This is a genomic window from Pseudoalteromonas sp. UG3-2, from assembly GCF_037120705.1.
GTDB lineage: Bacteria > Pseudomonadota > Gammaproteobacteria > Enterobacterales > Alteromonadaceae > Pseudoalteromonas.
Window position 1 is genome coordinate 1614799 of record NZ_JAWLJU010000002.1, and the last position, 461373, is coordinate 2076171.

General features: G+C 45.2%; 374 protein-coding genes, 4 tRNA genes, 3 rRNA genes, 1 other RNA gene and 4 pseudogenes (2 of these 386 cut by a window edge). 146 read left to right on the forward strand and 240 right to left on the reverse strand.

Features of this window, described 5'->3' with window-relative positions:
- Positions 1-734: the 3' portion of a DUF885 domain-containing protein gene (locus tag R3P39_RS10510; RefSeq protein ID WP_336567385.1), read on the forward strand. Its footprint begins 1099 nt before the window's first position; only the last 734 of its 1833 coding nucleotides appear in the window; the start codon falls outside the window, past its left edge; its stop codon occupies positions 732-734.
- A gap of 88 nt (positions 735-822) precedes the next feature.
- Here the strand turns inward: R3P39_RS10510 and R3P39_RS10515 are convergent, their stop codons facing one another.
- The 3 genes from R3P39_RS10515 to R3P39_RS10525 all read right to left on the reverse strand — a co-directional run bounded on the left by R3P39_RS10515 (position 823) and on the right by R3P39_RS10525 (position 5094).
- Positions 823-2628 carry an ATP-binding protein gene (locus R3P39_RS10515; protein WP_336567386.1) on the reverse strand — a complete coding sequence of 602 codons (1806 nt, stop codon included), beginning with the start codon at positions 2626-2628 and terminating at the stop codon, positions 823-825.
- A 49-nt stretch (positions 2629-2677) separates the two neighbouring features.
- Positions 2678-4063 carry a diguanylate cyclase domain-containing protein gene (locus tag R3P39_RS10520; RefSeq protein WP_336567388.1) on the reverse strand — a complete coding sequence of 462 codons (1386 nt, stop codon included), beginning with the start codon at positions 4061-4063 and terminating at the stop codon, positions 2678-2680.
- 946 nt (positions 4064-5009) lie between these two features.
- Positions 5010-5094 (reverse strand) — tRNA-Leu (locus tag R3P39_RS10525).
- 242 nt (positions 5095-5336) lie between these two features.
- Between R3P39_RS10525 and R3P39_RS10530 the strand changes: the two genes are divergently transcribed.
- Complete coding sequence (locus R3P39_RS10530) at positions 5337-5834, forward strand: RDD family protein (RefSeq protein ID WP_336567390.1); 498 nt, start codon at positions 5337-5339, stop codon at positions 5832-5834.
- Positions 5835-5898: 64 nt separating this feature from the next.
- On the opposite strand, the gene lptG is transcribed toward R3P39_RS10530, so the two are convergent.
- Positions 5899-6966, reverse strand: coding sequence for an LPS export ABC transporter permease LptG (gene lptG, locus R3P39_RS10535; RefSeq protein WP_336567392.1), 1068 nt, complete (start codon positions 6964-6966; stop codon positions 5899-5901).
- The gene (gene lptF, locus R3P39_RS10540; protein WP_336567394.1) at positions 6963-8075 is read right to left on the reverse strand and encodes an LPS export ABC transporter permease LptF; all 1113 of its coding nucleotides are present in this window, start codon (positions 8073-8075) and stop codon (positions 6963-6965) included. Before lptF ends, lptG begins: the two co-directional genes overlap by 4 nt.
- 194 nt (positions 8076-8269) lie before the next feature.
- Here lptF and pepA point away from each other — a divergent pair, with 194 nt between their 5' ends.
- From pepA to R3P39_RS10555, 3 genes are all read left to right on the forward strand, one after another.
- Positions 8270-9781: a leucyl aminopeptidase gene (pepA, locus tag R3P39_RS10545; protein ID WP_336567395.1), complete on the forward strand. Its 1512-nt coding sequence runs from the start codon at positions 8270-8272 to the stop codon at positions 9779-9781.
- Between the two features lie 1042 nt (positions 9782-10823).
- Positions 10824-11270: a DNA polymerase III subunit chi gene (locus R3P39_RS10550; RefSeq protein ID WP_336567396.1), complete on the forward strand. Its 447-nt coding sequence runs from the start codon at positions 10824-10826 to the stop codon at positions 11268-11270.
- Between the two features lie 21 nt (positions 11271-11291).
- Positions 11292-14141 carry a valine--tRNA ligase gene (locus R3P39_RS10555; protein ID WP_336567397.1) on the forward strand — a complete coding sequence of 950 codons (2850 nt, stop codon included), beginning with the start codon at positions 11292-11294 and terminating at the stop codon, positions 14139-14141.
- Positions 14142-14216: 75 nt separating this feature from the next.
- Here the strand turns inward: R3P39_RS10555 and rpoS are convergent, their stop codons facing one another.
- The 10 genes from rpoS to R3P39_RS10605 all read right to left on the reverse strand — a co-directional run bounded on the left by rpoS (position 14217) and on the right by R3P39_RS10605 (position 21350).
- Positions 14217-15206 carry an RNA polymerase sigma factor RpoS gene (rpoS, locus tag R3P39_RS10560; RefSeq protein ID WP_336567399.1) on the reverse strand — a complete coding sequence of 330 codons (990 nt, stop codon included), beginning with the start codon at positions 15204-15206 and terminating at the stop codon, positions 14217-14219.
- Positions 15207-15263: 57 nt separating this feature from the next.
- Positions 15264-16082, reverse strand: coding sequence for a peptidoglycan DD-metalloendopeptidase family protein (locus tag R3P39_RS10565; RefSeq protein WP_336567401.1), 819 nt, complete (start codon positions 16080-16082; stop codon positions 15264-15266).
- Between the two features lie 136 nt (positions 16083-16218).
- The gene (locus R3P39_RS10570) at positions 16219-16857 is read right to left on the reverse strand and encodes a protein-L-isoaspartate(D-aspartate) O-methyltransferase (protein WP_336567402.1); all 639 of its coding nucleotides are present in this window, start codon (positions 16855-16857) and stop codon (positions 16219-16221) included.
- Between the two features lie 12 nt (positions 16858-16869).
- Entirely contained in the window at positions 16870-17610 is a 741-nt protein-coding gene (gene surE, locus R3P39_RS10575; RefSeq protein WP_336567403.1) for a 5'/3'-nucleotidase SurE, read from the reverse strand.
- 39 nt (positions 17611-17649) lie between these two features.
- Positions 17650-18684 carry a tRNA pseudouridine(13) synthase TruD gene (gene truD, locus R3P39_RS10580; protein WP_336567405.1) on the reverse strand — a complete coding sequence of 345 codons (1035 nt, stop codon included), beginning with the start codon at positions 18682-18684 and terminating at the stop codon, positions 17650-17652.
- Positions 18681-19157 carry a 2-C-methyl-D-erythritol 2,4-cyclodiphosphate synthase gene (ispF, locus tag R3P39_RS10585; protein ID WP_336567407.1) on the reverse strand — a complete coding sequence of 159 codons (477 nt, stop codon included), beginning with the start codon at positions 19155-19157 and terminating at the stop codon, positions 18681-18683. Before ispF ends, truD begins: the two co-directional genes overlap by 4 nt.
- Positions 19150-19848 (reverse strand): 2-C-methyl-D-erythritol 4-phosphate cytidylyltransferase, encoded by a 699-nt coding sequence (gene ispD, locus R3P39_RS10590; protein WP_336567408.1) that lies wholly within the window; start codon positions 19846-19848, stop codon positions 19150-19152. The genes ispF and ispD overlap by 8 nt, the downstream gene beginning before the upstream one ends.
- Positions 19832-20125, reverse strand: a complete 294-nt coding sequence (ftsB, locus tag R3P39_RS10595; RefSeq protein WP_336567410.1) for a cell division protein FtsB — start codon at positions 20123-20125, stop codon at positions 19832-19834. The genes ispD and ftsB overlap by 17 nt, the downstream gene beginning before the upstream one ends.
- Before the next feature lie 24 nt (positions 20126-20149).
- On the reverse strand, positions 20150-20788 hold the full coding sequence (locus R3P39_RS10600; protein WP_336567411.1) for a hypothetical protein: 639 nt from the start codon (positions 20786-20788) through the stop codon (positions 20150-20152).
- Positions 20789-20879: 91 nt separating this feature from the next.
- A complete protein-coding gene (locus R3P39_RS10605; RefSeq protein WP_336567412.1) occupies positions 20880-21350 on the reverse strand; it encodes a DUF2947 domain-containing protein in 471 nt (156 codons plus the stop codon).
- Positions 21351-21441: 91 nt separating this feature from the next.
- On the opposite strand from R3P39_RS10605, the gene R3P39_RS10610 reads away from it, so the two are divergent.
- The 3 genes from R3P39_RS10610 to R3P39_RS10620 are packed head-to-tail and all read left to right on the forward strand — an operon-like array spanning position 21442 to position 23744.
- Complete coding sequence (locus R3P39_RS10610; protein ID WP_336567413.1) at positions 21442-21720, forward strand: DUF1653 domain-containing protein; 279 nt, start codon at positions 21442-21444, stop codon at positions 21718-21720.
- 4 nt (positions 21721-21724) lie between these two features.
- Positions 21725-22558 (forward strand): AAA family ATPase, encoded by an 834-nt coding sequence (locus tag R3P39_RS10615; RefSeq protein WP_336567414.1) that lies wholly within the window; start codon positions 21725-21727, stop codon positions 22556-22558.
- A gap of 1 nt (position 22559) precedes the next feature.
- Positions 22560-23744: a vWA domain-containing protein gene (locus tag R3P39_RS10620; protein WP_336567415.1), complete on the forward strand. Its 1185-nt coding sequence runs from the start codon at positions 22560-22562 to the stop codon at positions 23742-23744.
- A 43-nt stretch (positions 23745-23787) separates the two neighbouring features.
- On the opposite strand, the gene R3P39_RS10625 is transcribed toward R3P39_RS10620, so the two are convergent.
- Positions 23788-24444, reverse strand: coding sequence for a response regulator transcription factor (locus R3P39_RS10625; protein ID WP_336567416.1), 657 nt, complete (start codon positions 24442-24444; stop codon positions 23788-23790).
- Between the two features lie 86 nt (positions 24445-24530).
- On the reverse strand, positions 24531-26471 hold the full coding sequence (acs, locus tag R3P39_RS10630; protein ID WP_336567417.1) for an acetate--CoA ligase: 1941 nt from the start codon (positions 26469-26471) through the stop codon (positions 24531-24533).
- Positions 26472-26813: 342 nt separating this feature from the next.
- On the opposite strand from acs, the gene R3P39_RS10635 reads away from it, so the two are divergent.
- Entirely contained in the window at positions 26814-27974 is a 1161-nt protein-coding gene (locus R3P39_RS10635; protein ID WP_336567418.1) for a DcaP family trimeric outer membrane transporter, read from the forward strand.
- 597 nt (positions 27975-28571) lie between these two features.
- On the opposite strand, the gene hflC is transcribed toward R3P39_RS10635, so the two are convergent.
- The 9 genes from hflC to R3P39_RS10680 all read right to left on the reverse strand — a co-directional run bounded on the left by hflC (position 28572) and on the right by R3P39_RS10680 (position 38522).
- A complete protein-coding gene (hflC, locus tag R3P39_RS10640; protein ID WP_336567419.1) occupies positions 28572-29450 on the reverse strand; it encodes a protease modulator HflC in 879 nt (292 codons plus the stop codon).
- Positions 29451-29455: 5 nt separating this feature from the next.
- Positions 29456-30634, reverse strand: coding sequence for an FtsH protease activity modulator HflK (hflK, locus tag R3P39_RS10645; RefSeq protein ID WP_336567420.1), 1179 nt, complete (start codon positions 30632-30634; stop codon positions 29456-29458).
- A 99-nt stretch (positions 30635-30733) separates the two neighbouring features.
- Entirely contained in the window at positions 30734-32017 is a 1284-nt protein-coding gene (hflX, locus tag R3P39_RS10650; RefSeq protein WP_336567421.1) for a ribosome rescue GTPase HflX, read from the reverse strand.
- Between the two features lie 25 nt (positions 32018-32042).
- A complete protein-coding gene (hfq, locus tag R3P39_RS10655; protein WP_336567422.1) occupies positions 32043-32306 on the reverse strand; it encodes an RNA chaperone Hfq in 264 nt (87 codons plus the stop codon).
- A gap of 75 nt (positions 32307-32381) precedes the next feature.
- Positions 32382-33272, reverse strand: coding sequence for a tRNA (adenosine(37)-N6)-dimethylallyltransferase MiaA (gene miaA / locus R3P39_RS10660; RefSeq protein WP_336569292.1), 891 nt, complete (start codon positions 33270-33272; stop codon positions 32382-32384).
- Between the two features lie 105 nt (positions 33273-33377).
- Positions 33378-35231: a DNA mismatch repair endonuclease MutL gene (mutL, locus tag R3P39_RS10665; protein ID WP_336567423.1), complete on the reverse strand. Its 1854-nt coding sequence runs from the start codon at positions 35229-35231 to the stop codon at positions 33378-33380.
- Positions 35232-35234: 3 nt separating this feature from the next.
- Positions 35235-36575, reverse strand: coding sequence for an N-acetylmuramoyl-L-alanine amidase (locus R3P39_RS10670; protein ID WP_336567424.1), 1341 nt, complete (start codon positions 36573-36575; stop codon positions 35235-35237).
- A complete protein-coding gene (tsaE, locus tag R3P39_RS10675; protein WP_336567425.1) occupies positions 36568-37041 on the reverse strand; it encodes a tRNA (adenosine(37)-N6)-threonylcarbamoyltransferase complex ATPase subunit type 1 TsaE in 474 nt (157 codons plus the stop codon). The genes R3P39_RS10670 and tsaE overlap by 8 nt, the downstream gene beginning before the upstream one ends.
- Entirely contained in the window at positions 37038-38522 is a 1485-nt protein-coding gene (locus R3P39_RS10680) for an NAD(P)H-hydrate dehydratase (protein ID WP_336567427.1), read from the reverse strand. The genes tsaE and R3P39_RS10680 overlap by 4 nt, the downstream gene beginning before the upstream one ends.
- 11 nt (positions 38523-38533) lie before the next feature.
- Here R3P39_RS10680 and queG point away from each other — a divergent pair, with 11 nt between their 5' ends.
- Complete coding sequence (queG, locus tag R3P39_RS10685; RefSeq protein ID WP_336567428.1) at positions 38534-39667, forward strand: tRNA epoxyqueuosine(34) reductase QueG; 1134 nt, start codon at positions 38534-38536, stop codon at positions 39665-39667.
- A 908-nt stretch (positions 39668-40575) separates the two neighbouring features.
- Here the strand turns inward: queG and R3P39_RS10690 are convergent.
- The 3 genes from R3P39_RS10690 to R3P39_RS10700 all read right to left on the reverse strand — a co-directional run bounded on the left by R3P39_RS10690 (position 40576) and on the right by R3P39_RS10700 (position 44370).
- A complete protein-coding gene (locus R3P39_RS10690; protein ID WP_336567430.1) occupies positions 40576-41709 on the reverse strand; it encodes a response regulator in 1134 nt (377 codons plus the stop codon).
- Positions 41710-41822: 113 nt separating this feature from the next.
- On the reverse strand, positions 41823-43793 hold the full coding sequence (locus R3P39_RS10695; RefSeq protein ID WP_336567431.1) for a sensor histidine kinase: 1971 nt from the start codon (positions 43791-43793) through the stop codon (positions 41823-41825).
- Between the two features lie 85 nt (positions 43794-43878).
- A complete protein-coding gene (locus R3P39_RS10700) occupies positions 43879-44370 on the reverse strand; it encodes a GNAT family N-acetyltransferase (protein WP_336567432.1) in 492 nt (163 codons plus the stop codon).
- A gap of 66 nt (positions 44371-44436) precedes the next feature.
- On the opposite strand from R3P39_RS10700, the gene R3P39_RS10705 reads away from it, so the two are divergent.
- The 4 genes from R3P39_RS10705 to R3P39_RS10720 all read left to right on the forward strand — a co-directional run bounded on the left by R3P39_RS10705 (position 44437) and on the right by R3P39_RS10720 (position 46376).
- Positions 44437-44985 (forward strand): glutathione peroxidase, encoded by a 549-nt coding sequence (locus tag R3P39_RS10705; protein WP_336567433.1) that lies wholly within the window; start codon positions 44437-44439, stop codon positions 44983-44985.
- A 67-nt stretch (positions 44986-45052) separates the two neighbouring features.
- A complete protein-coding gene (locus tag R3P39_RS10710) occupies positions 45053-45334 on the forward strand; it encodes a peptidylprolyl isomerase (protein ID WP_336567434.1) in 282 nt (93 codons plus the stop codon).
- A gap of 96 nt (positions 45335-45430) precedes the next feature.
- Positions 45431-46009, forward strand: a complete 579-nt coding sequence (locus tag R3P39_RS10715) for a glutathione S-transferase family protein (protein ID WP_336567436.1) — start codon at positions 45431-45433, stop codon at positions 46007-46009.
- A gap of 10 nt (positions 46010-46019) precedes the next feature.
- Positions 46020-46376 (forward strand): DUF2750 domain-containing protein, encoded by a 357-nt coding sequence (locus tag R3P39_RS10720; RefSeq protein WP_336567438.1) that lies wholly within the window; start codon positions 46020-46022, stop codon positions 46374-46376.
- 43 nt (positions 46377-46419) lie between these two features.
- On the opposite strand, the gene R3P39_RS10725 is transcribed toward R3P39_RS10720, so the two are convergent.
- The 10 genes from R3P39_RS10725 to ndk form a co-directional block, all read right to left on the reverse strand.
- Positions 46420-46797: a VOC family protein gene (locus R3P39_RS10725; protein WP_336567439.1), complete on the reverse strand. Its 378-nt coding sequence runs from the start codon at positions 46795-46797 to the stop codon at positions 46420-46422.
- Positions 46798-47418: 621 nt separating this feature from the next.
- Entirely contained in the window at positions 47419-48891 is a 1473-nt protein-coding gene (gene der, locus R3P39_RS10730) for a ribosome biogenesis GTPase Der (protein WP_336567441.1), read from the reverse strand.
- 75 nt (positions 48892-48966) lie between these two features.
- Positions 48967-50145 carry an outer membrane protein assembly factor BamB gene (bamB, locus tag R3P39_RS10735; protein WP_336567443.1) on the reverse strand — a complete coding sequence of 393 codons (1179 nt, stop codon included), beginning with the start codon at positions 50143-50145 and terminating at the stop codon, positions 48967-48969.
- Positions 50146-50154: 9 nt separating this feature from the next.
- Positions 50155-50772 (reverse strand): YfgM family protein, encoded by a 618-nt coding sequence (locus R3P39_RS10740; RefSeq protein WP_336567444.1) that lies wholly within the window; start codon positions 50770-50772, stop codon positions 50155-50157.
- Positions 50773-50781: 9 nt separating this feature from the next.
- The gene (gene hisS / locus R3P39_RS10745) at positions 50782-52059 is read right to left on the reverse strand and encodes a histidine--tRNA ligase (protein ID WP_336567445.1); all 1278 of its coding nucleotides are present in this window, start codon (positions 52057-52059) and stop codon (positions 50782-50784) included.
- A gap of 109 nt (positions 52060-52168) precedes the next feature.
- The gene (gene ispG / locus R3P39_RS10750) at positions 52169-53287 is read right to left on the reverse strand and encodes a flavodoxin-dependent (E)-4-hydroxy-3-methylbut-2-enyl-diphosphate synthase (protein ID WP_336567446.1); all 1119 of its coding nucleotides are present in this window, start codon (positions 53285-53287) and stop codon (positions 52169-52171) included.
- Positions 53288-53292: 5 nt separating this feature from the next.
- Entirely contained in the window at positions 53293-54174 is an 882-nt protein-coding gene (locus tag R3P39_RS10755; RefSeq protein WP_336567447.1) for a RodZ domain-containing protein, read from the reverse strand.
- A complete protein-coding gene (gene pilW / locus R3P39_RS10760) occupies positions 54171-55643 on the reverse strand; it encodes a type IV pilus biogenesis/stability protein PilW (protein WP_336567448.1) in 1473 nt (490 codons plus the stop codon). Before pilW ends, R3P39_RS10755 begins: the two co-directional genes overlap by 4 nt.
- A 161-nt stretch (positions 55644-55804) precedes the next feature.
- Complete coding sequence (locus R3P39_RS10765; protein WP_336567449.1) at positions 55805-56941, reverse strand: bifunctional tRNA (adenosine(37)-C2)-methyltransferase TrmG/ribosomal RNA large subunit methyltransferase RlmN; 1137 nt, start codon at positions 56939-56941, stop codon at positions 55805-55807.
- Positions 56942-57107: 166 nt separating this feature from the next.
- On the reverse strand, positions 57108-57539 hold the full coding sequence (gene ndk / locus R3P39_RS10770) for a nucleoside-diphosphate kinase (protein WP_336567451.1): 432 nt from the start codon (positions 57537-57539) through the stop codon (positions 57108-57110).
- Between the two features lie 1551 nt (positions 57540-59090).
- On the opposite strand from ndk, the gene trhP reads away from it, so the two are divergent.
- The 6 genes from trhP (at position 59091) to R3P39_RS10800 (ending at position 66727) form a co-directional block, all read left to right on the forward strand.
- Positions 59091-60452, forward strand: a complete 1362-nt coding sequence (trhP, locus tag R3P39_RS10775) for a prephenate-dependent tRNA uridine(34) hydroxylase TrhP (RefSeq protein ID WP_336567452.1) — start codon at positions 59091-59093, stop codon at positions 60450-60452.
- On the forward strand, positions 60452-60700 hold the full coding sequence (locus tag R3P39_RS10780; RefSeq protein ID WP_336567454.1) for a YfhL family 4Fe-4S dicluster ferredoxin: 249 nt from the start codon (positions 60452-60454) through the stop codon (positions 60698-60700). The genes trhP and R3P39_RS10780 overlap by 1 nt, the downstream gene beginning before the upstream one ends.
- Positions 60701-61024: 324 nt before the next feature.
- On the forward strand, positions 61025-63715 hold the full coding sequence (locus R3P39_RS10785) for a PAS domain-containing sensor histidine kinase (RefSeq protein WP_336567456.1): 2691 nt from the start codon (positions 61025-61027) through the stop codon (positions 63713-63715).
- Between the two features lies 1 nt (position 63716).
- Complete coding sequence (locus R3P39_RS10790) at positions 63717-64121, forward strand: response regulator (RefSeq protein WP_336567457.1); 405 nt, start codon at positions 63717-63719, stop codon at positions 64119-64121.
- 2 nt (positions 64122-64123) lie between these two features.
- The gene (locus R3P39_RS10795; RefSeq protein ID WP_336567458.1) at positions 64124-65071 is read left to right on the forward strand and encodes a diguanylate cyclase response regulator; all 948 of its coding nucleotides are present in this window, start codon (positions 64124-64126) and stop codon (positions 65069-65071) included.
- Between the two features lie 933 nt (positions 65072-66004).
- Positions 66005-66727 carry a helix-turn-helix transcriptional regulator gene (locus R3P39_RS10800; protein ID WP_336567459.1) on the forward strand — a complete coding sequence of 241 codons (723 nt, stop codon included), beginning with the start codon at positions 66005-66007 and terminating at the stop codon, positions 66725-66727.
- 800 nt (positions 66728-67527) lie between these two features.
- Here R3P39_RS10800 and R3P39_RS10805 read toward each other — a convergent pair.
- The 4 genes from R3P39_RS10805 to R3P39_RS10820 all read right to left on the reverse strand — a co-directional run bounded on the left by R3P39_RS10805 (position 67528) and on the right by R3P39_RS10820 (position 72278).
- Positions 67528-68295, reverse strand: coding sequence for a CsgG/HfaB family protein (locus R3P39_RS10805; RefSeq protein WP_336567460.1), 768 nt, complete (start codon positions 68293-68295; stop codon positions 67528-67530).
- Positions 68295-68711, reverse strand: coding sequence for a curli assembly protein CsgF (locus R3P39_RS10810; RefSeq protein ID WP_336567461.1), 417 nt, complete (start codon positions 68709-68711; stop codon positions 68295-68297). Before R3P39_RS10810 ends, R3P39_RS10805 begins: the two co-directional genes overlap by 1 nt.
- 2 nt (positions 68712-68713) lie before the next feature.
- Entirely contained in the window at positions 68714-69115 is a 402-nt protein-coding gene (locus R3P39_RS10815; RefSeq protein WP_336567462.1) for a CsgE family curli-type amyloid fiber assembly protein, read from the reverse strand.
- 1612 nt (positions 69116-70727) lie between these two features.
- On the reverse strand, positions 70728-72278 hold the full coding sequence (locus R3P39_RS10820; RefSeq protein WP_336567463.1) for a curlin: 1551 nt from the start codon (positions 72276-72278) through the stop codon (positions 70728-70730).
- 620 nt (positions 72279-72898) lie between these two features.
- Here R3P39_RS10820 and R3P39_RS10825 point away from each other — a divergent pair.
- The 4 genes from R3P39_RS10825 to galU all read left to right on the forward strand — a co-directional run bounded on the left by R3P39_RS10825 (position 72899) and on the right by galU (position 79339).
- Positions 72899-75400, forward strand: a complete 2502-nt coding sequence (locus R3P39_RS10825; RefSeq protein ID WP_336567464.1) for a S8 family serine peptidase — start codon at positions 72899-72901, stop codon at positions 75398-75400.
- 523 nt (positions 75401-75923) lie between these two features.
- Positions 75924-76370 carry an REP-associated tyrosine transposase gene (locus R3P39_RS10830; RefSeq protein ID WP_336567465.1) on the forward strand — a complete coding sequence of 149 codons (447 nt, stop codon included), beginning with the start codon at positions 75924-75926 and terminating at the stop codon, positions 76368-76370.
- Positions 76371-76998: 628 nt separating this feature from the next.
- Positions 76999-78366 carry an MBL fold metallo-hydrolase gene (locus R3P39_RS10835; RefSeq protein WP_336569293.1) on the forward strand — a complete coding sequence of 456 codons (1368 nt, stop codon included), beginning with the start codon at positions 76999-77001 and terminating at the stop codon, positions 78364-78366.
- Between the two features lie 76 nt (positions 78367-78442).
- Positions 78443-79339: a UTP--glucose-1-phosphate uridylyltransferase GalU gene (gene galU / locus R3P39_RS10840; RefSeq protein ID WP_336567466.1), complete on the forward strand. Its 897-nt coding sequence runs from the start codon at positions 78443-78445 to the stop codon at positions 79337-79339.
- A gap of 1362 nt (positions 79340-80701) precedes the next feature.
- Here the strand turns inward: galU and R3P39_RS10845 are convergent.
- Complete coding sequence (locus R3P39_RS10845) at positions 80702-81097, reverse strand: VOC family protein (RefSeq protein ID WP_336567468.1); 396 nt, start codon at positions 81095-81097, stop codon at positions 80702-80704.
- A gap of 19 nt (positions 81098-81116) precedes the next feature.
- Here R3P39_RS10845 and R3P39_RS10850 point away from each other — a divergent pair, with 19 nt between their 5' ends.
- On the forward strand, positions 81117-81380 hold the full coding sequence (locus R3P39_RS10850; RefSeq protein WP_336567469.1) for a ribbon-helix-helix domain-containing protein: 264 nt from the start codon (positions 81117-81119) through the stop codon (positions 81378-81380).
- Positions 81381-81415: 35 nt separating this feature from the next.
- Here R3P39_RS10850 and R3P39_RS10855 read toward each other — a convergent pair whose 3' ends face one another.
- From R3P39_RS10855 to wecA, 35 genes and pseudogenes are all read right to left on the reverse strand, one after another.
- Positions 81416-82093, reverse strand: a complete 678-nt coding sequence (locus R3P39_RS10855; protein WP_336567470.1) for a hypothetical protein — start codon at positions 82091-82093, stop codon at positions 81416-81418.
- A gap of 1750 nt (positions 82094-83843) precedes the next feature.
- Complete coding sequence (locus tag R3P39_RS10860) at positions 83844-85490, reverse strand: hypothetical protein (protein WP_336567471.1); 1647 nt, start codon at positions 85488-85490, stop codon at positions 83844-83846.
- Positions 85491-85833: 343 nt separating this feature from the next.
- Positions 85834-88002: a YjbH domain-containing protein gene (locus R3P39_RS10865; protein ID WP_336567473.1), complete on the reverse strand. Its 2169-nt coding sequence runs from the start codon at positions 88000-88002 to the stop codon at positions 85834-85836.
- Between the two features lie 95 nt (positions 88003-88097).
- Entirely contained in the window at positions 88098-90068 is a 1971-nt protein-coding gene (locus R3P39_RS10870; protein ID WP_336567476.1) for a polysaccharide biosynthesis protein, read from the reverse strand.
- 330 nt (positions 90069-90398) lie between these two features.
- Positions 90399-91565 carry a nucleotide sugar dehydrogenase gene (locus R3P39_RS10875; protein WP_336567477.1) on the reverse strand — a complete coding sequence of 389 codons (1167 nt, stop codon included), beginning with the start codon at positions 91563-91565 and terminating at the stop codon, positions 90399-90401.
- A gap of 117 nt (positions 91566-91682) precedes the next feature.
- Positions 91683-92231 carry a sugar transferase gene (locus R3P39_RS10880; protein ID WP_336567479.1) on the reverse strand — a complete coding sequence of 183 codons (549 nt, stop codon included), beginning with the start codon at positions 92229-92231 and terminating at the stop codon, positions 91683-91685.
- A gap of 23 nt (positions 92232-92254) precedes the next feature.
- Complete coding sequence (locus tag R3P39_RS10885; protein WP_336567481.1) at positions 92255-93175, reverse strand: UDP-glucose 4-epimerase family protein; 921 nt, start codon at positions 93173-93175, stop codon at positions 92255-92257.
- The gene (locus R3P39_RS10890; RefSeq protein ID WP_336567482.1) at positions 93168-93929 is read right to left on the reverse strand and encodes a glycosyltransferase family 2 protein; all 762 of its coding nucleotides are present in this window, start codon (positions 93927-93929) and stop codon (positions 93168-93170) included. The genes R3P39_RS10885 and R3P39_RS10890 overlap by 8 nt, the downstream gene beginning before the upstream one ends.
- A 7-nt stretch (positions 93930-93936) precedes the next feature.
- Positions 93937-95352, reverse strand: coding sequence for a phosphomannomutase (locus tag R3P39_RS10895; protein WP_336567483.1), 1416 nt, complete (start codon positions 95350-95352; stop codon positions 93937-93939).
- Between the two features lie 109 nt (positions 95353-95461).
- Positions 95462-96868 (reverse strand): mannose-1-phosphate guanylyltransferase/mannose-6-phosphate isomerase, encoded by a 1407-nt coding sequence (locus R3P39_RS10900; RefSeq protein WP_336567484.1) that lies wholly within the window; start codon positions 96866-96868, stop codon positions 95462-95464.
- 15 nt (positions 96869-96883) lie between these two features.
- A complete protein-coding gene (locus tag R3P39_RS10905) occupies positions 96884-97351 on the reverse strand; it encodes a GDP-mannose mannosyl hydrolase (protein ID WP_336567485.1) in 468 nt (155 codons plus the stop codon).
- A 1-nt stretch (position 97352) separates the two neighbouring features.
- Positions 97353-98318, reverse strand: a complete 966-nt coding sequence (fcl, locus tag R3P39_RS10910) for a GDP-L-fucose synthase (RefSeq protein WP_336567487.1) — start codon at positions 98316-98318, stop codon at positions 97353-97355.
- A gap of 65 nt (positions 98319-98383) precedes the next feature.
- Positions 98384-99502, reverse strand: coding sequence for a GDP-mannose 4,6-dehydratase (gene gmd, locus R3P39_RS10915; protein WP_336567489.1), 1119 nt, complete (start codon positions 99500-99502; stop codon positions 98384-98386).
- An 11-nt stretch (positions 99503-99513) separates the two neighbouring features.
- Entirely contained in the window at positions 99514-100734 is a 1221-nt protein-coding gene (locus R3P39_RS10920; protein ID WP_336567490.1) for a glycosyltransferase, read from the reverse strand.
- 46 nt (positions 100735-100780) lie between these two features.
- Entirely contained in the window at positions 100781-101851 is a 1071-nt protein-coding gene (locus tag R3P39_RS10925) for a glycosyltransferase family 4 protein (RefSeq protein ID WP_336567491.1), read from the reverse strand.
- Between the two features lie 5 nt (positions 101852-101856).
- The gene (locus R3P39_RS10930) at positions 101857-102552 is read right to left on the reverse strand and encodes a glycosyltransferase family 2 protein (RefSeq protein ID WP_336567492.1); all 696 of its coding nucleotides are present in this window, start codon (positions 102550-102552) and stop codon (positions 101857-101859) included.
- A complete protein-coding gene (locus R3P39_RS10935; RefSeq protein ID WP_336567494.1) occupies positions 102545-103741 on the reverse strand; it encodes a hypothetical protein in 1197 nt (398 codons plus the stop codon). The genes R3P39_RS10930 and R3P39_RS10935 overlap by 8 nt, the downstream gene beginning before the upstream one ends.
- Before the next feature lie 6 nt (positions 103742-103747).
- Positions 103748-105004 (reverse strand): glycosyltransferase, encoded by a 1257-nt coding sequence (locus tag R3P39_RS10940; RefSeq protein WP_336567495.1) that lies wholly within the window; start codon positions 105002-105004, stop codon positions 103748-103750.
- Positions 105005-107329, reverse strand: a complete 2325-nt coding sequence (locus tag R3P39_RS10945) for a polysaccharide pyruvyl transferase family protein (protein ID WP_336567497.1) — start codon at positions 107327-107329, stop codon at positions 105005-105007. It abuts the gene before it with no gap.
- A 15-nt stretch (positions 107330-107344) separates the two neighbouring features.
- On the reverse strand, positions 107345-108640 hold the full coding sequence (locus tag R3P39_RS10950; RefSeq protein ID WP_336567499.1) for a flippase: 1296 nt from the start codon (positions 108638-108640) through the stop codon (positions 107345-107347).
- 30 nt (positions 108641-108670) lie between these two features.
- A complete protein-coding gene (locus tag R3P39_RS10955; protein WP_336567501.1) occupies positions 108671-110902 on the reverse strand; it encodes a polysaccharide biosynthesis tyrosine autokinase in 2232 nt (743 codons plus the stop codon).
- Between the two features lie 14 nt (positions 110903-110916).
- The gene (locus tag R3P39_RS10960; RefSeq protein WP_336569295.1) at positions 110917-111351 is read right to left on the reverse strand and encodes a low molecular weight protein-tyrosine-phosphatase; all 435 of its coding nucleotides are present in this window, start codon (positions 111349-111351) and stop codon (positions 110917-110919) included.
- Between the two features lie 8 nt (positions 111352-111359).
- Positions 111360-112475: a polysaccharide export protein gene (locus R3P39_RS10965; protein WP_336567502.1), complete on the reverse strand. Its 1116-nt coding sequence runs from the start codon at positions 112473-112475 to the stop codon at positions 111360-111362.
- A 2184-nt stretch (positions 112476-114659) separates the two neighbouring features.
- A complete protein-coding gene (gene rfaH, locus R3P39_RS10970) occupies positions 114660-115136 on the reverse strand; it encodes a transcription/translation regulatory transformer protein RfaH (RefSeq protein WP_336567503.1) in 477 nt (158 codons plus the stop codon).
- Between the two features lie 154 nt (positions 115137-115290).
- Positions 115291-115470, reverse strand: a pseudogene (locus R3P39_RS10975) (hypothetical protein); the annotation flags it as partial.
- 183 nt (positions 115471-115653) lie between these two features.
- Positions 115654-116700 (reverse strand): TDP-N-acetylfucosamine:lipid II N-acetylfucosaminyltransferase, encoded by a 1047-nt coding sequence (locus R3P39_RS10980; protein WP_336567504.1) that lies wholly within the window; start codon positions 116698-116700, stop codon positions 115654-115656.
- A 1-nt stretch (position 116701) separates the two neighbouring features.
- Positions 116702-117709 (reverse strand): ATP-grasp domain-containing protein, encoded by a 1008-nt coding sequence (locus tag R3P39_RS10985; RefSeq protein ID WP_336567505.1) that lies wholly within the window; start codon positions 117707-117709, stop codon positions 116702-116704.
- A complete protein-coding gene (locus R3P39_RS10990) occupies positions 117706-118620 on the reverse strand; it encodes a 1-aminocyclopropane-1-carboxylate deaminase/D-cysteine desulfhydrase (protein WP_336567507.1) in 915 nt (304 codons plus the stop codon). The genes R3P39_RS10985 and R3P39_RS10990 overlap by 4 nt, the downstream gene beginning before the upstream one ends.
- A complete protein-coding gene (locus tag R3P39_RS10995) occupies positions 118617-119069 on the reverse strand; it encodes a GNAT family N-acetyltransferase (RefSeq protein WP_336567508.1) in 453 nt (150 codons plus the stop codon). The genes R3P39_RS10990 and R3P39_RS10995 overlap by 4 nt, the downstream gene beginning before the upstream one ends.
- Positions 119062-120153, reverse strand: coding sequence for a DegT/DnrJ/EryC1/StrS family aminotransferase (locus R3P39_RS11000; RefSeq protein WP_336567509.1), 1092 nt, complete (start codon positions 120151-120153; stop codon positions 119062-119064). Before R3P39_RS11000 ends, R3P39_RS10995 begins: the two co-directional genes overlap by 8 nt.
- The gene (locus R3P39_RS11005) at positions 120146-121600 is read right to left on the reverse strand and encodes a lipopolysaccharide biosynthesis protein (RefSeq protein ID WP_336567510.1); all 1455 of its coding nucleotides are present in this window, start codon (positions 121598-121600) and stop codon (positions 120146-120148) included. Before R3P39_RS11005 ends, R3P39_RS11000 begins: the two co-directional genes overlap by 8 nt.
- A gap of 6 nt (positions 121601-121606) precedes the next feature.
- Positions 121607-122473, reverse strand: a complete 867-nt coding sequence (gene rfbA, locus R3P39_RS11010) for a glucose-1-phosphate thymidylyltransferase RfbA (protein ID WP_336567511.1) — start codon at positions 122471-122473, stop codon at positions 121607-121609.
- Positions 122474-122485: 12 nt separating this feature from the next.
- Positions 122486-123562 (reverse strand): dTDP-glucose 4,6-dehydratase, encoded by a 1077-nt coding sequence (gene rfbB, locus R3P39_RS11015; RefSeq protein ID WP_336567512.1) that lies wholly within the window; start codon positions 123560-123562, stop codon positions 122486-122488.
- Between the two features lie 653 nt (positions 123563-124215).
- Positions 124216-125382 carry a nucleotide sugar dehydrogenase gene (locus R3P39_RS11025; RefSeq protein WP_336567513.1) on the reverse strand — a complete coding sequence of 389 codons (1167 nt, stop codon included), beginning with the start codon at positions 125380-125382 and terminating at the stop codon, positions 124216-124218.
- A gap of 86 nt (positions 125383-125468) precedes the next feature.
- Positions 125469-126527, reverse strand: coding sequence for a UDP-N-acetylglucosamine--undecaprenyl-phosphate N-acetylglucosaminephosphotransferase (gene wecA, locus R3P39_RS11030; RefSeq protein WP_336567515.1), 1059 nt, complete (start codon positions 126525-126527; stop codon positions 125469-125471).
- Positions 126528-127403: 876 nt separating this feature from the next.
- Here wecA and R3P39_RS11035 point away from each other — a divergent pair.
- A complete protein-coding gene (locus R3P39_RS11035; RefSeq protein ID WP_336567516.1) occupies positions 127404-128117 on the forward strand; it encodes a WecB/TagA/CpsF family glycosyltransferase in 714 nt (237 codons plus the stop codon).
- 272 nt (positions 128118-128389) lie between these two features.
- Here the strand turns inward: R3P39_RS11035 and R3P39_RS11040 are convergent, their stop codons facing one another.
- Together R3P39_RS11040 and R3P39_RS11045 are read right to left on the reverse strand one after the other, a co-directional pair.
- Positions 128390-129445 carry a glycosyltransferase gene (locus tag R3P39_RS11040; protein WP_336567518.1) on the reverse strand — a complete coding sequence of 352 codons (1056 nt, stop codon included), beginning with the start codon at positions 129443-129445 and terminating at the stop codon, positions 128390-128392.
- Positions 129446-129449: 4 nt separating this feature from the next.
- The gene (locus R3P39_RS11045) at positions 129450-130286 is read right to left on the reverse strand and encodes a glycosyltransferase (protein WP_336567519.1); all 837 of its coding nucleotides are present in this window, start codon (positions 130284-130286) and stop codon (positions 129450-129452) included.
- Between the two features lie 667 nt (positions 130287-130953).
- Here R3P39_RS11045 and R3P39_RS11050 point away from each other — a divergent pair.
- Positions 130954-131179 (forward strand): annotated as a pseudogene (locus R3P39_RS11050) (IS21 family transposase); the annotation flags it as partial.
- A gap of 652 nt (positions 131180-131831) precedes the next feature.
- Here R3P39_RS11050 and R3P39_RS11055 read toward each other — a convergent pair.
- The 5 genes from R3P39_RS11055 to R3P39_RS11075 all read right to left on the reverse strand — a co-directional run bounded on the left by R3P39_RS11055 (position 131832) and on the right by R3P39_RS11075 (position 138820).
- Entirely contained in the window at positions 131832-133103 is a 1272-nt protein-coding gene (locus R3P39_RS11055) for a hypothetical protein (RefSeq protein ID WP_336567520.1), read from the reverse strand.
- Between the two features lie 354 nt (positions 133104-133457).
- On the reverse strand, positions 133458-134414 hold the full coding sequence (locus tag R3P39_RS11060; protein WP_336567521.1) for a Wzz/FepE/Etk N-terminal domain-containing protein: 957 nt from the start codon (positions 134412-134414) through the stop codon (positions 133458-133460).
- The gene (locus R3P39_RS11065) at positions 134380-137070 is read right to left on the reverse strand and encodes an SLBB domain-containing protein (protein WP_336567523.1); all 2691 of its coding nucleotides are present in this window, start codon (positions 137068-137070) and stop codon (positions 134380-134382) included. Before R3P39_RS11065 ends, R3P39_RS11060 begins: the two co-directional genes overlap by 35 nt.
- A gap of 125 nt (positions 137071-137195) precedes the next feature.
- Positions 137196-137987 carry a DUF481 domain-containing protein gene (locus tag R3P39_RS11070; RefSeq protein WP_336567524.1) on the reverse strand — a complete coding sequence of 264 codons (792 nt, stop codon included), beginning with the start codon at positions 137985-137987 and terminating at the stop codon, positions 137196-137198.
- A gap of 14 nt (positions 137988-138001) precedes the next feature.
- Positions 138002-138820 (reverse strand): mechanosensitive ion channel family protein, encoded by an 819-nt coding sequence (locus R3P39_RS11075; protein WP_336567525.1) that lies wholly within the window; start codon positions 138818-138820, stop codon positions 138002-138004.
- 273 nt (positions 138821-139093) lie between these two features.
- Here R3P39_RS11075 and R3P39_RS11080 point away from each other — a divergent pair.
- Positions 139094-139169: transfer RNA gene (locus R3P39_RS11080), tRNA-His, on the forward strand.
- A gap of 1141 nt (positions 139170-140310) precedes the next feature.
- On the opposite strand, the gene nagP is transcribed toward R3P39_RS11080, so the two are convergent.
- The 5 genes from nagP to secA all read right to left on the reverse strand — a co-directional run bounded on the left by nagP (position 140311) and on the right by secA (position 151655).
- Positions 140311-141603, reverse strand: coding sequence for an N-acetylglucosamine MFS transporter NagP (nagP, locus tag R3P39_RS11085; protein ID WP_442962058.1), 1293 nt, complete (start codon positions 141601-141603; stop codon positions 140311-140313).
- 385 nt (positions 141604-141988) lie between these two features.
- Positions 141989-144571: a family 20 glycosylhydrolase gene (locus R3P39_RS11090; protein ID WP_336567526.1), complete on the reverse strand. Its 2583-nt coding sequence runs from the start codon at positions 144569-144571 to the stop codon at positions 141989-141991.
- Positions 144572-146052: 1481 nt separating this feature from the next.
- Complete coding sequence (locus R3P39_RS11095; protein WP_336567527.1) at positions 146053-148125, reverse strand: M13 family metallopeptidase; 2073 nt, start codon at positions 148123-148125, stop codon at positions 146053-146055.
- 368 nt (positions 148126-148493) lie between these two features.
- Positions 148494-148886 carry an 8-oxo-dGTP diphosphatase MutT gene (gene mutT, locus R3P39_RS11100; RefSeq protein ID WP_336567528.1) on the reverse strand — a complete coding sequence of 131 codons (393 nt, stop codon included), beginning with the start codon at positions 148884-148886 and terminating at the stop codon, positions 148494-148496.
- Positions 148887-148946: 60 nt separating this feature from the next.
- Entirely contained in the window at positions 148947-151655 is a 2709-nt protein-coding gene (gene secA, locus R3P39_RS11105) for a preprotein translocase subunit SecA (RefSeq protein ID WP_336567529.1), read from the reverse strand.
- Positions 151656-152019: 364 nt separating this feature from the next.
- On the opposite strand from secA, the gene R3P39_RS11110 reads away from it, so the two are divergent.
- Positions 152020-152514, forward strand: coding sequence for a DUF721 domain-containing protein (locus R3P39_RS11110; RefSeq protein WP_336567530.1), 495 nt, complete (start codon positions 152020-152022; stop codon positions 152512-152514).
- A gap of 215 nt (positions 152515-152729) precedes the next feature.
- Here the strand turns inward: R3P39_RS11110 and lpxC are convergent, their stop codons facing one another.
- From lpxC to mraZ, 16 genes are all read right to left on the reverse strand, one after another.
- Positions 152730-153653: a UDP-3-O-acyl-N-acetylglucosamine deacetylase gene (gene lpxC, locus R3P39_RS11115; protein ID WP_336567531.1), complete on the reverse strand. Its 924-nt coding sequence runs from the start codon at positions 153651-153653 to the stop codon at positions 152730-152732.
- 87 nt (positions 153654-153740) lie between these two features.
- Positions 153741-154985 carry a cell division protein FtsZ gene (gene ftsZ / locus R3P39_RS11120; protein WP_336567532.1) on the reverse strand — a complete coding sequence of 415 codons (1245 nt, stop codon included), beginning with the start codon at positions 154983-154985 and terminating at the stop codon, positions 153741-153743.
- 21 nt (positions 154986-155006) lie between these two features.
- Positions 155007-156239 (reverse strand): cell division protein FtsA, encoded by a 1233-nt coding sequence (gene ftsA, locus R3P39_RS11125; RefSeq protein ID WP_336567533.1) that lies wholly within the window; start codon positions 156237-156239, stop codon positions 155007-155009.
- Positions 156236-157021, reverse strand: coding sequence for a cell division protein FtsQ/DivIB (locus R3P39_RS11130; protein WP_336567534.1), 786 nt, complete (start codon positions 157019-157021; stop codon positions 156236-156238). Before R3P39_RS11130 ends, ftsA begins: the two co-directional genes overlap by 4 nt.
- Before the next feature lies 1 nt (position 157022).
- Complete coding sequence (locus tag R3P39_RS11135; RefSeq protein WP_336567535.1) at positions 157023-157934, reverse strand: D-alanine--D-alanine ligase; 912 nt, start codon at positions 157932-157934, stop codon at positions 157023-157025.
- Complete coding sequence (murC, locus tag R3P39_RS11140) at positions 157931-159364, reverse strand: UDP-N-acetylmuramate--L-alanine ligase (RefSeq protein WP_336567536.1); 1434 nt, start codon at positions 159362-159364, stop codon at positions 157931-157933. Before murC ends, R3P39_RS11135 begins: the two co-directional genes overlap by 4 nt.
- Positions 159365-159372: 8 nt before the next feature.
- The gene (gene murG / locus R3P39_RS11145; RefSeq protein WP_336567537.1) at positions 159373-160440 is read right to left on the reverse strand and encodes an undecaprenyldiphospho-muramoylpentapeptide beta-N-acetylglucosaminyltransferase; all 1068 of its coding nucleotides are present in this window, start codon (positions 160438-160440) and stop codon (positions 159373-159375) included.
- Positions 160437-161615, reverse strand: a complete 1179-nt coding sequence (gene ftsW / locus R3P39_RS11150; protein WP_336567538.1) for a cell division protein FtsW — start codon at positions 161613-161615, stop codon at positions 160437-160439. The genes murG and ftsW overlap by 4 nt, the downstream gene beginning before the upstream one ends.
- Positions 161609-162934: a UDP-N-acetylmuramoyl-L-alanine--D-glutamate ligase gene (gene murD, locus R3P39_RS11155; protein WP_336567539.1), complete on the reverse strand. Its 1326-nt coding sequence runs from the start codon at positions 162932-162934 to the stop codon at positions 161609-161611. Before murD ends, ftsW begins: the two co-directional genes overlap by 7 nt.
- The gene (mraY, locus tag R3P39_RS11160) at positions 162934-164016 is read right to left on the reverse strand and encodes a phospho-N-acetylmuramoyl-pentapeptide-transferase (protein ID WP_336567540.1); all 1083 of its coding nucleotides are present in this window, start codon (positions 164014-164016) and stop codon (positions 162934-162936) included. Before mraY ends, murD begins: the two co-directional genes overlap by 1 nt.
- Complete coding sequence (locus tag R3P39_RS11165; RefSeq protein ID WP_336567541.1) at positions 164010-165404, reverse strand: UDP-N-acetylmuramoyl-tripeptide--D-alanyl-D-alanine ligase; 1395 nt, start codon at positions 165402-165404, stop codon at positions 164010-164012. The genes mraY and R3P39_RS11165 overlap by 7 nt, the downstream gene beginning before the upstream one ends.
- Positions 165401-166867 (reverse strand): UDP-N-acetylmuramoyl-L-alanyl-D-glutamate--2,6-diaminopimelate ligase, encoded by a 1467-nt coding sequence (locus tag R3P39_RS11170; protein WP_336567542.1) that lies wholly within the window; start codon positions 166865-166867, stop codon positions 165401-165403. Before R3P39_RS11170 ends, R3P39_RS11165 begins: the two co-directional genes overlap by 4 nt.
- Positions 166857-168671, reverse strand: coding sequence for a peptidoglycan D,D-transpeptidase FtsI family protein (locus tag R3P39_RS11175; protein WP_336567543.1), 1815 nt, complete (start codon positions 168669-168671; stop codon positions 166857-166859). Before R3P39_RS11175 ends, R3P39_RS11170 begins: the two co-directional genes overlap by 11 nt.
- Entirely contained in the window at positions 168668-168991 is a 324-nt protein-coding gene (ftsL, locus tag R3P39_RS11180) for a cell division protein FtsL (RefSeq protein ID WP_336567544.1), read from the reverse strand. Before ftsL ends, R3P39_RS11175 begins: the two co-directional genes overlap by 4 nt.
- Positions 168991-169923, reverse strand: coding sequence for a 16S rRNA (cytosine(1402)-N(4))-methyltransferase RsmH (rsmH, locus tag R3P39_RS11185; protein WP_336567545.1), 933 nt, complete (start codon positions 169921-169923; stop codon positions 168991-168993). The genes ftsL and rsmH overlap by 1 nt, the downstream gene beginning before the upstream one ends.
- 14 nt (positions 169924-169937) lie before the next feature.
- Positions 169938-170396 (reverse strand): division/cell wall cluster transcriptional repressor MraZ, encoded by a 459-nt coding sequence (gene mraZ / locus R3P39_RS11190; RefSeq protein ID WP_336567546.1) that lies wholly within the window; start codon positions 170394-170396, stop codon positions 169938-169940.
- A gap of 326 nt (positions 170397-170722) precedes the next feature.
- Between mraZ and R3P39_RS11195 the strand changes: the two genes are divergently transcribed.
- The gene (locus tag R3P39_RS11195) at positions 170723-173818 is read left to right on the forward strand and encodes a bifunctional diguanylate cyclase/phosphodiesterase (RefSeq protein ID WP_336567547.1); all 3096 of its coding nucleotides are present in this window, start codon (positions 170723-170725) and stop codon (positions 173816-173818) included.
- Between the two features lie 22 nt (positions 173819-173840).
- On the opposite strand, the gene R3P39_RS11200 is transcribed toward R3P39_RS11195, so the two are convergent.
- Positions 173841-175505 (reverse strand): alkaline phosphatase, encoded by a 1665-nt coding sequence (locus R3P39_RS11200; protein WP_336569297.1) that lies wholly within the window; start codon positions 175503-175505, stop codon positions 173841-173843.
- A 140-nt stretch (positions 175506-175645) separates the two neighbouring features.
- Complete coding sequence (locus R3P39_RS11205) at positions 175646-176863, reverse strand: cation:proton antiporter (protein ID WP_336567548.1); 1218 nt, start codon at positions 176861-176863, stop codon at positions 175646-175648.
- A gap of 247 nt (positions 176864-177110) precedes the next feature.
- Here R3P39_RS11205 and R3P39_RS11210 point away from each other — a divergent pair, with 247 nt between their 5' ends.
- The 6 genes from R3P39_RS11210 (at position 177111) to R3P39_RS11235 (ending at position 185240) form a co-directional block, all read left to right on the forward strand.
- Positions 177111-179906, forward strand: coding sequence for a TonB-dependent receptor (locus R3P39_RS11210; protein ID WP_336567549.1), 2796 nt, complete (start codon positions 177111-177113; stop codon positions 179904-179906).
- An 85-nt stretch (positions 179907-179991) separates the two neighbouring features.
- Positions 179992-181338 carry a DUF5690 family protein gene (locus R3P39_RS11215; protein WP_336567550.1) on the forward strand — a complete coding sequence of 449 codons (1347 nt, stop codon included), beginning with the start codon at positions 179992-179994 and terminating at the stop codon, positions 181336-181338.
- Positions 181339-181355: 17 nt separating this feature from the next.
- Positions 181356-182165 (forward strand): phosphonoacetaldehyde hydrolase, encoded by an 810-nt coding sequence (gene phnX / locus R3P39_RS11220; protein ID WP_336567551.1) that lies wholly within the window; start codon positions 181356-181358, stop codon positions 182163-182165.
- Positions 182165-183583: an FAD-dependent oxidoreductase gene (locus R3P39_RS11225; RefSeq protein ID WP_336567552.1), complete on the forward strand. Its 1419-nt coding sequence runs from the start codon at positions 182165-182167 to the stop codon at positions 183581-183583. Before phnX ends, R3P39_RS11225 begins: the two co-directional genes overlap by 1 nt.
- Before the next feature lie 191 nt (positions 183584-183774).
- Positions 183775-184467 (forward strand): UTRA domain-containing protein, encoded by a 693-nt coding sequence (locus R3P39_RS11230; protein WP_336567553.1) that lies wholly within the window; start codon positions 183775-183777, stop codon positions 184465-184467.
- Between the two features lie 284 nt (positions 184468-184751).
- Positions 184752-185240, forward strand: coding sequence for a hypothetical protein (locus tag R3P39_RS11235; protein ID WP_336567554.1), 489 nt, complete (start codon positions 184752-184754; stop codon positions 185238-185240).
- Positions 185241-185625: 385 nt separating this feature from the next.
- On the opposite strand, the gene phnW is transcribed toward R3P39_RS11235, so the two are convergent.
- The 3 genes from phnW to R3P39_RS11250 all read right to left on the reverse strand — a co-directional run bounded on the left by phnW (position 185626) and on the right by R3P39_RS11250 (position 188855).
- Positions 185626-186732 carry a 2-aminoethylphosphonate--pyruvate transaminase gene (phnW, locus tag R3P39_RS11240; protein ID WP_336567555.1) on the reverse strand — a complete coding sequence of 369 codons (1107 nt, stop codon included), beginning with the start codon at positions 186730-186732 and terminating at the stop codon, positions 185626-185628.
- A 158-nt stretch (positions 186733-186890) separates the two neighbouring features.
- Positions 186891-187904, reverse strand: a complete 1014-nt coding sequence (galE, locus tag R3P39_RS11245) for a UDP-glucose 4-epimerase GalE (RefSeq protein ID WP_336567556.1) — start codon at positions 187902-187904, stop codon at positions 186891-186893.
- Between the two features lie 63 nt (positions 187905-187967).
- The gene (locus R3P39_RS11250; protein ID WP_336567557.1) at positions 187968-188855 is read right to left on the reverse strand and encodes a hypothetical protein; all 888 of its coding nucleotides are present in this window, start codon (positions 188853-188855) and stop codon (positions 187968-187970) included.
- Positions 188856-188995: 140 nt separating this feature from the next.
- On the opposite strand from R3P39_RS11250, the gene R3P39_RS11255 reads away from it, so the two are divergent.
- From R3P39_RS11255 to yjjG, 3 genes are all read left to right on the forward strand, one after another.
- The gene (locus R3P39_RS11255; RefSeq protein WP_336569298.1) at positions 188996-189895 is read left to right on the forward strand and encodes a phosphoribulokinase; all 900 of its coding nucleotides are present in this window, start codon (positions 188996-188998) and stop codon (positions 189893-189895) included.
- 65 nt (positions 189896-189960) lie between these two features.
- Positions 189961-190491 (forward strand): inosine/xanthosine triphosphatase, encoded by a 531-nt coding sequence (gene yjjX, locus R3P39_RS11260; RefSeq protein WP_336567558.1) that lies wholly within the window; start codon positions 189961-189963, stop codon positions 190489-190491.
- Positions 190491-191168, forward strand: a complete 678-nt coding sequence (gene yjjG / locus R3P39_RS11265) for a pyrimidine 5'-nucleotidase (RefSeq protein ID WP_336567559.1) — start codon at positions 190491-190493, stop codon at positions 191166-191168. Before yjjX ends, yjjG begins: the two co-directional genes overlap by 1 nt.
- 54 nt (positions 191169-191222) lie before the next feature.
- Here yjjG and rlmB read toward each other — a convergent pair whose 3' ends face one another.
- The 5 genes from rlmB to R3P39_RS11290 all read right to left on the reverse strand — a co-directional run bounded on the left by rlmB (position 191223) and on the right by R3P39_RS11290 (position 198509).
- Positions 191223-191963: a 23S rRNA (guanosine(2251)-2'-O)-methyltransferase RlmB gene (gene rlmB, locus R3P39_RS11270; RefSeq protein ID WP_336567560.1), complete on the reverse strand. Its 741-nt coding sequence runs from the start codon at positions 191961-191963 to the stop codon at positions 191223-191225.
- A 15-nt stretch (positions 191964-191978) separates the two neighbouring features.
- Complete coding sequence (gene rnr / locus R3P39_RS11275) at positions 191979-194444, reverse strand: ribonuclease R (protein ID WP_336567561.1); 2466 nt, start codon at positions 194442-194444, stop codon at positions 191979-191981.
- Between the two features lie 79 nt (positions 194445-194523).
- The gene (locus tag R3P39_RS11280; RefSeq protein ID WP_336567562.1) at positions 194524-196710 is read right to left on the reverse strand and encodes a hybrid sensor histidine kinase/response regulator; all 2187 of its coding nucleotides are present in this window, start codon (positions 196708-196710) and stop codon (positions 194524-194526) included.
- A 102-nt stretch (positions 196711-196812) separates the two neighbouring features.
- Positions 196813-197418 carry a response regulator transcription factor gene (locus tag R3P39_RS11285; RefSeq protein ID WP_336567563.1) on the reverse strand — a complete coding sequence of 202 codons (606 nt, stop codon included), beginning with the start codon at positions 197416-197418 and terminating at the stop codon, positions 196813-196815.
- The gene (locus R3P39_RS11290) at positions 197412-198509 is read right to left on the reverse strand and encodes a sensor histidine kinase (RefSeq protein WP_336567564.1); all 1098 of its coding nucleotides are present in this window, start codon (positions 198507-198509) and stop codon (positions 197412-197414) included. The genes R3P39_RS11285 and R3P39_RS11290 overlap by 7 nt, the downstream gene beginning before the upstream one ends.
- A gap of 167 nt (positions 198510-198676) precedes the next feature.
- Between R3P39_RS11290 and R3P39_RS11295 the strand changes: the two genes are divergently transcribed.
- The 3 genes from R3P39_RS11295 to R3P39_RS11305 all read left to right on the forward strand — a co-directional run bounded on the left by R3P39_RS11295 (position 198677) and on the right by R3P39_RS11305 (position 201558).
- Positions 198677-199540 (forward strand): DMT family transporter, encoded by an 864-nt coding sequence (locus R3P39_RS11295; protein WP_336569300.1) that lies wholly within the window; start codon positions 198677-198679, stop codon positions 199538-199540.
- On the forward strand, positions 199537-200250 hold the full coding sequence (locus R3P39_RS11300) for a glycerophosphodiester phosphodiesterase (protein WP_336567565.1): 714 nt from the start codon (positions 199537-199539) through the stop codon (positions 200248-200250). The genes R3P39_RS11295 and R3P39_RS11300 overlap by 4 nt, the downstream gene beginning before the upstream one ends.
- Positions 200251-200343: 93 nt before the next feature.
- Positions 200344-201558 (forward strand): methyl-accepting chemotaxis protein, encoded by a 1215-nt coding sequence (locus R3P39_RS11305; protein ID WP_336567566.1) that lies wholly within the window; start codon positions 200344-200346, stop codon positions 201556-201558.
- Here R3P39_RS11305 and epmA read toward each other — a convergent pair.
- Both epmA and efp read right to left on the reverse strand, forming a co-directional pair.
- On the reverse strand, positions 201555-202529 hold the full coding sequence (gene epmA, locus R3P39_RS11310; protein WP_336567567.1) for an elongation factor P--(R)-beta-lysine ligase: 975 nt from the start codon (positions 202527-202529) through the stop codon (positions 201555-201557). The genes R3P39_RS11305 and epmA overlap by 4 nt on opposite strands.
- A gap of 58 nt (positions 202530-202587) precedes the next feature.
- Complete coding sequence (gene efp / locus R3P39_RS11315; RefSeq protein WP_336567568.1) at positions 202588-203154, reverse strand: elongation factor P; 567 nt, start codon at positions 203152-203154, stop codon at positions 202588-202590.
- Between the two features lie 43 nt (positions 203155-203197).
- Here efp and epmB point away from each other — a divergent pair, with 43 nt between their 5' ends.
- A complete protein-coding gene (gene epmB, locus R3P39_RS11320; RefSeq protein WP_336567569.1) occupies positions 203198-204214 on the forward strand; it encodes an EF-P beta-lysylation protein EpmB in 1017 nt (338 codons plus the stop codon).
- Positions 204215-204297: 83 nt separating this feature from the next.
- Here the strand turns inward: epmB and R3P39_RS11325 are convergent, their stop codons facing one another.
- Positions 204298-204507 (reverse strand): hypothetical protein, encoded by a 210-nt coding sequence (locus R3P39_RS11325; RefSeq protein WP_336567570.1) that lies wholly within the window; start codon positions 204505-204507, stop codon positions 204298-204300.
- 175 nt (positions 204508-204682) lie between these two features.
- On the opposite strand from R3P39_RS11325, the gene R3P39_RS11330 reads away from it, so the two are divergent.
- Positions 204683-204976 (forward strand): prephenate dehydrogenase, encoded by a 294-nt coding sequence (locus tag R3P39_RS11330; protein WP_336567571.1) that lies wholly within the window; start codon positions 204683-204685, stop codon positions 204974-204976.
- Positions 204977-205025: 49 nt separating this feature from the next.
- On the opposite strand, the gene R3P39_RS11335 is transcribed toward R3P39_RS11330, so the two are convergent.
- The 4 genes from R3P39_RS11335 to R3P39_RS11350 all read right to left on the reverse strand — a co-directional run bounded on the left by R3P39_RS11335 (position 205026) and on the right by R3P39_RS11350 (position 208440).
- Positions 205026-205505, reverse strand: coding sequence for a DUF3016 domain-containing protein (locus R3P39_RS11335; RefSeq protein WP_336567572.1), 480 nt, complete (start codon positions 205503-205505; stop codon positions 205026-205028).
- Positions 205506-205785: 280 nt separating this feature from the next.
- Positions 205786-207435, reverse strand: coding sequence for a chaperonin GroEL (groL, locus tag R3P39_RS11340; protein WP_336567573.1), 1650 nt, complete (start codon positions 207433-207435; stop codon positions 205786-205788).
- A gap of 48 nt (positions 207436-207483) precedes the next feature.
- Positions 207484-207771: a co-chaperone GroES gene (locus R3P39_RS11345; protein WP_336567574.1), complete on the reverse strand. Its 288-nt coding sequence runs from the start codon at positions 207769-207771 to the stop codon at positions 207484-207486.
- Positions 207772-207927: 156 nt separating this feature from the next.
- A complete protein-coding gene (locus R3P39_RS11350) occupies positions 207928-208440 on the reverse strand; it encodes an FxsA family protein (RefSeq protein ID WP_336567575.1) in 513 nt (170 codons plus the stop codon).
- Between the two features lie 129 nt (positions 208441-208569).
- On the opposite strand from R3P39_RS11350, the gene cutA reads away from it, so the two are divergent.
- From cutA to R3P39_RS11385, 7 genes are all read left to right on the forward strand, one after another.
- Positions 208570-208890 (forward strand): divalent-cation tolerance protein CutA, encoded by a 321-nt coding sequence (gene cutA, locus R3P39_RS11355; RefSeq protein ID WP_336567576.1) that lies wholly within the window; start codon positions 208570-208572, stop codon positions 208888-208890.
- Positions 208890-210716, forward strand: coding sequence for a protein-disulfide reductase DsbD (locus R3P39_RS11360; protein WP_336567577.1), 1827 nt, complete (start codon positions 208890-208892; stop codon positions 210714-210716). Before cutA ends, R3P39_RS11360 begins: the two co-directional genes overlap by 1 nt.
- A gap of 193 nt (positions 210717-210909) precedes the next feature.
- Positions 210910-211371, forward strand: coding sequence for a type II 3-dehydroquinate dehydratase (gene aroQ / locus R3P39_RS11365; RefSeq protein ID WP_336567579.1), 462 nt, complete (start codon positions 210910-210912; stop codon positions 211369-211371).
- 19 nt (positions 211372-211390) lie between these two features.
- Positions 211391-211855 (forward strand): acetyl-CoA carboxylase biotin carboxyl carrier protein, encoded by a 465-nt coding sequence (gene accB / locus R3P39_RS11370; protein ID WP_336567580.1) that lies wholly within the window; start codon positions 211391-211393, stop codon positions 211853-211855.
- A 20-nt stretch (positions 211856-211875) separates the two neighbouring features.
- Positions 211876-213219, forward strand: coding sequence for an acetyl-CoA carboxylase biotin carboxylase subunit (accC, locus tag R3P39_RS11375; protein WP_336567581.1), 1344 nt, complete (start codon positions 211876-211878; stop codon positions 213217-213219).
- Between the two features lie 628 nt (positions 213220-213847).
- A tRNA-Ile gene (locus R3P39_RS11380) sits at positions 213848-213924 on the forward strand.
- A gap of 328 nt (positions 213925-214252) precedes the next feature.
- Positions 214253-214858 (forward strand): discoidin domain-containing protein, encoded by a 606-nt coding sequence (locus tag R3P39_RS11385; RefSeq protein ID WP_336567582.1) that lies wholly within the window; start codon positions 214253-214255, stop codon positions 214856-214858.
- A 375-nt stretch (positions 214859-215233) separates the two neighbouring features.
- On the opposite strand, the gene R3P39_RS11390 is transcribed toward R3P39_RS11385, so the two are convergent.
- The 4 genes from R3P39_RS11390 to R3P39_RS11405 form a co-directional block, all read right to left on the reverse strand.
- Positions 215234-217279, reverse strand: a complete 2046-nt coding sequence (locus R3P39_RS11390) for an SH3 domain-containing protein (protein WP_336567583.1) — start codon at positions 217277-217279, stop codon at positions 215234-215236.
- A 55-nt stretch (positions 217280-217334) separates the two neighbouring features.
- Positions 217335-219161, reverse strand: a complete 1827-nt coding sequence (locus R3P39_RS11395; protein ID WP_336567585.1) for a hypothetical protein — start codon at positions 219159-219161, stop codon at positions 217335-217337.
- A gap of 1 nt (position 219162) precedes the next feature.
- Positions 219163-219660: a hypothetical protein gene (locus R3P39_RS11400; protein ID WP_336567587.1), complete on the reverse strand. Its 498-nt coding sequence runs from the start codon at positions 219658-219660 to the stop codon at positions 219163-219165.
- Positions 219661-219782: 122 nt separating this feature from the next.
- A complete protein-coding gene (locus R3P39_RS11405; RefSeq protein WP_336567588.1) occupies positions 219783-220583 on the reverse strand; it encodes an ankyrin repeat domain-containing protein in 801 nt (266 codons plus the stop codon).
- A 365-nt stretch (positions 220584-220948) separates the two neighbouring features.
- Here R3P39_RS11405 and R3P39_RS11410 point away from each other — a divergent pair, with 365 nt between their 5' ends.
- Entirely contained in the window at positions 220949-221320 is a 372-nt protein-coding gene (locus R3P39_RS11410; RefSeq protein WP_336567590.1) for a helix-turn-helix domain-containing protein, read from the forward strand.
- 274 nt (positions 221321-221594) lie between these two features.
- On the opposite strand, the gene R3P39_RS11415 is transcribed toward R3P39_RS11410, so the two are convergent.
- Together R3P39_RS11415 and R3P39_RS11420 are read right to left on the reverse strand one after the other, a co-directional pair.
- Entirely contained in the window at positions 221595-224018 is a 2424-nt protein-coding gene (locus tag R3P39_RS11415; RefSeq protein WP_336567591.1) for a YbcC family protein, read from the reverse strand.
- Positions 224018-225589, reverse strand: coding sequence for an NADH-quinone oxidoreductase subunit L (locus R3P39_RS11420; RefSeq protein WP_336567592.1), 1572 nt, complete (start codon positions 225587-225589; stop codon positions 224018-224020). Before R3P39_RS11420 ends, R3P39_RS11415 begins: the two co-directional genes overlap by 1 nt.
- Positions 225590-225691: 102 nt before the next feature.
- On the opposite strand from R3P39_RS11420, the gene R3P39_RS11425 reads away from it, so the two are divergent.
- Together R3P39_RS11425 and R3P39_RS11430 are read left to right on the forward strand one after the other, a co-directional pair.
- The gene (locus R3P39_RS11425) at positions 225692-226585 is read left to right on the forward strand and encodes a LysR family transcriptional regulator (protein WP_336567593.1); all 894 of its coding nucleotides are present in this window, start codon (positions 225692-225694) and stop codon (positions 226583-226585) included.
- 180 nt (positions 226586-226765) lie between these two features.
- Positions 226766-228385 carry a FapA family protein gene (locus R3P39_RS11430; RefSeq protein ID WP_336567594.1) on the forward strand — a complete coding sequence of 540 codons (1620 nt, stop codon included), beginning with the start codon at positions 226766-226768 and terminating at the stop codon, positions 228383-228385.
- 67 nt (positions 228386-228452) lie between these two features.
- On the opposite strand, the gene R3P39_RS11435 is transcribed toward R3P39_RS11430, so the two are convergent.
- From R3P39_RS11435 to asnA, 5 genes are all read right to left on the reverse strand, one after another.
- Entirely contained in the window at positions 228453-228845 is a 393-nt protein-coding gene (locus R3P39_RS11435) for a RidA family protein (protein WP_336567596.1), read from the reverse strand.
- Positions 228846-228855: 10 nt separating this feature from the next.
- Positions 228856-230958, reverse strand: a complete 2103-nt coding sequence (spoT, locus tag R3P39_RS11440; RefSeq protein ID WP_336567598.1) for a bifunctional GTP diphosphokinase/guanosine-3',5'-bis pyrophosphate 3'-pyrophosphohydrolase — start codon at positions 230956-230958, stop codon at positions 228856-228858.
- Between the two features lie 209 nt (positions 230959-231167).
- Positions 231168-231443: a DNA-directed RNA polymerase subunit omega gene (rpoZ, locus tag R3P39_RS11445; protein WP_336567599.1), complete on the reverse strand. Its 276-nt coding sequence runs from the start codon at positions 231441-231443 to the stop codon at positions 231168-231170.
- Between the two features lie 108 nt (positions 231444-231551).
- Positions 231552-232175 (reverse strand): guanylate kinase, encoded by a 624-nt coding sequence (gene gmk, locus R3P39_RS11450; RefSeq protein ID WP_336567601.1) that lies wholly within the window; start codon positions 232173-232175, stop codon positions 231552-231554.
- A gap of 361 nt (positions 232176-232536) precedes the next feature.
- Positions 232537-233532 carry an aspartate--ammonia ligase gene (gene asnA, locus R3P39_RS11455; RefSeq protein ID WP_336567602.1) on the reverse strand — a complete coding sequence of 332 codons (996 nt, stop codon included), beginning with the start codon at positions 233530-233532 and terminating at the stop codon, positions 232537-232539.
- A gap of 162 nt (positions 233533-233694) precedes the next feature.
- Here asnA and asnC point away from each other — a divergent pair, with 162 nt between their 5' ends.
- From asnC to R3P39_RS11485, 6 genes are all read left to right on the forward strand, one after another.
- On the forward strand, positions 233695-234153 hold the full coding sequence (gene asnC, locus R3P39_RS11460; RefSeq protein WP_336567603.1) for a transcriptional regulator AsnC: 459 nt from the start codon (positions 233695-233697) through the stop codon (positions 234151-234153).
- A gap of 50 nt (positions 234154-234203) precedes the next feature.
- Positions 234204-234902, forward strand: a complete 699-nt coding sequence (trmH, locus tag R3P39_RS11465; protein ID WP_336567604.1) for a tRNA (guanosine(18)-2'-O)-methyltransferase TrmH — start codon at positions 234204-234206, stop codon at positions 234900-234902.
- Between the two features lie 24 nt (positions 234903-234926).
- Positions 234927-237014: an ATP-dependent DNA helicase RecG gene (gene recG, locus R3P39_RS11470; protein ID WP_336567606.1), complete on the forward strand. Its 2088-nt coding sequence runs from the start codon at positions 234927-234929 to the stop codon at positions 237012-237014.
- A 184-nt stretch (positions 237015-237198) separates the two neighbouring features.
- The gene (locus tag R3P39_RS11475; RefSeq protein WP_336567607.1) at positions 237199-237924 is read left to right on the forward strand and encodes a TetR/AcrR family transcriptional regulator; all 726 of its coding nucleotides are present in this window, start codon (positions 237199-237201) and stop codon (positions 237922-237924) included.
- 18 nt (positions 237925-237942) lie between these two features.
- Entirely contained in the window at positions 237943-239043 is a 1101-nt protein-coding gene (locus R3P39_RS11480) for an efflux RND transporter periplasmic adaptor subunit (protein WP_336567608.1), read from the forward strand.
- Positions 239043-242141, forward strand: a complete 3099-nt coding sequence (locus R3P39_RS11485) for an efflux RND transporter permease subunit (protein WP_336567609.1) — start codon at positions 239043-239045, stop codon at positions 242139-242141. Before R3P39_RS11480 ends, R3P39_RS11485 begins: the two co-directional genes overlap by 1 nt.
- Positions 242142-242486: 345 nt before the next feature.
- Here R3P39_RS11485 and rnr (R3P39_RS11490) read toward each other — a convergent pair whose 3' ends face one another.
- The 3 genes from rnr (R3P39_RS11490) to R3P39_RS11500 all read right to left on the reverse strand — a co-directional run bounded on the left by rnr (R3P39_RS11490) (position 242487) and on the right by R3P39_RS11500 (position 246707).
- Positions 242487-244706 (reverse strand): ribonuclease R, encoded by a 2220-nt coding sequence (gene rnr, locus R3P39_RS11490; protein ID WP_336569302.1) that lies wholly within the window; start codon positions 244704-244706, stop codon positions 242487-242489.
- A 234-nt stretch (positions 244707-244940) separates the two neighbouring features.
- On the reverse strand, positions 244941-245150 hold the full coding sequence (locus R3P39_RS11495; RefSeq protein ID WP_336567610.1) for a cold-shock protein: 210 nt from the start codon (positions 245148-245150) through the stop codon (positions 244941-244943).
- 369 nt (positions 245151-245519) lie between these two features.
- Positions 245520-246707 carry an NAD(P)/FAD-dependent oxidoreductase gene (locus R3P39_RS11500; protein WP_336567612.1) on the reverse strand — a complete coding sequence of 396 codons (1188 nt, stop codon included), beginning with the start codon at positions 246705-246707 and terminating at the stop codon, positions 245520-245522.
- A 578-nt stretch (positions 246708-247285) separates the two neighbouring features.
- Here R3P39_RS11500 and R3P39_RS11505 point away from each other — a divergent pair.
- Positions 247286-249409 carry a S8 family peptidase gene (locus tag R3P39_RS11505; protein WP_336567613.1) on the forward strand — a complete coding sequence of 708 codons (2124 nt, stop codon included), beginning with the start codon at positions 247286-247288 and terminating at the stop codon, positions 249407-249409.
- A 97-nt stretch (positions 249410-249506) separates the two neighbouring features.
- Here the strand turns inward: R3P39_RS11505 and R3P39_RS11510 are convergent, their stop codons facing one another.
- The 4 genes from R3P39_RS11510 to prlC all read right to left on the reverse strand — a co-directional run bounded on the left by R3P39_RS11510 (position 249507) and on the right by prlC (position 255749).
- Positions 249507-251429 carry a methyl-accepting chemotaxis protein gene (locus tag R3P39_RS11510; RefSeq protein ID WP_336567614.1) on the reverse strand — a complete coding sequence of 641 codons (1923 nt, stop codon included), beginning with the start codon at positions 251427-251429 and terminating at the stop codon, positions 249507-249509.
- A gap of 160 nt (positions 251430-251589) precedes the next feature.
- Positions 251590-252345 carry a class I SAM-dependent methyltransferase gene (locus R3P39_RS11515; protein ID WP_336567615.1) on the reverse strand — a complete coding sequence of 252 codons (756 nt, stop codon included), beginning with the start codon at positions 252343-252345 and terminating at the stop codon, positions 251590-251592.
- A gap of 96 nt (positions 252346-252441) precedes the next feature.
- The gene (locus R3P39_RS11520) at positions 252442-253593 is read right to left on the reverse strand and encodes a response regulator transcription factor (RefSeq protein ID WP_336567616.1); all 1152 of its coding nucleotides are present in this window, start codon (positions 253591-253593) and stop codon (positions 252442-252444) included.
- 116 nt (positions 253594-253709) lie between these two features.
- Entirely contained in the window at positions 253710-255749 is a 2040-nt protein-coding gene (prlC, locus tag R3P39_RS11525; protein WP_336567617.1) for an oligopeptidase A, read from the reverse strand.
- 191 nt (positions 255750-255940) lie between these two features.
- Here prlC and gorA point away from each other — a divergent pair, with 191 nt between their 5' ends.
- From gorA to R3P39_RS11550, 5 genes are all read left to right on the forward strand, one after another.
- On the forward strand, positions 255941-257299 hold the full coding sequence (gorA, locus tag R3P39_RS11530) for a glutathione-disulfide reductase (protein ID WP_336567619.1): 1359 nt from the start codon (positions 255941-255943) through the stop codon (positions 257297-257299).
- Positions 257300-257646: 347 nt separating this feature from the next.
- Positions 257647-258324 (forward strand): phosphoribosylanthranilate isomerase, encoded by a 678-nt coding sequence (locus R3P39_RS11535; RefSeq protein WP_336567620.1) that lies wholly within the window; start codon positions 257647-257649, stop codon positions 258322-258324.
- Positions 258325-258376: 52 nt separating this feature from the next.
- Positions 258377-259075: a uracil phosphoribosyltransferase gene (gene upp / locus R3P39_RS11540; RefSeq protein WP_336567621.1), complete on the forward strand. Its 699-nt coding sequence runs from the start codon at positions 258377-258379 to the stop codon at positions 259073-259075.
- Positions 259072-259980 carry an EamA family transporter gene (locus tag R3P39_RS11545; RefSeq protein ID WP_336567622.1) on the forward strand — a complete coding sequence of 303 codons (909 nt, stop codon included), beginning with the start codon at positions 259072-259074 and terminating at the stop codon, positions 259978-259980. Before upp ends, R3P39_RS11545 begins: the two co-directional genes overlap by 4 nt.
- A 19-nt stretch (positions 259981-259999) precedes the next feature.
- Positions 260000-261088: an alkene reductase gene (locus R3P39_RS11550; RefSeq protein ID WP_336567623.1), complete on the forward strand. Its 1089-nt coding sequence runs from the start codon at positions 260000-260002 to the stop codon at positions 261086-261088.
- Positions 261089-261856: 768 nt separating this feature from the next.
- Here R3P39_RS11550 and R3P39_RS11555 read toward each other — a convergent pair.
- The 4 genes from R3P39_RS11555 to R3P39_RS11570 all read right to left on the reverse strand — a co-directional run bounded on the left by R3P39_RS11555 (position 261857) and on the right by R3P39_RS11570 (position 271175).
- Entirely contained in the window at positions 261857-264937 is a 3081-nt protein-coding gene (locus tag R3P39_RS11555; protein ID WP_336567624.1) for an efflux RND transporter permease subunit, read from the reverse strand.
- Entirely contained in the window at positions 264934-266049 is a 1116-nt protein-coding gene (locus tag R3P39_RS11560) for an efflux RND transporter periplasmic adaptor subunit (RefSeq protein ID WP_336567625.1), read from the reverse strand. The genes R3P39_RS11555 and R3P39_RS11560 overlap by 4 nt, the downstream gene beginning before the upstream one ends.
- 112 nt (positions 266050-266161) lie before the next feature.
- Positions 266162-267133 carry a pseudouridine-5'-phosphate glycosidase gene (locus R3P39_RS11565; RefSeq protein WP_336567627.1) on the reverse strand — a complete coding sequence of 324 codons (972 nt, stop codon included), beginning with the start codon at positions 267131-267133 and terminating at the stop codon, positions 266162-266164.
- 166 nt (positions 267134-267299) lie between these two features.
- Positions 267300-271175 (reverse strand): amino acid adenylation domain-containing protein, encoded by a 3876-nt coding sequence (locus R3P39_RS11570; protein ID WP_336567628.1) that lies wholly within the window; start codon positions 271173-271175, stop codon positions 267300-267302.
- A 259-nt stretch (positions 271176-271434) separates the two neighbouring features.
- Here R3P39_RS11570 and R3P39_RS11575 point away from each other — a divergent pair, with 259 nt between their 5' ends.
- The gene (locus tag R3P39_RS11575; protein WP_336567630.1) at positions 271435-271929 is read left to right on the forward strand and encodes a MarR family winged helix-turn-helix transcriptional regulator; all 495 of its coding nucleotides are present in this window, start codon (positions 271435-271437) and stop codon (positions 271927-271929) included.
- 78 nt (positions 271930-272007) lie between these two features.
- Here R3P39_RS11575 and R3P39_RS11580 read toward each other — a convergent pair whose 3' ends face one another.
- Both R3P39_RS11580 and R3P39_RS11585 read right to left on the reverse strand, forming a co-directional pair.
- Positions 272008-272811: an arylamine N-acetyltransferase family protein gene (locus R3P39_RS11580; protein WP_336567631.1), complete on the reverse strand. Its 804-nt coding sequence runs from the start codon at positions 272809-272811 to the stop codon at positions 272008-272010.
- 534 nt (positions 272812-273345) lie between these two features.
- A complete protein-coding gene (locus tag R3P39_RS11585; protein ID WP_336567633.1) occupies positions 273346-275172 on the reverse strand; it encodes an alpha/beta hydrolase in 1827 nt (608 codons plus the stop codon).
- Between the two features lie 132 nt (positions 275173-275304).
- Between R3P39_RS11585 and R3P39_RS11590 the strand changes: the two genes are divergently transcribed.
- Positions 275305-277284 (forward strand): winged helix-turn-helix domain-containing protein, encoded by a 1980-nt coding sequence (locus tag R3P39_RS11590; RefSeq protein ID WP_336567634.1) that lies wholly within the window; start codon positions 275305-275307, stop codon positions 277282-277284.
- Positions 277285-277448: 164 nt separating this feature from the next.
- On the opposite strand, the gene rpmG is transcribed toward R3P39_RS11590, so the two are convergent.
- The 3 genes from rpmG to radC form a co-directional block, all read right to left on the reverse strand.
- Positions 277449-277604 (reverse strand): 50S ribosomal protein L33, encoded by a 156-nt coding sequence (gene rpmG / locus R3P39_RS11595; protein WP_099643121.1) that lies wholly within the window; start codon positions 277602-277604, stop codon positions 277449-277451.
- Positions 277605-277616: 12 nt separating this feature from the next.
- On the reverse strand, positions 277617-277853 hold the full coding sequence (gene rpmB, locus R3P39_RS11600) for a 50S ribosomal protein L28 (protein WP_138508549.1): 237 nt from the start codon (positions 277851-277853) through the stop codon (positions 277617-277619).
- 275 nt (positions 277854-278128) lie between these two features.
- Positions 278129-278803, reverse strand: coding sequence for a RadC family protein (gene radC / locus R3P39_RS11605; protein WP_336567637.1), 675 nt, complete (start codon positions 278801-278803; stop codon positions 278129-278131).
- Between the two features lie 127 nt (positions 278804-278930).
- Here radC and coaBC point away from each other — a divergent pair, with 127 nt between their 5' ends.
- The 4 genes from coaBC (at position 278931) to R3P39_RS11625 (ending at position 287266) form a co-directional block, all read left to right on the forward strand.
- Complete coding sequence (gene coaBC / locus R3P39_RS11610) at positions 278931-280127, forward strand: bifunctional phosphopantothenoylcysteine decarboxylase/phosphopantothenate--cysteine ligase CoaBC (protein ID WP_336567638.1); 1197 nt, start codon at positions 278931-278933, stop codon at positions 280125-280127.
- 133 nt (positions 280128-280260) lie between these two features.
- Positions 280261-280848, forward strand: coding sequence for a nucleoid occlusion factor SlmA (gene slmA / locus R3P39_RS11615; protein ID WP_336567639.1), 588 nt, complete (start codon positions 280261-280263; stop codon positions 280846-280848).
- Positions 280849-281243: 395 nt separating this feature from the next.
- Positions 281244-283982 carry a S9 family peptidase gene (locus R3P39_RS11620; protein WP_336567640.1) on the forward strand — a complete coding sequence of 913 codons (2739 nt, stop codon included), beginning with the start codon at positions 281244-281246 and terminating at the stop codon, positions 283980-283982.
- Between the two features lie 302 nt (positions 283983-284284).
- Positions 284285-287266 (forward strand): TonB-dependent receptor, encoded by a 2982-nt coding sequence (locus tag R3P39_RS11625; protein WP_442962070.1) that lies wholly within the window; start codon positions 284285-284287, stop codon positions 287264-287266.
- 61 nt (positions 287267-287327) lie between these two features.
- Here the strand turns inward: R3P39_RS11625 and R3P39_RS11630 are convergent, their stop codons facing one another.
- Positions 287328-289520: a GGDEF/EAL domain-containing response regulator gene (locus R3P39_RS11630; RefSeq protein ID WP_336567641.1), complete on the reverse strand. Its 2193-nt coding sequence runs from the start codon at positions 289518-289520 to the stop codon at positions 287328-287330.
- Positions 289521-289777: 257 nt separating this feature from the next.
- Between R3P39_RS11630 and R3P39_RS11635 the strand changes: the two genes are divergently transcribed.
- Complete coding sequence (locus R3P39_RS11635) at positions 289778-290233, forward strand: hypothetical protein (protein ID WP_336567642.1); 456 nt, start codon at positions 289778-289780, stop codon at positions 290231-290233.
- Positions 290223-291101: a TIGR03899 family protein gene (locus R3P39_RS11640; RefSeq protein WP_336567643.1), complete on the forward strand. Its 879-nt coding sequence runs from the start codon at positions 290223-290225 to the stop codon at positions 291099-291101. Before R3P39_RS11635 ends, R3P39_RS11640 begins: the two co-directional genes overlap by 11 nt.
- A 54-nt stretch (positions 291102-291155) precedes the next feature.
- Here the strand turns inward: R3P39_RS11640 and R3P39_RS11645 are convergent, their stop codons facing one another.
- From R3P39_RS11645 to R3P39_RS11685, 9 genes are all read right to left on the reverse strand, one after another.
- Positions 291156-291917, reverse strand: a complete 762-nt coding sequence (locus R3P39_RS11645) for a TIGR04219 family outer membrane beta-barrel protein (RefSeq protein ID WP_336567644.1) — start codon at positions 291915-291917, stop codon at positions 291156-291158.
- A 4-nt stretch (positions 291918-291921) separates the two neighbouring features.
- Positions 291922-292908 (reverse strand): DUF2333 family protein, encoded by a 987-nt coding sequence (locus R3P39_RS11650; protein WP_336567645.1) that lies wholly within the window; start codon positions 292906-292908, stop codon positions 291922-291924.
- Between the two features lie 21 nt (positions 292909-292929).
- Positions 292930-293457, reverse strand: a complete 528-nt coding sequence (locus R3P39_RS11655; protein ID WP_336567646.1) for a copper chaperone PCu(A)C — start codon at positions 293455-293457, stop codon at positions 292930-292932.
- Positions 293458-293537: 80 nt separating this feature from the next.
- Positions 293538-293879 (reverse strand): hypothetical protein, encoded by a 342-nt coding sequence (locus R3P39_RS11660; protein ID WP_336567647.1) that lies wholly within the window; start codon positions 293877-293879, stop codon positions 293538-293540.
- A 22-nt stretch (positions 293880-293901) separates the two neighbouring features.
- Positions 293902-294111, reverse strand: coding sequence for a PspC domain-containing protein (locus tag R3P39_RS11665; RefSeq protein WP_336567648.1), 210 nt, complete (start codon positions 294109-294111; stop codon positions 293902-293904).
- A gap of 55 nt (positions 294112-294166) precedes the next feature.
- Positions 294167-294823 carry a PspA/IM30 family protein gene (locus tag R3P39_RS11670; protein ID WP_336567650.1) on the reverse strand — a complete coding sequence of 219 codons (657 nt, stop codon included), beginning with the start codon at positions 294821-294823 and terminating at the stop codon, positions 294167-294169.
- 162 nt (positions 294824-294985) lie between these two features.
- Positions 294986-295999, reverse strand: a complete 1014-nt coding sequence (gene dusA, locus R3P39_RS11675) for a tRNA dihydrouridine(20/20a) synthase DusA (protein ID WP_336567651.1) — start codon at positions 295997-295999, stop codon at positions 294986-294988.
- A gap of 449 nt (positions 296000-296448) precedes the next feature.
- Positions 296449-296664, reverse strand: coding sequence for a hypothetical protein (locus R3P39_RS11680; protein ID WP_336567652.1), 216 nt, complete (start codon positions 296662-296664; stop codon positions 296449-296451).
- A gap of 387 nt (positions 296665-297051) precedes the next feature.
- Positions 297052-298455 carry an MBL fold metallo-hydrolase gene (locus R3P39_RS11685; RefSeq protein WP_336567653.1) on the reverse strand — a complete coding sequence of 468 codons (1404 nt, stop codon included), beginning with the start codon at positions 298453-298455 and terminating at the stop codon, positions 297052-297054.
- A 215-nt stretch (positions 298456-298670) separates the two neighbouring features.
- On the opposite strand from R3P39_RS11685, the gene R3P39_RS11690 reads away from it, so the two are divergent.
- Both R3P39_RS11690 and R3P39_RS11695 read left to right on the forward strand, forming a co-directional pair.
- Positions 298671-299303 carry a response regulator transcription factor gene (locus R3P39_RS11690; protein ID WP_336567655.1) on the forward strand — a complete coding sequence of 211 codons (633 nt, stop codon included), beginning with the start codon at positions 298671-298673 and terminating at the stop codon, positions 299301-299303.
- Positions 299290-300858 (forward strand): MASE1 domain-containing protein, encoded by a 1569-nt coding sequence (locus R3P39_RS11695; protein ID WP_336567656.1) that lies wholly within the window; start codon positions 299290-299292, stop codon positions 300856-300858. Before R3P39_RS11690 ends, R3P39_RS11695 begins: the two co-directional genes overlap by 14 nt.
- Here R3P39_RS11695 and R3P39_RS11700 read toward each other — a convergent pair.
- Positions 300855-301493: a response regulator transcription factor gene (locus tag R3P39_RS11700; protein WP_336567657.1), complete on the reverse strand. Its 639-nt coding sequence runs from the start codon at positions 301491-301493 to the stop codon at positions 300855-300857. The genes R3P39_RS11695 and R3P39_RS11700 overlap by 4 nt on opposite strands.
- 139 nt (positions 301494-301632) lie before the next feature.
- Here R3P39_RS11700 and R3P39_RS11705 point away from each other — a divergent pair, with 139 nt between their 5' ends.
- On the forward strand, positions 301633-302178 hold the full coding sequence (locus R3P39_RS11705; RefSeq protein WP_336567658.1) for a hypothetical protein: 546 nt from the start codon (positions 301633-301635) through the stop codon (positions 302176-302178).
- 17 nt (positions 302179-302195) lie between these two features.
- On the forward strand, positions 302196-303890 hold the full coding sequence (locus R3P39_RS11710; RefSeq protein WP_336567659.1) for a histidine kinase: 1695 nt from the start codon (positions 302196-302198) through the stop codon (positions 303888-303890).
- A gap of 217 nt (positions 303891-304107) precedes the next feature.
- On the opposite strand, the gene R3P39_RS11715 is transcribed toward R3P39_RS11710, so the two are convergent.
- A complete protein-coding gene (locus tag R3P39_RS11715; protein WP_336567661.1) occupies positions 304108-305013 on the reverse strand; it encodes a DNA adenine methylase in 906 nt (301 codons plus the stop codon).
- Entirely contained in the window at positions 305013-306515 is a 1503-nt protein-coding gene (locus tag R3P39_RS11720) for a ParB N-terminal domain-containing protein (protein ID WP_336567663.1), read from the reverse strand. Before R3P39_RS11720 ends, R3P39_RS11715 begins: the two co-directional genes overlap by 1 nt.
- Positions 306516-306823: 308 nt before the next feature.
- Here R3P39_RS11720 and R3P39_RS11725 point away from each other — a divergent pair, with 308 nt between their 5' ends.
- Positions 306824-307390, forward strand: a complete 567-nt coding sequence (locus tag R3P39_RS11725) for a recombinase family protein (protein ID WP_336567665.1) — start codon at positions 306824-306826, stop codon at positions 307388-307390.
- Here R3P39_RS11725 and R3P39_RS11730 read toward each other — a convergent pair.
- Entirely contained in the window at positions 307387-307659 is a 273-nt protein-coding gene (locus tag R3P39_RS11730) for an RNase H1/viroplasmin domain-containing protein (RefSeq protein WP_336567667.1), read from the reverse strand. The genes R3P39_RS11725 and R3P39_RS11730 overlap by 4 nt on opposite strands.
- Before the next feature lie 75 nt (positions 307660-307734).
- Positions 307735-308250, reverse strand: coding sequence for a hypothetical protein (locus tag R3P39_RS11735; RefSeq protein ID WP_336567669.1), 516 nt, complete (start codon positions 308248-308250; stop codon positions 307735-307737).
- 249 nt (positions 308251-308499) lie between these two features.
- On the opposite strand from R3P39_RS11735, the gene R3P39_RS11740 reads away from it, so the two are divergent.
- On the forward strand, positions 308500-309276 hold the full coding sequence (locus tag R3P39_RS11740) for a hypothetical protein (RefSeq protein ID WP_336567671.1): 777 nt from the start codon (positions 308500-308502) through the stop codon (positions 309274-309276).
- 39 nt (positions 309277-309315) lie between these two features.
- On the opposite strand, the gene R3P39_RS11745 is transcribed toward R3P39_RS11740, so the two are convergent.
- Positions 309316-310644 carry a hypothetical protein gene (locus tag R3P39_RS11745; RefSeq protein WP_336567673.1) on the reverse strand — a complete coding sequence of 443 codons (1329 nt, stop codon included), beginning with the start codon at positions 310642-310644 and terminating at the stop codon, positions 309316-309318.
- A gap of 330 nt (positions 310645-310974) precedes the next feature.
- On the opposite strand from R3P39_RS11745, the gene R3P39_RS11750 reads away from it, so the two are divergent.
- The gene (locus R3P39_RS11750) at positions 310975-311544 is read left to right on the forward strand and encodes a hypothetical protein (protein WP_336567675.1); all 570 of its coding nucleotides are present in this window, start codon (positions 310975-310977) and stop codon (positions 311542-311544) included.
- Between the two features lie 65 nt (positions 311545-311609).
- On the opposite strand, the gene R3P39_RS11755 is transcribed toward R3P39_RS11750, so the two are convergent.
- On the reverse strand, positions 311610-313070 hold the full coding sequence (locus R3P39_RS11755; RefSeq protein WP_336567677.1) for a hypothetical protein: 1461 nt from the start codon (positions 313068-313070) through the stop codon (positions 311610-311612).
- A gap of 149 nt (positions 313071-313219) precedes the next feature.
- On the opposite strand from R3P39_RS11755, the gene R3P39_RS11760 reads away from it, so the two are divergent.
- The 3 genes from R3P39_RS11760 (at position 313220) to R3P39_RS11770 (ending at position 316118) form a co-directional block, all read left to right on the forward strand.
- Positions 313220-313480, forward strand: coding sequence for a helix-turn-helix domain-containing protein (locus R3P39_RS11760; RefSeq protein WP_336567679.1), 261 nt, complete (start codon positions 313220-313222; stop codon positions 313478-313480).
- A 140-nt stretch (positions 313481-313620) separates the two neighbouring features.
- Positions 313621-315657 carry an AAA family ATPase gene (locus R3P39_RS11765; RefSeq protein ID WP_336567680.1) on the forward strand — a complete coding sequence of 679 codons (2037 nt, stop codon included), beginning with the start codon at positions 313621-313623 and terminating at the stop codon, positions 315655-315657.
- A gap of 23 nt (positions 315658-315680) precedes the next feature.
- Entirely contained in the window at positions 315681-316118 is a 438-nt protein-coding gene (locus tag R3P39_RS11770; RefSeq protein WP_336567681.1) for a DUF6641 family protein, read from the forward strand.
- A 101-nt stretch (positions 316119-316219) separates the two neighbouring features.
- Here R3P39_RS11770 and R3P39_RS11775 read toward each other — a convergent pair whose 3' ends face one another.
- The 7 genes and pseudogenes from R3P39_RS11775 to rsmI all read right to left on the reverse strand — a co-directional run bounded on the left by R3P39_RS11775 (position 316220) and on the right by rsmI (position 322907).
- Positions 316220-317296, reverse strand: a complete 1077-nt coding sequence (locus R3P39_RS11775) for a serine/threonine-protein kinase (RefSeq protein WP_336567682.1) — start codon at positions 317294-317296, stop codon at positions 316220-316222.
- Positions 317293-318363 (reverse strand): serine/threonine-protein kinase, encoded by a 1071-nt coding sequence (locus tag R3P39_RS11780; RefSeq protein WP_336569305.1) that lies wholly within the window; start codon positions 318361-318363, stop codon positions 317293-317295. Before R3P39_RS11780 ends, R3P39_RS11775 begins: the two co-directional genes overlap by 4 nt.
- Complete coding sequence (locus tag R3P39_RS11785) at positions 318356-319423, reverse strand: PP2C family protein-serine/threonine phosphatase (RefSeq protein WP_336567683.1); 1068 nt, start codon at positions 319421-319423, stop codon at positions 318356-318358. Before R3P39_RS11785 ends, R3P39_RS11780 begins: the two co-directional genes overlap by 8 nt.
- Positions 319424-319555: 132 nt before the next feature.
- Entirely contained in the window at positions 319556-321085 is a 1530-nt protein-coding gene (locus R3P39_RS11790; RefSeq protein WP_336567685.1) for a site-specific integrase, read from the reverse strand.
- Between the two features lie 108 nt (positions 321086-321193).
- A pseudogene (locus R3P39_RS18220) lies at positions 321194-321334 on the reverse strand (DUF6538 domain-containing protein); the annotation flags it as partial.
- A 287-nt stretch (positions 321335-321621) separates the two neighbouring features.
- Positions 321622-321989: RNase P RNA component class A (gene rnpB, locus R3P39_RS11795), an RNA gene on the reverse strand.
- 57 nt (positions 321990-322046) lie between these two features.
- Positions 322047-322907 carry a 16S rRNA (cytidine(1402)-2'-O)-methyltransferase gene (gene rsmI, locus R3P39_RS11800; protein ID WP_336567686.1) on the reverse strand — a complete coding sequence of 287 codons (861 nt, stop codon included), beginning with the start codon at positions 322905-322907 and terminating at the stop codon, positions 322047-322049.
- Between the two features lie 60 nt (positions 322908-322967).
- On the opposite strand from rsmI, the gene R3P39_RS11805 reads away from it, so the two are divergent.
- From R3P39_RS11805 to dolP, 4 genes are read left to right on the forward strand one after another with little or no spacing between them, the layout of a single operon-like run.
- The gene (locus tag R3P39_RS11805; RefSeq protein ID WP_336567687.1) at positions 322968-324854 is read left to right on the forward strand and encodes a penicillin-binding protein activator; all 1887 of its coding nucleotides are present in this window, start codon (positions 322968-322970) and stop codon (positions 324852-324854) included.
- Positions 324855-324863: 9 nt separating this feature from the next.
- On the forward strand, positions 324864-325229 hold the full coding sequence (locus R3P39_RS11810; RefSeq protein WP_336567688.1) for a YraN family protein: 366 nt from the start codon (positions 324864-324866) through the stop codon (positions 325227-325229).
- Position 325230: 1 nt separating this feature from the next.
- Entirely contained in the window at positions 325231-325818 is a 588-nt protein-coding gene (locus tag R3P39_RS11815) for an SIS domain-containing protein (protein WP_336567689.1), read from the forward strand.
- On the forward strand, positions 325818-326381 hold the full coding sequence (gene dolP, locus R3P39_RS11820) for a division/outer membrane stress-associated lipid-binding lipoprotein (protein ID WP_336567690.1): 564 nt from the start codon (positions 325818-325820) through the stop codon (positions 326379-326381). The genes R3P39_RS11815 and dolP overlap by 1 nt, the downstream gene beginning before the upstream one ends.
- A 66-nt stretch (positions 326382-326447) precedes the next feature.
- Here dolP and R3P39_RS11825 read toward each other — a convergent pair whose 3' ends face one another.
- From R3P39_RS11825 to zapE, 8 genes are all read right to left on the reverse strand, one after another.
- Positions 326448-326873: a ClpXP protease specificity-enhancing factor gene (locus R3P39_RS11825; RefSeq protein ID WP_336567691.1), complete on the reverse strand. Its 426-nt coding sequence runs from the start codon at positions 326871-326873 to the stop codon at positions 326448-326450.
- Positions 326873-327499: a stringent starvation protein SspA gene (sspA, locus tag R3P39_RS11830; RefSeq protein WP_336567692.1), complete on the reverse strand. Its 627-nt coding sequence runs from the start codon at positions 327497-327499 to the stop codon at positions 326873-326875. Before sspA ends, R3P39_RS11825 begins: the two co-directional genes overlap by 1 nt.
- A gap of 96 nt (positions 327500-327595) precedes the next feature.
- Positions 327596-328357, reverse strand: coding sequence for a cytochrome c1 (locus R3P39_RS11835; RefSeq protein ID WP_336567693.1), 762 nt, complete (start codon positions 328355-328357; stop codon positions 327596-327598).
- On the reverse strand, positions 328354-329655 hold the full coding sequence (locus tag R3P39_RS11840) for a cytochrome b (protein ID WP_336567694.1): 1302 nt from the start codon (positions 329653-329655) through the stop codon (positions 328354-328356). Before R3P39_RS11840 ends, R3P39_RS11835 begins: the two co-directional genes overlap by 4 nt.
- Positions 329655-330245: a ubiquinol-cytochrome c reductase iron-sulfur subunit gene (gene petA, locus R3P39_RS11845; protein ID WP_336567695.1), complete on the reverse strand. Its 591-nt coding sequence runs from the start codon at positions 330243-330245 to the stop codon at positions 329655-329657. The genes R3P39_RS11840 and petA overlap by 1 nt, the downstream gene beginning before the upstream one ends.
- A 493-nt stretch (positions 330246-330738) precedes the next feature.
- Entirely contained in the window at positions 330739-331131 is a 393-nt protein-coding gene (rpsI, locus tag R3P39_RS11850; protein ID WP_336569306.1) for a 30S ribosomal protein S9, read from the reverse strand.
- A gap of 8 nt (positions 331132-331139) precedes the next feature.
- A complete protein-coding gene (gene rplM, locus R3P39_RS11855) occupies positions 331140-331568 on the reverse strand; it encodes a 50S ribosomal protein L13 (protein WP_336567697.1) in 429 nt (142 codons plus the stop codon).
- 299 nt (positions 331569-331867) lie between these two features.
- Positions 331868-332959, reverse strand: coding sequence for a cell division protein ZapE (zapE, locus tag R3P39_RS11860; RefSeq protein ID WP_336567698.1), 1092 nt, complete (start codon positions 332957-332959; stop codon positions 331868-331870).
- A gap of 171 nt (positions 332960-333130) precedes the next feature.
- Here zapE and R3P39_RS11865 point away from each other — a divergent pair, with 171 nt between their 5' ends.
- The 3 genes from R3P39_RS11865 to R3P39_RS11875 all read left to right on the forward strand — a co-directional run bounded on the left by R3P39_RS11865 (position 333131) and on the right by R3P39_RS11875 (position 336241).
- A complete protein-coding gene (locus R3P39_RS11865; protein ID WP_336567699.1) occupies positions 333131-333586 on the forward strand; it encodes a YhcB family protein in 456 nt (151 codons plus the stop codon).
- A 124-nt stretch (positions 333587-333710) separates the two neighbouring features.
- Positions 333711-335063: a DegQ family serine endoprotease gene (locus tag R3P39_RS11870; RefSeq protein ID WP_336567701.1), complete on the forward strand. Its 1353-nt coding sequence runs from the start codon at positions 333711-333713 to the stop codon at positions 335061-335063.
- Positions 335064-335161: 98 nt separating this feature from the next.
- On the forward strand, positions 335162-336241 hold the full coding sequence (locus R3P39_RS11875) for a trypsin-like peptidase domain-containing protein (protein ID WP_336567702.1): 1080 nt from the start codon (positions 335162-335164) through the stop codon (positions 336239-336241).
- 55 nt (positions 336242-336296) lie between these two features.
- Here the strand turns inward: R3P39_RS11875 and murA are convergent, their stop codons facing one another.
- The 7 genes from murA to R3P39_RS11910 are packed head-to-tail and all read right to left on the reverse strand — an operon-like array spanning position 336297 to position 340952.
- Entirely contained in the window at positions 336297-337556 is a 1260-nt protein-coding gene (gene murA, locus R3P39_RS11880) for a UDP-N-acetylglucosamine 1-carboxyvinyltransferase (RefSeq protein ID WP_336567703.1), read from the reverse strand.
- A gap of 13 nt (positions 337557-337569) precedes the next feature.
- Positions 337570-337827, reverse strand: coding sequence for a BolA family protein (locus R3P39_RS11885; protein ID WP_336567704.1), 258 nt, complete (start codon positions 337825-337827; stop codon positions 337570-337572).
- Between the two features lie 5 nt (positions 337828-337832).
- Entirely contained in the window at positions 337833-338138 is a 306-nt protein-coding gene (locus R3P39_RS11890; RefSeq protein WP_336567705.1) for an STAS domain-containing protein, read from the reverse strand.
- Entirely contained in the window at positions 338125-338808 is a 684-nt protein-coding gene (locus R3P39_RS11895) for an MlaC/ttg2D family ABC transporter substrate-binding protein (protein WP_442962055.1), read from the reverse strand. The genes R3P39_RS11890 and R3P39_RS11895 overlap by 14 nt, the downstream gene beginning before the upstream one ends.
- A gap of 2 nt (positions 338809-338810) precedes the next feature.
- Positions 338811-339356, reverse strand: coding sequence for an outer membrane lipid asymmetry maintenance protein MlaD (gene mlaD / locus R3P39_RS11900; protein ID WP_336567707.1), 546 nt, complete (start codon positions 339354-339356; stop codon positions 338811-338813).
- 13 nt (positions 339357-339369) lie between these two features.
- Positions 339370-340149, reverse strand: coding sequence for a lipid asymmetry maintenance ABC transporter permease subunit MlaE (gene mlaE / locus R3P39_RS11905; protein WP_336567709.1), 780 nt, complete (start codon positions 340147-340149; stop codon positions 339370-339372).
- Positions 340146-340952, reverse strand: coding sequence for an ATP-binding cassette domain-containing protein (locus tag R3P39_RS11910; RefSeq protein ID WP_336567710.1), 807 nt, complete (start codon positions 340950-340952; stop codon positions 340146-340148). Before R3P39_RS11910 ends, mlaE begins: the two co-directional genes overlap by 4 nt.
- Before the next feature lie 176 nt (positions 340953-341128).
- Between R3P39_RS11910 and R3P39_RS11915 the strand changes: the two genes are divergently transcribed.
- From R3P39_RS11915 to mgtE, 12 genes are all read left to right on the forward strand, one after another.
- On the forward strand, positions 341129-342088 hold the full coding sequence (locus tag R3P39_RS11915; protein WP_336567711.1) for a calcium/sodium antiporter: 960 nt from the start codon (positions 341129-341131) through the stop codon (positions 342086-342088).
- Positions 342089-342157: 69 nt separating this feature from the next.
- A complete protein-coding gene (locus tag R3P39_RS11920) occupies positions 342158-343069 on the forward strand; it encodes a KpsF/GutQ family sugar-phosphate isomerase (RefSeq protein WP_442962069.1) in 912 nt (303 codons plus the stop codon).
- Positions 343069-343620 carry a 3-deoxy-manno-octulosonate-8-phosphatase KdsC gene (gene kdsC, locus R3P39_RS11925; RefSeq protein WP_336567713.1) on the forward strand — a complete coding sequence of 184 codons (552 nt, stop codon included), beginning with the start codon at positions 343069-343071 and terminating at the stop codon, positions 343618-343620. Before R3P39_RS11920 ends, kdsC begins: the two co-directional genes overlap by 1 nt.
- A complete protein-coding gene (lptC, locus tag R3P39_RS11930; protein ID WP_336567715.1) occupies positions 343617-344171 on the forward strand; it encodes an LPS export ABC transporter periplasmic protein LptC in 555 nt (184 codons plus the stop codon). Before kdsC ends, lptC begins: the two co-directional genes overlap by 4 nt.
- Positions 344161-344706, forward strand: coding sequence for a lipopolysaccharide transport periplasmic protein LptA (gene lptA, locus R3P39_RS11935; protein WP_336567716.1), 546 nt, complete (start codon positions 344161-344163; stop codon positions 344704-344706). The genes lptC and lptA overlap by 11 nt, the downstream gene beginning before the upstream one ends.
- Positions 344703-345428: an LPS export ABC transporter ATP-binding protein gene (gene lptB, locus R3P39_RS11940; protein WP_336567717.1), complete on the forward strand. Its 726-nt coding sequence runs from the start codon at positions 344703-344705 to the stop codon at positions 345426-345428. Before lptA ends, lptB begins: the two co-directional genes overlap by 4 nt.
- A 46-nt stretch (positions 345429-345474) precedes the next feature.
- Positions 345475-346974, forward strand: a complete 1500-nt coding sequence (locus R3P39_RS11945) for an RNA polymerase factor sigma-54 (RefSeq protein WP_336567718.1) — start codon at positions 345475-345477, stop codon at positions 346972-346974.
- Positions 346975-347003: 29 nt separating this feature from the next.
- The gene (gene hpf / locus R3P39_RS11950; RefSeq protein WP_336567720.1) at positions 347004-347291 is read left to right on the forward strand and encodes a ribosome hibernation promoting factor; all 288 of its coding nucleotides are present in this window, start codon (positions 347004-347006) and stop codon (positions 347289-347291) included.
- Between the two features lies 1 nt (position 347292).
- Positions 347293-347751 carry a PTS IIA-like nitrogen regulatory protein PtsN gene (gene ptsN, locus R3P39_RS11955; protein ID WP_336567721.1) on the forward strand — a complete coding sequence of 153 codons (459 nt, stop codon included), beginning with the start codon at positions 347293-347295 and terminating at the stop codon, positions 347749-347751.
- Positions 347744-348610, forward strand: coding sequence for an RNase adapter RapZ (rapZ, locus tag R3P39_RS11960; RefSeq protein WP_336567722.1), 867 nt, complete (start codon positions 347744-347746; stop codon positions 348608-348610). Before ptsN ends, rapZ begins: the two co-directional genes overlap by 8 nt.
- Positions 348610-348879: an HPr family phosphocarrier protein gene (locus R3P39_RS11965; protein WP_419147285.1), complete on the forward strand. Its 270-nt coding sequence runs from the start codon at positions 348610-348612 to the stop codon at positions 348877-348879. Before rapZ ends, R3P39_RS11965 begins: the two co-directional genes overlap by 1 nt.
- A gap of 238 nt (positions 348880-349117) precedes the next feature.
- A complete protein-coding gene (gene mgtE, locus R3P39_RS11970) occupies positions 349118-350476 on the forward strand; it encodes a magnesium transporter (RefSeq protein ID WP_336567724.1) in 1359 nt (452 codons plus the stop codon).
- 43 nt (positions 350477-350519) lie between these two features.
- On the opposite strand, the gene pmbA is transcribed toward mgtE, so the two are convergent.
- Positions 350520-351869, reverse strand: a complete 1350-nt coding sequence (gene pmbA / locus R3P39_RS11975) for a metalloprotease PmbA (protein WP_336567725.1) — start codon at positions 351867-351869, stop codon at positions 350520-350522.
- A 140-nt stretch (positions 351870-352009) separates the two neighbouring features.
- Between pmbA and yjgA the strand changes: the two genes are divergently transcribed.
- A complete protein-coding gene (yjgA, locus tag R3P39_RS11980) occupies positions 352010-352528 on the forward strand; it encodes a ribosome biogenesis factor YjgA (protein WP_336567726.1) in 519 nt (172 codons plus the stop codon).
- Between the two features lie 45 nt (positions 352529-352573).
- Here the strand turns inward: yjgA and tldD are convergent, their stop codons facing one another.
- From tldD to R3P39_RS12025, 9 genes are all read right to left on the reverse strand, one after another.
- Positions 352574-354013 carry a metalloprotease TldD gene (gene tldD / locus R3P39_RS11985; protein WP_336567727.1) on the reverse strand — a complete coding sequence of 480 codons (1440 nt, stop codon included), beginning with the start codon at positions 354011-354013 and terminating at the stop codon, positions 352574-352576.
- Complete coding sequence (locus tag R3P39_RS11990) at positions 354010-354825, reverse strand: carbon-nitrogen hydrolase family protein (RefSeq protein WP_336567728.1); 816 nt, start codon at positions 354823-354825, stop codon at positions 354010-354012. Before R3P39_RS11990 ends, tldD begins: the two co-directional genes overlap by 4 nt.
- Positions 354818-358711, reverse strand: coding sequence for a YhdP family protein (locus tag R3P39_RS11995; RefSeq protein ID WP_336567729.1), 3894 nt, complete (start codon positions 358709-358711; stop codon positions 354818-354820). Before R3P39_RS11995 ends, R3P39_RS11990 begins: the two co-directional genes overlap by 8 nt.
- A gap of 12 nt (positions 358712-358723) precedes the next feature.
- A complete protein-coding gene (gene rng, locus R3P39_RS12000) occupies positions 358724-360196 on the reverse strand; it encodes a ribonuclease G (RefSeq protein ID WP_336567730.1) in 1473 nt (490 codons plus the stop codon).
- Between the two features lies 1 nt (position 360197).
- Positions 360198-360764 (reverse strand): Maf family protein, encoded by a 567-nt coding sequence (locus tag R3P39_RS12005; RefSeq protein ID WP_336567731.1) that lies wholly within the window; start codon positions 360762-360764, stop codon positions 360198-360200.
- Positions 360764-361243, reverse strand: coding sequence for a rod shape-determining protein MreD (gene mreD / locus R3P39_RS12010; protein WP_419147291.1), 480 nt, complete (start codon positions 361241-361243; stop codon positions 360764-360766). The genes R3P39_RS12005 and mreD overlap by 1 nt, the downstream gene beginning before the upstream one ends.
- Positions 361236-362078, reverse strand: a complete 843-nt coding sequence (mreC, locus tag R3P39_RS12015; RefSeq protein WP_336567732.1) for a rod shape-determining protein MreC — start codon at positions 362076-362078, stop codon at positions 361236-361238. The genes mreD and mreC overlap by 8 nt, the downstream gene beginning before the upstream one ends.
- Positions 362078-363121 carry a rod shape-determining protein gene (locus R3P39_RS12020; RefSeq protein WP_336567733.1) on the reverse strand — a complete coding sequence of 348 codons (1044 nt, stop codon included), beginning with the start codon at positions 363119-363121 and terminating at the stop codon, positions 362078-362080. The genes mreC and R3P39_RS12020 overlap by 1 nt, the downstream gene beginning before the upstream one ends.
- A gap of 68 nt (positions 363122-363189) precedes the next feature.
- Positions 363190-365199, reverse strand: coding sequence for an SUMF1/EgtB/PvdO family nonheme iron enzyme (locus tag R3P39_RS12025; RefSeq protein ID WP_336567734.1), 2010 nt, complete (start codon positions 365197-365199; stop codon positions 363190-363192).
- A gap of 271 nt (positions 365200-365470) precedes the next feature.
- On the opposite strand from R3P39_RS12025, the gene R3P39_RS12030 reads away from it, so the two are divergent.
- Positions 365471-366382 carry a 1-aminocyclopropane-1-carboxylate deaminase/D-cysteine desulfhydrase gene (locus tag R3P39_RS12030; protein WP_336567737.1) on the forward strand — a complete coding sequence of 304 codons (912 nt, stop codon included), beginning with the start codon at positions 365471-365473 and terminating at the stop codon, positions 366380-366382.
- Here the strand turns inward: R3P39_RS12030 and R3P39_RS12035 are convergent.
- From R3P39_RS12035 to R3P39_RS12045, 4 genes are all read right to left on the reverse strand, one after another.
- Complete coding sequence (locus tag R3P39_RS12035) at positions 366365-367957, reverse strand: EAL domain-containing protein (protein WP_336567738.1); 1593 nt, start codon at positions 367955-367957, stop codon at positions 366365-366367. The two genes, R3P39_RS12030 and R3P39_RS12035, sit on opposite strands and share 18 nt — an antisense overlap.
- A 287-nt stretch (positions 367958-368244) precedes the next feature.
- On the reverse strand, positions 368245-368406 hold the full coding sequence (locus R3P39_RS18225) for a transposase (protein ID WP_442962054.1): 162 nt from the start codon (positions 368404-368406) through the stop codon (positions 368245-368247).
- Between the two features lie 45 nt (positions 368407-368451).
- Positions 368452-368622: a hypothetical protein gene (locus R3P39_RS12040; protein WP_336567739.1), complete on the reverse strand. Its 171-nt coding sequence runs from the start codon at positions 368620-368622 to the stop codon at positions 368452-368454.
- A 1019-nt stretch (positions 368623-369641) separates the two neighbouring features.
- Positions 369642-370649 (reverse strand): GlxA family transcriptional regulator, encoded by a 1008-nt coding sequence (locus R3P39_RS12045; protein WP_336567740.1) that lies wholly within the window; start codon positions 370647-370649, stop codon positions 369642-369644.
- 244 nt (positions 370650-370893) lie between these two features.
- On the opposite strand from R3P39_RS12045, the gene R3P39_RS12050 reads away from it, so the two are divergent.
- From R3P39_RS12050 to R3P39_RS18230, 18 genes and pseudogenes are all read left to right on the forward strand, one after another.
- Positions 370894-372060: a cysteine desulfurase family protein gene (locus R3P39_RS12050; RefSeq protein WP_336567741.1), complete on the forward strand. Its 1167-nt coding sequence runs from the start codon at positions 370894-370896 to the stop codon at positions 372058-372060.
- A gap of 33 nt (positions 372061-372093) precedes the next feature.
- Entirely contained in the window at positions 372094-372369 is a 276-nt protein-coding gene (locus R3P39_RS12055) for a MoaD/ThiS family protein (RefSeq protein ID WP_336567743.1), read from the forward strand.
- A gap of 1 nt (position 372370) precedes the next feature.
- A complete protein-coding gene (moeB, locus tag R3P39_RS12060) occupies positions 372371-373528 on the forward strand; it encodes a molybdopterin-synthase adenylyltransferase MoeB (protein WP_336567744.1) in 1158 nt (385 codons plus the stop codon).
- Positions 373529-373573: 45 nt separating this feature from the next.
- Complete coding sequence (locus R3P39_RS12065) at positions 373574-374029, forward strand: hypothetical protein (RefSeq protein ID WP_336567745.1); 456 nt, start codon at positions 373574-373576, stop codon at positions 374027-374029.
- Positions 374030-374046: 17 nt separating this feature from the next.
- Positions 374047-376773, forward strand: a complete 2727-nt coding sequence (locus R3P39_RS12070) for an aminotransferase class III-fold pyridoxal phosphate-dependent enzyme (RefSeq protein WP_336567746.1) — start codon at positions 374047-374049, stop codon at positions 376771-376773.
- A gap of 10 nt (positions 376774-376783) precedes the next feature.
- Entirely contained in the window at positions 376784-377572 is a 789-nt protein-coding gene (locus R3P39_RS12075; protein ID WP_336567747.1) for a sterol desaturase family protein, read from the forward strand.
- An 11-nt stretch (positions 377573-377583) separates the two neighbouring features.
- Complete coding sequence (locus R3P39_RS12080) at positions 377584-377952, forward strand: hypothetical protein (RefSeq protein ID WP_336567748.1); 369 nt, start codon at positions 377584-377586, stop codon at positions 377950-377952.
- A gap of 1 nt (position 377953) precedes the next feature.
- Complete coding sequence (locus tag R3P39_RS12085; protein ID WP_336567749.1) at positions 377954-379306, forward strand: APC family permease; 1353 nt, start codon at positions 377954-377956, stop codon at positions 379304-379306.
- A 26-nt stretch (positions 379307-379332) separates the two neighbouring features.
- On the forward strand, positions 379333-380250 hold the full coding sequence (locus R3P39_RS12090) for a ferritin-like domain-containing protein (RefSeq protein ID WP_336567750.1): 918 nt from the start codon (positions 379333-379335) through the stop codon (positions 380248-380250).
- A 9-nt stretch (positions 380251-380259) separates the two neighbouring features.
- A complete protein-coding gene (locus R3P39_RS12095) occupies positions 380260-381267 on the forward strand; it encodes a 2Fe-2S iron-sulfur cluster-binding protein (protein ID WP_336567751.1) in 1008 nt (335 codons plus the stop codon).
- Entirely contained in the window at positions 381251-382297 is a 1047-nt protein-coding gene (locus R3P39_RS12100; RefSeq protein WP_336567752.1) for an alpha/beta hydrolase, read from the forward strand. The genes R3P39_RS12095 and R3P39_RS12100 overlap by 17 nt, the downstream gene beginning before the upstream one ends.
- Positions 382297-383466: a fatty acid desaturase gene (locus tag R3P39_RS12105; protein ID WP_336567754.1), complete on the forward strand. Its 1170-nt coding sequence runs from the start codon at positions 382297-382299 to the stop codon at positions 383464-383466. Before R3P39_RS12100 ends, R3P39_RS12105 begins: the two co-directional genes overlap by 1 nt.
- A 71-nt stretch (positions 383467-383537) precedes the next feature.
- The gene (locus R3P39_RS12110) at positions 383538-385856 is read left to right on the forward strand and encodes an efflux RND transporter permease subunit (protein WP_336567755.1); all 2319 of its coding nucleotides are present in this window, start codon (positions 383538-383540) and stop codon (positions 385854-385856) included.
- 18 nt (positions 385857-385874) lie between these two features.
- Complete coding sequence (locus tag R3P39_RS12115) at positions 385875-387062, forward strand: alkane 1-monooxygenase (RefSeq protein ID WP_336567756.1); 1188 nt, start codon at positions 385875-385877, stop codon at positions 387060-387062.
- Complete coding sequence (locus R3P39_RS12120) at positions 387052-387921, forward strand: metal-dependent hydrolase (protein WP_336567757.1); 870 nt, start codon at positions 387052-387054, stop codon at positions 387919-387921. The genes R3P39_RS12115 and R3P39_RS12120 overlap by 11 nt, the downstream gene beginning before the upstream one ends.
- Position 387922: 1 nt before the next feature.
- On the forward strand, positions 387923-388717 hold the full coding sequence (locus tag R3P39_RS12125; RefSeq protein ID WP_336567758.1) for an outer membrane lipoprotein-sorting protein: 795 nt from the start codon (positions 387923-387925) through the stop codon (positions 388715-388717).
- A 75-nt stretch (positions 388718-388792) separates the two neighbouring features.
- On the forward strand, positions 388793-389983 hold the full coding sequence (locus R3P39_RS12130; protein ID WP_336567759.1) for a hypothetical protein: 1191 nt from the start codon (positions 388793-388795) through the stop codon (positions 389981-389983).
- 67 nt (positions 389984-390050) lie between these two features.
- Positions 390051-390264: pseudogene (locus R3P39_RS18230) on the forward strand (helix-turn-helix domain-containing protein); the annotation flags it as partial.
- A 164-nt stretch (positions 390265-390428) separates the two neighbouring features.
- Here the strand turns inward: R3P39_RS18230 and ssb are convergent.
- The gene (gene ssb, locus R3P39_RS12135) at positions 390429-391103 is read right to left on the reverse strand and encodes a single-stranded DNA-binding protein (RefSeq protein ID WP_336567761.1); all 675 of its coding nucleotides are present in this window, start codon (positions 391101-391103) and stop codon (positions 390429-390431) included.
- 17 nt (positions 391104-391120) lie between these two features.
- Entirely contained in the window at positions 391121-392488 is a 1368-nt protein-coding gene (locus R3P39_RS12140; RefSeq protein WP_336569310.1) for an MFS transporter, read from the reverse strand.
- Positions 392489-392937: 449 nt separating this feature from the next.
- Between R3P39_RS12140 and uvrA the strand changes: the two genes are divergently transcribed.
- Positions 392938-395760 carry an excinuclease ABC subunit UvrA gene (gene uvrA, locus R3P39_RS12145; RefSeq protein WP_336567763.1) on the forward strand — a complete coding sequence of 941 codons (2823 nt, stop codon included), beginning with the start codon at positions 392938-392940 and terminating at the stop codon, positions 395758-395760.
- A gap of 49 nt (positions 395761-395809) precedes the next feature.
- Positions 395810-396868 carry a hypothetical protein gene (locus R3P39_RS12150; protein WP_336567765.1) on the forward strand — a complete coding sequence of 353 codons (1059 nt, stop codon included), beginning with the start codon at positions 395810-395812 and terminating at the stop codon, positions 396866-396868.
- On the opposite strand, the gene R3P39_RS12155 is transcribed toward R3P39_RS12150, so the two are convergent.
- Positions 396843-397238 (reverse strand): acyl-CoA thioesterase, encoded by a 396-nt coding sequence (locus tag R3P39_RS12155; RefSeq protein WP_336567766.1) that lies wholly within the window; start codon positions 397236-397238, stop codon positions 396843-396845. The genes R3P39_RS12150 and R3P39_RS12155 overlap by 26 nt on opposite strands.
- Before the next feature lie 29 nt (positions 397239-397267).
- Between R3P39_RS12155 and R3P39_RS12160 the strand changes: the two genes are divergently transcribed.
- Positions 397268-397969, forward strand: coding sequence for a 2OG-Fe(II) oxygenase (locus R3P39_RS12160; protein ID WP_336567767.1), 702 nt, complete (start codon positions 397268-397270; stop codon positions 397967-397969).
- Between the two features lie 47 nt (positions 397970-398016).
- Here R3P39_RS12160 and R3P39_RS12165 read toward each other — a convergent pair whose 3' ends face one another.
- Positions 398017-398388, reverse strand: a complete 372-nt coding sequence (locus R3P39_RS12165) for a YacL family protein (protein ID WP_336567769.1) — start codon at positions 398386-398388, stop codon at positions 398017-398019.
- 136 nt (positions 398389-398524) lie between these two features.
- Between R3P39_RS12165 and R3P39_RS12170 the strand changes: the two genes are divergently transcribed.
- Positions 398525-399427, forward strand: coding sequence for an AEC family transporter (locus R3P39_RS12170; RefSeq protein WP_336567771.1), 903 nt, complete (start codon positions 398525-398527; stop codon positions 399425-399427).
- A 3-nt stretch (positions 399428-399430) separates the two neighbouring features.
- On the opposite strand, the gene R3P39_RS12175 is transcribed toward R3P39_RS12170, so the two are convergent.
- Positions 399431-399658: a hypothetical protein gene (locus R3P39_RS12175; protein WP_336567772.1), complete on the reverse strand. Its 228-nt coding sequence runs from the start codon at positions 399656-399658 to the stop codon at positions 399431-399433.
- A 281-nt stretch (positions 399659-399939) separates the two neighbouring features.
- On the opposite strand from R3P39_RS12175, the gene R3P39_RS12180 reads away from it, so the two are divergent.
- Entirely contained in the window at positions 399940-401253 is a 1314-nt protein-coding gene (locus R3P39_RS12180; RefSeq protein WP_336567773.1) for a short-chain fatty acid transporter, read from the forward strand.
- 30 nt (positions 401254-401283) lie between these two features.
- Here R3P39_RS12180 and R3P39_RS12185 read toward each other — a convergent pair whose 3' ends face one another.
- Together R3P39_RS12185 and R3P39_RS12190 are read right to left on the reverse strand one after the other, a co-directional pair.
- Positions 401284-402294: a site-2 protease family protein gene (locus R3P39_RS12185; protein WP_336567774.1), complete on the reverse strand. Its 1011-nt coding sequence runs from the start codon at positions 402292-402294 to the stop codon at positions 401284-401286.
- Positions 402287-402457, reverse strand: coding sequence for a hypothetical protein (locus tag R3P39_RS12190; RefSeq protein WP_336567775.1), 171 nt, complete (start codon positions 402455-402457; stop codon positions 402287-402289). The genes R3P39_RS12185 and R3P39_RS12190 overlap by 8 nt, the downstream gene beginning before the upstream one ends.
- Positions 402458-402528: 71 nt before the next feature.
- Between R3P39_RS12190 and R3P39_RS12195 the strand changes: the two genes are divergently transcribed.
- A complete protein-coding gene (locus R3P39_RS12195; protein WP_336567776.1) occupies positions 402529-403737 on the forward strand; it encodes an EAL domain-containing response regulator in 1209 nt (402 codons plus the stop codon).
- On the opposite strand, the gene R3P39_RS12200 is transcribed toward R3P39_RS12195, so the two are convergent.
- The gene (locus tag R3P39_RS12200; protein ID WP_336567778.1) at positions 403721-404860 is read right to left on the reverse strand and encodes a hemolysin family protein; all 1140 of its coding nucleotides are present in this window, start codon (positions 404858-404860) and stop codon (positions 403721-403723) included. The genes R3P39_RS12195 and R3P39_RS12200 overlap by 17 nt on opposite strands.
- 186 nt (positions 404861-405046) lie before the next feature.
- Between R3P39_RS12200 and R3P39_RS12205 the strand changes: the two genes are divergently transcribed.
- Together R3P39_RS12205 and R3P39_RS12210 are read left to right on the forward strand one after the other, a co-directional pair.
- Positions 405047-407500: an alpha/beta hydrolase family protein gene (locus R3P39_RS12205; RefSeq protein ID WP_336567779.1), complete on the forward strand. Its 2454-nt coding sequence runs from the start codon at positions 405047-405049 to the stop codon at positions 407498-407500.
- Positions 407501-407744: 244 nt separating this feature from the next.
- Entirely contained in the window at positions 407745-408440 is a 696-nt protein-coding gene (locus tag R3P39_RS12210) for a response regulator transcription factor (protein ID WP_336567781.1), read from the forward strand.
- On the opposite strand, the gene R3P39_RS12215 is transcribed toward R3P39_RS12210, so the two are convergent.
- The 20 genes from R3P39_RS12215 to deoC form a co-directional block, all read right to left on the reverse strand.
- Positions 408437-409957: a YifB family Mg chelatase-like AAA ATPase gene (locus R3P39_RS12215; RefSeq protein ID WP_336567783.1), complete on the reverse strand. Its 1521-nt coding sequence runs from the start codon at positions 409955-409957 to the stop codon at positions 408437-408439. The genes R3P39_RS12210 and R3P39_RS12215 overlap by 4 nt on opposite strands.
- A gap of 17 nt (positions 409958-409974) precedes the next feature.
- Positions 409975-410589 carry a trimeric intracellular cation channel family protein gene (locus tag R3P39_RS12220; RefSeq protein WP_336567785.1) on the reverse strand — a complete coding sequence of 205 codons (615 nt, stop codon included), beginning with the start codon at positions 410587-410589 and terminating at the stop codon, positions 409975-409977.
- 932 nt (positions 410590-411521) lie between these two features.
- Positions 411522-411635, reverse strand: a 5S ribosomal RNA gene (gene rrf, locus R3P39_RS12225).
- 141 nt (positions 411636-411776) lie between these two features.
- Positions 411777-414772, reverse strand: a 23S ribosomal RNA gene (locus R3P39_RS12230).
- Between the two features lie 402 nt (positions 414773-415174).
- A 16S ribosomal RNA gene (locus R3P39_RS12235) occupies positions 415175-416708 on the reverse strand.
- Together the 16S, 23S and 5S rRNA genes form the textbook arrangement of a ribosomal RNA operon.
- 1561 nt (positions 416709-418269) lie before the next feature.
- Positions 418270-419454, reverse strand: coding sequence for an elongation factor Tu (gene tuf, locus R3P39_RS12240; protein ID WP_336567787.1), 1185 nt, complete (start codon positions 419452-419454; stop codon positions 418270-418272).
- A gap of 57 nt (positions 419455-419511) precedes the next feature.
- Positions 419512-421626, reverse strand: a complete 2115-nt coding sequence (gene fusA / locus R3P39_RS12245; protein ID WP_336567789.1) for an elongation factor G — start codon at positions 421624-421626, stop codon at positions 419512-419514.
- Between the two features lie 27 nt (positions 421627-421653).
- Positions 421654-422124, reverse strand: a complete 471-nt coding sequence (gene rpsG / locus R3P39_RS12250) for a 30S ribosomal protein S7 (protein WP_010562301.1) — start codon at positions 422122-422124, stop codon at positions 421654-421656.
- A 100-nt stretch (positions 422125-422224) separates the two neighbouring features.
- Positions 422225-422599, reverse strand: a complete 375-nt coding sequence (gene rpsL / locus R3P39_RS12255; RefSeq protein ID WP_336567791.1) for a 30S ribosomal protein S12 — start codon at positions 422597-422599, stop codon at positions 422225-422227.
- A gap of 361 nt (positions 422600-422960) precedes the next feature.
- Positions 422961-427142, reverse strand: coding sequence for a DNA-directed RNA polymerase subunit beta' (gene rpoC / locus R3P39_RS12260; protein WP_336567793.1), 4182 nt, complete (start codon positions 427140-427142; stop codon positions 422961-422963).
- A 111-nt stretch (positions 427143-427253) separates the two neighbouring features.
- Positions 427254-431279, reverse strand: coding sequence for a DNA-directed RNA polymerase subunit beta (gene rpoB, locus R3P39_RS12265; protein ID WP_336567794.1), 4026 nt, complete (start codon positions 431277-431279; stop codon positions 427254-427256).
- A gap of 348 nt (positions 431280-431627) precedes the next feature.
- Positions 431628-431990 carry a 50S ribosomal protein L7/L12 gene (gene rplL, locus R3P39_RS12270; RefSeq protein WP_023400585.1) on the reverse strand — a complete coding sequence of 121 codons (363 nt, stop codon included), beginning with the start codon at positions 431988-431990 and terminating at the stop codon, positions 431628-431630.
- Positions 431991-432061: 71 nt separating this feature from the next.
- Positions 432062-432556: a 50S ribosomal protein L10 gene (gene rplJ / locus R3P39_RS12275; protein WP_336567799.1), complete on the reverse strand. Its 495-nt coding sequence runs from the start codon at positions 432554-432556 to the stop codon at positions 432062-432064.
- Positions 432557-432889: 333 nt separating this feature from the next.
- Positions 432890-433594, reverse strand: a complete 705-nt coding sequence (gene rplA, locus R3P39_RS12280; protein WP_336567800.1) for a 50S ribosomal protein L1 — start codon at positions 433592-433594, stop codon at positions 432890-432892.
- A 6-nt stretch (positions 433595-433600) separates the two neighbouring features.
- Positions 433601-434029, reverse strand: coding sequence for a 50S ribosomal protein L11 (gene rplK / locus R3P39_RS12285; protein ID WP_010387320.1), 429 nt, complete (start codon positions 434027-434029; stop codon positions 433601-433603).
- Positions 434030-434195: 166 nt separating this feature from the next.
- Positions 434196-434753 (reverse strand): transcription termination/antitermination protein NusG, encoded by a 558-nt coding sequence (gene nusG / locus R3P39_RS12290; protein ID WP_336567801.1) that lies wholly within the window; start codon positions 434751-434753, stop codon positions 434196-434198.
- Between the two features lie 4 nt (positions 434754-434757).
- A complete protein-coding gene (gene secE, locus R3P39_RS12295) occupies positions 434758-435135 on the reverse strand; it encodes a preprotein translocase subunit SecE (protein WP_336567802.1) in 378 nt (125 codons plus the stop codon).
- Positions 435136-435267: 132 nt separating this feature from the next.
- A tRNA-Trp gene (locus R3P39_RS12300) sits at positions 435268-435344 on the reverse strand.
- Positions 435345-435440: 96 nt separating this feature from the next.
- Positions 435441-435941: a hypothetical protein gene (locus R3P39_RS12305; protein ID WP_336567803.1), complete on the reverse strand. Its 501-nt coding sequence runs from the start codon at positions 435939-435941 to the stop codon at positions 435441-435443.
- Positions 435928-436674, reverse strand: coding sequence for a deoxyribose-phosphate aldolase (deoC, locus tag R3P39_RS12310; protein WP_336567804.1), 747 nt, complete (start codon positions 436672-436674; stop codon positions 435928-435930). Before deoC ends, R3P39_RS12305 begins: the two co-directional genes overlap by 14 nt.
- Before the next feature lie 356 nt (positions 436675-437030).
- Between deoC and cysG the strand changes: the two genes are divergently transcribed.
- From cysG to cysQ, 6 genes are read left to right on the forward strand one after another with little or no spacing between them, the layout of a single operon-like run.
- The gene (cysG, locus tag R3P39_RS12315; RefSeq protein WP_336567805.1) at positions 437031-438452 is read left to right on the forward strand and encodes a siroheme synthase CysG; all 1422 of its coding nucleotides are present in this window, start codon (positions 437031-437033) and stop codon (positions 438450-438452) included.
- A 40-nt stretch (positions 438453-438492) separates the two neighbouring features.
- Positions 438493-439392, forward strand: a complete 900-nt coding sequence (cysD, locus tag R3P39_RS12320; protein ID WP_336567806.1) for a sulfate adenylyltransferase subunit CysD — start codon at positions 438493-438495, stop codon at positions 439390-439392.
- Positions 439392-440804, forward strand: a complete 1413-nt coding sequence (gene cysN, locus R3P39_RS12325) for a sulfate adenylyltransferase subunit CysN (RefSeq protein WP_336567807.1) — start codon at positions 439392-439394, stop codon at positions 440802-440804. The genes cysD and cysN overlap by 1 nt, the downstream gene beginning before the upstream one ends.
- A 35-nt stretch (positions 440805-440839) precedes the next feature.
- Complete coding sequence (locus R3P39_RS12330; protein ID WP_336569311.1) at positions 440840-442564, forward strand: SLC13 family permease; 1725 nt, start codon at positions 440840-440842, stop codon at positions 442562-442564.
- 11 nt (positions 442565-442575) lie between these two features.
- Positions 442576-443172, forward strand: a complete 597-nt coding sequence (gene cysC / locus R3P39_RS12335; protein WP_336567809.1) for an adenylyl-sulfate kinase — start codon at positions 442576-442578, stop codon at positions 443170-443172.
- Positions 443173-443177: 5 nt separating this feature from the next.
- Positions 443178-443948: a 3'(2'),5'-bisphosphate nucleotidase CysQ gene (gene cysQ, locus R3P39_RS12340; protein ID WP_336567810.1), complete on the forward strand. Its 771-nt coding sequence runs from the start codon at positions 443178-443180 to the stop codon at positions 443946-443948.
- Positions 443949-444035: 87 nt separating this feature from the next.
- Here cysQ and R3P39_RS12345 read toward each other — a convergent pair whose 3' ends face one another.
- Entirely contained in the window at positions 444036-444701 is a 666-nt protein-coding gene (locus R3P39_RS12345; protein WP_336567811.1) for a hypothetical protein, read from the reverse strand.
- Between the two features lie 208 nt (positions 444702-444909).
- Here R3P39_RS12345 and R3P39_RS12350 point away from each other — a divergent pair, with 208 nt between their 5' ends.
- The 5 genes from R3P39_RS12350 (at position 444910) to R3P39_RS12370 (ending at position 450254) form a co-directional block, all read left to right on the forward strand.
- Complete coding sequence (locus R3P39_RS12350; protein ID WP_336567813.1) at positions 444910-445272, forward strand: RNA-binding S4 domain-containing protein; 363 nt, start codon at positions 444910-444912, stop codon at positions 445270-445272.
- Positions 445273-445457: 185 nt separating this feature from the next.
- Complete coding sequence (gene acnA, locus R3P39_RS12355; RefSeq protein WP_336567815.1) at positions 445458-448199, forward strand: aconitate hydratase AcnA; 2742 nt, start codon at positions 445458-445460, stop codon at positions 448197-448199.
- A gap of 138 nt (positions 448200-448337) precedes the next feature.
- The gene (locus R3P39_RS12360) at positions 448338-448775 is read left to right on the forward strand and encodes a PaaI family thioesterase (RefSeq protein WP_336567816.1); all 438 of its coding nucleotides are present in this window, start codon (positions 448338-448340) and stop codon (positions 448773-448775) included.
- Between the two features lie 78 nt (positions 448776-448853).
- Positions 448854-449081 (forward strand): hypothetical protein, encoded by a 228-nt coding sequence (locus R3P39_RS12365; protein ID WP_336567817.1) that lies wholly within the window; start codon positions 448854-448856, stop codon positions 449079-449081.
- A gap of 81 nt (positions 449082-449162) precedes the next feature.
- Positions 449163-450254: an NAD(P)/FAD-dependent oxidoreductase gene (locus R3P39_RS12370; RefSeq protein WP_336567819.1), complete on the forward strand. Its 1092-nt coding sequence runs from the start codon at positions 449163-449165 to the stop codon at positions 450252-450254.
- Positions 450255-450270: 16 nt separating this feature from the next.
- Here R3P39_RS12370 and R3P39_RS12375 read toward each other — a convergent pair whose 3' ends face one another.
- From R3P39_RS12375 to R3P39_RS12395, 5 genes are all read right to left on the reverse strand, one after another.
- Entirely contained in the window at positions 450271-450798 is a 528-nt protein-coding gene (locus R3P39_RS12375; protein WP_336567821.1) for a DUF4124 domain-containing protein, read from the reverse strand.
- Positions 450795-451571 carry a transporter substrate-binding domain-containing protein gene (locus R3P39_RS12380; RefSeq protein ID WP_336567822.1) on the reverse strand — a complete coding sequence of 259 codons (777 nt, stop codon included), beginning with the start codon at positions 451569-451571 and terminating at the stop codon, positions 450795-450797. The genes R3P39_RS12375 and R3P39_RS12380 overlap by 4 nt, the downstream gene beginning before the upstream one ends.
- Before the next feature lie 70 nt (positions 451572-451641).
- Positions 451642-452382 carry a phosphoadenylyl-sulfate reductase gene (locus R3P39_RS12385; RefSeq protein WP_336567824.1) on the reverse strand — a complete coding sequence of 247 codons (741 nt, stop codon included), beginning with the start codon at positions 452380-452382 and terminating at the stop codon, positions 451642-451644.
- Positions 452383-452420: 38 nt separating this feature from the next.
- Positions 452421-454142, reverse strand: a complete 1722-nt coding sequence (gene cysI / locus R3P39_RS12390) for an assimilatory sulfite reductase (NADPH) hemoprotein subunit (RefSeq protein WP_336567826.1) — start codon at positions 454140-454142, stop codon at positions 452421-452423.
- A 44-nt stretch (positions 454143-454186) separates the two neighbouring features.
- Entirely contained in the window at positions 454187-456001 is a 1815-nt protein-coding gene (locus tag R3P39_RS12395) for an assimilatory sulfite reductase (NADPH) flavoprotein subunit (RefSeq protein ID WP_336567828.1), read from the reverse strand.
- A 300-nt stretch (positions 456002-456301) separates the two neighbouring features.
- Here R3P39_RS12395 and R3P39_RS12400 point away from each other — a divergent pair, with 300 nt between their 5' ends.
- Positions 456302-457909 carry an endonuclease gene (locus R3P39_RS12400; protein ID WP_336567829.1) on the forward strand — a complete coding sequence of 536 codons (1608 nt, stop codon included), beginning with the start codon at positions 456302-456304 and terminating at the stop codon, positions 457907-457909.
- Positions 457910-457972: 63 nt separating this feature from the next.
- Here R3P39_RS12400 and R3P39_RS12405 read toward each other — a convergent pair whose 3' ends face one another.
- Both R3P39_RS12405 and R3P39_RS12410 read right to left on the reverse strand, forming a co-directional pair.
- Positions 457973-459139 (reverse strand): DUF3103 family protein, encoded by a 1167-nt coding sequence (locus R3P39_RS12405; RefSeq protein ID WP_336567831.1) that lies wholly within the window; start codon positions 459137-459139, stop codon positions 457973-457975.
- A 115-nt stretch (positions 459140-459254) separates the two neighbouring features.
- Positions 459255-459638 carry a hypothetical protein gene (locus tag R3P39_RS12410; protein WP_336567832.1) on the reverse strand — a complete coding sequence of 128 codons (384 nt, stop codon included), beginning with the start codon at positions 459636-459638 and terminating at the stop codon, positions 459255-459257.
- Positions 459639-459804: 166 nt separating this feature from the next.
- Here R3P39_RS12410 and R3P39_RS12415 point away from each other — a divergent pair, with 166 nt between their 5' ends.
- The 3 genes from R3P39_RS12415 to R3P39_RS12425 all read left to right on the forward strand — a co-directional run.
- Positions 459805-460527 carry a hypothetical protein gene (locus R3P39_RS12415; protein WP_336569312.1) on the forward strand — a complete coding sequence of 241 codons (723 nt, stop codon included), beginning with the start codon at positions 459805-459807 and terminating at the stop codon, positions 460525-460527.
- A 79-nt stretch (positions 460528-460606) separates the two neighbouring features.
- Positions 460607-461233, forward strand: a complete 627-nt coding sequence (locus tag R3P39_RS12420; protein WP_336567834.1) for an endonuclease — start codon at positions 460607-460609, stop codon at positions 461231-461233.
- 63 nt (positions 461234-461296) lie between these two features.
- On the forward strand, positions 461297-461373 hold the start of the coding sequence (locus tag R3P39_RS12425) for a S41 family peptidase (RefSeq protein ID WP_336567835.1). Its footprint extends 1534 nt past the window's final position; only the first 77 of its 1611 coding nucleotides appear in the window; it begins with the start codon at positions 461297-461299; its stop codon lies beyond the right edge, outside the window.

Below are 461373 nucleotides of genomic sequence, written 5' to 3' on the forward strand. Positions count from 1 at the left end.
TTGATAACATGAAATCACGCTTGGATGAGCTCTTTATTGTCAAACCTAAAGCAGACATGATCGTCAAACGCGTAGAATCGTTCCGTGAAAAATCGGCTGGTAAGGCATTTTATCAACAACCGGCGCCAGATGGTTCACGTCCGGGCATTTACTACGCCAACCTGTACGACATGGAAGCTATGCCAACGTACCAAATGGAAGCGCTGGCTTACCACGAAGGTATTCCAGGTCACCACATGCAGATCGCTATTGCACAGGAGCTGGAAGGGGTGCCTAAGTTCCGTAAATTTGGTGGCTACACAGCCTACGTTGAAGGCTGGGGTCTATACTCTGAGCTAGTACCAAAAGAAATGGGCTTATACGAAGACCCTTACTCTGACTTTGGTCGTCTTGCTATGGAACTATGGCGTGCATGTCGCCTAGTGGTAGATACCGGTATCCATGCGATGAAATGGACACGTCAAGAAGGCATCGACTATTACGTCAACAATACCCCAAATGCCAAATCAGACGCAGTGAAAATGGTCGAGCGCCACATTGTGATGCCATCTCAAGCAACGGCATACAAAATTGGCATGCTGAAAATTCTTGAGCTTCGTGAAGCTGCCAAGAAAGAGCTTGGTGACAAGTTCGACATTCGTGAATTCCACGATGTAGTACTTAAAAATGGCCCGGTACCGCTGAACGTACTTGAGTCATTTGTTGATGAATGGGTTGCAGCTAAAAAAGCCTAAGTCATCATAAACCACTATCGACACCTGCGGTGACGTCACCGCAGGTGTTATTTATACCTTCAAGCTCATCTATACTAGCTTATAGCTATTAAGCTTCAGCCTCATAATCAAACTCAGTTGCCGTCAAAATGATGTGCAAGCACGCGCCGCCATGGGCTGGGCTTTGCATCTTTATCTCGCCATTTAATTTCTGCGTTACCAAGTTATAGACAATACTTAGCCCCAATCCAGTGCCACCAGAGAATCGTTTTGAGGTGACAAAGGGCTCAAAGATCACCGGCAATAATTCTTTATCAATTCCCGCACCGTCGTCTTTGAAGTAAAAATGAATATAGTCATTAATCAGCACCGTCGAGACCACAATGTTTAGCCGCTGTCCGGGGATTTTGGCGTGCTTGATGCAGTTATTAATGCAATAGCCTACTACCTGATTGAAAACCGAAGGGTAACTAATTAACGTGAGGTTATCGGGGATCTCGAGAGTGATGTCATAGTCTTGCTCATTTAGCTCACTGTGATAGCAATCAAATACGCTTTGCACCAGCTGCCTTAAGTTAAATGCGACCTTTTCTTCATAGTCTTTATTTACTGCCACCAGCTTAAAATCATCCACCAGTGATGCCGTGCGGTGAAGGTTATTCTCCAGTAAATACAGTGCGTCTTCTGCTTCGCTTAATAGTCGAGTTAAGGTTTGACGTTGTAGCTTGCCTAACTCAAGTTCAGACTTTAACGTCGATACTTGCTCTTTTAAATGAGACTGGCTAGTGATTGCCACCCCCAGCGGCGTATTGAGTTCGTGGGCAAAACCACTGACCATGTTGCCTAAGCTGGCCATTTTCGCTTCTTCGATGATGCGCTGCTGAGCACTGCTTAAACGCGCCAATAGGGTTTCTATAAACGCCAGTAGATCATCGAGCTGATGACCAATCTGAGCGATTTCATCGTCGCCTTTAAGTGCCACACGCTGGCTAAAGTCCTCATACTTCGCCACTTTAATCAATACTTTATTGATAGCTAAAATGTGGTTGGTGACCTTGCTGTTTTGATAGTTTAATAACAGCAGCACCGCCGTATTCATCAGCACAATAAGAATAAGGCCGTATAGAATAATGCTTTCTTGGCGTTGCTTAGCTAAGCTCTGACTTCTGGTGGCCAGCAACTCTACCTGACTGCGCAATTGTTGTTTGGTGGTATGTAACTGACCACGAAGCCCTTGATTTTGCGTTAAGCCCAACTGCTGTAGCAGCGTGACATATTGATTAAAACCGAGCTCATAGGCTGCCAGTAAGCGCGCTATTTCAGCTTTGCTGTCATGTTGTAATAAGCGCTGCTGTGTTTGCGCCACTAGATTTTCATGCATCACTAGGTAGCGCTCATCGGCACGCAGCAAGTAGTCTTTCTCGCGCCGTCTTAGTTCTAAAATCAGGATCTCAAGCTCTTTCGATGAGGCGTTGCTCACCGCTTGCTGAAGCGCATGGGATTGCCGGCGAAACTCGCCATACAACCCCAACTCTTCGTCGTACCCCAGCTGTTCTTGCAACTCGATTAAGCGCTCCAGTTGAGCAAAATAGTCTTTTGCCAAGCGATCGAGCTGCTTCATTAAGGGTAATAGTGCTTGCTCTTGATGCAACAGCAACAGCAAGCGGTTGTAACTGTCTTGGTAAAAGTATTGTTGTTGTGGCAGTACCGCAGTCAGCTGTGGCTCCATATTGCTGAGTAATTGCTGCTCTTGATCCATGGTACGCTGTAATGCGGTTTGTATGTGAGTTAATTGTTGTGCCCGCTCGGAGCTGGAGCTCACCTCATAATACAAAAACCAACTGGTTAGAATAATCACTACAGCGCATGTTAATGCGGCAAGTTTAAAAAATAAAACAGACTGCTTAAGCTGCACAGGACGCTCTCATTTTTTGTATTGTTATTATAAGCGTAGACGAGTTTTTTTAAGATTCCTGATCGCCGCTTAAAACAGTCTTATTAACGCGCTGTGCTTGCTGTTTTTTATCGCTATACATACTGCGATCGGCTCTTGCCATCAAATCCGACACTGAGTCGCCCTCACGTTTAACAAAAGCAAAACCGACACTGGCTTCGGCGCTGATAGCTTGCCCAGCAATAACCAATGGCGTAGTACTGATGCGACTCTTTATTTTAGTTATAATACTTTGCAGTTGTTGTTGCTCCTCGACACGATGCAAAATAATCAAAAACTCATCTCCACCTAAACGGGCCGCAAAGTCATAAACACGAATGGAGTTTTGGATTAACTGCGCAACATGGCGCAATAGCTGATCGCCTACTTCATGGCCAAACTCATCGTTAACCTGTTTAAAGTTATTTAAATCTAGATTCAACAACACAAAAGAGGGGCATTCTTGCCTAGACAATAACTCTTGTAAGCGCTTAGTAGCAAAACGGCGGTTAGGTAGCCGAGTTAACTCGTCTTGCAACGAGGCCTTATGAGCGAAGTGGTAAGCTCGGTATAAAGCTATCAAGGAGATAAATAACGCAGCAGCCACTAAAACGGCTATCACTCGAGTCTGGTTTTTTATCGCGGTGATCGCTGAATTATCCAGTTGATAGGTCATCGCGATTTGCCAATTACCAAACGGAAGCTTAACTGGCAGCAGTAAGTCAGGCTGCTGGAAAACCGTTTCAGAACCATGGAAAACATCGCCAAACTCACCTAAGCCATCACGCCCACGGATCCCAAGTTGCTGGTTGGTAAGCTCGCTAATGCCACTGGCAGCAAGTAGCTTTTGATAGTCGATGACCACACTCAAGGAGCCCCAGTATTGCTTGTTGATGGGGTAGTCAGAAAAGATAGGGAACCTAGCAATCAGTGCCTCTCCACCTTGCACCAACTGCAGCGGTCCGGCAATAAACACTTGCTGATTTTCTCGCGCCAATTCCACCGTGCTCAGCTGTGCCGGCTGCGTGCGAAAGTCAAAGCCGAGGGCCGACTGATTACCGGTAATAGGATAAACATGACGAATGATATTATTCGGCGCGAGTGCCACATGACGAATAAAGTGGGATTTATTAATAACCTTAGCCGCCACTTGAGGCCAGTGCTTAGTGGCAAATTCGGAGTCAATGGTGGCTACCATCGCTAAACTTTCGGCAAGATAAATATCCATAAAAATAGACGCTTCTATCTGCGATCTTGCCAGCGATATATCGAGACGTTGCGCTTCTCGTTGCGCATGAATTTCATCAGACACCATAGAGTGCGACAGCAGTTTTACTGCATATATTGCCAACCCCCAAAATACCGCGGTAAAAGTGAGTATTAACAATATGGTGCGCTTAGTGATGGTTTGCTTCATTATTATAATTGCCCAACCACTGCTATTTTTTTAGCAAAAAATGTTTTTACTTCCATCTTCTTAGCATAGGCAAGTTAGGCAAATTAAACAATAGCTAAGCCTCGGTACAAGCTTAGCTTTGCTGACACTTGCTAGCACTGAATTCGGATTATGGGTTTCTATGTCATGGAAACTTTAAAAACAACACCAACCCCATAGCCGCAGATTCATTCCGCAGACCCAGTAGACCCTGAATCCAGTTCAGGGTGACGAACTATGTGAGCTCAGGATAAATCGTTGTGATAGTGAGAAAACACAGAGGTGGGACCGGCTTTACGCCGGGTTCTCTTTGCGCGATATCAAATCGCGCCTACCACAGTCCGTCACTCCGGACTTGATCCGGAGTCCATGTAAAACCATTACGATATAAACCATGAAAGCAATCGCGATATAAAATCGCTGCTACGAGGCCGTGCCTGGATTCCACGCACCAAACTTACAAACGACACCCAATTTGTAGCAGCGGATTTATTCCGGTCACTCCGGGCTTGATCCGAAGTCTATGGTAAGAGCGGCTCAGAGGTTCGAGATGGACCCTGAATCCAGTTCAGGGTGACGAACTATGTGAGCTCAGGATAAATCGTTGTGATAGTGAGAAAACACAGAGGTGGGACCGGCTTTACGCCGGGATCTCTTAGCGCGATATCAAATCGCGCCTACCACAGTCCGTCACTCCGGACTTGATCCGGAGTCCATGTCAAACCATTACGATATAAACCATGAAAGCAATCGCGATATAAAATCGCTGCTACGAGGCCGTGCCTGGATTCCACGCAGCAAACTTACAAACGACACTGAACCCGTAGCAGCGGATTTATTCCGCGACCCACCTGCGTGGCGCATAAGTCTGCCTTGCACTTTATTTCAGACATAAAAAAACCCGTTGATAACTCAACGGGTTAAAAAGTGGTACCAGTGGGCGGACTTGAACCGCCACGCCCGAAGGCAACGGATTTTGAATCCGTCATGTCTACCAATTCCATCACACTGGCATAATTTTTCTTTCATCTTCTAAACGATGAGAAAATAAAGAAAAACCACTTTGAGCTTAGGCTTTTTTTATTTGCCTTCGTCTCTATGCTTTGCATTATACAAAGGCATCCAAGAACGGCAAGTAATTTTTTTGTCATCGGTAGCCAACTGCTTGGTATTTGAGCAAAATACGTGAATTCAGTAAACGTTTTTTGTGTTTATGTGTAAAATAGTCTGAAACTATGCAATTTTGAGACGAAAGATGTCAGATTTTCCACCAGCTCCATTTGCTCGCCGTTTGGCTTCTCTTATCTACGATGGCCTTGTTGTTGTGGCATTTGCTATGTTGACGACTGTGCTTTACTTACTGCTGGTCAATGGCCTTATCTCTATGGATATCCTCAGCCTTGGCAGCTATGAAGACGTGTCCGCGCTCATCCAAGCAGACCCTATTTTATATAGCCTTAGAGCCATATTATTGGTGGCCGTTGCGGTGCTGTTTTTCGCTTACTTCTGGACTAAAAGCGGCCAGACCATTGGCATGCGGGCATGGCGTTTAAAAGTACAAACCTCTGATGGTAAGTTGCTTAGCTGGCCTCGAGCTATTGCTCGTAGCTTATCGGCATTATTGGGCCTGGGAAACATCATCGTACTGTTCGATTTTAAAAAGAAGCGAGCGCTGCAAGACTTAATTTGCGCCACCGAAGTGGTGGTATTAAGCAAAGAAGAAAACAAAAAAGTCTATAACAGTCTCGATTAATACCACATTTGGTATTAAGCTCAGGGCATTAAAAAGGGCGAGTTTAACTCGCCCTTTTTAATTGTTAGCTGCGCTTTTTCAATAAATGCACCGCCAAGCCAATAAATAACAAGCTTGGCATTAACGCTCCGACCACAGGTGGCACCTGGTACACCATCACAATGGGACCAAAAATTTCATTACTCAAATGAAAAGCTAAGCCGGTGATCACCCCCATGATGATCCTGGCTCCCATGCTTACACTACGTAACGGCCCAAATACAAAAGATAACGCTACTAACAGCATCACCGCCACCGTCAGTGGTTGCATGACTTTACGCCATAGCGCAAGCTCATAGCTGCTGGCATCTTGGTCATTTTGCTTTAAATAGCCTAAAAATGACCACAACCCGGTAAAGGATAACGCGTCTGGCTCTACCGATACCACACCAAGCCTATCAGCAGAAAGCTCAGACTCATAACGCATGGACTTAGAATAATGGGTGGTGATTTTATCGCTTTGCAGCTGAACTTCTTCAACGTCTTGCAACTGCCAACCGCTGTCAATGCTTTTAGCCGACTGAGCCCTAACTATTTTGGCTAAGTTTAGGGTGTCATCAAAGTAATAAATCGCAATGTCTTTAAGCTCACCGCTTTTTTCGACATTGGCAATATTAATGAAATTCCCGCCATCTTTCGCCCACACACCCTGTTGGGCGCTGTAAACTTCACCACCATAAATGGCCTCGTTTTTCAGGCGTTTTGCTGTTTGCTCGGCTTTTGGCGCGCCCCACTCGCCCAACGCCATCATCAAAATGGCCAGCACCACGGCGGTTTTCATTACCGACATAATGATTTGCAGTCGTGACCAACCAGCCGCTTGCATCACAATAAGCTCACTGCTCGAGGCCAGCGCCCCCAGCCCTATAAGGCCACCAATTAATGCCGCCATGGGGAAAAACACCACCACATCACTGGGCATACTGTATAAGGTGTACAACATGGCTCCAAGTAAGTCGTAGCTACCACGGCCCACTGAGCGCAACTGTTCAATAAATTTAATTAGGGTATTGATGCCAACAAACACCAATAGTGCAAACCCTGTGGTTTGCAAAATACTGCGGCCTAAATACCAGTCGAGCGTTTTCATCATGATACCGGCTCCCGTTTCACCAACAACGAACGCACCCACACACCAAAAGGACGACCTTTAGCAATGAGATAAGTGCCGATAAACAGTACGCTCAGATGGATCCACCACAGTCCCACGGATGCCGGTACTTTTTCTTCCGCAAGCAAAAATTTGCCGGCATTTAATAAAATAAAGTAACCCAAATACAAGGTGATGGCTGGTACTAATTTAGCAAATTTACCTTGCCTTGGATTCACCACACTTAAAGGCACCGCCAATAGCGTGAGTAAGATAATAGAAATAGGTACTGACAGCCGCAATTGAAATTGAGCATTGGCTTCTGGGGTATCCATGGCAAGTAACTGCATGCTTGGAATGGCCTCGAGCTTGCGCCGTTGATGCTCTATTTCTTGTTCTTTAATTTGTACTTGGTACGAGCCAAACTCAGTGCGATTAAGGGCCTGGCTAAAGCCATCGGTTTCATAACGTTTACCCTCATGAAGCAACAATTGTTGCTCGCCACTATCAAGCTCAATCACTTCGCCTTTCTGGGCGTACACTAAACGTGCAGCTTGATTAGAATCGGATACTGGCAATTGCGCGACAAAGACTTTATCAAGCTCACGCCCTTGTTCGTTAATACCATGAACAAACACCACCGCTTTCTCATTCCCCGTTTGCTGAAAACGCCCAGCTCGTAACGTCGATAGACCGGATTCGGCATCCGCTTGCTCTTTCAGTTGATATTCTTTTTCACTGGCCCACGGTGCGACATATAAGCTTATCACCGCAGCAAGTAGTGCAAATACCGCGCTTGAAACCAAGGTCACTCGCACCACGTACCATTCGCTTACGCCACACGCTTTGAGCACCGTCATTTCACTGTCGGCATAAATGCGACTGTAGGCGAGGATGATCCCCAAGAATAAACTTAGCGGCAGAATGTACCCGGCTAATTGCGGTAGCTTGAGTGTCAACAAAGCAAGTACTAACTTACCAGGTATTCCTCCCTCAGAGGCAGAACCCAGTATGAGCACAAACTTTTGTGACAAAAAAATTGTCATTAGAGTGAGAAAAACTGCAACCTGAGATTTCAGTACTTCACCCGTTAAATAGCGGAAAATAAGCAATGTTCGTCCCTATAAAACATCTCGTTTCACTGGAATAGTGGGAAAAATTGAGTAAACTGATTATTTTAGTCACTTTATTATATGCCAATGTGGCCCAATATCCTACCTAAGGTTAAGTATATTCATGACTTAAACTTTAGGAATGCTAATTGGCATAAAAAGTTCAAAGACATTACTAAGACTCAGGAGTCGCAATGGAATTCAGCGTAAAAAGTGGTAGTCCAGAAAAACAACGCAGCGCATGTATTGTGGTTGGCGTGTACGAGCCACGTCGTCTTTCACCCATTGGTGAACAGCTGGATAAAATAAGCGAAGGCTACATTTCAAACCTATTACGCCGTGGTGATTTAGAAGGTAAACCGGGACAGGTGTTGCTACTTCATCACGTACCAAACGTGCTAAGTGAGCGCGTCCTACTCGTTGGCTGTGGTAAAGAGCGCGAGTTAGATGATAAACAGTACAAGCAGATTATTTCAAAAACCATTAATACCTTAAACGAAACCGGCTCGATGGAAGCGGTGTGCTTCTTAACTGAGCAGCACGTCAAAGGCCGTGACACCTACTGGAAGGTACGCCAAGCAGTTGAAACCACACAAGATTGCTTATACACCTTTAATCAACTTAAAAGTAAGAAGAGCGAAGCACGACGCCCACTGCGCAAAATCGTGTTTAACGTCCCCACAAGACGTGAACTGACCATAGGTGAAAGCGCTATTGAACATGGCTTAGCCATTGCTGCCGGTAGCAAAGTATGTAAAGACGTGGCCAATATGCCACCGAACATTTGCAATCCCCGTTACTTAGGTGAACAAGCACAACAGCTTGCTGAAGATTTTGATAATGTCACCGTTAACTTGGTGGGCGAGCAAGAAATGGAAGAACTGGGAATGCACTCTTACCTTGCGGTAGGCCGTGGCAGCCGCAATGAGTCAGTGATGTCAGTGATCCACTACAACGGTGGCGAAGAAGGCCAAGCACCTATTGTGTTTGTTGGTAAAGGCTTAACATTTGATTCCGGTGGTATTTCAATTAAACCAGGCGAAGCCATGGATGAAATGAAATACGACATGGGTGGCGCTGCTGGGGTATTAGGCCTGATGCGTGCGGTGGTAGAAATGCAGCTGCCATTAAATGTGATTGGCGTATTGGCAGGCTGCGAAAACATGCCTGGTGGTGATGCCTATCGCCCAGGTGATATTTTGACCACCATGTCAGGGCAAACGGTGGAAGTGCTTAACACCGACGCCGAAGGCCGCTTGGTGCTGTGTGATGCCCTCACGTACGTTGAAGCATTTGACCCAGAAGCAGTAGTTGACGTGGCAACCCTAACTGGGGCTTGTATTGTGGCACTGGGCAGTCATGCGACTGGCTTACTTTCAAACCACAACCCGCTGGCGCACGACCTATTAAAAGCATCGGAACAAAGTGGCGACAGAGCATGGCAGTTACCGTTATGGGATGACTATCAAGAGCAATTAGAAAGCCCATTTGCGGACTTTACCAACCTTGGTGGTCGCTCAGCTGGGACTATCACAGCGGCTTGCTTTTTATCTAAGTTCACCAAAAAGTACAATTGGGCTCACCTAGATATTGCCGGCACAGCATGGAAAAGCGGCAAAAACAAAGGTTCAACCGGCCGCCCTGTGCCTATGTTAATGCAGTACTTGTTAAATCGCGCCGATATCACAGACGCACAGCAAGACTAGCAGCAATGCCAACGCGATACATCATCACGAAAACGTCCGTGATGTAAAGTCGTGAAAACAATCGCGATATAAAATCATGAAAACAATCGCGATATACAATCGCTGCTACGGTATCAAAATATAAACGCGCTGTTTCGACAGCGCGTTTTTTTGTTTGTCGCCACAAACCAATTTCTAAATCACATGAACTAATACGCATTACCTCAAAACCTAGCGCGATATCAAATCGTCCCCCCCTTTCTTTAGTCCTTGTGGGACCGGCTTTACGCCGGGATCTTTATCGCGATATAAAATCGCTGCTACTACTACCACAAACCGTCACTCCGGACTTGATCCGGAATCCATGTAAACCCGTTGCGCCGACATCGATATCTCTTTATCGCGACCTGAAGTCGCTGCTACGATATTGTGCATGTGTTCTAGTCATCGAAAACACCACCTGACCCGTAGCAGCGGATTTATTCCTCGACCTCTATGGACCCTGAATCAAGTTCAGGGTGACAAATTATGTAGCAGCGGATTTACGCCGAAAGCTTTTAGCGCGATGTAAAATCGCGCCTACCACTCTCAGAAACCGTCACTCCGGACTTGATCCGGAGTCCATGTAAAACCATCGCGATATAAAATCGCTGCTACGACATTGTGAGTGTGTTTTAAATACCGAAGCCAATAACCTCTCCAGACCCGTAGCAGCGGATTTATTCCGCGACCTCTATGGACCCTGGATCAATTTCAGGGTGACGTATTTGCTAGCAGTGGATTTATTCCGCGACTTTTATGGAGCCTGAAGCCAGTGACATATTCTCTGTCAGGGCGTATTTTCTCAGCCCGACAGGGTTTTTCTGGCCACCTTTTCGGTGTTGATTGATGGCCTTGCCTTTATGTGTCAAAATAGCGGCCTATTTATGTGCATATAAGTCGCGCAAGTTTAACGTTTAAACTCAGTCGCGCCAGGTAACTTTATTAGCCTAAATCAGTCGCCATGATTGCGCGCCGGTTTAGGAAAACTATAAAGTCACGCGTCGTAATTGGTACCATTATCATGACAATCAAAGCGCGCTTTTACGTGTTAAAACAAAGCGATGAGCCGGGAGCTAGCGTTCCGGCTCATTTTGATCTAGCAGCACAAACAGCGGCCACCCTGTATCAGGCTGGTCACCGCATTTTTGTTAATGTGAATAATACCGAAGACGCTCACCTTTTTGATGAGCACTTATGGTGTTTTAACCCGGAGCGATTTGTACCACATAACCTCCAGGGTGAAGGCCCCAAAGGTGGAGCGCCAGTAGAGATCGGGCTAATGCCCCCCGCTGCTCGGCGACCGGTATTGATTAACCTTGCGACGGCTTTACCTGACTTTATTCGTCGCTTTGACCAGGTATTTGACTTTGTCCCGGTCGAGGCCAGCGCCAAACAAGCTGCACGAGAACGATTCAAACAGTTACGTGGGCTTGGCGCAACAATTTCCACTGAAGATATTGAGAAATAGCATTTTTTAGGGTTCTGTGTAATGGATAAAACCTACAATCCGCAAGATATTGAGCAGTCTTTATACCAAGACTGGGAGTCAAATGGCTACTTTAAGCCATCAGGCAAAGGCGACGCATATTCAATTATGATCCCACCGCCGAATGTCACAGGTAGCCTACACATGGGCCACGCCTTCCAAGACACCATTATGGATACTTTGATCCGTTATCAACGCATGAAAGGGAATAATACCCTATGGCAGGTTGGTACCGATCACGCTGGTATCGCAACGCAAATGGTAGTCGAACGTAAGCTGGCAGCAGAGGAAGGTAAATCTCGCCATGAGCTCGGTCGTGATGCCTTTATCGATAAAATCTGGCAGTGGAAAAACCAATCCGGTGGCACCATCACCAAACAGCTGCGCCGTCTAGGTGCTTCTGTCGATTGGGACAGAGAGCGTTTTACCATGGACGACGGCCTTTCTGAGGCAGTGAAAGAAGTGTTTGTGCGCCTCTACCAAGACGATTTAATCTACCGCGGCAAACGCCTAGTAAACTGGGACCCTAAGCTACATACGGCGATTTCTGACCTAGAAGTTGAAAACAAAGATAAGCAAGGCCATATGTGGAATCTGCGTTACCCATTAGCGGATGGCGTTAAAACGCAAGATGGCAAAGACTACATTGTGGTAGCCACTACTCGCCCAGAAACCATGCTGGGTGACACAGGTGTTGCGGTAAACCCAGATGATGAGCGCTATCAAGACTTAATCGGCAAAGAAATTCTGTTGCCAATCGTGGGTCGTCGTATCCCTATTGTTGCAGACGAACATGCCGACATGGAAAAAGGCACCGGTTGCGTAAAAATCACGCCAGCACACGACTTTAACGATAACGAAGTTGGTAAGCGTCATGAGCTGCCAATGATTAACGTCTTTAATAAAGATGCCGCAATCCTAACTACAGGTGAGTGTTTTACCTTTGATGGTAAGCCGCTGGAGTCTATGTCAGCGCCTTTACCTGAGCGCTTCCATGGCCTTGACCGCTTTGATGCCCGTAAAGCCATCATTGCTGAGTTTGAGCAACTGGGTTTACTTGAAAAAATTGAAGATCACAGTCTTACCGTACCTTATGGCGACCGCTCTGGCGTAGTCATTGAACCACTACTGACCGACCAATGGTATGTTCGTGTTGCGCCGCTGGCCGAACCGGCGATCAAAGCGGTGGAAGACGGCGATATTCAGTTTGTACCAAAACAATACGAAAACATGTACTTCTCTTGGATGCGTGATCTGCAAGATTGGTGTATCTCGCGTCAGCTATGGTGGGGTCACCGTATTCCGGCCTGGTACGACAACGACGGTAACGTCTATGTTGGTCGCGATGAAGCGGAAGTGCGCAGCAAACATAACCTTGATGAAAGCATTGCCCTAAATCAAGATGAAGACGTTTTAGATACCTGGTTCTCTTCAGCACTGTGGACTTTCTCAACCTTAGGTTGGCCACAAAATACCGATGACCTAAAAGTATTCCACCCATCGAATACCCTAGTAACCGGATTTGATATTATCTTCTTCTGGGTAGCGCGCATGATCATGATGACCATGCACTTTATCAAAGATGACGATGGCAAACCGCAAGTACCATTTAAAACCGTTTATGTTACCGGTCTTATTCGTGACGAAAACGGCGATAAAATGTCTAAATCTAAAGGTAACGTATTAGACCCATTAGACATGATTGACGGCATCGATTTGGAAAGCCTAGTTACCAAGCGCACTGGTAACATGATGCAGCCGCAATTGGCCAAGAAAATCGAGAAAAATACCCGTAAGACCTTTGCCGATGGCATTGAAGCACACGGTACCGACGCGCTGCGCTTTACCCTAGCGGCGATGGCATCAACTGGTCGTGATATTAACTGGGATATGAACCGTCTTGAGGGCTACCGTAACTTCTGTAATAAGTTGTGGAATGCTAGCCGCTACGTGTTGATGAACACCGAAGAGCAAGATTGTGGCTTCAACGACAATGAAAAAGCCTATTCCTTGGCCGACCGTTGGATTTTAGGTCAGTTCCAAAACACCGTTAAGCAGTTCTCTGAGCACTTAGATAACTATCGCTTTGACTTAGCTGCAAACACCATTTACGAGTTTACTTGGAACCAATTCTGCGACTGGTACCTTGAGCTAACTAAACCTATCTTGTTTAAGGGCACTGAGGCGCAGCAACGTGGTACTCGCCATACGCTGATCACCGTACTTGAAGGCTTATTGCGCTTAATGCACCCACTTATGCCGTATATCACCGAAACGATTTGGCAACGTGTGGCGCCTATCGCCGGTGTTGAAGCCAAAACCATTATGCTAGAAGCCTTCCCTGAGTTTGATGCCAGCCAGGTTGATGACACTGCCATGGCGGATCTTGAGTGGGTAAAACAATTCATCGTCGCTATTCGTAACATTCGCGGTGAAATGGATATCAGCCCAAGCAAGCCTTTAAAAGTGCTGCTAGCAGGTGCAAGCTCTGAAGATAAGCGCCGCTTAGAAGAAAACCAAGCGTTCTTGAGCGCACTGGCTAAGTTGGAAAGCTTTGAGCTGCTCGATAATAAAGACGATGCTCCGGCATCAGCCACCGCATACATTGGCGACTTAGAGATTATGATCCCAATGGCGGGTCTGATTGACGTTGAAGCGGAGCTTTCTCGTATTGCCAAACAGCTAGAAAAAGCCGAAAAAGGCCTAGCTCAGGTAGAGAAGAAATTAGCCAACGAGAAGTTCGTTAATAACGCGCCTGCCGCGGTGTTGGAAAAAGAAAAAGCGAAGCTGGCAGAGTACAGCGATGCTAAAGCCAAGCTGCTTGAGCAAAAAGCGAAAATCGAGAGCTTATAATACGCTCTCGATTACAAGCACAAAAAAAAGCCGCTATCTAGCGGCTTTTTACGTTCTATAGCTAATACAACAATATTAGGATAGCTGCTCAAATAAGCTTTCGGTATTTAAACCTTCATGTTGCAGGATATCTTTGAGTCTTCTTAGCGCCTCAACTTGAATTTGTCTTACCCGTTCACGGGTTAAGCCTATTTCTCTACCGACATCCTCTAACGTCGATGGCTCATAACCTAATAAACCAAACCGTCTTGCAAGTACCTCACGTTGCTTAGGGTTCAGCTCTCCTAGCCAATCTACGATGTGCTTATTAATATCATTGCTCTGTACTTCGATTTCAGGGCCACCGCCTTTTTCGTCGGCAATAATATCCAGTAAAGCCTTGTCGTTCTCACCACCTATAGGGGTGTCTACCGAGGTGATCTTTTCGTTTAAGCGCAGCATTTTACTGACTTCTTCAACGGGCTTATCAAGACATTCGGCGATTTCTTCGGCAGTAGGCTCATGGTCGAGCTTTTGTGTCAGTTCACGAGCGGTACGCAGGTACACATTTAACTCTTTCACTACGTGAATAGGCAGTCGAATAGTGCGAGTTTGGTTCATAATGGCGCGCTCAATGGTTTGGCGGATCCACCAAGTCGCGTAAGTAGAGAAGCGGAAGCCCCGCTCCGGGTCAAACTTTTCTACCGCACGAATAAGACCAAGATTGCCCTCTTCGATTAAATCTAATAGTGCTAAACCACGATTGTTGTAACGGCGTGCAATCTTAACCACGAGTCTTAAGTTACTCTCAATCATCCGCTTTCTCGACGCTTCACACCCTCTCAGTGCTTTTCGGGCAAAATACACCTCTTCTTCAGCACTGAGTAATGGGGAAAATCCGATCTCACCGAGATAAAGCTGGGTCGCATCGAGGTTTTTTACGACCTCTTCTTTGGCAAACACGTCTTCATCGTTTTCCAGCTCTTCAAGTAGCTCTTCCTTAGGCTCTTCAATGGTATTTTCGTCGAACTTGTTGTTATCGAGTTCGGTTGTAGATTTGGTAGGTAACTTTGCAGTCTGAGCCATAAGTATTCTCCCCATGCGAATAAAAGTAAGCGGCACGACATTGTGAACTAACTTACTTTAAGGCAAGTATTTTGCCGGGTTTACAGCTTGGCCTTTAAAACGGATTTCAAACCGAAGTGCCGTTTTAGTAGCGTCTGTACTACCCATTTCGGCAATTTTTTCCCCAACTTTAACTTTTTGCTGCTCTTTAACGAGTATTTTAGCGTTGTGAGCATACGCACTTAGATAATCATCTGTATGTTTCAAAATGATTAAATTGCCGTACCCTCTTAATGCACTACCTGCATACACTACAATACCGCCAGCGGCAGCGTTAACCGAAGTGCCAGGTCGGTTAGATATCTCTAACCCTTTATAGCCATTTTCTTTAACCGAAAACCGCCGAGTTACCTTGCCTTCAGCTGGCCACTTCCAACGTACCTTATTGTTATACAAGCTTTTGCTATTGGTCGATTTTTTAGTGGCTTGTCTTTGAACATACTCTCGTTGTTTTGACCGATCAAGTTCTTTTTTCGGGGTTTTGTTAACTTTACGTTTCGAATATTGTGTGCGGCTATTTACACTTGACTGTTTTTTTTGCGTTCTATTTTGTTTTTTAGAATAGTTGAGGTAAATAGTTTGACCGGGGTAAATGGTATATGGAGACTTAATATTGTTGATTTTAGCAACAGTTCTAACATCTTTATTTGCACTAAAGGCAATAGCAAATAAAGTATCACCTTTTTTAACTTTGTAAGAATTTCCTATTATATTAATTTTATGTTTCGAAGTGGTATTACCAGAGTGCAGAGTAGTAACCGGTGCAGGGCGGTGATCCGATGAGCACGCGCCGATCAGGCTTGCCAGACACAATAATACAATTCCCCTACCACCCATGTTTGCTTCTTTCCGGCATCCCAATAACTTTCTTCCCTATTAATTTAACGCAATTTTAGCCAGCTTTCACTTATATATTCGTTTCAACTAGTTAAGTCATCGACAAAAGAGCCAAGGCCGCATAGGTGGAGCCCTTCTAGCTGACCTCGCCTGCCACTAAGGGAACAAACCGTACTGGAGCCAGCTCATGGCGAATAAACTGCTCACCACGCTTTACAAACAGCGTTAATACTTGGCTTTCAACGCCAATGGGGATCACCATCGCCCCCCCTTCTTGTAACTGTGCTAACAAGGCATCGGGGACACGCTCGGCAGCAGCGGTGACAATAATTCCAGCAAATGGTGCTTTATTTTGCCAGCCAAGCCAGCCGTCACCATGTTTCATGGTGACATTATACAAATCAAGTAAGTGTAAGCGTCTTCGCGCTTGCCATTGCAGTGATTTAAGGCGCTCGACACTGCATACTTGCTCAAATAGCTGTGCCAAAACCGCCGTTTGATAGCCCGAGCCGGTGCCAATTTCCAGCACCTTTCCTTGCACCCCAACTTGCAGTAATACTTCCGTCATTTTCGCCACAATATAGGGCTGTGAAATGGTCTGGCCTTGGCCAATGGGCAGAGCGGTGTTCTCGTATGACTTATGCTTTAGCACCTCATCGACAAACAGGTGTCGTGGTGTATTAGCAATGGCATCGAGCACTTGCGGCTCAGACACTCCTTGTTGCTCTAGTAACTCAACCAGTGCTTTGGCACTGCCTTGATAATTGTTTAGCACCTTGCCACCTTTTTAAGATAACCAGCTCGCTACAGCATCAATACTGTCGTGGGCCGTCATATCGACTTTTAAGGGCGTGATCGCCGCATAACCATTGTTCACGGCGTGAAAGTCAGTGCCTTCACCGGCATCGCTTTCATGACCTAAGGTGCCATACCAGTATACACTGCGCCCCCAAGGGTCGACCTGCTCGGTCATGGTGTCGGCTTTATGACGAGCCCCTAGCCGTGTCACTTTCATCCCTTTCAGGTCGTGTACAGGGATGTCAGGCACATTAATATTAATAATTTGATCTTTGGGTAATGGGTGATTGGCCAGTTTTTTAATGATTTCGACGGTCACTTGTGCCGCGGTTTCGTAGTGATTTTCTTGTTTCGAGCACAGCGACACAGCAATAGCAGGCAAACCTAAATGACGACCTTCAGTGGCGGCGGCAACGGTACCAGAATAGAGAGTATCATCGCCTAAGTTAGCGCCATTATTGATACCGGCCACGACTAAGTCGGGCACCTCATCGACCAACTTGCTCACCCCTAAGTGCACACAATCGGTAGGGGTGCCATTCACTGAGATAAAACCATTATCCAAGGTGGTGGCTCTCAGTGGGTTGAGTAAAGTTAAAGAGTGGCTGGCACCACTGCAATTCCGGTCTGGCGCAATCACGGTGACATCCGCAATTTGTGATAATGCCTGATGTAACACCGCTATCCCTTTAGCATGAACACCATCATCATTACTTAATAGAATTTTCATGGTTCACCTCATTGTTAATTATGCTTATATTGTGCCTGATTAGTTTGCTTCTGTGGCGCTTGTGCGCACTTTTTTACTGGCATCGCGGTAATTCACCAGCTCTCGCAGTAACGCGGTGGCAAATGTCCCTTTTGGCAAGGTAAATGACAGCGTCAGTGTGCTGGCGTCAAGCTGCTCTACTCCGAGTTCCTCTGGGATCAAGCGTAAAGCCCGGCGCTCGTTTTTCATGCCAAACTCAGCCACCCCCTGATGCCACTTGGCAAACTCCAGCAGCCACTCTTGCTCTTGGGGTACTAACCCTTTGTCTCCTTTGCCCACCAGCGGAGCCGATAATAAAATATCTTGCTGTAATAAACGCTCAATGAGCTCACAATCAATGTCTGACTCGAAAAAAGCATTGCTACCATTGAGCAAGAAAACTTCTCGGTGCCACGTTTTTGCTAAACCGTGTTCTGCAACCCGACGACTCACAATAGCATTAAAAATATGCGAACGTGCTGCCGACAGCACCAGACCACGGAGTTTTTTGTCGCGAATTTTCTCCCCTGCAAACAAGCGCTCAGCCATCTCAAGATTATGACCATCATGACCAAAACGCTGCTCACCAAAATAGTTCGGCACCCCTTGGCGCACAGCATTAATGCGCGACAAGATATCCAATGGTTCGGAAACCTGGCGCAGCGTAATGGCAAAGCGGTTGCCTTTATGACACCCGGTTCTTAGCTTGCGGTTGTGCCTAATTTGCTGGGCGACTACGATACTGTCGCTATTAAGCTGACTAAAGTCGAGGCTTTTTTTAATCGCCACCGGTACACTGAACCATTGACTGCACACCCCGTGGCGGTCTTTGATCCCGGCGTAACTGACTTCTCTGGGCGCCACCCCGGCAAGGGCGGCTATTTGCTTAGCCACATAGACGGTATTTTCGCCTTTTTTTATCACTTGCAAGCAAACGTGCTCACCTTCCCCGGTAAATGGGATATCCAGCACCTCGTCGACCCGAAAGTCTTCTGCATGGGCTTTAAAGTCGGCGTCAGATTGCGGCTTGCCGTAAAGGTAATTAAGCTCACTCATGATTTAACCAACAGCACCACGGCATGACTGGAAATACCCTCTTTACGACCTTCAAAGCCCAGTTTTTCCGTGGTGGTCGCTTTAACATTGACTTGATTTAACTCGGCCCCACAGTCGGCTGCTAAGTTACTGCGCATGGCATCAATGTGGGGGCGCATTTTTGGTGCTTGCGCCACAATAGTGACGTCGATATTGCCGACTTGGTAACCACGCTCTGCTACTTGGGCCATAACTCGGCGCAGCAAAATACGACTGTCGATGTTTTCAAATTCACTGGCGGTATCGGGAAAGTGCTTGCCAATGTCGCCCAGCGCTAAGGCACCGAGCAACGCATCGCATAAGGCATGAATAGCAACATCGCCGTCTGAATGAGCAATAAAGCCTTGCTCATAGGGGATTTTTTCTCCACAAATGGTTAATGGGCCAACGCCACCAAACTTGTGAACATCAAAGCCGTGGCCGATTCTAATCATCTTGCTTACCTTGTTGTTGAATAATAAACTCGGCCAAAGGTAAATCCTCTGGCGTGGTAATTTTTAAGTTATCTGTACGTGCTGTCACCAGCTGCACAGTCTCTCCGGCCAGCTCCATCGCCGAGGCTTCATCGGTAATATTGGCACCAGCTTGCAAGCCCGACTGCAACGCTTGTAATAGCATATGATAAGGAAACATTTGCGGGGTAAAGGCTTGCCAGAGATCTGCGCGAGGCACGGTTTCGCTCACTAGGTGTGCGCCACGCTTAATGGTGTCTTTCACTTTCGCTGCCAAGATCCCACCTTGCTGCTGCTGCAAACAGGCTAAAATTAGGCGCTCTATATCGGTGAGATCCACCAGCGGCCTTGCGGCATCATGCACCAGCACCCAGTCGGGTTGCTGTGGCGCCAACGCTTGCAGTGCTAACAACACCGAATCAGCGCGCTCTTTGCCACCATCGCAGCAAGCAAAACGCGAGTCGGGAAGAAAAGAGGCATTAAAATAACTGTCTTGCTGCGACACCGCCACCATAAAGTGGTTAATGCAGTCTAGCTGTGCCAGCTTGTCTAAGGTATGTGACAAAATCGGCTTGCCAAGTAAAGGAATATACTGTTTCGGCATCTCTGCCTGCATGCGACTACCCACCCCTGCGGCCGGGACTATCACAGCTAAATTATGGTTTTCTTTCATTGGGTACTTTGGGTAATACACGGATAAAGGTTTCACCGGGTTTAATCATCCCCAGCTCATGGCGGGCACGCTCTTCCACCCCTTCTAGACCAAGCTTAAGATCTTCAATATCCGCTTTTAGTAATTTATTGCGCTTGCTAAGGTTAGCGTTGGTTTCTTGATGCGATTTTACAGCCGACTTGATCCGCGAATAGTCTTCCACGCCATTGTGGCCAAACCAAAGCCGATACTGAATAAATAGCGCCAAGCTCAGCAGCGCTAGCTGAAAAAATCGCATGTTGTAATCCAAACTTCTTGTCTATTAAGTGATGCCAGCAGAGCGGCTTAACTTTGTTTTTTGTACTTGTCGCCAGTTAATTGCACTGGCTAACAGCATTTCTCTCAGTGCCAAGCGCCGCGGTGGTGCTGCTTTAGCATAATGCCAAGTATGGCCACAGCAGGCTGCAACCATCAGTGGCTTGGCTGGCTTCAGCAAGGTCACTTTGCCCTTACCCTCACTGCCACAAGGCTCACCATTGGCATAAAACCAACCATACTGGTTGCAATGCACCTCACCGCTTCCTCGCAGTTGGTCAATGGTATCGAGTCTCACCGAGGTGTTATCATACTGGCTCAGTAATATAGGAACAACCAGCCCCACCTCAGCACGCTGACTAAAAAAGTCTTGGTTTGCTTGCAAGTTGGGCTGTGGTTGCGCTTTTTGTTTTGCTAACCAGCAGCCATTAAAGCCATCGAGCTCAAGCGGCACCTCACCTTGTACGATATGAGTCGCGGCACGCTCGACATAATAAGGCAAACTCTTTAATCGCCGCTGAAGCTGTTGTTGATCACTGAGCTGTGCAAGTTGCGGCAATTCCCGTGCATAGAACACGTTGACTAATTCAGCAAACAGCAATCGTGACGCTTGGTCATGCCAGATTGTATTTTGTTGCTGTTGCAAAACGCCTCCTTTAAGGAAGTCTTTAGCGACTTTCCTCCCTTTATACACCACAGCGGCAGCAATGCAAAATGCAGCTCAGGTCACTGGACGGTTAAGGCCTGCTCCCCAAGCGAGCTTCCCCCTCGGGCATAAATTGTACAACTGAATGGCGCTTTTTGCCTATTAAAAAGCTACCATCGGTGAGAAACATAAAGTTTTTCCAATTGCGTTTAAACACATCAAAGCGGGTTTCAAGCACCTCCTGCCGTGACAAGCAGAAGTAAACCGTGGTGTTATCTTGCCAATCCAAAAATTCAGCAATCGCCTCTGGAAACTCCTCACCGGCTTCCCAGGGTTGCTCCCAGCTTAAGGAGTCTTGCCAACTGCCCGTCTGACCGACCCAATCATTGCTATCAAAAAAGTCTGGATGGTCTTTTTCATTACTGATCATGGTGCTCCATAACACCGCTGAACGCTGAGGGGTCATGGGCTTTATCAAGGCTAAGTCAGGCTCTGCAACGGGTAAATCTTGGTGCTTAAATACCCACGCTTTTTTATAATCATTTAAGGCAATATAATTCATCTTTCAACACCGAGCTTGTTCATGGCGCAATTGTATCATCTCAACGCGTCATATTCGGCTTTTTATTTTGTTCTATTAAGCGAGCGCAACAATGCAAATCATCCCTGGCATATATCGCCATTATAAAGGCAACGAATACCGTGTTTATGGCTTGGCCAAACACAGCGAGAGCGAAGAAACTTTGGTGCTTTATCAACCCTTGTATGGTGAGCAGGGTTTGTGGGTCAGACCGCTGAGTATGTTTGTAGAAAACGTCACGGTCGCAGGGCAAACGCAACCGCGCTTTGCATTGCTAGAGCCCGAGCCGGGGTTGGCAGCAAAAAGCGGAATATGGCAAGATGGGGAAAACTCATCTGACCACAAGAAGTAAAAGCATGTTTAAAGGTACTGATCAATACATCGCCACCGCGGCACTGCAACAAGCGGTTAACGCCGCCATCGTGTTAGAAAAACCACTGTTGATTAAAGGTGAGCCGGGGACTGGTAAAACACTACTGGCAGAAGAATTAGCACGCAGTTTAGACACTGAGCTTATCCAATGGCATATCAAGTCAACCACCAAAGCCCAACAAGGCTTGTATGAGTACGATGCGGTGTCACGCTTACGCGATAGCCAACTGGGCGACCCGCGAGTGAATGATGTTAGTAATTACATTATTAAAGGCAAATTGTGGCAAGCGTTTAGCGCCGAAAAGCGCCCGGTACTGCTGATTGACGAAATAGACAAGGCCGATATTGAGTTCCCTAATGACTTACTGTTGGAGCTCGATAAAATGGAATTTCATGTCTATGAAACCAAAGAGCAGGTAAAGGCTAAGGTACGCCCCATCGTCATCATTACCTCCAATAACGAAAAAGAATTACCTGATGCTTTCTTACGCCGCTGTTTTTTCCACTACATCGACTTCCCCAGCAAAGCAGAAATGCAGCAAATTATCGACGTTCACTACCCCGACATTAAGGCCAATTTAGTGCAGCGTGCCTTAGAGAGCTTTTTCCAGCTACGCGAAACCCCTAATTTAAAGAAAAAGCCCAGCACCAGCGAACTGTTAGACTGGTTAAAACTGCTGATGGCAGAAGACATTGACGCCGATACACTACACGATAAGTCCAATCAAGGCGGCTTAATGCCACTGTTTGGCGCGCTACTTAAAAACGAGCAAGACGTCTCTTTAGTAGAAAAGCTCGCCTTTATGAGTCGTCGTTAATATGCTGATAGACTTTGTACTCACCCTCAGACGCTATGGCATCAAAGCGAGCTTGCGGGAGCTGCTAGACTGTTTAGAGGCGCTCGATAAAGAAGTGTGTTTTGCTAACTTAGATGACTTTTACTTTTTAGCCAAAACCATTTTTGTTAAAGACGAAACCTTGTTTGATAAGTTTGACCGCGCCTTTGCCGACTACTTCGAAGGCATCGACTCGGTGGACTTATTCTCTCAGTTGCAACAGCAGCAACTGCCAGCAGATTGGTTACGCAAAGAGTTTGAAAAGTCGCTATCCGAGGAAGAAAAAGCCAAGCTCAAGTCTATGGGCGGCTTAGATAAATTAATCGAAACCCTAAAAGAACGTTTGGCTGAGCAGCAAAAACGCCATGCGGGGGGTAATAAGTGGGTTGGTACTGGCGGCACTTCGCCGTTTGGTGCCTACGGCTATAACCCTGAGGGGATCCGCATAGGCCAAGATGGCAGTCGACATCGCCGCGCAGTAAAGGTGTGGGATAAACGCCAGTACCGCAACTTAGACGCCAATACTGATATCAGTAGTCGCAATATTAAACTGGCACTCAAACAGCTACGTAAGTTTGCCCGCAGTGGCGCCAGCGATCAGCTCGACCTCAACGAAACCATTCGTGCTACCGCCCGCCAAGGGGGCATGCTCGATGTCAAAATGGCACCAGAGCGCCACAACTCGGTGAAAGTGTTAATGCTGTTCGATATTGGCGGCTCCATGGACGACCATATTGAGCTGTGTGAGCAACTGTTTAGTGCCGCCCATAGCGAGTTTAAGCACTTAGAGTTCTTTTATTTTCATAACTGTGTGTATGAACACGTGTGGCAAGACAACAACCGCCGCGACAGTGAGCTACTTGATACCTATCAGCTCATTAATCGCTATGGCTCGGATTATCGCTTAATCTTTGTTGGCGATGCCACCATGGGGCCATACGAAATCACCTACCCCGGCGGCAGTGTTGAGCACTGGAATGAAGAAGCCGGTGCCGCTTGGCTGCAACGCTTAACCAATCACTTTGAAAAAGTCGCTTGGTTAAATCCGCAGCCACAAAGCCATTGGCCTTATTATTATTCTATAGGTTTAATCGATGAGCTGATGGCAAAACGCATGTATCCACTGACGGTGGAAGGGCTTAGTCAGGCGTTTAAGGCACTAAGCTAGTTTCACGCTTTCTTACTTTGGGTAAGAAAGCGCACCGCTTAGCTTAATTATCTTGTGCTTCGATGGGTTCTAGTTGTAGTTTTGAAGCAATAAGTACCGCTTGAGTACGGTTATAGACCCCAAGCTTTCTGAAAATGGCGGTAATATGTGCTTTTACCGTGGCTTCCGAAATATTGAGCTCGTAGGCTATCTGTTTATTTAGCAAGCCTTCATGAAGATACTGCAACACCTTGTATTGCTGTGGCGTCAATGAAGCCACCTGCTGGGCCAGCTCTTTGTCATCGCTTTCAAGTTCAGCCACTTTATCTTTCATGCCTTCCGGTAACCAGGTATCCCCTTCTAGCACTTGCTCAATGGCTTCGGTGATTTGCTCTACTGAGGCGGCTTTGGGAATAAAGCCCATGGCACCATAGCCCATCACTTTGGAAATAATGGCGAGGTCTTCGCTACCCGATACCACCACAACAGGGAGACTAGGATGATCCTCACGGATCCGAATAAGCCCATACAAATCGCCATTACCTGGCATATGTAAATCGAGCAGCAGTAAGTCTAAATCTTCTTGTTGTTGTAAGACCGAGAGCGTAGTGTCAAAGTTTTCAGATTCGAACACCTCTAACGCCTCGAATTGCGCTTTTAGTGCTCCTTTTAGCGCCTCTCGAAACAGCGGGTGATCATCCGCGATTAAAAACTGATACATGCTATGCTCCTAAAAAATCGGCTGTTATCACAGAGATAACAGCCGTTATAGTATGTTTATATTAGAGCACAATTCAAGTTATTGAGTTAACGATTCAATCTATTTTCGATCAACTCGTCAACCACACTCGGATCGGCTAGTGTTGAAGTGTCGCCCAACTGTTGGTACTCGTTGGCGGCAATTTTGCGTAAAATGCGACGCATGATTTTGCCAGAGCGGGTTTTTGGCAGCCCAGGCGACCACTGGATCATGTCGGGCGTGGCAATGGGGCTGAGCTCTTTACGCACCCAGTTTCTTACCTCTTTGGTAAGCTCATCACTGACACTAACGCCCTCGTTTGGCGTGATATAAACATAAATGCCTTGGCCTTTAATATCGTGGGGAAAACCCACTACAGCGGCTTCTGCCACGGCTTCATGGGCCACCAAGGCACTTTCGATTTCAGCGGTACCGAGACGGTGCCCAGAAACATTGAGTACATCATCCACTCGGCCGGTGATCCAGTAATAGCCGTCTTCATCACGACGACAACCGTCACCGGTAAAGTAAACACCAGGGTAAGCAGAGAAATAAGTTTGTTCAAAGCGCTCATGGTCACCATAGACTGTACGCGCTTGTGATGGCCAGCTGTCTAAGATAACCAAGTTACCATCGACCGCGCCCTCTAGGTTGTTACCCTCAGCATCAAATAATGCCGGTGCAATACCAAAGAAAGGACGAGTTGCTGAGCCTGGCTTCAAGGCGGTTGCCCCCGGTAATGGCGTGATCATGATGCCACCGGTTTCGGTTTGCCACCAAGTATCCACGATTGGGCAGTTACTGTTACCTATTTGCTCATAATACCAAGACCAGGCTTCTGGGTTGATAGGCTCACCCACAGAGCCCAAAATACGTAAGCTATCGCGCTTAGAGGTGGCGGTTGGCTCATCGCCTTTGGCCATCAGCGCACGAATGGCAGTGGGAGCCGTGTATAAAATGGTAACATTATGCTTATCTACGATTTCACCAATGCGGCCGGCACCTGGATAGGTTGGCACCCCTTCAAAAATAACCTGAGTACAGCCGTTAACCAGTGGACCATAAGCAATGTAGCTGTGACCGGTGATCCAGCCAACATCGGCGCTACACCAATAGACGTCGTCCTCTTGTAGGTCAAACACGTACTCATGAGTCATGGAAGTATAAACTAAGTAGCCGCCGGTGCTGTGTACTACCCCTTTAGGCTGACCCGTTGACCCTGATGTATAAAGAATAAATAGCGGGTCTTCGGCGTTCATCATTTCTGGCTCGCACTCTGGCGCTTGATCAGCCACCAAGTCGTGCCACCAAACATCGTGACTGTTCCATTCCACTTCACCACCGGTAAGCTGGTGTACCACCACGTGCTCAATAGTCGTCACGCCCGACTGTGATACCGCTTCATCCACATTGGCTTTAAGTGGCACACAATTACCACCGCGGCGCCCTTCATCTGAGGTGATCACCACTTTGGCACCAGAGTCTTTGATGCGGTCAGCAATGGCCGAGGGCGAGAAACCGCCAAACACCACTGAGTGCACCGCACCAATACGGGCACACGCTTGCATGGCATAAATCGCTTGCGGTGTCATCGGCATATAAATAGCCACTCTGTCGCCCTTCTCGACCCCTAGCTTTTTCAAGCCATTAGCGAATTTCGCTACTTCGTCGTGCAACTGTTGATAGCTAATGTGCTCGCTCTGCTCTGGGTTGTCGCCTTCCCAAATCAATGCAGTTTTGTTGGCGTTTTTTTCTAAGTGTCTGTCAATACAGTTATAAGAGGCATTCAAGACACCGTCTTCAAACCACTTGATACTAATGTGGCCTTTATCAAACGAGGTGTTTTTAACTTTGCTGTAAGGCTTAAACCAATCTAGACGTTGACCGTGCTCTTGCCAAAACGCGGCGGGGTCATCAACTGACTTTTTATATAGTTTTTGATATTGCTCGTCATTGATAAGTGCTGCGTTCTTGATGTTATCAGGAACGGGGTAAATGCTCTGTGACATAGTCATCTCCATAATATTTTGAAGCCTAGTCTCAACCGTTATTACTAGACACGCTTAACTTAAGGATCACTCACACTCGCACGATTAAGTATTAGACCTTAGTTGTAGTGGTTAAAGTCTGGTGCGTTTTTCAGACACCAGCTAGCTGGTTCTAAATTAATACATGCCCCCTGTCACTGCAACTTCTCGACTCGCACGCGGCATCTTCCACCTTAGTCTAATAGACCAATAGGTAATTGAGTAAAAACCAACCATCAACAACAGTTAGGGGGATTTAACTGAATTGCGCTGCTGCATGGGTAAGATGTTAGCTCTCGCCGCACAGCCACAGAGGAACTAGATATGACAACGAACAAAATTAATAAGAAGCTGCTCGCAGTTGCTATAAGTAGTTTGTGTGCTCTACCTGCCGCGGCAGCAGAGATAGGTGATACCAGCGTTAACTACGGTGGTTATGTCAAACTAGATGGCATTTGGAGTGACTTCTCTGACGGTGCTCTTGGGTCTCAGCATATTGGCCGCGACTTTTATGTGCCTGGAACCACCCCAGTGGGCACCAATAGCGACAGCGATGCCGTGTTTGACATGCATGCCCGCCAATCTCGCTTTAACCTAGCCACCGCAACCAAGCTAGACGATGGCAGCAGCATCAAAACTAAAATTGAACTGGACTTTATTGCTTCAACCGGCGGTAATGAGCGAGTGACTAACTCCTATTCGCCACGTATTCGCCAGGCGTTTGTGACCTATAAGGGTTGGCTATTTGGTCAAGCTTGGTCAAACTTTCAAAACGTCAGTGCCCTGCCTGAAACCCTCGACTTCGTAGGCCCCGCTGAAGGCACAGTGTTTGCTCGCCAAGCCATGGTAAAATACACCACTGGAAACTGGTCTTTCTCAGCAGAAAACCCTGAGAGCACCGTGACCACCGCAAACAGTGGCCGCGTAGTAACCGATGATGCCAGCATGCCGGATTTCACTGCCCGCTACACCATGAAAGCGGATTGGGGTCATATTGCGGTTGCCGCTTTAGCGCGGCAAGTTACCTATAAAGTTGGCGGCGCCGATGAGTCAGAAAGCTCACTGGGCATAAGCGCCTCGGGTCGGGTTAACTTTGGCAAAAACAACCTCAAGTTTATGCTGACGCAAGGTCAAGGTTTAGGCCGTTATGTTGGTCTGAATGTCGCCAATGGCGCCGTGTATGATGGCAACTCACTGCATGCCATTGATTCCACCTCAGGTTTTGTTGCTTATCAACACCACTGGACTGAGCAGCTACGCTCGACCTTCTTATATTCTTTCTTTAGTGCCGACAACGAGGCCGATTTACTAAGTATCACTGGCGACCCAACAGAGTCGAGCATGAGCTACAGTGCTAACCTTCTTTATTCACCTGTGAAGAAGCTTACCTTTGGCGCGGAATACAAAGTGGGTACTCGAGAAACTGAAAGTGGCCTAGAAGGTGACTTAGACAGGCTACAGCTCTCGGTGAAATACGTATTTTAAGCTAATTGGATAACAGACGTTCACTTCCTAACTGCGGCCCTTGGGCCGCTTTTTTATGCTCGATTGAGAGTAATACTACTGCTGGCCTGGCGTTAAATGGGCTGGTACCTTAACGCGCTTTGCCAATCACTGAGTTCTCTTTTCATCATGATATTCACTATTGGGTTTTAGCAATTCACATTAATCCTTCCGCAGTTTGAGCGAGTAAGCTTTCCGCGAAGCTAGCTATGTTAAAGGTTTCTTATTTAGACCAAAGCGATTGAGAGGTTTTTATCTTGCCTGGATAGGTGCCGGTAAGCTTAGTGATTGCAGAACGTAGGAGCGGTGTTATCGGCATAGTTCTCTTGCCTCTAATACCAATTCGCTTAATTAAGTGGTCTATTTGAGGCGAGATAATTCTGGCGATAGCAAGGCGAAAATTTTGCTATTTAGTTGTTCTAAATGAGAAATTTTTAACGCAGTTAGCGTCGAATTTGCTCCCTCAAATTGAGCAAGTATTAATGCGGATTGGTATAGCGAGCCACTTAATAAAGCAAATTGCCATAAAAAAACCCTGCCGCTGGCAGGGTTTTGCAAACTAACCAATATTAAAACACGTTATCTGGCGTTGGCGTTCTTCATGTAATCAAAGAACTTGCTATCCGGTGATAGCACCATAACGTCGTTTTTGTTTTTAAAGGTCTTTTTATACGCCTCTAAAGAACGTACAAAGCTAAAGAACTCAGGGTCTTTATTGTATGCTTCGGCGTAGATATTCGCCGCAGTGGCATCACCTTGACCACGCACTGCACGGGCATTACGCTCGGCATCGGCCAACATAACCGTGACACGTCTATCCACTTCCGCGCGGATTTTCTCGGCTTTTTCTTGACCCTCAGAACGGTGCTCTTTCGCTACCGCCTGACGCTCAGCACGCATACGTTGGAAAATTGAGTTACTGACTTCGTTTGGCAGGTTAATCTGCTTAACACGAACATCAAGTACCTCAATACCCAGCTCTGTGGCACTTTCAGAAGCTTGCACTAGCGCTTCTTCCATCAGCTCACTACGCTCACCAGAAACAATTTCTTTAATGGTGCGCGAACCAAAGTTAGTTCTTAGGCCGTTATTCACTTTCTGCTTTAGTAGCGTCTCAGCGTATTGCTTGTCACCACGAGCACGCAGGTAGAACGCACTGAAATCGTTTACTCGCCACTTCACGTAGGAGTCCACGATCAAGTCTTTTTTCTCGCTGGTAACGAAACGGTCAGGCTGGCCATCAAGCGTTTGAATACGGGCATCGATTTTACGTACCTGACTGAAAAATGGCACTTTAAAATGCAATCCCGGCGCGTAAACAACAGCATCGCCGTTGCTGTCTTTTTGCACCTTACTAAAGAGCAATACAATCGCGCGCTGCCCTTCGTTAACCACAAATACCGATGAGAAAGACATAAGCACGGCAGCTAATAATAGAATAATACTAAAATTCTTCATTTCGATTATCTCCCGTTACCAAATCTATCGCGATTAAAGCGGTCGTTACCAGAATTTACCGAGCTGTTTTGCTGCTGGTTATTCTGGATAGAACGGCGCAGCTGTTCAATGTCGTTTTGACTTGGCAAACGCACTGGCGATGAGCTGCTCACACCTTGTGACTGCATGATTTTATCCAGTGGCAGATACATCATGTTATTGCCACCATCAACGTCAATGAGCACTTTTGTGCTCTCACCTAAAATTTGCTCCATGGCATCAATGTATAAACGCTCACGGGTGACTTCCTTAGCCATTTGATATTCTGGAAGTAGCTTTTCAAAACGTTCCACCTCACCGCGCGCTTCAAGAATAATACGTTCTTGATAACCCTCTGCTTCTTGAGTCATACGAGTCACCTGACCACGGGCACGTGGTTCGATTTCTCTGGCGTATGCTTCCGCTTCACGAATGAAACGCTCTTCATCCTCTTGCGCAGCAATGGCGTCATCAAAGGCGTCTTTTACTTCCGCCGGTGGACGAGAATCTTTAAAGTTGACGTCAGTAACGATCAGACCAAGATTGTAAGGCTCAATAATGTCATTAAGCTCATCCCAAGTACGCTGACGAACGACTTCACGACCCGTAGTGAGCACTTCGTCCATCCGCGAGTGACCTACTACATAACGCAAGGCGCTATCAAGTGCTTGCTGCAAACTGTGATCTGCATCGGTAACACTGAAGCGATACAGCCTTGGGTCGATAACACGATATTGCACTTCAAACTCTACGCTGACCACGTTCTCATCTTCAGTAAGCATAAAGCCCGACGCCGATAGCGAACGCACTGCCTCAATATCCACCGGGATCACCCGCTCAATAAAGGTGGCTTTCCAACGCAAGCCTGGCTCAGCAATGCGGTCAAACTCACCAAACTGCAACACAATGCCACGCTCGGCTTCTTTCACCGTGTAAATACCACTTAGCGCCCAGACAATGGCTGCAATGATAAGCACAAACAAAATGCCGGTACTGCCTAGTCCGCCATTACCGCCTTTGCCTGGTTTACCACCAAAAATACCACCAAACTTGTTGCCAAATTTACGGAATACTTCGTCTAGATCAGGTGGGCCCTGGTCCCGCCCTCCGCGGTTCTTCCACGGATCTTTATCGTTGCCATTATTACCCGGCTCGTTCCAGGCCATAGCTATACTCCATTGTTATTAAAATGAATTAGGTTAAATCTAACAAAATTCGAGCGACTCTCATACAAAAATACGTGTTAAATTTACGTTTTTTCGCCCTTAAACACAAAACTCTTCAAGGTTTTGGCCAAATTCTTTCTTCAGCTTTTCCCACTCAATTTGTGGCACTCTTACTGCAGCAAGCCAATTACCTTGTTCGTCATAGCCCTTTTCCTCTACGGCATTGAGCTCAAACAATGCTGCACGCAAGCGGCCAAACTGCGGCGGCAAAGCGATATCGGCGGTAAAAATAGACTTTGCTAGTAAGTCTTTCATTGCCTCGAATAGCGCGTCTATGCCCTCTCCTGAGTGGGCACTTAACCAAACTCGGATCGGTCTGCCTTCATCGTCTCTATCTATTCTAGGCGCAACATCGTCCATTAGATCAATTTTGTTGTACACCAACAATTGTGGGATCTCACTGGCCTCGATTTCTTCTAACACCGACTGCACTTGCTCGATGTTTTCTTTGCGTCTGGCATCGGCTACGTCCACCACATGAAGCTGTAAATCTGCTTCTCGGGTTTCGGTTAAGGTGGCCTTAAACGCCGCCACTAAATCGTGCGGCAAGTGACGAATAAAGCCCACGGTATCCGCCAAAATAACTGGGCCAACGTCATCCACCTCAAGCTTTCTCAAAGTAGGGTCGAGCGTCGCAAACAGCTGATCGGCAGCATACACTTCGGCATCGGTGATTTTATTAAACAGCGTTGATTTACCCGCATTGGTGTAACCGACTAAGGAAACCGTGGGTATTTCATTGCGGCTTCTTGCCCGGCGCCCTTGCTCACGCACCACGCCGACTTTCTCTAAACGCTTGCGAATACTTTTAATACGTTCACGGAGCAAGCGGCGGTCAGTTTCCAGCTGCGTTTCACCTGGGCCGCGCAGGCCAATACCGCCTTTTTGCCGCTCAAGGTGCGTCCAGCCGCGGATCAAACGCGTGGAAATATGGCGTAACTGTGCCAGCTCAACTTGTAACTTACCCTCGTGGGTTCGCGCGCGCTGGGCAAAAATATCTAAGATCAGAGTTGTCCTATCTAACACTCTGCACTTACAAACGCGTTCAATATTGCGCTCTTGTGAGGGACTGAGTTGGTGGTTAAATATGATGACATCTGCATTGTGGGTTTTGACAGTCTCAGCAATCTCTTCAGCTTTACCCGTTCCGACAAACAACTTCGGATGTGGTGCCTGACGGCTGCCTTGCACAACCGCCACACTACTAACACCAGCAGAAGAAACTAGCATTTCCAACTCGCGCAGATCTTCGCGATCGCCTTCGTGAGGAAATTCTATATGAACCAAGACTGCCTGTTCGCCGGCTTCATAACGGTCAAACAAGCATTAAGCTCCTAATGTTCTCTGATTAATAATTGCCTTCATCACCTTGATCACCAGCGTCACTCCCCGTTGCATTTTGGAAGTTAACTGCACGTGCTGGTACCACAGTGGAGATGGCGTGTTTATACACCATTTGATTTACGGTGTTTTCAAGCAAAATTACAAACTGGTCAAATGACTGAATTTTGCCTTGCAATTTAATGCCGTTCACTAAAAAAATAGAAACAGGAATGCGTTCACGACGCAAGACATTCAAAAATGGGTCTTGTAAAGATTGGCCTTTTGCCATTTTTTTATCCTTCGTTTTAGGTGTTATTATGTCAGGTCGTTGTTTAATTCAGAACATACTGATTAACAACTACTATTAGCTTAGCGAAGTTAGAACACGTTGCAAGTTTTCTTGGTCATCGGTGTCAAGCCAAGTAACATCTTGCCACCCTCTTAGCCAAGTTAACTGCCGCTTCGCCAGTTGCCTCGTGGCTGCAATGCCTTTAAAGACCATTTCATCATAGTCGCATTCTCCAGCCAAATACTCCCACATTTGCCGATACCCAACACAACGAATAGAGGGCAAGTCTGGGTGTAAATCTTGTCGTTGATATAAGGCCAAAACTTCGTTTTTAAAGCCTTGATCCAACATTATTTTAAATCTTTTCTCAATACGTTCATGTAAGACTTTTCGGTCACTCGGCGCAATGGCAAATTGGTGGAATTGATAGGGCAATGCCGCCTGCTTGCGTTGTTGTAGCGCCGTCATGGTTTCGCCACTAATACGATACACTTCTAATGCGCGATTGATCCGCTGTGAATCATTTTCGCTAATTTTTGCTGCCGCTTCCGGGTCGATGCTCGCTAACTGGCGATGCAGTGCTGGCCAGCCGTGCTGCAAAGCTTCGCTTTCTAATTGCTTTCTTACCTCAGCATCTGCCTCTGGTAAAGGCGATAGGCCCTCAATAAGTCCTTTGAAATACATCATGGTGCCGCCCACTAGGATGGGCACTTTACCTTGCTGATGAAAGCGGTCGATTAATGTAATGGCATCGGCACGAAAGTCGGCCACGGAATAGCTTTGCGCCGGGTCAATAATGTCAATTAGATGATGAGGCGCCTGTGCTTGCTCTGCTAGACTCGGTTTTGCAGTGCCAATATCCATGCCCTTATACACCAAGGCCGAGTCTACGCTGATGATCTCGGTCTTCAGGGCCTGACATAGCTCAATGGCTAAGGCGGTCTTTCCTGCCGCGGTGGGCCCCATAATGGTAATAACGGGTAACTGATTCACTTCTAACCTTTTTGCTGACGACACCAAAGGGACATTATAGCTGATAGTCACCTGTAATTAATACCTAAATTCGGGGATTTACTGCGCGACTAACCAGGCAACAAGCTCATCGGTGACCACTTCTTTGCCATTATCAATAATCGCAGCAACGCTTTGTGGCTGCTGTAACAGCTTGTGGTGTACTTGCTCAAAGTGTTGACTAGCAAAATAGCTCGCCGGGGTATGCTGCTCCAGCCACTGTAACCATTCAGCAACCGAAGGCTCAGCACTAAAGTCTAGTACCGCACTGATAAGCTCACTAACATCGACGCTGTATAACGACACCGGTAACTTTTTAACTAACACATGGCCATCAAATAGCTCAATATCAAAGCCAACGATTGCCAGCCAGGTTTGTGCCTGATTAAGTTCAGTTAACGCCTGCTTATCGAGTTTTACTCGCACTGGCAGCAACAAGGCTTTCCCTTGCAAGGTGCCATCTTGTTCAATTTGTTGTTGCCAAAGTGGCCGCAAACCGTGTTTGCAATCGCCCAGTAATAAACCCTGTTGTTGCTTTAACAATACTTTGCCTTGGCTCAATAGTATCCATTCGGCAGGCCGTGGTTGTTCTGTAATCGGCGGCTCTGGCAGCGCCACAGGTTGCGGCTCAGCCACTTTATCAAAGTGTGACATTTGCTGATGTGACAGACCTTGATAAAGCTGATTCACGTTTACTTGTTTTTTGCCACTGCTGGGGCTGGCAGCGGCGCGGTGATAACCACCGTCAGAAGTTGGCGAGCCAGCACTGCTTTTCGGCGCACCACTGCCGCTGGACTCTTCATAACTGGGCTGTAAACTGGAACGATAACTTTGATGGTCGTGTTGAGGCAATAGCTCAGCAGCCAGCTCATGGCCAGAGAAGCTCTGATTAGGCAGAGCAGCTTGGTCATCGTCGCCACTTAAGTCGAGCTCGTTGGCGGCCACCTGCTTGATGGCTTGGACAATAAAATCATGTACCAAACGTGCCTGATGAAAACGCACTTCATGTTTGGCAGGATGGACATTGACGTCGACTTGGCGCGGGTCTAGCTCCAGATAAATCACAAACCCTGGCAATTCCTCGTGCCCGGTCGACTCCTCAAACGCTTGACGAATGGCGTGCAAAATCAACTTGTCGCGCATCATGCGGCCATTCACGTAAGTGTATTGGGTGCTATTGCTGGTACCAGCGGGCAACACCCAGCCAAACAACTTTAAGCCATCATGGCCCGATTCAACATAGCTGGCTTGGCGTGAGAATACCTTACCACCCACCTGTGCCACGCGTTCTACGCCCTGCTCAAAGCGTCGTGGTCGATATTGTCGCACCACTTTTTGATTGTGGGTAAGGGTAATAGCGATATCAAAGCGGCTCAAAGCAATGCGTTTTACCAGCTCGTCGATATGACTAAACTCGGTTTTTTCGGTGCGCAAGAATTTCCGTCTTGCTGGGGTATTGAAAAACAAGTCTTTAACTTCGATGGTGGTGCCATCTGGGTGGGCCGTAGGCTGGATCTGCACTTCCATATCGCGGCCTTCGGCAAACGCCTGCCAGGCGGTTTCTTGCTGCGGCGGTTTTGAGCTTAGCGTTAGTCTTGAGACCGAGCTAATTGACGCCAACGCTTCCCCACGAAACCCTAATGAGGCAATGCACTCCAAGTCATCGAGGCTTTTTAATTTACTGGTAGCATGACGAGAAAGAGCCAGCATTAACTCTTCTTTGACAATGCCTTTGCCGTTATCGCGAATGCGGATCAGCTTATGACCGCCACGTTCAATGTCGATGTGAATGCGATTGGCGCCAGCATCAATGCTGTTCTCCACCAGCTCTTTGACCACCGAAGCTGGCCGTTCTACCACCTCGCCGGCGGCTATTTGGTTTGCCAGCCGCGCTGGTAACACTGCTATAGTCATAAATTACGCTTTCGGGATGGTTAACACTTGGCCGATATACAGGGTATTATTTTTTAAGTTGTTTGCTCGTTTTAACTCACGCACGGTAATGCCATAGCGACTGGCAAGCACGCTCAAAGACTCGCCACTTTTGACCTTATGACGCACCGGCTTATTTGATTTTAATCGCGCAAATAACGAGTTATCTGGCGGGTGCTTTTCATAATAGCCTTTAATCGAGCCAAAAATAGCACGGGCTAAACGTTCTTGATAATGTGGCGAAGTCAGTAATTTTTCTTCTTGTGGGTTTGAAATAAAACCGGTTTCCACCAATATTGACGGAATGTCAGGGGACTTCAGCACCCCAAAATTAGCTGCTTGCGGCCGCTTTTTATGCATTTTAGCGACTTTTCTTAGGCCCTTCACCACCTCTTCCGCCACTTCAAAGCCGGTTTTCATGGAGTGCTCCATCGACATGTCAAGCAGCGCCTTGGCTAGGTATTTTTCATTGGCCGTATCTTTAATTAAATCGGCGGCCCCGCCTAACAGCTGTGAGTGCTTTTCTTTATCCTCTAACCATTTACCAATTTCGGAGTTGGCGCGGCGCAGTGATAACACCCACACCGATGCCCCGCGAGGTTGAGGACTGGTAAAGGCGTCAGCATGAATAGAAACAAAAAAGTCTGCTTTACGCTCCCGAGCTTTGGCGGTTCGGGTATTCAATTTAAGATAATAATCGCCGGTGCGGATAAGTTTCGCGCGCATACCCGGTTGGCTGTCGACTAAGCGCGCTAAGCGCTTGGCAATTTGTAAGGTAACCAGCTTCTCATACACCCCAGACGGCCCAATTGAGCCTGGGTCTTCACCGCCATGGCCGGCATCAATGGCGACAATAATATCGCGGTCCTGCACTCGCGGTTTTCGGGTTTTATTGCTGTCGCTGCTGTAAGCGCTCATTTTGCTGCCATACAAGTCGACCACCAAACGATTTTTGTAGGGGCCTGTGGGCGCTAGGGCAAATATTTTTGGTTTGGCGCTGCGGCTGAGTTCGATAACAATCCGCGCCGAATTACTCGCCTTGGGGGTGCTGTGACGAATTTTATTAATGACCTTGTGTTCCGGCGGGATACTTGGAAAGGCTTTGCGCTGTTGCGTGTTGTTAATATCAATCACCAAGCGCAGTGGATTTTTCAAGACAAAATAGCTGTAGTCTGGCTTGCCGCTCATGTCGAACACCACACGAGTGCTTTCCGGCGATGGCCAAACACGCACACCTTCTATTTTATTTTGGGCAATACTAGGACTACTAAGCAGTAACAGCCCAATGGTTAATAAGCAATAAAAGTATCTCAGCAGGTTACGCATAAGCTTGTAATTGTTGTAATAATGCCTCGCCACGCTTGGAACGCGCCTGTAAATGGATTTCACGTGCTTCACCAACATAGCTCATGGTGACGTCTAAATCGGGCTCAGGAATAAAGCCCTCGCCTTTTTCTGGCCATTCCACAATGCACACAGCGCGGCTATCAAAGTAGTCTCGGATCCCCATAAACTCTAGCTCTTCAGGTGAACCAAGGCGATATAAATCAAAATGATATATTGAGACATCAGCCAGTTCATAAGGTTCAACTAGGGTATAAGTGGGACTTTTTACCTTACCTGAATGACCCAAATTTTGGATCACCCCTCGTGTTAACGTGGTTTTACCTGCGCCTAAGTCGCCATGCAGAAATAACACAGCGCCCTCTCGGATCACCTGTGCCAGCGCTCCACCCATTGCCACTGTTGCTGACTCATCAGCCAAGTCAAATCGTAAATGACTCTCTGTCATTCTAAAATACCTCGAATGTGTTCGAATAAATCACCGGCTAATAGTCCCTTTTCGCCATCACGCGCGGCCAGCTCAGCGGCTAAACCATGAATATACACGGCTAGGTTAGTAGCGGCAAATGGTTCCATCCCCTGCGCCATTAAACTGCCAATAATACCAGATAACACATCGCCCATCCCAGCACTGGCCATTGCCGCACAGCCTGAGCGGTTAATATTCACTCTACTTTGCTGACAAATTAGCGAGCCTGGCCCTTTGAGCACACTCACCGCATTGTATTGAGCACTGATGGCGGCTGCCAATTGGAAGCGGTTCTGCTCGTCGATGGCGTCTTCGGTATTAGCAATTAAGCGTTTTGCTTCGCCAAGGTGCGGCGTTAATACCCAATTGGTTTTGCGGGCCGTGTGCTCAGCCAATAGGTTTAAGCCATCGGCATCAATCACCATGGGTAAGTCACTTTCCAGTACTTGAGTAAATAACGCTTGGCTCCATGAGTCTTGGCCCAATCCAGGTCCTAGCACCACCACAGTCGCCTTAGCTAACAAAGGCTCTAGGGATGCGGTATTACTAACGCCATGGACCATTAACTCATAGCGCCCCTGGATCACCGTGGCTACGTTATCTGGGTGCGTGGCCACCGATACCAAGCCCGCACCAGAGCGCAATGCTGCCTCTGCAGCGAGGCGAATCGCACCGGGCATACCACGATTACCGCCAATCAGCAGCACATGACCATGGCTATTTTTGTAGCTATCAAGGGCGCGGATGGGCCGTGCCGCCATTAAGGTGGTATGATTTAAAAAGCTCACTTCGGGCTCAACCAGCGCCTTAAAGCTCTCGCTGACTTCTAAACCTGCATGATACAGCCTGCCAACACAGCGCTTAGCACTACCCGTTAATAAGCCTTTTTTTAGCGCAATAAAAGTCACCGTGGCGCTGGCAACAAAGCTCGATGCTGCCACTGTCGCGCTAGTGGCATTGACGCCACTAGGAACATCCAGCGCTAACCTTTCGCATGCCAAAGGATTTACTTTTGCAAAACAAGCGGCGACATTGGCGGGCAGTCCGCCTCTGAAGCCGGTGCCAAACACAGCATCAACAATTAAGTTAAAATCACCTAACGCCAAGGCGTTGTCATTAGTGACCACCTCTCCTTTAAAAGCCTGATACGCCTTTTGTGCATCCCCTTTTAATTGCTCGGGGTCAAACAACGACCACACCGTGACATTAAATCCTGCTTGCTGACATAAGCGCGCCACAACAAAGCCATCACCGGCATTGTTGCCTTTTCCTGTGAGGATCAAGATACGACTTTGCGGTGCTTGATGGTCTTGGATAAAGCGAAAAGCGGCCTGACCCGCTCGCTGCATTAATTCACTTAGGGTGGTTCCCGACATTTGCGCCGCTTGCCCTTCATTTTCTTGAACCTGTTGGGCGCTATAGGCGAATTGTGGTAAATTATCGGTGTATTCAACAGCCATGATTTCTTCCTGTGACCAGCAATAGTATTAATTATAGTGAACTTGCAAAACAAATTAAGCAATGGGGCCAAGAACTTGGCTTTGCCGAAGTGGGGATCACCGACATTGACTTAAGTGAACATGAAGCGCAGCTGCAGCGCTGGCTCGATGCTGGCTTTCACGGTGAAATGGAGTATATGGCTGCCCATGGTATGAAGCGAGCTCGTCCGGCAGAGCTGGTGCCCGGCACGCAACGGGTCATTGCGGTGAAGATGAATTACTTGCCCCCTGAAGCCAGTTTTGCGCGCGCCCTTGGCAATAAAAGTACAGCCTATATTTCTCGTTATGCCTTAGGCCGCGATTACCACAAAGTAATGCGCAATCGACTTAAGAAGCTGGGGCAAAAAATTGAGCAGCAAGTGGCTGGACTTGGGTTTCGCCCCTTTGTTGACTCAGCGCCGGTGTTGGAGCGGCAAATTGCCGAAAAAGCGGGGCTGGGCTGGCGAGGTAAAAATAGCCTAGTACTGCACAAACAAGCCGGCTCGTGGTTTTTCTTAGGAGAGCTGTTTGTTGATATTCCCCTTCCCGTGGATAACCCCACCAGTGAAGAGGGCTGTGGTCGCTGCACCGCTTGCATGACGCTGTGCCCTACTGGCGCCATTGTGGAACCCTATGTAGTCGATGCTCGGCGTTGTATTTCGTACCTTACCATTGAATTACAAGGGACCATCCCCGAAGAATTTCGCAGCGCCATTGGCAACCGCATTTATGGTTGTGATGATTGCCAGCTGGTGTGTCCTTGGAACCGCTTTGGTAAGATTACCGATGAGGCGGATTTTCACCCGCGCAGCCAACTGAAAGATCAAGAGCTACTCACTTTGTTCGCCTGGGATGAAGCCACCTTTTTAAAAAATACCGAGGGCAGCCCAATTCGCCGCATTGGTCATGAACGCTGGTTGCGTAACCTTGCCGTGGGACTCGGCAATGCCCCCTACAGTGATGACATAATCGCCGCACTGGAAGAAAAACGCCCGCAAGCCTCCCCTTTGGTGCAAGAGCATATTGATTGGGCGCTGCAACAACAGCAACAAAAGCTGCAGGTTGCAAAGCGCAAAGAAGCCAGACTGATCCGAATTATTGAAAAAGGCCTCCCTCGAGATGCCTAAGCCCCGAGTCATAATCATGAAAACAATCGCGATATAAAATCGCTGCTACGGACTTGTGCATGTGTTTTAAATATCGAAGCCAATAACCACACCGACCCTGTAGCAGCGGATTTATTCCACGACCTAATGGACCCTGAATCAAGTTCAGGGTGACGGAATAATTGAATTTAGGGTAAAGGGTAGCTGCGAAGGTGAGAATACAGAAGGTGGGACCGGCTTTACGCCGGGAGCTTTTTGCGCGATGTAAAATCACGCCTACAGTTTTTCTATGTAGGGCCGGCTTTACGCTGGGATGTAAAACCACGCCTACCAAAAACCGTCACTCCGGACTGGATCCGGAGCCTAGGTAAAACCATCGCGGTGTAAAATCATAAAAAACAATCGCGATATAAAATCGCTGCTACGGACTTGTGCATGTGTTTTAAATATCGAAGCCAATAACCACACCGACCCTGTAGCAGCGGATTTATTCCGCGACCTAATGGACCCTGAATCAAGTTCAGGGTGACGTATTTTGTAGCCGCGGATTTATTCCGCGGAGATGCCTCAACCTAAAGCTTCCTTGTGGGACCGGCTTTACGCCGGGAGCTTTTTGCGCGATGTAAAATCACGCCTACAGTTTTTCTATGTAGGGCCGGCTTTACGCCGGGGTGTAAAACCACGCCTACCAAAAACCGTCACTTCGGACTAGATCCGGAGCCTAGGTAAAACCATCGCGGTGTAAAATCATAAAAAACAATCGCGATATAAAATCGCTGCTACGACATAGTGCATGTGTTTTAAATACCGAAGCCAATAACCACACCGACCCTGTAGCAGCGGATTTATTCCGCGACCCAATGGACCCTGAATCCAGTTCAGGGTGACGTATTTTGTAGCAGCGGATTTATTCCACGACCAATGGGCTGTTATTCCGACTTTTTCGATAATAGTTTGAGGTCTTCTTCGATGTCGTGAAATGCGGTTTTTATTTCTTGCACACTTTCTTCCCGAGCAACTGAGCTTTGAATAGCTTTATCAACATTTCGATAAATAAATAGCTCCTGATCTTCATCCAGCCCCATGGTGGGAATACGCTCTTCAAACATCTCTTGTAACGCTCTAAAAACACGCTCATTTTCTTGGCGGTTTTTATCTAACAAGGCAATCATGTTGTTAAATTTGCTCTGCACCATGGTAATGGCTTCTTCTAGGTCGTCATGTTGTTGCGCCAGCTTACGCTTGGTGGCAATAGCCAATAGCTGCTGCTCAGTTACACTGGCAATAAAGCAGATGTGGTCACGTAAACGGCCGTGTTTATCAGGGTCATCATCCGGCATATTAAGAATTAATATGCTCAACATTGGATAATTGACTAAAATGCGATTAGTAAACTCGTGTAAGCGCCCTTTGTTGCGTAAGATTTCGAATAGTTCAATAACAATGGGAGAGCATACTCCGGTACTGGCAAAGTGATGCAGTTGACCTTCAAGGCGAATTTCCATATTGCAGTTAAGCCCTAAGCCACGCAGGCACTGGCATAATGCTTCAGCAAGTTTTGGTAAGGTCTCAATATTACCAATTTGCTCAATGTAATTAACGATTTGGCCCATTTCACTGCTGTTGGCCATGGCGCTGAATGCCGTTGAGGTGGCATCTTCTACTTGCTGCGCCAGCAAGTCTTTTTCTTGCAGTAACTGTCCTAAATGAGACAGCTTTGCTTTCAGCTCACCCTGGCCAAAAGGCTTAACAATGTAATCCTCAGCGCCCACCGAGTAGCCTTCCATGCGCTCTTCTACCGACCCCCTTGCCGACACAAACATCACAATAATGTGCTGCGTGTTGGGGTTTTCTTTGATCGCTTTACAGACCTCATAGCCATTCATTTTTGGCATACTGACATCCAGCAATATCACCTGCGGGTCGAAGTCTTCTACCACTTCAAGGCATGCAGGGCCGCTTTCAACAGTTTGTAATTCAAAGTCGAGATCTTCTAGGATTTCTTCGATAATTTCGAGGTTAAACGGTTCATCATCCACCGCCAGAATTCGTTTTAGCGCCATTACATATCATCCTTTATGGTCCTTTACAGCCAAAGTCTTGTTTCATTACAGAAATAAGAACGATTACCTTTGTAGTTATAGACCCTGAGCGAAGGTCTTGCCAGCTTTATTAATTACAACGCGTTACTGGTTTCGAAATGCTCGGCATGGGGCAAAATAATGTGAATACGAGCCCCCACATCCGGGTTATTTTCGGCGTAGATCTGGCCTTTATGCAGCAGCACAAACTCCTTACAAATAGCCAGTCCCAAACCGGTTCCTCCAGCGCCACTGGCAGTTTTACTACTTTGCACAAACTTAGAAAAAATATCCTCAAGTTCATCTTCTGGAATACCAACCCCTTGGTCGACAATTTCAATATGCAGCTCTTTATCTTTGCTACTTAGGAGTACGGCAATCTCGCTACCTTTTGGACTAAACTTTAAGGCATTACCCAGTAAGTTCCTGACCACTTGGCTAAGTTGTTCAGGATCGCAAAACGTTTTAATTTGGCTGCTGGGCTTATCAAAGCGAATTTTTATATTCTTCTCCATCGCTGTGCCAGATACATCCTCAATGCCACTGTCAATAATCGCGATTAAATCTTGAAAGCTGGGGTTAAAGGGAAAGCGCCCAGCATCGAGCTTAGATAAATCAAGCAAATTATTTAATAGCACTAGTAAGCGTTCACCGCTGGTTTCGATGCGCGATAAATACTTTCTCAACTTTTCTTCTGCCAGTTCTGGCGCCTCGAGCTTTTCTAAACCAAAGCGGGCAAAACTGAGTATTGAGTGCATGGGCGTGCGCAGCTCATGAGACATATTAGCCAAAAACTCAGATTTAGATAAGTTGGCCGCTTCTGCAGCTTCTTTGGCATTTTGTAATTGCGCTGTGCGAGCCTGCACTTCTAACTCGAGGATTTCTTTGGTTTCCTCCAATATTTCTTGTTGCTTTTTAAACTTGGAGATATTTTTGAAAATCACCGCAAACGCCATTTCGCCATGATGATCGATTTCATTAAACGTGCCCATCAACGGGATAACTCGGCCATCAACCAGTGGTAAATTAAGCTCGCAGTTAAACTGGTGTCGTATACCGCCATGCTTGATTAATTCACGTAGATTCGCGACAGATTGCTCATCAAATAATTCAAAAATAGACAATGCCTGCAAAGACTCGGCAGACGTGTTAAACAAATCACAACAGGCATCGTTGGCTTCGATAACAAAACCAAGCCGATTGAATAACATAATAGGATCGGGTGTGTGCTTATAAATTACGCGCAGCAAGCTATCGCGTTCGATCAGAGCATCTACGGTATCTTGTAACCTTTCAACCAGTTCATGGTTATGACGGCGAAGCAGCTCAGTTTGCCAAAGCTTGTGTAAGCTCTGCAGTAATTCACTTTCATCAAAGGGTTTAATTAAGACATCTTCCACCCCTTGACGCACCGCTTCTAACAAATCCACTTGATTGACTCGCGATGTCATAAGCAAACATCGGCACTCTGGATGAATAAGACGCACCTTATTGAAGACATCTAAGCCACTTTCGTTCTCTAAATTGAAGTCGCTTATCAGTAAATCAAAGCTATGCTGCTCTGCAGCCTGCATCGCTTCTTCCAGCGTGGTTGCTGTGGTCACGGCTAGCTGTGCCCCACGCAGGTTATTGGCAAGCGCTTCCAATCTCGGAGCGTGATGATCGACCAAGAGGACTTTAGGTAAAACCAAAGCATTCGCAGCGCCAATCTCTAATAAGCGTTCAAGTAGAGAGGTAATATCTTTATTGGCAAAAAAAGGATAGACAACTATGCCATTGGGGAGATTGCGGTTGATTTCGCTAAACAGCCTAAGATGCTCAGCGTTATCAGGCTTTGGCGCCAATAACACTAACTTATCATGATGTTGTAATTGTTCAATGGATTGCAATCTTTCAACCGGTACACCGTGGGCAATAACAATCACCTCGAAAACATCAAAATCCAGTTCTGTATCTAAACTGCGATAATGCAGGTGGTCAACATCGCCACCAAGCAACTCAAACAACACCTTTACCCGCATTGCTTGTACACTGCTGCTGTCTATTATCAGAACTCGATTGCTCATCTATTAATTCCTTTACCGACGACTGTGCAATTCAGTTTAGTAGAAGAATCACTAGAGGTGAAAAAATCACTAATAAAGGCAGGAGTTAAGACGGGATATGTTTACCCAAAATAGTTAAACTGTGTTTTTTGCCATCCAGTAGCGCTACTTTAGGAAGCTCTCCCCAACGCTCATAACCATGTTTTAGGAACAGTTGAATACTCGGCGTGTTATGCGAGAAAATAAAGCCCACTAAGGTATCAATCTCTAACTCTGGTGCTTGCTGCTCAGCAAAGCGCATCAGCTCACTCCCAAGCCCTCTGCCTTGAGCCTGTTCAGCAATGTAAATACTGACTTCGGTGGTACCATCATAAGCTGGTCGACCATAAAAACTGCTGTAACTTAACCAAGCAATCACTTGGTCACCCTGCTCAACAACGTAAATGGGTCGCTTGCCACTGTGTCCGGCAAACCACGACTGCTTTTCTGCTACACTTACCGGCTCAGTATCGGCGGTGACCATACGACTGGGAATGGTGGCGTTGTAAATAGCAACAATGGCCGCTAAATCGGGTTGTTTTGCTAATCTAATGTTCATAATCATGATCAGGTAAATAACTATCGGCGTATAATAAAAGATAAAACAATCAAAAGGAAAGCAGACATGCGTAAATCTATCTCCGCCTTGGCTTTGGGCTTGGGCCTTTTATTTACCTCCAGTGCCAATGCACAATCACAATCGTGTGACGACTTCACCAACGTAGAGCTAAGAAAGCTGCGCTCTGATGACACCCTAAACCTATGCCAGTTTAAAGACAAACCTTTATTAATTGTTAATACCGCCAGTAATTGTGGCTTTACCGGACAATTCGAAGGGTTAGAGAAAGTCCACCAGAAATACAAAGACGACGGGCTTGTGGTGTTAGGCTTCCCTTCTGATGACTTTTTCCAAGAAGAAGACGATGAAAAAGCCACCGCCGAAGTCTGTTTTATCAACTACGGCGTGACCTTTGATATGTTTGCCACCTCAGCAGTGCGCGGCTCAGACGCTAACCCAGTTTTTCAGTACTTAAATGAAGTAACTAGCTCACCTAATTGGAATTTTTATAAATATCTCGTCTCGGCCGACCGCAAAACGATTCAACGTTTTAACAGCCGCACCGAGCCAATGTCGGATGAGTTAACCAGCGAAATCGAAAAACTATTACCGTGATTGCTGATTTTTTCAACCACCTATATTAGAATAAAGTATGAATTGTGATTAAACATTTGGAGAAGTTATGGCAGTAGCGAGTGCAAGGCACATCTTAGTAGACAGCGAAGCGCAGTGTTTGGAACTTAAAGAGCGTATTGCTGCTGGGGAAGAGTTTGCAGATATTGCAAAACAATACTCCAATTGTCCCTCAGGCCAAGATGGCGGTGCTTTGGGCGAGTTTGGCCCAGGTATGATGGTGCCGGAGTTTGACAAAGTGGTGTTCTCAGCTCCCGTAAATGAAGTTCAGGGCCCAGTGCAAACTCAGTTTGGTTTCCATCTTTTAGAGGTAACCAGTCGCTCAGATTAATTCTGCAGTTGCGAAAAATGTCTGCATTCGCCATCATTCTAACAAGCTAGGCTAAGCTGCTTTAAGCTTAGCATTAACCTAATAAGGAATGATGGCATGCAATTAATCGGCTCTAACACCAGCCCCTACGCTCGACGTATCCGCATGTGGGCGGAAAAAAACGCAATCCCGTTCGACTATCAACACATTGATATCTTTTCTGCTGAAGGTCAGCAAACCCTAGTAAAATACAATCCAGCACGAAAAATCCCTTTTTTAATCGATGAGTCACAAATCATCTGCGACTCCAACCTCATTGTGCGTTACCTCAGAGAAAAACATCAATTAGACAAGCCTAGTTGGGATCAAGAAAACCTACTGATTTTAATCAATGCCTGTAACGACTCACTGGTTGAATTACTGCTGAGCAAACGTTCTGGTTTTGCTATTGAGCAAGATAAACTGTTTTTCAACCTGCAGCGCGAACGCATTCAACATACCTTGTACTATCTAAATGAACACTGTGTGACAGACGAGCTATTGCATTGGGATTACCTCCAGATCAGTTTATACTGTCTGATTGACTGGGTGCTATTTAGAGAGCTCGTCGATTTAAGCGATTATGAAAACTTAATGGCGCTTCATCAACGCTGGCACAGCGAGGCGTTGGCACAACAAACCGATCCACGAAATTGAGATAATGATAATGAACGAAGAAGAAATTGGCTCAGAAGTAACTGAGTTTATCGAGCACGTAAAACGCAGTGAAACAGTATGGGCACTAGGCTCTGACGATGGCGGATTAGTGGTGGTTGATTCCAACCAGTTTGATGAAATCGATGTGTTACTGCTTTGGGATAGCGAAGAAAAAGCCCAAGCTCAGTGCCGTGATGAATGGTCTGAGTTCAGTGCCATAAGCATTGATGTGGAAAGCTTTTTAGATGAGTGGGTGCTAGATCTAAAAGAAGACGATGCCCTAGTTGGTTTAAACTGGAACGATGACAACGTTTGCGTTGAAATCGAACCTGTGGGTTTAGCTCGCCTGTTGGTCGACGCCGAATAACCGCCACACTAGCTGCGTTGATAATATGCGCAGCTACCTCCCTCTACCGTGATACTAGTGCCACTAAGGTGCCTTCTATTGCGCGCACATAAGCCTGAGTGACACTGCCTTTCAAACTTGGCGGACTAAGCGGCTCAGCGCCTGCTGCCACGGCCTTATCGTAACACTTAGGGACATTGTCACAACTGAGCGATATTTCAAACCCCAAAGCTGGCTGCTTAGGATGGCTGCGAATGTATTCTTGTTTAAATTGTGACTGCGCCAATGGGTGACTGGCAAATGCTAGCTTGACCTCGCCAGTATCCAATTCGCCGTAATCTCCCTCATCGGTCATATCAAAGGTGCTTATAGCAAATGCTTGATAGTAAAAATCTAAGACTTCTTCGACATTGTCTACATAGATCACCGTTTTCGCGAACACACCACACCTCAATTCCATTGTTAAAATCATCAAGCAATGTAACTAGTTATAACTGATGCGTAATTATTGGGCAAGGCAAAGTCGCGGAATAAATCCGCTGCTACAGGCTCGGTGTGGTTATTGGCTTCGATATTTAAAACACATGCACAAGTCCGTAGCAGCGATTTTATATCGCGATTGTTATCATGAATTTACATCGCGATGGTTTTACCTAACCAATGCCACAACAACTGCACCGTCACCCTGAACTTGATTCAGGGTCCATTGGGTCGCGGAATAAATCCGCTGCTACAGGCTCGGTGTGGTTATTGGCTTCGATATTTAAAACACATGCACAAGTCCGTAGCAGCGATTTTATATCGCGATTGTTATCATGAATTTATATCGCGATGGTTTTACCTAACCAATGCCACAACAACTGCACCGTCACCCTGAACTTGATTCAGGGTCCATTGGGTCGCGGAATAAATCCGCTGCTACGGATTCGGTGGGGTTATTGAGCTTGGTGTTTGAAACATATGCACAATGTCGTAGCAGCGATTTTACATCGCGATGGTTTAAAATGGACTCCGGATCAACTCCGGATCAACTCCGGAGTGACGACTTTGGATGGCGCAGGTATCACTGCGACTTATTGCGGTTTTCTTTGGCAAAGGCGCGCAGTTTGCGCTTTTGCGATAGGGTCATTTTATTTGAACGGCCTGCGTATGGGTTGTCGCCTTCACGGAACTCGATTTTAATCGGGGTACCCATAATATTTAACGCTTTGCGGTAGTAGTTCATCAAATAACGCTTATAGCTATCTGGTAGCTCATGCACCATATTACCGTGGATCACGATACGTGGTGGGTTATAACCACCGGCGTGAGCGTATTTCAGCTTCACTCGGCGACCACGCACCAATGGCGGCTGGTGATCGGCTTGTGCCATGTCCATAATACGACGCAGCATGGCGGTACTAATGCGCTTAGTCGCCGACTCATAGGCCTCATCCACAGACTCAAATAAGTGGCCAACACCTGTGCCATGTAACGCACTGATAAAGTGTAAGCGCGCAAAGTCGACAAAACCCAGACGACGGTCAAGCTCGGTTTTAATCCGATCTTTAAGGTAGTCATCCAAGCCATCCCACTTATTCACCGCAATCACCAAAGAGCGGCCTGAGTTTAGGGCGAAACCTAATAAGCTTAAGTCTTGATCTGAGATCCCTTCGCGGGCATCCACCACTAATAACACCACATTGGCGTCTTCAATGGCTTTCAGGGTTTTAATGACTGAGAACTTCTCAACCACATCGCTGACTTTTTTACGCTTACGCACCCCTGCCGTATCAATCAAGATATACTCTTTATCGTTACGGGTCATTGGGATATAAATCGAGTCTCGGGTAGTGCCAGGCATATCGTAAACAATCACTCGCTCTTCACCCAGAATACGGTTGGTTAGCGTCGATTTACCAACATTAGGACGACCAATGATGGCCAGCTTTACCGGTTTATCGGTAAAGTCAGGCTTGTCTTCATCTTCTTCGTCGTGCTCTAAATAAAGCTCAGCAACGTCTTCGTCATTCTGCTCTAACTCGTCTTCTGCGGCGCTTAACTCAGCAATAACTGGCTGCAAAGTTAAATCCAGCAATTGCGTCACGCCACGGCCATGGGCTGCAGCAATTTGCTGTACGTCGCCCAGAGCAAGCTGATAAAACTCGGCGCAGTTTGAGTCGGCATCAATACCATCGGTTTTGTTTGCCACCACAAAGCATTTCTTTTGCTGTTTACGAAGGTGCTGCGCTATGGCTTGATCTGCAACCGTCATACCCACTCGTGCATCCACCAAAAACAAAACAATGTCTGCTTCTTCGATTGCCAGCAAGGATTGCTCTGCCATTTCGGTTTCAATGCCCTCTTCAGAGCCATCAATACCACCGGTATCTACCACGATAAACTCGTAGCCATCATAACTTGCCTGACCGTATTTACGGTCACGCGTCAAACCTGGAAAATCGGCAACGAGAGCATCACGAGTGCGGGTTAAACGATTAAACAGTGTGGACTTACCCACATTAGGTCGCCCAACAAGAGCGATCACAGGAAGCATAGACTACCTCTTTTAAAAACAACAAAAGGCTTCACCTAGCGGCGAAGCCCCATAAAAAACTTAACTTTCAGAGATTTACTGTGGTATTTGAACCGCGCTTAATTCACCATCGCGTGTTGTCACATACACTTTGTCATCAACAACAATCGGTTCAATATAAAATCCTGAACTATCGAACTCAGAGCGAGAAACCAACTCACCCGAGCTTTTATCCAACCAGTGAAGGTTTCCTTCCTGATCGCCTACCACGATGTAATCACCTGCTACCACAGGAGCCGTTAGATACCAACCACGTAATGCCGGTTGCGTCCAACGTTCAATCCCAGAGTCTTTATCCAAGGCATATAACACTCCTTCGCTGTCGACTAGGTAAATGGTGTTGAGCTCTAAGCTCAAGTCACGGTAGCTGCTGTATTCACGATCCCAAACTACGTTGCCGCTACGCACATCAATGGCCACTAGTTTACCATTATAGGCGATAGAATACACATAAGCGCCGCTAACAACCGGCTTGGTATCCACGTCGACTAGACGCTCAAACTCAGATGCGCCTTTTGGTACTGCAACGTCTGTGCTCCAAGCCGTAAAACCATTTTCAGCAATTAAGGTAGTCAGCTTGCCGCTTTCTTCACCAACCATGACACCGCCATTGGCACTGGTAGGTGAACTCAAGCCACGTAATGTAAGGGCTGGCACTTCTTGCTCATAAAACCAACGTTCTTCACCGCTATCTGGGTGCAACGCCAGTAACTTACCAGAGCCGAGGTTGACGTAAATAAGACCGTCACCGGCAGCAGGCGCCGACAGCGCTTCACCAGGCACTGACTTGCGCCACACCACTTCACCACTGTCGCGGTCAAGGGCTATGACTTCACCGTGCTCTGAACCAATATAAAGCTTGCCAAACGCTTGGGTAATACCGCCTGACAATTTCGCACTGTCGTTGTCTTCCCACGGCCAAAAGTTGGTGGTTTTTCTAACATCAACGCGCCACTTTTGCTCGCCCGTTTCGGTGTCAAAAGCACTCACTACACCGTCACGAGACGCTGAGAAAATGGTATTCTGGTAGCTCACCGGCGAGAGACGCGAAAAATAATGTTCAACGCCATCGCCGACACTTTCTTGCCACACCACTTCAGCTTCAAACTGATTGTTGATTTCTGGTAGTACTAGCTCATCTTCATCATTCGATGAGCAGCCGCTGGTTAACGCAGCCACACACAAAGCCAAAGAGGCCATTGTTAACTTCTTCATGGCAACTCCTTAAACCGCAGTTTTCGGTGCTAAATCATCCAATTTAATTTGCAGCATAGGGTTGTTAGCCCCGCCCTCTGCACTAAGCGCGGTTTGATAAGCTTCCCGTGCCTTTTCTTGTTCGCCTTGCGCTAAATAAATATCGCCTTTAATTTCAGCTTGCTGTGAGGCAAATGCCGCAGGCATTGGTTTCGCAAGGTTTGCAAGGGCTGCATCGTATTGCTCTTGTGCCACTTGTACACGCGCTAAACGCAGCAAAGCTGTTGCCTGTAGCTCAGGGTTTGCAACGTTTTCTGACGCCCACGTCAGCTTTTCTGCTGCCAGCGTTAAATCGTTGTTATCAACCGCTTCTTTTGCTGCCACAAAGGCCGCTAATACCGCGTAATTAGAGTCGCCATTTTCAGCTAAAAAACTATCAGCTTTGGCCAGTACATCATCGCTTTCAACCACTTGGGTGTACGCTTCTGATGTTGCTTCTGCATTGTCGATTTGGCTCTGGTTGTAAGCTTTCCAACCATACATACCACCAAGACCGGCAATGGCCGCTACCGCTAAGGTAATGCCATTTTCGCGGAAAAATCGTTTAATCGCTTCTGCTTGTTGTTCTTCTGTTGAATAAATTTCCATTCTTACCTCTTAGCTTACCAACTCAGCCAATAGCGTTTTCGCATCGGCCAGTGGCAAGGTGACTTGTTCTTTGTCTTCACGCAGATATTTTACCGTAACTTTGCCCTCAGCAAGTTCATCTTCACCGAGTACTAAAGCCACCTCAGCGTCGCTCTTATCTGCACGTTTGAATTGTTTTTTAAAGTTGCCGCCACCGCAGTGCATAAGCACCCGTAAACCCGCTACGTCGTCACGTAGTTGCTGTGCAATCACCGGCGCTTGAATGTTGGCTTGCTCACCCATGGCCACCACGTAAACATCGGCATTACGACGAATATCACCAATGCTCTCGAGTGTTTGCAGTAACAATACCAAGCGCTCCATGCCCATGGCAAAACCTACCGCAGGAGTGGCTTTGCCACCAAGCTGCTCAACCAGGCCATCGTAACGCCCACCGGCACACACAGTGCCTTGCGCACCTAAACTGGTTGTAACCCATTCAAACACGGTGCGATTATAGTAATCGAGACCGCGTACCAGCTTTTCATTAACTTGGTATTCGACGCCAGCGGCATCTAAACGTTCACACAAATTGGCAAAATGTGCTTTTGATTCCTCGTCTAAGTGTTCCGATAACTTAGGCGCATCCACTAAAACCGCTTGTACCTCAGGGTTTTTGCTGTCTAATACTCGCAATGGGTTACTGTACATGCGGCGTTTGCTGTCTTCATCGAGTGTGTCTTTGTGTTGCTCTAAATAAGCAATTAAGGCATCGCGATAATCCGCGCGAGCTTCGTTAGACCCCAACGAGTTCAGCTCTAGCTTAACGTGGTCTTGAATGCCAAACTGCTGCCATAAACGCGCTGTCATTAAGATCACTTCGGCATCAATATCCGCTGAAGCGATACCAAAGGTCTCAACACCAAACTGGTGGAACTGACGATAACGGCCTTTTTGCGGGCGCTCATGGCGGAACATTGGGCCCATGTACCAAAGACGCTGCTCTTGGTTATACAATAAACCGTTTTGATTTCCCGCACGTACGCACACCGCCGTGCCCTCAGGGCGAAGCGTTAGGCTGTCGCCGTTGCGGTCATCAAAGGTGTACATTTCTTTTTCTACGATATCGGTGACTTCACCAATAGAGCGCTTAAATAAATCGGTTGACTCAACAATGGGAAAACGAATTTCCTGATAGCCAAATGCCGCTACCGTATCTCTTAATACCGACTCTACTCTCTGCCAAATTTGCGTATCACCTGGCAGGCAATCATTCATTCCACGGATAGCTTGAAGTTGTTTTGTCACTGAAAACCCTAACTAAAATCTTATTTCTGCAAATATTTCGGCTACGGCTTATTTTGCCGCCGCAGCGTTTGCGCATCGAAAATGGCTTATATTAACGATTACGCCTGTATCAGTCGATGATTTTTACATCGATTTTTTCTTCTTGCTCTTTTTTCTCAACGTAATCGCGGATCTGCGCCTCAAGTTGTTCCACGATATTGTCGTTATCGATGCGCGTTTTTTGCCGTTCGCCATTGATATACAGTCCTGAGCGGCGATTTGCACCTGCGAGACCTAAGTCACTCACGAGCGCTTCACCTGGGCCATTCACCACACAACCAATGACCGACACGCTAATTGGAGCCGTAACATCTTCGAGGCGCTCTTCTAACTGGTTCATGGTGTTTACCACATCGAACTCTTGGCGTGAACAGCTTGGGCAAGCAATAAAGTTAATGCCTCGGGAACGGATCCGCAGTGACTTTAAGATATCAAAGCCCACTTTGATTTCTTGCACCGGATCAGCGGCCAGTGACACCCGTAAGGTATCGCCAATACCCTCGGCCAATAACATGCCAAGCCCTACCGCCGATTTCACCGAACCGGCTCTAAAACCACCGGCTTCGGTGATCCCCAAGTGCAGTGGCTGGTCAATTTCTTTGGCCAACAAACGGTATGCCCCTACCGCTAGAAAGACATCTGACGCTTTCACCGACACCTTAAACTGGTCAAAGTTGTGACGTTGAAGAATTTCCACATGGCGCATCGCTGATTCTAACAAGGCCTCTGGCGTCGGTTCGCCATACTTTTCTTGCAAGTCGCGCTCTAACGAGCCGCCATTGACGCCAATTCGGATCGGGATATTTTGCTCGCCGGCGGCGTCAATAACCGCACGAATGCGTTCTTCGCTACCAATGTTACCTGGGTTAATGCGCAAACAATCGGCGCCGTACTTAGCCACTTTAAGGGCAATACGGTAGTCAAAGTGAATATCGGTGACCAGTGGAATATCCACTTGCTCTTTAATGCTTTTGAAAGCTTCAGCGGCATCCATTGTCGGCACCGAAACCCGCACAATATCGGCTCCGGCATCTTGAATTGCTTTAATTTGTGCCACCGTCGCATCAACATCTAAGGTGTTGGTGTTGGTCATTGACTGCACGGCAATAGGCGCGCCGTCGCCGATGGGAACATTACCGACATTAATCCTGGTTGATTTTCTACGCTTAATAGGTGGTTCTGAAAACATGATAACTACTCTGTTAACGGTAAATTAAATTTGGCTAAACGGTTTTTCTCGAATTCCGGCAAGGTGATCGCCACCCCGTCTAATTCCACTTCAACGGCCTGATGTTTGCCTAACACCACTGAAAACGGCGCTTTGCCGGTCACCGTCATGGTGTAGCCGGCTTTTTTCACCCCAAAAGCGACGCGCTCCTGGGTGGCATCGAACATTTCGACCCAGCTTTCTTGTTTAAAATGCATCACCACAGTATTGCCTGTCGCCGCCGTAGCAGTTGTATTTGGCTGTGGTTTGGCTGCTGGCGCAGCCGCCGGTGCTACCGTATCGGTGACAACTTTATCCACTGCGGCATCTAGCTCTGAAGTGCTTGGCTCGGCCACCGGCTCAACAGTCGCGGCCTTATCACTTGCTTGCGCCGCTACCGGTGTCTCTGGCGCTGTAACCGCTTCACTGGTTTCGCCACTGAAAGGCTGCTCGGTGTTGTTGGTTTGCCAAAACCAGAAAGCCGACGAGCCTAGCACAATTGCCAATACAATGTAACTCACCAGCATTAAGCGGTTATCGTGGGCTTCTTTTTCTGTGCGTCGAGAAAAACTTTGCATGCGCCGTTTTTGCACTGGCACTTGCGGCTTTTGATACAAGGCCAACACCTCGTTGGCATCAATGCCCAGCAAGTTACAATAGTTTTTAATGTAGCCCTTCACAAACGTCTCAGGGCCTAAGCTTTGGTAATCGTCTTGCTCAAGCTTGGTGATTTGAGTGTGATTGAGCTTCAGCCGAGTTTCAATCTCAGCAAAACTAATCCCTGCCTTTTGTCTTGCCGTGGCAAGCGTCTGTCCTAGTGAAGGCTGATCTTGCTCGAGTGCCTCTGGCTCTTTACTGGTTTGGTTCATAAAACGTAATTAGTTGGGTCAACGATTAATACCGCGCGGCCTGCAGTTAAGTCCACGTCGGGGGTTAATTTATTCCATCGCATAATTTCATCGATCAACACACCATATCGATCGGCAATACTGAGTAAGGTGTCTCCCGGCGCAATTTCATGAGTAACATTGGGGTTTTTTAAATAGATCTTTTGTCCTGCATACAATCGCGATGATTCACGCACCTGATTATACGCCATAAGCTCGGCCATTTTGATATCGTATTTCACCGAAATGCTAAATAAATTTTCCCCTGCCACCACACGATGAAACGGCACTTGCGGCACCGACACGGCGGCATTTAATAACGCCACATCGGCGGCCTCAGAAGTCGAGCGCCCGCCACGCACAGGCTGAGTGCTTGACGATGGCGCCCTAAAGCTCACTTCACCCGGTTGGGGCTGGTAAAACTCCACCTTGGCCGGCTCAGCACGTGCGGTTGCCGCAGCCTTACTCGCTGATGCCGAAGTATCACTGTTGTCACTTGGCATCGCGGCGGCATTATTAGACCCAGAGAGTGAATCTTGGGTGAATGTCGTTGCCTGCTGCGGGGGCGTTTTTTTGCGTTTAATTTTTATTTTGGGGTTAGCCACAATGTGCCGTGGAGAATTATCCGTAAGCTTACTTAGCGCCGCTTCGCGCACACGGTTGCGCAGGCGCTCAAACTCACTGGCGGCGGTATTGTCGGTGAGTATCAATGCCGCTTGCGACGACTTCGGGTAAGTTTGCACTAAGGTGGTGGCAATGTCTTGGGCTTTATTTAGGTGCCCCATTTGCACATGCACCAAATGGCTTAGCAATAAACTCCGTGGTGAAATATAGCCGCGCTTAAGCATGGTATCTAGGGCTTCTTCTGCCGCCAAAAAATCGCTTTTGGCATAATAGAGCCCAGCTAATGCCACCAATGCTGAAACCCGCTGACCTTCGTGCTTCACGGCGCTTTTCAGGTAGTCTTCTGCCAATGCGAACTCATTTTGTTTCATGGCACACAGCGCAAGGTTTTCGTAGCTGGCGGCCACACGCAAATAGCTTGGCACGTCGATGGCTTTAAAAAAGTACTCACTGGCCTTGTCATATTGGCCAATGCGGCATAAAAAGGTGCCGTAATTATTGAGGGTGTTTGGATCATTGGGCTCAATATCTAACGCCGCCTGATAGGCGTTATCGGCGCGCTGCTCTTCACCTACCTGCTCATAATAATAAGCCAGTGAATAATGTGCTTCGGCAAGACGCGGGGCCAATTTCAAGGCGCGTTCAAAGTTATATTTAGCTGAGGTGTTGTTACCAGAATTTAGGTATTCTAACGCCAGAGCGATGCGCGTTTTGGCGGCATTGACGTTATTAACTTGCTGCTCGGGCACAGGACGGCCATCGGAGCGATAACTGTTTTCAGTTACACAACCAGTTAAAAGCAGGCTGGTACTTATTAGTAATGGCACTGCCCAGCCCATTGTGCGATTTCTTCGCGATTGCATCACTCACCTTTGCTTGCCACTCGAACGTACGTGTGCCCTATATTACCCAAAAGGCTAAGAGATTCATCTATTTTTTCAAAACATTATCCTCACCGTGCAAACTCAGCTGCACGGTGAGCAAAGCATTATTCCGCGCTGGCGTTAATGGCAATGGCGTTGTCTTCACGCTGCTTTTTCTTAGCTAAGCGTTTAGTTCTATCCACTACGTCACCCACTAACTGGCCACAAGCAGCGTCAATGTCGTCGCCACGAGTACGGCGTACAATACAGGTTAAGCCAGCTGCTTGCAGTACCTTTGAAAAACGGTCAATACGACTGTTACTTGAGCGACCATAGTCATTGCCCGGGAATGGGTTGAATGGGATCAAGTTGATTTTCACCGGCGTGCCTTTAAGCACTTCCACTAATTCGTGAGCGTGGTCGGTGCTGTCGTTTACTTCTTGCAGCATCACGTACTCAATGGTGATGTCTTTGTTGGCTTTAGAACCGTCGATATAACGACGACATGCCGCTAAGAACTCTTCAATAGGGTACTTTTTATTGATGGGTACCAGCACATCGCGCAGTGGGTTGTTCGGCGCATGAAGTGAAATGGCCAAGGCCACGTCGATTTTTTCTTTCAGAATATCCAGTGCCGGAACCACCCCTGAAGTACTCAAGGTAACGCGACGCTTCGACAGGCCAAACGCCCAGTCGTCCATCATCAGTTCCATGGCAGGAACCACATTATTCAGGTTAAGCAAAGGCTCACCCATGCCCATCATGACCACGTTGGTAATAGGGCGCTTAGTGCTGTCGCCGTTTTGTAGGCCAATATCGGTGGCCACACGCCACACCTGACCAATGATCTCCGAGACTTTTAAGTTACGGTTAAAGCCCTGCTGCGCGGTGGAGCAGAAAGTACACTCTAGCGCACACCCCACCTGTGATGACACGCACAAGGTAGCGCGGTCTTTTTCTGGGATCCAAACGGTTTCAACTTCTTGGCCGCCTTCTAGTAGCAAGGCGTATTTGATGGTGCCGTCGCTGGCTTGTTGCTTCACTGAAATTTCCGGCGCTTTGATCTCACACTCGGCTTGCAAACGCGCGCGCAACTTTTTGTTGAGGTTGCTCATATCATCGAAGTTATCGACACCAAAATGATAAATCCATTTCATCACCTGATCCGCGCGGAAGGGCTTTTCGCCGTACGATGCAAACAACTCGCGCATCCCCTCGCGATTTAAATCAAGTAAGTTAATTTTTTTCTCGGTAGTGGTCATGAAACAACCTCGGTTAAAGACGGTAAGAACAGCTTAAATGGCAATAGCGCATTGTACAAAAAAGCAGCAACTATCACAAATGCATTTTGCTCAGTATGACTATTGAGCAAAAGACACTAGGACAAAAAAAGGGCTCGAAAGCCCTTCTTTGGCAACCCAGCTCGAATTAACGAGTACGTGGGCAGATTTCTTCTTCTGCGAAGAAGTAAGCGATTTCGCGAGCAGCAGACTCAGGTGCGTCAGAACCGTGAACTGCGTTTTCGTCGATGCTTTGTGCGTAGTCAGCACGTAGAGTACCAGCTAGTGCTTCAGCAGGGTTAGTTGCACCCATGATTTCACGGTTTTTACGGATAGCGTCTTCACCTTCAAGAACCTGAACCATTACAGGGCCTGAAGTCATGAATTCAACTAGTGCACCGAAGAAAGGACGCTCTTTGTGCTCAGCGTAGAAACCTTCCGCTTTCTCTTGAGAAAGGTGAACCATTTTTGATGCAACGATTTTAAGACCAGCAGACTCAAAACGGTTGTAGATAGCACCGATGTGGTTTTTAGCTACCGCATCAGGCTTAACGATTGAAAAAGTACGCTCTAAAGCCATCTTTTTTGCTCCAAAGTTAGAATGTGAATATTGACGGCCGCGAATTATACGCGCTTTGGTAGAAAAAACCTACTATCTAACGCAGTTTCTTATCCAAGAAATACAACTTAGCGTTATTTCGCATCGCCTTCGCTTCGCTCACCTTAAAAGATCCCGGCGTAAAGCCGGTCCTACAAGGACCAGTGAAAGGTGTAGGCGCGATTTTATATCGCGCTAAGAGACCCCGGCATAAAGCCTGTCCCACTAAGGAGCTTTAGGTTGAGATATCACTGCGGTATACATCCGCGGCGACATAACTCGTCACCCTGAACTTGATTCAGGGTCCATTGGGTCGCGGAATAAATCCGCTGCTACGGGTTCGGTGGGGTTATTGAGCTCAGTGTTTTGAGCACACGCACTATGCCGTAGCAGCGATTTTATATCGCGATTGTTTTTATGATCTTATATCGTGATGGTTTTGCATGGGCTCCGGATCAAGTCCGGAGTGACGGGCTTTGATAGTGATAGGTACGCTAAAAGATCCCGGCATAAAGCCAATCCCAGTAAGGAGCTTTAGGTTGAGATATCACTGCGGTATACATCCGCGGCGACATAATTCGTCACCCTGAACTGGATTCAGGGTCTATTGGGTCGCGGAATAAATCCGCTGCTACAAAATGCGTCACCCTGAACTGGATTCAGGGTCTATTGGGGTCGCGGAATAAATCCGCTGCTACATAATTCGTCACCCTCAACTGGATTCAGGGTCCATTGGGTCGCGGAATAAATCCGCTGCTACAAAATGCGTCACCCTGAACTGGATTCAGGGTCCATTGGGGTCGCGGAATAAATCCGCTGCTACGGGTTCGGTGGGGTTATTGAGTTCAGTGTTTTGCGCACACGCACTATGCCGTAGCAGCGATTTTATATCGCGATTGTTTTCATGATTGTACACGCGATAAAAAGGTATCGATGTCGTTGCAATGGTTTTATATGGATTCCGGATCAAGTCCGGAATGACGGCCTTCGGTAGGCGCGATTTTATATCGCGCTAAGAGATCCCGGCATAAAGCCTGTCCCACTAAGGAGCTTTAGGTTGAGATATCACTGCGGTATACATCCGCGGCGACAAAATGCGTCACCCTGAACTGGATTCAGGGTCTATTGGGGTCGCGGAATAAATCCGCTGCTACGGGTTCGGTGGTGATATTGAGAACGGTGCTTCAAACAAATGCACTATGTCGTAGCAGCGATTTTATATCGCGATTGTTTTCATGATTTTATATCGCGATTGTTTTTATGATCTTATATCGCGATGGTTTTTATAATCTTATACCGTGATGGTTTTGCATGGGCTCCGGATCAAGTCCGGAGTGACGGGATTTGGTAGGCGCGATTTTATATCGCGCTAAGAAATCCCGGCGTAAGCCGGTGCGACAAAGGGATAAGCGTGTGGCGGTGCGAAATGCTGATCTAAATCAAAATTTGTTGCTGGTCATTCTTCTATACTGCGCCGCTTTTAATAATCACTCAGCAGCTGACCCGTAATCAGTTCAATGTATGAGGTAAACCATGTTTGTACCAGAACTTCTTTCTCCTGCCGGTAGTTTAAAAAATATGCGTTATGCATTTGCCTACGGTGCCGATGCCGTGTATGCCGGACAACCCCGTTATAGCCTGCGTGTACGCAATAATGAATTTGACTTGGCCACACTTGAGCTTGGCATCAACGAAGCCCATCAGCAAAACAAAAAGTTTTACGTGGTATCCAATATCGCGCCCCATAACGGTAAAGTAAAAACGTACTTACGTGATATTGAACCGGTTATTGCAATGGGGCCTGATGCCCTAATCATGTCCGATCCTGGCCTAATTATGCTGGTACGGGAAAAATGGCCAGATATGCCGATCCACCTTTCAGTGCAAGCCAATGCCGTGAACTATGCCGCGGTGCAATTTTGGGCCAAACAAGGCATTGAACGAGTGATTTTATCTCGCGAGCTATCACTGCAAGAGATTGAAGAAATTCGCACCTTATGCCCCGACACTGAACTTGAAGTGTTTGTACATGGTGCACTGTGCATGGCCTACTCCGGCCGCTGTTTATTATCTGGCTACATTAACAAGCGCGACCCCAACCAGGGCACTTGCACCAATGCCTGCCGTTGGAGTTATGACGTAAAACCAGGTCAAGAAACCGCTACAGGCGACGTGGTGCATAAAGTCGACCCGAAAGCGATTATTCCAACTTTAGGGGAAGGCCAGCCCACCGATGAAGTATTTATGCTCGAAGAGCAAGGTCGCCCTGGTGAATACATGCCCGCTTTTGAAGATGAACATGGCACTTACATCATGAACTCAAAAGACTTGCGCGCAGTTCAATACGTTGACCAGCTCACGCGCATGGGTGTGCACAGTCTAAAAATTGAAGGCCGTACCAAGTCATTTTACTACGTTGCCCGCACTGCACAAGTCTATCGCAAAGCCATTGATGATGCCGTTGCCGGTAAGCCGTTTGATCCTAGCTTAATGAAAACACTAGAGAACCTGGCTCACCGTGGTTACACCGAGGGCTTTTTAAAGCGCCACGCCCATCAGGATTACCAAAATTACGAGTATGGCCACTCCATTTCCGAACAGCAGCAATTTGTCGGCGAGGTGCTCGGTCGTAACAGCAATGGCTTGGTTGAAATTGATGTAAAAAATAAGTTCTGTACTGGGCATAGCCTCGAGCTTATGACACCCAAAGGAAACATTCAATTTAACCTCGAACACATGGAAAATAAAAAAGGTGAAACCATTAATGATGCCAAGGGATCAGGCCATATTGTGCAAATCCCATTGCCGCAAGAGATCGATCTTGAACATGCCATTTTAATGCGTAACTTAGGTGACCATGAGGATACCCGTAACCCTCATAAAAAGGTGTCGTAATGGCGCTATTGATCAACGATAAATGCATTAATTGTGATATGTGCGACCCAGAGTGCCCTAATCAGGCCATTTATATGGGTGACAAGATTTATCAAATCGACCCAGATAAATGCACCGAATGCGTGGGTCACTATGATAATCCAACCTGCGTTAGCGTTTGCCCAATTGATTGCATTAAACCCGATCCGGATCATCGCGAGAGCTTAGATCAACTGGCAGAAAAATACCTCAGCCTCACCGAGGGCTAACTAAACTGTTAATGACCACAGCCGAGTAATTACTATTTTTACACGGCTGTGGTTGGCCATATTACGCCCCATTTTCCTTGCCTATTTTGCAACAAAGCAAGATCAGCCATTTTCATCATCTTCGAGTCGAAATTTCACCCAAATAGGCTACAGTTAAAGCTATTAGTCAGTGGCTTGCTGTAAGTACTGCAGCTAGGTGTTACGCCACTATGACTTTAAGCTTGCTCAAGGTAAGAGACTCAACCTGACACTCGCACTCTCTGCTTTCGAACAAGACCGCTTAGTAAAGCAAAATGGTATGATTATTTTGTGTAAGGACATAACATGGATCTGAACTCGCTCGAGTCATTTTTTCACAATGCCTATATGCCCCATGGGCACTGTTATTTGTGGCAATCTCACATTTTATGGACCAATGTTGTCTCCGATATCTTAATCGCTGCAGCCTACTTTTCTATTCCCATGGCCATTATGATTTACGCAAAAAAGCGCCCCGATATTGCAAAAAACTGGGTCGCCATCTTGTTTTGTGCCTTTATTACTTTATGTGGCCTCACCCACCTTATTGGCGTTTACACCGTATGGCATGGTGCTTACGGTATTCACGGTATCGCCAAAGCCATTACCGCCATCATCTCAATGCTGACCGCGGTTTACTTATTCCGACTTATTCCCAGTGCCGTTACCTTGCCCACGCCGCTGCAATATCGTGGGGTGAGAGATAAACTCAGACGTGTCACCTCGGAAAAACAAGCGCTGCACACCCAGCTTGGCGAGCAAAAAGTGACTGAGTTTATGCTCGACGCCTTACCCACCAGCGCGTTAATGCTCGATGAGCTACTAAGCGTAAACCGATGCAACCCCTATTTTTACCGAGAGCTTGGCTATGACTCTCCACAGCCGCTGATTGGAAAACGCCTGAACGAAATTGTCAGTCTCGATGACCCGTTTGATAGCCTAGAGTCCATTAGCCAATCGTTACTTAATCAAAGTGACTTTAGTAAAGAAGCCTTGTGCCATGTTATTGATAAAGAGGGTAACCAAATCCCTATGGAAATGCGCTTAGTGCAAGAGCAGTTTGATGGTCAGAACTTTATTCTCGCCGTGTTCAATAATATGACCTCCCTTAAGCGCACAGAAAAAGCCTTGGCCGAGTCCAGTGAACAGGTTAATCGTGCTGTCAATGCCACTGAAGACGGCATTTGGGAATGGAATGTGCCAGATAACCGGGTTAGCTATTCAGCACGTTTAAAACGCATGATTGGCAAGCTAGACGATGACGAGGTGAGCTTTGAAGATTGGTTTGAGCATATTCACCCCGACCATCGCAGTAAAGTGCAAGCCGCTATTGATGAGCACTTTACTAGCAAAGAGCAATATCACATTGAGTACCTTGGCCGTGACAATAATCACCAGTACGCTTGGTTTTCGGCTGTGGGCAATAGCACGTTCGACGCCCAAGGCAACCCCCTATTAATGTCTGGGGCACTGCGTAATATCCATCATAAAAAATCGTTAGAGCTGCAAGTAGCTGAGAAAAATAAAATTCTTAATGCCATTTACGACGGTGCCAGCCAAGCTATTTGGCAATTAAAGGTGGAACCAAATTATGAGTTTCGTTTTTTAGAGTTTAACAAGCTTGCCTGTCAGCGCACTGGGGTTAGTTTTGAACAAGTGGCAAATAAAACCCTTAGCGAGCTGCGCGACAAGGTATTTGATAGCAAGCTAGTGGATAAAATCGCCAAAAACTATCGTCTATGTGTTGATGTTGCCAAACCCATTGATTACACCGAAATGATCCCCCATCAAGAGCGCGAGCGTTGGTATCAAACCACCCTCTATCCGTTAAAAAATAATCAGGGTGAAGTGGAGCAAATTGTTGGCATTGCGGTGGATATTACTGCCAGAAAAGCAGCCGAGCAGGAGCTTGAAGATAATCAGCGCTTTTTACAACGGATCATCGATTCCGCCGTGTGTGGTTTGTATTTGTATGATTTAAAACAAGCGCGAACCACTAAAATAAACAAACGCTATACCCAGCTGGTTGGCTATCAACAGCACGATTTGGCTGCTACTGACATTGACGCACTATTTCACCCCAGTGAGCTCGCCCTAGTTGAAGCACACATAGAAGAGGTAAAGGCCAGCGAGGATGGCCAGTTACTGCCACTTAAATACCGTTTTAAACACAAAGCCGGCCACTGGATTTGGTGTTACGCCGTCGATACCGTACTTACTCGCGATGACCACGGCAATGCCGAATTAATGCTTAGCACGTTCGTCGATATGACCGAGCAGACCGAGCTATTAATCAAGCTGCAAGAGTCTAATGCCCAGCTCGAGCAGTTTGCCTATTTAGCGTCCCATGATCTGCAAGAGCCGTTAAGAAAGATCACCGCTTTTTCAGATAGCTTAGCAGAGCGGATAACGCCGCAACTGCCCGACTATGAAGACGCCAAGTTTGAACTAGAGCGCTTAGTCAGTGCCAGTCAACGCATGCGCACCATGATCCAAGACTTGCTCAAATTGTCGCGTTTGCACTCGCACCAACTCAAATTACAAGACACCAATCTCAGTATTATCCTCGAAGATGTCTGTGAAATACTCAGTTTTAGTATTGAGGAAAGCCAAACAGAAATCAGCTTAGAGCACGGCGATATTATGGTGCAGCTAGACGCATCATTGTTTATCCAGGTATTACAAAATCTGATCAGTAACAGTATTAAGTTTAAGCGCGACAATAGTGCACCACAGATCCGCATCGACTGCCAGCAAAAAGGCCAGCAGCTGGTGATCCATTATCAAGATAATGGCATTGGCATTCCAGCCGCAAGACAGCAACAAATATTTGAGCCGTTTAAGCGCTTCGGTGGTAACCAAGAGCAAGGCAGTGGCATAGGGCTTTCTTTGTGTAAAGAAATCATCAAGCTACATGGTGGCACTATCTGTTGCCACGATTGTGATAATGGCGCACTGTTTGAAATTACACTGCCGCGGCAAGCTAAGGAGTCATAACGTGGAATTACTATTAGTTGAAGATGACCCAGATGATATCTACTTTTTTAAACGTGCTTACACCAGTGTGGCAAATCGTCCTAGTCTCAAAGTATTTAATGATGGTTGCGAATTGCTGCACTATATTAAGCACTGTGAAACCCTAGGCCAAGTGGTGTTGCTGGATTTAAATATGCCCAACATGTCGGGGTTTGAAGTGATGGCAGCACTCAGTGAGCAGCAACTCACTAGCAACTTAATTATTGTGTGTTACACCACTTCAACCCATCACAGCGATATCAACAAGGCCTATCAACTCGGTGCTAAGTCATATATCACGAAACCGGGGCGTTTAGGCGATTTAGAGAACTTGATAAAACTAGTTAAGCAATACTGGTTTGATCATAACCATGCGGTAAAAGGATGACGATGAATACCTGGTTAATTTACCTGCTTGAAGACAACGACGAAGACGCTTATCTGGTCAAGCGCACCCTGGCTGATATGAGTGGTAAACATAAATTTAAGGTTAAGCATTTCAAAACCTTGGATGAGCTAAATCAAGCGTTGAAAAATTTTAAACCAGAAACCCTGCTGATCGATCTTAATATCGAAGAAAGCCATGGGCTCAACACCTTGCTGGCAGTAAAACAAATGTCTACCAGCGCCCCTATTGTGGTGCTTACCGGTATTTCCGAGGAAGCTTTCGGTGAAAAGGCGATCCAGCTAGGCGCACAAGATTACATTCCTAAGCATGAAGTAACCGGCCCTTTGCTTTGCCGCACCATTAAATTCTCTAAAGAGCGTTATGAGATGCAACGTAACCTCGAAAACCTGGTCATTATGGACCGGCTCACTATGCTGCATAATCGTGGCGCGTTTGATAACGAAATCGAGCGCACCATTTCTGATTCAGAGCGCTATGGCCATGGTTTTGGCTTATTATTTATCGATTTAGATAACTTTAAGCCCGTTAACGACAACCTCGGTCACCAAGCAGGAGATCAATTATTAAAAATTCTCTCAGCTAAATTAAAAATGTATAAGCGCGCCTCGGATTTTGTTGCTCGCTATGGCGGTGATGAATTTGTGGTGATAGCCCCTCACCTCACGGAAAAAAATCAGTTAAGAAAATTAGCCCAACACAAATACGACCTATTAAGCGATACTTACTGCCTCCAAGATGAGCAAAACCAATTGCAAGAAATACACCTAAAGCTCAGCATTGGTGCCGTAATCTACCCAACCGACGCCAACAGCGCCGATGAGCTCGTCGCCAAAGCCGACAAAGCCATGTACGCCGCAAAATCACAAGGGTTACCTTATGTGATTTATTCTGAGCTAAACCAAAGTGACCCTGATCCAAGCCAGGAATAACATACTATCGCGATGTAACATTATGAAAACCATCGCGATATAAAATCATAAAAACAATCGCGATATAAAATCGCTGCTACGACATAGTGCATGTGTTTGAAGCACCGTTCGCAATAACACCACCCAACCCGTAGCAGCGGATTTATTCCGCGACCTCGTGACCACAACACATAACCATAAAAACAATCGCGATGTAAAATCATGAAAACAACCGCGATATAAAATCATAAAAACAATCGCGATATAAAATCGCTGCTACGACATTGTGCATGTGTTTGAAGCATCGTTCTCAATATCACCACCCAACCCGTAGCAGCGGATTTATTCCGCGACCTCGTGACCACAACACATAACCATAAAAACAATCGCGATGTGAAATCATGAAAACAACCGCGATATAAAATCGCTGCTACGACATAGTGCATGTGTTTGAAGCATCGTTCTCAATATCACCACCGAACCCGTAGCAGCGGATTTATTTCGCGACCCCAATGGACCCTGAATCAAGTTCAGGGTGACGTATTTTGTAGCCGCGGATTGACTCCGCGGAAAGACCTCACCTAAAACTCCCTTGTAGGACCGGCTTTACGCCGGGATCTTTTAGCGCGATATAAAATCGCTGCTACGACATTGTGCATTTGTTTGAAGCATCGTTCTCAATATCACCACCGAACCCGTAGCAGCGGATTTATTTCGCGACCCCAATGGACCCTGAATCAAGTTCAGGGTGACGTATTTTGTAGCAGCGGATTGACTCCGCGGAAAGATCTCACCTAAAACTCCCTTGTAGGACCGGCTTTACGCCGGGATCTTTTAGCGCGATATAAAATCGCGCCTACACATAATGCCACGCTAAAACATAAAATAAAGTTCAAATTATTGTAAAAAATATGTATATTAAATTTTACTAAAAACTAAGGTGCAGGATTAAGAATGACTGGAAAGGACGGTTCTAGCATGGCAAAGCATTGGCAAAGCCGTGAGATTTTTATCTTAACTCACCCTAATGCTGATACCAGTAGTGAAGTTTACATCTTACTTGTTAAAGTACTAGAAACTTTGGCGGGCACAGTCAAAATAGACACAAAATTACCCGATGCTGCTCTAAAGACTGCCATTTCATTGTTTGTGATTGATGTTGAGCACCGTGATTGCAACGAACTCATCAGCCCTGAAATCAAACAGCTCGCCATGCAGCACCATGTGGTGCTTTTCAATGCTGAACGCGGCACAGTAAGCGAAAAAACCGCGCTATTTGGCAATGTAAAAGGCTTGCTGTATCAAGATGCTTCACCACAAACACTATTCAATGGCATAACCAGCGTGCTCGAGGGTGAACTGTGGTTTTGCCAACATGCCGTTGCCACGGCGTTCAGTGAACTGTTATCGGCCATGCCAAAGCCGGTAAAACACAGTGATATTATCGTTGGTAATGACCAACTAAGCCGCCTTACCTCAAGAGAAAAGTCTGTGATCAAGCTCATCGCGTCGGGGGCTAAAAATGAAGACATTGCCGATCAGCTTAATATCAGCAACCACACGGTTAAAACCCATATTTACAGCGCATTCAAAAAAACCAATTCTCGCAACCGCGTGGAGCTTGCAAATTGGGCGTTGCGCCATATCCCCCTGGTAGGTGCGGCCTTTTCTGGGTAGGACCGGCTTTACGTCGGGATCTTTTAGCGCGATATAAAATCGCGCCTACAACGTTCCCCTGTTGCGTTATAAAACCGCGCCTACCACAGGCCGTCATTCCGGACTTGATCCGGAGCCTAGGTTAATCGCGATATAAAGCCATAAAAACAATCGCGATATAAAATCGCTGCTACGACATCGTGCATGTGTTTCAAATACCGAGCTCAATAACCCCACCGAGCCCGTAGCCGCGGATTTATTCCGCGACCCCAATGGACCCTGAATCAAGTTCAGGGTGACGATACATTTAACAATGTGGAAGGTTGAGTTGTAGGACCGGCTTTACGACGGGATCTTTAGCGCGATATAAAATCGCGCCTACAACGTTCCCCTGTTGCGTTATAAAATCGCGCCTACCAAAGGCCGTCATTCCGGACTTGATCCGGAATCCATATAAAACCATTGCAACGACATCGATACCTTTTTATCGCGTGTACAATCATGAAAACAATGGGGATATAAAATCATAAAAACAATCGCGATATAAAATCGCTGCTACGGTATTGTGCATATGTTTGAAGCATCGTTCTCAATATCACCACCGAACCCGTAGCAGCGGATTTATTCCGCGACCCCAATGGACCCTGAATCCAGTTCAGGGTGACGAGTTTTGTAGGGCGGATTTATTCCGCGACCCCAATGGACCCTGAATCCAGTTCAGGGTGACGTATTTTGTAGGCGCGGATTTACTCCGCGACCCCAATAGACCCTGAATCAAGTTCAGGGTGACGAGTTATGTGGCAATGGACTTATTCCGCGAGCTATCCCGCTGCGGCCCAGATGCCTTTATCAATTCCCTGCTTCACCATTAAGGTTAAGGCTTTTTCAATGGCTTGAGTGACACAAATGTGCATGGGTTCGTTGTCACTATACCCGCCTTCGGCTTCAGCTAGGCGTTTATAGCTGACATAGCGAAATAGCCCCGCACGCACTTCCATTGAAAGCACTTTTTTGCTGCTGGCCACAGAAAGCAGCACTTGGCCGGTGCGGACATCCACGGCCCGCATATAGATAGAAATGACGTCTTCGCGATATAATTCAGAGGCGCCAATACCAAAGTACTCCATGCCTAAGCCACCGGTACGAACGTTGGAATCGTAACTAATAATGCCGCCTTCCAAAATGATTTTTGCTGTCATCAGCGGTGGTAAAGGAGCAGCCTGCTTATCCTCGACCGCAGCACGGATGATTTTTCGCTCGGTAAGCAGGTTTTGTAGCCCTTCGCGCTCAACTGGTAAAAACCAATCGGTTTCATGCAACGCTTGCATCAATATGGAGTTGGCGCCTTGGGTTACGGCCGTTGAAAAGGAGCTGACGTTTTCTTGTGGCTTATATTGCCCAGTTTGGTCGCGAAAAGAATAAACCGATACCGGGATCCGACCCTTTGGCATTGGCAGTGCTTTTAGCTCGGCAAAGGCCGGGGACGCTGCCAGCGCTACGGCTGTAGTTTGTTCGGGAGGTAAGACACGAGAAATACTGCTACAACCGCCAAGCACAAGTAACAATGCCGGCGACACTACACGCCACATCAAGAGAACCTCGGCACTTCAAGAATGGTCTCTTCACCGGAAATGGTATTGGTGATTTTTACTGTGATCGAATCGGGTGTACTGGTGATCACCTGAATTTGATAATCGCCGCTCATAAACATGGCATCTTGATTAAAGATACTATCTTCAACGTCATCGCCAAAGGCCATCCCTGTTATTTCTCTCACCATACGGTTTAAATAGGTTCGCTCTAACGATTCTTGGAATTTTTCACCATAGTTTTTTTCTATATTCGGCGCGCGGTGCTTATTTTGCGCTTGCGCCTTGCTTAACAGCATATTGGCATTAAGTGGGTTACCACCAAATGAGGGGTTAATGGGTTTGTACACAATTTCTGTTGCCGCCGCTGAAAAGCAGCTCAAGGCAATGAGGCTGCTGATTATTTTTGTTGTCATGGTTACCACCCGCTACTGGCTAAATCTTTGGAGCCTTGTTGATAGTGTTGTCTTGCCATGGCATCCATAATGGCAAATATGGCCGTTTCCACTCGCTCATCGACCGAGCTACCGCGCCTGCCCATGGCTGTGGCATAAACGGCTTTGTCGTTCATTACCACTTCTAATCGCGTTCCGGCTCTTGGCAACACCGTTTCTTTGATGGTGACGTTGACGCCAGCGGTGTCTGGCACATCACGCCACAGCTGTGAAAATTGAAAGTAAAACTGATGGCCAAAGCGACTGATGGACTGATCCATCACTAAGCCATCAATTTCGACTTCTTGCCTTGCCTGCAGCGCACCACTGCCAAGGCTTAGAACGGTTAAGAGTGCGAATAGTGTTATTTTATTGTTCTTGAGCACAGCTCTTTCCCTATTATTTAAAAATAATCGCGATATAAAATCGCTGCTACACCTAGCGTCATTCCGGACTTGATCCGGAATCCATATAAAACCATTGCATCGACATCGGTACCTTTTTATCGCGATGTTAAATCATGAAAACAATCGCGATATAAAATCGCTGCTACGGCATTGTGCGCGTGTTTTAAATACCGCAGCTATTAACCCAACCTGTACACACGGATTTATTCCGTGGACCTAATGGACCCTGAATCAAGTTCAGGGTGACGTATTTTGTAGCCGCGGATTTATTCCGCGAACTCAATGGACCCTGAATCAAATTCAGGGTGACGAGTTTTGTAGGCGCGGATTAATTCCGCGGACCCAATGGACCCTGAATCAAGTTCAGGGTGACGAATTATATAGCAGCGGATTAATTCCGCGGAAAGACCTCACCTAAAGCTCCCTTGTAGGACCGGCTTTACGCCGGGATCTTTTAGCGCGATATAAAATCGCGTCTACAACGTTCCCCTGTTGTGTTATAAAACCGCGCCTACATCAGGCGTCATTCCGGACTTGATCCGGAATCCATATAAAACCATTGCGCCGGCATCGATATCTTTTTATCGCGGACCCAATGGACCCTGAATCAAGTTCAGGGTGACGAATTATGTAGCAGCGGATTTATTCCGCGGACCCAATGGACCCTGAATCAAGTTCAGGGTGACGAATTATATAGCAGCGGATTAATTCCGCGGAAAGACCTCACCTAAAGCTCCCTTGTAGGACCGGCTTTACGCCGGGATCTTTTAGCGCGATATAAAATCGCGTCTACAACGTTCCCCTGTTGTGTTATAAAACCGCGCCTACATCAGGCGTCATTCCGGACTTGATCCGGAATCCATATAAAACCATTGCGCCGGCATCGATATCTTTTTATCGCGGACCCAATGGACCCTGAATCAAGTTCAGGGTGACGAATTATGTAGCAGCGGATTTATTCCGCGGTGATACCTCAGCCTAAAGCTCCCTTGTGGGACCGGCTTTATGCCGGGATCTTTTATCGCGATATAAAATCGCTGCTACGACATTGTGCGCGTGTATTAAACATCGCGGTCAACAAACCACCCAACCCGTACCCACGGGTTTACTCCGCGAACCCAGTGGACCCTGAATCAAGTTCAGGGTGACGAATTATGTAGCAGCGGATTTATTCCGCGGTGATACCTCAGCCTAAAGCTCCCTTGTGGGACCGGCTTTATGCCGGGATCTTTTATCGCGGTTTAAAATCATGAAAACCATCGCGATATAAAATCGCTGCTACGACATCGTGCATTTGTTTAGAGCACCAAAATCAATAACCTCTCCGGGCCCGTAGCAGCGGATTTATTCCGCGACCTCGTGACCACAACACATAACCATAAAAACAATCGCGATATAAAATCGCTGCTACGACATTGTGCGCGTGTCTTAAACATCGCGGTCAACAAACCAGCCAACCCGTAGGCGCGGATTTATTCCGCGAACCCAATGGACCCTGAATCAAGTTCAGGGTGACTAATTTTGTAGGCGCGGATTTATTTCGCGACCCCAATGGACCCTGAATAAAGTTCAGGGTCACGGTATGGGCTTTTTATTGTTGCGTGATGGTGGCTACGTTGTTGTCGCCTACTTGGGTAACGGTGATATTTTGGCCGCTGCTGGCGATGCCGCCTTGTACTAGGTTGCCGTTGCCGAGCTGGCTTACCGTTAGGCTGTTGTCGTCACCGTTAATAACAAAGGCGCCTTGGTCCATGCCGACCACAAAGTTATTGTCGCCACTTTGGGTGATGTCGAGCATATTGCGGCTGCCTTCGAGCATGATATCAATAGCATTAAACTCACCAGATTGCGCAATATCCACTTGGTTACTGCTGCTATCAAACACACTGCTCATGGTGACTGCTGCGCCATTGCCCATACCGTCTTGGGCAATATCAATTTGGTTGTCGTTGCTGGCAAGGCTGACATCAGGGTAAGAAGACTGCACCAGCACTTCGTTTTCACTGCCGCTTTGGGTGACATCCACATCGTTATTGTTGCCGTTAAAATTAGCGACATGAGCTTGGTTGTTATCGCCCAACTGCATGGCACTAAACTCATTGTTATTGCCAGCTACACCTAAATACACATCGTTATTGCCAGCTACACCTAAATACACATCGTTATTATTGCCATCTTGCAGTGCCATAAACTGGTTATCGTCACCGATGACATCCGCGGCGGCTTGGTTTTCGCTGCCATTTTGTTGTGCTACCACCTCGTTGTCGGCGCCTACCAGCATGTCTGAGGTAAAGCTGTTTAACGAGCCTTCTTGATCAATACTGAGCTCATTATCGCTGCCTGAAATCTCAAACACAGAAACCGTATTGTCTTCCCCTTCAGACTGCTCAATCGCCACTTCGATATTGTCGCCAATTAGAGTCTCAATTTGGATTTCGTTGTAGTCACCGCTTTGCCGCGTTTCAATTTCGTTATTGCTGCCCTCAATACTGACCAAGCCAAATTGGTTATAAAAGCCATTTTGGTCCAGCGCGATGTCGTTCATATCGCCTTGAACCGACTCCAGCGTTGCCTCATTCCAGGTACCCGATTGCGTTGCTGAAACCGTATTTTGGCTGCCTTGCATATCCAGATTATAAAACCAATGGCCACCAGCGCCTTGGGTCACTGTAATGTTATTTTGGTCGCCAGTGATTTTGTTAATGGCTTCGTTATTAATGCCTAATAAACCAGTGCCTGACTGCATCACATCAATGTTATTAGCATCACCGGTTAACTCTGTTGCTACGCCATTGACTTCGCCATCTTGAGTATAGGTTTGGGTGTTGTTGTTACCTGTGGTGGTGATAAATGCGGCGTTATCAGAACCGTTTTGGGTTGCCACAGTGGCGTTATTGTCACCGACGGTGGTGATCTCGGTTAAATTTGCCGTACCTAACTGCGTGGTTTCCAGTTCATTGCCACCTTGTTCGGCTGCGGTTTGCGAAATAGTAAGTTCGTTGCTTTCACCGGCGGCTCTTTCAGCTTGGGCAAGCACCGATGTCGACAGTGGCTTGTCTGCCTTATCTGCAGCCAGTGCTGCTGTAGAGTGTGTTAGTGCAATAGCGATAGCAGCACTTACGATTGATTTTGAAAACTTCACACTGTTCTCCTTAGAGATCTCTGTTTTATTTTTGTGTAAGTACAAAGTTTGATTAGAGTTGTTGCCGGACTCCACTGCACACAAATTTATACTTAATGTATGCCAGCCTCGCTGGCTGGCATTGAATTACTCACCATCCAAATGGTTACCAGAAGTTTACATTTGGCGTATTCGCTTACTGTTATTTTCTCTATCCGCTGCCAATATGCACAAACGAACTAAGTTATAACGATACGCCTTCAACCACTCTAAATTGGGAACAGGCGAAGATAAATTAGCAGTTTTTATGAAATAAAAACCCATTAAATTTCATATAAATAAAGTAACAAAAAAGAAAACCAGTAAATAAAAAAGCTTCACTGCCAAAAAAGCATGAGCAAACATGCATCAACCAGCACGCAATCACTGCCATAAAAAAGCACCAATTTAAGCGCATTTTATTTAGCCAAAACCACAAAAAAGAGGGATTTTATGTTTTAACTATTTTTTTACATTGCATATCCCAAAAACAGAGACTAGGTTTTTAAACGTTGCCAACCAAAACCACCATTCATACCAGAGCGTTAATTCAAGACTTGGCTAACCAAGCCGTTAGTCACAAAAAGTGAATAGGAATAACAATGAAATCAAAACTTTCGAAATTAAGCTTGGCGCTACTGCCAGCTCTAACCTTATCAGCACAAGCGGCAGTACAAATTGAAACCACCAAAACCATCGCAGATGACAGCATCTTAGTGGTATTTAAAGAAAACACTTCAGCAGCCCTGCGTGCCAACGCTCGCAACCTAGTAAAGGCCACCATGGCAGACCATAATGCCGATGGCATCGATGACAAATACCGCCATGTATTAAAAGGCCGATTGGCCAACTTTAAGCTCAATAATAACAACGCCAAAGAAGCCATTGCTAAGCTGGCCAAGCACCCTGCCGTTGAATACGTTGAGCCCGATTATCAAGTTCAAGCACTGGGCATTCCTGACGATAGCCGTTTTGATGAGCTATGGGGCTTAAACAACTCTGGACAAACTGGCGGTACGGCAGATGCCGATATTGACGCCCCCGAAGCGTGGGATATTACCGTGGGCTCTCGTGATGTGATTGTCGGCGTGATTGATACTGGGGTCGACTATACTCACCCAGACCTGGCCGCCAATGCATGGCAAAACCCAGGTGAAATTGCCGGCGATGGCATCGATAACGACGACAATGGCTACATTGATGATGTCTATGGTATTAATGCCATCACAGGTACGGGCGACCCAATGGACGACCAAGGCCATGGTACGCACGTATCGGGCACCATTGGCGCAACGGGTAACGATGCTCTGGGCGTGGCTGGGGTTAACCACGAAGTGTCGATCGTGGGCTGTAAGTTCTTAAGTGCTTCAGGCTCGGGGTCAACCTCAGATGCCATTGAATGTATTGACTACATGGTGGCGCTGAAAGACGCAGGCCATAATGTGCGCGTAACCAATAACAGCTGGGGTGGCGGCGGCTTTAGTCAAGCGCTGTCTGATGCCATTACGGCCAGTGAAAACGCCGATATTTTGTTTGTTGCAGCGGCCGGTAACAGTGCGGTTGATAACGACCAAAATCCACATTACCCATCAAGCTACGAGCAAGACAGCGTTCTGGCCATTGCCAGCACTACCCATACCGATGCCATGTCTTCTTTCTCGCAATGGGGTGTAACGTCTGTGGACATGGGCGCACCAGGTAGCGATATTTTATCCACGGTACCAGGTGGCGGCTATTCCAGCTACTCAGGAACATCGATGGCGACACCGCATGTGGCTGGTGCTGCAGCCTTGGTGCTGTCTATCAATCCAACACTTTCCGCCATTGAACTGAAAAACCTACTGATGCAAAGCGGTGACGATAACGCCGATTTAGCCGACAAAACCGTCTCTGGTAAACGCCTAAATGTGAATCAGGCGGTGATCGATGCCGATCCGGAGCCTGGCTTTAGAGTGTCGGCACGCCCTGGTGATCAAGAGATCACCGCAGGCGATACCGCAACGTACGAGTTTAGCTTTAGCTCAGTGGCCGATTGGCAAGGCAGCATTGACCTTAGCCTAACATCACCAATTGCTGGCGCTACGCTGTCGGCAGAAGTGGCGATGCCGGGTGACACAGTAACATTAACTGTGCCTACAACGGCAGAAACACAATGGGGCGATTACAGCTTTACCCTAGATACCACATCAGGTGAGCTAAGCGACCAAGAAACGGTATCGCTGTATGTATTGCCACAAGGACTGAACGAGTTCAGCTACCAAAACACTACTCCGGTTGAGATCCCAGACAACGATGCCACTGGTATCACTTCCACCATTACCGTGGCCGATAGCGTAACAGTGTTTGATAGCAATACCCTAGTTGATATCACCCACACTTACATCGGCGACTTGCTCATAACACTAACCTCACCGGCAGGCACAGTAGCAACACTGCACAATCGTCAAGGTGGCGGCGATGACAACTTGAATCAAACCTTTAACTCAGCGGCGTTTAACGGCGAAGTGGCAACGGGCGATTGGACCCTAACGGTGTCTGATAACGCCGGCATCGACACTGGTACACTAAACAGCTGGACGCTCAATCTAACTGGCCTGGGTGAAGTATTACCACAACCACCGCAAGCAGGCTTTAGCTACAGCGCAGATGGCTTAAACGTTAACTTTACTGACGACAGCCGTGACGCCAATGACGACATCGTCAGCTGGGAGTGGGACTTTGGTGATGGCAGCATCAGCACCGACACCAACCCTATGCACCAATTTGCCGCAGGCGGCGAATACAGCGTGTCACTCACCGTAACCGATAGCGAAGGTAACACTGACACCACCAGCCAAACCGTGGTGGTTAGCAGTGACAACATTGAGCTTGATGTGGTGCGCGCCAACAAATCACGCTTAGGCTTTATCCGCGTAGAGCTAGCATGGCAAGGCAGCAGCGCCGATGAAGTCACCATCTACCGCGATGGCCGCGCCCTAGATACCGTGAACAACAGCGGCAAATACCGCGACTTCGCACGGGACGTGAACGCCACCAGCATGACCTACCAAGTATGCCAAAGCGGCGACATCTGCTCTAACGAAGTGACCGTTAACTTCGAGTAAGTTTCCCCCAATACCACACCCCAAGCCCCGCAAGGGGCTTTTTTGTTGGTCGTAGCAAATAAATTCCGCAACGAAACCGAGCGCAACGACACCTCCAACCCCGTAGCAGCGGATTTATTCCGCGACCTCGTGACCACAACACATAACCATAAAGACAATCGCAATATAAAATCATGAAAACAATCGCTATATAAAATCTTAAAAACAATCGCTATATAAAATCGCTGCTACGACATGGTGCGCGCGTTTCAAACTCCTAGCCCAACAACACCTCCAACCCCGTAGCAGCGGATTTATTTCGCGACCTCGTGACCACAACACATAACCATAAAGACAATCGCAATATAAAATCATGAAAACAATCGCGATATAAAATCGCTGCTACGAGATTGTGCATGTGTTTAGATGCACCGAAATCAATAACCTCTCCGGGCTCGTAGCAGCGGATTTATTCCGCGACCTTTGCAAAAGTAACCAGCAATGACGATACTCTATAGGCCAATCATCGTTATAAGGATTTAACATGTTTAGATGCCAAAACCTGCGCAAATATCGCCACTCTGCGCGAAACCACTTTTATGCCATCACAATCAATTGCCGCAAACGAAAGAAGGTATTTACCTCATTTAAGCTATGCTCAATCTCGTGCCAAACTATTTTTCAGTGTAACAAAGAGGGGTTATTTAAACTGATTGCATTTGTAATTATGCCTGATCACATTCACCTTATAATTCAATTAAACGGCACCTTAGATTTGCCAGACAGTGTCAAAGCGACTAAAGGCCGAGTTGCATCCTGCTTGAGAGAATTCAGCCTCTTCAATATTTGGCAAAAAGGTTATTACGAACGACAAATTAGAGATGAAAGCGAATTGCGAGAGCAAGCCAGGTACATTATCAGAAACCCAATTAGAGCTGAGCTGATAACCAAGGTAGGTAATTATCCATATTGGTATTGTATATGGGTCTGATAAACCTGAAATTCATTGCAATATAAAATCATAAAAACAATCGCGATATAAAATCATAAAAACAATCGCGATATAAAATCGCTGCTACGACATCGTGCATATGTTTAGAGCTCCAAAATCAATAACCACTCCAACCCCGTAGCAGCGGACTTATTCCGCGACCTCCTGACCATAGCCACATAATCTAAAAACCACCACGATATGAAATCATGAAAACAATCGCGATATAAAATCGCTGCTACGACATGGTGCACGCGTTTCAAACTCCTAGCCCAACAACACCTCCAACCCCATAGCAGCGGATTTATTCCGCGACCTCCTGACCACAACACATAACCATAAAAACAATCGCGATATGAAATCGCTGCTACGAGATTGTGCATGTGTTTAGAGCACCGAAATCAATAACCTCTCCGGGCTCGTAGCAGCGGATTTATTCCGCGATCTCCTGACCACAACACATAACCATAAAAACAATCGCGATATGAAATCATGAAAATAATCGCGATATAAAATCGCTGCTACGAGATTGTGCATATGTTCTCAACACCGAGCCCCCGTAGCGGTTGCAAAATTCCCCATTAGCTTCCACAATTGGGCAAATACTCAACAAGGATGAACAATGGATATTGATATTTTACATCACGGGGCCACCTCTGGAGTAACGGGCTCGTGCCATGAGTTACGGCTGGATAATAACCACAGTGTGCTAATTGATTGCGGCTTATTTCAAGGCTCGGAGTCAGACACTGACTTAGCCATTGAGTTTGATATTAGCAAGGTCGTTGCCTTAATCGTTACTCATTGTCATATTGATCATGTGGGACGCATTCCCTATTTACTTGCCGAGGGCTTTAAACAACCTATTTACTGCTCCGAGGCCACGGCTAAGTTACTGCCTATGGTCATCGAAGACGCATTAAAGGTTGGCGTAACGCGCGATCAGCAGCTGATCGATACTTGCTTAAAACTACTCAAAATACTTATAAAACCAATTGATTTTAAAACCTGGTTTGAACTCCCAGTTAACAACGCAAGTAAACCGGTAAAAGCGAGGCTGCAAAGAGCTGGGCATATTCTTGGCTCTGCTTATGTAGAAGTTGAAATCGGCAAAAAGAACAATAATCACAGAGTGGTTTTTTCAGGTGATTTAGGCGCACCTTACACGCCCCTTTTGCCCTCGCCCAAAGCCCCCTATCGTGCCGATATCTTAGTAATCGAATCAACCTACGGAGATAAAAACCACGAGGGCCGGGCACACAGAGCAAAAACTTTAAAACGCGTAATAGAAAAAGCCACCGCCGACAACGGCGTGGTATTAATCCCCGCTTTTAGTATTGGCAGAACGCAAGAGCTACTGTATGAGCTTGAGCAAATTATTCACAATGCCCCTAAGCATTCAATGTGGCGAGAAATTGAAATCATTGTCGACTCTCCCATGGCCGCCAACTTCACTGAGTTTTATATTGACTTTAAAGCCCTGTGGGATAATGAAGCGAAAAAGAAGGTCGCGCAAGGACGCCACCCCCTCGACTTTTCCAGTGTTTATGCCATCGACTCTCACAGCACTCATATGGCCACTGTGAACTACCTTCGTAATCGCAATAAGCCCGCCATTGTTATTGCTGCCAGCGGCATGTGTAGCGGTGGTCGCATCGTAAACTATTTAGAAGCCTTTTTAGCTGACCCCACCGCCGATGTGATTTTTGTTGGCTACCAAAGCCAAGGTACCCTAGGCCGCGACATACAAACTTATGGCCCTAAGGGAGGTTATGTTTATATTGACCACCAGCGCATAAATATAAAAGCGCAAATACACACTATTAGCGGTTATTCTGCCCATGCCGATCAAAAAGGGTTGCTGAGGTTTGTCACTGGTATGAAGAAAAAACCAAAACAAATCAAATTAGTACATGGTGATACCAATGCTAAGCAAGCGTTAAAACAGCAATACCAAGCGCAATTGCCCGGCACAGAGGTAATAATAGCCACCTAACCTATGGTTGCAACTCATGGTTGAAGCGCTAAAATAGCAAAATAATTTTGGAAATCCACTACAATATGGACTTTTTATGAAAGCAGTTATTCCAGTTGCCGGCCTAGGCACACGTATGTTACCCATGACCAAAGCCATCCCGAAAGAGATGCTGCCATTGGTAGATAAACCACTTATTCAATATATTGTTAATGAATGCGTTGCCGCCGGTATTAAGGAAATTGTGCTGGTTACACACTCGTCGAAAAATGCCATTGAAAACCACTTTGATACCAGCTTTGAATTAGAAGCCACATTAGAAAAACGAGTAAAGCGTAAGCTGCTTGATGAAGTGCGCTCTATTTGTCCTGACGATGTCACTATTATGCATGTTCGCCAAGGTGAGGCAAAGGGCTTAGGTCATGCGGTGTTATGTGCCAAACCCATTGTTGGAGATGACGACTTTGTAGTGGTATTGCCGGATGTTATTTTAGATCAATATACTGCCGACCAAAGCAGCGAAAACCTTGCCGCTATGCTTAAGCGTTTTGAGCAGACCCAGGCCAGCCAAATTATGCTAGAGCCGGTGCCCACTCAAGATGTTTGTAAGTATGGCATTGCCGATATAAACGGCGTAACCCTAAAACCCGGTGAGAGCAGCGCGATTAAATCAATGGTAGAAAAACCAGCGGTTGAAGACGCTCCTTCAAACTTAGCCGTGGTAGGCCGTTATGTGCTGTCAAAAAACATTTGGGCGCTATTGCAAAAAACCCCTATTGGTGCCGGCGGCGAAATACAACTTACCGACGCCATTGACATGCTAATGGAAAAAGAAACTGTTGAAGCGTTCCACATGAGCGGTGTATCGCACGACTGTGGCGATAAATTAGGCTACCTAAAAGCCATTGTAGAATATGCCGCAAGGGATGAACAATTGGGCGAAGAATTTAGCCAGTTCTTAAAGCGCTTTCAACAACTCAGCGTAGCCTCGTAAACCCAACCCAATCGCGATGTGCCTGATTTCCACATCGCGATATAAAATCATAAAAGACAATCTCGATATAAAATCGCTGCTACGAGATTGTGCATATGTTTAGAGCATCGAAATCAATAACCTCTCCAACCCCGTAGCAGCGGATTTATTCCGCGACCTCGTGACCACAACACATAACCATAAACACAATCGCGATATAAAATCGCTGCTACGAGATTGTGCATTTGTTTAGAACACCGAAATCAATAACATCTCTGGGCCCGTAGCAGCGGATTCATTCCGCGACCTCGTGACCACAACACATAACCATAAACACAATCGCGATATAAAATCGCTGCTACGACATTGTGCATATGTTTAGAGCATCGAAATCAATAACCTCTCCAACCCCGTAGCAGCGGATTCATTCCGCGACCTCGTGACCACAACACATAACCATAAAGACAATCGCGATATAAAATCGCTGCTACGAGATTGTGCATATGTTTAGAGCATCGGGATCAATAACCACACCAAACCCGTAGCAGCGGATTCATTCCGCGACCTCGTGACCACAACACATAACCATAAAGACAATCGCGGTGTGAAATCGCGCCTACCCCCTTTCTGTGTGGGACCGGCTTTACGCCGGGATCTCCTTGCGCGATGTAAAACCATAAAAACAATCGCGATATAAAATCGCTGCTACGACATTGTGCATTTGTTTAGAACACCGAAATCAATAACCTCTCCGGGCCCCGTAGCAGCGGATTTATTCCGCGACCTCGTGACCACAACACATAACCATAAACACAATCGCGATGTGAAATCGCGCCTACCCCCTTTCTGTGTGGGACCGCCTTTATGCCGGGATCTCCTTGCGCGATGTAAAACCATAAAAACAATCGCGATATAAAATCGCTGCTACGACATTGTGCATTTGTTTAGAACACCGAAATCAATAACATCTCTGGGCCCGTAGCAGCGGATTCATTCCGCGACCTCGTGACCACAACACATAACCATAAACACAATCGCGATGTGAAATCGCGCCTACCCCCTTTCTGTGTGGGACCGGCTTTACGCCGGGATCTCCTTGCGCGATGTAAAACCATAAAAACAATCGCGATATAAAATCGCTGCTACGACATGGTGTGCGCGTTTCAAACTCCTAGCCCAACAACACCTCCAACCCCGTAGCAGCGGATTTATTCCGCGACCTCGTGACCACAACACATAACCATAAAGACAATCGCGATATAAAATCGCTGCTACGAGATTGTGCATATGTTTAGAGCATCGGAATCAATAACCACACCAAACCCGTAGCCGCGGATTTATTCCGCGACCTCAAATTAAATATGCTGAGGTCATACCAAAATATCAACCATATACGGCGGAACGTTCGATCACTTCAATTTCATACCCGTCAGGATCTTGGATAAAAAAGAACTTAGCCACTAGCTCATCACCGTTATAAAAAGACTTTATCTCTCGGGGCTGGTAACCAAGCTCTGCGGCTTGCTGATGTAACGGTTTAAGGTCGTCGGCGGCAAACGCCAGATGGCCGTAGCCGTTGCCAAGATCGTATGTTTGATCGCCCTTGTGGTTCCAAGTGAGCTCAAGCTCAAAGCTGGTCTCATCATTAGCTAAATAAATGAGCGAGAAATCATTGAAGTCGACGCGCCTTTTTACTCTAAGAGCAAACACATCGTGATAGAATTGAATAGAGCGATCGGCGTCTTTCACGCGGATCATACTATGGATCATTTTAGCCATTATTTCCTCTGGAGACTTTATGTGTGAACTCTACTCATCTACCGAGCCTAGTCGTTATGACATCAATAAACGCTCTATACGCATTCAAGGAGCAGTGACTAGCTTGGCACTCGAAAATGAAATATGGCAAACTCTCGAAACCATCGCCGATTCTGAGCAATTAAGTGTTGCAGAATTTATTTCAACGCTTTATCAAGAAGTAATTGAGCGCCACGGTAAAGTAAATAACTTGGCATCAATGCTTAGAGTTACGTGTTTAACTTACTTGAGGAATTATAAATAATAAAAGTCGCCATGAGGTAGTAACGCATTACTACATTAATGCCTTGCCATAAAACGCTGCCACGTGGCATTTGGGTTGACCACACGAATAGGCGAGATAATCTGCTTTAACAGACCGTGCGGAGGCTGTGGTACTTCATATCCTTCCTGTTTAAGGCCCATTAAATACATAAAGCTAGCTTTGCTTCCATGCTGTATTGCTGAGATCCGAACCTGCTGTTCAAAATTAAGGCGCAAACTGCTAATTGCGGTTTTTAACCCTTGTTGATCAATATTTGGCAAACCTGTTTTTTGTAAATACCCCTGCCGTTCTCCTTCTCCAGAGAACCATATTCTCACTTTTTCACTGTAGCGGCCGGTTTTCGCGGGCAAATCGAACATTAAACGCTGCTGCCCTTGCTGTTTTATCATTGCCAAATAAGGCTCTAAGCCTGCCTGCCACAAAGCCGGATGGATTGGCACGTAACGTGGTTGGATTTTTCCGTGTGTTTGAAAGTGAAATAAGTGCACATGTTCTTTATGATGGATATCATCTAGGGTAAGCGACCCCACCTCATCGCTATAAGCGCCGGTGTAGTAACACAACAGCGGCAGCCAAAAGTGCCAATGTTTGGGCTGTTCTCGCTTAAGCTTTTCATCGCCGTAAATATAACCATTAAATAGAGTATGAAGCTCCATGGCTGTAAATGCCCTGCGTCCTAAATGAGTTTTCATACAAAAATTAATGTCTTATATCGATTCATAAAAGTTAAGTTTAGCGTTTTTTTACATTCTCTGGAAGCAATTGCATCATAACAATAATGTTATGAGCGTGAGTTTATTCCTCAAGGCTAGGTGTACATTATAAAAATAGTCGAGATGTAAAATCGCGCCTACACCAGGCCGTCATTCCGGACTTGATCCGGAATCTATGTAAATCATTGCGATATAAAACCATAAAAACAATCGCGATGTGAAATCGCTGCTACGTCATCGTGCATGTATCGAAAGCACCAACCATAACACCACCACCCTCGTAGCAGCGGATTCATTCCGCGACCTCGTGTCCACAGCGCATAACCATAAAGAAAAACGCGATGTAAAATCATGGTAATAATCGCGATATAAAACCATAAAAACAATCGCGATATAAAATCGCTGCTACGACACTGTGCATGTGTTTAGAACATCGAAATTAATAACCACACCGGGCCCGTAGCAGCGGATTCATTCCGCGACCTAATGACCACATCACATAACCATAAAAGCAATCGCGATATAAAATCGCTGCTACGAGATTGTGCATATGTTTAGAGCACCTAAATCAATGACCACACCGGGCCCGTAGCAGCGGATTTATTCCGCGACCGCGTGACCACAACACATAACCATAAAAACAATCGCGATATGAAATCGCGCCTACCATAGCTCGTCGATCCGGATTTGATCCGTAGCCCAGTAAAACAATCGCGATATAAAATCGCTGCTACGAGATTGTGCATATGTTTAGAGCACCTAAATCAATAACCTCTCCGAGCTCGTAGCAGCGGATTTATTCCGCGGACCCAATGGACCCTGAATCAAGTTCAGGGTGACGGTGTGGTTCAGGGTGACGAGTTTTGTGGGACCGGCTTTATGCCGGGATCTCTTTGCGCGATATAAAATCGCGCCTACACCAGGCCGTCATTCCGGGCTTGATCCGGAATCCATGTAAACAATCGCGATGTGAAACCATGAAAACAATCGCGATGTGAAATCGCTGCTACCATAGCTCGTCGCTCCGGACTTGATCCGGAGTCTATGGTTACCTTGTCACTGCCCTTTCAGATGGACCCTGAATCAAGTTCAGGGTGACGAGTTTTGTGGGACCGGCTTTACGTCGGGATCTTTTAGCGCGATATAAAATCGCGCCTACACCCTTTCTGTGTGGGACCGGCTTTACGCCGGGACCTCCTTGCGCGATATAAAACCATAAAGACAATCGCGATATAAAATCGCTGCTACGAGATTGTGCATGTGTTTAGAGCACCTAAATCAATGACCACACCGGACCCGTAGCCGCGGATTTATTCCGCGACCGCGTGACCACAACACATAATCATAAAAACAATCGCGATATGAAATCGCTGCTACGAGATTGTGCATGTGTTTAGAGCACCGAAATCAATAACCTCTCCGGGCTCGTAGCAGCGGATTCATTCCGCGACCTCGTGACCACAACACATAACCATAAACACAATCGCGATGTAAAATCGCGCCTCCCCCCTTTTATGTGGGGCCGGCTTTATACCAGGAGCTCGTGGCTGTAAAAATATTGGTGTGATGTGCAGCTTGCGATTGTAGCAGGCGGGAAAGGGTTGTGGGGTTGTGGGGTTGTGGGGTTGTGGGGTTGTGGGGATATGTTTAGCTAGGTATAAATTGAACAAAAAAATGCCGGCGGATGCCGGCATTTTTGTATACTCGATGGTTTATGGCTAATTACTTATTAGCTGCCGCCTGTAGTACCAGTTGAACCAGTTGTAGTGTCACACTGGAACTGGAATTGTTGGCTGTAAGTTTCACTGTCTACGTCAGTTAGCTCGATAACGTTAGACTGACCGTCTGCAAGTTGCAGGCCACGGAAATTAACGGTAACTGTGTAATCTGAACCATCACGGATGTTGTCCATTAGGAAAGTACCATCGCTCTCAGCCAGCTTGTTGCGAGCAGCTTTACGTGTACCTGTGCGCTTAAACTTAATTTTAGAAGCAGTTACGTCTACTTCAACATCGTTGTCTGCTGCACAAACACCTGTTAGTTCAAGCGTTTTGTCGATTGACGTGTAAGGTGCTGTTAAAGGTGTATCGATTGAACCACATACGCCAATTTCACCAAGTGTATTTGCAGAGTCAACTGTGCTTGAGTCAAACCAAACTGAACCTTCAACGTCGGTTACAAATACACGAGCTTCTGCGCTATCTGATACACCAAAACGTGAAATCAAACCTGCTGGTAAACCTTGTTCAAATACTGTTAAAGGCATACCAAAGAAGGCAAAATCGTTAGTGAACATGCTTACGAACAGTGGGCCGTTTGTAGTGTCACCGCCAGAAGCGTCAATTGTCATGCCATCAGTACAAACTGCCGACTGCTTGTTAATAGCAAAGAACGTTAAGTGATCTGTATCAAAAGTTAGTTTGCCGTCTGTAAAGCTAACGTCAAAATCTTCGTCGGTCCACGTTGCCTTATCTTCGTCATAAGAACTAACCGTTAAATCATCAGCAGAAGTTGTACCTTCTGGTGCTGCCATAGCAACATTTAAAGTACCGCCCTCAAACTGCTTAACTTTACGCTCGCCTAGAGTTAGAGTAACGTCAGAAACAGAAACAGGTGACTTAACAGTTTGGCTGTCGCCGCTGTTTAGACCTTCTGGTACGATTGAGATAGCGTTACGAGAACCAGCTTTTGCACCAGTAACATTTAGCTGCAAGTTATCACCAGCAACAATTTCGCCGTCAGCGTCTTTAAGAGTAGTACCAGCAGCTAAAGTTGCAGTAGCTAGAGCTGTGTCGTCTGCGTTTGCAGAAGCAGCAACAGCCTCTGTAGTTGTGCCATCGGCAGCAGCTACGGTTTCAGAGGCTTCAGCCACGTCGTCAACTAGTTTAGAAACCAACGGCAGCTGTACGTTTAGTACGCTTTCATCACCAGCTAGGCTAAAGTCGACATTAAACGACTTAGAGAAGTAGCCATCGGCCATAACAGCAACAGTTACAGAGTCAATATCTGCGTCGTCTTTAAGGCGGAATGCAAAAGAGCCTTCTTCGCCAGTTTCGATTGAGGTAACCGCTTCGCCGTCTTCGTTCAGGATGTTAGTAGATGCTTCGCCGTTTTCAAAGAAGTGAACGGTTGCATTGATCGCATCACCAGCTTCGATTGCGTCATCGCCTGAACCATAGTCGTCACTAGCAACAACTGCTGCGCTTACTAAGAATGAGATAGCCTCTGGTTTTTCTGGAGCTACTACTACCGGATCAGTAGGCTCTGGTGGCGGTGGAGTTACTGTTACGTTGTTATCATCATCGCTAAAACAGCCAGAAAGCATTAACGCTGAAGCGACAGACAATGCGAGTAGAGATTTTTTGTTCGCAATCATGATTAGTCCTTGTTTCCTTTAAAGTATCACGTGCTCAATGCACAGTTACAAATTGTTACGCTAAGCATATTCAATGCACGCGTACTAATAAATTCATTTAATACAGGGACTTTCTTCCCTGATTAGGGCCTACGAGTTACTGCTACGCAGTGGCAAGCAAATTTCCCAAGCCTTTAGAAATTTAGCACAGATAGTATGCACTGCCAAACAACCCCTTTAATTTCTTTTATAGGTTACTACCAGCGTGTTTAATAAACAACCTCTTAATGGTAGCCATTTACAAAATAATAAGTGTTTTGCTAATTTGGTTACATTTTTGTTCCCAAACTACCTAAAGCTACTATTAATTGCCTTTGTATTGTTCATATACGGCTTGTAAGCGATCTAAATGCTGGTAAATATAAGCCCCCGACAAGCGCCCCTGATTAAAGAAGGTACGCTCCATATTTATGTGAGTGCTTACTTCTTCTGCTCGGGCCGCGGCTATGCGGTTATGGCTTTCACCTATTTGGGTGCCAATACGATAACGCCACGACTCATCCCCTTTAACTTGGCCATACCACGTTGGTGCCATGTCTTTACGTGGGGTTAGCGGAATACTTAGGGTGATCCCTGCAATTTGTACGTTGGTGTCTTGGGCGTAAATACCAATGTAGCTGTCGCCAAACCAAAAACGGGTTTCTAGTTTTACGCCTTTATCGCCATAAAAGAACTCGCCGCCGGTTACATGAAGGCTTAAGTCTTTTTCTGCCCATAAATAACGATACGACACAGTGCCATAGTCACGCTCGTAGCCGTCGTAGTCTTCATATTCTAAGTAAGCGTAGTTCGCCTCTACCTTGTGGCGGCCATTATTACTTAACCAGCCAGTAGTGTTTTTAAACCCAACGTAGTCGTTGTAGTTCTTAAAAAAGCCTACATGGGTTTGGTTATATAAACCATAAGGCAGGTCAAAGGTTTGGTAGAAAGTAGCCTCGGTTAAGCCATCTTGTTTAGCAAAACGCGCAAATGGCTTGCCCGGTTCAAAGTCGTCGGTTTTATGTAGCTCGGTTTGCGCGGTAACCGATACCCCAGCCCCATACCATAATGGCACTGTAACATTGGCTTTCGCTGCTAACGAGTAGTCGTACACGCCAAGCTCGGTGGCAATATTGGTGGCAAGGCTTGGGAACACCGTAAGCCTTGGCTTAAAGTATGGGCTATTGGCATTTAGCTCACCCACCCAAGCCACACCAGGTACCGCCGCCATGCTGCCCTGGTTAATGGTAAGGTCTGGCGCAGTGCCTTGTTGTAAAAACTGTTGGTAGTTGCTCACGCTGCCAGAAATCGCCAACATCGCCATACCATGGTTTTTAAGCTGCAGGGTGAATTGCGCATTTGGCTGAGTTAAGTGCTCGGTAATACGGCCCATTACTAGGCCTAAAGCGTCTATGTCGTTGCGATTAAACACGTGGTTTTCAAAGCTTACTACCACATGGGCTTGGCTATTAACACCCACGCTTACCGCTTCAAAGCCATCGGTGATCAATGCTTGTTTAAGTGCTCTAGCACTGAGGTTTAGGGCTTTAGGTAAGCCATAACTTGCAGACTCATCCACTTGCTTAACTGGCTGTGAGCTAGCTAGCGTTGATTTTGTTACAACCGGCGCAGCTGCAGTGGGCTTATTGCCACTTGGCGCATTAGCTGTAATTATTGTTTTAGCCGCTTTAGACGTTTTAGGTGCTTTACTAGCAGGCTGAGGTGCTGCTTTCACCACATAGGTATTTGCAGGCTCATATAAAGGCAGCCTAAAGTTAAGCCCCCAGTAAGTGTCTTTTTCGCTGTGATCGGTATTAGAATAAAACTTGCTGGTTAAGGTTAGCTCACCAATATCATACAACCAAGCTTTAGGAATGGTCACCTTAGCGCCGGCACTAAAGGCTTCAGCATCGTGCTCTAGTTGCAGTGCAAACCAGTCAAACGCTTGCCACTCCACACTGCCAAAGGCGCCATCCATCATGCCGGTTTTGCGGTCACTGGCGGCCATACCAGCAGAAAACCTAAAATTGCGCCACTCTTTAGAGGCCACGCCATAGTAGGTTTCGTAGTTGTTTGCCGCACCGCCAATGTCTTTGGCGCCAATGGCAACGGTTACCCAATCTGTGGGTATAAAAGGCAATTGGTATTTAAGATTAAAAGAAAGGTCGCGAGTTTGTTGTTGTTCTTTTGCTGCACGGGTAAAGAGGTTGTCGTGCATAGTGCTTGAGGCAATCATGCCACTTACTTCTAACCCCGGATATAAGCCTGCAGAAAAAATATAGTTGTGGCCATCAAGGTATTTTTCGCCGCGTAAATCAAGTTGATTGTTATAACCAATATCGGCCATACCACGCTGCAAGGTGGCAGCGTTAGGCGTATTAAACACACCGGTAAAGCCAGCAAAAGAGCTATGTTCGCCTACTTCACTTTGTGCAAGGGCTGGTAGGCTTGTGGCTACCGCGCCACACGCCACTAAGTATTTTATTTTTAACATAAACGCAGACCAATTCCATTGCCGCAGCCATTTTAGCTACGCATTATTTATTTTATAACGCCATTATAGGGTGAAAAGGCGATGAACAAAACGCTTTAGTTGTTGCTTCTTAAATTAACTACTTTGGGCTCGTCGACCAGGTCCACCGTATAGCTATCGAGATCTTGCTTGGCATTCCATACTAAATCGCCAATGCCATCTGTGGGCGTAAAGGCCAATGGTGCTTCTAGTAGTAAAGAGCGAATGACATCGTGCTCAAAGTCGTGGCAGGCTTTATCGAACTTAGCAATAAGCGACTCTAACTCGGCAATGGGTAGCTTTACCTCAGAGGCCGTCATAATCCGCTCGTGCGAGGTTTGCTCTACGTTATCGCCAATCAACAGCTCTTCGTAAAGCTTTTCGCCAGGGCGCAGGCCTGTGCATTTTATTTCAATGTCGCCATGGGGGTTCGACTCGCTTTTTACCTCAAGGCCCGATAAGTGCACCATTTTAGTAGCTAAATCTTTTATTTTAACCGACTCGCCCATGTCTAACACAAACACATCGCCACCACGGCCCATAGCACCGGCTTGGATCACCAATTGTGCGGCCTCAGGAATGGTCATAAAAAAGCGGGTAATGTCGTTGTGAGTTAAGGTAATGGGGCCGCCTTGTTTAATTTGCTTGCGGAACAAAGGCACCACCGAGCCGCTAGAGCCGAGCACATTACCAAAACGCACCATACAAAAGCGGGTGTGTTTATACACCGACTTGCTCTCTGCCAAGGCTTGTAGCACAAGCTCTGCCATGCGCTTGGTTGCCCCCATCACATTAGTGGGGCGTACGGCTTTATCGGTAGAAATAAGTACAAAGGTCTCTACTCCGGCGTTAATCGCCGCTTTGGCGGCATAGTAAGTGCCAAACACATTATTGCGCACCCCTTCAACCACATTTTGCTCAACCAGTGGTACATGTTTATAAGCGGCAGCATGGTACACGGTTTGTACGCCAAACGCCTTCATGCAAGTTTCAATACGGTTAATGCGCTGCACAGAGCCAATAATGGGTACTATTTCAATCTTTAGCCCTTTTTCGGTGCAGGTTTGTTGCAGTTCTTTTTCTATGCTGTATAAACCAAATTCAGACACTTCAAACAGTATCAGCTTAGTGGGGCCATGCTTAATAATTTGCCGGCACAGCTCAGAGCCAATAGAGCCCCCGGCACCAGTTACCATCACTACTTTGTTGTGTATGTTGGCGGCCATTAACTCTGGCTTAGGGTCGACTGGGTCGCGGCCTAATAAGTCTTCTATTTCAACTTCTTTAATTTCGTTTTGGCTGGCGCGACCGTCGATTACATCGGCCATACCAGGTACCGTCATCACTTCTAGCGGTAACTTTTCTAGCTTGGTTAAAATTTCTTTACGGCGGGCACGAGATACACTGGGTAAAGCAAGCAATACCTTTTTCACTTGCTTTTTGTCTATTAGTTTATAAATGTCATCAAAAGGCAGAACCACTTTGCCTAAAATAATGGAGTGATGTTTGGCTTTATCGTCATCAATATAAGCGGTAACAAAATACTCTGGGCCAGTGGCTAACGCGGTAGCAAGCTGCCTGCCGGCGTCGCCTGCGCCATAAATCACCACCGGGGTTTTGCTAGTAGAGGTAACACGGTTAATTAAGGCCCGGGCAAAAATACGCGCACCACCAACCGAAAGCACCAACAACCAAGCATAAATAACCGGCATAGTGCGCGGTATGCTCACTTGTGTAAAAAACGAGGCAAGCACTAACACCATGGTACTTATTAGCGTACCTAACACCACTGCCCCTACAGCATTAGTACCAACATAACGTAGCACCGCTCGGTAAAGCCCTAGCCTAACAAAGCTGAGTAAGCTCAGAGGTAACACTATACCTAGCAGTAACCAGTTGAAGCTATTAAAAAAAGGAGAGAGACTATCGAGCCTAACAATAAGCGCTAACCAAAAAGCAGAAAAAATAAAAGTAGAATCAACCAGCAAGGTAATTAGCCGCTTTTTACTGCGAGGCGCACTTAAAAGTGCTTGTAGCCAAGTGTCCATTTTTGTCCCTTTTATATCCACATATTTATTAAGCTCGAGTGAGTTTTCATTATAGCCAAATAATTAATAATAAAAACCTCGTACCTATAGCTAGAGCAACTCATTCTCACCAAAAGTCGAATTTTTCGCTGTTAAGACAGTCTTTAGATTTAACCTGACTAGTAATCTAGCTAGTCAGCAGGTGCTTGTAAGCTGGCTTAGCTCTTCGTACTACCATGCCGCACTCATATTAAGAAGGTCAAAACTGACGCTCTGATTACAATAATTCAAACTATTAGTTATACCCTATAGGCTTTAATACGTCAGTTAATTTAGGTTGGTTAATAATATCTAATCACTTCCGAATAGGTCACGGGTGTAAACTTTTTCAATAACATCGGCTAGCTCGGTGCTGTGACGATTTGAGATGATTACATCTGATATCTTTTTAAACTCCTCGATATTCCTAACAACTTTAGAATTAAAAAAGGCTTCATCTTCTAAAGTGGGTTCATAGATAATAACCTCGATGCCTTTCGCTTTTATGCGCTTCATAACACCTTGTATAGCAGACGCCCTAAAATTATCAGAGCCCGACTTCATAACTAACCGATACACACCAACTACCTTTGGTTGCTTTTTAATTATTGAATCTGCAATAAAGTCTTTGCGGGTAGTATTGGCATCTACTATCGCTCGGATCATGTTATTGGGTACATCTTTATAATTAGCCAATAGCTGCTTGGTATCTTTAGGTAAGCAATAGCCCCCATAACCAAAAGAAGGGTTGTTGTAATGCTTTCCTATACGCGGGTCTAACCCTACACCTTCTATTATTTGTTTGGCGTCTAAGCCATGGCTTTCGGCATAGCTATCTAACTCATTAAAATACGCAACGCGCATAGCTAAGTAGGTATTAGAAAATAGCTTGATCGCCTCTGCTTCTGTGGAGTCAGTAAACAAAACCTCTATATCGTTTTTTACAGCACCCTGAGCTAGTAAATCAGCAAATATTTTAGCTCGTTCACTTTGCTCGCCTACAATAATACGTGAAGGGTGTAAGTTATCGTATAGCGCTTTACCCTCTCGCAAAAATTCAGGCGAGAAAATAATATTATTTGTTGCAAACTTTTCTTTAACAGCTTTGGTAAAGCCAACCGGCACAGTAGACTTAATTACCATACAGGCCGACGGGTTTATCTCTAGTACATCAGTAATTACAGACTCAACCGAGCTAGTGTTAAAGTAATTTGTATCTGGATCATAATCAGTTGGAGTTGCTATGACTACATAGTCGGCATTTGCTAGTGCGGCTTGCTTATTCGTTGTTGCAGTAAAATTTAAAGACTTATTAGCCAAAAACTCACTTATTTCAGCGTCCATTATTGGAGACTGATGATCTTTTAATAATGCAACTTTGTTATCATCTATATCTAGCGCAACCACCTTATTGTGTTGCGCTAGTAACATGGCGTTAGAGAGGCCTACATAGCCTGTACCAACTACAGCAATCTTCATTTGCTAGCATCCTTTTAAGAAAATATATTGATTCATGGAAAGTGACAGTGATAAGCCAAATCAATATGTAAGCTCTAAACAGTGTTACAATATGGCTTTAACTAAAACTGCAGTGTGCTACTTAACACGGTCGCCACTTCCACTACCAGTAATAGTCATTAGAATATATTTGAAATAGTTACTTAAATTGAGTGTATCTATCATTTCACGATCAGTTTTAGCTAATAACTCAGGGGTAGACATATCAATTTCGTTTACTTGAGCAAGGCCTGTTATTCCTGGACGTACATCAAATACATTTTTTGCTTCACGGGCTGTGGTAAGTTCTTCTTGGTTATATAGACCAGGGCGCGGCCCGACTAAGCTCATTTCCCCCTTTAATACATTCCATAGCTGTGGAAGTTCATCTAACTTTGTTTTACGTAAAAAACCACCAAAAGGGGTTATTGATGCAGTGCTTGCTAAATGGCTGGCAACAGAGGCAGTATCTACTTTCATTGTTCTGAATTTAACAAGAGTGAACGGTTTTTTATTACGCCCTACCCGCTCTTGCGTAAATATAGGTGAACCAGTATCAAATAAACCTATAACAAATAATATAACCAGAAAAGGGAAAGCTATAAGCAAACCGAATAAGGCGAATAGAAAGTCGAGTAAGCGTATCATTTTTATAAATCCGTTAGTTTTTATTAAGTGCGTTTGGCAGCCTGCTTGAAGCCATGTTCAACTGTGTAAGGGGGTGTCCAATTAAGCGTACTTTTTGTATGAGCGATATCTAGTTGCAATGAACCAGTCAGTCGATCTATCACGGCTTGTTTGCCTAATAATTTACCAGCAAACTTAAAACACCACAGAGGCACAGGTATAGCTAAATTTGGTTTACCTTGCACTTTTGCCATTAACGAAACCATTTCTGCTGTCGATAAATCATGATCATCTGAGGCTAAAAACACTTGATTTGCCGCTTTTGGATGCTCTAGACACACTTTTATTAAATCTACCAAATTATAAACCGACACCAAACTTCGTTTATTTTTGTTAATTAACCTGAATGGTAATGGTAAGCCTTTACTGACTAAACGCATTAGCGAAGCAAAGTTCGCTTTTACACCTTCACCGTAAACAAGCGGAGGGCGTATAATAACAATCTGCATTCCCGTTTGTTTACCAAGCTCAAGTAATTGCTGCTCAGCTTCAGCTTTAGATATACCATAAAAATCCTCGGGTGCAGGCACATCATCGGCAGTAAAAGAGGCTTTATTGGTTGTACTTTCTCCGTTCACTTTTATGGAGCTGACAAATATAAAACGTTTAACACCAGCCATAGCCGATTGTTTCGCCAAATTTATAGTACCTTCAACATTAACAGCTCGAAACTCACGGAGGGGATCACTTGCTACATCATCCATAACATGAACTCTAGCAGCACAGTGAACAACTATGTCGATATTATCTAACAAGCCCAAATAATCTATCTCCTTGGATATATCATAATTAAAGTGATTCTTCCCAGAACGACTCAATAGCTTTAATTTATAGTTACTATCAAGGGCTTTCTCTAGCTGGCTACCAACAAAACCTGTAGCACCAGTAATTAATATATTAGTCACTAACTTTAGGTCTCTTTAATAGCTCTAATAGTTTAAAGGGTAACTTTAACATTAAGATAAATAAGTTTGTGTAAACCCCATTTTCTTTACACGCCATTACAATTTCTTTATTTAGTGTAATTGAACTTTTTAATCCAGAAGTACTTACTCCACCATCACGCATACGAACTAAAGTTTTACTCACATACTTAAATCTAACCTTATTAACTAATAAAAACCTAACAAAAACCTCATAGTCAGCTGATATTTTGTAATTAATTTTATATAAACCAAACCTATCATAAACCGACTTTTTAATAAATGTGGCTGGGTGAGGAGGCATCCAACCAAACCTCAACTTCCAAGCTTTAAAATTAGGCAGAGAGTAAAAACGAGTTACTTTTTCTATATTTTCAGGCTTAACAAAAATAAGATCTCCAAAAACGATTTCTGTATCACTGTCAAATTTACTTACCATTTCAGAAATCACATTTTTAGCTTCATAAAAATCATCAGAATTTAAAATACCAACAATTTCGCCCGTTGCGTTTTTAATTCCCTTATTCATTGCATCGTAAATGCCTTCATCAGGCTCACTAATAATAGAGGTTATTCTATCTCGGTATTTATTGATGATGTCTAATGTTGAATCAGTTGAGCCACCATCAATCAATATATACTCAATATCTTGGTAATCTTGAGACAACACCGACTTTATTGTATCTTCAATTGTCGCCGAACTATTATAGCAAACCGTAATTATTGAAACTTTCATTTGCTTCCTAGAGTTGAATTAAACTAAAAGTAGCTGCTACTATGCTTTTAGCTTTTTCGTCAGAGCTCGACTCAGCATAACATCGTAACTCAGGCGCATTACCTGAAGGTCTTAAATGCACTACATCACCTGATTTAAGCACGATCCTAAGGCCATCAGTAAGATCTAATTCATAAGCCTCGTCGTAGCCAAGCTTAGATAAAAAACTTTGCGCATCGTGCTTTAAAGATTCAATCAATGACAAGCTTTTATCTCTTGAAAAATCCTGAATCCTATCACTGGCAGTAAAGCGTTTTGGTAATTTAGTGAGAAGCCTAGATACATATTCAGGTTGCGCTAACAAAATTAATGCAGGAAGAAGTGCATCCCTTGTTGGCAGAGCTTTTAGTAACTTGCCATTGAGAGTTATATCTGAACCTAGTAAGTAACCACCATTAGCTTCAAAGCCTGCAACTGATGCGTATTTCTCGGCTAAGTTTGCAAATTCAGCAATAACATAGGGTGAACCAATTTTTGTACGCTCAATGTGTTTAAAGCTTTCAGACTTTTCAATTGCGGTATTACAACTGACCGGCACTGCAAGCGCTTCGATATTTAACAGCTGACTACACAGCAAACCTAGGATATCACCGCGTAGCCAATGGCCGTGCTCATCTGAAATTAGAGGACGGTCGCCATCACCATCTGTAGAAAAAATCGCATCAAAGCGATAGTCTTTTGACCAATTTAATGCTCGTTGTTTGTCTTCGTCAGACACCGCTTCAGTATCAATTGGCACAAACTCATCACTGCGCCCCAAGCATACAACCTCTGCGCCTAATTGCTCAAACAAGGCCTTGTAGATATCACGCCCTGCACTTGAATGCTCGTAAATACCGATCTTTTTACCTTTGAGGGTATCTTCACTAAAAAGAGAGGTATAACGCTGCGTGTAAGATTCGCAAGCAGCAATATCTAATGCAAGTTCATCAAGAGTTTCTGGTAACGCTGTGAATAAGGCCTGACTGTTCAGAATAGACTCTTCGTCAGCCTTTGAGATCTCACCGTCAGGGCGGTAGAACTTTAAGCCATTGCGATCAAATGGAATATGGCTGCCAGTAACCATGATGCAAGGGATATTATCTTGCATTGCTTTGTATGCTAGTGCTGGAGTGGGTACCACACCATAATACACAACATTTAACTTGTGTTGTTTTAACGCTTCTGCACATGCCTGCGCAATTGCATAACTGCTTGGGCGGTTATCTATCGCAATTGCTACAGTATCGAAGGAAAATTCACTTTCTATTGCTGATATAAAGGCTAAAGCAAATGCCGCATTTACATCAGGGGTGAAATTTTTTACAAGACCACGTGCACCACTGGTACCAAACGCAATACCGCTCTTTGCTATGATTTCAGAGCAAACTAACTGGCTATCCATAAAAAACCTTCAAATTAATACTTTTATTAAGCATACAGCTCGTAAAATGAGCTGCACTAGCTGCTTTTCTAACACCTGATATCTAAACTTCTAATATCTGTCTATGCGTTTATTTCACTCGACCATATCGATCTTCAAAACGTACGATATCGTCTTCACCTAAGTACGAACCCGATTGCACTTCAATTAACTCTAAATCAACTTTGCCTGGGTTTTCTAAAGCATGAACCGCTGTAATTGGGATATAAACAGACTCATTTTCTGTTACATATTGCTCCGTTTCATCAATTTGCACTTTTGCCGTACCCGATACCACAATCCAATGCTCTGCGCGGTGGTGGTGCATTTGTACCGATAGTTTAGCACCTGGTTTTACGGTAATACGTTTTACTTGGAAGCGCTCACCATTATCTACTGAGTCGTACTTTCCCCAAGGACGATATACTTCTCTATGAAAAGTAACTTCAGAACGCTCTTCCGCTTTTAACTGGTTTACAATTGCTTTAACTTGTTGTGACTTATCTTTGTGGGCAACTAAAACGGCATCTTTTGTGTTTACAATTACTAGGTCTTCAATACCGACGGTTGCGACTAGTTTGTCTTCACCAAATACAAGTGTATTTTTTGTATCTATCGCTTTTACATCACCTTTAAAGGCATTACCATTTTCATCTTTAGAAGATACTTCCCAAAGAGCTGCAAAGCCACCAACATCGCTCCAACCTGCATCCATAGGCACAACAACAGCATCTTTTGTGTGCTCCATTACGGCATAGTCAATCGACTCATCAGGGCAGGCTTCAAAGGCGGCTTTATCTACGCGAATAAAGTCCATATCACTGCTTTGTACTGCTATGGCTTTTTCGCAAGCTGCATAAATATCTGGGCGAAATGCTTTTAACTCGTCTAAGTAGCGACTTGCTTTAAATAAGAACATACCACTGTTCCAGTAGTAATCACCACTTTCAATATACTGCTTGGCTGTGTCTAAATTAGGCTTTTCAACAAAACTGTCAACCACATAACCATGCTCTACTGCTTCACCACGTTTAATATAGCCATAACCTGTTTCAGGGCTGTTACCTACAATACCAAACGTTACTAGTTTATCTTGGTTTGCTAATTTTGCTGCTTTATTCACACTGGCTTGGAATGCTGCCGAATCTTCAATTACATGGTCTGCAGCAAGCACAAGTAATAATGGGTCTTGCTCATTTTCAATAGCTTTAAAAGCAGCCAAAGCAATAGCAGGTGCGGTATTACGCCCTACTGGCTCTAAAAATATACCGCCATGTTCTGCACCTAATTGGCGCACTTGCTCTGCAGCAATAAAACGATGCTCTTCATTACAAATTAACATTACAGGTGAGTGCGATAAACCTGTTAAGCGGCTTAGCGTATCTTGAAGCATGGTCTGCTCGCAGTTTAGCGATAAAAATTGTTTTGGATAGTTGCCGCGTGATAGCGGCCATAAGCGTGTGCCTGAACCACCCGCCATGATTACTGGTAAAATCATAAAAGTTCCCTGTGTTTATTTTGTTAATGCTTCAAAATACCATTTTGTATGCTTATGAACTGCAGGCGATTTAAGCAACTCATCAAAACTGAACCATTTATATGCTGCATGCTGTTCATTTAATGGCAATGTATCAAGCTTTTGTTTTGTTAACCTTACTACATAAGCAATTGCGACATAGTGTGTTTTTATTTTATCGTTAAATACGCAATCATCATAAAAATGATCATAAGGGCCAAGCAGCTCGGCAGTTGATAATTCGAGTTCAATACCCAGCTCGTTAAGTGTTAGCCTTTTAAAAGCATTAGCCAGTGACTCATTTTTTAAAATGCGACCACCAGGAACAAACCAAAAGCCCTCAGCAGGGCGGTTTAGCCTTTGCCCAAGTAATGCTTCATTTTGTTCATTAAGAACAACAAGGTCTATAGATACTAATGGTGTACTGTCGATGACGGTTTCAAACGTTTTTTGCTCTAAAAACATACTATTTTCTAAAGTTGTCTTGGTTAGCTAAGAACCACTCATAGGTCTGTGCTAAACCTTCTTCAAGGCTGATTTTATATTGCCAACCCAAAGACTTTAATCTAGAAACATCCATAAGCTTACGAGGCGCACCATCTGGCTTTGAAGTATCAAACTCAATATCACCGTTAAAACCAACTACTTTAGCTACAGTTTCGACTAACTCACGAATAGTACAATCGATACCCGTACCCACATTAATATGATTAAGCATCTCTTGTGTATTTGAGTTATAAACATCATCACTAAGGTTCATAACATGAATAGAAGCTGCAGCCATATCATCAACGTGTAAAAATTCACGCATAGGCTTACCTGACCCCCAAGCAACAACCTTGTCATCACCAGCCAGTTTAGCTTCGTGGAAGCGTCTCAGTAGTGCAGGTATTACATGAGAGTTTTCTGGATGAAAATTATCATTTTCACCATATAAATTAGTTGGCATAACTGAGCGGTAATTTCGCCCATATTGACGATTATATGATTCACACATTTTAATACCGGCAATTTTAGCAATTGCGTAAGGTTCATTAGTTGGCTCTAAAATACCAGTTAACAGTGCGCTTTCTGTCATTGGTTGATCTGCAAATTTAGGGTAGATACAACTTGACCCTAAAAACAGCAAGTCATTAACATCAGATAAGTGTGCACTATGGATGATATTATTTTGAATCATCAAGTTCTCATATATAAACTCTGCAGGGTAAGTATTATTTGCAATAATCCCCCCGACTTTAGCCGCAGCTAAATACACCTGATCAATATCATTCGATTCAAAAAAATCAGCAACTTCACTTTGGTTCAGAAGATTTAACTCTGAGCGAGAGCGAGTGATAACATTCACTCTTGGCTGATTTTGTAATTGCCTAACAATGGCACTGCCGACCATTCCGTTATGACCTGCGACAAAAATCGTTTTAGCTTGCATCGTTCTATCCATAATAAAACCCAGCTTTACGCTGGGCTAATAATTTTATAACTAAAGGCTTAAGGTTACTCTACAGAGACACTAACATCGTAGCCGTGCGACTTTAAAATTGCATGTTGCTTCGCTTTAGCTAAATCACTTTGCACCATTTCAGCACACATTTCTTCTACAGTAATTTCAGGTTCCCAACCTAACTTTTGTTTCGCTTTTGTTGGGTCGCCAAGTAGCGTTTCTACTTCAGCTGGGCGGAAATAACGAGGATCTACGCGAACAATTATATCTCCTACATTTAGGGCTTCAGCATTATCGCCCTCAATAGCAACCACAGTAGCAACTTCGTCAACACCCTCACCACTAAATTCTAAAGTAATACCTAGCTCTTTAGCCGAAAGTGTTACGAACTCACGTACAGAAATTTGCTTACCGGTTGCTATTACAAAATCTTCCGGTGTTTCTTGTTGAAGCATCATCCACTGCATACGCACATAGTCTTTAGCATGGCCCCAATCACGTAGTGCGTCCATGTTACCTAGGTATAAACATTTTTCTAAACCTTGCGAAATATTTGCTAAACCACGAGTAATCTTACGAGTGACGAAAGTTTCACCACGACGCGGTGACTCATGGTTAAATAAAATACCATTACATGCATACATACCATATGATTCGCGGTAGTTTACTGCGATCCAATAAGCGTACATTTTAGCTACAGCATAAGGTGAGCGTGGGTGAAATGGCGTTGTCTCTTTTTGTGGGATCTCTTGCACTTCACCATAAAGCTCAGAAGTTGATGCTTGATAAAACTTAGTTTTCTTCTCTAAACCTAAAAAGCGAATCGCCTCTAACAAACGTAATGTGCCAATAGCATCTACATCAGCGGTATATTCTGGGGCTTCGAACGATACAGCAACATGGCTTTGCGCACCTAAGTTGTATACTTCATCAGGCTGTACTTCTTTTAAAATACGAGTTAAGTTAGATGTGTCAGTTAAATCACCGTAATGTAGAAAGAATTTAGGATTCGATTCATGAATGTCTTGATATATGTGATCGACACGCTCAGTATTAAAGCTAGATGCTCTGCGTTTTATACCATGTACCTCATAGCCTTTTTCGAGTAAAAACTCAGCTAAATAAGATCCATCTTGTCCTGTTACACCAGTGATTAAAGCTACTTTATTCATTTAAAATCTCACTATATTAATTTTTCGTATATTCCATTATAATCCGATGCTATTTTAGCTGGATTAAATTTTTCTTTGATATATTCTGCAGAATTTTTTGACATCAAATCTACCTTCGACTTTTCTAGGCTAATGTATTTAGCAATACACTCAGCGAGACTCTTTGAGCAAAAGGGTTCTGCTAGAAAACCATTATAATTATCAATTATAATATCTTTTAGGCCTGAATAATTAAAAGCAACAACAGGAGTCCCACATGCACAACTTTCGGCTGCGACTTGGCCAAATGCTTCAGCTCTTGATGGCACAACTGTTAAGTCAGCAAGCCTATATAAACTCGCCATTGATTCCTCTGAATTTATATGGCCGACTTTAATGATATCAAAATGTGGAATACTACTATCGTCAAACTCCCCACCGAAAGCCACAAGCTTCACTTTATTTTTTTTGCTTTGTGGAAGCATTTCGTCTAACAAAGCAAGTGCGCTAATTAGCAAGTCAGCTCCCTTAACAGGATTAACAGCCCCTCCTACAGCTCCAAAAAGTACTAAAAAGTCATCATCTGAAACGCCTAAATGCCGCCTAGTTAAAGAGTTTGAATTGTGAGGTGAAAAAATATCTACAGGTATTGGGTTTCCTACCACATGGACCGTTTTGCCAGCTAATAAGACGCTTTGTTCAACTCTAGACTTCATCCAAGTAGAGGGTACAGTAATTTCAAAGCTAGCTTTATTTAAATATTTCATTTTACGTTTAAAAGTGTGAATAGAGGAGAAAGGAATACTTATTTTCGTATCAAAACCTTTATTATATAACCCAAACCTTCCTTCAGCATAATGTTCATTTCCACAATAAAGCCATTCATCATGTAAAGTAATTATACATTTATGTTTGCTAGTTAACTTACTCACTTTCTCTATGGAAATAGCGTCATTATTAACCCAATGCAAGTGAACTAAAGCTGGTTTAATACTTAGCAATTCATTAGTTATAGGTGAGTTAAAGATATTGAGAGAAACTTTATTTCTATAATTAAAATTAAAAATACGCCCCAAAGCATAAGATATTAACCTAAATAAAAAATATCTTTTACCGGCAAAGCCACCACATTCATCTGCGGCACGAAAATCGACATCACTCCCTGAAGCTTTTAAGGCCTCACTAATTCTTCTAGCCGCTTGTGCTGCACCACCTGATGTTCGAGAAAATGAGAAAAATAAAACTTTAATCATGTTAATGCTACTTTCTCCAGTAAACTGAGTCTGTATTAATTTTAATTTAAGATTTTAAATCTTCGATCATACCCACAAACCTATTAAACATATCACTTGTATTAAAGGATTGAGATATAGTGAGCATGGCGCTATTTGACATTTTCATATAATTTTTCTCGTCTAGGTTGAAAATTAGATTAATCTTTGAAACTAGATCATTAATATTTCCCTTGTCAAAACAATACCCGTTTATATTATTTCTGAAAGCTGAAAATTCAGGCATATGATATTTGCTATCGGAATGTATAATAGCAGGTAGACCATAGTTAAATGCATGAATAAGACTAAGCCCAACAGCCCCGGGGTACACAAATACATGTGAACTTAGCATCACCTGTGCAATTTCGCATTCATCAAATAAAGCCCCATGCCAAATAACTCTATCTTTCAACCCTAGTTTAAATGCAATACCTTTATAATATTCAATATTTTCACAACTACCAATAACATTAAGATTTATACTATTCTCAACTTGTGATAATGCATGTAAAAGAAACTCAAAATTAGACTTTTTAGTAATACGGCCAACAAAAACCAGATTAAATCCGGAGCTACCTCGCTGAGGAGCATCGGCTTTATCTATACAGTTCTTTATCGCATGAGAGTCCAATCCATTATTAAGCGCATAACATTGATATTGGGCTAAACTCATACACTCTTTGTCGGTATAAACCAAGATAGCAGTTGCTAACCTCATGAGATAAATTCGTAGAGCAGCTGCTCTACTATAACTTCCAGCAGTCCAACCATGTCCCCACCAAACTGTCTTAACTCCCTTAAGCCTTAAAAAAATGAATAATAGCATATAATTTAAGACTCGTGGATTTCCGTTAATAACAACAATATCGCCTTTTCTGTATGGAGAGTTTAAAGGTAACCCTTTATGCCAAAATATCTTATTAAAAAAACTTTTAAAGCCTTTAGACAAAACCAATTTATTTGACTCATATACAGTTTTGACACCTAAAAAGTCAGTTTCTGTTGTATAAAAGTTAATATCATATTTTTTTTCTAAGTTATTAAAAAAAGGAATCCGATATTTTGGTATTGCAGGCTGAATGATGTGAAGCTTCATAAGAATTATTTCAATCCGACTTTAAGTGCTATCATATAAAGGAAAGAGGCAAAAACGCTTTTTAAGCCAAAAATATTATAGACAGCTCTATATTTATCTATTCGCTTTTCTTTCGAAACCGAGGAAGATACACCTCCACCTTCAAACTCACAAACAATTTCATTTGAATAAAGAAGTGATTTCCTATCTTGTTTATATAATCGGGCGACCAAATCATAATCACCATAAATTTTGTATCTTAAGTCATAATGAATTCCATTTCGGAAAAACATTGCTTGGTGGCAAGCATGGATAATTCCTAACATAAGAAAGTGGGCTGGCAAAGGAGGTATTATTTCCTTTAATTTAAATTGGGCCCCATATATCAAATTTATATTTTCAGGAACTTTTTTCTTAAATACATTACTAATAGCTTTACTACTATAAAAGGTATCACCGCTATTCATAAAGCTTATCCACTCACCTTTAGCGTTATTAATACCTTTATTCATAGCATCATAGATCCCCGAATCTTTCTCACTGATTAAAACATTAATACTCTCTTTATATTTTTCAACAACATCAACAAAACCATCTGTAGAACCGCCATCGACAATAATAAACTCAACGTCATCATAATCCTGCTCTATAACGCTTAAGATAGTCTTTATTAAACCTTTTGAGTTATTATAATTAACAGTCACAACTGAAATTTTACACATTTAATTCACTTCGTCCTTTACTGTCATTAACATCCCTTTCGAGACAAATCCAAAATAAGCTTATACACCAAAAGAAAGGTGTATCAAACAGGGGTTGAAAAAATAGCATAGTAATAAAAAAAGGCAGTGTAATGGCTAAATACTTATAACTTCCATTTTTCCCCACAATGAAAAGTGGAAAAACGTATAAAATGATAACCAATAAAAAATTATGGAAACCAATATAGCCCAAACTAGCTATCAAATTTATGTTCCCAAGTACTGAGCTATCGTCTTTTAAATAACCTATTCCAAAAGGTGTATTTATGAAGTTTTGGAAACCATTTAATAAAGCATCAGTCCTTCCTGATATCGACGAGGTATGGCTTGTTTTTTTTGCATAATAACCAATATATGGAGCAAACAAAAAAACAGCTATACTAATCATAAAGACTATAAAACCATATAGGATAGAACCAACCTTATTATTACTTCTAACTAAATGTATAAAAAATATTGATATTAAGAATACTGTATAGCCTGGTATTGAAAACGTTAGGAACATTGCAATAAAACAACCTGTCAAGATCCACTTTTTTCTAGAATAGAAAATGGATGTATAGGAGTAGCAGAATGTCGCTAAAGCCTGCATAATACCTGGCTCCCTCATGAATGATGAGAACCTCAACAAGGTCAAACCATTAGTATTGAATTCTCCAGACGCTATGCTAAATGGTAAATACAGTAAACCAGCATTTGGGTATTCGAATATTTCAAATTTATAGAGGAGCAAGCCTCCAGCTCCCATTACTGAATAGATTATGAAAGTTATTAGTGATGAAACGCCTAAAAATGCAACAACCTTACTTAATACTAATAAAATATCTATTTTTCTATTATTTGTAGAAAACCACAACAAAAAACAAACAATCGGGATTAAATTAGTTACCACTGATGATAAAAAAACTAACAACCCTCCTTGATTAAACAAAGTACTAATAAGTAAAGAACACCAAAAAAGAATAAAGATAAGCAAATATCTCAATGCGGCTCTAGATAGCTTGACTTTACAATATAAAGTTATAAGAAAAATAGAAAGGCATGATGTTACTAAACCTATATAGGCATAGTTTTGTGCAAAAAGACTAGGCCTTAAGAACATAAGGGTTGTAATTAAAAACACCATCAATAAGCTAGAAATTAAAAACATACTTAGCTATTTACCTACAGCTGCATCATGGAGAATTGAGTTGTAAAGTTTTAAATATAAATCTGCTATTTTTTCTTCATTTCTTTTCATATTTGAGACTTGGGCGATCTCATTGGGTATGGTGGTTTTATTTAACTGCTTAAGTATTTTACTAGCTAAGGACTCTGCTGCTAAAGTACAGGCCAGCTCGCCCATCAAATCACTACATATTAAATCACTCAATCCACCAACTTGGTAACTGACGGCAGGTGTACCACAAGCAAGTGACTCAACTAACGTATTAGGTAAATTATCCTGTAAAGAAGGTGCTACAAAAAAATCAGCCGCATTATAGGCCGCAATTAAACTATAATCATCCTTAAGCACTCCTAGATAGTGAGCTTTTAATCCAACCTCCTTTTCTAAATCCCCCTCTTCTGCTCCGAAGATTACTATCTCTACATTATTTTCTGATAATTGCTCACTAATTAATTCAAGTGCTTCTTTTAATAGGTGGTAACCCTTCCTAGGATCTGAAGTACTAGACATGGCACCAAATAGAATTAATATTTTATTTTCCGGTAAGTTTAACAACTTTCGACAAAACTGAGTATCTAGCACTTTATATGAGTTGTGATCCAAGCAATTGGGGATAACATAAGAAGATGTACCATTTAATAAGTAGCTTCTTTGAAGTGATTCATTTAGCCATTTGCTGGGAGAGACATAATGAATATTTGTGTTATTCTGAAGATACTTTTTTTTCTTCTTGAAAACAAGTTTATCTATATCTATACCTTTAGATGTGATCAACTTATTGTTTTCAGAATACCCACTTAAATACCGTTCATTTCCGCTAAGCTCACAATAATGTTCGGCTCCACAAAAGGGCCACATATCATGCAAGGTCCATACAATTGGAGCTTTAATTCTAGAAATATCTTTAGGGGATAAGAACTCATTACCGACCCAATGAAGGTTTACTACATCAACATCCATTTGATTAATAACATCAGCTACTCCATTGCTAAAAAAGTTTATAGAGTGGTGAACTTTATTTTCTTTAGTTTGAAACTTTAAAATATTTCTCGATATTACCCCTGCAATTTTCACTCGTAGCCGACATAGTCCTTTTAAATTTTGAACATTACTATTTTTAGATAGCTTATCGACCACTAACATAGAACTATTTATACCAGCTTTTCTTTGCGCTATATGAAGTCTATAAGCAGCTTTTGCAGCACCGCCATTTAAATCGCTATAAGTTATGTGTAAAACTTTCATCTAGAAAACGGCCTTTTCAAAAGACTCACAAAACTTTAACTCTAATTCTGAAGTTGAAGGCTTTTTAGTATTCAGCAACTCTAAATACATATTCAGTAGACTTTCGGAATTCAGGTTCTGAATCGCAATATTAGGTACGTCGTATTTTTCAGCTAGAGAGCGCACTTTCCCTTTACCCATTGTATAGTCGATAGCCATTGAGCTAACATCTAAGCCAAGACCAAAGACTAGAGAGTGAAACCTCATTGCAACTAAACCATCTGCTGCTGCAATTTGCTCAGCATAATCTATCGGGGCGAGCTCTTTGCCCAATAAACTATAATCAAGATAATCATTTAATTTATCTGAATACCGGAAAAGCTTGCGATAAAACCACCTATCATCACTACCAAAATGATTTGTACACATAGGTAATGGCTTAATAATTAAGTTTGGATTTGTCTCAACCAACTTTTCAAGGGATTTAATTACGGATTTTTCATAATTATCTTTTATTTTAATTGAATCATCCTTTGAATAATCTCTTGCATACTCTTGATAAGGGAAGTCTCTTAAGCCCAACATCAAAACTTTTTTGGATTGTACTTTATCTGTTTGTTCATTTTGGATTGCTTGTTTAATTGATGCTAACCATGTAAAAGCGGGATCTTCAGCCACAAAATCATTCTTTATATCAACACCTAGAGATTGAGCACCTCGTAAAGATTTCTCATCACGGTAAATCTTAACATCACTTAATTTTAAAATAGCTGCAATACTATCATTTAACCACTCATCACCTAATGGGCCAACTCCACAGCTAGCTACTATTGTTTTTGCGCCATTCTCCTTTGCATTCTCAAACATTACATGCATTGGAGCAAGAGCATTAATTGCCATTAAAGGACCGCCACCAAAGACCATATAATCTACCTTTTTTGATAAATACAATGCTTCATCTATACTAACAACACTAGCACTCTTTAACTCTGGCATTTGAAGTTGAGTCATTTTACAAATATATTTATTCAAAGAAGCTATTATTATTTGAGTATCCTCACCTAAGTATTTCTTGAAAGCTAAAATAATACCCGCCAGTATTGCTTTATCACCCAAAGTTTCTGTGCCATACCACCCACATATTAATACTGATTTTGACTTTCTTACAGCAACATTTGAAATTGAGTCATTAGCCCTCAAAGTTTTAAGCTTTTCTAGGTACGCTTTTTTCTTCTTAAAATCATTAATAGTAATTAAACCTGGTATTTTTTTTAGTTTATCTCTTAAATTTAATTTACTTTTTAAATATTCACCTAACAACCTTCTATAAACTTGTGGGCTTGGTTTACCTGTATAGTCATGATTGCAGTTATCACAATCATTCTTGATTATATCTTGTAAGTGTTTCTCATTAGAAAAATAAGCTTGTTTTGGATCTCCAGTTGCTATATTAGGCATTAAAGTTTTACTTTGGACAGCACAATAAGCAAGTTCACCTTTAGCCGTAATTGTAGCTCCACGGTGCTTCCAATTACAGCCAGCTTCCCGTGGCTTCTGGTACAAAATTTGGTTGATTAAAGATCTATAGAAAAAGTTTTGCATTATACTTTTTTCGTAAGATTCAATTAAGCCTTCTAAAAACTCAACTAACTCATACTTTTCAGTAAATGTTAATGCATAAGGATCTAATAAGTTTTCTGTATACAACCTCTGATGAGGTATACCTAGACGATACTTTATATAAAGTTCATTTTTTATACAGAACTCAAGAAGCTCTGTTAAATGAAAGACATTTTCTTTTATTATTGTGCAGCCAATACGAACATTATCCACATCAGCAGATTCCTTGGCGTACTTTATAACATGTTGCGCATTTTTAAAGTTTCCAGTTTTACCTCTTACTTTATCATGCACCTCTTCAAACCCATCTAGTGAAATCATAACATCGAAGTTTATATTATTTTTTTTGCATATAATGCCTATTTGCTCAATTTTTTCGATTACTTGCTTGTATTTGTAGGCATTAGTAATAAGAGATATAGCCTTCAACTTAGGCATACCATCAACACAAGTTTGGACAACTTCTTTTAAGTCATCACGTAAAGTGGGTTCTCCACCATTAAACCCTATGCTGCTCACCTCAGAAAACAAATCACTTGTTAGGCCTTTTTGTAAGTCAGCTACAGTTATATCAGAACTTTGTTTGTTCTCCCAAATACGACACATTTGGCATTTAGAATTACAAATATCAATCACAGGAAATTGTATAACTTGTGGTTTTTCTAATTGAAACGGGTAGGGTTCAAAAAGTGGCTTTAAGTTGTTATAAACTGTTGATATTTTCATAAAGAATAGAGCTCGTTAAAATTTAATAAAATTTGCTTCAAAGGCTTTTCGAAAAAGCCTTATAGGTATTAAGGACTTAATTTTCAAGAAAAATAGAAATCTTATTGGGTGAAATAGTAAGTCGGATAATAAAAATGCGAATACTACAGCTATTAGAGTTGCGTAGGCAGCACCAATACCGCCATATTGAGGTATAAGCAAACAGTTAGCTATGATGTTAATAAGTAACCCTATTAAGTTACGATATAGATTGTATTTTAATAGCTTTTCTGCCGCCATATAAGAGCCTGAAGTAGATCCCAAAAAAATGAACAAACATACCCAACAATGAACCATCAAAACACTAGCACTTTGCAGATAACTTTCACCAAAAATAAAAAGGACAATATCTTTAGCAATAAAAGTTAAAGTCGCTATAGAAAGCAAGGATATGAAACTAATCAATGTCATAAGAAGTAATAGTTTATCTTTATAAACACCATCATTTTCTTTTTTCGCTTTAATCACAGCAGGGAACGTTACAGTAATAATTGAAGCAGGAATAAAATACCATGCTTCAGACAACCTTGTGGCTGCAGAATATAGCCCCACACTTTCTGATGAGTCCAAATATTGTAACATTACAATATCTAGCTTCATGAATAATATACCACCAAACCCTGCAATTACTTCCACCCAAGATTCACTCAAAAAACATTTAGCTTTTTTTAATGAAAATGAATTTGGGTTAAAAAAATTCATTTCTTTTTTCACACAAAGAAAAAGAAATAACGCAACCAACAAATATTCTATGAATACAGCGAGAAATAGATAAAATATATCTGCTTGATAATATACCAAAATTAATTTTATAAGCGAGCTAACAACACTTGAGGCTGAACGATAAAAACTAACAACTTTTAACTTATTAACACTTTGAAAATACAAATCTACCGAGTTAAAAGGGGTAAAAATAATAGATAAGAAAACTAAAGAGTAACCTAACCAATATTCATAACCATATACAAAAAGAGCAGATGAAAATATTAAATACAAAAGAAAACTTATAATTAACCTTATATAAAAAACAGTTGTAAGTATTTCTCTAGTATCTTCTGTACTTATACTTTCAACGACCTCCCGAACTGTAATCCTGTTTAACCCAGACAAACTAATGACTGTTAATATGGCTAAAATAGTTAATGATAAAGAAAACACACCATAAGAAGTAGGCCCTAGATACCTGGCAATTTGGGCTGTAACAATAAGTGCCAGCCCTAGCTTTAAAACTTTTTCTAGCATCATCCAAATTGAGTTTGACAAGGCTTTCATCCCCCCCCCTTAAACCTCACAAAGCCAAACTTAATTATTAGATTTATACTCGTAATTATAATACCCATAATAACCATAGGCATTACTGGCTTTTTTCACTACGCCGTTAAACACCACGCCTTTTACGTCTATGCCATTTTGCTCAAAGCGGTTGCGAGTTAGCTCCAGCTCTCTGATGTGGTTTTGGCCAAATCGGGTTACTAGTAAAGTGCTACCAGCATGGGCACTCACAATTGCTGGGTCGGTGACCGCTAAGATAGGTGGCGTATCTATAATGATTAGATCGTACTTTACGCTGACTTCTTCTACTAGCTTACTGAAGTTGCTGTGCATTAGTAGCTCTGAAGGGTTTGGCGGTATTTGACCACGAGTGATTACATCTAGCCCCTCTACCTGTGAAGGTTTAGTAATTTCACTTAGGTTTAAACGGCCTGATAAGTAATCACTTAAACCGTTGTCCCACTGCATACCAAATTGGGTTTGTAGGTAGCCTTTTCGCATGTCGGCGTCGATGATTAGTACCTTTTTACCGCTTTGGGCTAATACCGTTGCTAGGTTAACTGAAATAAACGATTTACCTACACCTGGGCTTGGGCCCGAAATAGCAATAATGTTATTTTTTGCCTCCATCATAGCAAAGTGCAGGCTGGTTCTTAGGCTGCGAAGCGCCTCTATAGAAAGGTCTGCCGGGTTATCGACCGCTAGGATAGATTTAGCCTTAGCGGCTTTATTTTTTCGCGCTTTGGCAAAGCCAGTAAGTTTAACTTGGTACTCTGAGTAAGGCACACTGGCGTATACTGGCAGGCCAATAGCTTCTATTTCGTTTGGATCTTCAATACCTTTATGCAGTGCACGGCGCACTAACACAATTGCTACAGCTAGCATACCGCCAAGCATAGTGGCCATAACCACAATGAGTGCTTTTTTGGGTTTTACTGGCTTGGTAGTGTTTACTTCAGCGTAGTCAACAATACGCACATTACCCACGGTGCCTGCACGTACTATGTCTAGCTCTTGGGTTTTGGCCAGTAACAGAGTATAAATTTCGTTGTTTACTTCTACATCACGCTTTAAGCGTAATAGGTCGCGCTGGGTTTCTGGCAGTATTTGTACTTCGCCCGCTAGTTCGTTACGTTGTTTTTTAACCGTTTCTATTTGCTCTATTACGCCGCGATAGGCTGGGTGCTCGCGTTTAAATTTACGGCCTAGTTCTAAGCGTTTAAGCTCTAGCTCTTGAATTTTGGTTTCTAGCTCTACGATTTGCTCTAGAATGGCTTGGGTTTCTAGGCTTATGTCGATGGACTCTTGCTTAATTTGGTATTCATTAAAGGCTTTTTCTGCGCGCTCTAGGTTGCGTTTTACCTCAGGTAATTGTACCTCTAAAAACTCAAGCGACTTCTGAGCCTCGGCGCTGTTACGCTCTACGTTGCGGCGGACGTAAATAGCCGCGACTTTATCGAGCACTTGCTCTGCATAAGCCGGAATATGATGCTGCAAGCTTAGGTTAATAATGCCGGAGTCTTTGCCTTTTTCAGAAGCGCCAATGGCCGCTTGTAAGTCGATGATGGTTTGTAAGCGGTTGCGTTTAATAATAGTAAACTCGGTTTGCGGCCTTGCGATTAGGGTTTTAAGCGTCAGCTCAAAATTACCTTGTTTTACGGTTTCGCCTACTTTACCAGCTAGCACCACTTGGTCGTCGCCATTGAGTAACTCAAAGCGATTATTCTCCAGAGCTTTTAGCGTAAAACCAACGCCAATGGCACTTTGCGGTACACGAAAGCGGTGTACCTCAACCTTTTCACCGCCCCAAGCGTAAGAGTTTGCGCCAAAGCTTGGCTCGGCAACTGGTTGCTCGGCTTGCGGTACAAATTTACGGTAGCTGCGAGAGCCAATGATTGGAAACAGCTTTGGCTCTACTACGGTGTCTAAATTAAGTTGATCTACCGCTTCGCCAATTACGCTACGCGATTTAAGCAGCTCGATTTCGGTGACGGCGGCTGAGGTTGACTCAAACATGCCAGACATGTCGTCAAACCCTGGTACCGAGCCACCTTTTTCTTCTACCTGGATCATGGCGGTGGCTTGGTAAATGGGGGTGCTAAAAATGGCGTAGGCCACACCTAGCGCCATAAACACGGCGGTGATGCCGGCAATAAACCATTTAGCATCGAGCAGTGCGCCCAATAGCGCCATTAAGTCTATTTCTTGTACGTCGTCTTTTGTCGTTTTTTGCTGGGTGATAATATTTGGCTGAGCGTTCATATACTCTCAGTTCCTTATAAGTACTTTTGCCAAGCGCTGCAGGCGCTGTCGATTAGCTCGTAAACATGCTCGAAGGCTTCGCGCGATTGGCGGTAAGGATCGGGGATTTCTTTATCGCCAATCCATTTGCCGAGCAGGAAGGTTTTGCCGCGAGCTTGCGGGTAGCGCGTGCATATATCATCAAAGTGGCGCTGCTCCATCACCAAGATAAGGCTGTTTTGGGCAACAATGGGGCCACTAAGTTGGCGGCCTTGGTGGCCGCTCATGTCGATATTTTTTGCTTGAGTGAGCTCTTGTGCCATTGGGTCGGCTGGCTTGCCCTCTAATGCGGTTAGGCCTGCCGACGACACGGTTATGTTTTGGTCAGTGAGTTTGCTTTTTAGCACATACTCAGCTGTGGGGCTGCGGCAAATATTGCCAGCACATACCATTAGTACACTGTCGAACATATTACTCACTACTGATTTTCTATATCTTGAAGGGCGTCAACGGTTGAAAGCGACGGCAACAATAAGCTGATTACCTTGTTCCAACGTGCCAGTGGCGCACTGGTTACGTAGACTATGTCTTGGGGTTGTAGCTCAAACTGCTCGGCTAACACCAACGAGGCGACATTTTTGGCATGGAGTTGATATACATCGGCCAATACCCCATCGCGCTCTAGGTTGCGTTTACGTAGCACAAACACGCCGTTGGCGTCGGCAGTGCGCTCGTTAAAGCCGCCTACCTCGGTAAGTGCCTCTGCTAGGCTTAGGCCATAGCGATTAACATTTACTTTACCGGCTCGAATTACATCGCCAAGTACGTACACGTTGCGCTTATCGTTGCGGCTCACATGCACAATATCGCCGTGTTTTAATAAACGGTTTTGAGAGATGTCGCCTTCGGCATAGAAATCGTCTAGTTGGATGGTTTCGGTGTTGTCGCCACGGGTAAAGGTTACGGTTTCCCAATCGGCCGCCTCGGTTAAGCCGCCAGCTTGGTTAATGGCGTCGATTAATGTGGTTGGCGTTTCTGTGATTGGGTATACACCAGGCTTGGTTACTTCGCCGGTTACATAAGCTTTTTGGCTTTTAAAACCCACTACTTTTACATCGATTTGTGGGTCTTCAATAACGCGACTTAGTCTTTGTGATAAGGCATCTCGTAATTCGGTTACGGTTTTACCGGCAGCAGGTACTTTTGGGGCATAGGCAAAAGTGATGGTGCCATCGGCCTGTACGCGGAAACCATCGAACTCGGCGGTTCTTTGTACTGCAGCTGGAATGGTAAGCTCGGGGTGATCCCACACGCCAATGGTGATGACGTCGCCCACGCCTAAGCGGTATTCGTAGTTTGAGGTGTCGACCCCAGATAATGAGCTGCGTTCTTTGTTGATTTCCTTGCTATTTTTTTGTTTTTGAACCAATTGAGCATCGATAACGCGAATGTTCACTTGCTCTAGGTCTTGTTCTAGGTTGGCGGTTTGTTCGCCTGACTTAATTCCGTTGAAATGGCCCCCTGGGATCAGAGTACAGCCACTCATTGCTAATAAGACAGCAGAAGCAATGATAGTTTTACAGCGTAGCGCCATTATGTCTTCCTAAAATTTTTAATGTTCTTTTTACTGCTTTTGATCTAGCAATTTTTTGATGGTTAATTAAAGCATGGCAAGATGTTAATCGCAAGTGAGTTCTTGTATCGCAACATGAAGTTGCTGCTAGGCTTTGATTGACCATTTTGCTTGTTCTTTGCTTTTATTTTCTGCTTTTGTAACGCTGCGCGTTTGGACCCTGAATCAAGTTCAGGGTGACGGAGCAAACGATCGCGATGTTGAATTGTAAAAACAGTCGCGATGTAAAATCATAAAAACAGTCGCGATATAAAATCGCTGCTACGGTATCGTGCATTTGTTTCAAGCGTTTGGACCCTGAATCAAGTTCAGGGTGACGGTGCAAACGATCGCGATGTTGCATTGTAAAAACAGTCGCGATGTAAAATCGCTGCTACGGTATCGTGCATTTGTCGTAAGCACCAAGCCCAATAACACCTCCAACCCGTAGCAGCGGATTTATTCCGCGACCTCTTGACCATAGGCACGCAACCTAAAAACCATCACGATATAAAATCATGAAAACAGTCGCGATGTTGAATTGTAAAAACAGTCGCGATGTAAAATCATAAAAACAGTCGCGATATAAAATCGCTGCTACGGTATCGTGCATTTATCGTAAGCACCAAGCCCAATAACATCTCCAACCCTTAGCAGCGGATTTATTCCGCGACCTCTTGACCATAGGCACGCAACTTAAAAACCATCACAATATAAAGCCATGAAAACAATCGCGATGTAAAATCATAAAAACAGTCGCGATGTAAAATCATAAAAACAGTCGCGATATATAATCGTTGCTACGGTATCGTGCATTTGTTTCAAGCGTTTGGACCCTGAATCAAGTTCAGGGTGACGGTGCAAACAATCGCGATGTTGAATTGTAAAAACAATCGTGATGTAAAATCATAAAAACAGTCGCGATATAAAATCGCTGCTACGGTATCGTGTATTTGTTTCAAGCGTTTGGACCCTGAATCAAGTTCAGTGTGACGGTGCAAACGATCGCGATGTTGAATTGTAAAAACAGTCGCGATGTAAAGCCGCTGCTACGGTATCGTGCATTTGTTTCAAGCGTTTGGACCCTGAATCAAGTTCAGGGTGACGGTGCAAACAATCGCGATGTAAAATCATAAAAACAGTCGCGATATAAAATCGCTGCTACGGTATCGTGCATTTATCGTAAGCACCAAGCCCAATAACACCTCCAACCCGTAGCAGCGGATTTATTCCGCGACCTCTTGACCATAGGCACGCAACCTAAAAACCATCACGATATAAAATCATGAAAACAATCGCGATGTTAAATCATTAAAACAATCGCGATGTAAAATCGCTGCTACGGTATCGTGCATTTGTTTCAAGCGTTTGGACCCTGAATCTAGTTCAGGGTGACGGTGCAAACAATCGCGATGTTGAATTGTAAAAACGGTCGCGATATAAAATCATAAAAACAGTCGCGATATAAAATCGCTGCTACGGCATTGTATGCGTGTATTTATCGTAAGCACCAAGCCCAACAACACCTCCAACCCGTAGCAGCGGATTTATTCCGCGAACCCATTGGACCCTGAATCGAGTTCAGGGTGACGGGGTTTATAGGCGCGGATTTATTCCGCGGTGGTACCTCAACCTAAAGCTCCCTTGTGGGACCGGCTTTATGCCGGGATCTTTTATCGCGATATAAAATCGCTGCTACCTAATGTGGTTTAGGCACGCTTCCGCCCTTAGGTTGCAGCTCCTAAATGCTGTTTTTTTGTGAATTTTTGCTCGTTTTGACCTAACGCTGCTGCGTTCGCCTGTCGCGATGTTCAATTATGAAAACAATCGCGATGTAAAATCATAAAAACAGTCGCGATGTAAAATCGCTGCTACGGTACCGTGCATTTGTTTCAAGCGTTTGGCCCCTGAATCAAGTTCAGGGTGACGGTGCAAACAATCGCGATGTTAAATCATAAAAACAGTCGCGATATAAAGCCGCTGCTACGGTATCGTGCATTTGTTTCAGGCGTTTGGACCCTGAATCAAGTTCAGGGTGACGAAGCGAACGATCGCGATGTTGAATTGTAAAAACAGTCGCGATGTAAAAGCGCCGCTACGAGTTTTGTTATTTTTAAATATGAACCAACCAGCGTTTTACCGTGCTCTATCGTTTTAGTTAAACCTTTATAACTTTTTTATTGCGTTATTATCAACAGTGATTTTTGTATTTTGGTTTAACAGCTTGATAAGCAAGATACTTCTTTTTTCGCCGTCTGGCTCTTGGTAAAGGGCTTGTATGTTTTTGTAACAACCCTCGGTTAACATTACCGTGTCACCTTGATTTAATTCGCATTCGATTGGCTGTTCTGGAGACTGCATTAGCTGTGTGACGAGTTCGCTTGGCACCAGTTGTAAGTTTGCGCCGTAACGAACAAAGTCTGAGACTCCACGAGTATTTCTTACCGCAGAGAAAGAGGCGGTTTCAGGATTTAAGCTGACGAATAAGTAGCGCGGAAAAAGAGGTTGCTTTACCGCTTTAGATGAAGTGGTTTTGCTTTTACTAATGCTTGGATAGCAAGCTGTGATGCCCTGTGCCGCTAAGTTTTCTTGGGCTCGGCTTTCTTGCTTGGGTTTGCAATATACTAAATACCAGCACTCCATGTGCACTCTTCCTTAAAACCAATCATAAAGTATGGGCGACATTATACCCAATTTATCAATTGCGTCTAGCCTAGTATGGGGAGTTGTTTATTGCCCTTTAAAGAATAGAATCGTTTCGAGAGTTCTTGGTTGGAAGTTAGGTCCGAATTCAGCTTTAAGGTGCGACAATTTCTACAAAATTAAGCAGCCTGCGTGTTTTTTTAAATACCACACCTGGCTGCTTAAAGCTCAAACACTTTCGTGGTCGATAATTTATCCGCGACATCGCGAACCCAACAACTGCACCACTTACCTCTCTCAAATCGATGCCTTTGTTTATATATTGCCGAAGCAGAGAACGCCCCTTCCAACAATATGGAAATCTGAAATTTTCTGCCCTCGGTCAAGTGCTGATATCTCATGGTCGTACTGCTTGTTTCTTAGCCGAGAAGAGCGTGCCACTTTCAGCAGTTGGTTTCCTCCTCTACGCGATCTCATGAGTGCGCACTTAAATAGCTGAAATCAGCGCGAACTTCATTTACACCAGCTTATCAACAAGCGATTTAGTTTTTTTTATCGTTACTTCTGAATTAAAAAACTTTAGACTTAGGCTTTTATTTATTCCCATGTCATCCATTGATATACAATCAAAATTTAAGTTTTCTTTATTAAAAAGCCTGAAACCCATGCATTTAAAATAGTCGTATAAAGGGTTGTCTTTATCTAAAAAAACTTTAGCACCCAATGATAACATAATAAGGACATTCCCGGCCGCTTCTTGCCTTTTATGGTTCATAATGACAAAAGCGCAACGTTTAAGAGTAGAGAAATACTCCTCCTGGGTTAAAAAATCCCTTAGAATTGTGTAATTCAATGAAGTAGATTTCAACTTAGCTATGATCTTTTCAGCATATTCACTATCACCATACGACAATGGCACGATGATTTCTCGCTTCTCATTTAATTTAACTAAATCATCGATTATTTCAAGGTGGTTATTTGTCTCAGTTGCACTATTCCCTAACAATATTGAGTCACCATCAATATAATCATGTTTAAGTTTTTTAACAACTTTATCTGAAGAACCATAATTCCAATCTACATATTGTGCATTTAACCTTAATCGTTTTGACACCTCTTCAAATTCACTTTCTAAAACAGGACAAAAGTAATTAATTTTTTGATAAGATGCGTCTAAATTAAAAATGCTATATTTAATAAAATACCTAAGCCCTTTTTTTTCCTCCTTTCGCCCTGGTAGAATTTTATTGTAATCATAGTAATCAAACCCAAAGCCAACCCAACATATATTCAACCTCTTAGGAATGAGCTTTATAAAAAATTTAAACACACCATTTAGTGAGTGAAAAACAACAGCATCATACTCCTTTAACCGACCAATGAGTATTTGTAATAAAAAAGCTGATTTTGATTTGATGGTGACATTTTTATTTTTTATATATTCTAGTGAGCTCTCTTTACTAATAACCAAAAAATCACTTTTAACATGACTTATTGCATTAAAATTAGCAATAGCAGAGTCAATAAACTTTTCATCTGAACATACATGTAAGATTTTTTTCACATCACAACCTTACCGGTTTTATATCTTTACTAGATAAAATATCAGTATTAATTGTCGTCAACTCTTGATTAGTTTTCAACCCCATACACCAATCGACTATTTGCTTAGGGATATTAGCCCCCGCCAAATGTGAAAATGGGTATTGACCGCCAAATCGGGCATTGAGTTCTAAAACATAAAACTCACCATCGATTTCCAAACAATCAGAATCTAGTATAGCAATATGCCCTACTGCTGATGATAAACGTTGACCAATTGCTGACAATTTATCATTTTTGATGGTGATAGCTTGATCTGTTTCACCTGAGCGCATAGCCAGCTTTTTCTTGCAAAATGTTGTTACGTAGTTTTTTTGTAGGTCATTAACAACTTCAATGCCGTATTCCTCACTGGCAATGCACTGCTGAATTAATATTGCTTGGTCGATATCGGCCCTCGACTCGAATTTTAGATAAGATGATTCGATTTCATTGCGTACCTTTTTGTAAAGTACTTGCAGCTCTTCTAAATTATCGGCTTTATAAATACCAATTGAACCCATACCCCAGCGCGGTTTAATAATGACAGGGTATTCAAGCTCTGTATTATTAAGTGCCGTAACCGCCTCTGAAAATGAGATATAGGTTGCCGGCGTTTTAATATTATGCTGTATTAAAAACTGATAGGTTTTCCATTTATCATTACAAATATCAATCACTTCAGGGTCAGAAACAACAACATCAACACCAACTTCTTTAAAACGCTGTTTATTTTTAGCTAATATAGGTAAATCGATATCAAAAAGTGAAACAAGCACTGTGATTTTATTTTTTATACAGTAGTCTATTAGAAAATCTATGTATTCAGCCGAGTATATTTGTGGTGTTAATGTAAACGCATCCGCCTGTTGTAAGGCATATGTTTCTATGCTATTTGCAGCAAACACTTTACCGTTTAACGGTTTGAGCGATTCTTTAAAATAGTTAATGAGGTAGCTTCTTCGCCCTACTGAGGTTAATAATATATTCATATTTGCTTAGTCGCCATTAAGTTTAATAATCCACCTGTGTGCCAAAAAAGTACATTACTACCCGGCTTCACTTTCCCACTTTTAATATACTGTTGCATACCATGCCATGCCTTGCCTGAGTATGTGGGATCGAGTATGATTCCAGTCTGTTCAGCTACGCTTTTAATTACACTTAATTGCTCAGGGTTAGTTTTTTCATACCCCCCTGCAATATATTCATCATCAAACATTATATTTTCTGATAGTTCAGTATCTAACTGGTTTGCATTAACGAACTCTAAAACAGAATGGGTGATCGCCTCTGTACCTCGAGGATTTTCTCGAGCAACACTAATACCAATAACCTGAGTCGCTAAATTTATTTTTTTAAATCCTACATGTAACCCAGCTTGGGTTGCACCAGTACCACTTGCATGAAAAACAAAATCAAAGTGTTGCTTAGCTTGTGTGTGCGCTTCAAATGCAGCATCGTAAAATGCTTGCGTGCCTTCTAAACAATGCCCGCCCCCCCAAATATAAAATGGCTTTAAGCCTTGCTTTGCATGCTCTGCCATTTCAGCGTCCATTACTTTTGCAACATCAACCATGTCGCAATAGGCTATTTTGACACCAAGCAGCCGCAGTAATTTAAGATTACCATTAGACTCTCTCGGCTCAGAGGCGTGAATGACTATTGTGCACGCAATGCCCAGCTCTTTGCAACGTATTGCTGTGGCTCTTACGTGGTTTGATTGTGCACCGCCACAAGTGACAACTGCGTTACAACCATCTGCAATACATTTAGCCAAAATATATTCCGCTTTACGACCTTTATTACCACCACCAGAAATAGGATATAGATCGTCTCGTTTTACGAACAGGTTCACACCTAAATAGTTAACTTTAATTAGTGGCGTTTCTGTTGACCTCATGATAACTTTAATTCCATTTTCAAACCTTTAATGCAACTACCCTCATAATTAAATTCATTAATGGTCTTAAAGCCCACTTTCTTATATAAATAACTGGCGGGACTATCGGCTCTAACTGTGAGTGATAGACTATTAAATTGCTTCGATTTTAAATCTGCAATAGCGAGTTCAAGTAATTGTTTACTCAATCCCTGGCCCCTAGAGTTTGGTAATATAGCAATAAATGGACAAAAGGCTATTTTATTATCTAGATCGTTCATGTATATAGCGATTGCACCCACCAACTGGTTCTGCTTATATAATCCAAAAACAGTTGCAACCTTTAGTAACTTTAAAGCGTATTGCTCTAAGTTGACTCGTGATGACAATGTAGGTGAAAAGTCAGCATCCACTTGGTTTAAAAGTTTAAAAAAGGGTGTAAAGTCGCCCTCATTTAATACATTAACCACAAATAACCTCTATAATTTTCATTTGCTCTTCTTCTGCTAAGGCATTATGAATGGGTATACACAATACTTGCTCTGAAATTGCTTTAGCATTAGGAGTATTGCTAGCGTAGCCCTTATAAAGCTCAAACTGGGTTACTAACGGGTAAAAATAACGCCGAGCAAGGATGTTATTAGCCTGTAACTTTTCAAGTAGCTCATCACGGCTTAAGCCAAACTCAGCTTGGTCAATTAAAATAGGATAATATGAATAGTTAAGTTGTAAGCTGGAGTGGTTATCGAGTATTTTAATACCAGCTGTAGTACTAAATGCCTTATCGTAATAGTTAGCAATTGATTTTCGTTTAGCTATAGACTCATCTATTTTGTTTAAAGCAACGAGCCCAAAAGCAGCTTGTATTTCGTTGAGTTTTGCATTCATTCCACACACACTTATTTGTGTTTCAGACTCAAAACCAAAGTTTTTTAATTGATCTAGCCTTTGCTTTTGCTCTAGCGTTTTACAAACAACCGCTCCGCCTTCTATAGTAGAGTAGGCCTTGGTCGCGTGAAAACTTAAAATAGATAAATCACCATAATTTAACACTGACTGATTATCTTGTTTTACTGCAAATGCATGGGCTGCATCATAGATCACTTTTAAGCCATGCTTTTTAGCGATCGCGTCAATTGCAGGATCATTACACGGAGTACCATACACGTGAACAGGCAAAATAGCCGAAGTTTTCTCGGTTATAGCCGCTTCAATTTTTGCCGGATCGATATTAAATGTAGCAGGGTCAATATCAACAAAAACCGGGGTTAGGTTATTCCACTTTATTGCATGAGCGGTTGCCACAAACGTGTAAGGCGTAGTAATTACTTCCCCTGTCAGTTCTAGCGACTGTAAAGCGGTTATAAGTGCCAATGTCCCGTTAGAAAACAAACTTATATAAGGTACATCAAGGTACTTACATAGCTTATCTTCAAGCTGTTGATGGTAATGGCCGCTATTAGTTAACCACTTACGTTGCCAAATGTCTTCAAGATAAGGGGTTAATTCATCTAAAGGCGGTAACAGTGGTGAAGTGACTGTTATTTTATCCATTTTTAAATTCAACCTTTTTTCTAAAAATCACATGTAAAATTTGTTTGTATAAATCATTAACTGTGCAACGAATAAAACCAATGTAAATCAAAGGCATCAAAGTTAGGTTAATAGCTAAATGAACAGCTGGGTCCGCGATATAGTTTGTTGCCACATACCAAGATACAATATAAGTAAGTAATCCACTAAACATTACACAACCCCAAATAGGGAGTAATGCGGCTAACTGTTTAGTTGTTTTTAAACGACTAAACCGACCTGTATAAAAAGAGTTAACAAAAAAAGCAATAAACGAATGTACCAACAACCCGATACACATAGCCTCAACACCAAATGGAATGGTAATAAACAATATAATTGCAATTAAACTTTTTTTAATTATCTCTAATTTTAAAAATATATCTGAGCGGCCTTTGACTTGTAATAAATTTAAATTTATTGCGTGAATTGGATAAAGCATAAAAGCAAAACTCAAGATAGTTAGTAATTCTGCTGCAGGTAACCACTTAGATCCAAGAACCAGATTAATAAATGGCTCTGCTGAGATGCTCAACCCCACCATTATAGGGAACACAACCAACGCAGCCAATCGTAATGTTAGTAGATACGTATTTTCAAATTTATTAACATCATTCTGAATATTGCTTAGCATGGGGTAAGTAACACGCTGTATGACTGTAGTCATAGTCATTGCTGGAATTAGAGATAATTGATTTGCTTGAGTAAATAAACCAACTTGAGTCGCACTAAATTGCTTACCAATTATAATTTGGTAAATGTTTTTAAATACGGTATCAATGAGTGATGCAGCTAATAACTTAGAACCAAAATCAAATAAGTAGTTAAAAGACTTTTTACTAAACCCCGTTTTTGGCAACCAAGGATGAAAAACATTTAATAAGATAACCAAAAGCAGCGCATTCGATAATGTCTGACCTACCAAAGCCCACACACCGTAGTCTAGTTCAGCCATATACAAGGCCACCCCACTGCTGATAACAACGCTGAGTAATGACGCTTTAGCCTGTGTTTTGAAATCCATAGCAATGGTTAGCTTAGCTCTTTGTACAATTGCAAAACTATTTATAACAATAGTTATTGCAAGTACCCTCATTAAATTAACTAATTCTGGCTGATCATAAAATTTAGCGACACTAGGTGCCGCAAAAAAGAGAGTTAAGTAACAAAATAAACCAACAAAGATATTAAAGTAAAAGGCAGTTGAAAAATCCACTTCCTTGCGTTCAGTATAGCGAATCAAAGCGGCCGTAAAACCACTATCGGTGAAGACCTGACTTATAGCAATAAACACGGCTAACATACCGACTAAGCCGAATGCATTTGGTCCTAACAGCCTGGCCAGAAACAACATAACTATCAATTGAATGGCTTGAGTAACTAATCGCTCAATAGCGCTCCATTTCAAAGCATTTGAAGAGGATTTCATATATTTTTATAAATCAGCTAAATAGCGACCATAACCATTCTTAGACATTAGTCTGGCTCTTGCAACCAGCTCTTCTGTCGTTAACCAACCATTATTAAATGCGATCTCTTCTAAACAGGCAATTTTATACCCTTGGCATCGTTCAATTGTTTCTACAAATTGCGCAGCTTCAAGCAGGCTTTCATGGGTGCCAGTATCTAACCAAGTAAAACCACGGCCTAGCACTTCAACATTAAGCTTATTTTGCTTTAAATACATTTCATTAAGGCAGGTGATCTCTAACTCACCACGATGCGATGGCTCAACTTTTTTTGCCATTTCAATCACTGAATTATCGTAAAAATAGAGCCCTGTCACTGCAAAGTGGGATTTGGGCTTCGTTGGCTTTTCTTCGATAGAAATTGCTTTTTTATTTTGGTCAAACTCTACAACACCAAAACGTTCAGGGTCTTTTACTTGATAGCCAAACACTGTTGCACCTTGACCATTTTTTGCATTTTCAACAGCATGTTTGAGCTTAGTGGTAAAACCTTGGCCATAAAAAATATTATCACCTAGCACTAAACAGACATCGTCATTACCAATGAAATCTTCACCCAAGATAAATGCTTGAGCTAATCCATCAGGACTTGGTTGAGTTGTATAGCTTAGTTCAACCCCGAATTGTGAGCCATCACCCAATAAACGTTTGAACGAATCACTGTCTTCAGGTGTAGTGATTATAAGTATCTCTCGGATCCCCGCTAACATTAAAACCGATAGGGGATAATAAACCATCGGCTTATCATAAATTGGCAAGAGCTGTTTAGAAACACCCATTGTAATCGGGTATAAGCGAGTACCGGAACCTCCAGCTAAAATAATGCCTTTCATTATCCTTCCTTTTTAAAGCGTACCAAGTCGTTCTCTTTGGTAAGAGCCATTTTGAACATTATTACACCAAGCTTGATTATCTAAATACCATTGCACTGTTTTACGCAAACCTGTTTCAAATGTTTCTGCGGGAGTCCAGTCTAGTTCTTTACTCATTTTCGAGGAATCAATCGCGTATCGACGATCGTGACCAGGTCGATCATTTACAAATTTAATTTGATCTGAATACTTTGATTTTTTTGGGACTAATTCGTCAAGAATAGTGCAAATGGCTTTAACAACTTCAATATTTTGCTTTTCATTATGGCCGCCAATGTTATATGTTTCGCCTACTTTACCTTCAGTTACTACTTTATATAAAGCGTTCGCGTGATCTTCTACATATAACCAGTCACGTATTTGATCCCCTTTACCATATATAGGCAGCTCTTTACCTTCTAACGCATTTAAAATAACAAGCGGAATAAGCTTTTCAGGAAAATGATACGGACCGTAATTATTGGAGCAATTGGTAATTATAGTTGGAAAACCGTAAGTACGCAACCATGCACGGACAAGGTGATCACTTGAAGCTTTACTTGCAGAGTATGGACTGCTTGGCGCATAAGGTGTTTGTTCAGTAAATAATGGCAGCTCATTTTTACTATATTTATCTTCATCTGGATGCGGTAAATCACCATATACTTCATCTGTTGAAATATGATGGAATCTAAATGTAGACTTTTTATCTGCTTCGAGATTATCCCAATACTCCCTTGCAACTTCTAACAGTGTATAGGTACCTACAATATTCGTTTGAATAAAGTCAATTGGGCCCGTAATAGATCGATCAACATGACTTTCTGCTGCTAAATGCATCACAGCATCAGGCTTAAAATTTAAAAATACATCTTTTAATGCTTGCGCATCACATATATCCACTTTTGCAAAACTGTATTGTTCACTTTGTTCAATTGACTTAAGTGATTCGAGATTGCCTGCATAAGTTAATTTATCTACATTCAAAACGCTATCTTTTGTATTGTTTATTATATAACGTACCACCGCCGAGCCTATAAACCCGGCCCCACCAGTTACAAGTATTTTCATAACGAATGTTTTATAAAACCTTTAATTGAGTAAACGCTAAAAAATGATAACAAGCCTTAAAAAATTAAGATTTATCACCTCTCGATAGAAATGTCATTGCCACTTAAGAATTGAAAACTTATTCCGAGTCTTGTCGAAATCTACTCGATAGTAAGCAAGTATTTCTTGAAAGCAATAAGCTTTGGGAATAATCTTTAAAAGCCTTGGCTAAGTCCCCATACCTTGTCTATTAGGTCGTTGCGACATAAATTGTTTACCGACGATTTGAATATCTTAAATTGCCGCAAAACATCCAATTGCATTACTACTCAGCAATTTGCTGTAGCTTGTGTTTAAAGGCAGAATGATCACCCCAAATAAGAACCCCTATAAACTTATGATACGAAGTATAAGTTAGGGCATAGTTATTCACATGCATGGATGCTGTTTGTTTCTCAAGCTTTGTAGGGTGCCAAATATCACCTGAATCTAATATGTGTCTGTGCTGGATCTGTGACTGTTTTATCATCCTTTGCAGCATCAAGTATCACTTTAGCTTTAAATTCAGGAGAGTAGTTTCTAGGTTTTCTAGTCATAACCTGCTACAGAATTTCTGATTGCTATTCAAAAGAGCAACCACCGAAAGCCATGTCCAACGTTTTCAGGCTGCATGTTTAGTCGTTACCAAACACGTCGCGAGTATAAATTTTCTCTGCTACGTCTTCGAGCTCTGCCACCATACGATTGGTAACAATCACATCTGACTCTGCTTTAAAATGTTCTAAATCTTGATACACCTTCGAGTTTTGGAACTCAGGCTCTTGCAAAACCGGCTCATAAATAATCACTTCAATGCCCTCGGCTCTGATCCGCTTCATCACCCCTTGGATCGCCGACTGCCTAAAGTTGTCTGATCCGGCTTTCATAATTAAGCGATAGATCCCCACCTTTTTTGGTGCACGCTTTAAGATAGAGTCGGCAATATAGTCTTTACGCGTGGTGTTCGCTTCGACAATGGCGGCAATCATATTGTTAGGCACATCTTGATAGTTGGCCAACAACTGCTTGGTGTCTTTAGGTAGGCAATAACCACCATAGCCAAACGATGGATTATTATAATGATTGCCAATACGCGGGTCTAAACTTACCCCTTCAATAATTTGTCTGGTGTTTAGGCCATGGGTTTCAGCGTAAGTATCAAGCTCGTTAAAATAGGCCACTCGCATAGCTAAATAGGTATTTGAGAACAACTTAATGGCTTCCGCTTCAGTGGCATCGGTAAATAAGGTATCGATGTTTTCTTTGATAGCACCTTGGCGTAATAAGCTTGCAAACTGCTGTGCCCGCTCTGAACGCTCACCAACAATAATGCGAGATGGGTGAAGGTTATCGTAAAGTGCTTTACCCTCACGTAAAAACTCAGGTGAGAACATAATATTATTGCTATTAAACTGCTCTTTAACGCGCTCAGTAAAGCCCACTGGCACAGTAGACTTTATTACCATGACAGCATCTGGGTTATGGGCAATAACGTCTGCAATAACGGCTTCAACGCTGCTAGTATTAAAATAGTTGGTTTGCGGATCGTAATCAGTTGGCGTCGCAATAATCACAAACTCTGCGTCTGCCAGCGCCGCAGCTTTATCTACAGTAGCCTCAAACTGCAAACTTGAGTCTTGGAGGTATTCAGTTACTTCAGCATCTTCAATAGGAGACTGATGCTTATTTAACAACTCAACCTTAGCAGCATCAATATCTAACGCCACCACCTGGTTATGCTTTGCCAACAACAACGCATTAGATAACCCCACATAACCTGTACCAACAACCGTAATTCTCATTTAACAAAACCCTAAAAATTTTCCAGACTCGCTATAATACCATATCTCGCAAACAGACTCTGAGACCTCACATCTGCCGAGTATAATTATGGCTTTGTTTTAACGAAGTGCTTTCGGTACCACTTTAAAACCCGCCAAACGTGCAGAATGGCGTAATTGTAGATAAAAAAGATAGCAATAAATGCGGCAAACATAAGTGATTCAGGAATCGCTAGTAGCTCACCAATAATACCTATAAGAGCAAAACAGGTCGCAATGGCCGAGATGATTAGCAGGGCTTGTCTTGAGTTAAAACCAGCCCGTAAGAAAATGTGGTGAAGGTGGTCGCGGTCTGGACGAAATGGGGATTTGCCTTGACGTATACGGCGAATAATTATCGCGGCCATATCCATCAGTGGCACAGCTACAATCCACAACGCCGTCACCGGTCGAAAAGCATTACCTTCACCTTGAGTATTGTTCGACAATAGCCAGACTACCGTGAAGCCAATAAACATGCTGCCGGCATCCCCCATGAATATTTTTTTATAATGAGTGCCAAAAGCCCCAAGATTAAAAATAAGGTATGGAATGAGTGCGAACACTAATAACACCGAGATAAGACTGTCTTTGCCGCTAATAAATAGAAGCGAAGAAATTGAGGCAAGGGTTATGATAGCCAAAGCACCGAGCAAGCCATCAATACCATCGACCATATTAAACGCGTTAATCATACCGACCACCGCGATATAGGTAAATAAGATACCAAACCACCCTAGGTTAATATTGCCAACGGCAAACAAGTTACCAAGATCTTGAATGTAGCTATCTATAGAAAATATCATTAAAGAAGCTGCTATCAACTGGAAAAGAATGCGAAAGCGCACGCTCAGGTCTCGCTTATCATCCATAATGCCAAGCACAACCATTAGGCCTGATGCCAGTAAATAACCAGCCAGTTCGACACTAAAAGGAAAAAATAGGCTGGATGTTATTAATATGCTGATAAACACAGCAATGCCACCAATTAAAGGTACATAGCCTTCGTGCTTCTTTCTCTCATTAGGTTTATCAACCAGATTAAACCGAATAGCCATTGGTCGTACAACGCCAATAGTTGCTAAGGACATAGTGAACGAAAACAATAAGGCTAAAATGACCTCCATTAAAGATTCTCCATTGGTGTGTGCATCTGAAAATCAAAATTAGAAGAATTAGTTCCGCAGATGTTTAAATTTAAAACCACTCTATTACCTCTTTGGGTACAGCGCATAGCTTCTTGCTTAGCATCACTCAAAAGCACGCCCTAGTAAAAATCGCGACATTATATCTGATCGTCAATTACTGTGCACCCTAAAAGCGGGACTTTATGACAGCAGTTTTACAGACATTTTTGCTTTAAGAAAACAATATCATTGTTATCTTTTGTTAACAGAAGTGTGGCCCCAAATTGAGCTTACGCACTAAGGTGAATATGATATTCTATTCTACTTTTCCTTTGGACATAGGTTGAAAAGGTTCTGCTTTACAGCGATGTATCTGTTTATTGATTATTTTTATTCTGTATAATATTGCTTTTTTTGATATTAAATGAAGCTTCTAGCCAATGGATGAACGCGCACTATAAGAACGTAGGGAATTACTTGAACTTGGTGAACTCATTCAATAATTATGGTCCGCGAAGCTGGTCACATTGAGCGATTGATTAAAGTGATAAAAAACCATCTCAAAGCAGCGTTGCTGATATGCAAGTTGTCTTCTATCGCCTGATAGAAGGACAAAGCAAAAAATGCTAACTGAAGTTGAGGAATAATTTATATTCATCACGATTGCTCCACTTGGCTTAGAGGAAGACAAATACTCACCTAAACGCATCTTTATTGTTATCAATACTTTAGCTATTGCGTTTTTATGCAAGAAAAACTAGTTACTGAGCGCAGAAAGCCCTGCGCTAGAGATCCACAGTGTAGATAATTTAACGCTCCAGCCATGCAGTATTGGTCTAAGAGCTGCGACAAATAACAGAAGCAACATAGAGTTTTATGAATTCACTTTTAAACCAAAAAATTTATTCTGGCGATGACTTTGAAGCGATTAAGATACAAGCGCTTAATACTAATAAGCCCGTAGCTATCTCATTCGTTAATCCATTTTCATATTATGAGGTGCAAAAACGCTCAGAGCTCATCACAGGAATTGACTATTTTTTCTCTGATGGTGCATTGCTTTGTAAATTACATAGCCTATTTCTACCCAAGATTACTCGTGCTAGTTTCGATTACAGCTCTATCGCAGCACCTTTTTTACAGCATGTGTGTGAGCGCAATTACAAGTTGGCCGTGATCGGAGCCACCGCTGATGAAAATGCAAAAGCTGTAACCGTTTTAAAGAATCAGTACCCAGCACTTAATATAGTGTATTCTAGAGACGGTTACATCGATGATAAAAAAGCCGTAATTGAGCAAATAGAGCAATTAGAAGTTGACGTTGTATTGGTTGGTATGGGAACACCTTATCAAGAAGAGTTCTGTGTTGCGGCCAAAAGCCATATGCAATCAGCCACTTTATTCATAACCTGCGGCGGGTTCTTAACGCAAACCTCTATTAAACCAGACTATTATCACCCTTGGATTAAAAAGTTAGGCTTGCGTTGGTTACAGCGTATGGTAAAACATAAACATGTGCGTGATAGGGTAATACGTCAATACCCTAAATTTGTAATCAGTTACCTGTTAAGCATGATAAAAAAGCGATAATCGATGCCGCGCATAGGCTTCCCTCATTATATTGTCATGATTGTCATAGCATTACTGTTCTATTGACCAACCTACTTCATTCCCTCAGTTGAGCCTGAGTTAATGCAAAAGTCTTTCTTCATTGTTATGTTGAGGATGCTAATTGTTGCGATACTATATGCTTTTACGGGCACTCCACTTGAAACCTATCGCTCTGCAATTTGGTCAGCTTTTGTGGTGGCCTTGATGATATATCTCAACCACCTAGTTAAGCTGCACGCAAAAGCGCCCAATCATCCTAATTTGCTGTCACTTAGTAATGACAGGAATAGATTGTGGTAATTTGCTACCGCTGACTTTAACGTAAACTCATCCGTTTTGGGTGGTGCAAGCGCTTTTCCTTGCTCAACTGCGTCAATGGCATCAGCAAATCCTTTGATATCACCTTGTGGAATAAGGTGGCCGTATTTGCCATTTTGGCTCAACTCTTTCGGGCCGTAACGGCAGTCAAACGCAACCATTGGCACCCCTAAAAAGCTGGCTTCCACCAACACGGTGGGAAGCCCTTCCCATCGTGAAGGTAACAATATTGCTTTTGCACCTTGCATGTACTTGTATGGGTTGTCACTCGGGCCGTGTAAGATAATTTGCCCTTGTAATGCATTATCTGCAATCGCCTGCTCTAGCTCTCGCTTATTGGGACCATCACCAAGAATGACGACTTTCGCTCCATTTAGCGAAGCCAGCTTGATGCTTTCGATAAGTAGATCGTAGCCTTTTTGAAAATGAAGGCGACCAACACACACGTAGTAATTTTGGTAATCATGCTGCTGATGCTGAGCTAAGGTTTGTATTTCTTCACTTAGTACAGGATTATATATACGCAGTGCTTGCTCTGGGCTACACACCTTTAAGGCAACTAAATTGTCCAAGATCCCATCTGATACGCAAATCACTTTGTCTACCATGCGGAACAAAATCGAGGCGACACATCTACGTATCACGTTTTTGATACGCCCAGCCTCTGGAAGCTGAATTGGCACATGCTGTATTACCACTGTTTTACAGTGATTGGCGACACTAAACTTTAACCTAGAAAGGCCGCCTTTTGTGAAAATCACAAGGTCAGGTTCTATTCGTCTGGTTAGCTGTCTAAATGACTTGTGGCTACTTGCATTATTGGTAACACATGCAACCTCTCTAAACTTATCTAGCAGAGGACCGGAAAGGCTTTGTGCAGCCACTTCAACGGTGCAGTCGTATGTTTTCACAAGACCTGTTATAAGCTGCAAGGTAACGCGTTCAACGCCACCTAAGGTGAAGTCTTCTAGTACAAATAATAGCTTCATGTCACTATCTACCTATAAGCAGCTTGCAATTATGCAGTATGGAGTACTTAAGTATCCCTTTATCACTTCCTATCAGTTTACTCAAAGGCACCCAGGTGCCAGAAATGATATGTCGCCAGCACTCCATCGCCTTTAATTGTGATGGAGACATTAGACTCTGATGTTTGGCTAAAAACTGACTGAAACCAGTCAGGCGGTTCGGTGAGCGGGTAATACTTGCTGCAGATTGACTTTCATGTTGATAATACGTGGATTTCGGCAACTTTAGACCAGTCCCAAAACGCTGCAAGAATCTAACCCAAGTGTCATAGTCTTGCCAGGCTTTAAAACTGGCATCAAAGCCATTAATTTCCTTTAAAGCCTCGGTTTTACAAAATATTTGGTTACCCACTTTGTTGACTACTAACATGTCTTGCAGGCTGATTTCACCTATAAAGTATAAATGTTCTTGCTGTTTTTCATTGCGACATACAGTGACTGGCGTGCATAAAAAACTGTACTTCTCTTGCCACGAATTGATAAAAAAACTTAATCTATCAAAGGTAAACTCATCGTCATCGTCTAATCCTGTAATAAACTCGCCCATAGCGTTATTTATTGCGACATTCCTGGCAAAACAAGCGCCTTGAGGTGACTCATTATGAAAGACTTTTATTCTGCTATCGTCCAGCCCTTGTAAATATTCGAAAGTACCATCAGATGAGCCATCGTTTACGATTAATAGCTCCCAGTTGGTGTAGGATTGCTGCTTTACGCTCTCAATGGCTCTTTTTAGGTTTGTTAACCTATTATGCGTGGGCATATAGACAGTAACTAAAGGGGTTGCTTTGATATCTTTCATTTAAATTTAAATCACCAAGAAAATATGTGCTTTGATGCTGACGTCCTGCTGTAGCAATTGCTTTTTCCTGCATGCAATTGAAGCATTTAATACTTTATTTACTACATTAAAGCCCACCCGACTTAGTGCAACTAAATAGCTGGCACTTTGCCTTATGTAGAAGCAGAAGTAGAATGCGAGTGCTGTACAAGTGCACTTACCGCTTCAAAGTAAATTTTAACTCCATACGGTGAGCATTATTGTAGTGCTAACAACGTTGGCTAACACAATAGTTTCACTCAAAAAAACACTCATACAATAACCCGCTGCTTAAGTGTTTACCTATTTGTTGCTATATAAGACCAACCCGCTTAATTAACTGGATTGATACACACGCCGTTGTTTCTCGCAAAAGACTCTATGCTACAGGAGCCAACGTCAAGATTTGATTGTGAATTGTCTCATAGAAAGCCCACAGTGTGAATCATCTCAGTCTTAGTTACTTTGCCAATTGCATTAGTATAAAACGCTAGGCTTAAAGAGAGTTTTATACTATTTTCACTGTTCACAAAGCAACCACACATCACAAAGAAATAAAAATACACAGTAGTACGCTAGGTTGACAAAGATTGCCTTTACTGCCGTTACAGCGGTTTGCATATTTTCATGCATCTCGATCAGCCAATCACAAAAGCTATTTATTGATTATTGTGGCTCAACTATCCTAGAACAGGCAAATTTTGGACCGCTCAAGTATTCATTGCGGTGATGGGTGCAATCAATTACACCTATATCAAAGCCACGTTATCGCAAGGGATTGAACACTGTATTATGAGTCATGTGCGCTGCTTTGAATTTATTGGCGGTATGCCTGACTCGTCATTCCTGATAACCTCAAAAGTGGTGTCACTAAATAAAGAAGTAGTTTCAAGAGCTTGAAGGTCTGCAGTAACGCAAGATGCATTAACATAAAGCTGATGATGGTTTATTACAAAAGCATCATTGTCAACTTTTTTAAGCTTCGAAACAGGCTTCAGTACCTGTACAAGCATTACCTGCTAAAACAGCAGCAGGGATTAAAGCAACTTTATTAAAACGCTTCAATTTTATGTCCACGTATCCGGTGGACACTTTATGTTTCAGTCAATATTTATACCAACCCGTATTAATACTTGCTCAATTTGAGAGAGCAAATTCGACGCTAACTGCGTTAAAATTTCTTATTTAGAACACTAAATAGCAAAATAATTGTCTTGCCTACACGGAGTAGGTACCTCGGCAATAGCAGGAAGGGAGAGCGGTGTTATCGATAGAGTTTTCTGCCTCAAATAGACCTCGTAATTAAACGAATTGGTATTACACACTCAGAAAAACAGAGTATAGTAGAACGTTAAATACGTTAAAGGGCTCGACCGACACTTCATGAACATGTAGCATCAAATCTAGGCTCGTCTGTAGTAATAATAAGACCGATTGAATTCAAGAGCTAGAGCTAAATTAATATGGTTTAAAAAATAACATCGCCTGCTCTACACGCAACCTTTTTTTAAGCAATTACTAGTAACCTTATGTTGTTTTTTTTAACGGCTTTACATCCTTATTCACAAAGTAAACAGAAAGTACATAGCCAAATAATAAGTAAAAGGTTGGTAAGGTTTTAAAGCGGTCACTTATTGCCGAAGAAAGGCCAAATAGCAAAACTTCAGAGGCAACAAGGCAAGCTACTGCAAATGCCAATGCCGAAGAGACCTTTTGTCCACCACAGCTTACCCCTTTTTTATATACACAACAACAGACTAAAAAAAATACAAATTTAATTACTAATGCCGCAGCTAACCCCAGTACGCCCCACTTAATAAGGTGAAAGCCATAGAAAGACTCTATTACGTCAATTCTGGTGGCTAATTCCATGCGGTTTGAACCCTGAGAAAAGGGCGGAAACTTTGATGAGTACTCCCCCGCCAAGGCTAGCTCTTTAAGTCTGTGGCTAGTAGAGCCATCAATTTTACCGTCTTCTCCACCAAAAGTTTCTAAAATATAAGCAACTTGCTCAAACTCTTCGCTGAAGGTGAGAAAAATAGCCACGCAGGCCAAAACCATACTAAAAAGTAAAAAATAAGATGTTTTTCTGTTTCTTGCTCCCGTAAACCAAAAGGCCAAGCCTAAGATCCCCAAAGTAGAAAACAAGCCACCGCGACTAAAACTCAAAAACATTGCACTGAATGCAACAAAAACAATCAACCACTCTCCCAATGACATGGCGATACGCCGTGCAAAAAAGCAAAAGTAGTAAAAAATAAAAAACGACAAGTAAAAAGAAAAGTCTGATGGATAACCATAAGTGCCTGACCAACGATAAAAGTGAAGTGCCATGTCATCACTTGGGCGACCTTTAAATAAATCGACCACTGGCCATACTGCTGGAATATACACCAACATAGAAATCACGATTTGCAGCACAAACATTTTTTTGAAAAAGCTGAAAAATGCTTGCAAGTCTTCTTCGTCTAATGGATATATCAAGGGGATAAGGATATAGACCAAATAAATCAGCGGTCGCAAATAATCAGGTAAATCTTTGAACGTTAAGAACTCGGTGAATGCTAATGAAACGGCCATGTAGTAACTCATCAGCACAGTGCAAATGGCAACAACCGCAGTGACAAACCCAGGCTTAAAATAGGCACGCCTAACAATTAACGACATAAAAACAAAAGCAAAGGCAAATACATGCAGCATTTTTTGTGCCGTCGGCGCACCTAAGGTATGGGGTAAAACCGGGAATAAAAAGACGAAAAGCCAAACCAACTTGTTTATTGCCAGATTATTAAATTTCACAAATTAACCTTAATTACCTAATCTTAGGTGCTGCCAATTTACTTTTTACCCTGCCACTTAGCTCTACAAAAATCCAGAGCAAAGCGCTTAGCTCAGTTATGATTAAGAAGGCGAGTACATAAAGTCGATTGGGTATAAGTAATACCAACCCGCATTAATACTTACTCAATTTGAGGAAGCAAATTCGACGCTAACTGCGTTAAAAACTTCTCATTTAGAACAACTAAATAGCAAAACTTTCGCCTTGCCTACACTGATGTAGGTACCTTGGCGGAAGCAGGACGCGAGAGCGGTGTTATCGACAGAATTTTCTTGCCTCAAATGGGCCATTTAATTAAGCGAATTGGTATAAGTCTACTTTTGTTCTTGATTATTCATTGCTCTGAGACCAAACACAATCACCCCACCAGTAGCAAGCACACCACCAAGCAGCGCAAATATGACCACTATCAGAGCTCTATTTGGACCATATTTGCGTTCTGGAACAATTGCTGGGTCGATTACTTTAAAAGCATACTCTTTTTTTACGCTGGCTAACATTTTGGTACGGTGCTGCTGTTCGATCAGTTGATAGAACATTTTTTTGGTCTCTAGCACATTGGTATTCTCAAGCGCGGTTTCTAGATAGTCGATGCTTTTATTGGCATCTATAATTTCTTCCTGACGGATTTCTTGATTTATATCTTTAACTAGTAAATCAGTGATCTCTTTTGCAACATTAGGTGACTGATGCAAAACAGCCAACTTGATTAAGCCGGTTTTAGAGTCTAGTTCCAGTTTGAAGTTATCTTCGATAAATAATTCAAATACTCGATTTAGAGAGACAAAGTCTGGATTTCCTTGCTCTAACTGAGCCAGTTTTTCAGGGTCATAAACCAGCTTATTACTCTCCCAAGAATAATTTTGTACCGCATATAGCTTCTTTTTTAAATCATGAGCTGCAATAAACTTGGTTAAAAATACTCGGCTTTTGAAACGCTCTATATGCAGCAGCGATTTATCCGCAGCCCCCCCTCCAAGTTGTACCCCAGCTAAGGCAGCTAAGCCTCCGATTTGCCCTGATAACCCAGCACTTCCACCAGAGGGATTACTGGCCGGACTTAGCAGTACCTGAGATTGATATACATTTGGCTTCGATAATGCAAATACAACACCTAAACCAATGAATACAGCAGTCACAGCAACCACAATAAATAGTCGCTTTTTCACGATATTGAAAATATCGCCAATTGAGACGTCTTCATTATTCACTTTTGACATTTCACGCTTCCCCAGATTAGATGTTATTGATTGCTGCAGCAGCAACGCCAAGTTGATAAATAATCTGAGTACTGGTGCTCCAAAGCGTTAAGTTATCCATGTAATTTGAATTGAGCGGCACCACAATGGTGTCGCCGGCATTTAACTTCTCTTCATGATTAACGGCAAACCAACTGCCTTTTGGAATATAGACAGCACCATTTGCTTTAATAACGTAAATACTTTCATCATCAGCCAGTTCTTTAATTCCACCGCTGCGCTCGAGGTATTCTGTAATAGTAAGGCCTGGTTCAAATAGATGAGATGCTGGGTAATTAACCTCACCGATGACGCTAATCGAGTCTCTTTTTTGTGGAATATAAAGCGTATCGCCATCTTGTAGTACTAGGCTTTGTTTCCCCTGAAGAATATTGGGTAGATTTATCACCAGTCGGCCTTGTGCTTCGATACTACTTAAGTCATTTAGGAGCTGCTTTACTTCCGAGTAAGCAATACTTTCTGAGCTCGGCTGTAAACTCTTAGAAGCAATCTCGCGCTGTAAGTTTTCTGTCAGTCTATTTAGCTGTAATTCCTCTTGTTTTTTTATTTCTTCTCGAGTGAAAACGGCACCTGATACTGAAGCAAACTCAGTTACTCCGCCTGCTCTTTCTAATACACTGTTGAGTGTTTCGCCACGCTTAATCGTATATGAGCCTGGGAATTTAACTTCACCTTTAATGGTGATTTGATTCTCATCCATCCATTTTGGTACTGAAAGGACGTTGATAGCATCTTTACTGTCTATTTTTATTGATGGTTGTTGTAGTTCTTGGGCCAATTCAAAAGAGCGGTGCTCAACAATCATTGACTCTTTACTACTAAACTTGGTGAGCTCTGCTGTGCCTAAATAAGCGGACTCTAATAAGCCGCCAGCAGCTTCTACCGCATCTTTCACTGTGTAGTTTTGCGCTATTGGATAGTTACCTGGGTATTTGACATGCCCCTGAATCGTCACAACCTGTAAAGGGTTACTTGGAGTAGCTTGGTTTTGTAACTTCCTAATAACAGGCTCTAGCAAAGAAATTCTTGAGAAAGGGCTAGGCACTTTACCGTTGGCTACAGCCTCTTGCTCTTTGAGCATAAAAGACCAAGCGTTTTGCTCTTCTGATTCCTGCTGCTTGTCTGTTTGGTCTATTTTGTCTATTTTGTCTATTTTGTCTATTTTATTAAATTTAGAAATTGCATCGGTATCGACAAAGGCTTTATAAAGCTCGCTTTCGTAGAGATGCCACAATCTGGTTTTTTCCTGTTGTTCAAGCTCTTCTGCGGTGAGGTCTAAAGCTCTAAGCGCCTGCTTTTCTTCTTCTAGGTATTGAAAGCGGCTAAATACATAGACTTTATCGCCTTTGCTAAGCTCAATTTTCGTATCACTGTCGGTATTGGGTGTTAGCTGCTCAATTAAGTTAAACTGCGCCATTGAAATATCATTAAAGCGCCCACCACTGACCACTAAACCGTAGCCAGTATCCGCCTGAGGTAGCACAGAGTGAAGTGAGTTATTAAATAGCTCACCAACGGTCATTCCTGGCTTCCAGGCATACTTGCCAGGACGTACCACGGCTCCAATTAGAGTGACTTCGTTATCGTAGTGGGTCGCCGCTGTGGCCACTTTTATTGCGTCACCGTCTTGTAACTGAGTTGAGTCAAAAGCACCTTGCTGCACTTCGAGCACTTTTTTAACCCCACCCGTAAAGCGGCTAATACTGATAAAGTCTTTATACGCTGAAGCAAGCATGCCCCCAGACATAGAGAGAAGCTCGGCTAGCGATTCATCTTGTTTTACTTCAAAAATCGCTTCTCTTCTCACCGCCCCTTCCAATGTGACTTGCTTTTTTAAACTGGGGACAAACACGGTGTCACCTGCTCGCAGCGGCACATCATCGGCGTTATCGCCATTCAGTAGCAAGTCGTAAAGGTCAAGTTTTCTAATCACTTCACCTTTGCGCTTAAGCTGAATGTTTCTGTATGAACCAATATCTGTTAAACCTCCACTGGCGTATAAGCTGTGGGTAATATTTGAAAGTGCGGATAAGGCGTAACTGCCTGGCTTCTCCACTTCTCCTACGACTAAAACACGAATTTTTTTCAATGACCCTATAGAAACATAAACAGAAGTACCGATAAGCTCTTTGGACACCTTATCTTGTAATAATTTTTTAAAGGAGTCATAGCGCATGCCAGTTACATTAATTGGGCCAAGTTCAGAAAGCGTTATACTGCCCTCACCGTCTACCTCTACCAATTCTTCTAAGTTCTGTTGACCAAAAAAGCTAATTTTAAGTTGGTCTCCAACTCCTAGGACATAGTCTTGAGGGACCGACACGCTCCCAGAATGAGACGAAGTGAATGTATCACTCTTGAACAACTCACTTGCAAAAGGCTTTAGCTTTTTGACTTCTGGTTTGAAGCGTTTTTCATTCTCAGATAAGTAACTTTGCTCTGGCTCTGTTGGTAGTGGTACAGCATTGGTTTCTTGCTGCTGTGTATTTTTATTATTGCCAGCAGTGTTTAAGGTGCTGATGTCTATACCATATTGCTTAGCAAGCAACTGTTGTTGACTTTTAGGTAGCTTTTTAAACTGCTCTATTTGTTTTGCGGTGGGTGTAAATGCCAACGCAGTGCTTGTGAAAAGCACCATTATGGTTAAAACACACTGTCTAAAAAACATCTTCAAGCTGGTTTCCTGCCAAGTTCTGTCAAAAAGATTGCGTATTATACACGAAGCGGCAGGAATAGAAAAAGGGACTTACCGTCCCTTTTTGTTGTTATTTGTAACTATTGCGGCTCGTTTGCCTAGAAACTGTAAACCAAGGTCAATGAAGTTTCTGTATCTGTGTTTTCTTTGCCTTCAGCTACATCTGAGTTGTGGATTAGGTTATAAGCCACTTTCATTTGCAGTGAGCCATTGATTTTGGTTAACAATGCGGACTCAGAAGTGGTTTTAGTGTTGGTATCACCATATTCCACGGCAACCAGCTGAGTAAACCGAGCATTGTCGGAGATTTGCCATTGGTAGTTTAACTTAGCAACACCGATGAACTCGCTTTCTGATGTGCCGGCCAGTAGATTGCCGTTTTCGTCCAGTTCAGTGCTGTCTTCTTGGTGCTCAAAACGTTTTACACCCGGACCAATTTCAGCATCCAAGAACATGTCGTCGTTGGCAAACAGTTGTTGGCCATAACCAACGGAAGCCACGGCTTCACTGCGGTAAGCACCAAAGTAATCCGACACATATGAGCCAAATACGAATAAGTGGCTGTTGTCGTCGTTTAGCTTGTAGTTACCTTGCACAGAGGCAGAGTACTTTTCATTGGTTCGCTCAGTGACGCTTTCACCAGCGTCGTTCTCGCGCTTATCTTCTTTAAAGAAACCGTCAAGCTTGTACTCGTTGTGCCAGTTAGTTAGGTTATGTTTTGCTTTAATGCCACCTTTAAGAGTCGTGGTTTCCGTGTTACCGCTAGTGATAATGGCGCCCACTTCACTGGTCACATCCCAAACTTTCTTTGGTTTCTTTGCTTTATCTTCAGCTGCTGCGGTGGCGCTAACAGCCATTAGAATAGAACAGGTTAAAACCTTTAATTTCATTGCTAACTAACCCTTTACTGATCTTTGTGTAGGTGAACATCCATTTGTGGAAATGGAATGGTAATGTCTGCATCGTCTAATGCAATTTTAATTTCTTCAAGAAGGTCCCAATATACCGGCCAATAGTCTTCGGTTTTCACCCAAGGGCGCACAATAAAGTTAACGCTTGAGTCGGCCAGTTCTGACACAGCCACGGTATAGGCCGGTTCTTTAAGTAAGCGTGATTCTTTGTCGAGGACGGACTTTAATACGGCTTTAGCTTGTTTTAAATCGGCATCGTAGCCAACCCCAATGACTAAGTCTACGCGACGTGTTTTTTCACGTGAGTAGTTAACGATAGCGCCAGACATAATGGAAGAGTTTGGCATGATGATGACTTTGTTGTCTGGGGTACGCAGCTCAGTGGAGAAGATTTCGATTTTTTGCACGCTTCCTGCTTTACCACCGGCTTCAATATAATCGCCCGATTTAAATGGACGCAGGATGATGATAAGCACACCCGATGCAAAGTTAGATAGTGAGCCTTGCAGCGCTAAACCAACAGCAAGACCTGCAGCACCTAAGATGGCAATAAATGAAGTGGTTTCAATCCCCACTTGCGATAGTGCCATAAGTAACGTAGCAGCAAATACGATAGCGTAGGCAATGTTAGCGACAAATGAGCCCACGGCTTTGTCGACTTTGCGTTTGGTGAACGCTTTCTCGGTGAGCTTAGCACCAAGCTTGGCCAGTTTGAGGCCAACAAAAAAGATAATTAATGCTATTACGCCTTGCAGCGAATAGTGAAGAATTAGATCTGAGTTTTCATTAACCCAGTTTAAAACGGCATCCATACTCATCCCCTTTTTTTGTTTCGCAGCATTATATCAGCCAATTTTTTTGCCTAAGCGATTCACGACGCTCACTGCTATTATGAATGTACTGAAGTTTATTTTCATTGTGTCGATCTCGCGGATCATACATAGGATATATGAATATTTGCTGTATGAGGAAAAATTCTACGAAAAAACCCTTTTTGCGAAAAAATCTTAAAATTTGCTTTGCATTGCCCGAAAACTTATGTATTATGCGCGCCACACCAAACGAGGTGTAGACATCTTTTTGTGGCGGCTGTAGCTCAGTTGGTAGAGCCCTGGATTGTGATTCCGGTTGTCGTGGGTTCAAGTCCCATCAGTCGCCCCACTTCTCCCCCTTTTGTTAAAAAACATCCTATTTATTATTTCCTTGCGTAGTTTCTGTTTTTACCTTAGTTGCGTTTTTGCGCTTGTTTGTTTGCGATAAAGCGCCCCAGCATAAAGATTATATGGTCGCGGAATAAATCCGCTGCTACGGGATTGGTGGTGTTGTTGGGCTTCGGCGTTGAAAGCACATGCACGATGTCGTAGCAGCGATTTTATATCGCGATGGTTTTTCCCAGCCAATGACACAACAGCCGCACCGAAATCCTGAACCACACACCGTCATCCTGAACCACACACCGTCATCCTGAACCACACACCGTCATCCTGAACTTGATTCAGGATCTATCTTGACCTTTTGTCCCACTCTCACCATGGGCTCCGGATCAAGCCCGGAGTGACGAACCTTAGGTCGCGGAATAAATCCGCTGCTACGGGATTGGTGGTGTTGTTGGGCTTCGGCGTTGAAAGCACATGCACGATGTCGTAGCAGCGATTTTATATCGCGATGGTTTTTATGATTTTATATCGCGCTAAGAGATCCCGGCGTAAAGCCGGTCCCACAAAAAAGGCGTAGGCGCGATTTTATATCGCGATGGTTTTTCCCAGCCAATGACACAACATCCGCACCGTAATCCTGAACCACACTTCGTAATCCTGAACCATACTTCGTAATCCTGAACCATACTTCGTAATCCTGAACCATACTTCGTAATCCTGAACCACACTCCGTCACCCTTAACCACACTCCGTCACCCTGAACTTGATTCAGGGTCCATCTCGAACATCTGCGCTGCTCTCACCATGGGCTCCGGATCAAGCCCGGAGTGACGAACCTTAGGTCGCGGAATAAATCCGCTGCTACGGGATTGGTGGTGTTGTTGGGCTTCGGCGTTTAAAGCACATGCACGATGTCGTAGCAGCGATTTTATATCGCGATGGTTTGTTATGGTCTTATATCGCGCTAAGAACTCCCGGCGTAAAGCCGGTCCCACAAGAGAGGTGTAGGCGCGATTTTATATCGCGATGGTTATTATGATTTTATATTGCGTTGAGGTTGTTTGGGCATAAAAAATGCCACCTTATTCAGGTGGCATCACACACGGGATTATTTCTACTTACATAGAAATGCTGTTATCACCTAACTATGCTTTCTTTTTTATTTTATGGCCTTTAACCGCATAGAAGATAATAAAGAGGTAGCAAGGTAGCATCACTAGGTGTGCTATTTGCTGTGATTCTACGGTGCCTGAGGTGCCTTTTGCTAGGCCCAAAAATACTGGACCAAATGCGCCGCCGGCAATTCCCATCACCAATAACCCTGAGCCTACACTGGTTAGCTTGCCAAGTCCAGATAATGCGAGGGGCCAAATTGCGGGCCACATAATAGCGTTGGCTAAACCCAATATGGCAACCATAAGTAGAATATCAGGTAATTGTTTCAATCCAAATATATCCGAAATAATAAATGACTCTGGGCTGCCAAAGGAAATGGCTAAGGTCAGCAGTACGCCTAATACCGCTGAGGCAGTGAGTGCTTTTTCTTGTGAAATCACACGTGGGATCAAAAGGATACCTAAAATATAACCCGTTACCATACACGCCATGGTGTAAGACGTCATCACACTGTACTTTTCTACTCCGAGCGCCAGGGCAAACGAGCCAATGGTGTCGCCAGCTATCACTTCCACGGCTACGTATAAAAACAGCGCAATCACACCTAGTTTAAGATTCGGGTGCTGTAAGGCTTCTCGTACCGAGCCATGCGCTTCATTGCCATGCTCGTCTTCAAGCTCAGGCAGTGGCGCAAACTTAATTCCTAACGCAAATAAACCGATAAAGGCAGCAAGCCCTAAATATGGGCCTACTAAACCATTAGCCATGGCGTCGATGTCGGCTTGAGTTAACTCTTTGCCAGCCATGTCGGTAAAGTTACTTAGAACCAGAGCCGTAAACACCAATGGTGCAACGATGCCGGCTCCTTTATTGAGGATCCCCATAATACTCACGCGTACCGCAGCCGACTCTTCAGGTCCAATACGCACCACATAAGGGTTAACCGCAGTTTGCAGTAAAGTTTGGCCAATTCCCATAGTAAACTGAGCAAACAAAAACAGCGCAAACATTTGGGTTTTTGCCGCCGGAATATACAGCAAAGCCGCACACATCATCATCGCAATGGCGATGGCCATACCATTTTTATAACCGACTTTGCGGATCACCAGCGCCGACGGAACCGCAGTTACCGTTACCGCAATATAAAAAGAAAAGAGAATAAATGAAGATTGGAACGGGGTGAGCTTTAGCACTTGCTCAAGGTATGGCATCAGTGAGCCATTGAGCCAGGTGACAAAACCCAGAATAAAGAACATGGCGGCCACTATCGCCATCGGGATAGCGTTACTTCGTTTGGTTGTATTCGACACGGTAGCTTCCATAAAGATAACTCATTACTTGTTGTTTGGCCTTGGTATAATTGTTATTTGATACCATCCTGACTGACTGCTTACTCAATTACGCAAAATGGTATTACTGCAAAAAATGACAGCGCTGACATTTAACTTTACGTTAAAAACTATTTCATTACCAGTTAGAATTTGAGCAAAATTATCACTATGATACCAACCCACATTAATACTTGCTCAATTTGAGGGAGCAAATTTGACGCTAACTGCGTTAAAAATTTCTCATTTAGAACAACTAAATAGCAAAATTTTTGCCTTGTTATCGACAAAAATTTTCTTGCCTCAAATAGACCACTTAATTAAGCGAATTGGTATAAAGGGCCAAAGCCCTTTTTTGCGATAAGTAAGATCTAAAAGGTTACTTTAACCCAGTGACTCGACTGGTGTTTTTTGCTCCAGCACGAGTTCTGAGTAGTACGTTGCTGGCATCATCAACACTCATCTGATCAGTGTATGGCTGCCATGACTCACCACCATCCACACTCACCTCAATGGCTAAAAATGGAAATGCGCTATTGGCTTCTAGCTTACCCAACACCACTTTAGCGCCCGGTACTGGTAAATTTGGCTGAATGCCATCGTTTTGCAGTTTGGCAATTTCCTTTAGTGCTAGCGCCGCGGCAAAGCGTGAATAATCTTTATCACGCTGCTCGCTATCCAGTTGCAGGCCTTCCCATGACGCTTTATGCCAAGCACGTTCTGCTAGCGACAATAAACGCGGGAAGATAAGTCGCATTAATTGTGCCTCTGTGCGGATGGTTTCCCCCCACACTTGGCCTTGTACACCGAGAATGTTTTCTGGCTTTTCTAGCGCTGGAAGCGCACGGCCCACTAAGGCTTCAAGGTTTTCTATGGGCTCACGGTTGCGACTATAGTCGGCATTGGCGTAAATATGTTCTGGCATATATGAGAAGGTTTTTTTGGTATCAATGTAACGTGTTGCCCAATAGTAACCGCGCTCTTCTGGGTGGGCCTCGTAAGGGTGATCAAAGTATAAATGGGTACCATGAGATAAAATCACTTGGTAATCGTTATTGGCAAAGCGGTGAGCGCGGTCGGCTACCCCCCACTCCCAAATATTATCCCAGGTGTTCACCAAGAACTGCGCGTTAGGAAATTCGTCGCGCTTAAAGGTGGTGGTGCGGTTATACATTAGGCCATCTTCCCAAGCGGCTGGCCTGATCCCTCGCTTATCCAACAATTTAGCTACTTTTTGGGTAAAGTAAGGCTTAAGATCGCTCGGCCCTGCAACGCCATTATCTGCCACCGCAAACAGTGCATTACAAGCCGGTGACTCGGTCCAAGAGCCTTTTCCTACTTCATCGCCACCAAAGTGAACGGTTTTTAGTAAGGTGCCCGCTTCACGATACATTTGTTGCAGTTCGTACACCACTTTTTCCATAAAGGCGTAGCTGGAGTCGAGGCAAACATTAATGGAATTATCATTATAGAATTGCACTGTGGAGTATTCGGAGGTGTCTTCAAAATCGGTCAGCAAATACGCTTTGGCTTGCTCGGGTTTCCCCGCCGCCATCAGGTTATGGTAGCGCGCCTCCATCGACTTAATGGCAGCTCGTGCGTGGCCTGGGCTTTCAATTTCTGGAATAATTTCAATGTGTCTGGCATGGGCAAACTTAAGTAGTTCAATAAAGTCGCTGCGCGATAGATAGCCATTACCACTACCAGATTTAAACGGCCCAGTGCCAAGCTGGGTAAGTAAGCATTCACGTTCTTGTAAGTCAAAGCAGCGCTGGCCGCCCACCTCGGTTAACTCGGGGAGCCCTGGGATCTCTAAGCGCCAGCCTTCATCGTCAGAGAAATGCCAGTGGAATTTGTTAAGCTTGTAGCGCGCCATTTGCTCCAGCAGTTTAAATAAAGCCGCTTTGCCGTGGTAATTACGAGCATTATCGTAATGCATTCCACGCCAACCAAAACGGGGCTCATCTTTTATTTCTACATGAGACACGCTGATTTGGCCTTGGCTATTGGCCGGGAAAAGCGCCAGCAAGCTTTGAATACCGTAAAATACGCCGGCATTGTCGATGCCCACAATACGGACCACGTCATCGTCTATTTCTAAAGTATAAGCCCCTGAGCTTACCGAGGTTTCTAGGTTTTTATCCACACTGAGGTAAATCGTAGGCAAGTCTCCAGCTGGAATATGATCGGGCTCGGCCTCAAGCGTTAAGCCATACTCGCTTAAGTCTTCTTGAAATACCGCCACTTCGGATTTTAAGCGTCCGGCAAAGCGAATTTGCCAGCTTTTATCGAGGGTAATGTCGCCGCGATTAAAGTCAATGTACTGAGGCTTGGGAATAATTCGTCGCAGCGCTTCTTGTTTCGATACCGTGTGGTTTGCTGCGTTGCGCTCATAGCGTAGCTCGGCATTGGCGATTTTGGTGTAATCTGTGGGGGTGTTATAGCGCTTTAATTGCTCTTCACGCTCAATAGGCGCAATAAAGTTTTGCACCTCTTCGCTGTCGGTATTGGCGAAAATGGCCGGCGTGTTATCGCCCGCTACCATAAATGCCCGTGGCATAAAGTCGGTGTAGGCGGCAACCCAAGCGGTGCCCTTAAATGGTATGTTTAGCTGTTGTCCTGGGGCTAGGCCTTGAAACTCTGCAGTTGGCGTGATGCGGTGTAAGTCACCATTAATGTGTTCAAACTGCAGGCCATTACTGACACCTGTAGTGATATTACGAACGGAGTGAAGATAGATTTGCCAGTCACTTTTACCTTTAGGTAGGCCGACGCTGGAATCATTGCGCAGGGTTATGCTGCCGTCAAAGCCACCGGCGCTTTTACCAAAGTTACTCTCTACTGCAAATTGAAAATGCGTTGCCTTGGTAAAATCGTCGAGCTGCTGCTGAGTTAATGCGGCGTGGCTACATAATGAATAGCCTGCGAGCATCGCGCCTAGCAAAGTCGTTTTTATTGTCATGGTTTACTCCCAGTTTTTAAACTCACTCCACCCGAGTTGTATTTAATCATTTTTTATTCAGTAACATCATATAAAAGTTAAAATGACAGCGCTATCATTATTTTTTCATCTTGGGTAAATTCGTGCGTTGTTTTGGTCTGAGTGCGGCAATTCACGATAGGTAAATAGGTTCAATATGAAACCATCCACAATGGTCGCGATGTAAACTCATAAAAACCCTCGCGAAGTAAAATCGTAAAAACAATCGCGATATAAAATCGCTGCTACGAGATTGTGCATCTGTTTCGAGCATCGCAATCAATGTCCACACCGGACCCGTAGCAGCGGATTTATTCCGCGACCAAGGTTCGTCACTCCGGACTTGATCCGGAGTCTATGTTGAGAGCAGCGCGAAGTTCGCGATGGACCCTGAATCAAGTTCAGGGTGACGAAGTATTGGGGTTCAGTGGAGCGCATTTTGTAGTCGCGGATTGATTCCGCGACCAAGGTGAAAACCGAAATGTGGGAGCGGCTTTACTCCGGGAGCTTTTATCGTGATATACAACTATGAAAACAATCGCGATATAAAATCGCTGCTACGAGATTGTGCATCTGTTTCGAGCATCGCAATCAATGTCCACACCGGACCCGTAGCAGCGGATTTATTCCGCGACCTCGTGACCATAGACACATAAACATAAAGACAATCGCGATATAAAATCGCTGCTACGAGATTGTGCATCTGTTTCGAGCACCGCAATCAATGTCCACACCGGGCCGTAGTAGCGGATTTATTCCGCGACCAAGGTTCGTCACTCCGGACTTGATCCGGAGTCTATGTTGAGAGCAGCGCGAAGTTCGCGATGGACCCTGAATCAAGTTCAGGGTGACGAAGAATTGGGGGTCAGGGTGACGAAGTATTGGGGTTCAGAGGGAGCATATTTTGTAGTCGCGGATTGATTCCGCGAGCCTAGGTGAAAAATCGAAATGTGGGAGCGGCTTTACTCCGGGAGCTTTTATCGTGATATACAACTATGAAAACAATCGCGATATAAAATCGTAAAAACAATCGCGATATAAAAATATAAAAACAATCGCGATGTAAAATCGCTGCTACGAGATTGTGCCTATGCTCTAAACATCTTACTTAACAACATCTAACCCGTGGCAGCGGATTGATTCCGCGACCAAAGCTCGTCACTCCGGGCTTGATCCGGAGTCTATGTTGAGAGCTGCGCGAGGTTCGCGGTGGACCCTGAATCAAGTTCAGGGTGACGAATTTTGTAGGCGCGGATTTATTCCGCGGACCCAATGGACCCTGAATCAAGTTCAGGGTGACGGGAGTGGATTCAGCGTAACGGAGATGAGGTCAGGGTGACGATGTATTGGGGGATCAGGGTGATAGGGGTGAGTTTAGGGTGGCGAAATATTGGAGGTTGGATAACAAAGTAAAAAGCCACGGTAGACCGTGGCTTTTTAGGGTTATTATTTGGCGTCGATGATTACCAAATTTTAACGCGGTCTTCCGGCTTCAAATACATCTTGTCGCCTTCTTTTACGTCAAATGCCTCGTAAAACTCTGGCATGTTAGGTAATACGCCAATGACGCGGTAGTGACTGGGTGAGTGAGGGTCGGTCATTAGGCGGTTACGCAATTCTTCATCGCGATATTTACGGCGCCAAATTTGCGACCAGCCCATAAAGAAGCGTTGCTCACCAGTGTAACCGTCAATCACTGGGGCTTTTTCGCCCTCTAGCGAAATTTGGTACGCCTTGTAGGCTACCGTTAAGCCGCCTAAGTCACCAATGTTTTCACCTAGGGTAAGCTCACCATTCACGGCAGCATCGTCAAATGGTTTAAATTGGTTAAACTGCTCGACCAGCTTTTTACTGCGCGCTTCAAACTGCTCAAGATCAGACTCGCTCCACCAATTACGCAGGTTGCCATCACCGTCGTATTTTGCCCCTTGGTCGTCAAAACCATGGCCCAATTCGTGGCCAATTACCGCACCAATGGCACCATAGTTAACGGCATCGTCGGCTTCTAAGTTAAAGAATGGTGGTTGTAGGATCGCTGCCGGGAAAACGATCTCGTTGTTCACTGGGTTGTAGTAAGCATTCACTGTTTGTGGAGTCATAAACCATTCACTGCGATCCACTGGCTTACCTAACTTGTCTGCCATTTCTTGGTTGGCAAAGCGGCTGTAACGAATGTAGTTACCGACAAGATCATCAGGGCTTATTTCCAATGAAGAATAATCTTTCCACTTATCAGGGTAACCAATTTTCGGTGTGAACTTGTTGAGTTTTTCTTTTGCCGCTACCTTGGTTTCGGCGCTCATCCACTCAAGGCCGTCAATGGCTTGATCGAATCCTTTAATGAGGTTATCAACCAGCTCTTCCATCCGAGCTTTGGCTTCTGGTGGGAAATACTCTTTGACGTAAATTTTACCGAGCATTTCACCCAGTACACTGTTACTGGCATCCACCGCTTTTTTCCACGTCGGAGCCTGCTCTTCAACGCCTTTCAAGGTTTTGCCAAAGAAGCCAAACTTTAAGTCTACCATGTCATCGCTTAATAGCGATGCGTAATCATTGGTAAAATGGAAGGTCAGGTAGTTTTGCCACACCTTAAGGTCGGTATTGGCCATTACCTCAGATAACTCCTCGAAGAAGCTCGGCTGGCTAACAATAATTTCATCGGTATCTAAGCCCAACTTTTGTAGCAACGCCGCAGCATCAAAGCTTGGCATCAGCTGATTAAACTCAGCAACCGTCATCTTATTATAGGTTTTGGTGGCATCTCGGCTTTCAACTCGTGTCCACTGCGCCTCGGCAAGCTTGGTCTCGAGTTCAAGAATACTGCGAGCCGCCTCGCCTGGCTTTTCTACCCCAACTTTGCCTAAGCTTTGGGCAATATAGTCAAAATATTGCTGACGAATTGTCTCGAACTTTTCAGTGTCTTTAAGGTAGTAGTCACGGTCAGGTAAACCTAAACCAGACTGGAACATATACAGGGCGTTCTCTGTTGAGTTTTTGGCATCATTATTGACATACCAAGCAAAGGGTGTTGAAACACCTGATAAGCGCATTTTGGCCAGCAGTGCTGGTAGTTCAGATTTATCTGCAACGGCTTGAATTTCATTAAGATAAGGCTTGATTGGCTCTATCCCTAACTCATTGCGAGCTGCTTTATTCATATAACTTTGATAAAAAGCACCTAACTTTTGCTCTTCTGAGCCTGGCTTGGCCTTGTCGTTGGCCGCGGCCTCTTCCAGTACTTTTTTCATCGCTTCTTGCGAGTTTTCATACAGTTGAGAGAACGAGCCGTAGTTTGACTTATCTGCTGGGATCTTGGTTTTTTCTAACCACTTACCATTAACATGATAATAAAAGTCATCTTGAGGTCTTACCGACTCATCAATATTGGCCAGTGCAATGCCGGAATTGAGTGTTTGTTGTGGTGCTTCGGCTTCGCTTTGCACGTTTTGCTGCTGCGTTTTTGGCTGCTCACTACAGCCAATCAGCCCTAGCGCCAACGCCACGCTGGCGGCAGCGAGTGATATTTTCTTCATAACTTCCCCTGAAAAGAGTTTCCGCTTGAGTTATTGTTGGTGTTTTTGCCTATCCATACTGGCACAGTCCCACGTAATTGAACAGTTTTGCTGCTTATCCCTGCATCAACTAAACATGTTAGTGACTGTTTACTATTTTACGGAGTAAGCGCAGCAGTGACTATGCTGCAAAGTCCATCATTTGGTAACAAAGTTTGTCAGGCATTTATACCATTTTGCTTAATTAAGTGGTCTATTTTGAGGCGAGAAAATCTTGTCGATAGCAAGGCAAAAATTTTGCTATTTAGTTGTTCTAAATAAGAAATTTTTAACGCAGCTAGCGTCAGATTTAATCCCTCAAATTGATCAAGTATTAAGTCAGAATGGTATTACCCTTGCTGCAGTTTTTCCACAATGGCGACATTGGCCGCGGGGAAATCCAACTTATGCAGTTCAGCAATTGCTACCCATTGAGAGGTTTGCCCTTCTGCACCGTGAGGCTCACCGCTAAACTCGCTCACGGTGTGAATATGCAAACACACCGATTTATCGCCATAATCGTGCTCAATACGCATTAGCTCCGTTGAGCTGGCGGTATCAATGGCCACTTCTTCTTTTAGCTCGCGTTGAAGGGCATGAAAAACGCTCTCGCCAGCTTCTATTTTGCCACCCGGAAACTCCCACAAACCGCCTTGGTGTTGTGCTTGATTGCGTAAACAAACAAACACCTGCTGCTGCCTAATTATCACGCCAACGGCGACTTCTACTATTTTTTTACTCATCATCACTCCATAAAAAAAGCGACTTACGTCGCTTTTTCGTTGTTCTTGGCTGGGTAAGGTCTATTTTAACTTACCGCAGCACTGCTTGTATTTTTTACCTGACTGACACGGGCAAGGCTCGTTACGGCCAACCTTAGGCTCAGTACGTGAGGCCACTACCGCGCCTTCTGGCGTTTCACCGCCTACGCGCTCAGCTTCTTCGTGTTGATATTCACGTGGTGCTTGCTCGCTCTTGCGGTGCTGTTGCTCGACTTTTTCAACGTCTTCTTCGGCGCGCACTTGCACTTTGCTCAATACGCCAACCACGTCAATTTTAAGGTTTTCCAGCATTTGTGAGAACAGCTCAAATGACTCACGCTTGTACTCTTGCTTCGGATTCTTTTGTGCATAACCACGCAGGTGAATACCTTGACGCAAGTGATCCATGGCAGCTAAGTGATCTTTCCAGTGCTGATCTAAGCTCTGTAGCATCACCGCTTTTTCGAAGTGGCGTAGCACATCGGCGCCAACCATCTCTTCTTTTTGCTGGTAGGCTTTAGCTACTTCTTCAACAATGCGTTCACGCAGTACTTCTTCGTACAGCTTGTTGTCTTCTTCTAACCACTTAGCAATGGGCAGCTCAACATGGAAGTCGTTTTTCAGGCGCTCTTCTAATGCCGGAATATCCCACATTTCAGCCAAGCTTTGCGGTGGAATATACTGATCAATGGTGCCGTTTAGAACGTCTTCACGGATGGCGGTGATGGTTTCTGAAATATCACCTTCTTCCAGCAGTTCATTACGCTGCTCGTAAACCACCTTACGTTGATCGTTCGCCACGTCATCGTACTCAAGTAGCTGCTTACGAATATCAAAGTTACGGGCTTCTACTTTACGCTGGGCGTTTTCAATGGCACGGTTTACCCACGGGTGCTCAATGGCTTCACCACGTTGCATACCAAGCTTGCGCATCATGTTGGTCATGCGCTCACCGGCAAAAATACGCATCAATGGATCGTCCATTGACAAGTAGAAACGGCTCGAACCAGCATCCCCCTGACGACCAGAACGACCACGGAGCTGATTATCGATACGACGTGATTCGTGACGTTCCGTACCAATGATGTGTAAACCACCCGACTCAAGTACCGCGTCGTGGCGCTTCTGCCACTCGGCTTTGATCTCAGCAATTTTTTCTTCGCTTGGATTGTCGAGTTTTTCTACTTCTGATTGCCAGTTACCACCCAGCACAATATCGGTACCACGGCCAGCCATGTTAGTAGCGATGGTCACTTTGCCAGGTAAGCCCGCGTCGGCGATGATGTCTGCTTCTTGGGCGTGGAATTTAGCGTTCAGAACGTTGTGGTCAATTTTTTCTTTGCGCAAGAAGTGCGATAAGTACTCCGAGCTTTCAATCGATACCGTACCTACTAGTACTGGCTGACCGCGCTCTTGGCAATCACGAATGTCGGCAAGAATGGCTTCAAATTTTTCTTCTTGAGTGAGGTACACTAAATCGGCACGATCATCACGCACCATAGGTTTGTTGGTTGGGATAACCACGGTATCTAAACCGTAGATAGACTGGAACTCAAACGCTTCGGTGTCGGCAGTACCTGTCATACCCGCCAGCTTGTTGTATAAACGGAAGTAGTTCTGGAAAGTGATCGAGGCCAGAGTTTGGTTTTCGTTTTGAATACGTACGCCTTCTTTGGCTTCCACCGCTTGGTGTAGGCCTTCTGACCAACGACGACCTTCCATAGTACGACCGGTGTGCTCATCAACAATGATAACTTCGTTTTCTTTCACTACGTAGTCGACGTCTTTTTGGTACAGCTTGTGCGCACGCAGGGCGGCGTAAACATGGCTTAGTAGCGAGATGTTACCGGCAGAATACAGTGAATCGCCTTCTTCAATTAAGCCCCGATGGGTTAATAGCTCTTCAACTTTAACTTGGCCGCGCTCGGTAAGGTGAACCTGCTTGCTCTTTTCATCAATAGTGAAGTCGCCGTCGCCTTCAACGCCTTCTTCGTCTTCTTTTTCTTGTAGTTCAAGCTCTGGCACTATTTTATTGATTTCGGTGTACAGCTCTGAGCTGTCTTCTGCAGGACCAGAAATGATCAATGGTGTTCTGGCTTCATCAATTAAGATGGAATCCACTTCATCCACGACTGCGTAGTTAAGTGGACGTTGCACACGCTCTTCGATGCTAAACGCCATGTTGTCACGCAGGTAGTCGAAACCAAATTCGTTGTTGGTACCGTAAGTGATGTCGGCTTCGTATGCTTGTTTCTTTTGCTGTGGCATCATGCCCGGCACGTTACAGCCAACAGTTAAGCCTAAAAATTCAAACAGGGGACGGTTGGTTTCAGCATCACGCCTAGCTAGGTAATCGTTCACAGTAATAATGTGCACGCCTTTACCTGATAGACCATTAAGGTACGCTGGCAATGTTGCGGTTAAGGTTTTACCTTCACCGGTACGCATTTCTGAAATGCGGCCTTGGTGCAACACCATACCACCAATCATTTGCACATCGAAATGACGCATTCCAAATACGCGCTTTGATGCTTCACGCACAGTAGCGAACGCCTCTGGTAATATGTCATCTAAACTGCTGCCTTGCTCAATGCGTTGTTTAAATTCGCTGGTTTTTTGTTTTAGTTCTTCGTCGCTGAGCTTGCCGTATTGTTCTTCTAGGGCATTGATGAGGGCGACCGTTTTTCGTAGGTTTTTGATGGTGCGGTCATTACGACTACCAAAAATCTTGGTAAAAATATTAGCTAACATGTTTAAACCGTTTCACTCTGTGTTGGCTGACCCAAACTACTCAGTCAGTATGTTTGTTGCTGGGTCGCACTTGTCCTGTTGGCGACTAAAGACGTTCCTAAATTACGGTTTTAAATTTTGCCAATTTAGGAAGTGGCTTATTGTCATTGCCGAGTTAAAATAATGCCCTATCATACCAGACTCTTTTTTTCTGCAAACCTTATTGAGCAAATAATACCTTGCTCATTTGCAACAAAGTGGTGCGGTGAGGCGATAAAGTAGCAAGGCGAGTGTTAATAACACCTCTTTTGTCGCTCGCTGTCTGTTATACTGTGTTTGATATGGCGTTGTTAGTGATGTTTTTCAAGCGATAGGACGTAACTCTGTGACTAAAAATCGTTACAACCCTAAACCTCTCAATGAAGTCATGGGTGGTTGGTCTGATAAACTCAGTCAATATGGCCAAACCAGTGCCCAAGCCGAGCAGTTACAAACCTGCTTAGCAGACACCTTAGGGCCAGTGCTAAGCAAAAAATGCCGCGTGGCGCATTTTCGTGATGGCGTGCTGACCATCGAAGCGGCTTCCGCCACCTTAGCAACGCGCCTTAACTTTTTGAAAATGGACTTGCTCAGCGCCTTTCGCCAAGTGGGCTTACACGATTGCACTATGGTGAAAATCACCACCAACCCCGAGGCACAGCAGCGCTTAAGTAATAAAATTGAATCGCCGAAATCGAGCTATCGCAGTAACCGCACCATGAGTGCCGCCACGGCCGCGCACTTACTATCCTTGGCAGAATCGGCCCCGCCCTCGCTAAAAGCGAAATTAGAGAAGCTCGCCAAGCACGCTGAAGATAATAATACCAATTCGCTTGATTAAGTGTTCTATTTTGAGGCAAGTAAATTTTGTCGATAACAAGGCAAAAATTTTGCTATTTAGTTGTTCTAAATAAGAAATTTTTAACGCAGTTAGGGTCAAATTTACTCCCTCAAAATGAGCAAGTATTAATGCGGATTGGTATAAATAACTTTGCTAAATCGCAGGCACAAAAAATGGCGCTAATGCGCCATTTTTTCAAACTCAATTATTGGCTACTATGCCGAAGCCGTTTTAACCCCAGCTTCCATACCCGGTGCAGGCATGCTCACAGGCTCATCAAAGGTGGCCCATTCCCACGCCGACTCGGTTGCCATAATCTGACGCAACAACATGTTGTTTAAACCATGGCCCGACTTATAACAGCTGATTTTACCCAAGATGTTATGTCCTGCCATAAACATGTCGCCAACACAGTCTAAAATCTTGTGTTTAACGAACTCGTCGTTGTAGCGCAGGCCGTCTGGGTTTAGCACCTTAAACTGATCCAACACCACGGCGTTGTCCATGCTGCCACCTAGGGCTAGGTTATTAGCGTGCATATACTCGATATCGCGCATAAAGCCGAAGGTACGCGCACGGCTGATCTCTTCAGTGAAGCTTTGTGCAGTAATATCTAAACCAATGCGTTGACGACTGGCATTGATTGCTGGGTGGTCAAAGTCGATTTCAAAATCGATATGAAAACCATCGTAAGGGGTGATCTCTGCCCACTTATCGCCATCTTCGACGCGCACTTTTTCTTTAATGCGAATAAAGCGCTTGGCCGCGTTTTGCTCTTCAATGCCGCCTTTTTGAATTAAGTAGATGAATGGCAATGCACTGCCATCCATAATCGGCACTTCGGCGCTGTCGAGTTCAACGATTAGGTTATCGATACCTAATGCTGCAACGGCCGCAATTAAATGCTCCGTGGTCGACAGACGTACGCCGTCTTTATTAGTTAAACAAGTACACAATTGCGTGTCGCCCACAGCTTCTGGCGTTGTTTCAAAGTCAACAACTGGGTCTAGATCCACGCGGCGAAATACAACACCTGTATTCACACCAGCTGGTCGGAGAGTGATCGTGACCTTTTCACCTTTGTGTAAACCTACACCTGTGGCTTTAACGACTTGTGCAATCGTACGCTGTTTAATCATAGACTTGCCCACTTAATTTCAGATAGGCGGCGGAGTGTATCACAAAACCGCCAAACTGCCAATCTTTGTTTAAATTTTATACCGACTTTAGTCTGACTGTTTACGCAAGAAAGCCGGAATATCGAAGTAGTCGCCTTTTTCTTTGCTGTCGCCTTTGTCACTGCTTGCCGTTGAGCTTGAAGGTTTTGGCTTAGCTTCTTGAGCTTGTGGCTCAGAGGCTTCACTTTTCCCAGTGCTCTCTGGTGCAGACGTTTGCGGCTGCGTAAAGCTAGGTACATACATGCTAGTTTGCGAGCTTGACTGCGACGCCGTGCCAGCATCAGACCCTGACGCTTGCTGCAAACCATTATCCACAATACCAAACTGTGGACGACGATCTCCGCCAAGGCCAGTGGCCACCACAGTTACGCGCAGCTCTTCACTCATTTCTGGGTCAATAACAGCCCCCACCACCACAGTGGCGTTTTCAGACGCCAGCGCTTTAACATGGTTACCGACCACTTCAAACTCTTCGATGGTGATATCCATGCCAGCGGTAATGTTAACCAAAATGCCTTTGGCACCGGTTAAATCCACGTCTTCTAACAGCGGACTAGAAATAGCCGCTTCCGCCGCTTCTTGCGCTCGGTCTGGACCCGTAGCCGATGCTGTGCCCATCATCGCCGTGCCCATGGCCGACATTACGGTTCTTACGTCGGCGAAGTCGACATTGATCAAACCGGAGCGCGTGATCAGCTCAGCAATACCTTGTACTGCGCCGTAAAGTACATCGTTCGCTTTGGCGAAGGCATCTAGCAGTGTAGTACCTTTACCTAATACTTTAAGCAGTTTGTTGTTCGGAATTGTAATGAGTGAATCGACAGTTTCTGACAATTCAGCAATGCCTTGCTCGGCCGCGGCCATGCGCTTTTTGCCTTCAAGGTCAAACGGTCGAGTCACCACGGCAACAGTTAGAATACCCAATTCTTTGGCAGCCCGAGCGACCACAGGTGCAGCGCCCGTCCCCGTACCACCGCCCATACCGGCTGCGATAAAGACCATGTCAGCGCCTTCAAGGCTGCTCTTGATGGTTTCGAGATCTTCCTCAGCAGCGCTTTTACCCACTTCTGGGTTGGCACCGGCACCCAAACCTGAGGTGATCTGAGTCCCTAGCTGTACCGTGACGTCTGCCGATGAACGGCGTAGCGCCTGAGCATCGGTATTGGCTACGATAAATCGTACGCCTTCAATTTCTTGGTTCACCATGTGTTCTACGGCATTACCACCACCGCCACCGACACCGATGACTTTAATCACAGCTTCTTCGCTGTGCTGTTCCATAATATCAAACATCTTTACTCTCCGACTTGAGTACTAAAATTCGCCTTGAAACCACTTAGTGACGCGGTTCCACCAACTTCCCTCTGCATCTGCTTTCGACTTCTGTGCATTCATCGATTGCAGCGAACGGCCATATTGTAACAAACCGACCGCTGTTGCATATGCAGGGTCATCTACATAATCTGTTAACCCTTTAATGCCCACTGGGTTACCCACACGTACAGGCATTTGGAAGATATCTTCCGCTACTTCTTGGGCGCCTTTCATTTTGGCGCTGCCACCGGTTAGCACTAACCCCGCGGCAATTTGATCTTCAAAACCAGAGCGACGCAGCTCTTCTTTGGCTAATTCGAATAGCTCTCTAAAACGCGGCTCCACCACCTCAGATAGGGTGTGTCGTGACATCACCCGCGCCGGTCGCCCCCCGACGCTGGGTACTTCTATGGTTTCTTCACTTGAAGCCATTTGGCTCGACGCAAAGGCATATTGTACCTTCAAAGACTCAGCATGGGAGATAGGGGTGCGGAATATTTTTGCAATATCACCGGTGACCTGATTTCCCGCCACTGGAATAACAGCAGTGTGACGTAACGCACCATTGATGTAAATTGCAATGTCCATGGTGCCACCGCCAATATCTAGCACCGCCACGCCTAACTCTTTTTCATCGTCGGTCAATACCGAGTAGCAAGATGCCAAGGCATTGAAAGTTAATTGGTCTACTTGTAAGCCACAGCGCTCAACGCACTTTTCGATGTTTTTCGCCATGTCGTTAGAGCAAGTAATGATGTGAGCTTTGGCTTCCATTCTCACGCCACTCATGCCCAATGGGTTTTTAATCCCCTCTTGCATGTCGATGCTGTATTCTTGCGGCAATGAGTGCAGCATTTTCCGCTCAGCCGACATTGGCACCGAGCGCGCTATATGAATAACATTAGCAATGTCATCATCGGTGACTTCGGCATTGTTGATGGCGACCACTCCGGTTTCGTTTTGGCACTGGATATGCTTGCCCGAAATCCCTAAATACACCGAGCTAATACGGCAGTCGGCCATTAGTTCGGCTTCGTCGATGGCGCGTTTAATCGACTCCGACACCAAATCTAAATCGTTCACGCCGCCTTTATCCATACCATGGGATTCTTGGCGGCCAACGCCGACGATACTAAGCTGATTGTCTGCCGTGATCTCCCCCACCGTGGCGACAACCTTGGATGTGCCTACATCTAATCCAATCACTAAGTTTCTTTCTGCCGACTTTGTCATGCTTCACTCTTGTTATTTTGTTGTTGTTGCTGCTCGGGAGCTGCTTTCCAACTCACCGCCAGTCCTGTGTCATAGCGTAAATCCACCACATCGACCACCTTGCCTTCAGGGCGGTCCATGCGCGGGTAAACATCAATAAATCGCTGTACCCGCTGGGCCTTGTCTTCGCGCCCTAAATTGAGGCGAATGCCGTTGTCGAGCCACAATTGCCAAGCAAAGCGTTCAGACAATGCCAAACTATCTAGGGTGAATTGATTCACCGCTAACAAGGCCTTAAATTGTTGAAACGCTTGCCACGCTTCTTCGGCACTGCCTTCGGGGCCATACAGCTCAGGCAGCCCCTCAGGCAGTTTATTGCTGCGCGCTTGAAATACTTCGCCTGCCTCATTGAGTAACAGGTCGCTATTCCAATGCGCCACTGGCGTATGTTCTACCACATACACTTGCAGGGTGTCGGGCCACTGCTTTCTTACCGAGACACTCGCCACCCATGGTAACGCTAACACCGCTTGATGAACCGCCTTAACATCCAGTTCAAAAAAGCTGTTTAAATCGGCCGTTTTAATTGCCGTTACAATGTCATGTTCTGCAGTGTAATGGGGTTTACCTAATACTTTCAACGTCTTGATTTGCGCGTCATGATGTTCGACTAACCAATCACTGACCCAAAAAGTCCCCTTTACTAAACTAAACACCACCACAAAGAAAAAGCTTAACCCCCAAAACAATGGCCAGTTAACTTTACCACTTAGGTGCTTTGTCTTTGCTAAAAATGCTCGCATATTAAAGCGTTTGCTCCAAAATGCGAACCACTAATTGTGCAAAAGTTACGCCGGTGGCTTTCGCCGCAAGCGGTACCAGTGACTTTTCCGTCATCCCAGGTACGGTGTTCACTTCTAATAAATAAAAGTGTCCTTGCTCATCTTGCATGGCATCAACTCGGCCCCAACCTGTGGCACCAACCAACTCAAAGGCATGCTTGGCCATAATTTGTAACTGCTCAGTGTGGGCAGCACTCAACTCCGCCGGGCAATAATATTCGGTACTGCTGGTTTGGTACTTTGCCTCATAATCATAAAAGCCACGTGGGGTGCGCATTTCAATCACCGGCAGCGGCGTTTTGCCTAACATAGACACGGTAAATTCACGCCCGGTGATCCACTGCTCTACTAGCACGTGTTCGTCAAACTTAAAGGCATTATTCAGCGCCGCGGTTAAGCTTTGCTCACTGTCTGCCTGTGCCATACCAATGCTCGAGCCCTCATGACTGGGCTTCACCATCACTTTGCCGAACTGCGCGATCAAGGCTTTAGCATCAAAGCCAGCAGCTTTGCTTACCACAGCATACGGTGCGGTGCTTAACTTCGCTGATTGGAATAAGTGCTTACAACGCACTTTGTCCATGGCTAAAGCACTGCCTAACACCCCACTGCCGGTGTAAGGCAAGCCCATAAACTCTAACGCTCCTTGAATGGTGCCATCTTCACCGCCACGGCCATGTAAGGCGATAAACACCCGGTCAACGCCTAGCTCTTTTAGCTGCCACAGGTTGCGCTCTGCGGGGTCAAAGGCAATGGCATCCACGCCTTCATTCACCAAGGCATTTAATACCGCTTGGCCAGATTTTAATGACACCTCGCGCTCAGCTGAGCTGCCACCTAACAATACCGCTACTTTTCCAAACTGCTTGTTCATAACTCACTCTGTTGCAACTGCGCCACTGAGAGCTTAGTCGCGGCCAACTGTTTTACTATTTTACCAATGTTGCCAGCCCCTTGGGTCAGCACTAAATCGCCATCTTGCATGGTGTTGGCCAGTACTTTTGCCAACTCCGCATGGTCGCTAATATGAATAGGCTCCACACCGCGTTGGCGCAGGCTACGACACAGGCTTTTGCTATCGGCTCCGACAATCGGTGCTTCACCCGCACTGTAGACATCTAACAACAATAACTTATCAACATCGCAGAGGACTTTGACAAAGTCTTCGTACAAATCTCGGGTGCGGCTATAGCGGTGCGGCTGATAAATCATCACCAAACGCTTATCGGGCCAGCCCGATTTTGCCGCTTTGATGGTCATGTCCACTTCCGATGGGTGGTGACCATAGTCATCAACCAACATCACTTCGCCTACTTCATTATTAAAGCTGCCATAATGTTGGAAACGGCGGCCAACGCCTGCAAAATTCTCTAGCGCTTGCAAGATAGCCTCATTACTAATGCCATGATCTTTGGCTACCGCAATGGCAGCTACGGCATTCAAAGCATTGTGCTTACCAGGCATGTTGAGCGTTACTGTGATGTCGTCGCCATCTTTGCTGCATACCCGAAAGTGCGATTGGCTTTGATCTTGGCTAAAGTCGCATAGCCTGTAATCGGCATCTTCGGCTTCACCATAGGTAATGGTGGGTCTAGCAAAGCGTGGCAATAACTCTCTGGCCACTTCTGAGTCGACACACACCACCGCTAAACCATAAAACGGCAGATTGTGAATAAACTCCACGTAGGTGTCTTTCATTTTTTCCAAGTCACCATCGTAGGTATCCATATGATCTTCTTCGATATTCGTGACCACAGACACCATAGGTTGCAGATGCAAAAAGGAAGCATCGCTTTCATCGGCTTCGGCAATGAGGTACTCGCTTTTACCCACCTTGGCATTACTGCCGGCACTGTTAAGCAAGCCGCCAATAATAAAGGTAGGGTCTAGCTCCGCCTGAGCAAAAATGCTGGCAATTAAACTGGTTGTGGTGGTTTTGCCATGGGTGCCGGCCACCGCAATGCCGTGGCGAAAACGCATTAATTCAGCCAGCATCTCAGCGCGGCGAACAATGGGAATACGGTTGGCTTTGGCCGCTTGAATTTCCGGGTTTTGCTCATCGATGGCGCTGGAGACCACCACCACATCCGCCTGGGCGACGTTGTCGGCCTTATGACCAATAAAGATGGTCGCCCCCATGTTGCTCAGCCTTTCTGTCATGGCGCTATTGGCTATGTCTGAGCCGGTAATACGGTAACCTTCAAAGGCCAGTACTTCAGCAATGCCGCTCATACCAGCACCACCAATTCCAATTAAATGGATGGTGTTGATACGTCGCATTGCTCTTCTGCTCGAAGCTTCCATCTGGTTTCCTACTTCGCTAATTCGTTACATAATTGGGCAACCGTTTGGGTTGCCTCTGGTTGTGCACATTGTCTCGCCTTTGCTGCCATGTTGGCAATCTTTTGTGGTTCAGTGACCAAGGGCAACAGCGTTTGCGCTAATGTGTTAGCGTTAAAATTCGCTTGTGGCATGCGTATTGCCGCTCCTGCTGCCACTAATACTTCGGCGTTGGCGGTTTGGTGGTCGTCAACGGCGTGGGGAAACGGCACAAAAATCGCAGCTTTCCCGGCAGCGGCCACTTCACTAACCGTAAGGGCACCGGCGCGACAAATTACAATGTCTGCCCAGTCGTAGGCACTGTCCATATCATGAATAAATTCACTGACTTCGGCGTCTATATTAGAAACTTGGTAATTTTTAGCCACCGCCTCTTGGTTGTTCTTACCACTTTGGTGGCGAATACTCAGCGCCGTGTCTGGTACCAATTCTAATAACTTTTTAATCCCCTCAGGGACCATTTGATTAAGCACTTGCGCCCCAAGCGAACCACCAACAATCAGAACATGCAGCGGCGACTCTACGGTTTTGTCTTTGAGGTTACAAACGCTAGCTCGCACTGGGTTGCCCACTACCTGAGCTTGTTTGGCACTAAATGCGCCAGGAAAACCGCACAGTACCTTGTTGGCTATTTTTGCCAACAACTTGTTGCTCATTCCTGCCACCGCATTTTGTTCGTGGATCAGCAGCGGAATGCCCATCAATTTGGCAGCCAATCCAACTGGTCCTGTGACATAACCGCCCATGGCCAGTACCACATCGGGTTGGCGCTGTTTCAATATCCGCTTTGCTGCCAGCACTGCCCGCAGCACCATTAAAGGGGTACTCAATAGCCGCTTAATGCCATTGCCGCGCACGCCCTTCATGGTAATAAAATCAATATCAAAGCCGTGGCGTGGCACTACTTCGGCTTCCATTCTATCGGCCGTACCGACCCAGCTAACTTGCCAATTTTGTTGTTGCAGCTGCTGAGCGACAGCAATACCGGGGAAGATATGACCACCCGTACCGCCCGCGACCACCAGAAGACGTTTTGTCATCGTCTACCTCCACGGGATGTTGCTTGTCGGGTCGACATTTTGGTTTCAAAATCAACCCGTTGTAATATACCTGCGGCAATGGTCATAACCCATAAGCTCGAGCCCCCATAGGACACAAACGGCAGGGTAAGCCCTTTAGTTGGCAAAATACCAGCACTGGCGCCAATATTCACCACCGCCTGAAAGGCAAACCAGATGCCAATACCGAGCGCCAAATAGCCTTCATATTCTTGTCCGGCTTTTAAGGCTTTTTGGCCAATAAATAAGGCCCGCGTCACTAACACGCCAAGCATCACAATAATGCTGAGAACACCGACAAAACCAAGCTCTTCGGCGATCACCGCAAAAATAAAGTCATTATGCGCTTCAGGTAGGTATTGTAGTTTTTGAATGCTATTACCTAAGCCCTGCCCCAACCAGCCACCTTGGCCATACGCCATTAATGACTGCACTAACTGATAACCAGCACCAAAAGGGTCTTCCCAAGGGTTTAAAAAGCCTACCACACGTTTCATACGGTAGGGCTCGATAATAATAAGCACCACTACCAAAGACACTCCGGTGAGCATCAAGGTGAAAAACTGCCATAGTTTTGCCCCGGCTAAAAACAGCAATCCCACGGTGGTGACAAACATCACCACCACAGTGCCTAAATCGGGCTGCATTAAAATCAAAAAGGCATAAGCGGCAAACACAAGGATGGGCTTAGCAAAACCTTTAATGTTTTCTTGCACTTCTTCACGCTTACGCACTAAGTAACCGGCGATGTAGCTGAAGAAAAACAGCTTGGACGCCTCCGCCACCTGTAAACCAAAGGGTCCCAATGGGATCCAGCGTTTCGCACCGTTTACCTCACGGCCAATAATAAGGACTGCCACTAACAACACCAAGCCAAACAACAGCAAATAGGGGTTGCTGCGTTTCCACCAAGTCATGGGCACATTGGTGGCGAACCAGAATAGGATCAGCGAACCGATTAAAAACACCAGATGGCGATAGGTGAAGTGATAAGGGTTATCAAATAACCGCTCGGCTACCGGCATAGAAGCACTGGTCACCATCACAAAGCCCACCCCAATCAGCATTAGCATGCTGTACATCAAAGGTACATCAAATAAGCTTTCTGATTGGCGCGGTGTAAATGCTTCGCGAATTTGTGCCGTATTAACTAGCAACGGTAACCCTCCACAATACTGACAAACTCATCGCCGCGTGCCATGTAGTTCGGGTACATGTCGATGCTGGCGCACGCCGGGGCTAACAACACAATATCGCCTGCGGCTGCCACCGTTTTGGCCCCATGCACAGCATCGGCAAGTGAATCAACAAGGTGGCTATTGCGATGCAGTGGCATAAACTGTTTACCATCTTTACCAAAGCAAAACAGCGCCTTACAGTGCTGTTGTAAGGGCTGCTTTAACGGCGATAAGTCTGCGCCTTTGGCATCACCACCGACTATCAATAAGATGTTACTGCGCTCATGGGCCAGCGATTGCAACGCCGCCACGGTTGAACCAACATTGGTGGCTTTAGAATCGTTAAAGAAACGCACCCCAGCCACGTCTGCTACCAGCTGGCAGCGATGAGGTAAGCCGGTGAAGTTAGCAAAGGCTTCGGCAAAGGCGGTCATGCTCACCTTAAGCGGTGCCAATAACGCCATTACCGCTAGGGCATTAAATTGATTGTGGCGCCCCACCATGGCTAAGCTGCTTACCGGCAGTAAAGGGGTATCATGGTGGGCAAAATAGGCCTCGCCTTGATGTTCAAGAACATGATAGTCACCGCCAGTTAATGACACGCTTACCCCCTCACCTTGTTTGGCAAAGGTACGTTCATCATCGGCATTAAACACCACATGTTCAACGTGGTCATAAATACGCTGCTTGGCCTCGGTGTAAGCGGCAAAGTCTGGGTAGCGGTCCATATGATCTTCGGTAATGTTTAAGATCATCGCAGACAAACAGTTAAGGCTGTGAGTGGTTTCCAGTTGGAAGCTCGACAGCTCTAACACAAACACGTCGTGGTCTTGCTCTAACAGGGCCAACACTGAGGTGCCAATATTACCGCCAAGTCCCACGTTAAAGCCGGCACTTTTCAATACTTCTGCGGCAAGGCTGACGACGGTTGACTTACCATTGGAGCCGGTAACCGCAATCACGGGCTTGTCGTTTAACCGCGCAAACAGCTCAATGTCACCAATCACCTCAACGCCGTCGGCAATGGCTGTGGCAACGCTTTGCTCAAACAACGGGATCCCGGGACTAATAATGATCAGATCGGTTTGCGATAAGGCGGCATCAGCCAAACTACCAAACACCGCTTCACACTCTGGGGCGTTATGGTTGAGCCAGTCAGCACCTGGGGGGACTGGACGCGAGTCCACTACTTTGGGGTTAATGCCATGAGACAGCAAAAAGCGCACGATCCCCTGACCGGTTACGCCAAGGCCAACCACAGTGACATGTTTACGCTTTAGTTGCTCTAAATACATCATTATCTAATCTTCAACGTTGCTAGGCCGGCAAGCACTAGGATGATTGAAATAATCCAAAACCGCACAATCACCCGCGGCTCAGGCCAACCTTTAAGCTCATAGTGGTGATGAATAGGCGCCATGCGGAAGATCCGCTCACCGCGGAGCTTATAGGAGCCCACTTGTAAAATCACCGACAATGCCTCCATCACAAATACCCCACCCATGATGATGAGCACCAATTCTTGGCGTACTAAAATCGCGATGATCCCAAGCGCACCACCAAGCGCTAACGAGCCAACATCGCCCATAAACACTTGTGCCGGATAGGTGTTAAACCACAAAAAGCCCAACCCAGCTCCAACAATCGCAGTACACACCACCACAAGCTCACTGGTGAGTGGTAAATGTGGCAAATGTAGGTAGTCAGAGAAGTTGGCGTTACCGGTTACATAGGCAATGATGGCTAAAGCAGAAGCCACTAAAATGGTCGGCACAATGGCTAGGCCATCTAAACCATCAGTGAGGTTCACGGCATTCGAGGTGCCAACAATGACAAAGTAGCTCATGACGATGTAAAACAGCCCCAGCTGCGGCAGCACATCTTTTAAAAATGGTACTATTAGCGTGGTTTCAGCGGCGTTGCTCGAGCTAAAATATAAAAACGACGCCGTAGCCAAGGCAATCACCGACTGCCAAAAGTATTTCCAACGCGCGATCAAGCCTTTACTGTCTTTGCGGATCACCTTGCGGTAATCATCAACAAAGCCGACAATTCCTAGGCTGCCAATCACAAACAGCGTTACCCACACGTATTTATTGCTTAGATCGCCCCACATCAGAGTGCTGGTAAAAATGGAGCATAAAATCAGTAAGCCGCCCATGGTGGGGGTGCCCGATTTCGACAGGTGCGATTCTGGGCCATCATCACGAACCGTTTGACCAATTTGCATGCGCTGCAAACCGGCAATCATTTTGGGTCCAAAATACAAAGAAATCAGCAGCGCCGTTAAGATCCCCAAAATGGCTCTTAAGGTCAGGTACGAAAAGACATTAAAGCCACTGTAATACTGCGTGAGGTACTCGGCTAGCCAAACTAACATGCTGCGTCTCCTGTTTCGCTATCCGTTCGGCCAGCGGTTACTAATTCTGCTACTAATAATTCCATGCGGGCACTACGAGAACCCTTTACAATCACGGTACAAGGCTGTGATTGCTCGGCTAATACCTGTTTCAATACCGTCAACATGCTTTCTCTAGTAGAAAAGTGGCGGTTGGGCTTTTCAAATACATTACTGGCGCTGCTACTGAGCACCCCAAGGGAAAACAACTCATCAATGCCTTTGGCTTTGGCGTACTCTCCTACTTCTTGGTGGTAGGCACGTGCATCTTCGCCGAGCTCCGCCATATCTCCCAATGCCAGTACCTTGTAGCCTTGCATTGACGCTAATAAGTCAATCGCGGCATTCACCGACTTAACGTTGGCATTGTAAGTATCATCCACCACCCGTAATCGCGGTGATACTTGGATCATGTTGACGCGGCCCTTCACCTCTTGCATTTGTGCAAGTCCTGAGGCCACTTCTTGCAAACTGGCGCCAAGCTCGGTGGTTAAGGCTGCCGCGATCAGGGCATTGTTGACGTTATGCTCGCCAGAGAGCGGCAATGCGACCTTAATACGCTCATCACCACGGCACAGAGTGAACTCTGCTCGGGCAATATCATCAAGAGTAACATCTTCAACCCACATGTCTTCTGCTTGCTTAACGCTATAACGTTTGACGTTCTCGACACTGAGGTTGTCTTGCCACATTTGCGCATAGCTGCTGTCGGCGTTGATCACCGCGACTCCACTGGGTTTTAAGCCGGAGAAAATTTCTCCCTTAGCTTGACCGACACCATCGATGGAACCAAAACCTTCAATATGCGCCGGTGCGACGTTACATACAGTGGCAACATCTGGATGCACCAAGGCTGTGGTGTAGGCAATTTCACCAATGTGATTGGCGCCTAGCTCAATCACTGCATATTCGTCATCTTCCGCCAAACGCAATAAGGTCAGCGGCACGCCAATGTCGTTATTAAAATTGCCTTTAGTGGCTAATACCTTGCCTTTTTGCGAGAGGATGGCGGCGCACATTTCTTTTACCGTGGTTTTACCCACACTGCCGGTGATGGCAATGGTTTTCGGCTGCACGGTTTCGATCACCGCTTGACCAAGTTTGCCAAGGGCAATGCGGGTGTCTGGTACCACAAATTGCACCATGTCGATATCATGGTTCGCTTTTGAGACGATGGCGGCAATGGCGCCGCGCTCTTTGGCCGTCTGTAAAAAATGATGGCCATCAAAGTTCGGCCCTTGCAAGGCCAAAAACACCTCGCCAGGTGCTAACGTTCTGGTGTCTGTGTTTATATTGGCAACCGCCAAGTTATCCCCGTCGTAAGGGGTGTTTAAGACTGCTGCAAGCCAAGAAAAATCGATCTTGATCATGCCTTTTCCCCTTTTAAAATCGCTGTCACGCATTGTCTATCACACAGTTCAATGCGTTCGGTTCCTATAATTTGATAATCTTCATGGCCTTTACCCGCAATCAGCACCACGCTGTTTTCATCGCCCGCGGCAATGGCCGTGGCAATGGCTTGCGCTCTATCAGGCTGGCACAGAGCATACTCAGGGTGGATGAGTCCAGCCTTAATATCGTCGATAATAAGGTTGGGATCTTCGCTTCTGGGGTTGTCACTGGTGATCACTAATTTATCGGCATACTGCTCTGCTGCCCGGGCCATTTCGGGACGCTTGCCTTTGTCGCGGTCGCCACCACAACCAAACACACAAATGAGCTCCCCAGGCACGTGCGCTCGCAATGCCTGTAATGCCAGTGCGAGAGCCTCTGGGGTGTGAGCGTAATCGACAATACAGGTGGGCTTTTGTGCTGCACTGAATGGCTGCATACGCCCCGCAACCGGCGCTAAATCGGCGCAGGCATCGGCCAGTGCTTGCAATTCGCCGCCTTGCACCAGCAAGCTGGCGATGGCTGCAGCAAGGTTATAAAGGTTAAACTCACCATATAAGGGCACATCAATTTGGCACGTTCCCCAGCTGGTATCGAGCTTAGCGCTGAGGCCTTGCGGATGAGCGTTAACCTCGCTGAAGAACACATACTGTTCATAGCTTTGCTGCTCAGGCTTGCGGCCATACACCACTAAGTTATCAGCGGCGAACTCCTGTGCCCACTGAGCTCCCACTTCATCGTCGATGTTAATCACGCGATAGTTGGGATTGCAGCGACTAAACAGGGCTTTTTTTGCTGCCGCGTAGCTTTGCATGTCGCCATGATAATCTAAGTGGTCGCGGCTGAGGTTGGTAAATACCGCCACATCAAAGTCGCAATTATCCACTCGCCCTTGCACTAAGCCATGAGAGGACACTTCCATTGCCACATGCTGGTAGCGGCTGTTTAAATACGCCAAAATACGTTGCAAATCGACATTGGAAGGCGTGGTGTTCGTAAGCGGCACTAAATCTTGCGGTTTACCATAACCCAAGGTTCCCACCACGGCGCCACTGCTGCCAGTGAGGGTGGCAAGATTGGCAATCATTGCGGTGGTGGTGGATTTGCCATTGGTGCCAGTCACACCAGTGAGTTTTAGTTTATTACTGGGGTAGCCATAAAATTGGCTGGCAATGGCGGCTAAGTTTGCCGCTAAATCATCAATATAAATGGTTTGCTCTGGGGCAATATTCAATTCGCTACCGGTTTCTGCCATAACATAGCTGGCGCCTTGGGCAATGGCACTGGAGGCATACTTAGCGCCATCTTGCTGATGGCCTTGCAGCGCCACAAAACAATCACCGCTTCTCACTTCGCGGCTATCAATACGAAGATCTTCCACGGCAAATGGTCCGCCGCTAACACCGTAAGCGGATAAGACTTCAGTTAGATCACGCGTCATTATCTTCTCCCGATACGTAAGCCACTCGCTCTTTATCTGGTGCCACATTCAGTATTCTTAAGGCGTTAGACATGATTTCGGCAAAGGCTGGACCCGACGTTTGCCCGCCATAATAGACATCGCCAGCTGGTTCGTTCACCATCACTACCACCGCTAAACGGGGGTCGCTGACCGGCGCAACACCGGCAAAATAGCCAACGTATTCATCGCCATAGCCACCGGCAACGGCTTTTTTCGAGGTCCCGGTTTTACCTGCAGCACGATAACCATCAACGGTTACGCTATGGGCCGTACCACCACGTTCAAACACCGATTCCATCATTTCCACCACCGCACGGGTATTGCGTTCAGAGAAAATACGCTCCCCTTGAGGCTGCTCATGTTGTTTTAAAATAGTCAGAGGTCTAAGAATGCCGCCGGAGCCAAACATGGCATAGAGTCTGGCCATTTGCGCGGTACTGGCAGAAACCGCATAGCCATAGGATAAGGTCGCCACTTCAAAGTCAGACCAACGGCGGTTGGGGTAGAATAGCCCAGAGCTTTCGCCAATCATCATCGACCCTGTGGTGTCACCAAAGCCAACCTGTTGGTAGTAGTTAATAAAGTCTTCTTTGGGGATCCGTTGTGAGATTTTTGCCACGCCCATGTTACTGGAAATTTTAACGATTTCTCTGAGGCTAAGCTCACCGTTATTGCGGGTGTCTTTGACTAGACCGCCACTGAGGTTCATCCATCCCGGATAGGTATCTATCAGCTCGTCAGGTTGCACTGCGCCATATTCTAAGCCGGCAAGAATCGCCAAAGGCTTAAGGGTAGAGCCGGGCTCAAATAAGTCGGTCATGGCGCGGTTACGGCGTTTATAAGGCGCTGCGGTACTTAAATCATTGGGGTTAAAACTGGGGCTGTTAACCAGCGCTAAGACCTCACCAGTATGAACATCCACCACCATGGCTGAGCCTGAGGTGGCTTTATAGCTTAACACTGCTGACTTTAAGGCACGGTAAGCAATGGCCTGGATCCGCAGGTCGATGCTTAAGTGGACATCTTCTGGCTCAACCCGTTGCTCTTCCGACAACACCTGTACTTCACGTCCTTGGGCATCTTTACGAATGGTGCGTTTTCCGGCGGTGCCTGTAAGCGCCGAGTCAAACATGCGCTCCACCCCTTCAATGCCTTTGCCATCAATGTCGGTAACACCAATCATATGAGCGGTGACCTCGCCACTGGGATAAAAACGTTTTGATTCATCCAGTAAGTGAACCCCAGGTAAGCGCATTTGACGAATGTAATTGGCTACCACCGCGGTCACTTGACGCTTTAAATAAACAAAACGGCGCTCAGGATTGCCACGCAGACGTTGGTTTACTTTTTTAGGATCTAAACGCAGTACATCCGCCAGCTCTCGCCAACGGATTTCTTCCGCATACCTTTGTTGTTTACGACGTGCCAACTCGGTCTTATCGTCGGCCAGCGTTTTATAATCTTCTCCGGCTTTGCGCGCTACACGCAGCACTTTTTTACCCAGTGCTTTATCAATGGCTAGAGGGTCGGCATACACACTCACCACCGGCACGCTCACCGCCAGCTCTTTGCCGTTGCGGTCAAAAATCATGCCGCGCTGCACGTTTAGCTTTTCAACGCGAACGGTGCGTTTTTCGTTTTCAGCAATCGCCTTATCGGGCTCTATCACTTGTAAAAAAGCCGCTCTGGCTACCAAGGTCATAAACACCAACACCATTACACCGCACACTAGCGCAAAGCGCCAGGTGATCATGGATTGCGATTTTTGCTTGGGCTTATTCATGGCAGTACAATCACCTGTTCATCTTTACTGGTTGGGCGTTTCATCTCTAATTGCATTTTGGCGATTTCTTCAATCCGAGCATGTTGTGAGTAAAACTCTTCTTCGACCACCAAGTAACGCCATTGCAGGTCTAGCTCATCACGCTGCTGCAACAATTCATCTTGTAAAATCAACTGCTGCCGAGTTAAGTGCGTAACCTGCACCACCGCCAATGCCGAAACCAAAATACTAATAAGCAAAAATGCCGTCAGCTTGTTGGTCACCAGGTAGGAACCAATTTCGGAAAATAAGTTGGGCTGACGCTGCATATTGGCACTCATTAGAGTTTCTCCGCCACTCGCAATACAGAGCTGCGCGCTCTGGGGTTTTGGGCAATTTCCTCAGAACTGGGCTTAATGGCTTTACCCACTGCCTTTAAGGTGAGATTTTTTTTAAGTTGTTCATCCGTTAAAGGCAGACCTCTGGGTATCGCCTCTCCCTTACTCTGCTTTTTAATAAACTGTTTCACGATACGGTCTTCTAGCGAGTGGAAAGAGATCACCACCAGACGACCGCCAGGCTTAAGCACTTCAAGCGACGCTTGCAGAGCCGTTTGAATTTCTTCTAATTCACTGTTGATGTAAATGCGAATGGCCTGGAAAGTACGCGTAGCTGGGTGTTTGTGCTTATCTTTCACCGGCACAGCGTCATCAATCAACGCAGCTAATTGCGCCGTGGTGGTGATGTCAGTGTGTTCGCGCACTTCAATGATTTTACGTGCGATGCGGGTGGCAAACTTCTCTTCACCATATTTTTTGATCACAAACACCATTTCTTCCAACTCTGCTTCAGCCAACCACTGTGCCGCGCTGCGACCAGAATCGGGGTCCATGCGCATGTCCAGTGGCCCGTCTTTCATAAAGCTAAAGCCACGGTCGGCATCATCCAGCTGCGGGCTAGAAACGCCAATATCTAACAAGATGCCATCGACCTGACCTAAGATACCCGCTTCTTCAGCCACCGCCTTTATGTTGGAAAAGCGACTGCGGGCAATGCTAAAGCGCTCATCGTCGGCAAACTTCTGCGCCGCTTGAATGGCTTGCGGGTCTTGATCGATGGCTTGCAAGCGGCCTGTGGTAAGACGCTTGAGGATCTCACCAGAATGACCACCACGACCAAAGGTGCCGTCAATGTATGTGCCCTCGGGTTTGATTGCCAAGGCATCGAGGGTTTCGGCCATGAGTACCGAAATATGTTTAAACTCTGCGCTCATTAATTTCTTTACCCCTACAAGGAAAAGTTTTCCAATTCAGGGCTTTCCTCAAAGTTTCCTGAGTGTTCAATTTGGGTATCGCTTTGCATTTGCTGATACCAGCGTTCTTCATCCCAGATTTCAAATTTGTTTAGTAGTCCAACCAGCATGATTTTTTTCCCCAACTGCGCATGGGCACGCAATGAAGGCGCCAAAAGAATGCGGCCATTTTTGTCTAGTTGGTATTCTGTAGCATGACCTAGCAACATCCGTTGCCAGCGTCTCACTCTGGGATTGGTGTTAGAGATACGACTTAATTTGGTCTCGATTTCTAGCCATTCGGCAAGTGGGTAAAGCCATAGACAAGGTTCATTAATCGCAATAGTACAGATCACTGTGCCTTGATCTTCAGACAGCAGCGGTTGTCGGTACTTAGTGGGTACCGCAAAACGCCCTTTGTCATCCAAAGCCAGCGAACTTGCACCTCGAAACATGAGTGATCCTATTTAGAAGTTGGCCGATCCAATTTGATCCACTAAAACCCACTTTTTACCACAGAAGAACAGTCTAGGGCTTGACAAGCACTTTTGTCAAGCAAAGTAGGCGTCTTTAACTCCTTTGTAAGCCAGAAAATTCGCGGCATTTGTGGAAGATCATGAATTTGGTGGAAAAAAGTGGGAAGGTAAAAATTTACGGTGCTTTTTGACAGAATAATTACCCTTCAGTTGCATTTTAGAAATTAAAAATTCCATTTATTAACGTCTACAGTTAAGTCTTTTTCATAGCAAGGATTTTATTAAATTAGCTTGGTTGTACCGTAATGATTCGGTATTATTCGCGCTCTGAAAACGGCACCTTGGGTGGGATTATTCTGAAATCATCAATACAATTTCGCTTCTATCGCTTACTCGTGCTGATTTGCTTGCCCAGCTTGCTGATTATTTTATTTCTATTATGTGAGCAGCGCCAGCTAGCATTAACACAACAGTCACAACAAGCACTGCGTTATGCCAAGCAAGTGTCTGCGATCCAACAGGTTGAATTAGCCGATACCGAGCAAGTATTAACGCAACTGGCGACCAAACTGGACCACTTTAACAGCGCGGATCCTAGCTGCCCAGCATTGCTTCATCACGCCATGTTACTGCGGCCAAATTTAGCCAATATTGGCGTAGTAAATCGTCATGGTGATGTCTTATGTACCACCCATCAACAAACCCAAAGTGCCATTAATATTGCCGACCGGAGTTATTTTCAAACGGCGCTGCAAAGTGGCCAATTCAGTATTGGTGAGTATCAAATCGACCGCAGTATGCGCCGCGCCACCGTCAACTTTGCCTTACCCGTTTATGATGGCCAAGACACGTTTCAGTTTATGTTGGTGGCGGTAAAAGGGCTCGACCATTGGAGTCAAACCCTCGCCAAGTTACCTTTGCCGCCGGCCACCAAAGTCATGATTGCCGATGCCAAACAGCAAATCGTCGCCCAGTACCCTAACGCCAAGGCGCATTTAGGCAAATCGGTCAATAGCAGCTGGCCCACCGACTTAACTCAGCAAGCCAAATTAATTACCGCACCGGATGGTCAGCGCTTGGTGTATCTTAAGCAACCCCTGAGTAGCCATAGCGAAGCACTGGAAATGTACTTTAGCTTTGATTTTGAGTCGCAACTAAGCCGTATCGATAAACGTTTTGCCCTTTTTATCGGCCTGTTCATCACCGTCATTGCCTTGTTATTTTGGCAGGCACATTGGCAACTCAAGCGGCTGTTATTAACTCCCCTGGCGCGCTTAAAAACGGCCATTAGTAAGCTGGAATCAGGGCAACTAGACCCCGCTTTTAACAACACCAGCATGCCAACCGAGTTTGCTCACTTAACTGAACGTTTTGCCAATATGGCAGCGATACGACTCGATGCCGAAGACAATGCTAATCATCGCCTTGCGGTGCTGCGTGCCTTGATCAACGCCTTACCCGACAGCTACGTAAGGTTAGATCAGCAAGGCCGTATTCTGTCGCGTTATGGCGCACTCACTGACAACCAGTTACTGTTAAGAGAGTTACTCCCTGAACACATTTATAAGCGTATTTGTGCTGAACTGGCGCTCCTGAACGATGATACTTATGTGCAACTGGAATTTTCACCACAATTAAACCAAGTGATTGAGTGCCGTTTGTGCGCCATAGAAGGACACCCACAGGCGTTGTTGATCATGCGTGATATCAGTCAGCGCAAACATCAAGAGGAAGCGCTGAACCTCGCCGCATTGGTATATAACAACAGCAGCGAATGCATGATCATCACCGACGCCAATGGCTTTATTCTCGACGTTAATGTCGCCTTTACTAATGTCACCGGTTACAGCCGCGCCGAAGTATTAGGCAAATCCACCGCCATTCTGGGCTCAGGACAACACGACAGACATTTTTACCAACAAATGTGGCAGCAGCTCAATGACCAAGGTCGCTGGCAAGGGGAAATTGTCAATCGCAAGAAAAACGGCGAGCTCTACACAGAGTGGCTGACCATAGATAGCGTTTACGACAACAACCGCCAAGTGTATCGCCGTGTGGCGATCTTCACCGATATCACGGAAATGAAGCGTAAAGATGAGCTGATTTACAAGCAAGCGCACTTTGATGAACTGACCCAGTTGCATAACCGCTTGGGTCTAAAAAAGCACCTGAAAAAACAACTTAAGCCAAGCGATACGCCGGTGTCGGTGTTGCTGTTAGACATTGATAACTTTAAAGACATCAATGATACCCTGGGCCACTACGTTGGTGACTTAGTGCTAAAAGAAACGGCGCAGCGACTGAAGCAGCTTAACTCGGCGGCATTTTTGTCTCGTATTGGTGGCGATGAATTTGTTTTTGTGTTGCCCGATGACACCCAGCGCAGTCACAGCCAAGCGCTGGCCAAACAAGTACAAGGCGTGCTAAAACCCGCCTTTACCATCCAATCCGAGCAGTGCCACTTATCGGCCAGTATTGGCATTGCCGTGGCGCCTTACGATGGTAAGGGCACGGAGGCGATTTTAAAAGCGGCAGATCAAGCCATGTATCGTGCTAAGCAACAGGGTCGTAACGGTTACGCTCTGTTTGATGACAGCTTACGGCAGCTGGCGGAATCGCGAATGCAAATGCTCAAAGGTATACGCACCGCTTTACAACAGCAAGAGTTTACCATGCATTATCAACCCATCGTCGACTTAAACGATAATGCCATTGTCAAAGCCGAAGCCTTGATCCGCTGGTGTCACCCTGAGCAAGGTATGATAAGCCCAGGCGAGTTTATTCCATTGGCGGAAGAAACCCAGCTGATCCATGAAATTGGCGACTTCGCCTTTACTCAAGCACTGGACACCTTAGCACAACTGCAACGAGCAGGCCGCACGCTGGCACTAAGTATTAATGTCTCGCCGGTGCAATTTGCCGCCAAGAACTACACCTTATCGACCTGGCAGCAGCAGCTCACGCGATTGCAACTGTATACTGAGCAAGTGATATTAGAAGTCACCGAAGGCATGATGATGCATAACGATAGCCGCACTCAACAACGCATTGAAGAGTTGAAACAACAAGGCTTTCAATTGGCATTGGATGATTTTGGTACTGGCTACTCATCTCTAGCCTATTTAAAACAGCTCGACTGCCAGCTGGTGAAAATAGACAAGCGTTTTGTTGACGGTATTGCCACCAACGCCGATGATTTAACCTTGTGTGAAACCATTATCTTGATGGCCCATCGCTTAGGGCTAAAAGTAGTGGCAGAAGGCATTGAAACCGCCACCCAGCATCAACTGCTAAAACAAGCCGGCTGTGACTTTGGCCAAGGCTATTATTACAGTAAACCCATTTGCCAAGAGGACTTTTTGGCGTTAGTAAAAGAAAAAAGCCACATCACTGTGGCTTAATCTTTGAACCTAGAGGCAAAGCTTATTCGCTAAGGCCTAGTGCGGTGATCATTTTATTAGCGACGTCCACATGGTGTTGTAGCGTCGAAAATTGCTTGGTTACCCCTTCTGGGCCAAAAGCATAGACCGGCACGGGTGCCGCAGTGTGGGTACCTGTGCCCCAGACTACATTTTGCTCTGCAGCAATAGCACGGGCGATTTTGCCCGTGTAGTCTTCTTTGGCGTAAACGTAGAAGTCACTGAAGTCTTCAAACGCTGGGATCATCCCCGCGGTTTTGTCATCATACACGCTCTGCCCTACCTTCGCGGCTTTATCTATGCTCACTGAGTATGAGGTCATGGCTTCAATGTGGTTTTTCCAGGTTTGTCCAGAAACCGTTTCGTAAGCCTCATCAGGAGCAGCGGCGCCAAGAATATCAAAGAAGGTACCGGTTTGATTGTAGAGCTTATCGAGCTGCGCTAAAGGACCAAAGTTAAACTTAGGGTGATAGGCTTTGTTTTCGCCATTCACATGCATGCCATCACCGGGTAAGTACTGCGCTTCAGGACGTTCGTGCTTCGAATAACTAAAACCAAAGCTGCCGGTTTCGTGGTCAGCAGTCACCACCACTAGGGTGTCGTTGCGATCTTTTACCCACTCGTGCACTGCGGCCACCGCTTCGTCAAACTTAAGCAGCTCGTTTAGCATCCAACCGGCGTCATTGGCGTGTCCTGCCCAGTCAATCTGACCACCTTCAATCATTAAGAAGAAACCATCTTCATCTTGAGACAGGATATCCAATGCCTTAACGGTCATTTCTTTTAGCGAAGGTTGGGTACAGCTGTTATCTTGCTGACACGCTTTGTAGGCAATGGCGTCATTCATACCCGAGTTGGCAAACAAACCTAATACCTTGTCACCGTCAAAGCTATTTAACTGAGTTTTATCGAACGCCAGACCATAGCCATAGTCGTCTCTGGCTTCGAGTACCAAGTTCTTATCATCGCCGCGTTTGGACTTTTTATAGACGTAATTTGGCATCCCTAGTGCCGCTAGTTCAGCTTGTACTTCTGGGTCATCGGCCGTAGTTTGTGGCAAAAATACACGGGCGCCACCAGAGAGCATGACATCAACATTGCCAGAGCTAATTAATTGCTCTGCGATTTCGGCTTCATAGGAACGATGTGGCATATGCGCCGCAAAGGCCGCTGGTGTCGCGTGGGTAATACGGGTGTCGGAAACCAGTCCAGTGGCTTTACCGGCGGCTTTGGCTTTTTCTAAAATGGTCGCCACCTGGTTGCCCTCAGCATCAAGGCCAATCATTTCTGAGCCCGCGGCAATACCAGTGGCCAATTGCGTAGCTGAACACGCCGAGTCGGTCACAAGACTGCCGTTGTCGCCGTGTGGAGCATTAAGAGAAAGCCCTAAGTGGCCGCTGTTGGCAAGTTTTGACAGCGCAGTTTGATTGCCTTTACTGTTATAAACAGAATTAGGGGCACGCTGGGCATATTCTTCTAATAATCCCACTTGCTGTGGTCCCATGCCATCACCGATCATCAAGATGACGTTTTTTACTTGCGTCACCTCTTGCACAGGGACTTCTTTAATGACTTCCACCTCTTTGATCACCTCTACGGTCTTGGTGTCGTCATTACACGCGGTCAGTAAAATTGCTGAAACAGTAACGGAGAGTAATTTTTTGTTCATCATTTTGTTCCTAAAATGTAACGTTTGTATTTAAGACCGGCACATTCTAGGCAGGAACAATGACTGTTTTATTGCAAAGAAATGATAAAAAAGTCATAAACAACATATAGTTACAGTATAACAAAACAAAATAGGTACAATTACTTAGTGCTTTGCTTCGGCTTTTTAAACAGTTTCGAGATCGGTCGACTGGAAAAACCAAATACAAAGATACTCAATAACACCGTGGCCATGGCAATTTGCGTTACTTGCATACCATGACTGACTTCTTCAGTTAGTAACATTAGTGTCAACACCACCGATGCCAAGCCCTTGGGGCCAAACCAAGCCAACGTAAAGCGCTCTTTATTGCTAAGCCCTTTGCCAAGTAAACAAATAAACACCGGCAGCAAGCGAAACAGTGCTGTTGCTAATAAGGCATAAAGCCAAACTTGCCACTGGGTATTTACTAGCAACACCACACTGGCCGCCAAACCGAATACCACCCAAATCATTAATGCCGCAAACTCGGCTAAGTGCTCCCCTTCTTCGATGAGCTGATCTTTAAACTCATCACGGTAGTATTTGTCGAACAATAGGCCGCTAATAAAAGCAGCAATAAAGCCACTGCCATGCAGCGCTTGGGTAACGGCAAACACTAAAAACGCAATGCCAACAAAGAGAAACGGGCTGGTTTTGGACGCAAAATAGTGATGGTTATAGGCTTTTTTTAGCAACCAAATAATCGCCATGGTCAAACCACCAGCCACAACTAGTGCAATGCCCACCTCGCGCGCAAACAAAGCGATAAAAGAGCCTGTGGTTGGCTGCAGGTTGTCGCTTAACACCGCTAACAAAAATAAAAATGCCGGAATACAGAGACCATCATTTAAACCGCTCTCGACGTTAATGGCCTCACGCAACCGACTGGGCACGCCTTTATCGGTTATAAAGGTTTTGCACAAGGTGGCATCAGTGGGAGTGATGATCACCGCCACAATAAAGCTTAACAGCCACGATAACTGAAATAAAAAATGCGCCACCGTAGCGGCAAACAGCATCGTAAACGGCAAGCCAATTAATAATTTCAATGGCAATTGAAAACTGTGGGACAACACGCGCAGGCGCGTTTTAGCGGCATCTGAGAAAAGGTATATTGCCAAGGTGAGCTCAATAATCGGCAATAATGTTTGCAACCCCGCAATGTCCATACTCAATGCCTGCTGGGCAACGGCTGTGTTAGTCCACACCCAGCCAATAGCAAAACCGGTAAGCACAAACCACATCGGCGCAGTGAGTTCCGCACGGTCAAGCTGGCGTACCGAAATTGAATAAAGAAAAATCGATAACCCGATGACCGCAATCAATATATATATCACCCGTTACTCCCTGTCAGATTAACTTATTTGCATACACCCTGGTGTCAAAGTATTGCAGATAAATGCATTTAAAACAGCAAAATACGTTTAAATATTCCACCTTATTCTGAGCCCAAATTAATCGACAAATGTAAATCAAGCAAACTTTCACCTTTATGTCATCGGACTGTAAAAAACCATCATTAGTCTATTTGCAACAAACTGGACTAGACCAGAAAACTTAACCCAAACTTTTGAGAAAAGAGCAATGAAAAAACTAACCCAAATCGCTGCTGCCGTGTTACTCACCACCAGCCCCAGTCTATATGCTGCGACAGGTAAACTCGTTGGTGTTGTAAAAGACCCACAAAGTAACCTATCTGGCGCCGTTATCTCGGTAAAAGGCCAAGATGTTTCCACTGTATCTGATTATCGTGGTCGCTTTGAGCTGCCAAAACTGGATGCCGGTCGCTACACCTTAGTCGTGAAGTATATGGGTTATCAGGAAACTGAGCTTGAGGTTGAGGTAGCTGATGGCAAAGTCACTAGGTTGTCTCCCATCTTATTAAATCAGCAACAAGCGATGGAAGAAGTGGTCACCGTTGGGCAAATCTTCCGTGGCGAAATGGCCGCTGCAAATAACCAAAAAAATGCCAGCAATATCAAAAGTATCATCTCTGCCGATGGAATTGGTAAGTTACCAGACAGAAATGCCGCTGAAGCCGTGCAACGTATTCCAGGTGTGTCGATAGAACGTGACCAAGGTGAAGGCCGGTTTGTTGCAGTGCGAGGTTTACCGTCACAATGGAGTTCGGCCAGCATTAACGGTAACCGCCTCCCCACCGCGGAAGAGGAAACCACCAGCCGCGCCACGGCATTCGACTTTTTTCCCAGCGAATTGATTGAATTTGTGGAAGTGTCTAAAGCTATTACTCCCGACATGGAAGGTGATGCGATTGGCGGTAATGTTAATTTCGTGACCAAAAAAGGCGCTGATGATTTTATTCTCAAAACCAACCTTGCTGTGGGCCAAAACGAACTGGCCGATGGCACAAATTATTCTGCTAATGTGGTGTACGGCGACCGCCTACTTGACGACAAGCTAGGTTTTATCATTAACGCCACAGCGTGGCAGCGTGATTGGGCAACCGATAACTATGAGCCTCGTCGTGGTAACGATGGCTTAGGTATTTATCGCTTAGAGCTGCGTGATTATACCGGAACCCGTGAAACTTATGGCTTAAATGGCTCGATGGAATATCAGCTTGAAAGCGGCACGCTCAGCGCCAGCGCGCTATATGGCACACTGATTGACGATGAAACCCACTATAAGCACAGACTGCGTTTTGATAAAGACCGTGCTGAGCTGCAGCATATTCGCAACGAACTCATCACCGAAATGCAAGGCTTTGAAATTGCGGGTGAACATGACTTTGGCTTTGATAAAACGCTCTCTTGGCAACTCGCGACCTACGAAAATGAGTTCCGCTATGACGACAAACCCAACAGCGATGACAACAGCTATTTTGTCGCCCGTTTTGATCAAAAAAATGTGGGATATGTTGGACTTGAAGACCGCGATACCGGTAAAAATTATGCCTACAACCAAGTAGACGGCGGCAGCGATCCTTGGAACGCCATTAGTAATCACTTGCCCTCAGGATTTACATTCGATCCCAGCAAAATGGGCTTGTCTTGGGTTGAGCTATACAAGGTCTACGTCAACGAAAAAGATAGACTGGTGGCTAATGCCGACTTTGACTGGCAATATAATAACCAGCTAGCCGTTAAATTTGGGGCAAAATACCGTGACAAAGTCCGTAAAGCTGACTTTGCCGATGAGTTTTACGCGTGGGACAGCGAACAATATGGCGCAGCGCCAACGCTTGCAGACTTTGCGCTAAGCGATCAACCCGGTCGCAGCGATTACTTAAGCGAAGCCAAGTTTGATTATCGCACGCAGTTGTCACAGGTGGCTTCCACCGATGCTCTTGCTCAGTTTTGGACGCAAAATCGTAATAAGTTTAAGCTGGATACGGGTGAATCAGCACTCATCAGCAACGGTGGAGCACTGGGCAGAAACTTTGATGTTGAAGAAACCCACACCTCGCTCTACGGCATGGCAACTTACCAAGCCAGCGACAACTGGGAAGTATTAGGTGGCTTACGCGTTACCCGCACCGATACCGAAGTGTCTGGCTACACCTATTTGGCCGATGAAGACAAAGTTGTTGATACCACCAACAGCAATGACTATTGGTCAATATTACCCGCACTTCATGTTACCTATCGTGCCAATGACGATACCAATTATCGCCTCGCACTAACTCGCACCTTTGCCCGTCCTGACTTTGGCTCATTAACACCAGGCGCAACTTACCTTGAGCAGGACAACCAGCTTAATTCAGGAAATCCAGCGCTCGACCCTACGTACTCAAATAACCTCGACTTGATGGTAGAACATTACTTTGACCGCGTTGGTTTGGTCTCGGCGGGGGTATTCTACAAAGATATCCAAGACCCTATATTCCAAGCCACCAGCGTTGGCAATTACAACGACAAGCAAGGCGTGACCATCATCCGTCCTGAAAACGGCGATAGCGCTTGGCTTGCGGGCATTGAACTGGCGTTTAATCGCGACCTTGGGTTTATTTCTGACAGTTTGAGCAACTTTGGGGTAATGACCAATGCCACCTTTATGGACTCTGAAATGCAGATCCCAAAGCGCACAGAAAAAGTGGCTATACCACGTCAAGCCAATGAGCTTTACAACTTTACGCTGTATTACGACAACACCCGCTTTGCAGCTCGAATAGCGCTTAATCATAAAGGGGCTTATATCGAAGAGCACGGTGGCGATAACCAATCGGATAGCTACTATGGCGCCAACACCAGCGTCGACTTTACGACGTCATACCAACTTAATGAACAAACGTTAGTTTACCTAGAACTGAGTAACCTCACCAACGAAGCATTGCAGTACTACCAAGGTGAGCAAGGTCGTCCATTACAGGTGGAATACTATGGTATCCGCGGTATGGTCGGCATTAACTATCAATTTTAATCCAAGCTCTCTTGATTAAGCCAATTGATATAAACCGGTTGATGGGCAATTCGCATAGGATTGCCCTCGAATTACCGAGGATCCTATGATGTTGCAGATCACACTATTTAACGCCCGCCCGCGCTGGCTAAAGGATGCCCAAGGTTTCGGCTTTGTCCTGTTCGCCGCGACCAGTGCGTTTATGACTTACTTTTGTATGTACGCCTTTCGTAAGCCATTTTCGGTCAATACCTATGAAGCCTTTGATGACCCGAGCTGGGTTGTTAGCTTTAAAATTGCCCTGATCCTATCGCAAGTGTTTGGCTACCTATGCGCGAAATTTATCGGCGTTAAAGTGATTGCTGAAGTGCAGCATCATTATCGCGGCCGTGCAATTTTAGGCATGATTTTAACTGCTGAGATTGCACTGGTGCTATTTGCCATCACCCCCACGGGCTGGAATCTGGTTTGGCTGTTTGCCAATGGCCTCTCCCTTGGCATGATCTGGGGGCTGGTTTTTAGCTTTTTAGAAGGTCGTAAAACCACCGAAATCTTAGGTGCGGTACTTAGCGTGACTTTTATTCTTGCCTCTGGGTTGGTTAGAACTGTGGGCAAATGGCTGGTGACCGAGCTCAACGTGCCTGAACTTTGGATGCCGGCAGCAACCGGAGCGATTTTTCTGCCGCTGCTTGTACTCAGCGTAGCTTGTCTTAATAGTATTCCTGAGCCCACACAAGAGGATGAGCAATTACGACAAAAGCGCGCGCCAATGGATGGTAAGGCAAGACTGGCGTTTTTTAAACAGTACTGGTTTGGAATAACCGTACTGGTGCTTAGCTTTTTACTCTTTACTGGCTTTCGTGACTTTAGAGATAACTTCTCAGCCGAGATCTGGCAGGCCTTAGGATATGGGCAAGAGCCCGCGATTTTTGCTTATGCCGGGATCCGCATCGCCTTTATCGTACTCATTGCGCTTGCCGCTTTGGTATTAATTAAAAATAACCGTATCGCATTTTTTGCCAATCATGGCTTTGTTTTACTCGGGGCTTTACTGCTGGCTGGCAGCACCTATTTATACCAGATCCAAAGTCTCGATCCTAAAACGTGGATGGTACTGCTGGGAGCTGGTCTTTATATCAGTTATATCCCCTATAACTGCCTTTTGTTTGACCGCATGATCTCAGCGGTTGGCTCAACTGCGAACGCCGGTTTTTTGATTTATCTGGCGGATTCGGCGGGCTACATCGGCTCTGTGGGCATTTTGCTTTATAAAACCTTTGCCACACCGGAGCTCAGTTGGCTGCACTTTTTTACCATGGCTTGCTACTGGGTAGCGTTTATCGCAAGCGCCCTGGTCCTGAGCTCAATTATTTACTTTGCCGTGAAATTAAAGCGACCACGTAAGGCGTCAACGCAAGTAAGCACCACGGCACTATCATCACATATTTCCTAGCTAGGAGTCTTAGCAACATGAAACACATTGAAGCGTTAATTTTGGATTGGGCTGGTACTGTGGTCGACTATGGTTCGATTGCCCCCACCAGCATTTTTGTTGAAGCATTTAAGCAGGCGTATCAATTTGATATTTCCTTAGCTGAAGCGCGCGGCCCGATGGGTATGGGCAAATGGGATCACATTAATACCTTGCTGCAAATGGACAGCGTCCGCACCCGCTGGATAACGCAATTTGGTCAGGCACCGAGTGCGGCAGATGTTGACCATATTTATCAAACCTTTATGCCACTTCAGCAAGCAAAAGTCGCCGACCGAGCAGCCCCCATTCCGGGCGTACTTGCGGTGATCAAACGTTTGCAACAACAAGGCGTTAAGATTGGCAGTTGCTCTGGGTATCCCAAGCCGGTGATGGACGTACTAGTGCCTGCCGCTGCCGATTATGGTTACCAGCCAGATTGTGTGGTTGCCAGTGATGAGTGCGTGGCTGGCTCTCGCCCTGGCCCTTGGATGGCGCTAGAAAACGTACAACAACTTGGAATAAATCGCGTATCAGGATGCGTAAAAGTCGATGATTCCGCACCGGGAATTAGCGAGGGGTTAAATGCCGGCATGTGGACCGTTGGACTTGCGTTAACGGGTAATGCGGTGGGGCTTAGCGAAGAAGAATGGACTGCGCTCAGTCACGAAGAGCAAAGAGCACGCTCACTGAGTGCCTATCAGCAGCTTGGCGAGGCCGGTGCGCATTATGTGATTGATTCACTTGCCGACATCGAAATGGTCTTGGTGGATATTTCTGCTCGTATCGCCCGTGGAGAGCGCCCGTAATGCGTTTTCAGCCTTTTTGGTTTGATGAAGCAATCACTCAAACCGATATTGAAGCCGCAGCAAGCGCGCCGCCTCATGGCGCGTTGGATACCCAAGTTTGTATCATAGGTGGCGGCTTTACTGGCCTTTGGACAGCCATAGCGCTGAAAAAGCAAAAACCTGAGCTGAATATCGCCATTATTGAAAAAGACCTCTGTGGACAAGGCGCCTCGGGGCGTAATGGTGGAGCTATGCTGACATGGTCGACTAAATTTGCCAGCTTAATTAAAGAGTTTGGCTTAGAGCAAGCCTGCTTTTTAGTACGCCAGTCAGAGCAGGCCGTTCATGATATTAAAGCCTTTACCAGTAAACACGGGATTGAATGTGATTGCCGTGTTGATGGTGCTTACTATACGGCTTCAAATCACAGCCAGCGCAATGCCTTTGGCCCCATTATCACCCTACTCGAGCAACACCAGCTTAATGCGTGGCAAAGACTGGATAAATCGCAGTTACAAGCAACCGGCTCTAATGCCAACCTTGCTGGAATTTACTCCCCCCACGGGGGTAGTGTTCAACCCGCCAAGCTTGTGCGTGGACTAATGAAGGTGGCAAAAACCCTTGGGGTCAAGGTATTTGAACACACCCGCTACCTAAAGCACCAAGGCCAAGACACACTAACCATTACCACAGACAAAGGCGAGATCAGAGCCAATCAGCTGGTGTTTGCCGTTAATGCTTGGCTGCCAAGCTTATTGCCGCAATTTTCTCGCAGCGTGGTGTTGGTTTCGAGCGATATGGCGATCACCACACCAGCACCTGAAAAGCTTACGACAATGGGGTTGAACCATGGTGCTCCGGTGATTGATGCACGTATTTTTGTGAATTACTACCGCACCACCTCATGCGGTCGATTAATGCTTGGCAAAGGCGGGAACTATTTTAGTTTCAATAACCAAGTGAGAGACACCTTTCACCGCGCTAGCCGTTATCAAGCCATTCTTGAGCGCTCATTTAGCCATTTCTTTGCACATCACCAGCTTGAGATAGAAAGAACCTGGACCGGCCCCTCAGACCGAAGTGTTTCTGGCATGCCTTTCTTTGGTCACTTAAATGGTCAAGCTAATGTCTTTTATGGCAGCGGCTACTCGGGCAACGGCGTAGTGCAGTCCTATTTAGGTGGGCAAATCTTAGCGAGTCTACTGCTTAACCAACAGAACGACTGGCGTCACTGCGCTTTAGTCAACCAAACGCTTAAACAGTTCCCCGTCGAGCCATTTCGCACCGCGGGGGCTTTAATGGTGAGAAATGCCATTCGCCGTAAAGAAAACGCAGAAGATAACAATATGCCACCGCATAAACTCGATGTTTGGCTAAGCAAGCTTAGTGGCAGCGCAGCTAAATTAGATCCGAACGTGAAGCAGGAGTATATAAAGTGAATGCCATTATCGCGTTGCGCCGTTTTGATGATTTAGGAAAAGATCCGTGTTTAACCGTTTTACCTAGCAGTTATTGGTTTAGTCAGATAGAAGCCTATTTGGCGAGTTAGGCCAATCTGATTTTACAAGTCATATTTATCCTGTCATAAAACGATAGTAAGCTTGTCACAAAAGGTTTTATCGACTCTATTATGCTGCTTTATCAACGTATTCGAAACCATATCCAAACGCTGCTAGCCGCTGGCAGCATGACGCCCGGTGCTAAATTGCCTTCAGAGCGTGCGCTGCAAGAAACATTTAGCTCAACACGGATCACCGTCCGTGAAGCCCTTGCACGACTAGAAGCCGAAGGACTTATCTTTAGCCAAAAGCGTCGCGGCTGGTTTGTCACGCCGGAAAAACTCAAATGGCATCCAGCTAAAAAAGTGAACTTTAACCACCTTGCCATTGAGCAGGGTTTTACGCCAACAACTCAAGTGGTAGCAATCAATCTTCCTTCCACTGCCCCTGAGTTTAGCGACTCATATTTTGACGGCCAGCCGGTGTATGAATTAACCCGAGTACGCGCGTTAGATGGTCGCGCAATCATGATGGAACAGATCTATTGTGCAGCCGAACGTTTTGCCGACTTACATAACCAACCGCTGGATGGTTCTATCACAGAAGTGATGTCGACCCACTACCAAGTTGACGTCAGCTTTGAACAGTGCGTGATAAGCGTCACCGTGCTACCCGATGATGTTGCCGACAAATTAGAAAAGAACAACGGCGCACCTTGCTTAAAGGTACTGCGCGCCCGCTATGACGCCGAGCAAGCATTGGTGGATTACAATATTGAATATTGGCTCCATGACGCCATCGAGATGATTGTTGAGGGCGTGTAACCCTCATACACGTAGGTCGTGCTTTAGCACGACAACCTTTCCTATCACCTGCGGTTGTCCTATTTTAGAAATAGCGCTAAGTTTAAATTCGGTACTCCCACATTTGACAACTGCAAGGAACATCAAGATGGCTAATTTTAATGAGCGACTTAAAAGCCTAGATCTGAGCCGAATAACACAGTTACACTTTAGCCACAATGATGTTTAAACGTGGGGCTTGATTGATAAAGTCAGTTGCGAATAACCCTCATTAGAAAACAAGATTGGAAATACGGAATTAGCTAATGAAAAAAGTGCATGAATGGATTATGGCTCCTCACATGATAGAAACGTCCTATGCATACCTCTTATCGTCCAAATTGATGTGGCAACACAATATAACTGTTTCAATTGTTCACGCAGCACTATCGTTAGAAATATTGTTTAAAAGCTTTCATGCTGAAGTATCCGGTAATGAAGGGCAAATAAACGAAAAATATAAATTAAAAACTGATGGTATCCTAAAAGGTAATGGCAAACATGATTTATTGAGCCTCTATGATTCACTACCAAAAGATATCAAGCGCTTGTTTGAAAGTGACTTTACTAGAGACATGCTTACAAAATACCGCAAAGTTTTTGTGGATAGTAGATATGTTTATGAGAGGGGTGCTATTTCTGGGGGGTCAGATGCACTGGCATCAATTGCTGATAAGTTGATCAGAAAAACTGTTGAAATATACAAACAGCGTGGGTGCGATGATATATGGATAACTCAATACCCTAATGTTTAATTTATATTGGAATACGACCATTGCTTACGCGGTGTTTATTACATACACCAGAGACTTTCTAGCTTCTGTTAGCACAGCGATGTTCTGCGATTTGGTATAGCGTGATTTTTCTTAGTTAGCCTCATGCTTTAATGAGTGCAGAATCACTTTATGGGGAGGTGACAGTCCAGATTAGGCCATCGTTAACACAATTGAAGATTCGCTACTCATTTATTTAGATAAAGGGGTGTAACCCCTTAACCCATCGCCGCGTAAAGCGCCTCCCACCCTAACGGTTTACCAGTATATTGCTTTCGCGATTGAAGATTCCCTACTCATTTATTTAGCTAAAGGGGTGTAACCCCCTTAACCCATCGCCGCGTAAAGCGGCTCCTACTCTGATGGTTTACCAGTATTTTGCTTGTGCGATAGCTTCAAGTAGCCCAGTAATATCTGCGGCATACACTTCGCCAATATTACCAATCCTAAAGCAATCTGCGTTTGATACTTTACCGGGATAAATCACATACCCTTTTTGTTTCAATGCTTCGTAAAAGTGTTTGAAGTCATAGCTTTCGTCACTTGGTGAGTAAAAAGAAGTGATAATAGGTGAATGCATGGCTTCTTGTAACAAGGCTTCAAAACCAAGGGCTTTCATGCCACTAACGAGCTGCTTTTGATTTTCGCTGTAACGCTTAAATCGCGCAGAGACGCCTCCCTCTTGCGCCAATTCTTCCAGTGCTTTGGCAAATGCTCTGACAACATGCGTTGGTGAAGTAAAACGCCATTTACCGTGATGGCTTTCCATGGTTTTCCACTGAGCGTGGAGATCCAAAGAGAGCGAACGTGCTTGTCCTTCAGAGGCAACCAAAAGCGCGGTTTTTGCGATCACAAAGCCAAAACCTGGGACTCCTTGAATACACTTATTTGCTGAGCTAATGAGGATATCAATTTGCCACTCGTGCATATCCATCTCAATGCCACCAAAACTGCTCATGGCATCAAGGATCATTACTTTGTTGTGATGTTTCACAAGCTCCGCTACGCGTTTAGCCGGATTCAGCATACCCGTTGTGGTTTCGCAGTGTACCATTGCCACATGGGTGATCTCAGGGTGTTGCTCAAGCGCTTGTGAGATCTGCTCAAGTTGCGGCAATTCGGTTTCAATAAAGTTGAGCGCTATCACATTTATATTTAGATAATTGGCTATCTCAATAATACGCGCACCATAGGCACCATTATTGATAACCAGTAAAGTGCCAGACTGAGGAATAAAAGTTCCAATAGCCGCTTCGACACTTGCTGTTCCACTGCCCTGCATTAAGGCTGCACTGTAGTCGCTGCGATATTGTGGATCTACCACCGCAATTTCACAAAGCTGCTTGCGAATGACTTGCACCACCCCTTGGTTATATTCATCATCCCAAGTGCACCAATCTTTCAACATGGCTTCTTTCACTGTGTGAGAGGTACTGAGTGGGCCTGGCGTCAGGAGTAAATAATCGTTGTTCATAACTTGCCTCTAAACTGGTCTATACCAGATTATTTAACCGAGTTTAGGTGACAACAGCGTGACATTTTTATGAAGCTAAAGTTGATTGCTGGGGTGTTTATTGAAATCTCGCCTTAACCATAAGTAGCCAAGGCGAGAAGAAACGGCCAATCTTGAGTTTATCTGTAGCCGTTTGGATTTTTGCTTTGCCAGCGCCATGTATCTACCATCATGGCATCGAGACCACGCTCGGCTTGCCAACCGAGTTCAGCTTTGGCTTTTTCCGGGGCAGCGTAACAGGCGGCAATATCACCATCACGACGCGGTTTAATTTCGTAAGGTACGGTTTTACCCGCGGCTTTTTCAAACGCGGTAACCATTTCTAGTACCGAGTAGCCATTGCCGGTGCCTAAGTTATAAATATGCGTGCCTGCTGCTGCCGCGATTTTTTCCAGTGCTTTTAAATGGCCAATCGCCAGGTCAACAACATGAATATAATCTCTTACGCCGGTGCCGTCTTTGGTGTCATAGTCATTACCAAAAACACCTAAGCTCGCCAACTTACCCACGGCAACCTGTGAGATGTAGGGCAGTAAGTTATTGGGAATGCCATTGGGATCTTCACCAATTAACCCCGACTCATGGGCGCCTACCGGATTAAAGTAGCGCAAAATGGCAAAGGCCCAGCGTGGGTCTGACTTAGCCACATCTTGCAGCACCATTTCCACCATTAGCTTAGAGGTACCATACGGATTGGTGGTGCCACCAACCGGGAAGTCTTCACGGATAGGTAAGCTTGCCGGGTCGCCATACACAGTGGCTGATGAACTAAACACCAGCTTAAACACCTCCGCCTCGCGCATGGCATCGAGCAAGGTTAGTGTGCCTTGCACATTATTTTGGTAATACTCGATGGGCTTTTGCACTGACTCCCCCACCGCCTTGAGTCCGGCAAAGTGGATCACTTCGGTAATGGCATATTGCGAAAAAATAGAGTCTAGAAAGGCCTTATCAAGAATGTCCCCTTGATGAAAAATCGCTTCCTTGCCAGTAATTTCTGCTACTCGCTGTAATGCGGTTTGTTGCGAGTTGCTGAGGTTATCAATCACCACTACTTGTTTGCCCAGCTGCAGTAGCTCCAATACGGTGTGGGAGCCTATATACCCAGCGCCACCGGTGACTAGTATCGCCATACTATTTCCTATCTTGATAAGTTAATTTTGCAGTGCTTGTTATTGTATACAAGTTTACTGCGGTTAGTCTGCCCCACTGGCGCAAACAAAGGCCAGTTTTTGTTGCTGAAAGCTGATCCGAGAAATATTGGTTTCACAGTAACTCGAGAGGTTACTCATTAAATGCACTTTTTTCGGCGCGCTAAGGTCACGGTAGTAGATGCGATTATCGAGTGCATAGGCAATTCGGTTTTTATCCAGCCAAGTATAGTCTTGCACCTGCTTTGGCAAAGCAAAAAAGCGCTCAATATGGTCGTTACTGGGCTGGTAAGTGGCAAACCACATTTGATTATTAACCAAGTAACTAAAACCAAATACACCCCGCGCGGCATTAAAGGTTAAGGTGCGGCCAATGTCTTCGGCGATGATTTCTGGTCGATGACCACGAGCGTCGGTGTATTGCAGTGTATGAGGGAGGTGTTCATTGGCACCTAAAATAAATAAAATTAAATCTTGGTTTGCGCCCCAAGCGTGATAGCCCACCGGCTTGATGTGCTCAAATACTTTCTGGCGTGGCTGGTTGCTATCAAACGGGTAGAACCACAGTCTTTGCGCGCCAGACGACTCCACCACAATAGTGCTTAGCCCTTCCCCATTGGGGTGTAAAGTCGGTGAGTATTCTGACTCAGGGCTCATAGTGAGGTTGCTGGTGGCATGCTCATCAAAGTTATAAAAAAACAGATCCGTTTGCTGGGTGTCGCCAGCAATCACTTCCTTGGTGTAGTAAACGCCATTGTCCACCACCACAGGCTGGTTATGGTAAGCGCCATCATCGGTAATGGGGCGGGCATGAAAAGCGGGTTCTAGTTCGGCCAGCCAGATTTGGCTTTTTGGCATTTGTGCCGCCCCAGGTAAGCTACAGAGCGCGGCCAGTAGGCCTGCTGCAAACTTGCCGCGAAATGATGTAAGCATGACTAATTCCTTGCGATTATAATTTTCGTTATTAATTTACTGTAGCAATGATACCCAAGCTAGGTTCACAAGCAAAGCTTGCCAAAAACTTGTCTTCGCGTAACATCGAATTAACGCAGCACAAATTTGTAGGCAAGATGATGTCAGATAAACACCCCATTATCGCGATCACCGGTAGTTCTGGTGCCGGCACCACCACCACCACCAGCGCCATCAAACATATTTTCCGTAGCCTGAATACTAAGGCTGCCTATGTTGAAGGCGACAGTTTCCACCGCTACACGCGACCAGAAATGGATAAGTTGCGCCGTGAAGCCCAGCAAGAAGGGAAACACATTAGCTACTTTGGTGAGGAGGCCAATGATTTTGGGGCCTTGGCAGAGCTGTTTAAAAGCTATGGTGAAACCGGTAATGGCAAAGTGCGCCGTTATCTGCATACCTTTGATGATGCCGTCCCCTACAATCAGCTGCCAGGCACATTTACCCCCTACCAAGCACTGGATAACGACACCGACATGCTATTCTATGAAGGCCTTCATGGCGGTGTGGTGACCCCAGAGCACGATGTTGCCAGCCACGTTGACTTATTAATTGGCATGGTGCCTATCATCAACTTGGAGTGGATCCAAAAATTGATCCGCGATACCAGTGAGCGCGGTCACTCTAAAGAAGCGGTGATGTCGTCTATTGTGCGCTCTATGGATGATTATATTAATCATATTACGCCGCAGTTTTCCCGTACCCATATTAATTTTCAGCGCGTGCCAACGGTTGACACCTCGAACCCCTTTAGCGCCAAAGACATTCCATCATTGGATGAGTCGTTTGTGGTGATCCGCTTTCGCGGCATCGACGAAGTCAATTTTCCTTATTATCTGCAAATGATAGAAGGCAGCTTTATGTCTCGAGTTAATACACTGGTGGTGCCCGGTGGCAAGATGGCCTTAGCCATGGAGTTAGTGCTAACACCACTAATAAGAGAGCTGCTGGTAAAAAAGCGCGCCTATGAAAATATGGCCCCTGTGGATTTACCCATCTAACGAGGCAGTTGCACCTCTACTCAGCAGCCTTTACACTGTCGTTTTTCAGCGCACAGGTAGGCAAGATGGAAAAACTCACGGTGTTAGTGGGTTCGAAAAACCCGGTAAAAATAAACGCAGCAAAGCGTATTTTTCAGCAGTATTTTAGCCACGCAGAAATAGACTGTATTGGCATTGCTGCGCCAAGCCAAGTTGCCGATCAACCGTTAGGAGAAGAGCAAACCCGACTGGGGGCGCAAAACCGCGTACTCTTCTTGCAGCAACATCACCAAGCCGATTATTACTGCGCCATGGAAGGGGGAGCGGCAAAGTTTGATTACGGTGCCGCCACTTTTGCTTATGTAGTGATCGCTTCAGATACTCGAACCAGCATTGGTCGCAGTTGTAATTTACCACTGCCAGCAAAGGTCTATCAGCGTCTCGAGCAAGGCGAAGAGCTCGGATTAGTGATGGACGACCTGTTTAACACCAAAAATATTAAACAACAAGGGGGTGCCATTGGCCTACTTACCAATCACCTAGCCACCCGTGAAAGCAGTTATACTCAAGCCTTGTTACTTGCAATGGCGCCTTTTAACCACCCAGAGTTGTACTAATGCGTTATAGCCATATTCTTTTTGATGCCGACGAAACCCTATTTAGTTTTAATGCCCAATTGGGCCTAGAAAAGCTTTTTGCGCAATACGGTATTGATTTCACCGAGCAAGATTATCAACACTATAGCCAGTTGAATGCGCCATTGTGGGTGCAGTATCAAAATGGTGAGATTGACGCCAAAACCCTGCAAGTTACGCGCTTTCAACATTGGGCAGAAAAGCTTGATGTGGCGCCACAAACGCTCAATGATGGCTTTTTGGATGCCATGGCCGAAATTTGCTTACCGCTTCCAGGCGCCCGCTCACTGCTCGACGCGCTACAGGGTAAATGCACCTTAGCCATCATCACCAATGGCTTTGCAGCATTGCAACAGCGCCGTCTAGAGCATACAGGCTTAGCCGATCGTTTCAGTCACGTGGTGATCTCTGAGTTGGTTGGTCGCGCTAAACCCGACCCCAGTATTTTTGCCCATACCTTTGAGCTGCTCGGTGAACCGGAAAAGTCTAAGGTATTAATGGTAGGGGATACGCCAGCCAGCGATATTTTGGGCGCCAACCGCTTTGGCATCGACAGCTGCTGGTTACAACATCCGGGACAAAGCTGCCCTGAGCATATTAAGCCCACCTATACGGTGACTTCGTTGCAGCAGTTAGAAAGGTTATTATTGGCTGACTAAGCCGTTGAATAAGAATAGCTAACGCTGCTCGGCATCGAGCAGCGTTGATTTAGATCACAGCGCGGTACGCTGTCTTAGTACTTCAAATAAGCATATCCCAGTTGCCACCGACACGTTTAAGCTTGAAACGGTGCCGACCATTGGAATTTTAACCAGCTCATCGCAATGCTCACGGGTTAAGCGGCGCATACCATCGCCTTCGGCTCCCATCACTACCGCCATTGGGCCAGTCAAGTTGGCATTAAAGAGTGTGGTGTCAGTTTCACCAGCAGTGCCGACCACCCAAACTCCTGCTTCTTTAATATCGCGCAGCGTTCTGGCCAAGTTAGTGACCTGAATAAATGGTACGGTTTCAGCGGCACCACAGGCAACCTTGCGCGCCGTGCCATTAAGCTTGGCGGACTTATCTTTTGGCACAATAACGCCGTGAACTCCAGCGGCATCGGCGCTACGTAAGCAAGCACCAAGGTTATGGGGATCAGTAACCCCGTCTAACACCAAGAAAAATGGCGTAGTCTCTTTGGCGATGATGTCATCAAGATCTTTTTCATTTAGCGTGCGCGCCGCTTTAACGTTGGCAATAATCCCTTGGTGCTGCTCGTCTTTGGCTTTGTTATCAAGGGCTTTGCGCTGCATAAACTGCACCGAAATACCAAACTTACGGGCCTCATTAACGACCGCAGTTAGGCGCTTATCGTCACGTCCCTTTAAGGCATAAATTTCTAAAAAGCGCTCTGGGGCGCTGCGTAAAATGGCTTCCACTGAATGAAAGCCAAAAATTAACTCGTTACTCACTTTCAAGCTCCGGCTTTATGATTTATCGCGCTTTCTGGCGTTTTTACCTGGGCGCTTCGCTTTGCCCGCTTTGGGTTTCTTTTTTGCGTTGGCCTTTTTCTTGGCCTTAGCATTGCTGGCTTTTTTGCCTTTTTTTAGCTCACCCTTAGGGGTGGTTTTTTTGCGCTTTTTCTTTGCGCCTCCCTCTTCCTCATGCTGTTTGCTAGCCGCTTTTTTCGCGCCAGGCACCTTGCCCGTTTTTAGTTGCTCACGCACGCTTTTACCAGACTTTTTGCTGTTACTGCGGCGTCTAGCATAACGATCGGGCTGGCCTTCTTCGGCTAAGGCTAAGTTAATTCGGCGGTCATCGAGGCTGACCGAGGCAACCACAACATTGAGCTTATCACCTAAACGGAACACCGTGTGACTGTGCTCACCAATCAAACATTGCTTAGCACCATCAAAGTGAAAGTATTCATGGCCTAAGTTGCTGACGTGGATCATGCCATCAATTTGCAGCTCATCGAGCCTGACAAACAAGCCAAAATTGGTCACCGAAGAAATTACCCCAGTAAACTCACTGCCGACATGATCTTGCATAAATTCGCATTTCAGCCAGTCGGCCACTTCTCGGGTGGCATCATCAGCACGACGCTCGGTCATTGAACACTGCTCACCCAGCTGCTTAGCTTCTTCTTCTGGGTAATCGTACTCACCGCTGACCTGCTGCCCTTGCTGTTTTAAAATGCCCTTAATAGCACGATGCACAACTAAATCGGGGTAACGACGGATGGGCGAAGTAAAGTGGGCATACGACTTTAACGCTAAGCCAAAGTGACCGATGTTTTCCGGCTGATATACTGCCTGCTTCATCGAGCGCAGCAACATGGTTTGGATCAGCTCTTTCTCCGGGCGTTCCCCTAATGCAATTAAAGCATCGGTTAATTCTTGCGGGGTGGGCTCATTACTGAGCTGGCTTTCAATGCCTAAATCTTGCAAGAATTGGCGGAACTGACTCAAACGCTCAGGGTCGGGTTCATCATGCACGCGGTATAAACAAGGCGCCTCGTGCTTTTCTAAAAGCTTCGCCGCCGAGACATTGGCCAAAATCATACACTCTTCAATGAGCTTATGGGCATCGTTACGCACAATCGGCACAATAGAATCAATCTTGCGGTGGGCATTAAACACAAAACGGGTTTCTAAAGTTTCAAATTCAATCGCACCACGCTCTTGCCGCGCCGCTTTTAGCGCCATGTACATCTTGTGTAGCTCGTTCAGGTGTGGCACTACAGGCGCATACTCGGCTTGCAGTTTTTCGTCACCTTGCAAGATTTTGTGCACCTTAGTGTAGGTAAGACGGGCATGGGAGTTCATTACCGCCTCATAAAAGCGATAGCCCGATAAACGCCCAGCGGCAGAAACCGTCATCTCTGCTACCATACACAATCTATCGACTTCAGGGTTAAGTGAGCATAAGCCATTGGAGAGCACCTTGGGCAACATAGGTACTACCTGCTCAGGAAAATACACTGAGTTGCCCCGTTCAATCGCCTCTTTGTCGAGTGCCGTGCCTTTGCCAACGTAATGAGAAACATCGGCAATGGCCACCCATAAGCGCCAACCACCGGACTTTTTCGGCTCACAGAATACCGCATCATCGAAGTCGCGCGCGTCTTCACCGTCAATGGTCACCAGCGGTAAATCTCGCAGATCGACACGGCCGCTTTTGGCCTCTTCAGCTACAAACTCACCTAAACCGGCCACTTGCTGCTCTACCGCCTCTGGCCAAACATGAGGAATATCGTGGTTACGCAGCGCCACCTCAATTTCCATCCCCGGAGCCATATGGTCGCCGAGTACTTCGAGGACCTTGCCGACGGCATTCATTTGCTTGCTCGGACTTTGGGTAATTTCGACCTGCACCATTTGATTATGACGGGCGCCATTTTCTTGCCCCGGTTGAATAATAATATCTTGGCAAATACGTGGGTCTTCTGGCACCACCACAGCCATGCCGTGCTCCACAAAGTAGCGACCCACCACCGGGGTGCGTTCTTTATCCAGCACGCGCACAATGCGAGCATCGACTTTCCCGCCTGAGCCGCGGCTGCCAGCTTTTGCCAATACCCAGTCGCCGTGCAGCACACGCTCCATCTGATATTTGGTGATAAACCAGTCTTTTGCTTCGCCTTCAACTTCTAAAAAGCCAAAACCGTCACGATGCCCTATCACTCTACCCTTAACCAAGCCATCATCGCTGGGGATGACGTAGCATTTAAATTTATTAAAATGCAGCTGGCCATCGCGCTCCATGGCACGCAAACGTCGCTTAAAGGCAATCTGACGTTCGTCGTCGAGGACTTTTAGGTCGTTGCAAAGCTGCGAAAAAGAAGCGGGCTTAGTCGCGTTTTTGATGTGCTCTAAAATAAACTCGCGACTGGGAACGGGGTTTTCGTATTTTTCTTGCTCTCGGTTGAGATAGGGATCCTGTTTTGGCATTACTTTCTTGTTGAATAAATTATGACTTTATTTTAACGCAAAATATCGTAATGACCTAGGTTAAGTTCGATGAAACTTTTTATGCAGTTAAATCTTTTTCCGCTTGCGGGTCACCTGGCTGAATAACTTGATTATGTAGCTCCATTAAACGCTCCACCGACTGCCGAGCTACTCCGGCCAGCGCATCCCAATCAATATACTCATCACTGAAGCGTAACTGCTGCGCAATCGCCTGAGTCAACTCAGCAAAATTCACCATGCCTAGCTGCAAAGCTTCTTGCTCAATATAACTCAGTTTTTCACTGGCTAAATCGATGATATTTAATTCCGCCAGTCCTTTAATTTGCGCAATTTCATACTCAAACCGATCGGCTAAATACATCAACTTGGTCGCTAGCACTTGCGGCTCTTGCTGTTCAACACAGGCCATAAAGCGCGCTTGATCCACTAAACTTTTACACTCCAGCCTTGAGGCCTTCGCCTTACTGACTCGCTGCATGGTGGTATACAGCTGTCTTGGAGTAACAGGCTTAGTTAAACACTCTTGCATCCCAGCACGCAAACAATCACGTCGCAGCTGCGGCTCACTATCACCAGTCAGGGCAATGACTGGTACTTCCGAGTTGCAGCCGAGCTTTTGAAAGTCGCTTTTATACCACTGCAAGCCATTGCCATCGGGCAAGCGCATATCCAAAATCATCAGGCCATAATGGTGCTCTAACAAGGCCACTTCCGCTTCTTCAAGGGTTCTGACAATGCGATACTGGGTCACCATCTCCGCTAAATAATCATTCATTACCGCAATATTGATGGCGCTGTCTTCCACCACTAATACCGACAGTGGCAATAGCTCGCCACTTTTTGGCGCTTCAGCTTGTTGCTGCTCACCGAGCTCTGCAACAACACTAAAGCTAAAGGTGGTGCCTTTGCCTTGTTCACTTTGTACTTCAAACTCGGCATCAATACTATTAAGTAACTGCTTACACAGCACCAAGCCCACACCAGCACTTTCATTGATGGAGCTACTGCTGTCATTGCCAACAAACGGCGTAAACAGCTTGTCCAGTTGCTCTTGGCTGAGCCCCTTACCAGTATCGTTAATTAAAAACCGCAATGTTTGCTTGCCCATGCGCTCTGCTTCGGCCTCAATACACAGCGTTACACTGCCGCTATCGGTGTACTTAATGGCGTTAGAAAGTAAGTTTCTTAACACCAAAGCCAGAGTGTCTTGTTCAACTTGATGACTGTCTTCAGGGGTAATACCACTGACTTCGAGCTGTAAATCAAGGGCCTTGGCATTCGCTAAGGGTTGCAACAGGCGCAGCAACTCCTCACTTAAGCGCACCACCGAAACCGACGACTTATGCTGTTGAGTGTGCTCGCCTTTAGCTTGCAGCAATACCTGATTGGCCAAGTCTGACATCGACATCGCTGCATGGACAATGGTGTCGCACAACTGTTTATGCTTACCGGGCTCCCGCGGCACTTTCTTCAACGATTCCGCATGGCCAACAATGGCATTCAAGGGCGTTCTTAATTCGTGGCTTAACAGGGTTAAAAAGCGCTCCTTAGCCTGGGCATTTTGTTCTGCTTTGCGCTGCAAGGTTGCCAATTCTTTTTCTCTGCGACTGTTGCATAATAAACACAATGAAAAACACAGTAGCAAGGGCATCACAGAGACTGAAATAGAAAAGAATTTATTTACCCAATTCACTGTGGCCAGGGTATCCGCGGCAGAAAAACCTCCTACCATGACTAACCTCACCGTGAATACCATCAGCATGCATAAGCAGGAAAGCGCAAACGCCCAGTGCGCGGCACTAAAGTGTTGTGATAATCTATCTTGGCCTAGTATCAGTGCCCGTAAGCACATCACTAATGCCAGTGCCCAAAATAAATAATTGATCACCACTCGGGCAATAAAGTTGTAGTCAACATAGAGATAGAAGCCAAATGCCGGGACTGAGATCAGAGCTAGTAGGTACCATGGCCAGCGCAGCGCTGGCGTTTCAAAAAACAGTTCAACCCCTCGAGCGAGATAAAACAGCCCTAAGAACATTGCAACATTGGGAATAAAGATAGACCAGGTTAATGGCAAGGTGTTTGCCGCTAACAAGCTGCAACCAAAGCCTGTTAACACCGCAAATAATAGCCAATCCCGTATACCCGGCATGCCACGATTTAACAACCAGTTGACAACCATAAAGATTGCACACACTCCTGTGGTTATTGCGGTCATCAAAAGAAGTAGCTTGGGATCAACCATGGCACCTTAAATTAATACATTTTCATTACTTATTAAGGGTAAAGTATATTCACTGATTGATGCATTTTGAAGTGTAGCCCTAAAAATAATGATTACACTGAATTACAACCACCCTTTTTGCTTAGCAATCCTTGCTGCATCTACGCGATTAGTCGCATGTAATTTGGCAATGGCTTCCGATAGGTAATTACGCACCGTGCCCTCACTTAAAAAAAGTTGCTCTGCAATGCTTGCCGTTTTTAAGCCCTCCGATGCCAAACGCAGTGCTTTGCGCTCTTTGTCGCTGAGCGGATCGTTATCTTCCAATGCGTATAGGGCCAACTCGGGGTCAATGACTCGCTGCCCGGCATGGACCTTTTTCAAGGTTGAGACCAAGTAATCACTGGGCGCTTCTTTTAGCACAAAACCATGCACTCCAGTTGCCATTGCGCGGCGAATATACCCCGCTTTAGAGAACGTGGTCATGATCACTACCTTGCTTGATGACTGTTGCTGTTTGAGCTGCTGTGCCAGCTCTAAGCCGGTGACTTTTGGCATCTCGATATCGGTTAACACAATATCCACGTCAGCTAATGTGGCTAATCGACTTTTTGCTATGGCACCATTTTCGGCCTCTCCAACTACTTCTATCTCGGCATCTAACCCTAATAAAGCAGCAATGGCACCGCGCACCAGCGCCTGATCTTCAACGATAAAAACCTTTAACATACTGGCCTCTCAACGCGGGCGCTAAAACACACCCCCTGATTAATGTGATACTGAAACTGCACGTCCAATGCCTCTAACCGCTGACGCAAGCCACTGAGGCCATTGCCTTCGGTAATCGACTGCACCGCGCCATTTTCGCTTATCTGTAATACCACCGCTCCCGGCTGTTGCTGTAAGCTAATAGCGACTTTGTCGGCATCACTGTGACGGATAATATTGGTGCAAACTTCTTTGGCAAAGAAGCACAACCCCGATTCCACCTCGGCCTCAAGCTCAACACCTTGCAAAGTCAAGGTCACGGCAATGCCTTTGTCTTTTAGTCGCGAAGCCAGAATATGCAGCTGCGCATCCAGTGCTAGTTTATTGTAACCACTGACTGCTTGGCGCACTTCGCTCAATGCTTCTCGCGCTAAGGCGGCAACTTGCTGTGACTCGGCTTGCGCTTGCGACAGGGCATTGGCACTTATGAACTTGCCCGCCAACTCTGCTTTTAAGGCAATTGAGCTCAGCGAGTGACCAAGCAGATCATGTAAATCACGGGCAATGCGCTCTCGTTCTGCCACGGCACCTAAGCGCTTAATTTCGTCATCACTTTGGCGCTTCAGCTCACGGTGAATACGCTCGCGATACTCCATCCAGCCGAAAATAAATAAGCCTGTGGAAACACACAGCGCCGGCATTAAAAAGTACACCGAGTAATGACCAACAATAAAATGAGTGGTGAGCAGTACCAGGGTAATTAACACCATAAAAGCGATTATTTTAAACGGCTTGGTCAAGCCAAAGCCGCAGAAAAAAGCGATAAAACCAAACAAAGAGCTGGCTCCTGTGGTGACAAAACTGCCTGCAACACAAAGTAAGGTCATCAGCACAATATTGCTGACTAACGTGTGACCGACAGCACTAATGCTGCGCCAATACAAAGCAACGAAAGCAAGGTAAATGACAAATTGCAACAGCAACTCGGTGAGACTGTTTTGCTGCCAAGTAAATACCAGCGGAAAAAAGTAAAAGGTAGAAAAGATAAGCGGTCCGGCATTCCAAAAAGAGCGCCGCTTATCTACCAAGGCAAAGTCAGTGGTCAGGGTCACTATTTACTCTCACGTATTTAAATAAGCTGTTGAATCATCATGTTTTTACCTAATATATCCGCAACTCATCAGAATAGATAGTGACACTTGTCATCAGCGCCGGCAACGCTATTCGAGTCTGCTTTAGCATGATAGACTGCTGCAAAAACCATCATCATGACAACACCATGCAACCACACCAATCTGCGCTGCTGTCGCTCCACAGTGCCGTGTTATTATTCGGCGGGACAGCATTATTTTCAAAATTGATCTCGCTGTCAGCGCTGGATATCACCGTATATCGAACCGCCATTGCTTTTGTTACCTTGCTAGCGATACTGGCGGTACAGCAGCAAAAGGTCTTCCTTAACCGTGGCAAAGACTATCTTACGGCGTTACTACTGGGTGTGATTGTGGGCTTACATTGGGTCACCTACTTTGCTGGCATGCAAATGGCAGGCGTCGCGGTGGGGATCATTGCCTTTTTTACCTATCCGGTGATCACGGTCTTTTTAGAGCCCTTGTTTACCCGCACCCGAGTGCAAAGCAAAGATGTGCTCAGTGCCGCGGCGGTGTTGTTTGGTATTTATTTGCTGGTTCCTGCGGCTGATTTGGGCAATCAAGTGACTTTAGGGGTGCTCACTGGGGTGGTATCTGGAGGGTTATTTGCTTTACGTAACCTATTGCAAAAGCAATATTTTTCCCACTACAGTGGGCCACAAACCATGCTCTATCAAACCTTGGTGGCCTGCGTGATGCTAGCCGCATTTGTGGAAGTTCCTCCCGGCTCCATCTCAAGCCAAAATGTCTGGTTATTACTACTAGCAGGCGCGGTCTTCACCGCCATTCCCCATGCGTTATTTGCCTCTAGCTTACGTTATTTATCGGCCACCACGGTGGGGTTAATTTCTTGCTTGCAACCATTGTACGCAGCGGTATTAGCTTATATTCTGTTGCAAGAGACGATGACGCTCACAACCCTCATTGGCGGGCTGTTGGTGATAAGCGCAGCCTGCTTTGAAACCTGGTCGATTACAAGGAAAAAAGCATGATTCAAGTGTTAGCACATCGCGGCGCCAGTGGCAGCTATCCAGAAAACACGCTGGCCGCCATCCAAGCTGCCTTAGATGTGGGGGTGGATGGGATTGAGTTGGATGTGCAAAGCTGTGCCGACGATTATGCCATTATTCATGATACTTGGCTTGATAGAACCACCAATGGCGTTGGCAGAGTCAATCAACAACCGCAATCTTACCTCGCGCAATTGGATGCCGGAAAAGGCCAAGGGATCCCTACTTTGCAGCAGGTATTTAATACCATAGGTACGCAAACTGACATAAACCTAGAGCTGAAACATACTTTTAGCCTTGATAAGTTTGTCGACTACATTGAAGACCACATTCAGCGCGGCGTGATCACTCGCGAGCAATTACTGCTCTCCTCTTTTGATCACCATCAGTTATTGTGGTTAAAGCAAAAATTACCTTGGGTGCGGATTGGCGCATTAACCGCCTCAATTCCAGTGCATTACGCGCAGTTTGCCGAATCACTCCATGCCTACAGTATCCATATGGATAAAAACTTTATTAATCATGAGTATGTGTTAGACGCCAAAACCCGTGGTCTCAAGGTATTTGCGTATACGGTCGATAAACAGCAAGATATAGAGTTAATGCTAGATTTGGGTGTGGATGGTATTTTTACCAACTTTCCCTGCCAAAGCAAGATGTACTTACAACGGATCGGTGCTTATGAACGCTAACTAGTTGTAAGCTTTGCCATTGTTATTCTAGTTAGCTCATCTATACTGAGAGCAATAAAGTGGCACATTGATGAGCCCAATATGAGTTTGTATATGCGCATGTATAATTTTATCGAAGAAACGTTTTTCTTTACCCTGACTCGCAAAATAGTCGGTAATTTAGGCTTTTTATTACTCTTTCAGGTCATTGCTTTGGTTTGGCTTTATGCCGAGTTAACTGAGTCTGGTGCTGGCCTTGGGGTATTTTGGTTGCTCACGGCAGTGATCCTTGGGGCCTTTGGTTTTACCATTTTTTACATGCGCTTTTTGATTGTCCGCCCAGTACAAGCCATGCGTGACACCTTAGAGCGAGTGAATAAACAAGATGGCAACCTAGATGCCAAACTGCCGCAGTTTACCTTTGATGAGTTTCGCGATCTCAGTGAACAGTACAATACCTTTACCACTCACCTCAGCCAGTTGCTGGCCAGCACCTATGAAAGTGCCGCAGCAGCCACTAAAAGCAACAATGACGTGACCGAGTCAATGCGCAGTACGGCCGAATATGGTCAACAGCAGCTGAGCCAAGGTGATACCATTATTGCCGCCTCCGATCAGGTGGGCCATAGCCTCGAAAGCATTGTTCACAATACCGATCAAGTTTACCAAGCCAATACCGAAAGCCTGCACTTTGTTCGTGGTTCATCTCAGTCTCTCACTAAGCTGGTCGCAGAAGTAAAACAAATCACCACCTTATTAGGTAAATTTTCCAGCACGGTGTCGGGACTAAAAGAGAACAGCGAAAACATTCGTAATATTCTCAAAATGGTGGAAGAGTTTTCTGATCAAACCAATTTATTAGCCCTCAATGCCGCCATTGAAGCCGCTCGAGCAGGAGAAGCCGGGCGGGGTTTTGCGGTCGTCGCAGACGAGGTGCGAGCCCTATCGGTTAAGGTCAATGATGCGACCCGGCAGATCAGCGACTTTATTAATCAAATGAATACTCTAGTAGGTGAAACAAACCAAGAGTCTGAACAGCTCATTGAGCACTCTAGCTCTGCTGAGCGGGCCATTGGCGAAACCGCCGAAGGCTTTAAGTCGATGAGTCATGACTTTGAACGTAACCAAGCGCAATTAGAGGACATTGTCAGCGCGGTTCACCAATTAGAAGAAACGCAAAAACACACTCATCAAGCGGTGCAGCAAATTGCCGAGCTGGGCTTGCAATCGAAAACCCAAATAGACAATGCTCTAGCCGAGTGCCGCAGCGCTCAGCAACTCAGTGAGACCACGCGCAAAGAGCTAACCCGGTTTGTGTCACGCAGTTAAGCTCGTGACACATCAAAGGCAATTACATCGCTGATAGTGGGCTTGTTGAGCGCCAGCATCAGCAAACGATCAACGCCGAGCGCCACTCCCGCGCAGCTCGGTAAGCCCGCTTCCAGTGCCGCTAACAGTCGTTCATCTATGGTAACCGGTGCTAAACCCATTTGCTGACGTAACGCGTTATCTTGTTCAAAGCGCTGACGCTGCTCTTGGGCATCGGTTAATTCATGGAAACCATTCGCCAGCTCCATATTGCGATAATACAACTCAAAGCGCCCCGCTACACGAGGATCGCTTGGATTTAGCTGCGCCAGTGCGGCTTGTGATGCCGGAAAGTGATAAACAAAGCATGGTGTCTGTTGACCAATTTTCGGTTCTATTTCCATGCAAAACAATAACTGCAGTAAGGTATCTGGATTGTCTTCTGTGGCTGCGATATCAGCATAGCCATACTGAGTGGCCTGCGCTTTTAATTCACCTAAGGTCGCCGTTAAAGGATCAAAACCTAAGTGGTCAATAAACGCCTGCTGATAGCTTAAAGACTGCGCTTTTGGGCAAGCCAAAATCGTTTGCAGTAACTCATCTAGCTCTGCCATTAACTGAAACTCGTCAAACCCGGGGCGATACCACTCCAGCATGGTGAATTCCGGATTATGATAGCGACCGGACTCTTCGTTACGAAACGCCTTGCTGAGCTGAAAAATGGCCCCACTGCCTGCGGCGAGCAGCCGCTTCATGGCATATTCTGGTGACGTCTGCAGAAATAGCGGCAAGCCCTTATTGTATGCCGGCCCGACAAACTCGGTGTGAAAGGTCTCAAGATGAGGGTCGGTGACGGATGCTTGGCTCAGACTTGGGGTTTCGACTTCCATCACCTCACGGGCAGCAAAAAAGGCGCGAATTTGACTGAGTATGTTTGCTCGGCGCTTTAAAGTATCGATATCAGCACTAGGCTGCCAGTCGCTTTGACTCATGTTATGCTCCAAAAAAAATCCCAGCCAAAGCTGGGATTGTCATTGACCTCGGCTGCGCTTATTTAACGCGGCTAACATACTCGCCTTTACGAGTATCGACTTTGATCACTTCGCCAATTTGGACAAACAGTGGTACACGAACCACAGCGCCAGTTGAAAGAGTTGCTGGCTTTCCGCCGGTGCCTGCGGTGTCCCCTTTTAGGCCCGGATCCGTTTCAGTGATCTCAAGCTCAACAAAGTTAGGCGGTGCCACGGCAATCGGGTTGCCGTTCCATAACGTGATGGTACAGACATCATTTTCAACTAACCATTTAACATTGTCGCCCACTGCCTTTTCATCAGCCGCGATTTGCTCAAAGGTATCGTTGTTCATAAAGTGCCAGAACTCACCGTCGGTGTATAAGTATGCCAGTTCCGTTTCAATTACGTCTGCGCCTTCAACCGAATCGCCTGACTTAAAAGTTTTCTCTAACACTTTGCCTGAGATAAGCTTACGGATCTTAACGCGGTTAAATGCTTGGCCTTTACCTGGCTTAACCATTTCGTTTTCTAAGATTGAGCAAGGCTCGCCGTCGATCATAATTTTTAGACCGCCCTTGAACTCGTTGGTGCTATAATTCGCCATCGTATCCTCTAATTCTACGTATATTCGAGTAATAAACCTGCTAATGATACAAATAAATGAAGTAAATTTGCAGACTAACTGGCAAAAAGAATTGGCAAATGTGGTCACCGACGTCAAAGAACTGCTTGAAATGTTATCCTTAACAGAGCATTTTGACAGCCGTGACATCGAAGCTAAGCGTTTGTTTCCTATGCGAGTTCCACGGCCATTTATCGCCAAAATGCGCCATGGCGATGCCACCGATCCGCTGTTATTGCAAGTGTTGCCACAGCATCAAGAATTTATTAGCGCAGCAGGCTATATTAAAGATCCACTCGAAGAACAAGATGCACCAGTGCCTGGACTGCTGCATAAATACCGCTCGCGGGTGTTGTTAATGCTTAAAACCGGCTGTGCGGTTAATTGCCGCTATTGCTTCCGCCGCCACTTCCCTTACCAAGAGAACCAAGTCAATAAACGCACTCTTGAGCCGGTATTTGCGTATCTTGCTGCTCACCCTGAAATAAACGAGGTGATCTTAAGCGGTGGCGATCCCCTTATGGCCAAAGATGAAATGATTGCCTGGTTACTGGATAGACTGGAGCAATTGCCACAAATTAAACGCCTCAGGATCCACAGCCGTCTACCAGTAGTGATCCCAGCCAGAGTCACTGATGAGTTATGCCAGCGTTTAGCAACAAGTCCATTAAAGGTGGTTTTGGTCAACCACATTAACCATGGTAATGAAATTGATGCCGCTTTTAAGGCGGCAATGCAAAAGCTCAAACAAGCAGACGTCACTCTACTAAATCAAGCGGTATTACTGCGTGATATAAATGACAGCGCCACGACTCAGGCAGAGTTAAGTGAGGCACTGTTTGATGCCGATATTTTGCCTTATTACCTACACTTACTGGATAAAGTGGAAGGGGCCAGTCACTATAATGTCAGTGAGGAAAGCGCTAAACATATCATGGCTGAGCTACTGGAAACACTGCCAGGCTTTTTGGTGCCTAAGCTGGTGCGCGAAATTGGTGGGCAACCGAGCAAAACCCCCATCAATTTAGGTTTACCGCTGTAATAAAACAAAAAATCGGTGCTTGAAGGCACCGATTTATTGCTTTGAACGATTCGGACTAACCGAAGGTCAGCGCACATCAACGCTTATGCATAAGTGTTGATATTATTGCCCAATGTTGCCGTAACCGACTTTGTCGGAGTTTGTGCCGAAGCAGTATTTCCCGCAGATTCGATCAGTGCAAGTGCGGCTTGTCCATCTGCTTTCTGTTGCTTTTTTGCCAAGGCAGCGCTGTATACTTCGCCGCTTTGACCAGCTCCAGACATCGCTGGTAGATTACTTCCGGAAATATTCATAAGTGATTACCTAACTTTTTTGATGGATCAAATAGGGTATCGACAGCACAAAGTAAAACTTTAGACTCATTTTTATATTTTTATTCTCAGCCATTTTTACTATTTCTTTCAGAGTTTGATTTAGCCTGCGAAAGCCGTAAAATACCGCTTTAATTTTAAAGCCACGAGAAAGAGCATGCAGACCGTAATAGAAAAACTCAATGACAACCTTAAAATTGTCTATCGTCAAGCACTGGATGCCGATAAAAAACTTGATGAGTTACAACAACAAGGCCACGGCAAATTTAAAGCGCTTTTTACTGAAGAAGCGGGATTTAGTTTTGAAGCAAAGCGCTTTAAACCCTATGTACTGGATGTTGCCGCCGATGTCGAAGGGCTATCTAAAGCCGAGAAAATTGACGAGCAACAGCTTACTTTGGTAGTAAAAAAGCTACAAAGCCTATTACAGTTGTTAGCTACTTTTAAGTAGCAAACGTGGTTGAGCGCTTTGCTGCAATATTCAAAGCGCTCACAGCGCGTTAAAGCTGTTTTACTAACTCGTCCTCAAACCATTCGGTTAACAGGCGCTTCTCGTATTGAAATGAGCGGTCTAAACCACGAGTAATCCTATCCATAAACGCCATGTCTTTTAGCTTCACCTCTTTTCCTTCTGTCAGTACGTCACCTTGACTATTAGTGACTTTATAGCTCAGTGTTAGACGTGGAAAGTAAATGGATTTTATTACGCGTACCTCAGATGCACCAAAACGTACATCTCCAGCTAAATCAATTTCATCGAAATGAAGGCTCAGCTTACTCCCCTCAGGCAGCTGCTCGGCTAGTTTTTCGACGTGTTTGCGTAACTGCTTTTCGACACGCTGATGATATGACCCACGCGTTTCATTGCTCGGACGGACGTCCCGGTACTCTTTAAACTCTTTAAAGCTTACTTGTGCTTCACCCGCTAGCGCGAACAGAGGCGCCAACAGCAAGGCTAACATTATCTTAGTGCGTTTCATTATTTACTCCTTCTGCTGGATACCACTTTACTTTACTCCGACTCAATTGGAAGTAAAGTAAGATCACAGCCTTTTACACAATGTGACATTTCGCTACATAAAATAAGACCGAGTTGGCACACAAATGTTCGCAGCCAACGATAAAAAATCCAACTAGCTGAATTAATGAGTTAATGAGTTAATGGTGAAGGAAGCGATTTGCTGTGGGGCTATAAAATGCAAAAAGCCCGACATTAGCCGGGCTCTTCAAAGCAGTTAAGTGCTTAGGGGGTGATGTTTATCACATCATGCCGCCCATGCCACCCATTCCGCCCATGCCGCCCATGTCTGGTGCAGCTGGAGCTTCTTCTTTCGGAATTTCAGCAACCATGGCTTCTGTGGTGATCATTAGACCCGCAACAGAAGCTGCAAACTGTAGTGCAGAACGTGTTACTTTTGTTGGGTCAAGGATACCCATTTCGATCATGTCGTTGTACTCGCCAGTCGCTGCGTTGTAACCATAGTTACCTTCGCCGCCTTTCACTGCGTTTACTACAACTGAAGCTTCATCACCAGCGTTTGAAACGATTTGACGAAGTGGCGCTTCCATTGCACGAAGTGCAACTTTAATACCGTGGCTTTGATCTTCGTTGTCGCCAGTTAGCTCAGCAATCTTGTTTGCTACGCGAACTAGGGCAACACCACCACCAGGTACTACACCTTCTTCAACCGCTGCGCGAGTTGCGTGTAGTGCATCTTCTACGCGGTCTTTCTTCTCTTTCATTTCAACTTCAGTTGCTGCACCGACTTTGATAACGCCTACGCCACCAGCAAGTTTTGCCATGCGCTCTTGTAGCTTTTCTTTATCGTAGTCAGATGTTGCTTCTTCGATTTGTGCTTTAATTTGTGCCACACGGCCGTCGATTGCGTCTTGCTCACCAGCACCGTCAATCACTGTGGTGTCGTCTTTAGTGATAACTACGCGTTTCGCAGTACCTAGGTCTTCGATAGTTGCTTTTTCAAGCTCTAGACCAATCTCTTCAGAGATAACGGTACCGCCAGTTAGGATAGCGATGTCTTGTAGCATTGCTTTACGACGGTCACCGAAGCCTGGCGCTTTAACAGCTGCTACTTTTACGATGCCACGCATATTGTTTACAACTAGAGTTGCAAGCGCTTCGCCTTCAAGGTCTTCAGCAATGATTAGTAGTGGCTTGCTGGTTTTAGCAACCGCTTCTAGTGTTGGTAGCAACTCACGGATGTTAGATACTTTTTTGTCTACTAACAGGATGTGTGGGTTATCTAGCTCAACTTGGCCTTTTTCAGCGTTGTTGATGAAGTAAGGAGATAGGTAACCGCGGTCAAACTGCATACCTTCCACTACGTCTAGTTCGTTTTGTAGTGATTGACCTTCTTCTACTGTGATAACGCCTGATTCACGCCCTACTTTTTCCATTGCTTCAGCAATGATGTCGCCGATTTCTTTGTCAGAGTTTGCAGAGATAGTACCTACCTGAGCGATGGCTTTGTTGTCTGAACAAGGCACAGAAAGCGTTTTCAGCTCTTCTACTGCTGCGATTACCGCTTTGTCGATACCGCGCTTCAGGTCCATTGGGTTCATGCCCGCTGCTACTGCTTTTAGACCTTCGTTAACGATAGACTGAGCAAGTACGGTTGCCGTTGTGGTACCGTCACCCGCTGCATCGTTCGCTTTAGACGCCACTTCTTTAACCATTTGTGCGCCCATGTTTTCGAACTTGTCTTCCAGTTCGATTTCTTTCGCTACCGATACACCATCTTTAGTGATAGTCGGTGCGCCGAAAGACTTGTCTAAAACTACGTTACGGCCTTTAGGACCTAAAGTTACTTTTACTGCATCTGCTAGTACGTTAACGCCCTGAAGCATTTTGTTGCGAGCGTCATTTGAAAAACGAACTTCTTTAGCTGCCATGTTTAAATTCCTCTTAAATTCTGTTTCGTATAAACCAAAAAGTAGTAATTACTCTACGATGCCTAAGATGTTGTCTTCGCGCATGATCAGGTACTCTTGACCTTCGATCTTTTCAGTTTTTTCGATGTAAGAGCCAAACAACACAGTGTCGCCCGCTTTTACTTCTAACGATTTAGTTTCACCATTGTCCAACACGCGGCCGTTGCCTACAGCAACAACTTCACCACGTGAAGACTTTTCAGCCGCAGAACCGGTTAGCACAATACCGCCAGCTGACTTTGTTTCTTCTTCAAGACGCTTAACGATGACGCGATCATGTAAAGGACGAATGTTCATTTATTTAGTTCTCCTAACAGTTTCTGAACAATGACAGAAATAACGTTATTGGCGCCGTTAACTTCGGGTAGATCCCTTGGTTAACATCCGCAATTTTAATTGCTTACATAAATGGGGATGGGCAATTTAAAACCCAAGAGAAAAAATTAAAAAAATTTAATCTTTTCTCTCGTACTCCCCTTCAATGGTGTTTGACGGTTTATTACTCGATTGATTGTCAAACGATTTTCGCGCATCTTCCGGCTCATCCGAGGTGTGATTAAAAGGGCTTTGGTTAAAGCCTGAATGACGTGAGTGCATTTGTGTTTGTACTCGCACTGAGGCATGAGCCAATAATGATTTGGCTAACTTTTTACGCACAGCTGGGGTCAACAGTAAAAAGCCTAACACATCGGTCATAATGCCCGGGGTCATTAACAGTACTCCGGCGATGATCACACACAGGCCGGTAAACAAATCTTGCGCAGGCAATTGCCCCTGCGACATTTGCTGTTGCACGTTAACGTACGCGCCCAACCCTTGTTGTTTAACTAGCTTAGCGCCTAAGATAGCCGTGGCAATCACCAAGGCAATGGTGGCAAATCCGCCAATGACTTCGCTTACTTGGATCAGCAGGGCGATCTCAATAATCGGAATGGCAATAAACAATATAAATAGAATTCTAAACATACTTTCTCCAAATCAACGAAAGATAAATATGGGTGCGCGGGTCTTAATTCAAGCAATACCAGTGCTGCGCTTTCGATTAATTTCACTATCGGCTAAGATGCCAGCAATCATTCAAAAATGGAAATGACAATGGCGATAAGATACAAACTTGTGCTTTCAACCTGTGACTCAACTGACGAAGCACGGCAAATCGCAGCCCACTTGGTAACGCAAAAGCTGGCGGCTTGTGTGAACTTGATCCCCAACATGGAGTCTATTTATGTTTGGGAAGGGGAAGTCGAGCACAGCCAAGAAGTTAAACTGTTGATTAAAACCAAGCCCGAAAAGCTTGAGCTGGTGATGGCGGCCATTAAAGACATGCATAGCTATGATGTGCCTGAAATCCAAGTGATCGATATTACCGGCGGCAACCTAAGTTATTTCAAATGGATGGATGAGGTATTAAATTAATGCGACTGCTCGTAGCTCTATTTTCACTGCTACTGTTTTTTCCTGTTTTTGCCAACAATGCAGTGTTAGACAGCCTGCTTGAACCCAAGCAGCAAAGCTTTCTGCCCGTTAAAGAAGCGTTTAAGTTTGATTTTGGCCAGCAAGGGAAAACCCTTTTTGTCGGTTGGGATATTGCCGATGGTTATTACTTATATAAGAAAAACCTCGAGATAATAGCCAAGGGTGCTGACATTGCCGTGCCAAAGCTAGACCCCGGGGAAATGATAGAAGATGAGTTTTTTGGCCGCACTGAGGTGTATTTCAATAACCTTTCTATTATTTCTAAGCTCAGCAACGTTGAAGAAAACGCAGTGGTAAAAATTCGCTACCAAGGCTGTGCTGAAGCAGGACTTTGCTACCCACCAGAAATTGTCGAAGTGCCATTAAGTGTCATTACCAGTGAGCAAAACAATACTCAAGCCGCCTCTTCTGCCCAGTCGCAACCCAGCAGTAGCGACACAGCGCAAGCCAGCGACTCTGCAACAACCAGCGATGACGATTTATCTTTCACAGAACAATTAATGCAGCGCAGCCTGTTGGCCAATGTCTTAACCTTTTTTGGTCTTGGCATAGGTTTGGCGTTTACTCCTTGTGTATTCCCAATGTTCCCGATTTTATCGAGCCTTATTGCCGGCCAACAGGGACTCTCTACTCGCAAGGCCTTTGGCTTATCGTTTGTGTACGTTCAAGGTATGGCAGTCACCTACGCCGCTTTAGGTTTAGTGGTGGCTTACTTTGGCGGCCAAGTGCAAGGGTATTTACAGCACCCAGCGGTGCTGATCAGCTTCAGCTTGTTGTTTGTGGTGTTGGCGCTTTCCATGTTTGGTTTGTACGAAATTCGCTTACCTAGCGGGATAATGGAAAAACTCACCCAGCTAAGCAATAAACAAAAAGGCGGTAACTACTGGGGCGTGTTTAGCATGGGCGTGCTGTCGGGCCTTATTGCCTCGCCGTGTACTACCGCGCCGCTGTCTGGTGCGCTTCTGTTTGTGGCGCAAAGCGGTGATTATATGGTGGGTGCGCTGACCTTATATGCGCTTAGTTTAGGCATGGGTCTGCCATTGTTATTGCTCGGCACCTCGGGCGGAAAAATTCTACCAAAAGCCGGCGGCTGGATGGATCAGGTTAAAACCCTGTTTGGCTTTGTGATGCTATTCGTGCCGCTTATCTTACTCGAGCGTATTCTCGACTTTGATACTATTATTGCGTTGGCATCTGGATTGGCTATAGCAACCGCACTCTACATGCACTTTTGGCAGAGCCAGCTAAACGCTGGTAAAGGAAGAACTCTGCTTTGGGGCGTGGCCCTCACCTTATTTATATCGGGCTTGTTTGGGGTTAAAGGCCTACTTTTCCCGGCAGCACAACCTGTAGCGGTTAGCAACACAGCGGTAACTGAAGCCGCAACTGGGGAGAAAAAGTTCCGTCTTATTCCTGACCTAGCTGCATTAGAGGAAGAAGTGGCTGCCGCCAATGCCAAGGGCAAAGTGGCTATTGTGGATTTATATGCCGACTGGTGTGTGGCCTGTAAAGAGTTTGAGAAGTACACTTTTCCCGAGCCGCAAGTACAGGCGCAATTTCAAGATTATGAGTTATTGAAGTTAGACCTCACCAAAGCCAACGATAACACTCAGGCGATTATGGAGCACTTTACGGTATTTGGTTTACCCACCATGCTGTTCTTTAATAGCCAAGGCGAAGAAATGTCCGAGCTGCGTGTAACTGGCTTTATGGATGCCGATGACTTTGCCGCTCATCTGGAAAAGGCAAAACAAGCCGCGAAATAATCCACAAAAGGGGCAACTTTGCTTGCCCCTCCCCTCTCATTAGACCAGTATTTTGCTGCTATTTACCGCGAACTCTCTATAATAGTCGACGAAATGGATAATTATTTGCTATTTGCTAGTTTTCGGCTTAAGTTAGTAAGCCATACAGTATAAATTTTTGGCTAATGCATTAGTTAAAGGAAGTTCGCGTAATATGTCTGCAAGATTAAAGATTTTATTAGTAAACGGCCCTAATTTGAATATGTTAGGACGTCGTGAGCCAGATAAGTACGGCACGCAGACCCTTTCCGAGCTTGTTAATGCACTATCTGAGTACGCCGAAAACCAGCAAGTCAGTTTGTCTCACATTCAAAGCAACAGTGAAGCAGAGCTCATAGACGCAATCCATGCTGAGTATGGCCGCAGTGACGCGATTATTATTAATCCAGCAGCCTTTACCCATACTAGCATAGCGCTCAGAGACGCTTTATTAAGTGTGAGCATTCCTTTTTATGAAGTGCACCTTACTAACGTGTACGCCAGAGAGCCTTTTCGTCACAAGTCTTATTTCTCTGACGTGGCGCAAGGGGTGATATGTGGATTAGGCGCATTGGGCTATCGTGCAGCATTCGACGCTGCACTGGCGCAACTGCGAAAACAAAATAACTCAAATTAACTAACAGGCGGGTCATTGTATGGATATTCGCAAGATCAAAAAACTTATCGAGCTAGTAGAAGAGTCAGGTATTGCCGAGCTAGAAATCACTGAAGGTGAAGAGTCAGTTCGCATTAACCGTCACAGTAATGCTCCAGTCTATGCACAACCACAGCAGTTCGCAGCAGCTCCAGCGGCGGCTCCAGCTCCTGCAGCACCAGCGGCACCGGCTGCTGAAGCAGCACCAGCAGAAGAAAGCAGTGCACCATCTGGTCACCAAGTAAAATCTCCTATGGTAGGTACCTTCTACGCCGCTTCTTCACCAACGGCAGCCGCTTACGTTGAAGTAGGCAGCAAAGTAAACGTTGGCGATACTCTTTGTATCGTTGAAGCAATGAAAATGATGAACCAGATCGAATCAGACAAAGCCGGTGTGGTAAAAGCCATCCTAGTTGAAAACGGTGAGCCAGTAGAATTCGACCAACCGCTATTCATCATCGAATAATCACGCAGAAGGTCAACGTTATGTTAGATAAAGTAGTCATTGCAAACCGAGGTGAAATTGCACTTCGTGTATTGCGTGCCTGCAAGGAGCTGGGGATTAAAACGGTTGCTGTGCATTCAACAGCCGACCGTGACCTCAAACACGTTCTTCTTGCGGATGAAACCATTTGTATTGGCAAACCGGCAGCCAACGAGAGTTATCTTGATATTCCTCGTATTATCGCAGCGGCTGAAGTGACTGACGCCGTTGCTATTCACCCAGGCTATGGTTTCCTTTCAGAAAACGCCGATTTTGCCGACCAAGTTGAGCAAAGTGGCTTTATTTTTATTGGACCAAAGGGCGACACTATTCGCCTAATGGGCGACAAAGTATCGGCTATTGAGGCAATGCGCAAAGCGGGCGTGCCTTGTGTGCCTGGTTCTGACGGCCCACTCACAGAAGACAACGAGCGTAACTTACAAATTGCTAAGCGCATTGGTTACCCGGTGATCATCAAAGCAGCAGGCGGCGGTGGTGGTCGTGGTATGCGGGTTGTACGCAGCGAAAAAGAGTTGATTGATTCAATCGCGCTGACGCAACAAGAAGCCAAACAGTTCTTTGGTAATGGCATGGTTTACATGGAAAAATTCCTAGAAAACCCACGTCATATCGAAGTACAAGTACTCGCTGATGGCCAAGGCAATGCCATTCACTTAGGTGAGCGTGACTGTTCTATGCAGCGCCGCCACCAAAAAGTAGTCGAAGAAGCACCTGCGCCAGGTATTACCGCAGAAATGCGTAAATACATTGGTGATCGTTGTACTCGTGCTTGTATCGAGATTGGTTATCGTGGCGCCGGCACATTTGAGTTCTTATATGAAAACGGCGAGTTCTACTTTATTGAAATGAACACCCGTATTCAGGTTGAGCACCCAGTCACAGAAATGGTCACTGGTGTAGACCTTATCAAAGAGCAACTAAAAATTGCCGCAGGTCAGCCTTTGTCTATCACTCAAGACGACGTGATCATCCGTGGCCATGCCATTGAGTGCCGTATTAACGCGGAAGACCCAGAGAGCTTTATCCCATCGCCGGGTAAAATCACCCGCTTCCACCCTGCCGGTGGTCTTGGGATCCGTTGGGACAGCCACATTTACGCCGATTACACGGTACCACCGCATTACGACTCCATGATTGGTAAGTTAATCACTTACGGTGAGAATCGTGATGTGGCCATTGCCCGTGCCAAAAACGCCTTAAATGAATTAGTGATTGATGGCATTAAAACCAATACTCCACTGCATAAGCGAATTCTATCAGATGAGAATTTCCAAAATGGTGGCACTAACATTCATTACCTAGAGAAAAAACTAGGTCTACAATAACCTAATTCGTTCTCCGAAAAGCCGCCGGCCTCGTGCCGGCGCTTTTATTTCTGCACTACGATCTTCATCGTTCAGCATGAACCTTCCCACCCAGAAACATCACCACAAGCTAAGGCACAATTAATTTGCTTTAATAATAAGCAATCAAACTCCGCAAGTCGGACTTTTTCACCATTTGATAGTGACAAGCCTGTTAAAAATTCTTATACTGCCAGCGCTTTCAGTGATTTATCTTAAATTCATCAAAGCAAATGGCCCTATAGCTCAGTTGGGCGAGTCAAGACCGAAGCATCGCTTCGCAGCTTGGTGAGGTGGAGGCAGGACGCCGACAGGATACCGCTTCATGGATGAATTTAATGAGCACGTACAATACAAAATGGCCCTATAGCTCAGTTGGGCGAATCAAGACCGAAGCATCGCTTCGCAGCTTGATGAGGTGGAGGCAGGACGCCGACAGGATACCGCTTCATGGATGAATTTAATGAGCACTTACAATATAAAATGGCCCTATAGCTCAGTTGGGCGAATCAAAACCGAAGCATCGCTTCGCAGCTTGATGAGGTGGAGGCAGGACGCCGACAGGATACCGCTTCATGGATGAATTTAATGAGCACTTACAAAATAAAATGGCCCTATAGCTCAGTTGGTTAGAGCGCACGACTCATAATCGTTAGGTCCCTGGTTCGAGTCCAGGTGGGGCCACCATCTTTCCTACTCTTCCACGTTATTAACTACTAACCGAATCCCTTCGGTGCTACCTCTGTGCTGCTTCACTTACTCCTGTAATGATTGAAGTAATGGAAGCATTTAAAGTAAAACCTGCGTTTTAGTAACTCCACCCAAAAACTCTCAAGACTATCACATCGCGTAGCGCTTCCAAGTAGTCGCATAACGACTAGACCCTTTGATAGCGACTGTTCGATTTAGTTATGAGCTATAGACCTGTTAAATCACTATATTAACAACACAGCACAACAACCGACCCCTCAGATGGCATCCTTCGTTGCAGTTAATTGATACTAAAACAAACTCAGTGATAAAAACACTTAGCACTAACGACATAGTCAACCAAACGCAAGCTGGCAATCAATTAAGCATCAATGCTGTCACCCGCGGTGAGATTAACCACGTAGTGTTTGCTTATGGAGACAACTATGAGTTCTCCCACAGCGAACGAGCAGCCCCCTACGCCATGAGTGGAGATGGCGCAGGTGACTTTAATGCCGTGTCTTATCTGGCCTCACTGGGTGAAAAACACATTCGAGCCACCGCCTATGATAGCAATGGCACGGTGATTAGCACACAAGAGGTTACCCTTTTTATTAGCGATACTGCCACAGAAAGTATCACACCTATCGAAGTAGAGGCCTCATCAGTGCTTGGCAACAATGGTCCAATGATGGCATTTGATCAAAACCATGGCACTCGCTGGGAAAGTGTTCATGATGCATCAAACCAACGCGTAGAATGGCTAACCATGGACTTAGGAGCGATGTATTACCTCACAGACATGGAAATTCTCTGGGAAACGGCACGCTCTAACGATTATGAAATCAAAATCTCAAACGATGGAGTAGCATGGCAAAGTGTGGAGCGCATTAGCGCATTAGCGCATTCGATGATTTACATGATGAGATAACCTTGCCGCCAGTAACCACTCGTTATGTACAAGTACGCTCTAACTCTCGGGCCACGCAGTGGGGGGGTCTCTATTTTTGAGATAGCAATCCGTGGCGTTAAAGTGAATCATAGTCCGCTACAATAAAGAGGCTTTTGAATCAAGGCCACCAGTGCTTACTATTCAACTAGATAATTAATAAAAGCCAACTTCGGTTGGCTTTTTGGTGGCAGAACGAAAGCTCCTTCAGTACCTGAAGCCGTCTTATAATGAAAAAACTAACTCAACTTGGCTGAACCAGTAAACATTACACTTGTAATAAGGTATAGCCAGCCTATCACATCTAAGCCATGTTAGTTGACCAAGTCCGACCCTTTACCATATTTTAAAATACCTCTAATTGCTAATCTCTAGTTCTAGGTAGCCTTCTCCGGTATAGCCATTACCAAACCTTTGGTAGCAAGATTTGCGAGATTGTAGCTTTTGAGCTGCGCTATATGCATCGGCATGAGTACTATTTGTAATTACACCTGAATAACTTCTTTTTGGGATCCCTGAAAATGTAGTGCCACGGCACTCCACTGTATATTGCCAGTTATATTTTTGACTGCTTGAGCTACTTCCAGATGAACCTGAAGTGTAGGTATAACTCCCCGTTCTTTGCGTTGCTTTCCAGTTGTTCGCTAACTTCGCTAAACTATCGGTGCGATGGTATGACCCTATTGCAACGAGCATTTCTTTCACATTATTCAGTTTACTATCAGTTAGATGGCATGCGAAAACATCGTATGTATATGACTCTTTATCATCAAAATTTAATGAGAATAAAGACTCTATAGCTCCTCTATTTCTTGTCCCGGTTTTTGAAGTTTGGTAATCACACTTTGCTTCTTGCTCAATTGCAATACGACTACCTTTATAGTCTAACGTCAACAGGGCTTTTCCATATTTATAATGTGCAGTCACCTTTGGAGAGAAGTTACTAAGCACATATTTATACTCTATAGAGTTCAAAAAATCAGATGGTTGGAAACTTTTCACCACTCCATTGAGCTTCATAAGCTGACTCGAGTAGTCGCGGTAATCTATATTCTTAGACTGGCTAATCAAAGTGACAAAACTAGGTATAGAGCTTCTATGTAGCACCATTTTGGAAAAGTAGATATCAACCAAGTTAGGCTCTAAGTACTGCCCAGCTTTTGTAGCTAGCGACTTTTTCGCTTCGTGTAATAGTTCTCTTTCAGGGCTTATACGGTAAGCTTCCATAAAGCCATTAAACGAGGATTGTTGCATGTATAATCGCTTTAACCCCGCTTTCGACTCTTTGATATATTCCCCTTTTGGGCTAGTGCTTAAATAGTGTTGGTAGGATTCAAAAGCGTTTCTTTTTGCTGCCATAGCATAGAGATTACGATCCACTTCCTTGCGAAACGCCACCAATAGCTGATTGTTTTTAGTAACAGGCTTGCGGCTTAAGAATGCTAAAGATACCCAGCCATTTTTATTACCCAATTTTCCCCAGCCACTCCTTTCTTTTTCTAAACAAACCACCTCTCCTTGTTTTAATTTTCCTACGACTTTGCTGCTGGTGTAACGGCCTTGTCTTACATTTAGGGCTGTTGCATTAGTAAAGTAACAATTAGATTTAGATAAAGGAAACCCATTCGCTTTAAGAAAAGACACCTGCTCCTCAATACTGCCTGTTTGTGCTAATTTTAAACTTTTTCTAAATTCAGCTGTATTGCTCACTCGCTGAATTGTCGGTTCATAAGCATCCTCACCCAATGCTTGCAACTGTCCCGCTAACTTTGTTAGCTTTTGTGGGTCACTCTTATTATCAGAAATAAATGACTTAATGGCTTTATTCGGTAACAAAGGTAAGGGCAAACGAATATTAGATAAATGCTCTATCTCACCACTGCCAAGCTTGGACTTAAATGCCGCCACCACTGAGGAATAGTCAACCACCTCAATAAATAAGTCAGCATTATGAGAAATACCATAGGCTTGACCATCGTAAAGTGCCAAAGCAAGATTGTGCTTCTTTGAATGTGCAACGAAAGTGCACCTGCTTCGACACTTTTCTTTGCTGGGCATGAGTGGTATCGAATCAAGTCTATTTAACTCGCTTTTAGAAATACATGACTCGCGGGGCTCACCTGTTATGGCATTAATAATAAAAGCATCACGGCTGTAACAGTGTTTGCCCCATGCTCTTCTACCCAGGTAAATATCACTCCCCTTGTAAAACAGTATAAAACCATACCGCTTAACTCTATAATTACTTAACCCATTCAAATCACTAATAAAAATATTAACTGTATAACTTGGTAGGTTACTTTTTTTGAAATAGTGATTTTCTTCATTATATTTTTTGTTATATAAAATAGAGCAACCAGATAGTAAAAAAGCAAAAAATAAAAAAATTAGACGATACTTCACACTTGACTCCTTAACATTTAATTTCCTTCCTCAGCTCCACTTTAAAAAATATAAGTTAGTTATCACAAAATTTGTTGCCAAACTCAGCCTTAGAGAGGTATTGATATCGTTCACCGTAATTAGCCCCCCCGTCATCTCTCCACCAGCCCTTACTGTCCTTAAATGCACTTGTCCTGTTACCTGAGTGACAATGAATTATATATATAGTAAATCCATTGGCTGACTGACGTCCGCCATCATATATTTCCTTAACACCAGCACGATTATCTGTACGGCTTTCTTGTGGCCTGCCACGGGAACTTTGAGCGGCTTTGTAAGCACCGCTACCTTTTGGGTTATCCTGCTCTTTGACAGCTATACGCTCTGCTTTTTTGGGATAAATCAACATGTCATGAGTAAACTTGGCATGCTTCCAATGTGCTTTTTGCGTGATTGCAGTTACAGACTTTTCCATATTAAGCGTTTTTGCAAAGTGAACGACACGATTGGTTTGAGGTTGATCTAATTGGCATTGATAAACATCGAAATAACTAATCACTTCAGAGGCCCCTCTCAAGGCTTGAAAAAATGAGGCACCGTGACGATTTGAGCTAGTGTTAGAGAACTCACATGTTCCCTTGAGTTCAGCAGAGAAAAGTTTCCCAGCTACCCTCAGTGTTAGTTGGTATTGATCATCGTGAGTATAGGCACTTAAGTTACTATTTAGGTATTTGATACTATAGCGATAGATTACTCTTTCCTTAAACGAGTCAAGGTTTAAACTGGTATCTAAGCTTGTTAACGAGAGTGCTTTCTTGTAGTACTTAGTGCGGTTGCAAGCGTCGCCGCATTTGGCCAATACTGAATTAAAAAATGTTGGAAGATCTTGCTCATAGCGAACCGCAAAATCAAAGTAGTAGGACACAATATCACTATATGGAAAGTATTTTAGTACATAGCGGTACTCTATAGAGTCAAAAAAGTTACGTGCATTCCTGCCAAACCCAGGTATACCGACTAGCTCCCGGTATATTTCTATTTTGGAACAATTAGTACATTGACTCAGTACGTTATCGATAAAATACGGGATCTCGGAAACATGGGTCAGTAATAGTTTTTTGTAGTGCTCGACAAAGCGCTTATCAACCCAACCAGAATCAATGCTGGGTTTAAAAATATATTGATACGCAATTGAGGATTTTGGCGAGGCTGCATTTATATTGCTCGCCACGCCTTTCAAATCGTAAAAGCCCTGAATGTACTTTCTTCGATCGCATGTTGGGCACCTGTTAAGTACCTGAATAAAAAACTTAGGTAGTGCAGAAATATCTTTGACAAGATGCCGATAATAAGTGGCTGCTATTAGCGCACTGTATTTTTCATTTTCAACGTCATCAGGTTGAGTTGCTGCATTAACTAGTAAGTGTGTATTTTGCTGATATTGATAGTTGGCAATAAACTGAAAAAAATGAGCGCTTTTCAAGTCAAAGGAAAAGACTTTACGCAGCAACCTTTTTGGTACTCGCTCTACAAAGCCATACTCATACTGACTTTCATGCATATTTAGTAAGCTTTTTTTTTCTTCTAGAGTTAGCCGTTCATCTGTTGTTATCTCTTTATTCTTTATCACATAGTCAATTAAGTGATTGGCTAACTCAACCTTTCTTTCTAGAGTTAAGCCAGTCACTATTTTGTTGAAATAGATATCCTTGTCGTTCCCTATAATCAAGTCAACACAAGCAGTAATATTTGACTCATTTATACACTGCTGGTGAGGAGCATCACTTTGCAACTTCAATAATGTTGCATTTACTTCGGCTATACTCAATTTTTTTGCTTCAGCAAAATTCAAAGAGAGCATCAGAGTCAGGCAAAGAAAGTAATATAATTTCCGACTAGGCATACTATGGCTCAATAGGTCTAATGCGATACTGAAAAAACACCCTAGCGGTCCAGTTGCAATGCAAAACGTCATTCGCTAGAGGTTCAGCAAAGTTACATTGAGTTTGATGCCCAATAAAAGCGCCACTTTCTTGTTTGTACAATCTTATACACGGTACCCAATTAAACTCTGCAGTCGAAGTTACTCCCACTGCAATACATACAACTGGCTGGCCTATACGCTCTTTCGCTGTTGGCTCAAAGTCTTCGTATGGTGATGGACTACCATAATTGAATGTGGCATGGCGAGTAAACCACAAACCACTCAACATCTCATCGTTATCAAGGGTGTGATATAAAAGTGTGCCGTCTTCCAAGAGATAGAAGTCTTCTATACTGGAAGATAAACGGTAATTAGATAGCACCTTTCTTAGTTCAGACTCTTGATCTATTAACGTTTTTGCTTGAACTTTAGATAAAACTAAACATAGCAAAGAAAAAAGTAGCCAGTTTTTACCCATTTAACTAACACCATTTTTAAAAAAGACCGTAACTTCCCCGGTACAGCTAAAAAAATAAGCCTATAAACTCAAATAAAAAGCGTCGGACTCTATATAAAAACAGTCCTTGCTTATGGCTTTACTTACAAGGCTTCACGCTTTTTTATTAATGCCCTAAAGTCATAATTACAATAACGACCAAACTTGAGGTTATCTGTTGGCTTTGGTTTAAAACTCTTGTTCATCAAAGCATAATCACAGTAGATGGAAGCTAATATTGGCAAAGTTTGCTTACTGTTTGGGTTTTGAAAGTTTTCTAAGTGCGCTTTTCTCACCTTCTCTATATTTAAGTTGTCCCCTGCTCTATTACCATAATAACGAGTAACTCCAACATTCCCGCCGCCCACAGCCCAACTTAAAATATCACCGCCCTGTGCATCCTTAGCAAAAAAAGCCCTGTCGTCTAGGAGGTAAAAAAATGTCTCGCCAATTCCGCTAAAAGCCGCCCTCATATATGGTGTTACTTGATTATAATCTGCCCTTTCAGCTAACTTGGTATTGCCTGCTTTTAGGTAGGTAAAAACTTCAACTTGTTTACCTTGTGCAGCAGCATGGAAAGCGGTTTCACCATCTTTATTTTTTGCTTTTATCTCAGCTCCATTATTTATCAAATACTCAACAACTTTTAGCTGACCTTTATAAGCCGCCATCATAAGCGGAGTAATGCCGTTATCATTTCGCTTATTAACAGCCTCAACTCCATATTCTGCAACTTTGCCTTTAACTCCTTCTAAATCCCCTTTTGCCGCTAAACTGTGAATGTCACTTCCTGGCAATATATTTTTTACTGTATTAGATGCGTTATCAAAAAACTCAGCTGAACTCTGACAGCCGGTCATAAGCACTATTGTCGAAAGTGGTATTAGTAAACTTTTAATATTCATTTGAATTCCTTGAAAGATAATTTAGGGTGGTCTCGCTTTAACTAAAACAAAGTTTTTTCACCTATCAAAAGCCATTAAAGCAATAATTCAACCCAGCTTCCTTCCTTAAATCGAACAAAACAAAATATTAAGCAAATAACAAACCTATCACCTACGACAGCAGTTATTGCCACAACACTCTCCTCAAAATAAACCAGTCAAATGAAGCGAAAGGCGCCTGCTCTCAGCCCATAAACCTTATGCTTGAATTCATTGGTAAAAAAATTCTCAATCTGATTAGAAAAATCAGATGAAATTTCGTAGCTAGAAAACACTGCCTATTTCGCCACAGAATAAGTGACATTTATTCTTCACAGCCTTTAACAATGACCAAAAAGAAATGCAGCTGTACAGACTTTAAAAGTCAACTGGAACACAATATCGAATTACTTATCAGTAAAAGCCTTACTCAACCATTCGAGCGAAAAAATTTTTCTATTTCGGAGTTAGCATGCTTGTTTACAGTGACACCAAACACATTACGACGCTGGTGCCAAGAGGAGGTAGGAGTGTCAACTAAAGATTTTGTAGCAAAGTACCGAATTGCAAAAGCAAAGCAAATGCTGCTTGATGGAAAACGCCCTTCTATTATCGCATTGGAGTTAGGCTTCAGTGAACACAAAACGTTCACCACAGTTTTTAAAAGGCTTACTAATCACTCACCCATGGCGTATCGGCAAGCAAATACGAAAGCTTAATCCAAAGGTATGCGCTTAACCTATACTTTGGTAGCAGATTAGAAAGTTCACTTTATGGCAACAGCCTTCATGCAATTTAGGCTATCGATAGAGTTAGCTGGATTAGCTATAAAATGTTTATTTCACCAAGCTCCACCTGCTTTTAGCTTATCGAGAAAACTCCCTCGTTGGCTTCGCTGATTGCGCTTGGCTACTCGTTAGTTCATAAGTAAACGTTATTCCCTAATTGAAAATACCAACCTTTAATAACAGCCCTTAACACTGATTTTCTCTGTTATGCCACATTAACCCAACTTCCCTGCTCATAACGCTGAACGGTTTGACCCTCTGGGGCCAGTGCCAGTAAATACAGCCATTCGTTTTCAATCAGTTGTTTTACCACCTCATGCTCGGCCATGATTTGCTCGAGCGCACTGGTGTTGGCGCGCACAATTACACTTAAGCGTTGTGGTGTGTGCATCCACTGCTCGCCATTGTGCAGTGATTGAATGGGTAGGCCAATGCGTAAATCGCCGCCATTACCCTCGAACACCCCGATCCTGCCGCCTACGGCATTGTGCAATACCTTATTGCCGCTACCATATTTGTGGTTGTCGGTAACTGAGGCGTTGTATTGCATGTTGATCCAGTTGGTCACCAGCATGGGGGCGGTTAAAATAGCGGTTAGCTGGCTGGCATCTGGGTCTTGCTCACATTGGTATTCGTGTAAAAATACCCGCCCTTGTAAGTCTAACCCTTGAGTGCTGGCTCGGGGCGCGATAATAAAAGCGGCATTATTGGCCAGCCCCCACTCGGGGCGGACTTGCGACCAATCTTTGGTGCGCTTAGTAAATTGCTTTTCAAGCTGAGCTGCAGTTAAGGAGCTTGGGTTTAACGCCAGAGTTTGTGCGCGCTCAACCCGTGCCTGGTGGGAAGCCTGTTGCAGCCAATTGCTCACGTCTTCACCTACTGCAGCATAGGTGGTAATGGCCTCGGTGGTGGTATTATGCAGCGCGGCAATAAACTGAGTGTGCTCAGGAATGTTGACTCCCAGCAAACTGAGCTCGGCTCTCACCGCGCTGTCGTTAAGTAATTGTGCTAACACCTTTACGTTTACCTCACCAGACTGACCACCACATGCACCACATTGCAGTCCGGCTTCGTGTAAATTATTGGTGGTTTTGGCGCCATGCCCCACCAGCAGCACCGTGGGGGCAAACTCGTTTAAACCAATGCCAGCCAGGATCCCCGCGGCCAGTTGCGCTTGCTCGGCTGCGGTAATATCCCGCTCTCCCTCTTTTAACTGCCACGCTTTGCCGTCAATATGACCATCAACGGGGTGCTCTGCGCTGTGGCGACCAAACACCTTATTTAGCAGCTGATAAAAGTAACTAACCCCCATGGATTCCACCATAGAAAAGGACGCGGCAGCCGAGTGTGACCAGCTTTGCCAGCGGCTTGCCTGTTGGCGGTGGGTTTTTAGGTTGCTGTCTGCTGCAGTTTGCACCGCCGTTAAAGGCGCTTTAAGCAATCCCGGAAGCTGAGGTCGTGTAAACCGACTTTGCTCGGCTTGATATTCAATGGGCAAACCAAAAAAGCCTGCATACCCTAGCGTTTGTACTTCGCCAGACTGAGCTTCTAAAGCGCGGCGAATCACCTCAGAGCGCACATCAATACAAAACGCAGCTTGTAAGCGAGGTTTAGCATGCTCTTGAACCTTGCTGTTTTGCAGTTGCTGGCAAAGCCCTGCTTGATAGCTGAGCTCCAACGCTCGCTGAAAAACCATACGTGGCTGCAACGCCTTTTTATGTTCGGCAACAATTTCGGCTAATTGCAGTTTTTGCTTACTCCAGTGGTATTGAATCCGCGTAAAGGTAGTGGGATGGCGGTCACTGACATATTGCCAAATCACCAGCTCCCAAGCCATTCGAATTGCCAGCAAGGCTTGCATGTCTGACTCAGGAGCTTGATTCAAATCCGCTTGCCAGCGCTCATAGGCAGCCCACGATGCCCAGCCATTCACATCTAGCAATAACATATGGGCGTAATCACTGAGCTCGGTAAAGTCCACCCCCAAGGTATCAATAGCCTGTGCTAACAAGGCTTCTGGCTCTGTGGGCAGGCGTTTAAAGTACTCAACTAAGCCAGACTCTGCCATCACAATGCTAATGCCAAAATCACGCGACACGGTTTCGTGCCAATGGCGATATAAACACAACTTCTCGGCATTTTGCGTTTGCTGTAGCACCGGCTGCACCTGTTGATAGTGTGCGGCACAAAACTGACTGATCTGATGGCTTATTTCTTCTTGCCACGGCATTTTATGCTGTGAGCGGTGACGGTCGAATAAATCCGCAAGCGTATGCCAGTGGGGCAGATCGTTGCACTGGCTGGTTTTCAGCCAGTTGAACAACTCTCGCGGCGACTTATTGAGCTGGTAGTGCTTAGCCGCGGCCAGTAAGCCCGCTTCGGTGATCTCCCCTTGCTGCCACTGCTGTAAATAAAAAGCGATGGGCATCAGCATGCGCACCTGTGCCAATGCACTCATTTTGGTGGCCACATTATCAAACAGCTGCTCGCGCATTCCCCAAAAAGGATTCACTGCGATTAACTGATCTAATGGCCAAGTGGGCGCTATGCGCTGCTCTGCAGTATTTAACTGCTCTAACTGCGGTGCAGATAACTCAAGCTCAGGTGACGTTAACGGTGTCGCTGACATTATTTTTGCTCCTCATGAGTGGCAACATAATGGTGCATCGCAAGACGCTTTTGTTTTTTACTGGTGGGTAAGTGCACTGGCCAAAGCAAGATAGTCAAGCGTGTCATCCACTCATCGAGATACAAGCCGGCATACAAAGCTCGTGACATGCGCTGCACTTTGGCAGAGCCAGCGCGGTAATAAAGCAGATAGTTCACCACAATTAAGCTTATCACCAGCAGCATGACCCAAATATCGGCGGCACCAAGGGCCTCAGCTCTGAGCTCACTAGGCAGCGTCACAGCAAAGGAGAAAAGCCATTTTTGTACGCTATAAGCTGCTAATAACAAGGCGGCAACCATCACAATACGCACATAGCTGCTCAGCGCTTGCTGTTCAAAACGCAGTGCCAGCCATACCGTAAGGGCACCGATAAACAACACCCAAATACTCACAGGCCCGTGATAATTAATCAGCAGCGCGCCCGTTACGGTGATCGCGGTTGCCATGACCAAACTGAAAAACCATTGCCACAGGGTGGGCTCCGTTTGCGCGCATAGACGGCGCTTTAAGTCTTCGTGCACCCATTGGCTTGAATTTAAAAAGGCATGGGCTTTGTAAGCAGAGTGGGCTAACAAATGCAGTAACGCCAGCTCGTATAATCCCAAAGCACACTCCACCAGCATTAACCCCATCTGAGCACTGGTAGACCAAGCTAAACGCACTTTAAGGCTGATCCGGGTGGTCATAATCAATGCTGCCAGCAAGGTGGTGAACCCAGCCACTACCAGCAGTAACCACTTTGCCGCTGGCACATTTAGCACTAGAGGGCCGAACAGCATAATCAAAAAACCACCGAGATTAATAATGCCAGCATGGAGTAGCGCACTGACTGGGGTTGGCGATTCCACCACTTGCATAAGCCAACCATGCACCGGTAACTGTGCACACTTAATTAGCGCCACTAAGGCCAGCAAAATAGCCGCGGTTTGCTCTAAGGGCTGCAGTTCCCCTGTATGTTGAGCGTAATACGCAGTGATAGTGCTGATTTGTAGGCTGTCGGTGCTGAGGTATAAGCATATAAATGCCGTCAGTAGCGCTCCCTCGGCTAGGCGCGCTAAGATAAACTTTTTATGGGCTGCCAAGGCGGCGCGAGGACGGTTAGGATAGAATAGCAGCAGTCGGTGCAAGCTTAAGCTAATGCCCATCCAGGCCAACCAAAAAAGCACTAGGTGGTCACTTAGCACCACCAATGACACGCTAAATAGCGTGGTCAGTAAGTTACGAAAGTAGCGGCCTCTGTCTTTATCGCCATCGAGGTAATGAATGGAATAACGCAGCAACACAAAGCTCATAAAGACAATTAAAGACAGTATGGTTAAGCGCAATAACGACAGCTCAAACAGCACACTTAACCCTGCACTGTTTTGCCACCACGCTCCCCAAAGCAACAGCAGTAGTGTCAGGCTGGTTAATGCAAACAAGTTGCTAGCCCGAAACAACCCAGCATTTTTACGTTTTGGCTGCCCCATAAACCAAGCCGCCGCAATAAACAGTATCAGTAGTAAGACAACTAGAGTGTTTAATATCACGTGCTATCCCCTTTTTAGACTGTCGCTATTATTTCAGCCTTTCTAACTCAAGAAAAATAGATATAATTTAAGTATTCGTTCTGTTTTATGTATGGGTTAGCAATGAGTCGGCTGAATTACCACCATCTATTTTACTTTTGGCAAGTGGCCAAAGTGGGCAATTTAACCCAGGCAGCAAAAGCACTGCACATTTCCCAGTCGGCCCTTTCAGCGCAAATAAAACAGCTTGAGCACACCATGGATGTGGTGTTATTTGAGCGGGTTGGTCGCCGCCTTATGCTCACCGATCAAGGCAAACATGTGCTCACCTACGCCAATGATATATTCACCACAGGGCAAGAGTTAGAAGCATTATTAAGTAAAGGAGTGCAATCGACCACACACATCACCATAGGGGTACTCACAACGCTATCGCGAAATTTTGTCGAGGCGTTTATAAGCCCCCTAATGCAGCGCAGTGATGTACAGATAAAATTGCAAACCGGCAGCATGGCGGAGCTACTAAACGGCTTAAGCAATTATGAAATTGATTTAGTACTCACCAACCGCACCGTCAACGCCGATACTTCCGACCCTTTTTGGCAGTGCCAACAGGTAGCAAAACAACCACTGGCGATTATTGGGCCGCCAGAGCTAGACCCAAAAAGCACTTTCCCCCAGGGTTTTGCCGATACTCGCTGGATATTACCGCCCAACAGTTCCGATTTGCGCACCGCTTTTAACGCCTTGTGTGCGCAATACCAATACTTCCCAGACATTCTTGCCGAAGTGGACGACATGGCAATGATGCGACTGCTTGCACGTGACAGTGGCGCCGTTGCGGTATTGCCTGCGGTGGTTGTTAAAGATGAAATAGCGCAAGGGATCCTAAGCCAATATCAATCCCTGCCTGGCATTTATGAGTACTTTTATGCCATTTCCAGTCATAAAAAGGTGGTGCCAGAGGCGTTAAAAATGTTATTGCAACATGCTCACTCGTCAGTCCCAGATCTGTGACTCCACCCCTCCTGAGCAGAACTCTACGGATCAGTTAAAAGTATGAGAAAAAAGCCTATTGTATAGCGATTGCAGGCAGTACTGATTAATATCAAGAATTTTATTATAAGCACTTGACCATTTGGTGTTTATTTTGCAAGCTGAAACTATTAGGAAAGAAGTTTTGGTGGGGAAGCTCAGGTGTTTAAGCTAGCACACAACGGTAATATTTTAATGGATGTGAAGAGTACTTCACCGCCAAGTGCTGCTTTTATTATCGAGGCACTGGAAAAGTCGCCGTATGCCGACTGCGAAATAGACCATGATGCCATTAATGCCTACTTTGACAGCGACTTTCCTGAAAGCCAGATTGTTGTTGCAAAACAATGTGATGCTGAATTTACAGTAACCCTCACCGATGACAAAATGCAAGCTTATGGCAAACTAGTCACCGCTAAGGGTGGCAAAAAAATAAGCCTCGATGACGCCAAAAAAGTCATTGTTAAAGCGGGAGTCAGCCGCGGTTACAAACAAGCTTATTTGGAGCAAATTCTCAGTAAGCAGTTTGAGCTGTCACCAGGCGAAGAGGCCTCAGGGCTCATTGCCCAAGGTCGGCCACCCCAAGATGGCCAAGCGGCAAAACTGCTCCCTCATGTGCAAACCTTAAAAGAGCGCCTTAAACAGCCGAAGTTACGAGAAGACGGCACCGTTGATATGCGCGACTTTGGCAAGTTGGCCAGTGTTGCTCCCGGTGACTTATTGGCAACCCAAAAACCGGCAACGCCAGGGAAAGAGGGCTTTACCGTTACCGGCGATACCATTGAAGCCAAAGCCGGAGAAAGCTTTCAATTAACTCCAGGAGAAGGCACCGAGATAAACCCCAACAACCCACTTGAGCTGGTAGCAACCATTGCTGGCTGCCCCTCAGATATTGCCAATGGCATGCGGGTTGATGATGTCTTTACCATTGCCGACGTCAATGTTAAAAGTGGCCACGTTGACTTTAATGGCAGCGTTATTGTTACCCACAATGTCGACCCTGGTATGAAAGTAACAGCCCAAGGTGATATCACCGTGATGGGCACGGTGGAATCGGGACAGCTCGTGGCTGGCGGGAGTATTGAAGTAAAAGGCGGCGTAATTGGTCACTTAGATCACCAAAACAACGATCAAGGCCTCACCTGCCAATTGATCGCTAAAGGCAATATCGACATTGCTCATGGCCAATACACCTACCTTGAAGGTGACAACGTCTTTATCAGTAAGCAAAGTAACCATTGCGATATTAAAGCCAATAAGCTTATTCAAGTGGGTACCGGTGAGCATCCAAACGGTAAGCTTATCGGGGGTACCATCATTGATGCACAAATGGTGGTGGCAGGAGAAATAGGCAGTGAGTCTGGTGCCAAGATGATGGTGTACTTAGCTCGTAAAGGCCTCAAGATCACCGAAGATACCGACCAACTGTTTAAAGAAGTGGCGGCCACTAATGAATCATTAGATCAGCTTCAACAAGCCATTGAAAAAGCAGAACTAGTTAAAGATAACGAGAAAAAGCAACAACTGAAAACCAAGATCGGCGCCACTCAAATGCATTACTGCCAGCAGGCAGAGCAGCTAGAAAAACAACTCAGTCAGCTTGAGCAGGAGCTTCATGCCCTGCTTGAGGGCACTAAGCTCTCTGCTAACAAAGCACTCCACAGTGGTGTGGAGATCCATATTTTCGACCGCGTACAAAAGACCACTCGCAGTTACCCGCCCTGCACAGCCACACTGCAAGAAAACAAAGTAAAAATCGACTTTAAGACCGCAGGTCAATAAACAAGCTCACTGCAATGACATAAAAAAAGCCGCTTTATAGCGGCTTTTTACTATTAATTTCAAACTATTAATTGGTTGATGGCAGTTCCATGATGCCATCAATTTCAATTTGTGCGCCTTTAGGTAGCTCTTTAACCCCAATCGCCGCACGGGCCGGGTAAGGCGTTCTAAAGTACTGCGACATAATCTCGTTAACGGTGGCGAAGTTGCTTAAATCCGTTAAGAATATATTAACTTTGACCATATCTTGCAGCTCACCACCAGCCTCTTCACAAACCGCAATGAGGTTCTTAAATACTTGATGGGTTTGCTCAGCAAAGTCTTCAGAAATAAATTCCATGGTCTCTGGCACCAATGGGATCTGACCAGACAAATAAACCGCAGTGCCTACTTTTACCGCTTGGTTATAAGTCCCAATGGCAGCAGGTGCTTTGTCTGTTGATATAATTGCTTTGTTCATTCGTTTTCCTTTATTTTTTACGGTATACGCGCTGTACGTCTGGCATCACTCGGATCCGTCGCATAATGTCGGCGACATGAACTCGGTTTTTCACTGTGACGCCAAAATCAATCACGTATAAATTACTTTCTTTCTCTTCCGTTGCGATCTCAACAATATTCGCTTGCGCGGCAGCCACCACATTGGTTAGCTTAGCCAGCGCACCTTGATGGTTAATGATCTCAACTCGCAGAGCGGCGATATATTCTTTCTCTGGGTTATCTTCCCATTTCACTACGAAATACTTCGAGCGTTCGTTTTGCCAGCCCTTAATATTTTTACACTCTTGGCGGTGAACCATAAGCCCTTTGCCTTGGCTCACATACGCCGTGATCTCATCTCCAGGCACCGGGCGGCAACACTTGGCATACGTTACCAACATGCCCTCAGTTCCTATGATGGCGGCTTTGGCGTCTTTGGCGATGTCTTCTACAGCTTTGTCGTCTTGCAGCAAACGCTTCGCAATCAAGAGGCTCATAATGTTGCCGCTGCCAATTTCCACTAACAGCTCCAACAGTGTATTTAAACTGTGCTCGGCTAGCACACTGTCGATTTGCTCTTGTGGAATATCATCTAGCTTGTATTCACCAAGAGCTGAATCGAGTAACCGGTGACCTAACTGAATCGCTTCTTCTTGTTGCTGACTCTTGAGGTAATTGCGGATCCCTAAGCGCGCCTTGCCAGTCACCACGAAGTTTAACCAGGTGGCATTAGGGTGTGCGCCTGAGCTGGTGATCACCTCAACGGTTTGTCCTGTGTCTAAGGCTTTACTCAACGGATATGGTTTGCGATTCACTCGCGCGCCAACACAAGTATTACCCACGTCGGTGTGCACTGCATAGGCAAAATCGACCGCGGTTGCACCCATTGGCAACTCAACAATGCGACCATCCGGAGTGAAGACATAAATTTCTTCTGGGAATAATTCGGTTTTGACGTTTTCCACAAATTCAAACGACGACCCAGCGCTTTGTTGCAGCTCAAGAAGGCTTTGCATCCACTGCCTTGCACGCTGCTGCGCGGTATGGCCGGCATTATCGCCCGCTTTTTTATACATCCAGTGGGCAGCAACCCCTTTGTCTGCCATGTGATCCATGTCATGGGTACGAATTTGGATCTCAACCGGAATACCATGTGGCCCAACTAACGAGGTATGCAATGACTGATAACCATTGGTTTTAGGCACGGCAATATAGTCTTTAAAGCGGGTTTCAATGGGTTTATAAAGGTTGTGGGCAACACCCAGTACACGATAACAGGTATCTAAACTATCAACGTTAATACGGAAGGCGTAAATGTCCATCACTTCGTTGAACATTAGCTCTTTATTGAGCATCTTACGGTAAATGCTGTATAAATGCTTCTCGCGACCGCTGACCGAACCAACAATGCCCGCCTCTTCTAAGCGAGATTCGATTTCCGATTGGATGTTGCTGATCACTTCTTTCCGATTACCCCGCGCCTTGGCTACTTCTGAACGGAGCGCACGATAACGCATTGGGTAAAGAGCCTGAAAACCAAGATCTTCAAGCTCATTTTTAATATCGTGAATACCTAAACGATTGGCAATTGGTGCGTAAATTTCTAACGTTTCACGAGCAATACGACGGCGCTTATCAGGGCGCAGTGCCCCTAAGGTGCGCATATTGTGAGTGCGGTCGGCAAGCTTAATGAGGATCACCCGAATATCTTGGGTCATCGCCATGATCATTTTGCGGTAGTTTTCGGCTTGGAATTCTTTTTTGTCTTTAAAACTGAGTTTATCAAGCTTCGACACGCCTTCAACCAGTTCCGCCACGGTTTCACCAAAGATTTCCGCTAAGTCATCTTGACTGAAATCGGTGTCTTCAATGACATCGTGCATTAACGCCGCCATTAAGGTTTCATGGTCAAGGCGCATGCTAGCAAGTATTTGCGTAACTTCAACAGGGTGCGTGATGTAAGGCTCACCACTTGAGCGCGTCTGTCCCTCATGGGCCTCGCGGGCTACCACGTAGGCTTTTTGCACCAGCTCAACGTCTTCTGGCGACAGATATTCTGATATTTTCTTTTTTAGGCCTTCAAACAGATACATTCACACTCCAATGTTCCACAGAAGCTACGCGCAGCAGCCAAGCTTTATAGGTTATAGCAATAGAATATACGACGAAACACCGGCAATGCCAATGACCAATTAGCCGCAGTCACAGTATCTTCATCGAGAAAAAGTGCGTGGTGTTAAAAAGAATAATGCCAGCAAAAGCTGGCATTATTACTCGTATACTAAGGTATAGTGCGGTTGGTTTAGCGATTGCCACCAACGATTGCAGCTACAGCAGCCATTTCCGCTGCTTCTTGGTTTTGCTGCTCTTCACGGTCGATGATATCAAGCGAGTCCGTAGTCACAAAACCTTCCTCAATTTCACGTAGCGCGATTACGGTTGGCTTGTCATTTTCAGCTTCAACCATAGGATCTTTACCGCCTACAGAAATTTGGCGAGCGCGACGCGCTGCTACTAAAATCAAGTCAAAGCGGTTACCAATTTTATCTACTGCATCTTCTACAGTTACGCGAGCCATCGAAGCACTCCAAATTCAGTTCATTTTGCAAAAAGCTAGTTTACTGTATGTCTAGCCTTTCGCCAAGTATTGATGATTAAAAAACCTGACTTTCAGCTAAGTTTTATCTTATTTTAGCAGATCGGCGATTAAGTCTTGGTGACGCACTTTTTGTGCCTGCTGTTCTAACCGAGCTGCTAGCACAATGTGCTCAAGCTCTTTGCGGGCTTGGTCAAAATCGTCATTGACCAGAATATAGTCAAACTCATCATAATGCGAGCTTTCCGACTTAGCCTCGGCCATACGCCCAGCAATGACTTCTTGTGAGTCTTGTCCACGGCCGTTTAAGCGCTGCTCTAGCTCAGCAGTGGAAGGCGGTAAAATAAAAATGGTTTTCACCTCGGGCATCAGCTCACGCACTTGGCGCGCCCCTTGCCAATCAATATCTAAAAACACATCGATGCCAGCTGCCAGCTGCTCCTCAATGGCCTTTTTCGAGGTGCCGTAGTAGTTTTCGAATACTTGTGCCCACTCAAAAAAGTCGCCTTGTTCAATTAGCTGCTTAAACTCATCCACCGCGACAAAATGATAATGTACGCCGTTTTCTTCACCAGGACGCGGAGCACGAGTGGTGTGAGACACCGACACTTTTATGTCTTGGTGCTGTTCCAACAAGGCTTTTATTAAACTCGATTTACCGGCACCAGAAGGAGCCGAAAGGATAAATAAATTACCGTGTGTAGGTGCTGTCATAGTCGTTCTCAAGAGTTCAGTGTGGACCGAGCAAAGAGGTGTTTGTCGAGCCATCAGGTGCGCTAAAACCGGGGATTATACCGTCTTAACAAGTAAGAATACACTATCAATGGTGAGAAGAAAAAAGTGAGGAATAAACCGCGCATAATGTGTAACCCAGAAACCTATGCAGCTGTGGTTTATTCCTCGAAGTCAAAGGAACAATGCGTTGTACTGTTTTGCTCTATGTTTCAATCTAGCGCGGCATAAAGCCGCGCCTACAACGACACTCCAGTGCGGCAGTGAGTTTACCTCACGGTTTCAACCCCTCGCGGCGTAAAGCCGCTCCCACAACAGCACGCTAGTAAGCATCAAGCTGCGCTTATAATAGTCCGTCTACACTGCGGCGAACTTCTTCTGGCCAGACTCCTACTTGCACCTGACCAATGTGTTGCTTTTGCAAAAGCAACATCACTAGGCGTGACTGACCGATACCACCGCCTATGGTTTGCGGCAATTCACCGGCCACTAATTGTTGGTGCCATTCTAATTGTAACCGCGCTTGATCATCGGTTAGCTGTAATTGTCGTGCCAGGGAATCTGGGCAAACGCGAATTCCCATCGACGAAATTTCAAAGGCGTCTTCAAGCACTGGGTTCCAAACTAAAATATCGCCGTTTAATCCTTGATATTGCTCACACGTTGGCGTTGACCAATCATCGTAGTCTGGAGCGCGAACATCATGAATTTGGCCATCTCCCAGCGCCCCACCAATACCAATTAAAAACACCGCACCGTACTCTTGTGCAATGGCTTTTTCGCGCTGCTTAGCGCTAAAATCAGGGTACATCTCACGCAGCGCTTCAGTGTGTACAAAAGTGATAGTGTCTGGCAAGAACGGTTCGAGACCAAATTCGTCTGCCACCACTTGTTCGGTTTTTTTAATCGCGCGGTATAAGGTTTCAACCGTCTCCTTTAATTTCGCAAGCGAGCGCTCTGAGTCGGCGCAAATAACCTTTTCCCAATCCCATTGATCCACATACACCGAGTGAATTGGCGACAGCTTATCTTCGTCTGGACGCAAGGCTTTCATATGGGTATACAGCCCCTCTCCGACGGCGAAGCCATAATCACCTAGGGTCTTACGCTTCCACTTTGCCAAAGAGTGCACCACTTCAAATTGTGCTTCCGGCAAGGTTTTAACGTTTACTTTTACCGCTTGCTCATGACCACTGAGGTTATCCTGTATACCATCACCAAGGCGGGCTAAAATAGGAGCCTGCACCTCAATTAATCCTAACTGTTCGGTTAACTGACTGGAAAATACCTGCTTAACGCGGGCAATTTGCTTTTGGCTTTCTTGATACTTGCTCAACATAATTCGGTCCTCATTCCCAATTATTCTTAACTGCTTGAGCTCATATTTAAAGAATCAAACAAAAAACGCAATAACCCACAACAAAAACAGCTTTACATAATTATTTTCAACAAAAATATGCTATAAATTTTAAACAATCCCTAATCAAGCTAGAAAAATCCCATGGAAAATTACGAAATCGATAATTTAGATAAATCGATACTGCACGCATTAAAAGAAAATGCTCGCACGCCCTACGCCGAATTAGCAAAACGCTTTTCGGTGAGCGCCGGCACCATTCATGTTCGGGTAGAAAAAATGAAGCAAGCAGGCATTATCGAGGGCACTCAGGTAAGTATTAACGCCAAACAGTTAGGCTACGACGTGTGCTGTTTTATTGGCATTAACCTCAAACACGCCGGTGATTATCCTGGTGCCATTGCACAGTTAGAGGCATTTGAAGAGGTGGTGGAGGCCTACTACACCACCGGTAATTACAGTATTTTTATTAAGGTGATGGCCCGCTCTATTGATCACTTGCAAGATGTCTTAATCAACAAGGTGCAAACCATAGAGTCCATTCAATCCACCGAAACCCTGATCTCGCTGCAAAACCCGATTCAGCGTACCGTTATGCCCTAGCCGCTTTTTTGTTATAATCGCGGCAGTTTTTTGATTAGAGTAGAAAATAGATGGCAGAGAAACGATTCCATCGAGTAAAAAGCGTGTTAGATAGACGCCAAACCGATCTTACGGTGTGTTTGGACGAAGTACACAAACACCACAACTTATCGGCCATCGTGCGTACCGCAGATGCCGTTGGCTGTCATCACATTCATGCAGTATGGCCACAAGAGCAACGCCGCCTCACCAACAACACCTCGGGTGGCAGTAAAAACTGGGTCGAAACCCATATGCATGAGCATATTGATGACGCGGTAGCGACGATCCGCGAGCAAAATCCAGGGGTACAATTACTGGCGACCAACTTAAGCGACAGTGCCGTCGATTTTCGCGAGATTGATTATACTAGGCCTACCGCCATTATCGTTGGCCAAGAGCGCTTGGGAATTTCTGACCGAGCCCTTGAACATGCCGATCAGCACATTGTTATTCCGATGCAAGGCATGGTGCAGTCATTAAACGTGTCGGTGGCTGCAGCCCTTATTTTGTATGAAGCACAGCGCCAACGTGACGCTGCCGGTTTGTATCAGCGCACCGATATGATGGATCCTGTGGTAAAACATAAGTTGCTTTTTGAGGGCTGTCATCCAATTATAGCAACTCGTTGCCGCGACAAGGGATTGCCTTACCCGGCACTGGACGAGCACGGTGAGATTGTCGCCGACGACACATTTTGGGATATTCTAAAGTTTAGTCAAAAGAAATAACTGCAATGGCGCTAGAGGATGAGCATGTCGACACCTAATTTGGCCACTTACCCCATTACCGATTTAAAAGGTGTGGGCCCAAAAGCCGCTGAGCGCCTTGCAAAGCTCGGTATTCAGTCGGTGCAAGACATGCTCTTTCACCTGCCGCTGCGATACGAAGACAGAGCCAGAACCTATCCTATCTGCGAGCTGCAACTGCACAGCCACGTGAGTATTGAAGGCGAAATAGAGCGCTGCGAGATAACCCAAGGTAAGCGGCGCATGCTGGTGTGCTATATCAATGATGGTACAGGTCGCATTGGCCTGCGCTTCTTTAACTTTAATGCCGCGCAAAAGAACGCCATGCAAGCAGGTAAAGTGATGCGCTGTTTTGGCGAGGTCCGCCGCGGTCGCTATGGTTTTGAAATGGCACACCCGGAATACAGCATCAAAGAGTCGCGTTCGGCGCCAACCGATCCGGCACTGGCAACGCTAACACCGGTGTACCCTACCACCGAAGGGATGAAACAGTTAAGTATTCGCGCCATTGCCGATCAGGCTGTGGAACTGTTGCGTAAATACGACGTTCCAGATTACTTGCCACCACAATATCGACCGTCACAACAGAGCCTAAAAGACGCGTTATTATTGCTGCATCGCCCACCCCATGAAGTCAATCTATCGCAACTGGAATTAGGCCAGCATCCGGCGCAAGCGCGGTTAGCGTTTGAAGAACTGCTGGCGCAAAACCTCAGCCTGCTACAGCTGAGGCAAAAAGGCCAAGCGGTAAAAGCGGTTTCCCTGCCGCCAAGCCACCCCTTAGAGGCACAGTTTTTAGCCACCTTGCCATTTGCGCCAACCAATGCCCAAAGCCGTGTGGTGGCCGAAGTAAAAGGCGATTTACAACATCCTTATCCGATGATGCGCTTGGTGCAAGGGGACGTAGGTTCAGGGAAAACCTTAGTGGCGGCATTAAGTGCTTTAACTGCGATTGCCGAGGGCTATCAAGTTGCCTTGATGGCCCCCACCGAAATTTTATCTGAGCAGCATGGCCTTAATTTTGTTCGCTGGTTTCAGCCTTTAGGTATTGAAACCGTGTGGCTGGGTGGTAAAACCAAGGGCAAAGAGCGTGCCCAAGCACTGGAGCGCATCGCATCAGGGCAAGCGCAAATGGTGGTGGGTACTCATGCCTTGTTTCAAGAGCAAGTGCAGTTTGCCAATCTGGCACTGATCATTATTGATGAACAACACCGTTTTGGTGTCCATCAACGTTTAGCACTGAGAGAAAAAGGTAAGTTTGGCGACTGCTATCCTCACCAACTGGTGATGACTGCCACCCCTATTCCCAGAACCCTAGCGATGACGGCTTATGCCGATTTAGAAACCTCCATTATTGATGAGCTGCCTCCGGGGCGTACGCCTATTACCACCGTGGCGGTGCCCGATACCCGTCGTAGCGAGGTAATAGAAAAAGTAGAGCACGCCTGCAGCGCGGATAAGCGTCAGGTTTATTGGGTATGCACCTTAATTGATGAATCTGAGGCATTACAGTGTCAGGCTGCGGAAGATACCGCAAAAGAGCTCGCCGAGGCGCTGCCAGAGCTGGCAATTGCGCTGGTGCATGGGCGCATGAAAGCCGCCGAGAAACAAGCTATTATGGACGACTTTAAACAAGGCAAAACCGATGTGTTAGTGGCCACGACGGTCATCGAAGTGGGCGTTGACGTACCTAATGCCAGCTTAATCATTATTGAAAATCCAGAGCGCCTTGGCTTGGCGCAGCTTCACCAATTGCGTGGCCGCGTCGGTCGTGGTGATATCGCATCGCACTGCTTGCTGCTGTATCATGCGCCGCTCTCGGCTACGGCACAAAAGCGCTTAGGGGTACTTAGAGAAAGTAATGACGGCTTTGTGATTGCCGAGCGCGACTTAGAGATCCGCGGCCCAGGTGAAGTGCTTGGCACCAAACAAACCGGGTTGGCGGAGCTGAAAATTGCCGATTTAAGTCGCGATAAACATTTATTACCACAAGTAAGAAGCCTCGCATTCACCTTGCTTCAGCAACACGGTGATATTGTTGAGCCCATCATTTTACGCTGGATGGGCGACCGTAGCGAGCTGGCCAGAGCCTAAGCCAGCTTGCATCCTCACAGTGATTGCTGGGCGTAAAACAGCCCTACTCGCCCATTTTTCGAACAAAAAACACTCACTACACGTAGGTATAATCATTGACCAAACCACTTTTGTGATTATAATTGAACTCTATTCGAATGACATTCGAATAGAGTTCAATTCGTTTTTATACAGTAGAGAAGCTATGGCACCAGCACCTAAATACGATCAGCAAACTCAGCAGCGCATGATCCTCTCAGCTGCAGAGCAATGCATTAATGACTCCTCTGTGACCGACTTTACCATGGCCAAGGTGGCGGTCTGCGCCGGGTTATCTATGGGCTCGGTATATAAGTTTGTGCAATCAAAAGAAGACCTTGTATTGGCACTGGCCTGCGAGTCCTTTGGTCATGCATCGAGCATTTATGAGCAGGTGCTTTCCTTGCCACTGCATACCCCAGAGCGGGTGTTAGCGGTTTGCTTGGTTGCGCCAGAAAAAATGCAGCGCTTCGCATTTGATTACGATCTGCAATCGCTCTCTACTAATGAAGCGGTGATCCGCCGCGCCTCACCGTTTTGGACTGAAAAAGTGATCAACACCTGCGGCCGTTGTGAGGAGCTGTTTAAGCAAACCTTACTGCAAAGCGTCGACGCCAAAGAGCTGCTCGACGTGCCTAACCTAGACGAGATCATCGAAGAAATTATGATCAGCGGCTGGGCGCTGAATGTTGGCCACGATCAAGTACAGCGGATCCAGCAAACCAAACAAATCACCCAAGGTAATGCATCATTACAAGCGCCCTTGGCCATTAATCACCCCATTATTCGTAGTGCAGTACGGCTATTAAACAGCTACCCTTGGCGGTATCCCATCACTGACGAGTCACTGACTCGGATTGAAGGCGAGCTTGAAAAGCTTGAGCTGCGTTAAAGGACTAGAGGAGAAAGTATGAACATCAAGCGTTGGCTTAGTGCCAGTTTTATCATCATCATCGTCATTGCTGCACTGGGTTTGATAAAATTTAAACAAATACAAGCGGCGATTGCCTTTGGAGAATCTTTTCCCGAGCCATCCGCGGCGGTAAAAAGCACGTATGTGACCACCACAGAGCATCAACAATCGGTCAAAGTGGTGGGTCAGCTTCAGGCTCGCCAAACGCTCACCATTAGTAATGAATACCCAGGTTCCATCACCTACGTAGGATTTGCCCCAGGTGAGCAAGTAAGCGCCAATCAGGTGCTAATTAAACTCGACACCAGCATTGACGAAGCGGACTTGCAAGCAGCAAAAGCCCGAGTGAAGCTAGCCAAGTCCACCTACCAGCGCTTTAAAAAGCTATTGGCTGAGAAGCGCATTAGCCCAGATGAAGTTGACCGTGCAGCGGCAGAGGTCGCCGTTAATCAAGCGCAAGTACAAAGGCTTTCGGCACTCATAGAAAAAAAGACCATTCGCGCTCCGTTTGCCGGGCAAACCGGTCTCGACCAATATCAATCAGGTCAATTGCTTGATGCCAACAGTGCCATTACCACCTTGGTGGGCAATGACGACGCCATTTGGGTGGATTTTCAAGTACCACAAACCCTGCCACAGCCACAGCTGGGTGATAAGGTGAGCGTTAAAGTCGCAGGCAGCAACAGCTCTGTGGATGCCCAAGTCATTGCTAAAAATGCCGCGTTAGATATGGGCTCACGACAGCAAGGTTACCGCGCGCTACTGGCCAACCCAGCGGCAAAGTACAGCCATAACCAAATGGCTGCGGTATTCGTCCCGACCAAAACGGTGAAGGCCGCGGTGGTACCAAGTAACGCCATTACCCGAAATCACTTTGGTGAATTTGTTTACCGCTTAGAAAAAGACCAACAACAAAATTGGCGGGCGAAACCGGTAAAGGTCACCCTAGGTGAAAAAGTGGCGGATCAGCAGCTGGTGTTATCGGGTTTATCTGGGGGCGAATTTATCGCCACCGAAGGCGCCTTTAAACTGCAAGAAGATTTATTAGTTTATACCGAGCAAACCGCAGCAGCAGGACAGCAAAGCGAGGCGCAATAATGAGCTCATTACATGAAAACAAACCCTCATTGATGGATATTTTCATCAACCGCCCGGTGCTTGCGGTGGTGTTGTGTGTCTTGATTATTATTGCCGGAGTGAACGCCGCTCGTGATATTTCAATACAGCAGTATCCAAAAATAGAAAGTGCCTCTTTAGTGATAAATACCGTTTACACCGGTGCTGCCGCCGATGTGGTTAAAGGTTATGTCACAGAACCCATTGAGCGAGTAGCTTCAACGGTACCTGGGGTGGATTATGTTGACTCAGTGACCACCTCGGGCCTCAGTAAAGTGACCGCTTGGTTAGAGCTCAATCACAATACCACTGATGCCCTAGCAGAACTCACCACTCGGTTGAATCAAATTAAGTTTGAACTGCCTACCGGTGCCGAAGATCCTGCGATTCAAATCGTGCGTACCGATAGCCCTTATGCGGTATTTTATCTTGATGTTGAATCACAAGGCCTTCCCCGCCATGAAGTGAGTGATTATTTAATTCGCAACGTGGTGCCTTCCATGTCGGATATCGACGGGGTGCAAAAGGTAACGTTGGAAGGTGGCCGCAACCCGGCCATGCGCGTTTTGCTTGACCCGGAAAAGCTCGCCATTTATGACTTAAGTGCCAGCGATGTCTATCGCGCCTTGCAGGCCAACAACACCATCGCCACCATAGGCTATAGTGAAAATAGCCGCCAACGTATTGATGTGATGGCTAATACTAGCCTGAAGAGCGTTGCCGAGTTTAAAAACTTAGTGGTCAAAGAAGTGGCTGGCACCCAACTGACTCTAGATGCCGTGGCCGAGGTTAAAGTGGGTGAAGCTGAGGGCATGGTGACCGCGCGATTAGATTACCACGATACGGTATTTTTAGCCGTTTGGGCACTGCCAGGTGCTAATGAGATAGAAATTGGCGATGCCTTGTACGCTAAGCTCGATGAAATCAACACCCTGCTTCCCAATGGCATGCACATCACCATTGGTTACGATGGCACCCTTTACATGCGCGACTCCATTAAAGAAATTTTTACTACCCTGGCGGAAACCGTATTATTGGTGGGCATTGTGGTAGTTGCCATGATGGGCTCATTTAGAACCGCCATGGTACCACTGGTGACGATCCCTATCTCCATTCTTGGTGCCATTGCAGTGATTTCGGTAGTGGGCTTTTCGCTCAACCTATTAACTATTCTAGCCATTGTATTGTCGGTGGGACTGGTGGTGGATGATGCCATCGTGGTGGTGGAAAATGTCGCTCGCCACATGCGCGAAGGTAAGCCTCGCCTACAAGCGGCTTTGATAAGTTCAAGGCAGTTATTGGTGCCGATCATTGCCATGACCCTGACCTTGGCGGCGGTGTATGCGCCGATTGGTTTTTTAACCGGGCTTACCGGTTTCTTGTTCCGTGAGTTTGCCTTTACTTTGGCCATTGCTGTGCTGATCTCAGGTTTGGTGGCTATTACGTTGTCGCCCATCATGAGTGCTTATGTAAACCCCGAAGGAGGTAAAGAAGGCAAGTTTACTCAGCGCGTCAATGGCTATTTTGACCGCCTACAAGCCTTTTATTCAAAAGCCTTAGATACACTCTTTCAGTGGCGACCACAGGTGTTTTTCATTGCCATTGTGTTTTCATTGTTATCGGCGCCTTTTTATATTTTATCGCAAAAAGAGCTCGCCCCCATTGAAGATCAAAGCAGCATACAAGTGGTTGTAGAAGCGCCGCCGGAGTCTTCGCAAGCCTACACGGCGGAGAAAATGAATGACACCGCCCGGGTGATGAACGACACCGAAGGGGCGCAGTTTACATGGCAAATACTCACCGCCGCAGCGGGCTTTGGTGGCGTTGAACTGGTGCCATTTGAGCAACGCGAACACTCAGTGCATGACTTACTTTATGACTTATATGGTCGTTTAGGCCGTGTCACCGGGCTTAGCCTATTCCCTATTCTGCCAGCCTCTTTACCCACCGCTGGTCAATTTGATGTTGAGTTAGTATTGCGCGCCAATGACGACCCTGAAACCATGAAAAAGTACGCGGATGAAATTATAAAGCAGGCCAATGCCAGCGGTAGTTTTATGTTTGTAAACACCGACCTGAAGCTCGACCTGCCTCAAGCTGAGCTTGAAATTGACCGTGAATTGGTTGCCGATTTGGGGTTAGATCTGGCAGCAGTGAACCAGCAGCTCAGCATTTATATGTCGAATAACTTTGCTAATTACTTTAACAAAGACGGTAAGGCCTATCGCGTGATCCCCATTGTTGGTGATAATCAGCGTTATAATCCTGAGAATATACTCAACATGCAGATCCGCACCGACAGCGGCGAACTGATCCCAGTTTCTGCTTTTGCCACCTTGCGTACCTTTACCAGCCCCCGAGTCTTGGGTTCGTTTAATCAACAAAGCTCGTTTCGTATTATGGCGGGAACATTGCCGCACATCACCAAAGAGCAAGGTCTATCGCAAGTTGAAGACATTGCTAAAGCGGTTTTACCGCAGTATTACTCAATTGATTATGCTGGTGAGTCGCGACAACTTAGAAAGGAAGGCAATACCATGGTTGGCGTATTACTGGTGGCGATGGTGGTGGTGTACTTTTTACTGACTATTCAATTCAATAGCTTACGCGACCCACTGGTGGTGTTGTTGGGCTGTGCGCCGTTGGCACTGGCTGGGGCGTTAATGTTGCCGTTTTTATCGTTAACCACGGTCAATATCTACAGCCAGATTGGCCTTATCACCCTCATTGGTCTTATTGCCAAAAATGGCATTTTGATTGTGGAGTTTGCCAACCACCTACAACTGGAAGGTAAATCGAAGTTCGACGCAGTAAAAGGCGCAGCCGCCACTCGTCTGAGACCAATTTTAATGACCACCGGCGCTACGGTGCTTGGCCACTTCCCACTGGTACTGGTTACCGGCGCTGGTGCCGAGGCCCGAAATAGCATAGGCATTATTTTGGTGGCTGGGATGCTGATTGGTACTTTCTTTACCTTAATTGTGTTGCCACTGCTGTATGAAAAGCTTGCCAGTGACCACCGTGGTGAGTTAGAAAGTGAGCAAGCGCTCAACGAGGCGCAATTCGCCAACCAGCTGTAGCGAATTAACCTGATACACAGCGGCACGTAACTGAGCGGTTACGTGCCTTGTCTAGATTCAACTTATTGAAAAAAATAAAAATATGAAATTCTTACTCCCCTTCTTAAGCGCGCTATTAAGCGCCACCGCAAGCGCCAACCCGAGCGAAATAGAACTACCCGAAGTGATTGACCCCAGTGCAAAATGGCTGAGCCCAGTTAAAGAGTGTCTGAAATCGCACTGAGAAATAGCGCTACCAGCGCAATTTTTTAACGCTTTGCCATTCGAAGATTGCTTTATGCTGCGGATAAGTTTGCAATTGCTAAGCGATATCTCTCCATGGATTTAACAACAGGCATCTCGTGTTTAGCGTTCATTTAGCGTAAACGCGAGCTTGCGTTCTTTTTCATTCACCCGCTGCAGCGTCACGCTCACTTGCTGACCCAGTTTAATACTGCTGTCGTGACTATGTAATTGTTGTCTTTGAGCATCAAATTCGTATGCGCCGTTGTTTAGTGATTCGATAGCCACTAAGCCTTCAACGCCGGTTTCTGCTAATTCGACGAAAAAGCCAAAGCTGGTCACGCCTGATACCGTGGCAGAAAACGTCTGGCCAACAAATGGCTTCATATACTGACATTTCAGCGCAGCTTCAACTTCACGGCTGATCTCTTCTGCTTTGCGTGATTGCAATGAGCAATGCGTACTTAGCTTTTCTAGTTGCTCTTTAGAGTATGGGTATGCTTTTTTATTGAATGCGTTTACTTTGAGCTTATCAGCAGTTAAAAAGCTCAATACCTTAGCTATCATGCCATTGCTGTTGTTTTGTATTTTTGCCCGGATCGCTCGGTGAGTGAGCAAGTCAGGGTAACGGCGGATTGGCGAAGTAAAATGTGCATACGCTTGATACGCTAAGCCAAAGTGCCCTTTATTTTCCAACGAATACTCCGCCTGACTTTGTGAGCGCAGCAATAACATGTTAAGCACCTCTTTATCTGAGCGATGCTGTACTTGCTGCAACAACGTATTATAGTCTTGCGGCGTCGGTTGCTCTGCGCCTTTTAGCGTTAACCCCTTGTCAGACAGTAAGGTTTTCAAAGAGGCCAACTTTTTACTTTGCGGTCCGCTATGGACTCGAAACATCGCAGGGATCTTTTGCTGCGCCAGAAAGCTCGCCGTAGATATATTTGCAGCCAGCATAAACTCTTCAATCATACGATGGGCGTCGTTTCTCACCACGGGTTTTATGGCGGTAATACTGCCATGCTTGTTGAGTTCTAATTTGCGCTCTATGGTCTCAAACTCAATTGCTCCTCGCTGTTTGCGCGCCTTTTTCAGCACTCGGTAAAGTGCATGGAGGTTCTTTATCTGCGGACGCATTTTCTCAGCCGACTTAGCCCTTGTTTGACGTTTAGTCAGTACTTGATTTGCTTGCCCGTAAGTAAGCCGCGCGTGCGATTGTATCACCCCTTCAGTAAAGAATGATTGAGTAATTTCACCGTCTTCACTGATGGTCATATCGCATACTATCGCCAGACGGTCTTGGTGTGGATTAAGCGAACACAGCCCATTGGATAAGGATTCGGGCAACATGGGAGTGACTAAGCCAGGACAGTAAATCGAGGTTGCGCGGGTTTGCGCTTCAACATCAAGCATATCCTCTGGTTTTACATAATGCGATACATCCGCAATGGCAACTAATAGCCGCCAACCACCGAGTTCATTGCGCTCGCAATACACCGCATCATCAAAATCTTTTGCATCTTCGCCATCTATGGTTACGAACGGAGTATCTCGATAATCGATTCGTCCCGCTTTATCGTGCTCTGCCACTTCATTTCCGAGGTTTTGCGCGTGAGCGAGTAACTCATTCGTCCATGTATGATTGGCTCCATGGCGTAATAAGGCAAGTTTAGTCGCTAACCCAGAACTATTTGCTTTACCAATCACCTTTTCAACTTCTACTAAGCCTGAACGACGATGGTTAGGATAGTGGGTAATTTTACAATGAACATACTGTCCTAAGGTAGCAGCCGTAAAAGAGCGCTTATCCACGGTTAAGCGGTGATGAATTCTACTGTCATCCGCGGCCAAATAGGCTTCACCGCCACGCTGTTTTAATACACCGACAATATGCGTGGTTTTATGCTCCATCACTTTAACTAGCTTATGACATGACTTTTTTGCTGCGATTGGTGATTTAAGTACTTGTACAACATCACCGTGAAATACATGCTTGAGTTGATTTTGTGGCAAGAACAAGTCTTTTTGGTCGCTGTGGTATTTTACAAATCCGTAACCGTCGCGGTGGAGGCTCACGACTCCTGTTACTAACTTTGTTTTATCAACCACTTGGTAACCATTGGTGGCATCAAAAAACAGTTGACCATCGCGCTCCATGGCACGCAAACGCCTTCTTAGCGCTTCTTTATCTGTTGCGGAGTATAACTTTAAAGCTTGAGCTATCTGCTCTCGGTTCAGGTGTTTTTTTACGCCGGCCAGCACTTTGATGATGTACTCGCGGCCAGGAATGGGGTTGTCGTAATGATTGTTTGATGAATTAATTGTTGGATTTAAAATAATTATTTTCTCTTTTTTCGCCCATCGTTTCCCGTTGTTATTTTGAAATTAAGTACAGCAGATGCTTAATCTGTTTTGGTAAATTGATGAGACAGTAGGTATGTGTGTTGGCGTATAAAACGCTTAGTTTTGTCACAGTAGGAAGCTACTTGTTCAGCGTAATAACTGAACAAGTAGGAAAGAATGCAGCAATATTAAATGCTTAAAAGCAATTCGCTTAATTCAGTGGGTTACTATAAGTTATATGCAGACAATATTTTCAGCTTGTGGGCCTTTTGCGCCTTGGGTCAGTGTAAACTGAACATTTTGCCCTTCAGCCAGCGTTTTAAAGCCATCGCCAGCAATCGCGCTAAAGTGAGCAAAAACATCTGGACCAGACGTTTGTGAAATAAAGCCAAAGCCTTTTGACTCGTTAAACCATTTTACTGAACCGGTTGCGGTAGTAGACATAATAGATATCCTAGATAAAAAATGAGTGACCTGAGATCAGGTAGTAAAGCAAGAAGAAAACAAAATTTAGCTGAAGATATCGCGAGGAACTACTATGAAGCAACGAGGTATGAACATATAAACTTGGCTTTCTGAAGCCGTGCACACAGACTACTCTGATAGTTTATACAATGCAAACTTATTTCTTAGATTATTTTTTAGTCTTAATGGCGTAGTGGTCAAAGTGAGTTTGCATTTAATGAAGCCAAACCTCTTTTTAAAAAAGCTCGAGCATCGAGGTAAATTGGCCGCCTATGTGGGTTAGCTGCCGCGACCATGAGGTAATTTTAGACCGCTAGCAACGGCCGCGGCAGATTGAGTAAGGCACAATTAACAAGCCTGCCCACAGGCCCAGCCACAACTCCACGCATACTGGAAGTTATAACCGCCGAGCCAACCGGTTACATCGGTGACCTCACCAATAAAATACAGGCCTTTTTGCTTTTTGGCTTCAAAGGTTTTTGAGCTTAATTCGTCCGTATCCACACCACCTAAGGTGACTTCTGCGGTTCTGTAGCCTTCAGTGCCATTGGGCTTTATTTGCCATTGCGTGAGTGTTGTTGCTAGTAGGTCGATTTCGCTGTGGCTAAGCTGATTGGCATTTTTATCTGGGATACTGCCGTCGTTAATCAGCGCTTCAATAAAACGCTTAGGCAGCAAGGTGCAAAGTAGGTTCTTTAAGCTCTTTTGCCCTTGTTCAGTTCGCCACTGATGCAATTGCTCTGCAACATTCATATCAGGAAGTAAGTTAATACTAACATACTCTCCTGCTTCCCAGAATGAGCTGATTTGCAAAATCGAAGGACCAGAAAGTCCGCGGTGGGTAAATAAGATATTTTCTCGAAATTGCACTCCGCTTTCGCTAGTAACTAGACTGTCGATGCTGATCCCCGATAAGCCATCAAAGCGTGTTTTGTCGTGCTCATGCAGGGTAAAGGGCACTAACGCCGCGGTGGTAGGTAACACGCTTAAGCCAAATTGCTCGGCAATCTTATACCCTATTGGTGTGGCGCCGAGTTTTGGCATCGTTAATCCCCCGGAGGCAACCACCAAGGACTCACAATTAAAGCGTTGGGTATTGGTGTTAATCAGATATCGGCCGTCTTCTGTTTGCTCTACTGACACAACTTCTTGGCGCAGGTGAACATCCACCCCGGCCCACTGGCATTCAGTCAGTAAAATATCAACAATATCTTGCGCGCTATTATCACAAAACAGCTGTCCGAGTGTTTTGTGGTGATATTGCAACCCGTGTCGCTCTACTAGCTCGATAAAATCATGTTGGCTGTAGCGACTGAGACACGACTTCACAAAGTGGGGGTTTTTACACAGGTAATTACTCGGCGACGCGTTTTCATTAGTAAAGTTACAGCGCCCGCCGCCACTAATAAGAATTTTACGGCCAGGCTTTTTACCCATATCGACAACCGCCACCTTGCGGCCGCGATAGCCCGCTTGTGCTGCACACATTAGCCCCGCGGCGCCTGCGCCAATAACAACGACATCTAGCTGCTGCATATATCTATTCTCACCACCCACTATTATTTGGCCCCTTGCCTACCAGTGCCGTTTTGATGTCGTGATTTTAAAAAAGCTAACCACTGACTAAATAGGCATCCGCTACAAGAATGAAAGCAAAGGCGAATTATACCCAGATAATGCCATAATTCACAGCAAGCCCTCTGCTGCAACGTGTTATTTACAACCGCCAAGATGTAAAAATAATTAACACTATAGAAAGTTTCAATGTCACAAAAGCAGCCATTAACAACTAAATTAAAAATAAAAAGCAGCACTTTATAATTAACTTATTGAAAGGTGCTTGGAGATTTTTAGGCATAAAGCTCTATTCAATCAATTTTGTTTACAGTCATTTACATTGTAATAAAAACTTACTCACACTGCCACCAAAATGAAACTTATCCATTTTATTCAACAACTTAAAAAATATTACGAGCCATTTATACATCTCCATATAACCAAATCATTAGTGCAAATAACAAAACAGCGCTTTCTTTTTTATAACGCAACGTTTACTTTCGAAAACTATCAGCCTCTTAACAGCTGAATAACAAGTTAGAAACTAGGGAAACATTATGACATTTAATAAAAACTTTAAGCGTGCAGCGCTGAGTGTTGCATTAAGCACACTATTTACTGCAACAGCAGCAACTGCGACACCAAATGAGACATTGAATAATACTGCATTAGCAGCAACAGCTAAGAAGCTGTCAGCTCAAAACACTCGAAGCACACAGTTCATCATTAAATACAAAGATAATAACTTTCAAACTATGAGCCTATCATCAGCTGATATGTCTCCAGCTAAGATGCAACAACGTGCCAAAAGCTTTGTTAAGGGCTTTAGAAGTACTAAAGCAAATGCAAGAGCAAGTTATGTGCGCCCGATGGCATTGAACAAACACCATGTTATGCGTGCAGATAAAAAGCTGTCAGCAGCTGAAGCAAACGAGTTTATGGCGGAGGTAATGGCGTCTGGCAATGTTGAATACATTGAAATTGACCAAATGCTACAGCCATTCGCAACCCCTAATGATCCGCGTTACAGCGATCAATGGCACTATTTCGAATCCGCAGCAGGGATCAATGCGCCAGCTGCGTGGGATAAAGCGACAGGTAGTGGCGTTGTAGTTGCGGTACTGGATACAGGTTACCGTCCGCATACAGACTTAAATGCCAATATTTTACCTGGCTACGATATGATCTCAGACATCTCTGTGGCTAACGACGGTGGCGGCCGCGATAGCGACGCTCGCGATCCAGGTGATGCCGTTTCTGCAAACGAGTGTGGTTACACTCATAGTGCAAGAGACTCAAGTTGGCACGGAACGCACGTTGCAGGTACCGTTGCAGCGGTTTCCAACAATGGTGAAGGTGTTGCCGGTGTGGCTTACGATGCTAAAGTCGTGCCGGTGCGTGTGCTGGGTAAATGTGGTGGTCTGACTTCAGATATCGCCGACGGTATTATTTGGGCATCAGGTGGCTCGGTTTCTGGCTTACCAGCTAACCCGAATCCAGCCGACGTTATCAACATGAGCTTAGGTGGCTCTGGTGCGTGTAGCTCAACCACACAAAATGCCATCAACCAAGCGCGTAACAATGGCGCGGCGATTGTCATCGCTGCAGGTAACGATAACGATAACTCAGCCAACTATAACCCGGGTAACTGTAATGGCATCATTAATGTGGCTTCTGTAGGCCGCGATGGTAGCCGTGCTTACTACTCAAACTACGGCTCTAACATTGACGTTGCAGCGCCAGGTGGTGCCCAAAGCTTTGCTAACGACCCTGAAGGTATTTTGTCTACTCATAACTCAGGTTCAGGTGCACCAGTGAGTGATAGCTATCACTACTCACAAGGTACTTCTATGGCTGCACCACACGTTGCCGGTGTTGCTGCGCTAATTAAGCAAGCGAAACCAACTGCAACACCCGATGAGGTTGAGTCAATCCTAAAAAATACCACCAAAGCATTCGCAGGCACTTGCTCTAACTGTGGTACCGGTGTTGTTGATGCCTCGGCTGCGGTTGACGCTGCGTCAGGTGATGTTACACCACCTACTGGCAATGAGCTTGAAGACGGCGTAGCTAAAACAGGCCTAAGCGGTTCTGCAGGCAGCGATCAGTTCTTCACTTTTGAAGTATTAGCTGGCAAGAGCAATGTGACTTTCTCTATGAGCGGCGGTACGGGTGATGCAGATCTTTACGTTAAACAAGGCAGCCAACCAACCGCGAGCAGCTATGATTGTCGTCCATATAAGGGTGGTAATAGTGAAACCTGTAGCTTTGATGCACCACAAGCAGGTACTTACCACGTGATGATCAATGGTTACCAAGCCTATTCAGGTGTCAGCCTAGTGGCGACCACAACTGAATCTAGCACTGGCACTCCGCAAGCTGGCGGTGGCACGGTTGAAGACATCTCAGCATCTCGTGGTCAGTGGAAACACTACACCATTGAAGTACCAGAAGGCATGAGCGACTTCACTGTGAAAACTTTTGGTGGCACAGGTGATGGCGACTTATTCGTTAAGTTTGGTTCACAGCCAACTTCAAGCAGCTACGACTGTCGTCCTTATGAAAGTGGTAACAATGAAACTTGTACTTTCACTAATCCACAAGCTGGTACTTGGCACTTAAGCATCAATGCTTACAGCACCTTCTCTGGCGTAACATTAGACGCGCAGTACAAACCATAACTCAATGACATAATAGGCCTCATATGAGGCCTATGTTCCCCAATTTAAGGCCGCTAATGCGGCCTTTTTTATGCCGAACTAGCTTTTAAATATGCCCTTAAGCTAAGCCCAGTGTGCTGCGGATCTCATGCATTTTCTCTTTTAAGCTTTGTTGAATTTGTTGCACCTGCTGATGTGAACTGTTCACTTGCCCTTTCATACTGTCCATAGCATGACCAAAAGTATCGAGCAGATCCGATTGCTGGTTCGCTAATTCCATGGCATGAGCAGCCACTTGATTGGCGCTTTGCGCGCTCTCGGCGACTCCTTCTGAATTACGTTTAAGCTCCTGGGCATGGGTGGTTTGTTGCTGCGCTTCATCGGCGAGGGCCGATATTTGCGTGGAAACCTTGTTAGAGTTATCACTCAGAGCATCAAGCTGCTTATGAATATCGGTTAACGATGCTTGAGTTTGTTGTGCCAATTTCCGCACTTCATCGGCCACCACAGCAAAGCCACGACCATGTTCGCCAGCGCGTGCTGACTCAATGGCGGCATTTAGAGCCAATAAGTTGGTTTGTTCTGCGATGGAGCTTATCATGTCAATCACATTGCTAACATCGGACACCCCAGTCAGTAACTCATTAAGGCTATCCAATCCCTGCTCTACCCGTTGCTGGGTTGTAGATGAAGCGCTGAGCATGGAGTCGGCGTAGGCAACGCTTTGATTCATTGCCTCAAAAGTTTGATTGGCATTATCGGCCACTTGGCTATTAATGTGATTGGCATCGGCACCCAAAGTACGCAATGAGTCGAGTTGAGACTGGTTTTGCTCCACTTGCTCAAAGGTATTGCCGGCTTGCGCTGATATTTCTGCCAAGTTGCGATTCATTTCTGCCATAAAGTCACTGATCATGGTGAGCATCTCAGCTCGCTCATCGGCTTCGCCACGCTGGCGCTCAATTAACTGGTTAAAGTAACTGGCTATTTCGCCAATTTCAGTGTTTTGGTTTTTACTTTCGATATTACGCAGCTCATTACTTTCAATGAGTTGTGCAAAACCATCGCGAAGCTGCCTGAGCGGTGTGAGTACTTGTTTGAACTGCACTAAATAAACCCCTACGGCCAGCAGTACCAGTAAGCCGATGGCCACCCCAAACAACATAAAGACGTTTTGCTTAACCTCCGCTTGTTGCTCTTTCAATAAAGACTCGGCATCAAGGATACGCTGTGAAATTGCTTTAATGTCGCCTCGCAATGCCAACATTCCCGCTTGGCGCTGCTTTGACTGTTCAAGCGTATTATTCAGATCACGGGCAAAGCGTTTTGGCCAACTTACCAACTCGGCTTTTATCTCCAGTACCTTGTCTTCAGGCTCTGCACCAAAAAACAATTCATCCTCATCCACCTCTGTCATTAACCCAAGATTTGGCAGCTGATCGATTTGTTGTGAAATGGCTTTTAAGCGATTTAGGCTCGACATCAGGCTTTGCTCTACGGCTTGGTCATATTCCATCACCAATTTATAGGTATAGAGGCTAAGGTTAGACACTTCGCCATAATAGTCGGCAGCCAAGCGAAAATATTGCTCACTGGTGCTTTGCTGCTCTGCTTCATTGGCGTAATTAACTAAGCTTGATGCCGACCCAGACATTTGCCGTAAAGCATTATCAAGTAATGCTAATTCGTTACCCGATAGCTTACCAAGCGCACGGTATTTTCCACTAATATCGCTTTGTAACTGTTCTAACTGGGAATTTAATTGCGCAGCAATGTTGGCAGGAAGTAATTGCGACTTTTGTTGTAGCGTCGTGATCTGCTCTTCAGCCAGGCCCAGATATTGGCTGTCTCCGGCACTGAGGTAGTCTTCAATGGTGCCTTCTAACTCAATGATCACTGCATTTTTAACTTGGTTGTAGGCATTGTCCTGAGTATCTAACTCTGTCAGTACTTGGCTGGCCCAAAATAAACTGATGGCAAGAAACACACTGGCAGTGGCAAGTAAGATAGCCAACAATCGAGTAAAAGTAGACACACGCATAGAATCACAACCCTAATTTCTCTGTACGCCGTACAGAGTATTAAGAATTTATGACAATCTGATTAAAGTGACTCTCTAATTCGGGAACTGTGATAAAAATACGACTTTATGATGACAGCCATCTAGACGCTTAAACTAAAAATAAAGGCCGCCACCCTACTTATTTCATCGCGGCATTAACGTAAACATCGAAGCGGTTTTTCTTGGTTTTTATCTGCATACTGGGGGTTTTATCATTGAGAAAACCAGCATAGTCAGGGCGTTTTACCACTACGCGCTTGCTGGCCAGTTTAAGGGCATTGGGCAAGAGACTATCGGCATCGGGGTCATCGCCAACTAGGTGTTGAAAAACTCGCATTTCCTTTTTAACTTGCGCCGATTTTTCACGGTGAGGAAACATAGGATCAAGATAAACCACATCCGGCTGCCATTGTGCTTGGGTGAGAAGATCATGGCTTGAGCCATACTCTAAACGCATACAATCTTTTACCCACTCGCCAATTTCGGCGTCTTGATAGGCGCGCTCTAAGCCATCGTAGAGTAACGCTGCAACAATCGGGTTGCGCTCTTGTAATACCACTTTACAGCCCATGGAGGCCAACACAAAGGCATCGCGACCCAGTCCAGCTGTGGCATCTAATACCGTAGGTATTGCCCCTTTATTCAACCCCACAGCCTTAGCAATCGCTTGACCTTTGCCGCCACCAAACTTACGCCGATGCGCAACTGCACCTGTGACAAAGTCAACTCGGATCGCGCCTAGTTTCGGCTCGTCTTGTTTCAGTAACTGCAGACCGAGTTCGTCATAAACTAAACGAAACGGTGAGTCGTCAGTGTGTAATTCAGACAACTTAAATCGTTGTGTGATGTTATCGAGATAGGGGCGATTTTCTGTAAAAGGCGTGTGGATAAACAAGCGCGACTCCCAAACATAGTTACCGCAGGCAGTATACACAGTTCATTAGATGCTGTCTGCGCCTACCGTATCGATGTTGACGCGCAATGGCATGATTTAAAATAGCTCAATATCATTTTGGCTGGGCACGTCACTTTCCTGCCAAGGTTTTGCTATTTTGTTTAGGCTCTCAATTAATTGTTGTCGCACTTCGGTGACCTCACCTAAGCGTAACTTAATAATGGCCAACTCATCGCTGAGGTAGGTAAAGTGTTCATACAGCTCTTTCAGTTGTTCAGCATCACTGCTTTTTAGCGCATTGAGTTTATCGCTGTTGATAATACTTTGAAACTCTTCAACCTTGTTACTGTAATGATCGCCCACGCCGGTGAGATGATCGCTTAACTCCGCAAACACTTGGCCAATTTGCTCCACTTGTTTAAGTGCTTGTTCACTGACCTCCATGTCTTTTAGCTTAGCGTCTGTGGCCTCTAAAAGGTGCGGAAATAAATCTTTATAACGGCCATAAACCGCCATATCATCCACTGGCATATTTTTAATCAACAGCGATACTTTGGGGTAATTAATGATGGTGCGCGGACCAAAGTCAACAAAGCGACTGTCGCCACGGTTTTTCTCAAATAGTTCTTGCTCTATGGGCTGAATAGCCCCTTCACTGGAAAAGAACACCGCCTCATCGTGATACCAAAACGCCACCGCGACATCGAGATCCATGGGCATAAAAAACTCAAGAAAGTAATTACTTAAAGTATTAAGATCGTGGGCATGATAAGACTGGCCCACATAGCGCATAATGCGCCCCATATCGCCCGAGTCAATCATGGCGATTTCAGCAGTGGTTTGTGCCCGTTGCACGTCTTGTTTTAGTTGTAATGATGTTTTGCGATAGTCATCGAGTACTTTAATCCGCGCCAGTAATTCTTCGGCATCAAACGGTTTAACGATGTAGTCGGCGGCCCCGGCATTATATCCCCGCATCCGCTCCGATATATCGGCACGGCAAGATAAGAACATCACCGGAATTTCGCTGATATTGGCATGTTGCTTCAACTGTTTACACACTTCAAAACCGGAGATCCCAGGCATTTCCACGTCCAGCAGAATAATGTCTGGATGGTACTTTTGCGCTAACCGCAGCCCTTCATCACCATTTTTAGCATGCAGCAATTTGCAACTACCCGACAGTGCTTCATCAATGATGTGATGCACAAGTTTGTCATCGTCAATGGCGAGAACCAGTTTAGTCATGTGAATTTCCCCAATAATTCATATCTTTATAGGATAGACAGAGAAACCAATTTTGCTAGCCAAAAGCAGAAGTTGAGCAAAAAAAAGCGCTCTAAATAGAGCGCTTCTTGTAGCAGTTATGCGGCGATGCCACTGTGGCGTAATAAGGCGTCGACTTTGGGTTCACGACCTCTAAAGCGTGTGAATAAAGTCATGGGTGCCTCCGAGCCGCCTTTTTCTAAAATATGCTGAAGGAAATCGCGGCCGGTTTCGGCGTTAAAGATACCCTCTTCTTCAAAGCGCGAAAAAGCATCCGCAGACAGCACCTCGGCCCATTTGTATGAATAGTAGCCGGCACTGTAACCACCAGCAAATATATGGCTAAAACCATGCTGGAAACGGTTAAACTCTGGTGCTTTCACCACCGCAGTGCGTTCTCGTACCGCATCTAACGTCGCTTGGATCTGACATGGCTGCGTCGGGTTAAAGTCGGCATGAATATGGAAATCAAACAATGAGAACTCAAGCTGTCTTAGCATTTGCATGGCAGACTGGAAGTTTTTCGCTGCCAATAACTTATCAAGCATCTCTTTGGGTAATGGCTCACCCGTTTCATAGTGGCCTGAAATGAAATTCAATGCTTCTTCTTCGTAGCACCAATTTTCTAAAAACTGACTCGGCAGCTCAACGGCATCCCATGCAACGCCGTTGATACCAGCCACAGGAGCTGCATCTACTTGGGTTAGCATATGGTGGATACCATGACCAAACTCATGGAATAAGGTGGTTACTTCGTTATGAGTAAAGAGCGCGGGCTTATCGCCAACGGCCTTATTAAAGTTACAGACCAGATAGGCAACTGGGGTTTGCAACTCGCCACTGGCACGTACTTTACGGCCCATGCAATCATCCATCCAAGCGCCACCGCGTTTGTGTTCACGAGCGTATAGATCGAGATAAAAGTTACCGCGCAGCTCACCATTGCCATCATGAATAGCAAAGAAGCGAACATCAGGATGATAGGTATCAACACCCTCTACTTCGCTTACTGTAATGCCAAATAAGCGGTTAACTGTTTCAAATAAGCCTGACAATACTTTGTGCTCAGGGAAATACGGGCGTAACTCTTCGTCTGAAATGGCATATTTCGCTTGTTTTAGCTTTTCTCCATAATAGGCATAATCCCATGGCTTAAGGCTTTCAACACCGTGCTCTTGCTTAGCAAAGGCGCGTAGCTCGGCTACTTCTTGCTCTGCTTGAGGCTTTGACTTTGCAGCTAAATCGTTCAAGAACTCAAATACTTGAGCTGGGCTTTCTGCCATCTTGGTTGCTAGTGATTTCTCAGCATAGTTGCTAAAGCCTAACAGTTGCGCCAGCTCATGGCGTAACGTTAGCTCTTCGTGCATGATCTCTGAGTTATCAAACTCGCCAGCATTAGGGCCTTGATCGGAAGCGCGTGTCACAAAGGCGCGATAGGCTTCTTCACGTAATGCTTGATTGTCGGCATAGGTCATTAATGGCAAATAAGACGGGATATCTAATGTAAAGACCCAACCGTCTACACCTTTGGCTTCTGCTGTGTGTGCTGCCAGTGCCAGCGCCGACTCAGGCAAACCGGCCAACTCCGATTCATCAGTAATGTGTTTGTGCCACGCTTGCGTTGCATCCATGACATTATTACCAAATTTCGACGCCAGCTCTGATAACCGCGCACTGATCTCACCGAAGCGTTTTTGTTGCTCAGGTGCCAATGCAATACCAGACAATTGAAAATCTCTTAAGGCGTTATCAATCGAGGTTTGCTGCGCCAAGGTTAACAGAGCAAATTCATCCGACTCTTTAATGGCTTTATAGGCCTCATAAAGCCCCTGATGCTGACCGACAAAGGTGGAGTATTCAGAAATAAGTGGTAAGCACTCATCATAAGCTTTACGCAATGCCTCTGTGTTTACCACCGAGTGCATATGAGACACAGGCGACCACATCCGCGCCAGTTTGTCGTCTGCTTCCTCCAGCGGTAAAACAAAATTATCCCAACTGTAAGTAGGCTGCTTAAGCACTTCATCAATCGTTTCACGACAGTGATCAATGGCGGCTTTTAGGGCGTCAACAATATGTTCTGGCTTAATCTTAGAAAAAGGAGGTAATCCTTCCAGCGCGATTAATGGGTTACTCATGGGCACACTCGTTTTCTTTTACTCTACTTAGAAGCTTGAAATAGGGATGACTGACCGCATTTACAAGTATCTGAATGAATTTTTGCGTTATATTGGTCACTATCTAATAGACTAGACGATGAACTTTTGCATCCTCTTTGTAGTAAAGTTAGTGAAGCAAAAGCAAAACAAATAATTGGTGAGGAATTTTTATGGCTCAACATTTCGACTATATTGCCATTGGCGGCGGCAGCGGCGGTATTGCCTCCGCAAACCGAGCGGCAATGCGCGGTGCTAAAGTAGCGCTAGTAGAGGCAAAACACCTAGGTGGTACCTGTGTTAATGTCGGCTGCGTACCAAAAAAAGCAATGTGGCATGGCGCCCAAGTTGCCGAGGCAATTAAACTATATGCCCCGGACTATGGCTTTGACGTTGAGCTAAAAAACTTTGATTGGGGGAAACTAGTAGAAAGCAGAGAAGCCTACATTGGCCGTATTCACAAAGGCTACAATAATTACCTCGCCAGTAACGGCGTAACGGTGATCAATGGTTTTGCTAAATTTGTTGATAACAACACCATTGAAGTGAACGGTGAACACTACACTGCGGACCACATTAATATAACCGTTGGTGGTCGCCCAACCATTCCTAATATTCCTGGTGCCGAGCACGGCATTGACTCTAACGACTTTTTCGAGCTAACCGAACAGCCGCGCCGCGTTGCTGTTGTGGGGGCTGGCTATATTGCCGTAGAGCTTGCCGGGGTATTACATAGCCTAGGCACAGAAACGCACTTGTTTGTACGTAAACACGCGCCACTGCGTAACTTTGATCCAGTGTTAGTGGAAACCCTAACCGAGGTGATGGAAAAAGAAGGCCCAACTTTACATACCCACGCCGTGCCTAAGTCAGTCACCAAAGAAGACGATGGCTCTGTAACTCTACACCTTGAAAACGGTGAATCTTACACCGTAGATAAACTCATTTGGGCCATTGGTCGCGAGCCGGTGACGGATAAAATTAACCTGGAAGCCACCGATGTTGAAACCACTCCAAGTGGCCACATTAAAGTCGACGAATGGCAAAATACCACTGCTAAAGGGATTTATGCCCTCGGTGACATTATGGAAGGTGGCATTGAGCTTACTCCTGTGGCAGTGAAAGCAGGTCGCTTACTGGCAGAGCGTTTATTTAACCCAGAGTTACCAGAAGCGAAGATGGACTACGACCTAGTACCAACCGTGGTATTTAGTCACCCACCGATTGGTACTATTGGCCTGACTGAGCCTGAAGCCGAGGCTAAATACGGTAAAGACAACATTAAAGTCTACAACTCCACCTTTGCGGCGATGTACACAGCGCTAACACAACACCGTCAGCCTTGCCGTATGAAGCTTGTCTGTGCCGGACCCGAAGAAAAAGTTGTCGGTCTCCATGGCATTGGCTTTACGGTCGATGAAATGATCCAAGGATTTGCCGTAGCGATGAAAATGGGCGCCACTAAAGCTGATTTTGACGCCGTTGTGGCGATCCACCCTACCGGTTCTGAAGAATTCGTCACCATGCGATAAGCTATTGATTTATAGTTACTTGTAAATATTTATAAAGCGCGAGCTTGCAAAGGCCTCGCGCTTTTTTCTTGCCCTTTCCTCCTCGTTGCAAGACTTACCCATCACTGCCAATGGCAGCTCTAAGTTATCCCCGGCATGAACTGATTAGGGAAAAATCCCCTAGCGCTTCTTTTCATATAAAAACATAAAAAAAGTCACTTAATAAAACCTTTTGGCTATTTCATTGCTCTGGCACTAGGAAATAAAATTAACTTTATAAAAAGATACTTGACTTAAAGATAAATAATAAATACCTTTATATAAAGATTCTTTACTAAAACTTAATTTCATTAACAGGAGAAAAGCAAATGAATAATATTATCCAAGTCGCAGGCATCATTGACCGTGAAGAAGCAGAACTCATTTTAGATCTCGGTATCGAGTGGTTGGGCTTTCCACTGCGCTTGCCTTCAGGTAAAGACGATATTTCTGAAAACGATGCAACGAGCATTATTAAAAACTTAAGCGAGCCACAAGCTGGTGTGCTGATCAGTTATATGGTTGATGCCGAAGAGGTCAGTGGTTTTTGCTCAGAGCTGGGTGTAAAAGCCGTGCAATTGCACGGTGATATTAGTGTTGAAGAGCTACAAAAGTTACGCCAACTTCGCCCCGATCTTTATATTCTAAAAAGTTTGGTCGTTAAAGAAGACAATGCTGAGGAGCTGCTACAGCTAGTAGATGAAATGGCCGACTACGTTGATATGTTCATCACCGACACATTTGATCCAAAAACAGGAGCAAAAGGAGCAACTGGGCTCACACATAACTGGGACGTAAGTGCTGAACTAGTGCGTCGCTCACCGAAGCCGTTAATGATGGCTGGGGGCTTAAGCCCAGAAAACGTCGCCGATGCCATCCGTAAGGTTAAACCTGCCGCCATTGATGCTCACACAGGGCTAGAGGGTGCCAACGGCAGAAAAGATAAAGACAAGATCGAAAAATTCATCCGCGAAGCACAACAGGCTTTCGCTGAAATTAACCGTTAATCCAGTCTACAATCCGGTGCCCACCGCGGGCACCTGCCTAAGGAGAGCACTTATGTCTGCAATACCATTGAATCTAGCTTCTAATTCGGAATTTGATACTCGAAACGTTTTCGAGTTGGAGCAAACGGATCGACTGAAGTATTTACACACCAAAATCCGTGATAAGACGGCGTCAAAGCGCCAATTTACCTTCTATGCTGACCAAGTTATCCGTTTACTGTTAGAGCAAAGCTTACAGCGCTTAACCTTTAACAATAAGCAGGTCACCACTCCAGTTGGTGCCATTTATCAAGGCAAACAGTTTGCAAAGCCAATTTGTGGGGTATCGGTAGTCCGTGCAGGAGAAAGTATGGAGAACGAGCTGCGCCGGATAGACCTGAATATTCCAATCGGAAAAATTCTTATCCAACGTGATCCTGAAAGCAAATTACCTAAATTGTATTATGCAAAATTGCCAGAGCATATTGAGCAATACCATATCTTAGTATTTGAACCTATGCTAGCTACCGGAGGGTCAGCAATTTGTGCCCTAGAAGTATTATGCAATAGTGGTGTCAAGCCTGAGAACATTACCTTTGTCAACTTGCTTTGCTCCCCTGAAGGGCTCGCTAATGTCACCAAACGCTTTCCCGATGTGGTGATCCAAACCTCTTCTATAGAACAATGTTTAAACGAACATGCTTTTATGATCCCTGGGATTGGTGACTTTGGTGATCGCTACTTCGGTACAACCGATTTGGGGGCGGTATGAGTAATAAACAACTTATCTTTTGGCTGCTCATTGCAATGATAGCCCCCACCATATGGGGCAGCACTTATATTGTTACTACCGAGCTTTTACCTGCTGATAAGCCCTTAGTCGCTTCAGTATTACGAGCTCTGCCTGCTGGCATTTTATTGACGCTACTGGGTCACACCTTACCGCGGGGAATATGGTGGCTGAGAGTCACAGTATTAGGAATGCTTAACATCGGCGGCTTCTTTTACTGCTTATTTGTTGCCGCGTATTTATTACCCGGAGGGGTGGCTGCTTTAGTGATGTCTTGCCAGCCTATCATCGTTATGCTGCTGGGCGCTTTACTATTAAATGACAAACTGCAAGTTCGCCACTTTGTTGCTTGCTTAGTGGGTGCCATCGGTATTGCGCTGTTAGTTCTTGAGCCAAACATGGTATTACCTACAGCAGGGATTGTTGCAGGCTTAGCTGGTGCAGTATCCATGGCCACTGGCATTGTGTTAACCAAAAAGTGGGGCAAACCCACTGAAGTCTCGCTGTATACCTTTACCGGCTGGCAGCTGGTGGTTGGGGGTCTTGCTTTAGTACCTATTGCACTCATACAAGAAGGCTTCCCGACCACCCTTACCAGCAATAATATTATTGGTTATACCTATTTGAGCTTGGTTGGCGCTTTACTTGCTTATGTGCTGTGGTTTAAAGCAATAGAGAAATTACCCGTGGTAACCGTTTCTTTTATTTCTTTTGCCAGCCCATTGGCCGCCACCTTGCTGGGTTTCTTTATTCTCGGTGAAGTCCTCACGGCCAGTCAAATCGCAGGGGCACTGGTGATCGTGTTAGCCATTGCTATTTCACAGCAACAGTTATTCAAAAAATCCCCAACGGTTATTGCCCCGACTAAAACTCCACAAAAAGTTTAAGATACAAAAGGATATCGTGATGAAAACATTATTTGACGCAACTCAATATGGCAGTATCAAGGTAAACAATCGTTTTGTCATGGCACCCATGAGCCGTAATCGTGCCACAGAGTCAGGTCTGGCCACCGAGATGATGGCAACCTATTATGGTCAACGAGCCTCGGCTGGATTAATTATTTCAGAAGGGATCCAGCCCTCACAGGTAGGGCAAGGTTACATGAACTCGCCTGGCTTACACACTCGTCAACAAGCAAACAGCTGGCAGCCGGTCACCGATGCGGTACATCAACAAGGTGGCAAGATTGTTGCGCAGATTATGCATTGCGGCCGTATTGGTCACCCAAGCCTATACCCAAGTGCGCATCAATCGGTTGCACCATCAGCTATTACAGCTCAAGGACAAACGTACACTCCTGATGGCCTGCAAGATTTTGCGCCGCCAAAAGCACTCACTTATGATGAGATACAAGACACCATCGCCGACTTTGTGCGCTCCGCGCAACTTGCTATTGCGGCAGGGTTTGATGGTATTGAGATCCACGCTGGAAACGGCTTCTTGTTGCATCAATTTTTAGCCAACAACACCAACCAACGTGACGATGAATATGGCGGTAGCATCGCTAACCGCATTCGCTTCACCGTTGAAGTGGTCAACGCCGTTGCCCAGGCCATTGGTGCAGACAAAGTTGGTGTTCGTATTTCGCCGCACAACCAATTCAATGATATTGCCGAAACCGATACTCTTGAGTTGTACCCTGAATTAATCAAGGCGCTCCCTACTGATTTGGCCTACTTACATATCATGGAAGCGGCCACTCGTAGCACCAGCGCGTTGATCCGTTCATTATGGTCAGGCGCACTGATTATCAATCCGCACAATAGCTGGGAAGATGGCCCTGTTACCCCTGACATTGCCACCGATGTACTGCAGCAAGATTTAGGCGATGGTATCGGCTTTGGTGCTTTGTTTGTGGCCAACCCAGACTTAGTTGAGCGCGCCCACATCGGCGCAAGCTTTAACCCGGTGGATGAAAGTACTTTTTATGGTGGTGGAGCTAAAGGTTACATAGACTACCCCACTCTGGCACAAGCCAAAATGTCCGCTTAACAAAGCGCTACTGTTGACAAGGGTGCTTAGTCACCCTTTTTTAATGTGCCAAAACCACCATAGCGTTATTGGCTCATTAACAACCACCAGCTCCTCTCTCCCTTACTGCTCCTGAAACCAAACCAGCTCAAGTTAGCGCACTAATTTGAACTCCATACCTTACCTGCAGCTCAGTATACGCAACGCTGCCATAGCCTAACCGCGGTCGCTATAGGTTAAAATAGCAATCTTCTTGAAGCGATTTTCAACTCCTTAACCCCTTTTACTACGCCGGGCCATTATGTTGCTGCGCAATCATGGCGATAAATCAAGCGCGAAGCCCCACTGTTATTATAACTCTGGTGTGTTTGCAAGCAGTCTACTTGCTGGCTACACAGTAGCAAGCACCTAACGCTTGCCATTAACGTGCGACTCACTTAATCCCCTTTGCGTGTTTTATCGATACGGCTACAAACACTTCCGCTAACCATTACACTATTAACTGCAACTGTTACTTAATGAAGAAAGCTTGAGCCTAGCACGTGTGTTTTTGCTTAGTAGACACAGGCTTATTGAGCGCGACTTAACTGGCAGTATAGGCTTGCTGTCACCTCTGCCGAACAGACATAACCGTTCTGTGATTTGTAGGCTACGTGCGGGGTATGGTTAGGTAAGTTTTAGCAGCTAATTTACTAGAGAGTTGCGCTGAGGCAATGACCGCTATGAAACGAAAAAAGAGCCTATGAGGCTCTTTGGTCAAGGAGACAGATTACTAACATGTTTAACGAGTTATGCTAACTCCGGGAGTAAGACACGATTGTCTTTTGAGTTCACAACCTTAGAGCGTTTTGTCGCTAGCTTTGCGTAAAAGGCTGGCAGCACAAATAAGGTAAACAATGTACCTACCATCATCCCAGCGACGAGAATAATACCAATACTGTTTCGCGCCTCCGCGCCTGCGCCACTCACCAACATTAAAGGAAAGTGACCAAGAACCGTTGCTGCAGTGGTCATCAACACTGGACGCAAACGAGTCGCGGCAGCAGAAATAGCAGCCTCCGTACGGCTCATCCCCTGCAACTGGAGATGATTGGCAAATTCCACGATTAAGATGCCATTTTTAGCAATGAGTCCAATTAGCGTAATAAGGCCAACTTGTGAGTAAATATTCATGGTGGTGAACTCAAAATAGGATAACGCCAGCGCTCCCATCATCGCCAGTGGCACACTGCCAATTAAGACAACAAGCGGGTCACGAAAGCTGTTAAATTGCACACTCAGCAACAAATAGACAATCAGCATCGAAAGCGCCATCACCCCAAGTAAGCTGTTGCCTTGTTTGCGGATCTCCCTTGACTCTCCCGCGTAGTCAATCATGTAAGCGGGCGGTAGCACCTCTTGAGCGGCACGCTCCAACGCGGCTAACGCAGACTCTTTGGTCGCCCCAGGGGCTATACCACCAAAAATACGAAACGCATTTTGTTGTCCAAAACTACTCAATTGCCGCGGCACCGTGGTCCAATTTATTTCGGCAATGGCAGATAAGGGCACCATGGCACCGTTTTGGGCTTTAATCTGTAAACTGAGAAGTTTCGATGGATCGGCTTTGACATAGCCATCCACCACGGGGATCACTTGATAGGCTTTCCCACGCGCATCAAAACGATTGACGTAATTGTTCGACAACAGAATGCCCAGTTGACGGCTAACATGAGCAAGATCCATCCCCAGATCGGCTATCGTCTCACGCTTGAGCATGATTTCTATCTGCGGCAAATCGATTTTCAGATCCGTATCTGCGTATAAGAACTGACCACTGGCAAAAGCTTTGCCTATGAGTTTATCTGCATAAGGCTTCATCTCTTGGTAGCTGTCGGCCGACTTCACCACCATCTCGACATCGAACTGTCCAGCAGTGGGTAACGGCGGAGGTAAGATTGGCAAAGGATTAATACCTGGAATTTGTGCTAATCGACCATAGACCTCTGGGATCAACGACATGGTGGTATAGTCACGTTGCGAAGCACTGGTAAACTCAACCCCACCGAACGCACTGTTAGTAAAAATGTTTTGCCACATTTGCGTCGCCCCTGGGATCTCCAGCAAGTTGTCAACCACAGCACGCATGTTGTCTTCGTTGTAGTTAAGTGACGATTCTGGTGGCGACTGTACCAAAACAAAAATTTGGCTTTGATCCTCTACCGGAGCTAACTCTTTTTTAGAGCCCATAAAAAATGGTACAACCAATAAACTTAACAGCAACGCCGCCAACAAGGTTTGATCGCGCCAGAGCATTGTTTTGCTTAGCACACCTTTATAGCGCTCACGGATCCAATCAAAACCACTATTCACTTGCTTAGTCAACTTGGTCTCTTTACCGCCTTCAGGGGTGACGTAAGCACTCATGATGGGAGATAAGGTGACCGCAACGAAACCAGAAATGCATACAGCGATGGCGAGTGTAAAAGCAAACTCTTTAAATAACACTCCCGTTAGTCCAGAAAGGAAGCCTATTGGGGTGTACACCATGGCCAAGGTTAAGGTCATAGAAATAATAGGCACAAATAGCTGCCGAGAACTTTCTAATGCAGCTTGCAGCTTTGATTTTCCTTCACGGATGTAGCGAGACACATTTTCCACCACCACAATGGCATCGTCTACCACCAAGCCTACCGATAACACAATCGCCAACACCGTCAATAAGTTCAAAGAGAACCCCACTAAGTGCATGGCTGCCACAGCTCCTAAAATTGAGATGGGAATAGTGATCAAGGGGACCGCAGCACTTCTAAACGATCCCATCATAAATAACACCACCGCACCTACCAGCACAATGGTCTCGATTAAGGTGATAAAAATTTCATTTAAGGCATCACGCATATAAAGCGTGCCATCATAGGCATAGTTAATACTCAGCCCCTCAGGCATAGTTTGGTTTATTTCTGCAGTGAGATCATATAGGGCATCTCCTATAGCGATCTCATTCGCTCCCGGCAGTGGCCATACCGAAATATAAACCGTATCCTGCTGATCTAAACGGGCACTCACTGTAGGTTGTTCAGAGCCCAGGCGAACACTAGCAACATCGCGTAAATAGATAGTTTCGTTGTCAGCTTGTCGAATTACTAAACGTTTAAACTCACTTAAATCTTTTAGTTGCGTATTGGTGACCAGATCGATCCGTTGCTTCGATGTTTCAGTAAAGCCTAACGTTGCAATGGTATTGTTGTTTGCCAGCGCGTGATAGACCTCATCAGCGCTCAGGTCAAAGGCATCCAGCTTTGCTGAGTTCAGATCGACGCGCAGTGCAGGCGTTCGACTTCCTTCAATCGCCACTCGCTGGACACCCTCAATACCATTTATCACTGGTGTAACCTGACGTGATAGGTAGTCAGTCAGTTGATTTAACGCCACACCATCATTTTCAATATTCAAATAAAATAAGGCATGCGGTCTGTCGGTACGCTCAACAGACACCACGGGATCTTCCGCCGCCTGGGGTAACATATAACTGACTTGCCCTAGCCGAGCGTTGAGTTCCGCTAATGCCTTAGCACTGTCTTCATTGAGTTTTAAGTAAGCCGTGACTTTACTGCTACCTGACGTGGTTGCCGACTCAACGTAATCAACCCCAGGTACCGTGGCGCTAATACGCTCAATAGGATCGGTGATAAAGCCTTTAACCGTACTAGCCGATGCCCCAACATAGTTGGTGGAGACAACCAGTGAAGAACTCGCAATTTTAGGAAACTGTAGCACGGTTATTTGCCATGCTGACCATAGCCCTGCAATGCAGATAATGGCAGATAACACGATTGCTAATACGGGCTTAGTCACAAATTTATCCATAATGTGGTGTTGGCTGTTCATAATGACACCCCGCGCTGCTGAGTTTCTTCCATGACCACCGACTCTTGTTGCGGTTGCGCAATAAAGGTTTTCAAGCCATTTCTTAATTTAAACGCACCGGAGCTGGCAATCATGGGGTTACCCTGCAAACCCTTGACGATCATCACTCGGTCTGCGATGCGTTCACCAAGCTCCACCTGTTGACGTTGCGCCCGTAAAACGCCTTGTTCATCTTCTTGCAACAGGTAGACATAGTTACCCAATTGATCTTTTATAATCGCCATTGCAGGCACCGATATTACCTGCTGCACATCGCCTATTGGCAAACGGACTTTGACCAACTGATTGGCATACAGCTCCTCATTTCGTGCAATCCGTGCGCGGTACTTTAGCTGGCGAGTATTAGCAGAAACTTCAGGTTCTACTGAGTTTATGTAGGCTAATTGTTCGCTATTGTCATTGCCTATCAAAGACACTCGAACTGGGGTGTTAATAGCAAGTTCTTCATACGTTTGTGGCACCGAAAAGTCCACCCACATGTGTTGTTGTAATCCGACCATTTGTGTAAGCTCGGTATTCGCAGCCAAATACTGCCCCACCTGCAAATCATGGATCCCGACATAGGCCGTAAATGGGGCTGTGATCACTTTTTTGTCAATTTTTGCCTGCAATAAGTCAACATCGGCTCGATACTGAGATAGCAAAGTGACGGCCTCTTCAAGTTGCTGCTCACTAAGCTTGCCAAGCTTATTTAATCGCTTAAACCTAGCCACAGTATTGTGCTGTTGCTTAACCCGTGCTTTTGCCGATTTAAGCTGGGCTAGCTCCTCGGTATGATTGATCTCTACTAGCACAGAACCCGCTTCAACCAAGTCACCTGAAGCAAAATGCACTTTAGTGATCTTTCCGGGTACTTCATTGACTAAAGCAATCGTCTGCGGTGCTTTGAGCACACCACTGATTTCAATATAAGGTTGATGGGCCTCGGTCTTAACCCGCATCGCCTCAACGGTAGCCGCTTGCTCCGATGACGACTGTGCCCGCGCTGCAATGATGTTGCCTTTTAGGGCATAACTCCCAGCAGCCAAGGTGGTGACTATCACCACCGTTACAATCCAAGGTAATAATTTCATGTTCTGCTCCTTCATCTTGTGACGATGCAGTGGCGCTTCACTGCATCGATAAAACATAAAGATACTCTATATAAAGTATCTTTATGTAAAGATATATTATAAAAAAATTTTGTCAAACAACGAATTGTTTTTCTTTTCCAGCTGGCTGCTCTAGGCTGCGCACTTTAGTAGCATAAGCAACGGCTAAGTATCCCGCGACCCGAGCAGTGTTAACTAACACCGCAGCATTGGCTGCAGCACTGCGGCCTTTGGTCACTTTATCAATGGCTTTCATAATATATTTAGTCACCGCATTTCCTGCGACTCCTTGAGCTTGAGCTGCCAAAATGGCGCCATTAATCGCTTCATTCACTTCCTCACTTGCTATCGCATCTTCTTCACGCGTAGGTGTGGTGATCACCAGGCTACGGCTATTATCCAGCTGCCACTGAGTGGCTATAATATCGGCCATGACACTGGCATCATCGACTCGTTGCGGGGCCTTGAACCCACTTGAGCGACAATAAAAAGCAGGAAAGTCATCATACTGATAAGAGATCACAGGCACATTATGGGTTTCGAGATACTCTAGGGTCAGACCAAGATCTAATATATTTTTTGCCCCAGCACACACCACTGCGACTTTTGAATGCGTGAACTGGATTAAGTCAGAGGAAATATCCATACTTTGTTGTGCTCCTCGGTGAACGCCACCAATTCCAGCGGAGGAGAAAAAGTCTATCCCAGCCATCTCTGCAGCGACTAAAGAGGATGCCACGGTTGTTGCCCCTAGCTGCTTTTGTGCTAATACCACAGGCAAGTCTCTGGTGCTGACCTTGGGAATATTTTCAGTGGTTGCAAACATTTCAATTTCTTGCTGATCCATGCCAATTAAGAATTTGCCATCTGCAATCCCGATTGTCGCAGGAATAGCACCAGACTCGCGAACCGCCGCTTCCACTCGCAGTGCTGTATCGCGGTTTTCGGGATAGTCTAAACCATGGGTTATTACGTTAGATTCTAAGGCCACAACGGCCTTCCCTTTTTTTAATGCCTCACTGACTTCGGGTTTTATAAGCAGCGGTATGGTTGAACTTGTCATCATTATTATCCTTCATAAGTTGGTAAATAGAGTTAAACATGTACATGAGTTGGTGCTAATGCTTAGCTGCCTGCTGTGAACCTAATCAATCACCACCACAGCACTGGAAACATCACTTAGTCACTCTCTGTATTTAACATCCGGAATTATTGTGTTTATAGCTCCATGATTAAGCGGTTAGGATGTTTTCGAAATGCGCTTGCTCTTGTTGCTGTGCCACAATACCGGCATAAAGCTCTTCGACCCCAGGGTGTTTTAACAACGCATAGTGATCGGCTTGCAGATGTACGGTTTGGGTATCACGCTCACTGTAGCCTGGGATGCTTTCTAGGAATGAATAGTCGTCGCCTTGGGCTTTAAATATCACCTTAGGAGCCTTGACTTGGCGCTCCAATAACTCGTTAAAGGTGTATTTGAATTCGTATGTCTGCATCACAATCTCGACAATACGAGTGACCATTTCTTTATTTAACGCGCGGTGGTTAGTACAGACAAAATCAATAAAACTCGCCTTGTCCTTGGCTACCGCTAAGCATTTATCAAGTACTGGGCCTCGGATCCGCTGAAAGAACACCGAAAATAAAATAGTGACAAATGCCGGTGAGCTAAAACATGGCACGCGTGCACGGTTATTAAATTGCGGCAACTCCGGAGAGCCCGGTGCAATCAGATATACACTCTCCACAGTATCGCCTGCGGACTCTAACTGGTGGGCCACTTCAAACGCCACTCGAGCACCAAAGGAGTACCCCCACAGCGTGTATGGACCTTCGGGTTGCACTTCTTTGAGTAGCTTAATGTCTGCTCGAGCCATTTCACTAATGGTTTGATAAGGGACTTCATTGGCATTAATTCCATGAGCTTGAACACCAATAAATTGGCCCTGCTCCGCTGACTTTTCAGCTAAAGACTTGAGACTCATAGGGTATCCGCCTAATCCAGGCCAACAGAATATTTTAGCTGACTCAGCACTGTCATTCAGTGTAATTAAACGTGTTCCGGAATCGCGATCACATTGTTGAATATGCGCCGCAAGGTCTTCCACCGTTGGGGCTTGAAATAAGGTTTGCATGGGTAGCGCAAGGTTCAAGGCTTTATTGATATGGTTGAGCATAGTCACCGCGGTCAGTGAGTTGCCTCCGCCTTCAAAAAAGTTATCTTTCACGGACACCTTGTCCCACTTAAGCGCCAGCTTCCAGATTTCGGCCAGTTGTTCCTCAAGGGCGGTTCGCGGCTCAATATAGGGCACATTGCTGCCTAACTGAGCGAGTTTGTCGGATGCTTTTAAGGCAATATAATCGACTTTACCATTTGCCGTTTGAGGAAAAGCATCAAAGGCAACGATCTGATTTGGCACCATGTATGTGGGTAGCCGGCTTTGTAAGTCATCTTTGAGAATTTCAACCGGTCCACGCATATGGATCGAATCTTCTTTCATTCCCTCACTTTGCATTTGCTCGTCGGAAACCTTACCACCAACACAAAAGTAAAATGGCTTCATGACACTTCCTTGCTCAGCCAAAATACCGCGCATACGCTCCGCCGAAGGTAAATCATTACCACTTTTTGAGCTATAGCCTGAGGACATCAGCCCAATATTCAGTGAGTTCATTTGTAGCTGTTGCAAGCGGCGACCCAGGTCAACATAATGGCGCCAGCTCTGATCACTGTGGTTTAGTAACGAGATACCGAAACTCGCACGCTCGTATACCTGCTGATTAATAGCAATCACGCTTTTCTTATCGATTACCTGCTCAGAAAAAGGCTGCAATTGACCTTCGCGAAAACTGTACTGCCCTCGTGATAGCCCAGCAATCTTATGTACCTGAACTATGGTTTCGACACTGGTAAGTGGCACAGCATTATGGCCACTGGTGACTTCAAAAGAACCAAGGTATTGATCATCGTCATTCAAGGTGAGAGATTGTTGTAGTTCAGCTTGATATTGCCCTGCACCGAGCGCTAATCCGAATTGAGGTAATACGTGGTCAAATAGCCCCAGCATATGCCCCATTTCCATTTCTAACACTTCCAGAATGTTATTTTTATACACCGGCTCAATGGCTTGTTGCTTGCCAACAAAATGCACCTGAAAAGTCGCCGTGGCTCGCTCAGCTAATGGCTGAACTAGGTACAGAGCGTGGTGCTCTGGATGGTAGTAATAAATCCCCGCTTCAAGATCGAATAACTGATGAATTTCTACGAATAACTGTGTCGCATATAAAGCGCCAGGTGAAGCATAACCATATTTCGGCAGCAGTCTTTGCTCACTTTTGAACTGACCGAAGTAACGCAGCAATTGACCAAACTGACCATAAGTAAAGTTTTCTAGCTGTTGCGCTGAACTGCCTGTTTTAGTTGCCGTTAACAAGGCCACAATATCTTGCTCTGTGAGTTCTCCGCCTTCAAAAAAGCGGTAGGTTTTGCGCGCAAAAACCGTACGTTGCTGCCCCAAACTAGGCTTTTTATTTGGTAAATCGACAACCGGGCTAGACTGCAGCGCCTGTGGTGCGCGAAAACCGGCATTGGATAATTGTGCTTTGACTTGGAGTTTATTCTTCTTTGATTGATGGTGTTCGCCGTGGTTACCTTGATCCATCACCGCGGCTTCTCGTTTATTGAGTTCAATACAGGCAATGAGATTTTCAAAGCCAGTGCGTTGATCATTTTTTATCACTACAGCGGCATTTTTAACCCAATCATGCTTTTCTATAGCAAGCTTAATTTCATCCAGCTCAACCCGGTAACCTCGCAGCTTAACCTGGTTATCAGCACGACCAAGAAAGTGTATGTTGCCATCAATATCCGATTTCACTAGATCACCGCTACGGTACAGTACGCTATGTTCGGGGTCATCTGAAAATGGGTTGCTAATAAAGCGCTCTTTAGTGGTTTGTTCGCGATTATAGTAGCCACGTGCAACTTGCAACCCACTGATAAATAACTCTCCAGATTGCCCTTGCGCAACCGGCTTTAGTTGTTCATCTAAAACGTAATAACGGGTATTTTCAACCGGCTTACCAATGGTGATTGCTTCGCTATCTTGTGCCAACATTGCACTCGTCACATCCACCGCGGAGGAGTTAATCGTACACTCAGTGGGACCATATAGGTTAGTCAGCTGCTTATCAGGTAACTCTGTGAAAAACTGCTTTGCAAGTTGTTTAGTGAGCGTTTCCCCACCACTAAAGACTCGCTTTAATGTACTACAAAGCTGAATACCTGGAGCATCGAGTAATGCTTGCAATAAGGTAGGAACACACTGTAAGACACTTACTTCATATTCAATCATAGTGTCTATCAGCGCCAGTGGGTCACGATACATGCCGACATCACACGTTACTACACAAGCGCCCATGGCATTGGCGAGGATCTCCCATTGTGCCGCATCAAAACTAAATGGTGTTTTTTGCACAATGCGTGTATTGCAATCAAACTCATACTTTCGACCCAACCAGAGCAGCTGATTTACCACACTGCGATGTTCAATCATCACCCCTTTCGGTGCCCCGGTACTGCCAGAGGTGTAAATCATGTAAGCAAGATTCTTTGCACTTGCTTGCGCTTGATAAGGTTCACGCAATACCAGATCAGAAAAACTCATCACTGTAACGTCTGCATCAACCATCTTGAGCAACTTAGCTTTAAGGTGTTCTTGGGTTAGGATAAAGCGTGTATTTGAGTCCTTAATCATATACTGAATGCGCTTTTCTGGATATTCAGGAGACAGGGGCAAATAACCACAACCACCGTATAAAGCCCCCCACACACCCGTGATTAATTCTGAAGATGGGTCGACAAATAAACCGATATATTCATCCGGCTTAGCCCCCGCCCGCTTTAAAGCTGACGCAATTTGTTGAGCTTGTTGTTCTAGCTGCTTAAACGTCATACTGCCATGCATACCAACAATGGCTTGAGCGTTGGGCTGAGCTGATACCTGATACTGTAATAGGTCAATGAGGGTGTTGACCTCAGTTCCCTTGCTCCCTGGTTTTTCCACAATTGACTGCTCTAGGGCATTCACTGGGTTCCGTAAATTCATCTTCCTGCTCCTGTAATATATTGTTATTAAATCAAAATTCCTAATTCATTGTGCTCACTTGTTGAAATACTCGAATACCAATAACTAGCTAGTTATGAGACTAGTAGGTAAATTCAATGCAACAAGTTTTACAAAAAGATAACCTAAACAATCTCAATGTCAACCATCTTTATGTGAAGATAGTTGACCCAATGATTCTTGCTTTAGAGTTTTTTTTCGAGTATCTTAGGTTGAACGAATCAATAAAGAAGTAGTTGTTATGCAGAAAAATGATTTGGTAGATACCGTAATAGCGCAGTGGCACCAGGAAAGGCCGGATCTTGATCCATCACCCATGGCTGTAATGGGACGGTTAGTGCGTACTGATGCCCTATTTAGTAAAGAACTTCATAAAGTTTTTACCCAGTTCGGACTCAATGGTGGTGAATTTGACGTGTTAGCAACCCTGCGTCGCTCGGGTAAACCGTATACGCTAACCCCCAATCAGTTATTACAAAGCTTAATGCTCACCTCTGGTTCTATGACCAACCGGATTGATAAACTGGAAAACAAAGGCCTAGTAAAACGTAGCCCAGATCCTAACGATCGCCGTGGTGTAATGGTTTCGTTATCAGCTGAAGGGTTAGAGCTCATTGATGAAGTCGTGGCGGCTCACGTACAAAAGGGTCATGAATTACTTTCGCCATTCAGCGACGAAGAAAAAGACCAACTTGCGCAGTTACTAAAAAAGTTACTAGTCAGTCTAAACCACTAAGCTGAATGCAGGGCGCGACGGTTTAAGCCTTTAAACTCACGCCCTAGATAACCCTCTGTGTAATAACGATTAGCTCTGCTAGCATGCATTTGCCCGAGCTCGAGAGAATAGATGCTCTGCTTGCGCCGTTGATAGGTTAATTAAAAAGATATTACGGATCAGCTGCAATAACTGCTGCGGCGAAGTAATTATGGTTTGTGAGCGTAACTGACTGCGCTCATCCAACTCACTAAACTGCAAATTTCGGATAGTATAACGTTTACCATTAGCCACACGTGACAAAATCAGATTCTTGACGAAGTTAGACTCTGGATGCTGGTGACTATAAAAATGCGCAATATCGCAATCCATTTCGTTCACTTGGCTCAACTCTGCACTATATAAACTGACGCTTTCGGGATGCAATACATCAACCCTGAGAGAATGATTATCACGTGTTATTTTATAACGGTAGTGTCCAGCTTCGACTATCCCTGACTTTGATACTGGCAATGGCCGTTGTGGCGACTTCGAACCAAACCCAACATCACACAAATAACTCTCGCCTGCTAAATGGACCAAGGTTAGTCGGTGGGTTCTACCGTTATCTTCACGGCCATTCAGCAGTACCCTTGCTAATAACGGCGTAACTTCATAGCCAAGCTGATGTAACGCTAAATAAGCCAGTTTATTAAGTTCAAAGCAGTAGCCACCTTGCTGTTTTAGCACCACGCGTTGCAACAGTGCGGCTTCATCTAAAGGCAGAATTTCCGCTTTCAACGCATTTATACTGGAAAAACTATACAGTGCCAGGTGCTTTTCCTGAAATTCATGTAACTGCTCAGCTGAAGGGGCGGTGTAGGTTAATTGTAACGACTCGATATAATTTTGCAGTGTCATCATAATATTCCTTTTGTTGATCCTGACTTCAGGTTATTACCTCAACATAGGTTGAGGTAAAGAAAATACTTGATATATTTTCTTTGGATTGCATTGCAGACGACTGAAACTGACCGCAATCAGCTTCACTGCACCTTGTATATCAGAGTCCAAATTTTAGTCGTAGCATTGATACCATTCGGCTTAAGACTTGAGTAATTTGAAGGACTATATCTGATGCTCACTACGTTAGACCTGGCTTATTCAGAGTGACTAAGCAGCACAGTTTTCACCTGGTTAGCACCAAACTTTTCTTACCCAAAGCTAGACCACTTAATTAACGCCAAAGTAGTAAAAGGTTATGCAGCTTTATCTTGTCTTATGCAATTTGGTCATCACCATACAGTAACCGAAAAGTGTTGGCAAAATCCCGCTTAGCTTTATAACCGTTGGACATAAAAAGGCTTTATAGCAACTGGTATAGTAACAGAAAAAGCCAGCACATTTGGCTGGCTTGGATGAACGATGATGGCATATCACCTAGTAGGAATAGTTTGACTATTGTGATAGTTCAAGCAGTGCCTGCTCGATCACCTCTGGATGAGTAAATGGAATGAGGTGCTCGGTAGAACTCAGTGGTATATACTGACCACCACTTGCAGTCGCCACCTCCTGTGACCATTTTCGGCCTTCGCTTTGCCACTTTAGTAACTTGGCTTTAAGCGCTTCATCTTCCGCCTGAGCAATGTTTTCACTTTCAAAGTCACTGTCGATAATACTGATTGGGATACTGCCATCAGGTTGCCAATCCTTGACTAGCTCTAAGTCATCATGATAGTTCATCACTTCATGAACTCGAGTGAGCTGAGCAGCAATACTGTGTCGCGTTTGCATGATCAGATTAAAGTAGTCCCAGTCCATGTATTGTGCATAATCATTATTGGCCATTAGCGCCTCAACATGGGCTTTTTCCGCAGTGATCTTGCCATCCATTTTCTCTTGCCAATTGCCTGCAGCAACATGGTCAATTAAGGTTTGACCATAGTCACGGTATAAATCCACCGGGAAGCCCTGATAAAGTGCAACAGAGTGAGGCATTAAAATATCTGGGTCGAGCCATAGCATACTGGCAACTTGTTGCTTAAATTCACCTGATTGCTGCATGGCAATCAATGGCACCGAGTTACTATTGGCAAAACTCAGAAGGTGCACGTCATTGAGTGCTAATTTATTAAATAGTACTGGCAAGTCTGCGGCAAATTGCGCCATCGAGGGAGCCTCTACAGTACTGCTTAGCCCTTGACCTAACCGATCTATTACCACCACATTAAATTTTGTTTCCAAGTAGGGCTGCAACAAAGCAAACCAAGCACTGTCACTATGAAAGTGCATATTAGCGCCTGAGAGCATGACCACTGTAGGTTTCTCAGGTTGCGCTAAGGTATGTCTCACATGGTAATAATTCCCACTTACCTGATACAGGTCAGACCCTGTCGGCAAGGGGTGGCGACTGCTCGATTTGAAAAACGTCATAATTGACTTTGTGGTCTCAACTGGAGATAAGTTCCAGTTATGAGATGCTTGCGCCACACTAATCAGTTCCGTTTTCACGCTTTTATCAGGGTAATACCTTAGTGTTACACCTTGGCCGATAACTTCATCAATGTATTTGGTTTGCTGGGTATTCAACTTAGCCACAATATCAATTGCTTGGGTTGATGAAAACAAACCAAAATTGACGCCACTTTGACCATGATACGGTAACACATTATCTTTCTTACCATGCATTATCCGATAATTAGTGGGTGTGGTTAGGTTACACGCCATACCTAGTTGATAAGACATTGGGGCAGCCACCGTCACTATGCCCTGAAAAACGTCTGAGCGGTTACACAGCAAGTTCTGCACAAATAAGCCACCTTGGGAAAAACCAGCTGCATAAATTTCGCCGTCAATAATATCGTATTGACTTTTCAACTGCTGAATTAGGTCATCAACAAATCCAAGATCATCGATGCCAAGGCGATGGGCCTTGTTACAACCACAGCCCTCATTCCATTCTTCATTTTTTGATTTAGGATAGACCACTAAATAGTCATCATCTTGTTTATGAAACTGTGTCATTGCAGCCATGCCATAACCCGTGCCACCAGAACCATGGAAGGCCAGTAATAATTTATACGCTTTATTTTTAGGTATGTCCTGCGGTGGCGTCATATAGTAAATGCGCTCGTTTAAAGAAAATTTTCGCATACCACCAACGAGCTGTTTATCGTCTTTATTGATTTCATTTTGCGAATGAGTGCTTGAGCCACCATTACAAGCAGTTAAAAGCGCAAATGCAGCAGCGCTGATAACAGTGTTTACCCAGTTATTCTTTTTCATCTTTGTGATCCCTATTGACTGGTTTTGGTGTACCCTAAGTATTCAGCAGAAAAACACCACAACTTCCTGAGAAGTTATGGTGAGAAATTCCTTACCAAAAAATATAACCAATAAAATCAAAGAGTAAAAGGAATGCAGTATCAGTTAGGTCCACTCAATTTTGATAGCAAAAACCGTATACTGAGCAATGAACAAGCAGCGCTAAGGCTTGAACCTAAGCCCTTTGCCATTTTAATGACACTGATGTCAGCACAAGGCAACGTAGTATCTCGCGATGAATTAACTACTCAAGTTTGGCAAGGGCGCGTGGTGTCAGAAAGTGCCATTAATAAAGCCATTTCAGCCTTACGCCAACACCTCGCCACACTCGCTCCTAACACCGAGTTCATTGAAACCATACCGACCTTAGGCTACCGCTTAGTGGCGAGCCTTCAGCCTCTGCAGCAAGGTAACAACAAACAAAGTCACTATAAAAAGGCGCTTTACCTAGGTATCGCTGCCACTATGATTATTGCCATAACAGTGGCTCTGTTTGTATTTTCAACCAGCTGGCAACACCAACCCAGCACAGTGATGCAACCACAAAAAGTCATGGGCAAAGCCGGTATTGAGCTGAAACTCAGTGCGGCACCGAACCTACAAACCTTTAGTTACACCCATCCTATTGAGGCCGGGCTGGCGGAACTTTGGTTGGCAACACCCCATGGCGAAAGGCATTTATTCAGTGCCAATATTCGCTCGCAAGCGCTGAGCCGTCATGCCTCTCATATTGCTTATGTTGAACAGAGCTCCGCATGTGAAGTAAAAGTGTATAATATCGCCGATGAGCAACACCGCTCGTTGTTTCCCTGTCGCGAAGTTGAAAAAGTTAGGCTGACTTGGGGCAGTACAGATCAACAACTGCTTTATCGTAAAAGAGAAAGTATCCATAGTGGCTATGGTATCTACCGCTATGATATCAATACCAATAAACACACTCAGTTGACCTTACCACCTACTCGAGGCAACTTGCGCGGCGATCACCTGTTTAGCCTTTCCTATAATAATAAGCTATTAGCCGTAGCAAGGTACCTTGGCGAAAACCAACAACGTATTTCGCTGTTTAGTTATCCCGACATGACGCTGCTTGCATCTAAAGAAGTGCCCCACAATATCACCGCATTTAGCTGGTCTTGGGATACCGAGACACTCTATTTTGCTGCGGCAACGAGCATATACGCACTAAAGCGTAGCAGTAATCAGGTAACACCTATACACACACTAACTGCCGCTATCGAAAGTTTGGCTTTGCTCGATAGCAATAACACCGTGTTATTTAATCAATATCGCTTGAATACCACTGTGCAGTACTACCATGCTAAGCAACAGAAAACAGAGTCGCTGGTTGATAATCAGGCGCTTAACCGTCTCCCTAAGGCCGTTATCTCTAACCAAGCGTGGTATATTTCGGATCATGGCGCCAATTCTGGACTGTGGAGTATAGACACGCGTAACGGCAACCACCGGCAGCTTCCTCTGCCGCACCCTTTTGAGTTTCAACGTTATCAAATCAGCAGCAAAGGCACAGAGGTATTGTACGAGTACCGCGATGGCATATATCGCTTTGATACCTTAACCGCTCATACCGAACAGCTCATTAGTCCTGAGCTCAAGCCTTATGTCGCTAATTATGGTAGTACGGAGAGCGAAATTATCTACAGCAGTGAGCGCTCTGGTAACTGGCAACTGTGGTCATTTAATACTATTTCCAAAGTACACCAACAGCTCACACAATATGGCGGCTATAGTGGTTATCGCCAAGGTGATACGTTATTTTTTACTAAGTTTACCCAACCAGGTATTTGGCAATTGGCAGGAAATAAAGAAAGCTTATTGGTTGCCGATGTGCCTATTCGCAACTGGTTGAACTGGCGTTTGCATAATAACCAGTTGTATTACGAAAGAGATAATCGTATTTGGCGTTATAACCTAGAAACAGATCAGGAAACACTTCACTTCATGCCTCCAACTGGCTTCAGCCACCAGTTTGATGTCTTGGCTAACGGTGATGTGGTATTTACTCAACTAAAGCAACACAGCGGTGAGATCTGGCGACTTAAGGTGCCGCTGTAGTAGCTGAGGTTATCCGTATGCATAAGTGCTGTTGTTTGCAAAGTGGCAGCTATAGTGAATAAAAACTCTATTCACCGAAAATAACCTAAAGTGATTGGATACGCTCGACCAAAAAACAAAAAACCCAGCCTAAGCTGGGTTTTTAGTATTCTGTAAAAGCAAAATTACTTGATTTTTGCTTCTTTGAAGATCACGTGTTTACGAGCCTTAGGGTCGTACTTTTTGATCTCCATTTTTTCAGGCATGTTACGCTTGTTCTTGTCGGTAGTGTAGAAATAACCAGTACCAGCAGTAGAAACTAAACGGATCTTATCACGCATGATTTAAGCTCCTTACACTTTTTCGCCGCGAGCACGGATATCAGCTAGTACCGCGTCGATGCCTTTTTTATCGATAATACGCATACCTTTAGTAGTAGTGCGTAGTGAAACGAAACGCTTTTCGCTTTCAACCCAAAAACGGTGAGTTTGTAGGTTAGGTAGGAAACGACGCTTAGTAGCGTTGCGCGCGTGCGAACGGTGGTTACCAACCACTGGGCGCTTACCTGTAACTTGACAGACTTTAGACATGTCTATGTATCTCCAATAACTTCGCTCGAGCTTAATTTTCCCTTAAGGCCTTAACTGCGTGCCCCAGGTAAAATCAAAGGGCGCTCTTTATACAGTATCTACAGGCAGAGATCAAGGATCTGATCCTACTGAAATCAGCTCATGGGTAAATTTGATAGCGGCCAATTATAATGATCCGAAGCCCTCGAGGAAAGTAAAAACTGCATTTAAATTGAACTAATTTGCAAAATATAGCCAAACACCCTGATTTATCGCACAAATTTCCAGCAACACAGTTAAATTAGGCCACGTTCGGCAAACGAAATGCAGTCACTTCCAGCAATAATTAAATGATCTAAGACATTTATATCTACCAAGGCTAACCCTTGGCAAAGTTTTTTCGTAATTAACTTATCGGCTTCACTGGGCTCAGCAACCCCCGAAGGATGGTTGTGGGCAAAAATGAGCGATGCAGCATGCTCTTTTAATGCCGCCTTAACCACTTCCCGAGGATACACCGAGGCGGCATTAATGGTGCCATGAAATAAAATATCATCTTTGATTAAGCGATTTTGGTTATCAAGATAGAGCACCATAAATACCTCATGGCTCAAACCTTTTAGCCTTGCGGTCAAATACGCTCTGACGGCACTGGGGTTTTGAAATACGGTCTCACGGACACATTGCTCTTTTAAATAACGGCGACTTAGCTCCAACACCGCCTGCAACTGGGTGTATTTTGCCACCCCGAGTCCTTTCAGCATAGCAAACTCCTGCAGCGGGGCATCAAATAAGCGCTGCAGCGACTGCTGTTGCTGCAACAACGACTCTGCCAATTCAATGGCATTTAATCCTTTTATTCCGGTGCGCAAAAAGATCGCTAGCAGTTCGGCGTCACTGAGCGCTTCAGCGCCTTGGGCAAGTAGCTTTTCACGGGGACGCGTGGCTTTGGGCAGTGCGGATATTTGCATAACATTATTCCTTGTTAAAATTATCTCCATCAAAATTGAAGTGTAGTCAGTGGCTGAGATAATTCAAAAGCCAGTCGAGTCTGTGCTATCTTAGCGCTATTACTGGTTATTAAAGTGCAACATCAGCATGCAAAGAAATAAACGCCTACTATTGGGGCTGAGCGGTGGCATTGCAGCCTATAAATGTGCCGAGCTCGTTCGCCGCCTTAAAGACCATCACATTGACGTTAAAGTCGTCATGACCGAGTCAGCGCAACATTTTATCACGCCACTGACCATGCAAGCAGTATCGGGAGAGATGGTGTCAGACTCTCTGCTCGACCCCCAAGCCGAAGCGTCGATGGGGCATATTGAGTTTGCCAAGTGGGCCGATTTGGTTCTGGTGGCACCGGCCAGCGCGAATACTCTCGCTAAAATGGCGATGGGGATTGCTGATGACTTACTCACCACCTTGTTGTTAGCAACACCGGCTCCCGTTGCTGTAGCACCGGCAATGAACCAGCAAATGTATCGCCATGGCGCGACGCAAACCAATATCGCGACTTTAGCCCAACGTGGCGTGGCTATTTGGGGGCCAGGTAAAGGCGAGCAAGCCTGTGGCGATGTCGGTGCTGGTCGTATGCTAGAACCCCATGAACTGGTAGAGCTATGTTTAAGCGCACTGACTGCGGTGCCGCAAACCCTAGCCGGTAAAACAGTCACCATTACCGCAGGTCCCACGCGAGAAGCCCTCGACCCAGTGCGATTTATTACCAATCATAGCTCAGGTAAGATGGGCTACAGCCTAGCTCAGGCGGCCATCACTCTAGGCGCTAAAGTCAACTTGATTTCCGGCCCGGTTGCGCTCTCAACCCCAATGGGAGTGAATCGTGTGGATGTGCAAACTGCCGAGCAAATGCAGCAAGCCGCTTTAGAGTATGCGCCACAATCCGATGTCTTTATTGGCTGTGCCGCAGTTGCAGACTATCGTGCGGCCAATGTCGCCGAGCAAAAAATCAAAAAGCAAGGGGATGAAATGACCTTAACGCTGGTAAAAAACCCTGACATTATTGCCAGTGTTGCCGCGCTAGGTGAGTCGCGCCCTTACACCGTAGGATTTGCTGCGGAAACCCAAAATGTTGAAACCTATGCCAAAGGCAAACTGACCAATAAAGGCTTAGATATGATCTGTGCCAACGATGTCTCTCAGCAACAGGGTGGCTTTAACTCTGATAACAATGCATTGACGCTTTATTGGACTAAAGAACGACAAGAACTTCCCCACACTAGTAAAAAAGAGTTAGCACTTACTGTCATGCAAGCCATTGCAAAAAAGATAAAATAACCTTCATGTAATAAGACTGGAAAGAAACTGAATAAAACATTAACATGATACCCCGGTAGTGTGAGCTGATCGGGGTTTACGCTTCATTGCATTGATAATAAACATAACAACTAGAACAAATAAGGGAAATTTCATGCCAGCGACCAAACGCAGTAATCGCAAAGAGCAAATTCTCCAGTCTCTCGCACAAATGTTAGAAACCAGTCCTGGGCAACGCATTACCACAGCAAAACTCGCGTCCGAAGTGGGCGTTTCCGAAGCAGCCCTATACCGCCATTTCCCAAGTAAAGCGCGAATGTTTGAAGGGCTGATTGAGTTTATTGAAGACACCCTGCTATCGCGAATTAACTTAATTTTAGAAAATGAAAAAGAAACCCGCACTCGCATTTATAACATCTTAACCCTGCTGTTGGCCTTTGCAGAAAAGAACCCAGGGATCACTCGAATTCTTACCGGCGATGCCCTGCAAGGTGAACAAGAACGCCTGCGTGAGCGCGTACAAAGCCTGTTTGAAAAGTTAGAAACTCAGTTTAAACAAGTGCTTAGAGAGCGCAAGCTACGCGAAGGCAAAGCGTTCAGTAGCGAAGAAGGTATTTTAGCTAATTTATTTCTGGCTTTTGTTGAAGGAAAAATGAATCAATTTGTCAGAAGTGACTTTAAAGCAAGACCAACGGCACAATTCGACAAACAATGGGTTGAACTGGAAAAAATCTGGCTATAGCGATAACAACTAGCCGCAATCATTTGCGGCGCAGCCCCACCAGCAACCAATACGCCCTTGTATAGCGGCTATTTTTACTCCCTACGCAGGACATCGCACCAACTCACCTTGCGTGCGTTTATCCGCGGCAAGAATAATTCACCGCTTATACCAATTCGCTTAATTAAGTGGTCTATTTGAGGCAAGAAAATTCTGTCGATAGCAAGGCGAAAATTTTTCTATTTAGTTGTTCTAAATAAGAAATTTTTAACGCAGTTAGCGTCGAATTTGCTCCCTCAAATTGAGCAAGTATTAATGTGGATTGGTATTAACTCCCCCCACGTATCGCAGAGCATTTTAGTTTCCTCACTAAAAGTGATAAAAACGCAATAAACAATGACTAAGATGCTCTTACTATGACACTCAAATTATCATTGCTCAGTGCCGCCTTACTGAGCACAGCAAGCTATGCCGCTAAGCCAAGTTTAGAATTTAAAGATGTATTCGATTTTCGCTACCCTCATGGTACCCAAGTATCAGAGCAAGGCGAACTACTTAGCTTTAGCGCCAAGCCTTATCGCGGTAACAGTGAGGGACATGTTTACAACCTCATTACCAAGCAACGCATTGCAACAGTTCCTCGTGGTACCAAGCCCACCATTAATAAAAGCGGTCAGTGGGTGGCATTTACCCAACAACCGACCTTACTGGCGCAAGAAACGGCAAGCAAAAAAGACAAAAAAGCACTTAAAAACGATCTCGTTTTAGTCAACGCCAATACAGAGAAACAACTGACCTTTGCAGCCGTCAAAGACTACCAGCTTTCTGATGATGGTAACTGGTTAGTTTACCGTGAAGATAAAGCCTCTGAGCCCGCAGAAGAAACCTCTGAAAACGCGGCAATTCCTGCCGATAAAGGCGACACGGCGTTGCCACTGGTGGTGGTGAATTTAGCCACCAACACCCGCCAAACCATCGCGGATGTTGCCAGTTATCAACTGGCTCCAAACAGTCAAGCCATCTTGCTCGCCCAGCACAGCCATGATGGCAGCCAAAACCGCGTGGTCTACATGGACTTAACCAATGGCAGCCAAGCAAACCTAATCGAAGAGCCTGGGGTAACCTTGGCTGATATAGCTTGGCAACCCAGCGGTGAACACGTCGCCTTCTATTTAGGCAACTATGTCAATGAGGATAAGCGCCGTCGCGATTATCAACTGACATTATGGGCCCCGGAATCCAACCAGCTGCGTAATATCGAAAACCCACCACAGTGGTTTAGCGGTAAAACCGCCAAGTTAAGTTGGTCAGATGATGGCACCAGACTGTTTTTCGAAAACCGCCCTGTCCTCGACGCTAAACAACCCGAACTCAAGTATCAAGACCGCGCATCCTTGTATGACTATGACACCATACGCGACCAAAAGGGCTTAAAGGTTTGGCACAACCAAGACCCAGAAATTAAACCGCGAGAAGCCAAAACATGGCAGCAAAGCCGCCGCGACCAGCACTTTCAAGCTGTTTATCACCTCGAAGGTCAGCAAGTGGTGCAGTTAGAAAGTCCAACCATGCCCTATGTTGCGTTCAACAAAAATGCTGATTACCTGCTTGGTAGCAACGACCAGCCTTACTTAGAGCAAATACTATACAAAGGCTTTTATCGTGATTATTACGCTACCAATGTGCAAACCGGTGAACGTCAGCTGATCGTTAAAGCCAGCCCTAACCGCCCAACGCTGTCACCTAGCGGACAACACGCAGCGTTTATCAAAGACGGCCAAGTATGGCTTAAGTCATTACCTAACCAAAAACTGACCGCCGTCAGCCAAGCGGTTAAAACGGCTATTTTTGCCGATGATAAACACGACCGCCCAGAGCCAAATAGTGGTTATGGCTTTGCCGGTTGGCAAACGGATGGCAGCGTTTTGTATGCTTATAGCAAATACGACATTTGGGCGTTCGATACCCAAACTCACCAAGCTACACGCTTAACCGACGGCTATAAGACTCAGACACAATACCGCCTAGGTTACCAAGATAAAGAGCAACTAGGATTTAATAAATCTGATACCTTAGTGCTCCATGGTCATAACCTAAACAATAAGCAAACCCATGTGGCCACCCTGTCATTGGCGACGGGTAAACTGGAAAGCCGACTTACGGGTGAGGCCAAATTCACCATAGTGACGAAAGCCAAAGAGTCAGATACTTACCTATTCACTAAGCAAACTTACCACCAATTCCCCGATTACTGGGTCAGTGACAGCAGCTTTAGCAATACCACTAAGCTAACCAAGCTTAACCCCCAACAACCCACCTTTGCTTGGGGAGAAAAACCTGAGTTAGTGCAGTACAAGGGGTTTGATGGCGAAGACCTACAAGGGGTGTTAATTAAGCCCGATGGTTACCAAGAGGGTGACAAAGTGCCGGTGGTGATCTATTTCTACCGCTACATGAGTCAACGCATGTATGACTTCCCTAAAATGGAACTGAACCATAGACCTAACTTGCCGATGTTCACCTCTAATGGCTATGCTATTTTCTTACCCGACATCCGCTTTGAAATTGGTCGCCCGGGTCCCTCATCGACACAAACGATGATGAATGCTGCCCAAGCGCTCATTGATAGCGGCGTCGCACACCCAGATAAAATTGGTTTGCAAGGCCACTCATGGGCGGGCTACCAAAGTGCCTTTATGATCACCCAAACCGATATGTTTAAAGCAGTTGTCTCAGGTGCCCCGGTTTCTAATATGACCTCGGCATACAGCGGCATTCGTTTAAAGTCAGGGCTTGCTCGACAGTTTCAGTATGAAACAGGTCAAAGCCGCATTGGCAAATCACTCACCGAGGCGCCCGAGCTTTATATTGAGAATTCACCAGTGTTTTTCGCAGATAAGGTTAATACGCCCATCTTGATCATGTTTGGCGATAAAGATGGCGCCGTGCCATGGCAAGAAGGCATTCAGTATTATCTGGCGCTAAGAAGACATGGCAAAGACGCGATTATGCTGCAGTATGAGGGTGAGCCGCACCACTTAAAGCGACAGCCTAATCAACTCGATTATTCCATTAGAATGAAAGAGTACTTTGACTATCACCTGAAAGGCCTTCCAGCCGCTGACTGGATTTTACAAGGTGAAGCGATCGACTAAATCGCGTGCAGGCCTAGCGGATGCTAGGCCTGCATCTTCCATAGAGCAATTAAACTATCTTTCTATGATATTAAGAATACTTTATTCATACACCACAACTAAAACACATAAAAAATGTGATAAAAATAAATAAAAAGAAAATAAAAAGCACATCAAAATAAACACCAAACATACATTAAAAACAAATATTTTACAAAACCGGTAATTCCCGATAAGTTAGGGCTTGGCACAGTACTCGTGCCTTAATTAGCTAATAACATTGTGTGAAACAGGGAAAAATTGTGAAAACATTCAAAAAAACAATGCTTTCGATGCTGGTAGCGGCATCGCTTGGCAGTTCATTTACCGCATCAGCTACAAATATCTTTGGTCAACTCGATAACAGTAAAAATACCGCTCAATACACCGTCACAGTAAAAAATACCGCAACGGGCCTCACGCGTAACCTGGATGTTGGTCAAGATGGTCAGTTTCGAGTCAGGCAATTACCTACAGGTAATTACACAGTACAAATAAAAAGAGGCGACAACATAGTCGCTGAGCAACAAGTCACTGTTTCGATTGGTTCTAACTCTAATACTGCATTTGATATGTCTTCTGTCGAGGGAGTAGAGCGCATTCAGGTTGTAGGTGCTCGCGTTTCTTCTATTGACTTGACCACAGCAGATTCAGGCTTAGTATTGTCTGATGTTGAAATCGATCGGATGCCGGTGAACCGCGATATTACGTCAGTAGCGTTACTGGCTCCAGGTACCATCAAAGGCGACTCGGCATTTGGTAATACCGCTTCTTTCGGTGGTTCATCAGTGGCTGAGAATGCTTGCTATATCAATGGTCTTGAAGTAACCAATACCAGACAGGGGCTGGGCTGTGGTGAAGTACCATTTGAATTCTATGACCAGTTCCAAGTTAAAACGGGTGGCTACTCTGCTAAGTTTGGTCGCGCTACCGGTGGTACGATTAACTCAACCACTAAAAGTGGTACCAATGAGTGGGAATTTGCCGCGGTATTACAATACCAACCGGATGCGCTTCGCAGTGAAGGAAATATATCACGAGGCAGAAATGGTGCCGGGCAAATTTTCCGTGATGAGAGCATGGACGAAAACAGCTTCACCGATTTAACACTTTCTGCAGGCGGTCCAATTATTGAGGATAAGCTCTTTTTCTACGGTATTGTAAACCCAAGAGATACTGAAGAAGCCTACACTTGGGGCGGTGACGAATTCTCTGGCGTTGATCAATTTCGTACAGAAGAAAGCTCCGGTGGCGATAACCTCTTTTGGGGTGCAAAAGTAGATTGGGATATTGCTGAGAATCACCGCCTAAGTTACTTTGCTTACTCTAACCGTAAAGATGTCGATCGCACTGTTTATGAATACAGCGAAGGCATGGTTGGCGCACAAAATGACTCAGCCATTCTAAAACGGGGTGGTGAAGCACAAAGCTTAAGCTACAGCGGTGTGTTCTCAGAAGATCTAGTTATTACAGCCATGATGGGTAATATCGAAACTGAATATGAAACCGTCGTGGGCAACCTAGATTGTCCTAGCGTGACGGACTCTCGCGGTACTAGTAACCCTATTACAGGCTGTGGTGCTGGCGGGAGTTTCGGAGCCAATAGTGATGATAATACCCAGTATCGACTGGATGTAGAGTATTATTTTGGCGATCATGAAATCGCCTTCGGTGTCGATTATCAAGAGCGTGACTCCATTCGTATATCTAAGCCCGTTGCAGGTCACAGCTACGACTATAAAACCTTAGCACCTGGTGGTGACTTTCAAGCTGATAATGGCGCTTTGACTAATAACACAGGTAGCACAATTAACTATGTTGAAGACCGTATTTTTGATGGTGGCGGCTCATTTAACTCAGAGTTATTGGCTTACTATGTCGAGGATAAGTGGCAAGCAACAGACACACTACTATTGACCATTGGCCTGCGAGTGGATGAGTTTGATAGTTATGGCACTACGGGTAAATTACTTACTAGTTTTACCACCGATATCGCGCCGCGCCTAGGCTTTACTTGGGACCCGTTCAACGACGGTGAAACGAAAGTGTATGGTACTTATGGCACCTACTATCTGCCCGTTGCCAATAACACCATTTTCCGCGCGGCATCTGGGGTGAGCGATATTACCACGGCCTACACATACTCTGGAGTGGATGCCACTACCGGTGCGCCTACAGGTCTTGAGCCATTAGCAGACCTATTAGGAAGTGGTGGCTTAGAGAATTCACAACAAGTGAGCGGTGTCCCTGTTATCCCAGAAAAGGACGTGTTCCAAGCTAAAGAAGCCGACCCGTTTGCCAAAGACGAGTATATTTTAGGTGTAGAACATGCCATTAATGATGAGTATACCGTTGGTGTGAAGGGTATCTTCCGTGAGGTCACCTCTGCACTAGATGACTATTGCGGCCGTTATGCCTATCCTACCTGTGTCATGATAAACCCGGGTGAAGACTCTAGCTGGTATAAAGATGGTTACTACTGGAATGGCGAGAGCTGGGACTCTCGAGGCGGTAATGATGGTATACCAGACCCAGGTTCACTTACTACTCACTCAGCGTCAACCATTGGACTGTCGGATGCCACCAATGAATACGGCGCCATCGATACTATGATTAGCTATCGTGGTGATAATCTGCGTTATACTTTCACTTATACTTGGTCTAAGAGCCTAGGTAACTTTGAAGGCGCAGTAAAATCTGATATTGGTCAAGCGGATGCCGGCATTACACAAGACTTTGACTTCCCCGCTGTAATGGATGGCGCCTTTGGTTATCAACCAAACGACCGCAGACATGTGTTCAAGTTCTTTGGTAGTTGGGAGCCGATGGATAACCTCACCATTGGCTGGAACTCTACGCTATCGAGCGGCCGTCCACTGAGCTTATTTGGTCAAGGTTATCCTACTGATGATCCAAACCTAAATGGTGGTTGGGGTGATACTTTCTACCTCTTCACTTGCCCAGATACCAATGGCGATGGCACGTGTAATGCGAGCGAGCAAACCTATACCCGTAACTCTCGTGGTACAGCAGGAAGAACGCCGTGGACATTTAATGTTGATTTATCAGCAGCTTACAACTTCAGCTATCAAGATGTCGACATGCGCGTTAGCTTAAATGTCTTTAACGTTTTAGATACCACGGAAGCGGTAGCCCTGAATGAACATTATGAGCAAAGTGAAGGCGAATTTAATGCCTATCATGGTGCTGCTTATTCGTTCCAAACACCACGCTATGTGCGCCTTGGGTTCGAAGCGCGGTTTTAATTCGCAATGACCCTTAACAGTGATGGTCACACCGCTGGGTGTGGCCATTTTTATTTGCAGCCTAACACTTTTTTAAAAACGCCATAAAGTCTTGCTCAGGCATGGGCTTGGCGAGTAAGAAGCCTTGCACCTCATCACAACCAAGCTTTTGTAACACCGCCATTTGTTCTTCGGTCTCCACGCCTTCGGCAATGGTTTTTAAACCCAGATGACGGCCTAACGAAATAACCAGATCGGCAATGGCGCCGCTATCTGTCTCAGGAATGTCTTTAATAAATGCACGATCTATTTTTAATCGTGCCAAGGGGAGCTTTTGCAAGTAACTCAGCGATGAAAAACCAGTACCAAAGTCATCGATTGCTACTTCAACGCCAAATGCCTGAAGTTCCTCTAAGGTACTAACCACTGCATTCACCTCATCCATCACCACACTTTCTGTGACCTCAAGCTCAATGTGTTGTGGCTGCACGCCGTAGGAGGTAATGGTTTCTTTTACCTGTTTTGCGTAGTTTGGCACTTTGAACTGGGGCACAGACACATTCACCGCCACGCTGATATCACCAAACCCTTGCTGCTGTAGCTTTGCTTGCAGCTGACATGCCTGCTCTAACACCCACTGCCCTATTTCAACAATCAATCCAGCATTTTCTGCTAAAGGCACAAACACTGCGGGCGAAATGTATTTGCCATTGCCCGAGGGCCACCGCAATAACGCCTCGCAGCCAATAATGTTGCGGTTTTCAATGCCAAACTGCGGCTGATACCAAACCTCGAGTTTATTCATCTCAAAGTCTTGGCGCAGCTGCCGAATGAGGCCTAACTTCCACGCCATTTTTTCTTCTAAATCGGAGCTATACCAATCCAGTGGAATGCAAGATAACTTTGCTTGGTTAAGGGCAATGTAAGCGAGCTTCAGGGTTTCAATGCCCTGAGGTTGAAAGTCCTCTTGCCTGCACACCCCAATATGAAAGTGCATGGTAAGCACATGCTCACCCACCTGATAAGGTAAGGTCATGCTCTCAATTAAGCTATCTTCATCGAACTCTGCTTCCGGTAATAAGAAGCCAAAGACATCGGCGCCAATCCGAGAAACTAGCTGTGCTTGTGGAAATTCGTTGGCAATTCTATCCGCGATACCAAGCAACAATAGGTTGCCGACTTCTTGTCCTAAGCCATTATTAATATCTGAGAACTGAGCGATATCAATTAGCACAAACAATAATGACTGCGACTGACCATAGTAAGCGGCGATATGCTCTGTAAAGTTAGCGCGATTCGGCAGCTTAGTTAGGCTGTCTTTGTACGCCACATCCCGCAACTCATTAAACAGTTTAATGTTATCAAGACCAACACTGACATTGGTTAAAAAGATTTCCGCAAACTTAAGCTGTGCCTCACTGGGTGGTTCGGTTATTTCGAGGTACAGTGCCGCGCGCTTATTTTTATTGCTTTCAAGTAGTAGAGTGATGTCGTGATCGGTACTTTGGTGCTGCTCAGAATCGATACAATTTTGCACCTGCATAATGACACGGCCATTGTCGAGTTGCTCTAGGCCATGACCAAAAAACTCATGGTACTGTTCACTGCCACCAAACACCCGCAGCTGGGTTTCGTCATCGAGATAGCCACTGACCAGCCCTTCACCAGAACCGCCAAGGATTTTTGCCAGCTGGGCCACTACTGCGGCAGAGAAAGAACTCATATCGGTATGGCCGAGAATGGCCCTGGATGCCTGTAAAATTTGCCCTAAAGTACGGCTTTGCGCCTCTAGCTCACAAATTTGCTGGTAAGAGCGTGCAGCAGTTAAAATGGATGTTACCAGCTTACTGCGAGTCAGCTCGGTTTTCATTTTATAATCGTTGATGTCGTACTCGCGGATCACCTTTTCTTCAGGGGCATACCCTGGCTGACCGGTTCGCATAATGATGCGCACAGCCATGTTTTTTAGTTCTTCGCGGACGCGGCGCACCACATTTAATCCAGCATCATCGGTTTCCATTACCACATCCAGTAATAGAATGCTGATGTCGTTTTGCTGTTTTAATATCTCTATCGCTTCAGCACCAGAATAGGCGTGAAAAAAGCGTAACTTTCTACCCCAGACTTCTAGGTTTGATAATGCGAGCTTAGTGACAGAATGAATTTCCGGGTCATCATCTACGACTAAAACATCCCAAAAAGCACTTATCGTTTCTTCTTCTTGAGTTATGTCTTCGTGCTCTGCAAACAAAAAATCATCTTGCTCAGGTGCCATCTTCTACCCTTTAATTCTGCACTACTTCTTAATTATAGGCACTGATTCACTCCAGTGTTTACCATCGCAACCAAAATGGTAAATTTACTATTATGTTTGTAATTGCTTAACTTATATTAAACATTATACTCGAGCATAGAACAATATAGATGATTTAGCATACTTTTTAGTGAAGAGGAAAAGCCATTAAACGTTTATCAGCCCCGCTAAAGTTAGTGGTAGCAATCGCTTTTGTTATAGTAATTGCTGGTCTCGCCATGCCCCACCAATACCAAGTGGAAACACAGACCAAACTCACTACGCACAATAATGCATTAACGCCTTTGGTGCTCTCTCACTGGCCGCAGCTGTTTAATTGGCAAAAACCCGAAGCTATATATTTCACCTTGATACCAAAACAACAAGCAATAGGCAGCTCAGCCATTATTGTGCATCCTTGGGGTGAAGCTGAAATCACGGTCTACAGTGTCAGTGAAGAGCAGTTAAAGCTGTCACTGCATATTAGCGATGAGCACATGGCAACCATTAACTTAATGCAAAGCCAGCAGGGCAATGCCAAACAGTTAAAAGTAGAGATTAATGGCAGGGTTAACATCCCATTTATTGGCAGCTTTGCCGCCTTGTTTATGCAAAGGTATTTACAGCAACTCAGCAGTTCAGCACTCAACCACATGAACTCTCAATATAAGATGCAAGCAAGCCATGACGGTTAAAAACGCACAAGTAAAGTCGGCATTAGCGCTTTCCATCGAAGAAAAGCTCGGCTACCCCATGATAAAGCGCGCAACCCCTTTAATGTCGCAAGATGAGCGCTATCAGCAAGCAAAAAATAAAGACAATCAGTATGCGGTAAAAACCGAACATGGGGTGTTGAAACGGGCATTAAAGCGCCAGCAATTAAATAAAATTCAGCGCCAAAAAAACCTTGAAGCCATTATGGGCAGTGCCCTGACTTTATGCCCCGAAGTGACCGCACGTGGTCGCCCAGATCCAGACTGGTTAGAGCACTTTATTACATTGGCTGAAGACATTACTAATCATGCCATGCAAAAGCTTTGGGCAAAAATTCTAGTGGGAGAAAGTATTACTCCAGGGACTTTTTCAATAAAAAGCTTACAAACACTGAAATTGATGACCCAGCGAGAAGCCAACGCGCTGCAAAAGTGTGCGCCACTGTGTGGCTATCTTGAGCGGGAAGACAGTTATTTAATTTTACATGGCTATTATAAAAAGCCCTCTATTTTGGACCTCATTCGCAAAGGCAGTACCGAGTCAATTAACCTCAGCCAAGCGGGGTTAAGTTTTCCTAATATCCTCACCTTAATGGATATTAATATTCTATATCGCCAAGAAATAGAATCTGCATCGCTGCAAAAAGGCCAAACTATGGAGCTGGTGTTTCAGCGCAAAAAAATCACCTTAACGGCTAAGTCTAATGACTTGGTGTTTAGTTATTACAAGCTGACGCAAACCGGGGATGAGCTCAAGAAGCTATTACAAAGTCCAATTAACAAAAACTACAAACAACTGATTGATAAAGCATTTGAAGCGGAATTTAGTATTGATTGGAGCGACAGATAGTAAAGAAGAAACGCTGCAAGGACAAGGCCCTAACAGCGCATTAGAATATAGGGTTTAGAAATGCACCTGAACGCCAGCGAACGGACCGGAGACATCTAAATCGGTGTTAATGTCATCAATGTCATCGAGCTCAAGCACCATTGAACGGTAACCTGCTTTCACTGCGACATCAATTGCCATATTATCAATGAACTCGTAAGCAATACCGACTTGGTAGTCTTGGATCTTGCTGTCATCAATGGCCAGCATGCTACCCTCAGCAAAGACACTTAACCCAGTTAACGGTAAACCTACTTCACCGCGCACATAGCCCAGTGGTACAAAGCCAGAAAAGTCCACAGTTTCTGCACGAGTTGCGCCATTGCTGGTCCCAGTTACCATGATAGAACCATCAAATTGCTTGAAGTTCAAACCAAAATCAAACGTCAGTAAGTCGTTATCGAACAGCTCGTAGTACAAGGTGTAATCCATGTGCGTTAAATCGGCATTGGTTGTCGCGGTAGTGCCAACAGTGTATACCTCGCCGCCAAAGTCAAATGACTCGGTTAATAACGTTTGTCCATTTAGTTCCAACTCGGTGTATCTTAACTTCACGTTTGGCACTAGGGGGACTGGATGCTCTAGTGCGGCATACACACTGCTAAAGGTATCATCTTCAAAATTGAAGTTTTGCATACTGCCTTTTTCCGAGAAGCTACCTTCACTTTCGGTATCCCACCCTTCTGCGCCGACATAGAGGCCAAGTACTGTATCCGCTTGCGCAGCAGGGGCGATACACGCCAGTGACAATGCCGCAGCTAAGAAGTGTTTTTTCATGATATTATCCTTGCGCTAAGAGTTCACTAAGTTCAATTAAAGCCGCATTGGCTCGAGAAATATAATTTGCCATCACTAGCGAGTGGTTGGCAACTAAACCAAAGCCACTGCCGTTGAGCACCATTGGGCTCCAAACCGTTTCTTGAGTGGCTTCGAGCTCTCTGATGATTTGCTGAAGGCTTACCAGAGCATTCTTTTTCTCTAATACTGGTTTAAAGTCATGCTCCACGGCTTTTAAATAATGCAGCAACGCCCAAGTTGCACCACGTGATTCATAAAATACATCATCAATCTGCCACCACGAGGTTTTCACCATATTATGATTGGGTGTTTTGGTCGCCTTTTCAGCGGCACTATCGCCTGCTAGATTGGTATCAAGTCGGTCTTGGCCAACACTGGCACTTAACCGCTGACTTAAACTGCCCAGACGCTTCTCAGCTTCTTTAAGCCAGGCTCTGAGGTTATCTGCGCGGGCATAAAACTGGCTATCGCGATTGCTGTTGTCGGCAATTTGCATCAGGTAGGAGCGTAAGTGTTCTTTGCCTTTTTCGTACTCGCCCTCGGCACTGGGCCACATCCAAGCAGTAGAGCTAATGTTAAACTGCGGCTGCGCCATTTTAAGACTGGGGTGTTCGGTAGACTGCGACTGTGAACGGCTGAAATCTTTACGCATCGACAGCGCCAAGTCGCGGGTCATTTCCAGTGCGCCAAATTCCCAAGCCGGCATGTTGTCCATCATAACGCTCGGAGGCATCATGTCATTAGATAAATACCCGCCCGGCTTATTCAATAATGTGTCTGTCACTGCGATTAAGGTATGCGTTGTGACATAACCCGTCACCATGCTGTTACCGCTGGCTCTGGCATCTTCTTGCGCGGCCGCCACCACATCAAATTGCTCTGGCTCCATGCTCCAATACACGGCAATTGCATATCCTAAGATAACGATGGCTAAAATGCCTGAGATAATTTTTCCCGTATGATTTCCCATTTAAAACCTCACTGTAAGCAGTTATTCGTGATGCGAGTGATGTGCTGGCTGCTGCTTGCTTTTGTCACCAAACATGTCCCCTAAGGCCACAACTTCTGCCATGGTGTAAATTCTATCGCCATCAGCAAAATATAGCGTAAGCTTGCGAGACTCACCGACTTTTAGTGGCTCTTGAGGTTCAAAAATCATCAAGTGATAGCCGCCAGGTTGAAACGTTACCGTTTCACCAGCTGGAAGGGTAAGCTGCTCAACACGTTGCATCCTCATCATGTCTTCTTTGTGTACATGCTCGTGAATTTCAACCCGCTTGACTCCTTCGAGTGTGGCTTTCACCAACACTTTGTCGCTGCTTGTGGTATTTTCAATCACTAAATACCCCGCTGTAGAAGGCGCAGCAGGTAAAAAAGCACGTACCGTTGCACTGTGTACGTTCAAAGACTGTGATTGGTGCTGCTGATGTTCATGCTCATGGCCCTGATGTGCCGCGCTGCTAAAGCCAATAAATGCGGCGGCTACAAAAAATAAGGGGTTGATTACACTTGCTTTCATTCTGGCTTTCCTTGGGATTTGCGATGCTAATAACTATATCACAGATCCCCAAATAGGGTGTTTTTTCTCTCCCTACACGCTCATGTCGTTTGCCGAGTTGGTTTGTCAATCACCAACCACACCACTAAGGCGAGGGCAATGAATGGCAGCAAGGCCAAGAGGGAGTTGAGTAGCAGTGCCATTACTAGCCCAATGAGCACAACAAACAATAACCCAATGACTCCAACACTTACCAAGGCTGCCATTACCAGCACGGCCACCAGCGCAAATAATAGCGTTAAGATTTCAAAACCAACCCAACCTAAGTTCCCCTCCAAAAGGAAGTCAAAGCGACCCACATCCAACCACATAAGTGGGTAAGAGACCCAAGATAAGGCTAACAGCAATAATGCGGCAAAAAATAGACTGGCAATGGTTTTCATCACTTACTCCTAGGCACACTGGTTAGCCATGATGTGCCACTTTTGGCATCGCAAACCAAGCGACGCCGTACGCCAATACCACCAGCATTGGAAATTTAAAAAATAACAATACGGTGAGTAGCCGTGTTAACCATATTGGTAAATCAAAACGGCGTGCCAATTGTGCGCATACGCCACCAATTTTCTTGCTACTGTTCATGTGTGACATGGTCGATTGATATTTGCTGTTCATCTTTATCCCCTTGTGGAATATCCGTTGCGGAAAAGTCAGTTGGGTGTAATAAAAGTTAGCTGGCCATTTTTTGCTTCAACTGCGCTAACTCGTCTTCTACCTGTTGTTGCTTCTGCTCATCTTCAAAGCGTTGCCACACATCAGGTTGCCCTAAGTCATACGCTTCCACTTCGGACTCTAAACGCGCTACTTTCTGCTCTAGTTGTTCAAACTTATGCGTGGCCGACTGTACGGCATCACTGTTAAGGGTTTGCTTAATGTTTAATCGTGCTTGACCAGTGGCTTCGCGACGCAACATCGCCTTTTCTTTGGCGCGTAGCTGCTGAATTTTGCTTTGTAGCTTATCGGCATCCGCGCGTAGCTTTTCCAATGAAGGCGCTAATTCATCGATTTGCTGCTGTGCTACTGTGGCTTTTTGCAATGCTTGTTGCTTTTGCTCAAGCGCAGAGCGCGCTAAGTCTTCACGGCCTTTTTCAAGCGCATGTTCCGCTTTACTTTGCCACGAGGTAGCTGTTTGGTGTGCTTGGTCGATTTGGCGCTGCAACACTTTTTGCTGACAAATCAATTCAGCAGCGGTACCGCGACAATCAGAAAGTGCTTCTTCTAAATCACGTACCAGTTGTGTTGCCATTTTTTGTGGATCTTCAGCCTTGTCTAGCAATGCATTGAATTCTGCTTTAATAAGATCTTCGATTCTGTTGATGAGTGTCATAGTCGGCTCCTTTTATAATGTAATGAATACATTCCAAGAGCCATGCCAAAATTAATTTACTCAATTATTCAATGAGTTAAAGGACTTCTATAAGAAAGAGCAGAGAAAAAGGAAAGGATAAATAGTGAAAAAGACGATTAAATCGTCTTTTTCACACTCTAATTATTGTTCCGGCACAAAGGTCAGGGCTTTTTCCATTACCTCGATGCCTGCGCCTTTCTTATGGCCATTTTCCGATAGATGACGACGGAAGCCTCTCGCGCCAGGTTGGTTTTGGAAAATACCCAACATATGACGGGCAATATGCCAAAAATTAGCGCCCTGTGACATTTGCGCTTCAAAGTAGTCGTACATGCTTCTCACGACCTGATGGCGAGTTTGGCTAAAGGCTGGCTCACCATACAAGGCTTCATCAACCTGAGACAATAAAAATGGATTACTGTAGGCTTCGCGGCCAATCATCACGCCATCCAAATGCTCCAGATGGTGCTGGCACTCCGCAATGGTTTTTACACCACCATTAATGCTGATATGCAAGTCTGGGTAATCTTTTTTCAGTTGATACACACGAGGGTAATCCAGCGGCGGCACCTCACGGTTTTCTTTTGGACTTAAGCCTTGCAACCAAGCTTTGCGCGCGTGAATAATAAAGTCATCACAGCCCACAGTGCGCGACGCTTCAATTAATGCGGTTAAAAACTCATAAGAATCCTGTTCATCGATGCCAATACGGGTTTTTACCGTTACCGGAATATCCACCTCGGCTTTCATCGCCGCCACACACTCTGCCACCAGCTGTGGCTCAGCCATTAAGCACGCACCAAAGCGACCATTTTGCACCCGATCTGACGGGCAACCCACATTCAGGTTCACTTCACTGTAGCCATACTCACCGGCCCGTTTAGCACATTCAGCCAACGCTTTTGGATCAGAGCCCCCGAGCTGCAATGCCACCGGCAGTTCATGCTCACCAAAAGCAAGGTAATCACCCTTACCAAAAATAATCGCCCCGGTGGTGATCATTTCGGTGTACAGCACCGCATGCTTGGTGAGCTTACGATGGAAAGTGCGACAGTGGCGATCCGTCCAATCCAACATCGGTGCTACACTAAAGCGGCGAAAGCCTGAATCGCTTATATTTACTGGCTTAAAGCCTGATTTCACTGAATTTTGCATAGTACCTCTATTGCTTTGGAACGCCTTGAATTGCAGCCAATTTCACCATCCGGTCCCCCTATAGTCACCCTCGTGGGGTAGGACAGAACAATAACTTATGGGGACAAAGGCTGACTGTTCATAGCACCGAAAAATCGAAACTTAACTCTGACGAGTTGCGCTATAAGTTTTATAGTTCGCGAGAAAAGCGAGGGCAAGATTATACACAATGAAAGCAGAATATTCAGCACAAAAGGAAAGAGGCGGCCTCTATACTAAGAATTAGAAAAATGCCTTGTTTGGAGCTTACTTAAAGAGTCCTACATTAGAGTTACTAATAACTATAATGTCTGTGGATGTGCTCAAACTTTCCATTTAGGTGGCTAAGCTAGCAACTCATAACTAACTACAGCAATGATTGAGGCAGCAAGCAATTGATGGGTGATAGGTGATATTCAACATCACGCCTATCATCGCTGGTTGTTATGTTCTTGAGAGTCAGGGTATTGCGTACGCTTGCCTGTGCTTTTTGTAAGCTGCAGGCAAGTGTTTTGACTCTCTTTCATCAGCGTCTTAATAAGCTTATCAACCGGTTGAGCTTTTACCACCAGCGAGAAGAGGGTTGAAAATAGCGCGGTGCCTAACCACGCCACAGCAGATAATAGGGCTTTATTGTTCTTGTACATGATAATTCCATTGTTCATTGATACTAAGAGGTGGGTTCTTAGTATCAAGTGTTATGCCAAAATTAAAAAGCATTAATTTTCATGACGTTAAATAAAAATAAAATGTACACAATTGGCTGTAAGTATGCTTGATTGGTGAGAATCGAGAAAAAGTAGTGCTTTTGACAACGTGAAATATAAGTGCAGAGACATTAACTCGGTTACGCCTTAGAAGGCCTCAATGAAGTAAGTCAACGTCTGCATACCCTGCAGCGTCAGACCATACCTGCGCTGCAACAAGCCATGAGTGAGGCTGGTAGCCCGTGGACTACTGGCGCACCATTGCCGCAGTAGGCTTCATTACTTAAAAATTTCCCCTAAACGGCACCGCAACGGTGCCGTTTTTTATTAAAATTCTATCGTCTCACCCAATACGGGAATGTCTGCGGTAATATCATGCTGCTGTTTTAACTGCTTTGAAAAGCCCGTTAAGGCATCGGGTTCCCCATGCACCAATACCACTTTAGGTGAGGTACTAAAATGGCCTACCCAATCAACCAATGCGCGCTGTCCAGCATGAGCAGAAAAACCATTTAGGGTTTCAATATTGGCTTTGACAATAATGTCTTCGCCAAACAATTTAATGTGTTGAGTACCATCTACCAATATTCGCCCTAAGGTGCCATTGGCCTGATAGCCGACAAAAATAATGGTATTGCGACTATCCCAAATACGGTGCTTAAAGTGGTGGGTAATGCGGCCTCCGGTACACATGCCACTGCCTGCGATAATGAGTGCGCCCTTACTGATTTTATTGATGGCCATTGAATCTTCGGCATCCACCATCAGGTGCAAGGTGGAGAGAAAATCCTTTAGTAAGGTTTGCTCCCCAGTGCAAAGTTTTTTTACTCCTTCGCAGTCAAGGGTTGGTAACCACTGGTCGTATACTTTGGTGACTTCGATGGCCATGGGGCTATCGAGAAAGATTTGCCAATTATCTAACTCACCAGCGTGTTGCAATAAGCCCAAATACAGCAACAGCTCTTGGGTGCGCCCCACAGCAAAGGCTGGGATCATCACGTTGCCGCCACGGGAAAAAGCCTCACTAAGAATATCTCTTAGTTGGCTTTGAGTGTCACCTAAAGAGCGATGCTCGCGATCGCCATAGGTGCCCTCCACCAGCACAATGTCTGCCTCACTCAAACGTGCAGGATCGTTCATAAGTAGGGTATCGGTATTGCCAAGATCGCCAGAAAACACCAATGTCTTTTGTTGCTCACCATCTTGGAATGTCAGTTCAGTGATTGCCGAGCCCAGAATATGGCCAGCATCGTGAAAACGCAGTGTCGCATGCTCAGTAATGGCAATAGGTTGCTCATAGGGCTGTGGTTTCAGGGAGGCTAATACCTGTAAGACATCGTCTTTACTGTATTGCGGTGCGATTTCCGGCTTGCCCTTGCGCGCTCGCTTACGGTTTTCTCTGCGTAAGTCATTTTCGTATAAGCTCAATGCATCAAACAGCATAATGGGAAGCAGCTGCGCCGTTGCTGGGGTACAATGTATTGGCCCAGTAAAGCCCTCATGAACTAAACAGGATAACCGACCGGAATGATCTAAATGCGCATGGGATAAAATCACCCTATCGATACTGGTGGGATTAAAAGAAAACTGCTCACGAGAAATTAAATGCTTGGCACGCATGCCTTGATGCATACCACAGTCTAATAGCACATCCCCAAGCTCTGGTGAGCGCACTAGGTGACACGACCCGGTCACCTCTTGTGCTGCGCCATGAAATGTAATCGTTGCCATTACTTCTCCTTCAAGCCCGCGATAACGCGATTTCTTTACTCTGTTATTTCAGCTTAGCCGGAAAAATGCTTTTAAACCTGTGCTAAATCAAAAAGCCCGCTTGTTACCACCCCTTTACTCTGCTCTGCAGTGCTGAAAATAATGATATATAGGAATAATTCCTAACCCGAACCGTTTCATTTCGCGGTATAATGGCAACATAAAAAGGAGGGGTTATGGAAATTGGTATACTGGAAGACCATCAATTAGTGCGCGATAGTTTTAAGAAATTACTCGAGTTACAGCCCGGCTGGCGAGTGACCATAGAAGCCTGTGATGTAAACGATGCCCTGCTCGCCGTGAAGTTAGATCAGCCCGATATTTTTATCTTGGATATTTCACTCAATGAAGGTCAAACTGGGTTAACCTTTTTACGCTACCTGCGCGAGCATTACCCTAAAATCAAAGTGATCATTGCTTCTATGTATGATCACGACCCTTATGTTAGCAACGCTATGCGCTTAGGGGCCTTGGGCTATGTTTCTAAGCGCTCAGCGTCGGATGCCATGATTGATGCGGTTACCATGGTCAGTAAAGGCCAGCGCTACATTAGTAAAGACGTCAGCTTTAACGAACACAGTAATAAAATCGATAAGTTACAGCAACTCACCAACCGAGAGCGCCAAGCATTTCCGCTGTTTGCCAAAGGTCTCAATGCCAAACAAGTCGCCCAAGAGTTAGACATCATGCCTAAAACGGCGCACGTCCATAAAGCCAACATTTACACCAAGCTTGGAGTAACCGGCTCTTTTGAATTATTAAAAATTGCCATCGAGCTCGGGGCTGTGGAGCTGAATGAACTGGCGTAATACATTCACTGCCCTTACAAAAAATAAAACTCAGCAGTTAGGCCAGCAATTATTGGCGGCGGTTAGCTTTTTTGCATTACTTGCCGCAGCCTCATGGCTCAGTAACCTATTAGAGACCGTGGCACAAAGTAGCGCTATTTACCTGCCAGCCGGAGTAAAACTCGCCTTTGTATTAACACTGCCAACGCGGTTTTGGCTGATATTGTGGGTTACTTCACGGCTTTATGCCGCTTACTTAGGGACTTTTTATACTGGCGTTTGGCACTTTGAGCTATTTCATGCTTTTTGGTTAGAGCTGTTTTTTTATGCTTTGGTGTTTTGTTTTAAACATAGCCGCTGGCCACCGCACATTCGTCGTACTCAAAACGTCATATCGTTACTGCTGCTGGCTTTACTGGCATCGGCTTTTAAGTGGTTTTTATTTGCCAGTGCTTTTGAGTTTACCACTGGGCTTGATACCAAGCAGCTGCTGCAATATCAGCTTAATATGACCTTAGGCGATTTAACTGGTGCCTTACTAGTGACTCCGATTGCCATTGCTACAGCGCACTATGTCAATCACACTGCTAAAAAGGCCAAACCCAGTAACTTCACACTTTTATGTACACTCGTGTTGTTCGCAACAGTGGCTACCTTTTGCTATCTACTGCGCCCTGACATCTATCCTTTTTTACGTTTATCTGCATTACTCCCCGTGATTTGGCTAGCCTATTTATTTGGAGTGCGAGGTGCCGTTACTGGGGGGCTGGTTGCCAACAGCCTCATTGTGGCCGAAGCCGCTGTCACCCAAACAGCTGAGAATACGTATATTAGTCAACTATTTATTATTGCTAACGCCACCACCAGTTTAATCCTTGGGGCCGCAACCGAGGAGCTGAGAAAAAAGAATTGGGCGCTAAAACAAAGTAACCTCGAACTCAAAGCCTTACTGCATAAAAATCAAAACCTAGCGGCTAAAATGGTTAATATTCAAGAGCATGAACGCAAGCACCTATCACAAGAATTGCACGACGAACTGGGACAGAACTTAACCGCGCTTAAAACCGAGCTCGCTGTGCTGGCCAGCATTTCAACGGAGCAGGTTAAATCGACAGTGAGTGCTCTAAAAAGTAATGCCGACTTAATGTACGAGTCGGTGTACGATTTAATGCACTACCTGCGACCACGTGAGCTCGACGAGCTGGGGTTAGAAAAGGCCCTATCTCAAGGTCAATTTGCTACCACCTTGAATAAAGCCGGTATTTCCTATTACTGTGAACTGGCTATTACTGCGACACTCAGCGAGAGTCATCAAATCGCTCTCTACCGCATCTGCCAAGAAGCCCTCACTAATTGTATCAAACACAGCAATGCCACCTCATTGACGTTAACATTAGCGACTAAGCACAATGGAATTACCTTAAAGGTCAGCGACAACGGCAGCGCTATCACGACATCGTCGCAGTCAGGAAAATACGGTTTAAGCTTTATTGAAGAGCGCGTCACGGCACTTGGAGGCCATTGCCACTTCGAACATGATGACGGCTTTACCGTAGCCGTTTTGCTGCCTCTTTAACCTATTTCGTCAATGTGCAGTAGCCCCTCAGCAAGTGCGAGTTTAGTGGCTTGTATTTGCGAGGTCAGCTGTAGCTTGCTCATTACATTCGCTCTATGTACATGCGCGGTCTTCGGCATCACATTAATCACCTGTGAGATTTGTTTTGCATTCAGGCCTTGGGCAAGTAACTTAAACACCTCAAGTTCCCGAGCAGTTAACAATGAGAGACTGGGGTTAGACGTACCATCACTTACCAAGCGATCACTGATCGCAGGACTATAAAAACGTCGGTCTGCTGCAACCGACTGGATTGCATAAATAAGTTCATTGGCGGCATCGCGCTTTGACAAATAGGCATCGACGCCAAGTTCTAGCGCTGTTTTTATGTACAACTTTTCCTCATACATGCTCAGCATAATGCGCTTTGCATCAGCATATTGCTGACCAATTAGCGCTGCTAACTCCAAGCCATTTTTATCTGGCAAAGAAATGTCGATGATATAATAATCAACCTGAGTTGCCTGCGAGCAACTCAGGAGCTCCTCTGCGCTGCCAAGCTCGAGTACTACGTTCCAATCTGGGTGCTCTTCTTCAATTAAAGCCTTAAAGCCTTCTCTCACCATTTGATGGTCATCTATCAGCGCAAAATTCATCTCACCTCCTTGTTTTTCAACAGTATAACTCGTCGTTGAGCATCACAGCTAAGAAATTTTCTTATGCCATTAAGAAAAATGGCAATAAAACACTGACACCATTCAACCTAAGCTATCTCTAAATCATAAGGAGATAGCTATGCCAAACATTACCGGAGAAACTGAGCGCTTTCATAATATTACGGTTCTACTTCATCACATTGGCGAGTCTAACTATCGTATTGAGTGGACCAGTAAAATGACTAAAGGCTCAACCAACTTAGTGAAAACAGGCAAAAATAGATATGTTGTGATCCGCAAATGGCCTGAAACCAGAAGCCTTCCCGATGTGGCAACCAATTTTACTTCACGCAATGCCGCGTTTGTTCACTTTATAAAAAATGTGGATGTTATCAAATGCAACGATGAAGCCATTCTTAAAGCCAAACAACAGTGTTTAGATTATTTCACCCGTTGCGAGCGCATCAACTCGGTGGTTAAAACCGCTTTTCCCAAACCACGTTTACAAGGCGCACTAGGCAGAGAAGTTATTGTTAAACATAAACGTAACTTGTCAGATATTGCCAAAGGGCACTTATTACAACTCATTGGCAATAAAGCTGAAATTCAAATCACACAACGCTATACTCTGTGTAATCCAAATCCCAAGTTGCAGTTTGATACAACTCAGGTTTACTTACCCTAAAAGGCCAGAAGATACTCATGGATGGAGTTTTACGTCACTTTCATTACCAGTTTTTGAGTAATAAGCTCAATTCCGTGAACCGCACTCAGATAATCAAGTTTCTACTACTGTCGCTGCTTATTGTGGTAGTTGCGCCAATCATTGAAACCTTGCTGTACCTGTTGTCTTTTAACTATGTGGTGTATGAAGATTTTGTGAGCTGGTATTTTCCAGTGGGTTTTAGGGTTATCTGTTATATTTTTTTACCGCTACGCTATTGGCCTGCGCTCACTATTGGTTTCACACTTGGGCAAATATTCTATGTTTGGTATTACTATGATGTTGCCTTAGACAATGTAGGCTATCGCTTACTAAGCGCTGCATCACGTGAGTACATGATACTTACTCCTCTGATCTTGGCCAAGTTATTCAAAGTGCGCTTGGATATTAACACCTTAAAAAGCGCTGTAACGGTTATTTTTATTGCTATTTCCTATCGCTTTATCCGCTCAATGCTAATTGTTTTGCCAGAGGGAACTAAAAATAAATATGCTTTAATTGCAGCGGAAGATCGCTTTGAAATGATGCTAGCACATCAACTTGGGGGGATTTTAACGACACTTATTTTACTGTTATTGGCATTTTTTGCTAAAACCTGGTTTGCACAGCGCAAGCACTACTTCAGTCGTAAAAATATCATATTGGCTTTGCAGCTTAGCTTATGCTTTTTTGCTTTTTACAGCACATTTTTAATCGAACCTAAGTCCGTTTATTTACTGCGTATGTTGGCGATTTTTCCTTTGCTCTGGTTCAGTTTTCAGTTTGGCGCTTTAGGAGCTCTCAGCTATGGCACACTTACAGTGGCGACCCTGATGGTAAATGTTTTTGCCGTGAATCAAACTGAGCTGCTGCTAACGACGCAACTTTACCTTATCAGTTATAGCGTGCTGGCTCTATTATTGAGCGCCTTAATCACTGAATTAAACCACTCGAAAAGCGAACTTTTGAGGCAAAACCAGGAGCTTGTTACACTCAGTACGTTAACGCAAAACCTCGCGACTAAGGTGGTCAATGTACAAGAATCTGAGCGCAGCCAGCTATCGCAAGAATTGCACGATGACATAGGCCAAAACCTCACCGCGTTAAAAACCAATATCGCCGTATTAGCAAAGAAAACCAAACATCACGACGAACTAAGCCATACCATATTACGGCTCGAAAACGTTTCAAGTAGCATGTACGACTCAGTGTATAGACTGATGCACTGGCTGAGACCAAGATTGCTAGATGAGCTTGGGCTAAAGGCAGCCCTGCAAAGTGAATTGTTTTCTGAACACTTAGCCGAAGCTGGAATCGCTTATCAATGCCAGATTGCCGGGCCCATCGATGACCTCAGCGACGAATACCAAATTGCCATTTACCGCATTTGCCAAGAAGCGTCCACCAATGCTGTTAAGCACTCGCTGGCAACTAAACTTAGCGTTGATATCGTTTATGAGAACGAGGTATTAGCACTCACAATAAATGACAATGGTATCGGCCTTAATGAGCCCAAACAGTGCGCCAGCAACAGTGGCTTTGGTATGGACGGTATCCGTGAACGGGTGTCACTGCTGAATGGCAATTGCCAATTCACTCATAATGAAAGCGGCGGACTGGCGATCAATATTCTCTTTGATATACCAATTAAAGGAAAATCACCGCTTGGCGATGCCAGCGGTGAATTTGAATGAGGTGAGTCAGCCTATAAGACAACTGAACAGAACTGTAACTATCTGATTTTATTGAAGGCTTGAAATCTGAAAACTGAAATTTAGTGCAACCGTGTACCAGTTTGGTATATCACGATTCTGAAATGTAGGGGTTTTAGAAAACCGCTTGAAAGATCAAGCGGTTACTAAAACTTCTGAGACAGCCTGTAAGACAACTGAAAAAGTGACTCTAGAAAGCCTAAAGTGCAGGATTAGACTGTTTGTACTGACCTTTCTGGAGCTTCTTTAACTCATTAAATGAAATATCAGGTTTATAGCCACATAGCTTCAAATCGGGTTTATGGATGATGACCTCAGTCCCTTTTCTTTTCTCTTGTGCGGTATAAGTAAGACCAAATGGCTGTGGACTAAACTCACTGTAAATGTCATTTATCTCTGGTGTATCATCATACGTCACAATCCATGGTTGCTTAATTCTCTTAACGCTCTCGTAGAGACGATAATGATCATCGTGGACAAAAAAGTTTTGATATAACCCTTTACCCTTTACATAATAGGGTGGGTCCAAGTTGACTAAACAACGCTGTTCAACCTGCGGTAACACCTCATCAACAAACTCTGCAGCGTCAAGATTCGTTAAACGAATATCATTGCGCCGAGACGCTATGTTCTGAATTTGTTTAATAAGCCTAGCTTTATTGAAACGGCAGTCAATTTTATAATTACCGTCTTGATTTAACCCGCCAATAACTCCTGCTCTAATGATACCTGAACGATTGGTTCGATTTAGAAAGAATGTAGAGAACCCCCTTTCGATAAGACTAGCTGATGAAGATTCTTGTATTTTCTTCTGCTTGTGCCATTCCTCAATATCAACTTGAGCACCATCAATCAATGAGCACAATAAATCAGTTTCATTTAAAACGCAGTGCCAAAAGGCATAGATGGAAGGGTTTAGATCATTGATGTAAACCCGTTCAACATGGTTTTCAAGCAATAGATACCAAGCAATCGCAGCTCCACCAGCAAATGGTTCAACGTATGTACCACCTTCTAGGGAGTTCACTTTTATTGTTTCTAGTACATATGCGGTAAGCTTGGATTTACCTCCAGGGTAACGCAATGGTGAATAAGACCTCGCCATTATTTTGCTGTCATTCCTATAATCTCTTCAAAAAGTGGGAACAGAAAGTCCCAAAAGCCGTTTAGAAACCGTTTGTTCGTGTGCTGTTGGTCCGTACCATGAATATAGTTATTAAGTGTATCAAGACTATGTTCATTACTAGAGTTTAGCAGTTTTTCTACCACCTTATAAGCGGGAGTTTTTTTTGTGAGCTTCTCTTTCTTCATAAACTCTAGTCTGTGCTTCAGCGTAATCTCTTGATAGGGTCGACCTTTGTAAATTGTACATAATTCTTCTTTTGCCCCTATTGAGTTAATATACTCAGCTACAGCTAAATCAAGAAATACTCTTAGAGACGCAGCCGTTGTGTTTTTATATTTATAGATTGGTAACTTCTTAAACTCTCGAAACAATGCGTCGAGTTTGTAATTAGATGTGCTGAGTACACATGTTTCAACTACAAGCTGATTTCTATCAGGGTTTTTATTCAAAGGCCTCTTTATTGAGGAGTCTTCATCACTAACAGCTGGCTTCTCATCTTCAGTACTGGTGGAAGCATCTTTATCTGTATTGTTTAGTGAAATTATAGGCGTATCATCCTCATCATCAACCTCAAATGAAACTGTAGGCAGTTTTTCAAGTAACTCTTCAAGCTCTGCGGTAATTGTTCGAGTATCTATTTTTATATCTACATTTGGCTCACCTCGACTAAATACATTTTTTAACCACTGCGCATAGGCCATGAAGAAGCTTTTTTGATTAGACATAATCTTAATGTCAGTCCCATCAAACTCTATTCCCCAACTCTCTTTTACCTTAGGGTTAAAGAACCATCGCTCTAGTATCGTCATAGGTATTCGGTGAGAAGTAACTTTTTCTCTTTCTTCTTCATTCAGTATTGCCATAACTATAGGGTTAAGAGCTAGATCTCGAACATTCAAAATCCTAAGCGTATATTCCAGCTGTCCTTTATTTAGCTTAGTAACTGAAGAGACTTTGGTAATATCACCTTCGTATTTATCATACAAACCAGCAATCCACCTTTGCTGTTGAAGTCTAGACCAAGATCTTTGTTGAGTACTTACAGCATGCCTTTGATTTATGTACCACTCACAATCATCTAAAGAAGGAGCCACGCATACTCGAATTTTTTCGATAGTATCACGGTCTATCAATTCGGCTTTTCTACGTATATAGCTTCTTATTGAGCGGGGCGCTTTATCAGGCGAACGAAGTAACTTTAAAGCTAAAACTCTTCTATTGCCCTCTGCAACATAGTACTTATCATTGTTATCACTTTGCCAAACCACAACAGGGTCGGCTGGTATGAAGCCATCAGAAGCAATAGAATCAACTAGTTTAAAGAAGTCATCCTTTTCACCATTATCGCTAATTAGGTCTGAAACAAAATCTTGTACGCTGACGTGCTTTTCTTCTGGTGATAATCGAGGGTTATCTGGCCACAGACGTAACTGGTCAACTGATCTTAAAACTTTCCTTTCGAGCCATTCATATTTGCTCATGTTTTAACTCCATATCCAATTTTGCATCCTCTGCACTAATAAAGGTGTCTTCTGGATGTATCTCAAATCATTTCTTGATAGTACCACCAACAACAAGCAGGTTAAAGAATTCATAACCCGCTATTTTGAATAGAGTTTTAATTTTCATCACCTTAAAAGGTTATGTAAATGAGTTTCAGAATGTTCATTTTAAGTACACTCATAATAGCCGTTCAGTTTCTCGCCTAAGACCGTCTGTTTAAGCCCTTCAAAATTCTAAAGTAGCCATTTAAGATCATAGTCTTAGACTTAAAACGGGCACACTCACTATGACTAAACAAATCGGATACATTCGCGTTAGCTCAGTTGATCAGAACACAGCTCGCCAATTAAGCGACGTTAAACTTGATAAGACCTTCGTTGATAAGTGCAGCGGTAAAGATACTAACAGACCAGCCCTCAAGCAGTTAATTGAATATGCTCGAGAGGGAGATGTAGTTCACTGCCATGACATAAGCCGCATGGCACGTAATACCGAAGACCTTCTTCGGTTAGTCCGTCTATTCACCGAGCAAGGTATTAGTCTGAAGTTCTATAAGGAACACCTTGATTTTGCAGGCACCAAAAACCCAACTCAAGAATTGATGCTGACACTATTGGGCGCAATCTACGAATTCGAGCGGTCTATGATACTTGAGCGCCAGCGTGAAGGAATAGCTATTGCTAAAGCTAATGGTAAGTACAAAGGTAAGGGCATCAACATGGAACTGCACGAGCGCATCAGACAGATGCACTCTGAAGGCATGAATAAAATGCAGATAGCAAAAACCCTAGGCTGTGCTAGGGCAACGGTTTACAAAGCGTTAGCAGGAAATCAGGAAGTAAATTGCAGCTAATCTTTGCGCCTGTATGGGACATTATATGACCACTCATAATCGGAAGATTTTTCTCCCTTAACATCCCTAATTGCACAGTACTTGTTGAAAGCGTCTTTTGCACTTTTATATGATTTATACATCTTGATTTTTGGGTTCCTGTAGCCTTCGATACTTTTTTTTGCCTCTAAGTAAGAGCGATAAATACCAGGTTGAAACCCCCTAAAAACTACAAACCACCCTCTGTTATTTAACTTCCTACGACGAGTAGGAACAACAATTAGACTCATTACTCTCTCCTAAAATCTAAGTCAGATATTTTGATATGGTCATTTGAAGTAATACGTATACCTCGATTTTGGACCTTAGGTTTCGAATGAGACTTCTGAATACAGACAGCCTCCATTTCGGATCTCAACTTCAAAATTAAAACCACTTGAGTAATATTCACTGGCTGTCATCCCATCATCAAAAGCAGAAAATAATGAAATTAATAAGCAGTTAAGGTTGGAATAAAAGAGCTGACCTTCATCATTAAAATCAGTTTGATATTCGAAAGCCACTATAGAGCCCCTATCGCCACCGCTATAAACTAATAAATGTGGAATTACTTCAATACTTTTAATTACTCTGAAATATTCTGAAGAGCTGTCCAAAACGCCACTGTGGAAGAGTCTGTTAACGTTAAACCGTGAAGTTCTACTTAGCTTAGGTAGTTTCATCACAGCCCAGCTAAGAAAACTCATAATGTCTCTTGGATCTGTGATTATTGACTTCTCGCGTTTACTGAAAAGTTTATGCCATCGTTCTCTATACTGTATCGTTGATTGCTCGGTACAAACTGGATTTACAGATTCAATTCGAATAATTAGCTCATTCATCTATCTTCCTCTTTTTAAGACTTATTTAAGATAGTTGATACTTTACCAAAGCTTTAAAACCGTTATTTTCAGTGCATTTACCGTCAATCATGCTCCCAACAGCGCATAGAGCAACTTGTACTATGTTTTTCTATGGCTGGGTGCTATATTTACAATTAAAAATAAGAAGCAAAAATATTTAGATATATAAATCAAAAAGATAACTATCAACCATCTCTTTTTATTCAAAAATACAAGGATATAACTGATATGGGTACTTGGAGGGAAGTCAAATCGCATGGATTCACCTGTTTTGAAACCGATGAATTTGACTTATTCAAACGTAACCAAACCGAATACCAGCTCAGGTGGCGTGATAAACGCAGAAAGATCCTATCACTAGAGCTTATGAGGGAGTTCTGTACTTACCTAAAAAAACATAAACACAAATGTGTAGATGAACTAGAGACTGCCAAAGACTTTATCAAGCTGGCACAAAAAGTACTCAAAGACACAAAGGAAGGGCTAGTCGGTGATGATGAATATTTTGAGGCATGGACTGAGTGTTATATCTCAGCAAAAGACATGACCGCAAACTGGCGGAAATTCAAATTATGGCGGAATGCAAAAGCATATAAACGTAGAGGTGCAAGTGGAACCAAGAAGCGCCTGTATAAAAAAACAATTTCATTTACCACTTATCAAATAATTATTGACCCCAACATCAAACAGTCAGTAGCAATACTCTTTGATGGCAGGTATAACACCTTTGATTTTGACTTTATCGAAGACTTTTATCTTTACTTGAAAGAAAAATGCAGACAAAAGCCAAAGCCCTTAATTGATCAAACCTCCGACGCAAAAAGGGAGGTTAGCCGCATTAAAAGAGAAAAGCATAGCCAGCAACGACATATCGACTTATGGGAGCAGTTAGTACCACAATTAACGCAAAACAAAGAAATCCTTGCTCGGTTTCTTAACTGGCGTAATAAAGCGGCCTCAAAACAATGGCTTCTGACTAAGAGAGGGCACGTTAACAGGCACTAGGGTTTGCTTTTCCAAGTCACCTTCCTAAAGAAGGTTAGGTTATAATCGATGAGGATCTCGGATCGACCAATACAGTTTATCAATCACTTTAAAGAAGCACCGCTCAATTGCATCACTGTCCACAGCAATTTTATTACTGTCTAGTGATAAAACCTTGTCCAACTGCCTCCTTTCTCTGGTTCCTAAATGTTCCCATACACCATCGAGTTTGTACCTTGCCACTTTTACTGCTAACTCATCAGGCAATTGCTGATATAACCTTGGAGAGAAATACTCAAGTCGACCAAGCTTTGTTTGTACGCCCTTCTCTTTATCACCCAGCCTAGCATTCGAGTTGGGTATTAAAGCTGAAACCAACGTGCCACCTTTACCGTCTTTACTAGATAGCAGCCTGCGCTCAACTTTAGAGATAGGGCCTAATCGCTTCGCATACTTTAGCGTGATAGTACGATCGTCAATCAGCTTCAGTAGTGGGTCATACACTGCGTAGTGCGAAGAGCCCGCAAGGTCGCCATGGTAAACGGTTTCTGTCAGAGCGTGAGATACATCTTCAGGCCAAATAGAATAAGTACTGGACATGTGATGAGGATCTCTAGTTAACAAAAATGGAACTGGTACACCGTATAACTTAAGTTCACAATCCAACCTTGTAACGTATGCACCACGCGTTGTCCCTCTCGCCCCCTGCTTACGATTAAACCTAACAGCCTTATCATACTCACCATCCGATTGCGCTTTAAGCCAACCTAAGAATATTCGAAAGTTTCGGAATCCAAGCTGGGATAGGCGAGTGGAAATTCTTGAGGACCGCCTGACTTCTTTTTGGCTATCATCATTATCTTCTGCCTCGTTGCAATCAGCGCACTCACTCTCCTTCCAAACAGGATCAAAATGAAAGCGTATCTCCCCACCATGTTTAAACTTAAAGATCCGTTGCCGCTTGTACAGATGTTCAAGTTCACCACCAGAGTGGCTCGTTACTTTGACGTCCACCTTTGACTTCAACAACTTTACGTTACGTCGCATTCGTTTCCATGTTTGCTCACTCAGTTCAAGAGTCATGGCAAAGTCATCAATACTTGGATCTATGTGCAACTCAGGATTTTGCAGAACTCGTACAAGCGCATCATGACTAAAATTAGCAAATTCTTCATCTCGCACAAAACTTAGTAGTTCGCTATTCCTAATATTTCTAAAGTGGCCATCAGCACCATAGAAGTTTGTATACCGCTTGGCCATTGGAGCCAATGGATCGTATTGGTTAGTTGGTAGTAAGGCTATGGGTATAAAGAGGTACTTATACTTATTGTAGTTGGATAGATGGTTAGGTTTCACAGTGCTATTAGAACCTTTCTTTGCTTTTTTCATAATGCATCCCCACAGAGGGGCCCCTAAACGATGGATTAACGCCAATTACGCTACATTCGAATGCGGCGTGACTATTGTGAACTGCAAAAGTTTTTAATTTTCTCAGCTGTACACAAATTAGGGTTTACAGTTTTGGAAAAGCACCTCTTTGAAGAAGAGGCAACAACCCAACGTTACCATTTATCAGGAAATCACAATCTGCACCAAGAAGGTTCAGGCACCTAATTAGAACCCAACAAAAAACCCTGGAAAGGATTTATAAAAAGCTCTGGAAAGGAGCTATAATAAAATTCTGGAAAAAGCTTTACCTTAATTTTTAGGACTCTGTAGATGGCGAAAAAAAACTTGGCAAAAAGTGAACATGAGTGGATAGCGCATCATGAACGTTTAATCCAGTTGCTTCCAAAAAAAGCGAGAGAGGAAATAGCACCAATGATAGAAGTACTTCTTGCTACAGCAGATGGTACTCAAGAACGAAAGCAGCAAGTTGAAAAGCTAAATGAACTGAGGGAAGTCAAACCCTACAATAAGCACTGGACGAGCTGGACCAAGGCCATTAGCAACATCACAGCTGGAAAATCTACTAAGATTGCCATTAGTCAGCACAATGCTGCGCTAATTGATAAGGTCAAAGTTGCTGCTAGCCTTGGCTCCCGCATGGCTGCTATTGATTTTTTGGTTGATTCGTTTAGACCCATTATTGAGCCATTGTTAAATAGCAACGACATAGACGAGCTACCAAAACGTATTAACCTAATCGCATATGACGATGAAGTGACGGAAGATAAAATTGTTCAATTACAAGAAGAGAGAACGCGCCTAAACAAACTAGTAGATCAGTTGCAAGCGGAGATCTCGAACTGCTCAGATCCTGTTCATGGAATTGATTTTGAAGAATAGATTCAAGAAAGGTAGAAATTGTTAAGTGCCAAACAGTTCATTTGGCACCTAACTGGATTTGGGAATCACTCAGCGATCAACCTAACACCATGTGATGAACCGCAACTTTTAATATTCTGAGCTAAGCCAATGATTTTACTCATACCATCTTGGTTAGCGGGGTTATTAGGCTCGGCAGTATCAACGATGACATATTGTTGAGTACCGTAGGCGGTTACAAAGCTGAGCCTCAACACATACTGCGTATCGATGCTGAACAAGCCTTTCTCACCAAACGATATATCGATAGCTTTACCGTTTTTTGCGACTTCATGCCCACCAAAGTGGCTTGAAAGACAATGTACAACTGCATATGTGCTGTCTATCGGGTTGCCGTACTGTCCGAATGAGAACATAGCATCAGGATAACCAAGGTCTTGAAGGCTTTGGGCTGCTTCGCTTGATTGTGCCGCTATTGCGTATTGCCTGACCTTTTCTTGCTCACGCTCTCGAGCCTGCATGATCTGCCGGTTATTTTCTTCTTCAGCTTGTTGAATCGATTCATGGACAGCTAGGAACTTAACTTTAGTCGATTGAGCATCAGCTAAAATACCTTTAACTTGGCTAATATTTTCTGCTGGTAGCCCTCTGTTCTCAAGCATCTCGCCACTTCTGATCAAGGCTTCAAGAATAGACTCTAGTTCAAACTCATTTGGGATTTGTGAAGGCCCCTCGGGCGACTGGAATAAACTCTGTAGATCTAGTTGGCCAGCAGCGTGCTGCTCGACGAAAGGCTTAATATTTTGATTTAGTCTTGCCGCATACTTATTGAATATAGCTAAGTAAGGTTCATAACGGGCATCGCGTAAGTAACTATCAAACTGCTGAGACACATTTGATACTTTAGTAAGCACCTCTTTATCACTGTAAGTAAGCAGATCCTTCATATCGACATTACCAGACTGCGCTAACGAGGTTACGCCTTCTATCCACTCTGATAAGTTTGATATAAGGTCTTTAATGCTCTTGATAGCATTGTCATCTAACGCCTTAGGCAGTTTACGACCAAGGCCTGAAGCCGCTACAGAAGAGATCCGCTCACGCTCTATAGGTAACTTTTTATTACTAAAGCCGTCTTCACTATATTGGATACCATGCGCCTTCAGCTTCTGCTCTAGCTCACTCATCAACTTGCCGCCCTTTCCTTTGTAAGTATCCACAATCTGTCGGGCTTGAAGGTTGACTTCAATCTCGGCTTTCACGGTCTCAAAATAAGCTTGTTGCTTAACTAGCTTTTGCGTTTTGAAACCATCTTTACCATGCTTTTGAGTGTATTCAGATAAACACTCCTGAAACCTTTTCTCAATTTCACCAACAAGCTCGGGCGACCAGCTACCGAATGGGCTTCTAAGCCTATCAGGCTGGTAAGCTTTTGGGTCAAGGTAAGAGCTTTTCTCTAGGTGGCTACAGCTAATTGTTGTGGCTTGAGCACTCAATGCAGTGGTGGATAAAGTAACTAGGGCAATGACTTTCCATTTGGCGTTCATATTAGGTTCCCTCAATGGAATTAATAATCGGTTGTATTAACTAAGGAATACTTAGCTTCAGCAAATACTAAGTACTCCTTAGTAAAAAAGTCAATGGAAAAACTAAGAATCTCTTAGATGCATTACTGAAGTTCAAAGAGATACTAAATATGCCTAAGAGCCCATTTGCCAAACGGCTTAAGGAAGCAAGAACGAAAGCAAAATACACCCAAGAAAAGCTCGGTATTGAGGCTGGAATTGATGAGGGTTCGGCAAGCGCTCGAATGAATCAGTACGAAAAAGGCGTTCATGCCCCTGACTTTGGGATGGTAAAAAGCTTAGCAACCGTGCTTAAAGTACCCACCGCCTACTTTTTCTGTGAAGAAGATGACCTTGCCGAGATTATCTCTAGTTACCAGCCCAACGAGTAGTCGTTTCGGTGCCTAAGTACGGCCAAGGCTCACCCTAAAACCGCTCAAGCCTTCCTGATACCTTGGATTAAAAGAAACAGGGTATCAACTATGCTAATCATACACTTACAGCAATGCTGTCTTCAGTTGATGGAGGCAGTATGACACGAACATACAACAAACTTCTGCCCTCAAACATGTATCAGTCCTACGCCACAGGCTATACATATCGGGCAATGACCTCAGGCTTTATCGACTCCACTGACTTAATGGCGGTCAAAGGTGCCACCATCAAAAGCATCTGTGGCACTTCTTTTAAGTTCACGGGGCAAAATGAAGACTTTGACAACCTAATCCACCACCTACACCAAAGGTTATCTGTGACCAAAGGCTGCGACCTAGGCCATAACTGCCGTGTGTTTGAACATGGCTTGCAGCTACCCGCCAACAGCTGGAAGGTGATTAAACTCATGGTGGTGCTTAAGGTAAACGGTGGCCTTTATGAGTGGATACACTGCTGTCTGCCTTCGGACATTCATATCAACTCGATGTTTTCTCATATGGTTGGGATCACAGAAGAGGCGCTCATTAACATCAACCTTGCCTTGGCGGAAACTGGCCTAATACAGGGTTCACAATACCCCCAACTGGATCAATCCGGTATCCCCCATGCCTTGGTGGAAAAGCTAGTGTGTGAAAAGGTTACAAGTTATACCGAGCTAATTGAACCATTGGTACAGATGCAACCAGCATCAACCTTAGGCTTAAGTGACTTTAAGCACCTTGAATTAGATGACCTAATCGCCTTCCTTAATGTGGCATTAAATCACTCCATCCAAGGCTGTAACGTGCTTTTGTGGGGCGTGCCTGGCACTGGCAAGACTCAGCTAAGTCGCTTGTTGGCTGATACCTTAGGCGCTTCGCTTATTGCCATTAAAGCCTTTGGCTCTGATGTCCACCAGCGAGAGGTGGATTATGACCAAGAGAGATTAAGTTCAAACCTTAGGCTTCAGCATCACCATTTGGTACAACGAATAGTCAGCCATGACGAGAAGTCTTTGCTTATGCTGGACGAGGCGGAGGATATATTAGTCCAACAGGTGTTTAACCACCGCGCCTCAGGTGGCAAAGATAACCTACACACCACACTGGAAGCCAACACCGTACCGTGTATTTGGGTGGTTAATTCGGTAGATGATATTCCAGCCAGCGTCCTAAGGCGGTTTAATTTCGTTAAACACATTTTCGTGCCAGACAACCGCGTTATGGAAGGCATTATCGCCAAAACCTCCAAAGGCCTGAGGTTAAGTAAACCATTTAAGGCGCAGCTTGCCACCAAGGACAATGTTACCCCCGCCAATATCGCCAACGCCGCCTTCGTGTGCCATACCATAGGCCACCAAGGTAAACAGGCTGAGGCTTTGGTAGATAGCCTTATTACTGAAGTGCACCAAGCCTGTGGCTTTAAAACGACTACCGCCACCTACAAGGCACAAATGGCGTTTTCACTCGATAACCTTAACATCAAAGGTGGCAATAAAGCCTTGGTGGACATTGAACGAGCCATTAAAAAATCTGGTGGTGTACGTGCCTTATTCACAGGGCCAAGTGGCACAGGTAAATCTGCTCTAGCCAACCACCTAGCCAAAACAACCAATCAAGAACTTATCATCATCCGTTGTAGTGACGTCCTCGATAAGTATGTGGGTGGTTCAGAGAAGAACATAGCCACCCTGTTCGCCAATGCCACAGAGCAAGGAGCTGCCCTGTTCATTGATGAGGTGGATAGTCTGTTGGCCGATAGGTCTGGGGCTTCTCAAAACTTTGAAATACAGCAAGTTAACGAGCTACTGACTCAAATCGACTGCTTCGAATTTCCGCTCTTCGCTGCAACGAACTTTGAAAAGCATCTCGATCGCGCTGTAATGCGTCGTTTTGACTTTAAATTAGCTTTTGAGTACATGACATCAGATCAAGTCATAAAGCTCTTCAGAGAAGCGTGTGGACGCTCTCAGATAACAGATTATCAGCTACAGCAACTAGCAAATCTTAAAAACATCGCAGTCGGCGATTTTGCGATTATCAAACGCAGACAGCAATTTTCGACAACTAAGCTATCCGCCCAAGACTGCTTAGACATTCTCATTACTGAATCCAATCACAAGCAAACCACAAGGCCAATTGGCTTTGTAAAGTAACCACAAACCAAAAGGTAAATACCATGACTAAATCAATATTGAGTACGCTCAAGGCCGTTTCACGTCCAGAGAAAAGCACCACACCAGAGGCCAAACGCCGTGACAAGCTAATCAACCGCCTTCAAATCCAATTGGAAATGGCAACGGCGCTGGTTAATGGCGAATCCTACACCTGTTACAAAGAAAAGTGGCAGAAGAACGAGGAAACAGGCCAACAGGAAAAAGTTAAAGTCGCTAAGAAGGTGAGCCCTTGGTTCTACGCCAAAGGCGGCAAGTATTACTTAGAGGTGCGATACGCCAATAAGCCATTGGAGCTATCTAAAGGAAACCATGCCATTGAAGTTGGTGACAAAGAAAGCCTGCCGATGGTAATTCAAACCGTGATTGACGCCACCGCCAATGGTGAACTGGATAAGGCAATCGAGTTGGTTACCAGTAGCTTACCTATCAACAAAGCCTAGTCAACTTGATTATCTATGGACTACACCACAAAGGAGAGCTAAAACTAGTTCTCCTTTACGAGTTTTTGGGAGTTAGCTGGTTAAGAGTAATTAATAAAGCATCATGGCGTTTTTAACTTTATTACAGGCAAAGCCCTATCAGCCCCTCCCCCTACATACTTTGAAAACATAACTTTTTCACCAACCTCAGGGAGCGTACCGTATACACTGTCGACATGATAAAAAACATCACACTGCGTTGGAAGTGTAATAAACCCCCATTTTTGGTGATTAATACTTTTCATGGTTCCGATAAACCGCTCGCTTACTTGGTAGCATAGCTCACCGCATTTCTCGACTAACTCATCCGCTGTGGGCCTATCGTCAACAGAAACATTTAAGCAACTTTTAATCAACATAATTAGTTCACTAGACAAATAGCTAAATTGGGGGTTAGCGGTGATAAAAGGAGGAAATGGATCATATTTTCCGTCCATTATATGTCTTACTGCCCTAAGCCCTGAACCAAATGGCTTGCTGCCTGTGAGCAATTCATACATCATGGCGCCTAGTGACCATACATCAGCTTTCAAAGTAACCTTTCTCGGGGTGTCAATAGCCTCGGGAGCCATATATGGCAGGGCCCCAACAGCTGTAGCTGAAGTACTGTTAGTTATATCACCTCCTTCCGCTGCCTCAACAATTTCTTCTTCTGCCATTTTAGCTATGCCAAAATCTGTAATTTTCAATTCTATAAGCTGATATTGCCCGGCCACCATTATATTTGTAGGTTTTAAATCTCTATGTAAAACGCCTGCGTGATGAGAGGCTGCTAGCCCTTTAGATAAGTGATGAAAGATTTTTGCCACTAGAAATGGATCTAGGAACTCCACACCTTTCAAAATGGCGCAAGATAAATCCAACCCCTCTATCAACTCTTCAATTAAATATGGCCTGCCACTTTCTTCAACATAATCAAGTGTCTTCGCCACGTTGGGGTGATTTACTCTTGAAGAGACAATAGCACTCCTATGAAAGCGCTTTTCAGCAGTAGCATCTTTGGGTGTTTTGAGCGCGACAAACCTACTTAGAACCTCATCCCGTGCTTTATAAACAAATTGCATCCCTCCTTCACCAACAAAGTCCACAACAGTATACCTAGATACTATACGGTCACCCTCTGTGTGCGGACCTTTCATATTGCTACCTCCGGATTGGATATATCAAATGTAACAAAGATTCTCTGTGTATAGTGTCGGCTGCTGGTACCAATACCAACAACACATGAACCAGGAATTACCATATCACCGTTTACCTTAATATTATTCATGTAAACTTCACCCGAGACATTCTTTAGAGAGAAGTTCAAGCCGTTATAATGAATCTCAAAGGAACCTATAGTTCCGAACTCTAATTTAGCGCTTCTCTTGTTCTTATTGAGAATATGGGGCTGACCTTTTATTACAGCTAAAGCTTGATGTTTATCGAATAACAAATATTTACTTATTTCATCTCTGATGACAGACATCTCGGGTCTAGACGTAGGCTCACTTGACAAACATTTCTTAAAAAGCTCAACTAATTTAGGATAAGGAGCTAAGAGCTCGCAATCAAAAGCCGAGTCGGTTACTGGAATGGGGGGGAATTGATTCTTCAACTTAGGTAAATCTTGAGTCGCTAAATAAAGAGCTGTGGCACCAAATGCGTAAACGTCTATTGCTGGTGTAAAGCACACCTCATGATATGTAAATTGTTCTGGGGCCGAAAACCCTGGAGTTCCTTTGAAGCCGACCGTTCTAGCATCCTTCCCTGTATTTCTAGCCAACCCAAAGTCAAAAATTTTCAGTACGCCTTCGCTATCGAGTTTCATATTATTTGGTTTAATGTCTCGATGAATAATACCAGCTGCATGTATATCGGAAATTCCTGATGCGATTTGCCAGAGTAACTTCAGCAGTCTTATAGAGTCTAATGAATCAAAATCCAAATTAAACAGGTCAGTGCCATCAATATATTCCATCACTATCGCAAATTGTTCACTGTCCCAAGGGACAATATCGAACACCTGTACGACATGCTTGGAGCGCATTTTCATCAAAGCTGATACTTCATCCCTCAACCGCTCAAGCTCTGAAAAGTCTTTAATTGTTTTAATTGCGACAGTCCTATCTAGGTGCCTATCTTTGCAAAAAATCACATCTCCAAACCCACCACTTTCTTTAGTTCCATTAGGTAGGTAGCGTGAAGAAAGAGAACTACTAATCATCAAAATCAATCCTTAATTGTGGCTTTTTGGTATTATTATCAAGCTCATCCTTGCCTGTTTTCTTACGCTTATGTCTTTTATGTACAGGCTTTTTTTCCTTGTCAGAGCCGCTTTTCTCAACTTCCTCAGTACCGGAGCTAAGTGGTTCATCATCTGACGGAACCTTCTTTGGTTCAGTTGGCTGATTTTTCTCAATGCCAATTAGTTGCACATCTCCGAATGCATCCCACAGCTGAACTGTACCTGTTTTAATCTTTTCTGCTGAGTTATAGAACGAAGCCAAATCCGACAAAGCTATGACCGTTGAATTATCATGCCCTCCACACCACTTTGCTACATATATGAGCCGTTTTGATAACTCTAGAGGAGTAATATTTTGAGTAATAATAGAACTTAAAGTATTACTCTCAAGATAATGCACACCATCGCTAGTTAACAAGACTTTTTCTACTTCATTGGGCATTGACAAATTTAGCAAATGAGGCTCAATATCATCACCAATTCCGATGTATTGAAGCAATTTATTACTTAACTGAGAAGGTGATGACTGGTGGTTTAATTGTCCCGCAATCGTGTCATCTACAGATATTTGTTTAAGCGCACCATCACAGCTTGTGTAAAGACGACTATCACCTACATTTACAGCTTCAAAATGGCCGTCACTATCTAATATGAAAGCAGATAGGGTAGCCCCACCTTCACCATTATATTTTTGAAAAACATCTTTGTTTGCTAACTCTACGCCCTGTAACAGCCGCTCTTTAACTTGAAGGTTTCGATTTCTAATACAACTAGATATGAAAGATGCGACTGCTAACGAGGCACAATCTGCCCCTTCGCTCATCCCCCCCATACCATCACATAAAACACCAACCAAGAAGAACTTACTACTAGACACCTGAGCTCTGAGTATCACCGCTTTATCTTGATTTTCCTCTCGAACGCTACCTATGTCTGAACCTATGGCTACAGGTAACCCTAGTATTTCTCGACAACCAGCTCTGGCAGTTTTTCTACATAGCCAGTCTTTAATCTGTATTTTGATTGCATCTTGTTCCATAGAATATTATCGACCATGCAGTTGTAGGTTTTTATCAGTTCGCCCAATTAAAAATCGTAGGAGCGAACATAAAGAGATTATTAGTTTATAACACATTGTTACTAATTGAACATAAACCAGATCCACCATATATCACTCCAAACAAACTTTAAATACATCCACTACCCCCACCAAACTTTTAATACTCGTTGCCTTATGGGTATAGTTACTCGTTATACCGAACGAGCTGATCTCGTGTCCCACCACTTGTTGGAGGTTATTCACTGGCACTCCATCGTTCATTAGCTTGGTAATGAAGGTGTGACGGAAACTGTGGAATGACCGTTTATGGCCTAGCTCATTGAACGTTGGTACACCAATAGACTCCATTAGCCTAGGCATCCAGCCTGTTACACGTACCGACTTATCTAACTCTTCAAATAACCATTGATCACATGAAGCCACATACTCAAGGAAGCCGTTCGCTACCAAGGCCTTGTGTATTGGTATCTTGCGTTTGGCATTATCCGTCTTTAACTTCTGATCTTTATGTTCGTCGGTGATAAGTATGTAATGCCGCAGAGTTTCCTCATCATACCGAATATCCGACTTCCTTAACTGAGACAGCTCACCAAGCCGTGCCCCTGTGTATATGCCAAGTTGAATAATCCACTTCTTCCAAGGCTTGTGTTGCTCCTTGGCGGCATTTAAGAACTGTTTTAGCTCTGTATCCGAAAAAGCACCTCGGGTATTGGTAGTAAAGTCGCGCTTGATAGAGCAAGGTGACACACTAATCAAGTCCACCGTGTCTTTCTTGGCGTAGGCGAATACCGACTGTGCCCATTTGTAATAGCCTTGGACTGACTTAGGTGAAATCAAGTCATCCTCGGGCACTTCACACTCCACCCGCTCTTGCCAACTCATTTTGTTGTAAGGCGCAATATTCATGCGGGGTAGCTCAAAGCACTTATCGATAAACCGCCCAATATCCTTAGGCTTGTACTGCTCAATTGGCCGATCTTCCATCACCAGCCGCCAAACCGTATAGATCCTTTCATAGTCTTTCTGTATTTTCTCGGTCAACTTTTCCTTCTTGATTTTGAATGCAAGGAATTCGGCATAGACCTCCGAAAACAGCGGACCTGTTGGCTCCTCTTTCACCTCAATCTCAGGAGCTGCGACCATGACCTGAGGTGGCTTGGTTAGTAAGCCTTGGACTTCGCGCTCTCCTAGGAAATCTTCGTTAAAGATGGACGCCAATAACTCCCCCCTGACAGCATTACTGGCCTTGAGCTTACTCAATAGGACGCGGTAAGGAAGGCTATTTGGCTCAATGGAAAAGCCGTGTTCGGCGAGTAGTTCATTGGCCTGTTGGGGTAGACCTTCTTCATCGGTAGGATCTTCCTCCATCCTTGAGAACATCTTCATCACTGAAGCCATAGACTCTAGGAAAGACCACCTTTCATCATCGGGCAAAGCTTTAATAATCTCAGCGAATCGGCTTACACGTTCTTCATTGGAGTCTATATCCGCCATGTCGATGAGTAGCTCTTTGAATTGGCCGTCCAGTTCCAGTATCGACTTATCACCTAAGGCATTAACTGCGTGACCACCATCACTAAAGCTCTGCTCTAGCTTGGCTATCATTGGATCTATGTCGGCTATGGTTAACTGCTTTTGCATGGCACTTTTTATCTGATTTAGCTGCTGGCTTATTGAACTAGTGTCTAACGTCCTTGAATGAATAACAAGCCCCTTTAGCTTTGAAATTAGTGGCTTGAGGCGTTCGATCAATACCAAGGCCACCTCTAGTTTGTGTGTCCTAAGGCACAGCCTTATTTCCCTCACTCCAAGGCGCTTAGGTATTTTAACCCTAAGGTAGTATGTGGCCTTCCGACGATATAAATATTGGCAACCAACTACGGCCTGCATATTCACCTCACTAACCAATGCAGATCAAAGCACCGTGTACCAAAGCCATGTACCACAAAAACTGTGCTTTCGATTTGTAAAATCAAACTGTTAGTAAAAAGTGTATCAGGCGAAAAGAATCACCTAAATCAATACCTTAGGAATTTATTGCGAGTTGAATTTTGTTTTTTGAATTGAGTTTTTAAGTTGGGAGCCGTGTACCAAACGGTACATGGAAATGTGATTTGAGGGGGGATAATTTTAGTGTACCGCTTGATCTACATAAGTAAATCAAGCGGTTACTAAAGCTTCTGAGACAGCCTATAAGCCGGGTTCTGTTTCCTCTTGCGAGGTGATAATCATTCGTCTAGGCCTAGGATCGCTCCTAGGCTCAAGCAACCTACCCGGTTCCGATGCGGGCCACACCATAAGGAACCCTATTTGGTCTTGCTCCGGGTGGAGTTTACCTTGCAACCAACTGTTACCAGTGGCCCGGTGCGCTCTTACCGCACCCTTTCACCCTTACCGGTCCCGAAGGACTTAGGCGGTCTTCTCTCTGCTGCACTTGTCGTAGGCTCACGCCCCCCAGCCGTTAGCTGGCACCCTGCCCGTTGGAGCCCGGACTTTCCTCCCCCTGATCATTTGCGTCACAGGCAGCGATTATCCGGCTGACTCAGGCGGGGGATTATACGCACTTTAATACCAGAACGCACGCGCTAATTAGCTACTCCCGTTACGACTCGCGTTCTGCAATGATTGCTTTGTATAAGGCGTTCTTTTTCAGGCCGAAATAGTCAGCAGCCACACCACAGGCTTTTTTCAACGGCATATCGGCCTCTAATAAGCCAATCAGTTTGCTGGCTTCAGGGCTAAGCGCCTGTTTATCAATCACCGCTGCTGGAAGCATTAACACCAGCTCGCCTTTTTGTTTCTCTGGCTCTGCTTCTAAGTAAGCAATCAGCTCAGTAACACTGCCACTGAAAAAGGTTTCGTAGGTTTTCGTCAGCTCTTTGGCAAACACCACCTGTTGCGCCTCACCCAGTGCGGTTTGCATGTCAGCTAAGCTTGCCATGATCCTGTGGGTACTTTCGTAAATAATACTGGTGCAACCTGAGGCCACGGCATCTTTAAAAAATTGCTGACGCGCTTGGCTCTTAGCAGGGGTAAAACCAATAAACTGAAAGCGGTCAGTCGGCAGCCCAGAGCAGCTTAATGCAGCAATGGCGGCGCAGGCACCAGGCACAGGCGTGACGGCGGCGCCAGCATCACGACAAAGATTAACTACGGCATAGCCCGGATCGCTGATCAGCGGGGTGCCTGCATCGGATACTAAGGCTATGTCTTTGCCTTCGTTTAACCAATCGAGGACTTGCTGGGCTTTTTGTTTTTCATTGTGATCATGCAGCGCAAAAGTTTTTGCTTTTATACTGAAATGGCTCAATATTTTACCTGTGTGGCGAGTGTCTTCAGCGGCAATTAAATCGACCTGACTTAACACCTTCAGTGCACGTTCACTGATGTCATCTAAATTACCAATGGGCGTGGCAACAACATACAGCGTGCCGATTTTGTTTTCATTGTGAAGATTAGCCATTGAGCTCTCCAATATCAGTCAGTAAGATATCCACTTATTCGGGAAAAAGAAGGTTTGCCTGTGCAGTTTCAAAAGATAGCGCTTTTAGTTGCCATATTGTCGGGGTTATCCGCTTGTAGTACAAGCACAAATGTCACTACATCAGACCGCGCCAAGCAAATTGAGCCAACAGCGGTGTCCGCCGAACTCAGCGCTGCAGCCTTATTCAACAAAGCACAAGGCGCGTCTGGGATCAGCAAGATTCAACTGTTGTACAGTGCCAGAGATGCCGCCATTAGCGAACAAGATTGGCAAACGTTAGAACAAGTTGGCTTAGCCTTAGAGGCCAAGCCCAGTGTCGACCATATCCAAAATAAGCTCTACATCGCCTTTGCACGCAAACAGTTAGGTAAATATGAAAGCGCGCTGATAATGTTAAAAACCTTAGAAGGGCGTTTAACCACACCACAGCATCAAGCTTGGCATCAGTATTTAATGGCGAGCGTCTATGCTTCGCAAAGCCTACCTAAAAAAGCGTTAACAAAATACTTTGCCGCTGCAGATATCGCTAAAGCCAATAACCTCACTGTTGCAGGATTGGATGAGGGTATTTGGCAAGCACTGCAACAACTGTCTACATATGCGTTGGAACGCTTTGATAGCGGCTCAGTATTACAACGTGGCTGGGTTACCTTAGCCAAGTATCAACAAATTTATCTCGGCTCCAGTGCCGCGTTAGATCAAGCCATGAACAATTGGCGTCGCCGCTTTCAAGATCATCCGGCCATTAGCCTGCTGCCAAAGGAGCTACAAGGTGCCGTGGCGCTTGAGCCGTATCAAGTGAGCAAGCTGGCGATTTTACTGCCGCAAACGGGCCCCAGTGAGCGCCTCGGCAGTGCATTAAAAAATGGCTTTTTGGCGGCCACCGATGACAGCAATATTGAAGAAATTTTCTTTATCGATGAAAGGGCATCGGCCGATGAGATCACTGCGGAATTGGCCAAAGCCAACGTTGATTTTGTAATTGGACCACTATTAAAAAGCAATGTCGAGAAGCTCGCCCAAGACAATCGCTTTGCCGCCTACCCGACGTTATTTTTAAACAGCCAAGAGAGCATTGAGACAAGCGCCAGTGAGCAATACTTTTTTGCTTTAAATCCAGAGCATGAAGTACAACAAGCCATGAACCACTTCTTGGCAAAGGGCTACGAAAAGCCCATGTTATTGGCACCAGATACTGGCTCCGGCAAACGCTTGATTGCACATTTTACCGAACATTGGCAGCGCTACAGTGAAGTAGAGCCGGAAATCGGCTATTACACCAACAGCGAGAATATGGCCGAAGTCATTGCCGACCTGCTTGAGGTCGATGCTTCTCGCTCTCGCACTCGCAGTGTGAAAAGCTTGTTTCGCCAAGAAGTAAAGAGCGAAACGCGCTCACGCCGTGATATCGATGCCGTGTATATTCTGGGTGACGCCATGGAAACCCGTTTATTGAAACCTTATTTAGACGTTAATGTCAGTACGTTTGCCGAGCGTATTCCGCTCTATGCCAGTTCGCGCAGTTACAGTAAGCAAATTGATGTCACCGATAAAGGCGATTTAGAAGGGCTTTACTTCACCGAGCAACCTTGGATGCTTCCAGGCGCGGTCAACCAAGCGTCATTGCGTGAGGCATACCAACGACTATGGCCTGAGCAGGCTGATTTAGAACAGCGCTTATTTGCCATGGCTTATGATGCCGTGGGCTTAGTGCCGCAATTGCGACAGCTTGCTTGGCTGGCTGGAAAAAGCTATGACGGCTTAACCGGTGAGCTTAGCATTCAAAATGGCACCCAAATACAACGCAAGCTGAGCTGGGCGCAATACAAAAATAAGCAAGTGCGACTGGTCAGTTTAGATGAACAAGCGCCCTTGCCGTTATTTATGCAACAGGAGGAGCAAACCGCTACTTCCTTGGTCAGATAGGATATCTGTATGTTTAAAGGACTATTTAATAATACCCGCAGTAAAGGTCAGCATTTTGAGACACTGGCAGAAGACTACTTAAAAAAACACGGTCTTGTGCCCGTCACGCGCAATTATTTGTGTAAGTATGGGGAAATCGACCTCATTATGCGCGATGGCGATACTTGGGTCTTTGTTGAAGTGAAATTTAGAAAATCGCCCCATTTTGGTGGTGCGCTTAACGCGCTTTCGAAAACAAAGCTACAAAGGCTAAGGCGCAGCATTTATACTTACACTGCGCAACAGCAAATACACAACACGCAACTGAGAGTAGATTTTGTTGCAATTCAGGGGGAGCAGCCTCCACAAATAAACTGGATAAAAAATATTTTTTAGTATGCAAGAATCTATTAAGTCAATATTTACAGAGTCTATTCAAGCCCAGATAGCGGCAGGTGAAGTACTGCCTCACTCATTGGAATCCGCCGCCATGACCATGGCGCAAAGCCTCATCAATGGCAATAAAATTATCTGTTGTGGCGCTCCGAGTAATCATATGCTGGCAACCCACTTTGCCACCATTTTAAGCAATTTTTACGAAACTGAGCGCCCTTGTTTACCAGCGATAGCCTTAACCAACGAGCAATACAACCTAGCCTCTCCAGAAAATGGTAAAGCCAGAGAGCGCTTTGCCAAACAAGTCAGAGCCTTCGCTCAAGAAGGTGACTTGTTGGTAGTGTATGCCATTAATGGCCAAGAGAAATCAGTGATTGGCGCTGTTGAGGCAGCCCTTACCAGAGACATGAAAGTCATTGCCCTGGTGGGCGACGATGGCGGTGAGATCACCGGGTTATTAGGCCCTCAAGACGTTGAAATCCGCATTCCCAGTAAGCGTCCAAGTCGTATTATTGAATCACAATTATTTAATACTCACTGCCTTAGTGAGTTAATCGATGCCATATTGTTCCCTCAGGATGAAGTATAATGATGAGAATAGCTTCCTTATTAGCCGCTATAATGTTGCTCCAAGGCTGTGCTGCTGCCGTTGTAGCGGGTACTGCAGGAGCAGTGTCTGCGGCAAACGATAGACGCACTATCGGCGCACAAATCGACGATAACAATATCGAAATAAAAGGCACATTGGCAATTAAAGGCATTAAACGCCTTGCCGATCACGCCAATATCACTTTGGTGAGCGTTAACGGTGTAGTTTTGATGATTGGCCAAGTAGCCAACCAAGAAATGAAATCTCAAGCAGAGCGAGCACTGCGAGACGTCTCCGGGATCCGTCAGATACACAACCAGCTGCGACTCAGCAGCAATATTGGCATCACCACCCAAACCCATGATACCTGGCTTACTTCGAAGGTAAAAACCAAACTATTGGCAGCGGATGATGTTAATGGCGCAAATATCAAGGTGGTGACCGAGAACGCCGAAGTATTCTTAATGGGGTTAGTATCGCAAACAGAAGCCAATTCTGCGGTTGAGATTGCTCGCAATATCAGTGGTGTTAAGCGAGTGATTAAAGCGTTTGAATATCTCTAGTTGCTCTTTCGCTGGACATAAAAAAAACCTGCTATTGCAGGTTTTTTTATGTCGCAAAGATTGCCGTTACTTGATCACTCTCAAGTGTGACCCTTTCTTCTTGTCTGCGTCAGGCTTTGCCTCTGGCTCAGGAGTAGATTCTACTTCTAACTCTGGCTCCGTACCCTGCTCTTCAAAAAGATCTTCTTCTGGAGTAAATACGGTGCCTTCACCATTTTCTCGGGCATAGATAGCCAGTATGGCCCCAACCGGCACATACACCTGCATAGGCTGACCACCAAATCGAGCATTAAAGCTAAGTGCTTGATTGTCCATTGAGAAGTTGGTCACCGCCGACGGACTAATATTCAACACAATTTGCCCTTCTTGGATAAATTGTGTTGGTACTTGTACTGAAGGAAAGTCAGCATTCACCACTAAATGAGGTGTGCAGTCGTTGTCGACAATCCACTCATAGAACGCGCGTAACAGATAAGGACGATTAGACGTCATTATGATCTGATCTCGCGTTCAGCATCTGTTAGTGATGCTTGGAATGAGTCACGTTCGAACAAACGTAGCATGTATTCTTTTAGCTCTTTACTACCAGCACCGTTAAGCTCAATACCTAATTGCGGTAGACGCCATAGCAGTGGTGCAAGGTAACAATCAACCAAGCTAAATTCCTCACTCATAAAGTAAGGGGCTTCATTGAAAATAGGTGCAACAGCTAGCAAAGCTTCTGTTAGCTCTTTACGCGCTTGCGCAGCTTCATCACCGCCCGCGGTGATTTTTTCAGCTAGGCTATACCAGTCTGTTTCAATGCGGTGCATCATCAGACGGCTACGACCACGCATAACTGGGTATACTGGCATCAACGGAGGATGCGGGAAGCGCTCATCTAAATATTCCATAATGATGTCAGCTTGATACAAGCCAAGCTCGCGGTCAATTAACGTTGGCACTGTGCCATACGGGTTAATCTCATGCAGAGCTTCTGGTAAGTTGTCCTTTTCAGCCTGATGAATATCAACACTTACACCTTTTTCAGCAAGCACAATGCGTACTTGATGGCTATACATACAGTTAGAGCCAGAAAAAAGTGTCATTACAGGGCGCTTATTGGCAGCAACGGCCATGCCTACCTCCATTAAAAAACTAAAAGTAATTAAATCACTTTAAACAGCAAAAGGGGCGAATGCCCCCGTTGCAATAATTACCTTTGGATATTCAAATTAATGAACATCTCTCCAGTACTCTTTCTTCAAGAAGAATGCCAGGATGAAGAAAATAACTAAGAAGCCTAACACTTTATATCCTAATGCTTCTGACTCTAGGCGAGAAGGCTCACCGACATAAGCTAGGAAGTTAGTGATATCACGAGCCGCTTGGTCGTATTCATCAACACTCATCTCACCAGTACCATCGGTTTCGGTGCCTACTACCTTGGTTACTGTTTTTGTTACTTTTTCGCCGTTTTCCATCACTTCAACTTGATGCTCTTCAGTGATAGGCGTTGGCAAGCCTTGCAGCTCTTGCAGTACGTGTGGCATACCCACCAGTGGGAAGACCATATTGTTTACGCCAAATGGGCGCGACTCATCTTTATAAAACGACTTCAGATAAGTGTAAATATAGTCTGGAGACTTAACACGAGAAATCAATGTTAAATCCGGTGGTGGAGCACCAAACCACTTTGCTGCATCTTCTTGATCCATCGCGTTTAAAATATGACTACCCACTTTAGAGCCGTCAAAAATAAGCGTTTCTTCACCAATATCAGTTGGAATACCGATATCGCGGAAGGTACGCTCATAGCGCTGGTATTGCATCTGGTGACAGCCTAAGCAGTAGTTCATGAACAACTGCGCGCCACGTTGCAAAGATGCTTTATCTCTTAGGTCGTTGTTAGCTTCCATCAATGGTACTGATGGGCCTGCTGCCATCGACAACGTTGGCAACAATGCGAATAAACCGATTACTAGCTTTTTCATCATTTCGTTAACCTCGTTGGTAATGGCTTCGTCTTCTCATTTTTACTATAGAAGAACAACAATACGAAGAACATGAAGTATGTCACAGTCGTGATTTGCGACAACAACGTTTTAAAGTCAGTTTGTGGTGTTGCACCAATCCAGCCAAGGATAATGAAAGTCACAACAAACTGTGCAATGTTCAACTTGTGTAGACCACAACGGTAACGAATAGAGCGTACCGAGCCACGGTCAATCCAAGGCAGTAACGCTAGCGCTACAATCGATGCACCCATTGCTAATACCCCGATTAACTTATCTGGGATAGCACGTAGAATCGCGTAGAACGGTGTGAAGTACCAAACAGGGAAAATATGTTCTGGTGTCTTCAATGGGTTAGCTGCTTCAAAGTTTGGCGCCTCAAGGAAGAAGCCATTCATTTCCGGTGCAAAGAACACAATAGCACAGAAGAAAATTAAGAAGCCTGCCACACCCACTACGTCTTTTACGGTGTAATACGGGTGGAATGGAATCGCATCAACAATGTCTTTTTTGCTGGTGTAGTACTCATGGAATTTGAATTTAGGCTTATCTTCTTCAGCAACAGTGCCTTTCTTACGTTTGATTTCAACGCCGTCAGGGTTGTTTGAGCCCACTTCATGTAATGCCACAATGTGAAGGAAAACTAGGATAACAAGAACCAATGGCAGTGCAATAACGTGTAAAGCAAAGAAACGGTTAAGCGTTGCACCAGAGATTACGTAGTCACCACGGATCCATAAAGTTAAGTCATCACCAATAACTGGGATCGCACCAAACAGTGAGATGATTACCTGAGCACCCCAGAATGACATCTGACCCCAAGGCAATAGATAACCCATAAAGGCTTCAGCCATCAAGGCTAGGAAGATGAACATACCAAATAGCCAAAGCAATTCACGAGGCTTTTGGTAAGAACCGTAAATCATGCCACGGAACATGTGCAGATAGACCACCACAAAGAAAGCCGAGGCCCCAGTGGAGTGCAGATACCTTAGCAACCAGCCGTATTCAACGTCACGCATGATGTATTCAACTGAAGCGAATGCGCCCTCAGCTGAAGGAACAAAGTTCATCGTTAGCCAGATACCAGTTACGATCTGGTTAACAAGTACAAGAATGGCCAACGAGCCAAACAAGTACCAAAAGTTAAAGTTTTTCGGCGCTGGGTATTGCGCAATGTGCATATTCCAAACACGCGTCATTGGAATACGATCATCAATCCAGTTTAACACCTTACCCACGGCGCCCGTATTTGCTGCTTTATCTACTTGACCAGACATTATGCAACCCCTTCTTCTTCACCTACCAAGATGGTAGTGTCGTCAATAAAGGTATACGGAGGGACTTCTAAGTTGAGTGGTGCAGGTACGTTTTGGAATACACGACCAGCCATATCAAACTTGGAACCATGACAAGGACAGAAGAAACCACTTTCCGTGCCTTCTACTTTTTCACCAAAGCTTCCGTTTAAGAACGTTGGTGAACATCCTAAGTGCGTACAAATCCCAACCGCTACGAAGATTTCAGGTCGCTTAGAACGATGATCGTTCTTAGCAGACTCTAGCTGCTGAGGCTCTTCAGAGTTAGGATCACGAAGTTGGCCTTCGTGTTGTTTCATTTGTTCTATCATTCTAGGTGTACGAGAAACAATCCATACCGGTTTGCCTCGCCACTCAACACGAATAAGTTGTCCAGGTTCAAGTTTGCTGATATCTACTTCTACAGGCGCACCTGCAGATTTAGCTCGCTCACTTGGATTCCAGGACGCAATAAAAGGAACAGCAGCTCCAACCGCACCAACGCCACCTACGACAGAGGTAGCGATAGTTAAAAAGCGACGTCGGCTGTTGTCTACAGGCGCATTGCTCATCCACTTATCTCCACTTGATTCCCAACACTTGCTATATTGAGAACATCAGTTACAGCAGGTTAATTTAAGAAATTACAAAATAGACGCGATCATAAATAAATCCCTTGATTAAAACAAGGTTATTTCAGACCCATGCCCCAATAAACCTATGCTTAGGTTACCTCGAGCATGAGACCGCCAATCTATAATACCGCATCAGGCATCACAATAAACTGACTAAGATCAACCCCTACAGGGGATACGCAACAACACGCGTGTCTGGATCTCAGGTCTTTCTACTTGCTCCGCCAATTGTAGCAAAAAAAACCGCCAAGTTATCGCTCCAATTGCACTAATTATTATATTTATTGAACTTTTTTTACGATTTAAATCGTGAAGGCTTAATTTGTAGGAGCAGCGCAAAGGCAAGATGGGGTTAAACAGAAACCTTTATCGCGTAAAAACAAAAAACCCAGCATAAAGCTGGGTTTTTGAATTCTTGAAACGTAATAAATTAACGCTTTGAGAACTGTGTCTTCTTACGTGCTTTCTTAAGACCCACTTTCTTACGCTCAACTTTACGAGCATCGCGAGTAACAAAGCCAGCTTTACGTAGAGTAGGACGTAGAGACTCGTCAAACTCCATTAGTGCACGAGTGATACCGTGACGGATAGCACCAGCTTGACCAGTAGTACCACCACCTGCAACAGTGATGTGTAGGTCAAACTTTTCTGTCATTTCAACAAGCTCTAGTGGCTGACGAACAACCATACGAGCCGTTTCACGACCGAAGAACTCTTCTAAAGAGCGTTTATTGATTACGATGTTGCCAGTGCCTGGGCGTAAGAATACGCGAGCACTTGAACTTTTACGACGACCTGTACCGTAGTATTGATTTGCCATGATAGTGCTCCTTAAATGTCTAGAACCTGAGGCTGCTGTGCAGCGTGGTTGTGCTCGTTACCAGCGTAAACTTTAAGTTTACGGAACATTTCACGACCTAGAGGACCGCGAGGTAACATGCCTTTAACCGCTTTCTCGATGATCATTTCAGGCTTTTTAGCTTGAAGTTTCTCAAAGTTTAGAGACTTAAGGCCACCTGGGTAACCAGTGTGCGCATAGTACATTTTGTCCTGAGTTTTGTTACCAGTTACAGTAACTTTCTCAGCGTTGATTACGATGATGTAGTCACCAGTGTCAACGTGTGGAGTGTACTCAGCTTTATGCTTACCGCGAAGGCGACGAGCGATTTCAGTAGCGATGCGACCTAAAGTTTTACCTTCAGCGTCAACTACGTACCAGTCACGTTTTACAGTTTCTGGTTTAGCAACAAACGTTTTCATTATAAAAATCCAAAGTTTTCAATTTAAAACCACAGGCAGTCCTTAGACTACCGCTCTACTTGTATTTGCTTAAAACCCCTTCGAGTTTAAGACTTTGATGCCGCTCAAGTCAGTGGCTAAGCCGACGAGGGCAATAGAACGCAACGTGGCAGGCCGCGGATTATAGCAAGGCTTAAAAACGAAAACCAGCGCTTGGTGCTTTTTTCTACAAGAAAATTGCGGTTAATTAGGCTGCTAGTGTCACGGTCGAATCACAGCGGCTTGAATTGCGGCTTTTTTCTTACTGCCCCGTCATTTGCTTAGGCTAAATGCTCACGGGCGAGGTATTCATGGGACTGCATTTCTTGCAAGCGACTAATGCAACGTTTAAATTCAAAGGTTAAGGTGCCTTGCGTGTACAATTCGGTGATCGGCGCAGCAGCGGAGATGATAAGCGTTACATTGCGCTCATAAAACTCATCCACCAAGGCAATAAAGCGCCGTGCAGCATCGTCATTATGCTGCCCCATTTGTTTTACGTTCGACAAAATAACGGTGTTATAAAGACGGCTTATCTCCATGTAATCCACTTGTGAGCGCGCGGTTTCACACAGCGCGGTAAAATCGAACATAACAATACAATCCGACACCATACGGGTTTGGATCTGTCGCCCTTCTATTTCGATGCTTTGATCTTTTTGCCCCGGCTCAGGAGAAAGCTTCTCGAAGTACTCAAATAAATTATCGTCGGCTTGTTGATCCAACGGGCTATGGAAGATTTCCGCTTGCTCTAAGGTGCGTAAGCGATAATCAATGCCGGAATCCACATTCACCACTTCCGTGTTTTGCTTTACTAACTCAATGGCCGGTAAAAAACGCGCTCGCTGCAGGCCGTTTTTATATAGCTCATCGGGAATAATGTTAGACGTTGCCACTAACACAATGCCACGTTCGAATAAGGCTTCCATCAACCCACCGAGCAACATGGCATCGGTAATGTCTTGGACAAAAAACTCATCGAAGCAAATGATGTCGGTTTCCGCTTTAAAAATATCGGCAATAGTCTCAAGCGGGTTTTTTACCTCTTTGAGCTTTTTTAGCTCGCTATGAACCCGATGCATAAAGCGATGAAAATGCACCCGCATTTTGCGCTCTGTTGGCAAGGCTTCGTAAAAAGTATCAACCAGATAGGTTTTACCGCGCCCCACTCCGCCCCAAAAATATAGGCCTTGAACTTTAGGCTGCGACGGCTGCTTACCCAGCAGGCGCGCAAAGAAGCCTAATTTCGGTTCCGGCTGGTTGACCAAATCATCATAAAGGCGCTGCAAATGCTTAACGGCATTTTCCTGCGCACTGTCGTATTGAAAGTCATCACGTTGTAGGTCTTGCTGATATTTTTCCCAAGGCGTCATCGAGTTAAATATTTTTTTGCGATTTGTTTGCCAGTTATATTAACACGACTGGGTTCTAAGCGTATATTAAATAACAGTCTCATTAATACTGTTCGATACGTAAGTTTAATTGCTATTACCCTAGCCGTATCGTATTTTCATTTGCCATTGCAGGCACACAGGGAGAAACCTATGACTACCGTTACTTGGCTTGGACTACTCATTATTGTTGCGATTGCCGCCTTCTTTTTAGGCAGCTTTATCACCAAAAAACAGTTCAAGCACGATGAGCTTGAAATTCAAGCACAACAGGCTAAGCACGACTTAGAGCAATACCGTCAGGATGTCTCAGATCACCTAGCCGGCACGCGCAAGCTAGTTAATAAAATGCAAGACAGCTACTCGCAATTGCTAAGTCATGTTGAAGAAACCAATCAGCTGCTGACCAAAGAACGTCCTTCTCACCCGCAAGATCCGTTCTTCTCGAAAGAAACCACTGAGCAGTTGCAAGCCTCTTTACAGGCGCGCCCTGAGAAACGACGTAAACAAGACCCTAGCTTCGATGCGCCGCCTAGCGACTACGCGGAAGGAGAAACGGGGTTATTTTCTGGCGATAAAAAAGAAAGTGAGCAAATTAAAGCCTCTTGATGAACTTTTTTTTGCCCCCATAGTCTTTAAAAGAAGCTATTGATTGCAAATAAGGGCCTGTTTATCAGTCCCTTATGTTCGCGTTTTATAAGATTAACGCTTTTTTGCGGAGTACTTCACGACTATGAAATTTAAATTATCTTTGCTATCAGCCGCACTGCTTTCTTCCAGTCTATTGCTGTTACCGCAGCAAAGTGTGGCCAAGTTACCCGTTGCCGTAGATGGCCAACAATTACCCACCTTAGCGCCCATGCTAGAAAAGGTCGCCCCGGGCGTTGTAAGTATCCAAGTCCGCGGTGCCAAAGAAGTGCGCCGTCGCGTTGACCCCTTTGACTTTTTCTTTGGGCAACCACAACCACGGAGTCAAAAGCGGCCGTTCAGTGGCCTAGGCTCGGGTGTTATTATTGATGCCGATGAAGGCTATGTGGTAACCAACAACCACGTCATTGATGACGCTGATGAAATGATAGTAACACTCAAAGATGGCCGCGAATTCAAGGCAAAATTGCTTGGCAGCGATCCGGAATCGGACATCGCATTGCTGCAAATCGATGGCGATGATCTCACCGAGGTAAAACTGGCTAACTCCGATAAGTTAAGAGTCGGCGATTTTTCTGTGGCTATTGGTAACCCTTTTGGTCTCAGTCATACCGTCACTTCGGGCATTATCAGTGCCCTTGGTCGCAGTGGACTAAACATTGAGGGTTACGAAGACTTTATTCAAACCGATGCTGCCATTAACCAAGGTAACTCTGGTGGCGCACTGGTGAATCTAAAGGGCGAATTAATTGGCATTAACACCGCCATTTTAGGTTCTTCGGGCGGCAATGTTGGGATTGGTTTTGCAATTCCTTCCAATATGATGAAAAACTTGGTGGATCAGATTGTCGAGTATGGTGAAGTGCGTCGTGGCTCGCTCGGTATTATGGGCCGTACACTAGACGCGGGCCTTGCCAAAGCACAAGGCTTTGACGTTAAGCGTGGTGCTTATGTCATGCAAGTACTCAAAGACTCTGCCGCCGATGATGCCGGGCTGAAAGCCAACGATGTCATTGTTAGCCTGAACGGCGACGCCATTGAGAGCTTCAATGAATTACAAGGCAAAATTGCCACTATGGGTGAAGGTCGTGAGGTGACGCTGGGTATTTACCGTGATGGTGACATCCGTGAAATCGACGTGGAACTGGGTGGTCAGCAACAGCAACAAGCCAATGCCGAAGACATCCATCCGATGCTCCGTGGTGCCGTGTTAGAAGGCGGTGAACGCAATGGTAACGAAGGTGTGGTAGTGGTTTCTGTCGAATCGCGTTCACCTGCAGCCCGAGTTGGCCTAGAAGAAGGCGACGTTATCATGCAAGTGAATCGCCAACGCGTCACCAATGTTAACGACATGTCTAAGTTAATTGATAACATCCAAGGGAATATTGTTTTAGGTATTAAGCGCGGCCGCGAAACCGTGTTCTACTTAATCCAATAACCAGCCACTATTTAGGAAAGAAACACAGCGAAACTTGTCGCTGTGTTTTTTTTTGTGTCATTATTAGTAAATTACAAAAATTATAAGTTTAAGCGCTCGTGTTCAAATTATTTAAGTTTATCTTCCCGCCTTTATTGGCCGGGCTAGGTATTGCTTTCATTGTTATCTGGTTTAACCCAGAGCTGCGAAGCAATTTACCACAATTAGAGGTCTCACCGCATACCCAAGCCAAGCATATGAGTTTTGCTGATGCCGTCGATAAAGCGGCCCCCGCAGTGGTGACCATTTTTTCAGAAGGTTTCAGTAATCAACCTAGATACCAACGGCAAAGCACTGTCAGAGAGCTCGGCTCTGGGGTGATTATGAGCCGCGATGGCTATATCCTGACCAACTATCATGTGGTGAATAATGCCGACCAAATCATTGTTTTACTCACCGACGGCAGACAGTATACCGACACCCAATTAATTGGCTTTGACACCATTACCGATTTGGCGTTACTGAAGATCCCAGCGGAAAACCTGCCGGTGATCCCCATCGATAACAGTTTTAATCCCAGAGTCGGTGATGTGGTGTTAGCGATTGGTAACCCACTGAACTTAGGGCAAACCATCACTCAAGGGATCATTAGCGCAACAGGCAAGCAAGCACTTACCGACAGTCAATTTAACAGTTTGTTGCAAATGGATGCTGCGATTAATGTGGGTAACTCGGGTGGTGCGGTAGTGAACTCCAATGGCGCCCTAGTTGGGATTACCTCAGCCCAGTTTAGAACTCGGCTTAACATTGATATCCAAGGTATTTCATTTGCCATTCCGTACGACCTTGCCCTTGAGGTAATGAACAAGTTGATCATGGACGGGCGAGTTATTCGTGGTTATTTAGGCTTTAGAGGCACTCCGGTGGACAACACCGGGAAAAGTGTCACAGATCTGTACACGCCCATTGTGGGACTCGCGGTGAGCGACCTTGACCCATTGGGACCGGCTTGGCAGGCGGGAATGAAAGAGGGAGATATTGTTGTCAAAGTGGCCGGAGATGCGGTTACTAACCCACAGCAAACACTAAAGAAAATTGGCAATACCGCGCCAGGTACTAAGCTCAAATTTGAAGTGTTACGTGGCGGTAAGCGGCTCAACATCAACGTTGAAGTCGCAGAACTAGAAACCGGATACTAACCGGGTATCAGTGAAAAATCAGCGCAAGCAGTGTCCTGTTTGCGCTGAGTTACTATTAGCTCTTGCGGCGTTTGATATTGGCTCCCAGTCGACTGAGCTTATCTTCAATCTTCTGGTAGCCTCTATCCACATGGTAGATACGATCAACCACCGTTTCACCGCTGGCGACAATCCCGGTCAAAATAAGACTGGCTGAAGCACGTAAATCCGTTGCCATTACCTGTGCTCCCGTTAAGGTCTCGGTATCTCCACAAATCGCGGTATTCCCTTCTAAACGGATATTAGCGCCCATACGCTGCAATTCCGGCACATGCATAAAACGGTTTTCAAAAATGGTTTCCGTGATGGTGGCATTGCCCTCGGCAACCACATTAAGCGCAGTAAACTGTGCCTGCATATCGGTTGGAAAGCCAGGGTGCGGCATGGTCTTAATATTTACCGCTTGTAACGTGCGCTGACGCATATCGACGTAAATACTGTCGTCATTAACTTCAACCAAGGCATTGGCTGCTCTGAGCTTTTCAAGTACCGGCTCAAGGCTATGGTAGTCGGTGTTTTTACAGAGCACTTCGCCTTTCGCCATGGCCGCAGCAACCAAAAAAGTACCGGTTTCAATTCGGTCGGGTAGAATTTTGTGCTCACAGCCTTGCAGCTGCAAGGCCCCTTCGATTTCGATGCGGCTAGAACCTGCACCGGTAATATTAGCGCCCATGGCTTGTAAGCAATCAGCTAGGTTAATAATCTCGGGTTCGCGGGCGGCGTTTTCTAGAACCGTCTTGCCATCAGCCAGCGCGGCGGCCATAAGCAAGTTTTCTGTGGCGCCGACGCTCACGGTTTCCATGAAAATTTCTGCACCGCGTAAACGGCCAGAGGTCACGGCGTGAATGTAGCCATTCTCAACTTTAATGTCCGCGCCCATTTTCTCAAGTCCAGAGATATGTAAGTCAACTGGACGAGCCCCAATTGCACAGCCACCAGGTAAAGACACTTGAGCTTTACCAAAGCGGGCTAACAAAGGTCCTAAGGCCAGCACTGAGGCACGCATTTGCTTTACCAGCTCGTAAGGCGCAATCACGCTGTTTACTGTGCTACCGTCTATGACGAGCACATCGCCATCCCATTCAACCGCTGCACCAAGGGTTTTTAATAAGGCCTCAGTGGTACCAATATCACGCAAACGCGGAACATTTGTAAAGCGGCACTGACCGTCGCTCAAAAGCGCAGCAAACAGGATGGGAAGAGCCGCATTTTTGGCCCCAGAAATAGTGACTTCACCGGCTAACGTGGTGCCACCTTGGATAACAAACTGATCCATTTATGGCACTCCGCTATTGTGGCAGGATAAATTTGCGCTCTTTTTGCCACTCATCCGCAGTGAAAGCGCGAATGCTAACGGCGTGGATAGTACCGTCTTTGATGGTATCCATTAACGGACCATAGATCAGCTGCTCACGCTTAAGCCTTCTTAATCCGTCAAAACACGCTCCAACTGCAATCACTTCATAATGGCTACCATTCGCTTTAACAATGATTTCGTCCAGCGATAGCGTTTCTTTTAATAGGGTTTCGACTTGATTTGTTTCCATTAGACTCACTCAAATAAGGTTGTCACCTGCCCCAGCTCCATCAAACTTTGCAGCTGCACAGGTGTATTTTTCAGCTCTAGACGAATGTCTCGCTGTTTTAATTGACCTAAAGAGTGAATTAACCAAGCTAAGCCCGCAGTGTCAACCCTTGTCACTTCAGAAAGGTTAAAATTGACGGTTGATTGTGCATTTTTCAACAATTCGGTGATCTCAGACCCTTGTAGGGCACTTGGCAAACTCTCTCTTGTCAGTTCGCCATTTAACACGATTTCACCTTTACTTTGCGTGAATGAGATTTTAGGCGCTGCCATCATCACCTCGAAACTGCACTGGCAGCTTACTTTTTTTATCCAGTAGCTCTATCACATGCTCAATCCCTTGCTGCCGCAAGATACCATGAAGCTCAGTTTGTTTGGCGTCAAGTAAACTAATTCCTTCAGCCATCATATCGTAGGCGCGCCAATCATTATCCTTACCACGACGTACTTTAAAATCGATTTTGATGTCGGGTTTACCCGCTTCAACAATCTTAGTTTTGACAATGGCAATGTTCTCCCCCTCAAAAGGTCGATGCTCACCAAACACCACTTCCTGATCTTGGTACTGGGTAAATACACCGGCATAAGTAGCAACCAAGTAGTTTCTAAATACCTCTATAAACTCTCGGATATGCTCTATCGCGGCAGCTTTTTGTTGCTGATCTTCCATATTGCGCACGGTTTGGATATAAGCCCCTAGCACGCGGTAAGCTGCATACTTGTAATCAATGTATGGCATTAGCTCTTCTTCAACGATAACACGTAAGTGCTCTTTGTCTTGCTCAATAATTTCTTGCTCTCGAGCCACCCGTGCAAAGGTCTGATCGGCAACTTGCTCTACCATTTTATAGGGGTTGCTCTCATCCACTTCTTTAGCGCTAATTGGCAATGCAAATAACAGAGCGAGCAGCAGTGCCAACCTAATATTAAACATCTTGTGCATTTCTATTCGCTCCCTTGATTAAACAAGAATTGGCCGATTAACTCTTCTAATACTAGTGCAGATTTGGTGTCAGTGATCATGTCACCGTCTTTCAATGCCTTGGTTTCAACCCCAAAGAGTGATTCTATATCAACGCTGTCGCTGCTAGTCACCTCTTGCCCAAGGCATTTTTGTTTTGCCGACTCTGCGGCAATAACAGGCGAAATACCCAAGTATTGCTCACCTAAAATACCTGACGTAAGAATGGATACCGAAGAGGTATCGGAGAACTGACACTCATAGTTACGGTCAATGCTCATTGATACCACTGGCACAAATTCTTCAGGGTGAATATGGATTTTTTCCACGCGACCTATGACAACACCACCCACTTTAATTGGTGCACGGGTTTTTAACGAACCAATGTTCTCAAACTTGGCCTCTAGCGTGTAGGTTTCGCCATTTCCTGCGATACCTGTGTTGGCAACCTTTAGGGCTAACAATACAAACGCGCCAATCCCAAGCGCAACGAACAAACCAACTAAAATCTCTGTTTTCCGTGAATTCATTTTTTAAAACCTTTTAACTTGAGAACATAACTGCGGTTAATACAAAGTCAAAGCCAAGCACCGCCAGTGATGAGTGCACCACTGTCTCAGTGGTGGCTTTACTGATCCCTTCTGAAGTTGGGATACAGTCATAGCCTTTGTATAACGCAATCCAAGTTACCAATAACGCAAATACGAAACTCTTAATAAGTCCGTTCAAAATATCTTTTTGGAACGACACTTGCGACTGCATAATCGACCAGAAGCTGCCTGAATCGACACCTAGCCAATCAACACCCACAAGATGTGCACCGAGTATGGCAATCGCAGAGAAAATTAATGCCAGTAACGGCATACTGATAACCCCAGCCCAAAACCTTGGCGAAATCACTCGCTTCAGTGGATCTATAGCCATCATTTCAAGACTGGATAGTTGCTCCGTTGCTTTCATCAAGCCAATTTCGGCAGTTAACGCACTCCCCGCCCGACCAGCAAATAACAATGCGGTTACCACAGGTCCCAGCTCACGCAATAAGCTTAATGCCACTAAAGGCCCTAAACTGTCTTCGGCACCGTAGCCCACCAAAACAGTATAGCCCTGTAGCGCCAATACCATACCAATAAATAGCCCCGACACCATGATGATTAATAGCGACTGGTGACCCACTTGGTATAGCTGTTTAATCAATAATGGCGTGCCTTTACGAACATTTGGCAAACTAAACAATGTGCCTGCAAGCATGCTAGTAGCACGACCCAAAGCCGCAAATCGACTTAAGGTTTTATGACCAAGGCGCTGAAGTAAATCCATCATTTGACACCTCCAGATAACAACGCTTGCTGATAATCCGGCGCTTCATAATGAAATGGCACTGGGCCATCAGCCAAGCCTTGCAGGAATTGCTGCACCAATTCTGATTCATGCTGCAACATTTGTTCGGGTGTGCCTGACCCAATCACGCCTTGATCGGCAATTATGACCACGTGATCGGCAATACTGAGTACCTCAGTAACATCGTGGGTAACAATGAGGGAAGACAAGCCCAGCACTTCATTGAGGGATTTAATTAACCGCACCAACACTCCCATTGAAATAGGATCTTGGCCTGCGAATGGCTCATCATACATGATAAGTTCAGGGTCTAATGCTATGGCTCGAGCCAAAGCCGCACGGCGCGCCATACCGCCGGAGAGCTCAGCTGGTTGCATGTCTTTTGCACCACGCAAGCCCACCGCTTGCAGCTTCATTAACACAACAAGGCGGATCAGTTCTTCTGATAACTCGGTATGCTCTCGCAGTGGAAAAGCCACGTTATCAAACACACTCATATCGGTAAACAAGGCACCACTTTGAAATAACATGCTCATGCGAGTTCTTGCTTGATAGAGTGCGGTTCGAGACATTTTAGGAATGCTGTTGCCAGCAAAAACAATATCACCGGAGTCCGGCTTAAGCTGACCACCAATCAGGCGCAACATGGTGGTTTTACCAATCCCGCTTGGCCCCATAATGGCGGTAATTTTGCCCTTGGGTACGGAAAAGCTCATGTTTTTGTAGATGATCCTTTCACCTCGAGAAAAGGTTACATCCTTGACTTCTACAATTGACTGCGACAAGTCGCTCTCCAGATCGAGACTAAATTCATCCCTATATGATACTTTTTTTTCAATCAAGATGGAAAATCGTTTTGGTAAATTTTTGTAAGTTTGTAAATGTCGCGGTTTACTTATACTTTCGATGGCGCTTTTGGTAGTATCTACGAAAATTTAAATCCGTTTCTGGCTAGAGGTTTATGGTTCTATCGTTTGTTATTCTGGTTCTGGGCTTTATCGCCTTAGTTTGGAGTGCCGATCGTTTTGTATTCGGAGCCGCAGCGTTAGCACGTAACTTTGGCGTGCCAACCTTAATCGTAGGGTTAACCATTGTTGCCATGGGCTCTTCTGCACCAGAAATGATGGTGGCTGCACAAGCTGCTCTCGCAGACAAAACCGACACCGCGGTAGGCAACGCCATTGGCTCTAATATTGCCAATATTTTATTGGTGCTGGGGATCACCGCTCTACTGAGGCCATTATCTGTCGGCTCCGGTATTTTACGCCGAGAAATGCCGCTATTAATTCTGGTTTCCCTAGGTGCTTGGTACATCGTCAGTGATAACGCCTTTAGCTTCAGCGAAGGGGTGGTCTTGTTAGTGGGCTTTATCACCTTTATTGTGGCGCTAATTATCGTCACCAAAAACAGTGGCGGCCAAAGTGATGACCCCTTAGTCAGCGAAGCTTGCGACGAAGTGCCCGATAATATCCCCACCCAAAAAGCCGTTTTTTGGCTCGTTGTCGGCATGGTGCTATTACCAATTAGTGCCGATTATTTAGTCGGTGCTGCGGTGGATATTGCCAAATACTTTGGCATGAGCGATCTATTAATTGGACTGACCATCATTGCCATTGGTACCAGTTTGCCGGAATTAGCAGCCTGTATTGCTGGGGTGCTGAAAAATGAAGATGACTTAGCCCTGGGCAACATCATTGGCTCCAATATTTTTAATATCCTCGCTGTTTTATCCATTGCTGGCATTATCAACCCCGCTAATTTAGATTTAAATATAGCGTCGCGAGATATTTATATCATGCTTGGTGCCACACTGTTGTTATTGCTTATGAGCCTGAGCATCACTGGCAAACGTCGCATCAACCGTATTGAAGGTGGCTGCTTGCTAGCTGGATTTACGGCGTACATTTATTACATTATTTAGGAACTGGCTGTGTCAACACATCATTTCATTGCTTCTGCCAAGCACGTTTTTGCAACCGAGCTCGCTGCAATCGAAGAAGTGCAGCGTTTTGTCGACTCAGAGTTTGCTGCAGCCTGTGAACTCATGTTTAATTGTCAGGGTCGAATTATTGTCGTTGGTATGGGAAAATCGGGCCATATTGGTAACAAGATAGCCGCGACCCTAGCCAGCACTGGCAGCCCAGCGTTTTTCGTGCACCCAGGAGAGGCCAGTCACGGCGATTTAGGCATGATCACTGCGGATGACGTCATTGTCATGATTTCCAACTCAGGGGAAACCCAAGAGGTGGTGTCAATTCTACCGGTGATCAAACGCCTTGGCGCCCCGGTCATTGCCATGACCGGAAACCCAGAATCAACGATGGCGAAAAATGCCACGGTGCATGTCTGTGTTAAAGTGTCTAAAGAGGCGTGCCCACTAGGATTAGCGCCCACGGCCAGCACCACAGCGACCTTAGTGATGGGCGATGCCATGGCGGTCGCTTTACTCGAAGCACGAGGCTTCACCGCGGATGACTTTGCCCTTTCTCACCCTGGTGGCAGCCTTGGCAAACGCTTACTACTGACACTCAATGATGTGATGCACAGCGGGGATACTATCCCTATGGTCCATGAGCTCAGTACAGTGAAAGAGGCCTTATTTGAAATGTCAGCTAAAGGCTTAGGTATGACCGCCATTATCGATGACCACAAATGCCTTAAAGGGATTTTTACCGATGGTGACTTGCGTCGTATTATCGAGCAAAAAATCGATATTCATAGCACCCCCATCACCCAAGTAATGACGGCCAAATGCACCACCGGGAAAGCCAATATGTTGGCAGCTGAAGTGCTTAATATTATGGAAAAAAAGCGCATCAATGGCTTAATTGTGGTGGATGATAACAACAGCCCGATTGGTGCTTTGAATACTCAAGATTTGCTGCGAGCAGGAGTGTTATAATGCAGTTTAAAGATTTATATCAGCCCATATCTGAGTCCGCTTGGCAGCAAGCCAGCAAAATTAAATTACTTATTTGCGACATTGACGGTGTTTTTTCCGATGGTCGCATATACTTAGGCAATAATGGCGAAGAACTAAAAGCGTTTAATACCAAAGATGGATTTGGCGTCAAAGCGCTCATTGACAGTGGCGTTGAAGTGGCCGTTATTACCGGTCGCCATTCACAAATTGTTCAGCAGCGTATGACTAGCTTGAATGTAAAGCACATTTATCAAGGCCAAGAGGACAAGTTGCAAGCCTATCAAGCACTGAAAAACACACTCAATCTAAGCGACAGTGACATTGCCTACATAGGCGATGACGGCCCAGATTTGCCAGTAATGGCGCAAGTGGGTTTTGCTGTAGCGGTCAACGATGCTCACCCGGTGATTAAACAGATTTCAGATTACATTACCTTGCAGCCAGGGGGCTTTGGCGCAGTGCGAGAGCTCACCGACTTATTGATGTTAAGCCAAGGTCATAGCCTAACCACCAAAGGTGTCAGTGCATGACCGTACTTCGTGTCATCTTACTTATTGTTTTCGCAGCCATCATGGTGTGGATGTGGTCTCCCATGTTCAACCAAGATACTAGCCGCAAAAGCCAAGGAGATGAGCCGCTGGCTAAACCTGACTATGTCGCCACCGCATTACAACAAACCACCTACAGTGAAAATGGCTTGCTCAACTACCAAGTCACGGCAGATAAGATGGAACTCTATCAAGACCTTGGTTTTAGCCATTTTGAGAAACCCATTTTCACTTTGTACAACGGCGAGCAAAATTGGCGCATTAGCGCCCTTGAAGCCACGTTATATGAAAACAACACCCTGATTTTAGAGGGCCAGGTACTAGCACAAAACTTAGTGCCAAACGCCATGATAAGCGATATTAACGCCGATAATGTCAGAGTCGATATTAAGCAAAAATTGATGAAGTCGGAACATCCAGTCATTATTACAGGTCCTAGTGTTAAGATCACCGGAAAAGGCCTGCATGCGGATTTACACAACCAAGTGATCGAACTCATCAATCACACTAAGACAATTTATTATGACCAGTAAAGTAATGAACAAACTCGTTTTTTTAGGCTTATTAGCTGCCGCTACCAGCGCGCTCGCCGCGGAGCAAAATGAAGTCATCATTGATTCCGGCAGACAGCAAGCCCAGCTACAGAGCAACATTGGTATTTTTGAGCAAAACGTGGTGATTATCCATGGTGACAGAAAAATCCAAGCCGACCGCCTAGAGGTCCATCGTCGCGCAGAGCTTGGCACCAACAAACAATTATTGGTTGCCACCGGAAGCCCAGCTATTTTTAGTGAAAAGCAAGCGGATGGTAGTTTATTAGAGGCTAAAGCCAATGAAATTCGTTACGACGTCGCAGCACTGACGCTAGTCATTTCCGGTGACGCCGAAATTAGCCAAGCAGGACAAAAAATTAATGCTCAGGTCATCACCTATGATATTGAACAACAACTGATCAGCGCAGAACGTTCAGGACAACAAGACTCCAGGGTCAGAACGGTATTAGTGCCGGTTAATGAGGGCGATGAAAACAAAAAAGAAAAAGAACCATCGCAAGGTAACAATCCATGAGCGTATTAACAGCAACGGGGCTTGCCAAAAGCTACAAAGGCCGACAGGTGGTCAAAAATGTTGAGTTAAGCGTTGAAGCTGGCAGCATTGTCGGTTTATTAGGGCCTAATGGCGCTGGCAAAACCACCACGTTTTATATGATCGTAGGCTTAGTGCCTAGCGACAAAGGTGAAATTAGCATCAATGATGAAGACATCACGTTATTGCCAATGCACAGCCGTGCCCGAATGGGGATCGGCTATTTACCCCAAGAGTCCTCGATTTTTCGTAAGCTTTCCGTATACCAAAACTTAATGGCCATTTTAGAGACCCGTAAGGACTTAACCAAGGCCCAACGCGAAACCGAACTCAATGAACTATTAGATGAGTTTAATATCCAGCATATTCGCGACTCACAGGGAATGGCATTGTCTGGTGGTGAACGACGTCGAGTAGAGATCGCCCGAGCACTGGCGGCCAACCCGAAATTTATTCTCCTTGATGAACCTTTTGCTGGTGTTGATCCCATTTCGGTGTTAGATATAAAGACCATTATTGAACACTTAAAAAATCGTGGCATTGGCGTGCTAATTACGGATCATAATGTCAGGGAAACCCTTGATGTATGTGAAAAAGCTTATATTGTTTCACATGGGGAATTAATCGCATCAGGTACGCCAGAACACGTTTTAGCCGATCAAACCGTAAGAGATGTCTACCTAGGCGAACAATTCAAGCTATAGTTAAGACGTAGTAATAATAACTGTTAAAAGGGATTGTTAAAGATACATGAGGCAATCATTACAGCTGCGCATGGGGCAGCAACTTACAATGACTCCACAACTGCAACAGGCGATTCGCTTGCTGCAGCTCAGTACGTTGGATTTGCAACAGGAAATCCAAGAAGCACTGGATAGCAATCCGTTGCTAGAAGTGGAAGAAGGTGAAAACGCTGATACCGAAAGCTTGGAGCAAAACAACCAAGAAAAATCCGCTGCAGACGAAGGTCAAGCATCTCAGGAAGAAGCGCCTGTCAGTGATTATGAGCTCGATTCTGATACCGCCATGAGTAAAGACACGGTCAGCGATGACTTAGCCATGGACGTCACTTGGGATGAGTATATGAGTGCAGCCCCTGTTGCCAGCTCTGCACCTCTTCCTGATGATGATAATGTTTATCAAGGAGAAACGTCTGAGTCGCTGCATGACTATTTGATGTGGCAATTAGAGCTCACTCCTTTTAGTCCCACGGATAGAGCCATTGCTATTGCTATCATTGAGGCGGTAGATGTCTCAGGATTACTTACCCTAAGCTGTGAAGACATTCTCGACAGCATTAATGACGCAGAAGCAGAGGAACCGATAGAATTAGACGAGGTGGAAGCCGTACTCAAGCGTGTGCAGCTGTTTGACCCTGTCGGTGTTGCCGCGCGTAGCTTGCAAGAGTGTTTGTGTATTCAGCTTAACCAATTTGCACCAGAGACGCCTTGGCTGGCAGAAACCAAAATGATCCTTACCGAGCACATCGATCTGTTGGCGAGCCGAGATTACCGTACTTTAGCGAAAAAAACCCGGCTCAAAGAAGCTGAGTTGAAAGAGGTGATGACTCTTATTCATAGCCTCAACCCCAAACCGGCCGCCAGCATTATTCGTGAAGAGCCTGAGTACGTCATTCCTGATGTCTCGGTAAAAAAAGTAAAAGGTCGCTGGGTAGTTGAACTCAACCCAGATGCTATGCCGAAAATCCGCGTTAATGACCATTATGCGGCCATGTCTAGAACCGCTCGCTCTAGTGCTGATAGCCAATTTATTCGCTCCCACTTACAAGAAGCTAAGTGGTTTATTAAAAGCTTAGAAAGCCGTAATGATACTTTATTAAAAGTAACCAATTGCATTGTCCAACAACAACAGGCATTCTTTGAACATGGCCCTGAGGCAATGCGCCCTATGGTACTTAATGATGTCGCTGAGATGGTTGATATGCATGAGTCTACAATTTCTCGTGTCACCACCCAGAAGTATATGCATACGCCTCGTGGTATCTTTGAGTTAAAGTATTTCTTCTCTAGCCATGTAAGTACCGAAAACGGCGGTGAGTGCTCATCTACCGCGATTAGAGCGCTCATCAAGAAGCTAATAGCTGCAGAAAATACCGCTAAGCCATTAAGCGATAGCAAAATTGCAGATATTTTAGCTGAGCAAGGAATTAAGGTAGCGAGACGTACGATTGCAAAATATCGTGAATCCCTAGCCATTCCACCGTCAAATCAACGCAAAAGCTTGATTTAAGACGTAAAAAACCAAGAAGGAAAATGCTTATGCAACTAAATCTAACTGGTCGCCATGTAGAAATCACAGACTCATTACGAGACTATGTCACCAACAAGTTTGCGAAGCTAGAGAGGCATTTTGATCATATAAATAACGTTCACGTGATCCTTGATGTTGAAAAGCTGGTACAAAAGGCAGAGGCAACATTACACGTCAACGGCGGTGAGCTGTTTGCATCAACCGAGCATCAAGACATGTATGCGGCGATTGATAAGCTCATTGATAAGCTAGACCGTCAAGTTATCAAACACAAAGAGAAGCTCACTCGACACTAAAATGAAATTATGCACATTAGTGAACAAGGACTGTAGCAAAGCTGCGGTCCTTTTTAATAGCAAAAAAAGGATCCTCGAGTACATCAGCGAGTTGGCCCACAAGCAACTGCCTGATGTCGGTAAACACGTCATTCTCGATGCCTTAATGACACGGGAAAAACTCGGCAGTACTGGGATTGGTAAAGGCATAGCCATACCTCATGGTCGGGTTCAAGGTATTGAAGAGATCCTAGCGATGGTACTGGTCAGTAAGCAGCCGATCTCCTTTGAAGCAATCGATAAACAACCCGTGGACATTTTTGTCGCGTTTATTGTCCCTGAGGGCAATAATGAAGAACATTTAAAAACTTTAGCTGCTATAGCTGAAAAACTGCAAGACAAATCGTTTTGTAAACAGCTACGGCACGCCAAGACCGATCAAGAGCTTTACGCGGTTATCCAAGGAGACGATAATGAGTGATGAAGACAAGGGATTAGAGTTAATCATTATTAGTGGCCGCTCTGGTTCTGGAAAATCAGTGGCTTTACGCGTGTTAGAGGACTTAGGCTATTACTGCGTTGATAACATCCCAGTCAACCTGCTGCCTTCTTTGGTGCGCAGCGTATCGGATAATTACAATAAAATCGCTGTCAGCATCGACGTTAGAAACCTACCCAAAGAACAAGACGAATTTAACGACATACTTGAGTATCTTCCTGGATTTGCTAAGCCCGCTCTATTTTATTTAGATAGTGACGATCAGACCCTTATAAAGCGCTTTTCCGAAACCCGACGTTTACACCCACTATCGCTGCATAACTTGCCACTCGATTTAGCAATAAAGAAAGAGCGCGAGCTATTGGATGTCTTGATCACCCGAGCTGACTTTTTACTCGACACTACCAGCCTCAGTGTCCACCAGCTAGCAGAAGAGATCCGCGAGAAGATTTTAGGTAAAAAAGACAAACAACTGATCATCACCTTTGAGTCATTTGGTTTTAAGCATGGTATCCCTAAGCAAGCCGACTACGTGTTTGATGCCCGCTTTTTGCCCAACCCCCATTGGGAGCCAGAGCTAAAACCATTAACGGGCTTAGATCAGCCGGTGATTGACTACCTTGCTAGCCACAGCATAGTGCAGAAGTTTACTTGGCAAATTCAAACTTTTGTGCAAACTTGGCTGCCACACTTAGAGCGTAATAACCGCAGTTATTTAACCATAGCCATTGGCTGTACTGGCGGTCAGCACCGCTCTGTTTATCTGGCGCAAACCATTGGCGAACGCTTTGCCAAAACTCACAGTAACGTCAAAATACGCCACCGTGAGCAGGAAGGCTGATGCAACAAGGGACCTTTTTAATCAAAAACAAACTCGGCTTGCATGCCAGAGCCGCGTCGGTGCTGGCGCAACTAGCGACGCAATTTGATGCCTCGGTCACGCTTTATCAAGGCGATAAGTCAGCCGCCGCTGATAGCGTGCTAGCACTGTTATTGCTTGAGAGCAGCCAAGGTAAAGAGGTTAAGGTGGTGTGCGAAGGCCCTGACGCTGATAAAGCGCTGGCTGAAATTGGCGCCTTGATTGAAAATAAATTCCACGAAGATGAGTAATACCAAGCTGTTTGGATAACTCATCTTTACTGTCCACCTTCACATCCTGTCGTCATAGCTGATCCGGTGGCGCTTTTCTTTACTCTACTTGGTAGTTTTTTGTAAAGTGGGTTACACTGTATTGCCCTCCTGGCGCTGCATGTAAGGTTGCTTCTCTGCAATAAAACAACAAAATAGCTAGGGTAAAATATAAAACCAACAACCATAGTATTCAGTATTAACACGCAAAAGGATGCCTATGCCTGAAGTATTTGAGCAAGACTACACACTGGAACAACTGCAAAAGGTGACAAAAGCCTTAAACAGTGGACAGTTTGTTCAAGTTCGGCGGGTATTAGCTGAAACCGCGCCGTGTGATACTGCTCTTTTACTCGAGTCTTCACCGCATAAAGTCCGTGCCATGCTCTGGCAATTGGTCGACCCAGATATTCAAGGGGATGTCCTTGAAGAACTGTCCGAGGACGTGCGTTTGGGGATCATCGCGCAGATGGAACCGGAGCTCATCGCAGCGGCTACCGAGGACATGGATGACGACGATCTCGGCGACGTATTAAGAAGCCTGCCTGATACCGTTTATCAAGACGTGATTGGCGCCATGGATAGCCAAGACCGCGATCGCGCCACCCAAGCCTTATCGTACAAAGAGCATTCTGCCGGTGCTTTAATGAGCACCGATACCGTCACCATTCGCCCCGACGTCACCTTGGAAGTGGTATTTCGTTACTTGCGCTTAAAAGGTGAGTTACCCGATGGCACCGATGAGCTCTATGTGGTCGACAAAGACAACTGCTTTTTAGGGGCGTTAACCATCAATTTATTATTAACCAGCTCACCTGAGAGCTTGGTGCGTGACTTGATGGATGAAGACAAAGAAACCATCCCTATCTCGATGGATGAATCAGAAGTGGCACAACTGTTTGAGCGTCACAACTGGATCTCAGCGCCTGTGGTGGACGATAACGCGCATTTGCTAGGCCGAGTCACCATCGATGACGTCGTTGATGTTATTCGTGAGGACGCTGAGCACAGTTTACTAAGCATGGCCGGCCTTGAGGATGAAGAAGATACCTTTGCACCGGTGATGAAAAGTAGCCAGCGCCGCTCTATTTGGCTTGGCATTAATCTTTTAACGGCGTTACTGGCGGCCTTTGTTGCCAGTTTCTTTGAAGGCACGTTAGATATTCTGCCCATTCTTGCGGTATTAAATGGCATTGTGCCCAGCATGGGTGGTGTGGCTGGTAGCCAAACGCTCACCTTGGTGATACGGGGTATCGCCCTTGGCCACATTAACCAAACCAACCAACGATTTTTACTCGGCAAAGAGCTGGCCATTGGGGCGCTCAATGGCGTGCTTTGGTCTGTGCTCATCGCTGGGGTGATTGCTATCTGGCAGTGGGACTTTAAACTCGGCGGTGTGATTGCCTTTGCAATGTTTATGAACCTGGTGGCGGCAGGTATTGCCGGCGCCAGTATTCCCATCATTTTAAAGAGAATGAACATCGACCCAGCATTGGCCGGCAGTGTGGTGCTCACCACAGTCACCGATATAGTGGGTATTTTTGCTTTCTTAGGTACCGCAACCTGGCTGCTGGTTTAGGGTATTAGCACGATGCTGGCACATGCCAGCATCGTGGGCCGTGTTACTCTCCACCAACCTGCATATTATTAACCAGCACCGAGCCGGTTTGCACCGCGCCGCGCTGCTCAATATCACCGCCAATGCCCTCAATACCCATAAACATGTCTTTTAGGTTTCCGGCAATGGTGATTTCGCTAACGGGGTATTGGATTTCGCCATTCTCCACCCAAAACCCTGCCGCGCCACGAGAGTAGTCACCCGTCACCGTATTAACACCTTGCCCCATAAGCTCGGTTACCAACAACCCAGTGCCCATATTAGCGAGCAGGCTAGTGAGATCATCGTGAGTTGGCTTGACCAACCAGTTATGAATACCCCCGGCGTGCCCCGTCGCTTCCATTCCTAAGCGTCGTGCTGCATAGCTTGCCAACAGGTAAGTATTTAACACACCATCGGTGATAATATCGCGGTCCACCGTCTTGACTCCTTCGCTATCAAAGGGGCTAGACGCTAAGCCACGCATTAAGTGAGGCTTTTCTGCAATGTTGACACAAGGGTTAAAGATTTGCTCACCGAGTGTGTCGAGTAAAAAGCTCGATTTACGATAAAGCGCCCCACCGCCAATACCGGCAACAAGGTGGCCAAACAAGCTATTGGCGATGTCGGCACGAAATACCACCGGCACTTTTGCCGTTGATACTTTACGGCTCCCAAGCTTTGCCAGTGTTGCAGTGGCAGCTTCCAAGCCAACATCGTGGGCCGATTTTAACTCACCATGCACCCGTGAAATGGTGTAAGCAGAGTCACGTTGCATTTGCTCGCCTTCCTTACCAATCACCATAGTGCTTAAGGTATGGCGAGTGCGCGGGTAGCCGGCAATGAGTCCGTGGCTATTACCATATACTCGGATCCCTTGGTGACTAGCAAGGCTGGCGCCATCGGAATTAACAATTCTGGGGTCGGCTTCCAGAGCTGCTTTTTCTGCTTCAATACACTGAGCGACTCCCTCTTCGGGCGTTAATTGCCATGGGTGAAATAAGTCCAGCTGCGGTGGCGACATTTCCAGTAGCTCTTTATCGGCAATACCATTACAAGGGTCATCCGAGGTAAAACGCGCAATATCAACGGCTTTTTCTACCACTGTGCGCAAGGTCTCAGGGCTTAGATCGGCGGTAGACGCCGAGCCCTTATGATTACCGACATATACACTGATCCCCAAGCCGCCATCTTGGTTAAACTCTATGGTTTCAACCTCCCCCATGCGGGTGCTAACGGAGAGCCCTGAGGTGCTCGACATGGCAGCTTCTGCAGAGGTTGCACCAAGCTTTTTAGCATGCTTAAGCACCTCTTCTACGGCATTTTTTACTTCATCAATTTGGCTATATATTGGGTCTTGTGAGGAGTGCGTCATAGATACCTTATCCGCTCGTACTTATTGGCAAGTGTGATATAAATAGTATTGGCTAATAATCGTAACACAGCCATTCGCTATTGTAGTGATCAATTGTGGTATACTTTGCATAATTCACCAACGATAAACAGATCAAAGCAATGGCAAAAGACGAGCAAAATACCGAAGAAGAAATCATCTATGTTTCTAAGACCGAGCTAAAACGTGATGCCCAAGAGCTGCACGAGTTAGGCTGCGAAATTGCCGCGTTAGGCAAGAAACAACAAGAAAAGTTACCCCTGTCCGATGAGCTGAAGGAAGCGATGAAGGTAGCGGATAAGATCCGTGCCAAAACCGACGCTTACCGTCGTCACATGAATTACATTGGCAAGACGTTACGCAGCACCAGTAATATTGACGAGATCCAAGCAGCCATGGATATTCTGCTCAACCGCAATAACCAAGCTGATGTATTATTAAATCAAATTGAAACCACCCGTGATGAGGTCATTGCTCAGGGAGACAGCAAGATCAATGAGCTGCTAAACAGCTACCCAGAGTTAGAGCGTCAAAAGATGCGTCAGTTAGCCCGACAAGCCAACAAAGAACTCAAAGCGGAAAAGCCAGGCAAAGCCTACAAAGAGCTGTTTCAGTACCTTAAAGATGCCATCATGCCATGAGGGTATGCGGCCTAGAGGGAGCTCGCTCCCTCTAACCTTTAGCGTTTATGCCGTGCCACCTACGGTGATTTCGTCAATTTTAAGACTAGGTTGGCCAACGCCCACAGGCACACTCTGACCGTCTTTACCACACACCCCAACCCCTTTATCTAAAGCCAAGTCATTGCCTACCATAGAGACCTTTTTCATCACTTCAGGGCCGTTGCCAATTAAAGTGGCTCCCTTTATTGGCTGAGTAATTTTGCCATTTTCAATCAGGTAAGCTTCAGACGCCGAGAAAACAAACTTACCCGAAGTGATATCGACCTGTCCTCCGCCAAAGTTGCTGGCGAAAATGCCTTTATCAACACTGCGGATAATTTCTTCTTGCGTGTGCTCACCTGGCAACATATAGGTGTTGGTCATACGGGGCATAGGCAAATGCGCATACGACTCACGACGGGCATTGCCAGTTGGCGCCACGCCCATGAGTCCGGCGTTGTGCTTGTCTTGCATATAGCCTTTCAACACGCCTTTTTCAATTAGCACGTTGTACGCCGCTGGCGTGCCTTCGTCATCCACGTTTAATGAGCCACGGCGATCGGCAATGGTGCCATCGTCCACCACAGTGCAAAGGCTAGAAGCAACCTGTTGACCAATGCGACCACTAAATGCAGAGGCTTCCTTACGGTTAAAGTCACCCTCTAGACCATGGCCTACTGCCTCGTGTAACAACACGCCTGGCCAACCGGCCCCCAGCACCACTGGCATCGCACCAGCTGGCGCATCTATCGCTTCGAGGTTAACCCGAGCTTGGCGCACCGCTTCTTTAGCAAACTGCATCCAGCGGGGCTCACCATCCACTAACTCTTTAAAGTAGCCATAGTCTAACCTAGCACCGCCACCAGCACTGCCGCGCTCTCGGCGACCATTTTTTTCCAATAACACCGAGCAGTTTAAGCGGATCAAGGGCCTGATATCGGTGGCAAACGTGCCATCACTGGCGGCAATAAGCACCTCTTCATACACCGCTGAAATAGAACTGACGACCTGCTGCGCTTCTGGCGCAAGATCGCGAATACAACCTTCCACCTCTCGTAATAAAGCCACCTTATCCGCATCCGTCATGCTCATAATGGGCTGCGCTGGTTGAAAGTGCAGTGGTGCTTTAACGTCGCTGAAAACTTGTACCGAGTCATTGTTACCAGCACTAGCAATGCTACGAGCGGCTTCTGCCGCTTTGTTCAAGGCTTCTAGGTTAATGGCATCGGAATAGCTAAACCCCGTCTTCTCGCCACTGATCGCCCGTACACCGACACCGCGTTCGATATTATAGCTACCGTCTTTTACCACGCCATCTTCAAGCACCCAGGTCTCATGATGACTTGATTGGAAGTAAAGATCGGCATAATTTACTTGGTGCTGATGAATATAAGCTAGCGTTTGTGCTAACTGCTCGCGCGTCAACTGACTATTGGCCAGTAAATTTTGCTCTACATTACTCATAAAAACTCACTTTTAAATCGATTGTGACTCGCAACGGGCATTTTGCCACGGATTTCTTTTAGGTAACTCAAATCTAATTGCTGCTGCAGTGGCGTTAATGCCGTACCAGAGTCGGCTAACACCTCTCCCCAAGGTGACACAATTACACTATGACCATAAGTATCACGGCCATTGTCATGGTGCCCTGACTGTGCTGCTGCAATCACATAACACTGTGTTTCGATGGCTCTGGCTTGTAATAGCGGCTGCCAATGTGCCGCTCCGGTGCTACAAGTAAATGCACTTGGTACTAAGATCAGCTCAGCACCTTGCTGCCGTAAACGCTGGTACAGCCCCGGAAAACGCAGATCATAACAGACACTTAGACCAATTAAACCAAACGGGCTGTTGACTACAGTTGTGGCATCGCCGGGCTGTGTCCGTGCCGACTCGCGGTATTGCTGGGTACTGTCATTAACGTCGGCATCAAAAAGATGGATCTTATTATAGCGGGCGACCACCTCACCAGCATCATTAAACAATAAACTGGTGGCATAATATTTTTCATCGTTGCTTGGGGTGGCTATGGTGCCAGCGGCTAACCAAATGTTGAACTCACGGCACAATTGCGCCAGTTGTGCTATGTGTTGTTCACTGTGCTGTGCTACTTGCCAACTTTGTGCCGCTGTAGCACAAAAAGCCAACCAGGTTTCGGGTAAACACACTAAGGTCGGCGCTGTGATTTGCAGCTGTTGTAACTGTGCTCTCAGGTAAGCTAAATTATCTTGAGGTTCTGGTGTTGAACGCATAGGCAGTGCAATCACGTTAGCCATTACCTTTCTCCTGCTGTACTTGCTGAGGTTGTAACTCCTCACTTTGAGCTTGCTTTGGTTGCAACGCAGGCTCGCCGGAGGCCTGGGGCTCTCTCTCAGGCACTATCGGCTGCGGTAACTCAACCTCTTTACTCTTACGGTCGACTTCAGTCACAATGGGCTCTTGCATGGTCCCGGTAATTTTGAAATTAATTTCCGAGATCACCCGGGCGGAATGGATCACCTTATCAAGCGCCAAGGCGGCCAGCCCAGTCACCGGATTCACTGCCCAGGCCATGATCACCGGCAAGCTAGAGGTGACTTGCGGTGCAACCGCAAGATCATAATTAATTTCGTGCGTGTTAAGGTTAGCATAACCACGAATAGATAAGTCGGCCGGCACCCCATCTAACTTGGAGTCATCGCTGTAAGCAATGCCCTTATCTAAGCGTACTTTGCCACTCATACTGTTGTAAAAAAAGCCTTTAGAAAAAACATCGCGAAAGTCTAATCTGAGCTTGCGGATCAAAGAGTCTAGGCTCAGTAACGAGAACACTCTTGCGCCCTTATCACTGATCTCAGCCAAATGCCCCTCTCCGAGCTGCCAATCCAACTCACCGCCTAAACTCGCAATATTGAGATCATAAGGCGCACCTTGCCAGCTCAGGTCGAATTCAATATTGGCGCTGGAGTCTTTTATGGTAGAGGTAATATCAAATTCATCCGTTAGCTCACCAAAATCTTCACTGCTCAGCACCCCGCTAAAACGGCTCTGGCCCTGCTCAAAGCGTCCGCTGGCATTGAGCTGGTGCTCTTCTTTATCGATCACCAACTCGGAAATATTCAACTTATCACCGTCCCCGAATAAAGATAAATTGACTCGGTCTAACTGATAGTCATCCACCTTGCAGTCACTGCAGACAAATTCTGTCGCGGGTAGGGTTAATAACCAATCTAAAGAACGCAAAGGGCTTTCTGCACTTTGCGGTAATAACTCTGTTTGTTGCTCTTGAGGTAAGTTTAGCCGCAGATAATCACTATTGATATGAATTGGACGGCTGGAGCTGGATGCAGGAATGCTGACTTGGGTGCGCATTTCTTTGCTGTTTAGTCGTAATAACGTTCCTGACTGCGCTGGGGTCAGCGTAAGTTCAACATCGTGAAATGGAATATCAGCAAACGATAAGCTGGCAAATTGCCCTTGCACCCGATTAAGAGCTGGGAAAAAACTTTTTCCTTCAGAGCGGTTAGCAGCATTGGTAATGTTCTCTAACAAGGGTAACCATGGCAATAACTCGGTGTTTTGTTGTGCAATGGTGACATCAAAACCTTGAGTGTTTAAGCCTAAGTCTTGCTCGGCTAAAATCAGGTGGGCGTTGTCCATGCGCCCAGAGTCGTTGCCAATAATGGCATTAAAATAGAGTTGCTCACCCCAGTTGGCGGTGATTAAATTCGAAATGTCATCACCTAAGACGGTGCCTCGCAGTAATGTTGTTTGCTCGGCCGGCTTGTGTAGAGGCTGCGGTAATTGGCTGGCTACCCCGCGTAAATCCGAGTCAAACTTTGCCTTATAACTAAAGCCAGTATCAGCAAAGCGCAGTGCCAAGGAGGCATTAAGGGTAGTCGTTCCAGCTAAATAATTATCTAGGATGCCATTAGTATGTGGTTGCAGCTTCGTCATCTCGGCTTGTAATTCAATATCACTATCGAGCTGATACTGTGTGCTATCACCACTGCCACTGAGTTGTAAGGATAAAGGCATGTCTAGCCATGAGGCGCTCAACTGCTCAATATGAATAGTATCATCAACGAATGCCACTCGGCCTGAGACATCCGTGATTTGCATGCCAGGTTTAGATAAATAAATCCGATTATTATCGAGCCACACCTCTCCCTGAGCTCGAGTCGCTCCCGAGCGGAGGTCTACCCGCAATTGAATATCACCACGAGCCGGCCGCTCAACTTGCACCACAGAAAATATATTGGCTAAGGGGTCCGCCAAAGGAGTGGCAGCAAAAAAAGGCTGTAATGTCTGCCCTGGTGTTTGATGATTAATATCCACCGTTAAAATATCAGCATGACTTAAATCCGCGATGCTGACCACCACACCTTCTTGGATACTTTGGTTGAGCAACTTGCCGCTGTGCGCGTAAATGTCCATGCGCTGGTTTTCAAAGTGTAGCTCGACCTCCCCCTGTTGCACGTTCGGCCAATCCGGGGCAAAGCTGAAGGTCACGTCATTCAGTTGTGATTTCACCTCGAACTGCCCCTCTTTATTAGCATATGGAAAGTGCTGCAAAGGACCATTCAGTAATACTTGAGTGGTTAAGTGCTGGCCACTGATAATGCCTCGCTCTAAGTAATCCACTAAGTTATCTCGCATAATGCTAACAGGGAAATAGCTGTCTGCAATTTCACCGCGGCCACCCAGTAGTTCGGCATACAGCGCAAGCTCAGGTTGCTCACCTAACTGCAAGGTAAACTCTGTGCTTAGGGCAAGGTCTTGGTTACTCAGCCACAAGTTGGGACTGGAAAGCTGCCATTGCTGCTGCAATGAACGCTGCAAATAAATATCACCACTGAGCTGAGTTATTTTGAGGTTATCTTTAAAGGTCTCACGGGCCAAAAGCTGCACATTTTCAGCACTTAGGTTAAGATGTGCCTGCTGATTAACGAGGTTAAACTCAGCGCGTGTGCCATACAGCCCAGGGATCCCTTCATACGGCTGAAATGCCAATTCATCGATTACTCCCCAAGCTGAAATATCACCATTATTCGCCACCGTTAGCTTAGCACTACTCAATTCGCCGTTTGGATTCATACCATACAGTACTTCCCGACCAGAGAACTGCAACAGCTGCGCTAACTCAGCCACAAAACTGATATTCAAATGCTCAAACCAAAAAGTTCTAACGTCTGGCTGAATGACCGCCTCAACCTTCACCGGCGCTAAGGCCTGCTGATCTCGGCTAAACTGAACACCGCTGCTCTTTACTCGCCACCCCTGTTGCTCTGGCGTTAGAATGAACTGGGCATCGTCCAGCGCTAAAGAGCTGGGTCTGTCGTCTTCCACCCAAGTGAGTACACTGGGCTTTATATCGACACTAATATCTTGCAAGGTTCCTGCACTAAAACCAAGCCACAGTTGGGCATTAATATCGGCTTCAATGTCTGGGTATTGTAAGGTAACAAACTCCTCCAGCCACTCAACTGGGTTGACAGTATCAGCAGACACATAGATGTCCCCCGTGAGCTCCGACAACTTACTGCCAGAAAGTGATAAACGAGCGTTAAATTGCCCTTGAGAAAATCCAGGTAAAGCGATTTCTCCGGTACCTTGATGGAGCTGACTCGAGTTTTGCCAAATCAAATCCTTAAGTAACAGGCTATGGGTTTTGCCACTGTCAAAAGTTAAGTTTAAGCGGCTATTTTGAATAGCAAAGTGGCCGACATCGCCTAAGAATAAGCCTTCGATGAGGGCTTGTTGCTCAAAGTTTTGTTGTTCTTGTGAGGTTTTTAATTGCGCTAAATTAATGTCCGCTTCGAAGCCCTCGATAACAAAATAATTAGACGCAATTTGCAGTCGTCGTAACGACTCAATGACATTAAGCTGCAGTGATGTTTTGGCGATTTTAACGGCAATGGGCGAGTTTTGATTATCTTTAAACGAGAGCGATTCCAGCACCAGTGCGGGGCCGTTGCCCTCCCAACTGGCACTTATTTGACCGATGCTGATATCAACATTGAATTGTTTCTGTACTAAGGCCTCAATGTTGTCACGATACTCATTGGCATAGGGCAACGCATACTTTAGCGCCGACACCAATACCGCAAGTGTCACTAAGGTAATAGCAAACAGCTGCCACGCTTTACGCAGACAGAAAAAACAGACGGCCTTAGCCTGCATCAATGGATACCCTTACATCATTACAACGTCAAACTGCTCTTGGCTATAGAGGCTTTCTGTTTGAATACTTACTTGTTTGCCAATAAACAGTTCTAGTTCGGCGAGGTTATGATACTCATCATTTATTAGCGCCTCGCTCACCGCAGGTGCGGCATAGACCATAAACTTATCGGCGTCATAGGCGCGATTAACCCGGACTATTTCCCGCAAGATTTCATAACACACGGTCTCAACGGTCTTTAACGAGCCACGGCCTGCACAGGAGGGGCAGACACCACAGAGAATGTGTTCCAGGCTTTCTCGAGTGCGCTTACGCGTCATTTCTACCAACCCCAGCGCTGACAAGCCATTAATATTGGCTTTCGCTCGGTCTTTGGACAACGCGGTTTCCAAAGAGTGCAATACGCGTCGTTTATGTTCATCAGAAACCATGTCGATAAAGTCGATGATAATAATGCCACCCAAATTGCGCAGCCTTAATTGTCTGGCAATGGCAGAGGTTGCTTCGACATTGGTGTTAAAAATGGTTTCTTCTAAGTTACGGTGACCCACAAAAGCCCCGGTGTTGACATCTACTGTGGTCATGGCTTCAGTTTGGTCGATGATTAGGTAACCACCAGATTTCAGCTCCACCTTACGATGCAACGCCTTTTGGATCTCGGTTTCAACATCGAATAGGTCGAAAATAGGGCGCTCACCTGGGTAGTACTCCAAAGCTTGGGCCAGCTGCGGAACAAACTCTTCGGTAAACTTTTTCAGCTCTTGATAGGTCAGCTTAGAGTCAACTCGAATACGTTCCATATCTTCGCCAACATAATCCCTGAGGGTTCGAAACGCGAGCGTTAAGTCTTCGTGTAAAATACTGGCTTTGCTGGTTTTACGACGGCGACTGATGATTTTTTGCCACAGCTTTTTTAAGAACTCAGCATCGTGTTTTAGTTCAGCTTCCGTGGCCCCTTCCGCCGCGGTTCTGACAATAAAGCCACCGTTCTCGTCATTGTATTCAGCCACAATGTCTTTTAATCGGTCGCGTTCGGCCTCGGTTTCGATGCGCTGGCTGACCCCAACATGGGTGGCATCAGGCATAAACACCAAGTAACGCGATGGAATGGTGATGTCGGTGGTTAAACGCGCGCCCTTGGTTCCTAAGGGGTCTTTAACCACTTGCACCATAATATACTGGCCCTGTTTAACCAACTCCCGAATATCTTGCACCTTTTTTACTGGAGAGTCGTCTACGCCCTCTTCGATTGAGGCGCTATTAACAATATCTGAGGCATGCAAAAATGCCGCTTTCTCCAGACCAATATCCACAAATGCCGCTTGCATGCCGGGCAGTACGCGGCTTACTTTGCCCAAGTAGATATTCCCCACGATGCCAAGGTTACCGATACGCTCCACTTGCACTTCTTGCAGAACGCCATTTTCGATTAACGCGACTCGGCTCTCACTGGGCGTAACATTAATTAGTAACTCTGTACTCATATTATTCAAAAAACCGTTGAATTAATTCATCTGTCTCATACAAAGGTAAGCCGACAACTGCAAAATAGCTACCTCGGATCTCAGTGACAAAGCGGCCACCTTGCCCTTGAATACCATAGCCACCGGCTTTATCCAGCGGCTCACCACTGTCCCAGTATGCTAGGATCTCAGCATTACTTAAGGGTTTAAAGGTGACATCGGTGATCACCACCTCGCTCTGCACTTTGTCGTTGCTTGCCAGAGCAACCGCCGTCATCACTTGGTGTGTTCGCCCTGATAGCTGCTGCATCATCGCCATAAAATCGGCTTTGTCGCGTGGTTTACCTAAGGCTTGGTCATCCACTACCACCACAGTATCGCTGCCTAAAACTGGCTTGTCGGTGTAGCCCATTGCTACGCCAGATTGTGCTTTGAGACGCGCTAAACGAGTCACTAACTGGATGGGCTTCTCATCAGCCAGTGGGGTTTCATCAGCATCAACGCTGAACTGCGAAAATTGATAGCCCAACTGCGCCAACAGCTCTTTGCGGCGTGGCGAAGCGGACGCTAAATAAAGCGAAATTGACATTATCTGATCCTAAACTGTCTGCGGTACTTTCTTAGTAGCGGAAAAATCCACAACCAGCACACCATACCCGTAACCGCTGGCCATAAATATTGCGGGTTAAAGTAGATATCAAGCAAGAAGTGATTAAGCCAAAATTGTAACAAATGATAGAGAGCCAAGAACAAGCCAATTAACACTGCTTGCTGCCAAATTGAAAAGTTACGTATTTTTTGGAAGTTACTCGCAGTTATATAAATACAAATGGAATAGGTTAAGGAGTTGACCCCTAATGGTGCCCCCATGGCTAAATCAATGATTAAACCAATCACCCAGGCCCAGCCAATATTAACACGGTGTGGTACCGCCAATGACCAGTACATGAGCACTAAAAGCACCCAATCTGGACGAAAAGGCTCTAACGAAAATGGCAATGGCATCAGCGCCATAATCAAGGCCACAAACACGCTGAGCGCAATCATTAAGTTGCTATGTCTACTCATTATTAATGGCCTCGCGACTTTGCTTGCCAAGCACCACTAACAACCTGATACGATCTAGCTGCGCTACGGGCTCTGCTTGTACTTGCGCAAAGGGTAAGCCTTCATCCCGATCGATTTCAGTCACCACCGCCACAGGGTAGCCTTCTGGAAAGGTGCCCCCTAAGCCAGAGGTAACCAACACGTCGCCGATACGAATATCCATGCTATGGGGTACATGGGCTAATCTAACGCTCTGGATTTTACCCGTGCCCTCTACCACAGTACGCACGTCGTTGCGCAAAATACGCACCGGAGTGGCATGGGTTGTATCTGTCATCAGCAACACCCGAGAGGTCGTGGTCCCCACTTGCGTTAATTGCCCGACAATCCCCATTTCGTCAATGACTGCCTGACCCTCTTTAACACCATCAATAGTGCCACGGTTGATCACCACTTGGTGACTATAAGGGTTAGAATGCACTGACAGTACCTGTGCAATTAGGCGTTTATTGCTCTCTCGTGCCGATGCCCCAAGCAGCGCTCGCAGCTCTTGATTTTCTTTTTGTAGAAATTGTAATTGTTGTAGCTGCTCACTTTGCAGTAATTGCTTTTCCAGTAAGGTTTGATTTTGTTGTTGTAGCTTATCTCGGGTATTTAGACTTTGCAGCCCGAGGTTAAACGCTTCATATGGAATGTTCGCAACGTACAAAAGCGGACTGACTAAGGTATTTAAACTGGTACGCACTAGGGTGCCGCCAGCGGTAAAACGATCGCCAATAATGAGGATAATACTAAGCACAACTGCGACCGTAAGTCGCAGTTGTAGGGAGACGGTACGTCCGAATAAAAGATTCATTAATCGTAACTAAAGACGTCACCACCGTGCATATCTATCATTTCCAGTGCCTTACCGCCACCGCGAGCTACACAGGTGAGTGGATCTTCTGCAACAACCACTGGAATCCCCGTTTCTTCCATCAACAAGCGATCGAGATCTTTTAATAGTGCCCCACCGCCAGTTAACACCATACCGTGAGCAGAAATATCCGACGCCAACTCAGGTGGTGACTGCTCTAGTGCCACCATTACTGCGCTTACTATGCCCATTAATGGTTCTTGTAAGGCTTCTAGGATTTCATGGGAATTGAGTGTGAATGAACGCGGTACCCCTTCTGCTAGGTTGCGGCCACGCACTTCGATTTCCACCGGCGTTTCGCTTTTGAATGCTGAGCCAATTTCGTGCTTAATCAGCTCGGCTGTGGCTTCACCTATTAGGCTGCCAAAGTTACGACGTACGTAGTTGATGATGGCTTCATCAAACTTATCGCCACCAATGCGCACAGAAGAAGAATACACCACGCCGTTCAGTGAGATAATCGCCACTTCCGTGGTACCACCACCAATGTCAACCACCATTGAGCCAGTTGCTTCTGAAACCGGCAATCCAGCACCAATTGCTGCCGCCATCGGCTCTTCAATCAGGTACACTTCACGGGCGCCTGCGCCCATTGCCGACTCTCTGATGGCGCGTTTCTCAACTTGCGTGGCACCACATGGCACACAAATCAATACTCTAGGGCTCGGTCGCATAAAGTTATTATTATGTACTTGCTTGATAAAGTGTTGCAGCATTTTCTCGGTAACGTAGAAATCAGCAATAACGCCGTCTTTCATAGGTCGGATTGCTTTGATGTTACCTGGAGTACGGCCTAGCATTTGTTTTGCCGCGGTACCGACAGAAGCGACACTTTTTGGTCCACCAGCACGCTCCTGACGGATCGCAACTACCGATGGCTCATTCAGTACAATGCCTTCTTCTTTTACATAAATTAGTGTATTTGCTGTCCCTAAGTCGATAGAGAGATCGTTGGAAAATAATCCGCGTAATTTTTTAAACATGAGGCTGGATAACCTTTAAGAATTCTATCAAACAAAGTGACGTTCAACGTCACTCTTAGTGTACTACCTTAGCGCTCTCGAACCAGTCGAAAGCCTATATAATTTGCTCTGAAGTCAGGAGCTAGGGCTAAGCGAGTTGAAACACGAGCCAAACTAGGTGCAAAGTTCCATGCCCCACCTCTTACTGTGACATCACTTTGAGATGCGCGTTTTTGCGTCCACTCCCACACATTACCCACGGTATCATATAGTCCGTAACCGTTAGGAGAAAACTGTGCCACTGGCGCTGGGCTTTTGTTTGACCATTCACTGCCACACCAACCACAATTCGCTAAATTGCGACCAATTTCATTGCCCCAAGGGTATTCAGACGTGGTCCCCGCTCGAGCTGCGTACTCCCACTCCACCTCATTGGGTAAGCGAAACTGTTGTCCTTTCTCGCCTGATAACCAGTTTGCATACGCTTTTGCGTCTTCATAAGAAACACATACTACTGGGAAATTATCTGACTGTTGGTAGCCGGGATTCTGCCAACTGTATTCTAGCTCCCATACCGGCGCGCCATTTTTATAATAAGCACAGCCTTTGCCTTGTTCAGCGAGGGTTTTATAGCCTGTGCTTTGCACAAACTGGCGAAAAGCCGCCACACTCACCTCAGTACTTTGCATAGCATAAGAATGACTCAGTACTTTTTCCACAACCGGACGCTCATTGGGTAAGCCATTGCCCGTCAGGTCGCCCATTTCAAATGTCCCAGCAGGAATAATCGCCAGCTCATTGTCATGATTGGAAACGGCCACTTCAATGGCATTGCTGCTCTTGGTTGGCTGCTCGGTTACAACAGCGGTTACCGGCTCGCGTTTTTTAACTAATTTGGCGTTGACGGTTTGCGCCGCACGCAAGTTTACTCGCGTTTTAAACGGTTCGTAGCCGATTTTACGTATTTCAATATCGTAAAATCCTGGTGGCATGTTCACCACGGTTTTGGTGGCGCCATAGCTGACACCATTGATAAACACTTCGTCGTCATAGACATTAGAACGCAGGGTAAGCTCGACTGTTTTATCAGCCGATTGTGACTTTTTTACAAGGGGGGTCTCCACAATCGGTTGTGCTTGTACAGTAGCCACTTCCACTGTATCGGCAACGGGATCGGAAAAAGTCAGTTGACTGTCGCTGTAGGTAGCAGGATAGCTTGACTGATAACTAACAGCCAAAGGCGTACCATATTCACTGCAATAGCGGTTATCTAAACTCAACAGATTACACAAACGACTGCTGTTGACGTCGCCACGCATGGTGACACTTAAATTGACGCTGTAATTACCTTGACCACTAAAGCCACTGTCAACCACATGGCTACTGACCACTTGTACTTGGGCACCAGCCATATTGCGTTTTGGTTCAACGACACGATTCTCGGTTAGATTAGCAAAGATTTGATCAATAAAGCGTTTGGTCGCTTTTTGTAGCCCCATTTGTTGACCACGCTGTTCACACGCCGCTAAGGTTTCTGTGCGCTTACAGTTAATGGTGTGCTCAACTTCCAGTGTGCCTTCGCGGGTAAACTCATTGCGTAAGCGCTCAACTCGCGCAGTGCCTAGCTGATCTTTGAGATTTTCTAGGGTATTAACTAGGGTGTGTTTTGTTACTCGAACTTGCTCAATGTCTTTTCGTTGCGAGGCAATTGCCGCTATTTGCATCGCAATGTCTTCTTTGTTCTGCTTATGATCGGCGACCGCCTGCTGATAGCGAGACTGGGCTGCACCAATATCGATAGAAGGATCGTCAATCAACCTTCTATAAAGCTCGTTCATAGCATCAAGAGCCTGATTTTTTTCTTTATCTAATTCGGTAGAGCGATCACGCAACAATTCTAATTGCGTTTGCAAACGGGTTTCTTCAGCAAGGTGTTTTTCTAGAATAGCCGAGTATTTATCAAGCTCGTTTTGCTTATTAGACAATTCGGACTCTATGGCAGTTACAGTGGCGGTATCTTGCGCGTTAGCGCTCGGAGCTACTGCACTCATGGCCAAAATAGAGGCCGAGACAATAAAAGTTATAGGAGCAATTCGCATATGTTCCATTCCCAACAGCGGCAGTTGTTTGGTCTTGTTATTTCTTATAGTTAGGGCTCTATGCTATGTACTTACAAAGTAAAACACAAGCTTTGCGCAATTAATATCTGAGTTTACAACTATTAACCAGCCTGTTGCCAGTTTTTGCCAACTATTTTTTATATTTTATTAGGATGTTTGAATTTTAGGGCCATCAGGCCTACGTTTGTCGCTGGCATAGTCGTTTTCCAACTATTACACTATAGTCCTTAAATAGCGAAGAGAAAAACCTTTGATAACCCTAGACAGATTGCCTGAATCCCCGCTACAAACCATTCACCACCCGCTATTAAAGCAGCATAAAATTACCTTAGTAGTAAAGCGGGACGACTTACTGCATCCACTGATCCAAGGCAATAAATGGCGTAAATTAAAGTATAACCTATTGCATATGCAGCAAAGCGGTGTGAGCGAGCTTGTCACCTTTGGCGGTGCTTTTTCAAATCACCTCTATGCTACCGCAATGGCGTGTAAAACATTTGCTATAACAGGTCATGCCATCATCCGTGGGCCGCAGTTAGATGACAATAACCCGACGATTAAAATGGCCAGAGCCTGTGGCTTATCCCTGCACCCGGTTACTCGAATTGAATACCGCCAGCGACACCAGCCAGACTACCTCAACGCTTTACAACATCAATTCCCTAATGCCTTTATTATTCCTGAAGGCGGTAGCAATAGCTTAGCCCTAAATGGCGTGAAAGAGTTAGCAGAGCAGCTTCCGAAAAGTGATTATGTCATGACAGCTGTTGGCAGCGGCGGCACCCTTGCAGGCTTAGCACAAGGGCTAGCGCCAGAAACGCAACTTATTGGCGTGGCTGTTTTAAAAGGAGCAGAATATTTAGCAGCGGAGATCCGCACAATGTTAGATGGCAAGGAGAGCGCTGCATGGCACTTAGAGCATGACTTCCATCATGGTGGCTACGCCAAAGTGACCCCGGAACTGCTGCAATTTTGTCACACCATGAAACAGCACTATCGATTACCACTGGAACCGATATACACCGGGAAATTATTCTATGCCTTGTTCAGCCTAGTGGCGCAAGGCCAATTTCCATCGGGCGCAACCATTACCGCTATTCACACCGGCGGACTGCAAGGGCTTGATGGCTTGCGCTATATGAATTTAATGAATGTCCGCTAATTGCTGCAAGGGCGCAGAAAAATAGTGCCCTTGTGCCCCCTTAACACCCAAGCCTTTCACACAACTGAGTTCACTGTCGGTTTCAACGCCCACAGCATACACCGGCACCCCAAACTCAGCGGCTTGCTGAATAATGTGTTTGACTGTGCGGCGGCGATATCCGGAATGCTCAATGCCGTGGATGAGTTCATAGCTGAGCTTAAAGGCGCTCACGTAATCCTGCAAAGCGCATGGCGTCGATGACAGGGTTTGAGCAATATTATCAAGATAAATATCACATCCCAGCTCACTTAACTGCTGAAATGCAGGCCGCAACTTACTACTGTGGCTGTAAGCCTCATCGATACTCAGTTCAAAAGCAATCGCCGAACCAATGCCCGCTTGCTGTAAGCGCGTGATTAACCAATCGATAAAAGACTGCTCTAACCAGCTACTGATATGCAAATTGACGCTCACTTTACCAAACCCCTGCTCTTGCTGATAAACACTGAGCACTTGATTGATAATGATCTTATCTAACGCTTGGAATTGGCTAGGATCATATAAATATTGCATTACTTGTTTTGCCGATATCCGTCCAAGCTCCTGATGTGACACCCTAAGTAGAGCTTCACTGACCACAATATCGTCGCAACGAAAGTCGAATAGGGGTTGGAAAAACAGCGAAAACTGTCCTCGCTTTATGTGCTCAAGCAATGACTCGCCATCAGCCTGTAATCGTTTTGCCAGTAATGAGGTAAGGTGGATAAGGTGCGTGTGCTGCCACACTTGGTTTTGCGCAATAGAAAGTGCGGACTTTGCACTCTGATACACTTGAGTTTGCTGTCTACCCTGTTGATAGAAACAGGCACCTAGCTTCACTTTACTTCTTGACAGATCCCCACGAAATTCCCGCAAGGCACAATACACCAACTCATGAATTTGCTTACTAAGCACTTCACCTTGCCCTACTTGCAGCGCTTGCACGGTGACTGCCAAGGCGTCAGTGTTTAAATATTTCACGGTAACATTGCCAAAGCGCCCTAAGCCTTTTACTAATGCTAACTGAAAATGAAGTTGTAAATCGACCTGCTGCGATACCGTCGATTGCCAATGCAGCAAGGCAAACAGTGCGTAGTTGTCTTCATTTGCTTTGTTTATTACAGCTTTGACAGGCGCTGTGCTTTGTTTCGCTGCCGTGGTTTTGCGACCATATAAAAACCACCAGCGATGAACAAACAAAATAAGCCCAATAGAGAGTAAATTAAAAAACAGTAATACCTCTGGGTGACTACGCCAAATCGGCTGGTGATACAGGGTAACGGATTGTTCATCCACGCTAAAAACATGAGGTTCTAAGGTATTGCCGGGGCTTAATGTAAAACCATATTGCTGTGCCTGCTTAGTAACATCTTGCACCGCTGCCGTGCTATGAGCACCAGCTATGCTCTTAGCCAGTTCCGCACCTTGTTTATGCATTTGCAAATGCAGCATATGATTAAGCAATAAGTTCAGGCACAAGAGTACCGTGATGGCAAGCATCAAAAGCTTAACCAGATAGCGGCGACTACATCCACTTAAAAGCTGAGTTGGCATAACGTATTTATTGCGTGGTTAGATACATGAAGTGTTGTTCAAAAGGTCCGAAAACTCAAGCCAGCCCTAGGCTTTTATGGCTATTGAACACTAACTAACTGAACCACAATAGTAATTAGTCGATTCTGAAAACGCCGTGTTTAAATCAGCGATCTTGTTTGTAGTGCACAAACAAGATTGCGATAATTTTGGCTTCTTCGTAAAGTTGAGGCTCGTCCAAGTCAGTAATCCAACATATACCAATTAAAACGCCCCTTGGATTCGAACAAAAAAAAGAAAGCAACCATCTACTTTCTTAAATTCCATTTACACGCCGCTATCAGTAAATTGATTTGGCCCCCATCAGTCCCTCTCAATCTGCACTTCGATAATCTAAAGCCTTGCTTGAGGTGGCCAATTATCGGCTCTATGCCTGCTTTTTTTGACTCCGTGCTCTCTTCTTCTGTCACTGGTGTTCACTATCTCGTTTTAGAGGTAGCTTGGGAAGTAAGCCTCTATATCAACACACTGCCGAGCACCTCGACCTCCCTGTCGACCTCGGCTAAATCAATAGCGGTTTCTTGGTGTTGGTGCGCATGAGTTAGCGCGGGTTCCAGTGTTTTAGAGCCATGAACATTTACATCATGGCTCACCACGCCAATGATAACTTTACTTTTTAACGTCAAGACAACCGACGCTTTGCTCCTATATTCATATGGCTTAGGGCCTCTCCCTTTTCCCACACAATAAACATCTGCTTCATAAAGGCTGCAAATCTTATTTTTATAATTGGGTGATTAACCCAGTACACGCCGGTACAAGGCGAAGTGTTCTTCTTGCTCTTTTGACACCTCTGTAGGTAATTTCCGTTGTAATTACGAAATAGAATCCCCGCAATTATACTAAGGCGCTTTAGAGCTCTTCTGGCTTTGCCTCTCTCTTTTGGGTGACGAAAATGAAGACTCTTTAAGCGTAATCCTTTTATTTCTTTTACAAAGGTACGACGTTGTTCAATGCCATGCCGTTTGGCCAGCTTATTCAGTCTGTTGATAATCTTTATTGCAAGTTTTGTGTCTGGCGGGTAGGTGATGCACTTCTCTTGAACAGTGGTATCGACCAGTACGGTTTTTTCTTCTATGGTCTGACCATGTAACTCAACCGATAAAGCAAAAATACGCTCTACGCCTTGTGTGTCAATACGCTTTCAAAAAATACTAAGTTGACCACTGACACACGGTTGGATTATTTAAAAACTGCTTTCACCACAGAAAGCTTGAAAATGAGGGTCATCTGACACTGCTCAATCACCACATCATTACCTAGGTTGTGTAGCTGTTTTAGGATTAAAGGCCCTGACATTAAGCAAATAGGTGTAGCCCCCCTTCCGGTATGTGAATACAACTCAGAGAAAGCAGCTTCTAATACTTGCCAGTTGAATCCATTAGCTAAAGCAAGCAGTTTATGATTGGGGTCCAGTTTTTTGCATTAGATCGAAAAAACAAATTGAGGGTGAGCTGAAGGGGGTATTTTTAAGCATTTTGTTGACTAATTTCGACCAGAAACAGGTTGATACTTTACCACTACTGGTAGAAAGCCGCACTCTTTAATTACATTTATCTCAATATTATCAATCAGCTACCTAATTACAAGTATCGACTATTTATCGCGACTAAGTGGGTGAAGCCTCGCTATATAGAGACATTGATTAAGTTAATGGTTCAGCTTTAAACCTATTGCGATATGCGTTTGGTGACAAGCTAGTGTGCCGAGAGAAACTTTTTCTAAACGCACTGATATCTTCATAACCAACTGAGTTAGATATTTTTTCTATTGAGAGGTTACTTGATTCGATTAGGATTTTTGCCTCTTCAACTCTCAAGCGTTGTCGATATGCAGCAGGTGTTTCTCCCGTTGCTTTTTTAAATCTTCTTATTAAAGTTCTTTCACTTACAGCAAATCTCTTCGATAACTCCTCAATTGAAGAGTTATCTTTTATGTCATTTTGCATCCACTGCTGAACTTTATATATTAAGTCATCTTGGTGCTCTGACACTAAACGCCTATCTATAAATGGCATTTGAGATGAACGATTAGGGTCGATCAACAAGAGTTTTGAGATTTTACTCGCTAGTTTCTCATTTGCTAGTTCGCGAACTAATACAAGTGCCAAGCTGAGGTTTGCCGATGCTGCACCAGCTGTGAAGATGCCATTATCCTTAATCACTATTTTATCCATCGATAAATGTACTTTAGGATAAAGCTGAGTAAACATTGCCGAAAGCCACCAAGCACAAGTCGCTTTATGATGGTCGAGCAACCCTGTTGCTGCTAGTACTAAGACACCCGAACAATACCCAGAAATCGGCCTATTTAACTTTTTATACTCAATAATTGCCTGTGAGATAGGGGCGAATGATAGTAAATACTCATTGAAGCTTTTTCTATCACTTATAACCGTCGAGGCAACGATGACTGCATCCATATCAATGAGGTAATTTGATTGCTTCAGGCTTTTTGTGGCTAACTGAACCCCTGCACTATTGCTGATTGGGTTTCCCGAAGGAGAAACAATGAAACATTCAAAAAGTAACTCATTGGATTCAGGCTTGATTGTTTTCCAGTACATGTTGCAGTAATCGAAAGTTTCGATCAGTGTAATCATTCCACCTACAATCGCTTTGTCAGTAGCCAATATTGCTATTTTGCGTGGCATTTGTCTTTTTTATCCTTTTAATTGTCAATTTAAACTCTGTTTCCCTCTCCACCAAATTGTTAAATTACCATTAACAGTCGGCTTGATAACATTTCTTATGTGAATTTAATGTTCTTTTTGGCTCTTGATTAATAAACCTTTTTTTTACATTATTTTATCTCAAGGTTTCACTCGTGTCCAAAATAAACACAGAAATACGTAACACGCAGGCTATCACTTATTAATTAATAAATGATTTAAAAAGATGGAAAAGAAAATTGCAGGATACTTAGATTATAGTGCTACGACCCCACTTGATAACGAAGTTATTTTAGCGATGCAAGAGTCATTGGGGTCTTATGCGAACCCTTCTAGTAGCTATTCTATAGCTTGGCAAAATAAGAAAACGATTGCACTTGCTCGTAAAGTATTGGCGAATATATTACAGGTCCAAGTAAATAGCATCTTCTTTACATCTGGTGGGACTGAGGCAAATAACACGGCAATAAAGGGCCGAGCAATGATATTCCTAGACTCGCCCGGACATATCGTTTGCTCCAGTATAGAGCATGCATCTGTTTTGGAGGCTGTCACATGGTGTCAAGATGTACTGGGTTTTGAAGTTACTTATGTAGATCCAGACAGAAATGGCGTTGTTCAAGTCGAAACGGTTTTGGACGCTCTGACAGAAAACACCAAAATAGTTACTTTGATGGCGGTTAATAATGAGCTCGGGACAAAGCAGCCTATAGCAGCACTCGGAGAGGCTCTTTTTCGTGATAGGCCAGATATCTTCTTTCATGTCGATGCAGTTCAAGCATTTGGAAAGACTGATTTAAACCTAAGTGAGCTAAATATTGATAGTTTGGCTATTTCAGCACACAAAATATATGGGCCAAAAGGTACTGGAGCCCTTTATTTGAAAAACCCAGATATGACTTACTCTCTTATTCATGGTGGTGGACAAGAGCTGGGTTTTAGAGGGGGGACTGAAAATATTCTGGGCGTGGTTGGTTTTACACGAGCGCTAGAGCTGCTTGAGATAAATAAATACAAGGATGAAGTGAGCGTTGCTGCACAAAAGAAGCTCTTTATCAATTTAATTAAGCGTTACTTTCCCGATGCTACCTTCAATGGCAGTGATGATGAAGTGCTTTGTCAGAATAACATAGTATCAGTAAGTTTCCCCGGTTTTCAAAGTGAAACATTATTGGAAAGACTGGATTTACTCTATGGGATAAGGGTGTCAAGAGGCTCAGCATGTTCAGAAAATAAAGTACAAAAAGTGTCAAATGTGCTAATTGCGATCGGTATGACCCCTAGTGAAGCTGAATCAACAATTAGGGTTAGTTTTGGACGTTATTCTGATGAGCAAGATGTACGTAAGCTTGTCAAAGGATTAATAGAAATTACAAATCACGAGATGGCTTAAGCTGTAAGTCAAAAAGTGTAAAAAGGAAAATTTATGGAAGTAACAATCATTCTTCCTGCACCACTTCGAAAGTATGCAGGCAATCAGAAAAAGGTTTTCACTAATGCTAGCTCTGTAAATGAAGCATTTGATGAACTTAAGGTACAAAGTACGAACTTGATTGAACACATCATTGATTCTGAGCAACAGGTAAGAGAATTCATAAAAGTTTTTGTTAATAAAAAAGATATTACACGACTACAGGGCTTAGAGACACCGTTAAAGCAAGGTGATGTTGTTTCAATAGTGCCAGCATTTGCAGGTGGTTAAAGTGGGATTCTTAGATCAAAAAGTTCAGCAACTAAAGCAGGAAATTATTGAAATATCTGCAAATGAATTAGAAGCATTCGCTCAAGCTAACTCCAGCGTTATTGTTGATGTAAGGGAAAAAGAAGAGCTTGAATCAGGCATGATTGAACATGCTCTACATATCCCAAAAAGTTTGTTGGAGTTAAAAGCCGAAACTGAATTAACTCAATTATCACAAAGCATCATTTTGGTATGTGGCTCAGGTGTTCGTTCATTATTTGCTGCCGATAGTCTTCGCGCTATGGGCTACATGAACATCAGCTCATTAAAAGGAGGTATACAAGCCTGGAAAGATTTGGGTTTACCAGTGTCACGCCCAAAGATGCTTGATCTTGAAAGTCGTCAACGTTATCTGAGACATACGCTTATTCCTGAGATTGGCGAAAATGGTCAGTTAAAACTTTTAGACAGTCGCGTTCTATTAGTCGGTGCTGGCGGGCTGGGTTCACCAGCTGCACTCTATCTTGCTGCTGCGGGAGTTGGCACCTTGGGAATAATCGATAATGATGTTGTGGAAGTGAGTAATCTGCAGCGCCAGGTCATTCATGGAGAGTCTCATTTAGGCAAAAAGAAAGTGCTATCTGCAGCTTCGCGCATTTCAGAACTTAACCCTCAAGTGAATGTCGTTGCCTATGATGCAATGCTAAATGAAGATAATGTTGATGAGCTATTTTCTCAATATGATTTGGTAATAGATGGATGTGACAACTTTAATACGCGTTATTTGATTAATGACGCATGCGTAAAGCATGGCATTGCAAATGTACACGGTGCAGTATTTCGGTTTGATGGTTATCTAACAGTCTTTAGTGGGCACCAGTCTTCTCCTTGTTATCGCTGTATATACCCGAGCCCTCCTCCATCAGAATTAGCGCCTTCTTGTATGGAGGCTGGTGTGATGGGAGTGCTGCCAGGTGTGATCGGTATTTTGCAAGCAGTAGAAGCTATTAAGCTGTTGTTAAATCTCGGTGAGCCATTAACCAATAGGATCCTTCGATATGACGCCTTAGATGCTGAATTTACAGAACTGGAAATTGAACATGATCCAAATTGTCCAGTTTGTAGCATTAATGCTGACGCTATTCAGTATCAAAACTTCGATGCAAGCTGTTCGCTTTAACCCTCTACGTTATTTAAGGAAGAAATATGAATTTTGGAGGCGGTTATGTCTGTAGTTGAGTGTGCTTTTTATCTAGTTCATGTGTTTGCAACTATAAGTTGGCTAGGTGCTATGTATTTCAACCTCGTGCTTATTTTTCCTTCTTATCGCGCTGGGGCAAAGGATATCCAGCAAGAGTGCAGGATGTATCAAGTGCAAGGTACTCGAGCAGCATATTGGTTGTATGCATTTATTATCTTTACGTTTAGCTCGGGAATTTTTCTAGCTGTTGTTCAAGAGCGAAGCATGCTCGATTCATTTTTAGTGATCAAAATCTCTCTACTCACGGTTATGGCCGCGTGCCATTTAATTGGTAGTTATTTCATTTGGCCAAGGATTATGTTTTCCCTTGGTGATGAAGTAAGGCGTTATCTGAACCGGTATCAATTCACAATGTTAGCAAGTGCTGCTTTGGGTAGTTTGGTTGTTGTAATTACATATGTTGAACACCTAGCAAAATAAAATTTAAGAGACTAAACATGTTAATTGATTTGATAAAAGCAGACACACAAAAGGTGTCGAAAGCTGCTGCACCTACTATTTCAGAATTAAGCCAAGTCGATTCTAGAATTAATCCAACTCGTCAATTTATGCTTCGCCATATAGGCTTTGATAAATCGATTACGCATGCTCAAGGCTCAGAGTTGCTTGATGAAAATGAGAATGTTTATTGCGACTTTATTTCTCAATATGGTGCATTACCTTTTGGTCACAACCCCCCCAATATAAAAAGTAAAATCGTAACGTTTTTAGCGAATAACGAAGCAAGTTTTGTGCAGCCTTTGCGTGCACAACATGCTGAGTTACTAGCTCAGCGTTTGATAGAGTTATCACCATTTAAACAGGGTTACTGCACTTTTTGTAATAGCGGGGCTGAGTCAGTTGAGATAGCAATTAAGCTTGCTCGTTCTTATACCGGTCGCCAGGTAATAATATCAAGTAAAACCGGTTTTCACGGGAAGACACTAGGTGCGGGGTCCGCAACGGGTAATCAACAATATAGCGCTCCATTTTTAGCAGATACGAAATTTTTTGAGCATATGAATCTAAATGAGCTTAAGGAGCTAGAAGCAAGACTTTCTAAGAAAGATGTGGCCGCATTAATTATTGAGCTGGTTCAAGGTGAAGGTGGTATGCGTCTTCTAGAGCCATCTCTAGTCGAACAGCTGTCCAAGCTTAGCAAGAAATATGGCACTTTATTGGTGGTTGATGAAGTCCAAACAGGTATTGGGCGCTTGGGCTATACATTTGGTCTTGAAAAATACCCTCATGTTGAAGCAGATATTATCTGCCTTGCAAAAGCCTTAGGTGGTGGAGTCGTGCCGCTAGGAGCAATGATTTGTCGGGACAAACTGTGGACTGAAGAACTTGGTTTATTTCATAGCTCAACTTTTGCGAATAATAACTTTACCTGTGTGGTTGGAAATGCTGTTTTAGATGAGTTAACTGCAAGCGATGGAGAGATTTTACAGCATGTTCGTGACGTTGCTAAGTATCTAAAAGTAAGTTTAGAGAAGGTTGTTTCTGACTTCCCCTTTGCTTTTAAGTCGCTCCAAGGTGATGGACTTATGCTAGGGGTTGAATTAATGCCTTGGCCGCAAAGTCATAGTTACTTTCTAGCTCATGCAAGCTTTCATGGTTTAGCAGCGCCATTAGTGTGTGGTTACTTGTTAAATTGCCATCAAATTCTTACTGCACCAGTATTTAATCATAACAGTGTGGTCCGCATAGAGCCAAACCTCATTGTTACGAAGCCTCAAATAGATCGTTTAGTAGATGCGCTTAATGATGTGGGCGAGTTGATAACTAAAAGAAAATTTAGCTCTTTATTTGCCTACATGATAGGGAAGCCTTCGCGTGAGGTTGAGTATACAGAACAAAATTTAGCACTTGATCCAGTCATGCCTCTTCCAAAACCCTCTGGTAAGAAATTAGGCAGCTTTGCCTTTTTGATTCATCCGACGATGGATGAAGATTTAATGCGAATTATGCCTGAAGCGATTAATAACCTTGATCCAGAACACAAAGATCTTTGGTACAGCTGGATGGACTCATGGTTCTCAAAGCGGTATGAGCCAGCTCCGGTGCTTTATGCGCCAGCAGTGACAAATAGCGACGGTGACTATGTTGAAGGATGGTTAATTTCTTGCCCACTTACACCTGAAAAAATGATGCGTTTAAAAAAGGAGAAGCGTGAGTTTTTGATGCAACAGTATTTTGATATTGCACATGCTTTAGATGTTGATCGTGTTGGCTTAGGCGCTTTTACATCAATTGTAACTCGAGGTGGAACTAGGTTACCAGAGCGAACAGTCCCAGTAACAAGTGGCAATAGCTTTACTGGAATGATGAGTGCAAGGGGAGTTATTGAGGCTGTGAACGCTCGTTTCTTGACATGTAATGGTATAAGGCTTGCCGTGATTGGTGCTTCAGGTGCAGTTGGTCGTATTGCTGCGATTGAAGCATCAAGAGAGTTTAGAGAAATAACTTTATTTGGAAATCCAAGCAATCCGCATGCAATTCAAGGCTTAGGTGAAATACGAGCCGAAATAGTATGGCGTGCATTTGAAGATGAAGCTGAATTTAAGCCAAATGCGATTGCCAGAGAGTTAATGCGTAAAGCAGAGAAAATAATTGATTTTAGATCACCTTCATTTAGAGAGTTACTTAATAGCTCTGGGGAAGAGGCCTTTAGGGCCATGACTTTATTCATAAAGCAACGAGCTCCAGGCCTCATTGAATCCTGCATTCGTATTTCAGTGTCAATTGATGAGGAACTTCCTAACTGTAACGCAATTATTTCAGCAACTTCGAATGGTAAGGGATTTATTCCTAGCAATTTATTAGCTCAAGAAAGTGTTGTTTGTGATGCTGCGCGTCCACCTGACTTTTCAGGTTATATATCTCAAGAGCGTCCAGATATCGTCGCTTTTGAAGGGGGGGTAGTGAAGCTGCCTGAGCCAATCGCCTTTGGCAAATCTAATATTTTAGGTTTCGAGCCTGACGTTAATTTAGCCTGCCTTTCAGAAACGATAATTCTTGCTATGGCTGGTTTAGAAGGAGATTACAGCTTAGGTAAAGAGTTGGATATTACTCAAGCTCGGGAAATATACGAATTTGGTTTGTCTTTTGGTTTTAAGTTGCCCACAACGATAGTTGAGTCAATTAAGCCTGCCGCGCAATTACACACTCAGTTTGCAGTTTGAGGAAGACACAATGGCAAGTGAAGAGTTTATTAATAACTATGTTAAACAGCGAAGCTTGAGTTGGGTGTTTAAAAGGTTTGTTGCAGAGCGCTCAATCCAACTTTATTTTGCGCTGGCTATTGTCTGCAGCACTTTGTTGTTTAGCAATTTCTATGCCTCAGGTTTTAACTTAGAAGTGATGCTAGGTGAACTGGGTATATGGAAATTGTTAGGCGCAATGGCTTTTGGTTGGGGCTTGTATCTGATCCAAGAATATATTGCCCACGTTTGGGTTTTTCACATGCCGGCACCAGCAAACCCTAAATGGTACAAGTACTTATATCGTTTGCATATGGGGCATCATGATATGCCAAAGAGGTTAGATATTTTGATAACGCCATTTTGGTTCACTTTGCCAGTGTTGATGCTAAATATGTTTGGTTTTTACGCTGTAACGTCGAGTATCGATATTACGCTTGCAGCTACATTAGGTCTAGTACTGGGGTATATAGAATTTGAGTGGTTTCACTTACTGGTACATTCCCCGTACTCATGCAAAACCAGATGGCTTAAGTTTATTCAAAAGCGCCACATGGCTCACCACTACATTACGGAAAAGCGTTGGTTTACCGTTACTCCACTTGGTTCTTTATTAGATGACTTGTTTTTAACGGGAGGCCGAGTTGAAACAGCAACACCATCCAATAATCCCAAGAATGGCGAGTTATCCAAAGACGACCCTCGTTTAATCTATGCCAGAAAATATTACAACTTATCCAGTTCTACGCCCGATTCGGACGCAAATTTAACAGTGAAATGATGGAGTCAAATATGGAAATGGGTTTAAAGGCAACACTTAATAACTTTGCAAGTAATGTTAACCAAAATGCACAGGTTCAGAGGTTAACCAAGAATTGGACAGTTGATATTAACCTGCAATGTAGTGATCAAGATAAGCAGTTTTTGATAGTAGTTAATCAGGGGCAGGTCGTTGAAATTAAAGAGCTAAACGATTGCACTGCGCAAGAAAGGAAAGAGACGGTTTTATTGCGCACCCATACGGATTGTTTTATGGATATATTTGAAGGCCGTTGTAATCCTGCAATAGCAAGTCTTGAAGGCGACTTGCAAGTGTTTGGTGATGAGCAACACAGCATAAAACTAGACGCTATAGCTCTTATATTATGGGGTTTTCATTAATATGAAACTCACGGTTGATTTTGCGTCTGTATCACGGGGATTTGGCTATATTTCAACGGCGAGTGGGATCGCCATTGCAATAAGTTGTAATTACGTACTACTTATTATTCTTGGTATGGATACGCAAAACTCTTTACGCGTGGAAGGTCAATTTATAGCTATCTTTGAAATTGCGCTAGCTGCCATTCTTATGCTCACTATTATGGGCCCTATCCTTGAGCTAGCTTCTCTTTATCCTGGCTCTCCAAGTTTAAGAACCTATACAAAAAAACACTTAGGTTCACAACTATCTCTGCTCTTAACTGTAGGTTACTTAGTTGTGCTTATCACAATTGCTGGGATAGAGAGCTTTTTGTTGTATGCAATTTTAACAAGTTATTTTAGTGAGGCGCTGTCATGGGGAGTTGTTTTCAGCGTACTTGGATTTGTCATTGTAATTAATTACCGAGGTTTGAGGGTTTCCGAAAACCTTCAACGTATTTCAACTACTCTGCTTTGGTTCGGTAGTTTGCTTTTATGTTGGTTTGCATATAACCAATCAGAGGTTGAGCCTTTCGCTCATAGCATGAACACTTTTAATGAGATTAAAAATATCGTACCCAGTGCGATCGTTTTCGGTATTTTTCTTTTTATTGGTGTTGAGCTAGCAGCAAGTTCAGTTCGAAAGCCTGAAGATTTTTTTAGTCTCTTGCCAAAAAGTATGTATATCGCAATCCTTTCAATCTCGTTGCTTTATATGAGTATGGCCTTTGTGTTTTTAGAGTTGAAGCCTCACTCAGTGCCTGCTGAAAACCCTTTGCTGTATTTTGCTCAGTTGCTTTTCTCTCATGAAGGTCGATTGGTTGCTCTTTTCTTAACTATTCAAGCACTCGTTACCTCTTTTAATAGTGGTTTGTCTGGGGCTTCTAGAATGATTTACATGTTAGCAAGAGAAGGAGTATTAACAAATAGGCTCCTAAAACTTGGCCGAGATGGCATCACCCCTGTAAATGCAGTTCTATTGATGAGTTCGTTGTCTATTCTGCTGAGCTTCGTGACGATTGGGTTTGGCTTAAGTACTGAGTTTTCTCAATTGTCAGCTTCGCTCATCTGTTTAATTTATTCAGGTTTGTTGATTGCTTCATGTTTGACCGCTTCACGCCAACAACAGGTTGGGCATTTTTATAAGAGTCAGGTGCCGAGAGGGATGCGCTTGGGTCTGGCTATCTTATTTGCAATTTTGAGTTGCATTAATCTAAGTGAGCTACTTTCAAGTCTAGGTGGCGCTGTAATTTGCTTAATTGTTTGTGTAACTCTTTTCTTAATTTGGTTTCAAAGCAAGCCAAATACACATGTCATTAAACAAGCTCGGTAGAGTGAAATTTGTTATTAGGAACAAAAATGGATGTAAAAAATAAACTCTTCGACAGGGATAGTAAGAAGTTTACTGATGTCGGTTGGGATACTGACAAATTTGATGTGCAATCTTGGTTAGAGCGCGCCCCCTGGCACATTTTGCAGGATACAGAATATGGTGTGAAATTTGATGCGCCAGATCCTCACCCTGCATTATGGTCGGATAAGTTATTGTCAGAAATTTATAAGATTGACTTGGCTACATTTTTGACCGCAGAAAAAATCTCTATGACTGGTATTTCGAAGTTAGTGTCGTGTGCACCAGATGAGGCAAGCTCAGTTTTTATGGCAACGCAAGCTGCTGATGAAGCTCGGCACTTTGAAATTTTTAGTCGCAGGCTAGCAGATTTTGGTGTTTCCCCTGAAGAACGAAATAGCATGATGGACAGAGTTACCACACCGGAAATGCGTAAATTTTACGATTTAATCGCGGAGCAGGTGGATCGAGGTGATTTTTCAGCAGCCATGCTTTCGCACAACATTATTTTGGAAGGGATGGCCTACCCTGTTTATAGGTACGAAGCTGCTTACTGGTCTGTTTTTGACCCACAACTTTCAGCCATGATCCGAGGCGCTTTCGCGGACGAGGTACACCATGTCGCTTATGGAGAAGCGATTATGCGCAATTACACTGCTAAAGGCGATAAAACACGGAATAAAATGGCTCGTTTAGCTAAAGAGTTCCGCATGTTAATGACGGAAGTTTTTGAATCTACAATCAATCACTATATTGGCTTGTACCAAATGGCTGCAGATAACTACATGGATGAAATTGGTGATATTCATATCTTTCCAACAAGGAAAATGCGTGACGTGACTGAAAAAGAGCAGGTCGAAATGCTTATGCATGATGTCAACAATGAATGTGATAAACGCTTAGCGAGAATTGGGCTCTCACTTTAAGGGAATACTATGTTCTGGAAACTCTTCAAGAAGAAAACAGTCAGTGAGCATCAAGTTAGTTTCTTTCATTCTGAACAAGAGTATTTATTCACTGTTCGAGAGGATCAGACTATTCTCGATGCTGCGTTAATGCAGGATGTGCCTATACCTTATAGTTGCCAGGTTGGTTCATGTGGAGAATGTCGTTGTACGATTCAAAAGGGTGAGGCTTCTTTCATTAAAGATCTAGCATATATGTTTGATGAGGAAGAACTTGAAAAGGGTTATACACTTGCTTGTCAAACTTACCCAAGAGAAGATTTAGCGCTAAGTTCTGTATTTGAAGAGCCAGGATGTAGTGCTTTTGTCAGCACAATAACATCAATAGCTCCACACATTCTTGATGTTCGGATACTTGTACCAAATGACTTTGATTTACGAATTGGTCAGTACCTTGGTGTGACCAATCCAAACGGAATATCAAGATATTACTCTATTGTATCTAAGGTAGTTACCGGCACTGAAATGGAGTTAGAAATTCATGTTGCGCTTAAGGAAGGCGGGGTGATGTCTTCATGGTGGGCAAGTGTGATGACAGAAGAGAAGCCTCTGCCAATTAAGGTCGGTGAAGCGAAAGGGAATTTTTCAGTACGTAGTAATGGCGACATTATTGCAATTGCTGGAGGATCTGGTTTAGGTGTCACTGCTGCACTTATTTCTCAACATCTTAGCGATTTTCCGTCTGCTAGGAGCCACTTGGTTGGGGTTGTCAAGAGTAATGACCAAGCCTATTTTGAGAGTGTCATAGCAAAGCTAAACAACCACTTTGGTGATCGAGTCACGCTGAAGTCAATGAACCACAAGGAGTTTCTGTCATCTCAAACGCTGACAGAATTAGCAATAAAAGAATCTCCAGACAACTCAGAGAAGCTTAGCGGCTTAATTTGTGGCTCAAAAGTTTTAGTGTCGCATTGCAAAGCACTTTATGAACAGATAGGTATTGCGAAAGAAAAGGTGAGCTATGACGAATTCATCTAGCATAAATTTTCCGCCTGTTTCAAAACGATTAGAAAGCTTCCCCAGTGAATTGGATTTAGCGCTTGAACCAAAAATGCGGATACCAACAACCTTAAAGTATGTTCGTTTATTATTGAAGGTGAGCCAATTATTACCCGGATTAACTCATCGTTTTTGCTACAAGCTATTCTTTAGAATTAATAGTAAAGCGAGGACTGATAAACCTTCAGGGCTAGCAAGCTTATTCCCTGATGAGTATTGGATTACTTTAATTACCCACGATGGCTCGGCAAACAAACAGATTTGTTGTTATGAGATAGGCGATCCAAGCGCACCGACTGTGGTATTAATTCATGGCTGGGAATCTAGAGTAGATCAAATGTTCAGCATCGCAGAGGCTCTGTTAGAAAAGGGGTTTCGAGTTTTATGTTTTGACTTACCAGCTCATGGTCGTTCTCAAGGTAAGCACACCGATTTATTAGAGATAAATGCGATCGTGTGTGCGATGTTGCAAGGAGCGTCTTCTGCAAATGCAAATAACAATGTACAGGCAAAGACAGTTAAATGTGAGGCTGTTGTTGCACACTCTTTTGGTGGGGTGTGTGCTGCTAAATTATTGGCCAGTGGACTTAGTTGTAAGAGTCTCGTCTTAATAAGTACACCTTCTTCTTTCGTGGGAGTTTTTAATAAGTTTTCATATTTACTGGGGCTCAATTCAAACACTCAAAGTAAACTTAAGAAACGCATTTCAGATCGTTTCAAAATGATTACTTCTAATGTTTGGGACCATTTCAGTACCAGCGATAACCTTGCTTCACTTAATCAAAATGTTCTTATAACGCACGATATCAAAGACAAGGTAGTACCTATCCAAGAGGGTAAGCTGTTATTTGATACATCGCAAAGAAGAGAGTCACATTCAAAGCAGCAAGTTCTTGTCACAAATGGGCTTGGTCACAACCGAATTTTGGCTGATGAAACGGTTGCTGCTGAGATCGCTTCATTTATAAATGAGCAATTCGGCTCTGCTCAGTCAGTTCGGGAGTCATAATGTCTTACTTGCTCTATGGCTTATTTAGTCTGTTATTCTTTCCCCTTCTTTACTTGGCTTTGCTATTTGGAGGCATGTGGGGGTGGGCTTATGTTTTAGGCTTCATTGCCATTTATCTGGTTGGTGATAATGTACTTCCAAAATCAGATGGTAAAGTGTCTGGGCGTATCGGCAGTCTTTTTGATACGCTTTTAGTCGCACATATCCCACTTTCATTTATCGCATTATTGCTGCTGTTTTGGCAAATAGAACCGAGAAATGAAATGCTATTGGTATGTGTGCAATTCTTTTCAAATAGCTTAAATTTACCGTTACAGGCTAGCCAACAAAACAGCTTATTTGAGCTGATAGGTTTGGTCATGGCTTGTGGTTTCATGTTTGGTCACAACACCGCTGTCGCACATGAGATCATGCACCGCCAGACGCGAGGGTTGTTTGAAGCGTCACGATTACTCTTTTCCATGTGTGGAGACGCACAGGTTGTGATCTCCCATATTCATAGTCATCATGCAAATGTAGCAACAGAGCTCGATCCTACCTCTGCACGTCGTGGAGATTCAATCTATAAGCATTTCATAAGAGCATTATTTGGCCAGTACCGTGACTCTTGGAAGTTCGAAGTTGCGCGACTAAAGCGCCATTCAATATTCGGTAAATTAATTAAGAATCAAGTCATTAACGGCTTGTTGATGACCATATTCTGGTTGGCTCTTACAGCATTATTTGTGAGCCCACTGGCAATGTTAGCTTGGCTCGTGATTATGTTTATAGCGAAATGGTTATTAGAGTCGATTAATTATGTACAGCATTATGGCTTGATCCGCATACCAGGCTCAAAAATTGAACCTCGACATAGCTGGGAAACTCGTTCTCTGGGCTCAAGAATTGGTCTATACAATGCAACTTGTCATGGTGGACATCATGTAAATGGCACGATCCCATTTTGGCAGTTATATAACGATAACAAGACACTTTGCCTAAAGCACGGCTATATGTTCGCTATTGCCTTGTCTCTCTTCCCTCCTCTTTGGTTCCGTTATATAGCACCAATGCTCAAGCAATGGGATCAAAGTTTAGCAAGCAAAGAAGAGTTGGATGCATTATGTATTCAAGGCCATTTGAAGAGCACGCCTGTTGAGAATGAGCAGAACTTAAATTTTGGAAATTAGGATATTACCAAGGCAGTCAATCTGCTAATTGGATATTTAGAGGATACAAATAAATGATAAGTACTAATTCAATGGCTGAATTTGTCATCAAGCGTGCTTGGTGGATTCTGCTTTTTTCATTAATGCTGTTTCTAGGCTTGGCAAAAGGTCTCAACCAGCTCACATTTAGTAATGACTACAGAGACTACTTTAGTGCTGAAAACCCTCAGTTATTAGAGTGGGAAAGGTTGCAGCAAGTATTTACTAAAACAGATAATGTATTAATTTCAGTGAGCGCTAAAAGCGGTGACTTATTTTCAAATGAGCATCTAGCGGTTGTTAAAGCCATCACAGAAGAAGGTTGGCAAATTCCATACGCAACACGTGTTGATAGCATCACCAATTATCAGTATGTAAGGCCTCAGGGTATCGATGATATTTTAGTATCTGATTTGGTTGAGGAGCCCTCGGCTCTCAATCGTGCTGAGTTAGATAAAGTTAAGGATATTGCCACTTCAGATCCTTTATTAGTAAATCGTCTAATTAATCAAAGTGGCACTACAACAGCAATTAATATTGAAGTGAGACTTTCAGAAAAGCCAAGGGAAGAAATCACAGAGATCTCGGATGCTGCATACCAATTAAAACAGGCTTATGGTGAAAAGTATCCTGAATTACTATTTCATATCACAGGAAGTGTGCCATATAACTTCGCAATGACGAATGCGACTAAAAAAGACATGGCTTCTTTGATGCCTGCAATGTATCTATTAATTCTGGTGCTCTTTGTAATTTTTACTCGTAGTATTTTAGCGGCCATTGCTGTTTTCATACTGATGGTTTTTTCGATGATTTCAACAATGGGAGCTTCGGCTTGGATGGGGATTGTGTTAATGGCCCCTTCAATGAGTGCTCCAACCATAGTAATGACGATGGCAGTTGCGAATGCTGTACATATGGTAATTACATTTTACAGCTACTATCAAGGAGATACCCTTAGGTCTGATGCTATTCGGCAAACATTGAAAGCTAACTTTTCACCTGTCTTAATTACAAACCTAACCACAGCAATTGGCTTTTTAACAATGAACATGAGTGATGTTCCCCCTTACCGCGATTTAGGTAATATGGTCGCTGGTGGTTTAATATTGGTGGTATTTTTCTCTCTTTTCTTATTTCCTGCATTACTGAAAATTCTTCCGCTCAAGGCTAAAAAGGTGAAATTAAGTTCAGGAGGGGTGTATACAAAATTAGCATCATTTGTAATATCAAATAATAAACTTATTTGCACATTATTCATTTCAGTAGCAATCCTCAGCAGCTTTGGCATTACCAAACTACAGTTAAACGACCGTTTTATTGAATGGATGGATGATCGTTACGAGTTCAGGAACGACAGTGATTTTGTAAATGAACACCTTACAGGCTTATACCGATTAGATTGGGGGTTAGATGCGCAGCAGCAAGGAGCAGTAGCATCGCCAGAGTATTTATCTCAACTAGATGCATTAACTACTTGGGCGAGAAGTCAACCGGGCGTAGTACACGTTCATAGTATGTCTGACATTTTCAAAGAGCTGAATCAGAAATTCCATGCGGGAGATCCCAATTATTATAAAGTGCCTGAAAGCCAAGAGCTAGCAGCACAGCTATTGCTTATCTATGAACTCTCATTACCAATGGGGCTTGACCTCAACAATATGGTCAACGTATCAAAATCATCGACACACTTTGTTATTCGAACAGCAAACTTATCTACAATTGAGCTTTTAAATTTAGAAAAAGCAACGAATGAATGGATTGCATCTAGTCAGGGGCCCATTAAACCTTCAGAAGCAGCAAGTACTACAATTCTTTTCGCAAATATTTCAGAGAGAAACATTCGTTCGTTACTTACCGGAACAGTTTTTGCGCTTATTTTAATTTCACTGCTATTAATCGTACCAATGCGTAGCTTGAAATTTGGTTTATTAAGTTTAGTACCTAACTTGCTGCCGGCAGCTATTGGGTTTGGTGTTTGGGGGCTGTTGGTTGGTCATGTGGGGTTGGCGATTTCTGTCGTAGTAGGAATGACAATGGGGGTCGTCGTGGATGATACGGTTCACTTTATGACTAAGTATTTGCGAAATCGTAGAAATGAAAAGATGTCTCCAAACCAAGCGCTTGTAGCAACGTTTGAGCAAGTTGGCCCCGCTTTATTCGGGACTACCTTAATGCTATCAGCTGGGTTCGTGTTACTAGCACAGTCAGGCTTTGAGGTTAACCAACAGATGGGCGCGCTTACCAGTATCGTGATTGTGGTCGCTTTCATTGCGGACTTTTTGCTGCTACCTAGCTTGATTTTACTTTTGGATAGAAATAAAGCATTGGCAAGCCATGAAGAACAGGCTGCAGCAGATATGCCTGCATAATTTTACAAGGAATAGAATATGATTAAATATATAAGATTCATGGCCATGGCATTTGTATTTAGTCCAGCTATGATTCTACTGTTGATACATGGCTCTAGTCTCGCAATTTTTTTGCCGATGAGTGTGATCGTATTACAAGTCGTACTGGATAACCTTTTACCTAAATATACGGCTAAACCAGCTTATCAACACAAGTGGTTCTTAGATTTTTTATTGTTCGTGCAAGTGCCTCTGACTATGGTTGGTTTGTTTGTACTCATGTGGCAAATAGCACCTGGCGATTTGTTTGGTTTTGGGGCTTGGATAGAGCAGAATACTAGTCTAAAAGTCCTAGAGTCACACGCTGCATTTACTTTAAAAGATGGCCTTTTATCTGCGATGGCATGCGGCTTTTATTTCAGCGTTAATACCTTAATCGGTCACGAATTAACACATAGACTAGAAAAACCAACCTCAATGTTTTTCGGAAAGTTAGCGCTTGCCTTAGTGGGTGATAGTCAATTCTCAATTTCTCATGTCTATGCTCATCATAAAAATGTAGCAACACCTTTAGATGCAGCAACCGCTCGTAGAGGGGAAAACCTTTATGCATTCTTTATTCGCTCATCGTTAGGTCAATATAAAGAGTCATGGGAGTTTGAAACAAATCGTTTACGCAGATTGAAGAAGAATCCATATGGATTGAGTAATCAAGTTATTTCTGGGCTATTACTTACTTCAATATTTGCACTATGTTGCTATTTTTTGAGCGGCTTTAATGGTCTGATTTGTTATTTAATCTTTATTTTTGTTGCTAAGTTCCTGTTTGAGTCCGTTAATTATATTGAGCATTATGGGTTGGTTAGGGTACCAGGAGAAAAAGTTGAACCGAGGCATAGCTGGGATTGCAGAAATGTTATGTCCACCTTCAACTACCTAAATTTAACACGTCACTCTGACCACCATGCGAATGCAAGGAAACCATACTGGGATTTGGAAATTCAGCCTACAGCAGCTGACCTTCCGCTCGGTTATATGGCCTCAATACTGTTATCAACTATCCCTCCTATTTGGCACCGAGTATCAGTACCTATGTTATTAGATTGGGATCAGCGCTTTGCGACCAAAGCTGAGAAAAAGTTGGCACTAGAAGCGAATGCTAAAAGTGGTTTGCCTGAATTAATTAATTCACACTCTTTATATTTGGAGCCAGGTAATGAGTCATAGTTCTACTCCAAAGGGGGTTGACTTTAGCCCCGTAAAAATCAATTTCACTTATAAAGGTGAAGATTTATCGACATGGAATGACAATAATGAAGGTAAAAGTCACTTTTGGAATGTTATATCCTGTGTTCTACCGCCTGTAGAAACTTATGTTATCAAGGCTGTGAGTGACGTTTTACATACTATTGAGGATGAAAAGCTACTTTATGAAGCACGTATGTTTTGTCGCCAAGAAAGTGCACATGCTCATACTCATGATGAACTGAATCGCATGCTACTTGCCAAATATCCCAGCTTAGAAAAGTTTGAAAAAGTAGATTATTTTTTGCTTAAGTTCCTCAGTAAGTGCCTCAGTAAAAAAGTTTTTATTGGCATTTTTGTTTTTGTAGAGCATTTAACAGCAGTCCTCGGTCATCGTGGTCTTGAGCGTCCTGAGCGGTGGTTTGATAAAGCAGACCCAGCTTTATTTGATATGTGGCAATGGCATGCCCTTGAAGAAGTTGCACATAAATCGGTGTGTTTTGATGTGCATAAGGCATTAAACGGAGGCTATTTTTCTCGCTTTATAGGGTTCGTAATTGGCTTCTTCTTACTCTTGTTACCTGGTATTTTTGCAAGGTGTATTTATTTGGGGTTTCGCTCCCCAAATAAACGACGTTTCTTCGGTCAGCTATTAAGCCATTTAGTTGGAAAAGACGGCGTATTTCGTGTGATTTTAAAAGATTTCTTCGAATATTTTAAATTCACTTATCAGCCTTGGGATTTAGATAGTAGAAAAATATTAAATGACTACCATGCTGAATCTCAAGATGATGGTCAAGAAGGTTTGCAAACACAATTTATAATTAAAGGAATTAAATAGAATGAAAATAAAAAAATTATTTTACGCTGTTATGGTTTCATCCCAGCTTCTTAGCTTCTCAGTTTCAGCTAATAATATAGATGGATTATCAGGTTTAGATATCGCCAAAGAGCGTAAGTTGCGTGATACGGGTTGGGGTGATTATAGCGCTAAAAGCACAATGATCTTACGAAATGCGCATGGTGAAGAAAGTATACGAAAGTTATCTGCTAAAGTACTTGAAGTGCATGGTGATGGGGATAAGTCTATTAATGTTTTTTCATTCCCAAAGGATATTAAAGGGACCGCATTATTGAGCATTAGCCACATTGCAACTGATGATGACCAATGGTTATATCTTCCAGCATTAAAGCGGACTAAAAGAATTTCGTCGTCCAATAAGTCAGGTCCATTTATGGGGAGTGAGTTCTCCTATGAAGATCTTAGTTCATTTGAGGTTGAAAAAAGTGACTATAAACTACTTCGCCAAGAAGCATGCGGAGAGTTAACCTGTTATGTTGTTGAGTCTTATCCAAAAGACAAATACTCAGGGTACCAAAAACGCATTAGCTGGATTGATTCAGAGCATTACAGAGTACATAAGACAAATTTCTTCGATAAGCGAGGTTCATTGTTAAAAACTTTGGAATTAACTGATTATAAAAACTATTTAGAAGCTTATTGGCGCCCTCATACTATGAAGATGGTTAATCATCAAACTGGAAAAAGTACAGATCTTTTACTTGAAAAAGTTACTTACCGAAATGGTTTTAGTGATAGTCACTTTAGCCAAGCGCAATTAAAGCGTGTTTTCTAAATAGCTGTTTGACTTTTCCTTTTAATATGAGCAGCAGGGAGCAACTTGCTGTTCATTGTTTACAACAAGGAGTTTATGTTGTTGAGATTTGTTTTAATACCCATAATTATTTCAAGCTTTTCTTTTTTTGTAGCTGCTGAAAGTACAGTTAGTGCAGAACTGGCATTTGAACAGCGTATGTTCTGGCAGTCGCCAGCCCAAGCGAAACAATCTTCCTCTTCTAGTGTTATAAAGTTTGAAACTGAATATACATTGACTTGGGATGATGGATTGCAAAGTGTCGTATTTAAACCTTTTTTTCAGTTAGATAATCATGAAACTAGAAATACTGCTGATATTAGGGAGCTTTTGTGGGTTTATAATCAAGATACGTGGGCAATGCGAGCGGGAATCGGCAAAGTATTTTGGGGTCAAACGGAGTCTTTTCATTTAGTTGATACTATTAATCAGACAGATATATTGGGAGGAGTCGACGGGGAAGATAAGTTAGGGCAGCCGATGCTTAATCTCGAAATCTCGAAAAGTTGGGGGAGTGCTTCATTTTTCGTTTTGCCTTACTTTCGTGCAAGAGAATATCCTGATGAAACAGGCCGTCTTCGTTTTACTTTACCTGTTCATGATGAAGGTAACTTATATGAGTCAGGCCAAAAAGAGAAGCACATAGATATAGCTACAAGGTGGGTTTATTTTGGAGATAATTGGGAGGGCGCAATTTCTTATTTTGACGGTACCACTAGAGAGCCTAGCTTTATTGTTAGTGAAGAGTGGGAGAAGTCAAAGTTGACAGCTTACTACCCTCAAATGCAACAAGTTGGTCTAGAGGCTTTGTACACTTCTGGTAGTTGGTTATTGAAGTTAGAGGCAGTCCAGCGGAGAATGACTATAGATACTTATAATGCATTTGTCTCCGGCTTTGAATATACAGAATATGGTGTTTTCAACACCGCTTACGATGTAGGATGGATAGTTGAGTACCAATACGATGATCGTGATAGCCAAGTTTTATCTATAGCGCAGAATGATTTTATGGTGGGGGCAAGGGTGATCTTGAACGACATTGCGTCGTCGGAATTTTTGGTTGGATATGTCCAAGACCTGGATGTATCTTCGAGTAATTATAGCTTTATTGAAGCATCAAGCCGCTTATCTGACACATGGAAACTAACAGCTGAGGCAAGGGTTTTTAACGCCAAAGGTAAAGTAGACGTGTTGCATTATTTTAAGCAAGATGATTTCGTAGAAGTTTCATTGCAGTATTATTTTTGAAGTGTGAATCTTTAGACCTTGGCTGACACATTTTTGTATATTTACCTTGTGTTAGTTGAGGTTTTAGATGAACAGAAAAGAAGAACAAAAAGTTAAACGTAAGCTTAAGATTTTAGATCACGCAAAACAAACCAGAAGCGTTAGTAAGACCTGTCGCTACTGGGGATATCCAGAGATACGTTTTATCGTTGGAAAAAATATTATGCAGCTAAAGTCGAGACTAATTCAGTTTAATCAACTCTAAGCCATGCCCCGAAAATCCAGCTGTTCGAGTTGATCCGACCAGATTCATTTACGCTGCGACCTCTGACTTCCTATCACTTCTTTCAGAACCAGGCGTTTGCCAGCTTCGCTGGATAAATAAAAAACCCAGTTTTAACACTGGGTTTGAATAATCTTTTTCATTAAAAGCGGTTTATATCTACACTTTTATATATATCAGAAATTAGAACGGAATGTCGTCATCAAAGTCAATTGGCGGCTCCATCGGATTACTGCTACCACCAGATTGTGACCCTTGACTTGGGTTCTGCTGCGGAGCAAAGCCGCCCTGTTGATTTGACTGGTTACCAAAACCAGAAGACTGCTGCTGACCCCCTTGCTGTGGCTGCTGCGGTGCAAAGCCACCTTGTTGACCACTTTGCGCTTGGCTATTTTGGCTTTGCTGCTGCGAGTATTGTTGCTGCGGCGCTTGGTTATAGCTCTGTTGCTGACCAAAGTTGTTTTGCTGTTGGCCGCCTTGCTGATATTGACCGCCTTGGCCTTGCTGCTCACCACGGCCGCCTAGCATTTGCATCTGACCGCCCATATCGACCACAATCTCAGTGGTGTATTTGTCTTGGCCACTTTGATCGGTCCATTTACGCGTTTGCAAACGGCCTTCAATATACACCTGTGAGCCTTTACGTAAGTACTCACCAGCAACTTCTGCTAGCTTGCCAAATAAAACGACACGGTGCCACTCAGTTCGCTCTTGCAGCTGACCGGTGTTTTTGTCTTTCCAACTGTCGGTTGTTGCGATGCTGATATTCGCTACACCATTACCGTTTGGCATATAGCGAACCTCAGGGTCTTGGCCTAAATTACCTACCAAAATTACTTTATTAACACCACGTGCCATGGCATTTTCTCCTCACACTATGACAAACCCAGCACTTGCTTGGCTTGCTTCAATTCAAAAACTTTATCGTCTACTTTGAGGTAGCTGCGATTTTCATCGCTCACTACGGTGGCTTCAAGAACTCCGGGTAATGAAACCAATTGGTTCGCCAATTCCGCTGCTTGTTGCTCGCTCTTAACTGCAGCAACTAAGCTTATTGCTTTGCTCTTAGGTGGCACTTGCATGCCCCATGCAATAACAAGCCATATTACCCCAATTACGGCTGTGGCAGCAAATATGGTATCGACTGCAAAATGCTGTGCCAACATACCACCTAAAGCGCCACCTAAAAATGCCCCTAAAAACTGCCCCGAGGAAAACACCCCCATGGCAGAGCCCTTTTGGGTTGCCGGGGCAATACGCGACACCAAGGCCGGCATCGTCGCTTCTAAAAAGTTAAAAGCGATAAAATAGATCAACATGGCTGCAGCGATGACCCACAGCGAGTCGACAAAGCAATACAAGATCACCGAGCTAATAATGAGCATAGCAATGGAGAACAAAAATGTTTGCTTTTCCTTATTTTTGCGTATCGCTACTATCATCATCGGTGCCATAAGCACAAATGCGAGCAAAAACACCGGAATATACAGCTGCCAGTGTTTATCTGCCACTAAACCATCAGCAATTAACTGCCCCGGTAATGCAACAAATATCGTGGTAAGGGTCAAGTGCAACAACAACACGCCAAGGTCGAGTCGCAGTAATTGCGGGTGTTTGATTAACTTTTTGATGTCGTCGAGGCTAGCGATGGTGTCGCCTTTTGGTGCTTTATTAACGGCATTGGGCACCATAAATAAGATGATCACCATACCCAATACGGCCAACACTGCAGTGAGCCAGAATATTCCGGCAATACCAAAGGCAGCGGCCACCATGGGCCCAAGTAGCATGGCCACGGCAAAGCTCATACCAATACACATGCCAATCACCGCCATCACTTTGGGGCGTTGCTCATCGCGACTCAAATCAGCTGCCAAAGCCAATAAGGCACTGGCGATGGCCCCCATCCCTTGCAGTGCTCGACCAAATGTCACCCAGTAGATTGACTCCGACAGCGCCGCAATGACTGAACCTAAAGTAAACACTAACAAACCTGCTAGGATCACCGGTTTGCGACCAAGCTTATCCGATAGCCAACCCATCGGGATCTGCAATAGCGCCTGCGTTAAGCCATAAGCGCCAATTGCCAGCCCAATCCATAACGGCGACACATCTTGCAGTGATTGGCCGTAAATAGCCAACACAGGCATCAGCATAAATAAGCCCAGCATACGAAAAGCAAACACGCCGGCAAGGGAAAGTGCCGCTCGTTTTTCTGTTGAATTCAAAGAGTCATTGGCCATAAAGCAGAGTTCACCACTATCGAAAATCTGCGCAAGTTTAACAAACTCTTTTGCCAACTTATAGCGAGGACCACAATAAAATCACCAGCAGGGTTATCGTCGCAATTGTCGAGCTATTTGCAGTGAATATGATCTAATGAGACTGCAGCGAACGTTTTAATGTGCATGCGCCACAGGCAGTGTCCGCTTGCTGTTACAAGTGAACCTTAACGCCATCGCGGTTAGTCATTTACACTCATGGTATGATTTAACCACACCATGAGCGTCATTAAGTTTGCTGCTAGACACTGTTTTTATGCCAAAATAACTAAAACCACCAATGCAATTGGTAATCTAGCTGGGATAGGTTAACCTGTCCGCCTCATAACTCTGTATGACAGGTTCATATTTCAGTATGATAGCCACGCAGCGCTGTTCGTTACAAAGCACACAATAGACACAAGGGTCGTATGGATAAAATAGAAGTCAGGGGTGCCCGCACCCATAATTTAAAAGACATTTCTCTTACTATTCCTAGAGATAAGCTAATCGTGATCACTGGGCTGTCGGGCTCAGGGAAATCCTCTTTAGCGTTTGATACTTTATATGCTGAAGGCCAACGTCGCTACGTTGAGTCACTTTCGGCTTATGCTAGACAGTTTTTATCCTTAATGGAAAAGCCCGATGTCGATCACATCGAAGGTCTGTCGCCAGCGATTTCTATCGAGCAAAAATCTACGTCCCACAACCCACGTTCAACCGTGGGGACAATCACTGAAATATACGACTATCTGCGTTTGCTGTTTGCCCGTGTTGGTGAACCGCGCTGCCCTACCCATGATTTGCCGTTAGCAGCACAAACCATCAGTCAAATGGTCGACACGGTTTTAGCATTGCCCGAGGGCAGTAAGCTAATGCTGCTTGCCCCGGTGGTAAAAAACCGTAAAGGCGAACACGTAAAACTACTTGAAGAGCTGGCCAGTCAAGGCTTTATCCGGGCGCGGATCGATGGCGAAGTGAGTGACTTATCCGATCCACCGAGCTTAGAGCTACAAAAGAAACACACCATCGAAGTAGTGGTTGACCGCTTCAAAGTAAAAGCCGGTTTAGAACAACGTTTAGCCGAGTCATTTGAAACGGCCTTAGAGCTGGCCGATGGCATTGCGCAGGTCGCTTACATGGACGACAGTGCTGCGGATGAACTGGTCTTTTCGGCCAACTTTGCTTGCCCAACTTGTGGCTACGCCATGAGCGAGCTCGAACCGCGGTTGTTCTCATTTAATAACCCTGCTGGCGCCTGCCAAAGCTGTGATGGCTTAGGCGTGAAACAGTACTTCGATCCTAAGCGCGTGGTTCATAACCCCGAGTTAAGCTTAGCCGGTGGTGCCATTAAAGGCTGGGATAAACGCAGTTTTTATTATTTCCAAATGCTCAGCTCCGTTGCCGATCAATATGGCTTTGATTTAGAAACCCCGTTTCAAGATTTACCGCAAGAGGTTCAACAAGTGGTACTTGAGGGCTCAGGGCGTACCAAGGTGGCGTTTAAATACCGCAACGACAGAGGCGATTTGATCACCCGTAATCATGAGTTTGAGGGCGTGCTCAACAATATGAACCGCCGCTATCGTGAAACCGAGTCCAGCTCCGTACGTGAAGAGTTAGCTAAGTATCAAACCAGCCAAGCTTGCCCCAGTTGCCATGGCTCGCGTTTGCGCGAAGAAGCCCGTCATGTGTTTATCGGCAGCACCAATTTACCCACCGTAACCACCATGAGTATCGGTGATGCCTTTGCGTTTTTCAGTGAGCTGGAGCTGCAAGGCCAAAAAGCCCAAATCGCTGACAAAGTGTTAAAAGAGATCCGCGATAGGCTGTCATTTTTAACCAATGTTGGCCTCAATTACCTCTCACTGGAGCGTAGCGCTGATACGCTTTCTGGTGGTGAGGCTCAGCGTATTCGCCTAGCCAGTCAAATTGGTGCTGGGCTTGTAGGGGTTATGTATGTACTCGACGAACCTTCTATTGGCCTGCATCAGCGTGATAACGATCGCTTGCTAAAAACCCTCACCCACCTGCGTGACCTCGGCAATACCGTTATTGTGGTGGAACACGATGAAGACGCCATTCGCGCCGCTGATCACATTATTGATATTGGTCCTGGCGCTGGGGTGCATGGCGGTTATGTGATTGCCGAAGGCGACAGAGAGCAAATCATGGCCAGTCCAGAGTCACTCACGGGACAATACCTCAGCGGTGAAAAGTGCATTGCTGTGCCTGAGCAACGCCATCAAAGCGACGATAAATGGCTCGAGTTAAAGGGCGCCACCGGCAATAACTTAAAAGGGGTCGACTTAACCGTCCCAGTGGGCTTAATGACCTGTATTACTGGGGTGTCGGGTTCAGGTAAATCGACACTCATCAACGATACGCTGTTCAAATTGGCACACCAAGAGCTCAACGGTGCCACTACGCAAGAACCGGCGCCGTTTGATAGCATTCACGGACTAGATCACTTTGATAAAGTCATCGATATTGACCAAAGTCCGATTGGTCGTACACCGCGTTCTAACCCAGCCACGTATACCGGCATTTTTACCGCTATTCGTGAGTTATTTGCTGGCACGCAAGAAGCCCGTTCACGTGGCTATAAAGTGGGCCGCTTTAGCTTTAATGTTAAGGGCGGACGCTGCGAAGCCTGTCAGGGTGACGGGGTAATAAAAGTAGAAATGCACTTTTTACCCGACGTCTATGTGCCCTGTGATGTCTGTACCGGTAAACGCTATAACCGTGAAACCTTAGAGGTGCTGTACAAAGGCAAGAACATCCATGAAGTGCTGGAAATGACGGTAGAAGATGCTCAAGCCTTCTTTGAAAAAATTCCAGCCATCAACCGCAAACTGCAAACCTTAATGGATGTCGGTTTGTCTTATATTCGTCTTGGTCAAGCGGCAACCACGCTCTCAGGCGGTGAAGCACAGCGGGTAAAACTGGCGCGCGAGCTATCTAAACGCGATACCGGCAAAACCTTGTATATACTCGATGAGCCAACTACGGGTCTACACTTCCATGACATCCAGCAATTATTGCTGGTATTACACCGCTTGCGCGATCATGGCAACACGGTACTGGTGATTGAGCACAACTTGGATGTTATCAAAACCGCCGATTGGATTGTCGACTTAGGGCCGGAAGGAGGAGCCGGTGGTGGCGAGATCCTGGTCTCTGGTACACCAGAAACCGTCGCCGCTTGTGATGCTTCCCACACGGGTAAGTACTTGAAGCCTTTATTGTCTTAATCTAAAAAAGCCTCTATGATTGGTGCATAATAACGATAACAATACGATTATGCACCAACTGCTCGCTCCGAAAAACGTTACGGCATTAATGGCTAAGCTGCGCTTTGCTTGTAGTCAATTTTGGCAAAGTCTTAGTTTGCCTCAGCGCTATTACCTCGTAGCCTTTGTGTTAGCGGTGTATAGCGTGGCTGAAGCCGTCGATAACTACCTTATCAATGGCTTAATTTTAATCACCACAGTAACGGCATTATGCTACGAGTTTTGGCCTCGGATCATGACTTTTTGGCATAGCGTTCCCGGTAAAGCAGTGATACTGCTATTCTATGCGTTTATCGCTAATTTCGTGTTAGTACAAGCCGATGGCCGCATCAACGACCTCACCGGTGTCAGCACCGATAATTTTCCCTATACGCACAACCTCAGCGTGTTGTTATCACTGCCCACTTGGTTTTTTATCACCAGCACCTTAGCGCTTATCCTATTGCAGCTGTTGATGACCTTTTATGTGGTGCTACTGTTTGTTTTAAAACCCTTTGGTATTAAGCCATTTTGGCATCAAAATCACTACCGTTTTCCCGTAACCACGGCGGTGATTCGCTTGGTGCTCTGTTTTGTATTGCTTGCCTTTTTGCTAATTGCTGTGGCCCGCTCTGGCGCTTCGGATACTCTGGCCAGTTTTGCCAATGATGTAAAAGTGACAGAGCAAGGATTTAGCTTTAATGGCATAGGGATCCAAGCCACGATAAACCCTAATTTAACTCCAGTAGAAATTGAGCAAGAGTTAGCTAAGCAAAAGGGTGACCTTCCCCAGCCTAAAGCAGCTTCATCGGGCTTGCTGTTGAGTGAAGAAGACAAACCGACACAGCAGGGGAAAAACTACAATGATGCCCTTAACTCGCTGTTAGCGTATTTTATTTTTCGTTTTGAGTCGGATGAGGGGTCTCGCTGTGAGCATGCCCCTGGCACTAATGTTATTGAGCTCAATGACTATGAGATACTCGAGATCCAACCCGACGATAGCGCACAATATGGCTATACCTACACAGTAAAACCCTGTATTTCAGCTGCAATTGGCCACCAATTTAAGACTCAAGCAGATAAGCCGTAAGCGCCTCGCGTTCAGCATCACTTAGGGCCTGCGCCTTTTTCGCGGCAAAATCATAACGCACCATGGTGGTTTTGCCCTCGGCACAGCACTGGCCATGTTGCCACGCTTGCTGATTAATCACAAAGGAGCTGTTGCCGATACGCTCTATGGCGGTTTTAATTTCGACTTCTTGGCCATAAAACAGCTCACCTTTAAACGTCACCTCTACTTTCGCCACAATGAGCTTCCATTGCTTAGGATCCAGTTCTGGAGTAAAAATTTTAAAGATTGGGGTACGCGCAGCTTCAAACCATACAGGGAGTACGGTATTGTTAATATGTCCAAGCACGTCGGTATCACTAAAACGCGGCATCAGCTTTTCAGACAACATAATAACTCCAATAAAAACTAGGGAAACACATGAGTGATTTTATTCGCGTTTACGATAACGCACTCAGTTCAGAATTTTGCGATGAGTTTGTCCAGACATTTGAGCAAAGCCCCCATTTAAAGCCGGGGACAACCTCGGGTGGTGTCGATTTAAGCAAAAAAGTAAGTCACGACCTCTATCTCAACTCTTACCCAGACTATGCCAAACAGCTACAGCATATTCAACAAGTTACGGCTAAGCACCTGTTTAACTATCTAGAAGAGCACTTTTTTATGCTGATTGGTGCATTTGGACTCAAGGTATACCACCCAAAAACAGGCCAGCCCGTTGACTTAACCGTTGATAACTTTGCCGAAGTGGGTAAGCCACAGCTACCTGTGTTAGCACAACAGCTATTTCGACTTGGCCCTATTCAGGCTCAGCGTTATCAAGTCAATAAAGGTGGTTACCCCTACTGGCATAGCGAAGTGTACCCGCAACACGACCATAATGAAGCGCTGCATCGGATATTACTGTTTATGTTTTATCTTAATGATGTCGAAGAAGGGGGCGAAACCGAGTTTTACTATCAAAACCGTAAAATTGCACCTAAGTGCGGCTCGATGGTGATCGCACCGGGTTATTTTACCCATACTCACCGCGGTAACATGCCGATTTCTAACGACAAATACATCCTCACCTCGTGGGTGTTATTTAATCGTGCAGAGCAACTGTACGGCACGCCAAAATAACGGCAACAGTCCGGGTTGGCTGTTAACCTATCACTCGCGGCGGATTGCTAGCGCCGCGCCGTAATAAAGTCGACCCACTGTTGTAGCAACTCGATAAAGTCTTCATAGCCACACACAGCATACAGCCCTGCCTCATCAACGGCCAAGGCATCTTCTTGGTAACACTGCAACTGTTCATCATCATGAAACAATGCATGACTCTCGAACACTGCTTCTTGTGCTGTGAAGGTAACGCGGATCTCTTTTCCTGGGATCATCAGCTCAGGCGTTGTTGGCGTGAAGCCTTGCAATGTTGTCAGCAATTGCGCGGCGGCTTGATGGCTGAGCTCATCGTTTAACCAACGTGCCACTAAGGTATGTTCATCACTACAGCGCACCGCAAACCCCGAAATAGGATCGCGGATAAATTGATATTCCATAACCACTACTTAATGTGTACAACTTAACGCTATTATACCTTACCCTCTGCAATTCCCCTATCTCTACAGGTAGCGTTGGAGTCACTGTTAACGCTTGATATAATACCGCCTTGTTCGCTGCAACCTTGGCTCACACATGTCGCCTATTGAAATTTTATTCCCACTTATTTTTATTGTCTTAAGCGGCTTTATCAGTGCCAAGATAAATTTTATTCCCAGCCAACAGTTAGATGGCTTAAGAACCTTTGTTTTTTCTCTTTGTATTCCCACTTTATTATTTACCAGCATGTACCAGGCCGATCTGGGCAGTTTGGCCACCAGCACACTGCTGCTGACTTTTTACTTACCTGTGGCCAGTTGTTTTATCGCCGTTTATATTCTGCTTCGAAGAGCAGTAAAAACAGCAAAAGCCGATGCTGCCACACTGGCGTTAGCGGGCACCTACTCCAACACGGTGTTAGTAGGCTTACCAATTATTTTAACCGCCTTAGGTAAGCAGGCTGGCGCCATGGTATTTATGATCATTACCTTTCATAGTGCGATGTTATTTTCATTCACCTTTTTGCTGGCGACACCAAAGAGAAACAAACTAAAAGTACTTAAACCTCTGATACTTAACCCGATAGTGCTCAGCATCAGTGGCGGCTTAGTGTTTAATTACCTTGGTATTTCGCTGCCTAAACTATTGACCCAGGGGTTAGAGTGGCTGGCAAAGCCCGCCATTCCAGGCGCACTGTTTATTCTTGGCGCAAGTCTTGTTAGCTATGGTGTTAAAGGCCGGCTGCGCAGTGCGCTGGGGCTAAGTTTTATCAAACTTTTGCTGTTACCAGGGCTAGTTTACTGCTTGGCGCAGGTGGTAGGGTTACCACTACTTGAGACTCAGGTGATCACCTTGATGAGCGCATCGCCGCTTGGGGTAAACGCGTATTTGGTGGCGCGGCAACTCGATAGTCAACAACCAGCACTAGCTGCCACTGTGGTTTTATCCACCCTGCTAAGCATGGTGAGCTTAACAGGTTGGCTGTACTTGATTATTTGATGTTTAATAGCGCGGTGGATTGTATTTTGCCGCATCAATGATGGACCATAAATGGAATACGGCTGCTATCACCGCAGGCACCACCAAGAACCATAGGGCATAGCCACCTACGACGACAATTGCAAACAGCAGTGCCGCCAAAATACGGCCTTGAACCAGTTGCCCTAAACCAGGGAAAAATACATTACATATTGCTGCGATGACGTTACCACCAGAACCTTGTCCAGACATAGTTACCTCACTTAGTCTTATTTATCTGTTTGTTCTATTACTTCAGATTCTATGCCACTTTATAACACAATGATTTTAAAAGAAATCATTGATGTGACCTATTCTTTACCCACCACTTATTGGCGCATTAGACTAACTTTTAGCTTAAAAATTAGCTATATTGATTGCCGACAATACCTTGCACAGCATATGAGCACGAGGTTATTCATGATAATAACACGCTCCTTAGCATGGGCTGCTATTTAGAATAGGCTAAAACAATAACTAAAACAGGATTTAATATGCTTAGTAAGCTGACTACGCCACTCACCAAGCTGGTTGAAAAATACCTCCCTGACCCTTTTGTCATCGTCTTGCTACTGACGTTTGTGGTGCTCACATTGGCCACTTTAGTGACACCTGCCACTCCCATTGCAGTGCTTGAGTCATGGGGAAATGGTTTTTGGAAGTTGCTCACTTTTGCCATGCAAATGCTTTTAGTGCTGCTGTGCGGCCATATGCTGGCCGTGACGCCTTTAGTATCAAAAGCGCTGGATAGGCTAGCAGGCATGGCCAAGAGTCCAGCTCAAGCTATTTTATTAACTACTTGGGTCGCCATGCTGGCCAGCTGGCTAAACTGGGGATTTGGCTTGGTCGTGGGGGCTTTATTTGCTAAAGCCATTGCGCGTAAAGTCGCGGTTGACTACCGAGTATTAGTCGCCAGTGCTTACTCTGGGTTTATTGTCTGGCATGCCGGTTTTTCCGGTTCTATTCCACTAACTATTGCTACCCCTGGGCATTTTAGCGAGGCCAGCATGGGAATAGTCTCCACCTCAGAAACGCTTTTCTCACCTTTTAACTTGCTGATGCTAGCCAGTATTTTTATTGTGCTGCCTATACTTAACCGCATGATGTTACCCGCGCCATCACAGCAAGTACTGGTGGATAAAACTAAGCTGACACCGCCAACCCGTGCCAAATTGACTACCGACACCCCTGCAGCCAAGCTAGAGCACGCGGCCTGGATAGGTATCCTGGCAGGTTTAGTTGGTTTGACTTATCTGATTTATTACTTTGTTTTTGCCGCAGGTAGCTTAACGCTCAACAGTGTTATCGCGTTGTTTTTATTTCTCGCCATGCTATTGCATCGCACTCCAGCTAATCTCTTACATAGTTTGCAGCAAGCCATTTCCGGTGGTGCCGGCATTGTTATCCAGTTCCCCTTTTACGCCGGGATCATGGCGGTTATGGTAGACACTGGCTTAGCACAGCAAATCTCGCAAGGGTTCACCGCCATTAGCAACCAAACCACTTTGCCACTGTGGAGCTTCTTGAGTGCCGGATTGGTCAATATCTTTGTGCCCTCCGGCGGCGGTCAGTGGGCCGTGCAAGCTCCCATTATTATCCCTGCCGCACAAGCACTCGATGCCGATATTGCCAAGGTAGCCATGGCTGTAGCGTGGGGGGATGCTTGGACCAATCTGATCCAACCGTTTTGGGCGTTACCCGTTTTAGCCATTGCCGGCCTCAAGGCGCGCGATATGATGGGCTTTTGCTTGGTGCAGCTGCTGGTCACCGGTGTCATACTCGGTGCTTTACTGTTGTTACCACTATAACAGCATTCGCGGCGCGTCATGGCGCCGCATTTAACTCGATAGGATGGTCATCGGCAAGCTTAAAATCACACTCTCGGAATCAGCGAAGTGCATCATCACCGCAATGTGCCCCGCCATGACCAATACATACATCAGCCCCGCCACCACTTGAGCATAACGATTAAGTGGTAATAAGTGGCTATTATGGCGAGTTCGCCATTCCAGCAGGATCTCAACGCTGCCTATAATAATAAATAACACCAGTAGAGCTAAACCAAAAACATAGCTTATCCATAACCCTAATAATACTCCCATTAAACATGCAGAAAGCCCAAGCCAAGAGCGCATCGAGAAACTGATGCTTTTTAGCACATGGCCACCGTCTAAAGGCAGAATTGGTAATAAGTTAAACAGATTGAGTAAGGCGCTGAGTACTGCGACCCCGGCAAAGATCTCCATCTCAGTGATATAATAAAGCACCACCCCTAACACCGATGTGAGCAAACCAAATGCCGGCCCCATCAAAGAAATGACCACATCTTGCCAACGGGTGGTGATTTTATCGTCGCTCACAGCCAGACCGCCAACAAATGGAATTAAATAAATTCCTTTGGTTTTAATATTAAAGTAACGCATCGCCCATACATGGCCGTACTCATGCACCACTAAGCAGGCAATTAGCATCACCGCAAATTGCCAAGAAAACAACCATGCATAACCGGCTACCGAAGCGCCAGCTAAGGCGGCTTTAACCACTTTAGCACTTTTAAATAACTTAAAACCGAGAGCAGCAAGTCCCAAGATACTGCGTTTTTCTTTCACTGCATGGTTGGGTACTTCAAGCCACTGCTGAGCCGAATCATCGATAGCAACCCCCAACAGTCCTTGTGGTAGCTGAGTGGTATCCAGTACCAACTGCTGCTGAGCTACTTCGGCATAGACACACCCCGAAGTTTCATCAAAGGCGATGGCTTGACCATCAACAAAAACCTGTACCACCTGATGCTGATTAAAGAAAATACTGACTGGCTTGCCGCCAAGGCTGAGTTCGAGCTTATTCATAGTGAAGTATTATTACCACCGATTGCTGCAGCGCCAGAACCGGCGCAAGTTCATGACGGCTATTATCTGTAAAAGTGATGACGACTAAAAGCGCTTTGTCACCGAAAACTGAAAACTGGACAGAAAACCTGCCAATTGCCACAGAAACACGATCAATGACCAAGTAGATTTTCCTACTATTTAGACTTTTTGTACTAGACTTAGTTGAGGTATAGGTATACGAAGGAATTGTTAATGTCACTAGCAAAATACCGAACAATGGTAGTAGATGATTCACCAGCGATTTTAGTGGTTATGCAAGCCATTATGACTGAGCTGGGGATTGATCACGTTACCACTTGCAGCAGTGCCGTCTCGGCAGCAGAAAAAATTAGACAAACACCACACCAGTTTGACGTGATTTTTACTGACTTAAATATGCCAGAAATGGATGGCATGGAGTTTATTCGCCAGTTAGGCGAACTAAAGTTCTCCGGCGCCATCATTATTATCTCTGAAATGGATGAGAAGATAATCGATTTAGCAACCAATTTAGCTCGGCAATCCAATGCCCATTTAATTGGCAATATTTCTAAGCCAGTGCAACTGGTTGATGTTGAGCGCATGCTGAAAAAAATGGCAACCTATACCACGGTTAAACGCAGCCACATTGAAAAAGTCAGTGAAAGTGATTTGTTGCAAGCCATTAGTAATAATGAGATCACCCCTTATTATCAACCCAAAGTGCATCGTGGTGAAAAAAAGATAAAAAGTGTCGAGGTGCTGGCTCGAATTGTTAAGAAATCAACTGGTAAAGTCATCTTACCGGATCACTTTATTGGTGTTGCCGAAGCAACTGACCTTATTAATATTATTACTTTTCAGCTGTTTGAGAAGGCAACGGATGAGTTTAAAGCAATAAAATCCGAACTAAATTACCCCATTAAGCTGGCCTTTAACCTCTCACCAGTGCAGCTCAATGATTTAAGTTGCCCTGATAAGCTGGCACTGATTTTAGAGATTAACCGCTTAAAACCCAGTGACATCATACTTGAGATCACAGAACATCAGCCCATGGATCAAGCCATTCAGCTCGAGACCATGAACCGCTTACGGATCCGCGGCTTTGATATTTCCCTCGATGACTTTGGCACTGGATTTACCAATATTCAGCAACTGAAATCGTTACCTTTTACCGAGATAAAAATAGATCGTTCACTGATAACCCAAGTCGAGTCCGATCGGTTTTCTCAAGTATTAATCGATAGCTTGATCGATATCGCACAAAACCAACAGCTCGATATTGTGGCTGAAGGCATTGAACGCGTTGAGGAGCTGCAGTATTTGGATAGGTATAAACACAGCTTGCTGATGCAAGGTTTTCTCATCAGCAAGCCTAAGCCGTTAGTCGAATTAGTGAGCTGGATACATTCATGGCAGCGAATGATTAATTCGAACTCTTAGTCTCTGAAGTCGTTTCTTCATCGCTGCTGAGCTCGGCTGCATCATCCATATCCACATCGGGCTCTTGCTCTTCTTCGTCCTCAATCAAGTTATCATGATTGTCGAGACGCTCACGCCATTTTTGCTTGGCCGCCGCCTGCATGTTGGTTGTTTGCTCTCGCTCATCGACAATATCCATCCCCATTAGCGACTCGAGCATATCTTCTAAAGTCACAATCCCTTGCACGTCACCGTACTCATCTATTACCAGTGCAATGTGGATCCGCTTAGCCAATAATGCCTTAAACAGCTCAGGTGCAGCCAGAGTTTCAGGCACAGTGTACAGCGGTCGTGATAACTTACCGATTTTGTATTCTTCACCTAAACGGTGATAAGCCAGCATAATGTCATTTTTATGGACAAAACCAATAATGTCGTCGCTGTTTTTATCAAACACCAGTACTCGCGAAAAAGCCACTGAGCCATGTTCCGAGAGGTATTCATGGACGGTCATATCTTTATGAACCTTAAACAAAACGGTTCTTGGAGTCATTATGCTTTCGAGTTTGGCGTGACGAAATCGCAACAAGCTGCGTATGGTTTCCGTCTCTTCTTGATGCAGCGCTCCCGCCTCAGAGCCGATTTCAGCCATGGCCTCAATTTCTTGGCGAATATAGTGTGCTTCATCTTCTTTACGACCGATGACTTTTGTGAGCTGATCGGATAACCACACAAAAGGCCTTAAAATCCATACTAACCATACTAACATTAACGACACTAATGGCGTTAGGCCACGCCAATAGGTCGCTCCAAGGGTTTTAGGAATGATCTCAGATAAGACGAGCACTAACAGCGTCATCACCGCCGATGCAATTCCGACAGCGGCATCCGAAAACACCACAGCGGCTTGTGCACCAACCCCTGCAGCACCTGCAGTGTGGGCCACAGTATTGAGCGTTAAAATAGCAGCAAGCGGCTGATCTATATTATCTTTTAGCTTTTGTACTCGTGCCGCTAAAGTCTCGTTTTCTTGCTTTATAATACCTATATGACTGGGCGTGATACTAAGCAGTACCGCCTCCATCACCGAGCAGATAAAAGAAATGGCAATCGCCAAAAACATATAGGTTAAAAGTAAAAACAATCGAGTCTCCTTTAATAAATTAATTGATCGCGGTTAACCACACCTCAACCCACCACTTGAGATTGCCAGTAATCACGGTAAATTTAAAGCAATTCAATGCATTTTGGCATCTATCGCAGCAATACTGCGCAGTCAAAATACTGTGGTATAGTCTAGCTCACGATTACCTACATTAGGCGCAGATACATGAAACTACGTACAGCCGTAACTTTACTATTCTCGGCAGCCTCGGCGCAACTTGCCGCCGCCCCACTTGACCCTGCAAAAATACAGTTTTTGGGACCCATTGCTACCGAATCTTCGGTTAAGCCCGCCGATACCGCACACCGAGATGCTATTATCAGCAACTTATTGCCTCGGGTTAGTAAAGCAAGTAAAGATGTAACGCTATTTAACCAGAAAATGTCATGGCAAGCACTAACTGGCGTGGATCAAATCACCCTACCAGGAATGCAGGTGCTGAAATTCAACTTCACCACCTCAAGATTTACTTCAGGTAAGTTAACGCTGCAGGGCATTGATAAAGCGCAAGCATTTTTAAACGGTGTTGCGCTTAGCGAAGGTAATGAACTGCAATTGCACGTCCCCAAAGGCGACCATCAGTTTGTTGTGGTCACCGAGCAGGTCGACGATTGGAACAAGGTGGCGATCGACTTCACAGGAGAGGCTGATCATGACACCATCTCCCTAACAAACAGTACCAGTCATGCCTTATCGGCCAAACAGCTATTTGATGCCCCAACGATCAGTGCCATTTCTCTTTCTCCAGATGGCGAGTATTCAATCATTACCAAACGCCATTACAATGATGAAAATGGCAACTCAGCGATTAAAGAAACCTTGTTACTCAATGAGGATGGCGAGGTTATTTATCAGTTTCATGGCTTAGATGCTGATCAATTTGCTTGGCGCCAAGACAGTAAACAGTTAGCTTTCCTGCAAGCTGAACAAGCCTTCCTATTCGACTTAGAGAGCAAGCAAAGTACACCCATTGCCAGTAAACTAAAAGGGGCCAATGGCTTACAGTTCTATGATCACGACTCACTTATTTTTGCTTGGACTAACTCTGGCAAAGAAGAAGGGAAGCTAACTAAGCATTACCAAGGCCTGGAAGATCGCTGGTCATACGCACGCACTCAGTCGCAAGTATTTCTACTCGACATTGATAGTGGCCTGATCCGCGCATTAACCGTGGGCGATAACAGCCACTACTTAAGTGACTTTGATAGCGAACGCGGCAAGTTGCTGGTCACTCGCTCAATTCCTGACTACAGCATGCCACCACATATGAAAACTGAATTGCTCGAAGTGGATGTTGCTAGTACCAAGCAGGTAGCCATCGCTCAGTATCAAACACTCAACAGTGCTCATTATGGTGCTAAGGGTATATTTGTCACTGCAGGTCCTGACTTTTCAGGTGGTGTTGGTCGCAACTTACCTGAGGGTATGCTAGCTAATAACTATGATGGCCAGCTATATTGGATGGATTATAAAGGTCAGCAAGTCACAGCCCTTAGCAAAACCTTTAAGCCAGCCATTGGTAACATTACGGTGCTTAATAACGATGATATCGTGCTCAAAGCCACCGATGAAGACCGCCAACAGTTATTTATTTATGACCACAGCAAATCAAGCTTTAAGCGCCTAAATACCGGTTTAGATGTTATCGGTGACTACGCTGTTTCTGATGAAAGTCGCGCCGATATACTATTTACTGGTACTACCGCGTCGACACCACAGCAGCTTAAACGTATGTCGGTTACTGGTCGTAATGCTGATACGTTGTGGGACTCCCAGAAACTGGCTTATGAAAATACCCGCATTCCGAGTTTAGAGGAATTTAATTTCACTAACCAAGATGGCGTAGAAATTAAGGGTCGCGTCTATTTACCTCATGACTTGGACAAATCGCAGAAATACCCAGCATTAGTTTACTACTACGGTGGTACTTCTCCAGTGACTCGTGGCTTTACCGGCCGATACCCATTCAACCTTTGGGCGGCTAAAGGCTATGTTGTTTATGTACTGCAACCAACCGGCGCAACGGGCTTTGGACAAAAGTTTTCTGCTCAGCATGTCAATGCCTGGGGCGAGCACACGGCCAATGACATCATCACTGGAACCAAGAAGTTTGTAGAGGCTTACCCATTTGTGGATAGCAACCGCCTTGGCAACTTAGGCGCGTCTTATGGTGGCTTTATGACCATGTTATTAACCACTAAAACAGACTTATTCAGTGCTTCCATTTCCCATGCTGGGATCTCTAATATTACCTCTTATTGGGGCCAAGGTTGGTGGGGTTACTTGTACTCAGGCGAGGCATCTAAAGGCAGCTTCCCGTGGAACAATGGCAAACTTTACTCGCAGCACAGTCCCGTTTTCAATGCCGATAAAGTAACAACGCCATTACTACTAATCCATGGTGATGCCGATACCAATGTGCCACCTGGCGAAAGCCATAATATGTACACCGCATTGAAAATTTTAGGACAAGACGTTGAGTTAGTGGAGTACAAAGGCGCTGATCACCAAATATTTGCCCGTGATAAACGCTTCCACTGGTGGAACACCATGTTGGCCTATTTTGATAAGCATTTAAAACAACAACCACAATGGTGGCAGCACTTATATGGTAAATAACCAGCTTAACTGACGCTATTTGCTAAAAGGCAGTACTTTGGTACTGCCTTTTTGTTTGCTAAATTCATTCACTTGCTTCAATAATAACGGCTTTGTATTAGGCATAATAAAATCTACTTGATCCCAACTAAAGGATCGGGTTAAGTTGCTTGAGACAGAGTTGTAAGAATTCATGTCGTCGACTTCTCAGCAGCGATCTCTCAGTGTTAATATTAAAGACAACTAAACAATTAACAGCAACAACATGCAGATAAAGGTACTACTAGTTGAAGATGATGAGCTACTAGCAAAGCGGCTTTGTAGCCACTTTGCCGACACCGAGTTTGATATCACGGTGGATAGTACTGGCTCATCCGCGCTACAGTTAATTCAGGAACAATCTAATGCGCCTTTTGCGTTAGCCATTGTTGATATTGTATTGCCTGCTATCGATGGCTTACAACTCGCCAAAGAGATCAACACCCTCACCGACATCGGGGTGATCATGCTGTCTAGCCGTGACTCACAGTCGGACAGAATCGCAGGCCTGGCACTAGGGGCCGATGACTATGTCTGTAAACCGGTTGATGCGTTAGAGCTGGAACTGCGCATGCGAGCGCTGTACAAGCGCTTGTCGGGTACTAAAAATGATGAATCAGAAGAATTCATAGAATATGCCGACTTCAAACTCCACCCTGACAATCGCACTTTAATTAATCCTGTGGGCACCGAGTCAAGACTCACCGAGGCTGAACATAAGGTACTTATCTGTTTAATTGCCAATGCCGGCCGCGCCACCTCCCGCGAGCGCATTTCAGAAGACATAGGCCAGCCCGACTGGAGCCCCAGCGATAGAACCGTCGATGTGTTAGTTGGCCGCTTACGTAAAAAACTGGGTGATGACCGAGAGCAAAAACGCATCGTCACTGTCCGTGGTAAAGGCTACATGTTATCTACCTAATACTGTGAAAGCTGCTGCAGCAACCTTTCTAACGCTCGGTAGCTTAACGCCTCTTTTAAATGTTCCAGCCGGATATGTGGTTCTTGACTCAAATCAGCGATGGTCCTGGCTACTTTAATCACTCGGTGGTAAGAACGTGGGGATAACTGCAGTTTCTCGGCGGCTTTACCAAGAAAGTCTAACTCCCCTTGTGCTAACTGACACACTTGATTTAGTTCACGCACACTGAGCTTATCGTTACTTTTACCTTGGCGCTGCAGTGCAATGCTCTGAGCTTGCTCTACCCTGACTCTAATCGATTCACTTGGCTCTCCTGGACATTGTGATTGCAGTTCAGCAGTGTTGAGCCTTGGTAACTCGATTTGTAAGTCAATACGATCAAGGAAGGGTCCAGAGATTTTGGCTAAATAGCGCAACACTTGATCAGGAGAGGCTCGCTTATCGCTATAGCAGCCAGTAGGGCTGGGGTTGAGCGCAGCAATCAACTGAAAATTTGCCGGGTAGTCCACCTGCCGTGCGGCTCGAGAGATTGTCACTACACCGGTTTCCATTGGCTCACGTAATGAATCGAGCACTTTGCGTTCAAACTCTGGCAACTCATCAAGAAATAACACACCATGATTCGACAGTGATATTTCCCCAGGTTTTGGGTTGGAGGAACCGCCGACTAAAGCCACTGCTGAACAGGTATGATGAGGAGCTCTAAATGGTCTGGTTTTCCAGTTTTGCTGATTGATCTGCTTGCCCAAAATAGAGTAGATAGAAGCGGTTTCTAATGCTTCTTGCTCTGTCATCGCAGGCATAATAGTTGGTAGGCGTTGTGCTAGCATGGACTTACCTGTGCCTGGAGGACCTAGGAACAAGACGTTATGGCTTCCTGCTGCTGCAATTTCTAACACCCGCTTAGCGCCTGGCTGACCTTTAACATCGGCCATATCAATATATTGCTGCCCGTTATCTTGCACACTGAGTTCGTCACTGTAACGTAAATTAACTGCTAACTGCGACTGCCCTATCAATCCCGACCATAATGACTGCAAGCTAGACACAGCAACACGTCGACTATCCCCAGCTAGGCTCGCAACTGCGTCATTGTCTTGCGGGAGGTAACACACGCGTTGTGCTTTGGTAGCCGCGATCACCGACGGCAAAATGGCGGTTATGCCTCGAAGCTCGCCATTGAGAGCCAATTCACCAAAAAACTCTTTATTCAAGATAGCATCGCTTGGTAATTGTCCTGATGCCACCAGTATTCCCATCGCGATGGCCAAGTCAAAACGACCGCCATCTTTGGGTAAGTCTGCAGGTGCTAAATTGACGGTAATTCTTTGCTCTGGAAACAAGAAGCCGGAATTGACTAGAGCGCTACGGACACGCTCTTTGGCTTCTTTTACGGAAGTTTCTGGCAAGCCGACAATACAAAACCCAGGCAAACCATTACTGAGATGAACTTCGACCGTTACCTCAGGCGCTGTGATCCCAACTTGGGCTCGAGTTGGCACTCTTGCTAAAGACATCCTTGTCTCCCATCTTATTAATCCTTGTACTTAAATACGTGCAATACAAGTTTGTATTTCATTGCTGCCAATCGCAGTGATAAAGTTGCCGCCATGGATAGCAACATCACGTATTCCGTGGCCCAACCAAGTTTAATGGTCTGAGTATAGACCACACCGCCAAAAATGCAGGTAATCGCGTATAACTCACCTTTCAGTAGCAAAGGGATTTCCCGAGCGAGAACATCGCGAATAAGACCGCCGAAACTCGCAGTTAACACTCCCATGATCACCGCGGTGGTGTCTGGCATACCAATTCCCAAAGCTTTTTGAACCCCCATGACAGCAAAAAATGATAAACCAAATGCATCAGCAACTTGCAATAGCCCATGTGGAATATTGTCATGGCGATTCAGCCACCAAATGCTTACAGTAACGGCCAACAAAATAGCATAGATATAACTGGTGTCATGAAGCCAAAACACCGGCTGGTCTAAGATCAGATCTCTTAGTGTGCCGCCACCAATACCCGTAGCGGTGGCTAGTACAATCACCCCAAAGCCATCCATATGCTTACTGTGAGCAATAAGTGTACCTGTGATGGCAAACACCATCACCCCAAGAAGATCAAACCAATGATAGAGCTCAGACATAAAGCAATTTAATTAGAATACTATAAGGGGATTATAACAACTCTCAGCGCCAGTTGCCCAACCATAAGCATGTAGCAACTATGCAGCTGTGAACACTATAAGCGTAAGGTATTAGCATGGGTTCATTGCGGCCGAAGCAACGCTTCGCAGCGCAATGAACGCGAGGGTGACGAGAAACCGAAGCACTGCTTCGCAGTTCGAGGAAGTGAGCGCAAGGATGCGCGAAGGGGAGATACTACATGGGTGAACTGCGACCGAAGCACCGCTTCGCAGTGCAGTGAACGCGAGATATGGATACCGAGCCGGAAGCCCTCCACAGGGATGTGTGCCCAAAGGTTATCTTTACCACTCTGTCTACATTGCTCTCAAGGCTGTTATTTCTTGTAGGCGCGGGTTTACCCCGCGCTTTTTATTCTGCGCTAAACGCAAAAAACCCCGACTCTTTCGAATCGGGGTTTGACGTACAAGGAAGTACTAATGTCGATGAGATTTATGGATGAATGCCTTTCATCGACCTCTTAATAAGGCCCTGGCTCGCTACGAAGTAGGATGTTCTCATTCTTTTCATAGAGAGACACATGGGTGAATTGCGATCAAAGCAACGCTTTGCAGCGCAATGAACGCGAGGGTGACGAGAAACCGAAGCACTGCTTCGCAGTTCGAGGAAGTGAGCGCAAGAATGCGCGAAGGGGAGATACTACATGGGTGAATTGCGACCGAAGCACCGCTTCGCAGCGCAGTGAACGCGAGGTATGGACACCGAGCCGGAAGCCCTCCACAGGGATGTGTGCCCAAAGATTATCTTTACCACTCTGTCTACATTGCTCTCAAGGCTGTTTAGATTTTGTAGGCGCGGGTTTACCCCGCGCTTTTTATTGTGCGCTAAACGCAAAAAACCCGCTGCATAGCTGCAGCGGGTTTCTCTTATAAGGCCCTGGCGATGTTCTACTTTCACATGGGAAGCCCACACTATCATCGACGCTGTTTTGTTTCACTTCTGAGTTCGGCATGGAGTCAGGTGGTTCCAAAACGCTATAGTCACCAGGAAATTCGGTGTATCAATGAGGTCACCCTCATTAATTAAAATCTGGAAAAAACTGCTTAAATTCTTCGTCTTCGTCGCGGTCTAAAACCGCTGCTACTTTAGTATCTTATCAACTTCTGTCGCTAAACCACTTTGGCGTTGTATGGTTAAGCCTCACGGGTAATTAGTACAGGTTAGCTTAATGGCTCGCACCACTTCCACATCCTGCCTATCAACGTTGTCGTCTTCAACGGCCCTTTAGTGGACTCAAAGCCCAAGTGAGAACTCATCTCGAGGCCTGCTTCGCGCTTAGATGCTTTCAGCGCTTATCAGTTCCGAACGTAGCTACCGGGCAATGCTATTGGCATAACAACCCGAACACCAGCGGTTCGTCCACTCCGGTCCTCTCGTACTAGGAGCAGCCCCTCTCAATTCTCAAACGCCCACGGCAGATAGGGACCGAACTGTCTCACGACGTTCTAAACCCAGCTCGCGTACCACTTTAAATGGCGAACAGCCATACCCTTGGGACCGACTTCAGCCCCAGGATGTGATGAGCCGACATCGAGGTGCCAAACACCGCCGTCGATATGAACTCTTGGGCGGTATCAGCCTGTTATCCCCGGAGTACCTTTTATCCGTTGAGCGATGGCCCTTCCATTCAGAACCACCGGATCACTATGACCTACTTTCGTACCTGCTCGACGTGTCTGTCTCGCAGTTAAGCTGGCTTCTACCATTACACTAACCGTACGATGTCCGACCGTACTTAGCCAACCTTCGTGCTCCTCCGTTACTCTTTGGGAGGAGACCGCCCCAGTCAAACTACCCACCAGGCACTGTCCTCAATCCCGGTTCAGGGACCTAAGTTAGAACATCAACACTACAAGGGTGGTATTTCAAGGTCGGCTCCACACCATCTAGCGACGATGCTTCAAAGCCTCCCACCTATCCTACACATGTAGGGTCAATGTTCAGTGCCAAGCTGTAGTAAAGGTTCACGGGGTCTTTCCGTCTAGCCGCGGGTACACAGCATCTTCACTGCGATTTCAATTTCACTGAGTCTCGGGTGGAGACAGCGTGGCCATGGTTACACCATTCGTGCAGGTCGGAACTTACCCGACAAGGAATTTCGCTACCTTAGGACCGTTATAGTTACGGCCGCCGTTTACCGGGGCTTCGATCAAGAGCTTCGCATACGCTAACCCCATCAATTAACCTTCCGGCACCGGGCAGGTGTCATACCCTATACGTCATCTTACGATTTTGCAGAGTACTGTGTTTTTAATAAACAGTCCCAGCCACCTGGTCACTGCGGCTGACTTCAGCTCCGGACGCAGGTCCTTCACCTAATGTCAGCGTACCTTCTCCCGAAGTTACGGTACGATTTTGCCTAGTTCCTTCACCCGAGTTCTCTCAAGCGCCTTAGTATTCTCTACCTGACCACCTGTGTCGGTTTAGGGTACGATTCAGTATAAACTGAAGCTTAGAGGCTTTTCCTGGAAGTAGGGCATCAACAACTTCACCACCGTAGTGGCTCGTCTCGGCTCTCAGCCTTAGCGACCCGGATTTTCCTAAGTCACCAGCCTACTGCCTTTCACATGGACAACCAACGCCATGCTTGCCTAGCCTGCTCCGTCCCCCCATCGCATTCATACTGAGTACGGGAATATTAACCCGTTTCCCATCGACTACGCTCTTCAGCCTCGCCTTAGGGGTCGACTCACCCTACCCTGATTAACATGGGATAGGAACCCTTGGTCTTCCGGCGTGGGAGTTTTTCACTCCCATTATCGTTACTCATGTCAGCATTCGCACTTCTGATATGTCCAGCATGCCTCCCGGCACACCTTCAGCCACTTACAGAACGCTCCCCTACCCCGCAAACAAAGTTTGCAGCCGTAGCTTCGGTGGTATGTTTAGCCCCGTTACATCTTCCGCGCAGGCCGACTCGACTAGTGAGCTATTACGCTTTCTTTAAAGGATGGCTGCTTCTAAGCCAACCTCCTAGCTGTTTTAGCCTTCCCACATCGTTTCCCACTTAACATACACTTTGGGACCTTAGCTGACGGTCTGGGTTGTTTCCCTCTCCACGATGGACGTTAGCACCCACCGTGTGTCTCCCGGATAGTACTTTACGGTATTCGGAGTTTGCAAAGGGTTGGTAAGTCGGGATGACCCCCTAGCCTTAACAGTGCTCTACCCCCGTAAGTATTCGTCCGAGGCTCTACCTAAATAGATTTCGGGGAGAACCAGCTATCTCCCGGTTTGATTAGCCTTTCACTCCTAGCCACAGGTCATCCCCTAACTTTTCAACGTTAGTGGGTTCGGTCCTCCAGTTGATGTTACTCAACCTTCAACCTGCCCATGGCTAGATCACCGGGTTTCGGGTCTATACCCTGCAACTTACGCGCCCAGTTAAGACTCGCTTTCGCTACGGCTCCCCTAAATGGTTAACCTCGCTACAGAATATAAGTCGCTGACCCATTATACAAAAGGTACGCAGTCACCCATCACTAAGCTACCTCTGCTTGATTTTGGCGGTTGATCGTCGGCTAACAAGTTAGGTCGACGTTAACGCAATTTCAAACATTGTGCTTACTTAGGAGTTCACCAAAGTAACTTAGTGATGGGCTCCTACTGCTTGTACGTACACGGTTTCAGGTTCTATTTCACTCCCCTCACAGGGGTTCTTTTCGCCTTTCCCTCACGGTACTGGTTCACTATCGGTCAGTTGGGAGTATTTAGCCTTGGAGGATGGTCCCCCCATATTCAGTCAAAGTTTCACGTGCTCCGACCTACTCGATTTCACTGTAAATAAGTTGTCGTGTACGGGACTGTCACCCTGTTTCGTCATACTTTCCAGAATGTTCCACTAACTACATTACAGCTTAAGGGCTAATCCGATTTCGCTCGCCGCTACTTTCGGAATCTCGGTTGATTTCTTTTCCTACGGGTACTTAGATGTTTCAGTTCTCCGCGTTCGCCTCAACAACCTATGTATTCAGTTGTTGATGACCCAAAGGGCCGGGTTTCCCCATTCGGAAATCCTAGTCTCAAGTGCCTCTTACTGGCTCAACTAGGCTTATCGCAAGTTAGTACGTCCTTCATCGCCTCCAACTGCCAAGGCATCCACCGTGTACGCTTAGTCACTTAACCATACAACCCAAAGTGGTTTTGCTTGGTCTTTGTCATTTATACGGCCTTGTCAGCACAATTTACTTGGTCACATAACACGTTATGCTCCCAGCGATAAATTGCTTGACGGCGTTGTCTAAATAACAAATCCACGTCGCAAAATAGTGCATTACATCACTAGTTGTACGTCAAAGACTGATTTAACTTCGCCAGAAGTTAATATTGAATACTAAAGTAGACGCTAATTAATCATCGAAATGATTAATCGGCATTTTCTTTCGAAAACTCGATAAATAACGTTCGTTATTCATCAGAATTTAATTATCAGCTTTTCCAAATTTTTAAAGAGCAATATCACTCGGCCATCAGGCCAAGCAACAATCATCTGTGTGGACACTTCGAACAAATTCGTTCTAAATCGTATAAGGAGGTGATCCAGCCCCAGGTTCCCCTAGGGCTACCTTGTTACGACTTCACCCCAGTCATGAATCACTCCGTGGTGAACGTCCTCCCTAAGGTTAGACTATCCACTTCTGGAGCAACCCACTCCCATGGTGTGACGGGCGGTGTGTACAAGGCCCGGGAACGTATTCACCGCAGCATTCTGATCTGCGATTACTAGCGATTCCGACTTCATGGAGTCGAGTTGCAGACTCCAATCCGGACTACGACAGGCTTTAAGGGATTCGCTCACTATCGCTAGCTCGCTGCTCTCTGTACCTGCCATTGTAGCACGTGTGTAGCCCTACACGTAAGGGCCATGATGACTTGACGTCGTCCCCACCTTCCTCCGGTTTATCACCGGCAGTCTCCTTAGAGTTCCCGACCGAATCGCTGGCAACTAAGGATAGGGGTTGCGCTCGTTGCGGGACTTAACCCAACATCTCACAACACGAGCTGACGACAGCCATGCAGCACCTGTCTCAGAGTTCCCGAAGGCACCAAACTATCTCTAGTAAGTTCTCTGGATGTCAAGTGTAGGTAAGGTTCTTCGCGTTGCATCGAATTAAACCACATGCTCCACCGCTTGTGCGGGCCCCCGTCAATTCATTTGAGTTTTAACCTTGCGGCCGTACTCCCCAGGCGGTCTACTTAATGCGTTAGCTTTGGAAAACAGTCCCGAAAGACCGAGCTCCTAGTAGACATCGTTTACGGCGTGGACTACCAGGGTATCTAATCCTGTTTGCTCCCCACGCTTTCGTACATGAGCGTCAGTGTTGACCCAGGTGGCTGCCTTCGCCATCGGTATTCCTTCAGATCTCTACGCATTTCACCGCTACACCTGAAATTCTACCACCCTCTATCACACTCTAGCTTGCCAGTTCGAAATGCTGTTCCCAGGTTGAGCCCGGGGCTTTCACATCTCGCTTAACAAACCGCCTGCGTACGCTTTACGCCCAGTAATTCCGATTAACGCTCGCACCCTCCGTATTACCGCGGCTGCTGGCACGGAGTTAGCCGGTGCTTCTTCTGTCAGTAACGTCACAGCTAGCAGGTATTAACTACTAACCTTTCCTCCTGACTGAAAGTGCTTTACAACCCGAAGGCCTTCTTCACACACGCGGCATGGCTGCATCAGGCTTGCGCCCATTGTGCAATATTCCCCACTGCTGCCTCCCGTAGGAGTCTGGACCGTGTCTCAGTTCCAGTGTGGCTGATCATCCTCTCAAACCAGCTAGGGATCGTCGCCTTGGTAAGCCATTACCTTACCAACTAGCTAATCCCACTTGGGCCAATCTAAAGGCGAGAGCTAAAAGCCCCCTTTGCTCCGTAGAGATTATGCGGTATTAGCCGTCGTTTCCAACGGTTGTCCCCCACCTCAAGGCATGTTCCCAAGCATTACTCACCCGTCCGCCGCTCGTCATCTTCTAGCAAGCTAGAAATGTTACCGCTCGACTTGCATGTGTTAGGCCTGCCGCCAGCGTTCAATCTGAGCCATGATCAAACTCTTCAATTAAAAGTTTTTTAAAGCTTAAGCTTCAGCTCAATGAATTCTGATTGTTTGTTTCTACTTTTAAAAAAGTAAAATCAAAACGAATTGACTATATAGTCACTCAGTTACAATTGAGACTCTAAATTTGTTTGCATCTCTACCGAGGTAGAGATGCTGTTAGAACTCAATCTGTACGAGTGCCCACACAGATGATTGCTTTAAATTGTTAAAGAACGTTGCGAGCCACTTTCGCGTCTCGAGGGCTGTGCATTTTACTCAACCCCAGCTTGTTGTCAACACTTAATCACTTCGATTATCGATTTGAATTTCTTTCGCAAGTTTCAAAGTTCAGTTTTACTTGACTTACCTGACTCGTTTGATTGCTTGTTTGTAAGCATTCCGCCGTGTCAGTGGGTGCGCATTATAGGGAGAATCGAAAACGATGCAACCCTTTTTTTAAAGAAAACTTAGAAAAATAGATCGTTCGTATGAAAATACAGCTAAACGGTCAGTTTTAGCACGTTATCTATATCTTATTCGGCTTTTGGCCGTTAAAAAATAGAAATCGACTACGGAAACTAAAAGGGTTTATTAATTTAGGAACCCTCCGCCTCTGGTGGCAGTCGGTTTATCCGACGGTGGGTTTGGTAAGGAAATCGCGATATAAAATCGCGCCTACAAATATAGATTCTGTCTTTGGTGGCAATCGGTTTATCCGACGATGGGTTGGTAGGGAAATCGCGATATAAAATCGCGCCTACAAACAGAGAGCTTCGGCTTCTGGTAGGAGTCGGTTTACCCGACGAGAGGTTAGTAGGGAAATCGCGATATAAAATCGCGCCTACCAACAGAGGTTTCCCGTCTTTGGTGGGAGTAGGTTTACCCGACGAGAGGTTGGTAGGGAAATCGCGATATAAAATCGCGCCTACAAACAGAGAGATCCTGCACCTAGTGGGAGTAGGTTTACCCGACGAGAGGTTGGTAGGGAAATCGCGATATTAAATCGCTGCTACAAAATATGGGCATTAAAAAAGGCCGTGCTCTTTATCAGAGAACGACCTTTTTTTAGTGTCGCGATATTACATCGCGGCTATCAATATCGATTACTCGACGATTGAAGCTACAACACCAGCACCTGCTGTACTGGCTGCCACGCAGGGCCACCTTCACGGATCGCGAAACGAAGACCTTCATCCATTGTGAGTTTGAGGGTGGCAGATTAGCTCTTTATTATACCAACACCTCAACATCACCAATCTATGAGCATTAAAAAAGGCCGCACTCTTTATTAGAGAACGACCTTTTTCTAGTGTCGCGATATTACATCGCGGCTATCAATATCGATTACTCGACGATTGAAGCTACAACACCAGCACCTACTGTACTGGCTGCCACGCAGGGCCACCTTCACGGATCGCGAAACGAAGACCTTCATCCATTGTGAGTTTGAGGGTGGCAGATTAGCTCTTTCTTATACCAACACCTCAACATCACCAACCTATGGGCATTAAAAAAGGCCGTGCTCTTTATCAGAGAACGACCTTTTTTTAGTGTCGCGATATTACATCGCGGCTATCAATATCGATTACTCGACGATTGAAGCTACAACACCAGCACCTACTGTACGGCCACCTTCACGGATCGCGAAACGAAGACCTTCGTCCATTGCGATTGGGCAGATTAGCTCTACAGTCATCTTGATGTTGTCACCAGGCATTACCATTTCTACGCCGTCTGGTAGCTGGATGTCACCAGTTACGTCTGTTGTACGGAAGTAGAACTGTGGACGGTAGCCTTTGAAGAATGGCGTGTGACGACCACCTTCGTCTTTAGAAAGTACGTATACTTCTGAAGTGAACTTCGTGTGTGGAGTGATTGAACCAGGCTTCGCTAGTACTTGACCACGTTCAACGTCATCACGCTTAGTACCACGTAGAAGTGCACCGATGTTCTCACCTGCACGACCTTCGTCTAGAAGCTTACGGAACATCTCAACACCCGTACAAGTTGTCTTCGTAGTTTCTTTGATACCTACGATTTCAACTTCGTCGTTCACGTTGATGATACCCGCTTCAACACGGCCTGTTACTACTGTACCACGACCCTGGATTGAGAATACGTCTTCGATAGGCATGATGAATGGCTTATCGATGTCACGCTCTGGCTCTGGGATGTAAGAATCTAGTGCTTCTGCAAGCTCAACGATTTTGTCTTCCCACTCTTTCTCGCCTTCAAGCGCTTTAAGAGCTGAACCCTGGATTAGAGGTAGGTCATCACCTGGGAAGTCATATTCAGAAAGTAGTTCACGTACTTCCATCTCTACTAGCTCAAGTAGCTCTTCGTCATCTACCATGTCACATTTGTTCATGAATACGATGATATAAGGTACGCCAACCTGACGAGAAAGTAGGATGTGCTCACGTGTTTGTGGCATAGGACCATCAGTAGCAGCAACTACTAGGATCGCGCCGTCCATCTGTGCAGCACCAGTGATCATGTTTTTAACATAGTCAGCGTGTCCTGGACAGTCTACGTGTGCATAGTGACGAGTTGGTGTGTCATACTCAACGTGTGAAGTTGAGATTGTGATACCACGCTCACGCTCTTCTGGAGCGTTATCGATCGCAGCGAAGTCTTTTGCTGTACCACCGTATACTTTTGCAAGTACGTTAGTGATTGCTGCAGTTAGAGTAGTTTTACCGTGGTCAACGTGGCCGATAGTACCAACGTTTACGTGCGGTTTCGAACGTTCAAACTTTTCTTTTGCCATTTTCAAATTTCCTATAAAGAAATTAAAGTCCAGCCCTAAGACCGGACCGAACTAAAATTACTTAACAGCGCGAGCTGCAATTATTGCCTCAGCTACGTTTTTAGCCATTTCCGCATACTTCTGGAATTCCATAGAGTATGAGGCACGACCTTGTGTAGCAGAGCGTAAGTCTGTTGCATAACCAAACATTTCAGAAAGCGGTACTTGGGCATTAACTTGTTTTAAGCCACCAAACGCTTCTTCCATGCCTTCAATTATGCCGCGACGACGATTTAAGTCGCCTACTACATCACCCATGTTTTCTTCAGGGGTGATTACTTCTACCTTCATAACAGGCTCTAGTAATACTGGATCCGCTTCAAGCGCACCATTTCTAAAGCCCATCGAACCTGCGATCTTAAACGCCATTTCATTTGAATCGACATCATGGAATGAGCCGTCAAATAAAGTCGCTTTAACACCCAAAAGCGGATAGCCAGCAAGAACACCTTGCTTCATCTGCTCTTGAATACCTTTATCAACCGCTGGAATATATTCTTTTGGTACTGCACCACCAACGATTTCATTAACGAACTCGTAAGTAGGCGCCTCATCATCAGATATATCCATAGGTTCTAGCTTCAACCAGACATGGCCATATTGACCACGGCCGCCAGATTGGCGAACGAACTTACCCTCTGCTTCAACTGAAGAGCGGATAGATTCACGGTATGCTACCTGCGGTTTACCAACGTTACATACCACGTTGAACTCACGCTTCATACGGTCAACGATAATGTCTAGGTGCAGTTCACCCATACCTGAGATTATCGTTTGCCCTGACTCTTCATCCGTTTCAACGCGGAAAGAAGGATCTTCTGCAGCAAGTTTACCCAGAGCAATACTCATTTTCTCTTGGTCAGCTACTGTTTTAGGCTCTACTGCAACCGAGATAACCGGCTCAGGGAACTCCATACGCTCAAGCGTAATAGGAGCGTCGTGAGCACACAATGTATCACCCGTAGTAACATCTTTTAGGCCGATAGCAGCCGCAATGTCACCAGCATGAACATCTTTAATCTCTTCGCGAGAATTAGAGTGCATTTGTACGATACGTCCAAAGCGCTCTTTTTTGCCTTTTACAGGATTTAATACCGAATCACCCTGGCTAACTTTACCTGAGTAGACTCGGAAGAAAGTAAGTGTACCAACGAATGGATCAGTTGCGATCTTAAATGCAAGCGCCGCAAACGGTGCATTATCGTCGGCTTTACGCGTATCCTCAGATTCATCATTTAGAATGCCTTGGATAGGCTTTACTTCAGTAGGCGACGGCATGTATTCAATCACAGCATCAAGCACTGCTTGAACGCCTTTGTTTTTGAATGCACTGCCCGTCGTCATTGGCACAATTTCATTGGCCAATGTGCGTTGACGAAGTGCAGATTTAATTTCTGCCTCAGTCAACTCACCATCTTCAAGATATTTTTCCATTAGCTCTTCAGACGCTTCTGCAGCGCTCTCAATTAAGTGAGAGCGCCATTCTTCAGCTAGCTCCTGAAGCTCTGCTGGGACCTCTTCATAAGTAAAGGACATCCCCTGGTCATCATTATTCCAGTTGATGGCCTTCATCTTGATAAGGTCGATAACACCTTTAAATTCATCTTCAGCGCCAATTGGCAGCTGAATTGGTACAGGTGTAGCACCAAGACGTTTTTTAACCTGTTCAACAACAGACAAGAAATCAGCACCCGTACGGTCCATCTTATTGACGAAAATCATACGGGGAACTTCGTACTTGTTAGCCTGTCGCCAAACCGTCTCAGTTTGCGGTTGCACACCTGATGAAGCACATAACACAACAACAGCACCATCGAGTACACGTAAAGAACGTTCTACTTCGATAGTAAAATCCACGTGTCCCGGAGTGTCGATGATGTTGACTCGATGTTCATCGAATTGCGCATCCATCCCTTTCCAGAAACACGTCGTTGCAGCAGAAGTGATGGTGATACCACGCTCTTGCTCCTGCTCCATCCAGTCCATAGTTGCGGCACCGTCGTGTACCTCACCAATCTTATGAGAAAGACCAGTGTAAAAAAGTACGCGCTCGGTGGTAGTAGTTTTACCCGCATCTACGTGAGCACAAATACCGATATTGCGGTAGCGCTCAATAGGAGTTGTCCGTGCCATAATATCCTCTTAAAAGGTGTTAGCAGATTACCAACGGTAGTGAGCGAATGCTTTGTTCGCTTCAGCCATACGGTGAACGTCTTCACGTTTCTTAACCGCAGTGCCTTTGTTTTCAGCAGCGTCGATCATCTCTTGAGCCAAACGAAGGCCCATTGATTTCTCGCCACGCTTACGTGCAGCTTCAACTAACCAACGCATACCTAGTGCGTTGCGACGAACTGGACGTACTTCAACTGGTACTTGGTACGTAGAACCACCTACACGGCGAGATTTAACCTCAACCTGTGGGCGAACGTTTTCAAGTGCAGATTCAAAGATTTCAAGGTGCGACTTGCCTGATTTTTCAGCAGCCACGTCTAGCGCACCATATACGATTTTTTCAGCAGTAGATTTCTTGCCGTCAAGCATTACTACGTTAACGAATTTAGCAAGAAGCTCTGATCCGAACTTCGGATCTGGAAGAATTTTACGTTGACCTATTACGCGTCTTCTAGGCATTTTCTATCTCCGGTATCTTCAGGTCCGCGAACTACACGGATTCCCAAAACAAAATATTAAAATTAAAACTTAAGTGCTTGGCCTTACTAACGGAGAACCATTAGCCCTTAGGACGTTTTGCACCGTACTTAGAACGACCTTGTTTACGATCGTTAACACCCGCACAGTCAAGCGCACCACGTACAGTGTGGAAACGCACACCTGGTAAGTCTTTAACACGACCACCACGGATAAGGATTACACTGTGCTCTTGAAGGTTGTGGCCTTCACCGCCAATGTAAGAAGTTACTTCGAAACCGTTTGTTAAACGTACACGCGCTACTTTACGTAGTGCAGAGTTTGGTTTCTTAGGTGTTGTTGTATATACACGAGTACATACACCACGCTTTTGTGGACAAGCTTTTAGCGCAGCAGAGTTGCTCGCTGTAACCTTGCTACGACGTGGCTTACGCACTAGCTGGTTAATCGTTGCCATTAAATAGCTCCTGAATTAATAATTACTACTGAAAAAATACAAAAATCGCCCCACTTTTGCCGTCGCATTTTATTGAACGACTAAAATGGGTGGCGGAATTTTAATGACCAAAGTTTAACCTGTCAACCAAAACTCACCGCTGACGCTAACTAATTGCTTTCATCAAGCCCGAAAAAGATGCCAAAGCCATTGAAAATAGGACAAAACTGTCAGTTAGGTAGAATATTCACTGTTTTGCAGTATAAGAGTAAAGATGACGCCTTGATGGCAGTTTGATGATCATTAATGTGAGTAAGAAAACAAAAGCCGCTGTGAATTACTTCACAACGGCTTGTTAGATATTACTGTGATGGCGCGAGTATTACTCGTTACCACCTAGTAAATCAGCGTTTAGTGCATCAGTCAGTGCTTGAGTTGCCTCTTCCGCGCTTACTGTTTGCTCTTCAATTGCTTCTTCACCTTGCTTACGACGGTTGATACGGTCTTCATGGTAAGCAAAACCAGTACCCGCAGGAATTAAGCGACCTACGATTACGTTTTCTTTCAGACCACGAAGCTCATCGCTCTTACCGTTTACAGCAGCTTCTGTTAGGACACGAGTTGTCTCCTGGAACGAAGCAGCCGAGATAAACGATTCAGTAGCAAGTGATGCTTTAGTAATACCCATTAACTGAATTTCAAACGTTGCAGGGATCTTACCTTGCTTTTCAAGCTCACGGTTGGCGATATTAACGCGTGCCACTTCAGCTTGTTCACCAGCTAAGAACTCAGTGTCGCCGCCATCAATGATGATGCACTTACGCAACATCTGACGAACAATTGTCTCAATGTGCTTATCGTTAATCTTTACACCCTGAAGGCGGTAAACTTCTTGTACTTCGTTAGTGATGTAGTTTGATACATCAGTCACGCCACGTAGACGAAGAATGTCGTGTGGTGACTCAGGGCCATCAGCGATAACTTCGCCTTTTGCCACTTGTTCACCTTCGAATACGTTAAGCTGACGCCATTTCGGGATCATCTCTTCGTATGCATCACCCTCGTCAGGTGTGATAACTAGACGTTTCTTACCTTTGGTCTCTTTACCGAAGCTTACTGTACCTGTGATTTCTGCAAGAATGGCAGGATCTTTTGGTTTACGGGCTTCGAATAAGTCAGCAACTCGAGGTAGACCACCGGTGATATCACGTGTTTTCGAGCCCTCTTGCGGGATACGCGCTAACACAGCACCAGGTAGTACCGTTGCACCGTCTGTCACTTCAATAGTCGTGAACGACGGAAGACGAATTTCCTGCAAGCCACGCTCTTCATTTTCAATGATTAGCTTAGGCTCTTTGGCGTTTACTTTCGCTAGGTCTTTTACAACCACACGAGTAAGACCAGTCAGCTCATCAGTCTGTGCTTCCGTGTTCGAATCATCGATATCGCTGAACGATACTTTTGACTCGTGTTCAATGATGATTGGGTGACTGTGCGGGTCCCAAGTAGCAACGATGTCGTTACCTTTAACTTCGGCACCATCTTGTACCGTTAGTACTGCACCGTAAGGCACTTTGTAGCGCTCTTTCTCACGGCCGTGCTCATCGATGATAGTGATCTCGGTAGAACGAGACGTAACTACGATTTTGCCATCAGCATTGATTACGTATTTTGCATTGTGCAGTTTCAAGCTACCGTTGTTCTTCACTTGAACACTGTTTTCTGCCGACGCTCGAGATGCCGCACCACCGATGTGGAAAGTACGCATGGTAAGCTGAGTACCTGGCTCACCGATTGACTGTGCTGCAATAACACCCACGGCTTCACCTGGGTTGATGATGTGGCCACGAGCTAGGTCACGACCATAACAGTGCGCACACACACCAAAGTCATTCTGACAGGTGATTACTGAACGTACTTTTACTTCATCGATTGAATGTTCTTCTAACAGATCACACAGTTTTTCGTCGATCATCACATTACGTGCAACCAATACCTCATTGGTATTAGGGATCAGCACGTCTTCTGCAACCACACGACCAAGTACACGTTCACGAAGTGGCTCTACAACGTCACCACCTTCGATCAGCGGCTTCATTACTAGACCTTCTTCGGTACCACAGTCTGATTCGTTGATAACCAAATCCTGTGCAACGTCTACTAGACGACGAGTTAGGTAACCCGAGTTCGCAGTCTTCAGTGCGGTATCGGCAAGACCCTTACGTGCACCGTGCGTTGAGATAAAGTACTGAAGTACGTTTAGACCTTCACGGAAGTTCGCCGTGATTGGAGTCTCGATGATTGAACCATCTGGACGTGCCATTAGACCACGCATACCAGCTAGCTGACGGATCTGAGCGGCACTACCACGAGCACCTGAGTCGGCCATCATAAACACTGAGTTGAAAGAATCTTGCTCTTCTTCGTTGCCTTCAGCATTTACCACAGTGTCTTTCGATAGGTTCGCCATCATCTCACGTGAAAGGTTTTCGTTTACACGTGACCAGATATCGATAACTTTGTTGTACTTCTCACCAGCCGTTACAAGACCTGATTGGAATTGTTGGTTGATTTCAGTAACTTCTGCTTCTGCACGCTCGATGATCTCGACTTTTGTCGGTGGAATTTCTAAATCGTTAATACCGATAGAAACACCAGACTTCATCGCGTAGTGGAAACCGGTGTACATCACTTGGTCAGCAAAAACAACGGTGTCTTTTAGACCTAGACGACGGTAACACTCGTTCAGTAGACCTGAGATCTGCTTTTTGCCTAGCGCTTTGTTGATCAATTCAAATGGCAAGCCTTCAGGCGTGCTAAGTGAAAGGATTGCACGGCCAACCGTAGTGTCTACTAAGTTAGTAACTGTGCTGCGCTCACCCGTTTCTTCGTCAATGACCACTTCTGTGATACGAACTTTAACGCGGGCGTGAAGCTCAGCTGCACCAACACGGTACGCTTTTTCAGCTTCTTTAGCGTCTTTAAATACAGTGCCTTCGCCTTTACCGTTGATGCGGTCACGCGTCATGTAGTAAAGACCAAGTACAACGTCCTGTGAAGGAACGATGATTGGCTCACCATTCGCTGGCGCTAGGATGTTGTTTGTCGACATCATGAGTGCACGTGCTTCTAGCTGCGCTTCTAGCGTCAGTGGCACGTGAACAGCCATTTGGTCACCATCGAAGTCGGCGTTATAGGCCGCACACACCAATGGGTGTAGGTGAATCGCTTTACCTTCAATCAGTACCGGCTCAAACGCTTGGATACCAAGACGGTGAAGTGTTGGTGCACGGTTAAGTAGTACTGGGTGTTCACGAATTACTTCGTCTAGTACGTCCCATACCTCTGGTACTTCACGCTCAACCATCTTCTTCGCAGCTTTGATGGTTGTCGCCATACCACGGCGCTCTAGTTTGCCATAGATAAATGGCTTGAATAGCTCAAGTGCCATTTTCTTAGGTAGACCACACTGGTGTAGTTTCAGTGTAGGACCTACGGTAATTACAGAACGGCCTGAGTAGTCAACACGCTTACCAAGAAGGTTTTGACGGAAACGACCTTGCTTACCTTTGATCATGTCTGCAAGCGACTTAAGTGGACGCTTGTTCGAACCGGTAATAGCACGACCACGACGACCATTATCAAGTAGCGCATCAACCGCTTCTTGTAACATACGTTTTTCGTTACGAACGATGATGTCTGGTGCTGCTAGGTCTAGAAGACGCTTCAAACGGTTGTTACGGTTAATAACACGACGGTAAAGGTCGTTCAGATCTGAAGTCGCAAAACGACCGCCATCAAGTGGAACAAGTGGACGTAGATCTGGTGGTAATACTGGTAGCACGCTCATGATCATCCACTCAGGGTTGTTGCCTGACTGGTGGAACGCTTCCATTAGCTTAAGACGCTTAGTGATCTTCTTACGCTTAGTTTCAGAGTTAATGGTTGGTAACTCTTCACGCATTTCTGCGATAAGCTGACCTAGGTCTAGGTCACGAAGTAGATCAAGTACCGCTTCGGCACCCATCTTAGCTTCAAATTCATCACCGTGCTCTTCTAGTGAATCAAGGTACTCTTCTTCACCTAATAGCTGACCACGCTCAAGCGTTGTCATACCAGGTTCAGTAACCACGAATGATTCAAAATAAAGTACACGCTCAATATCACGTAGCGTCATGTCTAGCATTAAGCCAATACGTGACGGTAGTGATTTCAAGAACCAAATATGCGCAACTGGGCTAGCCAGCTCAATGTGACCCATACGGTCACGACGTACTTTTGTCAGTGTAACTTCAACGCCACACTTTTCACAGATAACACCACGGTGCTTCAAGCGCTTGTATTTACCACACAAACACTCGTAATCTTTTACTGGGCCGAAGATACGGGCACAGAATAAGCCGTCACGCTCAGGCTTGAAAGTACGATAGTTGATTGTCTCAGGTTTCTTTACCTCACCGTAAGACCATGAACGCACCATGTCTGGCGAAGCAAGACCAATGCGAATTGCATCGAATTCTTCGGTCTTATTTTGTTGCTTCAGAAACTTAAGTAAGTCTTTCACCTTAGCTCTCCTGTCGGAGGTTAATCTTGAGGGTAAGCATAGCTTACCCCTACATTCTTTTCAGTCCGGTTGCTGAGTCAGCAACGCCGCAGCGAACTGCGGCGGGTCGGATTAGCTTTCTTCCAACTCGATGTTGATACCTAGCGAGCGGATTTCTTTCAACAATACGTTGAACGACTCTGGCATACCCGGCTCCATCTTGTGGTTACCGTCAACGATGTTCTTATACATCTTAGTACGACCATTTACGTCATCCGACTTCACTGTCAACATTTCTTGTAGGGTGTAGGCAGCACCGTATGCTTCTAGTGCCCATACCTCCATCTCACCGAAACGCTGACCACCGAACTGCGCCTTACCACCCAGCGGCTGCTGAGTAACTAGGCTGTAAGAACCAGTTGAACGCGCGTGCATCTTATCATCAACCAAGTGGTTCAGTTTCAGCATATACATGTAACCAACTGTAACCTGACGCTCAAAAGCATCACCAGTACGGCCATCGTATAGCGTTACCTGACCGCTACGTGGATATCCACCTAGCTCTAGTAGGTCTTTGATTTCTGCTTCGCGAGCACCGTCAAACGCTGGAGTAGCGATTGGTAAACCACCTTTCAGGTTGGCCGCTAGTCGACGAACTTCGTCATCAGAGAAGTTGGCAATATCCACTTTCTGACGGCAGTCACCTACTTCGTAAGCTTTCTTAATGAATTCACGGAGCTCGTGGATTTCACGTTGCTCTTTCATCATTTCTTCAAGACGCTCACCAATACCACGTGCAGCTAGACCCATGTGAGTTTCAAGGATCTGACCGATGTTCATACGCGATGGTACACCTAGCGGGTTAAGTACGATGTCTACGGTACGACCTTTGTCATCGTAAGGCATGTCTTCAACCGGAACGATAGTTGAGATTACACCTTTGTTACCGTGACGACCGGCCATCTTATCACCTGGCTGGATACGACGTTTAACGGCTAAGTATACTTTTACAATTTTCAGTACGCCTGGTTGCAGATCGTCACCTTGAGTGATCTTACGACGTTTGTTTTCAAAACGCTTATCGTAATCTGCTTTCAACTCGTCGTACTGTGCTGCTAGTTGCTCAAGCTCTGCTTGATGCGCTTCGTCAGCTAGGCTTTGCGTCAATAGCTTCTCAACGTTTAAGCCGTTAAGCTGCTCTTCGCTCATGCCCGCTTTAACCAGTAGGTTACGCGCATGCGTTACAATACCGCCTTCAAGGATCTTGAACTCTTCGTTGAAGTCCTTCTTCGCTTCGCGAAGCTGCATTTCTTCAACCTCTAGCGCACGCTTATCTTTTTCAACGCCATCACGAGTAAAGACTTGTACGTCGATTACTGTACCAGACACTGAGTTTGGTACACGTAGTGAGCTGTCTTTTACATCAGACGCTTTCTCACCGAAGATAGCACGCAGTAGCTTCTCTTCTGGAGTTAGCTGCGTTTCGCCTTTCGGAGTTACTTTACCTACTAGGATATCGCCGCCTTTCACTTCAGCACCGATATAAACTACGCCAGACTCATCCAGCTTACCTAGTGCAGACTCACCCACATTCGGGATATCTGAAGTAATCTCTTCTGGACCTAACTTAGTATCACGAGCAATACACTGTAGTTCTTGGATGTGGATAGTCGTTAGACGATCTTCTTTTACAACGTTTTCTGAAAGTAGGATTGAATCCTCAAAGTTGTAACCATTCCAAGGCATGAACGCCACGCGTAAGTTCTGACCCAGTGCTAGGTCGCCAAGGTCTGTTGAAGGACCATCAGCAAGCACATCACCACGTACTACCGGCTCACCAACCATACAAGTTGGTTTTTGGTTAATACAAGTGTTTTGGTTTGAACGTGTGTATTTGGTTAAGTTATAGATGTCGATGCCTGCTTCACCAGGTACACGCTCATCTTCGTTAACGTTAACAACAATACGGCTAGCATCTGCGTATTTAACTGTACCGCCACGCTTAGCAACGATGGTTACACCAGAATCTTTCGCTAGTGTACGTTCGATACCAGTACCAACAAGCGGCTTATCCGCACGTAGTGTAGGCACTGCCTGACGTTGCATGTTCGATCCCATCAAGGCACGGTTAGCATCATCGTGTTCAAGGAATGGGATAAGCGCCGCTGCCACAGAGATAACCTGCTGTGGAGATACGTCCATATACTGAATGCTATCGCTTGGCATAAAGGTTGATTCACCTTTGAAACGACAAGGAATAAGCTCTTCAGCAAATTGGTTTTCATCCGTCAGTGTGGTGTTCGCCTGAGCGATTACAAACTGACCTTCTTCGATAGCTGATAAATAATCAACATCATCGGTTACTACGCCATTGACTACTTTACGGTATGGCGTCTCAAGGAAACCATAGTCGTTAGTACGCGCATAAGTAGAAAGCGAGTTAATTAGACCGATGTTTGGACCTTCCGGTGTTTCGATTGGACAAACACGACCGTAGTGCGTTACGTGTACGTCTCGAACCTCAAAACCAGCACGCTCACGAGTTAGACCACCCGGACCTAATGCAGAAATACGACGCTTGTGCGTTACTTCTGAAAGCGGGTTGTTCTGGTCCATAAACTGTGACAGCTGTGAAGAACCAAAGAATTCTTTTACTGCTGCAGAAATAGGCTTCGCATTGATCAAGTCTTGTGGCATTACGTTGTCTAAGTCGCCAAGACTTAAACGCTCACGTACAGCACGTTCAACACGTACTAGACCTACGCGGAATTGGTTTTCAGCCATTTCACCGACAGAACGAATACGACGGTTACCTAAGTGGTCGATGTCATCAACATCGCCTTTACCGTTACGGATGTCGATCAACACCTTCATCACGCTAACGATATCTTCTTTGCTCAGTGTACCTGGGCCAGTGTCAGAGTCGTAACCAACACGGCTGTTGAACTTCATACGACCTACAGTTGATAGATCATAGCGCTCATCAGAGAAGAATAGGTTGTCAAATAATGCTTCTGCAGCTTCTTTCGTTGGTGGCTCACCTGGGCGCATCATACGGTAGATTTCTACCAGCGCTTCTAAGCGGTTGCTAGTAGAGTCAATGCGAACTGTCTCAGACATGTAAGCACCGCTGTCTACTTCGTTGATGTACAGCGTTTCAATCTTAGTGTGACCCGCTTTCACCAACTCAGCCATTAGCTCAAGTGATAATTCAGTATTTGCTTCAGCAATCACTTCGCCCGTCGATTCATCGATGTAGTTTTTCGCAACTACACGGCCGATGATGTACTCATGCGGTACTTCGAGGGTATCGATGCCTTGCTTTTCAATATTTTTAATGTGGCGCGCAGTAATACGGCGGCCTTGTTCAACTATGACTTCACCGTCAGCATCTTTAATATCAAATGCTGCCGTTTCACCACGTAGGCGTGAAGGCACTAGTTCCATCAACACTTTGCCATCTTTTACTTCGAAACTGGTAGTATCGAAGAACATTGCCAGAATCTCTTCAGTAGAGAACTCAAGCGCACGCAAGATGATAGATGCTGGTAATTTACGGCGACGGTCAATACGAACGTAAAGGTTATCTTTAACGTCGAATTCAAAGTCAAGCCATGAACCACGGTAAGGGATCACGCGGGCGTTATATAACACCTTGCCTGATGAGTGAGATTTACCGCGGTCGTTATCAAAGAATACACCAGGTGAACGGTGTAGCTGAGAAACGATAACACGCTCAGTACCATTAATTACAAAAGTACCTGTGTCTGTCATGAGCGGGATTTCGCCCATGTAAACTTCTTGCTCTTTTATGTCTTTAACAGTGCCAGGCGCATCTTTGTCCATTAGCACAAGACGTAGTTTAACGCGAAGTGGAGCAGAATATGTCACACCGCGAATTTGACATTCTTTAACGTCAAATACTGGCTCGCCAATACGATAGCTGACGTATTGTAGCTCAGAGTTGCCCGAGTAGCTCTTGATAGGGAAAACAGAGCGGAATGCAGCTTCCAACCCAGTATCACCATCAGCGTCAGGCGCAATGAACTTATCGAACGATTCCAACTGCATTTGCAGTAGGAAAGGTATATCCAAAACCTGTGGACGTTTACCAAAATCCTTACGGATGCGTTTCTTTTCAGAATAAGAGTAAGCCATGGGGTTCCTCAGCTTGCTGATCTTTGACCCAACCTGTCCAAAATTGAACAGACTTCACTGGCATCTAAGCCATGATAACAACATCTAAATTGTCGCACCTAGATGATTCGTTGCGATTTATTTAACGGCAAATGCCATTCAATACAGCACGGTAACGTAATCAAATCGGTGTACTTCAAATGCCATCGCGATTTTCAACAAAAATGCATAACTTATTGAAAATTACGGTGAAATTCGAAGCTTTTTGCGCGATAGGAATACATCGCTCTATAGCGCAAAAGGGCCGGTGATTAAATAATCACCAGCCCTTGCCTGATTTCTCAGGCAGCGAACCTAGCAACAGCTAGATTACTTGATCTCAACTTCAGCACCAGCTTCTTCAAGATCTTTCTTAAGTGCTTCAGCTTCTTCCTTAGATACAGCTTCTTTGATAGGAGCTGGAGCAGACTCTACTAGAGCCTTAGCTTCTTTAAGGCCTAGACCTGTTGCGCCACGTACTGCTTTGATAGCAGCAACTTTGTTACCGCCAGCGCCAGCTAGGATAACGTCGAACTCAGTCTTTTCTTCAGCAGCTTCAGCAGGACCAGCAGCAACAACAGCAGCAGCTGCAGTTACGCCGAACTTCTCTTCCATTGCTTCAACTAGTTCAACAACTTCCATTACTGACATTTCAGCAATTGCGTCAAGGATTTGGTCTTTAGTTACAGACATTGCAAATTTCCTAATTATTTACGAACCCATGTGGTTCAAAAAAATTTAATGATGAAAGCAGAGGTGCTTGATTAAGCAGCTTGCTCAGCTTTCTGTGCGCGTACCGCTTCAATTGTTTTACACAATTTGCCAGCAGACGCTTCTTTCATAGCGCTCATTAAGCGTGCAACAGCTTCGTCGTAAGTAGGTAGCTTAGCAAGCATATCTACATCAACGATATTGCCTTCGTATGCAGCCGTCTTAAGTTCGAATGCTTCGTTCTTTTTCGCGAAATCAGCAAAGATACGCGCTGCAGCACCTGGGTGCTCAGAAGAGAACGCAATAAGGCTTGGGCCTTTAAGCGATTCGTTAAGACACTCATAATCAGTACCTTCGATAGCGCGACGAGCTAGAGTGTTACGAACAACTTTCATCCATACACCAGACTCACGAGCTTCTTTACGAAGGGCTGTGATAGCGTCAACTGTTACACCACGAGAATCTGCAACTACTGCAGATAGAGCACCTGTGGCAGCTTCGTTGACTTCAGCAACAATTGCCTTTTTGTCTTGAAGGTTTAAAGCCATGGGTGTTACTCCTGGTTTGTTGGGAAAAACTTCCCAGTTCTACTTTACTCCACCAAGGTGGAGCTGCTTTTTACGGCGAGAACCAGAAGATTAGGAAAATCTAGCTGGGATCACACCGTCTACGTAGGCAATTAATTAAGCAAAAGCAAGCCTTTGCACCTACGGTCTTGGACGGAAACGCAATTTATCGATTGATTGTAGACTAAAAAGTCCAGCCACTTTCGAAATTATGCGCTTCAACCCGAATTCTTTCTTTGTGAGAAAGTTAATTCTCTACAAAATGGCGCAAAATTATAGTCTAATTTTTGCGCCATGTAAACGCTAATCTCTAAATTATACTACTTGAGTATTTAGAGTAGCTTGGTCTAGAGCAACACCAGCACCCATGGTAGTAGAGATGCTTACTTTCTTCACGAAAGTACCTTTTGCAGTAGAAGGCTTAGCCTTCTTAAGCGCGATGATTAGCGCTTCAAGGTTTTCTTGAAGTTGGTTAGCTTCGAAGTCTACTTTACCAATTGTAGTGTGGATGATGCCGTTTTTGTCGTTACGGTAACGAACCTGACCCGCTTTAGCGTTCTTAACAGCTTCTGCAACGTTAGGTGTTACAGTGCCTGTTTTAGGGTTAGGCATAAGACCACGTGGACCTAGGATTTGACCTAGTTGACCAACAACGCGCATTGCATCTGGAGAAGCAACAACAACGTCAAAGTCCATCTCGCCTTTTTTAACTTGCTCAGCAAGGTCTTCCATACCAACTAAATCAGCACCAGCTTCTTTAGCAGCATCAGCGTTAGCACCTTGTGTAAATACCGCTACGCGAACTTCACGACCAGTACCGTGTGGTAGTACAGTTGCACCACGTACGTTTTGGTCTGATTTACGAGCATCGATACCTAGGTTTACAGCAACGTCAACACTTTCAACGAACTTAGCAGTAGCAAGTTCTTTAAGAAGAGCAACAGCTTCGTTGATTTCGTACTCTTTAGTGACATCCACTTTTTCGCGGATAGTACGCATACGCTTAGTTAATTTAGCCATTCTCTATTACCCCTCTACGTTCAAGCCCATTGCACGTGCAGAACCTGCAATCGTGCGTACAGCTGCGTCCATATCAGCAGCAGTTAGATCTGGACGTTTAGTCTCAACGATCTCTTCCAGTTGAGCACGTGTTACTGTACCAACTTTCTCAGTGTTAGGACGACCAGAACCAGACTTGATGCCTGCCGCCTTCTTAAGAAGGTAAGAAGCAGGTGGAGTCTTCATGTCGAAAGTGAATGAACGGTCATTGTAAACAGAAATGATTACAGGAACCGGTGCACCTTTCTCGATAGACTCTGTACGCGCGTTAAACGCTTTACAGAATTCCATGATGTTCACACCGTGTTGACCTAGTGCAGGACCTACTGGTGGACTAGGGTTAGCCATACCAGCAGCAACTTGTAGCTTGATTAGAGCTTCAACTTTTTTAGCCATGATAATACCTCAATTGTGGGTCTTTGCCTCGTGCGCGCGAGGACGCGTACTCAAACGGCTTCCCAGTTAATAATTCAGTCTTTTTGCCGCACGTTTTAGCGAGCAACAAAAAGGCCGCTGATTATAGATTAATCAGCGGCCTTTGACAACTTTTTCAAGTTAAAATTTATTTATCTTGCTCAACTTGGCCAAATTCTAAATCGACCGGCGTAGAACGACCAAAAATAAGTACTGACACTTTTAAGCGGCTCTTTTCGTAGTCTACTTCTTCCACCACACCGTTAAAGTCAGCAAATGGACCGTCAGTTACGCGAACCACTTCACCAGGCTCGAATAGAGTGGCTGGTTTCGGTGCTTCAGCATTCTCTTCTAGACGGTTAAGAATGCGATCTGCTTCTTTTTTGCTAATCGGAGCTGGGCGATCGGATGTACCACCAACAAACCCCATAACACGTGGCGTGCTGTTTACTAAGTGCCATGAAGCGTCGTTCATCACCATTTCCACCAGAACATAGCCTGGGAAGAACTTGCGCTCAGATTTACGCTTTTGACCAGCGCGCATCTCTACCACTTCTTCGGTTGGTACTAATACCTCACCAAAGTAGTCTTCCAAGCCTTCGATTTTGATGTGTTCAATAATTGTTTGAGCAACGCGTTTTTCGAAGCCTGAAAACGCTTGAATCACGTACCAACGTAATTTCTTTTCTTTGTTCTCATCCGACATGGGATCAGATCTCCAATCCAGTTAAAAAGCCAACGGCACGGAATAAAATGCCATCTAATCCCCATAGGATTAATGCCATGATAACGGTAGCAATAATCACGATAAACGTGGTGTGAGTTGCTTCCTGACGTGTTGGCCAAATGACCTTACGTACTTCAATTCTTGCTTCTTTGGCAAAGGCGATAAAGGTGCGGCCTTTTTCCGTTGTTGCCAAAATGCCAAGTCCGGCAGCAATTGCTACCACGACGCCAATAGCGCGTACTAAAACAGATAAATCGGCATATAGGTAATTACCAACTACAGCACCAGTTAGAAGTGCAATAGCAACCAGCCACTTTACCGTGTCCATCGAGCTTGACGAGTTTTCAACATTAGTGCTCATAATCAATTTTACCTTAAATACAGACACAACAACCCTGCATAAAACAGGGTAAATCCATTCAATCCAAATTTACAAATAAGCGACTTACCTGATTTTGGTCACGTTATTTTAAATGTGGACTTGTTGTTGAATTGGCAGGGGCGGCAGGACTCGAACCCGCAACCATCGGTTTTGGAGACCGCTGTTCTACCAATTGGAACTACGCCCCTGCAAAGTGGATGCCCATTATACTGACGAAGCAAACGAAAACAAGTGTAAAAGATATGCAAAGTGGCAATTAATCCCAACTTCTTGCTTAGGTGTTACTAGAAAAGTCTCAGTAAGCCGCCTTTATAAAAGTCACACAGCACCCAGACTTGCTCAAAGGGGTGACAATCCGGTATTTCCCAAGTCGCTTTTAAGTTCTCAAAGTCGCTAAAATGATAGATGGGGCTGGCGTTGCGGATCAGCAACCAGACGCGTTCAGAATCATAGCGTTTTTTTGCTTTTTGGTTGAGCAACCTCTGCAAACCGATGCACAAACGATCCTCACTGGCCGCCTGAGTCATTTTCGCCAGCTCAAGCTGAATAGGCAGGGACAATGGCCGACCAAGGACCGCCATTGCTTCTTTTTCGCTGGCATAGAAGTGTGCCACTTCTATGTCTAACTGCTGCTTACCTTGATAACAACTGACATCTGGCTTGTTGGGTTCGTTATGCCAAATGTGGCGCATGTGCACGCCAAATTGACTTTCATAACAGCGCAGAAACAGCTTCGCTGCTTCATGCTCTAGTTTTAACTTCTCAGCTTCACTATACCTTTGCATTCACAACCGCGGTAATATCTTGCAGCAAACTCGAAGCACCAAAGCGGAAATTTGCTGGAGTTAACCACTGTGGCCCCATGATGTCGGCGGCAAGCTGTAAATAGGTTTGTGCCTGTGCCACTGATTTTACCCCACCGGACGCCTTAAAGCCCACCGGTTTACCACTGGCTTTTATCGCCTTAAGCATCGCGCTTGCGGCCTCTGGTGTGGCGTTGGTGGCGACTTTACCGGTGCTGGTTTTAACAAAGTCTGCGCCGGCAACAATAGCCAAAGTGGTCGCTTCTTCAATGGTTTTGCTCTTCTCCAGCACTCCGCTTTCGATAATTACTTTAAGCTTAGCGCGACCGTTACAGCAGGCCTTACTCGAATGCACATACTGCCATGGCGTATCTGGGTCGCCGGCAATAAACTGCTGATAGGGCAACACTAAATCAATTTCATCCGCACCTGCTGCAATGGCTTGCTCCGTGTGCGCTAAAACTTGTGCTAAAGGCTCGGCTCCAGAGGGGAAGTTGGTCACTGTCGCCACTTTAATCGCTGACCAGCCTTTTTGTTGCAACTGCGCTTTTACTAGGCCCACAAACTGTGGGTAGACGCAAATTGCCGCAGGCAGTCCAACCTCAGGGTCAATGCTGTCTATTAATGCGGTGATGCTGTGTTCATCATCATTGTCGTTCAGCGATGTCAGATCCATCAAACTTAATGCCAGCTTGGCGTCTGCAACTAAAGTCATTCATTGTGTTCCTTTTACCATGGCTACAGCCCTCAGTTAAAATCATCGCAGCAGCAAGCAATAGGACAATTGTCCGCAATTAGGGTTACTTGCGACTGTTTTGCACTCATCGCTTCAGTTTAGCGGATTTGCATACCTCATAACCAAAGACTATATCAAGCTTTGGTGACATTGCTAGTCACTAAGCTACTGTGTAGCCTCAAAAAGCAACACGCCCGCCGTTAATATAACTTTTAGTTATAAAAGTTCGGTTTTAATTATTTTTTTAAACTCATGCTCCTCTATATGCTGCAGCAATAACGTTTCGGTCAGTGTTACCGATATTAATATAAGAGCGTAATGCGTGAGAGGTCACTGTGCAGTATTTGCCAATTTTTACCCGCTTAAAAAATAAACCCGTGTTGGTTGTCGGTGGTGGAGATGTTGCACTGCGTAAGTGTCGTGCCTTTTTAAAAGCCGAGGCCAATGTCACCTTAGTAGCGCCCGATTTTTGCCAAGAACTGCAATCGATGGCCGAACAAGGTGAGGTTACTCTCCGTCAGCAAAAGTTTATCGACTCAGATCTTGATAACGTCATGCTGGTTATTGCCGCTACCGACAACGACGCAGTGAACGAACAGGTGGCTGCACAGGCCGAAGCTCGTAACTTATTTGTAAATGTTGTCGATGACCAGCCCAAATGTGGTTTCATCTTTCCATCCATTGTCGACCGTAACCCCATCACTATTGCTATCTCTAGCGCGGGCACGGCTCCGGTATTGGCACGCAGATTACGAGAAAAACTGGAAACCTTAATCCCACAACATATTGGCCCGCTGGCACAACTGGTGGGCAGTTTTAGAGATAAAGTGAAAGCCCGTTTCAACCATTTTGCTGACCGCCGTCAGTTTTGGGAGTCAGTGTTTGATTCCAGCGTAGTCAGTGAGGTTCAGGCGGGTAATGATTCTCGAGCACAAGCTTTACTCAATGAGATGCTCTCAGCTCAGCCTGAACCTGAAGGAGAAGTGTACGTTGTCGGTGCAGGACCTGGCGACCCTGAACTCTTAACCTTAAAGGCACTGCAGTTGATGCAGCAAGCCGATGTTGTAGTTTATGATTATTTAGTTTCAGATGAAATTTTAGAATTGGTGCGCCGCGATGCCGACCTAGTTTGTGTGGGTAAAAAAGCAGGCCACCACAGTGTCAAGCAAGAACAAACCAATCAGATGTTGGTTGAGTTTGCTAAGCAGGGTAAAAAAGTCTGTCGCATTAAAGGCGGCGACCCGTTTATTTATGGCCGCGGTGGCGAAGAAGTGCAAGTATTAGCCGCTCATGGCGTGAAATATCAAATTGTGCCAGGGATCACGGCAGCTGCTGGGTGCAGTGCTTATGCCGGTATTCCACTAACGCACCGCGATCATGCTCAAGCAATTCAATTTGTTACCGGGCATTGCAAAAAAGAAGGCCAAGAGTTGGATTGGGCCAGCTTAGCGAAACCCAACCAAACTCTAGCGATTTATATGGGCGTAATAAAGTCGCCACATATTCAGCAGCAGCTGATCACCCATGGCCGCGCTGCAACGACTCCGGTGGCGATTGTGGAAAATGGCACCCGAAAATCACAACGCGTGATCACCACCCAGCTTGAGCAGTTGGCAGAGACCATCACTGAGCATCAGGTACAGTCTCCAGCGCTACTTATTATTGGTGAAGTGGCGTCATTGCACGCAGAACTGGCTTGGTTCAATAAGGAACAGCAAGTGAGTAGCTTTGCACAACCACTGACGCAAGTCGCATAGCTTTGGACAAGATAGTTAATTTTATTAGTAGGACATAAACATGGCTTTAACTCACCTCCAGCAATTAGAAGCGGAGAGTATCAAGATCATTCGCGAGGTTGCCGCAGAATTCGAAAACCCGGTGATGTTGTACTCGATTGGTAAAGACTCATCGGTTTTACTGCATTTGGCGCGTAAAGCATTTTACCCTGCCAAAATTCCATTTCCTTTGCTGCATGTCGATACCGACTGGAAGTTTCGTGAAATGATAGAGTTTCGCGACCGTTTAGCAAAAGAGTACAACTTTGAGCTTATCGTACATAAAAACCCTGAGGGGTTGGCGATGGGCGTTGGCCCCTTTACTCATGGCTCAGCCACTCACACTGACATCATGAAAACTCAAAGCCTTAAACAAGCGTTAGACAAGTACGGATTTGACGCCGCATTTGGCGGTGCTCGTCGTGACGAGGAAAAGTCGCGAGCAAAAGAGCGGGTCTACTCGTTCCGCGACAAACACCATCGCTGGGATCCGAAAAACCAGCGTCCAGAGCTGTGGAACAACTACAACGGTCAAATTAATGCCGGTGAAAGCATTCGCGTTTTCCCATTATCAAACTGGACCGAATTAGATATCTGGCAATACATTTACCAAGAGAACATCGAAATTGTGCCTTTGTATTTGTCGAAACCACGCCCTGTAGTAGAGCGAAACGGTACTCTGATCATGGTAGATGACGACCGCATGCCTCTGCATGAAGGTGAAGTGCCAGAAATGAAGTCGGTGCGCTTTAGAACGCTAGGCTGCTACCCGCTTACCGGCGCCGTCGAGTCAGAAGCGGATAGTCTCACTGGGATTATCGAAGAAATGTTATTGTCCACGTCATCAGAGCGTGAAGGCCGAGTTATCGACCATGATTCAGCAGGGTCCATGGAGAAGAAAAAACGTGAGGGGTATTTCTAATGTCAACGGCAAATGAAGTAAGAGAATTAGGCATAGAGAACTATTTAGCTCGCCAACAAGATAAAAGCCTATTGCGGATGATGACCTGTGGTAGTGTTGATGATGGTAAATCAACTCTGATTGGTCGCCTGCTCCACGACAGCCACATGATCTACGAAGATCAGTTAGCAGCGCTGCACAAAGACAACGAAAAGGTCGGTAATGCTGGTGAAGAGCTGGATCTTGCCTTATTGGTAGATGGCCTCCAAGCTGAGCGTGAGCAAGGCATTACCATTGATGTGGCTTATCGTTATTTTTCAACCGCGAAACGTAAGTTCATTATTGCTGATACCCCAGGGCACGAGCAGTACACACGCAACATGGTAACCGGTGCCTCGACTAGCGATGTCGCGATTATTTTGGTCGATGCCCGTTATGGTGTGCAAGTGCAAACTAAGCGTCACAGTTTTATTTGTGATTCACTGGGGATTAAACAGTTTGTTGTTGCCGTGAATAAAATGGACATCGTCGACTTTGATGAGCAGGTATTTGAGAAAATCAAAGCCGACTACCTAAAGTTTGCCGAGCAGCTAAACGTAACAGATATTCGCTTTGTGCCCATCTCAGCGCTAAAAGGCGATAATGTCGTTAATGCTTCAGAGCACACTCCTTATTATCAGGATAAACCCTTATTAGAGTTACTGGAAGACTCTCCTGCTGCGGAGCCTAACCATGGCTTTGAAGCGCGCTTCCCAGTGCAGTATGTGGTGCGACCTAATCTTGATTTTCGTGGCTTCCAAGGCACGCTGAGCTCTGGTAGTTTAACCGTAGGACAGGCAGTGAAAGTGCTTCCTTCTGGGAAAACGTCCACTATCAAAGAATTAGTGACATTCGATGGTAACCTCACCACGGCAGAAACCGGTCAAGCTTTCACCATTACTTTAAATGATGAAGTGGATGTCAGCCGCGGTGATGTCATTGTCGCTGCCGACTCAAGTGCTAAAGTGAGTAACCAACTGACGGCAAAACTGGTTTGGATGCATGAGCAACCATTAGAGCTTGGCAAAAGCTATAACTTTAAGCTAGGTAGCAAAAAGACCACCGCCACTATCAAGGAAATAAAACACACCATTGATGTTAATACCCTTGAACATGGCAGTGCCGATAGCCTAGCGCTTAATGAAATTGCGATTGTGACTGTTGAACTAAGCGAAAGCTTGGTTATCGACGAGTACATCAATAACCCACAAACGGGGGCATTTATCCTTATCGACCGCCTGTCAAACCTGACCATAGGGGCCGGCATGGTAGAGCAAGTCGAAGCGCAATCAGATGCAGCAAAAACGCAATTTAGCGATTTTGAGGTTGAGTTTAATGCTTTGGTACGTAAGCACTTCCCACACTGGCAAGCGCTTGATATTACAAAACTCTAACGTGCACGAATGCCTGTTAGTTGAGGATTGACATGATTTTGGAACAAGTCATTTTAACAGGCATTATGCTCGCTTTGGTGATCAGCCTTTTTGCCACACGGATTAACGCTGCGTGGCTTTTCTCTGGCGCCATTGCAACGAGCTATCTAACTGGGCTGATTGACCTTGAGTCGATGTTAGTGAATTATGCCAACCCCTCTTTGATCACCCTAGTCTTGTTGATTTTAGTCTCCATCGCGATTGAAAAGACCACCTTAGTGAGAAAACTCGCACAGTCTATGGCGCTAGGCAGTCTTGCCAAAGCGGTATTGAAACTGGGATTATCAACGGCGTTTTTGTCTTCTTTTACCAATAATACTGCCGTCGTGGCGTCGCTCATCACCACCGTCAAAGAAAGTAAAACTCATGCCCCCTCGAAACTACTGTTGCCGCTCTCTTATACGGCGATACTGGGCGGCACTTTGACCTTGATAGGTACTTCCACCAACCTAATCGTTAATGGTTTTGCCGTTGAGGCAGGCATGGCACCACTGGGCTTTTTTGACTTTACCTTAGTGGGTGCCGCGGTATTAATCGTCGGACTTATCACCATCACGGTGATGCTAAAGTACCTGCCAGATAATGGTAAAAATGACGATGAAGTGGTGCCTTTCTATTTAGAAGGCCGAGTTGAACCAAGCTCAAAATTGGTGGGTAGAACCGTAGAAGAGAATGGCTTGAGGGATCTCAAAGATATCTTCTTAGCTGAAATTATTCGCGGTGATAGACGCATTTGCGCCGTTACTCCCCAGCAAGAAATTCTAGCGGGCGATCTTCTGTTATTTGTCGGAGATATTAACTCAGTTCCACTATTACAGCGCTTTGATGGCCTTAAAATTGTTCACGATAAGCACGAGAAAGATGTCGAGCACTTAGTCGAAGTAGTGGTCAGTCAATCGTCACGCTTTTTAGGCAAAACCATCAAGGAAATCCGTTTCCGTGAGCAGTTCCATGCCGCTATTATCGCTGTACGCCGCGGCCATGACCGTCTCCAAGGCGGTATAGGGCAAGTGCAACTTCAAGCGGGAGACTCGTTGATCCTCGCCCCTAGCAGCGACTTTTATGCCCTACCCAACTTAAAGCGGGAGTTCGTTTATATTTCAGGGTTAGATTTACAGACCCACCTCTCCACCACGAAATCGAACACCGTACTGGCTAGCTTTGCTACGGTAGTGGGGTTAAGCATCTTTAGTATTGTGCCGCTAGTAAAAGGCCTAATGGTGCTATTGGCGGCGCTAGTGTTACTAGGCACCATCAAAGTCCCTGAAATGAAACGACGTTTTCCCATCGAATTAGTGGCCATTGTCGGCAGTGCCATCGGGCTGGCTAAGCTGATGATCGACACTGGTCTCGCCGCTGAAATTTCCTCGGGTTTGTTATGGCTGTTGGGCGACTTTGGCCCTTATGGCGCATTTATTGCCATCTTTGTCATGACCGTGGTGTTTACCGAGCTCATTACCAATAATGCCGCCTCGGCACTTTCTTTCCCGGTGGCATTTGCTTTAGCCTCTGGGTTTAACGTTGACCCATTACCGTTTGTTATGGCGGTGGCGTTTGGGGCATCGGCGAGTTTTATCTCACCCTTTGGCTATCAAACCAACCTTATGGTGTATAGCGCCGGCAACTATCGTATTCGTGACTATGTCACCATGGGGGTGCCCTTGTCGCTGATATACTCCGCCACCGTGTTGATTGTGATCCCTTGGGTATTTCCTTTTTAGAGAAGTAGATAATGGACAAAAATATTGTTTGGCATAACTATGCTGTAAATAAAGCGCAACGCACCGAGATCAAGGGTCATAAGCCTTGTATTTTATGGTTCACCGGATACTCAGGCTCAGGCAAAAGCACGGTTGCCAATGCCTTAGAGCATGCACTTCATGAGCAAGGTGTGCATACCTACTTGTTAGATGGCGACAACGTTCGCCATGGTTTATGTAAAGACTTAGGGTTTAGCGATGCCGACCGCGTGGAAAACATCCGCCGCGTAGGTGAACTCAGTAAGCTGATGGTGGATGCTGGACTGATGGTGCTGACGGCATTTATCTCGCCGTTTCAAGCCGAGCGCGACATGGTCCGGGCTCTGGTCGACGACGCTGAGTTTATTGAAGTGTTTCTCGATACCCCGCTTGAAGTGTGTGAGCAACGTGATCCTAAAGGTCTGTATAAAAAAGCGCGAGCCGGTGAAATTAAACACTTTACCGGCATTGATTCTGACTATGAACCCCCTATTCGCCCTGAAATATGTTTAAATACAGCTGAACATTCGTTAGACACGTCTGTGCAACAACTAATAAACTATTTACAGTCACGCAAAATCATAGGGTAAGTCACATGAATCATACGGATCTGCTAGAAGAAGTACTCAACCTCAGCATTCGCGCCGGCGATGCTATCATGGAAATTTATGCCAAAGACTTTACCGTTGAGTATAAGGAAGATGAAAGCCCGGTGACCGATGCCGATCTGGCAGCCCATAAAATCATCGTTGCAGGTCTATCTGAGCTGACCCCACAGTTACCGATTTTAAGTGAAGAAAACGCCAGCATTGATTGGCAAGAGCGCCAACAATGGCAACAATATTGGCTGGTCGATCCAATTGATGGCACAAAAGAGTTTATCAAAAAAAATGGTGAGTTCACCGTTAACATCGCTCTGATTGACAATGGCAAGCCGATCCTAGGCGTGGTGCATGCTCCTGCACTGAATGAAAGTTACTTAGCTGAGCAAAGTATTGGCGCATTTAAACAAATGGGCGAAGCCAGAATTGAATTAAAAGTGACGCACAAACCCAATCAAGGGCTCATTAAGGTGGTTGGCTCTCGCTCTCATCCATCGCCTGACTTGGCTGCTTACTTAGAGCGGTTTGAGCAAGTGGATATGGTGCCAAAAGGCAGTTCACTAAAGTTGTGCTTAGTCGCAGAAGGCCAAGCCGATGTCTATCCACGGCTAGGTCCCACCTGCGAATGGGATACCGGAGCCGGTCATGCCGTGGCCGCTATTGCCGGTGCCACAGTAACACAATTGGATGGTAGCCCTCTGCTTTATAACCAAAAAGCAGAATACCTTAATCCTTACTTTGTGGTATCACGACTCAGCGATTAATACTCACTCAGTTTAGCCGGTTTGGTTCCTGTTCACCGGCTTATTTTTAGGGCCATGGAGCGCCACAAAAACTTCGCATTGCTCCTCTTAATCAGCCAATATCACTTGCAAATCACAATTAAACAAGGGAATAGGCCACGAGCCTTTTGTCATTCTTGAAAACGTTTTAGCCGGTTTTGGTCCTTGCAAGGTCTGAATCGTATGGTCGCGCACCCGATACACTTGTTGCATTGGGTAACTTGCTTCCTCTGGTAACCACTTCAGTGTTAAGTGGTTTTTTTCATAGCGCCAATGACCATGATAACTCGTCCCAATCTGCTGCCATTTACCATCGGGAAACAGGCGCAGTTGAATGGAATCATCCTGACACTGATGAGCAAATAATAAGTTTGGCAGTTCCTGCAGCTCCCTACTCTGTACTAAATAGAGGCCAGCATTGTTGCTCGTATAGCGATGTCCTTCAGTGTTAAACTCAGAGATCACAACCGAATTAAAGCCGATGCTTCGCACTATGTTTTCTACTTTTAGGATCCAAGGCTCAGTGGTAGCCATTGGAGAGATATTTAAGCGTGCTCCCTGATATTTTTTCGGCACAGGGAGACGAGTGAAGCGGTAATTAATTTCATGCTGCTCGAGTTGCTCTAATAGTTGTTCTTTGTTTTTTTGTTTTAGCCCAGCCTCAAAAATATGCAGTGTTGGTGCACTACTGCAACCACTTAATAGAAATAGGGAAAGAGCGAATAAGTTTCTCATTTGTTTTCCTTAACTTATGCTGATTAAAGCCACATTTTTTCATGTAGCGTATCATATAAAGTAACAATAAAGGGATATAAGCCCCCTGCAATGCTATAAGCTTATCTATAGGTGATGGGATCGCTGCAAAAATTGTTCGTCACTTGGTACTGGAATTTTATATACTAGTCCTTAGTATTCGGTTAGACAGAAAAGTTTGGAGCACACAGTGGAAGATGGTTTTATTGAAATTGAGTTAGAAGAAGAGCCCATTGAGCTTTGTAATTTACTCAAAGTGCTCGACTTAGCTGAGACCGGTGGCCATGCAAAGTTATTGATCACAGAAGGATATGTGGCGGTGAATCACGAACTTTGCCAGCAAAAGCGCAGAAAAATCTATTCTGGCGATATTCTTCATTTTGATGGTGACGAGTTTCATTTAACGCTATCGCCCGATGCCACTCCCCAACCGCGAGCGGTTGCTACGCCGCAGCCAGAAAAGGCCAGCAGTAAGAAAAAAAGTAAGAAACAAGGTAAATCTTACACACAGGTTGACAAAAATACAGGCCGTAAACCCATCTCATTTGGTTAACAGCAGCCACCATAAAAGCGCTTTATTACCAATAAAAGTGCACATCAGACCCACTAATGTGCACTGATAGCTTGAAAAATGGCCCTTTCGCCACTAGGACTAATTAAGTACAAAAAAACATCAACAACTAAGTTGGTACAGTCCATGCAGCCGTCCCTGCATTATAACAAAGGAAAGGGTTAATCATGAGTAATACGTATAACACCTTGACGCAGCTCACGGTAGGTGACCGTCAAGTTCATATCCATTCATTACCGGCGCTGAGCGACAGAGCAGCCCGTCTCCCCTTCTCATTAAAAATTCTGTTAGAAAACTTACTCCGTCATGAAGACGGCAAAAACGTCAAAGCAGAAGACATTGACGCCTTACTCAACTGGAAGCCGGAAGAAAAACCCAGCAAAGAAGTGGCATTTACCCCTTCTCGAGTGGTGATGCAGGACTTTACCGGTGTGCCAGCAATTGTTGACTTAGCCGCCATGCGTGACGCCATGGCCAAGCTGGGCGGTGTTCCCAACAAGATTAACCCACTTTCACCTGCTGAAATGGTTATCGACCACTCGGTGCAAGTGGATGAATATGGTCATGATGGCGCATTTGATCTCAATGCCAAATTAGAATACCAACGCAATAAAGAACGTTATGAATTTTTACGCTGGGGGCAAGGCGCTTTTGATAATTTAAAAGTGGTGCCACCTGCTACTGGGATTGTCCACCAAGTTAACTTGGAATACCTCGCTCGAGTGGTGTTTGAAAAATACATCGATGGCATGCCATTCGCTTACCCAGATACCCTAGTGGGAACAGACTCTCATACCACCATGATCAATGGCTTAGGGATCCTCGGCTGGGGCGTGGGTGGCATTGAAGCCGAAGCAGCCATGCTCGGTCAGCCTATTTCTTTACTGATCCCACAGGTCGTCGGCTTTAAACTTGAAGGTCAGCTTCCTGAGGGCACCACCGCCACCGATTTAGTCTTAACCGTCACCGAGATGCTGCGCAAGCATGGTGTGGTAGGCAAGTTTGTTGAGTTTTTCGGTGACGGTCTTGCAGAGCTGCCACTGGCCGATCGCGCCACCATTGCCAACATGGCACCAGAATATGGTGCCACTTGCGGTATCTTCCCTATCGATGAAGAAACCTTAGAGTATCTGCGTTTAACCAATCGCGATGATGAAAAAATCGATTTAATTGAGGGCTATGCGAAACACCAAGGCCTATGGCGTAACCCCGGTGATGAGCCGTTGTACACTGACGTTCTAACCCTTGATTTAAGTACTGTCGTGCCAAGCCTAGCTGGCCCTAAACGGCCCCAAGACCGCATTCCATTGGATGATGCCGGCAGTGTGATTAGTGCACACATGGGCGAGTTCCAACATGAACGCAGTGAGAAAAAGACCGAAGCTGAAGCCGATCAAGATGAAAGTCGAACGGTTGCAGAAGGTGGCGCATCGAAAGTGGATCAACAAGAGCCCGCGACCTTAGGAGTTGGTAAAGTAAATTATAAAGACCAACAATTCGAACTCGTAGACGGCGCCTGCGTAATTGCCGCCATTACCAGTTGCACCAACACCTCTAATCCCAGCGTAATTTTAGCGGCAGGTCTGGTGGCACAAAAAGCCAAAGAACTTGGGCTAAAACCTAAGCCTTGGGTTAAAACCTCATTAGCACCGGGTTCTAAAGTGGTAACAGACTACTTAGAAAAGTCTGGACTACTATCACCCTTAGCCGAACTTGGCTTTGACCTAGTGGGCTACGGCTGTACCACCTGTATTGGTAACTCAGGACCGTTACCAAAAGAAATCAACGATGCCATTGTGAAACATCAACTGGTGGTGAGTTCAGTACTGTCTGGCAACCGTAACTTTGAAGGCCGGATCCACCAAGACGTAAAAATGAACTTCTTGGCTTCACCACCTTTGGTTGTTGCCTATGCACTAGCGGGGCGCACTGACATCGATGTTTATAACGAACCTTTATGTGAAACCGCAGAGGGCAAAGCCGTTTACCTAAAAGACATTTGGCCATCGGTCAGTGAGGTCAGTGAGCTAGTATCAAAAACCGTAACCAAAGAAATGTTCCAGAAAAACTATGCTGATGTCTATCAGGGTGATAAGCACTGGCAACAAATCGCGGTCAATGAAAGCGAGCAGTATGAATGGCAGGATAACTCCACCTACATTCGCAAAGCGCCTTTCTTTGATGATATGAGCAAAGAGCCGCCAGGCATTCCAAGTATTCGTGGTGCTCGCTGTTTAGCCAAGCTAGGTGACTCTGTGACCACCGATCACATTTCGCCTGCAGGTAATATTAAAGCCACCGCACCAGCGGGTGAATACCTGCAAGAACAGGGTGTTAAGCAGTCCGACTTTAACTCCTATGGCTCTCGTCGTGGTAACCATGAGGTAATGATGCGCGGCACCTTCGCCAATGTGCGCCTGCGTAACCAGTTAGCACCTGGTACTGAGGGTGGTATTACACGATTGCTGCCAGAAGGTGAACTAATGAGTATTTTCGACGCCGCTGAGCACTATAAGCAGCGCAATACGCCGTTAGTGGTGCTGGCTGGCAGTGAGTATGGTACAGGCTCTTCCCGTGACTGGGCAGCAAAAGGCTCATTGCTATTAGGCATTAAAGCGGTGTTAGCGAAAAGCTACGAACGAATTCACCGCTCCAACTTAATTGGCATGGGTGTCTTGCCATTACAGTTCAAACCCGATCAAGGCCACGAGGAGCTTGGTCTCAATGGTGAAGAAGAGTTTACCATTGAGGGCATTTACGATACCGCAACAGAGGTAGTGGTAACGGCCACCAAGCCCGATGGTGAAGAAATTGAGTTTGCCGCGGACATTCGTATTGATACCCCCAAAGAGTGGGAGTATTACCAGCATGGCGGTATATTACAGTATGTCTTACGACAAATGCTGTAGCAGGATGGGGGTGACGTTGTCGCCCCTTATTGCCCATAGCACTGCCACCCTAAACACCGACCATCCTACCTACTGGCATCCCAGATTAAAAACAGGCAAAGTAGCAACCACAATAATCAGTAAAATAAAGGAAGTACGATGTCGATTTGGTTTGCGCCTATTACCTTAGATATGTGTAAGCAGTTGGATAAAGGGCTTAATGGTAAAGGCTCTTTGATGCAAACACTGGGCATAGAAATAAGTGAAATAGGTGATGATTACCTTGTGGCAACGATGCCAGCGATCCCACAGCACCATAACCCAATAGGCATGGTTCATGGTGGGGCGAATGTGGCGCTGGCTGAAACAGTGGCCAGTTATGCCGCCAACTTTGTGGTTGATACCCGTCAGTATTATTGCGTTGGTCAAGAGATTAATGCCAACCACTTAAAGGCCTCTCGCAGCGGAGTGTTAACCGCTGTTGCCAAACCGGTTCACCTAGGCAAGCGCTCCTCGGTATGGGAGGTGCGGATCACCAATAGTGCTAACGAGCTCTGCTGTATTTCAAGAATGACGGCCGCGGTGGTTTCGCGTTAGCGTTTGATCCACAGCAAACCATTGCCTTAATAAATACGCGATTATTGAGTTATACCAAATAATCTTGAGGTTAACTCAATGCTGCAGCGACCACATAAGTTATGGCCTTTACACTTGGTTATCATCGTCGGTTTAGTATTAATTTTTACCGGCCACACCATTTTAACCACTGAATGGCTGAAGCAGCTGGGACCCAATGGCTTTATTTTAGGTGCTGGCTGCATCGCCGTTGGTCTCATTTGTTCGTTGCCGACCAAGATATACCTGACCATCTTACTGATGCAGCGAGAAAAGCCGAAAAAATAATGCTCTCGCCACTTTGCGGTATGATTACTCAGTGTTTCAGGGTATCTTTAGGGTCATCGAAAATAGTCAAACAGGGCTGATGTGGACAAAGTAGATACCATTATCATCGGTGGTGGCGTGGTTGGGCTTGCTATTGCAGCTAAACTCAGCGCTCAGCAACAGGTCATCGTCATCGACAAAGAAGCACGTTTTGGCGAGCACAGTAGCAGCCGCAACAGTGAAGTGATCCATGCCGGCATCTATTACCCTACCGCAAGCCTTAAACATCAGCTATGCATACGCGGCAAAGCACTGTTATACGAGCATTGTCGGCGCCACCACATTGCAGCGCAACCCATAGGCAAATACATTATCGCTAGCAGTCCAGCGGAGGCCGAGCAACTGGCCAATGTTTATCGCCAAGCACAACAAAATGGCGTAACGGATGTCCGCTACCTAAGCCCAACAGAGCAGCAACAGCTGGACTATTTAAACATGACCGCAGGGCTTTACTCGCCATCCACCGGGATCCTTGATAGCCACCAATTTATGCTGTCATTGTTATCACAAATAGAAGGAAATGGCGGCGTGTTTGCAAGCCACACCGAGTTGGTTGCAACCACCCGTCAAGCCGCTGAGCACAGCTTGCAGCTGCGCTGTCATGATGAAGACTACCACATCCGCTGTGACACCCTGATTAATGCCGCTGGGCTGGAAGCGCCCAATGTGCTTAAGCGAATTGCGGGCGGCAGCGGCTGCTCCAGCAATGCCAAAGCATTTTATTGTCGCGGCCGCTACTATCGCTACCAAGGTAAACACCCATTTACCAGCTTGGTATATCCGCTGCCTAACGAGCATGGCTTAGGCGTACATGCAACCTTAGACCTAGCTGGACAACTCAAATTTGGCCCAGACACCCAGTATATTGATGGCATCGACTATCATTTTGACGACAGCAATAAAGCGCAATTTGCCGCGGCTATCCAAGGTTATTGGCCAGAGCTAGACTCCAGCCGTTTAGTACCAGACTACACTGGCATTAGACCCAAGCTCAGCGCTCAACAAAGCAGTGATTTTGTTATCGAATTTACTGCGCAGCATGGCATAGCGGGGCTGGTGAACCTGATGGCCATTGAGTCACCGGGTCTTACGGCGAGCCTGGCTATTGCAGAGTACATTGACGCTCGCCTGTAATGACACTAATGAAAACCTATTGGTTTTCTTCTAGAGCCTCATCTAAGCGCTTTTTACGCTCATCCATTAATTGCTGAACATGCTTGGCATCCTGCATCACTTGCTGCACCGCCTGTGGATTTAAAGCGCTTGGTACGCCAGTGGTGGCCGGCTTTTTCTCCGTTTTAGTTGGCGGCGCTAAGATACTGGTGTCTTCGGCGGCGATAACGGTTATTTTACTGCTATCCAGCTCATACACACTGGCCTGCTCGCTAGGGCTATCGGAATAGTGCCACTGGCCATTTTCATCTTGCCAACGGTACACTTTGACCGACTTGCTCGCACCTTGTTGGTGTGACTCTGAGGTGATAAGTGTATCACCGTACGCTTTGGCGCGTTGTAATGCCGCTTTGCCCGATTGCTGTAACTCACTTACCTGCTGCTGAGCTGTGCTGGTTATGCCTGCAGCGCTCAACCATGTACCACCATCGGGCCGTTTGAGTACAAACAAGGCAGCCACCGCAATCAACATTACCATAATCATAAAATAGCTTACTGCTTTCATTGGCCTACTCCTTTAATGCTAAGGCCATACTTTAGCAATATTTGCTGAAATTGCGCAGTCTTTTTAAACTCGGCAAAAAACGCGTTAAAGTCACGACATACTTGCTTAGCAATGCTGCTATGGCCAAACTGCAGCTGCAACGGTGCAGTGTCTGAGACAGTATGTACCTTGATGCTTTCTTTGAGTTTAGGGTGTTGGCTTTGATACCAAGTTAAAGTTGGCAAACCAATCACTGAAAACATCGCCGCAGCGCTGCGACCATGACTTAACACCGATAAAATATCGAGTTCCGAGTAGTAGTTTTTGCGTTCCAGCGAACCGCTTAATAATTGCGGCTCAAGATCTGGGTAGGTGTAGCCAAAACGAGCCAGAAACACCTGCTGATTAAGTTTATCCCGTTCTATCTCGGTGACACTGTGGTGAGAAACATACACATCTTTGATGTGATAAAGCGGTGAACTCCAACACATTTCCTTATTACCCCGATACCACTTTTTTGATTCCATGCGAATATCGGCAGTGCCATTTTCTATCTCGGCAGTAGAGTGTCGCTCTGCAGAGCCATGGTAATTCACTTGGTAGGGTGAGCGCGAAGCGAAGTGCTCTAACAGCTCTATGAGCATGCCTTTGTTAGCGTCATTTTCAAGGGTAAATGGCGGATAGTATTGTACTGCGAAATTGACTTGCTGCTGAGGTGGCTCGCGGGTATCAGCTAGAGCGAAACAATGGTAACCAAGGAGAACCATACTGCAAATCAATACACGATAAAGCATAACTCCTCCTCGGCCTGTCTAGGTTTACTTACTCAGTCTTAAGTATGGTCGAAATTCCGCATAAACCAACCTAGATGCCATCGCCATCGATATGTAATCCACACTCTCGATTGAGACCAAAGAAACGGGTTTCTTCTTCCGTCATCCCAGGCTCGAGTTTGCGCGTAGTGTGAACATCGCCCATCGACACATAACCTTGCTCCCACAGTGGGTGGTAAGGCAAATCAAACTTGCTTAAATATTGGTAAACATCACGATTGTGCCAATCAATGATCGGATACACTTTAACCGTCCCACGGCTCAGCTCGACAATCGGTTTGTCGGCACGAGTGGATGACTGCTGGCGGCGCAAGCCACTAAACCAAGTCCCCGCATCAAGCTCTTGCAATGCCCGGTTCATTGGCTCGACTTTGTTTAAGGTATTGTATTGCTTAATACCCGCTTCACCTTGCTCCCACAGTTTACCGTACAGCGCTTCTTGCCACGCTGGGCTTTGCTCTGCACGGTACACCTTGAGGTTAAGTGATAATCGCTCAGTGAGCTGTTCAATAAACTGATAAGTCTCAGGAAACAAGTAACCAGTGTCGGTTAGTACTACCGGAATATCCGCACGCTGCTGCGTCATCATGTGCAACATCACCGCCGCCTGAATACCAAAACTCGATGACAGAAAGTGGTTTTCTGGCAAGTGTTCTAATGCCCATGCCACTCGTTGTTCAGCGCTTTGCTCACTGAGCATGGCGTTCACCTCTGCCAGTAATCGCTGTTGTGTGGCACTGTCTTGAGATAATATTTGCTTAAAATCACTCATTTTCTAATCCATTAGGCAGCCAAGCTGCCTAGTTGATATCATGCATGAAAGTCGGTTTTAGAGACCTTCACTTCGGCAACAATCTCTTTACGAATAACGAAATCACCAAAGCACTCGTCAGCATGGCGCTCACGCACCCACTGCGCAATCAGCTCGTCCAGTGCTGGCAAGAATACCTCTTCAGCAACGTTCTCTAAATACAACTTAGGAATGCGCGTACCAGCACGGTTGCCCCCTAAATACATGTTGTATTTACCTGGCCCCTTACCAACAAAGCCTACTTCCGCCAGCATGGCACGACCACAGCCATTAGGGCAGCCCACCACACGGAGAATAATATTTTCTTCCACTACCTCGTGTTTGGCCAGCAGCGCCTCAACTTTGGTGACTAACTCAGGAAGATAGCGCTCCGCTTCTGCCATCGCCAGTGGGCAAGTGGGCAACGACACACAAGCCATGGAGTTCTTACGTTGTTCAGAGTGTTGCTCATCAATTAAGCCATGCTCACGAGCAATGCGCTCAATTTCCGCTTTATCCTCGCTCGCCACCCCAGCAATAATGAGGTTTTGGTTTGCCGTCATGCGGAAATCCCCTTTGTGGATCTCGGCAATTTTACGACAGCCTGTTTTTAAGGCTTTGTCTGGAAAATCTAAAATACGGCCATTTTGAATAAATACCGTTAAGTGGTGCTTACCATCAATGCCTTCCACCCAGCCAAAACGGTCGCCGCGATGGGTAAATTCATATGGACGACTTGCTTGAAATTGCACTCCAGCGCGTTTTTCTACCTCGGCTTTAAAGGCGTCGGCACCAAAGGTATCTAGGGTGTATTTGGTTTTAGCATTTTTACGATTAACGCGGTTACCCCAATCACGCTGCACCGATACCACGTGCTCTGCAATCGCCAAAGTATGCTCTAAGGGAATAAAGCCAAAATCATCGGCCTTACGCGGATATGTATTCACGTCACCGTGGGTCATGGCCAAGCCCCCACCCACTAGAACATTAAAGCCCACCAGCTTACCTTGCTCAGCAATAGCGACAAAGTTAAGATCATTAGCGTGGACATCCACCTCATTATTCGGCGGAATGGTCACTGTGGTTTTAAATTTACGCGGCAGGTAGGTGTCACCTAAAATTGGCTCTTGCGTGGTTTCTGTTTTCTCACCATTTAGCCAAATCTCAGCATAGGCTTTGGTTTTCGGCAGCAAGTGCTCAGATATTTTTGCCGCCCACTCATACGCCTCTTGATGCAGCTCTGACTCAACCGGGTTGGTAGTGCACAGCACGTTACGGTTTACGTCTCCGGCCGTGGCAATGGAATCAATACCGACACTGTTGAGCAGTTGGTGCATGTCTTTAATATTGGGCTTTAACACGCCATGAAACTGAAACGTTTGTCGCGTAGTGAGACGAATACTGCCGTACATGGTCTTTTCGGCGGCGAACTCATCAATCGCTAACCACTGTTGTGGCTTGATGATGCCACCTGGCATACGTGCCCGCAGCATGACATTGTGTAACGGCTCAAGCTTTTGCTTGGTGCGCTCAGGGCGAATATCACGGTCATCTTGTTGATACATGCCATGGAAGCGGATCAACTGAAAGTTATCAGCAGTAAAACCACCGGTCAGCGGATCCGTTAAGTCGGTGGTAATGGTGCCACGTAAATGGCCACTTTCCGCCTTTAGTCGCTCATTATCAGAAAGCTTGGCGCTTGAGTCGAGCCTACTATTGGGTTTGATTTCAGAGTTGCTCATTACTTTTCCTACATAAAAATTGGGTAACGGTAAAATCAGACGCCTTAATAAACGTCTTTCTGATAACGGTTTTCACTGCGCAATGTTTTAAGATACTGCTCTGCTTGCTCGGCGTCTTTACCGCCATGCGTCTTAACGATGTCTATCAGTGCTTGGTGAACGTCTTTGGCCATTCTGCTGGCATCGCCACAAACATAAAAGTGAGCGCCTTTTTCAAGCCACGCATACACTTCGGCGCCTTTTTCACGCAGTCGGTCTTGGACATAAATCTTCTGCTGTTGATCGCGACTGAAGGCTAAGTCAACGCTCGTTAGCAAGCCTGATTTAACGTATTTCTGGATTTCCACTTGATACAAGAAGTCTTCTGTAAAGTGGGGGTTACCAAAGAACAACCAGTTTTCACCCTGTGCCTCTCGTGCCTCACGCTCTTGCAAAAAGGCCCGAAAAGGCGCAATCCCAGTACCTGGGCCAACCATAATAACCGGGGTATTGTTATCCGCTGGGAGTCGGAAGTTATCATTGTGCTCGCTGAACACTTTCACTTGGCAACCTTCTTCGGCACGCTTGGCAAGATAGCCAGAGCAACCGCCCAAGTGTTGCTCACCAAAGGCATCAAACTCCACCACAGCCACGGTAAGGTGTACTTCCTCTTCCACTTCAGCCTGGCTTGAGGCAATAGAGTACAACCTTGCTTGCAACTTACGACAACAATCCACCAGCCCTTGGGCATCAATGTCACCTGGATTTTGTTTAATGACATCGTATATTTGCCGCTCTTCAAGGTAGGCTCTTAGCGCCGGCTTATCATTGGCCAGCTCACTGAGCTGGGTGTTATTGGTGGCCAATGCATACTTCTCAACAAACCCTGGGTACGACTGCGTTAATTCCAAATGTTCAGTCAGTGCCTGCTCTAAACTCACCTCAGCATCGCCTACTTTCACACTGGCATTTTTATCCAGCTTGAGTAGCTCAATGACGGCAGCGACTTGCTGTGGGTCATTAAGAAAATACACGCCCAATGAGTCACCTGGTTGATAGGTGATATCAGACCCTTCTAAAGAAATCTCAATATGGCGGACATCTTTACTGGAATTACGGCCGGTAATTTTTTGTACTACGCTTAATTCCGCAGCGAACGGATTTTGCTTAGTGTACTGGCTTACCGCAGCCGGTGCGCCGGCAAATGGCATAGCCACTACATTATTGCCACCGGCTTGTTGTTGCGCTTTTAACTCTGGCTCTAGAGCATCCAGGGCTTGATTGATCCAAGCACCGGCTTGCTCTTCATAATCGACATCAAGATCGGCGCGAGGCACCACCACCTCAGCACCCAATGCCGTTAATCTGGCCTCAAAATCTTGTGCTGTTTGGCAGAAAAACTCATAACTGGAGTCGCCTAGACCAATCACCGCCTGCTTTACTCCAGTTAATTTAGGGGCCTTTTTCGACACTAAGAATTCATGGAGTGTTTCTGCGTCTTCTGGCGGCTCACCTTCACCGTAAGTAGATACCGCAATCACTAAGAACTTCTCTTTTTTTAGGTTCGCGGGTTTGTAATCAGCCATATTCACCAGCTTGGTGGTTAAACCACGAGCTTCAGCTTGCTCTTTGAGCTGTACCGCCACCCCTTTGGCGTTGCCCGTTTGCGATCCATATAAAATAGTCAGTGGTGCCGCCTCGGATGCCGCTACGCTTTGCCCAGCATCACCTGATAATGCTGCGGCATTTGCACTTGCTGCTAAATAGCCACTCACCCAAGCCTGTTGAATTGGGTTTAGCTCAGTGGCCAGCCCTTGAAGTTTCTGCAGTTGTTCTTGTGTCAGCGGACTTGCTGCAGCATTAAGTTGACTTAACAACATTGTGGATCCCCGTACCAAAAGGTTTGCTTGCTCATTGCTTAACTGGCCTGCTCATGGCAAAGCCGATTTTGATTAGCCTGAAGCATACGTGGCCAAGAGTGAGATCAAAAAGAATAGAATCTGCTTTTATATTCCATTTGGTTATTAATTTTCAAAAAGTCCAAAGAAAATAACTTAAAAGAACATCAGCACTAATTGAATAAAAATATTAACATTACTGCAACAGTTCTGATGCATAATCGAGCTGTCAGTAAAAAATATGACAATAATACAAATAATCAAATAGATAGTGAGTTAACTATGAAACACGGGAATATAACCAAACTCGTTGCTGCATCCTTAGCGCTCAGCGCTAGCAGCACCGTGGTGGCTAATATCGACAATGGTGGTTTTGAAAGCTGGAGTGGCCAAACGCCTACTGGCTGGGGCACCATAGACTCAGGTATTAACACTGCGATGGTCTCAACACCGACCAAGCAAGGGAGCCATGCCGCCGCTATAACGGTGACCACGGCAACCCAAAGTAACACCGATTTGCGTCAGCAGATCTCTGTGGAAGCAGGAAAAACCTACCAATTCAGCACCTGGGTTTATCATACCGAGGGCGGAATAAAAGCACGTTTGGTGGTGGATGGTTATCATAACTATTCCGACCCTTACATGCTGGGACAATGGCAACAGCTTACTCAGACTTATAGCGCCACAGCCAACACCACCATTGATGTTGGTTTACGATTTTACGACACCAGTAGCTTTGATGGCAGTGAAGTGGTCTACGTTGATGACTTCCAACCTGCTAATAGCTCATCTCAGCCACCTTCAGGTTGCCAAAACAATAATGTCGACTTCTCCTTAACCACGGACAGTTATGCCAGTGAAACCAGCTGGCAGTTGCTAGACTCCAGTAACACTGTGGTGGCCAGTGGCAGTGGCTACAGTAATAACAGCACAGTGAATGAGTCGCTATGCTTAGCCGATGGTGATTACACCTTTACCATTTATGACAGTTATGGCGATGGTATCTGTTGCAGCTACGGCAACGGTGAATACACTTTAACCGCCAGCGGTAATACACTGGCCTCAGGGGGAGAATTTAGTACCACTGAGTCGCATACATTTCAGTTAGGTAGCTCAACGCCTCCTGCAGGCGACGACTATTATGCCAGTACTGCTGGGCTTTCTGGGTATTCCTTAAAAACGCAGCTCCACCAAATTATCAACAGTCACCAATCGCAAGGGTATTCAGCGATATGGAGTTTTATCGATCAATACGAGCGCGATAACTACTTCGACAATGATAATACCATCCTAGACCGTTACTCTGAAAAACCCACCAGCGCCGACACCATTGTCTACCCATCGACCACCTCGCAATGTGGTAATTACAGTGGTGAAGGGGATTGTTATAATCGCGAGCATTCCTTTCCAAAATCTTGGTTTGGCGGCAAAGTTGAACCGATGAACTCAGATATTCACCATATTTTTGCCACCGATGGCTACGTTAATGCTCAGCGCAGTAACTTCCCATTTGGCGAAGTGGGCAGTGCCAGCTATGTTTCTTCGAATGGCAGCCAAGTTGGCAGTGCCACTGGGATTGGCTATAGCGGGACGGTTTTCGAGCCCATTGATGCCTTTAAGGGGGATTTTGCTCGGGCGTATTTTTATATGGCAACCCGCTATCAAGATGTTATTGCCAACTGGCAAAACAACACCAGCTACAGCGACGCGGTACTCAATGGCAGTCAAGATCAAGTCTTCGAAAGTTGGGTTATAGCCATGTTAAAGCGTTGGCATAACGAAGATCCCGTTGATGCCATAGAAAAAGCACGCAATGATGCCGCGTTCAACTTCCAAGGTAACCGCAACCCGTTTATCGATCATCCTGAGTTTGTCGAAGCCATTTGGTAACACTATTTTGCGACACAACCTAAAAAGGCCGGATTCTCCGGCCTTTTTACATTTGCTTGGTGGTTATCTGGGGTTAATCGTCAGTGGCTCTAAGGTGATCCTGGCGTTACCACTGGCGCCCATATGACCTTGATAGGTTTGTCCTTCGAACAGAGTATAAAAGACGTCGACATAATCATCGTCATTGCTAAACCAGTGACTTGGCATTGCTTTAATCAACTGATTGGTTAGCTGCGGAATAATAGCATAGCCCTGTACATTGGGATCTGGGATAGTTCTCATTACTTGGGTGACGATATCAAGGAAGGTGGTTGCCAGTTCCTGATAGTTGGTATTGTCGTCTTGCTCCATTAGTAATACGTCTGCCGCTTGCCAGCGATAGCGCTGCCAATGAATAAGAATTTGATTTGGCGTGTAATCACGGCCATCATGATCCAAATAAGGCATATCAACAATGTCTAATACCGGCTCGTCACGAGATGGATTGACGCCTGTAACCACGCCATAGACCTCTGCCGCACCGGAGATCCAAGGCTCCTCATCGTCATTCAGACGGATCCGTTTCAGCACGCTGGTAGACAATGGCTGAGCTTCATCACTCACAGTAACGTCTTGGCTTGGCATCGCCATACCATGCTCAGCAAACACACGACGCATTACGGCTAGCCCTTCTCGCTTTACCTGAGCACTGTCTAGCTCGACGATCAGCACTGGGCGCTGTGGCAATGTATGGGCATCAAGCAAGTGCAACTGACCTTGATGGTCATATGCCTCAACGTATTGCCAATCTTTGTCATCCCCTTTAGGTGCAAAAGCAATCAAGGGTATTTGCCCTTGCTGCCAGGCTGTTAACATCTCATTATCGGCAAGACGAAGCTGGTACAAGTTGCTGTTGTTATCACTCAGTCCCTTGAGCTGCCGTGTATACTGATTTGCTTCTGCAACCAAACGCTTGGTTTGAGTGCTAACTGCAACCTGCTCCAGTGGTACGGTGTCTTGATATTGATTGAGCTGCAGTTGTAATTGAGCATTTACTCCAGATAGCGACAGTGCAATATTTTTTGCTACTTGCTTTTTGATATCGGCCACTTGCAGCGGTGCAGCATTGAACTTATCGACGCCCGACAGCGCTTGAAACTGAGCTGTGGCGCCTTGCTGCGATGCTGACGTAAGAAAAGAGGCGGTTAAAAGTGACAGAGTTAATGCAGATAGAGTGACTTGTTGTTTCATCTTGCGTTCCTAGAAATAATCCGTGTTGACGAATTCTCAAGATAAAACAACCGTTTTAAATCTTCAATAAATTAACAAAATTAACACTAATTTTTTATAAAGTCTCTGTAGATAACTATTTTTCCTCAATTGGGTAAAGCGTTAACTCAATGCCAGCACCAATGGCAGAAATCCGCAACAAGGTTTCGGCATTAAGCGCTTGAGAAAAACACTTTGGCGACGTACCTGACTGAAATCCAATATCAAAGGTACGCTTAGTACAGCTTAACCACTGTTTAAGGGCCGCTTTTGAGCACGACTCAATTAGCTCACACAACTGATTAATGGCCTTATCTGGCGTTAGCTCAGAGGTATTTGCTTCTATTCTTGCCAGTTGGCGATAATCATCTTGGTCGTAATGCAGCACGATAGCATTTTTCTTCAAATCCGAAACCAAAGCACTAATATCTTGTTTTGACTCTAGTTCCAAATCGACATTTAAAAATTGAATTTCAGACATGGGCTAAAAGCTACCTTGTTAAAGCGTAAAGTTAAATTAACCTATATTCTACGAAATAGGTGTGATACTGGGTACAGCAAAGTAAACCATCGCAAACTGCTTTAAAAAAGCAATCAGCTTAGACTATGGTGAGTGACTTCACTGACAACAAGAATAACATATTGTGATGATTAAAAAACTTCTAAAGCCAGCACGAAAGCTGCATAAATACCTCGGCTACCTACTGTTTCTGCAAATTTTGGCTTGGCTTTTAGGGGGTCTAGTCATGAGCGCCATCCCTTTGGACAAGGTGCATGGTAACCATTTAGCCAAACGAACGCTCAGCAACCCCTTTATCATGAGCGACTATAAAGCGGATCTTAATAGCATCGCCAGTAACTCCGATCGCCCCTCTAATCTGTCTTTTAGCCACTTTTTAGACACTCCAATCATCAAATTAAATGACCAACAGACTAAGGTCTTTAATGGTTTAACCGGCACTGTGTTTCAACCTCCTACGCGCAGCGAAATAATTCAACAGGCCAATGCTCACCTGCTCATTGACGCCCAGGTAATTGCTGCCGTGCAACTGCAGCAAGGTGCACGAGAAGTTGGACACCGAACCGGTGTATGGCAGGTAACCTATGACGATATGCTTAGCACCACACTCTATCTTGACGCCAGCAGTGGCGAAGTGATTACGGTGCGCAGTAACCTATGGCGAATTTTTGACTTTTTCTGGATGCTGCACATTATGGATTACCAAGAAAGAGAAGACTTTAATAACCCACTGCTGATTAGTTTTGCTGCCACGAGTGTGTTATTTGCCCTAAGTGGGGTGTTATTACTATTGCAATCTCCTCCTCGCCGCGGGCGACGCAAAAGCAAAAAACCAGGTATAAAATCATAAATCTGATTAATAAATCGTTCTTATTAATGTGCTTTTTGCTATAGTGGCAACTCCTGAATTCCACCTCCGGTGAGAGGAAATGCCACACCGTACCCTATTGCCTTTATTACTATTACTGGTATTGGCACTGCCATCCAGCGCGAATAACTTCAGTTCTTTTTATCAGGCAAAAAAACATTTATCTCAACAAGTTAATGACAATACTCGGACGTTATACTGCAACTGCTCGATCAAAAAGCATGGCAAGAAGTTAGTGCCAGACGCGGCCAGTTGTGGCTACTCTCCACGCCTGCCTTATACTCGCAGTGGCAAAGTAAATAAACGTGCACAACGAATCGAGTGGGAACATATTGTTTCGGCGTGGGAGTTTGGTCATCAGTTACAGTGCTGGCAAGAAGGTGGCCGTAAACATTGTCGTAAAACCAGCGCCACATTTCGCCGCATGGAAGCCGACATACATAATTTAGCACCAGCCATCGGTGAAATAAATGGCGATAGATCGAATTATCGCTTTGGCATGCTGCCCCATAACGAACGTCAACATGGCGCCTGCCCAGTCAAAATTGACTTTAAATTAAGACGTATCGAGCCTCCAGAGTATGCCAGAACCCGTATTGCCAAAGCTTACTTTTATATGGAAAAAACCTATGGCTTAAAAATTTCCCCGCAGCAACGCAAACTTTTTCAGGCTTGGCAACAACAGTGATTGCGCGATATCACTGTGGATGCTAACTTTTAAGCAATCCATTTTTATTGGGAACAACGACTAATGCAGCGTCTTTTTTCGGTTTCAACGGGTATTTTTCTAAGCTTGCTACTGGCCGCATGCGGTGGCGGAGGGAGCAA

Excerpts from the sequence above, each read along its gene's own strand:
- R3P39_RS10520 (WP_336567388.1), bottom strand. The coding sequence starts at position 4,063 with ATGAAGCAAACCATCACTAAGCGCACCATATTGTTAATACTCACTTTT.
- R3P39_RS10530 (WP_336567390.1), top strand. The coding sequence starts at position 5,337 with ATGTCAGATTTTCCACCAGCTCCATTTGCTCGCCGTTTGGCTTCTCTT.
- lptG (WP_336567392.1), bottom strand. The coding sequence starts at position 6,966 with ATGATGAAAACGCTCGACTGGTATTTAGGCCGCAGTATTTTGCAAACC.
- pepA (WP_336567395.1), top strand. The coding sequence starts at position 8,270 with ATGGAATTCAGCGTAAAAAGTGGTAGTCCAGAAAAACAACGCAGCGCA.
- R3P39_RS10550 (WP_336567396.1), top strand. The coding sequence starts at position 10,824 with ATGACAATCAAAGCGCGCTTTTACGTGTTAAAACAAAGCGATGAGCCG.
- R3P39_RS10555 (WP_336567397.1), top strand. The coding sequence starts at position 11,292 with ATGGATAAAACCTACAATCCGCAAGATATTGAGCAGTCTTTATACCAA.
- rpoS (WP_336567399.1), bottom strand. The coding sequence starts at position 15,206 with ATGGCTCAGACTGCAAAGTTACCTACCAAATCTACAACCGAACTCGAT.
- R3P39_RS10565 (WP_336567401.1), bottom strand. The coding sequence starts at position 16,082 with ATGGGTGGTAGGGGAATTGTATTATTGTGTCTGGCAAGCCTGATCGGC.
- surE (WP_336567403.1), bottom strand. The coding sequence starts at position 17,610 with ATGAAAATTCTATTAAGTAATGATGATGGTGTTCATGCTAAAGGGATA.
- truD (WP_336567405.1), bottom strand. The coding sequence starts at position 18,684 with ATGAGTGAGCTTAATTACCTTTACGGCAAGCCGCAATCTGACGCCGAC.
- ispF (WP_336567407.1), bottom strand. The coding sequence starts at position 19,157 with ATGATTAGAATCGGCCACGGCTTTGATGTTCACAAGTTTGGTGGCGTT.
- ispD (WP_336567408.1), bottom strand. The coding sequence starts at position 19,848 with ATGAAAGAAAACCATAATTTAGCTGTGATAGTCCCGGCCGCAGGGGTG.
- ftsB (WP_336567410.1), bottom strand. The coding sequence starts at position 20,125 with ATGCGATTTTTTCAGCTAGCGCTGCTGAGCTTGGCGCTATTTATTCAG.
- R3P39_RS10605 (WP_336567412.1), bottom strand. The coding sequence starts at position 21,350 with ATGAATTATATTGCCTTAAATGATTATAAAAAAGCGTGGGTATTTAAG.
- R3P39_RS10610 (WP_336567413.1), top strand. The coding sequence starts at position 21,442 with ATGCAAATCATCCCTGGCATATATCGCCATTATAAAGGCAACGAATAC.
- R3P39_RS10615 (WP_336567414.1), top strand. The coding sequence starts at position 21,725 with ATGTTTAAAGGTACTGATCAATACATCGCCACCGCGGCACTGCAACAA.
- R3P39_RS10620 (WP_336567415.1), top strand. The coding sequence starts at position 22,560 with ATGCTGATAGACTTTGTACTCACCCTCAGACGCTATGGCATCAAAGCG.
- R3P39_RS10625 (WP_336567416.1), bottom strand. The coding sequence starts at position 24,444 with ATGTATCAGTTTTTAATCGCGGATGATCACCCGCTGTTTCGAGAGGCG.
- acs (WP_336567417.1), bottom strand. The coding sequence starts at position 26,471 with ATGTCACAGAGCATTTACCCCGTTCCTGATAACATCAAGAACGCAGCA.
- R3P39_RS10635 (WP_336567418.1), top strand. The coding sequence starts at position 26,814 with ATGACAACGAACAAAATTAATAAGAAGCTGCTCGCAGTTGCTATAAGT.
- hflC (WP_336567419.1), bottom strand. The coding sequence starts at position 29,450 with ATGAAGAATTTTAGTATTATTCTATTATTAGCTGCCGTGCTTATGTCT.
- hflK (WP_336567420.1), bottom strand. The coding sequence starts at position 30,634 with ATGGCCTGGAACGAGCCGGGTAATAATGGCAACGATAAAGATCCGTGG.
- hfq (WP_336567422.1), bottom strand. The coding sequence starts at position 32,306 with ATGGCAAAAGGCCAATCTTTACAAGACCCATTTTTGAATGTCTTGCGT.
- miaA (WP_336569292.1), bottom strand. The coding sequence starts at position 33,272 with ATGGGGCCCACCGCGGCAGGAAAGACCGCCTTAGCCATTGAGCTATGT.
- mutL (WP_336567423.1), bottom strand. The coding sequence starts at position 35,231 with ATGACTATAGCAGTGTTACCAGCGCGGCTGGCAAACCAAATAGCCGCC.
- R3P39_RS10670 (WP_336567424.1), bottom strand. The coding sequence starts at position 36,575 with ATGCGTAACCTGCTGAGATACTTTTATTGCTTATTAACCATTGGGCTG.
- tsaE (WP_336567425.1), bottom strand. The coding sequence starts at position 37,041 with ATGACAGAGAGTCATTTACGATTTGACTTGGCTGATGAGTCAGCAACA.
- R3P39_RS10680 (WP_336567427.1), bottom strand. The coding sequence starts at position 38,522 with ATGGCTGTTGAATACACCGATAATTTACCACAATTCGCCTATAGCGCC.
- R3P39_RS10690 (WP_336567430.1), bottom strand. The coding sequence starts at position 41,709 with ATGGCGCTAAAACGAATTCTGGCGGTGGATGATGAACCGTTTAACCTC.
- R3P39_RS10695 (WP_336567431.1), bottom strand. The coding sequence starts at position 43,793 with ATGAGCAATCGAGTTCTGATAATAGACAGCAGCAGTGTACAAGCAATG.
- R3P39_RS10700 (WP_336567432.1), bottom strand. The coding sequence starts at position 44,370 with ATGAACATTAGATTAGCAAAACAACCCGATTTAGCGGCCATTGTTGCT.
- R3P39_RS10705 (WP_336567433.1), top strand. The coding sequence starts at position 44,437 with ATGCGTAAATCTATCTCCGCCTTGGCTTTGGGCTTGGGCCTTTTATTT.
- R3P39_RS10710 (WP_336567434.1), top strand. The coding sequence starts at position 45,053 with ATGGCAGTAGCGAGTGCAAGGCACATCTTAGTAGACAGCGAAGCGCAG.
- R3P39_RS10715 (WP_336567436.1), top strand. The coding sequence starts at position 45,431 with ATGCAATTAATCGGCTCTAACACCAGCCCCTACGCTCGACGTATCCGC.
- R3P39_RS10720 (WP_336567438.1), top strand. The coding sequence starts at position 46,020 with ATGAACGAAGAAGAAATTGGCTCAGAAGTAACTGAGTTTATCGAGCAC.
- der (WP_336567441.1), bottom strand. The coding sequence starts at position 48,891 with ATGCTTCCTGTGATCGCTCTTGTTGGGCGACCTAATGTGGGTAAGTCC.
- bamB (WP_336567443.1), bottom strand. The coding sequence starts at position 50,145 with ATGAAGAAGTTAACAATGGCCTCTTTGGCTTTGTGTGTGGCTGCGTTA.
- R3P39_RS10740 (WP_336567444.1), bottom strand. The coding sequence starts at position 50,772 with ATGGAAATTTATTCAACAGAAGAACAACAAGCAGAAGCGATTAAACGA.
- ispG (WP_336567446.1), bottom strand. The coding sequence starts at position 53,287 with ATGTTTTCAGAACCACCTATTAAGCGTAGAAAATCAACCAGGATTAAT.
- R3P39_RS10755 (WP_336567447.1), bottom strand. The coding sequence starts at position 54,174 with ATGAACCAAACCAGTAAAGAGCCAGAGGCACTCGAGCAAGATCAGCCT.
- R3P39_RS10765 (WP_336567449.1), bottom strand. The coding sequence starts at position 56,941 with ATGACCACTACCGAGAAAAAAATTAACTTACTTGATTTAAATCGCGAG.
- ndk (WP_336567451.1), bottom strand. The coding sequence starts at position 57,539 with ATGGCTTTAGAGCGTACTTTTTCAATCGTTAAGCCTGATGCGGTAGCT.
- trhP (WP_336567452.1), top strand. The coding sequence starts at position 59,091 with ATGTTTGTACCAGAACTTCTTTCTCCTGCCGGTAGTTTAAAAAATATG.
- R3P39_RS10780 (WP_336567454.1), top strand. The coding sequence starts at position 60,452 with ATGGCGCTATTGATCAACGATAAATGCATTAATTGTGATATGTGCGAC.
- R3P39_RS10785 (WP_336567456.1), top strand. The coding sequence starts at position 61,025 with ATGGATCTGAACTCGCTCGAGTCATTTTTTCACAATGCCTATATGCCC.
- R3P39_RS10795 (WP_336567458.1), top strand. The coding sequence starts at position 64,124 with ATGAATACCTGGTTAATTTACCTGCTTGAAGACAACGACGAAGACGCT.
- R3P39_RS10800 (WP_336567459.1), top strand. The coding sequence starts at position 66,005 with ATGACTGGAAAGGACGGTTCTAGCATGGCAAAGCATTGGCAAAGCCGT.
- R3P39_RS10805 (WP_336567460.1), bottom strand. The coding sequence starts at position 68,295 with ATGTGGCGTGTAGTGTCGCCGGCATTGTTACTTGTGCTTGGCGGTTGT.
- R3P39_RS10810 (WP_336567461.1), bottom strand. The coding sequence starts at position 68,711 with ATGACAACAAAAATAATCAGCAGCCTCATTGCCTTGAGCTGCTTTTCA.
- R3P39_RS10825 (WP_336567464.1), top strand. The coding sequence starts at position 72,899 with ATGAAATCAAAACTTTCGAAATTAAGCTTGGCGCTACTGCCAGCTCTA.
- R3P39_RS10830 (WP_336567465.1), top strand. The coding sequence starts at position 75,924 with ATGTTTAGATGCCAAAACCTGCGCAAATATCGCCACTCTGCGCGAAAC.
- galU (WP_336567466.1), top strand. The coding sequence starts at position 78,443 with ATGAAAGCAGTTATTCCAGTTGCCGGCCTAGGCACACGTATGTTACCC.
- R3P39_RS10845 (WP_336567468.1), bottom strand. The coding sequence starts at position 81,097 with ATGGCTAAAATGATCCATAGTATGATCCGCGTGAAAGACGCCGATCGC.
- R3P39_RS10850 (WP_336567469.1), top strand. The coding sequence starts at position 81,117 with ATGTGTGAACTCTACTCATCTACCGAGCCTAGTCGTTATGACATCAAT.
- R3P39_RS10855 (WP_336567470.1), bottom strand. The coding sequence starts at position 82,093 with ATGAAAACTCATTTAGGACGCAGGGCATTTACAGCCATGGAGCTTCAT.
- R3P39_RS10860 (WP_336567471.1), bottom strand. The coding sequence starts at position 85,490 with ATGATTGCGAACAAAAAATCTCTACTCGCATTGTCTGTCGCTTCAGCG.
- R3P39_RS10865 (WP_336567473.1), bottom strand. The coding sequence starts at position 88,002 with ATGTTAAAAATAAAATACTTAGTGGCGTGTGGCGCGGTAGCCACAAGC.
- R3P39_RS10870 (WP_336567476.1), bottom strand. The coding sequence starts at position 90,068 with ATGGACACTTGGCTACAAGCACTTTTAAGTGCGCCTCGCAGTAAAAAG.
- R3P39_RS10875 (WP_336567477.1), bottom strand. The coding sequence starts at position 91,565 with ATGAAGATTGCTGTAGTTGGTACAGGCTATGTAGGCCTCTCTAACGCC.
- R3P39_RS10880 (WP_336567479.1), bottom strand. The coding sequence starts at position 92,231 with ATGATACGCTTACTCGACTTTCTATTCGCCTTATTCGGTTTGCTTATA.
- R3P39_RS10890 (WP_336567482.1), bottom strand. The coding sequence starts at position 93,929 with ATGAAAGTTTCAATAATTACGGTTTGCTATAATAGTTCGGCGACAATT.
- R3P39_RS10895 (WP_336567483.1), bottom strand. The coding sequence starts at position 95,352 with ATGGATAGCCAGTTAGTTTGCTCTGAAATCATAGCAAAGAGCGGTATT.
- R3P39_RS10900 (WP_336567484.1), bottom strand. The coding sequence starts at position 96,868 with ATGATTTTACCAGTAATCATGGCGGGTGGTTCAGGCACACGCTTATGG.
- R3P39_RS10905 (WP_336567485.1), bottom strand. The coding sequence starts at position 97,351 with ATGTTTTTAGAGCAAAAAACGTTTGAAACCGTCATCGACAGTACACCA.
- fcl (WP_336567487.1), bottom strand. The coding sequence starts at position 98,318 with ATGCAAGCTAAAACGATTTTTGTCGCAGGTCATAACGGAATGGTCGGC.
- gmd (WP_336567489.1), bottom strand. The coding sequence starts at position 99,502 with ATGAATAAAGTAGCTTTAATCACTGGTGTAACAGGACAAGATGGATCT.
- R3P39_RS10920 (WP_336567490.1), bottom strand. The coding sequence starts at position 100,734 with ATGATTAAAGTTTTATTTTTCTCATTTTCTCGAACATCAGGTGGTGCA.
- R3P39_RS10925 (WP_336567491.1), bottom strand. The coding sequence starts at position 101,851 with ATGAAGCTTCACATCATTCAGCCTGCAATACCAAAATATCGGATTCCT.
- R3P39_RS10930 (WP_336567492.1), bottom strand. The coding sequence starts at position 102,552 with ATGTGTAAAATTTCAGTTGTGACTGTTAATTATAATAACTCAAAAGGT.
- R3P39_RS10935 (WP_336567494.1), bottom strand. The coding sequence starts at position 103,741 with ATGTTTTTAATTTCTAGCTTATTGATGGTGTTTTTAATTACAACCCTT.
- R3P39_RS10940 (WP_336567495.1), bottom strand. The coding sequence starts at position 105,004 with ATGAAAGTTTTACACATAACTTATAGCGATTTAAATGGCGGTGCTGCA.
- R3P39_RS10945 (WP_336567497.1), bottom strand. The coding sequence starts at position 107,329 with ATGAAAATATCAACAGTTTATAACAACTTAAAGCCACTTTTTGAACCC.
- R3P39_RS10950 (WP_336567499.1), bottom strand. The coding sequence starts at position 108,640 with ATGAAAGCCTTGTCAAACTCAATTTGGATGATGCTAGAAAAAGTTTTA.
- R3P39_RS10955 (WP_336567501.1), bottom strand. The coding sequence starts at position 110,902 with ATGAACGCTCAGCCAAATATTATCACCCAGCAAAAAACGACAAAAGAC.
- R3P39_RS10960 (WP_336569295.1), bottom strand. The coding sequence starts at position 111,351 with ATGTTCGACAGTGTACTAATGGTATGTGCTGGCAATATTTGCCGCAGC.
- R3P39_RS10965 (WP_336567502.1), bottom strand. The coding sequence starts at position 112,475 with ATGGCGCTACGCTGTAAAACTATCATTGCTTCTGCTGTCTTATTAGCA.
- rfaH (WP_336567503.1), bottom strand. The coding sequence starts at position 115,136 with ATGGAGTGCTGGTATTTAGTATATTGCAAACCCAAGCAAGAAAGCCGA.
- R3P39_RS10985 (WP_336567505.1), bottom strand. The coding sequence starts at position 117,709 with ATGAATATATTATTAACCTCAGTAGGGCGAAGAAGCTACCTCATTAAC.
- R3P39_RS10990 (WP_336567507.1), bottom strand. The coding sequence starts at position 118,620 with ATGAGGTCAACAGAAACGCCACTAATTAAAGTTAACTATTTAGGTGTG.
- R3P39_RS11000 (WP_336567509.1), bottom strand. The coding sequence starts at position 120,153 with ATGGATAAAATAACAGTCACTTCACCACTGTTACCGCCTTTAGATGAA.
- R3P39_RS11005 (WP_336567510.1), bottom strand. The coding sequence starts at position 121,600 with ATGAAATCCTCTTCAAATGCTTTGAAATGGAGCGCTATTGAGCGATTA.
- rfbA (WP_336567511.1), bottom strand. The coding sequence starts at position 122,473 with ATGAAAGGCATTATTTTAGCTGGAGGTTCCGGTACTCGCTTATACCCG.
- rfbB (WP_336567512.1), bottom strand. The coding sequence starts at position 123,562 with ATGAAAATACTTGTAACTGGTGGGGCCGGGTTTATAGGCTCGGCGGTG.
- R3P39_RS11025 (WP_336567513.1), bottom strand. The coding sequence starts at position 125,382 with ATGAGAATTACGGTTGTTGGTACAGGTTATGTGGGGTTATCTAATGCG.
- wecA (WP_336567515.1), bottom strand. The coding sequence starts at position 126,527 with ATGGAGGTCATTTTAGCCTTATTGTTTTCGTTCACTATGTCCTTAGCA.
- R3P39_RS11035 (WP_336567516.1), top strand. The coding sequence starts at position 127,404 with ATGAATTCACTTTTAAACCAAAAAATTTATTCTGGCGATGACTTTGAA.
- R3P39_RS11040 (WP_336567518.1), bottom strand. The coding sequence starts at position 129,445 with ATGAAGCTATTATTTGTACTAGAAGACTTCACCTTAGGTGGCGTTGAA.
- R3P39_RS11045 (WP_336567519.1), bottom strand. The coding sequence starts at position 130,286 with ATGAAAGATATCAAAGCAACCCCTTTAGTTACTGTCTATATGCCCACG.
- R3P39_RS11065 (WP_336567523.1), bottom strand. The coding sequence starts at position 137,070 with ATGTTTTTTAGACAGTGTGTTTTAACCATAATGGTGCTTTTCACAAGC.
- R3P39_RS11070 (WP_336567524.1), bottom strand. The coding sequence starts at position 137,987 with ATGAAATTAAAGGTTTTAACCTGTTCTATTCTAATGGCTGTTAGCGCC.
- R3P39_RS11075 (WP_336567525.1), bottom strand. The coding sequence starts at position 138,820 with ATGGATGCCGTTTTAAACTGGGTTAATGAAAACTCAGATCTAATTCTT.
- nagP (WP_442962058.1), bottom strand. The coding sequence starts at position 141,603 with ATGGAAGCTACCGTGTCGAATACAACCAAACGAAGTAACGCTATCCCG.
- R3P39_RS11090 (WP_336567526.1), bottom strand. The coding sequence starts at position 144,571 with ATGACAATAAAAACGACTTTGCTAGGCGCGATGCTCGCAGGCTATTCA.
- R3P39_RS11095 (WP_336567527.1), bottom strand. The coding sequence starts at position 148,125 with ATGAAGAAAATATCACTCGCTGCCGCCAGCGTGGCGTTGGCGCTAGGG.
- mutT (WP_336567528.1), bottom strand. The coding sequence starts at position 148,886 with ATGAGTAAAAAAATAGTAGAAGTCGCCGTTGGCGTGATAATTAGGCAG.
- secA (WP_336567529.1), bottom strand. The coding sequence starts at position 151,655 with ATGTTAGCTAATATTTTTACCAAGATTTTTGGTAGTCGTAATGACCGC.
- lpxC (WP_336567531.1), bottom strand. The coding sequence starts at position 153,653 with ATGATTAAACAGCGTACGATTGCACAAGTCGTTAAAGCCACAGGTGTA.
- ftsZ (WP_336567532.1), bottom strand. The coding sequence starts at position 154,985 with ATGTTTGATATTATGGAACAGCACAGCGAAGAAGCTGTGATTAAAGTC.
- ftsA (WP_336567533.1), bottom strand. The coding sequence starts at position 156,239 with ATGACAAAGTCGGCAGAAAGAAACTTAGTGATTGGATTAGATGTAGGC.
- R3P39_RS11130 (WP_336567534.1), bottom strand. The coding sequence starts at position 157,021 with ATGCGAGCATTTTTAGCAAAGACAAAGCACCTAAGTGGTAAAGTTAAC.
- R3P39_RS11135 (WP_336567535.1), bottom strand. The coding sequence starts at position 157,934 with ATGAACAAGCAGTTTGGAAAAGTAGCGGTATTGTTAGGTGGCAGCTCA.
- murC (WP_336567536.1), bottom strand. The coding sequence starts at position 159,364 with ATGGAAGCTTCGAGCAGAAGAGCAATGCGACGTATCAACACCATCCAT.
- murG (WP_336567537.1), bottom strand. The coding sequence starts at position 160,440 with ATGACAAAACGTCTTCTGGTGGTCGCGGGCGGTACGGGTGGTCATATC.
- murD (WP_336567539.1), bottom strand. The coding sequence starts at position 162,934 with ATGATGTATTTAGAGCAACTAAAGCGTAAACATGTCACTGTGGTTGGC.
- mraY (WP_336567540.1), bottom strand. The coding sequence starts at position 164,016 with ATGTTAGTTTGGCTAGCCGAGTACCTCACGCAGTATTACAGTGGCTTT.
- R3P39_RS11165 (WP_336567541.1), bottom strand. The coding sequence starts at position 165,404 with ATGATCAAGATCGATTTTTCTTGGCTTGCAGCAGTCTTAAACACCCCT.
- R3P39_RS11170 (WP_336567542.1), bottom strand. The coding sequence starts at position 166,867 with ATGACGCGTGATCTAACTGAAGTCTTATCCGCTTACGGTGTTAGCGGC.
- R3P39_RS11175 (WP_336567543.1), bottom strand. The coding sequence starts at position 168,671 with ATGAATAAGCCCAAGCAAAAATCGCAATCCATGATCACCTGGCGCTTT.
- ftsL (WP_336567544.1), bottom strand. The coding sequence starts at position 168,991 with ATGAGTGCCAATATGCAGCGTCAGCCCAACTTATTTTCCGAAATTGGT.
- rsmH (WP_336567545.1), bottom strand. The coding sequence starts at position 169,923 with ATGAGCGCAGAGTTTAAACATATTTCGGTACTCATGGCCGAAACCCTC.
- mraZ (WP_336567546.1), bottom strand. The coding sequence starts at position 170,396 with ATGTTTCGAGGTGCAAGTTCGCTGGCTTTGGATGACAAAGGGCGTTTT.
- R3P39_RS11195 (WP_336567547.1), top strand. The coding sequence starts at position 170,723 with ATGATTCGGTATTATTCGCGCTCTGAAAACGGCACCTTGGGTGGGATT.
- R3P39_RS11200 (WP_336569297.1), bottom strand. The coding sequence starts at position 175,505 with ATGAACAAAAAATTACTCTCCGTTACTGTTTCAGCAATTTTACTGACC.
- R3P39_RS11210 (WP_336567549.1), top strand. The coding sequence starts at position 177,111 with ATGAAAAAACTAACCCAAATCGCTGCTGCCGTGTTACTCACCACCAGC.
- R3P39_RS11215 (WP_336567550.1), top strand. The coding sequence starts at position 179,992 with ATGATGTTGCAGATCACACTATTTAACGCCCGCCCGCGCTGGCTAAAG.
- phnX (WP_336567551.1), top strand. The coding sequence starts at position 181,356 with ATGAAACACATTGAAGCGTTAATTTTGGATTGGGCTGGTACTGTGGTC.
- R3P39_RS11225 (WP_336567552.1), top strand. The coding sequence starts at position 182,165 with ATGCGTTTTCAGCCTTTTTGGTTTGATGAAGCAATCACTCAAACCGAT.
- R3P39_RS11230 (WP_336567553.1), top strand. The coding sequence starts at position 183,775 with ATGCTGCTTTATCAACGTATTCGAAACCATATCCAAACGCTGCTAGCC.
- R3P39_RS11235 (WP_336567554.1), top strand. The coding sequence starts at position 184,752 with ATGAAAAAAGTGCATGAATGGATTATGGCTCCTCACATGATAGAAACG.
- phnW (WP_336567555.1), bottom strand. The coding sequence starts at position 186,732 with ATGAACAACGATTATTTACTCCTGACGCCAGGCCCACTCAGTACCTCT.
- galE (WP_336567556.1), bottom strand. The coding sequence starts at position 187,904 with ATGGCGATACTAGTCACCGGTGGCGCTGGGTATATAGGCTCCCACACC.
- R3P39_RS11250 (WP_336567557.1), bottom strand. The coding sequence starts at position 188,855 with ATGCTTACATCATTTCGCGGCAAGTTTGCAGCAGGCCTACTGGCCGCG.
- R3P39_RS11255 (WP_336569298.1), top strand. The coding sequence starts at position 188,996 with ATGTCAGATAAACACCCCATTATCGCGATCACCGGTAGTTCTGGTGCC.
- yjjX (WP_336567558.1), top strand. The coding sequence starts at position 189,961 with ATGGAAAAACTCACGGTGTTAGTGGGTTCGAAAAACCCGGTAAAAATA.
- yjjG (WP_336567559.1), top strand. The coding sequence starts at position 190,491 with ATGCGTTATAGCCATATTCTTTTTGATGCCGACGAAACCCTATTTAGT.
- rnr (WP_336567561.1), bottom strand. The coding sequence starts at position 194,444 with ATGCCAAAACAGGATCCCTATCTCAACCGAGAGCAAGAAAAATACGAA.
- R3P39_RS11280 (WP_336567562.1), bottom strand. The coding sequence starts at position 196,710 with ATGGTTGATCCCAAGCTACTTCTTTTGATGACCGCAATAACCACAGGA.
- R3P39_RS11285 (WP_336567563.1), bottom strand. The coding sequence starts at position 197,418 with ATGTTAAAGGTTTTTATCGTTGAAGATCAGGCGCTGGTGCGCGGTGCC.
- R3P39_RS11295 (WP_336569300.1), top strand. The coding sequence starts at position 198,677 with ATGCAACCACACCAATCTGCGCTGCTGTCGCTCCACAGTGCCGTGTTA.
- R3P39_RS11300 (WP_336567565.1), top strand. The coding sequence starts at position 199,537 with ATGATTCAAGTGTTAGCACATCGCGGCGCCAGTGGCAGCTATCCAGAA.
- R3P39_RS11305 (WP_336567566.1), top strand. The coding sequence starts at position 200,344 with ATGCGCATGTATAATTTTATCGAAGAAACGTTTTTCTTTACCCTGACT.
- epmA (WP_336567567.1), bottom strand. The coding sequence starts at position 202,529 with ATGAGTCAAAGCGACTGGCAGCCTAGTGCTGATATCGATACTTTAAAG.
- efp (WP_336567568.1), bottom strand. The coding sequence starts at position 203,154 with ATGGCGAATTATAGCACCAACGAGTTCAAGGGCGGTCTAAAAATTATG.
- epmB (WP_336567569.1), top strand. The coding sequence starts at position 203,198 with ATGATACAAATAAATGAAGTAAATTTGCAGACTAACTGGCAAAAAGAA.
- R3P39_RS11325 (WP_336567570.1), bottom strand. The coding sequence starts at position 204,507 with ATGAATATTTCCGGAAGTAATCTACCAGCGATGTCTGGAGCTGGTCAA.
- R3P39_RS11330 (WP_336567571.1), top strand. The coding sequence starts at position 204,683 with ATGCAGACCGTAATAGAAAAACTCAATGACAACCTTAAAATTGTCTAT.
- R3P39_RS11335 (WP_336567572.1), bottom strand. The coding sequence starts at position 205,505 with ATGAAACGCACTAAGATAATGTTAGCCTTGCTGTTGGCGCCTCTGTTC.
- groL (WP_336567573.1), bottom strand. The coding sequence starts at position 207,435 with ATGGCAGCTAAAGAAGTTCGTTTTTCAAATGACGCTCGCAACAAAATG.
- R3P39_RS11345 (WP_336567574.1), bottom strand. The coding sequence starts at position 207,771 with ATGAACATTCGTCCTTTACATGATCGCGTCATCGTTAAGCGTCTTGAA.
- R3P39_RS11350 (WP_336567575.1), bottom strand. The coding sequence starts at position 208,440 with ATGTTTAGAATTCTATTTATATTGTTTATTGCCATTCCGATTATTGAG.
- cutA (WP_336567576.1), top strand. The coding sequence starts at position 208,570 with ATGGCGATAAGATACAAACTTGTGCTTTCAACCTGTGACTCAACTGAC.
- R3P39_RS11360 (WP_336567577.1), top strand. The coding sequence starts at position 208,890 with ATGCGACTGCTCGTAGCTCTATTTTCACTGCTACTGTTTTTTCCTGTT.
- aroQ (WP_336567579.1), top strand. The coding sequence starts at position 210,910 with ATGTCTGCAAGATTAAAGATTTTATTAGTAAACGGCCCTAATTTGAAT.
- accB (WP_336567580.1), top strand. The coding sequence starts at position 211,391 with ATGGATATTCGCAAGATCAAAAAACTTATCGAGCTAGTAGAAGAGTCA.
- accC (WP_336567581.1), top strand. The coding sequence starts at position 211,876 with ATGTTAGATAAAGTAGTCATTGCAAACCGAGGTGAAATTGCACTTCGT.
- R3P39_RS11395 (WP_336567585.1), bottom strand. The coding sequence starts at position 219,161 with ATGCCTAGTCGGAAATTATATTACTTTCTTTGCCTGACTCTGATGCTC.
- R3P39_RS11400 (WP_336567587.1), bottom strand. The coding sequence starts at position 219,660 with ATGGGTAAAAACTGGCTACTTTTTTCTTTGCTATGTTTAGTTTTATCT.
- R3P39_RS11405 (WP_336567588.1), bottom strand. The coding sequence starts at position 220,583 with ATGAATATTAAAAGTTTACTAATACCACTTTCGACAATAGTGCTTATG.
- R3P39_RS11410 (WP_336567590.1), top strand. The coding sequence starts at position 220,949 with ATGACCAAAAAGAAATGCAGCTGTACAGACTTTAAAAGTCAACTGGAA.
- R3P39_RS11415 (WP_336567591.1), bottom strand. The coding sequence starts at position 224,018 with ATGTCAGCGACACCGTTAACGTCACCTGAGCTTGAGTTATCTGCACCG.
- R3P39_RS11425 (WP_336567593.1), top strand. The coding sequence starts at position 225,692 with ATGAGTCGGCTGAATTACCACCATCTATTTTACTTTTGGCAAGTGGCC.
- R3P39_RS11435 (WP_336567596.1), bottom strand. The coding sequence starts at position 228,845 with ATGAACAAAGCAATTATATCAACAGACAAAGCACCTGCTGCCATTGGG.
- spoT (WP_336567598.1), bottom strand. The coding sequence starts at position 230,958 with ATGTATCTGTTTGAAGGCCTAAAAAAGAAAATATCAGAATATCTGTCG.
- rpoZ (WP_336567599.1), bottom strand. The coding sequence starts at position 231,443 with ATGGCTCGCGTAACTGTAGAAGATGCAGTAGATAAAATTGGTAACCGC.
- gmk (WP_336567601.1), bottom strand. The coding sequence starts at position 232,175 with ATGACAGCACCTACACACGGTAATTTATTTATCCTTTCGGCTCCTTCT.
- asnA (WP_336567602.1), bottom strand. The coding sequence starts at position 233,532 with ATGTTGAGCAAGTATCAAGAAAGCCAAAAGCAAATTGCCCGCGTTAAG.
- asnC (WP_336567603.1), top strand. The coding sequence starts at position 233,695 with ATGGAAAATTACGAAATCGATAATTTAGATAAATCGATACTGCACGCA.
- trmH (WP_336567604.1), top strand. The coding sequence starts at position 234,204 with ATGGCAGAGAAACGATTCCATCGAGTAAAAAGCGTGTTAGATAGACGC.
- recG (WP_336567606.1), top strand. The coding sequence starts at position 234,927 with ATGTCGACACCTAATTTGGCCACTTACCCCATTACCGATTTAAAAGGT.
- R3P39_RS11475 (WP_336567607.1), top strand. The coding sequence starts at position 237,199 with ATGGCACCAGCACCTAAATACGATCAGCAAACTCAGCAGCGCATGATC.
- R3P39_RS11480 (WP_336567608.1), top strand. The coding sequence starts at position 237,943 with ATGAACATCAAGCGTTGGCTTAGTGCCAGTTTTATCATCATCATCGTC.
- R3P39_RS11485 (WP_336567609.1), top strand. The coding sequence starts at position 239,043 with ATGAGCTCATTACATGAAAACAAACCCTCATTGATGGATATTTTCATC.
- R3P39_RS11495 (WP_336567610.1), bottom strand. The coding sequence starts at position 245,150 with ATGTCTACTACCGCAACCGGTTCAGTAAAATGGTTTAACGAGTCAAAA.
- R3P39_RS11500 (WP_336567612.1), bottom strand. The coding sequence starts at position 246,707 with ATGCAGCAGCTAGATGTCGTTGTTATTGGCGCAGGCGCCGCGGGGCTA.
- R3P39_RS11505 (WP_336567613.1), top strand. The coding sequence starts at position 247,286 with ATGACATTTAATAAAAACTTTAAGCGTGCAGCGCTGAGTGTTGCATTA.
- R3P39_RS11510 (WP_336567614.1), bottom strand. The coding sequence starts at position 251,429 with ATGCGTGTGTCTACTTTTACTCGATTGTTGGCTATCTTACTTGCCACT.
- R3P39_RS11520 (WP_336567616.1), bottom strand. The coding sequence starts at position 253,593 with ATGACTAAACTGGTTCTCGCCATTGACGATGACAAACTTGTGCATCAC.
- prlC (WP_336567617.1), bottom strand. The coding sequence starts at position 255,749 with ATGAGTAACCCATTAATCGCGCTGGAAGGATTACCTCCTTTTTCTAAG.
- gorA (WP_336567619.1), top strand. The coding sequence starts at position 255,941 with ATGGCTCAACATTTCGACTATATTGCCATTGGCGGCGGCAGCGGCGGT.
- R3P39_RS11535 (WP_336567620.1), top strand. The coding sequence starts at position 257,647 with ATGAATAATATTATCCAAGTCGCAGGCATCATTGACCGTGAAGAAGCA.
- upp (WP_336567621.1), top strand. The coding sequence starts at position 258,377 with ATGTCTGCAATACCATTGAATCTAGCTTCTAATTCGGAATTTGATACT.
- R3P39_RS11545 (WP_336567622.1), top strand. The coding sequence starts at position 259,072 with ATGAGTAATAAACAACTTATCTTTTGGCTGCTCATTGCAATGATAGCC.
- R3P39_RS11550 (WP_336567623.1), top strand. The coding sequence starts at position 260,000 with ATGAAAACATTATTTGACGCAACTCAATATGGCAGTATCAAGGTAAAC.
- R3P39_RS11555 (WP_336567624.1), bottom strand. The coding sequence starts at position 264,937 with ATGAACAGCCAACACCACATTATGGATAAATTTGTGACTAAGCCCGTA.
- R3P39_RS11560 (WP_336567625.1), bottom strand. The coding sequence starts at position 266,049 with ATGAAATTATTACCTTGGATTGTAACGGTGGTGATAGTCACCACCTTG.
- R3P39_RS11565 (WP_336567627.1), bottom strand. The coding sequence starts at position 267,133 with ATGATGACAAGTTCAACCATACCGCTGCTTATAAAACCCGAAGTCAGT.
- R3P39_RS11570 (WP_336567628.1), bottom strand. The coding sequence starts at position 271,175 with ATGAATTTACGGAACCCAGTGAATGCCCTAGAGCAGTCAATTGTGGAA.
- R3P39_RS11575 (WP_336567630.1), top strand. The coding sequence starts at position 271,435 with ATGCAGAAAAATGATTTGGTAGATACCGTAATAGCGCAGTGGCACCAG.
- R3P39_RS11580 (WP_336567631.1), bottom strand. The coding sequence starts at position 272,811 with ATGATGACACTGCAAAATTATATCGAGTCGTTACAATTAACCTACACC.
- R3P39_RS11585 (WP_336567633.1), bottom strand. The coding sequence starts at position 275,172 with ATGAAAAAGAATAACTGGGTAAACACTGTTATCAGCGCTGCTGCATTT.
- R3P39_RS11590 (WP_336567634.1), top strand. The coding sequence starts at position 275,305 with ATGCAGTATCAGTTAGGTCCACTCAATTTTGATAGCAAAAACCGTATA.
- rpmG (WP_099643121.1), bottom strand. The coding sequence starts at position 277,604 with ATGCGTGATAAGATCCGTTTAGTTTCTACTGCTGGTACTGGTTATTTC.
- rpmB (WP_138508549.1), bottom strand. The coding sequence starts at position 277,853 with ATGTCTAAAGTCTGTCAAGTTACAGGTAAGCGCCCAGTGGTTGGTAAC.
- radC (WP_336567637.1), bottom strand. The coding sequence starts at position 278,803 with ATGCAAATATCCGCACTGCCCAAAGCCACGCGTCCCCGTGAAAAGCTA.
- coaBC (WP_336567638.1), top strand. The coding sequence starts at position 278,931 with ATGCAAAGAAATAAACGCCTACTATTGGGGCTGAGCGGTGGCATTGCA.
- slmA (WP_336567639.1), top strand. The coding sequence starts at position 280,261 with ATGCCAGCGACCAAACGCAGTAATCGCAAAGAGCAAATTCTCCAGTCT.
- R3P39_RS11620 (WP_336567640.1), top strand. The coding sequence starts at position 281,244 with ATGACACTCAAATTATCATTGCTCAGTGCCGCCTTACTGAGCACAGCA.
- R3P39_RS11625 (WP_442962070.1), top strand. The coding sequence starts at position 284,285 with ATGCTTTCGATGCTGGTAGCGGCATCGCTTGGCAGTTCATTTACCGCA.
- R3P39_RS11630 (WP_336567641.1), bottom strand. The coding sequence starts at position 289,520 with ATGGCACCTGAGCAAGATGATTTTTTGTTTGCAGAGCACGAAGACATA.
- R3P39_RS11635 (WP_336567642.1), top strand. The coding sequence starts at position 289,778 with ATGCCCCACCAATACCAAGTGGAAACACAGACCAAACTCACTACGCAC.
- R3P39_RS11640 (WP_336567643.1), top strand. The coding sequence starts at position 290,223 with ATGACGGTTAAAAACGCACAAGTAAAGTCGGCATTAGCGCTTTCCATC.
- R3P39_RS11645 (WP_336567644.1), bottom strand. The coding sequence starts at position 291,917 with ATGAAAAAACACTTCTTAGCTGCGGCATTGTCACTGGCGTGTATCGCC.
- R3P39_RS11650 (WP_336567645.1), bottom strand. The coding sequence starts at position 292,908 with ATGGGAAATCATACGGGAAAAATTATCTCAGGCATTTTAGCCATCGTT.
- R3P39_RS11655 (WP_336567646.1), bottom strand. The coding sequence starts at position 293,457 with ATGAAAGCAAGTGTAATCAACCCCTTATTTTTTGTAGCCGCCGCATTT.
- R3P39_RS11660 (WP_336567647.1), bottom strand. The coding sequence starts at position 293,879 with ATGAAAACCATTGCCAGTCTATTTTTTGCCGCATTATTGCTGTTAGCC.
- R3P39_RS11665 (WP_336567648.1), bottom strand. The coding sequence starts at position 294,111 with ATGAACAGCAAATATCAATCGACCATGTCACACATGAACAGTAGCAAG.
- R3P39_RS11670 (WP_336567650.1), bottom strand. The coding sequence starts at position 294,823 with ATGACACTCATCAACAGAATCGAAGATCTTATTAAAGCAGAATTCAAT.
- dusA (WP_336567651.1), bottom strand. The coding sequence starts at position 295,999 with ATGCAAAATTCAGTGAAATCAGGCTTTAAGCCAGTAAATATAAGCGAT.
- R3P39_RS11680 (WP_336567652.1), bottom strand. The coding sequence starts at position 296,664 with ATGTACAAGAACAATAAAGCCCTATTATCTGCTGTGGCGTGGTTAGGC.
- R3P39_RS11685 (WP_336567653.1), bottom strand. The coding sequence starts at position 298,455 with ATGGCAACGATTACATTTCATGGCGCAGCACAAGAGGTGACCGGGTCG.
- R3P39_RS11690 (WP_336567655.1), top strand. The coding sequence starts at position 298,671 with ATGGAAATTGGTATACTGGAAGACCATCAATTAGTGCGCGATAGTTTT.
- R3P39_RS11695 (WP_336567656.1), top strand. The coding sequence starts at position 299,290 with ATGAACTGGCGTAATACATTCACTGCCCTTACAAAAAATAAAACTCAG.
- R3P39_RS11700 (WP_336567657.1), bottom strand. The coding sequence starts at position 301,493 with ATGAATTTTGCGCTGATAGATGACCATCAAATGGTGAGAGAAGGCTTT.
- R3P39_RS11705 (WP_336567658.1), top strand. The coding sequence starts at position 301,633 with ATGCCAAACATTACCGGAGAAACTGAGCGCTTTCATAATATTACGGTT.
- R3P39_RS11710 (WP_336567659.1), top strand. The coding sequence starts at position 302,196 with ATGGATGGAGTTTTACGTCACTTTCATTACCAGTTTTTGAGTAATAAG.
- R3P39_RS11715 (WP_336567661.1), bottom strand. The coding sequence starts at position 305,013 with ATGGCGAGGTCTTATTCACCATTGCGTTACCCTGGAGGTAAATCCAAG.
- R3P39_RS11720 (WP_336567663.1), bottom strand. The coding sequence starts at position 306,515 with ATGAGCAAATATGAATGGCTCGAAAGGAAAGTTTTAAGATCAGTTGAC.
- R3P39_RS11725 (WP_336567665.1), top strand. The coding sequence starts at position 306,824 with ATGACTAAACAAATCGGATACATTCGCGTTAGCTCAGTTGATCAGAAC.
- R3P39_RS11730 (WP_336567667.1), bottom strand. The coding sequence starts at position 307,659 with ATGAGTCTAATTGTTGTTCCTACTCGTCGTAGGAAGTTAAATAACAGA.
- R3P39_RS11735 (WP_336567669.1), bottom strand. The coding sequence starts at position 308,250 with ATGAATGAGCTAATTATTCGAATTGAATCTGTAAATCCAGTTTGTACC.
- R3P39_RS11740 (WP_336567671.1), top strand. The coding sequence starts at position 308,500 with ATGGGTACTTGGAGGGAAGTCAAATCGCATGGATTCACCTGTTTTGAA.
- R3P39_RS11745 (WP_336567673.1), bottom strand. The coding sequence starts at position 310,644 with ATGAAAAAAGCAAAGAAAGGTTCTAATAGCACTGTGAAACCTAACCAT.
- R3P39_RS11750 (WP_336567675.1), top strand. The coding sequence starts at position 310,975 with ATGGCGAAAAAAAACTTGGCAAAAAGTGAACATGAGTGGATAGCGCAT.
- R3P39_RS11755 (WP_336567677.1), bottom strand. The coding sequence starts at position 313,070 with ATGAACGCCAAATGGAAAGTCATTGCCCTAGTTACTTTATCCACCACT.
- R3P39_RS11760 (WP_336567679.1), top strand. The coding sequence starts at position 313,220 with ATGCCTAAGAGCCCATTTGCCAAACGGCTTAAGGAAGCAAGAACGAAA.
- R3P39_RS11765 (WP_336567680.1), top strand. The coding sequence starts at position 313,621 with ATGACACGAACATACAACAAACTTCTGCCCTCAAACATGTATCAGTCC.
- R3P39_RS11770 (WP_336567681.1), top strand. The coding sequence starts at position 315,681 with ATGACTAAATCAATATTGAGTACGCTCAAGGCCGTTTCACGTCCAGAG.
- R3P39_RS11775 (WP_336567682.1), bottom strand. The coding sequence starts at position 317,296 with ATGAAAGGTCCGCACACAGAGGGTGACCGTATAGTATCTAGGTATACT.
- R3P39_RS11780 (WP_336569305.1), bottom strand. The coding sequence starts at position 318,363 with ATGATTAGTAGTTCTCTTTCTTCACGCTACCTACCTAATGGAACTAAA.
- R3P39_RS11785 (WP_336567683.1), bottom strand. The coding sequence starts at position 319,423 with ATGGAACAAGATGCAATCAAAATACAGATTAAAGACTGGCTATGTAGA.
- R3P39_RS11790 (WP_336567685.1), bottom strand. The coding sequence starts at position 321,085 with ATGCAAAAGCAGTTAACCATAGCCGACATAGATCCAATGATAGCCAAG.
- rsmI (WP_336567686.1), bottom strand. The coding sequence starts at position 322,907 with ATGGCTAATCTTCACAATGAAAACAAAATCGGCACGCTGTATGTTGTT.
- R3P39_RS11810 (WP_336567688.1), top strand. The coding sequence starts at position 324,864 with ATGTTTAAAGGACTATTTAATAATACCCGCAGTAAAGGTCAGCATTTT.
- R3P39_RS11815 (WP_336567689.1), top strand. The coding sequence starts at position 325,231 with ATGCAAGAATCTATTAAGTCAATATTTACAGAGTCTATTCAAGCCCAG.
- dolP (WP_336567690.1), top strand. The coding sequence starts at position 325,818 with ATGATGAGAATAGCTTCCTTATTAGCCGCTATAATGTTGCTCCAAGGC.
- R3P39_RS11825 (WP_336567691.1), bottom strand. The coding sequence starts at position 326,873 with ATGACGTCTAATCGTCCTTATCTGTTACGCGCGTTCTATGAGTGGATT.
- sspA (WP_336567692.1), bottom strand. The coding sequence starts at position 327,499 with ATGGCCGTTGCTGCCAATAAGCGCCCTGTAATGACACTTTTTTCTGGC.
- R3P39_RS11835 (WP_336567693.1), bottom strand. The coding sequence starts at position 328,357 with ATGATGAAAAAGCTAGTAATCGGTTTATTCGCATTGTTGCCAACGTTG.
- R3P39_RS11840 (WP_336567694.1), bottom strand. The coding sequence starts at position 329,655 with ATGTCTGGTCAAGTAGATAAAGCAGCAAATACGGGCGCCGTGGGTAAG.
- petA (WP_336567695.1), bottom strand. The coding sequence starts at position 330,245 with ATGAGCAATGCGCCTGTAGACAACAGCCGACGTCGCTTTTTAACTATC.
- rplM (WP_336567697.1), bottom strand. The coding sequence starts at position 331,568 with ATGAAAACGTTTGTTGCTAAACCAGAAACTGTAAAACGTGACTGGTAC.
- zapE (WP_336567698.1), bottom strand. The coding sequence starts at position 332,959 with ATGACGCCTTGGGAAAAATATCAGCAAGACCTACAACGTGATGACTTT.
- R3P39_RS11865 (WP_336567699.1), top strand. The coding sequence starts at position 333,131 with ATGACTACCGTTACTTGGCTTGGACTACTCATTATTGTTGCGATTGCC.
- R3P39_RS11870 (WP_336567701.1), top strand. The coding sequence starts at position 333,711 with ATGAAATTTAAATTATCTTTGCTATCAGCCGCACTGCTTTCTTCCAGT.
- murA (WP_336567703.1), bottom strand. The coding sequence starts at position 337,556 with ATGGATCAGTTTGTTATCCAAGGTGGCACCACGTTAGCCGGTGAAGTC.
- R3P39_RS11885 (WP_336567704.1), bottom strand. The coding sequence starts at position 337,827 with ATGGAAACAAATCAAGTCGAAACCCTATTAAAAGAAACGCTATCGCTG.
- R3P39_RS11890 (WP_336567705.1), bottom strand. The coding sequence starts at position 338,138 with ATGGCAGCGCCTAAAATCTCATTCACGCAAAGTAAAGGTGAAATCGTG.
- R3P39_RS11895 (WP_442962055.1), bottom strand. The coding sequence starts at position 338,808 with ATGCACAAGATGTTTAATATTAGGTTGGCACTGCTGCTCGCTCTGTTA.
- mlaD (WP_336567707.1), bottom strand. The coding sequence starts at position 339,356 with ATGAATTCACGGAAAACAGAGATTTTAGTTGGTTTGTTCGTTGCGCTT.
- mlaE (WP_336567709.1), bottom strand. The coding sequence starts at position 340,149 with ATGATGGATTTACTTCAGCGCCTTGGTCATAAAACCTTAAGTCGATTT.
- R3P39_RS11915 (WP_336567711.1), top strand. The coding sequence starts at position 341,129 with ATGGTTCTATCGTTTGTTATTCTGGTTCTGGGCTTTATCGCCTTAGTT.
- kdsC (WP_336567713.1), top strand. The coding sequence starts at position 343,069 with ATGCAGTTTAAAGATTTATATCAGCCCATATCTGAGTCCGCTTGGCAG.
- lptC (WP_336567715.1), top strand. The coding sequence starts at position 343,617 with ATGACCGTACTTCGTGTCATCTTACTTATTGTTTTCGCAGCCATCATG.
- lptA (WP_336567716.1), top strand. The coding sequence starts at position 344,161 with ATGACCAGTAAAGTAATGAACAAACTCGTTTTTTTAGGCTTATTAGCT.
- lptB (WP_336567717.1), top strand. The coding sequence starts at position 344,703 with ATGAGCGTATTAACAGCAACGGGGCTTGCCAAAAGCTACAAAGGCCGA.
- R3P39_RS11945 (WP_336567718.1), top strand. The coding sequence starts at position 345,475 with ATGAGGCAATCATTACAGCTGCGCATGGGGCAGCAACTTACAATGACT.
- hpf (WP_336567720.1), top strand. The coding sequence starts at position 347,004 with ATGCAACTAAATCTAACTGGTCGCCATGTAGAAATCACAGACTCATTA.
- ptsN (WP_336567721.1), top strand. The coding sequence starts at position 347,293 with ATGAAATTATGCACATTAGTGAACAAGGACTGTAGCAAAGCTGCGGTC.
- rapZ (WP_336567722.1), top strand. The coding sequence starts at position 347,744 with ATGAGTGATGAAGACAAGGGATTAGAGTTAATCATTATTAGTGGCCGC.
- R3P39_RS11965 (WP_419147285.1), top strand. The coding sequence starts at position 348,610 with ATGCAACAAGGGACCTTTTTAATCAAAAACAAACTCGGCTTGCATGCC.
- mgtE (WP_336567724.1), top strand. The coding sequence starts at position 349,118 with ATGCCTGAAGTATTTGAGCAAGACTACACACTGGAACAACTGCAAAAG.
- pmbA (WP_336567725.1), bottom strand. The coding sequence starts at position 351,869 with ATGACGCACTCCTCACAAGACCCAATATATAGCCAAATTGATGAAGTA.
- yjgA (WP_336567726.1), top strand. The coding sequence starts at position 352,010 with ATGGCAAAAGACGAGCAAAATACCGAAGAAGAAATCATCTATGTTTCT.
- tldD (WP_336567727.1), bottom strand. The coding sequence starts at position 354,013 with ATGAGTAATGTAGAGCAAAATTTACTGGCCAATAGTCAGTTGACGCGC.
- R3P39_RS11990 (WP_336567728.1), bottom strand. The coding sequence starts at position 354,825 with ATGGCTAACGTGATTGCACTGCCTATGCGTTCAACACCAGAACCTCAA.
- R3P39_RS11995 (WP_336567729.1), bottom strand. The coding sequence starts at position 358,711 with ATGCAGGCTAAGGCCGTCTGTTTTTTCTGTCTGCGTAAAGCGTGGCAG.
- rng (WP_336567730.1), bottom strand. The coding sequence starts at position 360,196 with ATGAGTACAGAGTTACTAATTAATGTTACGCCCAGTGAGAGCCGAGTC.
- R3P39_RS12005 (WP_336567731.1), bottom strand. The coding sequence starts at position 360,764 with ATGTCAATTTCGCTTTATTTAGCGTCCGCTTCGCCACGCCGCAAAGAG.
- mreD (WP_419147291.1), bottom strand. The coding sequence starts at position 361,243 with ATGAGTAGACATAGCAACTTAATGATTGCGCTCAGCGTGTTTGTGGCC.
- mreC (WP_336567732.1), bottom strand. The coding sequence starts at position 362,078 with ATGAATCTTTTATTCGGACGTACCGTCTCCCTACAACTGCGACTTACG.
- R3P39_RS12020 (WP_336567733.1), bottom strand. The coding sequence starts at position 363,121 with ATGTTTAAAAAATTACGCGGATTATTTTCCAACGATCTCTCTATCGAC.
- R3P39_RS12025 (WP_336567734.1), bottom strand. The coding sequence starts at position 365,199 with ATGCGAATTGCTCCTATAACTTTTATTGTCTCGGCCTCTATTTTGGCC.
- R3P39_RS12035 (WP_336567738.1), bottom strand. The coding sequence starts at position 367,957 with ATGCCAACTCAGCTTTTAAGTGGATGTAGTCGCCGCTATCTGGTTAAG.
- R3P39_RS12045 (WP_336567740.1), bottom strand. The coding sequence starts at position 370,649 with ATGCCACGCAAAATAGCAATATTGGCTACTGACAAAGCGATTGTAGGT.
- R3P39_RS12050 (WP_336567741.1), top strand. The coding sequence starts at position 370,894 with ATGGAAAAGAAAATTGCAGGATACTTAGATTATAGTGCTACGACCCCA.
- R3P39_RS12055 (WP_336567743.1), top strand. The coding sequence starts at position 372,094 with ATGGAAGTAACAATCATTCTTCCTGCACCACTTCGAAAGTATGCAGGC.
- R3P39_RS12065 (WP_336567745.1), top strand. The coding sequence starts at position 373,574 with ATGTCTGTAGTTGAGTGTGCTTTTTATCTAGTTCATGTGTTTGCAACT.
- R3P39_RS12070 (WP_336567746.1), top strand. The coding sequence starts at position 374,047 with ATGTTAATTGATTTGATAAAAGCAGACACACAAAAGGTGTCGAAAGCT.
- R3P39_RS12075 (WP_336567747.1), top strand. The coding sequence starts at position 376,784 with ATGGCAAGTGAAGAGTTTATTAATAACTATGTTAAACAGCGAAGCTTG.
- R3P39_RS12080 (WP_336567748.1), top strand. The coding sequence starts at position 377,584 with ATGGAAATGGGTTTAAAGGCAACACTTAATAACTTTGCAAGTAATGTT.
- R3P39_RS12085 (WP_336567749.1), top strand. The coding sequence starts at position 377,954 with ATGAAACTCACGGTTGATTTTGCGTCTGTATCACGGGGATTTGGCTAT.
- R3P39_RS12090 (WP_336567750.1), top strand. The coding sequence starts at position 379,333 with ATGGATGTAAAAAATAAACTCTTCGACAGGGATAGTAAGAAGTTTACT.
- R3P39_RS12095 (WP_336567751.1), top strand. The coding sequence starts at position 380,260 with ATGTTCTGGAAACTCTTCAAGAAGAAAACAGTCAGTGAGCATCAAGTT.
- R3P39_RS12100 (WP_336567752.1), top strand. The coding sequence starts at position 381,251 with ATGACGAATTCATCTAGCATAAATTTTCCGCCTGTTTCAAAACGATTA.
- R3P39_RS12105 (WP_336567754.1), top strand. The coding sequence starts at position 382,297 with ATGTCTTACTTGCTCTATGGCTTATTTAGTCTGTTATTCTTTCCCCTT.
- R3P39_RS12110 (WP_336567755.1), top strand. The coding sequence starts at position 383,538 with ATGGCTGAATTTGTCATCAAGCGTGCTTGGTGGATTCTGCTTTTTTCA.
- R3P39_RS12115 (WP_336567756.1), top strand. The coding sequence starts at position 385,875 with ATGATTAAATATATAAGATTCATGGCCATGGCATTTGTATTTAGTCCA.
- R3P39_RS12120 (WP_336567757.1), top strand. The coding sequence starts at position 387,052 with ATGAGTCATAGTTCTACTCCAAAGGGGGTTGACTTTAGCCCCGTAAAA.
- R3P39_RS12125 (WP_336567758.1), top strand. The coding sequence starts at position 387,923 with ATGAAAATAAAAAAATTATTTTACGCTGTTATGGTTTCATCCCAGCTT.
- R3P39_RS12130 (WP_336567759.1), top strand. The coding sequence starts at position 388,793 with ATGTTGTTGAGATTTGTTTTAATACCCATAATTATTTCAAGCTTTTCT.
- ssb (WP_336567761.1), bottom strand. The coding sequence starts at position 391,103 with ATGGCACGTGGTGTTAATAAAGTAATTTTGGTAGGTAATTTAGGCCAA.
- R3P39_RS12140 (WP_336569310.1), bottom strand. The coding sequence starts at position 392,488 with ATGGCCAATGACTCTTTGAATTCAACAGAAAAACGAGCGGCACTTTCC.
- uvrA (WP_336567763.1), top strand. The coding sequence starts at position 392,938 with ATGGATAAAATAGAAGTCAGGGGTGCCCGCACCCATAATTTAAAAGAC.
- R3P39_RS12150 (WP_336567765.1), top strand. The coding sequence starts at position 395,810 with ATGCACCAACTGCTCGCTCCGAAAAACGTTACGGCATTAATGGCTAAG.
- R3P39_RS12155 (WP_336567766.1), bottom strand. The coding sequence starts at position 397,238 with ATGTTGTCTGAAAAGCTGATGCCGCGTTTTAGTGATACCGACGTGCTT.
- R3P39_RS12160 (WP_336567767.1), top strand. The coding sequence starts at position 397,268 with ATGAGTGATTTTATTCGCGTTTACGATAACGCACTCAGTTCAGAATTT.
- R3P39_RS12165 (WP_336567769.1), bottom strand. The coding sequence starts at position 398,388 with ATGGAATATCAATTTATCCGCGATCCTATTTCGGGGTTTGCGGTGCGC.
- R3P39_RS12170 (WP_336567771.1), top strand. The coding sequence starts at position 398,525 with ATGTCGCCTATTGAAATTTTATTCCCACTTATTTTTATTGTCTTAAGC.
- R3P39_RS12175 (WP_336567772.1), bottom strand. The coding sequence starts at position 399,658 with ATGTCTGGACAAGGTTCTGGTGGTAACGTCATCGCAGCAATATGTAAT.
- R3P39_RS12180 (WP_336567773.1), top strand. The coding sequence starts at position 399,940 with ATGCTTAGTAAGCTGACTACGCCACTCACCAAGCTGGTTGAAAAATAC.
- R3P39_RS12185 (WP_336567774.1), bottom strand. The coding sequence starts at position 402,294 with ATGAATAAGCTCGAACTCAGCCTTGGCGGCAAGCCAGTCAGTATTTTC.
- R3P39_RS12195 (WP_336567776.1), top strand. The coding sequence starts at position 402,529 with ATGTCACTAGCAAAATACCGAACAATGGTAGTAGATGATTCACCAGCG.
- R3P39_RS12205 (WP_336567779.1), top strand. The coding sequence starts at position 405,047 with ATGAAACTACGTACAGCCGTAACTTTACTATTCTCGGCAGCCTCGGCG.
- R3P39_RS12210 (WP_336567781.1), top strand. The coding sequence starts at position 407,745 with ATGCAGATAAAGGTACTACTAGTTGAAGATGATGAGCTACTAGCAAAG.
- R3P39_RS12215 (WP_336567783.1), bottom strand. The coding sequence starts at position 409,957 with ATGTCTTTAGCAAGAGTGCCAACTCGAGCCCAAGTTGGGATCACAGCG.
- R3P39_RS12220 (WP_336567785.1), bottom strand. The coding sequence starts at position 410,589 with ATGTCTGAGCTCTATCATTGGTTTGATCTTCTTGGGGTGATGGTGTTT.
- tuf (WP_336567787.1), bottom strand. The coding sequence starts at position 419,454 with ATGGCAAAAGAAAAGTTTGAACGTTCGAAACCGCACGTAAACGTTGGT.
- fusA (WP_336567789.1), bottom strand. The coding sequence starts at position 421,626 with ATGGCACGGACAACTCCTATTGAGCGCTACCGCAATATCGGTATTTGT.
- rpsG (WP_010562301.1), bottom strand. The coding sequence starts at position 422,124 with ATGCCTAGAAGACGCGTAATAGGTCAACGTAAAATTCTTCCAGATCCG.
- rpsL (WP_336567791.1), bottom strand. The coding sequence starts at position 422,599 with ATGGCAACGATTAACCAGCTAGTGCGTAAGCCACGTCGTAGCAAGGTT.
- rpoB (WP_336567794.1), bottom strand. The coding sequence starts at position 431,279 with ATGGCTTACTCTTATTCTGAAAAGAAACGCATCCGTAAGGATTTTGGT.
- rplL (WP_023400585.1), bottom strand. The coding sequence starts at position 431,990 with ATGTCTGTAACTAAAGACCAAATCCTTGACGCAATTGCTGAAATGTCA.
- rplJ (WP_336567799.1), bottom strand. The coding sequence starts at position 432,556 with ATGGCTTTAAACCTTCAAGACAAAAAGGCAATTGTTGCTGAAGTCAAC.
- rplA (WP_336567800.1), bottom strand. The coding sequence starts at position 433,594 with ATGGCTAAATTAACTAAGCGTATGCGTACTATCCGCGAAAAAGTGGAT.
- rplK (WP_010387320.1), bottom strand. The coding sequence starts at position 434,029 with ATGGCTAAAAAAGTTGAAGCTCTAATCAAGCTACAAGTTGCTGCTGGT.
- nusG (WP_336567801.1), bottom strand. The coding sequence starts at position 434,753 with ATGTCGGATGAGAACAAAGAAAAGAAATTACGTTGGTACGTGATTCAA.
- secE (WP_336567802.1), bottom strand. The coding sequence starts at position 435,135 with ATGAGCACTAATGTTGAAAACTCGTCAAGCTCGATGGACACGGTAAAG.
- R3P39_RS12305 (WP_336567803.1), bottom strand. The coding sequence starts at position 435,941 with ATGCAAAGGTATAGTGAAGCTGAGAAGTTAAAACTAGAGCATGAAGCA.
- deoC (WP_336567804.1), bottom strand. The coding sequence starts at position 436,674 with ATGACTTTAGTTGCAGACGCCAAGCTGGCATTAAGTTTGATGGATCTG.
- cysD (WP_336567806.1), top strand. The coding sequence starts at position 438,493 with ATGGCTTTAACTCACCTCCAGCAATTAGAAGCGGAGAGTATCAAGATC.
- cysN (WP_336567807.1), top strand. The coding sequence starts at position 439,392 with ATGTCAACGGCAAATGAAGTAAGAGAATTAGGCATAGAGAACTATTTA.
- cysC (WP_336567809.1), top strand. The coding sequence starts at position 442,576 with ATGGACAAAAATATTGTTTGGCATAACTATGCTGTAAATAAAGCGCAA.
- cysQ (WP_336567810.1), top strand. The coding sequence starts at position 443,178 with ATGAATCATACGGATCTGCTAGAAGAAGTACTCAACCTCAGCATTCGC.
- R3P39_RS12345 (WP_336567811.1), bottom strand. The coding sequence starts at position 444,701 with ATGAGAAACTTATTCGCTCTTTCCCTATTTCTATTAAGTGGTTGCAGT.
- acnA (WP_336567815.1), top strand. The coding sequence starts at position 445,458 with ATGAGTAATACGTATAACACCTTGACGCAGCTCACGGTAGGTGACCGT.
- R3P39_RS12360 (WP_336567816.1), top strand. The coding sequence starts at position 448,338 with ATGTCGATTTGGTTTGCGCCTATTACCTTAGATATGTGTAAGCAGTTG.
- R3P39_RS12365 (WP_336567817.1), top strand. The coding sequence starts at position 448,854 with ATGCTGCAGCGACCACATAAGTTATGGCCTTTACACTTGGTTATCATC.
- R3P39_RS12375 (WP_336567821.1), bottom strand. The coding sequence starts at position 450,798 with ATGAAAGCAGTAAGCTATTTTATGATTATGGTAATGTTGATTGCGGTG.
- R3P39_RS12380 (WP_336567822.1), bottom strand. The coding sequence starts at position 451,571 with ATGCTTTATCGTGTATTGATTTGCAGTATGGTTCTCCTTGGTTACCAT.
- R3P39_RS12385 (WP_336567824.1), bottom strand. The coding sequence starts at position 452,382 with ATGAGTGATTTTAAGCAAATATTATCTCAAGACAGTGCCACACAACAG.
- cysI (WP_336567826.1), bottom strand. The coding sequence starts at position 454,142 with ATGAGCAACTCTGAAATCAAACCCAATAGTAGGCTCGACTCAAGCGCC.
- R3P39_RS12395 (WP_336567828.1), bottom strand. The coding sequence starts at position 456,001 with ATGTTGTTAAGTCAACTTAATGCTGCAGCAAGTCCGCTGACACAAGAA.
- R3P39_RS12400 (WP_336567829.1), top strand. The coding sequence starts at position 456,302 with ATGAAACACGGGAATATAACCAAACTCGTTGCTGCATCCTTAGCGCTC.
- R3P39_RS12405 (WP_336567831.1), bottom strand. The coding sequence starts at position 459,139 with ATGAAACAACAAGTCACTCTATCTGCATTAACTCTGTCACTTTTAACC.
- R3P39_RS12410 (WP_336567832.1), bottom strand. The coding sequence starts at position 459,638 with ATGTCTGAAATTCAATTTTTAAATGTCGATTTGGAACTAGAGTCAAAA.
- R3P39_RS12415 (WP_336569312.1), top strand. The coding sequence starts at position 459,805 with ATGATTAAAAAACTTCTAAAGCCAGCACGAAAGCTGCATAAATACCTC.
- R3P39_RS12420 (WP_336567834.1), top strand. The coding sequence starts at position 460,607 with ATGCCACACCGTACCCTATTGCCTTTATTACTATTACTGGTATTGGCA.